Raw genomic sequence first — 461,373 nt, forward strand, 5'->3', positions numbered from 1 at the left:
TGTCTGGAATACCGCAGTGACTGTTTTACGACTGCTGCGCAGCCGGACGCAGGCTTCGCCAGCTGCTACGGTTCGCGCAATGTCTTGACTGACTGGCATCAGCCATATTCGGCCCCTCTTGAATCCGAAACATCTTGTCGCTAACAGTTCCGTTCCGCCACCCTCCGCCCCGGATAAAGTGCGGTGAATTGACCGGGAGCGAACCAAAGGCTTTCCAGGGACGGTGAGAAGGACCTTCCGGTACACGAACCAGCTGATACTCTGTCAACGCCATGGACAACCACACACAGCAGGAAGCTCGCGGTGGTGAGGTTTGTCAGCCTTAATCGAATGCGCTGAAGATCGACTATTCAATGAACAATCCTCTGAATTTAGTTAAACGTTTGAAACATCGCCCCTATGTTTTGGGAACTGCGCTGCTGGTAGCCGGTGGAGTGTTCCTGGCGCTGCAAGCCCGTGAACGCCTTGCGCCGCCGGCTGACGGAACCCAGACCCTGGTGTTCCTGCGCCACGCGGAAAAACCCGCCGGTGGCCTCGGGCAGTTGAATTGCCAGGGCCTGAACCGCGCCATCAATCTGGCGACGCTGCTGCCGGAAAAGTTCGGCAAGGCCAATTACGTATTTGCCGCCAACCCGACACGTAATGTCCAGGAAGGCGAAGATGACAACTCTTACAGTTATATCCGGCCGTTGATGACCATCAGTCCCAGCGCGATAAAACTCGGATTGCCGGTGAACATCAACTACTCGGTCAATGACATCGGCGACCTGGCTGACGAGCTGCTGCAAGACAAGTACCACAACTCGACTATCTACACCGCCTGGTCCCACGGCTACCTGCCCGAACTGATGAACAAAGTGGCTGAAGAAGCCATCGGCGAAAAACGCACTATCACTGAAGACTGGCCGTCCAACGACTTCGATTCGCTCTATGTGCTGACGCTGACCTGGCATAACGGCAAGGCAACCTTGCTCAGCAACAGCTATAAGCAAGGGCTGGACAACGGGCCGCAGGACTGTCCGATATAACCGATTGGCTGCAGCCCACACGCAGTGGGCTGAACAACGTTAACGACGGTGAGCTATCATGCACCGTAATCCCCTACTGCCCGGACCCCTGCCATGCCCATCTCCTCCGCAATCCCCGCCCGGGGCTTGTCGCTCTGGTGGAAACCCGCCCTGTTCTTGCTGGTGGCCTTCATTGGCCTCTATTACGTCAAATGGTCTCCCTACTACCTCAAAGCCTTCGTAGCCGCCGACAATCACAGCATTGGCGCCTCGATCCTCAACGATGAACAGACGGCACCACTGGCCGCTGCGTTGACCTACGCCAAGGTGTATTTCCTGGCGATCTGGAAAGCCGCCGTACTGGCGGTGATCCTCGGCTCGCTATTGCAAGTGCTGGTCCCGCGAGACTGGCTGCTGCGGTTGTTCGGCCGCGCCGGTTTTGCTTCGACCCTGCGCGGTGGGTTGTTCGCGCTGCCGGGGATGATGTGCACCTGCTGCGCCGCACCCGTGGCGGCGGGCATGCGTCGCCAGCAAGTGTCAGTGGGCGCGGCGCTGGCGTTCTGGATCGCCAACCCGGTGCTGAACCCGGCGACGCTGGTGTTCATGGGCTTCGTGCTGGGCTGGGGCTTTACCGCACTGCGATTGGTGGCTGGCATCGTGTTGGTGCTGGGCGTGTCGTTGGTGGCCCAGCGCATCTCTCGCCCCGAAAGCGTGCCTGAAGCGGCGCTGGAAGCCGTGGCTCAAGCCAGCACAACGGACTCGCAATCATTCCTGGTGCGCTGGGCGCGAACCTTGTGGCAACTGTTCTGGAGCACCATTCCGGTCTATATCGTGGCCGTTCTGGTGCTGGGCGCCGCCCGGGTCTGGATGTTCCCCCACATCGATGGCGCGATGGCCAACAGTCTGCTCTGGCTGGTGCCGCTGGCCATCGCCGGCACGCTGTTCATGATCCCCACCGCCGCAGAAATCCCGATCGTGCAAACCATGATGGCCCTGGGCATGGGCACCGCCCCGGCAGTCGCGCTGCTGATGACCTTGCCGAGTGTCAGCCTGCCGTCGCTGCTGATGCTGCGCAAAGACTTCGACACCCGGGTGCTGGTGACCGTGGCGGTGCTGACCATGTTGATCGGTGTGATCTGCGGCCTGGCAGGCGCAACGCTGCTTTAACCCTCAGCCACGCTGGCTGCCGCGCTCACGCAGATACTCGAGCACGGCAGCCTGCTCGCCGGCGAATTCGATGCGCTCGCCTTTGTGCTCCCGCTGGAAGGCGTACATCGGATCGTAGTATTCGCTCAGCAATCCTTCGATCCAATCGCGGTGCAGATCCACTGCCCCGCTACGCGCCTGCTCTGCCAGCGCCGTTTCCATGAGTGCCAGCATCCGTTGGTGGCGCTCGCCACCCAAGCGCTTGTGAATATTATTCAAACTCGCCAGCATTCGCTCGCAGAAGAGTGCGAAGCCCTGCTCGCCATGCACCGCAGTGAACTCCGCGCACAGATTGACCACGTAATCACGCAGGATGCGCTCGACCCGCCCTTGCAGGCTGTCTTCGAGCCAGACGATAGGGAACTGCTGCATGCCCTGATAAAGCGGGAGCGGCAAGGCGCAGCCGCCGACCATGCGACTCTCATCCTCCAGGACGAATCGCTCGATGCCCCTGGCGCGCTTCTTCAGCACATCCACGGCCAGACTGTTTTCAAAATCGATGTTGGAGGGTTGGCCGGTCGCGCGCTTGCCGAAACTGGAGCCGCGGTGATTGGCGTGGCCTTCCAGATCCAGCGCGTTGCTCAACTGAGCGAGCACATCGGTTTTGCCCGTACCGGTCATGCCGCCGAGCACAATGAAATCGCACTGCGCGACCGCCTGATCGACCGTTTCCAGCAGGAAGGTACGCATCGCCTTGTAACCGCCAGCGACGCGCGGGTAATCGATGCCAGCCTCGTCCTTGAGCCATTGCTGGACGATCTGCGAGCGCAAGCCACCGCGAAAACAATACAAACAACCATCGGGATTGGCCCGGGCAAAATCAGCCCAGGCCTGGACACGTTTGGCTTTGATTTCGCCGGACACCAACTGATGGCCCAGGACGATGGCCTCCTGCTGACCTTGCTGCTTGTAGCAGGTGCCGACCTGTTGCCGCTCGCTGTCGGTCATCAGCGGCAGGTTGATCACCCCGGGAAAGGAGCCCTTGGCGAACTCGACCGGCGCACGGGTATCCATCATCGGCCGGTCGTTGAGGAAAATATCGCGGTAGTCGGTGATGTCGATGGGCATCAAAACACCTCTACCGCGTTGGTCTGTCGTTCAACCAGTTCACCGATCGGCTCGAGCGCCAGGCCCAGTTCGGCGGCAACCGCCAGGAACTGCTGTTGGCCCTCAGGCGTCACGGCGACCAGCAAGCCGCCGCTGGTCTGCGGATCGCAGAGAACCCGCTTGTGCAGCTCTTGAACGCGACCAACCTTGCCGGCATAGCTGTCGAAGTTACGCAGGGTTCCGCCCGGCACGCAGCCTAGATCGAGGTAGTACTCGACGCCGGGCAGGCGCGGCACGCGCTCATATTCGATGCGCGCGGTCACACCACTGCCATCAGCCATTTCCACCAGATGCCCGAGCAAACCAAAACCGGTGACATCGGTCATTGCCGTCACGCCGGCCAGCTTGCCGAAGCGGCTGCCAGGTTTGTTCAGGGTGCACATCCAGTCGCGCGCCAGGCCGACATCGGCGGCGCGCAGTTTGCCCTTCTTCTCCGCCGTGGTAAGGATGCCAATGCCCAAGGGTTTGGTCAGGTAAAGCAGGCAACCGGCGGTGGCCGTGTCGTTGCGCTTCATATGGCGCTTTTCCACCAGCCCGGTCACGGCCAGACCGAAGATCGGCTCTGGAGCGTCGATCGAATGACCGCCGGCCAGCGGAATTCCCGCCTCATCGCATATCGAACGTCCGCCGCGAATCACTTCCCGGGCGATCTCAGGCGCCAGGACATTGACCGGCCAGCCAAGGATCGCAATCGCCATCAAGGGATCGCCGCCCATGGCATAGATATCGCTGATGGCGTTGGTGGCGGCAATACGCCCGAAATCGAAGGGGTCGTCGACAATCGGCATGAAAAAGTCGGTGGTCGACACCACACCGCGTTCTTCGTCGATGGCATACACCGCCGCATCATCGCGGGAGGCATTGCCCACCCAGAGTTTGGGGTCGAGGTTCTGCGCACCACTACCGGCCAGAATCACCTCCAGCACCTGGGGCGATATCTTGCAGCCACAACCCGCACCGTGGCTGTACTGGGTCAGGCGAATCGGCTCGCTCATAAGAATACCTCTTGATTTCAATGTGAAGGATTCTAACAGAGCGGTTGCGGCGAATGGCGTGCCAGAGGCCTGAATGAAGTCTCCTGTAGCAGCTGGCGAAGCCTGCTGCTACAAAAACCGGACCGATCACGGCAATAAGATCACCTTCTCACCGCTGCCCTGATTCACCTCGGCATACCGCTCCAGCCCTTCGGCCAGCGGCGATTCAAATAACCCTTCAGGCAATGGCAGCAGCCCTTCATCGAAGAACCGACCGAACTGCTCAAGCATCGCCGCACAGGCCTCAACGCCGTACAACAAGGAATTGATCCCGACCACCGAACCACCCCGGCGATACAGCGCCAGTGCCGGCAACTGCACATAGCCGTCCACCGGAGCAGCGATAATTGCGATGCGCCCGAAATTGGCCAGTGCCGGTACTGCAGGCGGTAACCAGAAACCTGTGGTGTCGAAAATCACGTCGGCGCCCCCGGCATAGACGGCATTGACCTGGGCCGCCAGATCTTCCGGCTTGTCCAGGTGGATCGCGTTGAAACCCTGGGCCTGCAAGGCCTTGACCTGTTCGGGCCGACGGGCCGCTGCCAATACCTGCGCGCCACGAATCTTCGCCAACGCCAGTGCGGCGCTACCGACCGCGCCGCTGCCAATCACCAGCAAACGCGTCTGGGCAGTGACCAGGCTGCGTTCCAACGCATCCCACGCCGTGGTGTATGGCACACCGAGGCTGGCGGCCTGGGCAAAGCTCAAATGTGCAGGCTTGCGCGCCACGCCCTTGGCCGAAAGGGTCACGAATTGCGCATGGGAGCCGTCGGCGAAAAAGCCCAGCTCTTTACCCGTGCCCCAGACTTCCTGACCCAGCAGCGCCTGCGGGCCTTCCACAACTACGCCTGCAAAGTCACGACCGGGAATCCGTGGCAGGGTGGTGTACGGAAAGCGCCCCAGTACATTCTTTACATCGCTGGGGTTCAGGCCTGCGGCTTTGATCTGCACCAGCACCTCGCCGGCGCCCGGTACCGGCATTGGCACGTCGACGTACTGCAGCGCCGCGAGGTCGCCGGTTTTGGAGAATTGCAATGCGTTCATGGGGATTTTCCACCGAAGTTAAATGAGATCACTCGCCCCCTCAGGAGAGCCAGCCGGCAACCAGTTGCCGACCCATGGGCCACAACTGCTCGCCCGCCAACATGCCCAGTAACCCTACCAGCGCAATGGCCGGTGGCGCGGGCGAACGGAAGTCCAGCGCGCCGTAAAGCAGGCCGACACCCAGCCCGATAGCCAGTGAAATGAGGTAGTTCATGCTCGAGTCCGTGCACAGGGCGTCGCCGCCCATGAGGGGCGTGCGACGATGTTAAGGTAAGCACAGAGTGTAAGAGTCAGCCGCCGAAGGGATCGGCCAAGGACTTCTGGTTTTCGGTCAAAAACCGCTGGCCCGACGGTTTAGAGCGGGCGATTGCCCAGCGGGTAGTGCGAAGGTGGCATGCCCAGTTCGCGACGGAACATGTCGCTGAAACTGCTCGGGGAATAGCCCAGCGAGCGCGCAATCAAGCTTACTGGCACCCCCTGAATCAACTCAGCCACCGCCGTCGCCAGCTGCACCTGCCGCCGCCACTCGGCGAAACCCATCCCCAGCCCGACCTTGAACAGCCGTGCGAGGGTGCGCACGCTGGCGCCGGCATTTTCCGCATGTCGTTCGAACGGAATATCCAGCGAAGGCGCCGACATGACCGCCTGACACAGGCTTGTCAGCCGCCGGTCGGAGTCGTCGGGCATGGGGATCTTCAGCACTGAACGCCTGGCTCGTTTGAGCTCCAGCAATGCCAGGTGGACCAACGCTTCGTAGTAATCCTGTTGCTGATCGTCACCCTGCTCCACCAGCCCGAGGATCAGTTCACGCAACAATCCGCCCACCTCGATCACCTGGACGCTGCTGTCCAGCGTCGCGGCCAATGCCGGTCGCAAATAGATATTGCGCATCTGCAGATCCGAGACCACGCGGATCCCGTGCACCACCCCAGGCGGTAACCAGACCGCTCGTTGCGGCGGCACCACCAACGCTTCGTTTGGTGTTTCGACCCACATCACCCCGCTCATCGCATACAGCAACTGGCCCCAGACATGCTCGTGCGGCTCGATATACAAGCCACGAGGATAGGTGCGCGACAACGGCTGCACGGGCACATCGGTGTCACTGAGATCGGGAGGCGCAGCAAGGGCCATGGCGAAAGATCGGGATCGTTTGAAGGATGCCCTATCGTAACGAGGCCTCAGGATTGTTACCACTTGGCGAAAAAAAACCGGATGCCACTCAAACGGATGTTAAATTCAAAAAAAAACCATTTGCACAATAAAAAGTCATGACACTGGCCAACCAGCCTCTGCCAATGGAAGTGGAGCCGCCCCAGACTCCACTTCAGCCTGCACTGTCAGCCATGGGCGCCCTTGGCACACTGGCAGCCTTCAGAGACACAAGGTTTACCGTCAGCATGATGTTCGGCGCACGCCTGGCAGCAATAGTGCTTGCCGTGGCGGACGATGGAATGCTCGCCGATTTTGCAGGTGCAGCTTTTACAGGCGCAGGTGTCATTTTTCATAGGTTGGACTCCATTGTTGTGGTCGTCGAAGCGTGGCCGCAACGCCACACTTTACGTAGTAACCGCCCACGCCGAAGTTTGCTTGCAGTAGTTTGCGCGAGCGCTTTTCACTCATGGGTAAGGTTAGTCGACTGTGGCACGGTTACTGAGAATGCAAGGCGGGTATCAGGGCTAGCCCCCTCGCCAAAGCAATTGCTTCCACACAAAGCATGGGGAGGATCAAACCTGAAAGTGAAACGCTCAAAAACATCTCACTGGAGTGATTCACTGCGCCCATGGGATGATCGCCTCCACAGCGCGATTACCCTGGAGAGTTGGAATGTCATTGTTTGGTAACAAAGCCATCGTTTTGCTATTGGCCGCCGCAGCCAGTTTCGGCGCCATGAGCGTTTACGCGGCGACCCAGCCAGCGGCAAAAACCTCGACCGCGCAAAAGGTCTCAACCTTGGGTGGCAAATTCACCTTCAACCTGCCCCAGGGCTTTGAGGCCAACTCATTGCCCCCTGGCGACTCAGCCAATGGCACGGCCGGTGCAATGGGCACCATGTATACCAACCAAACCAGCAAAACCGTGGTGATCGTTGCCGAAAACATCCGCACCGACGGCGTGCAGACCAAAGACAACGACAGCGAATTCCTCGACGGTGCAGTCGAAAGTTTCCTGCAGAAACAAAGCACGGCGCTGCCTGACTTCAAAAAACAGGATGAAAAGAAACTGACCATCAAAGGCCTGGGACTGCGTCAGATCGACAGTGCAGCCACCATGGGCGGCGGCAAGACCCTTGGCACGACCTTACTGGCGGGTTCAGGCAGCCGCATCCTGGTGATCCAGATCATCTCGCGCGCCGATGACCAGGTTGGACACACGGCGCTGGTCAAACAGATTACTGGCGAGAAATAAACCGGACGCGAGCGCTAAACACCGCTCCAGGCTCACCTATTGAGTGTCAGCAGCCAGTTGTTCAAGTCTTGCATTTCGGTTGCGCTGATGGTGTGGCCGATACCCGGATAGGCATGGAACCTGGGGTTCAGCGCCAGGTGTTGCAGCAGGCTGTTGGCATCGCTGCCATCGGTATACGGAAGCCGTTGATCGGCAGTGCCATGGCCGATAAAAATCGCCAGCTGCTCAAGGTTTTTGTCGGGTTTAAGCTCAGATTTCAGCACCGGTAAAACCTTGCCGCTCAACGCGGCGATCCCGCGCACGATCTCTGGATGGCGCAGGCCAACCTCGTAGGACATGATCGCCCCCTGGCTAAAGCCCACCAGAAAGACCTTGTCGCTTTGGGTGTGATACTTCGCGGTGGCCTGGGCGATGAAATCGACGATCAGCCTGGCGCTACTGTTCAGGTCATCGGTTTCGCCGTCGTATGCACCCTCGCCTTTTTTGTGAAACCACTGATAACTGTCCGCATCCAGCGCCTGCGGCGCCCGCACCGAGACATAGGTGTACTGCGCGGGGAGTTCATCCTTGATCCCGAACAGATCCTCCTCGTTGCTGCCGTAGCCATGCAGAAAAATCACCAGCGGCTGGTTGCGTGAATCGGGGTCGGCCTGCTCCAGATACTGCAACGGCAGATCGGTTTGTATCTCGGTTTGCGCCTGCACGGCGGTGGATGCCAACAGCAGCGCCATGGCCAAAAACTTGAACATATATCTTCCTGTTACTGAGCAGCGGATTCGCGCAAGAGCCTAGCACTGCGAAGGTGGATCACGAAGGTTGATCGTTCCCACGCGCAGCAAAGGAATGCAACCGTGACGCTCTGCGTCACAGAAGCAGACGCAAAGCGTCCACAGAGGCGATTGATCGTTCCCACGCTTGATCGTTCCCACGCTCTGCGTGGGAATGCAGCCCGTGACGCTCTGCGTCACAGAAGCGGACGCAGAGCGTCCACAGAGGCGTTACCACGCGGAGCGTGGGAATGATCATTCAACGATCAGCATTGCCCTGTGCCCTCAATCACTACTCAGCTTCCCAACCCGCCACTTCCGCCAACCAGATCCCCGCGTGTGCATTGATCGTTCCCACGCTCTGCGTGGGAATGCAGCCCGTGACGCTCTGCGTCACAGAAGCGGACGCAGAGCGTCCACAGAGGCGTTACCACGCGGAGCGTGGGAACGATCATTCAACGATCAGCTTTGCCCTGTGCCCTCAATCACTACTCAGCTTCCCAACCCGAATCGCCTCCCGCCCCGCCACTTTCGCCAACCAGATCCCCGGTTGCGTATAGCGCCCGCGATCAATGGCAAACAACACGCCACTGGTCCCGGCGCAGACGGTGCTGACCCGATCATTCAGTGGGTCGACCACTTCAAACAGTGCATCGCCCTTCTCGACCCATTCACCGGCACTGCGCAGGAAGCTGACCACGCCGTGATGTGGTGGGAACAGGTACTCGGTGCCTGCGAACGGCATGCCTTCGCAGCACTGGCTCGGGGCTACGGGCCATTGACCTGCGATGAAGCCTTGTTCGGCGAGGAAACCGAGGATGGCTTCGCAATTGGCCTGGGCCTGGTCGATGCGCGTGTCGCCTATGCTGCCCAGTTCCAGGGTAGTGGCGAGGTTGGCCGCAGGGATAGCGGCGTGCGGGTATGCCTTCGCCAGTCGCAGCCAGGGCGATGAGCAGGATTCGTCGAAGGAGTTACCGCCGGAGTCTTCGGCCAATAGCGCGACGCCGGCCTGCAAGCGTGCAGCCAGGGATTGCCATTGCGGCCAGTGCTGCGGCAGTGCGTAGAGGTGAATCGCCGCGTCGAAGTCGCAATGCAGGTCGAGGGTGATGTCGGCGTCGCAAGCGTGGCGCAGCAGTAACCGGTGCAGGGCTTCGAGTTGTGAGGCCGGCGTGGGCAAGTCGTCGAGCACCTGGCCCATGGTTTGGCGAATCAGCGCGATGTTGGCCTGGGCATCGTTGCCCAACCGGTCACCGATCAACTCACCGACCGGGCCGCTGAGTTCATAGAAGGCGCGGTTGAAGTTTTTGCCGCTGCCCAGCTCGAAACGCCCCAGGTGGCTGCCTTGCAGGTGCTGGTCAAGACCGATGGGGTTGGCCACCGGCACCAGTTCGACGATGCCCTTGAGCTGGTCTTGGCTCTCGAGTTCGGTGAGGCGTTTTTTCAGCTCCCACGCCGTGCGCATGCCTGGCAGTTCGTCCGCGTGCAGGCTGGCCTGGATGTAGACCTTGCGGGTGCCGACGCCGAAACGGAAGACGCTGAGGCGCCGCTCCGTGCCCAGGTGGCTCCAGGGGAGTGAGTGGTCGATGCGTTGCATACGTAAGACTCCGAATGATGGAGATAGGGATGCCCTAGAAGATCGTAGCCTTTGGCAGCTCCTTCGGGGCGCGACTCACAGCACATGGAAAAGGTGGCAGCCGCGTTAACGATTGCCACCTTTTTTTGATCGGGGAGATTACTCGCCGAATACGTCGAACTTGAAGTACTTGTATCGAGGTTGACCGCGTCGGCCATGGCGGACAGGAACAACACCGACAGTGCCGGAACACCGAGCAGTGCTAGCTTCTTCATCTGTAGCTCCTGGTGCGCAGGTTCTTATCAGGACTTTTCGATTGGCAAACATCGAAGTGACCGGCAGTCTAGAAAAGCGCAATCAGCGCAAATTGTGCCGATACGGCAATTAGATATAAAAAAATAACGTTCGTATCACCGACTGAAACTGAGGAGTTGCCGTGTCGAACAATCCGACTTCATTGAGCCTGATCCAGCACCATCCCGCCGAGGGCCCCGGCGCTATTGCCCAGTGGGCCGAGGCTCGCGGGCTGACGCTGAACATCTATCGCGCCGACCTCGGCGAGCTGCCGCCCATCAGCGCCGCACCGGTGATTATTTTGGGTGGGCCATACGAGTCCAACGCCGGGCCGCAATGGCTGGCCGAGGAACGCAAATGGTTGGCCGCAAGCCTCGCCCAGGACGCGCCAGTGTTCGCGATTTGCCTTGGCGCGCAACTGCTGGCGCGGGGTCTTGGCGCAGATGTGCGGCGGATGGCCGATACCGAGACGGGCTGGACCGAAGTGACCTTTGCCGATGGCAGGGTGTTGAAGGTGCTGGAATGGCATGAGGATGCGATCGATCTGCCTCCAGACGCTCGCTTGCTGGCCAGCAGCGCCCGGTGCGAGCAGCAAATGTACTCGGTCGGCCCGACACGGGTGGGTTTGCAGTTTCATCCAGAGTGGAACAGTGAGTCGGTTGCGGCACTCAACGCCCACTTCGCCGAGGAATCGCCCCTGCCCCGCGATCAGGATGACAGCGACGCCTACGAACAGGTTTTCGACTGGCTGCAGGAGACGCTGGATGGCTGGTGGGCGGCTCAGCAGTTCTGCTGATCGGTGAAAAGCCGTGAGCTTGAGCGGTGGTTGACTGAAAAGCGCCAAAGCCGACCGTCGCTGAAGTTGCCGAATACCTTGCGGGGCGTAAAATTGTTACAAGGTGGCGGCCCTCGCTGAAGCCGCGCCAGGAGGTGTGTTATGCGCGTCACAGGCGCTTGCACCGCGGTCCTGCTGATGCTGATGAGCAGCATGGCGCAATCGCTCGCCGCAGCGACCTCGGTCGAGGTCAGCTTCAAGAATCCCGAGACGTTCCGTGATGCCGGCCTCAACGTTGCAGGCTATGAGCGCGGCGCCGACGATTTCGTCATGAAAGAGTTGCGCAGCTATTTTGAACAGCTCGGCAAACGCTATCTGCAATCGGGACAAGTGCTGCAGATCGAAGTCCGCGACATTGATCTGGCCGGTCGCTATGAACCCTGGAATACCTATTCCAGTAATGTGCGCTTTATGCGCGACATTACCTGGCCATCCATGCAACTGCATTACGTACTCAAGCAAAACGACCAGACGCTTCGCCAGGCCGATGCCCATCTAAGCGACAAGTTCTATCTGCAGCGTCCCGGCCGCGCCACCAGCAGTGACCGGCTCTACACTGAAAAAGCCATGATCGCAGACTGGTTTCGCACTCAGTTCAAGCAGCCAGGGTCTTAGCGGTCTACATTGATAATCCATACCCTGCTCGCCCAAACCTTGATGTGCAAAGGCGTTGGGCGCACCAGGCAAACGTGGGAGCCCGGTCATGTCCAATCTTCTACTCCCGACCTTTTTTGTACTGGCAGCATTGGCGGCTTGCGCCCCCCCGCAAGAGCAGATTTTCCGGGACCAGCCGTTGGTCGCGCGGGTCAAGGAAGGCATGAGCAAACAGCAGGTCCTCGACATCGGGGGGCAGCCTGCATCGGTGAGCAAGCGCACGGTAAACCCCGGGGCCTGCCTCGACTACCTGCTCATTCAGGGCGGACAGCAACAGACCTACCACATCAGCCTCGATGCAACCGGCAAAGTGGACCACAAGGGTTTTATCAGCTGCGCCGGTCGGGAAAGCCTGGAACAGGCTGCCAAAGAACGCTCCGAGCACAGTGGCGGGGGCTATTGACCCGGAAAGGCCGTGGCGCGCGGAGGTTTCAATCAGGCATTCGCTGGTCGATCCCGGAGCTATACGGTCTGGGTGATTAACCGCGCAATGATCTGCTTGAGCTCAGGATGTTGCGGAACACGGATCCCGAACTCGCCTTGTAGCAGCTCGATGATCTCATCGGCGTCAGTGAGCTGCCGTCGTTCACTCTCACACCCCATACGATGGAGGGCATAACTGCCATTGTTCAGCGTACGGCGCAGCCCTTCCCCCGTCCTCGCCACCACCAACTGCCCAAGAAACGGCGAGTCCTTATGAGTCGAGACGTACCAGTTACCCACCTCGTAATCGATCGCTGACTGCGCTTTCAGATCAAATACATAGAGGGCACGCCAGTCGCCGGCGACCTTCGCACGCAGGGTATAACTGCCTTCATGGTGCGTTATGCGGTACGGCTCATGGGGTGTTGCCTGCTCTTGTTCAGTGTCCAGTCGAAGTGGCGTCGTGGGCACCATGCCGCCGAAACCAACGTCCGAGATATAACGGGTTCCGTCCAGCGTCAACAAACTCAAGCGATGAGTGCGGGCAGTCAAAGCGTCTTCAGGACCGCCCATCACCACGCGTCCGGTAATGCCTCTGGCCTGGAATCCAAGCTGTTGAAGCAACGCCAGGAACAGGTTGTTGAGTTCGTAGCAATATCCTCCACGCCCCTCGTGCAGGACTTTGCGTTCCACCGACGCAAGATCGATTGGAACCGGAACCCGCAACATCGTAGAAAGCGTTTCAAAGGGAAAAACGCTGGTGTGGCGCAACTGAAGCTCGCGCAGTGTTTCCAGCGTCGGTGGCGGCGGCGCGTCGTAGCCCAGGCGTTGCAGGTACAAATCAACGTGGGTCAGTTGTGGTTGGCTCATGACTCAGTCCTTATGCATGGGGTCTCATGGACAGCGCTCATCATCCGATCAGGCTCTGATGGATGGAGAGCGACCTGTCGATGCGCGCCAGGTATAAGCCATAAGTGCGCAGGGCCGACAATTGATTTATCCAATCACCTCGAAAACCAGAGCAATCCTTCACCCGCCACTCAACGCCGCCTTCGCGATGCCAAACAGTTCAGTCGTATTCGGCTTCCTGGTGCTCTCCCAGCAGGCGCAGTTGTCGCGGCGTGGCGGCGGCCAGCACGGCAGGATTGAAGCGCCAGTGCAGGTATGGCGCGAACTTCTGCGCCACCATTCGCCTGCCGTAGTGCACCTGTAACAGGTAACGGGTGCGGTCTGGCGTGCGGTTACTGCTGCCGGCGTGCCACAGTTCACTGCGAAACATCAGCACATCGCCAGCCCGGCACAGCACTGGCTGAGCCGGGCGGCCCTGCCACTGGCTCTCGCCGGCGATAGGCGGTCGTCCGGCCCGGTGGCTGCCGGGGATCACCAGGGTGGGACAGAGATCGGCGTCGATATCGTCGAGGTAAAGGTGCGCAGTGCAGATCTGCATCGGCAACTTGAATGCGGGATCGTCCAGCAGACTTTGTGGCAGTTCCATCACCAGATAGTCCAGATGCAGCGCGGCACCAACGAAGCCCGGATGGCAGCGCCAGGCGGTCTGGCCGATCACGTGGCAATCGGCACCAAGGGCCATTTCGGCCAGCTCGATAATTGCCGGCAAGTCGAGAAACGGCAGCCACAGCGGATCACGATTGAACACGCATTTGTAGTGCTCGAGCAGGCCGCTGTAGTCCCAGTGTTGTGGCTTCAGGCGGTCAATGGCATTGCGCAGGGTTTCGATCCGCGCGCTATCGAGCACCCCTGGCAGCAGGACGAAACCTTCTCTATGCAGAGCCCGCAGACGGTTGGCGGTCAGGCGTGGCGAACGTTCGGTGGTGGCCATGGCATGCACCCCGGCAAGCGCGGATGACTCCAGACATACTTGCACGGTGCGTGGTGTTTGGCCACGCAAGGGTATTTGAACCTGACGTCGCGTGAGTATGGATGGCGGCAGGTTACACGGGCGATCCGCCTGAGAATGGCTCTCGTCTGCAAATCAACAGGGGTCGTTCCCTGCGATATACTTAAACAGTCATTACCCTCGATGCGAAGCGCAATCGTGTTCAATGCCCCCGCGTAGCGCCGCAGCCAGGAAATAGATAAACAGCAAGCGAGCTCAGGATGACGACGCCCACGCTTAGATTAACCACCGTCACACTCGTCGGAACCCTGGCCTACCTGGGACTGGCCATTCTCGGCGAAGGAGGATTTGCCGCGTTCTTTGCACACGGGGCCTTGACCGCTCTTACCCTGGTACTTTTCGTCCTCTATGTTACGGGGCTTTTTTCCGAAGGAAATCTCAGTTCCGGAGAGTACGAAGATCGCTCCAACCGCTGGGTCATTGTCGTCATTTCGCTGATCGGATTGCTGAGCGCCTATCTACCGGCCTATACCGATCGCCAGGACCTATGGACGTTGGGTGCAGAGACGATGCGCTGGTTCGGCGTCGTACTCTTCACCGTCGGTGGAGCGCTACGACTCTGGCCGGTATTCATACTGGGTCGACGCTTCAGCGGGCTGGTCGCCATCCAGCCGGGGCATCAGTTGGTCACCGATGGCGTGTACAGCGTCATTCGCCATCCCAGCTACCTCGGTTTTCTCATCAATTCGCTGGGATGGGCGCTGGCATTTCGCTCCGTCATCGGCGTGCTGCTCACCGCGCTGATGCTCCTGCCGCTCATCGCGCGCATACGCGCCGAAGAAGCGATGTTGAGCAGGCACTTCGGCGACGAGTACGCGGCCTATCGTGCCCGCACGTCGCGGCTGATTCCCGGAATCTATTAAGGCAATCCCCCGCCCTCTCCCTGATAACAGCGGCGAATTCCGTGAAGAACCTTTTTTCGTGGCCATCGCTGTATTCACTGACGGCCTTCATCTACTACGCGGTCGGACTCTTCTTCGGTTCTCTGGCCGATCGCATCTCGACCCGGGCCGTCGTCAGCGCCGGCATTATCTTGCTGGCGCCGGGATGCAATTTCGCACCTGAAAGCTATTGGATGCTGATTGACCCCCCAAAGGGAACTGACGAAATGCGGGATTAATGCAACAGCGAGCGGCGTCTCGCATAGGCGAAATAGATCACCAGGCCAATTGCCAGCCACGCTCCAAATGCCAGCCAGGTCGTCTGCTTGAGGAAGGTCATCAAGGTCACGCAGAACCCGATAGCGAGCAACGGGACAATGGGCACGCCAGGGCATCTGAATGCGCGAGGAAGATCGGGGCGGGTCTTGCGCAATACGATCACTGCCACCGAGATCAGACTGAATGCTGCCAACGTACCGATATTGATCAGTTCGGCCAGGACGTTCAGCGGAATCAGTGCCGAGATCAGCCCGAAGATTATTCCCACCATCCAGGTGGCGAAATATGGGGTTCCGAATCGTGGGTGAACCCTGGAAAGGCGCTGGGGAAGCAGTCCGTCCCGCGACATCGCGTAAATGATCCTGGTTTGACCGTAAGCCATCACCAGAATGACGGTCGTCATGCCAACGATCGCGCCTAAATCAACGAACCCGGCAACCCAGCTTTCACCGGCATATTGCAACGCCAATGAGACCGGATGATCAACGCCAAGGAATTGGGCATAGGGCACGATGCCGGTCATGATCATTGAAACGGCAACGTACAGCACCGCGCAAACGGCCAAGGAACCGATAATGCCAATGGGCAGGTCACGCGCCGGCTTTTTCACTTCTTCGGCGGCAGAAGAAACCGCATCGAAACCAATAAAAGCAAAAAACACCAAGGCCGAAGCGCTAAAAATGCCATGGCCGCCAAAGGGTGCGAAGGGTTGCCAGTTGGCCGGCTGAACATGTCGCACACCAACGGCGATAAAGAGCAGGACCACGGCGATTTTGATGATCACCATCACGTTGTTTACACGTGCCGATTCCTTGATGCCTACCGAAAGCATCCAGGTGATTGCCAGCATGATCACCAGCGCTGGCAGGTTGAACCAGGTTTCCACACCGGGCAACGAGCCTGGAGCCGCGGTCAGTACAACCGGAAGACCCAGCCCGAATCCGCTCAACAGGGACTGGAAGTAACCCGACCACCCAACAGACACCGCCGAGCTGGCCAGTCCGTATTCGAGCATCAGATCCCAGCCGATCATCCAGGCCACCAACTCTCCCAGCGTCGCGTAGCTGTAGGTGTAAATCGAGCCTGCTACCGGCACAGATGAGGCGAACTCGGCATAACACAGCGCGGCAAATGCACAGGCCAGCGCCGCTATCAGGAATGAAACCGTGAGGGCCGGTCCCGCAGTCAATGCGCCGGTTCCGGTTAATACAAAGATGCCCGTCCCGACGATTGCACCGATACCAATCAGGACCAGATCCATCGGCCCCAGCACTTTTTTCAACCCGGCAGGAGCTCGGGCAGCAGCAATCATTGCGTCCAGGTCTTTTGTTCTGAATATGCTCAAAATTGCCTCCGTTTTTACTTGTTTTTATTGTCTGAGCCAGTGGCTTGGGTGTCGGAAACGACAAGAAATTGTATTTCAGGGTCTTAAAAATTAGCTTTCGAAACGCCTCTGTAATGAATTATTTTTCAGACGTTAATTATCCAAAATGTGTTCTTCAGGTAATTTTCTTTCTAATATTTTCAATTTGCAGAAATGGATGCTTGATCAAGGGCCCACGAGGTGGGACCAATCGCCCTACCACGTACTCATTGTTAAATGGAGAGAACACATGGCGGAAATGGACAAGGTTGATCGTTCAATTCTTGAAATTCTGCAGATGAATGGCCGCCTGACGAACGCCGAGATAGCGCTTCGTGTTTGCCTGTCGGCGCCAGCCTGCTGGAAGCGCCTAAAGCGCCTGGAGGAGGAGGTGATTATCGGGTATCACGCGCACTTGAACCCAAAGAGCATGGGGCTGGGGCTTTTTGCGTTCATCAGCGTCACCCTCGATAGTCACTCCCAGGAAGCCATGGAGCAATTCGAGGCGGGCGTTCTGGCGCTGCCCAACATTGTTGCCTGTCACAAAGTTTCGGGGAAATACGACTACCTCTTGCAGGTAGTCGTCAAAGACATGGAGGCATTCCATGAACTCGCCATGCATCGCATACGTACGCTCGGCAATATCAAGGAAATGTACACCGGGTTTTCACTCAAGGAGATCAAACACTGTAATACCTTGCCCCTGTAGGTGCCTGGACTTGCCCGTATTTTTCACACCAGCCGAATGAGCAAAAATACCAAAAGCACATTCAACACCGCCAGTGAGCTCAAGCCCGCGAGCACACCACCGGCGCCCAGCGTCTGCAAAAGGTAACCGCCAGCGAGGGGGGTCAGCGCTTGTCCGATGAGTGACGGTCGAGCCATGCGCCCCATCAGCAGAACATACTGTGATGGCGACATAAGGGTCAGTGGCAGCAGACCCCGGACGATCGCACGCAGCCCATTACCAACGCCATAAAGCACAAGGCCAAGGGCGGTCAATGCCGGAGCCAGGGTCACAAGCAACAGACCCATCGCCACAAATACGACACAAATCAATGTCGTCCAGATGGGGTGTCGCTTTCGCGAAAACACCTGGAGAACACGCGAACCCACCTGGCTGGGACCCAGCAAAGCGCTAAGTCCAATGGCGGCTGCGAGGGAATACCCCTGCCCCTGCAATAATGAAACAAGCTGGACGGACAGCGCCGTCATGATCACTGCGCCCAGCGCAAAAATCATCGTGAGGAGCGCATAGATCCGCCGGTCGATCGAGGCGCTCTCATCAGCGAGTCCATTGCTTTTTGCCAGTGGGCCCACGCCTCGGGGCAGCACCCACAGATAAGTCGGTGCAACGGCAATCGCCAGCAGCCCCCCATAGGCCAGACAGGTGTTGCGCCAACCAAAGTGTTCGATAACGAGCGCAACCGCCGGCCAGCAAAGCGTTGTCGCAAATCCTGAAATGAGCGTGATCCCCGTAATCGCACTCCCCGCCCGTTCCCCGTATAGAGCCCCCAAAGAGGCGAATAGCGCTTCATACAGCCCCAGCGCCATCCCCATACCGATCACGGCCCAGGACAAAAGAAACATTGGCAGTGAGGCGCAGTTGGCCATCAAGAACAAGCCGATTGCGACACCCAGGCCGCTGCTGGCCAGTATGGTGCGACCGCCGTAGCGGGCAATAAGCCTGCCGGTCAGCGGTGCCAATACTGCCGAAACGAGAATGCTCAGAGAAAGTGCGCCATAGACCCATTGGCTGGCCCAACCCGTCTCTTTCATGATCGGATCGGCCATGACGGCCATCAGGAAGAAAGAACCTCCCCAAACCAGAATTTGCAGCATCCCTAATAGAAAGATACCCACTACGCCAGGTAATCGAGTTTGATCGTTCAAAACAGTGTCATCAGTGGTGGGGAACATGAAAAGCCGCGAGGCAATGAGCAACTGGATGCTCATCATCAAGCCACCGACTCAGCAGCCGGGTGGTGAGTTCCGGATGTTCCAGAGGCGGCAGGTGCCCACATTGAGCAAGCACAACCAGGCTGGAGTGCGGTATGCCTCGATGAATGATTTCAGACTCTACCGGGGGTGTGATTTGGTCGTCTTCACCCACAACGATCAAGGTCGGTACAGCAATCGTCTCAAGGACCGGCCGGTAGTCAGGACGCTCCAGGATCGCCAGTTGCTGTCGAACGAATCCCTCCTTTCCTACTGCTTCGGCCATCGCCTGGACGGTATCCGCAATCGATGTTCCGATGCAGCGTGGATGCATGAGTCTGGGCAGCAGTTGCGGCGTCACGCCCCTGAACCTGCCCATCTGCGCCAGGTCCAACAGGCCGCGTCGAGCCTTGGCTCTGGCTTCATCGTCGGGTCGCACCATGGTGTCTATCAGGGCCAGCTTCGTTACACGCTCAGGCGCCTGCCGCATGATTTCCATGGCCACATATCCGCCCATGGACAACGCAGCGAGGGCAAAAAACGGTGGAGCTTCGTCCAGTGTTCTTTTGGCCATCTGCGCAATACTGGCGTCAAGCGAGACATCCGCAATGCAGAGGTGCCTTGAGTGTTCCAAGGCAACTTTTTGCTGTGCCCATAGGCGCTCATCGCAGAGCAATCCGGGTATGAGCACGAGCGGGGTGTTTTCGAAAGCCAACGGTGGCCTCCCTCGAAAAATTCGGTCAAGGTTGTGCGGCTGTTGCATGGGGAGGTACCGACGAATCGGTTTCGTCGGTTGCTCAGAGCATGTGTCCCGCCCAGATCTTGCGATTGACCAGATCGGCGGCAATCTCGATGAAGGCATCCCCGACAAATTTGGCTGCCGGACTGACTCGCCTGTCTGCAGGAAACACCTGAACCAGTTTGCGCATGGGGACAGGGTCGACCAACGGGGCGGCACACAGCACGCCGGATTCGACTTGTGTGTAAATCGACGCAAGAGGCAAAGCCGTCAAACCAAAGCCATTGCGGACCAGGTCGATCATTGCGCCGAACGAGTCTGCTTCAACACTGGTCTTGAGCTTGATCCCGACCTCTCGAGCACAGTTATCCATAATCACGCGCAGGCCGTGTCGAGCGCTTGGCAATACCAGTTGCTGCTCGGCCAGAGCCTCAAAGGCTACCGGTGTATCGATGCGCAAGTTTGCGCTGGGGGGACCGACCAGAAGGAGGTTCTCCATCATCACCGGCACGATTCGCAGCGTATGCAGGGGTTGGGGGTCATAGGAAATGGCCAGTTCCAATTCGCCGCGCTGCACCCAGTCCAGCAGATAGCCGCTGAAGGCCGAGGAAAACCTGACGGCCAGATTCGGATGGGCCTCTCTGATCTTGCGCACCAGGGGCACGGTAACGATTTCCGCGACCGTCGGGGTGGTACCGATGACTACCGTTCCCCGAAAAGAAGACCTTCCGCCGACCACCGAACTTCGAATGGACTCCATCTCTTCCATGATTCGGGTGGCATGCGCCAACACTTCTCTACCGACATCGGTAATCACCATCCCTCTTCCGTGTCGCTCGAACAGGTAGGTGCCGAGTTCTTTCTCCAACAATCTGATTTGTCGGCTGAGTGCCGGTTGCGCGATGTGCAGCCGATCCGAAGCTTTGCTGAGACTGCCTAGCTCGGCGACATGAATCAGGGTTTTGAGTTGAACGACATCCATTACCAGGCCAGCCAGGGTCGGGGGGTCGGCGCGTTATGCGTCGAAGGGTAGTGTGAGTGTAAACGCATTTGCGAGCCCTGGAATGCCCTGCAAACCCCGTGGCATGCGGCTCGACGTCTTTTGAGCCGGCTGTATCCCCTAGCCCGCCGGGGCTGCGGGCCAAGCTATAGAATTTAGGTATATCAGTTAGGCCTGGCTGACGGCTTATTACCCTCCTCACTCTGCGGTAGCTTGCAATCAACGTCGGCGCCAGGAGCGCTCGACTCACTACAAAAATAAGATACGAGGACTTGCGCCATGATTTTTCATCTTTCGCCTGACCTGACCTGTTCGATTTACGCCGACAACGAACAGCAGGACTCCCACGTGTATCCCCCTTCGGTTCTCTCTTCAGAAAACCTGACCGTCAGCAGGTTCATCCCCCTGCGCTAAGCACATCAACTCATCGAGCCAACTACAGCGCAGACGCCTCAGTGTGCTCCTCGTATCGTCTCGCCTTGAAGAAAGGGTGAACATCATGTCCGCATCAAGCACAAACCAGACAGACCGCGCTGCCGGGACCGATCCGGTGAAAAGTCCGAATCGCGTCAAAGCCATCATGGGTGCCTGCTCGGGCAATCTGGTGGAGTGGTACGACTTTTTCATTTACGCCTATACCGCCATCTACTTTGCCGCTTCGTTTTTCCCCAAAGGCGACACCACCAGCCAACTGCTCGCAACCGCCGGGGTATTCGCCGTCGGCTTTTTCATGCGCCCTCTCGGCGGCTGGATCTTCGGCTGGATTGCCGACACTCGCGGCCGCAAGGTCTCGATGATTATCTCGGTGTTCATGATGTGCGCAGGATCGCTGCTGATCGCGGTCATGCCGACTTACCAAACCATCGGTGTGGCTGCCCCGGTTCTGCTCGTGGTCGCCAGGCTGATTCAGGGCCTGTCTGTCGGCGCAGAGTACGGCACCGGCGCCACCTACATCAGTGAAATCGCCACACCGGGTCGTCGTTGTTTCTATGGATCCTTTCAGTACTTCACCATCATCGCCGGTCAGCTCCTGGCCTTGATGACCGTCGTCATTCTTCAACAAACCCTCACCGCCGAGCAATTGAGCGCATGGGGCTGGAGGATTCCATTCTTCATCGGCGCCTTGAGCTCGGTCGTCGTGGTTTACCTGCGACGCTCCATGCATGAAACCGCCTCCCGGAAAGATATGAACCACAAAGATGCCGGCTCTCTGCGCGGAATGTTCAAGCACAAACGGGCGGTCGCGCTGGTGGTTGCTTTCACCATCGGAGGTTCGCTGTACTTCTACACCTTCACGACGTACATGCAGAAGTTTCTGGTGATTTCCGCTGGCTTCAGCCCAGAAACGGTCAGCTTTATCATGACCGCGGCCCTGGTCTGCTTCATGTTCTGCCAGCCACTCTTTGGCATGCTGGCCGACCGGATCGGGATCAAGGCACACATGCTGATGTTTTCCGGGTTGGCCATGCTGCTGGTGATCCCCCTGCTCTATTCGCTGCAGTCGGTCAGCAGCCCGTTCACGGCGTTCCTGCTGGTGTTTGGCGGCCTGGCCATTGCGTCGCTCTACACCCCGATTGCCGGGATCGTCAAAGCCGAACTGTTCCCGCCTGCGGTGCGTGCACTGGGCGTGGGCTTTCCTTATGCAGTCGGCAATGCGGCATTCGGCGGTACCGCCGAATACGTCGCCTTGTCGCTGCGCTCACAGGGTATCGAAGAGTATTTTTTCTTCTATGTCGCGGCCGTAGTGACCATCACCTTCATCGCAGCGATGCTGATGCCGAACCTGTCTCGCTATGGGTACATCAGCGGTTGCGGCGAGGTCGAAGAGCGTACCGGTTTGAAGGGCTGTGCAAAGCCGCACGCTGCGAGGGTTTGACAGGCACAGCTGCACTATTGAAGGAAATGAGGCCCCTGTAGGAGCGAGCTTGCTCGCGATGGACGTTAACGATAACGCGTGTCTTCTGAATGAACGCGCTGCCCTTGAGTCCATCGCGAGCAAGCTCGCTCCTACAGGGGCCCAACGGGCCCTTTTGCATCACTGCGCAGTGCTCGCCTGGAACTCGGCGATCTGCTGCCACATGGCGATCGGATTGGAATACATGGGGAAGTGTCCGCAGGCCGGAATTTGCGCCAGCCGGACACCTTCGGCCTCGATATGCGACAGATAGGACAGTGACGCGTTCTGTTCGCCGTACATGAACATACGGGGGCACTTCAACCCGAGGAATTTGCTCATCAGGTCGGCGTTATCGGAAAGCTCGACCATCGACTGGAAAATCCCTCGCACGGCACCGGCGCGAACCTTGTGCCTCAAGCTCGATGAATAGAGCGCACTGGCATAGGCCGGGGCATGCCGGGCACGTTCGATGAAGGCCGCGAAAAACGCCTCGGGATCATTGCTTGGATAGTCGACGATCTGACGGCTGAGGAAGCAGTCTTCCGGGGCGATATTACCCTCGATATCGACGAAGCTGAGCACTCGATCCGGGAACTGGTGAGCCAGCATCAGCGCAGTCAGCCCGCCCATGGAGTGGCCGATCAGATGGAAGCGCTCGATGCCCAAATGCGCCAGCACCTGTAGCGCCGTCTGCATCAGGAATGGAATGGAAATCCGGGAAAGGTCGCTGCACTGGCTTTCGCCGCAACCCGGTGCGTCGTAAGCGACAAAAGGGTGACCGGCGAATGCGGGCTGCTGCACGATGTCGGCATAGTCTTCTTTGGTCGAACCAAAACCATGCAGGAACACAATCGGCGCCAGGACTCCGTCGCGATGGATGGCTGCAACGTTCAGCCGGACACCCTCCACCGTCAAAGGGAGTTGCACGTGAGTGAAGGTTTCTGGTGAGGGCACGTTATTGACTCCTTGAGCGAAAATACTGCCGCTCGGCTGGGGTTGCCGACAGCAAGACAGACAATTTCAAGGGGATCGAGCCTTCTGTAAATTCCTGATTCTGGAATGCTTTCATACGCCAAACCTATCAAGCCATATTCGCTTACAGGCCTTGGTCGACTCACGCCCTGGACTGGAGCCGGGCGACCAGCGCCTCCACCAGCGGGTTGGGCCGTTCCGTATTCCAGGCCACCGCGGTGGTCACGACATTGAGCTTCTGGCTCAGCGCGCGAAACACCACATTGTCGGGCGCCAGCTTTTTCAGTGACGCCGGTACCAGTGCGATGCCCTGGCCACAGCTGACAAAGGCGATTTGCGAGGCGACTGAGCGCACTTCATGCAGCACGCGCGGGGAAAAACCGCTGGCCCGGCAGGTCGCAATCAAATTGTCGAAGTAGACCGGACTGACCTTTCGAGAAAACATTACCAAGGGTTCTGTGGCCAGGCTGGACAGGCTGATTCGCGTGCGCGAAGCCAAGGGGTGATTACTGGGCAGGGCCACCACCAGGCGATCCTCCCTCAGCGGCAGTGATTTGATCGAGGCCCCCAGGTCACCGTCCAGCCGGGCGAATGCCAGGTCTATGTCCCCGGCCTCCAGTGCCGGGACGGCTTCGACGCTGTCGATTTCCCGCACGGACACGGTGAGGTGCGGATAATCGCTCTTCAACTGCTCGATCAAGCCCGGCAAGACATCGAACATGGCCGTGGAAATCGCGCCGATGGTCAACATCCCCGACTGCCCCGCCACCGCTTCTTCCACAGCCAGTTCCAGGCGCTCCAGCTGCTCGGCGAACTTGCGCACGGCCGGCAGGATCGCCGCCCCCACGGGGGTCAGGTTCGCGCCGCGCCGCGAGCGGTCGAACAGCTTGACCTTGAGCGCCTGCTCCAGCACCTGGATCTGCTCGCTCAGCGGCGGCTGGGACATCCCCAGGCGCTTGGCGGCGCGGCCGAAATTCTGTTCCTCGGCAACAGCCAGGAACAACCAGAGGTGACGAATCAGACGAAAATTGATCATGGCTAATCCATAGGTTTAACGTATCTAACGCTTCTGTGATTAGTAATATACCTATCAAATTGTCTCACCGACACTGGGCGCCTCCGTAACCACAGGGGCTCTCCCATGACTAATAAGAGCATGACCAACAAGAGTTTGCTGGATCGCTTGGCGGCGCTGGATACCAACACGGTTTCCGACGCACTCGACTTCCTCGACCTGCCGGGTGCCACCGTGGGACTGCGCCCGCTGTGGAACTGCCCGAAAATCGTCGGCCGCGCCAGCACCGTGCTGCTGGCCGCCAAGTCCGACAACATCCCTACCGTGCACCTGATTACCCCCGTGGTTGAACAGATCGACAGCGACGATCGTGTGCTGGTGATCGCCGGCGGTATCGAGGGCATCTCCTGCTGGGGCGACATCCTCGCCAATGCAGCGGCCGGCAAAAAAGTGCGCGGCACGGTGATCGACGGTTTCAGTCGCGACATCGACGGCAGCGAGTCGATTGGCTACCCGGTTTACGGGCGCGGGGTGACCATGATCAGTGCGCGCAATCGGCTGGTGCAAATTGATGCGGCCGTGACGATCAAGGTGGCCGGTGTCGACGTCAACGAGGATGACTATGTCATCGCCGATAGCTGCGGGACGGTGTTCGTACCCCAAGCTGAAATCCAAAAGGTACTCGACCTTGGCGAGCGCATCGCCCGCCGCCAGGACGGCATGCTGGCGGCTGTTCGCAGCGGCCGCTCGGTGGCCGAGGTGATGCATGACACCCAGTTCGAAGCGATCCACGTGGAGCACGTCTGATGAATCTTGAAGATCAAGCTCTGGTCGCCTTGTTCGAGGGCCTGGACACCCCTGGCGTCTCCGATGCCCTGGACAAACTCGGGCTGCCCGGCCAATGCCTCGGCGTGATGCCGCTGGACAACTACGGCAAGGTTGTCGTCGGACCGGCATTCACCGTGCAGTACGTGTCGGCCGGCGTGCCTCCAGGCACCGTTGGTGATTTCATCGAAGACGTGGCGCCTGGTGACGTGGTGGTGATCGACAACGCTGGTCGCACCGACTGCACCGTCTGGGGCGACATCATGACCCAGTACGCCGGGACTCGACAGATCGCCGCCACCGTCATTGACGGTGTGTGCCGTGACGTGAACAAAGCGCTGGGCGATGGGTACCCGATTTTCAGCAAAGGCCGCTTCATGCGCACCGGCAAAGACCGCGTGCAAGTTCAGTCGGTCAACCAGCCGGTGTCCATCGGCACGGCGCGGGTCTGTGCCCGCGACATCGTAGTGGCCGACGCCAATGGCGTGGTGATCGTTCCTCGCGCTCGTGCTGCTGAAGTGGCGGCGACCGCTCGCCAGATTGAATCCATCGAAGCCGATATTCGCGCCCTGATCAGTCAAGGCAAAACCCTTGAAGAAGCCCGGGCCGCCCTGGGTTACCACAGCCTGCAGAGGAAAGCCTGATGAGCTCGTCCATTCTTCCCTTTCCATCGGATTACCACGAGCGGGCAAAAATGCTCGGCAGCTCGACGCTGTATGAGGCGTCCCACCTGGCCTGCGCCGTGGACAATGCCATCCGGCCGATCTGGGACGGTGCATTCATCGCTGCCCCCGCCTACCCGCTGGAGTGCTCACCGGGTGACAACCTGGCCCTGCACCTGGCCATGGAGCGCGTGCCCCGTGGCAGCGTGCTGGTCGTGGGCACGGGGAGCTTCATCGCCGGCTACTGGGGCGAGGTGCTCACCGTTGCGGCCGAAGCGGCGGGCGTGGTCGGCCTGGTCATAGATGGTGGCGTACGCGATATCGCCGCCCTGAAGAAACGCCAGTTCCCGGTGTTTGCCCGCGGTATCTCGGTAAAAGGCACCGTCAAGGCCAGTGCGCCCTCGGTGGGGCAACCGTTCAATTTCAACGGCGCTTTCGTGGCTCCGGGCGATCTGGTGGTGGCAGACGACGACGGCGTGATCATCATCCCCAAGGCTGATGCGGCACGTACACTGGCCGAAGGCGAGGCGCGGGCGAACAAGGAAGCACAGATGATGCAGGCGCTGACCGAAGGCCGCTCGACCCTGGAACTGATGAACCTGACCGATTGGAGAACCCGGGCATGAGCGCCGATATCCAGCGCCTGAACCAACGCCTGGCCAGCGCGCAGCCATCGGCCACCTACCGCATCATGGACCGCGTGGCGGAACGCCGGGCGCAAGGCGCGCAGATCATCTCGCTGTGCGCTGGCGAGCCGGATTTCGATACCCCCAAACATGTTCGCGAGGCAGCCATAGCCGCGATCGAGCAGGGCCACACCCGCTACACCCAGGTGGCTGGCGTGCGTGCATTACGTGAAGCGGTGGCCGCCAAGTTTCGGCGCGAGAACGGCCTGGACGTCAGCTGGCAGGACACCCTGGTGTGCAACGGTGGCAAGCAGGTGATCTACAACGCCCTGGCCGCGACCCTCAATGAAGGTGACCAGGTCATCGTGCCGGCGCCTTACTGGGTCAGTTACCCGGAGATGGTGCAGTTGTGTGGCGGTGAAGCGCGGATCGTCACTTGTGATGCCGCTGCGGGGTTCAAGCTGACACCCGCGGCGCTGGCCGCCGCGATCACCCCGCAGACCCGCTGGGTGATCCTCAATTCGCCGTCCAATCCCACCGGCGCGGTGTACAGCCTGGACGAGCTCAAAGCCCTGGCCGAGGTATTGTTGGCCCATCCCCAGGTGCTGATCCTGGCCGATGATATCTATGAGCACCTGCTCTTCGACGATCAGCAGTTCCACACCCTGGCCCAGGTGGAACCCCGACTGGCCCCGCGCACCCTGACCATGAACGGTGTTTCCAAGGCCTATGCCATGACCGGCTGGCGCATTGGTTTTGCCACCGGGCCGCGCTGGCTGCTTGAGGCCATGGAAAAACTGCAAGGGCAGCAGACCTCCGGTGCCAGCTCGATCTCGCAGCAGGCCGCACTCGCCGCGCTGGATGGGCCCAAGGACTTTATCCGCGAAAGCCGCGCCGCCTTCCAGGGTCGTCGCGATTTGATGGTGGCGCTGCTGAACGCCACGCCGGGCCTCGAATGCGTCAGTCCAGCGGGAGCGTTCTACGCATTCGCCTCGTGTGCGGGGCTGATCGGCCGCACCTCGCCAGGCGGTCGAGTGTTGCTCACCGATGAGGACGTCGCCCACGCTCTGCTCGACGAAGCGGATGTGGCCGTGGTGCATGGCAGCGCCTTTGGCCTTGGCCCCTACATTCGCATTGCCTATGCCCTGGATGACGCTTCATTGCAGAAGGCCTGCGAGGCAATACGCGCGTTTTGTACTGCCCTGCGTTAATTCGGATGTGAACAAACAAAATCCGGCCATGGCCTAATGCCGGTCAGTTAAGGAATTTCAGGTTCAGCACTGCCCCCCGTAGCAGCTGCCGAAGGCTGCGTCCGGCGGCGAAGCCGTCGCAAATCCTGCTTCCACGATTTGTCTGGAATACCGCAGTGACTGTTTTACGACTGCTGCGCAGCCGGACGCAGGCTTCGCCAGCTGCTACGGTTCGCGGAATGTCTTAACTGACTGGCATTAGGCCATGGCCGGGTTTCGTTTAGAAACCCAAAACCACCCAGCTTTCGTGGACTGGGTGGTCCTGGGGTTGTCTTTCGACAACTCGTTCAGGGCTGTGCCTCCACTTCCCGGGCACACCCCTTGTGCAGTTCGACCGCCAGCCTCTCTGCGTCCAGCGCACCTTCCCACCTGGCAATGAACAGCGTGGCGACACCGTTGCCGATGACGTTGATCAACGCCCCGCCCTCGGAAATGAACCGATAGACCCCAAGCACCAGCACCAGCCCCGCCGCCGGAATCACATCCAGGCTGCCCAGGGTGGCCGCCAGCGTAATGAACGCGCCGCCGGTGACACTGGCCGCGCCCTTGGAGGTCAGCAGCAGAATCAATAACAAGGTGACCTGATGCCAAAGGTCGAGGGGGATATCCAGCGCCTGGGCGATGAAAATCGCCAGCACTGTCATGTTGATGCAGCTGCCATCGAGGTTGAAGCAGTAACCCGAAGGCACCACCAGCCCCACCACCGACTTCTCGCACCCCAGACGCTCAAGCTTGCCCATCAACCGCGGCAATGCCGACTCCGAAGACGAGGTACCCAGCACCAGGAACAGCTCATCGCGGATGTACTTGAGAAACTGCCAGAGGCTGAAACCCGCAAGGCGCGCCACCAGATTGAGAATCACGAACACAAAAAACAGCGCCGTCACGTAGTAGCAGATCAACAAGTTGCCATAGGCCCCCAGGGATCCCACGCCGTACTTGCCGATGGTAAAGGCCATACCACCGAAGGCCCCCAACGGCGAGACATACATCACGATCCTGACCATGCGGAAAAACGCCTGGGCCACCAGGTCGATCAGGTTCAGCAGCGGCTTGCCGGCAGCACCGAGCATCTGCAAGGCGAAGGCAAACAGGATGGAAATGAACAGCACCTGAAGGATATCGCCCTCGGCAAAGGCCCCGAATACGGTACTGGGCACGATATGAGTCAGAAAACCCACCACACTCTGCTCATGGGCCAGCTTGCTGTAGCTCTCGACGGCATGGCCGTCGAGGGTCGCCGGATTGATGTGCATGCCCGTACCAGGCTGCATCAGGTTCACCCCGATCAGCCCGATCACCAGCGCCAGGGTGGTCAGTACTTCGAAGTACAGCAACGACTTGAAGCCGACCCGGCCGATGCGCTTGAGGCTCTGCATGCTGGCAATGCCGCTGACCACGGTGCAAAAGATGATCGGCGCGATCAGCATCTTGATCAGCTTGATGAAGGTGTCGCCCAGGGGCTTCATTTCTTCGCCGAGGCTGGGGTAGAAATGACCGAAGATGATGCCCAGCACAATCGCCAGCAGCACCTGCACATACAGGTGGCGGAACACTCTGCGCAGTCGCGGACGGCTCGGTTTATTTTCGGCAATCGAGGGTGTAATTGTTGTTGTCATGATGGCTTCCTCGCAGGCGTGATGCATTTCCCCAGGCAGCCGGTCGCGATACAGGTGCGCGACCAGTCGCCAGGGAAAGGTTGTTTCGGGGGAATGACTACGGCTGGATGTACTCGGAAATCTCGATCAGGTTGAGATCGGGATCACACAGGTACACCGAGCAAATCGTCGCTTGCGGGTCGGGGCGATTGTTATTGTTTTCATCAGTGGACCTACTTGTGGGGTGGTGAAGCGTTTACGACACCAGGTTGATCGGCTTTTCCGAGTGATAGCCCTGCAGGTTGCCAAGGATGCCGTCGGCCAGCCGCTGCAGGCTGCTCTGGCTGGCCCAGGCCACGTGGGGAGTGACGATCAGGTTGGCGTGGCGGCTGTTGAGCAACGGATGGTCGGCCGGTGGCGGCTCCTGGCACAGCACATCGAGAGCTGCCCCCCCGAGGCGACCGCTGTCCAGCGCATCGAGCACCGCTGCCTCATCCACCAACGGCCCGCGGGCGGTATTGATCAGCAAGGCGCCGGGTTTCATCTGTGCCAGTTCCGGGGCCCCGATCAGGTGACGGGTGCTCTCGGTCAACGGACAGTGCAGCGAGATCACATCGCTTTGCGCCAGCACCGTTTCAAAGGCCTGGTAACCCTTGCGCACCGGGATCGCGCCACGGTGTTCGGCAAAGATCAACTGCATGCCCAGGGCACTCGCCAGACGCGCCGTGGCCAGGCCAATACCGCCCTTGCCGACGATGCCCAGCACGCTGCGCTGCACATCCTGGATCGGCGCGCGGTGCACGCAAAAGTGCCGCGAATCCGGCCAATCCCGCAGTGCTGCCGCCTGGTAGGCGAACAGCTGTCGACGCAGGGCGAAGATCGAGGCGATCACCGACTCGGCGACGCTTTGCGCCGAGTAAGCCGGAACGTTACACACCGTCACGGCAAAATCACGGCAGGCCGCCAGGTCAATGCAGTCATAACCGGTGGCCGCGACGCAGATAAACCGCAGGTTCGGCAGCTGTTCAAGCTCGGCCCGGCCGATGCGCACCTTGTTGGTGATCACAGCATCGGCATCCCGGGCGGCTTCCACCACTTGGTCTGGCATTGTGTCGGGGCGGTCCTGCCAGTCCGTGACCCAGGCCGGCCGGGCAATGCTCACAGGCAGGCTGTCACTGTCGAGAAATACCACTTTCATGCTGCACGCTCCGGCTGCACAGGTTCGGAAATCTCGATCAGGTTCAGGTCCGGATCACGCACATACACCGAACGGATCGGCCCCGTGGCACCGGTGCGCAACACCGGGCCTTCGATGATGGGCCAGTCGACACGGGTCAGGTGCGCAATCACCTGATCCAGGGTGATCGAGGCGATAAAACACAGGTCCAGCGCCCCCGGCACGGGCAAATGCGCCTTGGGCTCGAACTCATGGCCACGCACGTGCAGGTTGATTTTCTGCTGGCCGAAGGCGAACGCCTTGCGCCCGTCACCGAAGGTTTGCAACTGCATGCCCATGACCCGCACGTAGAAATCCTCGGCGGCCACGGGGTCGATGGTGGTCAGCACCAGGTGGTCAAGATGGTCGATCATGGGTGCAGCTCCCGGGTTCTGGCCGACGGCACCTGTTTTTCCAGATTGGCGACGTGGGCAGGTATCGGGTGCAGGTCCAGGCGCTTGCCGGCCTTGAGGATCTGGCTGGGAATATCGTGGCCAATCAGGCCCGGCAGCTGCGCAGCGACCGCCAGCACCCGGTCCAGGTCGATACCGGTTTTGAAACCCATCAACTGCAGCATGTGCAACAGGTCTTCGGTGCACACATTGCCGCTGGCCCCCGGCGCATAAGGGCAACCGCCCAAGCCGCCAAGAGACGAATCGAAACGATCGACCCCGGCCTCGATGGCCGCCAAAGCATTAGCCAGGGCCATGCCCCGGGTGTTGTGAAAATGCAGGGTCAGTTGCAGCGCCGGAAAACGCTCGCGCACCGCCCGGGACAGCGTCTCGACCTGACTTGGATACGCCATGCCAGTTGTGTCGCACAGGGTCACACCGCGGGCGCCCAGCTCGGCGAAGCGCTCGACCCAGTGCAACACCTCCCCCACCGGTACATCGCCCTGCATCGGGCAGCCGAACACCGTCGACAACGACACATTGATCGCCACCGGGCCCTGACCAATCACGCTGACCACTTCGCTGAGCTGGGCGAATGACTGCTCGCGGCTCATGCGCAGGTTGGAACGGTTATGCGGCTCGCTGACCGACATCACCAGGTTGGCTTCATCGATGTTGCACGCCAGGGCCCGCTCGGCACCGCGCACGTTAGGCACCAGCACGGTGTACTCCACCGCCGGGTTGCGGCGGATACCTTGCATTACCGCCTCGGCATCGCGCAGCGCGGTAATGGCCTTGGGCGAAGTGAACGAGGTGACCTCGATCTTGGCGAAACCGCACTGGCTGAGGGCGTCGATCATGGCGATCTTGTCGGCGGTTTCGATAAAACGCGCTTCATTCTGGAAGCCGTCACGGGTGGCGACTTCCTGCAGATAGAGACGTTGCATGTGCATTCCTCAGATTCAAATGATGCCGCGTTGGCGCCAGTCGGCTTGCTGTGCGGCGTCGATGCCGAGCTCGTCGAGGATCTCGGTTGTGTGCTGACCCAGGGTCGGTGCCGGGCGAGTCACGCCGCCAGGAGTGCTGCCCAGCTTGGGGACGATGCCCGGCAAGGTCACTGGAGTGCCATCGTCCAGCTGGCTGGCGAGCAGCATGTCTCGCGCCCGGTAATGCGGGTCCCGGGCAATGTCGGCAGCGTTGTAAATCTTGCCGGCGGGGATGCGTGCCTCGGTCAGAATCGACAAGACTTCGTCGAGGGTGAGCCGTGCGGTCCATTGCGAGATGGCGGCATCGATGCGCTCAACCTGCAACACTCGACCATGGTTCTGCGCAAGCTCAGGGTCAGCCCCCAGATCAGCGCGACCAATCACCTCCATCAGGCGCTGATAGATGCTGTCGCCATTGCCGGCGATCAAGGCAAAACCACCATCGCGGCAACGATAGGCATTAGTCGGAGCGATCCCTGGCAAACTGCTGCCGGCGGGCTCACGAACGGCGTTGAACACCGAGTATTCGGGCAACAGGCTTTCCATCATGTTGAACACCGACTCGTACAGCGCAACATCGATCTGCTGACCATCGCCACCGTTCTGCTCGCGATGACGCAGGGCGAGCAGAATCCCGATCACCCCGTGCAAAGCCGACAACGAGTCGCCAATGGAAACGCCCACCCTGACCGGCGTTCGCCCGGGTTCACCGGAAAGATGACGCAGCCCCCCCATCGCTTCACCAATCACACCAAACCCGGGGCGGTCACGGTAGGGCCCGGTCTGACCGTAACCGGAGACCCGGAGCATGATGAGTTTCGGATTAAGCGCGTGCAGCGTGTCCCAACCCAGCCCCCAGCTTTCCAGGGTTCCCGGACGGAAATTCTCTATCAACACATCCGCATCGGCCACCAACCGGCGCACCACCTGCTGAGCCTCACACTGGTGCAGGTCGAGGGTAAGCGAGCGCTTGTTGCGCGACTGCGCGGCCCACCAGACGGAAGTACCGTCGTGCAGCAAGCGCCATTTGCGCAGCGGATCGCCAGTGACCGGAGGCTCGATCTTGATCACCTCCGCGCCAAACTCACCGAGCATTTTCGCCGCAAATGGTCCGGCAATGAGTTGACCGAGCTCCACGACCTTGACACCTTGAAGAGGTAACCTCATGACGTTTTCCGTTCTTGTTGAGTACTTGTGCGTGGATAATCGACGCAAACATGGCGGATGAAAATTTCATATTTCGCCATTACTCTTTCCAGACTGGAAACCCTCGGACCCCCTTGATGATCAATCCCCTGCATTTCGATCTGTCGTCATTGCGCCTGCTGATCTTCGCCGCCGAATCCGGCAATCTGACTCGCGCAGCTGAAAAGGCCAACATGACGGTTTCGGCCGCCAGCAAACGTCTGGCGGAGCTTGAACGAACGACCCAGTGCCCGCTGTTCGTTCGCTTGCCAAGAGGACTTGAGCTGACGGCAGCCGGCCAAGGGATGGTTGAACACGCGAGGGTGATTCTGGAGGGCGTGCACCGCATGGCGTGCGACGCCAGTGACTACGCCGTCGGTGTGCGCGGGCATGTACGGTTGTGCGCCAACACCTCCGCCGTGGTCCAGTTCCTGCCTGATGATCTGGCGGCGTTCCTGCGAGCAAACCCGAACGTGCGTATCGGGTTGGAAGAAGCGCTCAGCGAGCCCATTATCCAGGCCGTGGAAAGCGGGCGAGCCGATATCGGCATTTTTGCCGATAACGTACCGGCTGAGGGTCTGTACAAACTGCCCTATCGTGACGACCGACTCGTGCTGCTGGTACCTGTAGGACACGAACTGGCCGGTGAAAGCAGCGTGTCCTTCGCGGATACGCTCGGCTTTGATTATGTAGCGCTTAACCAAGGTAGTTCGTTGCTGCGCAGAATCACCGATGCAGCCGTGAGTGCAGGAAAAATTCTCAAAGTGCGCATCCAGGTCAGCAGCTTCGACGGCATCTGTCGCATGATCGAAGCGGGCTTGGGTATCGGGATACTGCCGTTGTCATCAGTACGTGCCGAATTGCTCGGTACCCGCCTGATAGCCATAGCCTTGACCGATGAATGGGCTCACCGCACCTTGTTCGTGGGGGTTACGAGTCAGGCGCAACTGGCGCCGGAAGCGGCCAAGTTGTTTGAGTATCTGAGCAGCGTGCATGGCTGACAGTGGCGCAGGGTGACGTCTGGTCACTCACACTGCCTCAACCCGCTTCAGTCACGATGGGTGAGCAGCCACCTTGGTGAATGCCCACCCTTACCTCTTGAACAGCCGCCGTGAACAGGTCAGACCGTCAGCGGTTTCCCACCCTGAACCTCCTGAGCCGCGGCGTTTCGCTCGGCCTCATCCTCACTCACCAACGCGCCCTCCCATTTGGCCACCACCGCGGTTGCAATGGAGTTGCCCACCGCGTTGGTCGCCGAACGGCCCATGTCGAGGAAGGTGTCGATCCCCAGGATCAGCAGCCAGCCGGCTTCGGGAATATCGAACTGGGTCAGGGTCGCGGCGATCACCACCAGCGAAGCGCGCGGCACGCCGGCCATGCCTTTGGAGGTGAGCATCAGCGTCAACAGCATGGTGATCTGCGTACCGATGGACATCTCGATGCCATACGCCTGAGCGATGAACAGCACGGCAAACGTGCAGTACATCATCGAGCCGTCCAGGTTGAAGGAATACCCCATGGGCATGACGAAACTGGAGATCTTGCGCTTGACCCCGAATCGGTCCAGCGCGTGAAGAATCTTCGGGTAAGCCGACTCGGAACTGGCCGTGGCGAAAGACAGGATGAAGGCCTCCCTGATCAACACCACCAGTTTGAACACACGCCGCCCCAGGAACATCCAGCCGGCAAACACCAGCATCGCCCAGAGCACGATCAGCCCCAGATAGAAGTCGCGCATGAAGACCGCGAACTTGACCAGAATGGACAGCCCGTTGATCGCCACGGTCGCCGCCATGGCGGCCATCACCGCCAGCGGTGCCAGTTTCATGACATAACCGGTGACCTTCAGCATCGCGTGGGACAGATCCTCGATCACCTTCACCAGGCCCTCGGCCTTCCTGCCCAAGGAGGCCAAAGCCACGCCGAAAAACAGCGAGAACACCACGATCTGCAGAATTTCGTTGGTGGCCATGGCCTCCGCAAAGGACTTGGGCACCAGATGCGTCATGAAATCCTTGAGGGTGAACACCGACGTTTGCAGGTTGGTCGGGCTGGTGACGTCCGGCAGCGGCAACCCCAGGTTGTGCCCGGGCTGCAGCATGTTGGCCATGACCAGCCCCACCGACAGTGAAATCAATGAAGCGGTGACCAACCAGCCCAGCGCTTTGCCGAATACCCGGCCGACAGCGCTTGCATCCCCCATGTGAGCGATGCCCACCACCAGGGTCGAGAACACCAGAGGGGCGATAAGCATTTTGATCAGACGTAGAAAAATGTCCGAGATGATCGAGATGTAACCGGCGACCTTGGTCGCCATCGCTTTGTCCGGGAAGTTGAGGAAAATCATGTAGCCGATAAGGATCCCCAGCAGCATGGCGATCAGAATGCCAGCTGCAGCCGGTAGCCTGTTTTTCATAACGCACCTGTTGTCGTGTTTTCTGGAAGGTAGCCTGGGCAAACGTCCGCTTTATCAGCCAATGGCCTTGAAAAGCGGGTGTGCGACCGCAGTGCTACGCAATGAAAATGGCAAGTGCAAAATTCCGGTACCGGCAGGCCGAGGCTGGATGCGACCCAAACAGGTCATGGAGGACAGAGGACAGGACGGGGCGAGCCAACTGCAGGAGGCTGTCATACATAGGTGCAACCCTCGGATCTTATAGTTGTAGTTGCGTCGGTTACGCGCCGTAACGACGTTGCCGGAAAACTACCCTAGTCCTGCTCACTCAATAAGTGCGGATCGCGCTCTAACTGATATGCCAAAATGCTATGGCGACACCCTCAGGCCTGGAACCTGGTGCGCAGACTGATCATGGTTTTTCACTTCCTATAATGCGTGGCTATCGCAGTTCTTCTGCGCTGCACCTATTCGCTGTCGAGCTATAGAAAATCGGCATATCTCAAAGACAAAAACGGTAGTCGTCGTTCCCTTCCATCCCTCCCAGAATGTGTGAAAACACAAAAGCAGCACTGCTTGGGAGACTGGCATGTCTACAGAAGGTGAACAAACCGTGGGGCAGGATTGGCAGGAGGACGTGTTCCGCGTGCTCAAGGCCCACGACGTCAAACACGTGGTCTTCGTACCGGATGCCGGTCATTCGGCGGCCATCCGCATGTCGTATGCAGATCCGGACATCAAAGCTGTGGTCCTCACCACCGAAGAAGAAGGCATCGGTTACCTCGCCGGCGCCTGGCTCGGCGGTGAACGTGGTGCCCTGCTGATGCAATCCAGCGGTGTCGGCAACTGCATCAATACCCTGGCACTGCAGGTCTGTGCAGGCTTCCCGCTGCTGATGGTCGTCACCATGCGCGGCGACTGGGCCGAATTCAACGCCTGGCAGAACCCCATGGGCCAGGCCACCGAAGCCTCCTTGAATCTGATGAAGGTCATGACCTGGCGTGCCGACGTTCCCGAAGACGTCGCGCCGCTGCTGCACGGCGCCGCCACCATGGCCTTCAACGGTGACTCCGCCACTGCCCTGCTGCTCGGTCAGCGCCTGATTGGAGAAAAGAAATGGGTCAAGTAAGCGCCAACCACACCCTGTGCCGCCGCGAGGTGGTCAAGACCCTGCTGGCAGACCGCAAAGACCTGCTGGTCGTGACCGGTCTGGGTTCGGCTTCCTATGACGTCATGGCCGCTGGCGACCATGATTCGAACTACTACCTCTGGGCTGCCATGGGCAGTGCGATCACCGTCGGCCTGGGCCTGGCCAACGCCCAGCCGGACAAGTCGGTAGTGGTGGTCACCGGTGACGGTGAGTTGCTCATGGGCTTCGGCGCCTTGGCCACCGTCGCGCTGCAAAAGCCGGCCAACCTGACCATTGCCGTGCTGGATAACGGTCACTTTGGCGAAACCGGCATGCAAGTCAGCCACGCGGGGTTTGGTATTTCCCTGGACCAGGTGGCGAAAACTTGCGGCTTCAGCTGGACCGATGAAATCCGCGACATGGAAGGCGTACACGACCTGCGCGAGCGCTTCGCGACGCGCGATGGCGTCAAGCTCGCGACGATCAAGATCAAGGCGGAAAACCCGCCACGGGTGCTGCCACCGCGCGATGGTCACTACATCAAGAATCGCTTTCGTGCTGCGTTGGGTTTCGACCCGATCTGATTGCTCTATGCCCGGACCCGGTCACGCAGGGCAGATGCCGTGCGTGACGCGTTGAGGAAAATAATAATGACCGACCGCAACTCTGAAGAACTCAATGCCATCCGCGAGGGCGTGCGTGCTCTATGCGCTGAATTCGATGCGGCTTACTGGCGCAAAGTCGACGAAGAAAAAGGCTTTCCGGAAACCTTCGTCAAGGCCCTGACCGATGCCGGTTGGCTGGCGGCGATGATCCCGACCGAATATGGCGGCTCCGGCCTCGGGCTGGCCGAGGCCTCGGTGATCCTTGAAGAAGTGAACCGCTGCGGCGGCAACTCCGGCACCGTTCACGGGCAGATGTACAACATGTTCACCCTGCTGCGGCACGGTAGCGAGGCGCAGAAAAGCTACTACTTGCCCAAACTGGCCAGCGGCGAATTGCGCCTGCAATCGATGGGTGTGACCGAGCCCACCACCGGCACCGACACCACCAAGATCAAGACCACCGCGATCAAACGCGGCGACAAGTACGTGATCAACGGGCAGAAGGTGTGGATCTCACGGATCCAGCATTCCGACCTGATGATCCTGCTGGCGCGCACCACGCCCTTGGCCGAGGTGAAGAAGAAGTCCGACGGCATGTCGATCTTCCTCGTCGACCTGCGCGAGGCCATCGGCAACGGCATGACCGTGCAGCCGATCGCCAACATGGTCAATCACGAGACCAATGAACTGTTCTTCGACAACCTGGAAATCCCCGCTGACAGCCTGATCGGTGAAGAGGGCAAAGGCTTCAGGTACATCCTCGACGGTTTGAACGCCGAGCGTACGCTGATTGCCGCCGAATGCATCGGTGACGGTCGCTGGTTTATCGAAAAGGCCAGCGCCTATGCCCGCGACCGCGTGGTGTTCGGCCGCCCCATCGGGCAGAACCAGGGCGTGCAATTCCCGATCGCCGAAGCCCATATCGAGATCGAAGCGGCGGACCTGATGCGTTGGCGCGCTTGCGAAGAATATGACAGCGGCCAGAACGCCGGGGCCAGCGCCAACATGGCCAAGTACCTGGCGGCCAAGGCCTCCTGGGAAGCGGCCAACGCCTGCTTGCAGACCCACGGCGGCTTTGGCTTCGCCTGCGAGTACGACGTCGAGCGCAAATTCCGTGAAACCCGTCTGTATCAGGTGGCCCCCATCTCCACCAACCTGATCCTGTCGTACGTGGCGGAACATCTGCTCGAGCTGCCGCGTTCTTTCTAAGCGATCAGCAGCGTAATAGCCCAGTGCGTCGGCCCAGGCAGGCGCAGCTGGGGAGCCATGACAAGAGAGATAAAAAATCATGAGCCAGCCCAACGGTACACGTCCGCTCGATGGCATCACTGTCGTCAGCCTTGAACATGCAATCGCCGCACCCTTCTGCACCCGTCAACTGGCCGACCTCGGCGCCCGCGTGATCAAGGTCGAACGTCCAGGCACAGGCGACTTCGCCAGAGGCTATGACCAACGCGTCAACGGCCTGGCCTCGCACTTCGTCTGGACCAATCGCTCGAAAGAAAGCCTGACCCTCGACCTGAAGCAGGACTCGGCAACCGAGGTGCTGGACGCTTTGCTGGCCACCGCCGATGTGCTCGTGCAGAACCTGGCACCCGGTGCGGCTGCGCGAATGGGGCTGTCATTCGAGACCTTGCATCAACGCTTTGCGCGCCTGATTGTCTGCGACATTTCAGGCTATGGCGTCGGTGGGCCCTATGAAAAGAAAAAAGCTTACGACCTGTTGATCCAGAGCGAAGGTGGATTTCTGTCGGTGACCGGCGGCCCGGGTGAAGAGGAAATGGCCAAGGCCGGTTGCTCGATCGCCGACATCGCGGCGGGCATGTACGCCTACACGGGCGTCCTGTCCGCCCTGTTGCTGCGCGCTCGAACCGGCGAAGGCAGCCACATCGATGTGTCCATGCTGGAAAGCCTGGTCGAGTGGATGAACTACCCGATGTACTACGCCTACAACGGCGCACCACCGCCACCTCGCGCGGGTGCTGCGCATGCCACCATTTACCCCTATGGGCCCTTTCCCATCGGTGACGGCACCACCGTCATGCTGGGTTTGCAGAACGAGCGCGAATGGCAGCTGTTTTGCGACAAGGTTCTGCTCCAGCCCGAACTGGCTGAAGACGAACGCTTCTCTGCCAACTTCAAACGTGTCGAAAACCGTCATGCGCTTCGGGATCTCATCGTTCAATCGTTCTCCACGCTCAACTTCGATGCGGTGATCGATCGGCTGGACCATGCGCAGATTGCCAACGCCCGGGTCAACGACATGCAAGGTGTTTGGGATCATCCACAACTTCAGGCCCGTGATCGCTGGCGGGAAGTTGAAACCTCTGCCGGGCGCGTCCCAAGCCTGATACCTCCTGGCACCAACAGCGCTTTCGAACCACGCATGGACGCCGTGCCGGGCCTTGGCCAACACACCGAACAGGTGCTCGGGGAACTGGGGTTGGGAGCGGACCGCATTGAACAAATGCGCGCAGCCGGGGCGATTTAGCCGCGATCCGATAACAAGCAGCCTGACTGCAACGATCAAAGATTTTCGAGAGAACACTGCCCAATGAAGATCCTGGTAGCTGTGAAACGCGTGGTCGATTACAACGTGAAAGTTCGCGTGAAGGCGGACAACACCGATGTCGACCTGGCTAACGTCAAGATGTCGATGAACCCCTTCTGCGAAATTGCCGTGGAAGAAGCCGTACGCCTGAAAGAGCAAGGTGTTGCGACTGAAATCGTCGTCGTCTCTGTGGGTCCGTCCACTGCTCAAGAGCAGCTGCGTACCGCTCTGGCGCTGGGGGCCGATCGGGCCATCCTCGTCGAATCCGCTGATGAATTGAACTCCCTGGCCGTGACCAAGCTGCTCAAGGCTGTGGTCGACAAGGAACAGCCGCAGCTGGTGATCCTGGGTAAACAGGCCATCGACAGCGACAACAACCAGACCGGCCAGATGCTGGCGGCACTGACTGGTTACGGTCAGGGCACCTTCGCTTCGAAAGTCGAAATCAGCGGCGACAGCGTTACCGTGACTCGCGAAGTCGACGGCGGCGCGCAGACGGTTTCCCTGAAACTGCCGGCCATCGTCACCACCGACCTGCGTTTGAACGAGCCGCGCTACGCGTCCCTGCCCAACATCATGAAAGCCAAGAAGAAGCCTCTCGAAGTGCTGACTGCGGACGCTCTGGGCATTTGCACCGCCTCCACCACCAAGACCCTGAAAGTCGAAGCGCCGGCTGCACGCAGCGCGGGTATCAAGGTCAAGTCGGTGGCTGAGCTGGTCGAGAAACTCAAGAACGAAGCGAAGGTGATCTGAATGACGATCCTGGTGATTGCTGACTTTTCAAACGACAAACAGGACAACAAAGTGCTGGCCCCGGCCACGCTGAACACCGTGGCGGCTGCCGCGAAAATCGGTGGTGACATTCACCTGCTGGTGGCGGGTGCCAATGTGGGCGCGGTAGCTGAAGCGGCGGCGAAAATCGCTGGCGTGGCCAAAGTGCTGGTCGCCGACAACGCTGCCTACGCGCACCAACTGCCAGAAAACGTGGCGCCACTGGTTGCCGGCCTGGGCGCTGGCTACAGCCACATCCTGGCTGCCGCTACTTCCAACGGCAAAAACATCCTGCCGCGCGTTGCCGCGCAGCTGGACGTTGACCAGATCTCCGAGATCATCTCGGTTCAAAGCGCTGACACCTTCAAGCGCCCGATCTACGCCGGTAACGCTATCGCTACCGTGCAGTCGAACGCTGCCGTGAAAGTCATCACCGTTCGCGCCACCGGTTTCGACCCGGTGGCCGCTGTGGGTGGTTCGGCGGCTGTTGAAGCGGTTGCGGCGGCCCACGACGCGGGCACCTCCCGCTTCGTCGGTGAAGAACTGGCCAAGTCCGATCGTCCGGAACTGACCGCTGCCAGGATCGTCGTTTCCGGCGGTCGCGGCATGCAGAACGGCGACAACTTCAAACACCTGTACGCCCTGGCCGACAAGCTGGGCGCGGCGGTCGGTGCTTCCCGCGCCGCGGTCGACGCCGGTTTCGTCCCCAACGACATGCAGGTCGGCCAGACCGGCAAGATCGTCGCGCCACAGCTGTACATCGCCGTCGGCATCTCCGGCGCGATCCAGCACCTGGCCGGCATGAAGGACTCCAAAGTGATCGTGGCGATCAACAAGGACGAAGAAGCGCCGATCTTCCAGGTGGCCGATTACGGTCTGGTAGCCGATCTGTTTGACGCCGTACCCGAACTGGCCGCCCTGGCCTGATCACCGACCGACAGGAGCGATGTCTATGAGTAATGTCGATCTTCAAGCCTGGATTGGACGCCGTCAGGAAAGCCAGGACCGGATCAGTTTCAACCTGGTTAAACGCATTGCCGCGACCTTGGGCGAGGTGGCACCGCTGCCCGGCGAAGCGCTACCGCCCTTGTGGCACTGGGCATTCTTTCAGGAACCGGTTGCAGCAAGCGAACTGGGCCCTGACGGTCATCCGGCGCTCGGTGGTTTCTTGCCGCCCGCGCACAACCGCAATCGCATGTGGGCCGGCAGCCGACTGGAGTTTTACCAACCATTAACGGTGGAGGCCGAGGTGTCCTGCGTCTCGACCATCGTCAACGTCGAGGAAAAGCACGGGCGTACAGGCTCCCTGCTGTTTGTCACGGTACGCCATGAGTATTTCCAGGACGGCCAACGGGCTCTGCAAGATGAGCAGGACATCGTCTACCGAGAACCCACGCCGCCCAAACTCAGCGGCACCGAAGCGCTGCCTGAAGGCCAATGGCGCGAAGCGGTGGAACCCTCCCCGACCTTGCTGTTGCGCTACTCCGCGGTCACCTTCAATGGCCATCGAATTCACTATGACTGGCCTTACGTTACACAGACCGAAGGTTATCCGGGGCTGGTGGTGCATGGTCCATTGATCGCCACCCTGAACTTGCGCGCCTTTACCAAAGCGCACCCCAGCGCTCGCTTGAAGCGCTTCTCTTTCCGGGGCATCAGGCCACTGATTTCACCGCAACCTTTCGAGGTCGGTGGACGTTTGATCGACAACGGCAAGGCCCAGCTATGGGCTGGCAACCAGGACGGCACCGCGCAGATCGGTGAGGTGGAGTTCAACGAGGGAGAAGCACCATGAATACATCGATTGTTCGCTCCGCCCTGTTTGTGCCGGCAACCCGTCCAGAGCGCATCCCCAAAGCCATCGCCACCGGCGCTGACCGGGTCATCGTCGACCTGGAGGATGCGGTGCAGGAAAACCTCAAGGAACAGGCCAGGGATAACCTGGAGCGCTTTTTGAGCGAGAGCCCCGATGTTCAGGTTCTGGTTCGTGTGAATGCCCCTGGTCACTGGGCGCACGCTGCGGATCTGGATCTTTGCCGACGCCATGCCGGCGTGATCGGGATCTTGCTGCCCAAGGCAGAAAGCGCGGCGCACGTGTTCACCGCTGGCAGCACCGGCAAGCCGATCTGGCCCATCATCGAGAGTGCCAAGGGCCTGTCGGCACTCAGCGCGATTGCCGAAGCCCGAGGTGTTGAGCGCTTGTCGTTCGGCAGCCTCGATCTGGGCCTGGACCTGAATCTGACCACCGCCAGCCCTGCCGCCGAAGAGATCCTCAGTCACGCCCGCTACGCCGTGCTGCTCGCCACTCGGGTTGCTGGCCTCGCCCCGGCGCTGGACGGAGTGTTCCCCTCTATTCAGGACACCGCAGGCCTGCACAGTACCGTTCAATTTGCCCGCGACATGGGATTTGGTGGCGCGCTGTGTATCCATCCAAGCCAGGTGCAGATCATCCATCAGGCGTTAAAACCCAGTACTGAGCAATTGCACTGGGCGCAACGCATCATGGACGCCGCGAGCTCGGGTGAAGGCGTGTTCGTGCTGGATGGGCAAATGGTGGATGCGCCGGTCATTGCTCGCGCTCAATCCATTCTCGGGCGCGCGAACTAGCACAACCGTTCTTCGAAGCTGCGCATTTAGCGGGAGTCGCAAGCGACTCCCGTTTTTTTTAGCGTACCTGTCTCCCCAGACTTTTCAGGCCTCTTCCCGCACCACGCCGCGCTCTTCAAGCAAGCGCACAAACATGCTCAAACTTTGTGACACCGTGCCGCGGCGCCACACCAGCCAGGTCCGCAAATAGCGGAATGATTCCGACAGCGGCCAGATGCTCACCGTGGTACACCCTGGCATGCTCTCGAGCATGCTGCGGGGCATCAATGCCAGGCCTGCACCGGCGCTGACGCAGGCCAGCATGCCGTGATAGGACTCCATTTCGAAAATCTTGCCGGGCACCGATGCGTCCTTGGTGAACCAGCTTTCGAAGTGGTGCCGGTACGAACAATTGGCGCGGAAGGCATAAATGTTCTCGCCGTTGACATCCCGCGCACGATGGATCGGGGCATGGTTGAGCGGTGCGATGACCACCATCTCCTCCTCAAACGCCGGCACGCCTTCCAGTGCCGGGTGCAGAACCGGTCCGTCGACGAACGCGGCGGCCAATCGGCCAGAGAGCACGCCCTCGATCATGGTCCCGGAAGGCCCGGTGGACAGGTCCAGCTCGACCTTGGCGTATTGCTGGTTATAGGCGGCCAACAGCTCAGGAATGCGCACCGCCGCCGTGCTCTCCAGCGACCCCAGGGGAAACGATCCTTGCGGCTCTTCACCGGCCACCGTCGCGCGGGCCTCATGGACCAGATCAAGGATGCGCCGGGCGTAGTCGAGAAAACTCCAACCGGCCGGCGACAGGCGCAAGCGGCTCTTCTCGCGGATAAACAGATCCACCCCCAGATCCTGCTCCAGTTGCTTGATCCGTGTCGTCAGGTTCGAAGGCACCCGGTGGATGTGCTGAGCCGCCGCGCTGATGCTGCCCTGCTCGGCAACAGCTTTGAAAATCTCCAGCTGAACCAGATCCAAGTCATTCTCCAATCGTGAACGATATGCTCAGTATTATTCAGTTTCCAGAAAACAAAAGCCACCGTAACCTGAGCCCATCCCCACCTCGCAGGACGGTGCCATGACCAACGTTTCCAGCCTCACCCATGCCATTTCGATCAACCCCGCCAACGGCGAGCAGATCGGCCACTACCCTTTTGAATCCGAATCGGCGCTGCAGGCCGCACTGTCCCGTGCCGCTGCCGGGTTCAAGGCTTGGCGGAGCAAACCCGTAGAGGAACGCTCGCAGTCATTGATCGCCCTGGCTCAGGCATTGCGTGACGACGCAGCAAAGCTGGCGAACATGATTACTCTGGAGATGGGCAAGCCCACCACCCAGGCGCGCGGTGAAATTGAAAAGTGTGCGCAGCTCTGCCAGTGGTACGCCGAACACGGCCCCGCCATGCTGACCGCCGAACCGACGATGGTTGAAGGTGGCAAGGCGCGCATTGAATATCGCCCGCTGGGCCCGATTCTCGCCGTGATGCCGTGGAACTTTCCCATCTGGCAGGTACTTCGTGGCGCCGTTCCAGCGTTGATCGCCGGCAACACCTACGTTCTCAAGCATGCGCCAAACGTGATGGGGTGCGCCTATCTGCTGCTGGATGCCTTCAAGCGCGCCGGCTTTGCCGAAGGTGTCTTCGAAGTCATCAATGTCACGCCAGACGGTGTCTCCAAGGCGATTGCCGATCCACGCATCGCTGCGGTGACCCTCACCGGCAGTGTGCGAGCCGGCACTGCCATCGGCGCGCAAGCCGGTGCGGCCTTGAAGAAGTGTGTTTTGGAGCTGGGCGGTTCCGATCCCTTCATTGTGCTCAACGATGCCGACCTCGACGAAGCGGTCAAAGCCGCCGTTATTGGCCGTTACCAGAATACCGGGCAAGTCTGCGCAGCGGCCAAACGCCTGATTGTCGAGCAAGGTGTTGTCGAGGCGTTCACCCGCAAGTTCGTCGACGCCACCCGCCAGCTGGTCGTTGGCGATCCGCTGGCTGCGGACACCTACATCGGCCCCATGGCTCGCTTTGATCTACGTGATGAACTGGATCAACAGGTGCGAGACACACTGGAAGAAGGCGCGACGTTGTTGATGGGTGGGAAGAAGGCTGATGGCCCCGGCAACTTTTATGAGCCCACTGTCTTCGCTGATGTCACCGACCAGATGACCTCATTCAAACAGGAACTGTTTGGCCCAGTGGCTTCGATCATCACGGCGCGCGATGCCGCACATGCGTTGGCGCTGGCCAATGACAGTGAGTTCGGACTCGCCGCCACCATCTACACCGGCAATGTCGAGCTTGCCCAGCAGATGGCCAGCGAGCTTGAAACCGGTGGAGTATTCATCAACGGCTATTGCGCCACCGACCCACGCGTCACCTTCGGCGGCGTGAAGAAAAGCGGATTTGGCCGGGAGCTGTCGCATTTCGGGGTACGCGAATTTTGTAATGCCCAGACTGTGTGGCTGGATCGGCGCTGACCGCAGCTAAAGAACCTCGAATACGGTTGACTGACTTCCTCAGGGCGTGAAGCTGACGCTCGAAAGCAAAAAAACATCAACCAGCAGAAGATCAAGCAAGGGTTGCAACTACCTGAAAAGTGGCCGGGCTGCCTTCAATTCCGTAACATCCGCAGCCCTCTTTTCCGCCACTCCCTGCGGCCGGTTTCGCCGGCCTGTATTTTAGGTAAACCATGAAAGCAAAACGTCTGCGCGCCGACGCCCTGGCCGGACTCACCACCTCTTTCGCCCTAATGCCCGAGTGCATCGCATTCGCCCTGGTTGCCCACCTCAATCCGCTGATGGGGCTATACGGCGCCTTCATCATCTGCACCCTGACCGCCCTGTTCGGGGGCCGGCCGGGCATGGTGTCCGGCGCCGCCGGGTCGATGGCCGTTGTGATCGTCGCGCTGGTGGTGCAGCACGGCGTGCAGTACTTGCTCACCACCGTGCTGATGGGTGGACTGATCATGACCGCTTTCGGCCTGCTACGGCTGGGCAAGCTGGTGCGCATGGTGCCGTACCCGGTAATGCTCGGCTTCGTCAACGGCCTGGCGATCATCATCGCCCTGGCCCAGCTGGAGCACTTCAAGAGCGGCGAGGCCTGGCTGAGCGGTACACCGCTGTACATGATGATCGGGCTGGTGGCGCTGACAATGGCCATCGTCTACCTGCTGCCGCGCCTGACCCGCGCCGTGCCGCCGGCGTTGGTTGCGATCCTTGGCGTCGGTCTGGCGACATACCTGCTCGGCCTGCCGACCCGCACCCTTGGCGACATGGCGCACATTGCCGGCGGCTTGCCTGAATTAGCCTTTCCAGAGGTGCCCTGGAACCTGGAAACCCTGCGCATCGTGGCCCCCTACGCCGTATTGATGGCCTTGGTCGGCCTTCTGGAAACCCTCCTGACGCTGAACCTTACCGATGAGATCACCGAGAGCCGTGGCTACCCGGATCGCGAGTGCGTGGCACTGGGGGCAGCTAACATTGTCTCCGGTCTCTTCGGCGGCATGGGCGGATGTGCCATGATCGGTCAAACCGTAATCAACCTCAGCTCCAGCGGCCGCGGCCGGCTCTCGGGCGTGGTCGCCGGGGTAATGATCCTGTTGTTCGTGCTGTTCCTTTCGCCGCTGATCGAGCACATCCCGCTTGCCGCACTGGTCGGGGTGATGTTCGTGGTGTCTCAGCAGACCTTCGCCTGGGCCTCGCTGCGGGTGCTCAACAAGGTGCCGCTGAACGACGTGCTGGTGATCTTCGCGGTGACGGCCATCACGGTGTTCACCGACCTGGCCACCGCGGTGCTTTGCGGGATCATCATTGCCGCGCTCAACTTCGCCTGGCAGCAGGCCCGCGAGCTCTACGCCGACAGTCATCTGGAAGCCGACGGCAGCAAGCTCTACCGCCTGCATGGCACGCTGTTCTTCGCCTCGGCCACACCCTTCCTCAACCAGTTCGACCCCGCCAACGACCCGCCCCAGGTGACCCTCGACTGTCGCCACCTGAGCGTTGTCGACTACTCGGCCATCGCCGCGCTGAAGACGCTGCGTGAGCGCTACGTCAAGGCCGGCAAGCACCTGCGTGTGTTTCACTTGTCCGAGCGGTGCAAGCAACTGCTCAAACGCGCCGACGTGCATCACGACTGAGGTCAGCGCATGCCAGGGCCCTCTCAGCCCTGGCACTTGAGGTTCCAATCATGTATCGCTGATAGCAAGGTCAATCGAGCACGGGGCGCATGAAGCTACGCTCATAGCTGACAATGAATTTCTTCTCTAGCGCCAACGTCACCGCCTTGATGCATTCGGCATCGGTTTCGGCTTCTTTGCGATAGCGTTCGTAGTCCGAGAGGCTTTGAAAGCTGAATAGGCAATACGCGATATTGTTTGCACCTTCGGCAGGCAGGAAATAGCCATGGTGCAAGCCTCCCATTCGAGTCACCAGCCGGATCCACAATCGTGAATAGCTTTCAAAAGCAGGGATTTGGTAAGGGTCAATCAGATACTTCACATGGCAGGTAATCACACGAGCTGTCCTTGTTCGATAAAGGACGGAGCTTACCAATTGAGCGTTGATCTGAATATTCCTGCCCGGCGGTTAGCTTCAGCGAGTGCGCCCTCCCGAGTGGCGATGTGCAGTGGTCTAATAAATCGCTCCCCAATTTGGTAAGCCAGGCCTCGCAGCATTGGCAACCCTCAAAAAGCCTGGGCAGCGCCGAACCGGTTTATTTACACAGTCTCGACCGACTCCTGCCATTCGTAACCGGCGTACCGAGGGACAGTCGGGTGCGTCTACGGAACCAGGGGCCATTCGGCCAGCGACCGATAGCGGCCTTTATGCGACTCGAACAGGGTGAAGTGTCTGGCACTCAGGTGAAAGTCTGGTGGGGCATTCGATTCAGGGACAGGTGCTCGATAGTCCCGCATCAAGGTCAAGTGCGGGCGAAATTCCCGGGGGGCGTCCACAAACCCGAGAGGCAGCAGCGCCTGTTGCAAGGCATAGACCAGCTGGCGCAACACCAGTGGTTCCTGCGCTGGAGCGAGTAACAAAATGCCGGCGCGGCGCCATACATCGAGGTGGTCAAGAGGTACCGTCAAATGCTCGCCTGGCATGCGAATACTGGCGGCGGCAGCGCAGATGCCCGGAATCTGCGTCATGGCTACTGATCCCAGAAACATCAGAGTCAAATGAAAGTTTTCCGCTGGAACCGGGCGTCCGCTACTTAGACCAAGAGCACTGCGCCATTGGGCTATGGCCCGGCGTTGTGCATACGCGCAGGGCAGCGCGAAAAACACACGTTTGAACGGTTCGCCGTGCTCACGAGAGTCATTACTCATTCATTGCACCTCCAGGTTGGGCTGAGCGCAGCGATACCCGTCAGGTCATCCCCGAGTGATCGGCTTTGCGCCTGGACGCTGGCGATGCAGAGGCCTCAGGGGGGGTGATTCATCATCTTTGCTGTAATGACAGCGTAGTAGCGCTGAGAAACTCGTCTTGCCCGCCGTCGGTAGGCATGGGCGATATTTGCATACTGCTCGTGGTTCCGATTCACCATCAACCACTTCAGTTGCAAACCGCGATGCCTCCCGCTGCTCGACAGCGTATGCGAGCCCGCGCTGCAAGGCGACATTCGATGCTCTGGTACGGTGCCTGCAGGCTCATACGAGCGGGACAGCGGCCGACGCCTGAAGCGCCTGTTGCAATGTGGCGCTGGCGATGGAAGCGCCCAAGCCGCTGATGTTGCGCAGCAGGCATCGTCCGGACAAACGCCGACAACCCTGGCGGGATATCGTCTTGCGCCGTCGTCAGGTTTGACCGGTAGCGTTTTTTACCGAAGTGCTACCCACTGCGCGTCTCATCAAGCCCCTTTCAACTTCGGATTCAGCGTAGCCAGCTGCCGTATAAAACTTTGTGCACCACCCTCCGTCGATAAATCATTTGTGCCAAGAGAGGTATGTAACGTCGGCTGGGCCGAAAGCTGTTGCCGTGCAAGTTCAACGGCGCAAGCCAAATGGGTGAACCCGGTCTTGAACCCACTGACCGGCAAACTATCCAGATTAATGCTCGCCGCGCCATCCAAAAGAGCGTTCGCGCTGGAAACACTGGCGGGGAGCGTTCGAAGCGATTGGTACACCGATTCGTCATCCGTTCGAGGCTGCACTAACGAGAAAAGGGGCGCCGCGGAGGCTGCTGCACCGTCGCGCCGGGTCAAGGATGTTTTGCCCGCCTGTTGAAGGGCACCTCGCAGAGTGGGGAATAGATCAGTGAGACTTCGAATGACAGAACTGTGATCGAAAGCGGGTTGGCCTTCTTCGGTGGTGACGACTTTACCTTTGGGAACCCAGGGCGAAACAAGCACCGCGGGTACTCGCACGCCTAGTTGATCGAACGCGCTTTTTTGCGGCTGCGCTGCCTTACTCCTATTACGCTGGTCGTCACCAGGCGGCGTACATTTTGGAGGGACGACATGATCATAGAATCCTCCATGTTCGTCATACAGGATCAACAGCGCGCTCGACTCCCAGATACTGGACCCACGGATCTGTTGGTAGACCCAATTAATAAGTGCATCACCAGACGATACAGTGCCTGCTGCATGCTGGGAGTTGCCTTTTTTATACCCATTCACGACATCGTACGACGGCTCAATGAATGTATAGCTAGGGGTGTAACTGCCATTGAGATCCTTTGCCATCTCATGTAGCCAGCGAAAATGCTTGTCACCCGGATCAACGAAGTAATCCGGCATGCCCTTGATAGAAAGTATCTGGGGAAGCAGGTCATCATGGTATACACGCCACTCTAGACCGGCCTTGTCCAGCCAGTCGTAAATCGTACCGTACAAAAAATCGAAGCCGAGACTTTCAAGCGTCACCGCCCCCATCGATTCCAGATTGCCCGGACTGTTGTCCAACCCCCCTGATGTCGCGGCATGCACAAAAAACCGATTGGGCCAGGTCGGCCCGGGGACAGAAGAGAACCAATTATTGAAAACACAGTATTCCTTGGCCAAGTGGCGTAACACCTGAACCTGGGGTGCGCCTGCTGCAAAACAACGTAAAGACTCGGCGCCATTGGCTTGATAGAAGCCATCCATTGTGACGGGGTCTGTGTCGCTTTGCCCCTTCCCATGAAGCTGTACTCGAACTGCCGGGTACTCATGGTCAATATCGCCCATTTGATCCACGGCATCATCTGATACAGCCACTCTCCCACCCATGCTGTCTTTCGCTGCAGTGGCATCCGGCGGCGGTGACGAAATACCGGAAATATCGGAATACCCGAGTAGATGATCAAATGACCGGTTTTCCAGCATCAGTACAAAAACATGGTTTACAGCCATGGCCGTCTCCTTAATGAAACGTTGCGTGCCCTTGGCTCCAGGATGACCGAATATCGGCGTAAGCCATGCGCATGCGTTGAGTAAGCAGGGTATTGGCACCCCTGCATCGAGGTCGGAAATTATTTTCTCGTTAGCAAAGCCGTCTCCAATACAAAGGCAATGGATTAATACGCTAGTGGCCAGTTAATCCGGTGGGTGATAGTCCTGTTTTTGGGTCGCCAACAAGAAAAGGGTGTAGCTCTCTTTCGTGATTTCGAAAAAACTGAACTTCAGCGTTTCTACACTCAGGGCCGGATGGTCCTGGTCGTGCATGCAGGCGGCCGCGTCAGCCAGCACACTATTGGCTGACTCCAGAGACAAGTTCGGGTTTTGCGGGGGGTGAACAAACACTTTCATCAGCGATGCAATGGCGGGCGCATCAGCAAGTCCAAGGGGAACCAGACTGTGTGCATTTTGGCCAAAATGCCTCCAGACGATCGCTTGAGATCCCAATCGCAAGACGTACTTGAAAGAAAAGCCGGTTCGAATGGAAAGAAGAACAGGATCTATCCCGATAAGCTGTTCGATTGAATCGACCCCCTCGGCTGATAACACCGCAGCAATGTTGGCCGTGACCCCCTCAAGCTGAATCAACTGATCACTTTCTTGCCCCTTTTCTGCATTATTCAGACTGCGTGCAGCCAGCCGGCGCAGTGCCTTGAACAACACATCCATAGGAAGGGTACTCACAACAAACGCCGTCGTAGCCTGCAGGCTGGGAGCTGTATCTGTGGTCGCACTGAAAGCCATACCGATAGGGATCGCCAGAACCATCCGCAGCGCATACCAATAGACATCCGCCACGTTCAAAGTGCGCCTACGCACGCTGACCACAAGATCACTGATGACAAACAGATACGCGCCGCCCAGGGAGGCAGCGGCAATTGGGGCATTCACAAACGAGCCAGATTTCAGTCCGCCAAAAGCCCATGCGATATACAGCGTTGCACCTACGAAAACTGAAACAAGCATCAGCGTCATAGGAATCAAGAATGCATTGCGGCCGTAGTTCTCCTCATAGATCGTGGTAAACAAGACATCTGCCGCTTGCTCGGCAGCTTTTTTGGTGTCCGCGTCTTCGGGAATGGGCCACGTCTTCAAAATGCGGTTTTTATCGGTTCGTGGCTGCCAAAACTGCCTCAAATAAAAAACAAGGGCCCCGTTGTTAAGCCGGTTCCTGAACTCCTCATACCGGGCAAACCACCCATGTTCCAGAAAGCGGATAAGCGGCGCTGCAGCCAGGCTTGTTGTGACAAGAATCAGTACGACGTACCCGCCCCAGGCAAGAGAATCTTGTGGCGTATCACTTAGATGGCTCTTATAAACAGCCGTCACCCCCACACCATCGCAAAGAAAAAGAACCAGCCAGATCCAGGAATATTTCCGCGTTTCCATGCTCCCCCCGGCGTTCATCCTTTATGCCTGGAGGAAAGGCTAGCTCATGTCATAAAAAATGCATTTTCCATGGGCAACTTTTATATATGCATTCCACCACTGCAAGTGGCAACAGAATCATTACAGTGGAAAAAAATAGTCATCAACAATTCGTGTTATTACTGCGAACAGCCTACTGATTCGTTATTAAAACTTATTGTCAGGGACCAATGATCGAACCTGATTCGGCTGTCGCCGCCGCTACGACCTCTTCGGGCAGTCAATCCAGCGACTATGATGATGGGTACGACGGACTCGGAACGCCTGCGTGCACAAGCGTTATCGTCGACCAGATGCCATTTCGCCTCGTGCCAGGCCTCCCCCCGAACGACAGCGCAGACTGCACTGGTTTTCCCGTCTTCAAGTAGTGCGTCCCACACGTCCCCCCAGGAGCCGAAAGATGTCGCTGACTCTTTACTATCATCCGCTGGCGTCGTACTGCCACAAAGTACTCATCGCACTCTACGAAAACGCTGTCGAATTCGAAAAGCGGATCATCGATCTCACCGACGATGCAGACAGAGCACAGCTTCAAGCCATATGGCCAATCTGCAAATTCCCGGTCATCCGTGACCACGCTCGCAAGCGCGACCTGCCAGAGTCCACAGTCATCATTGAGTACCTGGATCGCTTCTATGCCGGTGAACACCCTTTGATTCCAGGCAATTGGGACACCGCGCTGGATGTGCGTCTATGGGACCGCTTTTTCGACAACTATGTCCAAGGGCCGATGCAACAGATAGTCGGTGATCGCTTGAGCGGTGCTAACGGTGATTTGACAAAAGCACGATCCACGCTGGAGACCGCATATGGCATGCTCGACCGCCAGATGGCATCCAGGACCTGGGTTGCCAGTCAGGACTTCAGCATGGCCGATTGCGCCGCTGCCCCGGCGCTTTTCTATGCCAGTACCGTCCAGCCGTTCCCGGACGGGTTCAGTCACTTGAGCGCCTATTTCGACAGGTTGACGCACAGACCGTCATTCCAACGGGTGATCGACGAAGCCAGGCCCTACTTTTCGCTCTATCCATATGCGGATGCCATTGCGGAGCGGTTTCGCCAGGAGTCTTAGCGTCACCCTGGGTAGAGGCCAACAGAAACGACCATCCTGGCTGCCCATGTCGCTCGATTGAACACTTCATGGCGTTACGCTCGTGCCTGCTTCGATTTGCCGACTGGAGTAATGACGGTGCCTTCAAGCATGTCCTGTAACCTTTGCACTTCAAGCTCAATCAGGACAGTCCGGGCTGCTTGATCAACGAATTGCTGCAGTCAAGCCAGGTCTACATCAGGTCTATACGCTGATCAGCTTAGAATAGGATGGCCGTCTGCAAGAGGTATGGTTATGCTCCTCTTGCTTTATGTTCGACAAAAATCAACAACGACAGTGACGTTATGAGCCAATCAGAGAAGCGGGCGACTGCCCTATCGCTATATCCAGAGGATACCCGCGAGGCGGCGGCCCTGCTCAAGCAAGCCATACCGCTGATGGTGCGTCACAATATTCCACCCAACCCAGTGCACTACGCCCTCTGGTACACCTACAGCAAAGGCCTGGAGCCTGAACTGAATCGCCACCTGGATAGGGTGGTCGAAGACTTCGACAGTTTCCCCCCGGAATCCGCCGCCAGGCTTTTTCGCGACTACATCATTCGCGATGAGTTGGAGGACGCCCGCGCCGGGCAGCAACAAGCGATCAACCTGGTTGACGACATTGAACGCGACATCTCGAGCAGCGTGATGGGCAATCTCAACTTTCAGGCCAGCCTGGAACACTGCCTGGGTATGCTTGAGGAGCCGGTCATTAACCGGTTGCCCGCCGTACTCAGCGAATTGCAACAGAGCACCCAGCTCATGCAGGACCAGCAGCAGCGTTTCCTTTCCCAACTGCAAACTGCTCAAAATGAGATTAAAAGCCTGCGAGACAAGCTTGAGCGCGTCCAGCTGGCCGCGACGCTGGACAGCCTGACTCAGGTGCTCAATCGAAACACCTTCACTCGCTTGCTGGAGCAAGCGCTGAGCAACGCCCCCCAGGGTGTGGCTCTGGTCATGCTGGATATCGATCACTTCAAGCAATTCAATGACCAGTACGGTCATCCTTTAGGCGACCGCGTACTCCAACATGTCGGTCAGGTGCTGCGAAACTCGCTTCCACCGCATGCCATGGCGGCACGCTATGGCGGCGAAGAGTTCTGCGTGATCCTGCAGGAGTGTACCGATATCGCCAGCGCCCATGCCTTCGCGGAGCAACTGCGTCTGAAAATTCAGTCGTTGCGGATCAAGGCTCGTCGCTCCGAAAAGGTGCTGGACACGGTAACCGCGTCCTTTGGTGTCGCCCTCGCCAGAACCGGTGACAACCTGGAGAGCCTCCTGACTCGCGCCGATGACGCGCTTTACCAGGCCAAGCGTAACGGGCGCAACCAAGTACACCGGTGATCGCCCCCACGGCGAATCACCGCCCGGATCGACTGGCGGTTTATGGATTCCGGAAATCCGGATTGCCCACCCGGAGCGTCCATTCGGGCATTCCATGAAGAGTTGCTCATCAAATCGACCATCGTTCAAGGAAACCTAATGGCCATTGAAACAGAGCAACCAGTCCTGCTGTTCTCCTACGGCACCTTGCAGGATCCAGCAGTCCAACGGTCCAGCTTCGGACGCAAACTGAAGGGTCGTCCTGATGCTCTACCGGGCTACAAGCAAAACCTCGTCGAAATAACTGATCCGCAGGTATTGGCCGCAAGTGGAAAAACCCATCATCCCATCGTGCAAGAGAGCGGCGACATGTCGGGTGAGGTCAGCGGCACTGTTTTCGAGATCACGCCACAGGAGCTGGCAATGGCCGACAAATACGAGGTGGCGGACTACAAACGTGTTGAGGTTGTGCTCAAATCCGGTGCCAATGCCTGGGTGTATGTGCAAGCCTGATGCCTGGACATTTCACGCCGACAGATGACCAGTGGTGCACTGCACTTGCTTTTGCATAGCAATAATCTTGATGATGCCGGTAAATCTTAACCCAGTGGTCAAAAAGGAGTTTTCGCTATGAAAGTCAGTGCGCGCAACGTATTCAAAGGCAAAGTCACTCAGGTACAAGAAGGCGCGGTCAATGCCGAAGTAGGTTTGACACTGCCCGGCGGTGAGCAACTGGTTGCCGTGGTCACGATGGAAAGCATCAAAAATCTGGGGATTGCGGTAGGCAAGGACGCGATCGCTCTGATCAAGGCCCCTTGGGTGATGCTGATGACCGAATCCAGCGACATCCGTCTCTCTGCGCGCAATTGTCTGGAAGGCAAGGTTGTCAGTGTTAATGACGGAGCCGTCAACGCCGAGGTGGTTATCCAGCTTGCCGGCGGTGCCGAGGTGTATTCGATCGTGACTCGACATGCAGTGGCAGATCTGGGGTTGGCACCCGGTGTCAGTGCCACAGCGGTGATCAAGGCCTCCCACATCATCCTGGGTGTTCCGGTCTGATCGGATAAGCCTGCCGGGTGCCAGGTAAGGGACGATCAACCACCGGTCGAACGCTCCTTACTCTCGCAGGCCAAGGCCGACTTCGAGCCTGACAAGAGACTCAATGCATCCTAGAGCAAGCGTGGTCCGCGCCCGGTGTTTTGCAAGGCGGCCTCTCCAAGACGGTCCAGCACAAAGGCCTTCGCGTGGCGTGTCATCTGGTCGAGATGCCGGTCACGCTTCTTCTCGGCGTCCACCATCGCTTTTCTGCCATTTTGCGCAAGCAGATAAGTATGAATCTGCCGTACTTCCACAGAGCTATAGATCGGCGCTACGTCCAACACCGCCAACAGGCCGTCCGTACCGTGGTCGCGGGTATTCATGACGACCTGAGGACCGCGCGCACCCACAACCTGAAAACCCATCGACTCGAAATACGGCACCTTGCCAACAAAGCAGGCCAGCTCGGCATGAGGGTATCGACTGACCATTTCCTGCAGCATCGCGCGCGCAACACCCCGACGTCGGTGGCCTTCCCGCACGGCCATATAGGCCACTGCGCAAGCCTCGGGATCGTCCTTCACCGGCAGATACAGCAAGAAGCCAACGACAGTGGAAGGGTCCTGGGCATCCGAGGCCACGATCAATTCGACGGGAATGCCTCTGGAACCGTCCATAGCGTCCAGATAGAGATGAACCTCGTATCCGATACCGTATTGATAGAGGTTGTAGAGCGGATTGCTTGGCGCGATGGCCACCATGCTGATATCGGTTACGTAGTCGACGACCAACTGCAGGATCTGGCTTTTGATGGCCTCGGGTGGTGGGGTTTCAAAGGGGGTGATGGTGAACATCGAGTTTCTGACTCCGAGGGTTAAGGCTTGCCCGTGACTTCAAGGATCAGCGCTGGGCGGGGTCATCATAACCCGTCTTTGCGCTAACAACGGATGGCGCGGCTTGCCCATCGCCCTGCCCCGGCTGCCAGGCCGTCACTGCGGCGCTAGCGCACAATCCAGAAGTCACGTCCGCCCCCTGTATCGCCCGCCGGGAACGCGGTTACTGTTCGTTGGCCGCAATGCCGGACACGTTGACCATCAACGCAGTACGCAGCAGCGCCAGCCCATCGGAACCGAAAAACAATCCTGTCAGAAAATTTATCCACCGGGGAACAGGCTGAAAGGTTACCCGCTCTAGGATGAGCGCAAGCCTGAAGCTTATGCCAGCCCCCCTTTGAACTGGCATTACCGGAACAGCAGTCAGCCATCGAGGTTGAAGAACTTATGACATACCCACTTGCGACCAAGGCAAACTACAGTGTTGTGCTGGTTAATTACAAATCACTGGGGCTGACCAGGACTTGCCTGGAGCTGCTGCGCGAGGGGTTGCAGGAGACTGGCGTTCCTGTTTTTGTGGTGGATAACCATTCGGACGATGCGAGCAGCGAATACCTGCGCACGCTGAACTGGATCAACCTGATTGAACGTAAAGTAGCCGCCCCTGAAGCCGGAAGCGTTGCTCACGGCCGAGCCCTGGATCTTGCTTTGGATCACGTTGAAACCGAGTATCTGTTTCTGTTGCACACCGATACTTTTATTTACGATCCGACTGTTTTTACCATGATGATCGGCCAGTGCACTGGTCCACGCGAAGTGGCGGCTGTCGGATGCCTGGAACAGTTGAATCGAGGTGTGGGTCGATCAGCCTGGCGCCTGGTTTCACGATTTTTCAAGCACTACGCTCGGCGTGGCATGCGAGCCCTGGGCTTGAAAGCAAAGTCGCCGAAACCGTTCAGAGAAACTCACTTGAAGAGCTTTTGTACCCTGTGGAATGTGCGGCTGATCAAGAAGCACGGGCTACATTTTCAAATGGATGAGCGTAATCCCGGTTATGAACTGCAAGATAGAATGGCAGCGCTGAACTACAAGATCAGCTTTCTTTCGCCACAAAAGATATTCCGTTATCTGGACCATATTCAAAGCGGGACGGTCTCAGCGATGGGTGGTTATGCGGATAATCACCGAAGGGTCAAGGCGTACAATCAACTGACCGGAGAGAGACAATTAAGATCTCATTCACTTGATATGAGAAAGCCATTTGGGATCCTTCCAACAAAAACGGCCGTCTACTGACTCCACGCTGGCGAAATCCTCCCTCTTTAAATCCGGGGGCCTTCCTCACGCTTCGGTGCCCTGCCTGCGTGCTGAACATTTAAGAAGCACAAAAATACCGCCCAAGATGACTTGAGCGGGATTCTTCCAACAGGCAGTGTCATTGAGATAACGCTGCGAGCTCAGTGGCGGTTTCAATCCCGGTGACCTATATATCCGGCTAATTGTGTTTAAAATGCCATCCCTTCAAATTACCAGCCCTGCCCAATGAATCCTGACGCCCTCTCTACCCTGCACCACCATTTGCTGACAGCCCTGGCAGCTGTGCCCGACGAAACCCGCCGCCTGTTCCACGGCCGGGGCCGATGCTGGCCGGGGCTGGAACAACTGACCGTCGACTGGATGCAGGGCGTGGTCCTGGTCTCGCTGTTCAAAGAGCCTGAGCAGACGCAGCTGGAGGCATTGAAGCGGCTGCTGATGGAGATTACTCAGTCACCTGTGTGGGAAAAATCCGGCGCTCATAGGTTATTGCTGCAACACCGCTACCTGCCGCAAAGCACCATCGAATGGCTGCTGGGGGAAACGATCGAGGAATGGACGATCACCGAGGGAGGCCTGCGTTATAAGGTGGACCTGGGCAAGAAACAGAACAACGGTCTGTTTCTCGACATGCGCTACGGCCGCAATTGGGTACGGGCCAACGCCCATGGCAAGCGTGTCTTGAATCTGTTTGCTTATACCTGCGGGTTTTCAGTGGCCGCCATCGAGGGTGGCGCGGATCATGTGGTCAATCTGGACATGTCCCGCGTGGCCCTGAGCCGTGGGCGCGACAATCACCGGCTCAACGGTCACGACCTGGGCAAGGTGAGTTTTCTCGGCCATGACCTGTTCAAGTCCTGGGGCAAGGTAATAAACAGCGGCCCTTACGATCTGGTGATCATCGACCCACCTTCCTTTCAGAAAGGCAGCTTTCTGCTGACCAAGGATTACCAGCGCGTGTTGCGCCGGCTGCCGGAACTGCTCAGCAGCCACGGCACCGTACTGGCCTGCATGAACGACCCGGCCATAGGCCCGGATTTCCTCATCGACGGCGTAACCCGCGAAGCCCCGAGCCTGCGCTTCGACCAACGCCTGGAAAACCCGCCGGAATTTGCCGACGCCGACGCTGAATGCGGCTTGAAGGCGCTGGTGTTCAACCTGGATGAAGCCCAACCTGGAGCCGGGCTTCATCCCCTCTGAAGATAATTTCACACTATGAGTGACCGGTTCACGCCTGGGGGCAAACCGTATCCTGGGTCAGTAATCAATCCACACCCCACCGCTGTCGGCAGAGCTGACACAACGTTCGACCCATCGCACACCCTCGACACCCGCGTGGATATCCGGATAGCGCAGCGTCGCCAGCAGTGCCTGGTCCCCGCGGTCGGCTGCGTCCATGGCCATGGCGAAACGGTAGTAAAGGTTGGACCAGGCCTCGAACAGTCCTTCGGGGTGTCCGGCACCAATGCGGTCATCCAGTAGTGCGTTGTGATGCAAATAGCCCATGCCACGCTCTAACACCTGGGCGGGCTTGCCCTGGACCTCGAAAGACAGCTGGTTCGGGCGCTCGTCCCACCATTCCAGGCTGGCCCTGGAGCCTATTACCCGAATCTTCTGGCCATGCATGGAGCCGGCATTCACCGCGCTGGACCACAATGTCCCCATCGCCCCTCCCTCATATTCCATAAGGGTGTAGGCATTGTCCTCAAGAGGCGCCCGGCTTTTGACGAAGCTTTGACGGACACACAGCAACTTCTTGATTTTTAGCTCGGGCAACATGACTTCCGACAGGTACAACGGGTGGGTACCGACGTCCCCCAGAACATAACTGGGCCCAGCCAGGCGTGGATCGACCCGCCACTTGGTGGCGTCGCTTTGAGCTTCCACGGGCTCGCTGTGAAAACCATGGGCGAACTGCATGTGAACCATGCGGATCTCACCCAGCTCGCCCTGGGCGATCATTTCACGGGCCTGCTCGATAAGCTGGTGTCCGGCATAGCCATAGGTGACCCCCACGATCCTGTTCCTGGCTGAGGCAATTTCCCGCAGGGTTTGCGCCTCCTCCAGGGTAAAACACAAGGGCTTTTCGCAGACCACGTGCAGCCCTGCTTCCAGCGCCGCTTTGGTAATTGCGAAATGGGTGCCGTTGGGCGTCGCTACGGAAATCGCCTGGATGCCATCCGGCCGCCCCGCCTCACCCTCGAACAAGCTACGGTAGTCGGCATAACAGCGTTCAGGGTCGACCCCCAGCTGCACGCCAAAGGCCCGGCCGCGTTCTGGATCAAGATCGAATGCGCCGGCCACCAGCACAAATGCCTGGTCACGTAACGCTGCGCTGCGGTGGATGTAGCCGATCTGACTATCGCGCCCACCGCCTACCATGGCCCAACGAATAGGTTGGGGAATACGCTTGCTGCCATTGATCATCGATAAGTCCTTGGCGTGAGAGAGGGTCAGAAACCCACCTGGGAGAGGTAGGCACGGCTGGCTGTGACGTCCCGCAGGCTGCCATGGGCGTTACGGGGATCGCGTTCTTGCTCGACGGTGATGTAGCCCTGATAACCGAGCTCGGCGATCAGCTCGCGCAAGGCGTGATAGTCGATGACACCCTGACCGATCGGGCACATCACACCCTTGCCGCACGCGGCGAAGAAGCTGATGTGCTCGCCCAGCACCTGATCAAACATCGCCTGATCAATATCTTTGAAATGCAGGTAATCCAGGCGATCCGCGTACTGGCGCAGAGTCTGAACCGGGTCCATGCCGGCGTAGTAGAGGTGGCCGGTGTCCAGGCACAAACCCGCCACTTCATAGGGGATGTCGTCGACCAGCCGAGCCAACTCATCAGCGAACTCAATGTAGCCCCCGGCGTGAGGATGAATGACCGTTCGCACGCCGTATTGCGTCCATGCCAGCTCGGCAATCGCACGGATATGGCTCAGCATGCCCCGCCAGGCATCTGGCGCCAGACGCGGGGCGCGGTCGGAATGACCGGCAGCGTAGTCACGCTCCTCGTGACCCCAATCGATGACCACCAGGCAAGGCATGCCAAAGCGCTGTCCCGGCTCCTGTGGGATCACCGGCAATTGCTTGAGCAAGGCACAGATGTTGCGGGTTTGACTGAGAAGATTCGGCAGATTGGAGGGATCGACCAGATTGTCGAAAATGGTCCCGGCTACGACGTGCAACCCCTGCTCAGCCAGCACCGGGCCCAGCACCCGGGAGTCGAGCGGGAGGTAACCGTAAGGCCCAAGCTCGATGCCGCGATAGCCCGCCTGCGCGGCTTCACTGAGCACCTGCTGCCACGCCGGTAAATGAGGATTCTTGGCATCGTCTACGCCCCAGCAACAGGGGGCGGTCGAGATATGGAGGGTCATGTCAGGCTCCGATGATTATTGTTATGAGTCGTGCTGTTTCGCTCGGAGGAATCCTAAGGCGAGCCCGGCCACTGCTGCTATAGTCGCCAGGCGATAGCTGTCAAAACCCGTCAAAACTTTCAGCAAGGCTTTCATTTCATGTCAGAGCCAAACAACCCGTCGCAGCGCCGTTCAACCATGGAGGATGTGGCGCAGGCTGCAGGAGTCAGCCTGTCCACCGTTGACCGAGTGATGAATCTGCGCGCCAATGTGCGCGCCGATACCGCGCAGCGCATTGCCGAAGCCGCCGCCAGGCTGGGGTTCTACGGGCGCAATGTGATCGAGCAAAGGCTGCTTCAGAAGCGCCCGACCGTGCGCTTGGGGTTCCTGCTTCACAAGCGCGGCGTCGCTTTTTATCAGGGCCTGGCAAAAGCCCTGGCCGAGGCCGCGGCGGCCAGCGTTCGGGCGCAGGTTCGGGTGATGATCAACTACATCGATGACCTGGACCCGACAGCCACGGCGCAGCGCATCCTGCAGCTACAAGGTGAGGTCGATGCGCTGGGTGTCGTTGCGGCTGACCATTCAGTGGTGCGCAAGGCCGTTGCCCACATGCGTGCTGCAGGCGTCCCGGTGGTTGCCCTGGTATCCGAGCTGGAAGTTTCGGCAGCCGCAGGCTATGTCGGTGTAGACAACCGGCGCATGGGCCGCACCGCAGGCTGGTTCATCAAACATCTGGCGCCACAACCCGGCCCGGTGGCAGTGATGCTCGGAACACAGCGCTTTCAATGCCAGGAGCTGTGCGAGATGAGTTTGCGCTCGTTCCTCTCGGAACAATCCCCGGATTGGGAGTTACTGGCTACTCGCCTGACTCTGGAGGATGAGGCGTTCGCCTATGCCAGTACCCTGGACCTCCTGACCAGTGAGCCCGACCTGGTCGGCCTCTATGTGGCCGGGGGAGGAATCGAGGGTGTGGTCAGCGCACTGCGCGTACTGAAAACGCAGAACGTCCCGTTGCCGACGGTGGTGTGTCACGACTTGACCCCGATCACGTCGGCGGCCCTGCGCGATGGCGTGGTTCAGTGTGTTCTTTCTCACCCGGTTGTGGCGCTGGCGCAGACCGCCGTGAAGGCCATGGTGGACGCTACGATAGATCCCTCCTCCGATGCTGGCGCCAGGTTCATGCTTTCACCGCAGATCGACGTCGCCGAAAGCATCTGAGGTTGCCGACGGAGTAGAGGAAAAGCCGCCCCGTGCCCCTCGTGGGGCAAGCATTGCCGACGACGCGGTTCAAGCAACGGACATATTTTCCGTCAGGTTCTGTTGCATATACGCCAGGAACCGGCGCTGAAACAACATTGTATGTTCATGGGCCGCGTGCTCGGCTTCGTCGGGTTTACGCGCGGCTATGGCATCGACAATCTCGTCGTGGTCCCGACCTAATCGGGTTGTGGTGCTCGCCGTGCCGATAATGTAATCGAAGTGCAGATGCGCAAGACGCTGTCCTTCGCCCAACAGTTTTTCGTAGTAGCTGATGAAATATGGATTTTTCCCGGCCTCGGCGATAGCCATGTGAAAGGCCTTGTTCCTTTCGGACATTGACTGGAAATCACCCGTACCCACAGCGTCCAGATAAGCGGCATCGGCCTTGCGTATACGAATCAGGTCCTCCTCGGTGCGGTGCATGGCAGCGAGCCGGGTCACTGCGCGCTGGATCAGATCGAGGGCGGAAATATAGTTGGGAAATTCCTCGATTTCGAAGGGCGTCACCAACGTCGTGCGGTTAGGCAAAATGGTGACAAGCCCCTCGCTGATCAAGCGGGCAAGCGCATCGCGCACAGGTGAACGGGACAGGCCAAACTGGGCTGCTAAAGACACCTCATCCAGGGGCGTACCAGGCTTGAGCTTCAGCGTCAGAATTTGCTTGCGCAATTCCTCGTAGATGTAGCGGCCGCCATGGCGTTTTGCACTTCCGGTCGTTTCAGTGGTGTCTTTACTCATTGGGTCGCTCTCAGCCGTGCTGGCCAGACATCCGGCCAGCCTGCAACTTTAACACCTGCCCCGCCATAGTTAGAATCCTTCGCCCCAGGTATCACTTAGCATGAAACCTTCAGACAATGGGTCATCCGGGTCTACGCCGACCTGGTGCAACCCGTAAATCCAGGCACGACCTGTGATCCTGGGCAGAACTGCTGCCCTGTCCCCCACCGCGGTCAGGCCAAGCAGCTCGACCTGGAACTCGCCACCGATGGTGGAACGGGAAACAAGCGTGTCCCCCACGTCGACCAAACCTCGCGCGCTTAATGTGGCCAGGTTAGCTGAGCTGCCCGTTCCACAAGGCGACCGGTCAATCCGGCCTGGCGGTAACGTCGTACAGGTCTGGTAGGTTTTCCGGTCCACACGGTTGCGAAACATCACATAGGCAACCTCGTTGAGGCCCTTCAACAGCGGATGACTGACGCTGACCTGCTCGTTGATGAGCCCTTTGAGACGCACACCTTGGGTCGCCAGTTCGCGGGCATTTTCGGGAGCGATAGTCAAACCGACCTGATCGACGTCGACCAACGCGTAATACACCCCGCCGAACGCAATGTCGGCCTTGATGGTTCCGAATTCGGCAGTCTGGATGGGGGCATCCAATTGCTCGACAAACGAAGGAACCATATCCAGGGAAACGCTCAAGCAACGCCCCTCCTTACAGTGTGCCCGGGCTGTCACCAAACCTGCCGGAGTATCCAGCACAACAGTCGTCACTGGCTCCTCCATCGTCAGCATGCCCAGCTCCAGCAACGCCGTCACGACGCAGATGCAGTTGCTGCCGGACATGGGGTGAGCCTTGTCCGCCTGCAAGACGATAAAGCCTGCCTGAGCCTCGGGCCGGGTCGGTGGCAGCAGCAGATTCACCGACATTTGAAGACAGCCACGGGGCTCGAGCACCACCAACCGACGCAAACTGTCATCCACCTCGTTGATGTAGTTCATCTTGTCGAGCATGGTCGTGCCGGGAACATCAATGACGCCCCCGGTAATGACCTTGCCGATTTCACCTTCACAATGCACGTCGACCATTTGCAGCGTTTTTTTCCAGCGCATAGCGAGATCCCTTACTTGATGTACCAGCCCCACGGTTGCTCACTGTCGTATCGAGTGATCTGCTTGGTTTCCAGATAATTGTTCAGGCCCCACTCCCCGAGTTCGCGACCGATCCCGCTTTGCTTATAGCCACCCCACGGTGCTTCGGTGAATGTCGGTTGGGAGCAGTTGATCCAGACGATACCTGCGCGCAGACGACGGGCAACTCGCTCGGCGCGCTCCAGATCCCGAGACATCACGGCTGCTGCCAGGCCGAAGCGCGAATCGTTGGCGCTACGCAGTGCTTGAGCTTCATCGTCGAAAGGACGAACGCAAACCACCGGCCCGAAGATTTCCTCTTGCCAGATCCAGCTGTCCTGCGGCACATCGGCAAAAATCGCCGGAGTCATAAAATAGCCCTTATCGCAATGTGCCGGACGAGTGCCGCCTGTCAGAAGCGTTGCGCCCTCTTCTCGACCTCGGGCGATAGCCTCCTGGACCTTGTCATATTGGCCGCGACTGACCAATGGCCCGAGCAGTACACCCTCACTCATGCCGTTACCGATGCTGATACGTTGCGTCTGCTCGATCAGACGCTTGAGCAGAGGCTCATACAGATCACGCTGAACAAGCACTCGGGAAGTGGCCGAACACACCTGGCCCTGGTTCCAGAAAATCCCGAACATGATCCATTCGACAGCGGCTTCGATATCGCTGTCGTTGAAGATGATGAATGGCGATTTACCGCCTAACTCCAGGCTGATGTTTTTGATATCGCGAGCAGCCGCTTGCATGATCCGGGTGCCGGTGGGAACGCTACCGGTGAAGGCCAGTTTATCGATACCGGGATGCTCGCCAAGCGGCGCGCCGGCATCCGGGCCCGAGCCTGTCACGACATTGAGTACCCCGGCGGGCAGACCCGCCTGATGGGCAATATCTGCCAGTTCGAGGGCGGTCAGCGGTGTCAGCTCCGACGGTTTGAGCACCATGCAGCAACCGGCAGCCAAGGCCGGTGCGACCTTCCAGGCGGCCATCAACATCGGGAAGTTCCAGGGAATGATGGCCCCGGCGACCCCCATCGGCTCCTTGCGTGCGATCGAAGTGAAGCGCTCATCCGCGAGTGAAATGCTCTGTTCACGGTGACCGTCCAAGTCGTCCGCCAAATCGGCATAAAAATCGAAACACCCCGCCGTATCACCAATGTCCCAAAGGGCTTCGGGCAATGGTTTGCCGTTGTCACGTACCTCAAGCTCAGCGAGTTTGTCCTGACGTTCGCGAATGCCACTAGCGATTGCCCGCAGAATCGTCGCACGTTCGGCTCCGGTCATTTTCGGCCACGGGCCTTCATCGAAGGCACGGCGCGCGGCCTTTACCGCCAAGTCGACATCTTCTGCCGTTGCCGCAGCGACTTGAGTGATGACCGACTCAGTGCAGGGGTCGACGGTGCCAAATGTGCCCCCTTTCTTCGGGCGAACCCACTGGCCATCGATATAGAGCTGGTCATAGGATTTCATGCGTGGTCTCCAAAAAGGGCAAAGCGCGTGGCGCTAAAAGGGCTCAAGTCCTGGGCAGGTGTACGACCGGCCACCATGTCGGCAATCAGTCGCCCGGTCGTCGCGCCCAAGGTCAGGCCGAGCTGGCCGTGGCCGAATGCCAGGAATACGTTCGATAAACGGCTGCTGCGGTCAATGACGGGTTTGGTGTCGGGAAGGAACGGGCGATAACCGACGCCATACTCGATGTTGTCCAGCTGCAACTGAGGCAGGATCTTTCGGGCTTTCTCAAGAATGATGTCGGCACGTTTGAAGTTCGGCTCGGCATTGGGGCTTGCGAACTCGATGGTTCCGCCGATCTGCAGGCCCCGAGTCATCGGGCTGAAGCAGAACCCGCCATCGGCATAAATCACCGAGTGACGAACCTCCACCCCAGGGTTGGGCAGCAGCACCTGATAACCCGCAATCCCGGCCAGAGGAACCTGCGTGCCGATCTGATCGAAGAACTGCCGTGAACCTGTTCCTGCCGCAATCACCACGTGCTCCGCCCCATAGCGCTCACCCGTCGTGAGGGTAACTCCGCTGGCGCGATCTGCCACTTCATCGATACGTTTGACCTGGCCACGCACACGAACGCCGCTCTGGTCGATAAAGCTTTGCGTCAGCGCTGCGATAAAGCCTTTGGTGTCGCTAACCGCGCGCCATTCCGGAAACAGCAGGCCATGGCTGAATTTACCCGCCAGGGATGGCTCAAGGTCGGAGATTGCGGCGCGGTCGAGCACCTCGGACTTGAAGCCCAGCGCCTTGCGCAACTCCAGATGAGGGCGTTCATGATCCAGCCCCGACGGCGAGTCGAACACCTCGATGATCGGCCTCTCCCCCATCAGGGTCTTGTCCGGGCATGCCGCCAGCAAGGGGGCGTAGTCTTCATAGACATGGTGTGTGAGTGTCGCCATGTCCTCGGAAATCTCGACGATTTTCGAGTGGCGAGCACAGGCCAGAAACCGCAGGAACCACGGCAGGATGCCGGGCAATGCGCCGGGTCTTAATGCCAGGGGGCCTTTCTGATCGAGCAGCCAACCGGGTATTTTCTTCAGGATCCCGGGCTTGGACAGCGGAATGACCTCGCTGACCGCCATCTGCCCGCAACTCCACTTTGCGGTGCTGTCACCCGCTGGTGCCGGGTCGATCAGGGTGACGGCATAACCTTCCCGCTGTAGATAAAGAGCACAGCAGACGCCAACGATTCCCCCGCCGACCACAACGGCCTTTTCACCCAGGGCGGGTGCTTGTGCAGCGGACTGCAGAGGTGTCATAGGGAAGTCTCTTGAGCAGTGGCTGGAGCGGCATAATCTTCCAGGCTGAAGCCATCCCACCAGGGTTGGGTATCGTCGACAATAAACTCGGCGCGCCCGGTGATCCATGCGCGCCCTTCTATGCTGGGGCGAATCGCGGAGCGACCATCTTCCAATTCAAGCTGCTGCGCCACGCGACCGACAAAAAAACTGCCAATCAGGCTTTCGTGGCGATAGGCAGCGTCTTCCGCCAGCCAGCCACGGGCAAAACGCTGAGCGACGCGCGCCGAGCTGCCGGTGCCGCATGGGGAGCGATCGATGAGACTGGCGCCGGCAATCACCACCGCCCGCCCCTGGGACTCCAATGACAGCGGTGCGCCTGTCCACATGCAGTGCTTGAGGCCTTTGATCGCCGGATTTTCCGGATGGACCACGTCCACGGACCGGTTGACCAGATCCTGGATTTGCCGACCCCATTCCAGCAACTGCTGCGGGCTGAAATGTTCACAACCCGGGTAGTTGGGTTGCACGTCGATGATGGGATAAAAATTGCCACCGTAGGCAATGTCGACCTGCAACATCCCCAATGGCGGAAAATCGATGGTCAAGTCACGGTGCAGCAAAAATGACGGAACATTGGTGAAGCGCACTGAGCTGATTTTGTCGCCGCTACGGGTGTAGGTTGCGTGGATCTGGCCTGCCGGAACATCCACCACCACGGTACCTGCAACCTTCGGAACAATCAGACCGGACTCCAGCGCGAAGGTAATGGAGCCCAAGGTGGCATGCCCGCACATCGGCAGGCAGCCGGAGGTCTCGATGAACAGCAGACTGAAGTCACTGTCGGCGCACATCGGCGGATAGAAGATCGTGCCCGACATGTGCGAGTGCCCTCGGGGCTCAAGCATCAAGGCGCGGCGAATCCAGTCGAATTCGGCAATGAAGTGTTCACGTCGCTCGCTCATGGTCGCGCCTGCAAGCGTCGGAGCACCGGCGACTACCATGCGCACGGGCATACCCTCGGTATGGCCTTCGATGCAGTCGAATACGTGTCGGGTCATGTCATATCACTCCGTAGGACCGCACCGGCCGTGCGTGGGCGACCGATGCGGCAAGCACCATTAACCCTGAGCCAGTTCGAAGGCCTTGCGGAAGCTCGCTTTCTCATCGACGGTCAGCGGCTGCAACGGCATCCGTGCATTGCCCGCGTCGAAACCGGCCAGTTCACAACCGTACTTGACCTTCTGAATGAACTTGCCGGACTCCATATCCGCCAATACCGGGAACAGCGAGCGCATGATCGACTGCGCACCTGCCAGGTCACCGCTGCTGTACTTGCTGTAGAAGTCGCACACCTGCCGGGTCAGGCAGTTAGCCGGACCGCAGATCCAGCTGGTCGCTCCCCACAGGAAGAAGTCCAGGGCCTGGTCATCGGAACCACAGGACAACTGGTAGTGATTTTTGTAGGTGCCGCCAATTTCGATGGCACGCAGCAGGTTGCCGCTGCTTTCCTTGATACCGATAACGCGCTCGTTGTCCTTGAACGCCTCCAGCACGCCGAAGCCGACTTCGACGTTGGTTCGAACCGGATAGTTGTACAAAACCACATTGATATCGGGCACTGCATCGAGAATGGCCTGGTAGTGGCCGATCAGCTCTTCCTGGGACGGCAGTGCGTAGTAAGGCGGAGCAATCAGCAGGTTGGTATAGCCCGCATCCCGGGTCTGCTTCACCTGCTCGATGACCTCACGGGTGCAGGACCCGTTGGCGCCGGCAATCAGCACACCACGGTCACCGACCACCTCTCGCACAGTGGCCAATACCTGACGCCGTTCTTCGTTGGTCAGCGCGTAATACTCACCGGTGGAGCCCAGGGGCACGAAGCCTTTGACACCGGCCTTGAGTTGAAACTCGATAATGTTGGAGAGCATGTCGTAATCGACAGTGCCGGACTTGTCAAAAGGCGTGACCAGAGCAGGCAGGATGCCTTTGAGTTGAGTCATTGAAGACACTCCACTTAAGTTGAATAACAGGGTTGGGGTTAGTACGCATAGCGTCGCAGCATCCGCGCCTCGATCACGCCGACCAGACGGGTCAACGGGAACGCCACGAGGAAATAGATGACCGCCACCGCCGAGAGAAACTCGACCGGGCGGGCCGTGCTGTTGGAGATGTTCTGGCCCACGAACATCAGGTCGGCGATCCCCACCGAGGAAATCAGCGCGCTTTCTTTGAATAGAGAAACCACGTTGGACAGCAAGGGTGGAATGCCCCTGAGCAAGGCCTGGGGAAACACCACAAAGATCGTTTTATTCCATGAGGCCAGCCCCAATGCGACGCACGCATCATGCTGTTCGCCAGGAATGGATTTCAGAGCGCCCCGGAAGGTCTCGCTGGTGATGGCTGCCATATACAGAGTGAGTGCCAGCAACACCGAAACGTAGGGAGGTACATCGATGCCGAACACCACCGGGAAGCAGAAAAACACCCAGAACAGCTGGATCAACAGCGGCGTACCGCGAAACAGTTCCACATACAGTCCCGCAGGTACGCTGATCCAGCGTGTGCGGGACGCTCGCAACAGACTCAGAAGAAAACCGCACAAACTGCCCAGAATGGCGCAACCCACGGTGAACGCCAGGGTCAGTGCCAGACCTTGTAGCAAGGATTGCCAGTAGGAGAACACCACAGTGAAATCGATATGCATGACATTCTCCTCAGCGCGCGAGCGCAGCGTCCTGACGACGCTCCAGCCACTGCACCAGCTGAGCGATGGGCAGCGACAGCGCGAAGTAGATGAGCGCAATCAGTGAATAGGTTTCCAGCGGTCGGTAGGCTTGGGTAGCAATGCTTTTGCCGACGTACATCAGGTCTGCCACTGCGACGATCGCCACCAGTGCACTTTGCTGAAGAATCGAGATGCCGTTGGTCATCAATACCGGTATGGCACTGCGCAATGCTTGCGGAAGAATCACGTAGAGCGTGCGCTGCCAAGGTCGTAGACCCAACGCAACGCAGGCATCCAGGTGTTCACGCGGTACTGCCTGAACGCCGGCTCGATAGGCTTCGGCGTTAAACGCCGTCAGATTCAGTCCCAGGGCCAGAACCCCCATGGTGATGGGGTCGATGAACACGTCGAACAGCATCGGCACGCAGTAGAAGAACCAGACGATTTGCAGCAATACCGGCGTGCAACGAAAGAACTCGATAAACAGCTGCGCGGGCCAACGCAGGAAAAACCAGCGACTCAACGTCATCAAACACAGACCGAACCCAAGCACCAGACCGACGACGTTCGATACCAGGGCCAGTTGCAGGGTGACTTTCAAGCCATCCCACAACAAACCGATATTGCCGTTCAGAAAGTTGAAGTCGAATTGATAATTCATGACTGCGCTCCTCAGCTCAGATGCAGCACTTTTTCCAGAAACTCGCGAGTGCGAGGTTCCTTGGGTTGAGTGAACAACTGATCGGGATGGCCTTGCTCGACCACTTTGCCGTTGGCGCAAAACACCACTCGGGTAGCGATATGACGGGCGAAATGCATGTCATGGGTGACGATGATCATCGCCATCTTCTGTTCGGCCAGTTGCAGCATCACGTTCTGCACCTCAATGACCATCTCAGGATCGAGTGCGGAAGTGACCTCATCGAACAGCATCAGCCTGGGCTCGAGCATCAGCGCCCTGGCAATCGCCACACGCTGTTTCTGGCCACCGGATAACTGGCTGGGGTAAACGTTGAGCTTGCTCTCCAGCCCCAGCCGGGCCAGCAACAGTCGAGCCTTCTCGATCGCCTGAGGCCTGGACAGGCCATGGACTTTCATGGGCGCAAGGATCAGATTGCCCAGAACGGACAGGTGTGAAAACAGCGTGTAATGCTGAAACACCATGCCCACCTGGGTTTGCAGTGAGCAGTCCATGGGTTTGCCTTTACCTCTGGCATTGCCATCGATATAGGGCTTGCCCTGAAACCTGATGGTTCCACCCTGGATGCTCTCGAGCCCCATCATGACCCGCAGCAAAGAGCTTTTCCCGCTACCGCTGGGACCAATGATGACCAAGCGGTCATCAGCGCGCATATCCAGATCGAGGTGGTCCATCACCACCAGATTTTCGCCATAGGACTTATAGACATCGCGCAGCTGAATGAACTCACTGCTCTTCGGATTGCAGGCGTGCAGGGGCCGTGGCGGCACCGCCGCTAGACTGGAAGCTTTCATCGAACATTCTCCGGGAGCGCGCAGCCCGCTGCGCGCTCGACATCGGCGGGGGTTACTGAGGGGTTTTGTCGGCGTTGGCGAGTTGCGAAGCCTTGTCGACCAGCGCATCGATTTCACCGGTCTCACGGCGTTGCGTGAGATAGATGTTCAACGTCTGCAGGTCCGCAGCACTGACGTCTCTGCGGATACCGAAGGCGACACCCTGCTTGGCCAAAGCGGGCTTGGGCAGGACTTCCTTCGACCAGTCCGGGTTGGCCACGGCGAACAGGTGGTTGGTGTCGCTGGCATCGACCAATACATCGGCCCGCTTGGACATGACGGCCAGACGCACTTCATCCATGCCCGGCAGGCGCATGATCTTGCCTTTCTTGACGACGGCTGAAATGGCCTTGTCCTGAGCCGTCCCGGACATCACTGCGAAGGTAACTTCTGGCTTGTCATAGTCGGCGACGGAGTTTGCGGCACCGGCAAATTTGGGATTGTCTTTGTTGATCAACAGCGACACTTGATAGTCAGTCGCCGGCACTGAAAAGCTGACAGCCAGAGCACGCTCGGGGGTCTGGTTCAGTGCCATGGCCATGTCCCACTTGCCGCCTTGCAGCCCTGCAACGAGGTTGTCCCAATTGGTATCGACGAACTCGACCTTCACCTTCAGCACTTTCTCGCCGAAGTCGCGGCACAGGTCCACGAAGTAGCCGCTGTATTCACCAGAGCGGGCATCGCGCATGACGTAAGGCGCGGCGACAGCAGCCCCGCACCGCAAGACCCCCGCCTTCTGAATGTCTTTCCAGAGTGATACATCAGCCGCCTGGGCTGGGACCTGGGTGAGCAACGCCCCGATGGCGGATGCGCAAACGAGCATGTTGCGGATGGAGCGAGTGAGGAACCGAGCCATTTTGACCTCTCCGATGATTTCGTTCTTGTAGGCAGGAAGGTACAAACTAACAACGTTGTGCGCCGTCATGTGTGCAGCGCTGTATGCAGATTAGATTTGAACGAATCGAACTGTCAACCGTCGTCGAAAATTTTTTATCGCAGGGTGACCGAGCGGTCGGATGACCGCTCTTGATGACGAGGGGGCTGGATTGTTTGCTCGATAGCGTCGAGGAGGTGATCAGGCTTGGTTACTGACACAGGGTGACGAACTGGCGATCATTCAGTGAGACAGGAGGCTCTCGCTGACTTGATTCAAGCAGCCCTGCAACGCCGTCGCGCGCCAGGCCACTGTGGTGGAGCACCTTGGGAAGGCGCTACAGAAGACAATCAGATGTTTGGTCCCGAACGAAAAGCATCGGCACTGAGTCCGAACCGGTTCATCTTGTTGTACAGCCCACCACGAGAAACATTCAGCTGCTTCGCGGCCAGCCGAATGTTACCGCGAGTGTCCCTGAGGGCCGTGATAATCGCATTCATCTCATGGGTTCCCAAGTCCAGGGCAGCCCTGGGCTCTGGCAAACTTCCCAACGCCGGCCGGCGCAGCCCCTGCATGATTTCGAGAGGAAGATCACTCGGCTGGATCAGCCCGGTAACCGCCAGATTGGTCGCGCGCTCGATCGTGTTTTCCAGCTCGCGAACATTACCCGGCCAAGTGTGGGCTGAAAGAATATCCAATGCCGCCGGCGAGATCCCCTGCACAGGCTTGCGCAGCGACTGGGCACAGCGATTGAGAAAATGCCGCGCCAGCAATGGAATGTCCTCCCGGCGCATCCGCAGCGGCGGAACCGTAAGGTTCAGCACATTGAGCCGGTAATAGAGATCCTCGCGGAAGGCGCCATCGGCAACCGCCTGGCTCAGATTGCGGTGCGTGGCTGCAATGATGCGTACATCCACATGCTGCGACTTTTTCGCGCCAACGCGAGTCACCTCGCCTTCTTGCAAGACTCGCAGCAGGCTGACCTGGGCATCGAAAGACATGTCACCGATCTCGTCCAGGAAGATCGTTCCGCCATCGGCCAATTCGAACTTCCCGGCAGACCCTCCGCGGACCGACCCGGTGAAGGCGCCCTCGACATGACCAAACAGTTCGCTTTGCACCAGATCTCGCGGAATAGCCCCGCAATTGACGGCCACGAAAGGACCGCTGGAACGGTCACTGGCGTTATGGATGGCCTGTGCGAACAACTCCTTGCCGGTCCCGCTTTCCCCCAGGATCAGCGTGGTCGAGTCACTGCGACTGGCAATCCGTCCCAGACGCAGCGCATCCTGTATGACGCGCGAGCTTCCCTGAATGGTCTCGAAGGTATAGCTGGCTTGAGTCCCTATGATCCGCCGGGTGATTTCCCGGATACGCCGGCTCTCCCGCAACGAGACAATGTGCCCGCCCTGCTCCAGGGAACACACGGACACCAGGCATGCCAGGTGACTACCATCGTGCAGCTCAAAGGTGCAATCCAGATCCCGTAGCCCCTCGCCGCTGCGCAGCAGAATTTCGTCAGTCAGCTCGCTCTGCCCCAGACGCTGGAACGGGCACCCCAACAGATCCCGACCCACCCGGAACAATTGACGGGCATAGCGGTTGAGCGCCTTGATGCAGCCCCGCTCATCCAGCACCACAAGCCCCTCGTTCAGCACTTCAAGGACGGTCTGCTGTTCTTCCAGCAGCGTCTGCAGCGCCATCTGTCGCGAGACGGCTTCGGCCGCCGCCTGGACAGTCCCCAGCGTGTGGAAATGGAACCAGCCCGGCTCCGCGGTCAACGTCAGAATGGCCAGGGTCGTGCCCTTGGCATCCCTGATCGGCGCGGCGGCACAATGCATGCGTCGCTGACGCAGGCCAGTCGCGAAATTTTCCTGCGCCAGCACATACACCAATCGGTCTTCGGCAATCGCCAGTCCCGTGCAGTTGGTGCCCTGCACCGACTCCAGCAGCCGGCTGCCCACCGGCGTAAGGTCCAGACCGCAGAAGTAAAGGGTCGTCCCTTCGGCATCGGTGAGGTTGATATGCCCCCTGGGGTTGTAAGCCAGCAGCCCGCTCATGACCTCTGCCGCCACCCCGATCAATACGCGATTGACCGCAAGTGTTGCAGCCAGCACGTCGGGATCAACAAAACGGTATACAAAATCATCAGGGTTGAGGCCGGCCCTGACGCTGCGCAGCCAGGAGTCCCAAATGGCCCGTCTGACCCCGGCAGGTCGATCAGTGCGACCCTTCAGGCAAGCCTGCCAGGCCTGGTCCAGCTCGGCGATGGGTCCTTCATTCAAGGACGCCGGCCCGATGGCCGTAATGTAATCGAGGTCTTCCAGGCTGAAGGCCATGAGCGGTTGGTTAGCCATCATTGAGATCCGCACCAATGTTCATATTTTTGACATGTCATTATAGACATGTCATTCCAATGAACACTCCCTCTCTTTCAATCTGAAATATTTATATAAATATCAAATAGTTACAGATTGGCACAGGCCTTGCTCAGGAGCTTATACCAGCGAGGACAGTTCTTGCTGCACCGCCACCTGAACAACAATAAAAAGGAGTCACTTCATGAATACACCCAAGACCATCCGCCTTGGACTCATCGGCGCCGGCCGCATGGGCAGCTTTCACGCCCAGACCGCTGCTCGACACATTCCCGGTGCTTGCCTGGCCGCCATTGCCGACCCCACACCCGGTCAAGCCGCACGCCTGGCGGCAGAATTGGCTGTGCAACGGGTCTATACCGATCCACAGCAACTGCTCGAAGACCCGGAAATAGACGGTGTATTGATCGCCGCCCCGGCCCGTAGCCATGCCGAATTGGTGATCAGCGCTGCCCGGGCCGGCAAAGGCGTCTTTTGTGAAAAACCCATGGCCATCACCCTTGACGAGGCCGACCGCGCCATCGCCGCGGCCGCCGAGGCACGAGTGCCGCTGCAGGTCGGCTTCAACCGCCGCTTTGCCAGAAGCTTCCGGGCAGCCCATCTGGACGTGGTCGCCGGTCGCATCGGCACGCCTCAGTTACTGCGCTCGCTGACCCGCGATCCAGCGCTGCATAACCCGGCCGCCTCGCCGCAGTGGGTGATTTTCCTGGAAACCCTGATCCATGACTTCGATACCCTGCGCTATCTGAATCCAGGCGCCAAGGCTGTCGAGGTCTATGTCATGGCCGATGCCCTGGTTGCACCGCAATACAAGGACAAGGGCCTGCTGGATACCGCTGTTGTCACGATCCGCTTCGACAACGGCGCCATCGCGACGGCCGAGGCCAATTTCCAGGCGGTCTATGGCTACGATGTTCGTGGGGAAGTATTCGGTAGTGCCGGCATGCTGACCATGGGCAGCATCAATCACTCTGACATGGTTCGCTACCTGGCTGACGGCATCCAGGCCGACACCCAGCGCATGGACACCGACCTGCTGCGCGATGCCTACATTGCCGAGCTCAATCACTTTGTCGATTGCCTGCGCACCGGTGAGAAACCACTCGCCAGCGGCGAAGATGCCCGGGCCGCACTGGCCATTGCCCGCGCCTGCATCGAGTCCGTCCAGCAGGGCAAACCTGTCCGCCTGTAAGGAGCACACGCATGAGCTTTACACCCTTCAAACTGGCGATCAGTGCCGAGATGGTCTTCCTGGATCTCCCGTTCACAGAGCGCGTCAAACGTATTCATGCGCTGGGCTTCAGCGCCGAACTCTGGGACTGGACCACGAAGGACATTGCGGCCCTGGTCGCCACCGGCGCTGACTTCACCTCCATGACCGGCTATATCTCGGGCAACCTGACCGATCCCGAGGACATCAAGCACCTGCTCGACAGTGCACGGGAATCGCTGGCCGTGGCCGCACAGCTGAACTGCCCCAGTCTTAACCTGCATGGCAGCGGCCTGGACGACAAAGGCCTGCCGGTCAAACCTGTGGCCCACACCAACGGACGTATGTGGCTGAGCGCCTGCAAGACCCTGGAAAAAATCGCCAGGCTGGGGGAAGAGGCTGGCAGGGTATTCTTGCTGGAAAACCTCAACACCCAGGTTGACCACCCCGGCACCCCCTTCGCTCGCGCCGAAGAAACCCTGGCCCTGATCGAAGCCGTGGGCAGCCCGCACCTGAAGATGAACCTGGACCTTTACCATGCCCAGATCGGCGAAGGAAACCTGATTGAACTGATCCAGCGCGCCGGCCCGGCCATTGGAGAAATCCAGGTCGCCGATGTCCCCGGACGCATGGAGCCTGGCACCGGCGAAATCCATTATCCAGCCATTGCCAGAGCTTTGTTGCGCATGGGATACACCGGTGTCGTCGGGCTAGAGGGTTGGGCCTCTGGCGACTCGGAACAGGCACTTGAGCGCTTTCGGCAAGCCTTCACGTTTGATTGACGAGGCCGGCAACGCCTGGGACCTCACTGGCGCTCTCGGCAGGTTTGATGCAGAGAGCGCCAGAAACGCCTCACCTTTGATGAATTTCAACTCATAACAACAAAAGGAAAACCATCATGCGACGTTGCACACTGTTTATTGCCTCGCTGCTGCTCCTCAGCAGCCAATGGGCCCTCGCCGACTATCGCATTGGCGTGAGCATTGCCAGGGTGGACGATAACTTCATGACCTATGTGCGCAGCGGCCTGGAAACGGCCGCCAAACAGGAGAAGGTACAGATCCAGTTCGAGGACGCTCAGGGTGACGTGGTGCGTCAGCTGAATCAGATCGAAGGCTTCCTCAACCAGAAAGTGGATGCGGTCATCGTCCTGCCCGTGGACACTGCCGCCACCGCCAACATGACCCGCGCCGCCGTCGCGGCGAAAACACCACTGGTCTACGTCAACCGCCGCCCGGACGAGCGCGTCTTGCCCAAAGGCGTGGTCACCGTGGCGTCCAACGACATCGAGGCCGGACAACTGCAGATGCGTTACCTGGCCGACAAGATGGGTGGCAAAGGCAACCTGGCGATCATCATGGGCGACCTGGCGCAAAACGCCACCCAAGGCCGAACCGATGGGGTCAAAGATGTGCTCAAGGACTATCCCGGGATCAAGATCGTCGAGCAGCAAAGTGCCGAGTGGCAGCGCAACAAAGGGATGGACCTGACCAGCAACTGGGTGCTCGCTGGCTCAAACTTCGATGCCATCGTCGCTAACAACGACGAGATGGCCATCGGCGCGGCCATGGCCCTGCAACAGGCCGGCAAGGCCAAAGGCTCGGTTCCGGTGGTCGGCATAGACGGCTTGCCTGACGGACTGGCGGCCATCAGACGCGGCCAGTTGGCGGCCTCGGTGTTTCAAGACCCCAAAGCCCAGGCGACCAGCGCCCTGCAAGCCGCCATCAAAATGATCAAAGGCGAACCGGTCGAAGCGAATGTCTGGGTGCCCTTCAAGCTGATCACGCCGGACCTGGTGGCGACTTACGAGCAGCACTTTAAATAGTGCCAAGCGGGGGGACGTGGTTCAGCCACTTCCCCCAGGCTGACATGACCCATCACAATACCAACACACGGTGTCATACAGGCCTTGTCATGCCCTGGTTAAAATTTTGCAGACATATACTCATCCATATGAGTTACGGTGTATGCATTGCCATTAACATTGATGGTAAAAATCCGCTGATCATAACCTGACGAACTATTGTTTCCAGGTATGGGGAATATATGTACTTCACGTGCGCCTTGATCGTTGACCCAGCCCCATCCACTCTGATCTTTTCAATGCTCATGCGGAACTTTCCAGCCCACTCACCATTATTATCGATAGTAATCGACAACCGCATTACGAATAGCGGTCAAGTCGGCGGGTGCACTTTTTGAATCAGCACCTTTTACATTTGTATTGCACGCCCATACGTGATTATTGCAACTATTTCCATTTGAGCGCCCCAGACACTTTTCATTGGCCATACGATCTGCCACTGATTGATCCGAACCTTTTCCCCAGCCATAAGCTGTTCCTACCGCGCCGTCTATCGTGCGGTATGCTCCACACCTGTCAGCGCCAAATAATTCCAATACAACACTGCAGTTTCCGCCTCGCTGCGCGCACTCATTGAGTGCCCTCGTATTGGCCTGCTCCATGGTTCAGTGATCGTACGACCAGCCGTAATAGAAACCATTATTTTTGTCTACAGCCAACGCCCCAAATTTATCGCCTGCCCATGAGCAGGGAGATAGAGCGAGAAGGATAATTATCGCCATGACCTGTTTTTTCATGTGCTTCATCCCGATGAAATAAGCTGACAGCCTCATTGCTCATGCCTGCACAGGGGTACAGTGTTAGTGGTCTAGCGGTGATCCCCCCGCTCCCGGAGCAGCCGAATTCTTTCGGCCTGAGGGATTTATGGCCGAATCGGTTCAGCGGGCTTTTTCTTGCCCAGTACATAACAGGTGGTAATACAGTTGGGGTTGTGAGGACTGCTTACCGGCGTCACGGCCAGCAGTTTCCAACCCTCCCGCAAGGCCTTGTTCACCTCTTGTGAGGTGTATACCTCGGTGATCGTTTGCGCTTCGTGCAACTGCATGGCCCGGCTCCCTCTGATTGAGCTTGAGTGTTCAGCGTAGCCTTTTATAAAACTCACGGGGGATCCTTTCGGTGCGTTACACGTAACCCGCCATTAAATATAGACTCAATTCGGCGGCGCTCCATCCAGCTCGGTCCCATTGGAAAATGGGACAGATATATTTTTATGTTTCTCATAATCAATTTCTGCATGGCGAGCCTCACAGTAGCCTCGGCCTGCCAAGCTAAAGACGATAAAGACCCTGAGAACCCAGCATTGCAACATAAACCAACCGTCATTATTCATAGACTGACTGGTTATATTTAAATATCCAGCTCAACATCTCAATCCTCTTCAAAAAATCAGGAGAATGTGATGAATACTGTTGAGTATGATTACTCTTGTTGGCGCTACTGATAATAATATTTTTTATTACAGCCGCAGCACTATTAAAAAAAGCTCAAGTAAACGTCGCTTCCAGTGTACCTGTTCAAGGGCAAATCTTTTCTTGAACTATCGTCAGCCCCCCCTTGGCCGAGAGTGCTGACGGCTCCAACCGGCTCGCTCATCGAATAGGCGGCACGCGAATCTCTCCGGACCGACATTGAGTTTTGACGCCCTTGCCGCAGGCCCCGAATGCCAAGTCCTTGCCCATGCAGACACGAACCTCGGAGAGCTCGGGCCCGCTACACAGAATAGCGATGCCATCAGCAGGGATACCGGGATTACTCTGCCGGAACATTTGTGCAATCTCTTGTGCTTCAAAGTAATGGGCAGTGCTGAAGGGTTGCAGTTGCTCAGGGATCCGGACAGCGCCCACGGCCTTGTCCGCTGTGTCCAGATAACCCGAGGCGCCCAGGCCACTGCAGGTGCCGTGCTTTGTCCATTCATGCTCCAGCAACTTGCGCGTCGCAAACAACGTCAGCCCCCTCGCCTGCTCCGCTTGCGTTAAAGGAACCATCGGCGGGCACGACTGCGGCCAGCCGCCCTTGGCGTATTGAGGCCAGAGACCGTGGAGCACAAAGCCATAGCCTTTCCCCGAGCATTGCTCATTGTCGCGATGGGTCAGGCAAAACGTGGGCGACCAGGACAACGTCAACAGATAGTAGTCAAACACCCCCGCAACCGAATCAGACTGATGCTTGCCGTTTCGCCCCTCGCGAGCATCGCTCATACCAATACTGCAAATCGTCAGCGCAATAAGCGCGCCCAGTACATAAAGTTTTCTCATTTTCCCTCTCTTTGAATACCGGTTCGTCTGGCTATTTCATATAGTTGATGAGTCAGTCTAGACCAGGAAACATTCTTGTCACCTTGACGTTTCAACAACATGACTTGAACTGCACGCTTTAAAGACAATAACCAGTAAAGCGTGATACCGGCCGAAGAAGTGGCGAATATAAACCTGTCACACGTCCCGTCAAGGGTTATGAAAAGAGTTTTATTATTTGTTTTGCCTCTTCGCCACAGCGGAAAGTCCTGCTCGCGGCAAATATGAAATGGACAGTTCTGTAGCTGGATTCAGTGCTCGCAGCACTGCACAATCATCCCCCTGCACCTCGGGTTTAAAAGTCAATCGAGCATCGTCACTCAGACCCACTGACACTGCTAGACTCGTATAAATAGTGATGGGATACGCACATGACGCTAGACCGCTCGGGCTTTTTAATGGCAGCCATGCTTGTGATGTCCATGTCTGCAGAGGCCGCCTACGCCGATTCGCTTGAGGCTGCGCTGGTCAAAGCGGCACCAGACGCTAACGCCAAGGTTATCGCGCTGGCCGTACGTGCGTCTCAGTGCCGAATGGCGCAAGGCGCGGCACCTGTCCAAAGACTTGCAGTGATTGATTACTCTCTCCCCTCAACCGAGCAACGACTGTGGGTGTTTGACCTGCGACACCGCACATTGCTTTTTCACGAACTGGTCGCGCACGGCCGTAACAGCGGCGAAAACATGGCCAGTCAATTTTCCAACCAGAATGAAAGCATGGCCACCAGCCTTGGGTTGTATCGGACGAGTTCGACCTATGTCGGTCATAACGGCTATTCCTTGCGCATGGAGGGATTGGAGCCTGGCTTCAACGATCATGCACTCGACCGGGCTATCGTCATCCACGGGGCAGCCTATGTCAGTCGCGACCTGGCCCAGTTGAACGGCCGTATTGGCAGAAGTTTAGGTTGCCCGGCCGTGCGCCCCGCCATTGCTCATCAACTCATCGACTCAATGAAAGACGGCCAGTTACTGTTTTCTTATTATCCTGATCAACGCTGGCTGAATTCGTCTTCATTTATAAATTGCGACCGCTCCACCGTGGCTGACGCGTCCAAACCGAGTACAAGCTTTTAAGTAGTCTGGTTCGGGAGAGTCGTGCAATTCATCTCCCTTCACCTCATCGCCTTTTCCCGCATCCATTACACCCTCCTGAAAATAGATCAGAGGGTGTAAACCTTATTCAGGACGGGGCAATAACTGTCTGGTCCGGGTCTGCTGGAGCCAGGCTTACCTGATTTTGAAATCAATGGGCACGCGGGTGTCACCGGCTTGGGCGCAGGCGGTGCCGGTGGTGCCGGCGCGGCGACCGGTTGTGCTGGCGCAGTTGGCGCCGGAGCCTGCGCCACGGGTTTGCGGACCGGTTTAGCCACAGGCTTTGGCTTGGGGACTCGTCGCCCCAACTGCGCAGGCGTTGCGAGACATCAAGCGGTATATCGTTGCCCCTGGCGAAGACCCGAGCGTACTCGTCGGGATTTTGCCGGCCCCACTCGAACGCCTTGGCGAAACGCTGCAACACATCATTGACCGCCTTTCGTTTGAGCGGATTGATGCGGATGTCCGTGCGCTTTGGGGCGAGCCTGCGGGTGCGTCCCCTTATAAACCAGTCCTGGTATGTTTCGGCCTTATTCAAATATATGAACATATGGATCCTTATATTTTTTTTGCCTTATATCCTCCCCGCTTTCGTGCTGAATACTTCTTTAAACAGGACAAGAAACAGCACCCAGAAGAACACCCTCAGTTTGTCGGCAATCTAAAACCTTAGAACATCAGATGTTGACAGTCGCCGAGAGCACATTTACCGTCGCAAGCTCGAGACGTAGACAAACACTGGCTTTGAATGAGCCGTACATCTGAACGCAGAAGCCCGGCACCTCATTCATGGCAGACTTCGACCAGCTTTACCGCAGCCGCTTCGATATGTAAATAAGTAATAAATTACGCGTAGTTTATTATCTAATTACACCAACAAGACAGGGCAAAATTCCTGCGCACCAGAAAACAACTTTCAAACCATCGCTGGGTCAGAGACATATCGCCCGGCAAATGAACGGCGATTCAACTTGAGTTCCACCTGACTTCTGCCCTGTGCAGTCATGGGTTCTATTACCTGACTGTCGGGTCGGACCGGCCACGTGCCGAACTAATTCATTGCTCTTTCAAGGAGTGCTGGAGAATGGCTGATACTCGCTCAAAACGCTTTTCATTTTCCTTCCTGCCGCGACTGGTCGGATTCGGCGTCCTGGCATTCATTATCTGGCTGCTGTTTTCGACACTGTTCATGCCCTTGATGTCTTCCTCCGCGACGCGGGCGGTGTTGAACGCACCTGTGATTTTGCTGACGACGCCTATCGATGGAGTGGTCAGTTCGCTCACGATCGAACCGGGAGCGAGCTTTGCCACAGGGCAAAAAATCGCCACCATCGATAATCCGCGGGCCAATCAAGAGGCGTTGCTGACCTTGCAAACGCGCCGTTTGTCCCTGGAACAGCAACTGTCTTCATTGACCAGCCAGGCAGAGCACGATCAGCAGTTTCTCAACGCGCTGGAGAAAACCAGTCAGCAATATCAATCGGCATTCCATACCCGACAGCTCTATGCCCAGAAAGCCCTGAAAGCCGAGAGCAGTGCTGCCAGTGTGCGCCTGGAGGACGCCCAGGAGACGGTCGATCGTAACCTGGAGCTGTTTCGCCAAGGCGCCATCAGCCAGGCCGCGGTGGCCTCCTCCAAGGCGCAACTGGCATCACTGCAAGGCGCCGCCGAGTCCGTCAAGTCGCAACTGCGGATCAACGATGGTGACCTCAGCGCTGCCAGCAAAGAGGTGTATCTGGACCCTGAGCAGCTGCGCCTGTTCGAACTCAAGGCGAAAATAACCACTCTGCAGTTGAGCCTGGCCAATCAGGCCAAGAATCAGGCGACGCAACAACAGGAACTGGACAACCTCAATAACCTGATTGCCACCGAGCAAGACAGAATCAAGCTGATGAGCGGGTACGACGTGATCGCCTATTCACCCGGCACCGTCCAGGAATTGGTGGCACCGCAAGGGACACAGGTGCGCGCGGGTGCGACATTGCTGCGCGCCACCAACTGCAATGAGAGTTACGTGATTGCAGTGTTCCCGGAGCGAATGGCGAGCAAGATCGAACGCGACAGTGTTCTGCGGGTGAGTATCCGCGGTTTGAGCCATACCCTGACAGCCAAGGTCGTGCAACTGCTGTCCAGCCCCTCGGATATTCAGGCCAGTAGCTATAGCGTTCCATTTCCCTATGCCGAACAGAATTCGGTCTATGTGGTCGGCGCCTTCGGCAGCAATCTCACAAAAAGTCAGCGAGCCGCGGTCTGCAACCCTGGGCATTGGGTCACTGCCGAGGTGTCACGCTGATGATTACTTCCAGCTATGCCCGCAGGCGCTGGGTGCTGACACTCGGTCTCCTGGCAGCCAGCCATGGCGCGAGCCCGGCACTGGCTGCGGACCCGATGCCACGCCTGGCCGAGATGACCTGCACAGCGCTCGACCAGGCGGTACAAGCGCAAGCGGCGGGCCCTTTGTTATTGGCCAGCTATCCACCCGTGGCCGGTCAGCAGCCTGAGATCCAGGCCTTGCGCGGGGTCGCGTTCACTTACGATAACGCCTTGGCCAGCATCGCTCTGTTCGCCTGCGGCAAAGCGCAATCGGCACGCCGGATCGCGGATGCGCTGGCATACGCGACCTTGCACGACCCTGACTATCAGGACGGCCGATTGCGCAACGCCTACGCTGCCGGACCACTCAAAAGCGGACCGATGACGCTACCTGGCTACTGGAGCACGCAACGCAACGCCTGGAATCAGGATGCGTACCAGATCAGTAGCGCTACTGGCAATCAAGCCTGGGGGGCACTGGCGCTATTGGAGGCATTTCGCCAAACCGGCGAGGAGCCTTATCTGAAGGCGGCCCAAAGGGTTCTGCGCTGGACCGAACAGAAAACCTACGACAGTCGGCCTCCCGAAGGATTCATCGGCGGCTACTACGGCTATCCCCCGGAGCAAGCCAGGCAGGAATGGAAGTCCACCGAACACAATGCCGATCTGGCTGCCGCCTGGACCGCGCTTGACCAGTTGCATGCGGATGAACATGCGGTGCGCCAGGCGAAGATTGCGCGCCAGTTCGTCTTCAGTCAGTGGGACGCCCGTGAAGGCCGCTTTCTGATCGGCACACTGGGCGACGGGCGAACATCCGATCGCTCGCGCTCAGGGCTGGACGCGCAGATCTGGCCGTTGATTGCCTTGCACCATCCCCCTGCCGATTGGCAGCGGGTCTTCAGTTTCATCGATCAGGCGCATCGTTCCGGGGCCGGTTACGGCTTCAAGCGCAATCCGGATGGTCTGTGGACCGAAGGAACTGCGCAGACTGCTGCGGTTGCTCGGCTGAGCGGAGCACCGGAAAAAGCACAGCCGCTATGGGCGGTTCTGGCCGCGCAGCAAACCGGCGACGGCTGGCTGTTTGCAACACCCCAGGCGCGCATCAGTACCGGACTGGCCATAGGTCCGGACTCGGTCATCGATGATTTTTACTATTACCACCTACCTCATTTGGGAGCCACCGCATGGGCGGCGATCGCCGCAACCGGCATCAACCCCTTCACAGGTTCTCGCGAGGCGAACTGACATGCATACATTGGACACGCTACAACTGCTGCAAATCAATTTCTGGACGCTGGCCATGGTCATCCTGTTCGGATGCCTGACGCACCGCGACCAATGGGCGGCGCGAAGCGCTTTCGGCGCAATGACCGCGCTGCTGCTGATCAACTATGCCGTCTGGCGGATCCGCGACACCCTGCCTGACGCCCATGCCGGTGCTGCCACGGTCTGGTCATACAGCTTTCTGTTCTTTGAGCTGCTGGCGATCGTTTACACGCTGTTTTCAATCATTGTGATGCTGTGTCGCTCGGATCACCACGCCAGCGCCGATGCCGGGGAGCGTCGCCTGCGAGCTGCGGGCCAGGATGTGCCCGCAGTAGATGTGTTCATCGTGACCTATAACGAGGGGCTCAATATCCTGGAGAAAACCATCGCCGCCGCTCAAGCCATCGACTACCCCAACTTCGCTGTCTGGGTGCTGGACGATACCCGGCGTGACTGGTTGCGCGACTATTGCTGCGAGGTCGGCGTGAATTACGCACGTCGTGGGGACAATTCGCACGCCAAGGCGGGTAATCTCAACAATGGTTTACAGCAATCGGCTGCCAGCACCAATGCGCCCTACATTCTGGTGCTGGACGCGGACTTCGCACCGCAGCGACCCATTCTGTTGCGCACCCTGGGGCTGTTTGAAGACCCTCGAGTCGGGTTGGTGCAGACACCGCAGTTTTACTACAACCCCGATCCAATCCAGCACAACCTCGGTTCCTCGACCTGCTGGGTAGACGAACAGCGGGTATTCTTCGACGTCTACCAACCGGCGAAGGACAGCTGGGATTCTGCGTTCTGCGTCGGTACGTCGTTCGTCATCCGCCGCGACCTCATCACCGAGTTCGGCGGGTTTCCCACCGAGTCGATTTGCGAAGACATCAACACCACTTACCGGTTACTGCAACAAGGTTATGTCACTCGCTGGCTGAACGAACGCTTGTCCATCGGCCTGTCGGCCGAGGGCTTGACCGAGTACATCAATCAGCGTGGGCGATGGTGCCTGGGTACGATTCAGGTCGCACTGCTCAAGGACGGTCCTTTACGTGGCAAGGGCTACACGCTCAATGATCGTCTGCACTTCCTGCACGGCCTGACGCATTGGGCCTCCAAGCCATTCATCTTGATGCTGTTGATCTCACCGGTGCTGTACTGGTACTTCGGTATCGCCGGATTTTATGCCAACCCTGTTGATTTTCTCGCCCACGGGATGCCCGCGCTGATTGCCTTCTGGGGTTACGGCACCTGGGTCACCGACCGGCGAACGCTACCGATTTTTACCGAAGTCACCCAAATCGTGGCTTCGCTGGCGGTGACTGCCACCCTCATCAGCGCCATGATCCGCCCCTTCGGCCGGCCGTTCAAAGTGACGGCAAAAGGACTCGATCGCTCCAGAACGGTGATTCACTGGAAGTTGTTCGGGTTCTTCTGTGCGCTGACCTTGCTCTCACAGATCGGCGCTTATGCCGCCATTTCGACTGCTGCCGCATTCGACGGCAACATGCTGTTCAATCTTTGCTGGACCGTGGTCGCATTGGTCTACAACCTCGCGACCCTGGTGGCCTGCGTCGACAGGCCCCGGCTGCACGGTGAAGAGCGATTCCCTTTCGACAAACCCGCCGGCTTGCGTATCGCCGGGGTGACCTTGCAGGGCCGAATGGTCGACATTTCCATTAGCGGGGCCGCTTTCTCCTGCACGTTAGCGAAATTGATAAAGCAGGGAATGCGCGGTGAAATATGGGTCGACAAGGTTGGCTGGATCGGCGTGGAAGTCATGCGCCACCCCCGAATTGATCAGTTGGGACTGCAATTCATCGACCTGTCCGATGCACTTCGCCATCGGCTCATCGCGCGGCTGTTCAGCGACGCGACGGCCAATGTTGCCGGCAAGGCCAGGCCATTGATGGCTTTCAATAGCCTGTTGCGCCGCTCGTTACTGGGTGAAAAGACAGCCAGATCGGTACTGCCACGACGCACCAGCCAACCGTCCAGGCCTTCTATGGTTCGCTTCAAGTCCTTTAAGGGCAGTTTGATAAAAAAGCCTGTGCCGCAGGTGTCCGGCCCTGAAGGATCCGGCAGCAGAGGCAGCTTGTTATCCCTTCTTATTTCCCAGCTGCGAGCATTGCTCGGTCAACGCCTTTAGGAGAGCCATCATGAATAACTCCTTATCCACGACCTGTCTGGCATCCCTGCTCATGCTGAGTGGCTGCTCGATGGAACCCACTTATGAGCGGCCGGACGCACCGATCGATCAACAGTGGCCGCAATCCGCGTCAGCCGATTGTTGCAGCGCCAAAAAGGCATTCGAACAGGACTGGCGCGGCTTCATTCTTGACGACCGGCTCCGGCAATTGATCGAACTGGCCCTGAATAACAACCGTGGCTTGCGTCAGTTCGCCGCCGGCATGGAGGAAGCCAGAGCGGGTTATGCTGGAGCCCGGGCCAAGCTGTTTCCCGCCATTGGCATCGACACCTATGCCGGGCGCAGCAAGATGCCATCGATCGTCAGGACGCCCACCGGAGGCGACAGCACAGGCAGCGTGGCCAACACCTTTCAGGCCACGGCCGGTTTCACTTCATACGAGTTGGACCTGTTCGGCCGTATCCGCAGCCAGAGAAATTCGGCGCAGGCCCGTTTCGAAGCCTCCGAAGCAGACTACCAGACGGCCCGACTGGCATTGATCGGTGAAGTCGCCAGCACCTGGCTGAGCCTGAAAGCCAACCAGAATCTGTTGGCGTTGGCACAAAACACCTACGACTCGCAAAATCACTACGGACAGCTGTTGCGCACCAGTTACAACTATGGCTCTACCGCACGGATCGATGTCCACCAGGCCGATGCCCAAACCAACACCGCGGCAGTACAGATCAACACCTATCGCATGCAAGTGGCGCAGGATATGAATGCGTTACGCGTGTTGGTGGGTCAATCCGTGCCCACCCAACTGTTACCGGAAGGCGAACTGGGCAAAACCCTTGCGACCGCCGATGTACCTGCCGGGCTGCCGTCATCGCTGATCGAGCGCAGGCCGGACATCATGGCAGCCGAAGCGCTTTTGCGGGCCGCCAACGCCGATATAGGCGCTGCGCGCAGCGCCTACTTCCCCAGACTTTCACTCACCTCTGCGTTGGGGAGTCTGTCTGGAGAGTTTGCCAATCTGATGAGCGGCCCGGCCGAGCTATGGTCAGTCGCGGTAGCCGGGTCTTTGACGCTGTTCGATGGCGGGGCTCGACGCGCTCAGGTGGATGCCAGCCATGCCCGCTACGATGGACAAACCGCCGCTTACGAAGGAACCGTGCAGAATGCCTTTCGCGAAGCGGCCAACGCGCTCAATGCGCGTCAGGAGATGCTGACCCAGGTCGACAATCAGAAACACCTGGTCGCTGACTATCAAGAAGCCTATCGCCAGTCTCGCCTTCGCTTCGAAGCGGGTCTGGACAGCTATTTCTCCACCATGGACGCCCAGCGTTCGTTATTCTCTGCGCAACAGCAGTGGTTCGCACTGGAACTGGCGCGGGAAATCAATCAGGTGAACCTGTACAAGGCCTTGGGCGGCGGCTGGAAGCCACCGATGAAAGTCGCCATGTGAGAAACCCTCCAACTCACTCTTTATAGGCCGTATCGGTGCGTTCCAGCTGCCGGATCAGCGCGTCCCGATGCCGTGCAACGCCCGGACCGTCGCCACTTTTGAAGACTTCGGCCTGTTTCTCGACCTTGGCCATGACTTCTGCCGGCGGGAAGATCAATTCAGCGTTCCTCGCCCAGGCCTGATCACATAAACCTGTGTGCCTTCGGCAGCGCCGGGGGCATGGATGTCTGATAGTGCCGACAGTCATGCTGTCGGCATTTTTATTTCTCGAAAATTACGCCGGCGGTGGCAGCCAGACCCGGCCGGGCCCAAGGCAAACTCCGGATCGGGACCGGCTCGAAGCCAAACTGCCGAGCTGCTATATTCCTGCACCTTAATGGACTCTCTGCGACCCGCCACAGCATGGTCAGATCCTCGGAATCGACCAGTGCCAGTTAAAAACTGTTACCTATGTGCTTGAACTGTTTTGTTAGCTATGAGGGTGAGTCATACCGGCCTTACCTTGTCGCCAGTTTTTTTACATTCCTATTGAACACCACTGAAGGAGACCGCTTGTGAATCTCGGCATCGAGGGGCGTTGGGCACTGGTTTGTGCCGCCAGCAAAGGGCTTGGCAAAGCCTGCGCGCAAGCGCTGGTCAGCGAAGGCGTGAACGTTGTGATCACCGCTCGCGGCGAAGACACGCTCAAGGCTACGGCCTCTGAGCTACGCGCGTTGAACCCCGCTGTAACCGTGATAGCGGTCGTGGGCGACATCTCGACGCCAGCGGGTCGAACCGCTGCGCTGGCGGCTCACTCGCATTTCGACATCCTGATCAACAACGCCGGCGGGCCGCCTCCGGGGGATTTCCACGACTGGGACCGGGAGGCCTGGATCAAGGCCCTGGACGCCAACATGCTCACCCCCATCGAGCTGATCAAGGCAACGGTGGACGGCATGGCCGAACGTGGGTTTGGCCGTATCGTCAACATCACCTCGAGCGCGGTCAAATCCCCCATCGAGAGCCTGGGCCTGTCCAACGGTGCGCGCAGCGGGCTGACCGGATTCATCGCAGGGCTGGCCCGACAAGACAACATCGCCAGCCGCAACGTGACCATCAACAACCTGCAACCGGGCTCCTTCGACACCGATCGGCTGCGCAACAACCTGGTCGCCGCCGCGCAGGATCTGGGGCAGGACAGCGAAGCCTTCCTCGCCGAATGCCGCCGAGAGATTCCGGCCAAACGCTTCGGCACGCCTGAAGAGTTCGGTGCATTGTGCGCCTTTGTCTGCAGCGCTCACGCTAGCTACCTGACGGGGCAGAATCTATTGATTGACGGCGGGGCGATTCGCTCCACTCAGTAAAAGCAAAAGCCTCAAAATTTCTTTGTACCATTTTCGTACCAGAGGCCATTCACGTGCGGCCCTCAAAAAAGAACACATCCCCTCAAGAGGCAAGCTCTTTCGCGGAAGTGTTCTTTGGCAGAAAAGCCAGAGTCAGCAGGGTTACAACACTTCAATTTGGCCCTTTCCAGCGCCAGATCCGACGGACTCAACGGCACATAACCCTCGGCCGTAGCCTTCTGCGCCTTGATGATCGTCTGTCCCTCGCGGGAGAGGACGCTTGATCTGCTCGTTGCACAGGCCGATGGCAGCGACCGCGACCCCGGCCGGGTCATCGGCCAATCGAGCGAGAATCGCCTCAGTGTTGTCATAGCTCTCGTCGGCTGGCGGGCTGGCCATCAAACCTGAATGACCGCCGTGGTGCCTGGATCCATTACAGCGTTGCGCTACTGATCCAGTCACAGATTCGCTACTATGTTTGACCGCACCTTTACCCTCAGCTTTCCTCACTTTGGAGCCTGAATGCCTAGTCAAAAGGACATCGCCGCGCAAAGCGGCGCACCGATGATTCCTGAGCAGCGCCGTGAATTGATGCTGCGACAGTTGCGCAAGCATCAGGTGCTGAGCGTTCATCAGTTAATGGAAATGTTCGACTGTTCGCACATGACCATACGCCGCGATATCGCTCTGCTTGAACAGGAAGGACGTGCTTACTCGGTAACCGGTGGGGTGCGAATCGCCAGCCAGCTCCACAGTGAGCCCAGCCATCAGTTCAAGGCGGTGGTCGAGTTGCCGCAGAAGCAGGCGATGGCGAAACTCGCCGCGCGCTTACTGCACCCCGACATGACGATTTATCTGGATGCGGGAACCAGCACGCTGGAGATCGTCCCCTACATCAAGGCGCTGTCGGGCATGACGGTGGTGACCAACGACTTCGGCATTGTCCAGGCGTTGATCGAGGCGCCCCATGTCACGGTGATTCATACCGGCGGGCAGCTGGATCACTCCAATCAATCGTGCGTGGGCGGTTTGGCGGTTGCCACCTTGCGCCAGGTCGTCACCGATATCGCCTTCATATCGACCAGTTCCTGGGATTTGCGTCGCGGCCTTACCACGCCTTCGGCGCTGAAGGTGGAGGTCAAGCAAGTCGCGATGCAATCGGCCTCGCAAGTGGTGCTGGTGGCCAGCAGTTCGAAGTACGGCACGTTCAGCATGTACAAGATCGCCGGGCTCGAGCAGTTCGATATCATCCTCAGCGACGATGCGCTGACCCCTGCCGCGGTCGATAGCATCCGCAAGCAGGGTGTGGAACTGCTGTTGCCTTCCGATAGTGGCGCGCAGGGTTTTGAGCGCTAGCGGCTCTTCCAGTCCCGCAACCACTGCAAGCCTGCCGAGGTATTGCCACGCGGCCGGTATTCACACCCTACCCAGCCGTCATACCCCAACTGGTCGATCAGCTCGAACAGATAGGGATAGTTAACTTCTCCCAGGTCCGGTTCGTGGCGATCCGGTACGCCAGCGATCTGGATATGGCCGATACCGTCGAAGTCCCGACGCAGTTTGCTGGCCAGGTCACCCTCGACGATCTGACAGTGGTAGCAGTCGAACTGAACCTTCAGGTTACTGGCGCCCACCTCCTTGCAAATGGCCTGGGCCTGATCCTGCCGGTTGAGGAAAAAGCCCGGCATGTCCCGCGTGTTGATCGGTTCGAGCAATACCGTGACCCCGACCTTGGCCGCCTGAGCGGTGGCGTAAGCGAGGTTTTCCAGGTAAATGCCGTGATGCCGTGCCCGATCGCTCTCGCGGGGCAACAGGCCTGCCATGACATGGATTCGTGAGTTCCCCAGCACGGCGGCGTATTCCAGGGCGCGATCAAAACCGCTGCGAAATTCACTCTCACGGCCCGGCAACGACACCGTGCCCCGCTCGCCAGCCGCCCAATCGCCGGGCGGTGCGTTGAACAGCGCCTGTACCAGGCCGTTGTCGCTCAAGCGCTGCTTGAGTTCCTGAGCGCTGTAGTCGTAGGGAAACAGATACTCCACCGCTTCGAAACCATCGGCGGCAGCGGCGGCGAAGCGATCCAGAAACTCATGTTCGGGATAGAGCATGCTGAGGTTGGCAGCAAAACGAGGCATGTTAGCTCCTATAAGAACTAAAAATAGTTCATTGAAACAGATGGCTTTTTGTAAGAGCCGAGCTTGCTCCGGGCGGCGTTCCGACGATGGCGTCCTTGAGATCGCCATCGCCGGCAAGCCGTGCTCCTACAGGTCGACAGTTCGTTAGACAAACGGCCAGATCAGCAACGTAATACCGAAACCCAATGTACCGAGCAAGGTGGTCAGTACCGTCCAGGTGCGCAAGCCGTCGGCCACATTCAGCCCGGCCAGCTTGGTGAAGATCCAGTAACCGGCATCATTGATATGGGACATGGCCAGCCCGCCACCGCCCATGGCCAGGCACAGCAGGGCCATGTGGTTCGGGGTCAGATTGAGGGTAGCAATCAGCGGACTGATGATGCCGGCGGTGGTCACCAGCGCCACAGTGGTCGAGCCCTGGACCGCGCGCAACAGCATAGTCAGCAGAAAGCCCAGCGCGAGCACCGGCAGACCGGTGGTGCGCAGCATGTCGGAGACCACGGCGCCGATACCGGTATCCACCAGCACCTTGCCAAATACACCGCCAGCGCCGGCAATCAGGATCACCATGGCCACGCCGGGCAACGCCGAGCCGATCACGTCGGACACCTGAGAACGGCTCCAGCCCCGACGCGAACCCAGCAACCAGGCACACAGCAAGGTGTCGATCAGCAGCGCCACCAATGGCGCGCCGAGCACGGTCATGATGCTGCGCAGGGTCGATTCAGCCGGCAGCAACGAGGTGGCCAGAGTCCCCAGCAAAATCAGAATGATCGGCAGCAGGATCATGCTGACGATCAGACCGAAACCCGGTGGGGGTGCCGGCGGCAACTTCGCGACAATGCTGCTGGTGGCCTCTTCCAGGCCCATGTGTGACACCGCCACAGCGGCTTGTTCAGTGCTCTTGCCGTTGCCATTGGCCCAGGCGGCCAGATCTTCGTTGGTGACATGCGGGCCGTAGACCTCGGCACGAATATCGTCGGTCATCGGGTACACCCGGCGGGTCATGCGCCCGGCCACGCGATAACCGACATAGCAGAGCAGCGCGGTGATCGGCAGACCGAACATCAGCACGCGACCGAGGTCGGCGCCCAACTGGCTGGCAGCAGCCACTGCGCCCGGGTGTGGCGGCAGGAAGGCGTGTACGGTCAACAAGGCAGCGCACATCGGCAGTGCGAACACCAGCAACGGCTTACGCGCACTGCGGGCGACGCCATAGGCCAGCGGCATGAGGATGATCACACCGACCTCGAAGAACACAGGTACCCCGACCATGAAGCCGGCAATCGTCAGCGCCAGCGGCGTGCGTCGGTTGCCGAAACGGGTGATCAACGTCTTGGCCAGAGCCTCGGCACCGCCGGAGAGCTCGATAATCCGCCCGATCATCGCGCCCAGGGCAATGATGATCGCGATATGGCCCAGGGTCTTGCCCATGCCGCCTTCGATGGTGGCAACCAGATCGGCCGGTTTCACCCCGGCCACCAGTGCCACCAGAATGCTCACCAGCATCAAGGCCACGAAGGGCTGGAACTTGTACTTGAGCACCAGGAACAACAACAGCGCGATGCCCACCCCTGCGGTAACCATCAGGATTAACGGGCTCATTTCAGAAACCCTCCACGCCGGGTGAACGAAACGGTTCTTCTGAAAATACCGCAGTGAACGTGAGTCATGCCTGGATTTCCTCTTGTTATTGTATTTTTAGGCAAGCCGCGGCTATCGAGAGTCGCTGCGCGTCTCCCGGACCGGGCCTGCGTAATCGATCTGTTGTGTTCTATCGTGCTCGAAAATGCGTTCTACCAGTGCGCGCCGAAGGTCTCTCGCAGCTCGTCCAGCGCTGCTTGATCGAGCGGTTCGGGCTTGGGATTGCTCATCAGCCAGAGCCGTGCGGTTTCCTCGAGCTCCTCCAGGGCGTAGCTGGCCCTGGACACCGAACTCTCCCAGACTACCGGGCCAAGCCGTTCGAGCATCACGCCGCGAACGCTGTTGGCCAGTTGCGCGACCTGCTCGGCGACCTTTGGCGAGCCGGGTCGCTGGTAGCCAATCAACGGGATGTGCCCGACTTTCATGACCTGATACGGCGTCAGCGGCGGAAGAATGTCGTCTGGCTGCCAGACACCCGCCAGCGTCAACGCCACCAGATGGGTGGAATGGGTATGCACCACACCACCGACACTCGGGTTGCGGTCGTAGACCTGGCGATGCAGCGCCAGGGTCTTTGAAGGCTTGTCACCGGACACCCATTCGCCGGCCAGATTGACCTTGGCAATCGTCGCCGGGTCGAGGCGACCGAGGCAGACATCAGTCGGCGTGATCAACCAGCCGTCGTCCAGGCGGGCGCTGATATTGCCGGCGCTGCCGACGGTGTAACCGCGCTGGTAGAGGCTGCGACCAACCTCACAGATTTCTTCGCGCAAGGCGTTTTCGCGACTCATTGCGCAGCTCATTGTGCACCTCCGGCCTGGGCCAGTTGCTTCAAGGCTTTGCTGAAAAAGTCCCGGCCACCGAAGTTGCCCGATTTGAGTGCCAGCGCCAAAGGCTCATCAGTACTGCTGACCGTCGCCGGCACACCAGGATCGATCTGCGCACCGATCTGTAACAACTGCACGCCCAGTGCCTGAACCACGGCGCCCGAGGTTTCACCACCGGCGATCACGAAGCGACGCACGCCGCTCTGGCGCAGACCCTGGGCGATTTCGCCAAAGGCGTTTTCCACCAGACTGCCAGCCTGTTCGACGCCCAGCTTTTGTTGCACGGCCTTGACCTCCTCCGGCGAGCTGGTGGCGTAGATCAATACGGTTTGTTCATTTTCACGGGCGAAGGTCATGGCTTGCGCAACGACCGGCTCGCCAGCAGCCAGGGCCAACGGATCAATCCGCAGCGCGGGCCGACCGGCTTCAAGCCAGGCCGCCACTTGGCCATTGGTGGCCACAGAGGCGCTACCGGCCAACACCACTTCGCCGCCAGACACCGCTGGGAGCCTGGAGGCATCGAAATCACGCAGCTTGCCAGCGCGCCGGAAATTATCCGGCAAGCCCAAGGCCAGCCCCGAGCCACCGGTCAACAACGGCAGATCGGCGCAGGCGGTACCCAGTGTGTAAAGATCACTGTCGGACAAGGCATCGGCGATCGCCATGCCAACGCCTTGAGCCCGCAACTCGGCGATTCGCGCACGAACCTGCCCGGCCCCTTGGGCAATGCTGTCGTAGCGCAACAGGCCGACATTCAGGCGGGTCTGCGATTGCAGAACCCGAACCAGATTGGCATCGGTCATCGGCGTCAGCGGGTGATGCTGCATGCCCGACTCGCTCAGCAACTGATCCTGAACAAACAAGTGGCCGCGAAAGATCGTCCGGCCATTTTCCGGGAACGCCGGGCACGCGAGGGTGAAGTCGCTGCCCAGTGCGCTCAGCAGCGCTTCGCTGACCTGGCCAATATTCCCGGCCGCGGTGGAATCGAACGTCGAACAGTACTTGAAAAAGATCTGCTCACAGCCTTGCTCACGCAGCCAGGCGAGTGCCGCGAGGGATTGTTCGACTGCGTCGGCGACCGCAATGGTGCGCGACTTCAGGGCAATGACGATCGCATCGGCGTCGAGCCCTGCGGCCACTTCACTGCTCGGGATGCCGATGCTTTGTACGGTGCGCATTCCGCCGCGTACCAGCATGTTGGCCAGGTCCGTGGCACCGGTGAAATCGTCGGCGATGCAGCCCAGCAGCGGGCGTGCGATGGATGTAGTCATGGAGCGATCCTCAAACAGGCTCAGGCTTGGCAGTTGGCAATTCGATGCCCGGGAAAATCTTGATCACCGCCGAGTCGTCCTCGCGGCCGAAGCCGGCGCTGGAAGCCTGCATGAACATCTGGTGGGCGGTGGCCGACAGTGGCAGCGGGAATTTGCTGGCTCGTGCGGTATCCAGCACCAGGCCCAGGTCCTTGACGAAAATATCCACCGCGGACAACGGCGTGTAGTCGGCCTTGAGAATGTGCGGCACGCGGTTTTCAAACATCCAGGAATTACCGGCGCTATGGGTGATAACCTCATACAGCGCATCGGCATCGACCCCTTCGCGCAGGCCCAGCGCCATGGCTTCGGCGGATGCAGCGATGTGCACCCCGGCAAGCAGCTGGTTGATGATCTTGACCTTCGAACCCAGGCCATGGACGTCACCCAGGCGATAGACCTTGCCGGCCATGCCCGCAAGGATCGCTTCGGCTTTGGCGTAGGCATCGGCCGGGCCCGAAGTCATCATGGTCATCTCGCCAGCGGCAGCCTTGGCCGCGCCACCGGAGATCGGCGCATCCAGATACAGCAGGCCTTGTTCGGCCAGACGCTGCCCCAGGTCTACGGCGTAGGTCGGGGCCACGGTGGCGCAGCCGATCACCAGGCTGCCCGGACGCAAAGCCGCCACGGCACCACCCTCGCCAAACAATACGGTTTCAGTCTGCTCGGCATTCACCACAACAGTAATGATCACGTCACACTCGCCAGCCATCTGCGCGGGCGAAGAGCAAGCCACGCCGCCCTCGCTGGCAAACTGCTCCGTCACCGCCGCGCGCACATCACAGGCATGCACATTGAAACCGCTGCGCAACAGTGAACGGGCAATGCCCAGGCCCATCGCGCCCAGACCGACAACACCGACATTCTTGTTATTCATGGGGTACTCCAGAGGAAAGCAGCGGCCGATTCCATGCGAGCAAGGTGCAGAAGGCGGACCGCGTTGTAGAAATGAGCGCGGGCATGACAAACGGATCACCCGGTTGAGCGGCGCTATCGCTCGGCACCTGAGTCGGGATCTTGTCGAACATCGAGGCAATCCTGCTTTTGTCTTGTTATCAGGCGGTCATACCGGCTGGAGAGATAATCCACCAATGATCACATTATGTGAAGTATTTTTTTAGAATAACATTTTTTAACATCCAACTCCCAGGCCCGCCTCCGCGCCTGACAAGACCGCACAAAAAGGACGCATAATTGAGGTTATCCAGTGCAGGGGCGCGGTAGCGGTCATCCCCTCGAAAAGAAATCGCCTGAAACCTTGCCGGCTGGATCGGCATCTCTACAAGGCGCGCAACCTGGTGGAGCGCTTTTTCCAGAAGCTGAAGCAATTTCGCCGGATCGCAACAAGGTATGAACGACTGGCAAGAAACTATCAGTCGATGCCGAGCCTGGTGTCAGCCGTCATCTGGCTGGCCTGATTGAGAACACCACCTGGCTATTGTCGAGGCGTGATGATCGTTGTGATGGAGCCGCAGGTGAGCTGATCGGGGCCTGTCCCCGGTTTACGTTATTCGGGATATCCGGGAGGGTGCCATGGCAGCTGTTACCGATACGCTGAAGCTGTTTCTCGCCGGCGACGTCATGACCGCCCGCGGCATCGACTCGGTACTGCCGCATCCTGGCGATCCGCGGCTTTACGAAGCTTACGTCAAGAATGCCGGCGATTACGTCCGGCTGGCAGAAAGACTCAATGGCTCGATTCCCCGCCCAGTCGATTTCACCTATGTCTGGGGCGCTGCGCTGGATGAGTTCGAACTTCGCCAGCCAGACGCACGCATCATCAATCTGGAAACTGCGGTGTCCCGCCGCGGACGACCGGAACCAAAGGGCATCAATTACCGCATGAGCCCGGAGAACTTCCCGGTCATCAGCGCAGCCGGCATCGACTGCTGCGTGCTGGCCAACAACCATGTGCTGGATTGGGGGGCAGCCGGCCTGGCCGATACGCTGGATACCCTATCGAGCAACGGTATGTGCAGCGCCGGCGCCGGGCACAACCGGCAATCTGCCGAAGCGCCCGCCGTGCTGCCGCAGCCAGGTGGGCGGCGCTTGCTGGTGTTTGGCCTCGGCGCACCCGACAGCGGCATTGCGCCGGACTGGGCCGCCACGGATAGGCGCGCGGGCGTCGCGCGGCTGGAGGATCTGTCGATGCAAAGCCTGCGCCCTGTCGCCAAACGGATTCTCGAGGGCAAAAATCCGCGGGATCTGGTGGTCGCCTCCATTCACTGGGGCGGCAACTGGGGGTTCGAGATCCCGCGCGAGCAGGTCCGGTTCGCCCATGCCTTGATCGACGAGGCCGGAGTTGACCTGGTGCACGGGCATTCCTCGCACCACATCAAGGGCATTGAGGTGTACCGCGAACGCCTGATTCTCTATGGCTGCGGTGATCTCCTGAACGATTACGAAGGCATCGAGGACCACGCAGCCTTTCGCGGTGACCTGGGGCTTCTATACTTTGCCTCGCTGGACCCGGGCGGGCACCTGCAGTCGCTGGACCTGATACCCATGCGCCTGCGTCGCTTTCGCCTCTGTCGCGCCGAAGGGGATGACCGTCAATGGCTGCACGACACCCTTTCTCGCGAGTGCGCACGCTTGGGCAGCAGCATCCAGCCGGGCGCGAAAAATGCCTTCGAGTTGCGTTGGTAGGAGCGTCTGGACACGACTAAAGGTCGCGGCAGGAATGGCAGTCACCTGCCACCCGCCGCAGTGCGGAAGTCTTTTTTGTTACCCTTAACAAACGACCCACTAGACTGGGCAGCCGGTCAGAGTGAACGCTATTTTTTTCTTGGATCGTCTGCAGGGTTGACGTAGTCAATCCCGATTGGGCCGGGGCCCTGCACCTGAAGGATTACCTCTGTGCCTTTGCTTGCCCCAAAGTGCCTCACGTGACCCTCGCCAAAAATGCTTCCGGCCGGAAATTCATGCAATTTTGTCGCATCGAACTTATCCCCATCGCCGTGATACCACGTACCCGAGATCACCGTGACTGTGCGCTCGTCGGGATGAGTATGGGCGGGAATAATATAGTTCGGCGGGAGTTTTACTCGCACGATATAGGGGCCAACGTTGGGGTTGCCCTGGAGGACGGCGGTTTGTGCCCCCTTTGGTAAAGCAGGGTTATCGGCCCATTTGATGTCATTTGGGGTAACCATGATGTAATCGCCAGGCTCAGCCCAACCCATTGAAGACCCGAGGCACCCCATCGCAAGGACAACAGATAACGCCGCGAGCTTGTTGTTCATCGTATTCTCCTCAGAGCGGTTTGAACGAGGTCGGGGATATTGAGCACGCAGGCATTGGCCAACCAAGACTGCCTTTCTGACAGTTCATAATAGTCTAGAGCTGAAGACTCACCGAGACACCTGACTCAGCTCACCCCTTTCAGCCATCCCACTCCATTCCTGATAAACTGCTGCCTCGCCCCACCCATCCAGATACCCATGCCCTTACACACCACGCCAGCCACACCCCAGTCCCTCTCCCGCCGCTTCAGCGTTGCGCCGATGATGGATTGGAACTACTCAATCTGAAACATATGCGAATCAAGAGCTGTAGCGACCTTTAACTGTCTGCGTACCATTTTTGTACCACTGGGACACTGCCATTGAGCAGGCTTGCTTGATAAAAGGCTTGAATTCAGATGATGCCATCAGGCTTCACTACCCAGCAGGCAACGGTTTTTCAACTGTGATTGGCGGCTATCGAGCTGTAGCACTTATTGAATAATAATGACGCCGAATCAGTGGCATTGCATGGTCCAGCATCTACACTCACTCAACAGCCTTGGCTCACCATCATCTGTATCATTTTTTTTGGTTAATGTAGGACTTGCTATGATGCCATTATGTAAAACATAGAGCTATAGGATGAAAAGGTACTCTGCCAAGTATTACCGACGTAAAATACGTAAATTGCCTTAATTCAACAAGCCCATGTTCAGCTTTTACTGATACGGGTACGGGTACGGGTACGGGTACGGGTAAAACATGCATCACTCTGAGAGGCGACCATGAAAAACATGCTCTTACTTCCGCTTTTACTAACCCACTGCATTTTGTGCCATGCCGCCTTGACTGAAAAAGAAAAAAGCGAATGCAATGAAGCAAGAGATGCAGCTTTTAGGGTTGCAAAATTAAGAGACTCAGGAATGTCTCAAGATCAGTTTATTGAGTGGGCTTCAAAGTACAAAAAAAATCTTAGCGAGGGCGAGTTGGCTGATCTGCATAACTTAGCTACTGAAGTTTATCAGAACCCCGGCATGACCCCAGAAGATTACGGCTTTGTAAATTACTCAATCTGCGCCGAACCCTATAATAATAAAAAAAGAAAAGCCCCTAACAGATGCAACGAAATAGCAACTCTCACAAAAAATATAGCTAGAGGGCGCGATGCGAACATGAGCTTAGAGGAAGTTCGCAAAATGATAAGCAGAGACAACTCAAATATAGACATGACGATAGTCAAAGCAGATATTTCCAATTCTATATTTGAATGGAAAGGAGTAACACCCGATATGGTCTCGAAATTCTGGTATGCGGTGTGTTTGAAAGCATAGAAAAATCAAGTCACCAAAATCACGGAAGCGAATGCCATCAGCAATCCAGACAGCCGGCGTTTGTTCAATAGAGCGAGGCGCTATCACCCAGGACTCGGCCAAAACTACCAAGCCAGGAGCGATCGAAGCTGGACGAATAACGGCTCCTTCTAACCTCACAACCCCGTTGAACGAAGGCGCTAACAGGTCAAAAAGCAAACAGTGATCCAACGCCTTTTTTTCGCAACCAGCGCTCTTACGCCATGATGGTTTGGACCCACTAATCGCCCTCCTCCTTTAAACAAAGGCTTTCAAGGCCGCCCAAAACTCCCTGTACCGTACCTATGCCTTCCCCCTTCCGCATCCTCCCCTGGCTTTAGCAATTTTAAGCAACCTCATCGAGCTCCAATTAAGAGCACTGTCGCTGCTATGCTTGGGCTTTCTCGAACGGAGTCGACGTCATGTCAGATGTATATTCGCTGCCAGATCTATTGGGAAGGATGTACCACAACCAACTAGCTCTGGAGGCAGCCCTAATGGAGTTAACACTGCTGGTGGAGCAAGAAGGTTCGGCTGAAGTGGGGAAAAATGTCCGAGGTGCCCTGCACATAATTGGCGAAAACACTGGCCATATCAAACAGGGCCTGGCCCGACTCAGGGGCTCGGGGGCTCGGGGGAACTCTCCGAGTGAGTAGGTCAAATCGCGATATCGGCTGCCTTGGGGGCCTTATGACCATCGGGTAGGTGCTAGAGAGCACTCCAGTAGCCTGCGATCAGTACAGAATTAGCTACCAGATGCCCTTTGGCGTAGACTGAAAGGTAGACCGTATGCATGACGGGGCCATTTAGGCACTTGGATAGGGACTTTAAATGATTTCCGATTTTCAAATCACAAAGTTTAGACACTTCGAATACATCGAACTAAACCAACTAAAACGTGTAAATTTATTTGTAGGCAAAAATAGTGCTGGCAAAAGCGCACTACTTGAGGCTCTTCTACTTTTTTTTACACAGATGTCTCAACAGTCATTACCTTCCATTATTGACTCTCGGCAAGAAAACTGGGAAGTTCGAACACGACCCGCACTAAGACATTTATTCTTCAATCACACCTTTCCTGAATATTGGGCGGAAGGTTTTAAGCTCAGTTCAAAAAATGATAGCCGCTCTTTCGAAGTAAGAGTAGTCCCCTACTCCACGGAGGCGGAAGAAAACCTCCCATCAACACTTAAACCAATTACAGACTCCAGACATCTATTCGAGGTAGACACAGATACAATCGAACCTTTTTTGGCTGTAATAAAAGGGTCGAATATTGCTCGACAGATTCGAATCAATGGATATGGCGATTCACGCAGACGGTATGCAGTCCGCAATGATGGTCGTAAGCAGGCGTTTTTTGTGCCAACCAGGGGTGTTAATGATGAAGATGTTGCTGCTCTCTGGGACTCAATTAGTCTAACCGATGACGAGATCGAAGTCATTAGAGGTTTAAAGCTTATCGAACCCAACGTCGAAGGCGTAGCTTTTGTTGGTTCAGATAATCGCGATAGAGTTCCGCTAGTAAAAATCGCCGGCAATAGTGAACCAGTTTCTCTAAAAAGCCTTGGTGACGGTATGAGTCGGGTGCTACAAATCATTCTTTCTTTGGTCAATGCGAAAGATAGTGTACTTATTATCGACGAATTTGAAAACGGCCTTCACTGGGGAATACAAGGCGAAGTTTGGTCACTCGTTTTCAGACTAGCTGCAAGATTGAACGTACAAGTTTTCGCAAGCACACATAGCAGAGACTGCATACAAGGCTTCATGGAAGCATGGGCAGCAGCACCTGACGAAGGATCATTTACAAGGGTGGAGAGAAAGGGACAAAGCGTTGCGGTCAGAGAATATAACTTTGACTTGCTAAGTGACTCACTAGAAACGGATGTCGAGGTAAGGTAAATATGGATGATAAAATCTACACACCTACGGCATCCAAACTACTTCTTGTAGAAGGTAAAAACGACTGCCACGTCATCTGGTCGTTGTGCAACTATTATAATACCCCTGACACCTTCAAAGTATATGTTTGCGGATCCGATGGAAAAGTAATAAAAAGAATTAATGCTCTTATCGCGGCCCCCACGCCGATGGAGACCATCGGTATTTGCATTGACGCAGACAACCCAAACCTCCAAGGAAAATGGGACTCTATCTCATCAAAACTTCTGGACCATGGATATGAGCTACCAAACAAGCCGCATCCAGAAGGGACCATACTTACTCAGAAAGGTATGCCAACGATTGGTATATGGCTCATGCCCGACAACAATATCGATGGAATGCTTGAAGATTTCTGTTTGAAACTAGCCCCAGAGAATGCCGTTCAGTATGCACAAAGCTGCGTTAGCACGGCGAAAAATGGTGGTTTTTCAACTTTTGGAGACACTCATAATTCTAAAGCCACCGTACATACCTACCTTGCTTGGCAAGATGAGCCAGGAATGCCTTTGGGGCTCGCAATCACAGCGAAAGCTTTGAATCCGGGGCATGAGCTTGCAAACAAATTCAATATATTTTTAAATCGGCTTTTTGCTCCACCCTTAATTGCTATACAACCAAAGTTGGTGCTAGACGCCCAAAACACCGGCAGCGAAACTCCAGCGCCTTCTGCTTAGTTAGCAAATACAGAATAGACGCCACAGAAGCATCAGAGCTTGTACTTGGTAGCGATGTCTAATCTACCAAGTATTTCGCTTAACGCCCTATTGGCAGGCTTCAACCACTCTTGAACGTCCTATAGAACCAAACTTCGACTGTCTTGCGCATAGAATCATTGGCTTTGGTGAAAACGTTTGAATTGCTCTTGAAACAGTCGATGAAAATTCAGGCCTCCCAAGAAAGCCTACCACGCCCCAAGATCGCAGCTCAGCCTCATAACAACCCATAAAACCATACAAGCGCTGACGTTCACGCCCATCTGGTTCTTATCAGCTTCCCAAGCTGACCACGCGGGTTCGATTCCCGCCACCCGCTCCACTATTTTCAAGGCCTCCAGCGGTGCGTGAACATGACCGCAATCAGTTGGGGGCCATTTGTGTGTTGGTGCGTAAGCGTTGCATATCACGCGCATCACGCTCGCAGGCAGCAAGCCCCCCAATTTTCGGGAAAGCACTCGGAAACGAGTAAGATTAGTAAGCTGCCCCGAACTAACGCCTTAAACCCTTGATTTCATTGAATCTTTCAGGCCATGAACAAGGTAATATTCAAGTAATGTAGAGGTAAGATAATTACTCTTTAGTAAGGTAATATTTACTTTCACTACACCCCTTATAAATCAATAACTTACAAAAACATTACCTTTTTTATTACTCGAAATTACTCTCCGAAGTAATCCAGCAAAGCCAGAAAATACGGGGCTTTCAGAGAAACCCTCACCCGCGAATTACTCCATTACCTTTTTCCGACGGCCTTCCCGAAAACCCCACCCATTTGATCAATCTGCATAGCCAGCCAAAGACCCCGCGGCAACCGCTTCGTTTTCGACCCTACCTTTGCAGGGATTCGCAGGCTTTTCTCATCCCACAACACCCTTTCCAGCGCCCAGTCTTGGCCGTCTTCAGCCAGGTGCAGAAGTGCAGAAAAAAAGCCCCATTTAGCGCGCAGGCGAGGTGGGGGGACGACGGCGCGCGCCGGTTCTGAACCTGTTCTCATGGACCTGATGGACCTGATGGACCACCAAGGCGTGCCCTATGACAGCGTGCGCCAAGTACTTCCTCGATCGCCAACACTTCATGTGCCGAGCCTCAACCGGAAAAAAGCCACACGGGTGGTGGCTGTATTGGGGGCAACTGGAAATTGAAAGCCTCTTGCGTTGACCGCACGGCCTGATCGCAACGATTTGGGTTATTTGTGGACTCGGCTTTAGCCGCGGGGTGTGATGTAATGAGGAAAAATCGATCTACCAAGGAATGGAAATGGCTGCTGCAGTTATCTCGTGTATCAATTTGAAAGGTGGTGTTGGCAAGACAGCATTGGCAGTGAATTTAGCTGCCTACTGCGGATTACTTGGCAAAAAAACGCTGCTTGTCGATCTCGACCCCCAAACAAACGCTAGTTTTTCTTCTGTAGGCGTAGCAGCGTGGCAAAAGCATGTCCGTGACAACGGGTCAGTAGCCGACCTCTTGGGGGCGAGGAAGCATACAACCGCAGATGGAGCGGTTAAGGAGGCGCATGAAACAATTTTTCATGACGTATTCGAAAACGTTGATCTCATTCCATCCCACATCGATCTTTTCACTGTTGATCTCGATCTCGCAGGCGCTACATCGAGAGAAACCAGGCTACGAAGAGCTCTGAAGGATGTTATCAATGAATATGAGGTTGTAATCTGCGATTGCCCTCCTAACCTCACTATCCCGACGCAGAACGCTCTTGCGATCAGCACTCACTACGTAGTACCCGTATCGCTAGACTTTCTTTCAGCTATCGGTGTGGGTCTGCTGCTAAAGCGAGTACAAGAGTTTTGCACCGACCTTGAACACACATTAGAAAACATTGGCATTGTTATTTCCAGAGTTGGCCGCCCTGCTCTCCATCGCGCTGAAACCGAGGCGACGTTACGAGCGCAATTCGGAAAATCAGTACTTAAAACTAAAATCTCAGAACGTGTAGCCGTAAGTGTGTGCGCACAGGGGCAAATGTCAGTTTTTGATTCGAAAGACGACACTTCGATTCAGGAATTCACCAAAGTTTGCCATACACTACTAAAAACCTCGGGAGTTATTTAATGAAAGCTCACGAACTTTCCAAGGCGCTGTTAGCCCTTTCAAAAATACTCAAAGCAGGTCCTGATATTGATGTAGAGGATTGGTCCCTTCTCAGCAAGAGCACAGCGCCGACTACAAAAGCTATGCCTTTAAAAGAAAGCGACATACCTACTGCATTGTATACCCTAGTTAAACTTAACGATGTAAGTAAGTCACAATGGCTTTCTTTGATCCAGGATTTCGATATCGATGTCGAAATACGCCCAAGAGATGCAAACAGAGATATCGTAGGAAAAATCCTTAACTATCTGGCGAGCAACCCAATAGCGCGCGACAATTTACTCAGAACAGGATCAAGAAAAAACGTATCGGAATCAACCGAACTGGCAAACGCATTAAACTTGCTGCTTAAATAATGGAACAGTTCAAACTAGAAGTACAAGCCAACTTTGAACGAAGTTTTGTCGCAACAAAAACAAGCGTTGAGGATGCACTACAAAAACTTGAAGCCCACAAGGAAATATACGCAGACAGCTATTCAAGACTGGTATCTCTCCATGCGTGGCGATCTGAGCTTTTCTGCAATATCTTTGATTCAGATACAGAAGAGTTTTTTCAAGAAGCGCACAACGATGCGTTGATGTCGCATACGCTAGCGCGCCAGGGGGCGTGGCGCGTGGCCCTAATGTCCCTGCGCAGCTTAATAGAAAACACGGTGTTTGGCCTATATTACTGCGAACACCCAGTCGAGTTGCAACAATGGTTAATCGGCGAGCACAAATTAGGCTTCAGCGAAACAACAGCCTATCTATTACGCCATCCAAAACTAAAAGATCTGGATGGATCAATAACGGGCATTGAGACTCTAAAAAAAGAATACGCAACTCTATCCAAAGCAGTTCACGGCTCTGCAAAATCATTCCGGATGTCTCGTGATGGCATTGTAACTGGATTAAACCTGAACTCGCCTGCGGATCTCGGCGCATGGAGCACACGGGAAAACTCTACTATTGCCGCCATAAATCTCTTGCTTATCTGTTTTTTTGCGGATCACGTAAGTGGCGCGGCGTTACCCAACCTTAGAAAATCAATAAGCTTAGCAATTCCATTGAAGAAACATGCAGCCGTTAAAGCGGCTCTAAAGGTAACGCTTAGACATTGACAACGCAATTCGAATTACCCCCCCTTATAACCATAGATTACTGGAGCCAATACCGCTTTAAAGCGACCAAGGCTCCAGAAAATCCATTCAGTATAATAACCAGTTAACACTTTAGCCTCTGTACTTATTCGCCATCCACCATACTGTGAATGAGCTTTATGCCTCCTCGCCGAGGTCGTAGGGTTTAAACCGGATAACCTCCTCCCCTACCCAGTCATTCAGCTGCAACATCCGCGCCTGAATGGGCTCCAGCTCGTTCGCCGCGTAGATCTGCGCCGCTTCCCTGATCGATCCAAAGCCACCCGCGTTTTGCGGCACAATTCCCATCAACTGCGGCGGAATCCGCAGGCTGGCCAGCACATCATCACGGGTCTGATTCTTGATCGAGTTGAATTCATCCTTCGCGGCCACCTCGCTGACCGGGATCAGCTGAATACCGTCCTTCTTGCCCGTCGGCGAGTAAACAAACAGATTCCGAAAATTCCCCGGCCCTTTCGAATCCTTGAGCGCCTTGCGCAGCGCGTCGATATCGGTTTCGGTTTGCGCGGCGTCAGTCATATATAGGATGAACCCTGCATGACTGCCGTTCTCGTAGTACTTGCGGCGGAACAAGGTGGCCGACTCATTGAGCAGAGCCGACTGCAACGCGCTGATCCACTCAGGCAGCCCATAAATCTCCTGGTGCAAATCTGCTTCACGCAAGTGAAAGATGCTGCCTAGTTCGAAGGCATGCTCATTTTTCCAGCCCTGCACCTGGTAATAGCGACTGTCCGGTCCAGCGCGCATGTACTTCGCCAGTGGCGGTACCAGTTGCCAGGTAGCCCCCAGCATCGAACGCCTGCTTTCCAGATAGCCATTGCCCAGGCAAAGGAAGTCCAGGGCGAACTGTTCGAACGCCGACCGGGACAGCAGCGGGTGCGGGATGAAGGTCTTGCTCAGTAAGTTGCGCTTGAACATCAGTCCTGAATGCAGATGCACGCTCGACCCGACCGAGCGGGCCAAGCCGTCGAGCGACAGCGGTGGCTCGTACCAGCGACCGTTGAACCAGCATTCCAGATAGTCGAAGACCTCACGGCCGCCCAACACCGGCGTTGGCTCGCCGAAGCTGAAAACCTGCGTACCCGCCTGAGAAACAACTGCCGGTGCGGTAATGGACAAAGGACCAGAATTGGCGCGTTGTTCAATCATGTGAAAATCTCCATCCGCCCGGTATTGGCAGCGGTCTGCCCCTCAAGCGGTTCGTTGTGCAATGCGTGAAAAAGCGCCCATGCCAGGTCGGCATGGCCGGTGTTGTCGTTGCGGCCGGCGGTGTAGGTGAACTGGCGGCCGCCCGCAGTGATGGTTTTGCGGATGGCCATCAGCGACTGGGCCATGTCTGTCCAACCGGCGTCGAACTCCAGCCGGCCTTTGTGAATGACGTCGTAGGCCTTTAGCACCAGGCGGGTTTTGACCTCAGGGGAGTAGCTGAAGGTGGTCACGGCCGGGAAGAACTGGCGCACCAGCTGGGCCACGCCACTACCCAGACCAGTGACGTCGATGCCGATATACGTCACCCAGTAGCGATCGCAGACGCCTTTGATTGCGGCGGCCTGCGCGGCGAAGTCCATGCCCCGAAACTGATGGCGCTCGAGCACGCGGAACTTGCCACCCGATACCAGCGGCGGCGCGCACACCACTAAACCTGAACAGTCGCCGGTCTCGGCCGGGTCATAGCCAACCCAGACCTGACGGTCTCCGAACGGCCGCATGGCAAACGGCTTGTAGTCCTCGGCCCACTCGACCCAGCTGTCCACCATGCAAGGTTGCAATACGGCCAGCGGGAAGATGCTCGCCCCGTCGTCGATGAACTCGCACATCAGCAAGTTGGCGAATGCCTCGGGGCTGTATTCGCGACGCAGCTCTTCGATATCGAATAGGTCACAACCGCCCTGCTCCGCCTCGAGGATCGTGACGATCTGCCGCCACAATCGGTCCTCGCAGAACCGACCTTGCTGCAGCGATCCGTGAGAGACATCGACCTTCGTGTGCTGCGCCGCCGGCTTACCCTTGTTGAATCGCTCCCCTGTCCAAAAGGTGTACGCCTCATGGGCCATGCTGGACGGCGTCGAGAAGTAGGTTTTGCGCCACTTCTTATGCATCGCCATACCTGAGGCGACCTTGTTCAGCTCTTCAAACTTGAACGTCCAGAAGAATTCGTCGAAGTAGAAATTACCGTGGTAGCCCTGGGCAGTACGGGCGTTGGTACCGAGAAAAAACAGCTCGGCGCCGTTGGGCAAAACAATCGGGTCGCCAGTCAGTTCGACGCCGATCACCTCGCGGGCAAAAGCCTGGATGTATCCGCGAAACAGGTAGGCCTGGTTCTTCGACGCCGACAGAAAAATCTGGTTGCGCCCGGTGTCCAGGGCATCGATAAACGCCTCACGGGCGAAGTAGTAGGTCGCCCCGACCTGCCGGCTTTTGAGGATGACGCGAGTGCGCTGATTGCCGGCTCGGTACCAGTCTTTCTGGTAGTCGAAACAACCATCGATGAACGCCTCGCGCAGCAGCTCGATCTGCTCTTCGCTGATGTCGTTTTTCGGGGTCTTTTTCTTCGGTCCTTCGTTGCGTTTAGCCAGGTTCGGGTTGAGGTCGGTTTCGGTACCGCCACCCTGGAAGCGCTGTATGCGCGCCTGCCGTTCAAGCTGGCGGTGCAGCAGGTCGATTTCCTTGAAGTCACCGCCGGTCTTGCCGTCCTTGAGGATCAGTTGCACCAGCCGCGCCTCCAGCGCCCCGCCGATGCGCTCGACGTTGTCGGCCCGATCCCACTCGTCGCGGGCCTTCCAGCTGTGTAGCGTTTTTTCCTTTTCGCCCGTAGCCTCGGCAATCTCGCAAATGCGCCAACCCATCCAGTACAGAAACTTGGATTGGCGTCGGGGATCCATGGGCAGCAGTTCGCTCGTAGTCATGGCCGCGATGCTGCCGTCCGCGCCAGCGACTCAATAGCGCCGCCCCTTGTACCCCCTTCTGCTACAGACCCGCCTCATTGCCGCAACTCGCGCGCGTCACGACCATGCCCCTCATTGCACCGCACCCCTCACATCAAGGCGTGCGCCCCAACGCATTGAGGATTCCCGGCATGAAGAAATTTCGCAGCAACTGGTTCCGTGTCGCCGTCGAGGGCGCTACCTCAGATAAGCGCACCATCAAACGCGCCTGGCTGGAACAGGCCGCCAAAAACTTCAACCCGACCACCTACGGCGCCCGCATCTGGCTGGAGCACATCCGAAGCCTGCTGCCGGAAAGTCCGTTCAAGGCCTACGGCGACGTACTCGCGGTCAAGACCGAAGAAGTCGACATCAACGGCCAGAAGAAGCTCGCACTGTTCGCCCAGGTCGAGCCCACCCCAGAGCTCATTGCCCTCAACAAGTCCAAGCAAAAGATCTACACCTCCATCGAGATCGACGACAGCTTTGCCGACACCGGTGAAGCCTACATCGTCGGCCTGGCAGTGACGGATTCACCGGCCAGCCTAGGCACCGATGTTCTGGCGTTCTCGGCGCAAAGGCCCGAAGCCAGCCCGTTCAAGGACCGTCACTACTCCGAGACATCGATGTTCACCGAGGCCGTCGAAACCGAACTGAAGTTCGAAGAGTTTGAAGAAAAACCCGGCATCGGCGCCCAGCTGCTCAACACCGTGAAAGGCCTGCTCACGGGCAAACAGGCCAAGGACGACAACGAGTTCAACCAGATCGGCGAAGCCGTTGAAACCCTCGCCGAGCACGTTAAAGACCTGCCCGAGCAACTGACCGCCGAGAAAAAGTTTTCCGCTGGCCTGAAAACCCAACTCGACCAGGTCAGCAACGACCTGAAAGAGCTGAAAACCCTGCTTTCCACCACTCAGGACCACAACCAAAAGCCACGCCCCCCGGTATCCGGCGGCGACAACCAGGTCGTGACCGACTGCTGACAGTCAGCCCCCCCTAGCCCCCGAATAACGAAGGACGATCACCATGCGCAACGACACTCGCAACCTTTTCAACGCCTACCTTGGCCAACTGGCCAAGCTGCACGGCGTGCCCGACGTCACCACCAAATTTGCCACCGCGCCCAGCGTCACCCAAACACTGGAAACCCGGATGCAGGAGTCCAGCCAGTTCCTGACTTCCATCAACATCTACGGCGTCACTGAACAGATGGGCGAAAAAATCGGCATGGGTATCGGCGGGCCGAATGCCGGGACCACCGACACCAACGTGAAAGATCGCGAAACCAGTGACATCACCACGCTCGATGATCGCGGTTACTTCTGCTCACAGACCAACTTCGACACCCATCTGCGCTACAGCAAGCTGGATGCCTGGGCGAAGTTCCCGGACTTCCAGGCGCGCATTCGCGACGCCATCCTGAAGCGCCAAGCGTTGGACCGGATCTTGATCGGCTGGAACGGCACCAGCCGCGCCGCGACGTCCAACCCGGCCACCAACCCACTGCGCCAGGACGTGAACATCGGCTGGCTGCAAAAAATGCGTGTCGAAAACGCCGCCCGCGTGATGGATGAAGTGGTAGAGGGTTCTGGCCAGATCACCATCGGCGCCGGCGAAGACTTCGCCAACATCGACGCCCTGGTCTTCAGCATGGTCGAGGAGTTCATCGCTCCTTGGTATCAGGAGGATCCTGACCTAGTGGTGATTTGCGGCCGGCAGCTGTTGGCTGACAAGTACTTTCCGATCATCAACAAAGAACATGCACCGAGCGAAATGCTGGCGGCTGACATCGTCACCAGTCAGAAGCGCCTGGGCAACCTGCCGGCAGTCCGTGTGCCGTACTTCCCACCTCGCGGCCTGCTGGTCACCAAGCTGGAAAACCTGTCGATCTACTGGCAGGAAGGCAGCCGTCGCCGGACCGTCCTGGACAACGCCAAGCGCGACCGCATCGAAAACTACGAGTCGGTCAACGATGCCTACGTCATCGAAGACCTTGAATGCGCGTCGCTCGCTGAAAACATCGTCATCAGCTGAGGCGCCCGACCATGACCAATCCTTGCCGTCATCACTTTCAACGTGTCACTGCCGCCCTGGAAGCGGCAGCCACCGAGCCCACCCAGACCATGGCCGGTGCGACCGCCTACGAGCACCAGTTGAACCAGCTGCTGCAAGACCGCCTGCGGCTGAAACAGGTGCAGTCCAACCAGGGCAAAGCCGAACTCAAGCGCCAGTTGCTGCCTGAGTACATTCCCTATGTTCAGGGTGTGCTGGAGGCGGGCCAAGGCGCACAGGATGAAGTGCTGACCACCGTCATGGTGTGGCGTATCGACGCCGGTGAGTACATGGCCGCGTTGGACATCGCCACCTATGTGCTCAAGCACAACATGATCATGCCCGACCGGTTCGCCCGCACCCTGGGCTGCCTGGTCGCCGAAGAAGTCGCCACGGCCGCGAACCAGGCTCAGAAAATCAATAAGCCCTTCAACCTGGACATCCTGCATCGCACCCTCGAGCTGACCGACGACCAAGACATGCCGGACCAGGCCCGCGCCAAGCTGTTTCTTGCCACCGGGCGCGCAACCATCGTCGGCCTGACTGAAGAAAGCCCTGGCCAACCCGGGCAACTGCAAGCCGGCATCGACCTGCTGAAAAAAGCCATCGCCATGCATGACGCGTGTGGCGGCAAAAAGGATCTGGAGCGCGCTGAGCGACTTCTCAACAAATTCACTGCCACGGGCAGCTAACCGAGCGTCCCCACGCACCCCGCCGGCTCGGGGCGGATCGGCCAGACCGCTCCTCCTGAATGTGAAGCCCCGACCACCGGCGATCTATGACAGAGCACAGTCCCATGAGCGGATTCGTAGCCAGCGGCACTGCTGCCAGTGGCCATATCAACACCCACCCCTTCTGGCCCTCGATCGACCTCGATGCGCTGCGGGCGACCTTACGCATCGACGCCAGCGTTACCGCGCCCAGGCTGGAGACCGCTGCAATCGCCGCCGCCATCAGCGTCAACCGCGAGCTGGCTGAGTGGAGGGCCATCCAACAGGCCGACGGCCATTGCGAGTTGTCAGCGATTCCCGGCGACAAGGTCAACGATGCACCCGTCCTGGTACACCTCTATCGGCGTGCCATTGAAGCAGCCACCGGTGCCGAAGTTTGCGAGCGCTACCGCTCCTACGACAGCACCAACGCCGGAAACCAGAACGCCGACGAACTCACCCCCACCATCGATGAATACCGGCGCGATCTGCGCTGGGCCATCCGCGATCTTCTCGGCCGCAACCGCACCACCGTGGAGTTGATCTGATGGCCGTTACCGTCCGCGCCCAGCAAAACGACACGGTCGACGCCCTCTGCTGGCGTCACTACGGCCGCACGGCGGGCGTGACCGAAGCGGTACTTGAAGCCAACCCCGGTCTGGCCGATTTCGGCCCGCTCCTGCCGCAAGGCCTCTCCGTCCAAATGCCCGAAGCCCACGCCGCCGCCCCGCAGCGGCAGAGGGTGAACCTATGGGACTGATCCTCTTCAACCAAGGAAACCCGCACCATGGCTGATCCGACTTCCAGCGCCGTCACTGGCCTGCTCATGGGCCTTGGCCTGGCCACCGCGATGCCGATCATCGACGGCGAAGCCTTGTTCGGCGCCATCCTCGGCGCCTGGCTGGTGACCAGCACCAAACACAACCTCAAGGTCTGGCAACGCCTCGGCTCGTTGTTCTTGTCGGCCGGCGTCGGCTACCTGTTCGCGCCCATGGCCTTGCAACTGGTGCCCTTCGTTACCCATGGGGGCGCCGCCTTCGGCTGTGCCCTGATCATCATTCCGCTGAGCATCAAGGTCATGGTCTGGATCGAGAAAACCGACTTCTGGGAAATCGTAAGACGCATCAGAGGGGGCAACTGACATGCCCACCTTCGAGCTTATCGTCCCGCTGGCCGCCGCCTTTGCCTACCTGCTCAGCGCCCTGCGCCTGGTTTGCTACAGCCGGGGCGCGTCGCGCTTTCGCCGGGGCATCTCGCTGCTAGCCAGCCTGTTTGGCGCGGCGCTGTGCCTGTGCGGGCTGGAGATCCTGCTTTACCGCCCGCCAGTCAGTCTCTGGCACGCCATCGCCACGGTGCTGCTCTGCACCCTGATCTTCCGTTCTCGCGGCAACGTCGCCGCCCTGCTGAGGCCCAGCGCATGACCACCACCCTCCGTCACGGCGACCGCTCGCAAGCGGTGCGCCTCTTGCAAAAAAACCTCAACAGCCACGGCGCAAGGCTAATGCTCGACGGCCACTTCGGTGACGCCACCGAGGCGGCCGTACGCACCTATCAGCTGAAAGTCGGCCTGGTCGCCGATGGCATCGCCGGTGCAAAAACCCAGGCCGCACTGGCCGGTAGTGACTGCCGGCAACTGTTGAAAAACGCCGACCTGGTCAACGCCGCCGAACGTCTCGGCCTGCCGCTGGCCAGCGTCTACGCAATCAATGAAGTCGAATCCAGGGGCAAAGGCTTTTTCGACAACGGCAAGCCGGTAATCCTATTTGAACGGCACATCATGTATCGCCAGTTGGCAACGCCACGGCACGAAAGCGATGACCCTGCCGAACTCAAGCGCCAGGCTGATCAGCTCGTCATGACCAACCCGGCCATCGTCAACCCAAAAGCCGGCGGTTATACCGGCGGTACCGCCGAACACCAACGTCTGAGCACCGCCCGACTGATCGATGACACCGCCGCGCTGGAGTCCGCGTCCTGGGGTTCGCTCCAGATCATGGGCTTTCACTGGAAACGTCTGGGCTATACCAGCGTGCAAGCTTTTGTCGCGGCCATGAGCGCCGACGAATCGCAGCAATTCGACGCCTTTGTGCGCTTTATCGAAACCGACCCGGCCTTGCACAAAGCATTGAAAGCCCGCAAATGGGCCGAGTTCGCCAAGCTCTACAACGGCCCCGACTACAAGCGAAACCTCTACGACGTCAAATTGCAGCGCGCCTATGAACGGCACGCCGACTGCGGCTGTGGCCAGGCGGTGGCGGCATGATCGACCTCGACGCCGTGCGCAGGTTGAAGGTGCAAGACGGTGACCTGCTGATAGTGCCAACGGATACGGAAGACGATGGCATGCGCCAACTGATCGAGGCGCTGCGCTACCTGATGCCCGAGAGCAAAGTCATCATCGTGCGCGGCCCCGTTGACCAACTCGACGTCGGCGCCATGAACACACTCGGTTGGTACCGCGCATGAGTACCATGCGCCAGGCCCTGTATGGCATTGCCCTGCTCGGTGCTCTGGCGCTGCTGATCTGGGGCCAGGAACAGCGCATCACCGTCGCCGACAAGAACACAGAGCTGGCAATGAAGGACGTGGATGCCGCCCGTGAAGAATCCGGCCGCAACCTATCCACCGCCATCACCCTCCGCACCACCCTGCAACAAGAACGCGATGCACAGGCCCGTCTGCGCACGCAGCAGGATCAACTTCGCCAGGGCCTGGCCAAACGTGAACTAACGATCGAGGCATTGAAACGTGAAAACGCCGAACTACGCGACTGGGCTGCCCAGCCTCTGCCTGATGCTGCTCGCCGGCTGCGCGAGCGCCCCGCCCTCACCGGTGCCGACGCTTATCGTCAATGGCTGTCCGGCCGTAGTGCCATGCCGCCTTCCGGCGACCAGCCCCAAGAATAACGGCGACCAGCTCACCGATCAGGACCGTGTCGAAGCCGCCTGGGCGGAATGCGCGGGCCAGGTCGACATGGTTTATCAGCATCAGCAGGCCGCACCATGAACAAGCCCGAAAGCCTACGCACTCACTTGCTCACCACCGTGGCAGAACTCAAGCACAACCCCGACCGGCTGCTGATCTTCATCGACAATGGCAAGGTCCGTTGCACCGCTGCAGCCAGCCTGTCGTTCGAATACAGCTTCGACCTACAGGTCATCCTCACCGACTTCGCCGGCCACCCCGACAGTGTCATGCTGCCGCTGCTCGGCTGGCTGAGCGTGAACCAGTCCGAGCTGCTGGAGAACCTCTACAAGTCAGCCGAAGGCATCCAGTTCGAAGCCGATATTCTCGACAACAGCAAAGTCGACCTCAGCCTGACTTTGCCGCTGACAGAGCGCGTGGTGGTGGGCAAGGACGATGCAGGCAATACCACCATCCGACATCCCGGCGAGCCGCAGCGTGTTGCTGACTTTCTTGACCCGGCATGGACTCCCGGCGCCCAGGGCACCGGCAGTGAATGGGTCGTCCCTCAATGACCAATCGACTGGAAGCGCTGGAAGACTGGGCCGCCGGCCTGCTCCGACAGCTGGAACCCGCATCGCGCAATCAGCTTGCCCGTAGCCTTGGTCAGGCCCTGCGCCGTAGCCAGCAGGAACGGGTGATCGCTCAGCAGAACCCGGACGGGAGCAAGTACGCTCCCCGTAAAAAGCGCAACCTGCGGGGCAAACAGGGTCGGGTCAAACGCAAGGTGCAGATGTTCCAGAAAATGCGTACCGCACGCTTTCTGAAGGTCAAAGCCGACGGCAATGCGATCAGCGTTGGATTCACGGGACGCATTGCGCGGATTGCAAGGGTGCACCAATACGGTTTGAAGGATCGCGCCGAACCGAGTGCACCGGATGTGGATTACGAAAAACGCGAAGCTCTGGGCTTTACTGAAGGTGATATAAATCTGATCAGGGATAGTTTGCTTAACCACCTAACCCTAAGTTCATGAAGTCACCATCCCCTCAACGCGTACAAAAGGGAAATTACTAATAATATCGTGAGCTAATCGATAGATATCGGTATATCCGTGAGTCCGTGCAAGTTTTGGTTGCCAATAGCGACCATGAGCTAACCAATGCCGAAAGGCTAGAGCACCTTTCAACTCTCGAACGTAAACAACAGACGTTGGGGCATAGCGCTTCCATGCATCCAAGAGATCTTCAAAACCAATCTTATTTTTGTGACGACCATACAATTTCATATACGCCCGACTAAGCTGATCTTTTAACTTTAAATCTACGCGCCGCAAATAATCCAAGCGAAACTTAGCTTCCAACGAGGCCAATATCGTAAGACATATCGACACCTCTAATTCACGCTGAGCGCTCTGATACTCACTTAATATTTGAGCAGGCATTGAAAAAGCATGTCGACTTAAAAACAACGGACTATCTTCTGCATAGAACGCCGCCATAGAAGAACTCACCAAATCAAAATGATCGGCAATTTCGACGAGTTCCAGATTCAGTCCAGAGGGATTGAATCCAATTCGCTTCATGCAGCCAGACCCATAAGAAAATCCAAGAAATTATCAACCGTCATCTCTGTATATTTATACGGTGGCTTGTTTGAAACAATCTTCCACTTCCATTCATCTGCTCCTACTTCTTTCTCTACTTCTGGTTTTAGTGGCGACTCTGACACAGCCGGTTTAGAACCATCATTAATAGTGACTCGTACGTTAATTCTCGGGCCATCACCGCGAACCAAAGCGAGCATACCTCTTCCATTTGGGCCAAGCACATCAACTCTCCCCTTAGAACCAATCAACATAGTCCCTATTGGAGTGAAAATAAATTTTACATTGCCCACCCGAAGTACACAGCTATTAACGACATAGGGACCCAGAGCCTCCTCAGTAATAGATACAGGAGAAAAAGCCAACTGAATTGCATCTCCATCCTTATAAGGAGATACATACTGCTCTATCATTTTATATAGCTGCTCCAAATATTCCCTCCATTCTGCGACCTCCTTCTCCGGATCGAATTTTACGGCTTCACTACCATCAGACTGCTTCGTCACAAACTCAGCAAACGATTTGTTTTTTTCCATAAGAACCACCTTTCACCTTAAACACATCATCAAAAATACCAGTCACTCCAAGAGCAACTGCTCACAATCCAACTGCACCTTCAAAATAGGGATAGCAGAAGCATTATGTCATAGTGAAGAAAAGCTACCTTTCCGCATTTTTCCACCTGCGTCCAATTGGCAAAACCCGTTGATTGCTGGTAACTGTGGAGCTCATAGGGCGTTCTTGCAGCGTAGCCTGAAGCCTTGTTGCTCGCCCTTTTACAGGATCTCAAGGCTGCATTGATATAGTTACGGCGCCACCATCGACGCCATGAACGATCTAGCCACCCTCGCCCGCCTGCTCGAAAACCTCATCCGCTTCGGCACCATCGCGAAAGTCCAGATGAACCCACCGCGTGTGCGTGTGAATACCGGCACGCTGACCACCGCCTGGCTGCCGTGGATCACCTTGCGTGCAGGTGCCGACAAGGAATGGGACCCGCCCACCAAAGGTGAGCAAGTCATTCTGTTCAGCCCATCGGGACAACTGGGTAATGGCATCGCCCTGACCGGCATTTTCAGCGACCTCAATCCGGCCAACGGCGATCGCCCTGGTCTGCACCGCCGCACCTATCACGACGGCACTGTCATCGAGTACGACAGCGTGGCTCACCACCTGAACGCCGTGCTGGTGGACGGCGGGACCACGGACTTGATCAGCACGGGTGGCATTCACATCGTCGGGCCGATCACCCATGAAGGTGACTACACCCAGACCGGCAACCAGAACGTCACCGGCAAAGTCACCGTTTCGATTGACGTCGTGGCGGCCGACATCAGTCTGGTCAAACACCAGCACGGCGGCGTGCTAACTGGCGACGACAAAACGAGTGCACCGCTATGAACCGACAAAACGGCGGTGCCATCAGCACTGTGGAGCATATCGCGCAGTCCATCCCCGACATTCTGACCACCCGCATCGGTACCCGCGTCATGCGCCGCGAGTACGGCAGCCTGCTGCCTGAGCTGGTGGACCATCCGTTCAATGACGTCACCCGTCTGCGCGTCTACGCGGCCACCGTCATGGCGCTGATGCGCTGGGAGCCTCGGGTCAGTCTCAGCCGCGTGCAGTTCCTCGGCGCCACACTGCAAGGGCAGTCGACGCTGGACCTGGAAGGCAGCATCGTCGACACCAACGAACCGCTGAGCCTGAGTATTCCCCTGCATCTGGGGGGCAGCGTATGAACAGCTTCGCCGCCATCGACCTCAGCCAACTGCCTGCGCCGCAAGTGGTCGAGCAGATCGATTACGAACAGATCCTTGCCGAACGTAAGGCGTACGCCATCAGCCTCTGGCCAGCCGAGGAACAAGCCGAAATTGCGGCACGCCTCGACATGGAATCAGAGCCGCTGACCAAGCTGCTGGAAGAGAACGCCTACCGCGAAATGATCTGGCGCCAGCGAGTCAATGAGGCCTCGGTCGCCAACATGCTGGCCCTGGCCAAAGGCACCGACCTGGAAAACCTGGCCGCCAACTACAACGTTAAGCGCCTGACCATCCAGAAAGCCAACCCGTCCGCGGTGCCGCCCATTCCGAAGCTGATGGAAAGCGACGACAGCCTGCGCGAACGGGCGCAGATGGCGTGGGAAGGCCTGAGCACAGCAGGACCGCGCAACAGCTATATCTTTCACGCCCGATCCGCTGACGGTCAGGTGGCCGACGCCACGGCCGAAAGCCCCTTCCCCGCCGAAGCGGTGGTGACGGTGCAATCCGCCCTAGGTGACGGCTACGCCCCACCCGCCCTGCTGGCCATCGTCAAAGCCTACCTCAGCGACGACGACCGCCGCCCCGTCACCGACCGCCTGACCGTTCAAAGCGCCGAAATCATCAACTACCAGGTCAAAGGCAAGATTTTCCTGCTGACAGCTGGCCCCGAGTCCGAATTGATCCTCAAAGCCGCCGAAGCCAGCCTGCTGAAATTTGCCCATCAGCGCCGACGCTTGGGGCTGGAAGTGTCCGAATCCGTCGTGCACGCATACCTTCACGTCGAGGGTGTGCGCAAGGTGATGCTGGAAGGCTGGGACGATATCGTCGCCACCAAGTACCAGGCCCCCTACTGCGCGCACATTGATCTGGCATTGGGGGTCGAGTGATGGCCGACCTGCCGCTTCTCCCGAGCAACTCGACGCCGTTGGAACGCCAGGCCGCGCATGCCCTGGCACAGATCCAGCGCGTGCCCATTCCGTTGCGCACGCTGTACAACCCGAACCTTTGCCCCCTCCCCCTGTTGCCCTACCTGGCCTGGGCCTTCTCGGTGGATCGCTGGGACAGCAAATGGCCCGAAGCCGCCAAGCGTGCGGCCATTCGTTCCGCGTATTACATCCACTCGCGCAAGGGCACCATCGGCGCGCTGCGCCGTGTCGTTGAGCCGCTGGGGTATCTGATCGAGGTCGTTGAATGGTGGCAAACCGTTCCACCCGGCCCCCGCGCCACCTTTGTCCTCAAGGTCGGCGTACTGGACACCGGTATCACCGAAGAGATGTACCAGGAACTGACCTGGCTCATCGACGACGCCAAGCCCCTCACCCGCCACCTCACAGGTCTTGCAATCAGCCTGGAAACCACCGGCCTGGTTCACGTTGGCGCCTGTGTTTACGAAGGCGACGAACTCAGCGTTTACCCACCAACGCAGCGTGACATTGAGGTCAGCGGCTTCCTTCGCCTCGGTGGGCGCGAACACCATATCGATACGATGGACATCTACCCATGACCGACCAAAACAGCCAGTTCTTCGCCATCCTTACCGCTATCGGCAAGGCCAAGCAGGCCAACGCAGACGCCTTGGGTGTGCCCTGGACCTTTGCACAGATGGGCGTGGGGGATGCCAACAACACCGAGCCAGTCCCCAGCGAACAGCAAACCAAGCTGATCAATGAGCGCCGCAGAGCCCCGCTGAATCACGTGAAGGTTGACCCAAACAACCCCAACATCATCATTGCCGAGCAAGTCATTCCAGAAAACATTGGTGGCTGGTGGATTCACGAGATCGGTCTGTATGACGCCGACGGTGACCTGGTCGCCGTCGCCAACTGCGCGCCGACGTTCAAGCCGTTGCTCACACAGGGATCAGGTCGGACTCAGATCATTCGGATGAACCTGATCGTCAGCAACACGGCGAACGTTGAACTAAAAATTGACCCCAGCGTAGTGCTTGCGACACGGGCGTATGTGGATGAGTCCATTTTGTGGGTACTGCCGCCCAACAAACCGGCAGGCTCTTACCGTCAGGTCAATATCAACGCCCGTGGCATTGTTGTTGGTGGTTCCAACCCAACCACGCTGGAGGGCTATGGCATCACGGATGCGTTTAGTAGCTCTGGCGGTGACGTGTCGGGACCTGTCAATTTGCTCGATGCGTGTAGCGTCAATGTCGTAGCCGCCACCTCGGCGAGCTGGGCGGGGGGCTTGCATGCCGTGACCAAGGCTGCGCCTAGAACCATTTTGGGCGGTGCTGGGGCCTGGGGGGCTAACGACACGCTCAACAATGTCTATCTGGCCGTGGGTAGCAAGCCATGGCACTTGGGCAACGGGGTGCGGGTGAATTCTGTCGGAACTACGGTCACCGGTCCGTTTTATGCCTCTGGCGCTGGGCTGACTGGTCTTCGTTGGAGTGCCATGGCCGATGCACCTACCACAATCAATGGCTATGGAATTACTTTCGCGAGCCAGGTAGAGGCAGAGACGGGGGCGGATACAAACAAGCCGATGAACGCCCTCAGGGTGTTTCAGGCCATTGTAGCGAAGGTTGCGCAGGCCACCGAAAGCGCTCTTGGTATTGCCAGAATCGCTACCCAAACCCTGGTCAATGCCGGTGCCGATGACGCCACCATGGTCACGCCAAAGAAAATGCGCTTGGGCTTTGCGATCATAAAAGGGAGCCCTGGCGGTATCGTGTTCCCGACCTGGCTTGGCAGTCTGATTATTCAATGGGGGACGGCGGGTGCAGTTACTGCTGGCTCGGGAGTAACAGTGACTTACCCGATTGCCTTCCCGACTGCCATGGCTATGACGCTGGTAGGGAATAGCTTTACCGGAGGAATAACCACAGCGAGTTCAAGCCTCGGGGTGATGTACGCAAGCTTGGCTAATTTTAACGTCTACGCGGTTGGTTCTATCGGCCAGCCAAATGCCCCATGGATTGCAGTGGGCTGGTAATTAGGAGAGCACGACATGTCACTGCACTATTCAGAAACCACGGGCGGCTTTTACGACAGCGTCATCCATAAGGTCATGCCGGCAGACGTGGTTGAAATCACCTCAAAAGAGCGAGCGGATCTGTTAGCAGGCGAGCGGCAAGGCAAGGTGATTGTCGGCGACGAAAACGGGCGACCGGTGCTGATCGACCCGGTCGAAGACCCGAACACCCGGGTCACTCAGGAGCGTATTTGGCGCGACGCCGAGCTTGAAGGCGTCAAGTGGTTGCGAGAGCGGCATCGAGACGAGCTGGAGCTTTCCATGACGACAAATTTGAATGCCGATCAGTACGGCGAACTGCTGATCTACCTACAATTGCTGCGCGACTGGCCTCAGTCGTCTGACTTTCCCGCACAAGCGTATCGCCCTATAGCCCCCGCCTGGATCATCGACCAGGCACAGTAAACTCAGATACGGGGCATACCGTTGTTGTGCCCTGTAGCCACTTCCCCTACAAATCCCCTCGCTCGCCCATCCGGCGCGCGCGCGGCAGCCTGTGCACTGTCATCCCATTCACTGCGCAGGCAAACCCATGGCCGATTATCTTCACGGCGTGCGGGTCATCGAACTCAACGACGGCACCCGCCCCATTCGCACGATCCCCACTGCTGTCATCGGCCTGGTTTGCACTGCCGACGACGCTGACGCCACCGTATTCCCACTGGATACACCCGTTCTGGTTGCCAGTGTTCAGACTGCTGTCGGCAAAGCCGGCGTTAAAGGCACCCTGGCCGTCAGCCTGCAAGCCATCGCCGACCAGACCAAGCCCTACGTCATCGTTGTGCGCGTCAAGGAAGGAGAAAACGAAGCCGCGACCACCAGTGCCCTGATCGGCACTACCACAGCAGACGGCAAATACACCGGCATGAAAGCCCTGCTCGCCGCCAAGGCCAAGGTCGGTCTGGTACCGCGCATTCTCGGTGTGCCAGGTCTTGACAGCCAACCGGTGGCCACCGCCCTGGTCGCTATCGGCCAGCAATTGCGCGCCTTCAATTACGTCAGCGCCTGGGACTGTAAAACCAAAGAAGAAGCGGTCGCCTACCGTGAGAATTTCGGCGCTCGTGAAGTGATGGTCATCTGGCCGGACTTCCTGAACTGGGATACCGCCACCAGCAAGACCGTGAATGCTGCCGCAGTGGCTCGTGCCCTCGGCCTGCGTGCCAAGATTGACCAGGAGACGGGCTGGCACAAAACCCTGTCCAACGTTGCGGTCAACGGCGTGACCGGCATCAGCGCCGACGTGTTCTGGGATCTGCAAAACCCGGCCACCGATGCCAATTACCTCAACGCCAACGAGGTCACCACCCTCATCAACGAAGGCGGCTTCCGCTTCTGGGGCAGCCGCACCTGCAGCGACGATCCGCTGTTTGCATTCGAGAACTACACCCGCACCGCGCAGATTCTCGCCGACACCATGGCCGAGGCGCACATGTGGGCCATGGACAAGCCGATGCATGCCTCCCTGGTGCGCGACATCATCGAAGGCATCAACGCCAAGTTCCGTGAGCTGATCGCCTCGGGTTACCTGATCGGCGGCAGCTGCTGGTACCCCGAAGACATCAACGACAAAGACACCCTCAAGGCCGGCAAGCTCTATGTCGACTATGACTACACGCCAGTGCCACCGCTGGAAGACCTCACGTTGCGGCAGCGCATCACCGACCGCTACCTGATGCAGTTCGCCAGCAAGATCAACAGCTAACCCGGGGCTCCCCGCAAGGGGAGTTAACCCCGTGCCAGCGCACCGGAGAACACCGCCATGGCAATGCCTCGCAAACTCAAAAACCTCAACCTCTTCAACGACGCCAACAGCTATGTGGGTGTGGTGAAGTCGGTCACCCTCCCGCCCCTTGGCCGCAAGATGGAAGCGTATCGCGGCGGCGGTATGAACGGCCCGGTCAAAGCTGACCTGGGCTTCTCCGACGACGGTATCCAGTTTGAATGGAAGACCGGGGGACTGGATCTGATTTCCCTGCGCCAGTTCGGCGCCGTCAACGCCTCGGGCATCGCGCTACGTTTTGCCGGTTCGTTCCAGCAAGACGACACCGGCGATATCAGCGCGGTGGAAGTCGTCCTGCGCGGTCGTCACGAGACCATCGAAATGGGCGACGCCCAGCCCGGTGAAGACACCGAACACAGCATCAGCACCACCTGCACCTACTACAAGCTGATCGTCGACAACGAAGAAATCATCGAAATCGACCTGCTCAACTTCATCGAAAAGGTCAACGGCGTCGACATGCTGGAAAAGCAGCGCAGCGCCTTGGGCATCTAACACCCACCACCCTCAATCGAGGGCGGCTAACCCCACAACCTGGAGCAGCACATGAAAACCGACGACACCACCGATGCATTGCCGGCAGTCGAAGACAACACCGTCACGCTCGACACCCCGATCACTCGCGGCAAGACCATCATCGACAGCATTACCCTGCGCAAACCCGCGTCCGGCGAGTTGCGCGGCGTCCAGCTAGTCGAGCTGCTGAACATGGACGTCGCCACCCTGATCAAGATCCTGCCACGCATCAGCAGCCCCGGCATCACCGCGCCGGAAGCGGCGGGCATGGACCCGGCCGACCTGCTCGCCTGCGGCAGCAAGATATCCGGTTTTTTGTTGCAGAAGTCGGTGAAGACGGACGCATCCCTCATTGCGTAGAGGACGCCATGGCCGACCTGGCCGTGGTCTTTCACTGGGCACCGGCTGACATGGATCAGCTGGGCCTGCAAGAACTGATGGACTGGCGTGAACGCGCCAGGGTGCGGAGTTCCACCGATGGCGAATGATCTAAAACTTCAGGTGTTGCTCAACGCCATCGACAAGGCCAGCGGGCCACTGAAGTCGATCAACAAAGGCAGCATCGGCGCCGCCCGCGCCCTGAAGGAAGCCCGCGACCGCCTGAAGGAACTCAACGCCCAGCAAAAGGACGTCAGCGCCTGGCGTACCCAACGCGCGGCGGCCGAACAGACCGAGCAAGCCCTCGGCGCCGCCCGCGACAAGGTCAGCGCGCTCAGCCAACAGTTCGCCGCCATCGGCGTGCCGACCAAGGCCATGGCCAAGGACTTCCGCACCGCCGTGCGCGAAGCGCAGAAGCTCAAGCAGCAACACCAGCAGCAGAGCGAACAACTCCAGCGCTTGCGCACCAGGCTGTACGACGCGGGGATCAGCACCAGGAATCTCGGCAGCCATGAGCGCCAATTGCGCGAGCAGATCAACGCCACCAACGCCAGCATCAGCGACCAGAGTAAACGCCTTGCCGCCCTGAACACACAACAGAAACGCCTCACGGCGGCTCGCGGTCAAATGGAAAAAACCCAGAGCCTCGCCGGCAACATGGCCGTGACCGGGGCCGCTGGCTTGGTCACCGGGTATGCCACAAGTCGTCCCGTTGCAGCCGCTATCAAGGCCTTTGCTCCGAACGAAGACTCTGCCACACAGCTCAAAGTGTCGATGATGGACGACGCCGGGAAGGTGTCCGAAGACTTCCAGAAAATCAGTGATCTGGCGACCAAGCTGGGAGATCGATTGCCCGGCACCACGGCTGATTTCCAGGAAATGATGACCATGCTGCGGCGTCAGGGTCTCAGCGCACAAAGCATCTACGACGGTACCGGCGAAGCAGCCGCTTATCTGGGTGTTCAGCTGAAAATGCCAGTGATAGCCGCGGCTGAGTTCGCGGCGAAAATGCAGGACGCCACCCGCACCTCAGAGAAGGACATGATGGCGCTGATGGACACCATCCAGCGTGGTTTTTACTCGGGTGTTGACCCCACGAACATGCTTCAGGGCTTCAGCAAGATCGCGCCGGTCATGGACACGATTAAGAAGTCGGGACTTGACGCAGCAAATGAACTGGCACCACTGCTGGTCATGATGGACCAGGCCGGTATGGAAGGTGGTGCGGCCGGTAACGCCTATCGGAAGATCTTTCAGGCGGGTCTGGACAAGAACAAAGTCGGCAACGTCAATAAAATCCACCAGCTAAAAGGTCAGAAGGTTCAATTCAGCTTCACCGATAAAAAGGGCAATTTCGCGGGTCTGGAGAACCTTTTCGCTCAGGTCGAAAAGCTTAAGGCGCTCAATGACGAAGACCGAACGGAGACCATCAAGAATCTGTTCGGTGACGACTCCGAAACTATGACCACCCTGAACACCATGATGAACAAGGGGCTGGCAGGCTATAAAGAAGTTCAGCAAAAGCTCCAGAATCAGGCGGATCTGCGCACACGCGTCAACGAACAGTTGAGCACCCTTACCAACGTCATGGAAGCCGCTGAAGGCAGCTTCACCAATGCCATGGCCGAGTTCGCGGCCGCCGTCGCACCCGAGCTGAAAGAGCTGATCAACACCTTGGGCGAGATTGCCAACAAGGTAGGGGCATGGGCCAGGGAAAACCCAAAACTGGCAGGTGGTTTGGTCAAGGTTATTGCGTTAGTGGCCGGCCTGTCCCTCGTCTTCGGCGGCCTGGCGCTAACCCTGGCCAGCTTGCTTGGTCCCTTCGCCGTGGTCCGCTACGGCATGGCGATGTTTGGGATGCAAGGCGGTGGCACTCACAAGGTCATGCAGAAGCTGCTACCAACGCTTACCGGTCTTGCACGCAACGCCTTTCCCATGCTCGTTCAAGCCGTTCAGATGCTGGCCAGCACCCTGAGCGGTGCACTGCTCACCGCACTACGCACCGTCAGCATTGCCCTTTGGGGCCTGGCTACAAACCCGGTTGCTCTCGCCATTGGAGCGGTGGTGGCTGTACTGGCCGGTGCCGCTTACCTGATCTACCAAAACTGGGACGCGGTGAAACTCTACTTCGCCAATACCTGGACGGAAATGAAAGCCGGTTTCAGCGCCGGGATCGGCGGCATCCTCACCACCCTCGCCAACTTCAGCCCTATCGGTTTGATCTACCAGGCCTTCGCCGGCGTGCTGAGCTATCTGGGCGTAGATCTGCCGAGCCGCTTTACTGAGTTCGGCAACATGATCATCAACGGTTTGGTCAATGGCCTGTTCGCGGGCATGGGACAGATCAAGGGCGCGATCACCTCGATCGGTGATTCAACCATTGGCTGGTTCAAGGAAAAGCTCGGCATCCATAGCCCGTCGCGAGTGTTCGCCGAGCTGGGCGGTTTCACCATGGCCGGCCTCACGCAAGGGTTGGAAGGCGGCCAGAAAGGTCCACTCAGTGCGATGGCCCGCATGAGCCAGCAACTCACGGCAGCCGGCACGACAGGGCTCGGTACCGCCTCAATGCCCGGGTTAACGGTCGATAGCCGCCCGCCGATCAGCAGCGCCGGCACAACCGTCTACGACAGCCACGACACCTACGAAATCAACTTCCCTGCGGCACCAGGCATGGACATGCAAAACATGGAGAAAACCCTGCGCGCCATGCTGGCCCGGATTGAACACGAAAAATCGGCCCGCCGTCGCAGCAAACTGTCTGACTTGGATTAATCATCATGATGCTCGCCCTAGGGATGTTCGTTTTCAGCCTCTCCACCGCTGCTTATCAGGAGCTGCAACGCCAGACCGAATGGCGCCACGCCAGCAGCAACCGGATCGGCGCAGCGCCCGCGCGGCAGTTTGTCGGGCGCGGGGATGATTCCATTACGTTACCCGGTGTCATCCTCCCGGAACTTGCCGGCAGCGCCCTGAGCCTCGACGCCTTGCGCCTGATGGCCAACACCGGCAAGGCCTGGCCCATGGTCGAAGGCAGCGGCCGGATCTACGGGCTGTGGGTGATCGAGAGCCTGAGCGAGACCAAGACCCTGTTCTTTCGCGATGGCACGCCACGGCGTATTGAGTTCACCCTCAGCCTCAAGCGCATTGACGATGACCGCATAGACCTGATCGGTGCCGGTACTGCCGCCGGTGTCAGCATCATGAGAGCGTTGCTGTGATCGATGCCGCCCTGTCCCGCGTCACCGGTTTCCTAAATGACACCGCCGAGCGCTATCGGCGCGATGCCGCCTACCCGGTGCCGGCGTTCCGCATCACGGTAGACGGTAACGACATTGCCAAGCTGATCAGTCCGCGGCTGATGAGCCTGGAGCTGACCGACAACCGAGGCATTGAGGCCGACCAACTCAGCCTCACCCTCAGCGACCACGACGGCCTGCTCGCGATACCGCCCAAGGGTGCCGTGGTGCGCTTGTGGCTGGGTTGGAGCGATACCGGTCTGGTCGATAAAGGCACCTACACCGTCGACGAAACCGAACACAGTGGCGCACCGGACGTGCTGAGCATCCGCGCTCGATCGGCGGATCTGCGCAAAGGCCTGAAGACCAAACGCGAACGCAGCTGGAGCAACACCACACTGGGCGACGTCCTGGGCGATATCGCCATCGGTAATGGCCTCACCGCGACCATCGCCGGTGCCCTGGACGGATTGCCCATCCTGCAGCTCGACCAGGCCAACGAGTCCGACGCTAACTTGATCAGTCGCCTTGGCGAAGAGTTCGACGCAATGGTTACGGTCAAGGCCGGCTGCCTGTTGTGCATTCCGGCCGGCGGCGGCAAAACTGCCAGCGGTATGGACCTGCCTCACATCACCCTCACTCGTGCCGATGGTGACCAGCACCGCTACCTGCAAGCCGACCGCGACAGCTACGACGGTGTACGCGCCTACTTCTACGACGTGAACAGCGCGAAGAAACAGGAAGCCATCGCCGGTGGCGGCGAAAACCTCAAAGACTTGCGCCACACCTACAGCGATCGACAATCAGCACTGCGCGCCGCCCGGGCCGAATTCAACCGCCTGCAGCGCAGCAGCGCGACACTCAGTTACACCCTCGCCATGGGGCGGCCGGATCTGATCCCCGAACTGACCTACACGCTCCAGGGCGTGAAGGACGAAATCGACGAAATCATCTGGTACGGCGGCAACGTGCAACACAGCTTCAGTGCAGACAATGGTTACACCATGAGTCTGGATCTGGAAAGCAAACTGCCAGAGGACACTGTCGAGGACCTGACCGAAGAGAACAAAGGCGACTACACCGGCATCATTGCCTACTACCGCGACAAGAAAAACGGGAAGGAAAAGACCGCAACTGCGGGGGATCAGAGCAAACCGAGGCGGTTGCGGTGGTTGTATGCGAGTGAGAAAACGGCGAAACGGGCGGTGGATCGCGAGTGGCTGCGGATGCAAGCGACCAACAGCTGACCGGTTTGCTCGAAAATGATTAATCGCATAAGCTTTCAAGCATGAATACACACCCTCTGGAGGCTTCCATGGCCACCACCCAAAAAATCGACAAGCCGCGCAAAAAGGTCGTCAGCCATGAGCTGACATTCCTTGACGTTCGGCAAGCCGCGCGTGACGGGCAAAAAGCTTTCGACGCGTTCGTGGTCACTGGCAAGCTGCCAGCCTCTAAGTAGGCTTGGATGCCCGCAGTCAAAATATCTGATCTGTTTCAAGAAATCGCCAATTGGCAAAATTTCTCCGCACACTTCTACAACTACAAAGTGTGCGGAGATCTGCCCGACATTTTTGGTAGAGACGAAAAACTCGACCTCACCGACATGCATCACATCCATCTGGCCAGCACCCAGGAAACGCAAGTACGCTGGGCCAAAACCAGTCGCCAGTATTACCGCACCGCCCTCCTGAATGACCCCGATAACGACTTCTGGCTGATCTATGCCTACGATGATTTTCGCGACGAATATCTGCTCCTGACCATCACCGGCCCGAATGCTCACAGCCGCGAGGAATGGGGCTCATACTTGCGCAACATTCACAGCCAGGTCGTGGAGCCGTGGATACTGGGCAAGGTTTTGTATCCTGATATCGACGATTGAGGATGGCTGATTTGGCCCGAACTGGGGTCTTGCTGTGAAAGCAAACAGCCAGAAGACACCAGCTAGAAAAGACTGTTGCCGCTGGAGATCAAAGTAAGCCAAAGCGGCTGCGGTGGATCGAGAGTGGCAGAGGATAGGAGTAGCCAAAACAGAAACAACAAACCCGTGCTAGACGGAGCTAAGTCGCAGGCACTCTACTCAGAGAAAACGGAGATGGTCGTACCCCCGCCATCTCTGGTGAACGCTTGGCATTCAATGGCCAGCCCTTTTTGCTCGACCGTTGCGATCTCACCACTGTCCTTGATCGCCTCTCGGCGACATTGCTTCGTAAACTTGACGACATCGGCAGCTGGCCACGCGGAAACCAGACTGCCGGCACGTCCCACCAGATCATAAAACTGTTCATCCGGCTTTGGGCCATCCCAAGAGACTGCAATATTGGGATTGCCGAGTGCGCAGCTGACCGACAGGGTGATACTTGGCCCGTCACGGTATTCTGTCATTTGATTGCTTGGTGACTGCTTGACTTGGGTTAGATGCCTTTCTTGCTGTAGCCCGGCAAGAATCGTTTCGCAGGACTCTGCATGAGCGGCTGTAGATAGAGTCAGCAGGACTAGGCTAGCGCCAATTCCCACCCAAAAATCAGTTTCCATAACGACCTTCTCTAAATCGTTCGTTGATGCGTCAAGTTCAACCTATGCAATCATCAACTGGGGCTAGATATTAGTTTATAGACTCTTTTAACTATCATAAGTACCGTCAAAAGCAGATTTAGGGAAAAGAAAATAGATACCGAAATAAGGGCCGCCTTGTAATCAATATCAATTTGCATTCCCGCCATGCTCACCGCAGCGTATGCATCTTTGAGCAAATAAGAAACAATCCCCGTCGCAATCGAAAACAGAGAGATCAGAATCGCATAGGAGATATTCGACAACAACTCACTTAGAAGTTGTGCATGTCGAGAATAGTGCTCATACAAAGCACTGCCCCGAATTGAACTCGTTGGCTCGACCATCAACTCTGCAAGCGAAGTTGCTTCTAGATTTGGCGACTTCGTATATTTAACATCGAACACAGTTAGCTTCTCTTGAACTCGTTTATTTTGGTCGTAAACCAAAACCAATAAATTTAGAAGCAAACCTGCAAAAATAGACGAAACCGACATCAATAAATTTATGAGGCCGGACTTATCTGAGATTCCAAGCCAATAAAACAACCCAGACAACACGAAAGGAGCAACAATAAAAACAAAAAAATCAGACCAATCTATCTTCTTCTTTTCAGCATCATAGATAGCAGCTATTAAATGCTTTCGAACAATAAAACCGATCTTGATTTTCTTACTCATCTTGAGACCTTATCTATGAATTCCTTCATTAAGATATTAGCATAATTATGCAGCCCCTTTCGATCTGGCGCCCCATCTATTATATCAACATTGTCTTCGGTGATTTCGATCGCCGCAATTGGGTCGCTCATTTTTAACGAAACTATTTTCTTACGGCCGTTTGATTCAATAACTGCACGAACGTCAGTAGAGATCTTACTCAATATTTCAACCGGACTATCTCCGCCGTTTGCAGCTTTCGACTGGAGAAATGAAAAAGATCCAAATCCACCACCTCTCTTCGGCTTAATAACAAACTCAGTACGATCAACATCAAGCTGATCAGCAAGATCACCAGCTAGATCTACATTGTAATTTGATAAACGTAGCTCTTTCACACTTGAGTTATCAAGCCACTCCTTTATTGTTTTCTCATGAGAAAGAGGAGACATCCTAACATTAAGATCTATTTGCAGTTTAAAATAAGCATTAAATTTCTCGATGAAAAATGATTTAATACCTCGATTCCCGGCACTATGCAACAATGCAACAGCTGTTTTACCGTTGCTAGGCACACAGAAATTGAAGTAGAAAAATCGCACATCCGAATCATCATGCTTTTTATCGTAGGTCTTCGCTTTGTTTGCCAGGCTGTATATGGCACCAGGAATACCGTACTCACCATACTCAACCCAACCATAAACACTGCGATCTTTACGATGCAACTCTGTAACCCGTATGGTTTTTTTAGTTTCCACATCATCATGTACGTTATGAGTTAACGACTTGAGAAAGGCCTCAATAAAATCCAAGAGATCTTTTGAGCGGACACTATCTAAAACGTGGTACTTATCAGGAATATCTCCCGGCAAATATTTGTCAAATATCTTAAGCGAATACGGACGAAAAGAATGCATACTTCCCCTACAAATAAAATATTATCAGCCAAACTAAGCGTGCAACCACCAAAGTACATGCGCGCGCCCCGAAACGTTCTCTTTCTTTATTGCATTGATGCACAGAAATTCAATTGCATTGAGAGTACCAACTTCCAAACCCCTGCTGGCTTCAGCCAACGCATCAGGAAAAGAAATTGGAAGCGGTACGAGAGAGAGGTCTACATTCAGCATAAATCACGTCCATATGTTGGCTTGAGGCCACGTAACTCGGCACCTCGCCAGCGCTATAACCTAGCTGTAGCGGCTGGATCTCCGGCGTCCCTGTCTGACTGATCCGTTCTTAATGGGTACAGATTATGCTGGCCGTTTGGTATCGGCAAGGGCTTGAGTCAAATCCTTTAGGCGCTGCTCGACATCCATTAGGCGTTTCTTTTCCTCAGCAGCGCTTTGTATCTCCCGCTTACCTGCCTCACCCAACGAGCGAAACAATGCCAGGATCATTTCTTCTTGGGCGTTAGCTGCCGGATTTTCGAAAGCCGCGCCTGAAGCACCGCGAAGCATTGCCCCTTCTCCGGTGAGCAACCAATCTGAAGAAACACCCAATCGGGAACTTATCCTACGAAGAGCTTCCGCATTGGGTTCACGTAACCCAAGCGTGTAGTTCTGCAACGAACGGTAAGGGATACCGCATATCTCTGCAGAGTCTTTGATCTTTAGACCTTTCGCCTGGATTGCTTCTCGCAAGCGCTGAGAAGTTTCCATTTGAACATCTTTATTCGTTGACATTTCCAATTGGGTGCCTATCATTACGTCATATGAGTACATCTTAACCAAGTAGGAACACATCAACCATGAGCCAAGCCATGGAAAAGCGCCAGATTCAAGCCCGATTGATCGAACACGGCAGCAACTTCCGCCAATTCGCCATCAGTCACGGCTATGAGCCGCGCACGGTGACCCAGGTTGTGCAGCGCTGGGCTGGTCACGACACGCTGCCTCGCGGTCGATTGTCGTTCCGCATCCTGCGAGACCTCTCCAGGATGATTGGCAAGGAAGTGCTCCCCGGCATCCTCGTGGATTCTGCTGAGCTGAGTTCTGAACCCGAGGCTGTATGAATCAACTGTAGGGGCGATGACTCCAGGGAGAAACCAGAAGATGAAACGCCCAATTCTAACGACCAAGCGGCAAGTGATGAGCGCAGTAATCTGCGACTACCCCGGCGGACGCGAATGCGCTGCCGCCCGGCTCGGGTATGAACTCAAGAAGTTCGATAACCATGTCTATGAAAACGCCGGTAGCCGGCCTTTAAGCGACGAGCAGATTCATCTACTCGAGCAAGACGCTGGCACCACCCACCTCCCCGAGTACATCGCTGCCCTGTACGGCGGCATGTTCGTGCCGCTGGCCAAGCCCGAAACGCTGGATAACGTCGATCTCTACAGCCGATCAGTGAATGCGGCGGCTAAGCGCGGTTACGTTGATCAGATCATTGCCAAAGCTCTGGAAGACGGAGTGGTTGAGCCGGGTGAAGCCGAGGCAATCCTTGGCTCTCACCACCGCTACATGTCTGCGCGCCATTCTGAAGTGCTGGCCACCATCCAGCTGCACAGCAAGGAGCGCAAACATTGAGCACTTACAAGCTGGTTTGCCCCCACTGCCACGGCCGCATGCGTATCCGCACCAGCGAAGGCACGCACATTTTTCTGCGGGTGGCTTACCTGCAATGCACTAACGAGGCCTGTGGCTGGTCAGTGCGGGCCGAGTTCGAAATGACTCACGAGATGAGCCCCAGCGGCATGGCCAATCCCAGCGTAAAGCTGCCCATTGCTGACATCGCTTTGCGCCGCGCCGCAATGAAGACCGCCGACGATCACCCCGACCTGCTAGACCAAATGGAACTGGAGCGTGCGCTATGAACCATGAGCAACTGACCCACGACTATCGCAGCAGCATGCAGCGAGCGGCGTTCGCCTATCTGCGACGCCACGAAGCGCAATACCTGATCGATTCGGATCTGCTGTACGACAACTGCGTCAGACATATGACCACGGCTCTTGAAGTGCCGGTGTTCATCGCTCAGCAGCTGGTGCATAACGCCTGGACTGAATTACAAGTGATCAACCGGCGCAAATGGATCGGCGTCGATTGGGGCAGTGGCCCCTGTTGCACGGTGGTGCACCTGATCGACACCCGCGCCGATCTGCGTTATCCGGTCCCGGCACGCCTTCTCCCCCGCAGGCTGCTCGCCCAGCGCGATTCCGCGCACAAGCAATCCCCTCAGTAAGCCCCTTTTAAACGTTCTGCCCTACCCCGACTCCGTGGGTTTGGGTGAGCTTTGCCCGAAATCCGAGGTGGACCATGGAAATCGATGTCGCCATCACCGCAAAACTGACCCGAGAGCAGGCCGAAATCCTGCTCCAGACACTGCGCATGCAGTACTCGGTGCAGTTCAACCAGTACTGGTATGACGATCGTTTCCGCTTGGTCCCCGAGGGTATACGGCATGGCTCGTTGCTCGCGGCCTTCCCGGTGATGGCTGCGCAAAAACGCCTGATGGGCGCCCTTAAATACAGCCTCGGCGATGTGAAGTAAGCCCCGATGAAAATGGAACACGCGTTACGCGCCGATGTCTTGCAACGCCTGGAGTCCGACTACGGTCTGAAACACCGTGCGAGCACCGACTACATGCGCGGCGGTAAATGCCCCGCCTGTGGCAAAAAAGAGCTGTACACCCACTATTCCAACCCATGGCTGATCATTTGCGGTCGCGAGAGCAAGTGCGGCCAGAGCTGGCATGTCAAAGAGATTTACGAAGACCTGTTCGGCGACTGGAGCAAACGCGCACCAGCAACCGACCAGCACCCAACCGCAACCGCACGCGCCTACCTGGAGTTTGCCCGGGGTTTTCGCCTTGATCTGATTCAGGGGTGGTTTACTCAGGAAACCTTCTTTTCCCGCGAACTGAATATCGGCAGTGCAACAGTGCGTTTCGCCCTGGACAAAGGCGGCTACTGGGAACGGCTGATTGACCGACCGCACCGCTTCGGCAAAATGAAAGCTCGCTTCAAGCCAGGTGAAACTTATCGTGGTGTGTGGTGGTGCCCACCGTGCATCGATCTTCTGAACGTCAAAGAGCTGTGGATCGTCGAGGGCATTTTCGACGCCATTGCACTGGCACATCACGGCATCGCCGCTGCGTCGGCCATGTCGTCCAACGCCTTCCCCGAAGACTCCTTGAAAGAGCTGGCACGCCTGCGAGGTGGCAAGCTGCCCAAGCTGATTTGGGCGCTGGATAACGAGCCTGGCGCCCATCGCTACACCAAGCGCTGGGTGCGTATGGCCCGCGCCCTCGGCTATGAATGCGAAGCGGCACAGATCCACCAGCCAGACAGCCGCAAGGTTGACTGGAATGACCTGCACCAGCGTTGGCAGTTTATCGACGACAGCGAGCAGCGTGCCGAGCAGATCTATAACGACCTGAAAGCCGCCCGCCACTATGGCGCCCTGCTGATTGCTGAAAGCGCCGCCGAGAAAGGCGTGCTGATGTACGAATGGCGTGAACGCCATGAGTTTCACTTCGGGTTCGAAAGCCGGCTGTACTGGTTCAAGATGGATTTGGAGAAATTCAACAAGGCCATGCAGGCGCTGGAGTCTTCCGAGCGTCACGAAGATCAGTTGCTCAATGACAAGCAGCGTCGGGATAAGGCCTTGCGTCAGTGCGGCGGCGTCGTGGAAATCGCCAACTGCTACCCGCAGGCGCTGTACTTCCAGCGCAACGAAGTCACCGACGAGTCCTGGTACTACTTCCGCGTCGATTTCCCCCACGACGGCGGCAGTGTCAAAAACACCTTCACCGGCGGCCAGGTCGCAGCAGCCAGCGAGTTCAAGAAACGCCTACTGAGCATGGCCGCCGGCGCGGTGTTCACCGGCAGCGGGCAGCAGCTCGACAAGATCATGAAAGACCAGCTCTACAGCCTGAAAACCGTGGAGACGATCGACTACGTGGGCTTCAGCAAGCAGCACGGCGCCTATGTGTTCGGCGACCTGGCGGTGCGCAACGGCATCGTCAGTGAGGTGAACAAAGAGGACTTTTTCGAGTTCGGCAAGCTGCGGCTGAAAACGCTGCAGAAGTCGATTGCGATGCATATCCAGCGTGACAGCAAGGAGTACCGCTCAGACTGGTTGCCAATGCTCTGGACCTGTTTTGGTGCCAAGGGTGTGGTGGCGTTGGCCTTCTGGTTTGGCTCACTATTCGCGGAGCAGATTCGGGCCAAATACAAGTCCTTCCCCTTCCTCGAGGCCACGGGCGAAGCCGGTGCCGGCAAGACCACCCTGCTCACTTTCCTCTGGAAACTGCTGGGCCAGGAGAAAGAGGGTTTTGACCCCTCCAAATCGACCCGCGCTGGCCGCCAGCGTGCCATGGGCCAGGTGTCGAACATGCCAGTGGTACTGATCGAGGGCGACCGCAATGAGCCTGATAAAGCTCATGCCAAAGGCTTCGACTGGGATGAACTGAAGGATTTCTTCGGCGGCGGCACGCTCGGTACTAAGGGGATGAAAACCAGCGGTAACGAGACCTATGAACCGCCGTTTCGCGGGACGATCGCAATCAGCCAGAACGCCGATGTCAGCGCGTCCGAGGCCATCCTGACCCGTATCGTCAAATTGCACTTTGCCCGCCCTGAAGTCACCACAGAGAGCCGCACAGCCGCCGACAATCTGAACCTGATCCCGGTCGAGCAGTTGAGTCACTTTCTATTGCAGGCTGTCCGCGCGGAACCGCAGGTGATGACGAAGTTCGCTGAACGGGTGCTGATCCACGAACAACGCCTGCGCCAGCTCAAAGACATTCGCGTCGAACGGATTATCAAGAACCACAGCCAGATGATGGCCTTGGTCGATTGCCTGTGCCTGATCTGCCCACTGGATGAAAACCAGTTGGTCAGCACTCAGCAGCAACTGACCGCAATGGCTCTGGAACGCCAGGCCGCAATCAGCGCTGATCACCCACTGGTGGCCGAATTCTGGGAGGTCTTTGAATACCTTGAAAGCCTGGGCGAAGGTCCGCAGGTGAACCACAGCACTGACCCGAAACTCATCGCCATCAACCTCAACGAGTTCGCCGAAAAGGCCAGTGAGCATCGGCAAAACCTCGCCGACCTCAAGACGTTGCGCGCCTTGTTGGTCGAAAGCCGCAGTCACAAGTTACTGGAGGTCAACAAACCCACATACAGCGCGGTTCGGGCTTCGCAAGCGGCTGGCAACGCGATGTTCAACAAACCTACAACTGTGCGCTGCTGGGTGTTCCAGAGCGCTTAAGCAGATCACCCCCTGTTAAAGGAAAAGCACAATGAAAACGCTGTTCGTCCTCATGGCCCAATACAATGGTCAGGTGGTCATTCCCCTGGACCGAGTCTGTAAGGACTATTTCACTCACCTCACCACTGACATGTTCCAGCGCAAGGTGATGGCAGGACAGATAAAAATCCCCATTACGCGCATGGAAGCGAGCCAAAAGAGCGCCAAAGGAGTTCACATCACCGACCTTTCCGAATACCTGGATGCTCAGCGCGCTGCTGCCGTTAAAGAAAACAATCAGTTGAACAGCGCGCCACACAGCAGCTGAGCTACTTCAACGTCCTGGCGCCCAATTTCACGGGCGCCTGGATGATCTTCTCCAGCCACGACCAGTCTGCATAATGGTCACCTCTCCCACGCAAATGGGTGTAACGCCGCAACGAGTTCCAGTCCCGGTGCCCTGACACACTCGATACCCGCGGGATATCCCAATCCATTTCAAACAGCCGGCTCACTCCGTCGTGGCGCAGATCGTGGAAGTGCAAATCCTCAATCTCCAGGAGTTTGCAAGCCTTCGCCCACGAAGTCGAGATAGACGCGGAGTTGTAGGGAAAGACTTCAGCGCACTTCTTCGGCATGCTCTGCAGAATGCGCCAAGCCTCATCCGGTAAATGACACCAAACATCATTGCCGATCTTCTGGCCCGGGTTCTTCATGTCGCGCACCATCACTCGTTTACCTGCTTCGTCGACGTCCGCCCAAAGAATGCGGGAGATCTCGTCTTGTCGGCGGGTTGAGAACAGCGCGAAGCCGGTAACCTTGAGCATGTTGATCGAGCTCGGGCGCCGCTGCAGGATGCCAACAAAATGCTCCAGCAACTTATCAAGCTCATCCTTTGTCGGCCGCCTATCCCTTTCGCGGCTTTTCATGTTGTAGCCGAGCTTCTTCAGGACTTTTCTCGCATCTCCCATGGCATGGATATCGACTTCATAGCCCCAGGCCGGCCGCGCAATCGATAGAACAGCACCAAGATGCGCCAGATCATTGCCGGCAGTCTGAGGCTGGACACCGCCACCCTCCTTACTCATGCGCCAAAGCGCATAGTCCACCAGCCGCTGACTATTGATGTCAGAGTCAACCATCTGGCCGAACTCGGTTTCAGCAATGGCGTTGAGCGTGGCTCGCTTGGTTTTACCCAGCGGTCGGACCTTCTCCATTTCCACCAGGTACTGCTCGATCATCTCCTTGACGGTGACACCCTTTCGGTTAGCTCGCTCGATCGCACCCGGCTGATCAAGCTCTGCCTCACGTCGCCGCACCCAGGCTTGAGCAGCCTGTTTTCGGGCGAAGGTCTGACTCTCTTGGTAGACTTGCGCTCCGTCGCGAAACAGGCGTATTTGTGCTGTGTAACTGACTGAGCCATCGGTGCGTTTTCGTGCTCTGATCGTTGCCATAGTCGACTGGTACAATTCCGAAAGTGATTGGTACATTGTACCAGTGCTCCTCAAAAAACGCCTTTTTACCCCCTAAAATCGGCCTAGAACACGTAGAGCGAAATGGTACAGAAATCAGCCGCATCCCCAGTATACTCAAGCTCTACAGTGTCTAGACGCTTCAGCGTGGCCCCGATGATGGATTGGACCGATCGCCATTGCAGATTTTTCCTACGCCTGCTCTCCAGGCATGCCCTGCTCTACACCGAGATGGTCACCACCGGCGCGCTCCTCAATGGCGACCATGACCGTTTTCTGCGTCACAACGAAGCCGAACATCCACTCGCCCTGCAACTGGGCGGCAGCGTCCCGGCGGATTTGGCGGCGTGCGCTCGCATGGCTCAGGAGCACGGTTACGACGAGGTCAATCTCAACGTGGGCTGCCCAAGCGACCGGGTGCAGAACAATATGATCGGCGCGTGTTTGATGGCCCATCCTGCTTTGGTGGCGGATTGTGTGAAGGCGATGCGCGATGCGGTGTCGATTCCGGTGACGGTGAAGCATCGGATCGGGATTAATGGTCGCGACAGTTATGCCCAGTTGTGTGATTTCGTCGGTCAGGTGCGGGATGCCGGTTGTACGAGTTTTACCGTGCATGCGCGGATTGCGATTCTGGAGGGGTTGTCGCCGAAGGAGAACCGCGATATTCCGCCTTTGCGGTATGACGTGGCGGCACAGTTGAAAGCGGATTTCCCGGAGCTGGAGATTATTCTCAACGGCGGGATCAAGACCCTTGCGCAGTGTCACGAGCATTTGCAGCGGTTCGACGGGGTGATGCTGGGGCGCGAGGCGTATCACAACCCCTATGTGATGGCTGAGGTGGATCAGCAGTTGTTCGGCAGTACGGCACCAGTGATTTCCAGGGCTGAGGCTTTGGCGCGTTTGCGTCCTTATATTGCTGAGCATCTGGCGGCTGGCGGGGCGATGCACCATATCACTCGGCACGTACTGGGGCTGGGCACGGGCTTTCCGGGAGCCCGGCGTTTTCGGCAGTTGCTGTCGGTGGATATCCATAAGGCCAAGGAGCCTTTGGCCTTGCTGGATCAGGCTGCGCAGCTGCTCGAAGGTCGGTAGATCTCAGGCATGTTGAACCTGCCGGCTGATTTGGCATCGAAATTATCTGAATGACGCCCCGCTATTCAAACATCTGTTTTCAGGTTGTTGCGGTCGGGGCCGTCGTTAAGCATAACTGCCCTTGAGTGGCTGTCAGCGCTCGGGTAATGTCAACAGACTCACAGGACAGAGCACGCCAATGACTTCCAAGCTGGATCAACTCAAGCAGTTCACCACCGTTGTTGCCGATACTGGCGATTTTGAAGCTATCGCTCGCGTCAAACCGGTGGACGCTACCACCAACCCTTCGCTGCTGCTCAAAGCCGCGGCCATTCCAGGTTATGCCCAGTTGCTGAACGACTGCGTCAGCGACTGCAAGGGCGATGTCGGTCTGGCCAGTGATCGCTTTGGCGTGGCGGTTGGGCAAGAGATTCTGAAAGTGATTCCAGGGCGTATTTCCACTGAAGTGGATGCGCGCCTGTCGTTCGATACCGACGCTGTGTTGAAACGCGCGCACCGTCTGATCGAATTGTATGAAAAGGCTGGCATTGGCCGCGATCGCGTACTGATCAAGATCGCTTCTACCTGGGAAGGCATCCGCGCCGCCGAAAAGCTGGAACGCGAAGGCATTCAGTGCAACCTGACCCTGCTGTTCTCCTTCGCCCAGGCCGTTGCCTGTGCCGAGGCCGGGGTGTTCCTGATTTCGCCGTTCGTAGGCCGCATCTACGACTGGTACAAGAAGGCCAACGGCAACGACTACACCGGCGCCGATGATCCGGGCGTGCAGTCGGTCACCCGCATCTACAACTACTACAAAGCCAATGACTACAAGACGGTGGTCATGGGTGCCAGCTTCCGTAACCTGAACCAGATCGAGCAATTGGCCGGCTGTGATCGCCTGACCATCAGTCCTGAACTGATCGAGAAACTGGCCGCCGATAACGGCAAGCTGGAACGCAAACTGGCGCCGAGCCATGCTGGCGAAGCGCGTCAGAGCCTGACCGAAGCGCAGTTCCGCTGGGCTTCCAACGAAGACGCCATGGCCACCGAAAAACTGGCTGAAGGCATTCGTCAGTTCGCTCGCGACCAGGAAAAGCTCGAAGCGCTGCTGCAAGCCAAGCTTTGATCTGATTCAGCGTGATGCAAAAAGGGCGAACCCTGGTGGGTTCGCCCTTTTTTATGCGGTTTGGCGGCGAAGACTGCTGGCTTCGCGCTGAGGGATTTGTCGAGTGTTATGCCGCTATCGCGGGCACGCCCGCTCCCACAGGGGATCGGTGTCGGATCGCGCTGGTGTGATCGACGCAGGACTCGTGTGGGAGCGGGCTTGCTTGCGACGGGGCCGGACCAGCGCTCACCGCTTCAGGGGATCAGTGACGCTCCAGGGCGTTCACCAAGTCGTGGAAAGCTTCGCGATTGGAGTCGTTCAGCCCCATGAGGATCTTGTGCGCTTCGAGCACTTTGATCCGCACCACTTCTTCCGACTGATCCTGGGATGGCAGGTCGGTCAGGCATTCCGGGCACGGAATCGGGCGATCTACGATGTTGAACACCTGATCGAAGCCCATCGACTGCAAGAGCCGGGTGATGTCTTCGTGGGTGGTAACGACAGTCGGCAAAAGGCCGACCTTTTGCCGCGAAAGGATCGACAGTTTGGCCAGCAGGCCAAGTGTCGTGCTGTCGATGCTGCGGGTTTCGGTCAGATCGATCACGATCGCTGAAAAATTCAGCGCGGTGAAGATCCTCTCAATAGTCGCATCCAACGCCGAACAAAGGGTCAGGCGAACTTCACCGATGAACTTCAGGACGAAGGTGCCGTCCTGCTCGGCGAACTGGATTCTACCGGTACTCATTAAAGATTCCTGCTCAACACCAACAGGGCGATATCATCCGGCATCTCCCCTAGCGTGGCCAATCCAAAAACCTGCCGCAGACCATCCAGGCTGCCGCCCGCCGTTCTCACCCTTTCAGGTAAGGCGGCCTCTTTCTCTTTGAGTGTCTGCTCGGGCAAAAGGTCCAAAATACCATCGGACATCAGCGTCAGGCTGAATGTCGGCGGCAATTCCAGTACGCGATCTTCGTAGGTGGCTTCATTGAACAAGCCCACCGGCAGACCACGCCCTTCCAGATAGCAAACACTGTTTGGGGTGTACAACACAGGCAATGGCAGGTGACCGCCAATGCTATAGGTCAACAAACCCGTCTCCTCGTCGATGACGCCACCGACCATCGTGACATGTTTGCCCAGCTTACAGCTGATCAGGCCTCGATTGATATGACCAAGGACTTCCGAAGGCTTGAACTCCGGCAGGGTGCCGTTGCGCTTGGACTCGAACAACAACCGCGTGGTCATGAATTTCAACAGCACCGTCACGAATGCTGAAGACGCGCCATGACCGGAAACGTCTGCCAGATAAAACGCTACCCGACGCTCGTCGACCCGAAAGTAGTCGACGAAATCACCGGATAGGTACAAGGACGGAATGATCTGGTGCGCAAACTGAAACTCGTCGATCGACCAAGGGCTGACCGGCAGCATGTTCATCTGCACCTGGCGCCCGGCGTTCTGGTCTTCCTGCAGCAGATTCAGGCTGGCTTCGAGCTCGCGATTGGCGGCTTCCAGCTTTTCGCGGTAGCGCTGGTTTTCCAGCAACAGGCGCGCGCGATCCAGTGCCCGGCGCACTGAGTGCTCGAGCACTGCCAGATCTTCCAGGGGCTTGATCAGGTAATCCGCCGCCCCGAGACGCAAGGCCTCGACAGCATCGTTCATGACGCCGGCGCCCGAGACAACGATCACCGGTGTTTGGGGAGCACGGTCAGTCACCTGACGAATCAACTCGAGTCCGCCCATCTGCGGCATACGCAGATCGCAGATCACCAAGTCGGGCTTTGCTTGCTCGAATACCTTAAGACCCTGCATGCCATTACTGGCTTGAAGGACGCTGAATCCACTGTCTTCCAAATAGGCCGCGAGGCTCGCGCGTACTACTTCGTCGTCATCGATTATCAGCAGCGTGGCACTGGTTTTTTGCATGTGGGCAAACGGCGCCAGAATTAGGTTGGCGTAGGTGGCGAGGCATTGGCCGGGCTCACACTACTGGATTCGCTTTCTAGCCTCTCCGGGTCGCAGACTTTTGAGCTGTTGCCCTACTCGCGCGTTAATCAGAGGTGCCCTTCTAAGGCGCAGACGGTACTCCCATCCGCGGGGCGTTTCAAGCTCATGCGGATGGTCGCTTGACGTCTTTACACCGCAAATCACCGGGAGTTATAAGAACAAGCAAATCCGTAACAGAATCGAAGGACAGAGCCCATGAGTCAAAATGACCGTGACTACAGCGAAAAACGTGACTACATCCGCATGCGGGTGGATGCCGAGGTCACCCTGATCCACGCTGGCCAGGTGATTCCAGCGGTCTGCGTGGACCTTTCCAGCAGCGGTATGCAAGTCCAGGCTCCACGCTCATTCAAGGTGGGCGACAGGCTGAAGGTACGGATTGACTCTGAACATGCCGCCCTCAAAGGTCTGGAAGCCGACACAGAGGTCGTCTGGATTAAAGAACAGGACGGCGGCAGTCAGAAACTTGGTTTTACGATCCTGGAGATGAGTTAATCCGGGACACAAACACAGAAGGCGGCCACGTGGCCGCCTTCTGTGTTTGCAGAGTCAGGCTTAAAAATCGTCTTCGACCTTGCCATCCTTGACTTTGAACTCGCGGTTCTGCAGGAAGGCATTGCGGATAAACACGTATTTGTCGCCACTGATCAGCTTCTCGGCCGACAGCAGGCTGGCGCGGGTATCGATCACATCCAGGCCGTATGCCATATTGCGCGCCGGAATGTCATTCATATAACGGTAGGGTTTGGTGTAGCTGTCCACGTACTTGGAGGGTGCATCACGCAGAGTACTCGGACCAAAGAACGGCAGCATCACGAATGGACCGCTGCCCACGCCCCAGTGGCCGAGGGTCTGACCGAAGTCTTCATCGTTGCGCTGCAGGCCCATTTTGGTGCCCAGATCGAAGAACCCGGCCACGCCAAGCGTGGTGTTCATCAACAAGCGCGCGGTGTCGACGCCAGCAGCGCGAGGCTTGGCCTGCAAGACGTCGTTGGCCAGGTTGCCAACGTCACCGATGTTGCGGAACATGTTGTGGATGCCGTCTTCGAGGAACTGCGGCGTGATTGCCTCATAGCCCTGCGCCAGGGGTTTAAGGGCATAGGTATCAAGAAAATCGTTGAACCGGAAAATCGGCCGGTTGATGCTTTCCCAAGGGTCTTCTTCCGAGGCCTGAGCCACAAATGGAACCAACATGATACTGGTACACACACAAAGCTGAGCTAGACGATTGCTCCAGCGCATAGCAAAAACTCCTTGGATGGTTCTGGCGCGGGCGCTATGCCCTGGCGGTAATCGGGCTAGTATAAGGTGGAACTACCTGATTAGGCAGCATCCCTCCAGAGGAGTCTTGCAACAGGACTCGGTTTTGCCTTTTTCCATTCATACGGATGTCACTCAACTGTCATCGGCAACGGCTAGCCTGCGATGCTATTTCAGGGACGTTGATATGCCGCACGCTGAAGCCTTACCCGTAGCTGCTCCAGCCCTGACTGCCGTACTTTTTGGCCTCAGTGGCTGCCTGGTCGATTTCGGCGCCCGGACGCGCCAACACAGCGCCGACCAGCCGCCCCACGAACCCGCCAATGCCACCCCGGGAGCACTGGATATCCTGCACAGCTTGCAACGCCAGGGCGTCCCCTGCGCCTGGCTGGATGAGCTGCCGCCCGGGGTCAGCCACTCCCTCGCGGCATCGCTGCCGGACTGGATCAAACCCACCCACAACACCGAAGCAGCCCGTCAATGGCCGGCCCCTAACGCTTGCTGGCAGGCGTTGATGACGCTGAATGTCAGTCGCCTGGATGGCTGTGTACTGGTCAGCGGTGAACCACGCTTGCTGCAGTCAGGACTCAACGCCGGGCTTTGGACTATCGGCCTGGCATCATGCGGCTCACTGTGCGGGCTGGCACCCAGCGAATGGCAGGCTTTGAGCCAGCAAGAGCGCGAGCGCAAACGCGGCAAGGCAACGCTGCAACTGTTCAGTCTCGGCGTACATTCGGTGATTGATCACCTGGGCGAACTCACCACCTGCCTGGCGGACATCGGCCTGCGGCGACTCAAGGGTGAAAAACCCTGATCGAGCGATCTTGATCGAGATCATGCACGCGGCGATGGAGTGGATTACTCTAAGGTCAGGGTATGGATCTTTAGGCCTGTGCCGCGATCCATACCTGTGCCTATCAATAAAGGGAGAACGCCATGCCTGCCCGCGAATTGCAAGAACAGCTCAATACCCTGCGCGAGCAATTGGAGCAAAACCCACCGCTTTCGGAAGCAGAACGCGCCGATCTGCAATTGCTGATGCAACAGATCGAGCTTGAGCTCGAACTTGAGAAAAAAACTCAGGGCACCAACCTGGCCGATGGCGTAAACCTCGCCGTAGAACGCTTCGAAGTTGATCATCCCGCGATCGCCGGCACCTTGCGCAATATCGTGCTCGCGCTAGGTAACATGGGAATCTAGACACCCCACATACAAAAGCCCCGCTCTTGAAGCAGGGCTTTTTCATTTTTGCGGAATTGAATGCAACCTGGCGAACACCACCAACCCAATGTGGGAGCGGGCTTGCTCGCGAAAGCGGACTGACATTCAACATCAATGTTGAATGCTATGGCCCCTTCGCGAGCAAGCCCGCTCCCACATTAGATCTTTATTGGCGGACCAATCGGTGGTTGGGCAGTTGTACCGCCTCAGTGCTGCGGTACGGATTGATATCCAGACCGCCACGGCGCACATAACGCGCATAGACCGTGAGTGTCTCCGGTTTCAACAGGCGTTGCAGGTCGAGAAATATCCGCTCCACGCACTGCTCGTGAAAGTCCGCGTGTTGACGGAAACTCACCAGATAAGCCAGCAGGCTCGCGTGATCCAGCGCTGCGCCGCGATAGTGCACGGCAACGCTGCCCCAGTCTGGCTGACCGGTCACCGGGCAATTGGATTTAAGCAGATGGCTGTGCACACTCTCCTCGATCACCTGCGAATCGTCGCAGCGCAGCAGTTCTGGCCGCGGCTGCTCGTAGTCGCGGACGCTGACATCAAGCTCATCGATGCAAACGCCCGGCAACCCGGCCACGCCTTCAGCCTGGACTTCGCTCAGACTGCGAATCCGCACGCCCACCGGCTTGCCGGCCGCAATGGACAAATCTTCCTGCAAGGTTGCTTCAAGGCTTTGGCGATCGGCAAACGGCGTCTGGTTCAGCGAGTTGAGGTACAACTTGAAGGACTTCGACTCGATGATGTTCGGCGAATCTGCCGGAATGCTGAACTCGCCGATCGCCACCACCGGCTTACCGGACGGCAGCAACCAAGACAACTCAAAGCAATTCCAGAAGTCCACGCCCTTATACGGCAGGGTCTCGGCGCTCAAGCCCAGCTCGGCCCATTTCGCCGCGCGCGGGATCGGAAACAGCAAAGACGGGGTGTAGGTAGAAATGTATTCACTGGACTTGCCCAGCGGCGAGTGTTCGGCTGCGGGATGCATGGCGGAAACCTGACTGAATAAACCCGATAAGTCTACCAGCCTTTGCTCCCGCCTTTGAGTGTGAAGCGCTTACTGGGCGACGCTAATCTTGCCGACCATCCCTGCCTGATAGTGACCGGGGATGTTGCAGGCGAACTCCAGATTGCTCGCTTTGCTGAAGGTCCAGGTCAATTCGGCGGTTTTACCCGGCTCTACCAGTACACTGTTCGGGTCGTCGTGCCTCATGCTCGATCCATGATCCATACCAGCCATCGAACCGTGGTCCATCGCTGCGTGATCCATGGAGCCAGACGACACCGGCGCGCTGTTCATTGCGCTCGGAGTCAGCATGCCGCTCTGCTGCATCTGGAGCATTTCCTGCTGGTGCCTGGCATGCATCGCCGCGTCGCCCAGGTTGAACTCGTGCAGCAGCTGCCCCTTGTTGACCAGCACAAAGTGCACTGTCTCACCGGCCTTGATATCCAGTGACTTGGGGCTGAAGGACATATCGTCCATTACCACTTCGACTGTCCGCGTGGCTTTCGCTGCAGGCGCAGGCGCGCCGAAGGCGTAGGTCTGTGCCGGTGGTGAGGCCCAGACGGGGAAGCTCAATACCAGCAGACAACCCGCCAGCACCAGTCGATTTCGTAAAAACCGTTTTCCCAAAAACATAGTCACGCTCCAACAAGATGAGGTTCAGCCTGTGGGAAACTCTAAAGCTGCATCGCTGCCAGCCAGCTGACTGCTAGATTACAACTTTGTCAGGTTACGCCGCGTTGCCACCGCCCACGGTATAAAGCTCCCGTCCGTTTGCCATGAGTCGCCCATGAAACTGCTGATCGTCGAAGACCAACTGAAAACCGGGCAGTATCTGCGCCAAGGGCTGAGTGAAGCCGGCTTTAACGCCGAACTGGTGGCCGATGGCACCACCGGTCAGCACCTTGCGCTGACCGGTGATTACGCGCTGCTGATCCTGGATGTGATGCTGCCCGGTCGTGACGGTTGGCAAATTCTACAAGCCGTGCGCAGCGCGGGCCTGGACATGCCGGTGCTGTTTCTGACCGCCCGCGACGCTGTGGAAGACCGCGTGCATGGCCTCGAACTCGGCGCCGACGACTACCTGGTCAAACCCTTCGCCTTCTCCGAACTCCTCGCCCGTGTACGAAGCCTGTTGCGCCGAGGCAGTGCCACGCCACAAGAAACCAGCCTGCAACTGGCCGACTTGCGCCTGGACTTGATCCGTCGCCGGGTCGAACGCAGTGGCCAGCGCATCGACCTCACCGCCAAGGAGTTCGCCCTGCTGGAGATGCTGTTGCGGCGCCAGGGCGAAGTGCTGCCCAAATCGCTGATCGCCTCGCAAGTGTGGGACATGAATTTCGACAGCGACACCAATGTGATTGAAGTGGCGATTCGCCGCTTGCGCCTGAAGATCGACGATGACTACACGAACAAATTGATTCATACCGTGCGCGGCATGGGCTACGTCCTTGAAGAGCGTCCTGTCTGATGCGCTGTCTTTCCCTGAGCAGCCGCCTGGCCTTGCTGTTTGCCGCCTGCACCGCAGTGGTTTCGTTACTGGCTGGCGTGCTCTTCAGTCGCGCCAGCGAAGGACACTTCATCGAACTCGATCAGCAATTGCTCGATGGCAAATTGATCGCATTGCGCAGTGCTTTGCAAGGTGCCGATGACCCGGCCCGTTTCGCTGATCGCCAAGCCTCGTTGCAGGATGAACTCAATCATCAACCAGACCTGGCGCTGCGCGTCAGTACTGCAAATGGCAGCGTCTGGTTCGACAGCTCAACCACCCTGCCCTCCGGCTTGCCAACCGAGCCCGGTTTGCACAGCCTGCAAAGCGCTGGCACTGCCTACCGGGTCTACAACGCGGCGCTGGAGCCGGGCAAGCCGGGCTCCCCACAGCTGACGCTGATGCTCGACATCACCCACCATCAACACTTCCTGCAACGCATGCAGCATTTGATCTGGTTGACCGTTGGCCTGTCGGCGCTCGCCACGGCGTTATTGGGTGCCTGGGCCGCACGCAGCGGTTTGCGCCCGCTACGACGTATGAGTGAAGTCGCCGCCAGTGTTTCCGCCAGTTCGCTGACCAAGCGCCTGCCCCACGATCAGATGCCAGCCGAACTCGCCGAACTGGCCCACGCGTTTAACGCCATGCTCGGGCGCCTGGACGATTCGTTCCAGCGACTTTCGGCGTTTTCCGCCGACATCGCCCATGAACTGCGCACACCGCTGTCGAATTTGCTCACCCATACTCAGGTCACCCTCACCCGACCACGGCCGCTGGAGGACTATCGCGAGGCGTTGCACAGCAATCTGGAAGAGCTGCAATGGATGGCGCAACTGGTCAACGACATGCTGTATCTGGCCAAAGCCGATCATGGCTTGCTGATCCCGAAACGCGAGCCCCTGGAACTGGGGGATGAGGCGGACCTGTTGCTGGAGTTCTTCGCGCCGCTTGCAGAAGAAACGCAAATCAGTCTGACCCGCGAAGGCAACGCACGCTTTACCGGGGACCGCAGCATGCTGCGCCGCGCCCTCTCCAACCTGCTGGACAATGCGCTGCGTTTTACCCCGGCGAACGGAGAGGTGCGGGTACGAGTTGTTGATCGACCCAAGGGCTTGAGCCTGAGCATCGAGAACAGCGGAAGCGCAATTGACCAGGCATTATTGCCGCGTTTGTTCGATCGCTTTTACCGGGCCGATCCGGCTCGCCGTGAGGGCAGCAGCGAACATGCGGGATTGGGATTGGCGATCACCCAGTCGATCATCCGCGCCCATGGCGGGCAGATTCATTGCGAGTCGGATAAGGGATGGACCCGGTTTGTGATTGAGTTGCCGAGAATCTGATCGTTCCTACGCTCCGCGTCCGCTTGTGACGCAGAGCGTCACGGGCTGCATGCCCACGCAGAGCGTGGGAACGATCAGAGGCCCTTACGAATATCTCAACGCATCCGCCGGCTGGATCTTCGACGCGCGCCAGGCGGGATACACCGTGGCCAGAAAGCTCAGGGCAAAACCGGCTGTGCAGATCAGCGCCACATCCACGCCTTGCAGTTCGGACGGCAGATTGCTGACGAAGTACACATCGGAACTAAAGATATGCTGGCCACTGACCCGCTCCAGCCAACCCACTAGCTCGCTCACATTCAACGCCGCGATCACCCCAAGAACGCCGCCGATCAAGGTGCCGACAATCCCGATCACGGTCCCCTGAACCATGAAGATCGCCATGATCTGCCGTGGCGTAGCGCCGATGGTGCGAAGGATCGCGATGTCCGCGCCCTTGTCGTTCACCACCATGATCAAGGTGGCGATGATGTTGAACGCAGCCACGGCGACGATCATCAGCAACAGCAGGCCGATCATGGTCTTTTCCATCTTCATCGCGCTGAACAGGCTGCCCTGGGTGTGGGTCCAGTCATCGGCCTTGTAGCTATCGCCCAGGCCGGTGGCGATGTCCGTCGACACTTGTGGAGCGGCATACAGATCCTTCACCGCCAGACGAACGCTTTGTACCTGATTGGGCTCCCAGTGCTGCATTTGCGCGGCGTCGGCGACGTGAATCAGCGCCATGGAGCCATCCAGCTCCGCGCCGACCTTGAACACGCCGACCACATTCAGCCGCTGCATGCGCGGTGTGATGCCACCCGGCGCGGTGCTGACTTCCGGCACGATCAGGGTGATCCTGTCGCCGACGTTCAAGCGGAAACGGCGCGCAGTGATTTCACCGACCACCACCCCGAACTCACCGGGCTTCAGGTCGTCCAGACGACCCTGCACGATGTGCTGGGCAACGATGGACACCTTGCCTTCCTGAGCCGGATCGACGCCGCTGATCTGGATCGGTTGCATCGAGCCCTTGTAGGACAGCATGCCTTCCATCTCGGTGAACGGCACCGCAGCCGTCACTTCGGGATTCTTCATGGCGGCAGCCGCCACCGGCTGCCAATCATTGATCGGATTGACGCCGACGATGGTCGCGTGGGGCACCATACCGAGGATGCGCGAGCTCATTTCGCGCTGAAAGCCGTTCATCACCGACAGCACCACGATCATCGCCAACACACCCAGGGCGAGGCCGATCATCGAGGTCATCGAGATGAAGGAAACAAAGCGATTGCGGCGCTTGGCGCGGGTATAGCGCGTGCCGATAAAGATCGATAACGGTCTGAACATTCGCTGGGGCACCGTATAAAAATAAAAGACCCGACGCGCTTTTCAGGCGTGCCGGGTTTCGGCCAATCAGATGGGCGTCAGGCGACCTTCCTGCAGGTGCAGGACGCGATCCATCTGGCGGGCCAGGTTCATGTCGTGGGTCACCACCAGGAACGCGGTGCGCATCGAGGTGCTGAGTTCCAGCATCAAATCCTGAATGCCCTGGGCGGTGTGGGAGTCGAGGTTGCCGGTCGGCTCATCGAGCATCACCAGCCCCGGCTTGTTCACCAGAGCACGGGCGATGGCCACGCGCTGACGTTCGCCACCGGACAATTCGGCCGGTTTGTGCTCCAGGCGATGGCCCAAACCGACGCGATCCAGCAAGGCCTTGGCCCGCTGACGGGCTTCGGGAATCGCCGTGCGACCGATCAACAGCGGCATGCAGACGTTTTCCAGCGCGGTGAACTCGGGCAGCAAGTGGTGGAACTGGTAAACGAAACCCAGCGAACGGTTGCGCAACAGGCCGCGGGACTTTTCGTTGAGTGCCGACAGCTCTTCACCGGCCAGCCAGACGCTGCCTTTGGTGGGTGTATCGAGGCCACCAAGCAGGTTGAGCAAGGTACTCTTGCCGGAACCGGAGGTGCCGACAATTGCCACACGCTCACCCGGGTGCAGCTCCAGCTGCAAACCGGACAGCACCACCACCGATTCCGGGCCTTCCTCGTAGGACTTACCCAGATCGCGGCAACTCAAGACTGCTTTAGTACTCATACCCAAATCACTCATAACGTAGCGCCTCCGCAGGCTGGGTGCGCGCAGCACGCCAGGCTGGATACAGGGTGGCGAGGAAACTCAGGACCAACGCCGCGCCGCAGACCATCAACACGTCTTCGGCCATCAGTTGCGACGGCAGGTAGTCGATGAAGTACACGTCAGCATTAAGGAATTTGTGCCCGATCAGGCCTTCGAGGGCGGAAATCGCGGCACTGACATTCAACGCGGCGAACATGCCGACCACGGCACCGATTGCCGTACCAACGACGCCGATCACCGTGCCCTGGACCATGAAGATCGCCATGATCTGTCCCGGTGTGGAGCCGAGGGTGCGCAGAATCGCAATGTCGCCTTTCTTGTCATTCACCACCATCACCAGCGTGGAAATGATGTTGAACGCAGCAACGGCCACGATCAGCAACAACAGCAGGCCGATCATGGCTTTTTCCATGCGGATGGCCTGATACAGGTTGCCGTGGGTGCGGGTCCAGTCACGAGCGAAGTAATGGTTCTCACCGAGCTTCTGGGCGATGTTCCACGCGGTGCGCGGTGCCTGGAACAGGTCGTCGAACTTCAAGCGCAGACCCTGTACCTGATCCGGCTTCCAGCGATGCAGGCGTGCCAGATCGTCAAGATTGGTCAAACCCAGGTAACCGTCCAGCTCACCGGCGCCGACATGGAAAATGCCGACCACCGTGAAGCGCTTCATCCGCGGGAACATCCCGGCCGGGGTCACGGTGACTTCCGGAGCGACGAAGGTCAGCTTGTCGCCAAGGCCCACGCCGAGTTTGGTCGCGGCCTTGTCGCCGATCACAATGCCGAAGCTGCCCGGCGCCAGGTCGTCGAGCTTGCCCTGCGTCATGAAGTTGTCAATGATCGAGACCTTCCGCTCCTGGGCTGGGTCGACGGCATTGAGCAGGACTTTCTGCACCTGACCGTTGTTGGTCAGCAAACCCTGCATCTGGGTGAACGGCGCAACCGCCTGCACCTGCGGGTTTTGCTTGACCTTGGCGGCCAGGCTTTGCCAGTCGCCGATGGGTTCATCGGATTCGATGGTCGCGTGAGGCACCATGCCCAATACACGGGTGCGCATCTCATGATCGAAGCCATTCATCACCGATAACACGACGATCATCACGACTACGCCGAGGGCGAGTCCGATCATCGATGTCAGGGAAATAAATGACACAAAATGATTGCGGCGTTTTGCACGGGTATAACGCGTGCCGATAAATACGAAGAGAGGTCTGAACATGTCGGGGCTTGTTCGGAGGAAAGAGGAACGTCCTTGTGGCGGGGGTCGGTAACCAGCTTTACACTCAGACCACCGCCGCTACCATGGGTTCGCCATGTCGACATTAGATGAAGAAGATCGCCGCGAATACTACCGTATCAAGGACACGATCGCACTGGAAATTAGGCCCCTGTCTGCCCACGAAGCCGCAGGCCAGGAAGTGTTGCAGGATGAGTCACCGCTGTTCAATCTGCTCAGTGAACTGCATCTGAGCGAATTCGAGTCGCAACACCTGCTCAGACAGATCAGCGAGCGTGATCGAAACACCGCCAGCTACCTGAAAGTCATGAACAAGCGTATCGACCTGCTCGGCCAGGTTGTTGCGCAGACCGTGCTCGGCAAGTTCGAAGAGCCACGGCATGTGGTGCTGTCCGAAGGCGGTATCGAGTTCGAGCATCACCTCGCCTACCCGACCGGCAGCCATCTGGCGATCAAGCTATTGCTGATGCCGCAAGCGCTGGGTCTGCTGTTACGGGCCAAGGTCACTCACTGTGAACCGGAAAGCTTCGGCACTTTCCAGATTGGCACCGAGTTCGAATCCCTCACCGATGCGCAACGCCAATTGCTGGCCCGCTATATCTTGCACAAACAGGCTCAAGAACGACGCCTTGCGCGCGAACAGAACGAACCAGGCAATCATTAAGGAACAACCGTGACCCTTATCTACGGCCACCGCGGCGCCAAAGGCGAAGCACCGGAAAACACCCTGACCAGTTTTCAACAATGCCTCAAGCACGGGGTACGACGCTGCGAGCTGGACCTGCATTTGTCCATGGACGGCGAGTTGATGGTGATTCACGACCCGACGCTCAAGCGCACCACCGACCGGCGCGGCAAGGTGGTCGAACATTCGGCCGCCAACCTGGTGACCTATGACGCACGCAAGGGCGGCCCGGGATGGATCAAACCATGCCCGATTCCGCGTTTGGAAGAGCTGTTCGAAAAATGCGACTTCGAGCATTGGCAACTGGAAGTCAAAAGTGCTTCGCGAACCCGCGCAGCAACCATCGTGCTGGCCATTCGAGAGATGGCTCAGCGCTTCGGGCTGCTGGACAAAGTCACCATCACGTCGAGCTCAAGGGAAGTACTGAAAGCTGCACTGGATCTGACACCGGATGTGTCACGCGGACTGGTAGCCGAATACGCCTGGCTCGACCCACTGAAGGTCGCGCAGAGCTATGGCTGTGAGATTCTGGCGTTGAACTGGACGCTGTGCACGCCCGAGCGCCTGCAGAAAGCCCAGCGCCAGGGTCTGCATGTGTCGGTGTGGACAGTCAACGAACCCGCGCTGATGCGCAGGCTCGCCGACTTCGGCGTAGATAGCCTGATTACAGACTTTCCCGGTTTGGCCAGCGCCACTCTCGAGAATTGCTGAAATCGGTCTCCCCGGCCGGCTCAGGCCACCGGCCGGAGCCGCTTAAAAAAGCCGGTTGAGGCCGTCGTAAGCAGCGACCCGATAGGCTTCGGCCATGGTCGGGTAGTTGAACGTGGTGTTGACGAAGTACTTGAGGCTGTTGGCCTCACCCTTCTGGTTCATGATCGCCTGACCGATGTGGACGATCTCGGAAGCTTGATAGCCGAAGCAGTGCACCCCGAGGATCTCCAGGGTTTCGCGGTGGAAGAGGATCTTGAGCATGCCCTGGGGCTCACCGGCGATCTGCGCGCGCGCCATGCTCTTGAAGAACGCCTTGCCCACTTCGTAAGGCACTTTGGCCTGGGTCAACTCTTGCTCGTTCTTGCCGATCGAGCTGATCTCCGGAATGGTGTAGATACCGGTCGGCACATCGTTGACGAAGCGCCAGCTGCCATTATCGACAATGCTGCCGGCTGCCGAACGCCCCTGGTCATGGGCGGCACTGGCCAGGCTCGGCCAGCCGATCACGTCGCCAGCACCGTAGATGTTCGCCACACAGGTGCGATAGGTCTGGTCCACTTCGATCTGGCCACGGCTGTTGACCTTGATCCCGATATTTTCCAGGCCCAGCTGATCGGTGTTGCCAGTGCGACCGTTGCACCAGAGCAAGGCGTCGGCCTTGATCTTCTTGCCGGATTTGAGGTGCAGGATCACGCCGTTGTCCACGCCTTCGACCCGATCGTAATCTTCGTTGTGGCGCACAGTGATGTTGTTGTTGCTGAAGTGGTAACTCAGCGCCTGGGAAATCTCGGAATCCAGGAAACTGAGCAGCTGCTCGCGGTTATCCACCAGCTCTACCAGCACACCCAGGCCACTGAAGATCGAGGCGTATTCGCAACCAATTACCCCGGCGCCGTAAACGATGAGTTTGCGCGGCGTGTGACCCAGGCTCAGGATGGTGTCGCTATCGTAGATACGCGGGTGGTGGAAATCGATGTCGGCCGGACGATACGGGCGCGAGCCGGTGGCAATGATGATCTGCTTGGCCACCAGTTTTTCGACCACGCCGTTGGCGCACACCACTTCGACCGTCTGCTCGTCGGCGAAGCTGCCTGTGCCGAAGAACAGGTCAACCCGATTGCGCGCGTAATAGCCGGTGCGCGAAGCAACCTGCTTGGAGATGACCTTTTCCGCACTCTTGAGTACGTCAGGGAAAGAGAACCAGCGCGGCTCACCAATGGCCCGGAACATCGGGTTGGTGTTGAACTGCATGATCTGCCGTACCGAGTGACGCAAAGCCTTGGACGGGATGGTCCCCAGGTGGGTGCAGTTGCCGCCGACCTGGCGACGACTATCGACCATCGCCACCTTGCGCCCTGCTTTGGCGGCGTTCATTGCCGCACCTTCTCCAGCAGGGCCGGAACCCAGCACCACCACGTCGTAGTTGTAGACAGCCATGCGTACTCCTCAGAACAGGCCGAGACACCACTCTGGCGTCTCCGGCTAAATCATGCCGCGGCCGGCGGCATGAAGGAACAATTTGGGTCGGTTACGAATCCGGACACAGTCTATAGAAGCGTCAACGCCGCGCACATTAACCCTTGGTCGCGTCGTAGGCTACTTTTGCCTGCACTAAATCGCTATCGCGAATCACGGACACCACCGCCATTACTCGGTTTTACCGGCAACCAGACGATCAAAAGCCTGACTGGTACGCGTGACAAAACCTGTATCGGTACGAATCACAAAAAATGCACCGATATCATTTTTTTCTGCGTATTCCCAACCTCGTTGCGGGCCAAGAATCAGCAGCAGTGTCGATAAGCCATCGGCCATCAACGTCGAAGGATGAATCACCGTCACTGACGCCAGAGCGTGATCGATCGGTGCGCCGGTACGAGCGTCGAAGGTGTGGGAATAACGCCGCCCATCCTGCTCGAAGTAATTACGATAGTCGCCAGAGGTGGAAACACCGTAACCATCCACCGCGATCACTCGCTCAGCCACTTGTTGATCGTCCCGAGGCTCTTCCAGAGCAATCCGCCAGGGCGAGCCGTCGAGCTTTTTACCGACAGCCTTGAGTTCGCCTGTGGCTTCAGCCAGGTAGCTGTCGATGCCCATGGCTGTCAGCTTCGCGGCGATCCGGTCCACGGTATAACCGGCGGCAATGCTGTTGAAGTCGACCTCGACCGGCGCATCCTTGCACAGCTGATCCCCCTCGATTCGCAAATGAGCATGGCCTACCCGCTGCCGGACCAGAGCCAGCGCTTCGGTACTTGGGACTTTCTCCTCGCGGGCTTGCGGACCAAAGCCCCACAGGTTCATCAGCGGCTCCACCGTCAGATCATACGAACCATCGCTTGTAACCGACAGCTGCTCGCCGACACGCACCAATTGCAGGATCGACGCAGGCATTCGCTGACAACTGTTCGCCGGCAAATCGTTGAAGCGCTCGATGTCCGAGTCGCCGCGGTAGGTCGACATCTGCTGATCGACCTCGGCCAGGATCCTCTCGACCTGCGGCTGGACCTCGGCTGGCCCGGGGACGCCCTTGTGGCGCACATATTTGATTGAATAGGTACTGCCCATGGTCGGACCGCCGAAACTTTCCAGCGAGTCGCCATTGCCACAGCCCGACAACGTGCCGAGTACCACAAAAAGACTGACGACCTGCATTCGGCTCTTGCGCAACAAACCTGCACCTCCCGAGAATCGACTCTCCCTGCAAATACACACCTCTCAGGGCTGGGCATTATGCGACAGATACCCACCTGCGCCAGACCATGCTTAGGCTAAACCCGTTTTAATCAACTCATTTAAGTGGCTTTATCGTTTAAGCAGCAAGCTAACTATTTGTTGCCTCCCTCCATGGATACACATATTGTTACAAACTGCTCGATGGGACGGCGAATGCCCGACTTCGGCAAAAGGAAGCGTCAAGACCAGGGATTCCAAATAAGACAGCCAAAAGTGAGCACCTTCAAATGTCCTCGAATACGGGCAAAGGCAAAGCGATTTTTCGCGTTGTCAGCGGCAACTTTCTCGAGATGTTCGACTTCATGGTCTACGGCTTTTACGCCACGGCCATCGCTAAAACCTTCTTCCCTGCCGATAGCGCTTTTGCGTCATTGATGCTGTCGCTGGCCACCTTCGGGGCCGGCTTCCTGATGCGCCCACTGGGTGCAATTTTCCTCGGTGCCTACATCGACCGCCATGGCCGCCGCAAAGGTTTGATCATCACCCTCGCACTGATGGCCGCGGGCACCGTGCTGATTGCCTGTGTGCCGGGTTACGCCACACTGGGCGTCGCCGCGCCACTGATCGTGTTGTTCGGTCGACTGCTGCAAGGCTTCTCGGCCGGCGTGGAACTGGGCGGCGTGTCGGTGTATCTGGCAGAAATCGCCACTGTGGGCCGCAAAGGCTTTTTCGTCAGCTGGCAATCCGCGAGCCAACAAGCCGCGGTGGTCTTCGCCGGTCTGCTCGGCGTGGGCCTGAACCACTGGCTGAGCCCGGATCAAATGGGCGATTGGGGCTGGCGCGTGCCGTTCCTGATCGGCTGCATGATCGTGCCGGTCATCTTCGTGATTCGTCGTTCGCTGGAAGAAACTCCGGAGTTCCAGGCACGCCAACATCGCCCGACCCTAAAGGACATTGTTCGCTCGATCAGCCAGAACTTTGGACTGGTGCTAGGTGGCATGGCGCTGGTAGTGATGACCACTGTGTCGTTCTATCTGATTACCGCCTACACCCCAACCTTCGGCAAAGCCGAGCTGAACCTGTCGGACCTGGACGCGCTGCTGGTCACGGTCTGTATCGGTCTATCGAATTTCTTCTGGCTACCAGTCATGGGAGCGCTTTCCGACAAGATCGGCCGCAAACCGCTACTGTTGGCGGCGACCATCCTGGCTCTGCTGACGGCTTATCCGGCGCTGTCCTGGCTGGTGGCCAACCCGAGCTTCAGCCACTTGCTGATCGTCGAGTTGTGGCTGTCATTCCTTTATGGCTCGTATAACGGCGCCATGGTGGTAGCCCTGACCGAAATCATGCCGGTTGAAGTACGGACGACCGGCTTCTCCCTGGCCTACAGCCTGGCGACTGCGACCTTTGGCGGATTCACGCCAGCGGCGTGCACCTACCTGATCCATGTTCTGGGCAACAAAGCGGCACCGGGAATCTGGCTCAGTGGTGCAGCGGTTCTTGGGTTGGTCGCAACGCTGGTGTTGTTCCGTGGCAACAAGCATGCGCTGCGCACCGCGCAAGCGTCTGTAGTCGGCGGCGCCTGACAGATCGATCGCGGGCAAGCCTCGCTCCTACATGGGTTGCGCAAATCCTGTAGGAGCGAGGCTTGCCCGCGAGACGCCAGATCAGACGATCTCAACCCCAAGCAACCCGCACAAACAAAAACGCCCCGACAAGTCGGGGCGTTTTTGTTTGTGCAATCGCTTAGCGCGGGAACGCTGGCGGGTTTACACCGGCCATGTCTTCCATCACGCGGACTACCTGGCAGCTGTAACCGAATTCGTTGTCGTACCAAACGTACAGAACAACGCGGTTATCGTTGCAGATGGTCGCTTCAGCATCCACCACGCCGGCGTGACGCGAGCCAACGAAGTCGGTGGAAACCACTTCCTGCGAGTTGACGTAGTCGATTTGCTTATGCAGATCGGAGTGCAGCGCCATGTAGCGCAGGTACTCGTTCATCTCTTCGCGGGTGCTGGCTTTCTCAAGGTTGAGGTTGAGAATGGCCATCGACACGTTTGGCGTCGGAACGCGGATCGCGTTACCGGTCAACTTGCCAGCCAGCTCAGGCAGTGCCTTGGCAGCGGCGGTGGCAGCACCGGTCTCGGTGATTACCATGTTCAACGCGGCGCTACGACCACGGCGATCGCCTTTGTGGAAGTTGTCGATCAGGTTCTGGTCGTTGGTGTACGAGTGAACTGTTTCAACGTGACCGTTGACGATGCCGAACTTGTCGTTGACGGCCTTGAGCACCGGCACAATGGCGTTGGTGGTGCAGGAAGCGGCGGAAACGATCTTGTCGTCAGCAGTGATTTCGGCATGGTTGATACCGTGCACGATGTTCTTCAGCTTGCCTTTGCCTGGCGCGGTCAGAACAACGCGGTCGATACCCGGGCAGGACAGGTGCTGACCCAGACCCTCGGCGTCACGCCATACGCCGGTGTTGTCCACCAGCAGTGCGTTGTTGATGCCGTACTGAGTGTAATCCACTTCAGTAGGGTTCTTCGCGTAGATCACCTGGATCAGGTTGCCGTTGGCGGTGATGGTGTTGTTGGCTTCATCAATAGTGATGGTGCCATCGAACGGACCATGAACCGAGTCACGACGCAGCAGGCTGGCACGCTTGACCAGATCGTTCTCGGCGCCCTTGCGGACAACGATGGCGCGCAGACGCAGGCCGTCGCCACCACCGGTTTTTTCGATCAGGATGCGCGCCAGCAGACGGCCGATACGACCGAAGCCGTACAGTACAACGTCAGTGCCTTTACGCCCGGAACCATTTTGCTTGCCAACCACATCGGCCAATTCGTCACGGACGAACTGCTCGGCAGTACGGCCATTGCCTTCGGTCTTGAACTTGACGGCCAGCTTGCCCAGGTCTACCGAAGCGGCGCCGAGCTTGAGCTCGCTCATCGCTTTGAGCAGCGGGAAAGTTTCGTGGACGGACAATTCGCTGTCGTCGGACTGGCGATGGCGAGCAAAGCGGTGAGCTTTGAGAATCGCGATGACTGAACGATTGATCAGGCTGCGGCCATAGATCGAACTCACCACGTTGTTATTGCGGTAAAGCTGACCGATAAGCGGAATCATCGCCTCAGCGAGCGCTTCACGATCGATCCATTCACCAAGACACTGGTCGGGCTTCTGAGTCACGGGAACCTTCCACATGTAGGGGCAGAAAAAAGGGGCTACATTATGCCGCCGACTCACCGCCGGATCAATGCGCGCCTGTCGCGACGTGGTTTTCGCCCTTCGTTTGGCAGTCTGCAACTGACAGCTGGCACCTTCGCCCGCTACAATTGTCGACTTTGTCGCAACGCTTGGAGCTGAACCTTCCGTGCCCGTTCTGCGTCTACCGCTACTCCCTGCCGCCGCAGGTAAACAGCACTGGGGCAACCTGCCCGGTGCCGCCCTGAGCCTGGCTATTGCCGAGGCTGCCAGCGCTGCCAAGCGCTTCACCCTGTTACTGACCGCCGACAGCCAAAGTGCCGAACGGCTGGAACAGGAGCTGAGTTTCTTCGCGCCTGATTTGCCGGTCCTGCATTTCCCGGACTGGGAAACCCTGCCATACGACTTGTTTTCGCCGCATCAGGACATCATTTCCCAGCGCATCGCCAGCCTGTATCGGTTGCCGGAGCTCAGTCATGGCGTTTTGGTAGTGCCGATCACTACGGCCCTACATCGCCTGGCGCCGACCAAATTCCTGCTCGGCAGCAGCCTGGTACTGGATATCGGCCAGAAGCTCGATGTCGAGCAGATGCGTACACGACTGGAAGCCAGTGGCTACCGCTGCGTCGATACCGTGTACGAGCACGGCGAGTTCGCGGTCCGCGGAGCACTGATCGACTTGTTCCCGATGGGCAGCAAACTGCCCTACCGCATCGACTTGTTCGATGACGAAATCGAGACCCTGCGCACCTTTGACCCGGAAAACCAGCGTTCCATCGACAAGGTCGAATCAGTGCGGCTGCTGCCGGCGCGGGAGTTTCCGCTGCAAAAGGATGCGGTCACGCGCTTCAAGGCGCGCTTCCGGGAGCGTTTCGATGTCGACTTCCGTCGCTGCCCGATCTTTCAGGACCTGAGTAGCGGCATTACTCCGGCCGGTATCGAGTACTACCTGCCGCTGTTCTTCGACGAAACCTCGACCCTGTTCGACTATTTGCCCCAGGACACCCAGGTGTTTTCCCTGCCGGGCATCGAACAGGCCGCCGAGAATTTCTGGAACGATGTGCGCAACCGCTACGAAGAGCGTCGCGTCGATCCGTCGCGCCCATTGCTGCCACCGGCCGAGCTGTTCCTGCCGGTGGAAGACTGCTTTGCGCGCCTGAAAAACTGGCCGCGCGTCGTCGCCAGCCAGCAGGACATAGAAACCGGAGTCGGCCGCGAACGCTTCCCGACCCAGCCATTGCCCAATCTTGCTATCGAAGCCAAGGCCAATCAGCCATTGGCAGCGCTGGCCGGCTTCCTTGATGAGTTTCCCGGCCGCGTGCTGTTTACCGCCGAATCCGCCGGTCGCCGCGAAGTGTTGCTGGAGCTGCTTGAACGGCTGAAGCTGCGCCCGAAAACCGTCGACAACTGGCCGGACTTTGTCGCCAGTAAACATCGCTTGGCAATCACTATCGCACCGCTGGACGAAGGCTTGGTGCTGGATGATCCTTCACTGGCTCTGATTGCCGAAAGCCCGCTGTTCGGTCAGCGCGTGATGCAGCGTCGCCGCCGGGAAAAGCGCGCCGACGGCAACAACGACGCGGTCATCAAGAACCTCACCGAATTGCGTGACGGTGCGCCGGTCGTGCATATCGATCACGGCGTCGGCCGCTACCTGGGCCTTGCGACGCTGGAAATCGATAATCAGGTCGCCGAATTCCTGACCCTCGCCTACGCCGAAGGTGCCAAGCTCTACGTGCCGGTAGCCAACCTGCATTTGATCGCCCGCTACACCGGCAGCGACGATGCCTTGGCCCCGTTGCACCGCTTGGGCTCAGAAACCTGGCAGAAAGCCAAACGCAAAGCCGCCGAGCAAGTACGCGACGTGGCTGCCGAACTGCTCGACATCTATGCCCGTCGCGCGGCGCGCGAGGGTTACGCCTTCGCCGACCCGAAAGCCGATTACGTCACCTTCAGTGCCGGTTTCCCGTTCGAAGAAACCCTGGACCAGCAAACCACCATCGACGCGGTGCGCGCCGATATGCTCGCCCCCAAACCCATGGATCGCCTGGTCTGCGGCGACGTGGGCTTCGGCAAGACTGAAGTGGCGATGCGCGCGGCGTTCATCGCCGTGCACGGCGGTCGTCAGGTAGCGATCCTGGTGCCGACCACCCTGCTCGCCCAGCAGCACTACAACAGCTTCCGCGACCGCTTCGCCGACTGGCCGGTGAGCGTGGAAGTGATGAGCCGGTTCAAGTCGACCAAGGAAGTGAACGCCGCGGTCGCCGACCTCGCCGAAGGCAAGATCGACATCGTCATCGGCACGCACAAGCTGCTGCAAGACGACGTGAAGATCAAAAACCTCGGGCTGGTGATCATCGACGAAGAGCACCGTTTTGGTGTCCGTCAGAAGGAACAGCTCAAGGCCCTGCGCAGTGAGGTCGACATCCTGACCCTGACCGCCACGCCGATTCCGCGAACGCTGAACATGGCCGTGTCGGGCATGCGCGATCTGTCGATCATCGCCACCCCGCCGGCCCGTCGCCTGTCGGTACGTACCTTCGTCATGGAGCAGAACAACAGCACAGTCAAGGAAGCCCTGCTCCGCGAGCTGCTGCGTGGCGGCCAGGTCTATTACCTGCACAACGACGTGAAGACTATCGAGAGATGCGCCGCCGACCTCGCCGAGCTGGTGCCGGAGGCACGGATCGGCATCGGCCACGGGCAGATGCGTGAACGCGAACTCGAACAAGTGATGAGCGACTTCTATCACAAGCGCTTCAACGTCCTGATCGCCTCGACCATCATCGAGACCGGTATCGACGTGCCAAGCGCCAACACCATCATCATCGAGCGCGCCGACAAATTCGGTCTGGCTCAATTGCATCAGCTGCGCGGCCGGGTCGGTCGCAGTCACCACCAGGCCTACGCCTACTTGCTGACACCACCACGCCAGCAAATCACTCCGGACGCGGAAAAGCGCCTGGAAGCCATCGCCAACACCCAGGATCTCGGCGCAGGCTTCGTGCTTGCTACCAATGACCTGGAAATTCGCGGTGCCGGCGAATTGCTCGGCGACGGTCAGAGCGGCCAGATTCAAGCGGTCGGCTTTACGCTGTATATGGAAATGCTCGAGCGTGCGGTCAAAGCCATTCGCAAGGGTGAACAGCCAAACCTCGATCAACCGCTAGGCGGCGGCCCGGAAATCAACCTGCGCTTGCCTGCGTTGATTCCCGAAGACTATCTGCCCGACGTCCACGCGCGGCTGATTCTCTACAAGCGCATCGCCTCAGCCACCGACGAAGAAGGCCTGAAAGATCTGCAAGTGGAAATGATCGACCGCTTCGGCCTGCTCCCGGAGCCGACCAAGAATCTGGTGCGCCTGACCCTGCTCAAACTGCAGGCCGAACAGCTCGGCATCAAAAAGGTCGACGGCGGCCCGCAAGGCGGTCGTATCGAGTTCGCGGCGCAAACTCCGGTCGACCCACTGGTGCTGATCAAGCTGATCCAGGGCCAACCCAACCGCTACAAATTCGAAGGCGCCACGCTGTTCAAATTCATGGTGCCGATGGAAACTGCGCAAGAGCGTTTCAATACATTGGAGGCGCTGTTCGAGCGCCTCATTCCGAAAACTGCTTGAAGGACGCCGAATGCGCCTGTTTCGCTCACTGACCTTGCTTCTGGCACTGGTCGCACCCATGGCGTTTGCCGACAACCTGTATCTGGTTGAAATGATCCTGATCCGCCAGAACGCAGTGCCGGCGATCGCCAGCCGAGCCGCACCGGAAGACTGGGCAGCTGGCGCCCAGCACATCGCACCGCAAGACGAACGCTCGCCAAGTCTCAACAGCGAAGCCTCCAAGCTCGCGGCGAACAGCGATTACACGGTGCTGCTGCATAAAACCTGGCAACAAAAACTGGACGATGAGCCAAGCAAAATCGCGGTCAGCGCTGGCAAGGAGCAATACGGCCAATTCCCGATCGAGGGCACGCTTAACCTGAAACTGGGACGTTTCACCGACGTCGACGCGGAGTTCTGGATCAATCAGATCAACAGCAACGGCCTGGTGACCGCCAGCGAACAACTGAAGCAGAACAGCCACACCAAAAATGGCCAACTCAACTTTCTCGACAACGGGCATCTGGGCCTGCTGATCAAGATCACTTCGCTTTCGGCGCCGGCCAAGCCACCAATCCCTCTTGAAATTCCGGACTGACTGAAGTCCCTATGTCCCCGACCCTGACCAAACCTCTGGCACCTTCCTGGGTCAGTCGATTCAAAGAACAAAGCCTGGAGCGTGGACGCCGCTACGCCCTGGAGAAGCGCGCCAGAATCATCCAGGCCGGCGACAGTACGATCACCGCCAGCTGCGAAGGCTCAGGTGGCAACGTTTACCGTCAGACCATTCGCTTGCGCGAGTCAGCCAAAGGCACCTTGCTGATGGTCGATGCCACCTGCACCTGCCCGGTCCGCAGCAACTGCAAGCACTGCGCGGCGGTGTTGCTGCAAGTGCAGGAAACCCTCGCTTACCCGGCCGCCGCACAAGATGCCGAACTGCTGGAAAAGCTTCAGGCCGTTCTGGAAAGCCGTAGCCCGGCCGCCTTGCCACAACTGTTAGTGGATAACGTGCAACCGGTTCCGCGTCTGTGGCTTGCGAGCATTGAGTTCAGCGCCTTCGAGCCGCGCAACGGCAAAATGCAGCGCTACATCCAGCATCGTGCCGCCCTCTCTTTCAGCTATCTGGATGAATACGTCAGTGGCCAGAAGAATACTGACATCCTGATTCGCCAGGAGCAGCAAACACTGCGGATCAAACGCCATCCCGAAGTCGAAAACGCCTATCGCGAACAGCTTCGAATCCTGGGTTTCAAGATCGCTACCCGACAAAGCAAGGCGCTCCCGGAAAGCGCCGGCGAACTGTTTGAGATGGTCAACGACAGCGCCTGGCTGACCTTCACCCTCAATGAGCTGCCAAAGCTGCGCAGCCAAGGCTGGGAGCTGCAGATCGATGAGGACTTCGGCTTTGATCTGACGGCCGTCGATGACTGGTATGCCACAGTTGAAGAAGCACCTGAGCGGGACTGGTTCGACCTTGAGCTGGGAATTATCGTCAATGGCGAGCGGCTGAGCCTGCTGCCAATCCTGCTCAATCTGATGCGCTCGCACACCGAATTGCTCAACCCGGAACGGCTCGCCAAACGTCGCGACGACGAGCTGATTCTGGTGAACATCCCCAATCGCCCCAACTCCGAGCACGGCCCATTACAGGTGGCCCTGCCGTTCGGCCGTTTGAAGCCGGTGCTGGCGACCCTTGGCGAGTTTTATCTGCAAGAGCCCGGCACAACCACCCTGCGCTTGAGCAGCGCCGATGCAACGCGCCTTAACCCACTGGAGGAATTGCCGCTGCTCTGGGAAGGTGGCGACCACATCCGCACCTTCGCCCAGCGTCTGCGGGACATCAAAGACTACACAACGACCGCACCCGACGGACTGAACGCCACACTACGGCATTATCAGCTGGAAGGTTTGAGCTGGATGCAGTCGCTGCGGCAACTGGAAGTCGGCGGGATCCTCGCGGACGACATGGGGCTGGGCAAGACCCTGCAAACCCTGGCCCATGTGCTGAGCGAGAAGAACGCGGGACGCCTGGACCGGCCATGCATGGTGGTGATGCCTACCAGCCTGATCCCCAACTGGCTTGATGAGGCGGCGCACTTCACCCCGCAACTCAAAATTCTGGCGCTGTACGGTGCCGGGCGCAAAAAGCACTTCGACGAGTTGACGGATTACGACCTGATCCTGACCACTTATGCGCTGCTGCCCAAGGATGTCGAGCGTCTCGCCGCCCTGCCGCTGCACGTTCTGATCCTTGATGAAGCACAATACATCAAGAACCCCAACAGCAAGGCTGCCCATGCCGCGCGCGAGCTCAATGCCCGGCAACGCCTGTGCTTGAGCGGTACGCCACTGGAAAATCATTTAGGCGAACTGTGGTCGCTGTTTCACTTCCTGTTGCCCGGTTGGCTCGGTGACGTGAAGACCTTCAATCGCGATTACCGCGTGCCGATCGAAAAGCGCGCCAGTGAAGTACGGCTGCAGCATCTCAATGGCCGGATCAAACCCTTTCTGTTGCGCCGGACCAAAGAACAGGTCGCCACCGAACTGCCGCCGAAAACCGAGATCATCCACTGGGTCGAGCTCAACGAAGCGCAGCGTGACGTCTATGAAACCATGCGCCTGGCCATGGATAAAAAAGTCCGCGACGAGATCACCCGCAAAGGCGTTGCCCGCAGCCAGATCATCATCCTCGAGGCGCTGCTCAAACTGCGTCAGGTCTGCTGTGATTTGCGACTGGTCAATGAGGCGCCACCAGCGCGCGGCAGCTCGTCCGGCAAACTCGACAGCTTGATGGAAATGCTCGAGGAGCTTTTCGAAGAGGGTCGACGCATTCTACTGTTTTCGCAATTCACCTCGATGCTGTCCCTGATCGAAGAGGAACTGAAACGCCGCGGCGTCGCCTATGCACTGTTGACCGGACAAACCCGGGATCGACGCACGCCGGTGAAGGCATTTCAGAGTGGCAAGCTGCAAATCTTCCTGATCAGCCTGAAGGCCGGTGGTGTGGGCTTGAACCTGACCGAGGCCGACACCGTCATCCACTACGATCCGTGGTGGAACCCGGCCACCGAAAACCAGGCCACCGACCGCGCCTATCGCATCGGTCAGGAGAAGCCGGTATTCGTCTACAAGATGATTGCTCGCGGAACCGTCGAAGAGAAGATTCAGCATCTACAAAAGGAAAAATCCGACCTGGCGGCGGGAGTGCTGGATGGACGCAAGACCGGGGACTGGAAATTGCAGAGCGAGGATATTGAAGCGTTGTTTGCGCCGCTGCCGCATAAGTCAAAAGGATAGCGGCGCCGGTTATACCGCCATCCTGTAGGAGCACGGCTTGCCGGCGATGGCGTCCTTGAGATCTCATCGTCGGAACGCGGCCCAGAGCAAGCTCTGCTCCTACAACTCAGCCCGCCAACACCCGCGCCAGGGTCGATTTGACCTTGCCCATACCATCATGCAACGCTTGCTCGATCTCGGCCATGGTGATCACCGCGGTGGACTTGCCCGCCGCCGGGTTCACCACCAATGCCAGGCAGGCATAAGCCAGATCCAGCTCACGAGCCAGTGCAGCTTCCGGCATGCCGGTCATGCCAACGATATCGCAACCATCACGCTCCAGTCGGGCGATCTCGGCTACGGTTTCCAGACGCGGCCCCTGGGTGCAGGCATACACGCCATGACTGCTGTAGGCACAACCCTCAGCCGCCAGCGCGGCGATCAGCTTCTCTCGCAGTGGTTCGCTGTAGGGATAGCTGAAGTCGATGTGAGTAACCTGCTCAAGATCATCGGCAAAGTAGGTGTGTTCACGACCGCTGGTGTAATCAATGAGCTGGTGGGGGACACAAAAATGCCCTGTGCCCATTGCCGCATGAATTCCGCCCACTGCGTTGACCGCCAGAATCGCCTCGGCACCCGCCTGTTTCAAGGCCCAGATATTGGCCCGGTAATTCACCTGATGCGGTGGAAAACGGTGAGGATGGCCGTGACGCGCCAGAAACAGCACTTCACGCCCAGCGTATTCGCCAAACTGGATGTCCGCCGAAGGCGTCCCGTACGGCGTATCCAGCGGCAACGATTGGCGAATGCTCAAGCCTTCGAGCTGAGTGAGACCAGTGCCACCAATAATCGCGTAAACCGTCATTGCAAAAATCCTTAATCAATCAGTTGGGCATCTTTGAGCGCGCCAAGGGCCGCCAGCCAGCGCGGATCCTGGCGGTATTCGCTAGTCGCGAACGCTTTGCCGCGCATTCGCGCGATACGCGCAGACGGCGTGACCTTCAATCGCTGGGCGGCGCTCAAGGCCAGCTCGGCAGCCGCACGATCGTTACACACCAGCCCCATATCGCAACCGGCCGACAGCGCTGCCTCGATTCGACTCGCCGCATCGCCAACTACGTGAGCACCGGCCATGGACAGGTCATCGCTGAAGATGACGCCATCAAATTGCAATTCACCGCGCAGGATGTCCTGCAACCAACGGCGAGAGAAACCAGCAGGTTGAGAATCGACTTGAGGGTAGATAACGTGGGCCGGCATCACCGCCGCCAACTGTTTGCTCAAACGGGCAAACGGCACCAGGTCATTGGCGCGAATGTCTTCCAGGCTGCGCTCGTCGGTCGGTATGGCCACATGGGAGTCAGCCTCCGCCCAGCCGTGACCGGGAAAGTGCTTGCCGGTGGCAGCCATACCGGCGCTGTTCATTCCGCGAATAAAAGCTCCCGCCAGTAAAGCCGCGCGCTCTGGATCCCCTTCAAATGAACGACTGCCCACGACAGCGCTGCGCTGATAGTCCAGGTCCAGTACCGGGGCGAAACTCAAGTCGAGGCCGACCGCCAGCACTTCAGTCGCCATGATCCAGCCACACTGCTCGGCCAGATACTCGGCATTGGGGTTATCGGCAATCGCCCGCATCGCCGGCAAACGCACAAAGCCCTGGCGTAGACGTTGTACCCGACCGCCTTCCTGGTCTACCGCCAACAGCAGGTCCGCACGCACGGCGCGGATCGATGCACTCAGCTCACGCACCTGGCGCGGATGCTCGATATTGCGCGCAAAAATGATCAAGCCACCCACTTCGGGTTGGCGCAACAATTGGCGATCTTCAGCCGTCAGCCAGGTACCGGCGACGTCCACCATCAAGGAGCCTTGCAGGCCAGATGTCATAGAAATTCCTTAATAACGGGATGCGCGCACGGCACATCAACGATGAGCCCGGCCCGATGCAGACGCACGACCGGATCGCCACAGGCAAAGCCCGGCAACAGAGGGCCGGCGCAGAAGATATGGAGCGGATCTAAAACTGGAGTCGGCATGGGCGGCTAGCTTAGCGGATGTAAGCAGTCGCGCCCACCCGTGTGCGGCTAAACCTTGGCGACCGCTGGGGTCGATTTACTGCGCGGTCTTAGCTGTGCGGTGGCCATGCCATCATCGGTGACGCCGGTTTCAGCGCGCATACCGGCCGCCAGAAACGGCACCATCAAACGCATTACCTGCTCAATCGAGGTATTGACCCCAAAATCGGTCTCGGCAATTGCCCGCAGGGCTTTGATACCCGACATGCTGAACGCCGCTGCACCCAGCATGAAATGCACGCGCCAGAACAGTTCGATAGGTGGAATACGCGGCGCGGCCTCGTTGACCAGCATCATGTAGCGGCGGAACACCTTGCCGTACATGTCTTCCAGATAGCGACGCAAGTGCCCCTGGCTCTGACTGAAAGCCAGCCCCAGCAAACGCATGAAAATAGAGAGGTCGTTGCCACTGCGTGGCTGAACCACCAGAGCTTGCTCGACGAGGATTTCCAGCAGTTCTTCCAGGCTCGGCTTGTTGTCCGGCTTGGCCTGACGCCGCTCGAGCTCGCGATCGAGACTGACGCAGAAGGGACCGAGGAAACGCGAAAAAACCGCCTGAATCAGCGCTTTTTTTGAACCGAAATGATAGTTCACCGCCGCCAGGTTAACCCCGGCCTTGCTGGTGATCAGCCGTAATGAGGTTTCGGCAAACCCTTTTTCCGCGAACAACTGCTCGGCAGCATCGAGAATACGTTCAACGGTTTCGGACTGGGCCATGGCTACTCCGCCTGACAAACACTTGTTTGAAACATACGTTTCAGACTTTACCTTGTCAAGCCTGCCTGTCCGTTTTCCGGCCGGTCAGTCACCTATTAAATCACACAAGTCTGACTGTGTAGTCAGTCCTGTAACTCATGGCACGATCAGCTGCAATTCGACCGCCCGGCGGACTGGATAAAAAGGAGGATTGCCAAGAACGATCCACTGTATATAATCCCAGTCACTGTATAAAAAGACAGAGCGATCGAAATGCTAAAACTGACGCCACGCCAAGCTGAGATTCTGGCTTTTATCAAACGCTGCCTCGAAGACAACGGCTACCCGCCGACTCGCGCGGAAATCGCTCAGGAGCTGGGTTTCAAGTCACCCAACGCCGCTGAAGAACACCTCAAGGCACTGGCCCGCAAGGGTGCAATCGAGATGACGCCAGGCGCTTCCCGCGGAATTCGCATCCCAGGCTTCGAAGCCAAGGCAGGCGATGACTCTACCCTGCCGATCATCGGCCGGGTTGCCGCCGGCGCACCGATTCTCGCACAGCAGCACATCGAAGAGTCCTGCAACATCAACCCTGCCTTCTTCCATCCTCGTGCCGACTACCTGCTACGCGTACACGGCATGAGCATGAAAGACGTCGGCATTTTCGACGGTGATCTGCTCGCTGTACATACCACTCGCGAAGCGCGCAATGGCCAGATCGTGGTTGCCCGGATCGGCGATGAAGTCACCGTGAAACGCTTCAAGCGTGAAGGCAGCAAAGTCTGGCTGATTGCCGAAAACCCCGAGTTCGCCCCTATCGAAGTGAACCTGAAAGATCAGGACCTGGTGATCGAAGGCTTGAGTGTCGGCGTCATTCGCCGCTAAAGGAGGCTTTATGCAGTTCCCACACACACCACAGCAAGCACAACTGTCACTGTTCGAGGCGTTTATGGCGCAGCCACTCGCCCCGATCCTCAAAGACGTGGTCGAGTCGCCCTGGAGCGCCGAGCCCGAAGCTTTCAGTGAACTGTCGTTACGCGGTGCAGCCGGGAACTGCCTGAACCTGCTGGCCCCTATTCTCAGAGAGTTGAGCCAGGACCAGGACGCTCGCTGGCTGACACTGATTGCCCCGCCAGCGAGCCTGACCCAGGCCTGGCTACGGGACGCAGGATTGAACCGCGAGAGGATTTTGCTGCTGCAACCACGAGGCACACAAAGCGCTCAGCAACTGACTTGCGAGGCGTTGCGCCTGGGCCGCAGCCACACCGTTGTCAGCTGGCTCAACCCACTGGCGCCCAGCGCACGGCAACAGCTGATCAGCGCTGCCCGCACAGGGGACGCGCAAAGCCTGAATATTCGTCTGGGTTGATCAACAGGACTGTAACGAAACTTGAATACCATAGGGCTTCTCAAGAATAGAGAAGCCGATTTGAAGCAACGAATTGCACCAAAAAAACCGACAAACGGACTCAGTGAAGAATCCGTGGCCCGTCTTCTCTCTCAAATTCGCCTTCAACCAGACGTCCAGCCATCTGCACACCAACGCTCAACATGGCCTTGGCCACTTCAACGTGCTGACCTTGCAGAAACGCTTTGGCATCTTCGGAAAAATTCAAAGTAACCAGAGAACCCTCGTCCTCAGCCCTGCGCAGCTCGATACGGCCGTCAGGCAACTCAACAATTTCTAGAAAGGACGTTGGCATAAAGGTCTGTTCTCCACGAAAGGCCGGCATTGTAGCAGCTGGCGAAGCCTGCGTCCTTGTAGCAGCTGGCGAAGCCTGCGTTCGGCTGCGAAGCAGTCGTAAATCCTGCCTCCACGGTTTGTCTGGAATACCGCAGAGTCTGATTTTACGACTGCTTCGCAGCCGAACGCAGGCTTCGCCAGCTGCTACAGATCACCTCAGCACTCGTTAAGCCCATCCCGAAACCGAATCGCCAACTCTTTCAGGTTCTGACGCCAGCTTTCCAATTCTTCCCGACTCAACTCTGACTCCACCTCCTCATCGAGGTTGACCGCAACGATCAATGGCTGCGTCACATCACCCTTGGGTTTGTGCGGCGCTCGTGGCGGCTGAAACAGCGCAGCATGCGCCGCCAGCAGCTTCGCCAGCCAGGTTTCAGGGTTTTGCGCCAATTCCACCAATTCAGCCAGCTCGGGAATGGCAATGGTTTCGAGTACTTCGCGAGTCAGTAGCATTTCCGCCCGTGGCGCATTGGCCTGAGGCAGGCGGTAAAAGCCCGCAATCTCATGACACAAACCAAGCAACGCACCGTACAGGTGAAACAACACCGACTCGCGCCCCGCCTGAACCAGCGCCTGGGAGTTAATCGCCCGCCCCTCTTCGGCTCTGGCCAGCGCTTCCAATGAAAGACCGGCGAAATAAATTTTCTGATTGGTACGGGTATAGAGTTCGTGGGCCATGACGGCAGCCTCCACAACGAAATAATTGCTTCACGCAGGTCAGACAGTGTCATGGATCACCTCCGCTTCCCGCAAGCACAAAACAAAAGGCCGCATGAAAACCCGAGGGTTGTCATGCGGCCTTTTGTGTACAGCGCCTTTTAAGCCTTGGCTGATGGACGCTTGTCTTCAACCGTCCATTTGCCGCCGTCGTAATATGCCTTCCAGCCAGTCGGTTTACCGTCAACCTCAGTCTGCACGTACTGCTCTTTGGTCTTGCGGCTGTAACGGATCACGGCAGGCAGGCCGTCCGGATCCTTCTTCGGCGCTTCGCAGAGGAAGTGGTACTTCGGATCGATCTCGTCCTTGTGCGGCACAATCTCGATCACCAGCGGAGCACGGGTCTCGCGGTTTTTCGGGAACTGGCTCGCCGCCAGGAACAGACCGGAAGCACCGTCACGCAGAATGTAAGTGTCGTTGACCTTCTCGCACTTGAGTTCCGGCATTTTCACCGGATCCATCTTCGGCGGCGCCGCGTCGCCGCTTTTCAGCAGTTTACGAGTGTTCTTGCAGGTCGCGTTGGTACAACCGAAGAACTTGCCGAAACGGCCAGTCTTGAGCTGCATCTCGCTGCCACACTTGTCGCACTCCAGGCTCGGGCCTTCGTAGCCCTTGATGCGATAATTACCCTCTTCGATCTCGAAACCTACGCAATCCGGATTGTTTCCGCAGATGTGCAGTTTGCGCTTCTCGTCCAGCAGGTAGGCATCCATCGCGGTGCTGCAGATCGGGCAACGGTGCTTGCCGCGCAGTACCAGAGACTCCGACTCGCCCTCGTCATCGGCGGCGATTTCATCGCCCGGAACGAGGTTGACGGTAGCCTTGCAACGCTCCTTCGGCGGCAGACTGTAGCCCGAGCAACCGAGGAAAACGCCAGTCGAGGCGGTGCGGATCTGCATCGCACGACCGCACTGGACGCACGGGATGTCGGTCATGACCGGTTCGTTGGCACGCATGCCGCTTTCCGCGCCTTCAGCCACTTCGAGTTTCTTCTTGAAGTCGCCGTAGAACTCGTCGAGCACGTTTTTCCAGTCGCGCTCGCCTTGGGCGACGTCATCGAGGTTCTCTTCCATACCGGCGGTGAAACCGTAATCCATCAGGTTGGAGAAGCTCTCGGACAGTCGCTCGGTAACGATGTCACCCATCTTTTCGGAGTAGAAACGACGGTTATGCAGTGCAACGTAGCCACGGTCCTGGATCGTCGAAATGATCGCCGCGTAGGTCGAAGGACGACCGATACCGCGCTTTTCCATTTCCTTGACCAGGCTCGCTTCGGAATAACGCGCAGGCGGCTTGGTGAAGTGCTGGCTCGGGTCGAGCTTGATCAGCTTCATGACATCGCCCTGGGCCATGTCTGGCAGCACATCGTCGTCGCCCGGCTTGGTCATTTGCGGCATGACGCGGGTGTAGCCGTCGAATTTGAGGATACGACCCTTGGCCCGCAGCTCGAAGGTGCCGGCAGTGACACTGACGGTGGTCGACAGGTATTGCGCCGGCAGCATCTGGCAAGCGACGAACTGGCGCCAGATCAGCTCGTAGAGGCGCTCAGCGTCACGTTCCATACCCACCAGCTTGCTTGGATGGGTATTCACGTCGGAAGGACGAATTGCTTCGTGGGCCTCTTGCGCGCCTTCCTTGCTGCCGTAGACGTTCGGTGCGGCCGGCAGATACTTGCTGCCGAACTCGCCTTCAATGTAAGTACGCGCCATTTCCACGGCATCGACCGAGAGATTGGTCGAGTCGGTACGCATATAAGTGATGTAACCCGCTTCGTACAGACGCTGAGCCATCATCATGGTTTTCTTCACACCAAAGCCCAAGCGATTGCTACCGGCCTGTTGCAGGGTGGAAGTAATGAACGGTGCCGACGGCTTGCTGCTGGTCGGCTTGTCTTCACGCTTGGCAATGGTGTAACTGGAAGCCTTGAGCTTTTCCAGTGCGGCCATGGCGTGGGTTTCGTTGAGCGGCTTGAAGGCTTCGCCGTTTTCACGGGCCACTTCAAAACGCACGTTGGCGCCCTTGGTGGTACCGAGGTCCGCATGGACTTCCCAATACTCTTCCGGGTTGAACGCACGAATTTCGCGCTCACGCTCAACGACCAGCTTCACCGCAACCGATTGCACACGACCTGCGGACAAACCACGGGCGATCTTCTGCCACAGCAGCGGCGAGACCATGTAGCCCACCACGCGGTCGAGGAAACGACGCGCCTGCTGGGCGTTGACCCGATCGATGTCCAGCTCGCCTGGCTGGGAGAAGGCCTCCTGAATCGCCTTCTTGGTGATTTCGTTGAACACCACGCGCTTATAGCGACTGTCATCACCACCGATGGCTTCGCGCAGGTGCCAGGCAATGGCTTCCCCCTCGCGATCCAAGTCGGTTGCGAGATAGATGGTGTCAGCATCTTTGGCGAGCCGGCGCAGCTCTTCGATGACTTTTTCCTTGCCGGGAAGGATCTCGTACTTGGCTTTCCAGCCATGATCCGGATCGACACCCATGCGCGAGACCAGTTGCTTGCGCGCCTTCTCTTTCGGAGAGAGCGCGGGCGCTTCACCTGCGGCGGCCTTGCCACGCTTGGCAGCAGGCTCTTTGCTGGCGCTAGCCGAACCGCTGGTGGGCAGGTCTCGGATATGGCCGATACTCGACTTCACCACGTATTGGTTGCCCAGATACTTGTTGATGGTCTTGGCCTTAGCCGGGGATTCCACAATGACCAGCGATTTGCCCATGGATCAGAAAATTCCTGAATTCTAGAAGTGAAAGGCGGTTGGCGCCTGACGCGGCACCGCTATATATAGTGGCAACAAGGTGAGGTCAAGCGCAGGGTTCTGCGCGACCTGCGCTTATGGCCTGGAAAAAAGGCTTGGTTCGGCCTGAACCAAAGCAAAGCGTGGCACCTGTTCGCCGTCAACTTCGACCGACTCCAGGAACATGCTCAAGGGACGCACCCAAAAGCCGTAATCGCCATACAGAGCTTGGTAGAACACCACTTCTTCTTCGGTTTCGGAATGCCGCGCGACTGCGAAAACACGGTATTGCGGCCCCTTGTAATGCTCATAGAGCCCGGGTAGTAAATTCATGTTCTGGCCCTCCTGCACATAAAAAATAAATCTTCAGAAAAACAAAAACCGGGGCACAAGGCCCCGGCTTCCATCGACGAAACGCTTAAACGCGTTCGAAGACGGTGGCAATGCCCTGGCCGAGACCAATGCACATGGTGGACACACCGAAGGTGCCGCCATTTTGCTTCATCACATTGAGCAAGGTGCCGGAGATACGCGCACCGGAACAACCGAATGGATGGCCCAAAGCAATCGCGCCGCCGTGCAGGTTAACCTTCTCGTTCATCTTGTCGAGCACTTTCAAATCTTTCAGCACCGGCAGCGCCTGTGCAGCGAACGCTTCGTTGAGTTCGAAGAAGTCGATATCAGCAATACCCAAACCTGCGCGCTTCAGTGCTTTCTGTGTTGCCGGTACTGGACCATAGCCCATGATCGCCGGGTCCACACCTGCCACTGCCATCGAGCGAATGACCGCCATTGGCTGGATACCCAGGTCCTGAGCACGCTGCGCCGACATCACGATCATGCACGAAGCACCATCGGTGATCTGCGAGGAAGTACCCGCCGTCACGGTACCACCCTTGGGGTTGAACGCTGGCTTCAATGCCGCCAGGCTTTCCAGGGTAGTTTCCGGACGGATGGTTTCGTCGTAGTCGAACAGTTTCAGGAAACCGTTCTCGTCGTAACCCTGCATCGGGATGATTTCGTCTTTGAACTTGCCTTCGACGGTCGCTTTATGGGCGAGCTGGTGGGAACGCACGCCAAAGGCATCCTGCTGCTCACGGGTGATGCCGTGCATCTTGCCGAGCATTTCTGCGGTCAGGCCCATCATGCCCGAGGCTTTTGCCGCGTACAGCGACATGTGCGGGTTCGGATCGACACCGTGCATCATGCTCACATGGCCCATATGCTCGACGCCGCCAACGACGAACACGTCACCATTGCCGGTCATGATCGCTTGCGCAGCGGTGTGCAACGCACTCATCGACGAGCCACACAGGCGGCTGACCGTCTGGCCGGCAGCGGTGTGAGGGATCTGAGTCATCAGGGACGCCATACGGGCGATGTTCCAGCCCTGCTCCAGGGTCTGGTTGACGCAGCCCCAGATCACGTCTTCGACTTCAGCCGGATCAACCTTGACGTTACGTTCCAGCAGCTTGCTGATCAGGTGCGCCGACATGTCTTCGGCACGGGTGTTGCGGTGCATGCCGCCCTTGGAGCGGCCCATCGGGGTGCGACCGAAGTCGACAATCACGACGTCTCTAGGATTCAAGCTCATATAGTTCACTCTCGCTCTAGTGTGGGCGCTTAACCGAAGAAGCGCTGGCCGTTTTGGGCCATTTCACGCAGCTTCGCGGTCGGGTGGTACAGGGCGCCCAGATCAGCGTACTGGTCAGCCAGGGCAACGAACTCTGCAACACCGATGGAATCGATGTAACGCAGCGCGCCGCCACGGAATGGAGGGAAACCAATACCGTAGACCAGACCCATGTCGGCTTCGGCAGCGGTTTCAACGATGCCGTCTTCCAGGCAACGCACGGTTTCCAGGCAAAGCGGGATCATCATCCAGTTGATGATGTCTTCGTCGGTCACTTCACGCTGCTCGAAGACGATCGGCTTGAGCACTTCCAGCACCGACGGGTCGGCGACCTTCTTCTGCTTGCCGCTCTTGTCGGCCTCATAGGCGTAGAAGCCCTTGCCGTTCTTCTGGCCCAGGCGCTTGGCTTCGTAGAGCACGTCGACGGCCGAGCGGCGGTCGTCCTTCATGCGGTCCGGGAAGCCTTCAGCCATCACGTCACGACCGTGGTGACCGGTGTCGATACCGACAACGTCCATCAGGTACGCAGGACCCATCGGCCAGCCGAATTTTTCCATGATCTTGTCGATACGGACGAAGTCCACACCGGCGCTGACCAGCTTGGCGAAACCGCCGAAATACGGGAACAGGACACGGTTGACCAGAAAGCCCGGGCAGTCATTGACGACGATCGGGTTCTTGCCCATTTTCTTGGCGTAGGCAACGGTGGTGGCAACCGCCAGTTCGCTGGACTTCTCACCACGGATCACTTCCACCAACGGCATCATGTGCACCGGGTTGAAGAAGTGCATGCCGACGAAGTTTTCCGGACGCTTGAGGGCCTTGGCCAACAGGCTGATGGAAATAGTCGAGGTGTTCGACGCGAGGATGGTGTCCTCTTTGACCTTGTCTTCGACTTCAGCCAGAACAGCTTGCTTGACCTTAGGGTTCTCGACGACCGCTTCGACCACCAGGTCGACGTGACCGAAATCACCGTAAGACAGCGTAGGACGAATGCCGTTGAGCACTTCAGCCATTTTCGCTGCGGTCATGCGACCTTTATCAACGCGGCTCACCAGCAGCTTGGCGGCTTCCGCCAGGCCCTGCTCGATACCGTGCTCGTTGATGTCCTTCATCAGGATCGGCGTGCCTTTGGAAGCCGACTGGTACGCGATACCGCCGCCCATGATGCCGGCGCCGAGTACGGCAGCCTGCTTCACGTCTTTGGCGACTTCGTCGTAGGCCTTGGCCTTTTTCTTCAGCTCCTGATCGTTCAGGAACAGACCGATCAAGCTCTGCGCAGCCGAGGTCTTGGCCAGTTTCACGAAGCCGGCGGCTTCGATTTCCAGTGCCTTGTCGCGACCGAAGTTCGCGGCTTTCTGGATGGTCTTGATCGCTTCGACCGGCGCCGGGTAGTTCGGGCCCGCCTGACCGGCTACGAAACCTTTGGCGGTTTCGAAAGACATCATTTGTTCGATTGCGTTGAGCTTGAGCTTTTCAAGCTTCGGCTGGCGCTTGGCCTTGTGATCGAACTCGCCGGAAATGGCGCGCTTGATCAGTTCCAGTGCGGCTTCCTGCAGCTTCTCTGGAGCAACCACAGCATCGACGGCGCCGACTTTCAGCGCGTCGTCGGCACGATTTTCCTTACCGGCGGCAATCCATTCGATGGCGTTGTCGGCACCGATGATTCGTGGCAGACGTACAGTACCGCCGAAGCCTGGGTAGATGCCCAGCTTGACTTCCGGCAGGCCGATTTTGGCAGTAGTGGCCATGACGCGGTAATCCGCTGCCAGGCACATTTCCAGACCGCCGCCCAAAGCGATGCCGTTGATCGCGGCGATGGTCGGAACATTCAGGTCTTCGAAATCGCTGAAAATCTTATTCGCTTCGAGGTTGCCTGCAACAAGCTCTGCATCAGGCAGCTTGAAGTTGTCGACGAATTCGGTGATGTCGGCACCGACGATGAACACGTCCTTGCCACTGCTGACGATCACACCCTTGATCGAAGCATCTGCCTTGATAGTGTCTACGGCCTGACGCAATTCGTTCAGGGTTAGACGATTGAACTTGTTGACGGACTCACCCTTGAGGTCGAATTTCAATTCGACGATGCCACTTTCAAGAGCCTTAACCGTGATGGCTTTACCTTCGTAAATCATCAACTGATCTCCACGATATGGAAGCTGAACAGTACACGTCGGACGCTAACTTCTGGCTCGGCATTGACGTTACCGTCGATGCTACGCCAATCCGCCAGGCACACCCGCCAACGCGATAGTCGGGATTCTGTAGGAGCCGTCTGTAATACAAACGCTCATTTCATACGCCCGTTTGATTTGGGTACGCCACCTTCACGGAATTTCAGGCAATTGTCAATCGCCCAAAATGCTGGTTGAAACGCGACTTTGCAGTCATGCCAGCGCTGCAGAGATCATCAACATGCCAATCCATGTTTGATCATTCATAGAGTCAATATTTAGAAAAGTCGCCCTAACCCGCATCGCTCTTCGTTTATCGAGCTAAGCTGGCAAGCACCACAAAGAAAAACATGAACGCTTTGAGCGAATGCCAAGCGTAAGATCAGCGCCACGGAACCTGTGCCGTTGCGATTTAGCGAATTACCGGCCTGCCTGGCCAACTCCAGCCCGATGATGATGTCGGGCTTTTTATTGCCTGCCAATCAAGCGAAGCACCTGTAGCAGCTGCCGCCAGGCTGCGTCCGAGCGCGAAGCGGTCGTAGAATGCTTAACCGCGATCCAATAGAAAGATTCGGGATACCGGTTTTACGACCGCTTTGCGGCCGGACGCAGCCTGGCGGCAGCTGCTACAGGGAAATGCTTTCAGGCGAGCGCTTTGAGAACAGCTGCAATATCCTGCAAAACACTAGCCTCGCCCTTCTCCCCCCAATACAACGCAATCATTTGCTTGTCCGCTTCGATCTTGAACACATTGGCCGGCAACGTTTTGAAATGCTCCAGCAACGCATCATCCTGACAAACTTCTCGCCACTGATTGACCCAGACACCTGGCGCTGTCTGCCAATAACTCCAGCACGCCGCTTGAACGCTGCGTCGCGGCCGATGGTATTGGCCGCAAGGGCTCGGCGGCTCCGGCTCCAGCCAGTGCGGCCATTCCTGAGGGGCCAGTTGCATGGCCAGCCCCATGCGTCGCGCCTCCATGCGCAGAGCCATCCGCCCGCTCTGATGGCGCGAAGGTCGCAACCAGGCCAGCGGACTCAGAACCAACGCAAGGATTGACACCACTATCCAGACCGTCATATGTGTACTCCCGATTCTTGAGGAGCGGATTGCGCCACACTGAAACCAATCCGCTTGAAACCAGCCATACTTACCGTCATCGCAATCCTCCGGAGCGCCGTCCATGTCCTATGAACACATCCTGGTCGCTGTTGACCTCACTGAAGAATGCGACCCTGTCATCAAGCGCGCTCGTGAACTGTCAGTCAGCAGCGGCGCCAAACTCTCACTGGTCCATATTGTCGAGCCCATGGCCATGGCTTTTGGCGGCGATGTTCCGATGGACCTTTCGCAATTGCAGCAACAACAGTTCGATCAAGCCAAAGAGCGTCTTGAGCGATTGATCCTGAAATACCCGGAGGCCACCAAGGCCAACAGCCATTTGACCTACGGCCAGCCACGCCAGGAGATCCATCATCTGGCCAAGGAGCAAGGCTGCGACCTGATTGTCGTCGGCAGCCACGGCAGACATGGGCTGGCGCTGCTGCTCGGGTCCACCGCCAATGATGTCCTGCACGGCGCACCCTGCGATGTGCTTGCTGTGCGACTGGTCAAGAGCTGAACCCGAGCCCCTGTAGGAGCGAGCAAGCTCGCTCCTACAGGGGAAACCGTGTTTCATACAAAAAGCCCGGCGCTCACATAGGTAAGGCCGGGCTTTTTTATACAGCTAGCAGATCAATCAGGCATCCAGCTCTGCCCAACGCTCGACCAACACTTCGAGCTCAGCCTGCAATTGCTCAAGCTGAGCGATTACCGCAGCAGTCTGTGCGGCAGGACGCTGATAGAAGCCCGCATCCGCCATTTCAGCCTCGACACCCGCAATTTTCTGCTCTTTGGCTTCAATATCGCCTGGCAAGGCTTCCAGTTCGCGCTGGAGCTTGTAGCTGAGCTTTTTCTTGGCCACTGGTGCTTCTTGAGCAACCACTGGCGCAGGTGCGGCAGTAACGACCGCAGAGTTCAGCTCGGCTTTGCCGGACTTGTTCTCGGTCACGCCCAACAGACGCGGCGAACCGCCCTGACGCAGCCAGTCCTGATAACCACCGACGTATTCACGAACCTTGCCTTCACCTTCGAAGACCAGGGTGCTGGTGACCACGTTATCGAGGAATGCCCGGTCGTGGCTGACCATCAAGACTGTACCCTGGAAGGTCAACAGGACCTCTTCCAGCAGTTCGAGGGTTTCCACATCCAGGTCGTTGGTCGGTTCGTCGAGTACCAGCAAGTTGGCCGGCTTACTGAACAGCTTGGCCAGCAACAAACGGGCACGCTCACCACCGGACAACGCCTTGACCGGCGTGCGGGCACGCTGCGGGCTGAACAGGAAGTCGCCGAGGTAGCTCAGAACGTGGCGGCTTTGGCCGTCAATGTCGATGAAGTCGCGACCTTCGGCGACGTTATCGATCACGGTCTTTTCCAGATCCAGCTGATGGCGCAGTTGGTCGAAATAGGCCACATCGATTCGCGTGCCCTCCTCAACTTTACCGCTGGTAGGCTGCAAACCACTGAGCATCAGCTTCAGCAATGTGGTTTTGCCAGTACCGTTGGCACCCAGCAGACCGATACGGTCGCCGCGCTGCAGGACCATGGAGAAATCCTTGATCAGGAACGGGCCATCCGGGTGAGCGAAGCTGACGTTCTCGAGGACCATCACTTGCTTGCCGGACTTGTCGGCAGTGTCCAGCTGAATGTTGGCCTTGCCAGTACGCTCACGACGCTCGCTACGCTCAACGCGCAGGGCCTTCAGGGCACGAACGCGGCCTTCGTTACGGGTGCGACGGGCTTTGATGCCCTGACGGATCCAGACTTCTTCCTGGGCCAGGCGCTTGTCGAACAAGGCGTTGGCGGTCTCTTCGGCTGCCAGAGTGGCTTCCTTGTGAACCAGGAAGCTGGCGTAGTCGCCGTTCCAGTCGATCAGGCCGCCACGGTCCAGTTCGAGGATCCGGGTCGCCAGGTTTTGCAGGAATGAACGGTCGTGCGTGATGAACAGCACGGCGCCCTGGAAATCCTTCAGCGCCTCTTCGAGCCAGGCAATCGCACCAATGTCCAGGTGGTTGGTCGGTTCGTCGAGCAGCAGCAGATCCGGTTCCGATACCAGCGCCTGAGCCAGCAGGACGCGACGACGCCAGCCGCCGGACAATTCGGCGAGGGTCTTGTCGGCCGGCAGTTGCAGACGGCTCAAGGTGCTGTCTACCAATTGCTGCAAGCGCCAGCCGTCACGGGCTTCGAGGTCGTGCTGGACGTGCATCAGCTTGTCCAGATCAGCGTCAGTGACGATGTTCTGGCTGAGGTGGTGATACTGCGCGAGCAGCTCGCCGACGCCGTCCAGGCCCTCGGCAACCACGTCGAACACAGTCCGCTCGTCGGCCAGTGGCAATTCTTGCGGTAATTCGCCGATTTTGAGCCCCGGCGCACGCCAGACGGAGCCGTCATCGGGCTTCTGGTCACCTTTGACCAGCTTCATCATGCTGGATTTGCCAGTGCCGTTGCGGCCGATGATGCACACCCGCTCACCACGGGCGATCTGCCAGGACACCTTGTCCAACAACGGCATAGCGCCGAAAGCAAGGGACACATCGCTGAATTTGAGCAGGGTCATGAGCTTCTCCAAAAACCGGGCGCGCATTCTACCTGACTTGAGGTTTGATGAGGCCGGCATTTTCATCTTCGCAGCACCCTGAACAACAATTACCCGGAACTTGCACCGGCGGACCGGCAAAGCTTTCGCCGGCTGCTGGCAAAAGGCTAAGCTACAGGCAATCAGTGTTGGCACCGTCGGCACTTGCCACGTTTTCTCTGCCCGGACGTCTCATGCGCAGTCGCCTTTTCAGCTTTTTATCTTGTCTGCTTCTCTCTGCCACTACCGTGCAATCCGCCCAGGCGGTGGACCTGTCGCAACAACGCCAGTATTACGATGAAGCCAAGCGCGCCTTGGCCAAGGGTGATTCGGGCCCGTACTTCCGCTACAGCCAAGCGCTCAGCGATTACCCGCTGGAGCCGTACCTGGCCTACGACGAACTGACCGCCCGACTGAAAACCGCCAGCAACGACGAGATCGAGAGATTCCTCGCCGAACACGGTGACCTGCCGCAAGCCAACTGGATGAAACTGCGCTGGCTACGCTGGCTGGCCGAGCGTGGCGACTGGCAACCTTTCGTCAAATACTACGACCCCAAGCTCAATTTCACCGAGCTGGACTGTCTGAATGCTCAATATCAGCTGGGCCACAACCTCAAGGCCGCAGGCTATGCCAACACTGAAAAGCTCTGGCTGACAGGAAAGTCCCAGCCCGCCGCTTGCGACGCACTGTTCGCTCAGTGGGCCGCAGAAGGTCAGCTGACCGAACAGAAACGCTGGCAGCGCGCCAAGCTGGCCGCCGACGCCCGCAACTACCCGCTGGCCAAGAGCCTGGTCAACAGTATGACCACCCTCGCCCCGCAGGGCAGATTGCTGATCGACGTCGCCCAGCGACCGGAACTGCTCAGCCAGCCATCGCGCTTCACGCCCGTCGATGAAGCCATGTCCGACGTCGTCGGTCTGGGCCTGCGCCGCCTGGCACGCCAGGATCCGGACATCGCCATGAGCCTGCTCGACAGCTATGCCAGCAGTATGCACTTCTCACGTGACGAAAAAGTGGCAATCGCCCGGGAAATCGGCCTGACTCTGGCGCGGCGATTCGACAGCCGTGCCCTCGACGTGATGACCAAGTACGACCCTGAACTGCGTGACAACACCGTCTCCGAATGGCGCCTGCGTTTGCTGTTGCGCCTGGCGCGCTGGGATGACGCCTATCAGTTGACCCGCAGACTGCCGCAGGACCTGGCCACCACCAACCGTTGGCGTTACTGGCAGGCTCGCAGCCTGGAACTGGCTCAGCCGCAGAATCCGGAAGCGCTGGTCCTTTATAAGAACCTCGCTCATGAGCGTGATTTCTACGGTTTCCTCGCCGCCGATCGCGCGCAGTCGCCGTATTCGCTGATCAACAAACCCCTGGTGCTCAGCCAGGCGATCATCAACAAGGTCCGCAACACCCCGGGCGTGCGTCGCGCCCTGGAATTCCATGCCCGTGGCCAGATCGTCGACGGGCGCCGCGAGTGGTACCACGTCAGCCGTCGCTTCAACCGTGACGAAATGGTCGCTCAGGCCAAACTGGCCTACGACCTGAAATGGTACTTCCCGGCGATCCGCACCATCAGCCAGGCGCAATACTGGGATGATCTGGACATTCGCTTCCCGATGGCCCACCGCGAGACCCTGGTGCGAGAAGCCAGGATCCGCGGCCTGCATTCAAGCTGGGTGTTCGCTATCACTCGCCAGGAAAGCGCGTTCATGGACGACGCTCGCTCCGGTGTCGGCGCCAGCGGCTTGATGCAACTGATGCCCGTTACCGCCAGGGAAACCGCGCGAAAATTCAGCATTCCCCTGGCCTCGTCGCAGCAAATACTGGACCCGGACAAGAACATCCAGCTCGGTGCCGCCTACCTGAGCCAGGTCCACAGCCAGTTCAACGGTAACCGGGTACTCGCCTCCGCCGCCTACAACGCAGGCCCCGCCCGCGTTCGGCAATGGCTCAGAGGCGCCGATCACCTGAGCTTCGATGTCTGGGTTGAAAGCATCCCCTTCGACGAAACCCGCCAGTACGTGCAAAACGTGCTGTCCTACTCGGTGATCTACGGCCAGAAACTCAACGCCCCACAACCACTTGTGGACTGGCATGAGCGGTATTTTGATGATCAATGACCCTGTAGATTGATCGTTCCCACGCTCTGCGCGGGAACGATCATTCACGGTCGGACATCGAGTTCAGGCTTGCCATCATTAAACTGCAACGCCGCCAACTGTGCATACAGCGTATTGCTGGCGATCAGCTCCTGATGGGTGCCGATCGCTACCAGTTTTCCTTGATCCATCACCGCAATACGATCAGCGTTTTTGACCGTGGCCAGGCGATGGGCGATGACCAGGGTGGTGCGGTTTTTCATCAGGCTTGGCAGGGCCTGCTGGATCAAGTGTTCGCTTTGGGCGTCGAGGGCACTGGTGGCTTCGTCCAACAACAGGATCGGCGCGTCCACCAGCAGCGCCCGGGCGATTGCCAGGCGCTGGCGCTGTCCGCCGGAGAGACCCAGGCCACTGTCGCCGAGGTGGGTCTGGTAGCCGTGGGGCATTTTCTCGATGAATTCATGAGCGTAGGCAATTTTTGCCGCTTCTTGCACCTGGGCCAGGGTCGCCGATGGATTTCCGTAGCGGATGTTCTCTTCGATGCTGCCAAAAAACAACGCGGGGCTTTGCGAAACCAGCGCAAAACAGCGGCGCAGGTCCATGGGGTCGAGCCGGGTCAGTGGGTGCCCATCAAGCAGGATGCGGCCCTGCGTCGGGTCGTAGAAACGCAGCAGCAGATCGTAAACGGTTGATTTGCCAGCACCCGAAGGCCCGACCAGCGCCAGGGTTTCGCCGGCCTGGATGGTCAGATTGAGTCCGTCGAGGGCATAGCTTTCCGGGCGCGACGGATAGGAGAAACGCAGGTCCTGCAAAACCAGATTACCTTCGACACGCTCCGGCAATTGGACCCGCCCGGTGACCGGCGCCTGGATGATGTTTTCCGAACGCAACAATTCAGCAATCCGCTCGGCCGCACCCGCCGCCCGCTGCAACTCGCCGATCACTTCGCTCAAGGTGCCAAAGGCACCGCCGACGATCAGGCTGTAAAAGACAAAGGCCGCCAGTTCACCACTGGAAATGCGCCCGGCGATCACGTCCATGCCACCGACCCAGAGCATCACCCCAACAGCACCGAGCACCAGCATGATCACCAGGGTGATCAACCAGGCCCGCTGCATGATGCGTTTACGCGCAGTGTCGAACGCCTCTTCAACGGTCACCGCGAAGCGTTGCTCATCCTGCACCTGATGGTTGTAGGCCTGCACGGTTTTGATCTGTCCAAGGGTTTCGGACACGTAACTGCCGACATCGGCGATACGGTCCTGGCTCAAACGCGACAGGCTGCGCACCCGGCGGCCGAAGATCAGGATCGGCGCCAACACCAGCGGCAAGGCAACCACTACGATACTAGTGAGTTTGGGATTGGTGATGAACAGCAGCACGATGCCGCCAATGACCATCAAGGCATTACGCAGGAACAGCGACAGCGACGAGCCGATCACCGATTGCAGCAGCGTGGTGTCGGCGGTCAACCGTGACTGGATTTCCGAGCTGCGGTTGTCTTCATAGAAGCCCGGGTGCAGGTAGATCAAATGGTTGAACACCTGCCGGCGAATATCCGCCACGCAACGCTCGCCAATCCAGGACACCAGATAGAAACGCACGAAGGTGCCCACCGCCAACCCCATCACCAGCATCAGAAACAAACCGATGGACTGGTTGAGCAGGTGCGGCGACCGGGTCATGAAGCCTTGATCCACCAGCAGGCGAATGCCCTGCCCCATGGACAAGGTGATGCCGGCGGTAACGATCAGGGCGAGCAAAGCGCCAAACGCCGGCCAGCGGTACGGCGCAATGAAATGAGTGGCCAGGCGGATCGCGCGGCGGTGACGGGAAGAGAGCATGAAGATCATCCAATAGCACAACCAGAAAGGATAAACGCCACCAAGCCTACACCGACCAATCCGCCGGTTCTCTGTAAATCACAATGAGTCAGGTTAAATATGACCTCTGACAATAGACCCTAGATGTTATTGGTCTAAAGTCTGTCTGGAAGTTCGAGGACATTTCTGATGGACTGAGGGCGCCGCTTGTGAATCCTGTAGGGAGTTGTCACAGCTTGGTCACCTGGCGGTTTTAGAGTAGGCACACAACCTGATGAGGAGACAGGCCATGTCCTTGCAACATAGCAGCGATGACAAAATTCAAGTGATCCGCACCCAGCCAGGTCAATCTCTGGGTTGCTCAATTATCGACGCTAAAGGGCGCGAAGTACCGATCACTGAAGACATGATCCAGAGCGCTTGCCGCGAACTGGAGCAACGATTGGTCAAGCCTGCCAAGCAAGACTGACACATAGCCTCACGTCCTCTTGACCCGGCCTTGATGCCGGGTTTTTTCTGGGCACTTTTTGGGGCCGCTGCGCGACCCATCGCGGGCAAGCCTCGCTCCTACAAAAACACCGAAATCCTGTAGGAGCCGAGCTTGCTCGCGATGGGGTCAATCCGCTTACTAGACTGCCACCGCCCCCAGCGCCAATACGATATTGCGCAGGACATGCGACTCCCCCTTGATCCTTACAGTCAGTCCATCAATCTCCCGCCGCTCTGGATAATGCTTGCGCAAGGCATCAAACGCCGCGCGCTGCTCTTGCACGCTGCCTACCAGACTACGACGAAAATCCGCATCGTCACGGCGCGGGTCGTAAACGCCACGGCACAACATGGCCAAAGCCCAGCCCGGATCGCTGCTGGCATTCAGGCTGACTTCAGCCAACCACGGCGCGGGCAATAATTGATCGAGACGGACCTGAGGCGTCTGCCCCTGGTACTCGCAAAACGCCTGATAGACCTGCGCGGTACCGCGTTGTTTGCCGTCGAGGCTGTAGCCGGCGATATGCGGGGTGGCCAGCACGCAAAGATCAGCCAGCGCCACATCGACCTGCGGCTCGCCCTCCCAGACATCCAGCACCGCTTGCAGGTCTTCACGCTGCAGCAGCACTTCGCGCAGGGCAGCGTTGTCCACTACCGGGCCACGGCTGGCATTGATCAGCCAGGTGCCGGATTTGAGTTGGCTCAACCGTGTTTTATCGAACAAGTGCCAGGTTGGCAGATCGCCGTTTTTGCTGAGCGGGGTGTGCAGACTGATGACATCGCACTGCTCGACAATCTGTTCCAGGCTGACGTAATCACCCCCTTCAGCGGCTTGCCGTGGTGGATCGCAAACCAGCACGTTCCAGCCCAGCCCTCGTAGCACCTTGACCAGCCGACCACCCACTTCACCGGCGCCGACCACACCATAAGTGCGTCGGCTCAGGTCAGTGCCTTCGATTTCCGCCAACGTCAGCAAACTGCCGAGAACGTAGTCAACTACGCCACGGGCATTACAACCCGGAGCGCTGGACCAGGTGATACCAGCCTGCTGAAAGTAATCGAGATCCAGGTGATCGGTACCGATGGTGCAGGTGCCGACAAAGCGTACGTTGCTGCCTTCGAGCAGCGCACGGTCGACGTTGGTCACCGAGCGCACTAACAGAACATCGGCCTGCTCGATGGCGGCGCGGTCGATCGCGCGCCCCGGCAAGCGACGGATTTCGCCGATACCGGCAAAGAAGGCATCGAGCAGCGGGATATTTTCGTCGGCAACAATCAGCATGGCAGGCTCCTTTCGCGGAGCCGCAGTGTAGGCGTAGTTGAGGGTGAGGGGCCAGTGACGCGAAGAACTCAGTTGCATGCCCTCCCGTAGCAGCTGCATTGAAGCTACGTGTTTTTCCGCACTTACAAATCCGCAACACAGGAGTTTTCCTGACCATTGTGTCAAGGCGTAGAATGCGCCGCCTTGCGCATCAAAACCTCTGGACGCTTCGCTTGTGAATTCCGTGACTGACAGCCCCGCTGCTATTTCCCTCAACCGCCCTGCCCGGGTTCGTCTTGAGCTGCGTAATCTGCTCGGCCTGGCCTTGCCGATCATGATCGCGCAGCTGGCCACTACCGCGATGGGCTTCGTCGATGCGGTGATGGCTGGTCGTGTCGGGCCGCGAGATCTGGCCGCGGTGGCGCTGGGCAACTCGATTTGGGTGCCAGTGTTCCTGCTGATGACTGGTACGCTGCTGGCGACGACGCCGAAAGTCGCGCAACGTTTCGGGGCCGGCACTCACGGCGAGATCGGCCCGATTGTGCGTCAGGCGTTATGGCTGGCGTTGGTGGTCGGCTTGATGGCGACACTGATACTGTTCAATGCCGAGCCGGTTTTGCATGTAATGAAGGTCGATCCCGAATTGATCGGCCCTTGCATGGAATACCTGCGCGGCATTGCCACCGGGTTGCCAGCCGTTGCGCTCTACCATGTGCTGCGCTGCTTCAGCGATGGCATGGGCCGCACCCGCCCGAGCATGGTGCTGGGTCTGTGCGGGCTGGCGCTGAATATTCCGCTCAACTATGTGTTCATTTATGGCCACCTCGGCGTGCCGGCCATGGGCGGTGTCGGTTGCGGCTGGGCCACGGCAATCGTGATGTGGGTGATGATGCTCGGCATGGCGGGCTGGACCCGCTGGGCACCGGCGTATCAGTCGAGCCAGTTGTTCAGTCGTTTCGACTGGCCACAATGGGCAGTGATCAAGCGCCTGCTGAGCATCGGTCTGCCAATCGGTATTGCCGTGTTCGCCGAGTCGAGCATTTTCGCGGTGATCGCCCTGTTGATCGGCAGCCTCGGCGCCACGGTAGTGGCAGGACACCAGATCGCCCTGAACTTCAGCTCGCTGGTGTTCATGATCCCCTACTCCCTCGCAATGGCTGTGACCGTGCGTGTCGGCCAGGCACTGGGGCGTGAAGAGCCCCGTGAGGCGCGCTTTGCCGCCGGTGTCGGCATGGGGACGGCGCTGGCCTATGCCTGCATCTCCGCCAGCATGATGTTGCTGCTGCGTGAGCACATCGCGGCGATCTATACCGCCGACCCGATGGTGACTCAGGTCGCGTCGATGCTGATCATCTATTCGGCGTTGTTCCAGTTCTCGGATGCGATTCAGGTGACTGCGGCCGGCGCCTTGCGCGGTTATCAGGACACTCGGGTGACGATGATCCTGACGCTGTTCGCCTACTGGGGGATTGGCTTGCCGGTGGGTTACGCCCTGGGCCTGACCGACTGGCTCGGTACTGCCAGTGGCCCGAGCGGGCTGTGGCAAGGTTTGATCGTCGGTTTGAGTTGCGCGGCAGTGATGCTGTCGATCCGCCTGACACGCAGTGCACGCAAGCGGATCCGGATCAGCCGCTCGAGGGGTTAATCGAGCTTCTTGCGAATCCAGTACAGGTAGGTGCCCGCCTCTTCCCGCTGCTCTACCAGTTCGTGGTCGAGAAACACGCAGAACTTGGGGATGTCGCGACGGGTCGACGGATCGGTGGCGATCACCTTGAGCAGGCCGCCGGGCTGCAGGTCGCGGATGTGCTGATGCAGCATCATCACCGGCTCCGGGCAGTTGAGGCCGGTGGCGTCGAGGATCGCGTCGACGGGCGTATCGATGGTTTGGCTCATACTTCACTCCTGAAACTGGCCGGCATTGTCGCGCAAAGCCGGGTGTAACGTCACTCCCGAAGATCGTTCCCACGCTCTGCGCGGGAATGTAGCCCGTGACGCCGCGCGTCACAGAAGCGGACGCGGAGTGTCCATTGAGGCATTCCCGCGCGGAGCGTGGGAACGATCAAATCGCGAGCAAGCTCGGCGCCTACAAGGGCTCAGCGGGATTTCGGCTTTTTCACATCCAGACGACGCAAATGGCAGGTCACTTCTTCGCGGTCGTGATACAGCTGCTTGCAGCCAATGGCGACGCGGATGCCGCGTTCCTTGAAGCCTTCTTCGATACGTTCGAGCAAGCGCTTTACTTCCGCGTAGCGCTGTTTCATCGGCAGCTTCAGGTTTACCACCGCTTCCCGGCAATGCCCCTCGCCAATCCAGGTTTCCAGGAGCGCCGCGTTGCGCGCAGGCTTCTCGACGATATCGCAGACCATCCAGTCCACTGGTTGCTTGGGTTTGAAGGTGAAACCGTCAGCCATCAAATGTTGAACCAGCCCTGTGTCCATCAAGCTCTCAGCCATCGGACCGTTGTCGATGGCGGTCACCAGCATCCCGCGATTGACCAGTTGCCAGGTCCAGCCGCCAGGTGCGGCACCGAGATCGACACCGGTCATGTCGCTGTGCAAGCGCTCGTCCCACTGATCGCGGGGGATGAAATGGTGCCAGGCCTCTTCCAGCTTCAGCGTCGAACGGCTTGGCGCTTCGCGGGGGAACTTCAGACGTGGGATCCCCATCGGCCACATCGCTGAGTTGTTGCTTTCAGCCAGACCGAGAAACACCTCGCGACCGCTTTTAAAGGTCAGCAATAGTCGAGGTTTGCCAGCGTCTTCCACCAGTTTTCCGGCACTGGTCAGCGCCTTGCGCAACGGGCCTTCGAACTTCTTGCAGAAATTCGACAGTTCTTTACCGTCATTGGTATCGACGACTTCCAGCCATAGGCTGCCGCAGACAGGGAACCTTGCCATATGAGCAAGAATCACGCTGATACGGTCGGTTTCCGGCAAGTCGATAAACATGCCGCGGGCCCATTGCCGCACAAAGATCAGCTCGGCGAAACGCTGACCGCGCATCAGCTGCTCGGTGCCATCGTCTTCGGTGCAGACAAACTCGGCGCAGGCACTGCTGGTCTTGGCCTTGGCATAACCGGCCACATTCAGACGCGCGGCGAGTTCGGATATCTCGGAACAGACTTCGCCTTCGAAGCCGGGCCGGCAATGCATAAAGAGGGTGTTCATTCATACTCCTGGGCAGTTGGCGAACAATTCAGCCACTGCGCGATGTCCAGACCCTAAAGCAAAGCCTGTCACGAAAACCGGCGCATGATAGCCGAGTTCGGAACCCTGGACTTGTCCATAGAGTCCGGTTATTAGCCAGATTCCCCAATCAGAGCTAGGTTAAAGGCTCTGCCCGTCCCGCCAGGTCCGTAGCCGTGCGGACTAAAAGGAGTCATTCAATGCCGTCCCTCGATAGCCTGAAAGCCCTTAAAACATTAAAAGTCGACGACAAGACTTATCACTATTTCAGCCTGCCGGAAGCCGCCAAGTCTCTTGGTGATCTCGACAAACTGCCCATGTCGTTGAAAGTCCTGCTGGAAAACCTGCTGCGCTGGGAAGACGAAAAAACCGTTACCGGCGCCGACCTCAAGGCCCTCGCGGCCTGGCTCAAGGAACGCCGCTCCGACCGGGAAATTCAGTACCGTCCGGCGCGGGTGCTGATGCAAGACTTCACTGGCGTACCCGCGGTGGTCGACCTGGCTGCCATGCGCGCCGCCGTGGCCAAGGCCGGCGGCGATCCGCAACGCATCAACCCGCTGTCGCCGGTGGACCTGGTGATCGATCACTCGGTGATGGTCGACAAATTTGCCAGTGCCAGTGCGTTCAAACAGAACGTCGACATCGAAATGCAGCGCAACGGCGAACGTTATGCCTTCCTGCGTTGGGGCCAAAGCGCCTTTGACAACTTCAGCGTGGTGCCACCGGGCACCGGGATCTGCCACCAGGTCAACCTCGAATACCTCGGCCGCACGGTCTGGACCAAGGATGAAGACAGCCGTACCTATGCCTTCCCGGACACACTGGTCGGTACAGATTCCCACACCACCATGATCAATGGCCTCGGCGTACTCGGCTGGGGTGTCGGCGGTATCGAAGCGGAAGCCGCGATGCTCGGCCAACCGGTGTCGATGCTGATTCCGGAAGTGATCGGCTTCAAGCTGACCGGCAAGCTCAAGGAGGGCATCACCGCCACTGACCTGGTGCTGACCGTCACACAGATGCTGCGCAAGAAAGGCGTGGTCGGCAAATTCGTCGAGTTCTATGGCGACGGCCTCGCCGACTTACCGCTGGCGGACCGCGCAACCATTGCCAATATGGCCCCGGAATACGGCGCTACCTGCGGATTTTTCCCGGTGGATGACGTCACCCTGGACTACCTGCGTTTGTCCGGCCGGTCGACTGAAACCGTAAAACTGGTGGAGGCCTACAGCAAGGTTCAGGGCCTGTGGCGCTTGCCCGGCAAAGAACCGGTATTCACCGATAGCCTGGCGCTGGACATGGGCCGCGTCGAGGCCAGCCTGGCCGGCCCCAAGCGCCCACAGGACCGGGTCTCGCTGCCGAACGTCGGTCAGGCCTTCACCGACTTTCTCGGCCTGCAATACAAACCCACCAGCAAAGAAGAGGGTCGCCTGGAAAGCGAAGGCGGCGGTGGCGTCGCGGTGGGCAGCGCTGAACTTGCAGGCGAAGCGGATTATGACTATGAAGGCCAGACCTATCGCTTGAAAAACGGCGCCGTGGTGATTGCCGCGATCACCTCCTGCACCAACACCTCCAATCCCAGCGTCATGATGGCAGCCGGGTTGGTGGCAAAAAAAGCCGTGGAGAAAGGCCTCAAACGCAAACCCTGGGTCAAGAGTTCCCTGGCACCCGGCTCGAAAGTCGTCACCGACTACTACAACGCCGCGGGCCTGACCCAGTATCTCGATGAACTGGGTTTTTCCTTGGTCGGATACGGCTGCACGACCTGCATCGGTAACTCCGGGCCGTTGGCGGAGCCAATCGAAAAGGCCATTCAAAAGGCAGACCTGACCGTCGCCTCGGTATTGTCCGGCAACCGCAACTTCGAGGGTCGCGTGCATCCCCTGGTGAAAACCAACTGGCTGGCGTCGCCACCGCTGGTGGTGGCCTACGCCCTGGCTGGCAGCGTGCGGATCGATATCAGTAGCGAGCCGCTGGGTATCGGTACCGATGGCCAGCCGGTATACCTGCGCGACATCTGGCCCAGTGCCAAGGAAATCGCCGACGCGGTGGCCCAGGTCAGTACCAAAATGTTCCACAAGGAATACGCCGAAGTGTTTGCCGGTGACGCACAATGGCAAGCCATCGAAGTCCCGCAAGCGGCGACCTATGTCTGGCAGCAGGACTCCACCTACATCCAGCATCCACCGTTCTTCGATGACATCGCAGGCCCGTTGCCGGTAGTCGCAGACGTCAAGGGCGCGAGGGTTCTGGCGCTGCTCGGCGACTCGGTGACCACCGACCACATCTCCCCTGCCGGTAACATCAAGACCGACAGCCCTGCCGGGAGCTACCTGCGCGGATTGGGTGTGGAGCCGCGCGACTTCAACTCCTATGGCTCACGTCGCGGCAACCATGAAGTGATGATGCGCGGCACCTTCGCCAACATCCGTATCCGCAACGAAATGCTCGGGGGCGAAGAAGGCGGCAACACGATCTACATCCCCACCGGCGAAAAACTGCCCATCTACGATGCAGCCATGCGTTATCAGGCAGCCGGCACTCCACTGGTGGTGATCGCAGGTCAGGAATACGGCACCGGCTCAAGCCGCGACTGGGCAGCCAAGGGCACCAACCTGCTGGGAGTCAAGGCGGTGATCGCCGAGAGTTTCGAGCGTATCCACCGCTCCAACCTGGTGGGCATGGGCGTACTGCCGTTGCAGTTCAAACTTGATCAGAACCGCAAGAGCCTGAAACTGACAGGCAAGGAAACCCTGGATATTCAGGGCTTGACCGGCGTCGAACTGCAACCGCGCATGAACCTCACACTGGTGATCACCCGTGAAGACGGCAGCAGCGAGAAGATCGAAGTGCTGTGCCGGATCGACACCTTGAATGAAGTTGAGTACTTCAAGTCGGGGGGGATTCTGCATTACGTGTTGCGGCAGTTGATCGCGTCGTAATTCCACCTCACCTGAAACACCGCCTTCGGGCGGTGTTTTTGTTTGGCTGATGCGAGTGTTCCTCTGTTTATAATTGCGCCCCCGATAGGTTCGGGCGCATTCGGACGATCCGGGCGACTCAGACCGCTCCAGCTTTTTAAGGTAAGACTCCCGCCTGAAAGGACTTCACATGATCGTTTTGCCATGGCTTTATCTGGCACTCCTCTGCATCGGCTACAGCCTGGCAATGTTTGCCGGACAACTGGAGGTGCAAGCACTGATCGCCGTTGCCTTGCTGCTGTTTGCAGGTTTTGCCGTGCGCCAGCAAAAGAGCCGTTATGGCCGTTATCTCGGACACGGCTTGTTCGTGGTACTGGCCCTCGCGCTGGCTCTGCATTGGCTACCGGGCTTCTACAACGGTAGCGTCATTGGCCCCGAAGTCTTTACCGAAGATGCAGTGCCGTTCTCGATGTACCTCAATCTGGACAAACCGCTGATTGGCTTCTGGCTGTTGCTGGTATGCCCATGGATTGTCGGACGGCGCTCCCTGCGTCTTTCGCTGTACGCGACCGCCCTGGCCTTGACCCTGAGTGCACTGGCCGCGCTCGGTGGTGCGGTGTTGCTGGGCGTCACTCATTGGGAACCGAAGTGGCCGGATCAAGGTTGGCTTTGGGTACTGAACAACCTGCTGTTGGTGACTCTGGTCGAGGAAGCCCTGTTTCGTGGCTATATTCAGGGCGGTTTGAGCCAGCGCTTCAAACAGCTGCCTTATGGCGAAACCCTTGCACTGATATTCGCGGCGCTGCTCTTTGGCCTGGTGCATCTGGGCGCCGGCTGGCAATGGGTATTGCTGGCGAGTATTGCCGGAGTCGGCTACGGCCTGGCCTACCGTTTTGGCGGACTGAGCGCGGCAATCGCCACGCACTTTGGTTTGAATCTGTTGCACTTCGGGCTGTTTACTTATCCGATGCTGGCTGGATAAGACATTACCGGACCAAACAGGTACTGAAGTACCAGATAACATGAGCTTCAGTACCATTGTCGGTCAGGAAGAACAACTTGGCCGACTCTGCGCAAAATTCTGCAACAGTCCATTCACTATCCATTTCAAGGCGCAAACCGCTCACCTGAGACGCACCACCGATTTTTGAAAAATATTTTCAATAATCCCCAGGCACTGCCGACAACCTGACAAAGCCTTGCGGATTGAAAAACCATGCGTAACAACCAACCCGTTACACAACGTGAACGTACCTTCCCGGCTCAGCAACGGTTGATTTCCACCACCGATGCCAAAGGCGTGATTACCTACTGCAACGACGCTTTCGTTGAAATAAGTGGTTTTTCTCGTGAGGAACTGATCCGTGCACCGCACAACCTGGTACGTCATCCAGACGTCCCGGCAGCGGTGTTTGCGCACATGTGGGGCACTCTGAAGCAAGGCTTGCCCTGGATGGGTATTGTCAAGAATCGCTGTAAATCCGGTGACCACTACTGGGTCAACGCCTATGTCACACCGGTTTTCGAAGGCAATCAGGTGGTCGGTTACGAGTCGGTACGGGTCAAACCCACCGCCGAACAGATCCACCGCGCCGAAGCGCTCTACCAACGTATCAACCAGGGCAAGTCGGCCATTCCTCAAAGTGATAAATGGTTGCCGGTGCTGCAAGACTGGTTGCCGTTCATTTTGGTCAGCCAGCTCAGCTTTCTGATTGGCATCTGGCTCAACTCCCATTGGGGCTTCGCCCTGGCTGCCGGGCTCTCGGTGCCGCTGGGTCTGCTCGGTTTGAGCTGGCAACAACGTGGCCTCAAGCGCTTGCTGCGCCTGGCTGAACAGACCACCTCGGACCCGCTGATCGCACAGATGTACACCGACAGTCGCGGCGCCCAGGCACGCCTGGAGATGTCCATTCTCAGCCAGGAGGCACGCCTGAAAACCTGTCTGACCCGCCTCCAGGACACCGCCGAGCACCTGAACGAGCAAGCCCGTCAATCCGACGCCCTGGCCCACAAGAGCTCCACCGGGCTGGAGCGCCAGCGGGTTGAGACTGAGCAAGTGGCCACTGCCGTCAACCAGATGGCTGCCACCACTCAGGAAGTCGCCAGCCATGTCCAGCGCACCGCCGACGCCACTCAGCAAGCCAATCGCCTGACCAGTCGCGGCCGCGACGTCGCCGGCGAAACCCGCGAAGCCATCCAGCGTCTGTCCCAGGTGGTCGGTGAAACCGGCGCCACGGTAACCCAACTGGCCAAAGACAGCGACGAAATCGGCGGCGTGGTCGATGTGATCAAAGGCATCGCCGACCAGACCAACCTGCTGGCCTTGAACGCCGCCATCGAAGCGGCCCGCGCCGGGGAAATGGGGCGTGGCTTTGCGGTGGTTGCCGATGAAGTACGGCAACTGGCGCAACGTACCAGTGAGTCCACCGGGCAGATCCACAGCCTGATCGCCAAACTGCAACAGACCGCCAGCACCGCCGTACAAACCATGGACGCCGGCCATCGCCAGGCTGAAGAAGGTGTCGCGCGGGTACTCGAGGCCGACAAGGCGTTGGTGGGCATCAGCGAAGCGGTGGCCAACATCACCGACATGACCGCTCAGATTGCAGCTGCGACCGAAGAACAAAGCGCAGTGGCTGAAGAGATCAGCCGCAATATCAGCACCATCGCGCAGCTGGCTGATCAGACCTCGGAACAAGCGCAAAACTCGGCACTGCTCAGTGAAGAGTTGACCCGTACAGCGAATACCCAGTATTCGTTGGTGGAACGCTTTAACCGCTGACAGATGCACCCCTACCGATCATTCCCACGCTCTGCGTGGGAATGCCTCCCGTGACGCTCTGCGTCACATCCAGAAGCGGAACGCGGAGCGTCCCTGGCGGCATTCCCACGCGGAGGGTGGGAATGATCACTTAACGGAGAAATTCGGCGACCTTTTTGGCAGCAGACTCCAAATGGTGCTCATGGGTAAAGCCCGAGGCCTTCAACGGCTTAAGGTCATGATCCCCCGCCACCAGCCACATCACCTCGATGCTCGGCGACAATACGTAACCCTCCACCGCCTGCCGATTACCCAATGCATCCCGCTCACCCTGAACGATCAAGGTCGGGGTTCTCAATTCGGCCAGATGCTCGACTCGAGGTTTTTCCGGTTTACCCACCGCATAAAACGGATACCCCAGACACACCAGCGCATCCGCCTGCAATTCATCCGCCAGCAAACTGGCCATGCGCCCGCCCATGGACTTGCCGCCGATGACCAAACGCCCAGCGACATGGCGTCGCACTTGGGTATACACCTCGCGCCAGCATTCCAGCAGTTTTGGCGCTGGATTAGGCGGGCGTCTACCGCCGTCCAGGCGTCGTTGGGCCATGTAGGGAAACTCAAAGCGCAGCACGTTGATCCCGCGCCCGGCAAGGCGTGCGGCCATGTCACTCATGAAGCTGCTGTCCATCGGCGCACCGGCACCGTGGGCCAGGATCAGCGTCAGCGGCTCAGCCGTCGCAGCGGATAGTTGCGCGGCATTCCACAGCCAGCCGTGATCCCGCAGGCACTTGCCCCATTGATCCCCGTCAATACTGGCCTTGTGCTCTTTGTCCATGCTTGCCTCGCTTTTAGTCTGCCTATAACTCCAGAAGAAGTGAGCGCGCCGTTGCCGTGCGCAGGCGCTTTCACTTCAGCTGAACCGTGGATGGGGAACCATGAACACTTCTATCAGTACCGCCTATAACTACAAGGTGGTCCGCCAATTCGCCATTATGACGGTGGTGTGGGGCATCGTCGGCATGGGACTCGGGGTTTTTCTCGCTGCCCAATTGGTCTGGCCCGAACTCAACTTCAACCTGCCGTGGACCAGTTTCGGTCGCCTGCGCCCCTTGCACACCAATGCGGTGATTTTCGCCTTCGGTGGCTGCGCGCTGTTTGCCAGCTCCTTCTATTCAGTACAACGCACCTGCCAAACGCAGCTGTTTGCACCGAAAGTCGCCGCATTCACCTTCTGGGGCTGGCAACTGGTGATCCTGCTGGCGGCCATCAGCCTGCCATTGGGTTACACCAGCTCCAAAGAGTACGCCGAGCTGGAATGGCCGATCGACATCCTGATCACCATCGTCTGGGTCGCCTACGCCTATGTGTTCTTCGGCACGCTGATCAAGCGCAAGACCAGGCACATCTATGTCGGGAACTGGTTTTTCGGTGCGTTCATCATCACCGTGGCGATTCTGCATATCGTCAACAATATGGAAATTCCGGTCAGCCTGACCAAGTCCTACTCGCTCTACGGCGGGGCGACCGATGCCATGGTTCAGTGGTGGTACGGCCACAACGCCGTGGGCTTCTTCCTCACCGCGGGCTTTCTCGGGATGATGTATTACTTCGTGCCCAAGCAGGCCGAGCGTCCGGTCTACTCCTATCGTTTGTCGATCGTGCACTTCTGGGCACTGATCACCCTGTACATCTGGGCCGGCCCGCACCACCTGCACTACACCGCACTGCCGGACTGGGCACAGTCACTGGGCATGGTGATGTCGTTGATTCTGCTGGCGCCCAGCTGGGGCGGGATGATCAACGGCATGATGACCCTGTCGGGCGCCTGGCATAAGTTGCGCAGCGACCCGGTCCTGCGCTTCCTGGTGGTCTCCCTGGCGTTCTACGGCATGTCGACTTTCGAAGGGCCGATGATGGCGATCAAGACCGTCAACGCCCTCTCCCACTACACCGACTGGACCATCGGTCACGTTCACGCTGGCGCTCTGGGCTGGGTAGCGATGATCTCGATCGGCGCGCTGTACCACATGATCCCGAAAATCTTCGGCCGCCCGGCCATGCACAGCATCGGCCTGATCAACGCGCACTTCTGGCTCGCAACCATTGGCACCGTGCTCTACATCGCCTCGATGTGGGTCAACGGCATCGCCCAGGGCCTGATGTGGCGCGCAGTCAATGAAGACGGCACGCTGACCTACTCCTTCGTCGAAACCCTGGTAGCCAGCCATCCAGGCTTCGTCGTGCGGTTGGTGGGGGGCGCGATCTTCTTCAGCGGCATGTTGCTGATGGCCTACAACACTTGGCGCACCGTGCGCGCTGCCGAGCCTGCCGAAGTCGCCACCGCGGCGCAGATGGCCTGAGGAGTCCGCCATGAAACACGAAACAATCGAGAAAAACGTCGGCCTGTTGCTGCTGTTGATGGTTCTGGCCGTCAGCATCGGTGGTCTGACCCAGATCGTCCCGCTGTTCTTTCAGGACGTGACCAACAAACCGGTCGAGGGCATGAAGCCCTATACCGCCTTGCAACTGGAAGGTCGCGACATTTATATCCGCGAAGGCTGCGTCGGTTGCCACTCGCAGATGATTCGTCCGTTCCGCGCCGAAACCGAGCGCTACGGCCACTACTCGGTGGCCGGGGAAAGCGTGTGGGATCACCCGTTCCTCTGGGGCTCCAAACGCACGGGGCCAGACCTGGCCCGGGTCGGCGGTCGCTACTCCGAAGACTGGCACCGCGCGCACTTGTACAACCCGCGCAACGTGGTGCCGGAATCGAAGATGCCCGCCTACCCATGGCTGGTGGCCAATCCGCTCGACAGCAGCCACACCGAAACCAAGCTGCGGGTGATGCGCACCCTTGGCGTCCCGTACACCGACGCCGACATTGCCGGCGCCACCGAGACACTCAAGGGCAAGACCGAAATGGACGCACTGGTCGCTTACCTGCAAGTGCTTGGCACTGCGATCAAGAGCAAGAGGTGAGCCATGGGTTTTGAACTCGATAGTGGAATGATCCGCGGCCTCGGCACGCTGGTGGTGATGATCGCCTTCATCGGCCTGTCGCTCTGGGTCTTCAACGCCAGGCGCAATCCTGAGTTCGCTCAGGCGCGCCTGCTGCCGTTTGCCGACGAACCGATGCCCGGTGTGCAAACGCCCGGCCTTCAACCTGATGACGCTCAATTCGAAGAGCACGCGACAAGGAGCATTCGGCCATGACCACCTTCTGGAGTACGTACATCTGCGTACTGACCATTGGCAGCCTGATTGGTCTGACCTGGCTATTGATCGGTACGCGCAAGGGCGAAACCAAAGGCAGTGTCGACCAGACCATGGGCCACAGCTTCGACGGCATCGAGGAGTACGACAACCCGTTACCGCAATGGTGGTTCATGCTCTTCGCCGGCACCCTGGTGTTTGCCGTGGGCTATTTGGTCCTCTACCCCGGCCTGGGCAACTGGAAAGGCGTGCTGCCGGGCTATGAAAACGGCTGGACCGGCGTACACGAATGGGAAAAGGAAATGGACAAGGCCAACGCCAGGTTCGGTCCGATCTTCGCTAAATTCGCCGCTATGCCCCTGGAAGACGTCGCCAAAGATCCGCAAGCATTGAAGATGGGAGGTCGCCTGTTTGCCTCCAACTGCGCGGTTTGCCACGGCTCGGATGCCAAGGGCGCGTTCGGCTTCCCCAACCTCGCCGACAACATCTGGCGCTGGGGCGGCAGCGCCGACACGATCAAAACCACCATCATGGGCGGTCGCATGGCGGCCATGCCGGCCTGGGGTGAAATCCTCGGTGAAACGGGAGTCAAGAACGTGGCGGCCTATGTCCGTCATGAGCTGGCAGGGCTGCCATTGCCTGCCGACAGCGGCGCCGATCTGCAAGCCGGACAGCAAGTATTCAGCACCACCTGTGTAGCCTGTCATGGGGCAAACGGCCAGGGCACTGAAGCCATGGGAGCGCCGAATCTGACGCAACCGGCCGGATTTATCTACGGTACAAGCCTGGCGCAACTGCAACAGACCATTCGTCATGGCCGCCAGGGCCATATGCCGGCGCAGAACGAACTGCTCGGCAACGACAAGGTGCAACTGCTGGCCGCGTATGTTTTCAGCCTGTCGCGCAGTACTGATGAACAGGGGCGTACTGAAAGCAAAAGCGAATAACCGGTGACTGCTTCGCTGCCGCATCCGCTCAGGATGCGGTAGTTCCCTGCCTCTACGCGACCAAGTGTCGCACCCCCCAAATGGTCCGCCTTTCCACTCTCAGGATTCGGGTCTAAGCTTGCCCGTCAGTGGACTGGCACATGTCGGTCACAGGCCAGCTGTAACCGATGGGTTCGACGATTCTGCTCGATGACAGGCCGCAAAGGCTGGTTTATACCGGCTGTCGTGCAAATTACCGCCTGTCACCTGATCTTCTCGTTTCAACACACCTCGTTACAACTAACCTGCACCCCTCGCCTTTTTCATCCACTGCGACATTTTTTCCAAGGGCATTTTTGTCCTTACGCGGCGCATGGAAAGGCCGCAGAATCAGCGTCGGGAAGCATTGACCCAGGTCATGGCGCGTTGCAATGACACCCTGCTTTCTCCATACTTGCGACCGATTTTTACTCCTAATAAAACACCCAAACCGTGGAACCTTAGAATGAGCACAGCAATCAGTCCGACTGCTTATAACTATAAGGTAGTCCGCCAGTTCGCCATCATGACGGTGGTCTGGGGGATCCTTGGCATGGGGCTCGGTGTCTTCATCGCCTCACAGCTCGTATGGCCAGAACTTAACTTTGGCCTGCCGTGGACGACTTTCGGACGCCTACGCCCGTTGCACACCAACCTGGTGATTTTCGCCTTCGGTGGTTGTGCACTGTTTGCCACTTCTTATTACGTCGTGCAGCGAACCTGCCAAACGCGACTGATTTCCGACAGCATGGCCGCCTTCCACTTCTGGGGATGGCAGGCGGTAATCGTCGGCGCGATCGTTACCTTGCCGCTGGGTTACACCACCACCAAGGAATACGCGGAACTGGAATGGCCTCTGGCTATCCTGCTGGCTATCGTCTGGGTCACCTACGCTGTGGTGTTCTTCGGAACCATCGTCAAGCGCAAGACCAAGCACATCTATGTCGGTAACTGGTTCTACGGTGCCTTCATTGTCGTGACGGCCATGCTGCACATCGTCAACCACGCCTCCCTGCCGGTCAGCCTCTTCAAGTCCTACTCGGCCTATGCCGGTGCGACTGACGCGATGATCCAGTGGTGGTACGGCCACAACGCCGTGGGCTTCTTCCTGACCACGGGCTTTCTGGGGATGATGTACTACTTCGTACCCAAGCAGGCCGAGCGTCCGATTTACTCCTATCGCCTGTCGATCGTGCACTTCTGGGCACTGATCACCCTGTACATCTGGGCCGGTCCGCACCACTTGCACTACACCGCTCTGCCGGATTGGGCACAGTCCCTGGGCATGGCGATGTCGATCATCCTGCTGGCGCCAAGCTGGGGCGGCATGATCAACGGCATGATGACCCTGTCGGGCGCCTGGCATAAGCTGCGTACCGACCCGATCCTGCGTTTCCTGGTTGTCTCCCTGGCGTTCTACGGCATGTCGACCTTCGAAGGCCCGATGATGGCCATCAAGACCGTCAACTCGCTGTCCCACTACACTGACTGGACCATCGGCCACGTACACGCCGGTGCTTTGGGCTGGGTTGCGATGATCTCGATCGGCGCCATCTACCACATGATTCCGAAACTGTTCGGTCGTGCACAGATGCACAGCGTCGGCCTGATCAACACCCACTTCTGGCTCGCGACCATCGGTACCGTGCTCTACATCGCTTCGATGTGGGTCAACGGCATCACCCAGGGTCTGATGTGGCGTGCAATCAACGATGACGGCACCCTCACCTACTCCTTCGTCGAAGCGCTACAAGCCAGCCACCCTGGTTACATCGTTCGTGCCCTGGGCGGTGCGTTCTTTGCCAGCGGCATGCTGTTCATGGCGTACAACGTGTTCCGTACCGTACGCGCCTCGAACCCGGCTGAAGCTGAAGCCGCCGCTCAGATCGCTGTAGTTGGAGCTCACTGATGAATCATGATGTAGTCGAGAAGAATATCGGCCTGCTGGCCTTCTTCATGGTCATCGCCGTCAGCATCGGCGGCCTGACCCAAATCGTTCCGTTGTTTTTCCAGGACGTCACCAACAAACCGGTCGAAGGCATGAAGCCGCGTCCGGCGCTGGAACTTGAAGGCCGTGACATTTTCATCGCCAACGGTTGTGTCGGCTGCCACTCGCAGATGATCCGCCCCTTCCGCGCTGAAACCGAACGCTATGGCCACTACTCGGTTGCCGGTGAAAGCGTCTGGGATCACCCGTTCCTGTGGGGTTCCAAGCGTACCGGTCCGGACCTGGCCCGGGTCGGCGGTCGTTACTCCGATGACTGGCAGCGTGCGCACTTGTACAACCCGCGCAACGTAGTGCCTGAGTCGAAAATGCCGGCTTACCCGTTCCTCGTGGAAAACAAGCTCGACGGCAAAGACACCGCGAAAAAAATGGAAGTCTTGCGCACGCTCGGCGTCCCTTACACCGACGAAGACATCGCCGGCGCCAAGGATGCGGTGAAGGGCAAAACCGAAATGGACGCGCTGGTGGCCTATCTGCAAGGCCTGGGCACCATCATCAAAAGCAAACGGTGATTTAGATGGATATCGGGATGATTCGTGGCCTGGGCACCGTTGTCGTGATGGTGGCCTTTATCGGTCTGGCGCTGTGGGTGTTCAGCCCCAAACGCAAGTCGGAGTTTGAAGACGCGACCTTGCTGCCTTTCGCGGATGATCCCGAAGCCATCAAGCACGTCGAGCAAGCTTCTAGGAGTAACAAAGAATGACTACGTTCTGGAGTCTGTACGTCACAGTCCTCAGTCTGGGTACCATCTTCGCCCTGACCTGGCTGCTGCTGTCCACCCGTAAGGGCCAGCGCAGCGAAGCCACCGAAGAGACTGTTGGCCACTCCTTCGACGGGATCGAGGAGTACGACAACCCGCTGCCGAAATGGTGGTTCATGCTGTTCGTCGGTACCATCATTTTCGCCCTGGGCTACCTGGCGCTGTACCCGGGCCTGGGTAACTGGAAAGGCCTGTTGCCAGGCTACAGCTACCTCGACAACGACAAGCAGACCGCATTCGCCAATGGTCAGTCCGGCTGGACTGGCGTGCACGAATGGGAAAAGGAAATGGCCAGATCGGACGCCAGGTTCGGTCCGATCTTCGCCAGGTACGCTGCCATGCCGATCGAAGAAGTCGCTAAAGACCCACAAGCCTTGAAGATGGGTGGCCGCCTGTTCGCCTCCAACTGCTCGGTCTGCCACGGCTCCGACGCCAAGGGTGCTTATGGCTTCCCTAACCTGACCGACGAAGACTGGCGTTGGGGCGGCGAGCCACAAACCATCAAGACCACCATCATGGGTGGCCGCCACGCGATGATGCCAGCATGGGGCGAAGTGATTGGCGAGCAAGGCGTCAGCGACGTTGCTGCTTACGTGCTGACCAACCTCGATGGCCGCAAACTGCCAGAAGGTACCAAGGCTGATCCGGTCGCTGGCCAGAAGCTCTTCGCCACCAACTGCGTGGCTTGCCATGGTCCGGAAGGTAAAGGCACCCCAGCGATGGGCGCACCTAACCTGACTCACCCGGCGGCGTTCATCTACGGCTCGAGCTTCGCTCAACTGCAGCAGACCATCCGCTACGGCCGTCAGGGCCAGATGCCTGCCCAGGAGCAACTGCAAGGTAACGACAAGGTTCACCTGCTGGCCGCTTACGTTTACAGCCTGTCCCACGGTGACAAGGCGGCTGACGCCAAGTAAGTCAAACGCTTGATCGCAACAACAAGCGGCCCCGCCAGTGAAGATTGGCGGGGCCGTTTTGTTTGGGGGCCGATGGTGGCACTCGTTGGCGATCAGAACTTGCAAGGCTGCGTTCAGCCCGTAGCAGCTGCCGAGCCCGCGAGGCTGCGTTCGGCTGCGCAGCAGCCGTAGAGTCCCCCCCTCAATCAACCTGACGCACCGCGGTACCTGGCTTTACGACTGCTGCGCAGTCGAACGTAGCCTCGCACCACTCGTCAACTGCTACGGGCAGAATGCAGCCTCGCGGGCTCGGCAGCTGCTACGAAGGATCGAGGCCTCCAGACAGGCCAAAGCGACGCAACGCGTACGCTAACTTTCGGCCATAATTCATAAGTCAATTGATTCAAGTCACTACACCATCAATTGGTTTTACCCAACGCGACCAAGGGTCGCACCCTTGATCTAGAGCTACAGGCGTATCATTGCGCCACTGCAACACACTTTCTGACCGCGGTCGGCATGTACTGACCGAGGCATTTTTCCACTGCCGTGGGATGCAACGATGAGCAACCAGATTCCGGTACACGACGTTACCCCGCCTGCCAAAAACCCGAATAACAGCGTCGATCTCTATGCCTCTCGGGAAAAAATCTACACGCGCGCCTTCACCGGCTTGTTCCGCAATCTGCGGATGGCGGGCGGTGCCGCACTGTTTGTGCTGTATTTCGGTACGGTCTGGCTGAACTGGGGCGCTCATCAGGCCGTCTGGTGGAACCTGCCGGAGCGCAAATTCTTCATCTTCGGCGCGACCTTCTGGCCTCAGGATTTCATTCTGCTCTCTGGCCTGCTGATTATCAGCGCCTTTGGCCTGTTCTTCATCACGGTATATGCCGGGCGCGTCTGGTGCGGTTATACCTGCCCGCAAAGCGTCTGGACCTGGATCTTCATGTGGTGCGAAAAGGTCACCGAAGGCGACCGCAACCAGCGCATCAAGCTCGACAAGGCGCCGATGAGCGCCAACAAGTTCCTGCGCAAGTTCAGCAAACACAGCCTCTGGCTACTGATCGGCTTTGTCACCGGCATGACCTTTGTCGGTTACTTCTCGCCGATTCGTGAATTGACCATCGACTTCTTCACCGGCCAGGCCGATGGCTGGTCGTATTTCTGGGTCGGTTTCTTTACCCTCGCCACTTACGGCAACGCCGGCTGGCTGCGCGAGCAGGTGTGCATCTACATGTGCCCGTATGCGCGCTTCCAGAGCGTGATGTTCGACAAGGACACGCTGATCGTTTCCTACGATCCGCGTCTCGGTGAAGGTCGCGGCCCGCGCAAGAAAGACGCCGACTACAAGGCAATGGGGCTGGGCACCTGCATCGACTGCACCATGTGCGTTCAGGTCTGCCCGACCGGCATCGATATTCGCGACGGCCTGCAGATCGAATGCATTGGCTGCGCCGCGTGTATCGACGCCTGCGACACCATCATGGACAAGATGAACTACCCTCGCGGGCTGATCAGCTACACCACCGAACACAACCTTTCCGGGCAAAAAACCCATAAACTGCGCCCGCGCCTGATCGGCTATGCACTGGTATTGCTGACGATGATCGGCCTGCTGGTGACGGCGTTCTTCATGCGTTCGCTGGTCGGTTTCGACGTCAGCAAGGACCGCGTGCTCTATCGCGAGAACGCCGAGGGGCGGATCGAAAACGTCTACAGCCTGAAAATCATGAACAAGGACCAGCGCGACCACACTTACCTGCTTGAAGCCTCTGGCCTGCCGGATCTCAAGCTGCAAGGCAAGCGTGAGATCAAGGTCAGCGCCGGCGAGATTTTCAGCATGCCGGTCGAGTTATCGAGCGCGCCGGAACAACTGCCGTCGAGTACCAACGAGGTGAAATTCACTCTCAAGGATGCCGATGACGCGGATGTCCATGTTGAAGCCAAGAGCCGATTCATCGGCCCACAAATTCGTTGAGAGAAGTCACCATGCCCGCAGCAACTGCCACAAGCCCTTGGTACAAGCACCTTTGGCCGTGGATCATCATCGGTATTCTGGCCTGTTCGGTCACCCTGACCCTGTCCATGGTGACCATCGCGGTGAACAACCCGGACAACCTGGTCAACGACAACTATTACGAGGCCGGTAAAGGCATCAACCGCTCGCTGGACCGTGAGCTGCTGGCTCAGGCCCTGCTGCTGCGCGCCAGTGTGCATCTGGATGAGGTGACCGGCGAAGTCGACCTGCGCCTGAGCGGCAACAGCCAGCCAAAAAACCTGGAGCTGAACCTGATCTCGCCAACCCAGCCAGAGAAGGATCGCAGGATCACCCTGACTCGCAGCGAAACCGAACAGGGCCGCTATATCGGCCAGTTGAGCGACAAGGTCGAAGGCCGGCGCTTCGTCGAACTGCTCGGTGTGCAGGACGACAAGACCTGGCGCATGTTCGAGGAAGAACAAGTCAACCACGACAAAGACCTGCTGCTCGGTGATGAACCGCTGCAGGGTGCCGAAGACCTGAAGAAGTAAGCCTTACCCTGATCGTTCCCATGCTCTGCGTGGGAACGCAGCCAGGGACGCTCCGCGTCCCAGCCGAAGCGGACGCGGAGCGTCCGGGGAGGCATTCCCACGCAGAGCGTGGGAACGATCATCGGACAACGCCCCATGACCACGCCAACCCCCTGCTATCACTGCGCCCTGCCGGTTCCTGCCGGCAGCCGGTTTACCGCAGTCGTTCTCGGCGAAACCCGCGAGCTTTGCTGTCCTGGCTGTCAGGCTGTGGCCGAGGCGATTGTCGCCGGTGGTCTGGAAGGCTATTACAGCCACCGCAGTGAGGCCTCAGCCAACCCCGAAGCCTTGCCGGTGCAATTGGTGGACGAGCTGGCGCTGTACGATCGCGCCGATGTGCAGGAACCTTTTGTCCGCCACGAAGGTGACCTCGCCGAAACCACCCTGTTGATGGAAGGCATCAGTTGCGCCGCTTGCGGCTGGCTGATCGAGAAACACTTGCGCAGCCTGCCGGCGGTGGCCGAAGCGCGGCTGAACCTGTCCAACCATCGGCTGCACGTGCGCTGGGCCGATAGCCAGTTGCCGCTGAGCAAGGTGCTCGGAGAACTGCGGCACATCGGTTATGCCGCGCATCCGTATCAGGCCGACCGTGCTGCCGAACAACTGGCCAGTGAAAACCGCCTGGCCTTGCGACAGTTGGGCGTCGCCGGCCTGCTGTGGTTTCAGGCAATGATGGCGACCATGGCCACCTGGCCGGAATTCAATATCGACCTGAGCCCCGAGCTGCACACCATCTTGCGTTGGGTCGCGCTGTTCCTCACCACCCCGATCGTTTTCTACAGCTGCGTGCCCTTCTTCAAAGGCGCCATACGCGACTTGCGTACCCGTCACCTGACAATGGACGTCTCGGTATCGCTGGCGATTGGCAGCGCGTACATCGCCGGTATCTGGACCTCGATCAGCGGAGCGGGCGAGTTGTATTTCGATGCGGTCGGGATGTTTGCACTGTTCCTGCTGGCCGGTCGTTATCTGGAGCGCCGCGCCCGAGAGCGCACGGCCGCCGCCACCGCGCAGCTGGTCAATTTACTCCCCGCCTCTTGCCTGCGCATGAGCGATGACGGTCAGAGCGAGCGCATCCTGCTCAGCGAATTGCGCCTGGGTGACCGGGTGCTGGTGCATCCCGGGGCCATTCTGCCGGCCGACGGCAGGATCCTCGACGGCCAGTCGAGCATCGATGAGTCGCTGCTGACCGGCGAGTACTTGCCACAGCCGCGCACCGTGAGCGACGCGGTTACTGCCGGCACCCTGAACGTCGAAGGCGCGTTGACCGTCGAAGTGCTGGCCTTGGGTCAAGACACACGCTTGTCAGCCATTGTCCGCCTGCTGGAGCGTGCCCAGGCCGAAAAACCCCGACTGGCGGAAATCGCCGACCGCGCCGCGCAATGGTTCCTGCTGCTTTCACTGATGGCAGCCGCCGCCATTGGCCTGCTGTGGTGGGAGCTGGATTCATCCCGGGCATTCTGGATCGTCCTGGCGATGCTGGTCGCCACTTGCCCTTGCGCCTTGTCCCTGGCCACGCCGACCGCCCTGACCGCCGCCACTGGCACGTTGCACAAACTCGGCCTGCTGCTGACTCGCGGTCATGTGCTGGAAGGCCTGAACCAGATCGACACGGTCATTTTCGACAAGACCGGCACCCTCACCGAAGGTCGTCTGGCGCTGCGTTCGATCCGAACACTGGGCGCATTGAACAGTGACCAGTGCCTGGGCCTTGCCGCTGCTCTGGAAAACCGCTCAGAACATCCGATCGCCCGCGCCTTTGGCCGCGCGCCCCTGGCCGCCGAAGAAGTCCTCAGCACGCCGGGGCTGGGCCTTGAAGGCCTGGTAGGTGAGCAGCGACTGCGGATCGGCCAACCGGTGTTTGTTTGTGAGCTCAGCGGCTGCTCGATACCGGCGATGCCCGATGAGCCAGGCCAATGGCTGCTGCTCGGCGATAGCCAGGGCGCATTGGCCTGGTTCGTCCTTGACGACCGCTTGCGGGCCGACGCTCCCACCCTGCTCGCCGCCTGCAAGGCCCGTGGCTGGCGCACGTTGCTGCTGTCCGGCGACAGCTCACCGATGGTCGCCAGCGTCGCCTTTGAGCTGGGCATCGACGAGGCCCGTGGCGGTCTGCGTCCCGATGACAAGCTGCAAGTGCTGCAACAGCTGCATAAAGAAGGTCGCAAGGTGTTGATGCTTGGCGACGGGGTGAACGACGTACCGGTGCTGGCCGCCGCGAATATCAGCGTGGCCATGGGTTCGGCCACCGATCTGGCGAAAACCAGCGCCGATGCGGTGCTGCTCTCCAATCGCCTAGACGCGCTGGTGCAAGCGTTCAGCCTGGCTCGACGCACGCGCCGGGTAATCATCGAGAACCTGCTGTGGGCCGGGCTGTACAATGGCCTCATGTTGCCGTTCGCCGCCCTCGGCTGGATCACGCCGGTCTGGGCGGCGATCGGCATGTCGCTCAGTTCGTTGACCGTGGTGTTGAATGCGCTGCGTCTGACTCGCATGCCGAGAACGCCAGCCGCCAACACCACCCCAGCAACCCGCCCGCTGCCGGCCTGAGCCGCGCGGGCATGGAGTTCACATGCCAGCTCTCTACGTGATGATCCCGGCCGCGCTGCTGATCGTGGCCATCGCTATCTACATCTTCTTCTGGGCGGTCGACAGCGGTCAGTACGACGACCTCGACGGCCCGGCCCACAGCATTCTGTTCGACGACCAGGACCCGAACCATCAGGCCGCCGTCGACGAAGCCAGTGGCCACCCGCCTGCCGCCACTGCGTCCCAATCAAAAGACAAGGCCCCACCCCATGCTTGAGCTGGCTCCGCTTCTGATTTCCGCAGTGATCCTCGGCTTGCTGGGTGGCGGTCATTGTCTGGGGATGTGTGGCGGCCTGATGGGCGCGCTGACCCTGGCAATTCCCAAGGAGCAACGCAGCCGACGCTTTCGCCTGCTGCTGGCGTACAACCTGGGACGAATTCTCAGCTATGCAACGGCCGGCCTGCTGATCGGACTTGCGGGTTGGGCAGTCGCCAGCAGCCCGGCGGCGATGCTCATGCGAGTTCTTGCCGGACTGCTGCTGATCGCCATGGGCCTGTACCTGGCTGGCTGGTGGAGCGGCCTGACCCGTATCGAAAGCCTCGGACGCGGCCTCTGGAAGCATATCCAGCCGATTGCCAACCGCTTGCTGCCGGTGTCGAGCCTGCCCCGTGCCTTGTTGCTGGGCGCGCTTTGGGGCTGGCTGCCATGCGGTTTGGTCTACAGCACGCTGCTCTGGTCCGCCAGCCAGGGCAATGCCCTGGACAGCGCGCTGCTGATGCTCGCCTTCGGACTCGGTACCTGGCCGGTGCTGCTTGCCACTGGCCTGGCCGCCGAGCGGGTTACGGCACTCTTGCGCAAAAAAAGTGTGCGCATGAGCGGCGGATTGTTGGTGATGCTGTTTGGCATCTGGACGCTGCCGGGGCCGCATCAGCATTGGCTCATGGGGCATTAAATCGGCGGCGCGCCCATCGCGAGCAAGCTCGCTCCTACAGTTGATCTCCGGTGTACACAAATTTTGTGCACGACATCGAGCAAATGTAGGAGCGAGCTTGCTCGCGATGGCGTCATCCCTGGCGAACACAATCTCAGCGCAGAGGCCCAACCACCGTTGATGCAAATCAACATGCCGCTCCTGTGAACCCCCTAGACTCGCGAACACTGCCAGCCTATCCGGGGGAATGCCCGCATGCTCGACGCCATTCGTTGGGACACAGATCTGATCCGCCGCTATGACCTGGCGGGACCGCGCTACACCTCGTACCCGACTGCGGTGCAATTCAACAGTCAGGTCGGCACCTTCGACCTGCTCCACGCCCTGCGCGAAAGCCGCAAGGCACTGCGACCGTTGTCGCTGTATGTGCATGTGCCGTTCTGCGCGAACATTTGCTACTACTGCGCCTGTAACAAGGTCATCACCAAGGACCGTGGTCGTGCCTTGCCCTATTTGCAGCGCCTGGAGCAAGAGATCCAGCTGATTGCCTGCCACCTCGACCCGAACCAGAAGGTCGAGCAACTGCACTTTGGCGGCGGCACTCCGACCTTTCTCAGCCATGACGAGCTGCGCCAACTGATGGCCCGGTTACGCAAGCACTTCAATCTGCTGGACGATGACTCCGGCGACTACGGCATCGAAATCGATCCTCGGGAAGCCGACTGGTCGACCATGGGCCTGCTCCGCGAACTGGGTTTGAACCGCGTCAGCATCGGCGTGCAGGACCTCGACCCGGCGGTCCAGCGGGCAGTCAATCGCCTGCAAAGCCTGGAAGAAACCCGTGCGGTGATCGACGCCGCCCGTACCTTGCAGTTTCGTTCGATCAACATCGACCTGATCTACGGCCTGCCCAAGCAAACACCGGACAACTTCGCCCGCACCGTGGACGAAGTCATCAACCTGCAACCGGACCGGCTCTCAGTGTTCAACTACGCGCATTTGCCTGAGCGCTTCATGCCGCAACGGCGGATCAACGGCAACGACCTTCCGGCCCCCGCCGAAAAGCTGGAAATGCTACAACGCACGATCGAGCAGCTGACCGCGGCGGGTTACCGATACATCGGCATGGATCACTTCGCCCTGCCTGACGACGAGCTGGCCATTGCTCAGGAAGAGTCGACCTTGCAACGCAACTTCCAGGGCTATACCACCCATGGTCATTGCGATTTGATCGGCCTCGGCGTATCGGCCATCAGCCAGATCGGTGACCTGTACTGCCAGAACAGCAGCGATCTGAACCACTACCAGAACGCCTTGGGCGGCACGCAACTGGCCACCAGCCGCGGTCTGATATGCAATCGGGACGATCGCCTGCGTCGGGAAGTGATTCAGCAATTGATTTGTCATTTCAGCCTGGAATTCGCGGTGATCGAACAGGCCTTCAATATCGATTTTCGCGGTTACTTCGCCGATCTCTGGCCGCAGTTACAAGCCATGGCCGGGGATGGCCTGGTCGAACTCGACAATGAGCGGATCAGCGTGTTGCCAGCCGGGCGGCTGCTGGTACGTTCGGTGTGCATGGTCTTTGATGCGTACCTGGAACAGCAGAATCGCCAACGCTTCTCACGAGTGATTTAGGACTTCATCTCCCAGGTGGCCATCAACCGATCACCCGATGCCCTATGACAATATGCCATCATGGCGCAGGCTGGCCTCAACGTCCCCCCGTGGGTTACCCTTACGTCTTATGTGTGCTTTCTCACAAGGATTTAAGAAATGTCCGAGCCAGTTAAGCTGCGCGCTCACAACCAGGCCCATTGCAAGGATTGCAGCCTGGCCCCCCTCTGCCTGCCACTTTCTCTGAATCTGGAAGACATGGATGCGCTGGACGAAATCGTCAAACGTGGTCGCCCGCTGAAAAAAGGCGAATTCCTTTTTCGCCAGGGCGATGAGTTCGATTCCGTCTATGCAGTACGCTCCGGGGCCTTGAAAACCTTCAGCCTGAGCGACAGCGGCGAGGAGCAGATTACCGGCTTCCACCTGCCCAGCGAACTGGTCGGCCTGTCGGGCATGGACACCGAAAAACACCCGGTGTCGGCACAAGTGCTGGAAACCACTTCGGTCTGTGAAATCCCCTTCGAACGCCTCGACGAACTGGCACTGCTACTGCCGCAACTGCGCCGCCAGTTGATGCGCGTGATGAGCCGCGAGATTCGTGACGACCAGCAAATGATGCTGCTGCTCTCGAAAAAAACCGCCGACGAGCGCATCGCCACTTTCCTGGTCAACCTGTCGGCGCGTTTCCGCGCTCGCGGGTTCTCGGCCAATCAGTTCCGTCTGAGCATGTCGCGCAACGAAATCGGTAACTACCTGGGTCTGGCGGTGGAAACCGTGTCCCGGGTGTTCACCCGTTTCCAGCAGAACGAGCTGATCGCTGCCGAAGGCAAGGAAGTGCACATTCTCGATCCGATCCAGCTCTGCGCCCTGGCCGGTGGCTCGCTGGAAGGCTGATCCAGCCACCTTGCGGCCGAGCGAACAGGCTCGGCCGGGTTTATACTGTCGAGCTGCCCTTCTCCAGCCCGCCAGGACACTTCGACGATGGTCTTCGACTCCTTCGACATCAAATCCCTGATCCGCCCGGTGATCGACTTCCCCAAGCCTGGGGTGATCTTTCGCGACATCACGCCACTGTTCCAGTCGCCAAAAGCCTTGCGTCTGGTGGCGGACAGCTTTGCCCATCGTTATGTCGAAGCCGACTTCACGCACATCGGCGCGATGGATGCCCGTGGTTTCCTGATCGGCTCGATCCTCGCTTATCAGTTGAACAAACCGCTGATTCTGTTCCGTAAGCAAGGCAAATTGCCCGCCGAAGTACTTAGCGAGGGCTATCAGACTGAATACGGCGAAGCCTTCCTTGAAGTCCACGCCGACAGCCTGTGTGAAGGCGACTCGGTGCTGATGTGCGATGATTTGATCGCCACCGGCGGCACCCTGATTGCCGCAGCCAACCTGGTTCGCCGCATGGGCGCACGGATCTTCGAAGCCGCAGCGATTATCGATCTGCCTGAACTGGGCGGCTCTCAGCGCCTGGAAGACATGGGCATACCGACCTTCTGCCTGACGCAGTTTGCGTTGGCCGATAAGTAAGGCGTCGTCTGTACTGACGCCATCGCGAGCAAGCTCGCTCCTACTGGATCACCTGCGGACACATATTTTGTGTACACCAGTGATTGAATGTAGGAGCGAGAGGGCGGCGATCCGACTTGCCCGCGATGGCGATGGGTCTGACACCATCACCTTGACCAATGACTACAATGCGATCGGCTTACGCCCGGCAAACGAATGCGCCAGAGTGCCGCCATCCACCAGCTCCAGTTCGCCACCCAACGGCACGCCATGGGCGATGCGCGAGGTGATCAGGCCTTTGTTGGTCAGCAACTGCGCGATGTAATGGGCCGTGGCTTCGCCTTCAACCGTCGGGTTGGTGGCGAGAATGATTTCGGTGAAGCTGCCCTGCTCTTCGATCCGCGCCATCAATTGCGGAATGCCGATGGCCTCTGGGCCGAGCCCGTCAAGCGGCGACAAATGGCCCTTGAGCACAAAGTAGCGTCCGCGAAAACCGGTCTGCTCTACCGCATACACGTCCATCGGCCCTTCGACCACACACAATATCGTGTCATCGCGGCGCGGATCGGCGCATTGCGGGCAAAGATCATCTTCAGTGAGCGTGCGGCACAAACGACAATGCCCGACTCCTTCCATGGCCTGGCTCAAGGCCTGAGCCAGCCGCGAACCACCGCTGCGATCACGCTCAAGCAGTTGCAGCGCCATACGCTGGGCAGTTTTCTGACCCACTCCCGGCAAAATGCGCAGAGCATCGATCAGTTGGCGAATCAGGGGGCTGAAGCTCATGGGCAAAGGTCCGACAAAACAACGAGACGCGGTTTATACTCGCGCCTCAGTTCACCGTCAAATACACACGGCGTCCGTTCGCCCGAAGGCGTCACCATTGCCGCTTGTCCGGCCGGGCGAGACCCAGTTTTTCAATCCGGTAGCGTAGCATGTCACGGCTCAAGCCCAGCAAGCGTGCCGACTTGGTGACATTCCAGTCGGTCCTGTCGAGCACTTTCCTGACCATGTCCCGCTCGACTTCCGGCAGGTTCATGGACGTCATGTCTTCACCGTGGTTGTACGCCTCAGATTGAGGTTGAGGCTGTACCGACAGGCTCAGTGGCTCGTCGACCAGGCTCAGGCAGACGTTCAACTGGCTCGGCCCGACCATCTCATGGACAGCCAACAGTACCGTCTGCTCAAGCATGTTGCGCAGTTCACGTACATTGCCGGGCCAGCTGTAACCGCGCAACAGAGCCTCCGCCTGCGGGCTGAAATACAGGTTGGGTTTGCCATAGCGCTTGCCATGATGAGCGAGAAAATGCGTGGCCAGTTTCAACACGTCTTCGCCGCGAGCACTCAGGCGCGGAACCTTGATGGAAATGATGCGTAAACGGAAAAACAAATCCCGGCGAAACTTGCCCTGCTGCACCATCTGTTCGAGGTTGCAGTTGGTCGCGCTGATGATCCGCAAGTCGACCTTGCGCTCCTTGACCGCGCCGATCCGGCGAATGGTGCGGTCTTCCAGCAACTTGAGCAGCTTGGCCTGCAGCAGCAGATCCATTTCACCGATTTCATCGAGAAACAACGTACCGCCATCGGCGGCTTCGACGAGGCCGATCCGACGATCCCTGGCGTCGGTGAATGCACCTTTTTCGTGGCCGAACAATTCGGCTTCCAGAAGGTTGGAGGGAATAGAGGCACAGTTGAACTCGATGAACGGGCCCTTGCTGCGTGGTCCGTCAAAATGCAGCGCGCGGGCCACCAGCTCTTTGCCCGTGCCGGTGTCACCTTCTACCAGCACCGGCGGCAAGTCGCCGCTGGCCATGCGCCGTTCGGCATCGAGCAACTGGCCGATGGTGTTTTTCATCGCCAGCATCACCGGGGAATCGCCGATCAGCGCCTGCACCCCCGACTTCTGCGCCTCGCGTTCCTGATAGAACGTCAGCGTGCGCTCCAGACGGTCAGCGGCCAGCGCCTTGTCCAGCAACAGCTTGAGTTCCGCCAGCGCCACCGGCTTGGTCAGGTAGTGAAAGGCGCCTTCTTTCATCGCCGTCACGGCATCTTCGACATTGCCATAGCCGGTCATCATGATCACTTTCAGGTCCGGCGCGCTGACCCGCAGACGCTGAATCAATTCGTGCCCACTCATGCCGGGCAGCGAGTTATCGGTCAGCACCGCATCCGGCTGACAGGTCTGCAGGCATTCAAGCGCCTCTTCAGCCGAATGGCAGATAGTGACCTCGAAGTCCTTGCGTTCCAGAAACGTCTGAATATTTTCGGCGAGGAGCTGATCATCCTCAACCAACAGAATACTGTGTTCCACGGTCTCCTCCCGTCACCTTGAAAATCAGGCTTATTCGGGTTCCTTCCTGTTCCCGGCTGGTCAGGCTGACCGAGCCATTGAATCGCTCCATGACACGTTTGACCAGCATCAGGCCAACGCCGAGGCCCCCCTGCTTGGTGGTGAAAAACGGTTTGAACGCCATGCGTACTTGCTGCCGGGTCATGCCTTTGCCGGTATCGGTCAAGGTCATTCGCACGTGCCCATCCGCCGCCGGCTCGACCTCGATCATCAGTAATCCCCCGTCCGCCATGGCTTCCAGGGCATTGGCGAACAGACTATTGAGTATCTGGACCAGGTGCATGTGCTGACTGACGACCGAGGGCAGCGGCGGTATCGACAGATGGACCCGGACATTGGCGCTCTTGATTTGCTGGTCGAAGGCCTGCACGACTTCCTCGATGGCCAGTCCCAGGTCGACTGCCTCGCTATCGGAGTTCAACGGTTGCAGCGAGACCAACAACTCGCGTACCCAGCGAGACATGCGATCGACCTGGTTGATGATGTCGGAAATGTTCTTTTGCGCAGGCTGGCTGGAGATTTCCTGGGCCAGTTCGGCACTGGATCGAATGGTCGCCAGCGGATTACGCAGGCTATGGGCGACGGCCGAGGACATTTCACCCAGCGCGACAAAGGTTTCGCTGGTGATCAGTTGTTTCTGTTGCGACTGCAGCATCCGCGCGGCCCGCCGCACGATCCAGAACAGCCCGAAATAGATCAGGCAGCCTCCGAGGATCGTCGCCACCCAGATCAGCTTGAAACCGCGCTGGATACGCAAAACCAGATCCTGAGGTTCCTTGTAGATCTCGACCGTGGCCAGGACCTTGTCACCGGCGGCGTCGAACATTGGAATATAGTGTTCGATAAACAGGTACCTGGGGTGGCGAAGGAACTTCTGCTCCTGACGACTCTCATCGGTCTTATGGTATTCGGATGAAACCTGCACTTTCGATCCGAACGACTCGTCCAGATCCTTGTCGCCCTCGATCCGTACGCCGATCAACGCCGGGTTGGTCGACCAGATGATCGTTCGATCCCGGGCATAGACAGTGGCCATCAGAATGTCCGGCAAGTGTTGGATATGGTCGAGGAACTCCCCCCGAGCCGCGATAATGCGATCGCGATCAAGTTCGGTCCGGGCGCTCAAATCGCGGATATCGAGTAGATTGCCGATGGTCTGGCTTGGCGGAATACCGACGTGTCGGACTTCCGCTGCGCCTATGGTATGGATGAACTGTGCCGTCAGCAGTCCGTCGCGTTGGACACTCTCACTGACCACCAGACGTGTGGAGGTATATCCGAGCCCCACGGCGACGGCGGCGATGATGAACAGGCTGGCCAGGGAGAACCAATACAGAAGGTTGAACGGTCCCTGGGCGAATATTTTATTGTGCTTGAGCACCTGCATAAGGTACGTCCTGGATGCTTGCCTGGAACCTTATCGTCGACACCCCGTCAGCAGTCGAAAATCATTACCTATAACAGGGCTCGCCTTAATAGTAGTCAGCCGCTACTGGATCATAGGCTGGATTCTCGGCTCGTGGCCGGAATGATCCATGTGATCCATGTGATCCATGTGATCCATGTGATCCATGTGATCCATGTGATCCATTTGGTGCACATGCGCCTCGACTGCCTGAACCGTTGGCGGGTGCTGGCGGTCGGTCTCTTCCTGCAAGTACGTCAGCACCGCTGCGGCGGCGGTCTCGTCAAGGCGCAGATTGGGCATGGCCACCCGGCTGTAACGCTCGAACAACTCCAGCGCCAGCGGATCCTTCTCGGCCAGCAGCCGGTCGGGTTCCCTGATCCAGCGACTGAGCCAAAGCGGGTCGCGTTGACGGGTCACGTCCAACAGATCGGGACCTATCGAACGCAGACCAACGCCCTGCCCGTCCAGCACTCCCAGCGTATGGCAGGAAGCGCAGCGGGTGCGAAATAGCTCCTCACCCATGCTCGGCGGGCGAATTTGCGGCGCATCGGCATAGCTGCCCTCTTGGCTTGCGACCTTCCAGTTCTGCAGGCTGTTGCCGAGCTGGTCAGCCAGGATCCACGGATTTTCAAACGGTGAGGCTTTCATCCAGCGGCCGGTGGCCTGGTTGCCGACGATCAGGCTGAGGTTGTGATCCTTGCTGCGGCCGTTGTCGACGCCATCGATAAACAGGCCGAGTTTTTTCCGTAGCTGAGTAATCTCTTCATTGTCGCCGGTCAGGAACAACCAGCCCGGCGCAACCTTGAACTTCTGCGCATAGTTTTTGAGGACTGGCGGTGTATCGGTCTGCGGGTCGATGCTGATGGAGTAGAAAAACACATCGCGCCCTACCCGCTCGCCCAACAACTGTTGAACCTGGCGCAAGCGGGCGGTCTCCAGCGGACACGAGTCGGTGCACGAGGTGAAGATGAAGTTGATCACCACCACCTTGTCCTTGATCAGATCGTCGAAAAAGCGCAGCTGTCGGCCATCCTGATCAGTCAGCAACGTATTGGGGAAATAGTCCGCCCCCCAGGGCGTGGCCGATGGCACGTTATCGGCCAGCGCCAGGCTGCTCAGGGTACAGGTCAGGAGCATCAGGGCTCGCTGCGTCCAGACTGTCCAGCCATGCTGACGATTGAGTTGCATGAAATCGCCTCCTCGGTGGCTAGTTGCTGACCTTGACTTGCGGGCCCCAGCCATCACCGTTGCGGCAGGTCGGCAGCGCAGCGGAATTCACGTACCTGACGCCATCCCGGGACGGCAACGGCGTGGGCATCAACTGGAACTGTCCAGGGTGTTCGATATTCCGGCGCAGTAGCATCGAGTTGTCCTCATGCCGGGTGTTATGACAGTGCTCCATGTAGGTGGCGGCAAACTCGCGGAAGTTGATCACGAACTCGACGTTATCCTTGCCATCGTCTTTGCTGCCGATGCGATAGACGTCCTTGCGCGCCCACTTTTCCCACTCCGACGGGGCCTTGCCACCGCGGCTGAGAATGATCCCTTCCTCGAAGTCCACGTGCACCGGGTGCCTCCATCAATGGGACTGGCATAGAGATCCAGGCACCCCATCAGCATCAACATCACACCCGAAAGGCGCGATTCAGTGGCTCGAAAAAAGCTCGAACACGGTTGCCTGTCCATCCTCGTCACCCTGAAATCGTGCAGGGGATAAATGCAACTGAGCAAATACCTCGCCAGAGTCGTGACAAAATATGCACAGATAAAAAAATCAATACAAAACAAATGATTAGAAATAATCCAGACTAAACAACAGGGGAAAAAACTGGGGAATGGGCCCCATAGGCGGGGAAACACTTACACCTAAGTTGAGCAACCGGTTTCTGCTGCCACCTTGAATCGCAGGCTCACGCAAGTGCCCTGCTGTTCACGACTGTTCAAGGTGACCGAACCGCCGAAGCGCTCCATGATGCGTTTGACCAGCATCAAACCGACCCCCAATCCGCCCTGCTTGGTGGTATAGAACGGCTTGAACACCATGCGTTTCTGTTGCGCACTCATGCCATTGCCCGTATCGGCGAGGGTCAGCAACAGACCCCCGGCGTTTTGCTGGATCCCGATGCTCAGCACCCCGCCCGCGCTCATGGCCTCCAGCGCGTTGGCGATGACGCTGTTGAGTATCTGACTGAGCAATACCTCCTGGCTGAGCACCAAAGGCACCTGCGCGGGTTCGAAGTTCACCTGAACCCCGGCTCGGGCGATCTGTTGTTCGAATGCCTGAAGGCTGTCACGCACGGTGGCCACCAGATCCACCGCGTCGGCCTCTTCATTGAGCGGGCGTAGCGACTGTAGGAGCTCGCGAACCCATTTCGACATGCGGTCTACCTGGTTGACGATGTCGGTGATGTTCTTGTGCGCCGGACCGGTTTCAATGCCTTGTACCAACTCGGCACTCGAGCGAATGGACGCCAATGGATTGCGCAGGCTATGGGCGACCGCCGAGGACATCTCGCCGAGGGCGACGAAGGTTTCATTGGTGATCAGTTGCTTCTGCTGTGCGGCCAGCAAATCCGCGGCGCGGCGCATGAGCCAATGCAGACCGAAATAGATCAGTGCGCCACTCAGCAGCGTCGCCAGCCAGACCAGGATCAGCCCGCGCATCATTTGGATAATCAGATCCTTGGGCTCCTTGTAGACCTCGACCATGACCATGACCTTGTTCTCGTCGACATCGAAGAGCGGAACGTAGTTCTCGATGAAAAACGAATCCGGGACAACCGGAAATTTCCGCTGCGCCCGAGCGTTGTTGCCGTCATGGTAGCTGATGAAAACATTGGCCTTGAGACGAAAGGCCTCCTCGAGATCATCGTCATCGATGATCCGCTGGCCAATCAACTGCGCATTGGTCGACCAGATGATCGTCCGGTCGGGCGCGTAAACGTTGGCCAGCAACACGTCCGGCAAATGCTCGACATGGTCGAAAAACTGCCAACGCGAGTTCATCCGCTTTTGCACGACGATGTCGGGGTAGTCCTTGTCCTGACGCGGATCGAGCAACTCCCCCATGGTCCGCACGTCCGGTATCGAGGTGTACCGCACCTCCGTCGAAGCGATGGCCTGGATGAACTGGGCGGTCAGCAACGCATCACGCTGGACACATTCAACCACCACAAAGCGGGTGGAGAGCCCCCCCAGCACCACTACCACCGAGCCAACGACGACCAGGCTTACCCAGGAAAACCAGCGCAGCAGGATGAAGCGCTGTTGCGCTTCAGCGGGTTGCTCTTTGGTCGCTTCCGGATCGAGCGAGGCAGCGTGCTCGTGTGTCTGCATGATGGATGTCCGGGGGCATTTGCATTGGTTATAGCTCAATGCGCAGCGCTGCGTCGGCTTGGTCCGCCCCCGCTTGTCCCCCAACCCGAGGGGGCAGCCACCCAGTCCCGGCGAGACTGCGCCGCGCTCCTACAGTGCCGCGAAGGCTTGAGTACAAGGGTTTGCGGTTAAACCCGCGCATTTGTATGAAGCTGCCGACTCCCCTTGTCAGGACTCAGGGGCTCTGCGGACTCAATGGACTGGACGGACTCAATGGACTCAATGGACTGGACGGACTTAACGGACTCAGCGGACTCAGCGGACTGGACGAGCCTGTCGCCGCGCCACCCGCGTTGTCGAGGAAGTCTTTTTGCGCGATGAACTGCCAGTCTGAGTAATGGTTCATGCCGTTGAAATCGACCCATTCGGCGGGAAAGCCTGCCTGCTTCAGCGGCTGCTCCTGGGACTGGCTGTAGACACCGGTGATGCGGTTGTCGAAACCACGCAACAAACCCCATTCACCGGTGCTGCCGATCGGGTCCGGATAGAGCCGGCGCAAGTGCCGTTTGGGGGACGGAAAGCGGTGATCTTCGAGCAGTTCTTCCAGTTTTTCAGGGTACTGCGCCAGGCCCGGCGAACTGCGGTAATAACTGAGCAGCGCCTGGGCGTACTGAGTGCCGACCCAGAGCAGTTCACGCTCGTGGTCGCGGCGGGCGACGTTCGACCAGACCTGGCCGGTGCTGGCCAATGCCGCGCCCATCAAGACGATCAAAAACAGCATGCCCAGGTAAGTGAACCCCTGTTGACGTTGCCCACTACCACTGCGAATAGAGGCTGCCATCACGCGCCCTCCCGGTGGCTCCGCTCTTGACGTCGGCGACCCCGCCGGCAACACCGGCCGGTGGTGACACCAGTACCCAGAGATCCTTGCGTTGAGTGATCGGGTCCAGCGGCTGGCTGCGCAAGTAGCGCTGCTCCACCAACTGGTCGATGGAATCGGGATAACGCCCGGTGTCGCCGTAGTAGTGATCCAGCGCCTCGCGCATCACCGCCAGGCTCTGGCGCAACGTGGTTTCCCGGGAGTTTTCCAGGCTGGTGAAGTAGCGCGGCACGGCAATCGTCATCAGCGTGGCGATGATGGCCATGACCACCATCAACTCGATCAGGGTAAAACCTTTGCTCTGGCGCATACGTTCACCACTCTTTGTAGGCGATGTCGTTGAGGCCCTTGCCATGGGCCAGCGAATACACGTCGAATACGTCTTCGCCTTCGTGCGGGCTCTGGGCGGAACTGCCATAGGAGCGCAGTCCCCAGCCGTCCTTGTCGTTGTGCTTCGCCGTGACGAAGGGATCGCGCGGCAGACGTCGCAGGAAATAGAACTTGGCGCCCTTGGCGCTGCGCACGTCACGCACGCCCTCCACCAGCACCTGCAGGCTGGGCGGATAGCCGTTGCTGCTGACGGACTTTTCGATGTACCCGGCATCGGACGCACGCTTGTAGGCATCGATGGCATCGCGAATCTGATACAGCGCGGTCTTCAGTTCCTGCTCCTTGCCCCGCCGCACCACGGTTTCGGTCAGGGGCGCAGCGATACCCGCGAGTAGCCCGATCAGCGCCAGCGTGACCACCACTTCGATCAGCGTGAACCCTTGGCTGCGTTTCATGATTCAAGGTCTCGCAGTAGTACGCATTGCTGCCAGCGGTGCGGCGTCAGTGGCCGGCCCATTCGACTCGGACGGTTCCTTCGAACGGTCCAGGTTCTGGGTATGCATGCTGGTCTCGGTGCCGGTCGGGAACTCCATGTCCGAAGGGCTTTGGTAAGGCAGGTTGCGCACAATCCGTGGAGTGATGGACAGCACCAGTTCGGATTTGCCCACCGAATCCTTGTTGCTGCCGAACAGCCGGCCTAGTCCAGGAATGTCACCTAGCCCTGGAATCTTGTTGCCGGTGGCGCCATGATCATTGCGCACCAGGCCGGCCAGCACCTGGGTTTCGCCATCATGCAGACGCAGGGTGGTCTGGGCGTTGCGGGTATCGATCTGGACCGGGATCGTGCCCTGACGGGTCGGTTCCAGCGGCGTGGCGTTGCTGACCTCGAGGGCGATCTTGATCGCCACTTCGTTGTTCAGGTGGACGATGGGGGTTACTTCCAGCTTGAGACCGACATCCAGGTAGGTGACGCTCTCGGTGATCACCGGCCCTTGGGTCGACGGCATCGACGTGGCGCTGATGACCGGCACCCGCTGACCAATGTGGATACGGGCCTGCTCGCGATTGCTGACGCGAATCACGGGACTTGCCAGGGTATTGATGTCGTTGTCCTGGGCATTGATCTTCAATTGCGGTGACGGCGACATTGAGATCCGGCCGGAATTTATGCCATGCAGCTGGTTGAGAATGCTCACCCCGGTGCCGTCGCCGTTGACCACGCCGAAGGTGTTGGGCCATTGCATGCCAAGGTCGAGAATGCGTTGCCGGGACACTTCCAGGACCTCGACTTCCAGCACCACTTCGGGGTTGGACTGATCCTGGGACTGGAGGAGTTTTTCGGCCATGCGCACCGCATCGGGGGTGTCGCGCATGCTCAGGGTATTGAGGCGCTCATCGACGAATACATCGCGAGTCTTGAGCATGGTCTTGACCATGTTCAGCGCCGTGTTGGCGTCGATGCTGGTCAGGTAAAAGGTGCGCATGACCAGCTCTTGATAGTCTTTGATCTTCTGCGGTGAGTCGGGGTAGATCAGCAGCGTGTTCTCGTTGACCACCTTTTGATGCAGTTGATTCTGTTGCAGCAGCAGCGCCACTGCGTCTTCGATGCGCACATCGCGCACGAAAATGGTGGCTTTCATGTCCGGGCGCATGTCCTTGTCGAAGATAAAGTTCAGGCCTGCGACCTGGGACAGCACCTCGAAAATGGTCTTCAGGTTGGCGTCACGAAACTCCAGAGTGACCGGGCGATCCATGCGCATGCGCAGTTGCGGATAAGAGACAACGTTGCGGCTTTGTATCTGTTCGATGCTGCGGCGCAGTTCCAGCGCGCTTTCGTTTTTCGGATCGAGGGCAAGAATGTCGTGAGCCTGACGCTGGGCACCGATCACGTCGCCACGGCGCAAGTCGGCTTGCCCCTGACGCAGATAGTCATCCACATTGCGCAACTGATCGAGCTGATGCAGTGCATCGAGGGCACGAACATTATTGGGTTCGATGGTCAGCACTCGCCCGTAGCTCTGTCGTGCAGAAGCGAAGTCACGCTTGGCACGATCCTGATCGGCCTCGGCAAGCAGCGCCTTGACCGAACGGGCATGGCCCGCGCTCAACGCAATGTTCAGTTCGGTATCGCGGGGGTACTTTTTCAACCCTTCCTCAAAACGGGCCAGTCCAGCCTCGTACTGACCATCTTCAATCAGGGCCATGCCCTGTTTTCTGGCGGAGGTGGCACCGCATCCGGCCAGGCTCACGCAAACCGCGAGAACCAGGCAAGGCATGGGCGAGACCCAACGGAGAGACTTCATTGTGCACTCCCTACAGACAGAGTCTGGGACAGATGCAAGGGCAGGTAGACCAGGCTCAGCTCCGTGGCGGAGATGTGCTCGATCCGATAGGTATCGTCGATAACGTCGCCTAGCCGCACGACGTAGAGTTTTTCGCCGCTCTGCAGGAACACCTGCAGGTCGCTGCGATCGTCCATCCGACCGATGAATTGAAAAGGCAGTGGCGGTGCGCTCGGTTTGACTGTCGCTTGCAGTGCTGCAGCCGCTTGTTCATCGGTCAGCGTTGCCAGGGTTGGCGCTGGCTTCCAGCTCTTGGCTGCAAACAGGTCGCGGGTCATGTTCAGGGGTTTTGCCGAAACGGCTGCTGCCTTGTCCGCCGCTGCGCCGGAGTAAACCTTGCCGGCGCTGGCCGGTGCTGCTGCGATTTTTGTCGCCTCGGGCGGATTTTCCCCGTCGTTGAAAAACATCTCCGGCCCCCAGGCGAGCGCACCGGTGATCGCCAGGAAAGCTGCCCAGCCAAAGGCGCGTTTTCTGTTCATTTGGACCTCGACAGATACAGAGTCATGCGGATACGCCCGGTCAGTTCACTGTCGTCGATCCGCTTACGTTGAAAGTCGACATCCTCGAGCACCATCGCCGGCAACTGACCCAACAATTCGTGAAGGAAGCGACGCAGTTGCGGGTAGCTGCCGCGTACCGGCAGGAGAACCTGATAACGCGCCAGATGCGTCTTCGGATCGATCCCCAGGGCGTACTCGCCGCGAGACAGGGTGATGTTCTGTTCGGCTGCCAGCGCATAGATCCGGTCGATGGCCACCGTGGCTTCGGGCTGCGCCGGCAACTGCCGGTGAAACTCGTCCAGTTGACGCTGGGGCACCACGGGCGCGCTGGCGCTGCCCTGTTCGATACGCACCAGATAGTCACCGGCTTCAAGACTGCGTTGACGAACGTTTTCCAGGGCCTGCCAGCCAGGCAACAAGCCCAGCACCCCGAAGGCCATGGCAAACACCATCAGCGACGCTCCCGCAAGCCCGGGCCAGCCGAGGCTCTGCACATACTCGTGGACGATCAATCTAGGGATTGCCATCGCTGATCTCCCAAGTGGCCGACAGGTTGAACTGCACTGCGTGATCGGGCGATTGCGCGAGGATTTCGTGATTGAGCAACGACACGTCGCTCAGTTGCGCGCTGCTCTCCAGACGCCGGTGAAAATCCAGCATGGCCTCCAGATTGCGCGCCTCGGCACTGATACTGATCTGGCCCTTGTGCGCATCGGGAGTCAGCGAGAGCAACGCGACATCCTCCTGCGGCAGCGACTCGAGCATGGTGAATAACCGCTCCCAAGGCCTGCGCATTTGCTGTGAGACCTGGCGCATCTGCGCCAGATTCTGTTCCTGTTCACGGCTTTCGGCAGGCGTCAGGCCGGCCTTGCCGGGAACATCTCCGCCCAATTGGTGCTGGGCCTGCTGCAGCTGTTGCTGCTGGAGTTGTTCCTGTTCGCTGAGGTACCGATACAGTGCGGCGCAAGCCAGCACCAGCAAGACAGCGGCGAGCAGCAGGCTGAAGCCGAGAACCGGAGTGTGCCGACGAGGCTGGAAGTCGAGCAGTAAGGGGCGCATGTCAAGCCACCGCCCGGGACATAGTGAACAACACATCACGCATCAGCACCGGACTCTGGGGCTCGACACACAGTTGCACGACGGCCAGAGCCGGCAAATCGTTCAGACGTCCCGGTGCGTGCAGGTAAACACTCAAGGTCGGTGCGTCAGGGTTGTCTTGCAGTTCGCACTGACGAGCGATAAGCGCCGTCAGGGCCTCGTCGCTGTCGGCGCACCCCATCGAATGCACTGCGTGCCACTGACCGGCACGCTTGAGCAGCAACACACTGCGCAGCGGTTCAGCGACCACAAAAAGCAAGTCGCCCCGCCCCAATTGGCGGTGGAACCGGTTGAAGGCTGTCATCAGATAAGGCTGGACTGAACACAGACGAAGACCGCGTTGAGTGGCCAGCTCCCGCAACCTCAGCAGAAGCTCCTGCGGCAGCGCCGCGGCGACCCGGCTTGAGCCCGCAGCTTCGGGAGATAGCGTAACGCTCCAGCGCTGCGCCGACACACCGTAGATGTCGTCGAAGCAGGCCTGGGCATAAACGAGTAATTCCTTTGGACTACTGATCTGTGCGCTCCAGGGGATCAGGCAGTAGCGTTGGTAATGCGCCGACAGCACCACACACAGTTCAGCGCCCTGAGTGGCTTGTTCGCCGAGCAGGCGCTCCAGAGTATCCACGGCCAGTGACCAGTCTACGTAGCGCTCGCCGATCAGGCCAACGCTGCCCAGCCAATGGTTTTCATGGCCATGCCGGTGGCACAGACCAATACCGTTGGCACCCAGCACGGCGATATAAAGATCACGCGATAAAAGTGACACGATTGATCTCCTCCAGTGTCGTGCGCCCTTCGCGCACCAGTTCCAGCGCCGAGCTGCGCAGTAGACGCAAGCCTCGGCTGCAGGCCACAGCCTTGATTTTCGACAGGGGTTGGCGCTCGACAATGAGCTGACGGATTTCGTCGTCCAGGAGCAGCAGTTCTGCGATGGCGGTGCGCCCGCGATAGCCGGTGCCCCGGCAATGACTGCAGCCGACGCCGTGGACAAAGCGGTAATCGGCCACGGCCTGCGGGTCGAGCCCGCAGGCCAGCAGCTCCTCGTTGCCCGGCTTACGCGGGACCGCACACGCCGGGCACACCAGACGAATCAAACGCTGGGCCAGCACGGCATTGAGCGCGGAAACGAAGCTGTAGGGGTCGACCTGCATCTGACTGAAGCGGCCGATGACGTCGAACACGTTGTTGGCGTGAATCGTGGTGAACACCAGGTGCCCGGTGAGAGCCGACTGCACGGCAATCTGCGCGGTATCGGGGTCGCGGATTTCGCCCACCATGATCTTGTCCGGGTCATGACGCAGGATCGAGCGCAGGCCGCGAGCAAACGTCAGGCCTTTCTTTTCGTTGACCGGGATCTGCAAGACACCCGGCAGCTGGTATTCCACCGGATCTTCGATGGTGATGATCTTGTCTACGCCGTGGTTGATCTCGGTGATCATCGCGTAGAGCGTGGTGGTCTTGCCGCTACCGGTGGGCCCGGTGACGAGGATCATTCCATAGGGTTCGGCGGCCAGTCGGCGCAGGCTGCGCAGAGTCTCATCGGCGAAACCCAGGGCCTGCAGCTGTACACCGCTGACCCGGTCGGCCAGGTCCTGTTTATCGAGGACCCGCAGCACCGCATCCTCACCGAAGATGCTCGGCATGATAGACACCCGAAAGTCGATCTGCCGGCCGCTGATGCCGATCTTGAAGCGCCCGTCCTGAGGCACGCGCTTCTCGCCGATGTCCAGTTCGGCCATGACCTTGATCCGCGAGATGACCTGGTCAGCGAACTCGCTGCCTTGAACCTTGCTGATGTTGTTGAGAACGCCGTCGACCCGGTATTTGATCACCAGCCCGTTACCGGTCATGCCCAAATGGATGTCGCTGGCATGTATTTTCAGCGCATCGTAGAGCGTGGAGTTGACCAGTTTGACGACGGCGCTGGCGTCTTCGCTGATGCTGGTCAGCGACAGGCTGTGCAGGTTGTCTTTGTTGTGATCGTTGCTGCCGTCAGCCTGGGCATCCAGCGCATCAACGGCGTGAAAGCTTTCTTCATGCCGGGCCAGGCAAGTCTTGAGGTCAGCAGCATGGACCAGAAAGAGGGGCGCACCTTGCAGGTAATCATCGATCCTGGCAAGGCGCGCCGGGTCGAACGGGTCGGCAAACACGCCAAGCAATTGATCGCCATGCTGCAACAGAATGAACTCGTGCTTGAGCGCCTGGGCCAGGCTGACCCGATCGAACAGTGGCGTGGCCTTGAACAGGCTTGCGCTGTCGAGTATCGGGTAATGCAGGGTTGTGCCCAAACACCGGACAAAGGCTGCCGGGTCCAGTTCGCTAAGGGATTCCAGCGTGTGAAGGGCTCGCTCGCCAGAGCTGGCGGCAAGGGTTCTGGCCTGAGCCAGTTGCTCACTGGTGAAACGCGACGGCGCACGAACGGCCGATGCCGGCTCGGCAGCCAAAGACAGAAACTCCATGACCTGCACTCCAACGTCCCGGGGGCTATTGCCCATTCGGCGCGGCAGGTCATCGGCGGGGGCCTTGAACGCTTATCGCGCCACTATTCCCCGGTAAGCAGTGGCTCGTCGTTGACTGGTGGCGAGGGCGACGACATTCGTCTGCGATCCGCCAGTAACCAGCTACCGTCGTACAACTGCAGGGGGAAATTCTCATTCCTGCTCTGACGTCGTTCGACAAACCCTTCCGACATGTTTGCCCCTGCTCGAGGCTCGCGGCGTATACCCACCAGGTCACAGACTGCACGGGCCAGTTCCGCCAACGGGAACGGTTTGAACAGGATATGGCTGACACCCAGCTGCACGGCGCGCTCACAGACCTCATTGGTCGGATGCGCAGTAATCAGCACGAAGTGGCAGTCCCTGTGTTGGCGGACAGCGTCGAGCACCTGAAAACCGTCCATATCGGGCAAACGGAAATCGAGCACTACAACATCGGGTGAAAAACCCTGAACCATTGCTACGGCCTTTCCACCGTCATAGGCGACTCGGACTTCCAGGCCTTGAGCCTCGAGATACGCTCCAAGGTTCTGCGCCAGGATCTGTTCGTCTTCGACTACCAGTACTTTGTTTAACAAGGCAGACTCCTTGAAACTGTTCAGGTCCGATGTCGAACCTGGGAGTGCGTGCCTTACTTAGGCTTACGCACGCTTCATGCCAGGCTTGACGCTGGATTTATGCTCTTGATTTCATAAGAAATTTTTTTCCGCTGTAGCCTGCTTCCCCCAGAGCTGGGGAAGCATGCGGGCCTGTCCAGAACCTTTCCCCAATGTTGGGGGAAGCCTGAGTGATCGTCCATCCGTTTGAGAGCAGGCCTCAGCGATCGTCAATCTGTTCAACATGACTCACCTATCGCAAACGCGCCAGAGCATTCTTTTGCGCCTGGGTCAGGGCCTGCCCGGCCAGCCAGATAGATCCTGGCCATGGCAAGCCTCTGCTGCCGTTCGACATCCTGTCGGGGTTGATTGTTCTCCATGATAATCAACTGCCAGCCAAACATTGTTTGCGCCGGATCACTAATCTCTCCCGCTGACAGGGAAAAGACCATGGCCTCGAACTCGGGCCCCCTCGTTGAGCGCGAAAAATAGCCAAAATCCCCACCTTTATCATGATCCGGCCTTGCCCCAGGGGCGTCGTGTCGAGCGGGACATGGGGCCACCAAATAGAACTGCAGTAGCTCCAGATCGACGGTGACAATACGCGCTCACCTGCATCACCGCATGGTGCTCGGCAGCAAAGTACCGAGCCGAGGCGTCAGTTCGCCCCCCGCGGCCGACATGCTCAGGCAAATCAGCAGAATCATGCACCGGCGGGCCGTGAGCCACATGGCGTTCACCTGTTCTCAGCGCCCGGCTACAGGCCGGGTGAGCAATTGCTCGAAGCAAACCACCAGGCTGATCCAGTCAAAAAGTCTCATGGCTGGACTCCTGGGCGATGGCGGTTGGCCTGGCATGCAAGCGTTTCTGGCTGAGCTGGTCGATCTCTTTGAGCAGCACTGCCGGATCCGTGAAACCGTAAAAACGAGTCCAGTGGGTGCTCGTACCGTCCCCCACGAGAATCAGCGGTGCATGATTTTCGAAGTTCCCATCGCCACTGCCCAGCCCCTCGAGGGTCGCAGCGATGGCCCCAGGCGCACCCGTCAGCCAGCTCCAGCCCGGCCCGTCCTGAAACTTGCGGGAATAGTCGAGCAACCGCTGCGGACTATCGTGCTGCGGATCGATGCTGATAGACACCAGTTGCACCTCACCTCCGGCCCGCCTGCCCAGTTGTTTTTGCACCTTGCCCATGATTGAGGACACCAGCGGGCAGACCGTGGTGCAGCGGGTGTAGATGAATCCCATGATCACGATGCGGTCGCCCACCAGGTCTCGTTGCAGGCTCACCGACCGACCGTGTTGATCGATCAGCGGCACGTCGACGATTTTCACCACCGCCCCCTGGGGTGAGACCACCGGTGTACCGTGGCTGGCGTACTCGCTATGGTCCTCGGCTGAATGGGCCTGGGCCAGGCTGGTCGAGAGAGCCAGTGTCAGCGTGCAGAAGGTGAGCAAGAGCCGTGAGGTCACTCGTTTCATGATGACGCTCCTTAATAGGTAAACCGGCAGGTTGTCGCGGGTAACACCCGCAGGCTGGTGTAAGTGTTGGTGCCAAAGTCCACCCCCAACGAAGCCGCGCGCTCATGCAGGTACCACGCACCGGCCTTGTCCAGCCCCTCGCGGGACTGGAACCGATTACCCAGCGACACGGTGAAAGGCCCAACCTTTGGCATAGCCAGGCACTGCTGTTGCGCTGGGTTGGGCTCGACCTGTGCCGTGAAGCAGTGAATGATCTGCGGCTGGTTGATCAGAAAAGCCACGTCGAAGCGCCCTGCTGCCGGCAAGCGCACCCGCGTGCTGTAAACCCCGGGTTCGACTTCGTGCAGACTGCGATCGATCACCATCGCCGCCCGGGCGGTATGACCGCGGTTGGGGTAACCGGACGTCGGCGCGTTCATACCTTCGGCGTAGAAATAGGTGGTGTTATCCACCGGGTTGACGACGAAGACCGAGTTGTCATCGCGACCCGGCGCCAGGCTCTGGGCCAGCGGCAGGTCACCCGCCTGATGCGGTGCCGCCGGCCCCGCCTCGAAATCTTGGCTGATGGGCTCGCGGTCCTGCCCCAACGAGCCCAGATTGACCATCGTGACCTTGGGTGAAGACAGCCCGCGGATATAGGCGTATGCGGCGGTGAACGTCACTTGATAGGGTTCGGCGCCCACCTCCAGGCGATGGATCAATGTGTCGCTGGCCGCGTCGATGACCAATGCGCGGTCTTCCAGGCTATTGAGCACAAAAGCAAAGCGCCCGTCGCGGGTGAAACGCATCGGGCCTAGCCCCTGGCTGTCCTGAATGACGTTGCGCAGCGCCAGACTGTGGGCATCGATCACGCTAATGCTGCCATCCTTGCCGTCGGCCACGTAGACCGCTTCGGACGACGCTGAATAGGCCACGGACAACGGATGCGGTCCGGTGTTGATCTGCCGAAGCAGCTTCAGCGTCGCAATATCGATAACGCTCAGAGTGCCGCTGTCGCCGTTGCTGACGAAGGCGTAGTGCGAATCCTTGCTGAAGGCGATCTCATGGTGACCCACACCGGTTGCCAGTTGCGCGAGGGGCTTGAGTGAATAACTGTCGATCACCGTCACGCCGCTACTGCCGGCATCGTGCGTGTCATTGCCAACCCAGAGCAGGCGTTCGTCCGGTTGCAAGGCGACCCGCAGCGGCTCGACCCCGGCAGCCACGTTGCCGGTCACCTGGAATTGCTCTGCATCGATCACGGCGATCTGGCCCGCCGCTGGCATGGAAACGAACACACGCTTGTTGTCGCCGCTGCTGATCCAGTCCATCGGTGGCTGCTTGAGCTCGATTTGCATCGGGGTGCTGGTGGTGTCCACCGAATCCGACGGATCGATCACCGTCAGGCTCGCGTCTTTGTTCAGCACCAACAGGAAGTAACGGGTGAGGTCAAGCAACGGTCGCGCACCGACGCTGCCTTTGAGAAACTTCTCGACCCGTGATTTGCAGCTGTTTTTTGGTTCGGTGTGGCTCAGTCCCAGCAGACCCGGATCGAGCCAGGCGCCGGGCGCAACGCCCGACAGCGGCTGACCCGAGTTACTGTCGGTAACTCTGAAGCGCACGTCGGCGAAGTCACCTTCGATCAGCGTGTCGTCGCCATCAATCGGGCGTATCTGGAACTCGATGGCCACGCCATCGCGAACCAGACGCTGCCCCTCAGGGCCGGCATGCGCCGACGCTGCGTCGTGCCGAATCAATAGCCATCCACCCAGACCAACCACTAACAACGCACTGCACGCTGCGATACATAGTGGGGTTGTTTTATTCACGTCCTGCTCCTTGAAACGCTGGGTCCGAGTGGCTGTATTCGCCTCGGGAAACAGCGGCATTGGTACCGGCCCGGCAGGGAGCCGCTCAGCAGGATGAGCAGATTGAGCCGTTCGGTTGGGTGGGTCCCTTTCATGGTGGAGGGCCTCGCGTCGCGTTCATCGGTGAAATGGACGCAGCAATCACCATGCCAATTAATTTTTTATTTATATTCAATAACTTAAGTAAAAAAACTAACGTTGACTGGGTGAACCTGCCCCCCAAAAAAATGGTTCTCCACGGATTACCGGGAAAGACGCTCTTGATCTTCATGAAAAAGAACCCGCTATCCCGGTAACCGTACGCCATCCGCTTGATGACCTTTATTCGATTGTTTATTCCTTCCAACTGCCCCGTGTGCATCGGCCAGCGAACCCGACTTACGATGCCCCGCCAGTAATTCTTTAGCCGTTTGGCGAACTGGACCAGCGCAGGTATCGCGCTTTCATGGGCGTGGCGCAGCCATTGCTTCCAGGCCGATCTCCAGCCCCAGGCAGTACTCGGCGTCCACAGCGTTTTAAGTTCGGCTTTCATCAGACAGCTCGTCATCAACGCCTGATTAGCCGCCAACAAATCCTGCAAGCGGACCTGCTGTTCCGGCTTTTTCAGGTTCTCCGGGTTGCGCAGCAGCAGCCATCGCGCTTGCTTGATGACCTTACGAGCAGGCTTGTCATGACGCAGCTGATTAGCTTCGTCGACGCGGACCCGATCAATCACCTCTCGGCCATATTTGGCCACCACATGGAAGAGGTCGTAGACCACTCGTGCTTTGGGGCAGTGCTGGCGAACCTCCAGGTCAAAAGCGGTGTTCATGTCCATCGCCACTGCTTCGATTCGAGCGCACCCCTCGGGTCCCAGTTCTTCGAAAAATGGCCTGACCGCCGCCCGGCTGCGGCCTTAGCCAATCCACAGCACGCGTCGTGTATCTGCATCCAGGACAACGCTGGCGTAGCGATCCAGCCAACTGACGGCCTCCATGCGTTTGCCACAGTCACGACAGCCAATACGCCTGAGCAAAACGCTGAGGCGCACGGCACGACCGAGAATGGGCAAATCACGAACGATTCGTTCGCAATACTCATGATTAGTTGAACAAGGTTTTTGGCACCCGCCACAGGAAGGGAATCGGGTGGCGTGGGGAATCAGATCGATCTGTAGCGCGTCGCCATCAGGCTTGATCGTGACGACAGAAAAGCCCTCCCAAAACGGAAGGAAAGTATTAATATCGCGCATAACAACGCCGATTTGTTAGATGTGTTTGCTCGCACGAACATCATCAATCAAATCGGCGTTCTTGTTTCTGTGTTTCCCGGGATTCCGTGAAGAACCAAGAAAAACCGGTTTTCAGGAGTCCCCACATGTGGGGAATGCTACAGCGGCGAGTCGACCGCCAACCCCTGCAAGCGCCGGTACTGACGAAGCACGCTGGGCACGTAACGCTGGGTTTCGGCGAACGGTGGAATAATCCGACCGCGGCTGAGCACAGCATCGGGGCCAGCGTTGTAGGCGGCCACGGCGAGTGAAATATTGTTGTCGAACATCACCATCAGACGCTTGAGGTAGCGCGCCCCGCCCTGGATATTGGCAGCGGGATCGAGCGCATCGGTTACCCCCATTTCCCTGGCAGTCCGGGGCATCAATTGCATGAGCCCCACTGCACCTTTGACCGAGCGCGCATCCGCGTTGTAGTGCGACTCGGTCTGAATGACCGCATGTAACAGGGCCGGCGGTAAATCGTTGGCTGTAGCGGCAGCGGCGACCATCTCGGCATAGGGCATCTGCGCGATCATTTGCGGCTTCGAAGAAGGCGCTACAGCCGCCACCTTCGGCTCGCTGATGACCTTTTCATAGTGGTGTCCCGGTCGATAGACATTCGACAGCTTATAAGCACCGTCGGCTGAACGTGAGACATAAATGTCCGCCTGGGCAGCGCAGGTCGTGGCTAGCCAGACCAGTAAACCCGTTGTCAGTACTCGCATGCTCGATTCTCCCTCGATAATCCCCGCTTTTTGGGGCTGTTGCCCCACTCACCAGGATTCTCAAGGGGTCACGCAAGCTCTGTGCCGCACTGGCGAGCCCAGCAATTACGTGGCCTGCAGAGCAACACAGGACCGCGAGCACAGCAATTGCATAAGCAGACCTACCCACTCAAGGAGGTCAACATGTCCGGTCATCTTCGAAATACCCGACGGCAGCAAAGCGGCTTCACCTTGCTTGAATTGCTGGTGGTACTGGTGGTCCTCGGCCTGCTGGCCGGGATCGTTGCGCCTAAATATTTCAGTCAGCTGGGCCGCTCCGAAGCCAAGGTGGCCAAGGCGCAGATCGAAGGCCTGGGAAAAGCGCTGGATCTGTACCGGCTCGAACTGGGGCACTACCCCAGTAGCGAACAAGGGTTGGCTGCCCTGAATACCGCACCTAGTGACGAACCGCGCTGGGCCGGGCCTTACTTGCAGAAAAAAATCCCGCAGGACCCGTGGGGGCGCAATTACATCTATCGCTGCCCCGGCGAGAACGGCGAATACGATCTGCTGTCGTTGGGCAAGGATGGCCAGCCCGGTGGCGAAGGCGAAAACGCCGAAATCACCAGTTGGCAATGAGTGAGGGCACCGTCATGCGTTTTCATCTGAAGGTCATGGGCAAAGGTGGCATCAGCGCGCTGGTGGTCGATGCGCAAGGCCCCGTCGAAGCCCGACACATGGCCGAGGAACAGGGGCTGCGTTTGATCAGCCTGCGTGCCGAACAGCGTTGGAGGTTTAGCGCCTGGCGGCGTCATGAGGCATTTCCCCTGCTGCTGTTCAGTCAGGAATTGACCACTCTGCTCAACGCGGGCCTGGCGCTGATCGACGCCCTGGAAAGCCTGGCGGAAAAAGAAACCGCACCCCAGGCACGCAAGACCCTCAGCGAACTGGTACGACTGTTATACGAAGGCAAATCCTTTTCCCAGGCCCTGAGCCAGTTGTCGGAAGTGTTCCCTCCGCTGTACATCGCGCTGGTGCAGTCCAGCGAGAAAACCGGCAACGTCAGCGAAGCCCTTGGCCGCTATGTGGTCTACCAACAGCGTATGAATGAGGTTCGGCAAAAGATCGTCAGCGCGTCTATCTATCCGGTGTTGCTGCTGATTGTCGGCGGCGGTGTGGTGCTGTTTCTGATGGGTTACGTCGTGCCGCGCTTCAGTCTGGTCTTTGAAGGACTGGGCTCCAACCTTCCCTGGATGTCGCAGGTGCTGATGTCCAGCGGCATGTTCCTGCACAACCATCAGACCGAGTTCTTCGCCAGCCTGTTCGCAACTATCGTGGCGTTGGGGCTGCTGATGCGTCAGCCGCGCTTTCGCCGCGGCGTCGACCGCGTACTGGAACGTGTACCGGCGATCCATCGGCGGATCGTCATGTACGAATTGGCACGTTTCTACCGCTCACTTGGGATATTGCTGCAAGGCGGTATCCCCATTCTCACCGCCATGGGCATGGTGCGCGGGCTGCTCAATGTCGGCTCCAGAACCCGGCTGGATTCGGCCAGCGAGCGTATCCGGGAGGGGCACGCGCTGTCCGCCGCGCTGGAGCACAACGCGCTGACCACACCGGTTTCGCTGCGTCTGCTGCGGGCCGGTGAGCAATCAGGCAATCTGGGCTACATGATGGAGCGCAGCGCCGACTTCTATGACGAGGAAATCAGCCGCTGGCTCGAATGGTTCGTGCGTCTGTTCGAGCCGCTGCTGATGGCCTTTATCGGCCTGCTGATCGGTGTGATCGTGATTCTCATGTACATGCCGATCTTCGAGTTGGCGTCGAGCATTCACTGAGCCCACCTGCCTCTCTCGAGGCAACCGCCATAAACAAGAATGCCAGGCTCATGGCCTGGCATTCTTGTTGTGCATCCAACTCGCCAAGGCGACTTAGAACGGCAGCTTCATGCCTGGTGGCAATTGCATGCCAGCGGTCATGCCGGACATTTTGTCCTGGCTGTTGGCTTCGATCTTGCGCACAGCGTCGTTGACGGCGGCAGCGAACAAGGCCTCCAGCATTTCCTTGTCATCTTCGCTCAGGCCTTCAACCAGGCTCGGATCCACAGTGACGCGCTTGACGTCATGACGACCGGTCATCACCACCGTCACCATATCGCCACCAGCTTTGCCGGTCACTTCGGCGTTGGCCAGTTCTTCCTGCATCTTGGCCATTTTTTCCTGCATCTGCTGCGCCTGCTTCATCAGGCCGGCCATGCCACCTTTCATCATGGGAATCACCTCAAAGTACTTGGATAAAAACTGCGCCCGGCCGATCAGGCCGGACGCCATTGAGTTATTAGCCCTGACTGACCAGAGCCTCGACAGGTTCAATAGTATCGTTACGGATCACCGCACCGAACTGTTCCATCATTTGCTGGATGAACGGATCACCGTGGATCGACTCTTCGGCCTCGCGCTGACGCTCGCCACGGCGCCGGGACGCTGCCTGGGCCGGGGTTTCCTGCTCGGGCTTGATCAGCTCGATGCTCACGGTCAGCGTGCGCTGGTGATACTGATTCAGCGCATCGTTAAGGCGGCGCTGCTGGGTCGCGTTGAATAGCGCGCTATGCGCCGGGTCCAGGTGCAGCAACCAGTGATCGCCATCGACTGCAATCAAGGTGCAGTTGGCGGCAATACTGCCAGTCATGCCGGAAATCGGCAGTTTCGGGAACAATTCCAGCCACTCCAGAGCCAGACCGGTCGCCGGTAGCAACGCTGGTGCTGGCTCGGGTTCCGGGGTCGGCTCGGCAGCGTGTTCGCTGGCCAGGTCATCGAGATAGCTGTATGCCGAATCCATGTCCGGCTCGATGTAGTCCTCATCCAGCGGCGGTTCGTCATCCAGATCCATTCCTGGCGTGGCCGCATCGACCTGGGCAACGGAAGGCTCAGGGACAGGTGCTGCCACCCATTCGGGTACATCCGGCACCGCGCTGTCAGGCGTCGGCACAGGCATCGGGGTCAAATCAGGCTGCTCGGCGACGGTCTCAAGCATCGGCTCTACCGCCGGCTGTTGCTCGATCACCGGCTCTACCGGGTCGTTCCAGGGCAGATCCACCACTTCAGCGGCGACAACCGCAGGTTCCACAACCGGCGGCATAAACACCGGTGCAGGCTCCGGCGCCACGACAGGGGCAACCGGCTCTGGAGCTGGCGCCGCAACCGCAGCGACTGGCTCGACCGGTGCAGCGATAACAGGCGCAGCAGGGGCAACAACCACCGGCGTAACGACAGGCGCGGCAGCCACGGAGTTTGCGGAATCAACTGTGGCCTGGCTGATCCCCACTGGCTTTAGCGGCTGCTTCGGCGCGTCCAGTGTGTCTGCCGGGCGGAAGGCCAGCATGCGCAGCAGGACCATTTCAAAACCACCGCGCGGGTCCGGCGCCAGCGGCAAATCGCGGCGGCCGATCAGCCCCATCTGGTAATAGAACTGCACATCTTCGGCCGGCAAGGCCTGGGCCAGCGCCAGTACCCGATCGCGGTCGCCATAGCCGTTGTCGACGCCTTCAGGCAATGCCTGGGCGATAGCGACGCGGTGCAGCACGTTGAGGATTTCCGAAAGCACGCCATTCCAGTCCGGACCGTGCTCGGCCAGACGGCGAACGGCTTCAAGCAGCGCCTTGGCGTCGCCGTCGAGCAACGAGTGCAGTACGTCATAAACCTGGCCGTGATCAAGCGTACCGAGCATCGCCCGCACATCGGCGGCCATGACCTTGCCTTCACCGAAAGCGATCGCCTGGTCGGTCAGACTCATGGCGTCGCGCATCGAACCATCGGCAGCGCGGCCCAGCAGCCACAGCGCATCCTCTTCGAACGGTACGTTCTCGACGCCCAGTACATGGGTCAAATGCTCGACCACACGCTCCGGTGTCATGTTTTTCAGGGAGAACTGCAGGCAACGCGACAGTATTGTCGCAGGAAGTTTCTGCGGATCAGTGGTCGCCAGGATGAATTTGACGTACGGCGGCGGCTCTTCGAGGGTTTTCAACAGCGCATTGAACGAATGGCTGGACAGCATGTGCACTTCGTCGATCAGGTAGACCTTGAAGCGCCCGCGGCTTGGCGCGTACTGCACATTGTCCAGCAGCTCACGGGTGTCCTCGACCTTGGTCCGGCTCGCGGCGTCGATCTCGATCAGGTCGACAAAACGCCCTTCATCAATTTCCCGGCATACCGAGCAGGTGCCGCACGGCGTCGACGTGATACCTGTTTCACAGTTCAGGCATTTGGCAATGATCCGCGCAATGGTGGTCTTGCCCACCCCGCGCGTGCCGGTAAAAAGATAGGCGTGGTGCAGCCGCTGGCTGTCCAAGGCATTGATCAGAGCCTTGAGCACATGGGTCTGGCCGACCATTTCGCGGAACGAGCGCGGACGCCATTTACGTGCAAGAACCTGATAACTCATCGAAAACCGTCGCAACTGGGAAGCGGAAGCCGGTAATGCTAGCGGAGCAAGGGCGAAATTGCATCCGGTGCGCTCGTCTAATCTGGCTAAGCTGCTCTAGAGTAGGCTTTTTTCGACCCTTGCCGGGGTCTTGCCGGAGAGTTTATGCATTTAGCCTGGGGAGCTTTGCTGCTGACTACCGCAAGCGGCTTTGCCGCAGAAGCGCCATTGCGTTTCGCGGTTACCGACAGCTGGGCCATGCCCATGGTGCAAATCGAAGACGGCCAGCCGACCCAGGGTATTTTGCATGACATGATGCTGAGCCTGGCGACCCAGGTCGGCCGCCCTGCCGAGTTTCACGTGCTGGCCCGTGCCCGGGTGCAAAGCGCCATGGAGCATGGCGACATCGATGTTCGTTGCTATGCCGCGCAATCCTGGCTGCCCAACCCCTCAGGCGACTATCTGTGGAGCATTCCACTGTTGTTTCAACGCGATCTGCTGGTCAGTACGCAAAACCTGCCAGCGCTCGTGTTACCTGCGAACCTGCCCTTGCAGAATATCGGCACGGTGCTCGGCTACAGCTACCCAAGCCTGCAGCCGCTGTTCGACAACGGCCAACTGCAGCGCGACGATGCACGCAATCAAGAACAGGTATTGGAAAAACTCCTGGCCGGTCGCTATCAGTATGCGGTGAGCAACCAATGGACGCTGGACTGGTTCAATCACAAGCTTATGCCTGACAAACAACTGCATGGCGTCGCGGTGTTACAGGAGCAAAATGTCGGCTGTTATGTACGCAACGACCCGAAATTGCCGGTACAACGCATTCTGCGCACACTGGTGAAGATGAAGATGTCCGGGGAAATCGATGGCATCATCAAACTCTACACCGGCATTAACGAACCACCGGACGCTGCGCAAAACCGCTCGCAGGCAGTGACGGTCAGACCGCTCGCTCCAGCGCCTGCCATTGCACCGGCGCCTTGAAGGTCGCCACCCAGCCTGGCACTTCGCTGGCGGGCATAGGCCGGGCTATGAAATAGCCTTGAGCCACTTCGCAGCCCAGGCGCAGCAATAACTCACCGTGCTCCAGGGTTTCCAGTCCCTCGGCGATCACCTCCCGACCAAAAGCCCGGGCCAGACCAATGACGGCCGTGGTCAGGGCCAGATCATCCTTGTCGCTGAGGATGTCGCGGACAAATGATTTGTCGATCTTGATGGTTTGCGTGCGCAGACGCTTGAGGTAACTCAGCGAAAAGTGACCGGTGCCAAAATCGCCAAGAGAGAACTGCACTCCCAACGCCTGGCACGCCTCAAGACACGTACTGACATGCTGGATGTTCTCGATGGCTACCGACTCGACTATTTCCAGGTCGAGCAGCTGTGGTGCCACCCGGGCATGACGCTCGAGCACGCCCTTGAGCCGCTCGACAAAGTCCGCCCGCTGAAAATGCCGGGCAGCGATGTTGATGCTGACTGGCCAGCTCTGTCCCACCAATTGCCATTGATACAATTGCGTCATGACTTGATCCATCACCCATTCGCCGATGTCGATGATCAGATCCGTTTCCATCACCAGCGGCAAAAACTCCTTGGGCGGCACCATCCCGCTTTGTGGATGTTCCCAGCGCAACAACGCCTCGAAACCGACGACGGAACCGCGGCGCATATTGACCTTGGGTTGAAAGTGCAAACACAGCTCCCCCCTGGCCAGTGCCTGACGCACCCGCTCGACGGTCTGATGGGTCACCTTGACCTCCCTGTCGCGGGACACGTCGAACAAGTGGAACTGATTTCGCCCCCCCTGCTTGGCCACGTACATGGCCTGATCGGCATGACGCAAGAGGGTTTCTGCATCTTCGTTGTCGGCGGGGAATAGCGTGACGCCGATGCTGGCGAACACCTTGATCTCTTTGTCGAGTATCGAATAAGGCGTGGATATCGCTCCCAGCACTCGATTCAATGCAGCGCGTAATTCAGGGATATCGCGCACGTAGCGCAAAATCAGCACGAACTCGTCACCCGCCAACCGCGCCACCACATCCTCACCGCGAATGATCGTGCGCAATCGCTTCGCCACCTCCACCAACAACAAATCACCGCTGGCGTGGCCGTAACCATCGTTGACGGCCTTGAAGCCGTCGAGGTCGAGCATGCATACCGCCAGCGGAATATTCTCCAGCCGGGAATAAGCCAGCGCCTGATCGAGCAGGTCGGACAGGAAGGCACGATTGGGCAGACCGGTCAGCACATCATGGCCAACCCGCCATTGCAGAGAATGCAGGAGCTGACGTTTCTCGCTGATGTCGAAACGAATCGACACATACCTTTGCACCCGCCCGGTCTCATCGTCGAGTAACGGCACCACGGTGCTGTCGACCCAATACAGCGTACCGTCCTTGGCGCGGTTACAAATCTCGCCTTTCCAGACCTTGCCCAGGGCAATGGTGCGCCACATCGAGGTAAAAAAATCGGCAGGATGCAGTCCCGAACTGAGCATCCGGTGGTTTTCGCCCAGCAACTCCTCTCGGCTGTACCCGGAGATCAGACAAAACTGGTCATTGACATGGGTGATCCGCCCCGCAAGGTCAGTTTCGGAGAAAATGGCGGCTGCATCCACAGCCCTACGGTATCGCTCATCCATGAGTCAGGCTCGCTGTCGCTAGCGGTTGAACCGCTCGACCAGGGCGAACCCGGAGGAGATGCTTTCAGGCTCAGTGCCAAGGCCATTGCAATCGGTGGCGAAAAAAAGCCGCAGCGGATCCGCAAGAGCCTGTTTAACAGAAGGGAATGGCCAATTCAGACGCACGTTAAAACTCCATAGACAACATTCGATATGCCCTGCCCCAGACTTGACTGGCGACCGGATGATTCGCGTCTTTCCCTGACGGCGCAGTACAACCGGGTTGATCGCCCGGTTACCTGCAACACAGCGTTTTATACGGCGTTTCCACTTTGGATCGGTGAAGATCAACCAGGATTAAATCAGGCAAGGCTGGAGCGCGCAGTGTCGGCAACGATTGACGAAGCCCTTTCGCCTCTGCCGGGTCCCTGGTTTAAAGGCACAACGCAAATGCAACGAGTTCCTGTTCCATAAACCCGCCTTCTGGAACCAGATCACCAAACACCCGTCTTAAGTGTCAATTCTACGAAATACATCACATTTTGCAAAGCAAGGTGATGAATCATGGCGTTGTACAATGCAAGGATTTATCGTTAAGTTCTTGATTCTAAATGGGAATTGAGCAATGCACATTTCAAGTTTGGGTCCAGCCATCAGGCGCTACCGCAAGGTAGCAGGGCTTACTCAGGCTGAACTAGGCGAGAAAACCGGTTTTGATCCTAAAACCATCAGCCGCTTCGAAACCGGCACCTATACCCCCAGCGTGGAAGCCCTGTTCCTGCTCGCCGATGTGCTGGGGGTAAAGCTGAAAGCCTTTTTCGCGGATTTAGGCGACGAAGACGAACAGCGAGCTTATTTGTTCGGTGTCATTCACAAAGCCACCCCGAAGGATCTGGGAAAGCTGATAGCAGCGGTAGACCTAGCCTTGTCCAAGCCTTGAGAGCCGAGCAACAAAAAAGAGGAGGCAGACTTATCGATCCCGATAAATCCGCCTCCTCTTTTGCTAATGACTCCTGACAGGAACTGACAGCGCGCAGCACTAAACTTGAGCGCACTGCATAACCCCAATCAGGACAAGGGAGTCACCATGAACGCCAGTCACTATCTTCTGCTTTACGTCGACAGCCCCGCGACCAGCGCCAACCTCTACAGTCGCCTGCTGGACAAGCCACCCATCGAACTGTCACCGACCTTCGCGCTCTTTGCTCTGGATTCAGGCCTGAAGCTCGGACTTTGGTCCCGGCATACGGTGGAGCCGGCAACCCAGGCTGCGGGCGGTGGTGGTGAACTGGCGTTTTCGGTTGCCGACAACCAGAGCGTCGACACCTTGTATACAGAGTGGACCATGCAGGGATTGCCCATAATCCAGGCACCGATTGCGCTGGATTTCGGTTACACCTTCGTTGCGCTGGATCCGGACGGACATCGCTTGCGGGTATTTGCGCTTGCGCCCGAGTGACGCGTCACTGATCACGAAAAAGGACAAATCAGACAGCGTCAAACACTGATCCAGAAGGATCGATGAGCGTACAGAGAGGAGAAAATCGGGGGGCTGCGCAAAGAAGCCTTGCTGAACGAAGGCTTGACGTCAAGGTGGTAACCCCATCAGCCCCCCCCGACACACAATCTCATCGTTGCGGCTACTCCTGACCAGGCGGTCTTGTAAGCGTGTTAGCCAACTCTCGGAGACTAAAATACGAATGGAACAAGCCGATAACGAACACCCTGCATATACTCTCGATATAAGGGATCGAGAGAAAGATGCGCTTCCTCTCGAAATATTCGCGCGATCAGAAAACAGATAGTTACTGCATAGATAGTGACATTCGCCGGCGATGTATTGGCCAATATATAGCCCGTGTACATCAGACAGTAACTGGCATAGATTGGATGACGCACCACGCGATACATCCACGCAGTCTTGATAACCCGTTTTGCTGCAACGAGTGCAAAGCTGCGATTTAGAGAAATCAAACCCAGCACCTGAATTGTCATGCCCACAACTATCAGAGCACTTGCCGAAGGGAACACACCCCAAGCCTCCGGGCGGAAAAATAACGGGGCAGAAGTCCCAACCACCGCCATCAACCAGTCGACAGGAATGACCGAAACCGTCTTTGGCTCGCTTCGAAAAACGTACAAAACCGCTGTCAGCGTTTCGGAGATACAGAACAAAAGCAGAGTCCACTTATGCGTTTCTTGAAATTGAGTCAAATGAATATAAGCAAAAACACCCCACACCCCCGCGAGGACAACTCCGCTATAAAATCCGACCCGCCTCGACTGCAGTACTGCAGACAATGAACTCATGCCACACACTCCTGCCTGGAAAGCAACCCAAATCCATGTCGAGGCGCCCTGACTTACACGCCCCTGACCCACTGGCATTCTCGATGCTGTGATTGCGTCATCACTGATCATCATAGCCGGGACTGGCGATTAAGCTTCAAGCGCCATCCCGCAAACACTCTAAAAGCAAGATCGAAGGCCGTCCCTGCCTGACTTTCCGGCAAGACAAAATGCTGACACTCTCACGATTTTTCGCTAAATACACACCTATCTTTGTGCTCTGGCGTTTTTATGCTTTACAACTTGATCGAATCAAACATTTGTCGCTAATAACAAATAGGACCAAATAGCAAAGCGCGCAAATATCGAATCTTCATAACAACATGACCAGATATTCGATTTGCCTAAAGTGATTACTCCGGCAAACACAAGAGCAGCAGCAGGAAATTATTCCTGATCGGGCCACCAAGACTCTTGGTCGTGATAAATGGCTACGGTGAATTTACTATCCCCCTCCACTGACTCACGACGCACTCAACGCAAGGCAGTTTGCCAACCCAGGCCAGCAGCGAGAAAGCGTGCAGACATGCCACAGCAAGGAAACTGGAGCGTGCAGAAAATGAGGAGATGCAGTGAGGCTTTGAAGAGTGCGAACGTGAAGCTGACCCGCCTCATATGGTGCACCACTTCGGTGTACCTGAACGTTGTCACACTTTAAGATTTTTTGCTGACAAATCCTTGTAGAATCAAGGATTTAGAGATAGGTGGCGACCCCACCAGCCACACCCCGGCACACAATGTCACCGCTGCGGCTGCTCCCTTCCAGGCCTGACCGGGTTCACGGCTGATCGTTGCGGGGGGACCGATGGGGTCACCATAACGACGCTCGCCAGTGGCGAGCCGCGCCATTGTACCGATCTGACAAGAACTTACAACCGTCGGTTTCAGATAAAAAATATGAGCAAGGTCAAGGACCTGCGTTGCTCTGGAAAAGATCGTCCGAACGCGGCCCGAACCTGCGGCAGCGCCTACACCTGCAACACATCATTCGCCCGGCCACCCTCTTGCTGGATGACCAGATGGATAAAGTGCAATTTGGCTATGACCGGCGGTGGCAGGACAAACGGATAGAAATCCGGCTGCCCCATGCTGCGTGACAGCTCATTGAGCATGCCGGCCAATTCGATCCAGGCGTTGATGAAGGACAGGAATGCCGCGCCACCGGGATGCTGCGGGTCGTAGAGTGTCTCAAGCGCGAATGGCTGGTAGTCGAAATCCATCTCCCGGGCGCTCATGCCGAAGCCCAGAGCGGTGTCGACCGCGTCCATCATGTGCAGGTAGTGAGCCCAGGTTTCCGCCCAGTCTTCCCATGGGTGCATGGTGGCGTAGGCGCTGACATAGCCCTGCTGCCAATCGCCCGGCGCGCCCTGCTGGTAATGCCGCTCCAGCGCCTGGACATAGCTGGCGCGCTCGTCGCCGAACAGGTTGCGGAATGGTTCGAGCCAGTGACGGCTGGCGATCAGCCGGTCCCAGTAGTAATGCCCCGTTTCATGACGAAAATGCCCGAGCAAGGTGCGATACGGTTCGTGCATTTGCACACGGACCTGTTCCCGATAGACGTCATCCGCCTCTTTGACATCGAGGGTGATCAGGCCGTTGGCGTGGCCGGTGGTCGGCGGTTTTCCTTCAAGATCCATACCGACGAAATCAAAGGAAATACCTATATCTTCATCCTGGGTTTTCGGGATGACCTGCAAACCCAGGCCGAGTAACTGCGCGACGAGGCGACGCTTGGCAGTTTCCACCTTGCGCCAGCGCTCATGATTCTCGGGGATCGACAGGTCGGGAATGGTGCGATTCAGACTACAGGCAACACAGTGAACGCCTGCGCTGTGAGCTGGCAGCAGCCAGTTACAGGCTGCCGGCGTATCGAGATTGGCGCAGCGGCGCAACAGCCCTGCTTGCGGTTGCGCATCGAGTTGCCAGGTATCCACTTGCGGCCCGGGTTGCAGCGATGACAAGCGCCCCAGTTCCGGCTGATACCCCAGCGCTGCCAGGCAGGCCAGGCATTGACTGTTGCGAAAGAACAGCGACTGTCCGCAGCGACAATGCCAGACCTTACTGTTGCGGCTGCTCTCCCCCATGAAGGGGGCGGTGATGCGTGAGCTCAGCTGTTCGAAGAAGCGGTACATGGCGATCTCTCCCTGGGGCCTGCCAAGACTGGATCATGTTTAGAACCCGATCATTCCCACGCTCTGCGTGGGAATGCCGCCATGGATGCGCAGCAATCGCCTTCGGCTGTGACGCAGAGCGTCACGGGATGCGTTACCACGCGGAGCGTGGGAACGATCAAAAATCACACGGTGATGTTGTGCTTGCCCAGAAACGCGACAAATGCCTCTTCATCCAGCACCTTCAATCCCAGCTCATTGGCCTTGGCCAGTTTGGAGCCGGCACCCGGCCCGGCCACCACGCAATGGGTTTTCGCCGACACCGAGCCTGCCACCTTGGCGCCCAGGCTTTCGAGCTTGTCCTTGGCGATGTCGCGACTCATCAGCTCCAGGGAGCCGGTCAGCACCCAGGTCTGGCCGGCCAGCGGCAGGCCTTCGACGACCTTCTTTTCGCTCTGCCAATGCATGCCAAAGGCTCTGAGCTGCGTCTCGATCTGCAGCGCACGCTCAGCGTGCCCAGGATGATCGAAGAATTCACGCACCGCTTTCGCCTGCTTCTCGGCAAGCGCCTGACGCATGTCCAGCCAGTCGGCCTTGATGACACCTTCGAGCGAACCGAACTTGTCGGCCAGTTTCTGCGCTCCGCCCGGGCCGACCGAAGGAATATGCAACTTGTCGATCAAGCCTCCCAGGGTCGTGCTGGCAGCGAACTCTGCACCCAGCTCACCCTGGTCCTGAATATCCAGGCCACGCGCCAGCAACTGCTCGATCACCGTGGTGTTGTGCTTGTCCTCGAAGAAGCTGTGAATCTCGTAGGCCACTTCCAGCCCGACATCCGGCAAGTACGTCAGCACTTCCGGCAATGCTTGCTGAACGCGCTCCAGGGACGCCAGCGAGCGAGCGAGCACCTTGGCGGTCTCTTCGCCGACATCGGGAATACCCAGTGCGTAGATGAAGCGAGCGAGGCCCGGTTTTTTACTGTCGGCGATGGCGCCGAGCAGGTTTTTACTGGACAGCTCGGCGAAGCCTTCAAGGTCGACAATCTGTTCGAAGCTCAAGGTGTAGAGATCCGCCGGCGACGTCACCAGCCCCTCATCCACCAGTTGCTCGACACTCTTTTCGCCCAGACCTTCGATGTCCATGGCACGCCGCGAGACGAAATGGATAATTGCCTGCTTGAGCTGTGCTCCACAGGCCAGTCGGCCGACGCAGCGATAGACTGCGCCTTCGCTGACGGTTTCGCGCCCTTTGCTGCGCTTCACAAGCTGCGTGCGCTCGACATGAGAGCCACACACCGGGCAGTGTTCGGGAATCTGCACCGGCCGGGCGTTTTCCGGGCGACGTTCGGTCACCACTTGCACCACTTGCGGGATCACGTCACCTGCGCGACGAATGATCACTGTGTCACCGATCATCAGGCCGAGCCGGGCCACTTCATCCATGTTGTGCAACGTGGCATTGGAGACAGTGACGCCTGCGACCTTGACCGGCTTCAAGCGCGCTACGGGAGTCACGGCACCGGTGCGGCCCACCTGGAATTCCACGTCAAGCAGCTCGGTGAGCTCTTCCATCGCCGGAAATTTATGGGCAATAGCCCACCGTGGTTCGCGAGCCCGAAAACCGAGTTCGCGCTGCGACGCCAAGCTGTTGACCTTGAACACCACCCCGTCGATTTCATAGGGCAGCGCATTACGGCGCTCACCGATATCGCGGTAGTAGTCCAGGCATTCGTCGATACCCGTGGCCAGTTTCAGTTCGCGACTGACCGGCATGCCCCAGGCTTTCAATTGCAGCAGATTGCCAATATGGGTATCGGCAAACTCGACCGACACCTGTCCGAGGCCGTAGCAACAAAACTCCAATGGACGGCTAGCCGTGATCTTCGAGTCCAGCTGCCGCAGACTGCCGGCAGCGGCGTTGCGTGGATTGGCAAAGGTCTTGCCGCCGACTTCCAGTTGCGTGGCGTTGAGCCGCTCGAAACCGGCCTTTGACATATAGACTTCGCCGCGCACTTCCAGAGTCGCCGGCCAGCCACTGCCTTGCAGCTTCAGCGGGATGTTGCGCACGGTTCGCACATTGACACTAATGTCTTCGCCAGTGGTGCCATCGCCACGGGTCGCGCCGCGCACCAGCACGCCATCCTGATACAGCAGGCTGACCGCCAGGCCATCGAGCTTCGGCTCGCAGCTATATTCCACCGCCGCGCCACCACCAAACAAATCGCCGGCTGGCAGGTCGAGGCCTTCGTTCACCCGGCGATCGAACTCGCGCATGTCGGTTTCTTCGAAGGCATTGCCGAGACTGAGCATCGGCACTTCGTGGCGCACCTGAGTGAATGCCAAAAGCGCCGCACTGCCGACTCGCTGGGTCGGCGAGTCACTGGTAACCAGCTCGGGATTCGCCGCTTCCAGCGCCTTGAGTTCATGGAACAGCCGATCGTACTCGGCGTCCGGAATACTCGGCTCGTCGAGGACGTGGTATCGGTAGTTGTGCTGATCCAGCTCAGCGCGCAGTTCCAGGATGCGGTTTTCGACGGCGGTCATGGGTGTTCTCTCATAAAGCAAAAGAGCAGCCGAGGCTGCTCAATCTTCAAAATACGATAGCGTAAGAAGCAAACCCCGTGGCGAGGGGCCTGCTTGGGCCTTAGCGCTTCTGGGTCAGGGCGCGGCGTTCGAATTCGACGATGCGTTGACGGTAGTGCTCGATGGTCTGGGCGGTCAGTACGCTGCGCTGATCGTCCTTGAGTTCGCCATTGAGTTCCTGGGACAGCTTGCGGGCTGCGGCAACCATCACATCGAAAGCCTGCTTTGGATGACGCGGACCTGGCAAACCGAGGAAAAAGCTCACGGCTGGCGTGCTGAAGTGATCGATATCGTCCAGATCGAACACGCCCGGCTTGACCGCGTTCGCCATGGAGAACAGGACTTCGCCATTGCCGGCCATGCTTTCGTGACGGTGGAAGATGTCCATCTCACCAAAACGCAGTCCGCTTTCCAAAATGTTCTGCAACAGCGCCGGACCTTTGAAGCCGCCAGCATCACGGCAGATCACGCTGATCACCAGGACTTCTTCCGCTTGTGGCTGATCTTTTTCTTGAGCCGCACTGGAAGAGCGGGTTTCATTCGGGAAGTCATCGTCACGACTGCTGAAGCTCGGGCCGCCATCCAGGTCGAGGTTGAGATTCAAGTCACCCTGATGCGGTTCACCGCCACGCTTGCCACGCTTGGAACCCGATTCACGGGGTTCACGGGCAGGCATGCTCACCGACGGCAAATCGTGCTCGTCGAGCTGCGGTTCCTTATGGTTATCCAGCACACGCGGCGGGCCCAGCAATTCGGCAGCAGTGTCTTCGTCGGGCAAACTGGACAGGCTCCGGTCCAGACGAAATTTCAGCTTGCCCTTGCCACCGCGCATGCGGCGCCAGCCATCAAAAAGAATACCGGCAATGACCACAATGCCGATGACTATCAGCCACTCGCGCAGACCGATTTCCATGTAATCCCGTGCCTCTATAAAAAATGCTGATGAATAAAGGGCTTAGCAAGCTGCAAACCCCTTTAAAACGTGGCGCCAACTCTATGTTCTGACAGGCGTTTTACCCACGCATACGAAAAATTGACATTAAACTAGCACGACCAAAGATAACTTTACACCGTCTGTCGCAATGGCTTGAGCCAATATGTCGATTGGCCAGCAAGTCGCGGAAAATAAAACCTCCTACAGCCCGTAGAAAATCATATTCCGCACAACGACTTATGCCTCCACCATTGCCATCGCCTCCTCAACATCAACTGCCACAAGGCGTGAACAACCGGGCTCATGCATCGTCACCCCCATCAACTGATCGGCCATTTCCATGGCGATCTTGTTGTGGGTGATATAGATGAATTGCACCGTCTGCGACATCTCTTTCACCAATCGGGCGTAGCGTCCAACGTTAGCGTCATCCAGCGGGGCGTCAACTTCGTCGAGCATGCAGAATGGTGCCGGATTCAATTTGAAGATCGCAAAAACCAGTGCCAGCGCAGTCAGCGCCTTCTCACCACCGGAGAGCAGATGAATGGTGCTGTTCTTCTTTCCGGGTGGACGCGCCATGATCGTTACCCCTGTATCGAGTAGATCTTCGCCCGTCAGTTCCAAATAAGCGCTGCCGCCACCGAAAACTTTTGGAAATAGTGCCTGTAAACCACCATTGATCTGATCAAAGGTATCTTTAAAGCGATTGCGGGTTTCCTTGTCGATCTTGCGAATCACGTTTTCCAGCGTATCGAGGGCTTCGACCAGATCGGCATCCTGAGCATCCAGATAACGCTTGCGCTCGGACTGCTGCTGGTACTCGTCGATGGCCGCGAGGTTGATCGCGCCCAGTCGCTGAATTCGCGCAGCAATACGTTCAAGTTCTTCTTCGGCTTCTTTTTCGTTGGCTTCTGCCACCAGTGTGGCGAGCACTCCGTGCAAGTCGTAGCCATCTTCGAGCAATTGATCCTGCAAGGTCTTGCGGCGCACGGTCAGAGCCTGCCATTCCATGCGCTGCTGCTCGAGCTGACCGCGGATCAACTGCGATTGCTGCTCGGCCTGGCTGCGGCGCTTCTCGGCGTCACGCAATTCGCGGTCGGCATCTTCCAGGGCGATCTGCGCGGTCCTCAGCTCTTCGTCGACGCTCAGGCGCTTGTCGAGCAACTCTTCAAGCTTGAGCCGCAACTCTTCCAGCGGCGCTTCGCCCTCCTCCAGATTAAGGCTGAGCTGTTCGCGCTTTTCCGTCAGGCGCTCGGATTGCAATTCCAGCCGTTCCAGCGCCTGACGGGTTGAATCGTGCTGCGCCTTGAGCGAGCCCAGACGCACCGCCAATTGGTGCGCGTGGTCTTTATGCTGGCGGGCTTCCTGGCGCACTCGGTCGAGACGCTCACGCAAGCTGTCGCGTTGAGCCAGCAGCAACTCGCGCTGCTCGGTGTCGACCGCCATGCTGTCCAGAGCGTCCTGCAATTGCAGACGCGCCTCGCCAACCTGTTCATGCTCCAGAGCGCGCTGTTCGCCCAGCTCACCGAGTTCTTCATCAAGTCGAGTGCGGCGTAACGTCAACTGTTCGGCCTTGGCTTTACCGGCGGACAGCTGAGCTTTCAATTCGCCCTGCTGGCGCGCTTCGTCCTGCAGCAAACGGCGCAGGTGTTCGCGACCGCCCTCTTGCTGACGTTGCTGGGCGCGCAGGTTTTGCAATGTGGTTTCCAGGGTTTGCACTGTGGCTTCGCGCTCTTCGCGTTCAAGCCCCAGACGCTGGATTTCCTGTCCGCGCGCCAACATGCCGCTCTCGGCTTCACTGGCGCGGCGTACCCGCAAAAAGTGCCGCCCAACCCAGTAGCCGTCACGGCTGATCAGGCTTTCGCCGCTCGACAACTGGCCGCGCAGCGTCAACGCCTGTTCGAGGCTGTCCACCGGTTTGACCTGCCCCAGCCACGGCGACAGATCGATCAGCGCCTCAACCTTGTCGAGCAGACTGCCGGGGATCCGCACACTGTCGCTGGCCGGGCTGAGCAAGCGCAGATCGCCCTGGACAAACCCGGACAGATCGAAACCGGCAAAATCGTCGACCAGCACCGCTTGCAGATCGGCACCGAGCACGGTTTCCACCGCCAGCTCCCAACCCGCCTCTACTTTCAAGCCTTCGGCCAGGCGCGGACGCTCGGCCAGATGTTGTTCGCGCAACCACTCGGCGGCGCCGGTGCCCGGATCAAGCGCTGCTTGCTGCAACGCCTCCAGCGAAGCCAGACGGCCGTTAAGTCGTTGCAAGTCGCCCTGCGCCTGCTGCTGGTTTTGCAGAGCCAGTTGCAGCGCTTGACGCAATTGCTCAAGCCGCTCGACCTGCGCTTCTTCGCTGGCCTGCAAATCTTCGAGTGTTGCCTGGCTGGCGGCGAGCTGTTCGCTGAGGTCGAGTATCGCCGCATCTTCCGGGTCCGCCGACAGCAAGTCACGCTCCTCGGCCAAGCGACGTTGACGATCGGCCAGGCGCTCCATGCTGGTTTCCAGCTGCTGGATCCGCGACTGCTGCACTTCGGCCTGGCGACGCGGCTCGGCGGAGCGCAGGTTGAAACTGTCCCACTGCTCCTGCCAGCCATGCATGGTGGTTTCCGACTCTTCCAACGTAGCGGCGGCTTCTTCAGCGGCGGCACTGGTCACTTCCTGCTCGGGCTCGAGCATCTGCAGCTCTTCGCCCAGGGTCGCCAGCAAGGTGCGGTCATGGCCCAGATGGGACTCGGTTTCCAGCCGCGAACGCTCGGCTTCGCGCAAGTCGTCCTGCAACTGACGCAAACGTTGTTGGCCATGCTGAATGCTTTGCTCGACCCGTGCGATATCGCCGCCGACCGAATAGAAACGCCCTTGCACCAGATTGAAGCGCTCGGAGAGGTCGTGATGGCCATCGCGCAACCGCTCGATGCTGGCATCGGCGTTGCGCTGTTCGGCAACCAGGGCTTCGAAACTGATTTCCTGGGTGCCGATAATCGATTCGCGCTGCCCCACCTGCTCGTTCAACGCCTGCCAGCGCAACGCTGACAGTTGAGCCTTGAGCTGACGCTCTTCGCCTTTATATTCCTGATACTTCTCGGCGGCCTGAGCCTGACGGTGCAAACGCTCGAGCTGACGTTCCAGCTCGTCACGCAGGTCGGTCAGGCGGGCGAGGTTTTCGTGAGTGCGGCGGATGCGGTTTTCGGTTTCGCGCCGGCGCTCCTTGTATTTGGAGATCCCCGCCGCTTCTTCGATGAAATTGCGCAGATCCTCGGGCTTGGCCTCGATCAGCTTGGAGATCATCCCCTGCTCGATGATCGAGTAGCTGCGCGGACCCAGGCCGGTGCCAAGGAAGATATCGGTGATGTCTCGACGGCGGCATTTGGCGCCATTGAGGAAGTAGCTGTTCTGGCTGTCGCGGGTGACTTTGCGGCGGATGGAAATCTCCGCATACGCCGCGTATTCCCCGACCAGCGTGCTGTCGGAGTTATCGAAGACCAGTTCGATGCTGGCCTGGCTGACGGGCTTACGACTGGTGGAGCCGTTGAAAATGACGTCGGTCATCGACTCGCCACGCAGGTTTTTTGCCGAGCTCTCGCCCATCACCCAGCGCACGGCGTCGATGATGTTCGACTTGCCGCAACCGTTGGGCCCGACCACCGCCGCCATGTTACTGGGGAAGTTCACCGTGGTCGGGTCGACGAATGATTTGAACCCCGCCAGTTTGATGCACTTGAGCCGCACGTTCAGGCAACCGTCAACGCTGACAGCACCAGATCGCAACTACGCTGGGCATAAGCCGAGAGCACTACGCGAATCTGCGGCAAGTCACGGGCCAGCACGGCAGCCAGCAGTTGCTCGAACAGGTCCAGGAACCCGCTCATCTCAGCCTTGCGTTGTTCCAGCGCGAGGAAATACGCGCGGCTCATGGCCGGCTGCAGATTTTCGACAGTTTCCTGCAAATACGGGTTATTGGCGAAGGGGTACGCAGCACGCATCACATTGAAGCTGTCTTCGACAAACGTGCGGATGTCCTGACGTTCGTAACTGTCGACCAGCCGCTGCTGGATTTGCAGGAACGGCGCCATATCAGCCTGAACCGCCCAACCGTTGGCAACCGAATTGCCAAGCAGGATGTACAGCTCGCTCATTAGCGTGCACAGGCTCTGCACCTTGTGTCCGGTGAGTTCGGTCACGTGGGCGCCGCGACGCGGCAGGATCGCAACCAGGTGGCGGCGCTCGAGGATCAGCAACGCTTCGCGCACCGATCCGCGGCTGACATTGAGGGCCTGCGTAACCTTCTGTTCCTGGATGCGCTCCCCGGGCTTGAGATCCCCGCGAATGATACGTTCGGCGAGGTAGTGGGCGATTTGCTCGGCGAGGCTGTCCGGCGCCTTGAACGTCATGGTTTTCCTTCAAAATCTTCGATCGGTACAAGCGGCGCAGTGTAGCGCAATTGCCAGGTCATGGCGCAGGGCGCTGAATGGTAATGACCAGGGCGCTGAATCTGGCACGAAATAAGCTAAAAGCACCGTACCCCGGGAGGGTCAATAATGATTGGAGGGGTCGTTAATCGGTAAAACAGTATTTCCTGACCTTTAAGTCAGAAAATCATTGACCGAAAAGTCAGACATGACTAAATTCGGTACAAATCGGTTAACAACAATAATGAGTCTGCGAGGCCTTCCGTGATCCAGTTTTTACTAAACCAGGAACTCCGTAGCGAGCACTCCCTGGACCCGAACCTGACCGTGCTCAATTATCTGCGCGAGCACGTGGGCAAACCCGGCACAAAAGAAGGTTGCGCCAGCGGTGATTGTGGCGCCTGCACCGTGGTCGTCGGCGAGTTGCAGACGCAAGACGACGGCCGCGAGCACATTCGCTATCGCAGCCTCAACTCGTGCCTGACCTTCGTATCGTCGCTGCATGGCAAACAGCTGATCAGCGTTGAAGACCTCAAACACCAGGGTCAGCTTCACAGCGTGCAAAAAGCCATGGTCGAGTGCCACGGTTCGCAATGCGGTTTCTGCACGCCCGGCTTTGTCATGTCATTGTTCGCGCTGCAAAAGAACAGTGATCAGCCGGACTCCCATAAAGCCCACGAAGCGTTGGCCGGCAACCTCTGTCGTTGCACCGGCTATCGACCGATTCTCGCCGCTGCCGAACAGGCTTGCTGCGGCAAGCCGAGCGACCAATTCGATGCCCGCGAAGCCGAAACCATTGCACGCCTGAAAGCCATCGCGCCGACCGAAACCGGCGAACTCAACAGCGGCGATAAACGTTGCCTGGTGCCCTTGACCGTCGCTGATCTGGCCGACCTTTACGATGCCTACCCGCAAGCACGCTTGCTGGCCGGTGGTACCGACCTGGCGCTGGAAGTGACACAGTTCCACCGTGCCTTGCCAGTAATGATCTATGTCGGCAACGTCGCCGAAATGAAGCGCGTCGAACGCTTTGACGATCGCCTGGAAATCGGCGCCGCCACCTCGCTGTCCGATTGCTATGAAGCACTCAAGGCCGAGTACCCGGACTTCGGCGAACTGCTGCAACGCTTCGCCTCGCTGCAAATCCGCAACCAGGGCACGCTGGGCGGCAACATCGGCAACGCCTCACCGATCGGTGACTCGCCACCGCTGCTGATCGCCCTCGGCGCGCAAATTGTTTTGTGCAAAGGCCAAACCCGCCGCACGCTGATGCTGGAAGACTATTTCATCGATTACCGGGTGACCGCGCGCCAGGAAAGCGAGTTCATCGAAAAGATCATCGTGCCCCGCGCCACAACCCAACAGATGTTCCGCGCCTACAAGGTTTCCAAGCGCCTGGACGACGATATCTCTGCGGTCTGCGCGGCATTCAATCTGCGCATTGAAAATGGCGTGGTCGCTGACGCCCGCGTCGCTTTCGGCGGCATGGCCGCAACGCCAAAACGCGCCAAAAGCTGTGAAGCCGCCCTGCTCGGCTCGCCGTGGAACTCAACTACCGTCGAACGCGCCTGCGTCGCTTTGGGCGAGGACTTCACGCCGCTTTCGGACTTCCGCGCGAGCAAGGAATACCGCCTGCTCAGCGCGCAAAACCTGCTGCGCAAATACTTCATCGAACTGCAAACACCGCACATCGAGACTCGGGTGACCGCTTATGTCTAATCATCACGCCGTAGAAAAGACTCAGGCTGAACTCGCCGAACTGTTTTCCCAGGACCTGACCACCGGCGTCGGCCGCAGCGTCAAGCACGATAGCGCGGACAAACATGTGTCCGGTGAGGCGGTGTACATCGACGACCGCCTGGAGTTCCCGAATCAGCTGCACCTGTACGCGCGGCTGTCCGACCGTGCCCACGCGAAAATCATCAGCATCGACACCGCGCCGTGCTACGCCTTTGAAGGCGTGCGCATCGTCATCACCCATGAAGATGTGCCAGGCCTTAAAGACATCGGGCCGCTGCTGCCCGGCGACCCGTTGCTGGCCATCGATGATGTGCAGTTCGTCGGCCAGGTGGTACTGGCTGTAGCGGCCAGAGATCTGGAAACCGCGCGCAAAGCGGCCATGGCCGCGATCATCGAATATGAAGATCTGGAGCCCGTGCTTGACGTGGTCGAAGCGCTGCGCAAACGCCATTTTGTGCTCGATAGCCATACCCATCAGCGGGGCGATTCGGCAACCGCACTCTCTACCGCAGAGCATCGCATCCAGGGCACGCTGCACATCGGCGGCCAGGAACACTTCTATCTGGAAACCCAGGTCTCTTCGGTAATGCCCACCGAAGACGGCGGCATGATTGTTTACTGCTCGACCCAGAACCCCACCGAAGTGCAGAAACTGGTGGCGGAAGTGCTGGACGTATCGATGAACAAAATCGTCGTCGACATGCGCCGCATGGGCGGTGGTTTCGGCGGCAAGGAAACCCAGGCGGCGAGCCCGGCATGCCTCTGCGCCGTGGTTGCGCACCTGACCGGCCAGCCGACCAAAATGCGTCTGCCGCGGGTCGAAGACATGCTGATGACCGGCAAGCGTCATCCGTTCTACATCGAGTACGACGTCGGCTTCGACAGCACTGGCCGCTTACATGGCATTCAACTGGAACTGGCGGGTAACTGCGGCTGCTCGCCGGACCTTTCGGCCTCGATTGTCGACCGCGCAATGTTCCACGCCGACAACTCCTACTACCTGGGTGACGCGACCATCAACGGTCACCGCTGCAAGACCAATATCGCGTCGAACACCGCCTATCGGGGCTTTGGCGGCCCACAAGGCATGGTCGCCATCGAAGAAGTGATGGACGCCATTGCCCGCCATCTGGCCCTCGATCCTCTGGCGGTGCGCAAGGCCAACTACTATGGCAAGACCGAGCGCAACGTCACCCATTACTACCAGACCGTCGAGCACAACATGCTCGAGGAAATGACCGCTGAACTTGAACAAAGCAGTCAGTACGCCGAGCGGCGTGAAGCGATCCGTCGCTACAACGCCAACAGCCCGATTTTGAAAAAAGGTCTGGCGCTGACACCGGTGAAATTCGGTATTTCCTTCACCGCCAGCTTCCTCAACCAGGCAGGCGCGCTGATCCATATCTACACCGACGGCAGCATCCATCTGAACCACGGCGGCACGGAGATGGGCCAGGGTTTGAACGTCAAAGTCGCGCAGGTTGTGGCCCAGGTGTTCCAGGTCGAGATTGATCGGGTGCAGATCACCGCAACCAATACCGACAAGGTTCCGAACACCTCGCCGACTGCCGCCTCCAGTGGCGCCGACCTGAACGGCAAGGCCGCACAGAACGCCGCTGAAATCATCAAGCAGCGCTTGGTGGAGTTTGCCGCACGGCAATACAAAGTCAGCGAAGAAGACGTTGAATTCCACAACGGCCATGTACGGGTGCGCGATCACATCCTGACCTTCGAAGCGCTGGTCCAGCAGGCGTATTTCGCTCAAGTGTCGTTGTCCAGCACCGGCTTCTACAAGACCCCGAAAATCTATTACGACCGCAGTCAGGCCCGTGGTCGGCCGTTCTACTATTTCGCCTACGGTGCGGCCTGTACCGAAGTGATCGTCGACACCCTGACCGGCGAATACAAGATGCTGCGTACTGACATCCTCCACGACGTCGGCGCCTCGCTGAACCCGGCCATCGATATCGGTCAGGTCGAGGGTGGCTTCATTCAGGGCATGGGCTGGCTGACCATGGAAGAGCTGGTGTGGAATGCCAAGGGCAAACTGATGACCAACGGCCCGGCCAGCTACAAGATCCCGGCGGTCGCGGACATGCCGTTGGACCTGCGAGTGAAACTGGTGGAAAACCGCAAGAATCCGGAAGACACCGTGTTCCATTCCAAGGCCGTCGGCGAACCGCCGTTCATGCTCGGCATCTCCGTCTGGTGCGCGATCAAGGATGCGGTGGCAAGCCTGGGCGATTACCGTCACCAGCCAAAAATCGACGCACCGGCGACCCCGGAGCGGGTGTTATGGGGCTGTGAGCAGATGCGCCAGTTGAAGGCGGCGAAAGCCGTGGAAGCCGAGGCTGAACTGGCTTCTTCGTGATGATCGTTGATCGTTCCCACGCTCTGCGTGGGAATGCAGCCCGTGACGCTCTGCGTCACATTTCAAGAGCGGACGCGGAGCGTCCAGAGATGCATTCCCACGCAGAGCGTGGGAACGATCTGTGAGGTGTGTATGTACAACTGGATCAGCGCACTCGCCGACCTGCAGAACCAGGGCGAACCCTGCGTGTTGGTGACCATCATCGAAGAGCTCGGCTCGACACCGCGTAATGCCGGTTCGAAGATGGTCGTCAGTGCTACGCAGGCTTTCGATACCATCGGCGGCGGGCACCTGGAATACAAGGCAATGCAGGTCGCCCGGGAAATGCTTGCCAGCGGCAAACAGGACACCCACCTGGAGCGCTTCACCCTGGGCGCAAGCCTTGGCCAGTGCTGCGGCGGCGTGACCGTGTTGCTGTTCGAACCGATGGGCCAGGTCCAGGCGCAGATCGCGGTCTTCGGCGCCGGCCATGTTGGTCGGGCGCTGGTACCGCTACTGGCCAGCCTGCCCTGCCGGGTGCGCTGGATCGACTCACGGGAGCAGGAGTTCCCCGAACAGATCCCTCATGGCGTGCTCAAGATCGTCAGCGAAGAGCCGGTGGATGAAATCGACAATCTGCCCGCCGGCAGCTACTGCATCGTCATGACCCATAACCATCAGCTCGATCTGGAATTGACCGCCGCGATCCTCAAGCGCAACGACTTCGCCTACTTCGGCCTGATCGGCTCGAAAACCAAACGGGTCAAGTTCGAACATCGCCTGCGTGACCGCGGTTTCGACAACGCGCTGCTGCAACGCATGCGCTGCCCGATGGGTATCGGCGAAGTCAAAGGCAAGCTGCCTGTGGAAATCGCCATCTCCATCGCCGGCGAAATCATCGCCACCTATAACGCAAATTTCGGCCAGCACACCGCGAAAGCCGAACCCATTGCAAAACTGCTGCCTGCCTCACGCCGCAGCCAAGCCACGAACTGAGAAATCCCATGCCTTTGACTCGCAAAGCCTACCGCGCGGCCATCCTGCACAGTATCGCCGACCCTGCCGTGGTTGGTATCGAAGCCTCTTACGAGTATTTCGAGGACGGCTTGTTGGTGACTGAAAACGGCCAGATCAGCGCCATCGGCCATGCCAGCGAACTACTCGCCAGGCTGCCAGCCGATATCGATGTCACCCATTATCAGGATGCGCTGATCACTCCCGGTTTCATCGATACCCACATCCATTTGCCGCAGACCGGCATGGTCGGTGCCTACGGTGAGCAACTGCTGGACTGGCTCAACACCTACACCTTCCCGTGCGAAAGCCAGTTCGCCGATAAAGCCCACGCCGAAGAAGTCGCGGACATATTCATCAAGGAACTGCTGCGCAACGGCACCACCACCGCGCTGGTATTCGGCAGTGTGCACCCGCAATCGGTGACTTCGTTCTTCCAGGCTGCCGAGCAGCTGAACCTGCGGATGATCGCCGGCAAGGTGATGATGGACCGCAACGCGCCGGACTACCTGACCGACACCGCCGAATCCGGCTACCTCGAAAGCAAAGCGCTGATCGAACGCTGGCACGGCAAGGGCCGCCTGCACTACGCGGTGACCCCGCGCTTCGCGCCAACCAGCACCCCGGAGCAACTGACGCTGGCCGGGCAATTGCTCAGCGAATACCCCGACCTGTACATGCAGACGCACATCAGCGAAAACCTGCAGGAAGTGCAATGGGTCAAGGAATTGTTCCCGCAGCGCAGCGGCTACCTGGACGTGTACGACCACTACAAGCTGCTGGGCGAACGCTCGGTGTTCGCCCACGGCGTGCATCTGTGCGACGACGAATGCGCGCGTCTGGCCGAAACCGGTTCGGCAATCGCCTTCTGCCCGACTTCGAACTTCTTCCTCGGCAGCGGCCTGTTCAACCTGCCGATGGCCGAGAAGCACAAGTTGAATGTCGGACTGGGGACGGATGTCGGCGGCGGCACCAGTTTCTCGTTGCTGCAAACCCTGAACGAAGCGTACAAGGTCATGCAATTGCAGGGTGCACGTCTGAGCCCGTTCAAATCGTTGTACCTGGCCACCCTCGGCGGTGCTCGGGCACTGCGTCTGGAAGACAAAATCGGCACGCTGCAACCGGGTACCGACGCCGACTTCCTGGTACTCGACTACAACGCCACGCCGTTGCTCAGCTATCGCCTGAAACAGGCCAGTAACATCGCCGAGACGTTGTTTGTATTGATGACGCTAGGGGATGACCGGACGGTATTGCAGACCTATGCGGCAGGGAATCTGGTGCATCAGCGCTAGATTTTCCGGACATTGATCGTTCCCATACTCTGCGTGGGAATGCAGCCCGTGACGCTCTGCGTCGCTGGACGCGGAGCGTCCCTAGAGGCGTTCCCACGCGGAGCGTGGGAACGATCAAAGATTCAAATCTTCGCCGCGGAACGCCCTGGTTTCTTGATCTGCAACAGATGCGAGAACACTGCGTGCAAGTCGTCCGAGGCGCCTTCTTCGTCGAGGTTGAGCTTGCTGTCGATGTGATCCATGTGATGCATCATCAGGTCCACCGCAAGCGTCGCGTCGCGAGCCTCGATGGCATCGATCAATTGAGTGTGCTCATCGTAGGAGCAGTGCGAGCGGTTGCCGCTTTCGTACTGGGCGATGATCAATGAAGTCTGGGACACCAGGCTGCGCTGGAAGCTGATCAGCGGTGCATTCTTCGCCGCTTCAGCCAGTTTCAAGTGGAACTCGCCGGAAAGCCGGATACCCGCCCCGCGATCGCCACGCGAGAAGCTGTCGCGCTCCTCGTTGACCATCTGCCGCAGCTCGGTCAATTGCTCGGCCGTCGCATGCTGCACCGCCAGCTCGGTAATCGCCCGCTCGACCAAACGTCGTGCAAGGAATACCTGACGGGCTTCCTCGACGCTCGGGCTGGCGACCACCGCACCGCGATTGGGCCGCAACAACACCACGCCTTCATGGGCCAGACGCGACAAGGCGCGGCGGATGATGGTGCGACTGACCCCGAAAATTTCCCCCAGCGCTTCTTCGCTCAACTTGGTGCCGGGCGCCAGACGCTGTTCGAGGATAGCCTCGAAGATATGTGCGTAGACAATATCGTCCTGGGTTCCGCTGCGGCCGGCCTTGCCTGCGCGCGGTTGTTTCTTGAGGGGTTGCAACTGTTCGTTCATGGGCGCTCGAGTGAGGAAAACTGCGGCGAATTAACCGTGACTGTAATACGACACGGCGGGTCGCGGGCAAGTATCGCGTAAAAAACATGGCACATTGTACACAACCGGCTGTGCTAACACGACTGTACGGCAGTTTACGCCCGCGGCTGTATTGCAATGATCAGATACGTTTGAGTTTAGGCTTGAACATAGAATCTGCGGCAGCTCCTGCGCTCTGGCCACGGATCATCTTGACCAAAACAAGGAACACCGCTCCATGAACGACGCCACTCAAGTGCAGTTACGCCCGTTGGCCGACACTTCGCCGTCAGCCATCGTCGCTGGCTTCATCGCGATGATGACCGGCTACACCAGCTCGCTGGTGCTGATGTTTCAGGCTGGCCAGGCGGCCGGACTGACCAGCGGACAGATCTCGTCCTGGATCTGGGCGATCTCGATCGGCATGGCGGTGTGCAGCATCGGTCTGTCCCTGCGCTATCGCACCCCCATCACCATCGCCTGGTCGACCCCGGGCGCGGCGCTGTTGATCACCAGCCTGGGCGGCGTGACCTACGGCGAAGCCATTGGCGCCTATATAACCTGTGCGGTGCTGGTGACCATCTGCGGGCTGACCGGGAGTTTCGAACGCTTGGTCAAGCGTATTCCCGCCTCGCTGGCCGCGGCGTTGCTGGCCGGGATTCTGTTCAAGATCGGCAGCGAAATTTTCGTCGCCGCGCAACACCGCACGGCACTGGTGCTGGGCATGTTTTTCACCTATCTGGTCATCAAGCGCCTGTCGCCCCGCTATGCGGTGCTTGCCGCGTTACTGATCGGCACTGCGCTCTCCAGCCTGATGGGGCTGCTGGACTTCAGCGGCTTCAGCCTTGAGGCCGCCACGCCGATCTGGACCACGCCGCACTTTTCCCTGGCTGCGACCATCAGCATTGGCATTCCACTCTTCGTAGTGGCGATGACCTCGCAGAACATGCCGGGCATCGCCGTGCTGCGCGCCGACGGTTACAACGTGCCAGCGTCGCCACTGATCACCACCACCGGCATTGCTTCACTGCTGCTGGCCCCGTTCGGCTCCCACGGCATCAACCTCGCGGCGATCAGCGCCGCCATTTGCACCGGGCCGCATGCCCATGAAGACCGCAACAAGCGCTACACCGCTGCGGTCTGGTGCGGAATTTTCTACGGGATTGCCGGGGTATTCGGCGCCACACTGGCGGCGCTGTTCGCTGCGTTGCCGAAAGAACTGGTGCTGTCGATTGCCGCCCTGGCCTTGTTCGGCTCGATCATCAACGGCCTGAGCATCGCCATGTACGAAGTGAAAGAACGCGAAGCAGCGCTGATAACCTTCATGGTCACCGCATCGGGACTGACGCTGTTTTCGATTGGTTCGGCGTTCTGGGGGATTGTGGCGGGGGTGTTGACGCTGGTGATTCTGAACTGGCGTAGGGCGTAGCAGCTGGCGAAGCCTGCGTTCGGCCGCGCAGCGGTCGCAATATGGATATCGCGGTCATTCTGAATAAATGCGCAAACTGATTTTACGACCGCTTCGCGGCCGAACGCAGCCTGGCGGCAGCTGCTACAGAGCAGTATCGAATCAGCGGCCCGGGCGGGCCGCTGATTCATGACATCAGGCTACCGGATTGATTGGTTTTTCCGGGTACCAGACGTCCAGCAGCGGGCTGACTTCAACGCTGGTCAGCTCGGTGCGGGCTTTGAGCCAGGATTCAACCGTGGCGCGTTGCTCTTCGCTGACCGAACCGCGCTTGATCAGGCAAACCAGACCGTAGTCATCGCCGCCAACATAGCCGAGGCCGTTGGCTTCCATCGCTTGATTCAGGAACGCGTCGAGGAAAGCGTCAATAGCTTCATCAGCCAAATCTTCTTTGAAATCCAGGTTCAGCTCGAAACCCAGCTCTTGAAATTCATCGACGCACAGTTTTTTGCGCAGACGCTGGGAACGGTTAGTCGCCATGGAACAATCCTCATAAGTAATAACGGGCGGCACTTTAGCAGTTTAAGCCGCCGATTGCCTGACTCTCTGGGGGCTTGGGCCTACCGCTGGTAAAAAAATAGCGAATTAGGGGGGCAGCCTAAGGCACAAGCCACTCCACCTTGGGGCATAATGCCGACACTTTCATGACCACTGAGGGAATTTATCAACATGCCCTCATCTTTTTCCCCTCGGCTGTAGGGTTTTACTTCACATGATCAAATCTTTGCGTCCATTGCTGCTTGCCAGTCTTCTTTTGCCCCTGGCGCTCCCTGTTTCTGCTGCCCCGATCAATACCGCCCTGTCACCCAACGTTGAAAAGGCCCTCAAGGCCAGCAAGTTGCAGGACAGCGCCTTGTCCCTGGTGATGATCCCGCTCAACGGCCCCGGCACCCCGACCATCTTCAATGCCGACGTCTCGGTCAACCCGGCATCGACCATGAAGCTGGTCACCACCTATGCCGCCCTGGAAATGCTCGGTCCGAACCACCAGTGGAAGACCGAGTTCTACACCGACGGCACCCTCAGTGGCGGCATCCTCAACGGTAACCTGTACCTCAAGGGTGGCGGCGATCCGAAGCTGAACATGGAAAAACTCTGGCTGCTGATGCGTGACCTGCGGGCCAATGGCGTGCAGCAAGTCACCGGCGATCTGGTGCTGGACCGCAATTTCTTCGTGCAACCGCAATTGCCGGAGTTCAATGACGACGGCAATGACGAGAACAAACCGTTTCTGGTCAAACCCGATTCATTGATGGTCAACCTCAAGGCGTTGCGCTTTGTCGCTCGCAATGACTCGGGCAAGGTACTGATTTCCGTCGAACCGCCAATCGCCAGCATTCAAATCGACAATCAGGTCAAAGCCATCAACTCCAAGCAGTGCACCGGTAACGTGCGCTACAACCCGGTAACCCGGGCCGACGGCGGCGTGAACGTGACAGTCAACGGCCAGCTGGGCGACGGCTGCAGTTCGCAGACCTACCTGTCTCTGCTCGACCACGCGACCTACACCGCCGGTGCCGTGCGGGCGATTTGGCAGGAATTGGGCGGCAGCATTCAGGGCAAGGATCGTCTGGCCGCCGTGCCTAAAGATGCCAAGGTTCTGGCCCGGGCGTTCTCGCCGGATCTGGCAGAGATCATCCGCGACATCAACAAATACAGTAACAACACCATGGCCCAGCAACTGTTCCTCAGCCTCGGCGCTCAATACCGCAACGATGCCGACGCAGATGACGCCAAAGCCGCCCAACGCGTAGTTCGCCAGTGGCTGGTGAAGAAAGGCATCACTGCGCCGCATCTGGTCATGGAAAACGGTTCCGGCCTGTCTCGCGCCGAACGGGTCAGCGCCCGGGAAATGGGCGCGCTGCTGCAGGCGGCCTGGAGAAGCCCGTACTCAGCCGAGTTCATCAGTTCGATGCCGATTGCCGGCACGGACGGCACCATGCGCAAACGCCTGAAACGCACAGCCATGGCCGGTGAAGCGCATATAAAGACCGGCACCCTGAATACCGTACGCGCCATCGCCGGCTTCAGCCGTGACAGCAACGGTAACACCTGGGCAGTGGTGGCGATCCTCAATGATCCGAAACCATTTGGCGCGTCCTCGGTGCTCGATCAGGTACTGCTGGATCTTTACCGTCAGCCGAAATCGGCGGCGACGGCTTCGGCGCTTTAACCCTCAAAACCATTGCTGATCGTTCCCACGCTCCCGCGTGGGAACGATCAGCGCATCAGACCTTAAACCAACTCCGTCTCAACCCGATCCCGCCCCGCCTGCTTGGCCGCATACACACCCGAGTCGGCCCGCAGCAGCAACGCATCAGCTCCCTCACCTGACCGCCAACTGGCAATCCCGAAGCTCGCTGTCACTGAACCTACCCCATCGATCGGTAAACTGCGCAGCCCCTGCCAAAGCTCTACCGCAAGGGTATAAGCCTGCCGCGCATCAGTGTCCGGACACAGCACCATGAACTCCTCGCCGCCTAAACGACAGAACACATCGGTACGCCGCAGCCGCTGGCCGATGCGCTGACAGACGCCTTGCAGCACCCGATCACCCACCGCATGACCGTGCTGATCATTGATACGCTTGAAATGGTCGATATCAAGCATGATGACCGCCAGTTCTCCGACACCGCGCGCAACCCGGGCCATTTCGGTTTTAAGGCGCTCCTGGAAATAACGCCGATTGTGAATCCCGGTCAGGGAGTCGGTAACCGAAAGCGCGCGCAGTTCCTCCTCAACCCGCTTCATATCAGAGATATCCGAGACATAGCCGTGCCAAAGCACCCCGCCACCGGGTAACTCTTCCGGCGTCGCCTCACCACGCACCCAGCGCAGCCCACGCTGGGGCAGCTGCACACGGTACTCCTCACGCCACGGGCTAAGCTTCTGGGCAGAGGAGCGAATCGAGGCGCGGACTCTGGTCGAGTCTTGCGGATAGATTCGCTCGAAGATTGCCTCCGCGTTTGTTTGCAGCACATCCGGCTCAATCTCGTAAATGTCACGAATGCCGTCACTGACATAGATGACGCTGAACTTGCCGTCAGCCGCCATCTTGAATTGGTAAATCCCGCCCGGCACATGTGCGCTGAGCTTCTTCAGCAGGCTATCGCGCGCCGCCAGTGCTTCGTGCACCCGCTTACGCTCAGTAATATCGATGCAAATCGCCAGATGCCCGATCCAGAGGCCCAACTCATCGAACACCGGCGCCACCAGCATATTGACCGTCAGACGGGTGCCATCCTCACGCACCAGCGTCCACTCGCGAGCCTCATGCCCACCCTCTTCGCCACCCTCGACGAGCATCGCCTGGCATATCGGGATCGGTTTGCCATAACTCCGACTCAGTTGCTCCGCTCGCGCCTGCAACTCAGTGGCCAGGTGCAGGCTTTCCAGTGTCATGCGTTCCAGCACATCGACACTTCGATAACCGAGCATTTGCTCGGCGCCGGCATTGAAGGTGCTGATCACGCCGCGCAAGTCCGTCGCGATAATCGCCACCTGCGTCGCCGCATTCAACACACTGCGCAGCTGCCCATGGGCACCGCGCAGTTCCTGCTCGCGCAGGCGCAATTCACGGGTGCGTTGTTCGACCAGCGCCAAGGCCCGTTGTCGCTGGCTGACCAGGACATAAAGCAAGGCGCTGAGCAGGACGCTGAGCAAACCGCCGGGCACCGCCAGGCTGATGACCGAAAAATGATTGGCCCGCATAAATGCCGCGCTGGGCCGGATATCCACCTGATAATCGTGATCCGCAAAGCGCAGCGTACGAGACGCCAATAACTCACTTTGCACTGGCCGATTATCCGATTCATAGAGCGTTTCGTGCTTATTCCCGGTGGACAGGTCGAGAATGTGTATCGCCAGGTTGTCATGACTCGCCTCAGGCAAACCGTCAGCCACCAACTGACGGATGCTGATCACTGCCATGACGTAGCCATAGGGTTCAGGCGTCGGGCTTGCGCTGGATGAGTGCATGCTGACCGGTGCGACTAACAAGACGCCGCGAGCATAGGCCGGCTCGATCCCGACCAGGTCCATCGGTTGCGAAACCGCCAGAGATCCGTGGTTGCGTGCGCGCTCCAGGGTCGAGCGACGCAAAGGCTGGGCCAGCAAGTCATAGCCCAACGGTACACCGAGAACACTTTGCGTCTGGCTGAACAACACCGGCACGTACTCATCGCGCTCGGCAGCCAGTTGCAATTGACCCGCAGCATTCAATTCACGAATGGAAAAGCCTGCCAGCCCCTGCGCTCGCACGTTGCGCTCGAACAACGAGCGTTCGACGCCAGTGACTCGCGGCGCCCAAGAGTAGGCTTGAGTTCGAAGTAACAATGGCTTGGCGTAGCCATCAAATTCCTGGCGGGTTACCGAATCGGAGTAGGTAAAAAATCGCCGCAGACTGTCGAGGCGCTGCTCCTGGTCTTCGAAACGCTCCTCAATTCGGCTGTAACGCTCGCTGACCAGCAACTGAAAGCGCTGACGCAATTGTTGCTGATACAGATTGAGCGTCGCCCAGGCCAGCAATCCCGTCAGAATGCCTCCGGCGAGCAATACCAGTATCGCGACCAGCCAGGCCGAAACATCTTCGCTGATGAATCCGAGAATTTTCGGGCGTACGGCATGCAACGACATAAGCAGAACTCAAAACGCCAGCGAGCTTGGGCGTCACATGGGCTTTGACTGAGTTATAGCTATTTGCCACTAATTTGACCAGCGTAAAAAGAGCCAAGAGCCTTTAAAAATCAAGGCTCTATGGATCCAATCACTATTTAGCGGGCGGTAATTTTCCAGGCACGGTGGATTTTTCCGTTACGCGCAAAATCCGGGTCGATAGTTTGTGCGGTGATTTCCTCAACGGCGTAACGCGTTGTGAGGTTTTCCTCAAGCTGGAACTTGCGGAAGTTGTTGGAGAAATACAACACACCGCCTGGGGCAAGACGCGCCATTGCCAGATCGATCAATTGCACCTGATCGCGCTGCACGTCGAAGATCCCTTCCATGCGCTTGGAGTTGGAGAAAGTCGGCGGGTCGATGAAGATCAGATCGAACTCATCGCGGCAGGTATCCAGCCAGGCCATTACGTCGCCCTGCTCCAGACGGTTCTTGTCGGAGAAGCCGTTGAGCGACAGGTTGCGTCGCGCCCAGTCCAGATAGGTTTTCGACAAGTCGACGCTGGTCGTGCTGCGCGCGCCGCCCTTGGCTGCGTGCACGCTGGCCGTCGCGGTGTAGCAATACAGGTTGAGGAAGCGCTTGCCGGCGGCCTCTTTCTGAATCCGCAGGCGCATCGGCCGGTGATCCAGGAACAGCCCGGTGTCGAGGTAGTCGGTCAGGTTGACCAGCAACTTCACGCCGCCTTCGCTGACCTCGGTGAACTTGCCCTGGGCGCTTTGGCGCTCGTACTGCTTGGTGCCGCTCTGGCGCTCGCGACGCTTGACGATCACGCGGCTCTTGTCGATGTTCAGCGCCTGCGGAATGGCCGCCAGGGCATCGAACATACGCGCCGAGGCTTTTTCCGGATCGATCGACTTCGGTGCCGCGTATTCCTGAACATGGACCCAGTCGTGATACAGGTCGATGGCCATCGAGTACTCCGGCATATCGGCATCGTAGACGCGGTAGCAGTCGATACCTTCGCGCTTGACCCACTTGCCCATGGCCTTGAGATTCTTTTGCAGGCGGTTGGCAAACATCTGCCCGCCTTCGCTCAGACGTGCCTGTTCAACTACTGGAGCCGGTGCAGGCGTCGGCTTGATCGGATTGCCGTTCTTATTGTACTGACGCTCTTGCGGCTCGGTCGGCGACTGATCGTAGGCCGCCTGTTCACGTTCGGCCTGACGCTGTTCCGGGGTACGACGCTCACCGGTGACGAACTGATCCGGCAGTACCTTGATCAGCAGCAATTTGCACGGCAAGGCGCCGTTCCAGAACGAATACTGTTTGTGGCTGCGGATGCCCATGCGTTTGCCCAGATCCGGCGCGCCGGTAAACACCGCGGCTTCCCAGTTCAGGCAGGCCTGACGCAGACGTTCGCCGAGATTCTGGTAGAGATAGAGCAGGCTCGCCTCATCACCCAGACGCTCGCCATACGGAGGGTTGCAGATCACCAGGCCTTTCTGGTTCTGGTCCGGACGCGGCTCGAAGGTCGCGACTTCACCCTGGTACACCTTGATCCAGTCGCTCAGGCCAGCACGTTCGATGTTGTTGCGGCCCGGCTGAATCAGTCGTGGGTCGGCTTCGTAACCGCGAATCCACAGCGGTGGCTTGGCCAGACCGGCAGCGGCACGTGCCTTGGCTTCTTCATGGAGCTTTTTCCACAGCGCCGGCACATGGCCGAGCCAGGCGGTGAAGCCCCACTGCTCGCGTCGCAGGTTCGGTGCCATGTCCGCGGCGATCATTGCAGCTTCCACCAGGAAGGTGCCCACACCGCACATCGGGTCAGCCAGCGCGCCGCCGTCGGCAGCAATGCGCGGCCAACCGGCACGAATCAGAATCGCTGCCGCGAGGTTTTCCTTCAGCGGTGCCGCACCTTGCTGCAGACGGTAACCGCGCTGGTGGAGGCTGTGGCCAGACAGATCGAGAGACAGAATCGCTTCGCCACGGTCCAGACGCAGGTGAATGCGCAGGTCCGGGTTGATCTTGTCGATGGATGGACGCTCGCCCGACGCAGTGCGCAGCTTGTCGACAATCGCATCCTTGACCTTCAAGGCGCCGAAGTGAGTGTTGTCGATGCCCGAACCGTGACCGCTGAACTCCACGGCCAGGGTGCCATCGTTGAGCATATGGTCCTGCCACTCGACATCCAGCACACCGTGGTAGAGGTCTTCAGCGTCCTTCATCGGGAAGCGCTTGAGGACCAGCAACACCCGGTTGGCCAGACGCGACCACAGACACAGGCGATAAGCCGTCTCCATGCTGGCCATGCCGCGCACGGCGGAGGTGTGCTCGCGCGCTTCCTCAAGGCCAAGCCCGACGGCTTCCTCGATAAGCAGGCCTTCGAGACCTTTAGGGCACGTGAGGAAGAGTTCGTAACGATCCGACATGGGGAGTTCCAGGGCCTTTAAGCAATGAGTGAACGGGCAACGCATTGCCCGCCCGGTTTTCAATCAAGCGCTTTTCTCGAAGAGCGCTCGCGTGGCACGAAGGTGTGCCGTCCCACCCCGGCTGCTCAGCCAACCAAGAGGTTAAATGAGCTTAGATGCAAGGGCAGATAAAAAATTCGTTGCAACAAAATGTCATTTCTCGACCCTTCGTCGAAAAATACCCGACTGCAACAGGCCGACATTTTCGCGAGTGAATTAACCTCCGAATCTGGCAGGAGGCTGATCATAGCGGGCTTTGCTCAAAAAACAGGTCGCGAAACCCGTCCAGCTTATCGCCTTAACATCATTATCGTTACGTCCTTATGACAAAACGATCATTCCCTCGATGTGACGCATTGGTTAGAACTCAATACAGGTTGACGCCGCAATGACGTCAACACCTTGGCTCGCGACGCCGGCAGCGAGCCACCAACGGCAGAGACTTTCTGCCCGGCCTCGATTGAGGCCGACAGGACATTACACAGTCAACATTGAGGGAAACACCCTATGAGAAGACTTAAGCGTGATCCGTTGGAAAGAGCATTTTTACGCGGATATCAATATGGCGTTGGTGGCAAATCCCGTGAGCTTTGCCCATTTACTCTACCGTCAGTACGCCAAGCGTGGATCAATGGCTGGCGAGAAGGACGCGGCGACAACTGGGACGGTATGACTGGCACTGCGGGGATCCACAGACTCAACGAACTTCACGCCGTCGGCTGAACAGGGCACACATTCCGACACCAACACCTGATTACGCAACGACTTAACCACGCACGTCCCATCCGGACGGCGGGCTTCGGCCCAGGGGCTCCTTCACGGAGCCCTTTTTTATGCCTGAAAAAATCACCTTTGTGGCCGGGGGACTTGCCCCTCGCCACAATGGACCGCCCTTACCGCAATGCCGCGATCGCATCCACCGACTGGCGAATCAACGCCGGGCCCTTGTAGATAAAGCCCGAATACAACTGCACCAGGCTCGCGCCAGCGGCGATTTTCTCAGCCGCGTGCTGGCCTTCGGTGATACCGCCCACAGCGATGATCGGCAAGCGACCGGCCAATTCGCCGGCCAGCACCTTGACGGTGTGGGTGCTCTTGTCGCGAACCGGCGCGCCCGACAGACCGCCTGCCTCGTTGCCATGCTCCATGCCTTCGACGCCGACGCGGCTGAGGGTGGTGTTGGTAGCGATCACCGCATCCATCCCCGTCTCGATCAATGCTTGCGCGACCTGTACGGTTTCTTCATCGGTCATGTCCGGGGCTATCTTGATCGCCAGTGGTACACGCTTGCCGTGACGCTGCGTCAGGTCTTCCTGGCGTTGACGCAGCGCTTCGAGCAACTGCTTGAGCGAATCGCCGAATTGCAGGCTGCGCAGGCCTGGAGTGTTCGGTGAGCTGACGTTGACCGTTACATAGCTGGCATGGGCGTACACCTTGTCCAGACAGATCAGGTAATCATCGACCGCACGCTCGACCGGCGTGTCGAAATTCTTGCCGATATTGATACCCAGAATGCCTTTGTACCTGGCCGCTGCCACCCGTGCCAGCAAGTAATCGACGCCGAGGTTGTTGAACCCCATACGGTTGATGATCGCCTCAGCTTGCGGCAAACGGAAAATCCGTGGTTTCGGATTACCCGGTTGTGGACGTGGGGTGATGGTGCCGATCTCGACAAAGCCGAAGCCCAGCTGGGCAAAACCATCAATGGCCGCGCCATTCTTGTCCAGGCCCGCTGCCAGACCGACCGGATTGGGGAAATCCAGCCCCATGACATTCACCGGCAGTTGCAAAGGCGCCTTGCACAGCAAGCCATTGAGACCCAAACGCCCGCCCGCACCGATCAGGTCCAGGGACAGATCGTGGGAGGTTTCCGGGGAGAGTTTGAACAATAGCTGGCGGGCCAGGGTATACATGGGCGGGCTTGACTCGGTTGGCGGCGAAATGAGGCGGCGATTATAGCCGGGCAACGGTGCCGCAAGCGAGGCACGCGATGAAATCAATGGAGAGTGGCATATGCCTTGCACCATCGATTGCATCAGCTCTCATGCCAACAGCGGGATGAGTCGAAGGACAACGGCGTCGTCACCCGGCTTTGCTTTGGCAAGGGACCTGGGTACGACGCTTTTTTATGGAAGGTGCACACCTGATGAATGAGTTTCCAGCCAATCCACTGGCCTGGGTCAATGGCAGCGATGCCCCGGAAAAGAGTGCGATCAATCTGGGCTTCATGGCCCTGAGCGATTGCGCCTCGGTGGTGGTCGCCGCCACCCAGGGCTTCGCCCAGCCCTATGGGCTGACCTTGAACCTCAAGCGCCAGTCATCCTGGGCCAACCTGCGGGACAAACTGGTCAGCGGCGAGCTGGATGCCGCTCACAGCCTGTATGGCTTGATCTACGCCGTGCACCTGGGCATCGGCGGCATCGCGGCCAGCGACATGGCGGTGCTCATGGGTCTGAACCAGAACGGTCAAAGCATCAATCTGTCCCACGGCCTGCAAGCCCTTGGCGTGACCAGTCCTGAAGCGCTTCATCTGCACGTGCACCAAAGTCGCGCAAAGCTGACCTTCGCCCAGACGTTCCCCACCGGCACCCACGCCATGTGGCTCTATTACTGGCTCGCCAGCCAAGGCATCCATCCGCTGCAGGATGTCGACAGCGTGGTGGTGCCGCCGCCGCAAATGGTCGCGCATTTGCAGGCCGGGCGCATCGACGGCTTTTGTGTCGGCGAGCCGTGGAGCGCCAGTGCAGTGAAGCAGGATCTGGGGTTCACCATGGCCACCAGCCAAACCATCTGGCCCGATCACCCGGAGAAAGTGCTGGGCTGCACCCGCGCATTTGTCGAACAGTACCCCAACACCGCCCGCGCACTGGTCATGGCGATCCTCGAAGCCAGTCGCTTTATCGAACAGAGCACCGAGAACCGTCAAAGCACCGCGCAACTGTTGAGCGGTCGAGAATATCTGGACACGCCCGTAGACTGCATCCAGCCACGCTTGCTCGGCGACTATGCCGATGGCCTCGGCAATCGCTGGCAAGACCCCCATGCACTGCGCTTCCACGGCGCGGGCGAGGTCAACCTGCCATACTTTACAGATGGCATGTGGTTCATGACCCAATTCCGCCGCTGGGGCTTGTTGCGGGACGACCCGGATTACCTCGGCGTCGCTCGCCAGGTTCAGCAACTGGACCTGTACCGCGAGGCGGCCACCGCAGTAGGCGTGAGCCACTCTGGCGAGGCAATGCGCAGCAGCCAATTGATCGACGGCAAGATCTGGGACGGTTCGGACCCGGCCGGTTATGCCCGCAGCTTCACCCTGCACGCCATGAACGCCCCCTCCGCCCTTCTTGCCAGCCGCTGACAGGAGCCTGCGAACATGTTGCGTATCCTGCTGATCAACGACACTGCAAAAAAAGTCGGACGGCTCAAAGCCGCCCTGACCGAGGCCGGGTTTGAAGTTATCGATGAATCCGGCCTGACCATCGACCTGCCGGCGCGCGTCGAAACGGTGCGCCCGGATGTGATTTTGATCGATACCGAGTCACCGAGCCGCGATGTGATGGAACAAGTGGTACTGGTCAGCCGCGACCAGCCACGGCCAATCGTGATGTTTACCGATGAACATGACCCGGACGTGATGCGTCAGGCCATCAAGTCCGGGGTCAGTGCCTACATCGTCGAAGGTATCCTCGCCTCGCGCCTGCAACCGATCCTCGACGTGGCCATGGCCCGCTTTGAAAGCGACCAGGCCTTGCGCGCGCAGCTACTGGCCCGCGACCAGCAACTGGCCGAGCGCAAGCGCATCGAACTGGCCAAGGGCTTACTGATGAAGATGAAGGACTGCAAGGAAGAAGAGGCCTACACCCTGATGCGCCGCCAGGCCATGAGCCGCCAACAGAAGCTGATTCAGGTGGCTGAGCAGATCATCGCCATGAGCGAGTTGCTGGGCTAACAGGATCGCCCCCACGCAGAGCGTGGGAACGATCATCTTGATCCTGGCGCGGCTCTTGCTAGGTAATCCATACAGGTAACCAACGGCGGTTGCCCCACCTACGACAAAGACGTCGCACACCCTACTCGCCCACGCAGCGAATCGGGTTGCGGCGTTTTTTCGTTTTTGGCCCCACAGCCCGGGGCCGGTGGTGCGGCCGTTATGGGCCCCCACCTGAAAGCTCATGACTCCTTTCGAGACTCTTCACAGCTGAGGTGCGCGATGAATTCAAGCTTCTGGAAATCCGGCCATACCCCGACATTGTTCTCGGCCTTCCTCTATTTTGACCTGAGCTTCATGGTCTGGTACCTGCTCGGCCCTTTGGCGGTGCAAATCGCTGCCGACCTGCAACTGACTACCCAGCAACGCGGGCTGGTGGTCGCCACGCCGATTCTGGCCGGTGCGTTTCTGCGCTTTGTGATGGGCTTGCTGGCGGATCGCCTGTCACCGAAAACCGCCGGGCTGATCGGCCAGGTCATCGTGATCTGCGCGCTGTTCGGCGCCTGGAAGCTGGGCATTCACAGCTACGAACAGGCACTGGTGCTTGGCCTGTTTCTCGGTATGGCCGGCGCCTCGTTCGCCGTCGCTCTGCCTCTGGCCTCCCAGTGGTATCCACCGCAGCATCAAGGCAAGGCCATGGGCATTGCCGGTGCGGGCAACTCCGGTACGGTGTTCGCGGCGTTGATCGCCCCGATGCTGGCGGCGGCGTTTGGCTGGAGCAATGTGTTCGGTTTTGCGCTGATTCCCCTGGCCCTGACCCTGATCGTCTTTGCCTGGCTGGCGAAAAATGCCCCGGAGCGGCCAAAAACAAAATCCATGGCTGACTACTTCAAGGCTCTGGGCGACCGCGATAGCTGGTGGTTCATGTTTTTCTACTGCGTGACCTTCGGTGGCTTTATCGGTCTGGCCAGCGCGCTGCCCGGCTACTTCAACGACCAGTACGGCCTGAGTCCGGTCACCGCTGGCTACTACACCGCCGCCTGCGTATTCGGTGGCAGCCTGATGCGCCCGTTGGGTGGCGCCCTGGCGGATCGCTTCGGTGGCATTCGCACCTTGCTCGGCATGTACACCGTGGCGGCAATCTGCATGACTGTGGTGGGTTTCAATCTGCCGAGCTCCTACGCCGCCCTCGCCCTGTTCGTCTGCACCATGCTTGGTCTTGGTGCCGGTAATGGCGCGGTCTTCCAATTGGTACCGCAGCGTTTTCGCCGGGAGATCGGCGTGATGACCGGCCTGATCGGCATGGCTGGCGGCATTGGCGGCTTTGCCCTCGCCGCAGGCATGGGGGCGATCAAGCAGAGCACCGGCAGCTATCAGCTTGCGCTATGGTTATTCGCCAGCCTCGGTGTGTTGGCCTGGTTCGGTCTGCACGGGGTCAAACGCCGTTGGAGAACCACTTGGGGTTCGGCAGCCGTGACCGCGGCAAGGGTCTGACACATCAATGAGCCTGCAACTGAGCTTCGCCCAAGCCAGCGCCATCGGCCCACGCGATGAAAATCAGGACGCCTTGCGTCTGGTCACACCGACCCCGGCGCTGGCGGCCAGCAAGGGCAATCTGTTCGCCATCGCAGACGGCGTCAGCCAGTGCGCCGACGGTGGCCTCGCCGCTCGTTCGACCTTGCAGGCATTGGCGCTGGACTACTACGCCACACCGGAAACCTGGGGCGTGGCGCAAGCCCTCGATCGGTTGCTGCTGGCGCAGAATCGCTGGCTGCAAGCCAACGGTGGCGGGCAGCCATTGCTCACCACCGTCAGCGCACTGGTGCTGCGTGGCCGGCGCTTTACCCTGGCCCATGTCGGCGATTGCCGGGTCTATCGCTGGTACGCCGAGGGGTTGCAGCGCATCACGGATGATCATGTCTGGGAACAACCGGGCATGCAGCATGTACTCAAGCGTGCATTGGGTCTGGATCAACATCTGGTGCTGGACTTTCTCGACGGTGAACTGCGTCAGGGCGAGAGCTTCGTGCTGCTCAGCGACGGCATCTGGGCGGTTCTTGGTGACACGGCGATCACCTCGATCCTGCGTGACCAGCCCGACCTCGACAGCGCCGCGCAGACGCTGGTCAACGCCGCGCATCTGGCAGGCAGTCAGGATAATGCCAGCGCGTTACTGGTGCGGGTCGACGCCCTTGGTGAGGCGACCATCGGTGATGCGCTGATCCATTTACAGCAATGGCCGTTACCGCCCCCCTTGAAACCAGGTCAGTCGTTCGAAGGCTGGCAAGTCGAGACACTGCTCGGGCAGAGCCAGCAGTCCCTGCTCTATCGCGTTCGCGACGCCCAGCAGCAACCCTGGCTGCTGAAAACCTTGCCAGCCCACTTGCATGACGATAACCAGGCCGGGCAAGGCCTGCTGTCTGAAGAGTGGTTTCTGCGGCGGGTCGCCGGTCGACACTTCCCCGAAGTGCATGCCGCCAGTCAGCGTCAGCATTTGTATTACGTGATGCGCGAGTACCCAGGCGCGACCCTGGCCGAACTGTTCGCACAAAACGGCCCGCTGCCATTGGCTCAATGGCAGGAACTGGCCGAGCGCCTGCTGCGGGCGGTGGGCATGCTGCATCGGCGGCAGATCCTGCACCGGGATATCAAACCGGAAAACCTGCTGCTGGGTGAAGACGGCGAATTGCGCCTGCTGGATTTTGGTTTGGCCTATTGCCCTGGCCTCTCGGAGGACCTGGCACACCTGCTTCCGGGAACGCCAAGTTACATCGCCCCGGAAGCCTTCAATGGCGACGCACCCACGGCGCAACAGGATCTGTATGCGGTGGGCGTGACTCTGTATTTCCTGCTGACGGGCCAATATCCCTATGGGGAAATAGAAGCCTTTCAACGACCGCGCTTCGGGATGCCAGTCAGCGCCAACCGCTATCGGCCGGACCTGCCGGACTGGCTGGAGCAAAGCCTGGAGCGCTCGGTTTCAGTCAATCCTGCTCAACGCTTTGAAACAGCGGAGGAATGGTTGCTGCTATTGGAACAGGGCGAACGCCGCAGCTTGAACGTTCGACCCAGGCCGCTGCTGGAGCGAGAGCCGCTGAAGGTTTGGCGGACCTTGGCGCTGGTGTCGTTGCTGATCAATCTGGTGCTGCTGTATTGGGTGTTTCATGGCTGACGATCTGTTTGCGTAGCAGCTGGCGAAGCCTGCGTTCGACTCGGTCCGTGCTCGGGCGCAGCAGTCGCAATTCATACAACCAACCCATGGCCAAAAATGCGGTACGCCCATTTACGACTGCTTCGCAGCCGAACGCAGCCTTCGGCAGCTGCTACAGGGATTTGCGCTCCACTAGTGTGCGCAGCGCCTTGAATCGGTGCATAAAACTCAAGCCAAACGCCAAATCATGGCTCAAAGCTCAATAAAACCACGCTCCGTACAACTTGGCACAACCGCTGCATTAGCTCCTGCAACAGACATAAAGCCCAGCCTTCAACGATGAAGGTTGCGCTTCCCGAGAGAACGGGATCAGGACAAAGGCGTCCTCGCTAGGTAACTAGCGGGACGCCTTTTTTTGTTTGCGCAAAATTTGTCGAGCCAGCCCGACCGCCCTGATGAGGCAGGCCTGAGCTCCCAGGAGATTTTTATGAAAAAACTCAAACTGGTGATGATCGGCAACGGCATGGCCGGGGTTCGCACCCTGGAAGAGCTGCTCAAGCTGAGTAACGAGCTGTACGACATCACGGTCTTCGGCGCCGAACCCCATACCAACTACAACCGCATTCTGCTGTCGCCAGTGCTCGCCGGTGAGCAGACGTTCGAAGAGATCGTGCTCAACGATTTGAGTTGGTACCTGGAAAACAACATCAAGTTGCTGCTCAACCGCAAAGTGGTGCAGATCGACCGGGTCAAACGCCGGGTGATCGCCGAGGACGGCACCGAAGCCGAATACGACCGCCTGCTGATCGCCACTGGCTCGACGCCGTTCATTCTGCCGATTCCTGGCAATACCTTGCAGGGCGTGATCGGCTACCGCGACATCGCCGACACCCAGGCCATGATCGACACCGCCAAGACCCACAAACACGCGGTGGTCATCGGCGGCGGCCTGCTGGGCCTTGAAGCCGCCAACGGCCTGATGCTGCGCGGCATGCACGTGACCGTGGTGCACATCGGCGAATGGCTGCTGGAGCGGCAATTGGACAAAACCAGTGGCGAGCTGCTGCAAAGCGCCCTGGAAAGCCGTGGTCTGAACTTTCGTCTGTGCGAACAGACCCAGGCCTTGCACGACGCCGGCAACGGTCGGGTCGGCTCGGTGCAGTTCAAGAACGGTGACGTGATTCCTGCCGACCTGGTGGTAATGGCCGCCGGTATTCGGCCGAACACCGAACTCGCGGAAAAATCCGGCATTCCCTGCAATCGCGGGATCCTGGTCAACGACACGCTACAAACCTACGACCCGCGTATCTATGCCATCGGCGAATGCGCCAGCCACCGGGGCATTGCCTACGGCCTGGTCGCGCCGTTGTTCGAGCAGGCGAAAGTCTGCGCCAACCACCTCGCGCAACTGGGTTTCGCCCGCTATCAAGGTTCGGTCACCTCGACCAAGTTGAAAGTCACCGGCATCGACCTGTTCTCCGCCGGTGATTTCATGGGCGGCGAAGGCACCGAAACCATCACCCTTTCCGACCCCATCGGCGGTGTCTACAAGAAACTGGTGATCAAGGATGACGTGCTGGTCGGTGCCTGCCTGTATGGCGACACTGCCGACGGCGGCTGGTATTTCCGGCAGATCCGCGAGAACCATGGCATCAGCGAAATCCGCGACCACCTGATGTTCGGCGAAAACGCACTCGGCGACGTCGGCCACCAGGGTCAGGACAAAGCCATGAGCATGGCTGACACCGCGGAAGTCTGCGGTTGCAACGGCGTGTGCAAAGGCACCATCGTCAAAGCGATTCAGGAACACGGTCTGTTCAGCGTCGATGAGGTCAAGAAGCACACCAAGGCTGCCAGCTCCTGCGGTTCCTGCGCCGGGTTGGTAGAGCAGATCCTGATCAATACCGTCGGTGGCGCGGCCGACGTCAAACCGAAAAGCGAAAAAGCCATCTGCGGCTGTAGCGATCTCAACCACGGGCAGATCCGTCAGGCCATCCGCGAACAGCACTTGCTGACTATCGCTGGCACCATGAGCTACCTGAACTGGCGCACCCCGAACGGCTGCGCCACCTGCCGTCCGGCGCTGAACTACTACCTGATTTCCACCTGGCCAGGGGAAGCCACGGACGATCCGCAGTCGCGCCTGATCAACGAGCGGGCCCACGCCAACATCCAGAAAGACGGCACCTATTCAGTGGTGCCACGGATGTGGGGCGGCGTGACCAACCCTGCCGAGTTACGGCGCATCGCGGATGTGGCGGACAAGTACAACGTACCAATGGTCAAGGTCACTGGCGGACAGCGCATCGACTTGCTGGGGATCAAGAAGCAAGACTTGCCGGGCGTCTGGAAAGACCTCGATATGCCATCCGGCCACGCCTACGGCAAATCCATCCGCACCGTGAAGACCTGTGTCGGCAGCGAGTTCTGCCGCTTCGGCACGCAAAACTCCACCCAACTGGGCATCGAGCTGGAGCATGACCTGTTCAACATGTGGTCACCGCACAAGGTCAAACTGGCGGTCTCCGGTTGCCCGCGCAATTGCTCGGAAGCCGGGATCAAAGACGTCGGCATCATCGGCGTGGATTCGGGCTGGGAGATGTACATCGGCGGTAACGGCGGGATTAAAACCGAGGTCGCGGAGTTCTTCGTCAAACTGAAAACCGCCGAAGAAGTGCGCGAGTACAACGGCGCTTTCCTGCAGCTTTACCGCGAAGAAGCCTTCTACCTGGAGCGCACCGTGCACTACCTGCAACGGGTCGGCATGGAGCACATCAAGAAGGCAGTGCTGGAAGACCCGCAACGGCGCAAGGCACTCAATGATCGCCTGCAATTCTCCCTGTCGTTCGAGCAGGACCCCTGGAAGGAGCGTCTGGAGCAACCGCTGCTGAAGAAGGAGTTCGACACCATCGCCGTGAAACAACTGGAGGTGCCGGCATGAACTGGCTGGATATCTGCGCACTGGAAGAAATCAACGCCCTGGGTTCACGCATCATCAACGGCCCAAAAGGCGATATCGCGATCTTTCGTACCAGTGACGATGAAGTCTTCGCCCTCGACGACCGCTGTCCGCACAAGGGTGGTCCTCTCTCTCAAGGGTTGATCTATGGCAAACGGGTCGCCTGCCCGCTGCACAACTGGCAGATCGACCTCGAAACCGGCGAAGCCCAGGCCCCGGACATTGGCTGCGTGCACCACCATCTGGCGCGCGTGGAGAATGGCCGGGTCATGCTGGCACTACGGGATGCGAGCTGATGAACCGCCAGACGACCGCCTCGACCTGCTGTTATTGCGGGGTCGGTTGCGGTGTGCTGATCGAGCATGACGGCGAGCACATTCTCGGCGTCAGCGGCGACCCGACACACCCGGCCAACTTCGGCAAACTGTGCAGCAAAGGAGCCAGTCTGCACCTGACTGGCGACCTCGCGGCACGGGCGCTGTACCCGGAACTGCGGCTGGGCAAAAGCCTGGCCCGCAGCCGCACCGATTGGGATACCGCACTGGATCACGCGGCCAATGTGTTTGCCGACACCATCACCGAACACGGCCCGGACAGCGTTGCGTTTTACATCTCCGGGCAACTGCTGACCGAGGACTACTACGCCTTCAACAAGCTGGCACGAGCACTGGTCGGCACCAACAATATCGACAGCAATTCACGGCTGTGCATGTCCTCGGCGGTGGTCGGCTACAAACGCAGCCTCGGTGCCGACGCCCCACCGTGCAGCTATGAAGACCTTGAGCTGAGCGACTGCGTGATGATCGTCGGCAGTAACATGGCCTACGCCCACCCGGTACTGTTTCGTCGACTGGAAGAAGCCAAAAGCCGCCGACCTCAGATGAAAGTCATCGTCATCGACCCTCGGCGCACCGATACCTGCGATCTCGCGGATATGCATATGGCGATTCTGCCAGGCACTGATGTCGCGCTGTTTCATGGGATTCTGCATCTGCTGCTGTGGGAAGACTGGGTCGACCGTGACTTCATCAAAGCCCACACAGAAGGCCTGGCTGAACTGAAAAACCTGGTGCGCGATTACACCCCGCAAATGGTTGCCCAACTGTGCGGGATCAGTGTCGAGCAACTGCAGCAATGCGCGGAGTGGATCGGCACCTCACCGAGCTTCCTGTCACTGTGGTGCATGGGGCTCAACCAGTCCACGGCCGGCAGCGCAAAAAACAGCGCGCTGATCAACCTGCACCTGGCCACCGGGCAAATCGGTCGGCCGGGTGCCGGACCGTTCTCCCTGACGGGTCAGCCCAACGCCATGGGCGGTCGCGAGACCGGCAGCCTGTCGAACCTGTTGCCGGGCCACCGCGAGGCCATCAACCCGGAACACCGAGCAGAAGTCGCCGCCTATTGGGGTGTCGAACGCTTGCCCGAAAGTGCCGGGCTGACAGCCATCGAGCTGTTCGAGCACCTCCAGAGCGGCAAGATCAAAGCCCTGTGGATCGCTTGCACCAACCCGGCGCAATCGCTTCCGGATCAGAATGCGGTGCGCGAAGCCTTGAACGCGTGTCCGTTCGTGGTACTGCAGGAAGCCTTTCGCACCACCGAAACCGCGCCGTTTGCCGACCTGTTGTTGCCCGCCGCCAGTTGGGGAGAGAAGGAAGGCACGGTGACCAATTCGGAGCGGCGTATTTCCCACGTTCGCCGCGCCATTGCCGCCCCGGGAGAAGCACGGGCTGACTGGGCGATCACAGTAGACTTCGCTCAGCGCCTGGAGCAGCGCCTGCGCCCGGCACAGCCAAGCCTGTTCGCCTTCAACAATCCGGCGCAGGTATTCGATGAATACAAAGAGCTGACCCGCGACCGCGACCTCGACCTGTCCGGCATCAGCCATGCCCTGCTCGACGAAATCGGTCCACAACAGTGGCCCTTCCCCCATGGGGCACAAATCGGCACGGCGCGCTTGTACGGCGACGGCATATTCCCGACACCCAGCGGCCGGGCGAACTTCGTTGCTGATCCCTACCGCGCCGCCAAAGAGCAACGTGACGCTCGCTTCCCGTTGACCCTGATCACCGGGCGTCTGCGCGATCAATGGCACGGTATGAGCCGCACCGGCACTGCCGCACAACTGTTCGGGCATGTCAGCGAAGCCGTTTTGAGCCTGCACCCCGATGAACTGCATCGGCATCGGCTGCAATCCGGTGATCTGGTCAGCCTCAAAAGCCGTCGCGGTCACGTGATCGTTGCAGTGGGTAGCGATGACAGCGTGCGCCCGGGCCAGGCCTTCTTGCCGATGCACTGGGGCGATCGTTTCCTCAAGGGTGGCATCAATGCCGTCACGCAACCGGCGTTCGACCCCTTGTCCAAACAACCGGAGCTCAAACACAGCGGCGTACGCATCGAGCCGGTGCAGTTGCCCTGGCAGTTGTTTGCCTTGATCGAAGGCGATGTGCAGCAGCATTTCGAGGCCCTGAGACCGCTCTGCGAGGGCTTTGCCTACGTCAGCCTCAGTCTGGCCGGCCGCGAGCGTCCGGCGCTGTTGATTCGCGCCGCCAGCGCTCAGGCGCCGGATCCGCAGTTGCTCAGGGACATTGATCAACTGTTGAGGCTCAACGATGGGCCGGTATTGGCCTATGACGACCCTCGGCGCTCCATCGGTAAACGGGTCCGGATCGAGAACGGGCGAATCACGGCCATACGCCTGGCCGGTGAAACCCTGGCCCGGCATTGGTTACAAAACCTGTGGCTCGAAGGTCGCGCCGACGAGCAATTGCGTCGCTGGCTGCTGGCGCCATTGAGCGCCCCACCAGGCAACGCCGCAAGCCATACCTCCAGTAGCAAAACCTTATGCAACTGCAAAAACGTCAGCGAAAGCGCGGTCTGCGCCGGCATCAGTCGCGGTCTGGATTTGAAGGGGTTGAAACAAGAACTGGGCTGCGGCACTCAATGCGGCTCCTGCGTACCGGAAATCAAGCGTCTGTTGGCTGTCACTGCCCAACCGATAGCAATCACTTCGTGAGGAATTGAACATGAGCGCAAAAGTCTGGCTGGTAGGCGCAGGTCCTGGCGATCCTGAATTGCTGACCCTCAAAGCGGTACGGGCACTGGGCGAAGCCGATGTGGTGCTGATCGATGATCTGGTGAACGAGGCCGTTCTGGTTCACTGCCCGACAGCTCGCATCATCCCGGTGGGCAAACGCGGGGGTTGTCGCTCCACGCCGCAAGAGTTCATTCATCGCTTGATGCTGCGCTATGCCCGCCAGGGCAAATGCGTGGTGCGGCTCAAGGGCGGCGATCCGTGCATTTTCGGGCGTGGCGGTGAAGAGGCACAGTGGCTCAGAGTCCATGGGATTGAAGTCGAAATGGTCAATGGCATCACAGCAGGTCTTGCCGGTGCGACGCAATGCGATATCCCGTTGACACTGCGTGGCATCAGTCGTGGCGTGACCCTGGTGACCGCCCACACTCAGGACGATAGCAGCCTGAACTGGCAGGCCCTGGCCCAAAGCGGCACGACGCTGGTGATTTACATGGGCGTCGCCAAGCTGAGCGAAATTCGCGATCAATTGCTGGCCGGCGGCCTTGCCGCTGACACACCAGTGGCGATGATCGAAAACGCTTCGCTACCCCAGCAAAGGGAATGCCGGAGCGATCTGACAGCCATGCAGGAAGATGCCCTCGTCTTCCAGCTGAAAAGCCCGGCCATTCTGGTGATTGGCGCGGTCGCAGCACGTGAACAAACGTCAAAAGATTGCAGCCTGCGGCAGCGCCTACAGGAACGCGCTTGAGCGCATTCTCGCGCAGGAGTTGCTGAAGCCGCCGATATCTTCAATGCCATTGCAAATCTTCGCTCGACACCAAATCCAGGACAAAGAAAAGCCCGGCCTAAGCCGGGCTTTTCCGAACTACAAAGCTAATTACTTAGCGGTAGCTTCAACCTGCGCTTCTACGCGACGGTTCATAGCACGACCAGCTTCAGTTGCGTTGTCAGCAATTGGGCGGGACTTGCCATAACCAACCGAGTGAACGCGGTTAGTGTCAACACCATCCTTGACCAGGACTTGTTTAACAGCGTCGGCACGACGCTGGGACAGTTTCTGGTTGTAAGCGTCAGGACCGACGTTGTCAGTGTGACCTTCAACAACGGTGGTGGTGTTCGGGTACTGCTTCATGAAGTCAGCCAGGTTCTTCACGTCGCCGTAGCTGTTTGGCTTGACAACAGCCTTGTTGAAGTCGAACTTCACGTCCAGCTGAACACGAACTACTTCAGCAACCGGAGTTTCTGGAGCTGGCTCAGCTACTGGAGCTGCAACTGGAACTGGTGCCGGGGCAGGCTTGGAGCCGCCACCGAAGTTAACACCCAGACCGATCACAGGAGCGTAGTCCCAACGACCGTTGTCCAGCTTGTAGTCGGCTTCAACGCCGGCACGAGCGTACAGGTTGTCGGTGATGTACCACTTGGCGCCAGCGCCAGTGGTCAGGAAGGTGGACTTGTCACGACCAGTGTGGCCATCAGCAGCGACGTTGGTCATGCTGCCGTGGGAAACACCGCCTTCAACGTAAGGGCGCACTGGGCTGCCAACTGGCAGGAAGTGGTACTGGGCCTTCAGACCGAAGTGATCGCCTTTGATCTTCTGGCCGCCAGTGTTGTTGTTCGAACGAGTGTAATCGTCTTTCTCGTAAGTAGCGTTGACCGAAACGTCGTCGGTCAGGAAGTAACCGATCGAAACGCCTGGACGGCGACCGTCTTCAACGTCGTTGATGCTGTCGTTGTACTGCTTCTTGTAGAAAGCCTCACCCTCGACCGCGCCTTGGCCTTGTGCCAGAGCGCCGAACGAAGTAGCGGCAATAAGAGAACCAATGGCCAAGCCCAAGGTGTTTTTCAGTTTCATCCGTTAAATCCCCATCTGGTGATTGTAAAGCAGTCCCGCAAACCGGGGGACAACTCGGCGGCAAGTCTAACAGAACTTGCCTGCACGTAAGAGATATTTGCGCCGAACTAAGTTTCAGCAATGCCTGCAAATTTCTCACGCAATTTATCAAGAGCACGCTTGTACCGCATTTTTGTTGCGCTCAAACCCATGTGCATTATGTCTGCGATCTCCTGAAACTCCAGCTCTGCGACAAATCGTAGCACCAGAATTTCCCGATCGATCGGGTTCACGTACACCAACCAGCGATCAAGTCCACCTTTATCCTCAGGTTTCGGCATCTTCTCTTCAGATGCTTCCTCAAGGGGGTCGAGACTCAAGGCATCCATCAAGCGACGCTTTCGCCGCTCCTTGCGATACTGCGTGATGCACTCGTTGTATGTGATGCTGTACAACCATGTCTTGAACTTCGATTTGCCCTCGAAGTTCTTCAAACCGTACAACACCTTCAACATCACTTCCTGACAGACATCATCTGCATCACGATCGTTCCCTAAATAACGTGCACAAACGTTAAATAGGGTTCTCTGATAGCGCCGCATCAATTCTTCATAGGCGCGCGTTACGTGAAACAGCTCCCCGTGCGAACGCTCAACCAACTCCTCATCGGAGAGCTCTCGGGGGTCGTAGCGCATGGTTAGCGATTGGGTTTTATTCAAAACGAGTCGTGCCGACAGTCAGGTCAATGTCCGCCGCAACCCGTGTGAGCGGGCATTTTGCGGCGGCATACATTAGCAGGGTTTGCCGGGTTAGCGGCTACTAACATGCTGTTCCAGCAGTATCCGATTGGAGAGAGAGACTAGCTCACCCTCATCGGTCAGCAATGTAGTTTTAACCGTGCCGATCTCTTCGATCTGGCCTTCGACCTCACCAACACGTACTTGTTGCCCAACCTCATACAACTCACGCACATAAATTCCCGCAAGAATTTGCCCGGCAATTTCCCGGCTTCCCAACCCCATGGCCAAGGCAACCGCCAGACCAACGGTTATCAGTACAATCACGATCACATGGTTGAGCAGGTCTGTTTTGACCTCCAACTGGCTGATCGCGACCGAAATACTGATGATGATCACCAGGCCCTGAGCAATACGCCCAAGACCGGCGGCGTAATCCAGGCCTACGCCTTCTGCCGCGCCACGTACCAGCCCATTGGCCAGCTGCGCCAGCAACACCCCTACCAGCAACACCAGCGCCGCACCGAATACTTTCGGCACATACAGCGCCAGCATGTCGAGCGTAGCCGAAACCCGCTCAAGGCCGAGTGATTCTGCAGCAGAAACCAGAAAAATCAGCAAAATGAACCAATAAACGATCTTGCCGATCAAGGTCGAGATCGGAACCTGCAGGCCCGCGCGAGACAGCAACTTGGTCAAACCGGTACCGCCCATCAGGCGATCCAGGCCCAGTTTGGCCAGCAATTTGGAGAGCAAGGTGTCGAGCAGCTTGGCCACGACAAAACCCAACAGCAACACAACCAGTGCGCCGAACAGGTTCGGAATGAAGTTCGCTACCTTGGTCCACAACGCAGTCATCGCAGTGACGAGGCTCTGAGTCCAGAGATCAAGTTCCATATTCAATCAGCCTTATCAGCAGTGCGAGCAATAGGTTTACGACGGGAAACCGGCGAGACGTGGGCCGAGCCGTTATTGAGGGCAATCATCAGCGCCGGCAACCAACGCCCCAGCAAACTGAACAGATCACCCGCCCCCACCTGACGGTTGGCGGTTTTCAGTACACGGCCCAGGCAAGCAGCGTCGTCACGGGTGGACGGCGTCGCTTTAAGCATGTCACGCAGAGACTGTTCGAACGGATCGTGCATACGCACCTCTCGAGATGTCTGTGAAAGACGCGATCAAAATTCCTCGGGTCACATGCCCAAACATCAGACCCAACGTAAACGCCGGAACAACCACCATTGACCCAGAGCCACGGAAACCATCATCAGGCAGGCAATGAGGAAGCCATATGGGTTCCCCGAGAAGGGCAATCCACCGACATTTATCCCCAGCAAACCGGTCAGAAAACTCATCGGCAGAAAGATCCAGGTGATAAATCCGAAGCGGTACATCGTGCGATTCATCCGCACGTTCAAACGTCGCTCATCGGTATCCAGCACAAGCCCCACGCGCTCCCGGGTCAATTCCAGCTCTTCCAGATAGCGCGTCAGGCTGTTGTTCAATTCGTTCCAGTAGTCGCCATCGTCATTGACGAACCACGGCAATTTGATCCGGGTAAGCTGACCGAAAATATCCCGCTGCGGAGCGAGGAAACGTTTCAGCCCGGCAGCCCGCCGACGGATCTGCAAAACGGATCCATGCTCCGGCGAATACCGTTCGTCGGAATCCAGCTTTTCTTCTTCATTGTCGACAATTTCCGAGAGATCGCTGACCAGATCCTGGACCTTGTTCGTCAGATACTGAGCCAGATAAAGGATCAGTTCCGAGGCGCTTTTCGGCCCCTTGCCTTCGGTGAGCTGCACCAATAACTCATCGGTGGCTCGCAATGGCCGCAAGCGCAATGAAATGACGCGCTGGGCGGAAGCGAAGATCCGCACTGAAACCATGTCTTCCGGCTCAGCGCCAGGATTGAGGTTAATCCCGCGCAAAAACAGCAGCAGTTCGCTGTCCGGCAGCGCCAGCAGGCGTGGTCGGGTATTTTCTTCAAGCAACAGATCGCAGCTGAACTCACTCAGACCACTGGATTTACGCAGCCAGGTCTGGGTTTGCGGGTGACTGCGATCCCAGTGCAGCCAGAGGCTTTCGTGAGATTGCAGTTGCAGGTCATCCAGTTCAGTCCGGGCTATCGAACGCGCACCGCCTTTACCATCCAGCACCAGGGCATGAACCAGCCCCCACTGCGCGTTTTCTTCCTCGAACATCCTCACCCCTTCTGTAACTCGATATTTTATTCAGGCATCTTCAGCGGACTTGGCGAGATGATCACGCCGTTGTTATCCGCATAGATGTATTCGCCCGGACGGAACGTCACGCCGGCAAAGGTCACAGCAACGTTGAGATCGCCAATGCCACGCTTGTCGGTCTTCATCGGGTGACTGGCGAGCGCCTGTACGCCCAGATCGGTTTGCGCGATGACGTCGACATCACGGATACAGCCATAGATGACCAGCCCTTCCCAACCGTTTTTCGCGGCTTTCTCGGCCAGCACGTCGCCCAACAACGCACGGCGCAGTGAACCACCGCCATCGACCACCAGTACCTTGCCATTCCCTTTGAGCTCGACCTGCTCCTTGACCAGCGAGTTGTCTTCGAAGCACTTGATGGTAACGATTTCGCCGCCGAAGGAATCACGACCGCCAAAATTGCTGAACATCGGTTCGAGCACCTGCACCAGTTCCGGGTAGGCGTCGCACAGATCGGGAGTAAGGTAATGGTTCATCGAGAAACTCCTGTAAGAGAAAAAACACGAACGGGTGTCAAAAACTACAGAGATACGCTGTTAAAGCGAGCATCGGCGCTGGATCTTCAAAACATCACCTTATACGTCGATACCGATACGGTCACCTTCATACGCCAGTTTCAACATGTTCAGGCCAGGGCAGGACGGCTGCAAGGCAAGCCCGCCGGGCAACTGGAACTCCATGCCATGCCGCGCGCAACGCAACACATTGCCCACCACCGTGCCGGCAGACAACGGCGCGCCTCGATGCGGACAGCTGTCCTCAATCAGCAACGGCTGATTGTCCAGCACCAAGAGCAACAGGCTACGCCCGCCGACCTGAAAAGTTCGTCGGTAACCTTCATCCAGATTGATCAGACGCTCAAGCGGCACGAACATAAATGCTGACTCAGTAACTGAATGTGACCAAAACAGCCCAACGCGTCATATCTTAGCCGTAAGCCGACCAGAGCGAAATGCCCTTGTCAGAGCGCACCGCTCAGACCGCAGCGGCGAGATTCGACTCCTGGGTCAGCAACGGAGTTTCCTGATCTTTCAACCAGCGCTCCACCAATGGCCAGACCTCAGTCTGGGCATTTTTACTGACCAGCATCTCCACATGGCCAAAATTGTCGCTAAAGCCCTGCTCCCGTCCCAGGCAAACGAACTGCCGCAAATCGGAGCCAAACTGATCGAAAAGTTTACGGCAGGCCCACGTTGGGTCTTGATGATCACCCGCTGCGCTCACGCCCAACACCGGCACCTGACTCTCAGCCAGCCCCGCCCACCAGTCCTTCTCCGAGTCACCAAAACGACCGAACAGCCCGTACCAGCGCATGCCTTCCAGGGCCAGCCCAATCGGCTCATCCTCGGGTCCGCGCTTGAGCCGGGAACCCGATATCCGGGCAAATCGCTTCAAAATGAATCGCCCGCTCCACTCCACCGGCGGGATTTTCAATGGCCAGTAAGTACGACTGACCTGGGTGCCGAAAAACGCTGCAGACGCAACGGCAGGCGCGCCCAGATACTGGCCGCCCAACGCCGCCGCCAGCGTGATGCCGCCCAGCGAATGTCCCAACCAATGGGGAATCTGGCCACTTTGCTCACGCACGAACGCGGCAATCGCTGGCAGATCGTAGCGGGCATAGTCGGCGACGCGGTTCTTGCTGTAGTCCTGATTGCGCCGGGACAAGCCGTGACCGCGCATCTCCGGAATCCACACATCAAAACCGGCCCGCGCCAGATAAGCGCCCAGCCCCAGACCTTTGGGCGAGTACCAGAATCGCCGGTTGGAAAAACTGCCATGAAGCAGCACCACCGGGACGCCGCGAACCTCAGGCGCATCCGCCATGCCCAAGCGGGTGACCGCCAGCTCAACGGTGCCATCAGGACTATTGCCAGGCTTCAAACGGTAGACGTCTTCGCTCAGATCACCGCGCCGCTCGGCGCTGATCAAGGCGACAGGAAATAGATTGCTGCTGCTTTGCATAATGCCTTGCACAAAAAAGGGCGGCATTCAGATGGATGCCCGCCCTACTTGAATATCTAAAAAGGCCAATCAATGACCGCAATGTCGATCTGTGTAGGAGCGAGCAAGCTCGCTCCTACAACAACACCATCAGGCCGAGGCCTGACCTTCAGCCAGGAAGAACCAGGTTTCCAGTACGGAATCGGGGTTCAACGAGACGCTTTCGATGCCCTGCTCCATCAGCCATTTGGCCAGATCAGGGTGGTCGGAAGGGCCCTGACCGCAAATACCAATGTATTTGCCAGCCTTGTTGCACGCCTGGATGGCATTGGCCAACAGTTTCTTGACCGCTGGATTTCGCTCGTCGAACAGGTGCGCGATGATCCCGGAGTCACGGTCCAGGCCCAGGGTCAGCTGGGTCAGGTCGTTGGAACCGATGGAGAAGCCGTCGAAGTACTCGAGGAACTCTTCGGCCAGGATGGCGTTGGATGGCAGTTCGCACATCATGATGATGCGCAGACCGTTTTCACCCCGTGCCAGACCGTTTTCCGCCAGTAGATCGACAACCTGGCTGGCTTCGCCCAGGGTACGGACGAACGGCACCATGATTTCGACGTTAGTCAGGCCCATCTCGTTGCGAACACGCTTGAGAGCGCGGCATTCGAGCTCGAAGCAGTCACGGAACGATTCGCTGATGTAACGCGATGCGCCACGGAAACCCAGCATCGGGTTCTCTTCTTCCGGTTCGTAGAGCTTGCCGCCGATCAGGTTCGCGTATTCATTGGACTTGAAGTCCGACAGACGCACGATGACCTTTTTCGGCCAGAACGCAGCCGCCAGGGTACTGATGCCTTCGACCAGTTTCTCGACGTAGAAGCCGACCGGGTCGTCGTAGCCGGCGATGCGCTTGTCGACGCTTTCCTTGATCTCCTGCGGCAACCCGGCGTAGTTCAGCAGTGCCTTGGGGTGCACACCGATCATGCGGTTGATGATGAATTCCAGACGGGCCAGACCCACACCGGCGTTCGGCAACTGGGAGAAATCGAAGGCACGATCCGGGTTACCGACGTTCATCATGATCTTGAACGGCAGATCAGGCATGGCGTCGACGGAGTTCTTCTTGATATCGAAGCCCAGCTGGCCTTCGAAGATGAAACCAGTGTCGCCTTCAGCGCAGGACACGGTAACGCCCTGGCCGTCTTTCAACAGTTGGGTGGCATTGCCGCAACCCACCACGGCCGGGATGCCCAGCTCGCGAGCGATGATCGCCGCGTGGCACGTACGCCCGCCACGGTTGGTGACGATGGCGCTGGCGCGCTTCATGACCGGTTCCCAGTCCGGATCGGTCATGTCGGACACCAGAACGTCGCCCGGCTGAACCTTGTCCATCTCGGAAACGTCTCTGATGATCCGCACCTTGCCGGCGCCGATGCGCTGACCGATGGCGCGACCTTCTACCAGCACGGTGCCGGTTTCTTTCAACAGGTAACGTTCCATGACGTTCGCCTGGGTGCGGCTCTTCACGGTTTCAGGGCGGGCCTGAACGATGTACAGCTTGCCGTCGTCACCGTCTTTGGCCCATTCGATGTCCATCGGGCACTTGTAGTGCTTCTCGATGATCATCGCCTGCTTGGCCAGTTCGCTGACTTCGGCGTCGGTCAGGCAGAAGCGCGCGCGTTCGGCCTTGTCGACATCGACAGTCTTGACCGAACGACCGGCCTTGGCTTCGTCGCCGTAGATCATCTTGATGGCTTTACTGCCCAGGTTGCGGCGCAGGATTGCCGGGCGACCGGCTGCCAGCGTGCCTTTGTGGACGTAGAACTCATCCGGGTTCACCGCGCCTTGTACGACGGTTTCGCCCAGGCCGTAGGCGCCGGTGATGAACACCACGTCACGGAAGCCCGACTCGGTATCCAGGGTGAACATCACGCCGGCGGTGCCGGTTTCCGAGCGCACCATGCGCTGCACGCCAGCGGACAGGGCGACCAGCTTGTGGTCGAAACCCTGGTGTACACGGTAGGAAATGGCGCGATCGTTGAACAGGGAAGCAAACACTTCCTTGGCAGCGCGAATGACGTTCTCGACGCCACGGATGTTCAGGAAGGTTTCCTGCTGACCGGCGAAAGAGGCGTCCGGCAAGTCTTCGGCGGTCGCCGAGGAGCGCACGGCCACCGCCATGTCGGGGTTGCCGGCCGACAGCGTGGCGAACGCGGTGCGGATTTCGGCGTTGAGCTTCTCCGGAAACTCGGCCTCCATGATCCATTGACGGATTTGCGCGCCGGTTTTGGCCAGGGCATTCACGTCATCGACGTCCAGCGCATCAAGGGCGGCGTGGATCTGGTTGTTCAGACCACTTAACTCAAGGAAGTCACGGTAAGCCTGAGCCGTTGTAGCAAAGCCACCGGGAACCGATACACCGGCACCCGCAAGGTTACTGATCATCTCGCCCAGGGATGCGTTCTTGCCCCCCACATGCTCTACATCATGGACGCCGAGCTTATCGAGGGAAACTACGTACTCTACCAAGGTGATCTCTCCACTAGCTGTGTTGGAAAAGCTCAGAACACCGGTTGCTCAATGGGAGCGTTTGCCGGCGATATGGCCTGGACCTGGAAAATAAGTGAGAATGCGGGCCATCCGAGGCCGACAAACCGCGCCTATCATATCCAAGAATCGTCACCAGCTTAAGGCCCAAGGCGCAAATGAAACGATCTGCTTTCTTTATCTCCGATGGCACGGGCATTACAGCCGAAACCCTGGGTCAAAGCCTGTTGGCGCAGTTCGAAAACATTACCTTCAGCAAAGCCATACGGCCGTACATCGACAGCGTGGATAAAGCGCGGGCCATGGTGCAACAAATCAACAATGCCGCCGAAAAGGACGGATTTCGCCCGATCATCTTCGATACCATCGTCAATCAGGATATTCGTGAGATCCTCGCGACCTCCAATGGTTTCATGATTGACATTTTCTCGACCTTCCTCGCGCCACTGGAGCAGGAGTTGAGCGAGCATTCGTCGTATTCGGTCGGCAAGTCTCATTCCATTGGCCACAACTCCAACTATATGGAACGCATCGAGGCGGTGAACTTCGCCCTCGACAACGACGACGGCGCCCGAACCCACTATTACGACAAGGCCGATCTGATCCTGGTGGGTGTCTCGCGCTGCGGCAAAACCCCGACCTGCCTGTACATGGCCATGCAATTCGGCATCCGCGCGGCCAACTACCCGCTGACCGAAGACGACATGGAGCGTCTGCAACTGCCCGCCGCCCTACGCGCCCATCAGCACAAACTGTTCGGCCTGACCATCGACCCGGACCGCCTCACTGCGATCCGCAACGAGCGCAAGCCTAACAGCCGCTATTCGAGTTATGCCCAGTGCGAATTCGAAGTACGGGAAGTGGAGAATCTGTTCCGCCGCGAGAACATCGCGCATATCAACTCCACACATTTTTCGGTGGAAGAGATTTCGGCGAAGATTCTGGTGGAGAAAGGCGTGGAGCGGCGGTTCAAGTAATTGTTGTATCGCCTGTCAGACCGCTATCGCGAGCAAGCCCGCTCCCACACTAGATCGTGTACTTCCTGTAGGAGCGAGCTTGCTCGCGATGAACGATAACGCGGTGTTATTTCAAGCGCTTAGCCCACTCATTCCCCAGCCCTGAAGCCGTCGCCAGTGCCTTGCTCAAACTGCTGATCAAGATCGTGCGTTCCGGGGCGTGCAGGCGTCAGACCACGAACATATCAACAAAGCGGTTGACCGGGGTCGCTTCAAGTGCAGCCTGGTCCTTGCACAGGGCAAAGATTTCAGCGGTGCGTTGCGCGGTGAACCGGGTTGCCAGGTTGGTCTTGAACTTGTCCTCCAGCAATGGAATGCCGTCGGCGCGGCGACGGCGGTGGCCAATCGGGTACTCAACCACGACCTGTTCGGTTTTCGAGCCGTCCTTGAAGAACACTTGCAGGGCGTTGGCGATGGAACGCTTGTCGGCTTCCAGGTATTCGCGGGTGTAACGCGGGTCTTCGACGACGACCATCTTCTCGCGCAGTTCATCGATAATCGGATGGCCGGCGTGAAAATCGTCTTCGTATTGCTCGGCCACCAGGTTACCAAAGGCCAACGGTACGGCAGTCATGTACTGAATGCAGTGGTCGCGGTCAGCGGCGTTGGCCAGCTTGCCGACCTTGGAAATGATGCGGATCGCCGACTCGTGAGTGGTGATGACGATCTTGTCGATGTCGTGCAGGCGATCCTTGACCTGAGCGTGCAGGGTCACGGCAGCTTCACAGGCAGTTTGCGCGTGAAACTCGGCCGGGAAGCTGATTTTGAACAGCACGTTCTCCATCACGTAGGTGCCGAATTTCTGCGAGAAGCAGAAGGAACGCTTGTCTTCAGGTTTGAGCGCCAGATCCTTGTTGGTATGGCTGAACAGCACGTCGTAGAACCCCCACTGTTTTGCTGTCAGCACACCCGGAATGCCCATTTCGCCGCGCATGGCAATGTCCGCCAGACGCACGCCACGGCTGGACGCATCGCCCGCCGCCCAGGATTTACGCGAACCGGCGTTCGGCGCGTGACGGTAGGTGCGCAGCGCCTGACCATCGGCGAACGCGTGGGACAACGCGGACAACAGTTGCTCGCGGTTGGCACCCATCAGTTTCGCGGTGACAGCGGTCGAGGCCACTTTTACCAGGATTACGTGGTCCAGACCTACGCGATTGAAGGAGTTTTCCAGTGCGATCACGCCCTGTATCTCGTGGGCCATGATCATCGCTTCCAGCACGGCGCGAATGGTCAGGGGCGCGTCGCCATTGGCCACACGCTTCTGCGACAGGTAGTCAGCCACGGCCAGGATGCCGCCGAGGTTGTCGGATGGATGACCCCACTCGGCGGCCAGCCAGGTGTCGTTGTAGTCGAGCCAACGAACGATGCAGCCAATGTCCCAGGCAGCCTTGACCGGATCAAGGCGAAAACTGGTGCCTGGTACCCGAGCGCCAAACGGTACGACAGTGCCCTCCACGATCGGCCCCAGGTGCTTGGTGCACTCCGGAAAACGCAGGGCCAGCAGGCCGCAGCCGAGGGTGTCCATCAGGCAGTTGCGGGCAGTGTCCAGCGCTTCTTTGGACTTGATCTTGAAGTTCAGGACGTAGTCGGCAATGTCCTGCAGGACGGTGTCGTAGTCGGGGCGATAGTTCAGGTCGACATTGGCGCTCATGTTTGATTCCCTCTGTTAAGTGTGGGAACACCTGTCTTGGTCCACCTGAAAGAACGGGTCGCCGCCATCGCGAGCAAGCCTGCTCCCACAGGTTTCACCTATATCAGAAAGCATCACCCGGTACGCGCACCCAGCCTTCCATCAGCACACGGGCGCTGCGGCTCATGATGGCCTTGTTCACAGTCCACTCGCCGTTGACCTGGCTGGCCTCCGCGCCTACGCGCAGGGTGCCCGAGGGATGACCGAAGCGCACCGCGCTGTGCGCACTGCCGCCGGCAGCGAGGCTCACCAGCGTGCCCGGAATTGCCGCGGCGGTGCCGATGGCCACAGCGGCTGTGCCCATCATGGCGTGGTGCAGCTTGCCCATGGACAGCGCGCGTACGAGCAGGTCCACGTCACCCGCGCAAACCAACTTGCCGCTGGAGGCAAGGTAATCGGCCGGCCTGGCGACGAAGGCGACCTTGGGCGTGTGCTGACGCTTGGCGGCTTCATCAATGTGCTGGATGAGGCCCATGCGCAGTGCGCCGTGTGCACGAATCGTCTCGAACATCGCCAGCGCCTTCGCGTCACCGTTGATGTCGCCCTGCAACTCGGTGCCAGTGTAGCCGATGGCATCCGCGTTGACGAAGATGGTCGGGATCCCGGCATTGATCATCGTCACCTTGAGCGTGCCAAGGCCTGGCACCTGCAGGTCATCGACCAGATTGCCGGTGGGGAACATCGAGCCGCCCGCACCCTCCTCCTCGGCGGCCGGGTCCATGAACTCGAGCTGGACTTCGGCGGCAGGAAAGGTCACGCCGTCGAGCTCGAAATCACCGGTTTCCTGCACCGCGCCGTCAGTGATGGGCACATGGGCGATGATGGTCTTGCCGATATTGGCCTGCCAGATGCGCACCGTGGCCACACCGTTTTGGGGGATGCGGCTGGCGTCCACCAGGCCGCTGCTGATGGCAAATGCGCCGACCGCCGCAGAGAGGTTGCCGCAGTTGCCGCTCCAGTCGACGAAGGGCTTGTCGATGGAGACCTGACCGAACAGGTAATCGACGTCGTGGTCGGGCCTTGTGCTCCTGGACAGGATGACCGTCTTGCTGGTGCTCGAGGTCGCAGCCCCCATGCCATCGATCTGCTTGTCATACGGATCCGGGCTACCAATCACCCGTAGCAACAGTGCATCGCGTGCAGCGCCCGGGACCTGGGCAGATTCGGGAAGGTCTTGCAGGCTGAAGAACACGCCTTTGCTGGTGCCGCCTCGCATGTAGGTGGCGGGAATCTTGATTTGCGGTACGTGAGCCATGTTTTTCCTTATAGGCCGGGGCGGGACTTCGACGTCCCGCTCCAGCTCGTCGTATTAGACGGCAACCGCCGACTCGAGGAAGTCCTGGGCGAAACGTTGCAGCACACCACCGGCCTCGTAGATCGAGACTTCTTCGGCGGTATCGAGGCGGCAAGTGACCGGCACCTCGAGGCACTCACCGTTCTTGCGGTTAATCAGCAGGGTTAGCGTGGCACGCGGGGTACGCTCGCCGATCACGTCGAAGGTTTCGCTGCCGTCGATACCCAGCGTCTTGCGATCTACGCCCGGTTTGAATTCCAGCGGCAGCACACCCATGCCGACCAGGTTGGTACGGTGGATGCGCTCGAAACCTTCGGCGGCGATGGCTTCCACGCCGGCCAGACGCACGCCCTTGGCCGCCCAGTCACGGGAAGAACCCTGACCGTAATCGGCGCCGGCGATGATGATCAGCGGCTGCTTGCGCTCCATGTAGGTCTCGATGGCTTCCCACATGCGCATGACCTTGCCTTCCGGTTCGACGCGAGCCAGGGAACCCTGTTTGACCGCTCCGTTTTCCTTGACCATTTCGTTGAACAGTTTCGGATTGGCGAAGGTTGCGCGCTGCGCGGTCAAGTGATCGCCACGGTGGGTGGCGTAGGAGTTGAAGTCCTCCTCCGGCAGGCCCATTTTCGCCAGGTACTCACCGGCGGCGCTGTCGAGCATGATCGCGTTGGACGGCGACAGGTGATCGGTAGTGATGTTATCCGGCAGCACGGCCAATGGACGCATGCCCTTGAGCGGACGCTCACCGGCCAGCGCACCTTCCCAGTACGGCGGACGGCGGATGTAGGTGCTCATCTCGCGCCAGTCGTACAGCGGCTCGACCTTGGGACCTGTGTCTTCGTGAATCGCGAACATCGGGATATACACCTTGCGGAACTGCTCCGGCTTGACCGACGCCTTGACCACTGCATCGATCTCTTCGTCGCTGGGCCAGATGTCTTTGAGGCGGATTTCCTTGCCATCGGCGGTCAGGCCCAGCACGTCTTTTTCGATGTCGAAACGGATGGTCCCGGCAATGGCGTAAGCCACCACCAGCGGCGGCGAAGCGAGGAACGCCTGCTTGGCGTAGGGGTGAATACGCCCGTCGAAGTTGCGGTTACCCGACAACACGGCGGTGGCGTACAGATCGCGGTCGATGATCTCTTGCTGGATCACCGGGTCCAGCGCGCCAGACATGCCATTGCAGGTAGTGCAGGCGAACGCCACCACGCCGAATCCCAGTTGCTCCAGCTCTTGAGTCAGGCCAGCTTCGTCCAGGTACAGCGCAACGGTCTTGGAACCCGGGGCCAGAGACGACTTGACCCACGGCTTGCGGGTCAGCCCCAGCTTGTTGGCGTTACGCGCCATCAGGCCGGCGGCGATGACGTTGCGCGGGTTGCTGGTGTTGGTGCAGCTGGTGATGGCGGCAATGATCACCGCGCCATCGGGCATCTGCCCCGGCACATTGTCCCACTGACCGGCAATGCCCTTGGCCGCGAGGTCCGTGGTGGCCACCCGCGCATGGGGATTGCTCGGACCGGCCATATTGCGCACCACCGAAGACAGATCGAAGCGCAGCCCACGCTCATATTGCGCCTGCTTCAGGCTGTCGGCCCAAAGACCGGTCTGTTTGGCGTAGAGCTCTACCAGTTGCACCTGCTGGTCTTCACGGCCGGTGAGTTTCAGGTAGTCGATGGTTTGCTGGTCGATGTAGAACATCGCCGCGGTGGCACCGTATTCCGGGGCCATGTTGGAAATGGTCGCGCGGTCGCCCAAGGTCAGCGCCGAAGCGCCTTCGCCGAAGAATTCCAGCCATGCACCGACGACTTTTTGTTTACGCAAGAACTCGGTCAGCGCCAGCACCATGTCGGTGGCGGTGATGCCCGGTTGCAGCTTGCCCGTCAGCTCGACGCCGACACTTTCCGGCAGGCGCATCCACGAGGCGCGGCCGAGCATCACGCTCTCGGCTTCCAGGCCACCGACGCCGATGGCGATCACGCCAAGGGCATCCACGTGCGGGGTGTGGCTGTCGGTGCCGACGCAGGTATCCGGGAACGCCACGCCGTCGCGCACCTGAATCACCGGAGACATTTTCTCCAGATTGATCTGGTGCATGATCCCGTTACCCGGCGGAATCACGTCGACGTTCTTGAACGCCTTCTTGGTCCAGTTGATGAAGTGGAAACGGTCTTCGTTGCGTCGATCTTCGATCGCACGGTTCTTGGTGAACGCGTCCGGGTCGAAGCCACCGCACTCCACAGCCAGCGAGTGATCGACGATCAGTTGGGTCGGCACCACCGGGTTGACCAAGGCCGGGTCGCCACCTTGCAGGGCGATGGCATCACGCAAGCCGGCGAGGTCGACCAGCGCGGTCTGGCCGAGAATGTCATGACACACCACACGGGCCGGGAACCACGGGAAGTCCAGATCGCGCTTGCGTTCGATGAGCTGCTTCAGGGAGTCGGTGAGGGTCGCAGGATCGCAGCGACGTACCAGGTTCTCGGCCAGCACACGGGAGGTGTAAGGCAGTGTGTCGTAGGCACCGGGCTGGATGCCGTCGACAGCCGCGTGGACGTCGAAGTAATCCAGATGGCTGCCGGGCAGCGGTTTGCGAAATTCAGTGTTCATGGGCGTCAGGACTCGATCACGGTAGTTTCAGAGGGAGGCGCCTGGCACCGGGCTTGAAATGAACGCGATCCACTTTAGGAGCGAGCTTGCTCGCGATGACGGACTGACATTCAACATTGATGTCGACAGTTACACCGCTATCGCGAGCAAGCTCGGCTCCTACACAGGGTTCTTCGTTTCATTCAGCAACCGACGCCGATGCCCACCGGTCAGCGTTGCTCGATTGGCACGAACTTGCGCTGTTCGACGCCGACGTACTCGGCACTCGGGCGGATGATGCGGTTGTGGGCGCGCTGCTCGAACACGTGAGCGGCCCAGCCGGTCAGGCGTGAGCAGACAAAAATCGGCGTGAACAGCTTGGTCGGGATGCCCATGAAGTGGTACGTCGAGGCATGGTAGAAGTCGGCGTTGGGGAACAGTTTCTTTTGCTCCCACATGGTCTTGTCGATGGCTTCAGAGACCGGGAACAACACCTTGTCTCCCACTTCGTCGGCGAGCTTTTTCGACCAGCCCTTGATCACTTCATTACGCGGGTCGTTGTCTTTATAGATCGCGTGACCAAAACCCATGATCTTTTCTTTGCGCTCGAGCATGCCGAGGGTCCCCTTGATCGCCTCTTCGGGGGACTTGAAGCGCTCGATCATTTCCATTGCCGCTTCGTTGGCGCCGCCGTGCAGCGGGCCGCGCAAGGAGCCGATGGCCGCGGTGATGCAGGAATACAGGTCGGACAAGGTCGACGCGCAGACTCGAGCGGTAAAGGTCGATGCGTTGAACTCGTGTTCCGCGTAAAGGATCAGCGAAACGTTCATGACCTTGACGTGCAACTCGCTCGGCTTCTTATCGTGCAGCAAGTGCAGGAAATGCCCGCCGATGGATTCTTCATCGGTCACGCAGTTAATGCGTTTGCCGTCGTGGCTGAAGCGATACCAGTAGCACATGATCGCCGGGAACGCGGCCAGCAGCCGGTCGGTGGCATCATGTTGTTCAGAGAAGTCTTTCTCCGGTTCGATGTTGCCCAGGAACGAGCATCCGGTGCGCATCACGTCCATCGGGTGAACGTCCGCCGGAATGCGCTCGAGCACCTCCTTCAGCGCTTGCGGCAGGTCACGCAGCTTGCTCAGTTTGCTGATGTAGGCCGCCAGCTGCGCCTTGGTCGGCAGCTCGCCGTACAGCAGCAGGTAGGCCACTTCTTCGAACTGTGCGTCGGCGGCCAGTTCGCGAACGTCATAGCCGCGATAGGTCAGGCCCGCGCCCTCCAGTCCCACGGTGGACAATGCGGTTTGCCCGGCCACCTGGCCCCGTAGCCCGGCGCCACTCAATACTTTTGCTTCGGCCATTGCTTTCTCCAATCTTGAATTTGTTAGGGAATCGGCACGTTTCTAAACGGCTATCTCACTTTCGTAGCAGCTGTCGAGCCTGCGAGGCTGCGTCCGGCTGCGCAGCAGTCGTAAACCCCGACGACGCGGTTCATCTGGAAAACTGCGTCGTCTGACTGGCGAGTCCTTCGGCCTCGAACGCAGCCTCGCAGGCTCGGCAGCTGCTACGGGTCCTACTATTTCTTCGACGCAAACAACGCATCAAGCTTCTGCTCGAAAACGTGGTAATCGATGGCGTCGTACAGCTCCATACGGGTTTGCATGGTGTCGATGACGTTCTGCTGCGTGCCGTCGCGGCGAATGGCGGTGTAGACGTTTTCTGCCGCCTTGTTCATGGCACGGAATGCCGACAGCGGGTACAGCACCAGCGAAACATCGGCGGCTTTCAATTGCTCGACGGTGTACAGCGGCGTCGCGCCGAATTCCGTGATATTGGCCAGAATCGGCGCTTTCACGCGGCTGGCAAACAATTTGTACATTTCAAGTTCGGTAATGGCTTCCGGGAAAACCATATCGGCGCCGGCCTCGATGCAGGCTGCGGCGCGATCGAGCGCCGACTCCAGGCCTTCCACCGCCAGTGCATCGGTACGCGCCATGATGACGAAGCTGTCATCGGTGCGCGCATCGACGGCGGCCTTGATGCGGTCGACCATTTCCTGTTGAGAAACGATTTCCTTGTTCGGACGGTGGCCGCAGCGCTTGGCGCCGACCTGGTCTTCGATGTGAATCGCCGCGGCGCCGAACTTGATCATCGACTTGACGGTACGCGCCACGTTGAACGCCGAGGAGCCGAAACCGGTGTCCACGTCCACCAGCAGCGGCAGGTCGCAGACGTCAGTGATCCGGCGTACGTCGGTCAACACGTCATCCAGACCGGTAATGCCCAGGTCCGGCACACCGAGGGAGCCGGCAGCCACCCCGCCACCGGACAGGTAGATCGCCTTGAAACCGGCGCGTTTGGCCAGCAAGGCGTGGTTGGCGTTGATCGCGCCGACCACTTGCAGCGGCTGTTCACTGGCGACCGCATCGCGGAAACGCTGGCCTGGAGTGCTCTTGTTGGAACTCATGACTCACCTCGTGGAGTGGCTGTCTGGTTGGCGCTGTCCTGGTAATGACGCGCGATATTGCGTTTGGAAGCGCCGATGTGGCGGCGCATCAACAACTCGGCCAGTTCACCGTCGCGATCAGCAATCGCGTCGAGAATCCGGTGATGTTCGGCGAACGCCTGGCGCGGGCGGTTAGGCGTAGCGGAAAACTGTATGCGGTACATGCGAACCAACTGGTACAGCTCACCGCAGAGCATCTGGGTCAGGGTGCGGTTGCCCGCGCCCTGAATGATCCGGTAGTGAAAGTCGAAATCGCCTTCCTGCTGGTAATAACCGACACCGGCCTGGAACGCCGCATCGCGCTCATGGGTCTCGAGAACCCGGCGCAGCTCGTCGATTTCTTCGACGCTCATGCGCTCGGCGGCCAGACGACAAGCCATGCCTTCCAGGGATTCGCGGATTTCATAGAGTTCGATCAGCTCGGCATGGCTGAGGGAAACCACCCGTGCGCCGACATGGGGAATGCGCACCAGCAGCCGCTGCCCTTCCAGACGGTGGATCGCCTCACGCAATGGCCCGCGGCTGATGCCATAGGTGCGCGCCAGCTCCGGCTCGGAAATCTTGCTGCCCGGGGCGATATCGCCTTTGACAATGGCCGCCTGGATATGCCGGAAGACATTCTCGGAGAGGGTCTCCGAATCATCCTGCATCAGAACTGGGGGATCGAGTTGATCCAGCATATTGTCGACACCTTTAAATCCAATGCGACAAAAACTAGCTAATTACCTACAAACAGTCAAAGGAAAAATAGGTATTGTCGACAATCGTCTAATAACCATCTGCACCATAACGATGCAGAACCCCTGCCTATAGCCAACCTGGAGCGCTGGCGCCATAAAACCAGCATGCTAGAATGCCGCCTGCATTTGCCTGTCATCTTTTTATGCCAGGCACACGAGGTTGCGCAGCAATGCCAGTCGCCTTGAACCGAAGATCGCATTGCGACGCTCCAGGATTTATGAGACTCAAGCCCTTCCCTACATTGCTTTGCCTACTCTGCCTGCCCGGTGTGAGCGCTGCCGCCGAGAAAACCGTTTATGGCCTGAATGAATACGCAAAGCTTGCCGGGATCGATCTGGAAGTCGCGGCCAAACTCGACACAGGCGCCAAAACCGCCTCCCTCAGTGCTCGCGATATCAAACGTTTCAAACGTAACGGCGAGTCCTGGGTACGCTTCTACCTGGCCATTGACACCGCCCACTCACACCCGATTGAACGTCCACTGGCGCGGGTCAGCAAGATCAAGCGCCGCGCGGGCGACTACGATCCCTATGAAGACAAGACCTACACCGCCCGCCCGGTGATTGCCCTGGATATCTGCATGGGCAGCGCTTTGCGCAGTATTGAAGTTAACCTGACCGACCGAAGTGCATTCCAATACCCGCTTTTGATCGGATCCGAAGCGCTCAAGCGCTTTGATGCGCTGGTCGACCCCAGTCTCAAATACGCTGCTGGCAAACCCGCCTGCGCCGCCGACGCTCATACCGCAGAGTAATTTCAATGCGCGCTCTTACCCTCCATCTGAAAATCCTGATCGCCATCCTGGTGGTGCTGGGTATTTCAGTCACGGCCTACCAGATTTTCGTGCTCGGCATTCCCGTGACCGAAGACGCCACCGACGACTTGTGGAACATCGACGCCAAGGTTCAGTTCGTCGCCAGTGCCAAGGACCCGATCAAGATTCAGATGTTCGTGCCACCACTGAGCCGCGACTATGTCAGCCTCAACGAGAGCTTTATCTCCAATAACTACGGTGTGGCCGTCAACCGCGTCGACGGCAACCGCAAGGTCACCTGGTCCGCCCGTCGCGCCAAGGGCAATCAGACCCTCTACTACCGTCTGGTGCTGACCAAGCGCTACAGCGGTGAAAAATCCAAGATCAAAGGCCCGACTTTCCGCGACAGTATCCCGGTCGAAGGCCCGGAAAAAATCGCTGCTGAAGCCCTGCTCGCCCCGATTCGCCAGCACTCGGCGGACGTCGAAACCTTCATCGGCGAAGCCATCAAACGTGTCAACAACCTCAATGACGACAACGTCAAACTGCTGCTGGGTGGCGATCCGTCGACGCCGCACAAGGCAAAGATCGTCGAGCTGTTGCTGTCTATCGCCCATGTACCGATGGAAAAAGTCCACACCATTCGCCTGGTGGCGGACCAGCCGCAAACTCCGGAACTGTGGCTGCGCAGCTTCAACGGCACCGACTGGCTGTACTTCAACCCGGATACCGGCGAGCAAGGCCTGCCCACCGACCGCCTGCTGTGGTGGACCGGTGATGACAACCTGATTACCGTCGATGGCGGCAAGAAAGCCACCGTCACCTTCAGCATGAACAACAGCGAAATGAACGCCATACGCCTGGCCAAGCTGACCGACGAAAACTCCGACGCCAACTTCCTCGGATATTCGCTCTACGGTCTGCCGCTGCAAACCCAGCAGACGTTCATGGTCATGGTGATGATCCCGATCGGCGTGCTGGTAATTCTGATCCTGCGCAACCTGATCGGCCTGCAGACCCTGGGCACATTCACCCCGGTACTGATTGCCCTGGCCTTTCGCGAGACGCAGCTGGGCTTCGGTATCGTGCTGTTCACCATCATCACCGCGCTGGGCTTGTCGCTACGCTCGTACCTTGAACACTTGAAACTGCAAATGCTGCCCAGGCTGTCGGTGGTACTGACCTTTGTCGTGGTGCTGATCGCTGCGATCAGCCTCTTCAGCCACAAACTGGGTCTGGAACGCGGCCTGTCGGTAGCGTTGTTCCCGATGGTGATTCTGACCATGACCATCGAACGCCTGTCGATCACCTGGGAAGAGCGTGGTGCCGGCCATGCGATGAAAGTCGCCATTGGTACGCTGTTCGCCGCCTCCCTGGCACACCTGATCATGAGCGTGCCGGAGCTGATCTACTTCGTGTTCACCTTCCCGGCGATTCTGTTCATTATGGTGGGCTTCATGCTGGCCATGGGGCGCTATCGTGGCTACCGCCTCACCGAGCTGGTGCGGTTCAAAGCCTTCCTCAAGGCTGATTCGTAATGTTTGGCCTCTGGAAGACCTGGAAGGCCCTGCAAGCCCGGGGTGTCATGGGGATCAATCGGCGTAACGCAGACTACGTGCTCAAGTACAACAAGCGCAGCCTGTACCCGATTGTCGATGACAAAATCATCACCAAGGAACGTGCGATCAAGGCCGGCATTCAGGTGCCGGAAATGTACGGAGTGATCTCCACCGAAAAGGAAATCGACAAGCTCGACGAGATCATCGGCGGGCGCAGCGACTTCGTCATCAAGCCGGCCCAGGGGGCTGGCGGTGACGGCATCCTGGTGATCGCCGACCGCTTCGAGGGCCGCTATCGCACGGTGTCCGGGAAAATCATCACCCATGAGGAAATCGAACATCAGATTTCCAGCATTCTGACTGGCCTGTATTCCCTGGGCGGTCATCGTGATCGGGCATTGATCGAATACCGCGTAACCCCGGACCAGATCTTCAAAAGTATCAGCTACGAAGGCGTGCCCGATATCCGCGTCATCGTACTGATGGGCTATCCGGTGATGGCCATGTTGCGCTTGCCAACCCGTCAGTCGAATGGCAAGGCCAACCTGCACCAGGGCGCCATCGGCGTCGGTGTCGACATGGCCACCGGCCTGACCCTGCGCGGTACCTGGCTGAACAGCATCATCGCCAAACACCCGGACACCAACAATGCGGTGGACGGCGTGCAGCTGCCTTATTGGGACGGCTTCATGAAGCTGGCGGCCGGTTGCCATGAACTCTGCGGACTGGGCTATATCGGCGTCGATATGGTGCTGGACCAGGAAAAAGGCCCGTTGATTCTCGAACTCAACGCCCGCCCCGGCCTGAACATCCAGATTGCCAACGATTGCGGCCTGACCCTGCGCACCCATGCCGTGGAAGCGCGCCTGGAAGAACTCAAGGCCAGAGGCATCAAGGAAACGCCGGAGGAACGTGTGCGCTTTGCTCAACAACTGTTCGGACATGTACCAGCGGTTGAAGCGCACAACGAGCACTCCTCACACAAGGTCAGGGAATACACCCCGTGACCGCAACCCTGTAGGCGCTGCCGAAGGACGCGGCTACAGCGTTCTTGCGGCGTAAAAAGTGCCATCCCCGACATCCCCTCTAGGAGCAAATCCTGCAGGGGACTACAATCGCCAGCCGCGCACCGATGACTGATCTGCCCCGCATGTTGACCTGCTCCGTACACCCGCTCCCTTATCGCGCCAACCCCGCCGAGTATTTCGCGGCGATTCGGCATGCCCCCGGCGCCGTGCTGCTCGACAGCGGTCGCCCGAGCGCCGAACGCGGACGCTATGACCTGCTCAGTGCCTGGCCGCTGGAGCAGCTAACAGTATTACCGGACGAAAGCGGTGCCCATTTCCTGCAACGGCTACGAAACAACCTGACCCGCCTTGGCAACGCTGCGCTGCCGCAACCGTATCAACTGCCCTTCGTCGGCGGCCTGATCGGCTACCTCAGCTACGACTTTGGCCGCCATCTGGAAACCCTGCCGAACCAGGCCCGCGATGACTTGCGGTTACCCGATGCGCACCTGGGTCTGTACAACTGGGCGCTGATCAGCGATCACTTGTCGGGCACCAGTCAACTGGTGTTTCACCCAAGCCTGGCCGATACCGAACGTCAGCGCCTGATCGAGCTGTTCAGCCAGCCAGCGCACTCGACACCCGAAGCCTTCACGCTAAACGGTCCGATGAGCCCTGACCTCAGTCCCGGCGACTATCAGCAAGCTTTCCTGCGCATCCAGCATTACATTCAGGCCGGCGACTGTTATCAGGTCAACTTTGCCCAACGCTTCCGCGCGCGATGCCAGGGCGACCCGTGGACGGCGTACTGCGCGCTGCGGGCAGCGTGCCCGACGCCCTTCTCCGGTTTCCAGAGCCTGCCCGACGGCGGCGCGGTGCTGAGCCTGTCTCCAGAACGCTTCGTGAAAGTCAGTGACGGCCACGTGGAAACCCGTCCGATCAAAGGCACCCGGCCGCGCGGCAAGGACGCTTTTGAAGACGCGGCCAATGCCACCGAGCTGCTGGCCAGCGCCAAGGATCGTGCGGAAAACCTGATGATCGTCGACCTGCTGCGCAACGATCTGGGCCGCACCTGCCGTATCGGCTCGGTGCGGGTGCCAGAGTTGTTCAGCCTGGAAAGCTACCCGAACGTACATCACCTGGTCAGCAGCGTCACCGGCGAGTTGGCGGATGATAAAGATGCCCTGGACCTGATCGCCGGCAGTTTCCCCGGCGGCTCGATCACCGGCGCACCGAAAATCCGGGCGATGCAAATCATCGACGAGCTGGAACCGACCCGGCGCGGGTTATATTGCGGCTCGTTGCTGTATCTGGATGTACGCGGGGAAATGGACAGTTCTATCGCCATCCGCAGCTTGCTGGTCAAGGATGAGCAAGTCTGCTGCTGGGGCGGTGGCGGAATCGTCGCGGACTCGGACTGGCAGGCCGAATATCAGGAGTCCATCACCAAGGTGAAGGTGCTGCTGGAAACCTTGCAGGGATTGTGACAGTCGATCGTTCCCATGCTCTGCGTGGGAATGCAGTTCGTGACGCTCTGCGTCACTGTCGAAGCGGATGCAGAGCGTCCAGTGAGGCATTCCCACGCGGAGCGTGGGAACGATCAACACTCAACACCTGCCATCCGATTACAGGCTCAACTCCCGACTCGAAGCTTTCAAGAACTCCTGCTTGAGCTCGGCAAAGGTGTGCACTGCCGGAAACTGCGGGAACTCGCGAATCACGTTTTCCGGCGCATGAAACAGAATCCCCGCGTCGGCCTCGCCCAGCATCGTGGTGTCGTTGTATGAATCACCGGCCGCGATCACTCGGTAGTACAGGCTCTTGAACGCCAGCACCGACTGGCGCTTGGGGTCTTTCTGGCGCAGTTGATAGCCGATTACCCGATCCGTTTCGTCAGTGATCAACCGATGGCAAAGCAGCGTCGGGAAACCCAGTTGACGCATCAGCGGCTGGGAGAACTCATAGAAAGTGTCCGAAAGAATCACCACCTGAAACCGCTCGCGCAGCCAGTTGACGAACTCAATGGCACCGTCCAGCGGCTTGAGGGTCGCGATCACTTCCTGGATATCGGACAGCTTCAAGCCGTGCTCATCAAGAATCCGCAGGCGCTGCTTCATCAGCACGTCGTAATCGGGAATATCCCGAGTGGTTGCCTTGAGGGATTCAATACCGGTTTTTTCGGCAAAGGCGATCCAGATTTCCGGGACCAGCACACCTTCCAGGTCGAGACAGGCAATTTCCACAAGACACTCCCATTTGTATTGATTATTGAGTCGAGGCGAGTAAAAGGACAGCCGAACTCTAGCGACTCGCACTGACCGACGCAACGCAGAGGAGCGAGCCAGCCACCACAGGTTTTTGTTACCATCGCCAGTATATAGAGCGCTTAGCGCCACCGACCTGTAGGAAACCACCCTGATGAGCCAATCATTCGACGTCGCTGAACTCGCTGCAACCTATGCCAACAAGTCCGCCCAGGACATTCTTAAACTGGCCTTCGCCCAGTTCGGCGACGACTTGTGGATTTCCTTCAGCGGCGCGGAAGACGTGGTGCTGGTGGACATGGCCTGGAAGCTGAACAAAAACGTCAAGGTCTTCAGCCTGGACACCGGCCGTCTGCATCCGGAAACCTACCGGTTCATCGAGCAGGTTCGCGAGCACTACAAGATCCAGATCGAGCTGGTATCGCCGGATCAAAGCAAGCTTGAACCCTTCGTGAAGGAAAAAGGCCTGTTCAGCTTCTACAAGGATGGTCATGGCGAATGCTGCGGCATCCGCAAGATCGAACCACTGCGCCGCAAACTCTCCACCGTCAGCGCCTGGGCTACCGGCCAACGCCGCGACCAGAGCCCCGGCACCCGCAGCCAGGTTGCCGTGCTGGAAATCGACAGTGCCTTCTCCACTCCTGAACGTACCCTCTACAAATTCAACCCGCTGGCACAAATGACCAGCGAAGAGATCTGGGGTTACATCCGCATGCTTGAGCTGCCTTACAACAGCCTGCACGAACGCGGTTTTATCAGCATCGGCTGCGAGCCGTGCACCCGCCCTGTCCTGCCGAACCAACACGAGCGCGAAGGCCGCTGGTGGTGGGAAGAAGCCACGCAGAAAGAATGCGGGCTGCACGCCGGGAATATCATCAGCAAAGCGTAAAGATCGCAACCTGCGGCAGCTCCTGGTTGATGTACACACATCCAATGCAGGAGCTGGCGAAATCTCGGGCCGCGTTCATCGATCTTTTGATGTCCAGCCAGTCAAGACCTGTCCCGCGAAGAACATGTGTACAAGAATGTCACCATAGGTGCCATTTCCGTGTGCACTTTACCTGTCAGCGCCCCAAAAAGTTACATCCTCCCTTCTGAGCTACTGCTCGCCTGTGCAAGCCTGGACACCCTCAAGAAATAAATACCTGTTCAATCGGTCAATTAATATTGATTTTATTTCAGTAACTTACCTTCAAAATATATAAAAACGAAATTAAACACAGAATTCATAGACAGAAATCTGGCATAGAAGTGGCTTAAGAAGACTTGTGTTTTGTATACAATAACTTCAAAACATACACACACTTTATATCCGCACACCTGCCACGGTTAATTCTCCGTCAGGCTGCAGATGCCCAGAACCCAGTGATTCCCGGAACCGTCGGCGAAGATTGCCGAGCCTTGCGCTCATGCACAGTCACCGTCAACCCGGGATCAGGAGCCTGCCGGAATGCGTACAAGTCTCTCTAATAACATCGCACTGGATTTGCCCTCCTCCACCCACAACCACTCTCAATCCAACACCAGTCAAACACTTGGAGCGACGCCACCGCTGAGCCTAAGCCCACGACTGCACAACAAGGACCTGGCACCCACCAAAATCGAAGGCCGACGCTGGGGTCGTTACAGCATCTTTGCGTTGTGGACCAATGACGTGCACAACATCGCCAACTACTCCTTCGCCATCGGCCTGTACGCCCTGGGCCTGGGCGGTTGGCAAATTCTGCTGTCGCTGGGGATTGGCGCGGCGCTGGTGTACTTCTTCATGAACCTGTCCGGCTACATGGGCCAGAAGACCGGCGTGCCATTCCCGGTCATCAGCCGGATCAGTTTCGGTATCCATGGCGCACAAATTCCGGCGCTGATCCGCGCCGTCATCGCCATTGCCTGGTTCGGTATCCAGACGTACCTTGCCTCCGTGGTGTTTCGCGTGCTGCTGACCGCAGTCCACCCAGGCTTTGCCGAGTACGATCACAACTCGATCCTCGGGTTGTCGAGCCTGGGCTGGGTATGTTTCGTGGCGATCTGGTTCGTGCAACTGGCGATTCTCGCCTACGGCATGGAGATGGTTCGGCGCTATGAAGCGTTTGCCGGGCCGGTGATTCTGCTGACCGTCGCCGCCCTGGCGGCGTGGATGTACACCCAGGCCAATGCGACCATCGCCTGGTCGATCCGCGAACCACTGACCGGGGCCCAGATGTGGCGCAACATTTTCGCCGGCGGCGCCTTGTGGCTGTCGATCTACGGCACGCTGATCCTCAACTTCTGCGATTTCGCCCGATCTTCACCGTGCCGCAAGACCATCAAGGTCGGCAACTTCTGGGGCCTTCCGGTGAATATTCTGGTGTTCGCCAGCATCACCGTGCTGCTTTGCGGTGCGCAGTTCCAGATCAACGGACGGATCATCGAAAGCCCGACCGAAATCATCGCCTCGATTCCCAATACGTTTTTTCTGGTACTCGGCTGCCTGGCATTCCTGATCGTCACCGTGGCAGTGAACATCATGGCCAACTTCGTCGCCCCCGCCTTCGTCCTCAGCAACCTGGCGCCCAAGTACCTGAACTTTCGCCGCGCCGGGTTGATCAGCGCGACCATTGCGGTGCTGATCCTGCCGTGGAATCTCTATAACAGCCCGCTGGTGATCGTGTACTTCCTGTCCGGGCTCGGCGCGCTATTGGGACCGCTGTACGGGGTGATCATGGTCGACTACTGGCTGGTGCGCAAAGGCCAGGTCAATGTGCCCGAGCTCTACAGCGAAGATCCAAAGGGCGCTTATTACTACAGCGCCGGTGTGAATTTGCGGGCCGTTGCAGCCTTTGTTCCTGCGGCGCTGATTGCCATCACCCTGGCACTGGTTCCGGGCTTTGCCAGCGTATCGCCGTTCTCCTGGCTGTTTGGAGCCGGTATCGCAGGTCTTCTTTATCTGATCATCGCCAAGCGGCAACCGCACTACGCGGATGTCAGCGGTGAAGCCATTGCGGTTGATAACGTCAGCCACTAACTCCAGTGCGGCCCGTTCAACCCGGGCCGTCAAATGACTCTGCTATAAGGACAACCCATGCGAATTCTTGTGGTCAACGTCAACACCACCGAGTCCATCACCCAGGCCATCGCCAGACAGGCGCAAGCTGTGGCCTCGCCCGGCACTGAAATCATCGGTCTGACGCCCTTTTTCGGCGCAGAGTCCATCGAAGGCAATTTCGAAAGCTATCTGGCCGCGATCGCCGTCATGGACCGCGTGCTGTCATACGACCAACCCTATGACGCGGTGATCCAGGCCGGCTACGGGGAGCATGGCCGTGAAGGTCTGCAGGAGTTGCTCAACGTGCCAGTGGTGGACATCACCGATGCAGGCGCGAGCACCGCAATGTTTCTTGGCCACGCCTATTCGGTGGTCACCACACTGGACCGCACCGTGCCGCTGATCGAGGACCGCCTCAAGCTTTCCGGCCTTTATGAACGCTGCGCGTCGGTTCGAGCCAGTGGCCTGGCGGTGCTGGAACTGGAAGAAGACCCAGAGCGCGCTATGGAGGCCATCGTCCGCCAGGCGGAGTTGGCGGTGAGTGAGGACAAGGCTGAAGTGATCTGTCTGGGTTGTGGCGGTATGGCCGGGCTGGATGAACACATTCGTCGGCGTACCGGCGTGCCAGTGGTGGATGGGGTGAGCGCGGCGGTGACCATTGCTGAATCGCTGGTGCGATTGGGGCTTTCCACGTCCAAGGTGCGGACCTATGCCACGCCTCGGCCGAAGACCATTATTGGTTGGCCAGGGCGGTTTGGGCGCTGAGCCATGCTCTGAGACCGAGTCGCAGCCATCGCGAGCAAGCCCGCTCCCACATTGGATTTTCTGTTTGCACAAAATTTGTGCCCGACGCTGATCTAGTGTGGGAGCGGGCTTGCTCGCGATGAACGATGACTCGGTCCATAGTCGAACCTAGATGGCACTAAACCGCTGCCCCAATTGCTGCTCGGCAAACTGCTCGATGATGAAGTCGACAAACGCCCGGGTCTTGCCCGGCAACAACTTATGCTCGGCGTAATAGATCGAAATATTGCCGTCGTCGACATACCAATCTGGCAACACCCGCTGCAAGATACCCGCGCTCAAGTAGTTCACGGCGAATGGCAGGCTGACCAAGGCGATACCCAAACCCTGCGTGGCACTGACGCAGGCGGCTTCTGAATCGCTCATGGTCATCCGCGCCGCAAGCGCCAATGGGCTGTGTTGCCGGGTGCGACTGGTCAGTTGCCAAGAGCGCACGCGCCCGGTTTGCGGTGAGCGAATCAGAATTCCGTCGCAATGGCGCAAGTCATCTGGTTCGACAATCGCCTCGCGCCGCTTCAGATAATCCTCGGAGGCCACCAGCACCCTATGGGCCGGCGTCAGTTTGCGCGCTACCACCCCTTGCGGCAGTTCAAAGCCACCGCCAATCGCAGCATCGAAACCTTGGCCGATCAGGTCGACCTGGCGGTTATCAAAATGCCAGTCCGGGTTGATCGCCGGAAAGCGCCGTAGAAACTCCCCCAGCAACGGCACGATGTACAACCGCCCGAACGCCGTGCCCATGCTGACTTTCAGTGTCCCCGCCGGGCGTCCTTGCGCGCTGGCCAGATTAGCCACGGCGTTTTGAATGGTCTGAAGACTGGTACTGACCTCACCGAGAAACAGCTGGCCGGCCTCGGTCAAAGTCAGGTTGCGGGTACTGCGCTGAAACAATCGCACACCGAGCCGGGCCTCGAGCTTGGCGACACTTTTACCCACCGCAGCCGGGGTCAGACTCAAGCGCCGCGCAGCCTCGGCAAAGCTGCCGACCTCTGCGCTACGGACGAAGCATTCGATACTGCTGAAGGTTTCCATGGTCGCCACTATAAACTTTTGGTTTACACAGACTATAGCAATCACCCTCTACTCAGCCGGTAATCCGAGGTCGATACTCGACTCCAACAACAAGGCAGCCCGCCTTGAACTTTTGGAGAACGACATGACCACTCAAAACCTCAGCGGTAAAGTAGCCCTGATCCAGGGCGGCTCTCGCGGCATCGGTGCCGCCATCGTCAAACGCCTGGCGGCTCAAGGCGCAGCCGTTGCCTTCACCTATGTCAGCTCGGCTGCCAAGGCTGAAGAATTACAGAACAGCATCACCTCCACCGGTGGCAAAGCCCTGGCCATCAAGGCTGACAGCGCCGACGCCGTCGCCATCCGCAACGCCGTCAACAGTACCGTCGAAACCTTCGGCAGGCTGGACATCCTGGTCAACAATGCCGGCGTGCTGGCTATCGCGCCGCTGGAAGACTTCAAACTGGAAGACTTCGATCAAACCCTGGCCATCAACGTGCGCAGCGTGTTCATCGCCACTCAGGAAGCCGCCAGACACATGACCGAAGGCGGTCGCATCATCAACATTGGCAGCACCAACGCTGATCGCATGCCCTTCGCCGGTGGTGGCCCGTATGCGATGAGCAAAGCCGCGCTGGTCGGACTGACCAAAGGCCTGGCCCGCGACCTTGGCCCACGGGGTATCACCATCAACAACGTGCAGCCCGGCCCGGTCGACACCGACATGAACCCGGCTCACGGTGATTTCGCCGATAGCCTGATCCCGCTGATGGCGGTAGGTCGTTACGGCAAGGTCGAGGAAATCGCCAGCTTCGTTGCCTACCTGGCAAGTCCGGAAGCCGGCTACATCACCGGTGCCAGCCTGACCATCGACGGCGGCTTCGGCGCCTGATTCGCGGCCATAAAAAACGCCGGGCAACGGTAGTAACGTTGCCCGGCGTTTTGCCATGTAGATGTTACCGGCTCTTCGGTAGCCGCTGTCGCAGGCTGCGGCTACCGAGAACTCATGCCCATTCGAGCACCGGCAACCCACACGCCCCCGGCTGAAACGCCTTCAAGGTTCGAATAATCCCATCTGCATGGGCAAACTTTGCGTCCGCCATCGCCGCATCAGGTACTGCAATCGCCGTCATGCCAGCAGCTTTTGCTGCCGTGACACCAAATGGCGAATCTTCGAACACCAGGCAATCCTTCGGTGCAACCCCCAACCGTTGCGCAGCCGTCAGGAAGATGTCCGGTGCCGGCTTGGCGGCGCCCACTTGCGGATCGTCCGCCGTGACGATGGTGTCGAACAGCGCGAACCAGTCGCCGTGCAACGTGGTTTTCTGTCCAAAAGATTGCCGCGAAGAGCTGGTCCCCACCGCAATCGGGACGTTATTGGCTTTCAAATGTCGGACCAGCTCCTGCGCGCCCGGCATCGCCAATGCACGCGGAAAACGCTCACGCATCAACGGCTCGCGCACCCGCAGAAACTCCTCGGCGGTGATCGGCAAGTCCAGCGCCTCGACAACATACCGCGCCAGATCACCTGCCCCACGGCCGATGATGTTCTGCTTGATGCTCCAGTCGAAGGTCCGGCCATAACGGTCGGCAATGATCTGCGTGACCTCGGTGTAGATCCCCTCGGTGTCCAGCAACAAACCGTCCATATCGAAAATCACGGCCTTGATCGGGCCGAACTCATCCAACTGTGCATTCATCGCATCTGATCCGTTAGCAAAATACATCCCAGGGGCGGCTCAGGTACGGCCGGTGTGTTGATCGATTAACGGGCTCAGCAGGATAGCGAGCCCGGTCCACATGCAGCAACAGTTTGAGACGGCCGAGTTTCGGGAGTCGCCTAGGGTTTGTCATGAGTGCAGCGAAAGCCAAGCGTTTTCGTCCCGATCACTTATAGAAAAATAAAAACCCATTGCAAACCTTATAAAAGACTTATTACCATCCCATGAATCAAATCAACTGGACCAGAAAAGCCGTGAAGCAGTTGCTGAGGTTGCATACCCAGCACCAGGTTCACATCCGCGATGCTGTCACCGAGCTAAAACGCATGCCCGACGTGACCAACGTCAAGGCGCTAGCGAATCACGCTCGTGGATACCGTCAGCGAGTGGGCAATTACAGAGTCCTTTTCGACTGGGACGGCATGATCCAGGTCGTCAGCATTCAAGAGGTAAAAAAACGTGACGAACGCACCTACTGACGTACAAATCATCAACGGCCCGGACGGTAAACCGGCCTTTGTCGTCATTCCCTATGAGCAATACAAGGCTCAACAAGTCGAAGCCGACCTGATCCCGCACGAAGTGGTCAGCCGCATTGTCGATGGCGCCACCCCGATCCGCGCCTGGCGTGAACACTTGAACCTCACCCAGGAAGAAGTGGCAAAACGCATGGGGATTTCACAGCCGGCGTTTGCGCAACAGGAAGCAGTGAACAAACCGCGCCGGGCCACACGGGAGAAAATTGCCCAGGCATTCGGGATCAAGGCAGATCAGCTGGAGCTGTAATCCGGGTAGGCGATCCCTGTACTGCACAGATCAATGACTAACAGAATCAGCCACACAGGCCAGTGTCGCTTAAACAGGCTGCAATGGCATGGTCAGTTCGACCCGCAGGCCGTCGGGTCGGCTGTCGAAATGCAGGACGCAGCCGCAGCGCTGAACAATCGCCTGAACAATCGCAAGGCCAAGACCGCAACCGGTGCTCTTGCTATTGCGCCAGAACCTTTGGGTCAGGTGTTGCAGGTCTTCTTGCGCAATACCCGGGCCATGGTCGCGCACCTGGAAACGCACGCGATTGCCGATGGTTTCCAGCGTCAGCTCGACCGAAGTATCGCCCGGGGTGTGCCGCAGAGCGTTGTCCAACAGGTTGCGCAAAGCGGCAATCGACAGCACGGACGGCATTTGGACCGGTGCCGAAGAAAAATCATCCGGCAAACGCAACTGGATGCGCTGGCGATCGCCACTGGCCGCATCCTGAATGGCCAGACGCGCCACCTGCTCGGCGTTGCACTGCACCCCGTCATCGAACGACAGGCGGCCTTCGACCCGAGCCAGCAGCAACAGTTGCTCCAGGGTTCGATGCAAACGGTCAGCACCTTCTTCGGCCCGCACCAAAGACTGCTCCCGTGCTGCGCCTTCGGTCATTCTTGCCACTTGCAGGTGGGTCTTGATCGCCGTCAGCGGGCTGCGCAGTTCGTGGGCAGCATCGCCGGTCAGGCGACGCTCGCGTTCGATGGTTTTGCCGATCCGCTTCAACAGCTGATTCTGGGTATCGAGCAAGGGTTGCAGCTCGCTGGGCAACGGCTGGATCTGCAAGGGTTCGAGGGAGTCGGCACTGCGCCGCATCAAGGCATCGCGCATGCGGTTCAGCGGCGCCAGGCCCTGACCGATGCCCAGCCAGAGCAGGCACAGGCAGCCCATCAACGCCACGCCCACTGGTACCGACGCCGCCAGCAGCACCGAGAGGTTCAGTGCCTCTCGCTCGACCTGGCGGTCCGCGGTGGTGATACGCAAGTCGCCTCTGGCCAGGGTGAAACTGCGCCAGCGTGCGCCGTCGATCATCTGGTCATGGAAACCCATCTTCTCGGCTTCCAGCTTTTGGTCCGGGGTACTGTGGCTACGGGCGAGAATTTCGCCGCGCAAAGAGCTGACCTGGCAGGCCATGCCCCCAGGGATATTAAGTTGTTCAGCACTGAAATGTGTGCCCTCGCCTTTGCTCGGCAACGCCGGCAGTTGTTCCAGCAGCCCGGCGACCATACGTGCCGAGGCCACCAGACGCTGATCGAGGGAAAACATCATCTGATTGCGCAGGTCACTGAGCATCCAGGCGGCAGCCAGGGCCCAGATCAGGGCGAAGGCTACCCCGAGGGTCAGGCTCAAGCGCAAACGCAAACTCATCACGGCTATTGCTCCTCGCCGTCCGCCGGCCCAAGGCGATAGCCCAGACCGCGTACGGTTTCGACGATACCATTGCCGAGTTTGCGCCGCAGGTGGTGGATATGCACGTTAAGGGCGTTGCTTTCCAATTCATCGTTGAAGCCGTAGACGCTGTCTTTCAACTGCTCGCTGGACAGTACCCGACCACGATTGTGCAATAACGCCTGCAACAGCGATTGTTCACGCCGCGACAGGTCCACCGGCTGGCCGGCCAGAAAGGTCTCCCGGCTGCTGGGATTGTAAGTCAGGCGCCCATGTTCGATCAGATTGACGCTGCGCCCGGCCACCCGACGCAGCAGAGTATGCAGGCGAGCGGCCAGCTCACGCAGATCGAACGGTTTGAGCAGGTAGTCATCGGCGCCAGCCTGTAAACCGTCGACGCGGTCAGTCACCGAGTCGCGTGCGGTCAGGATCAGCACCGGCAGCTCCAGCCCTTGATGGCGCAACTGCTGCAACAGCCTCAGGCCGTCCTCGTCCGGCAAGCCGAGGTCAAGCACCATGACGTCGAACTCGGCTACCTTCAGCATTGCCCGGGCAGCTGACGCCGTGGCGACGTGTTCTACCGTCAGGCCCTGGGCCGTGAGACCGGCGACAATACCGCTGGCGATCAGTTCATCATCTTCACAGACAAGTACGTGCATGGTGAGACCTGTAGAAAAGCGCTGATTAAGACGGTACCGGATTAAGCGGACATTATGCCCTGAGCCCGGCAAGCATCAGGAACAGTCCTACAGCCCGACGATAGACGGGTTAATCACCGGTTAATCGCCAACACCCATTGTGCTCATCAACTGCACCGATCCAAGGCTTTATTTCATGCGTCGATTGTTTGTTTTCTTTTTTATGCTTATCTCGGGCCTGGCTCAAGCGGGACCGAATCCGTTCGAGACCAAACCCGATTTTCTGCCAGTTGGAAAAGCCTTCGTATTCACCTCTGAAAAACTTGCTTCGGGTGAAACCCAACTCTTTTGGCAAATTGCCGACGGCTATTACCTGTACCGGCAACGCATGAAGTTCGATGGTCTACCCGACGCGCAAAAGCCGCCGATGCCTGAGGGCGAAGCCCACAGCGATGAGTTCTTCGGCGAACAACAGGTCTATCGCCAGGGCCTGGAACTGCGGATCCCGGCCGGAGCCAGTGGCCAGATCAAGGTCGGTTTTCAGGGCTGCGCCGATGCCGGCTTGTGTTATCCGCCGCAAACCGGGATCGTCGATCTGGGTAACAGCACGACGCTGGCAAACACTACGCAAGCAGCGGATCAAGCGCTTGCCAGCGGCCTGCAACAACGGGCGCTGGGCTGGAGTTTGCTGGTGTTCTTCGGCCTGGGCCTGCTGCTGGCGTTCACCCCGTGTTCTCTGCCAATGTTGCCGATTCTCGCCGGTTTGATTGTCGGCAGTGGCGCCAGTCCCAAACGCGGTTTTGCCCTTGCCGGCAGTTACGTGGTCAGCATGGCGCTGGTGTACGCCGCGATGGGTGTTCTCGCAGCGATGCTTGGCGCAAACCTGCCGGCGCTGTTGCAGCAACCGTGGTTGCTGGGCGGTTTCGCCGCGGTGTTCGTGCTGCTGTCCTTGCCGATGTTCGGTTTCTTTGAACTGCAATTGCCTGTTGCGGTGCGTGATCGTCTGGAGAACGTCGGGCGCACGCGCCGCGGTGGCAGCCTGGTCGGTGCCGGGGTGCTGGGTGCCTTGTCCGGGCTGCTGGTGGGGCCGTGCATGACCGCGCCACTGGCCGGTGCCTTGCTGTACATCGCCCAGAGCGGCAATGCGCTGCATGGCGGGTTGATCCTGTTCGCCATGGGCATGGGCATCGGTGTGCCGCTGTTGCTGCTGGTCACCGTCGGCAATCGCTTCCTGCCCAAGCCCGGAACCTGGATGAACCTGCTCAAGGGCATCTTCGGCTTCCTGTTTCTTGGCACCGCCATCCTGATGATTCGCCCGGTGCTCGATGAGTCGCTGTGGATCGGTTTGTGGGGCGCGTTGTTGCTGGTCATGGCCTATGCCGGCTGGCGGCAAACCGGCGGCTACGGCCGCGCAGCCCATGTGTTTGGCGCAAGTTCGGTGCTGTTTGGGCTGTGGGGCAGCGTATTGTTGATCGGTGCCGCTGGCGGCAGCGAAGACCTGTGGAAACCGTTGCAGGTCTATAGCCCTTCGCGTTCTGTCAGTGTCGCCGGTCTGACGCCACATGAGGCCTTTATCACCGTCAAAAATCCCGCAGCCCTGCAAGACGAACTGAACACCGCCAAGGCGCAAGGCCAATGGGTGTTGCTCGATTACTACGCGGACTGGTGTGTGTCGTGCAAAATCATGGAAAAACAGGTATTTGCCAAGACTCATGTGTTGCAAGCGCTGAAAGATGTCCGTCTACTGCGCCTGGACGTCACCGCCGACAACGCCGCCAGCCGCGAACTGCTCAGCCGTTATAAAGTGCCGGGGCCACCGAGCCTGTTATGGATCGGCCCGGATGGCGAAGAACGCCGCAGCCAGCGCATTACTGGCGAAGTCGATGCCGCTGGCTTTGTGCAACGCTGGAATATCACCCGGGATACCCGTTGATGCTGACTTTTACTATCGGCACTTTTGCTATCGCGCTCAATCACCTGCTGCTGATCAGTGCCCTGGCACTGGCCATGCTGGTCGGTTGGCGAGTCGCCAGGCGTGGTGGTGAAAATCCCGAGTCAGTGCTGTTCAGCCTGTTTCTGTTGGGGATGTTGGCGGCCCGGGTGGGGTTCGTTCTCGTCTACTGGACCCACTACCGCGATGACCCGTGGCAGATCATCGATCTTCGCGACGGTGGTTTCCTGGCCTGGCCTGGCGTTATCGTCCTGCTGCTCAGCGCAGTGGCTTGGTGCTGGCGACGGCCAGCACTTCGGCGTCCACTGGGCGCAAGTGTCGGCACCGGCCTGCTGTTCTGGCTGCTGGCAAGCCTGTCCCTGAGCCTCTACGAGCAAGGCACCCGGTTGCCCGACGTCGCCCTGCGCAATGCCGCTGGGGCAACCGTGCAACTCACCGACTATCACGGTGGGCCATTGGTGATCAACCTTTGGGCCACCTGGTGCCCGCCCTGCCGGCGGGAAATGCCGGTGCTGGAGCGCGCACAGCAGCAACGCCCGGACCTGACCTTTCTGTTCGTCAACCAGTCGGAAAGCATACAAAGCGTCAGCACCTTCCTGGCGACCCAAGGCCTGAGCCTGACTAACGTACTGTTCGATGGCGGCGGCCGACTAGGCCAGGCCGTTGGCTCCATGGCGTTGCCGACGACGCTGTTCTACAGCGCCGACGGTCGCCTGCTCGCCAGCCATTTGGGCGAGTTGTCGGAAGCCAGCCTGGCTCGTGCGCTGGAAAGTTTTGATACCCCGAATTTGACCTCGGCCACGCAGGCCACCCCCTCAAGGAAACTGCCATGCCCCGCATCCGCAACCTGCTGACCCTGACGCTGGGCGCAGCCCTGCTGCAAATCCCGCTGCTTCAGGCCGAGGAGCTGCCGGCAGCAATCCGCAAGATCGAAGAAAAAGGCGCAAAGATCATCGGCAGCTTCGACGCCCCCGATGGCTTGCGTGGCTATGCCGCGCAATACCAGAACCGTGGCATGGCGTTGTACCTGACCCCGGATGGCAAGCATGTGGTGGTCGGCAATCTGTACGACGCCGACGGCAAAGACTTGAGCCAGGCGCCGCTGCAAAAGCTGGTCTACGCGCCGATGGCCAAAGAAGTCTGGACCAGGATGGAAGCCAGCAACTGGATCGCCGACGGCAGCAAGGATGCACCGCGCATCGTCTACCTGTTCAGCGACCCGAACTGCCCTTACTGCAACATGTTCTGGGAACAGGCCAGGCCTTGGGTGAAAGCCGGCAAGGTCCAGCTGCGACACATCATGGTTGGCATCATCCGCGAAGACAGCCCGGGAAAATCCGCCGCCCTGTTGGCCAGTAAAGACCCGCGCAAAGCCCTGGAAGACCACGAGAAAGCCGGCAAAGAGAGTGCGCTGAAACCTCTGACCACCGTCCCTGCTGCAATCCAGGCCAAGCTCGCCGCCAACATGCAATTGATGGAAGATCTTGAGCTGTCTGCAACGCCGGCGATTTTTTACATGGACGACAAGGGCGAATTGCAACAGCAACAAGGAGCGCCGTCGCCGGACAAACTGCTGAAGATTCTTGGGCCTAAATGAAATACAGATCAAAATAGTCATCGCCTGAGCGGGCGCTATCGTGAGCAAGCGAACGTCGCCCCGCCCCTCCCACACACCTGATCAGCAGTACCCGCATACAGGTGATGAGCGCGACTTCCGCGCTCTTGCCTCGTTCACGAAGCGCGTCATAGCGTGCCTTGAAGTCAGCCTGAATCCAGCTGGCAATAATTAGTCCTCATCCCCCGACAAAAGCCTCGGGCCAATGCCCGTCAGCAAGCCCCACCCCACGCTGCATAGACGGTTAATAATTCTACCTATCATTTGACAATCATTATCATTAAGCTTGGTTTGTCACTCGATGTGTAGGGCAGCTCTGACCCCTGGCCGCCCATTAACTTCTTTGCAGCAAGGTGATTTCCATGACGGAAAAAGTATCCACAGGCAAGTGCGATTCACCGTTACTTCAGGCATTCGTCGATAACCGCCTGATCCTGGTCAAGATCGCGGCCCGTATAACCGGCTGCCGATCGCGCGCTGAAGACGTAGTGCAGGACGCGTTTTTCCGACTGCAGTCGGCACCGCAGATCACATCGTCATTCAAGGCCCGGCTCAGCTATCTGTTCCAGATCGTGCGCAACCTGGCGATTGATCACTACCGCAAGCAGGCTCTGGAGCAGAGGTACTCGGGTACAGAAGAGGAAGGCTTGAATGTGGTCATTCACGGCGCTTCACCAGAAACATCGCACATCAATTTTTCAACGCTGGAAAACATCGCGGTCGCGCTGACCGAACTCCCTGACCGCACCCGCTATGCCTTTGAAATGTATCGCCTGCACGGCGTGCCGCAAAAGGACATCGCCAAGGATCTTGGCGTCTCGCCAACCCTGGTGAACTTCATGATTCGCGATGCCCTGGTGCATTGCCGCAAGGTTTCGGGCAGCCGTAGCGATACGTTTGCCCGACATTGATTGCCGAGAGGTTAGCTGTGGCGAAGCGGCTTGCCCTCGCCACAGAACGCCTTCACTTCAACATTTCTCGCCCCCCTGATCCTTATTCGGGACGGGACAGATGCAAGCCAAAAAGCCGGTTTGAGACTCTATTTCAGGTTTTCGGCACTGGCAGGACGGCGATCTTGTACGGATCGAAAATCTTCAGCATCTCGCCGTTTTCCCGCAGACGCTGAAGCAGCTTGCCGAACGCCTCACCGGAAATCGGCGCCGTCGGACGAATCAGCGCGTAGTGGTGATAAACCTGATCAATACGCTCGGAGACCAGCAACTGATCCGCCACCTTTTTATTGCGCAGCAGGTAGTCGCTCAAATATGAACGAGTCACCAGCGCAATATCCGCCCTGCCGCGAAGCACCATCAGAAGATTGCTGTCATGGGAATAGGTCAGTGTGGCGTTGTAGTTGTCGGCGAGGAACTTGGGATCGGCATTGAAGTTGGCAAAGGCGTAGTGATAAGCGCTGAACAGTGCCAGGCGCTTGCCCTTCAAATCGGTGAAATAGTTCTGCTGACGATCGGGTTCGCGTTGTGCGACAAAAACCTCGGCGTCTTCCAGGCCCATGTCGACGCTGGTATGAGCGATATCCTTCCAGCCCCAGTCCGGGTTCTCGAAAATCGCCATATCGGTCCGGCCTTCTTTGAAGTCAGCGAAACGTCGAGGAACCGAAGTGGGCACCAGAGAGAATCGATAGTCACTTTGCAGTTTGTTCAGGGCCTCCACCAATTGCGGCAGCAAGCCTGTATCGTCGCCCTTCTCCGGGCGGACGGTGTACGGTGGAAAATGCGCGGCACCCACCTTGACCTCGAGCGGGTCCGCAGCCCAGGTCGGCAGAACGAAAAGCGCACCGAGCGCCACCAGTAACATCCGCGAAGCCTTCCGCATTGGCGAGGACATCAAGGCAACACACCTCTGCAAATACAATTAATACAACCAAGCTAGGCGGTTTCGCCCACTTAGACAATGTTGTGCAGCGTAATTAAATTAGTTGCGTTAAAGCCGCTGATGGTCTTCAAGCACCAGAATCAACGCCTCATCCGCCAATTGATCGAGGCTCATGGTGCCCTCGGCGCGAAACCAGGTGGTGGTCCAGGACAAAGCTCCGGTCAAGAAGCGCCGGGTGATAAAGACATCGCCCCTGATATAGCCGGCATCCTTGGCCTCACCCAACACTTGCAGCCAGATCTGCTCATAGATATCGCGCAGCGCCAGCACCTGAGCCTGGCCTTCTTCGGACAACGAGCGCCACTCATACACCAGCACCGCCATGGCCTCGCCGCTGCCGCCCATGATCGATTGCAGTTCACAACGGATCAGCGCCAGCACCCGCTCGCGCACGCCGGCCGCCTCAGCCAGCGCCGCGCTCATCAATGCGGTGTTGTAGCGGATGGTTTCCTCCATGACCGCGCGCAGAATCTCATCCTTGCTCTTGAAGTGATGAAAAATACTTCCGGACTGAATGCCCACGGCACTGGCCAGATCACGCACGGTGGTGCGCTCATAGCCCTTGTTGCGAAACAGGTGAGCGGCCATTTGCAGCAGTTTGCCGCGGGCACTGTCCGGGTCGGTCAGTTGACCGCTGTCGACCAGCTCGCGCATTACCAGCAGGGCTTTTTGCTCGTCCACGCGTTCTCTCCTGAATTCGCTTTAATCAAGTGTGCTGCCAAACCGGTAAATCGGAGGTTGCGCGGGCAATTTAAGCTGGCGAGGAACACCAAGCAAGCGCTTGGGGAGAAGATAGTCTCGGCATTTACAAACCAAGCGCTTGCTTGGTAGTCTCGATTCACTTCTGTCGGAGGCTGCCATGAGTAAAACGGTTCGCATCGGTTGCGCCAGCGCGTTCTGGGGCGACACTTCTAGCGCCGCCGGGCAGTTGGTGGAAGGTGGCCGTCTGGACTATCTGGTGTTCGACTATTTGGCTGAAATCACCATGTCGCTATTGGCCGCAGCGCGAATGAAAGATCCCCAGGCCGGTTACGCTACCGATTTCGTCGAAGTCCTCAGCCCGTTACTGGCAGACATTTCCCGGCAAAATATCCGCGTCATCAGTAATGCCGGCGGGATCAATCCGTGCGCCTGCGCCGCAGCCTTGCAAACGGCCTGCGATAAAGCCGGAGTCCAACTGAAGATTGCCGTACTGCTCGGTGACGACCTGCAACCGCAGTTCAAACAGCTGAGCAGTCGCGGTATTCATGAAATGTTCAACGGTGCACCATTGCCTTCGATGTGCGTCTCGACCAATGCCTATCTCGGCGCTCCGGGTATTGTCGAAGCGTTACGTCTGGGGGCGGATATCGTCATCACCGGGCGGGTGGTCGACAGCGCCGTGGTCAGCGCTGCGCTGGTGCATGAGTTCGGCTGGTCCTGGCTGGACTACGACAAGTTGGCCCAAGCCGCACTGGCCGGGCATATCATCGAATGCGGCGCCCACTGCACCGGCGGCAACTTCACCGACTGGCGCGATGTACCGGACTACGAGCACATCGGCTTCCCTATCGTCGAAGTCAGCGCCAACAGCCAGTTCATCGTCAGCAAACCCGAAGGCTCCGGCGGGCTGGTCACGCCGCTGACTGTAGGCGAACAATTGCTCTACGAAATCGGTGACCCACGAGCCTATCTGTTGCCCGATGTGGTCTGCGATTTCACCCAGGTCAAACTCCAGCAACAAGGCAAAAACGTCGTGCAGGTTCACGGCGCAAAAGGCTTGCCGCCCACCGACCAGTACAAAGTCAGCGCCACGTATCCGGATGGCTTTCGCTGTACCGCCAGTTGCCTGATTGCCGGGATCGATGCGGTCGCCAAGGCGCGGCGGGTCAGCCAGGCGATCATCGACAAAACCTCGGAAATGTTCAGCCAGCGCGGGTGGGCACCTTACAGTGAAGTAAATATCGAACTGCTAGGCAGCGAGGCAACCTACGGTCCTCATGGCCAACGCCAGGACAGTCGCGAAGTGGTGATCAAACTGGCGGTGCGTCATCCGAGTAAACAGGCACTGATCCTGTTCTCGCGAGAGATCGCCCAGGCCGCCACCGGCATGGCGCCGGGGTTGACCGGGATAGTCGGCGGGCGGCCAACGGTGTATCCGCTGATCCGGCTGTTCTCGTTCCTGATCGACAAATCCGCCTGCGAGCTCAAAATCAAGGTATCCGGGCAACATCATGTCGGCGCCCTGCCTGAGCTCGCCCACCTCGACTTTGCCGACCTCCCCGTCCCCTTCGAGCCCCCCAAGGCCGAGGGTCGCGCCGACGCCAGCGTGGCGTTGGTCAAGCTGGCGGTCGCACGCTCCGGCGACAAGGGCAATCACAGCAATATCGGGGTTATGGCGCGCAAGCAGGAATACCTGCCCTGGATCGCCGAAGCGCTGACCCCGGAAGTGATCGTCGACTGGATGAGTCACGTCCTCGACCCGGTACACGGACGTGTCGAGCGCTGGTATTTACCAGGGACTCACAGCCTGAATTTTTTACTGGAAAACGCCCTCGGCGGCGGCGGTGTCGCCAGCTTGCGGATCGATCCGCAAGGCAAGGCCTTCGCCCAGCAACTGCTGGAAATCCAGATTCCGGTGCCGCAGAACATCGCGGACCTTGTCAACTAGAGGACTGTCGCCATGGCCTATAACTCCATTTTCAAAGCCGATTTGTTCGCCGGACAAACCATCATTGTCACCGGCGGCGGCAGCGGTATCGGCCGTTGCACCGCCCACGAACTGGCAGCCCTTGGCGCTCTTGTACTGTTGGTCGGACGCAAGGCAGACAAGCTGAAAACCGTCGCGGCGGAAATTCTCGAAGACGGCGGTAAAGCCAGTTACCAGACCTGCGATATCCGTGACGAAGACGCGGTCACCATTCTGATCAGGCAACTTATCAGCAAGCACGGACCGATTCACGGGCTGGTCAACAATGCCGGCGGCCAGTACCCGTCACCGCTGGCATCGATCAATCAGAAGGGCTTCGAAACCATACTGCGGACCAATCTGGTGGGCGGTTTTCTGATGGCCCGGGAAGTGTTCAATCAGTCCATGAGCCAACACGGAGGCGCCATCGTCAATATGATCGCCGACATGTGGGGCGGCATGCCCGGCATGGGCCACTCCGGGGCCGCGCGTTCAGGCATGGACAACCTGACCAAGACCGCCGCCTTCGAGTGGGGTTATGCCGGGGTACGGGTCAATGCCGTGGCACCGGGCTGGGTCGCCTCAAGCAGTATGGACACCTATGAAGGCGCATACAGAGCAGTGATTCCGACCTTGCGCGAACATGTGCCGCTCAAGCGCATCGGCACAGAGTCGGAGGTCAGCGCGGCGATTGTCTTCCTGCTCAGTCCGGCGGCGGCCTTCATCAGCGGCAGCACATTACGCATCGACGGTGCAGCCAGCCTCGGCGGACGTGCATGGCCAATACACAAGGCGAAAAACAGTGAATCCTTCAATGGATTTCACCGTTCTCATTTGCCGGAAGTGCTCAAGGATAAGGAATAACCCATGCCGGTGATTCAATCTCGGCTCGACCCGCACAGCGCGCAGTTCGCGCAGAACCGCGAGGCGATGCTGGTCAGTGTCGCCCAGGTTCGCCAGCTGGAGCAAAACCTGTTGGCCAAGGCAGCCGAGGCCAAACCGAAGTTCGACAAACGCGGGCAGCTGTTACCCCGCGAACGTCTGAACCTGCTGCTTGACCCCGGCGCGCCGTTTCTCGAACTGGCAAGCCTGGCCGGTTACAAGTTGCACGACGACAAGGACGGCAGCCAGGCCGGTGGCGGATTGATCGCCGGGATTGGTTATGTAGCCGGGGTGCGGGTGTTGGTGGTCGCCAACAACAGCGCGATCAAGGGCGGGACCATCTCCCCCAGCGGTCTGAAAAAGTCCCTGCGTCTGCAGCAGGTTGCGATGGAAAACAAACTGCCGATCGTGACGCTGGCGGAAAGCGGCGGTGCCAACCTTAATTACGCAGCGGAGATTTTCGTCGAGGGCGCCCGCAGCTTTGCCAACCAGGCGCGGATGTCGGCCATGGGCCTGCCACAGATCACGGTGGTGCACGGCTCGGCGACAGCTGGCGGCGCATATCAACCAGGGCTGTCGGACTACGTGGTGGTGGTGCGCGGCAAGGCCAAGCTGTTTCTCGCAGGCCCCCCGCTGCTCAAGGCGGCCACCGGCGAAGTGGCCACCGACGAAGAACTGGGTGGCGCCCAGATGCACGCGCAAATCGCCGGCACCGCCGAGTACCTGGCCGAGAGCGATGCCGACGGTCTGCGCATCGCCCGTGAGATTGTCAGCCTGCTGGCGTGGAATGCGCAGTTGCCTGGGCAGTCGGCCAGGACCTGGGCCGAGCCGCTGTACCCGATCGATGAGTTACTCGGCTTGATCCCCGACGATACGAAAAAAACCTACGACGTTCGGGAGATCATCGCCCGGGTGGCGGACGGTTCGAGCTTTCTGGAGTTCAAGGGTGAATTCGATCACCAAACCATTTGCGGACACGTGCAGATCCAGGGCCGACCCTGCGGTTTTATCGGCAACAACGGCCCAATCACGCCTAAAGGTGCGAGCAAGGCCGCGCAGTTTATTCAACTCTGCGATCAGAGCCAGACGCCGCTGCTGTTCTTCCACAACACCACAGGATTCATGGTCGGCACCGAGTCAGAACAACACGGCGTGATCAAACACGGCGCGAAGATGATCCAGGCAGTGGCCAATGCCCGCGTAGCTAAACTGACCATCGTCGTCGGCGGCTCCTACGGCGCCGGCAATTACGCGATGTGTGGCCGCGGCCTGGACCCGCGCTTCATCTTTGCCTGGCCTAACAGCCGTACCGCAGTGATGGGCGGCACCCAGGCCGGCAAGGTGCTGCGCATCGTCACCGAAGCCAGGCAGGTCAAGGATGGCTCGATCACCGACCCGAAGATGCTCGACATGCTCGAACAGGCCGCCGCGCAGAAACTCGACAGCCAGTCCACCGCGCTGTACGGCAGCGCCAACTTGTGGGACGACGGCCTTATCGATCCACGGGATACACGAATTTTGTTGGGTTACTTGTTGGATATTTGCCACGAGGCGCAAGTGCGTCATCTACAACCCAATAGTTTTGGGATCGCGCGCTTTTGATGATCGTTCCCACGCTCCGCGTGGGAATGCAGCCCGTGACGCTCTGCGTCACAAAAGCGGACGCAGAGCGTCCAGAGAGGCGTTACCACGCAGACGGTTCGACGCCTCGACGTGGGAACGATCGGAGCTTGAGGAGAACAATAAAAATGATCTTCACCCGGGAACACGAAGAACTGCGTCGCACGATACGTAATTTTGTCGATCGCCAGATCAATCCTCACGTCGAAGAATGGGAAAAGGCCGGGCGCTTTCCCATTCATGAGATTTTCCGCAAGGCCGGCGAGTTGGGGCTGTTAGGTATTTCCAAGCCGGAAAAATTTGGCGGCATGGGGCTGGACTACGGCTACTCGATCGTCGCCGCCGAAGAGTTCGGCACCATTCATTGCGGCGGTATACCGATGTCCATCGGTGTGCAGACCGACATGTGCACGCCCGCGCTGGCGCGCTTCGGCTCTGATGAACTGCGCGAAGAATTTCTGCGTCCTGCCATCAGCGGCGAATACGTCGGCTGCATCGGAGTCTCCGAAGTCGGCGCCGGCTCCGACGTCGCCGGGCTGAAAACCACCGCCCGCAAAGACGGCGACGACTATGTGATCAACGGCAGCAAGATGTGGATCACCAACTCGCCAAGCGCCGATTTCATCTGCCTGCTGGCCAACACCTCGGACGACAAACCCCACGTCAACAAATCGCTGATCATCGTGCCGATGAACAGCCCCGGCGTCAGCCTCGGCCCGCATCTGGACAAGCTCGGCATGCGCAGTTCGGAAACCGCCCAGGTGTTTTTCGACAATGTGCGCGTGCCGAAGCGTTACCGTATCGGCCATGAAGGCGCAGGGTTCATGATGCAGATGCTGCAGTTTCAGGAAGAACGCCTGTTCGGTGCTGCGAACATGCTCAAGGGCCTGGAATACTGCGTCGACAGCACCATCGAGTACTGCAAGGAGCGCAAGACGTTCGGCAACGCACTGATCGACAACCAGGTGATTCATTTCCGTCTGGCCGAGTTGCAAACCGAAATCGAATGCCTGCGCGCGCTGGTCTATCAGGCCACCGAGCAATACATCAAAGGTCAGGACGTCACGCGCCTCGCCTCCATGGCCAAGCTCAAGGCCGGGCGTCTGGGCCGGGAAGTCAGCGACAGCTGCCTGCAATATTGGGGCGGCATGGGCTTCATGTGGGACAACCCGGTAGCCCGTGCCTATCGCGATGTGCGGCTGGTCTCGATTGGCGGAGGCGCCGACGAAATCATGCTGGGCATCATCTGCAAACTGATGGGCATCCTGCCCGGGAAAAAACCATGAGCCCGCTACCCGCCTGCGAAACGCTGCTGCTGGAGCCCCACAGCGGCGTGTTGCATATCACCTTGAACCGACCTGAAAGCCGCAACGCCATGAGTTTACAAATGGTCGCGGAGCTGCGCGCAGTGCTGGCGGCGGTGCATGATGACCGGCAGATCCGTGCGCTGGTCATTGGCGGCGCCGACGGCCACTTCTCGGCCGGTGGTGATTTGAAAGACATGGCCAACGCCCGCGCCCAAGGGCCGACGGCTTATCGTGAGCTGAACCGCGCCTTCGGCGCCCTGCTGGAAGAGACTGAACAAGCGCCGCAAGTGGTGATCGCCCTGTTACAAGGCGCGGTTCTGGGCGGTGGTTTCGGTCTGGCCTGTGTCAGCGATATCGCGATAGCCGATCATCAAGCGCAATTCGGCATGCCGGAAACCAGCCTTGGTTTGCTGCCGGCGCAAATCGCGCCGTTCGTGGTCAAGCGCATCGGTTTGACCCAGGCTCGCCGGCTGGCCCTGACCGCGGCACGCTTTGACGGCAACGAAGCTGAGCGTCTGGGTCTGGTGCATTTTGTCGAAAACGATCCGCAAGCCCTGGCCGAACGTCTCGACGAGGTGCTTGCGCATGTCTTGTGTTGCGCACCGGGTGCCAATGCCGCAACCAAAGCCCTGCTGCTGGCCAGTGCCGAACAACCTCAGGGGGCATTGCTGGATCAGGCTGCCGATTGGTTCAGCGCTGCCGTGACCGGGCCGGAAGGTATCGAGGGGACCACCGCTTTCCTACAGAAACGCCCACCGGTTTGGGCGCCCTGAAACGGCCTTGTAGGAGCGTCGACCGGCTGCTCCTACAGCGATGACGGCAGCACAAACAACACAGATCCCAAGGAACCGCCCCATGCCCGCCTTGCGCAAAATCCTGATCGCCAATCGCGGTGAAATCGCCTGTCGCATCCAGAGCACGGCCCAGGCGCTGGGTTACCGTACAGTCGCGGTATTCAGTGACGCCGATGCCGACGCACGCCATGTTCGCCTGGCCGACGAAGCGGTGAACATTGGCCCGCCACCCGTGCAGCAGTCCTACCTGAACATCGCCGCCATCATCGACGCGGCACAGCGCAGCGGCGCCGATGCGATCCATCCCGGTTACGGTTTTTTATCGGAAAACGCCGCATTCGCCACGGCCTGCAAACGTGCCGGGATCACCTTTATCGGTCCCGGCCCCGAAGCCATTGATCTGATGGGCAGCAAACGGCTGTCCAAAGTCGCCATGCTCGCCGCGGGCGTGCCGTGCATCGGCGGTTATCAAGGCAAGGAACAGGACGATGCCACCCTGAGTCGCGAAGCCGAACGCATCGGTTATCCATTGATGATCAAGGCCAGTGCCGGTGGTGGCGGGCGCGGCATGCGCCTGGTGCATGAGGCCCGCGAATTGCTGGAGCAAATCCGCACCGCGCGCTCCGAAGCCCTGCACGCATTTGGCAGCGACGAGCTGATTCTGGAACACGCACTGATCGAACCGCGACACGTGGAAATCCAACTGTTCGGCGACCAGCACGGCAACCTGATCTACCTTGGCGAGCGCGATTGCTCGATCCAGCGCCGTCATCAGAAAATCATCGAAGAAGCGCCCTGCCCGGTGATGACCGCCGAGTTGCGCCAGGCCATGGGCGAAGCAGCACTCAAGGCCGGTCGCGCGGTGAACTACGTCGGTGCCGGTACGGTGGAGTTTCTGCTGGATCAGCGCGGGCAGTTTTACTTTCTGGAGATGAACACCCGCTTGCAGGTCGAGCATCCGGTGACTGAACTGATTACCGGCCTGGACCTGGTGGCCTGGCAACTGAACGTCGCCGCCGGACTGCCGCTGCCATTGCGTCAGGAGCAGGTCGAACTCAAGGGCCATGCCATTGAAGTGCGGCTGTACGCCGAAGACCCGGCAGAGGATTTTCTGCCACAGGCAGGTCAGGTCGCGCGCTGGGAACCGGCACTGCAGGACCGCGTGCGCTTCGACCATGGCCTACTCGAGGGCCAGACTATCAGCCCGTTCTATGACCCGCTGCTGGGCAAGATCATCGCCCATGGCGCCACTCGGGAAGAGGCGCGACGCAAGTTACTGCGAGCGGTCGAGGACTGCGTGTTACTGGGCCTGCAGAGCAATCAACGCTTGCTGGCCAATCTGCTTGAACACCCGCAGTTCATTGCCGGTGAGTTCAGTACGGCATTCATTGCCCAGCACTTCGCCGACGACCCCAGCTTGCGCCCGCACACACCAACCTTTGAGGAACTGGCCATCGCCGCCGCGTTGTTCTATCAGCATTCGGCCAGTCTCCATTCAACCGAGCTGGCGGGTTGGCGCAACAGCGCCAGTGTTGCGCAGCATTACCGGATCGGCCTGGATGATGTGCAGTGGCCGCTGGAACTGACCGCTTTGGCTTCCAGACAGTTTCAGGTTCAGCAAGCAGGGAAAACACTCGAACTGAAGTTGCTCGATGGCGACGACCGCTGGGTCAATCTTGAAATCAATGGCATCCGCCGCCGTTACGCCTATCGGCTCGACGCCGGGCACTTGTGGTTGTTCACCCGTCCCGGCAGCCTGCACTTGCGCGATCAAACCCGGGTGCTGGTCGGCAGTCAGGCCTGCGTCAGCTCCGGCACCCTGAAAGCACCAATGGATGGCGCCATCATCGACGTCCTGGTCAGAGAAGGCAGCCAGGTCACTAAAGGCCAGCTACTGCTGGTGCTCGAAGCGATGAAGATGGAGCATCCGCTCAAAGCAGGGATCGACGGGGTGATCAAACGAATACAAGTCAGCCTGGGCGATCAAGTAAAAAACCGACAAATACTACTCGAGGTCATCTAGTGGCCTGTACGGTTGGTTCGTTAGTTCAAATTCGGATGCCAGAAGTCCCTGGCCAAGGCGCTGTGACGAGTCATAGCCCGCTATGGCGAGGAACAGCAACGCAGGATAGGGGCTTGTGGCGCCGAAGTTGACTAACAGAACCAACCACACAGGCCACTAGGCGGATCCGTCGGGTTTGGCTACGCTCAAGCCTCATAAGGACGCGGATATCAGGAAGCCTGCGATGCCTCACTGGCTGGTAATAGACCTTGAAGCGACAACAGATGAAGGAGGCTGGCCTGTGGCCGAGATGGAAATCATCGAAATCGGCGCCACACTGGTGAACCGCGAAGGCCGGGAGCTGGATAGCTTTCAGCGATTCGTGCGCCCGTTGCGTCGGCCACTGCTGACGCCCTTCTGTCGCGAGTTGACGCATATCACCCAGGCCAATATCGACGCCGCCCAGCCCTTGACCGAGGTCTGGCCGCTGTTTGAGCGCTGGCTCGGCCAGCATCAATCGCGTCTCGACGGCTGGGCCAGTTGGGGGGATTACGATCGCAAGCAACTGGAACAGGAATGGCAGCGACTGCAGTTGCACAGTGCGCTGAGCCAGGTGCCCCACATTAACCTCAAGCAGCGCTTTGCCAAGGCCCGTCGACTGGAGCGCCCGCTGGGGCTTAATGGTGCGCTGCAATTGGCCGGGATGCAGTTCAATGGTCAACAGCATCGGGCACTGGAGGATGCACGCAATACCGCACGCCTGTTACCGCTGAGTCTTCCGATCTAAAGCTGAAATACCGCGTCGTAGCAGCTGCCGAGCCTGCGAGGCTGCGTTCGACTGCGAAGCGGTCGTTAAATCAGGCAATGGGTTCCTTCAAGCAAACCGCATACACCGGATTGGCGAGGACTTCGGTCGAGCGCGACCCCGGCTCGAACGCAGCCTCGCAGGCTCGGCAGCTGCTACGATGCGCGTAACACAGCACGCTTATTACCGCTGATTCTTCCGGTCTAGAGGGGTGACGAGCTATTTAGGCTTGTGCATACTGGCCAGCCTTTTTAGCCCATTTCGAGGAATCTCCCATGTTTAAAGTCAACGAGTACTTCGACGGCACCGTCAAGTCGATTGCCTTCGGAACCGCCGAAGGTCCGGCAACTATCGGCGTCATGGCACCGGGCGAATACGAATTCGGCACCAGCCAGCGGGAAATCATGCACGTGGTCTCCGGCGCACTGACCGTCAAACTGCCTGAGAGCAGTGACTGGGAAACTTTCGCCGCTGGCAGCCAGTTCAATGTCCCGGCCAACAGCAAGTTCCAACTGAAAGTCGCAGTCGACACTGCTTACCTGTGCGAATACCGCGGCTAAAACCGATCTGAAACCCGGTTTTTTTTGCGGCGAATACAAAAATGCCCGTATCAAGCGATACGGGCATTTTTCATTCAGGACCGTTCATTATTCGACAATCGTCACCGGCATACCGACTTCAAGCCGGCCATTGCCGTCGTTGACCAGGTTCTGGCCGAACATTGCGCCACCTTCTTGCGCCCGGTATTTTTGAAGCGTGGCCAAGGGCTCACGATCCTCACTGCGCGCACCCGTCTGCGGGTCGATGGTGGTCAGGATGCAGCGCGAGCAAGGCTTGACCACCCGGAACTCGACGTCGCCGATGCGAATCCGCTTCCAGCCATCCTCGGCAAAGGCTTCACTGCCTTCGATCACCAGGTTGGGGCGAAAACGCAGCATTTCCAGCGGGCGGCCGACGCGGCTCGACAAGTCGTCAAGCGAAGCCTGACCGATCAGCAACAGCGGAAAGCCATCGGCAAACGCGACTTGATCGTCGTCTCTACCATAGCCAGCCTGAGTGGTGCGCGCACGCTCGAGCGGCACCTGCACCAGCCGTGTAGGTTTGCCAATGAACTCACTCAGCCAGGCACCCGCCTGATCGCCCGCATCCGGAACCCGCAAGGTGTCGCGCCAGATGGTCACACCGCGCAGTTCAGCGTGGTCGTCGGGTAAAGAGACGTCGATGGGGGAACGGCCTGGAGCACTGAGGGTCAGGCCGCCAGCCGCATTCCACAAGGCCGAGAGCTGGCTCATTTGCGGTACCGCACGCTGGGTCAGGAAATGTCCGCTGGCCTCATCCACCAACATCCAGCGTCGATCCCCGTCCAGCCCCAGTTTATCCAGGGTGATCTGTTGCAACGGTTCGCCCTTGCCGGACTTGAGTGGGTAACGATAAAGCGCGCTGAGACGCAGCATGAGCCAGCTCCCTGTTGGGCCAAAACGCCACCCTATACGAGCTCGATCGCTGAATCAAAGGCAGACTGCGCTGTGCCCCTGTAGGAGCAGCCGATCGACGCTCGATTGGTCCGGGCGGCGTTCCGACGATGGACTCAAGGGCGGCGCGTTTATTCAGCAAGCGCGCGTTATCGTTAACGTCCATCGCGAGCAAGCTCGGCTCCTACAGGTCTGTTTTAGAGGTTCTCAGGCGGGGACTTCGTCCAGCATCAAACGCTGACGGACCACGTCGACCAGTTTGTCCGGCTGGAATTTGGACAAGAAGTTGTCGCAACCAACCTTTTTCACCATCGAATCGTTGAAGCTGCCGGATAACGAGGTGTGAAGTACCACATACAAACCGCGCAGGCGCGGGTCGTTACGGATTTCAGTGGTCAGACGGTAGCCATCCATCTCTGGCATTTCCGCATCGGTGAAGATCATCAGCAGCTTGTCAGTCATGACCACACCGGTGTCGGCCCAGGCCTTGAGCATGTTCAGCGCCTTGAGACCGTCGCTGGCGATGTGCATCTTCACCCCAAGCTGGCCCAGGGTATCGCGCAATTGCGACAAGGCCACCTTGGAATCATCGACCAACAACATTTCGCGACCGCGGGCACGCGCCAGCACTGGGTGATCGAGCTTGTCGCGAGACACCTTGGCGTTGTACGGCACGATTTCGGCCAGTACTTTTTCCACGTCAATGATCTCGACCAGTTGATCGTCGACCTTGCTGATGGCGGTCAGGTAATGCTGGCGACCGGCGCTGGTCGGCGGTGGCAGAATCGCTTCCCAGTTCATGTTGACGATGCGATCGACCCCACCCACCAGGAACGCCTGCACAGAACGGTTGTACTCGGTCACGATGATCGTGCTATCAGGTCCTGGCACCAGAGGTCGCATGCCGATCGCCTGGGACAGATCAATTACCGGCAGTGTCTGGCCGCGCAGATTGACCACGCCGCAAACAAACGGATGGCGCTGAGGCATCAGCGTCAACTTGGGCAACTGCAACACTTCCTGCACCTTGAAGACGTTGATCGCAAAAAGCTGCCGACCGGCCAGACGGAACATGAGAATTTCCAGGCGATTCTCACCCACCAGCTGCGTGCGTTGATCTACCGTGTCGAGAATGCCAGCCATTAATGACTCCTGGGCGTGTTCTGATGAATTCACTAAAGAGAGTTATCGGCGGATTGCGCCGGACCTTGACCCTCAAACAAAATGACATGCAACAACACCGATATCATACTGACATCATGCTCTACTGGCTTCGTCATTCAATCAGCTGCATTTCCCATCACGTGACCTCGGTGTCTACACAAGGTCCCCTTATCTAAGGGAATCCCCTACTGACAATCAGGTCCGACCTGATACTCGCAGTATCAAATAGCCATTAATGTGATGTCATTCTCATAGCATGAATGGAGTCAGGCTTTTGTCAGTGATTACAGGACCGCGGCCAGGCGCCATTTCCCGTTTACTTGCCTGTGCCATTCGGCCCCTACGGCTGGCTATCTCCAGCCAGTTAAAGATTGCCTCTTCAGGCTTGTTGAATGATTCGCCGAGAACAAACACACTGCTTATCTCAGACCAGCAACAATCAGAAATAGACTACAGACACCGCTCAAAAGTCTGCATTAGATTATGGTCATTCGCCCCACCTGACATGATGTTGTGGAGAAAAGCATGCTGAACGGCGGAAAAGAGTGGCCTCAAAGACTTCCCGAGTTTCTCCTCGAAGCTGAATCGCTACTGGCCAAGTCAGAGGAATGCCTGAGTCATCTGCAACTGATCAGCAATGACAAGGACGCCATCGACTGCATGCTGAGTACTCTGCTCAGGCTTGCCAACAAGGCTGATGCACTGGCAATCCAGGCAGTTTCCGAATTCTCGCGGCATATTCATGGTTTGCTAACCCACGCGCGAAACCATATGGACCTGCACGATCAGGCTCTGGATGCCTTGAAAGACTGCTTTACCTTGATGGCCTGGCAACTCGAACTCATCGATCTTAATACCGGCAAGCTCGGTCTGGATGACAGTGAACAAGTCTCTCTGATCAATGCATTTGCCTTCCAGGTGGGGCAGAGTCAGTCTGGCCCGTCATATCATCCCAAGCCGTTTACGCTGGTTTCTCTCGCAGAGCGCCAAGTGTGAGTGCGTAAAAGATCCGGATATTCAGTGTCAAGGGATCGCCCTGCAACTTGAGCATTACCCGGCAATATCGCCATTGAAGACTTCATATCCATGACCGACAAACACAACTGACTGGCTACTCACTTTCTCAGCCGAGTCTTTGGTGAATGCCCGACAAGAACGGCTACCAACGTCCAAAGAATCTTGAAATCCTGACGCTTTGGACCTGTATCCAGAACGCGGCCAACGGTATCTCAGGTGGTATTATGCCGCCCCTTGGATGACTCACGTCCTTAGTTGACTCACTTAATGGCCAAACCCGCTCAAGGTCCACTTGGCGGGTTTTTTTGTTGGCTGACATAACTAGCTTTCGGAGTTGCAGTCGTTCGGACCCTGCATCCAAATCAAGGAAGGTCGTTGTTGAACGGTTGCAAAGGTCCCTGACTGAGTGTGCGACCTTCTGCGCCGACGGGTTTAATCACCACTAGCGCATCTGCCGCCCGCTGGGTCGTTGCCGTGAGATCAGCCGCCTGTGCGGTCACGCTGTTTTCGTCACCCACTGCGCCTTGCGGAATGAACAGCTCCGGATGATCGAATGGAGCTCGTTCCCATGCGACCCGCGGGTCGGTCAACCCGACCTCCATGAATTTGACCAGTGCGTCAATGTCAGTGGAGGACAGGCTCAGGGGTTTTATATCCGGACTGAGGTTCGAGGCGTTGTGCTGATTTACGCTGGGATGGTCGAATCCGCTGGTGTTGTTCGCATCCTGGCCGCGCTGGTCGCCGCCTCGGTTGTAGAACTCCACGACCTGTTGCAGGGTCGCCCGGCTGCCATTGTGGAAATACGGCCCGGTCAAAGCGATGTTGCGCAGCGTCGGTGTCTTGAAGGTCCCATCGACAGAATCGCGGAAGCCGACTTTGGGCGTGAGCGTCGGGTCACAGGGTATCGCCGAGCTCAATGGCACGTCGAATGTGCAAACGTTGACAGTAAAAGGGTCAGGCACTTTTCCGCCTTGCAGCATGGTGTTGTATTCGCGGGTGAAAGACAGCGGGTTACCAAATGGGTCCGTACCGCCAGCCCCCAAGTCCTCCGAAGTCGGGCGCACACCTGTGTTGAAGAAGCCTCTGTCAAGGAGCGTCGTCAGGTTGTCAGCCATCGTAATACGGTTGACGCGCCCACCGGCCAGGAGCCGCAAACTGCTGGCTGCGTTCGTCAATTCCGGTCCAGCATGGCATTTAACGCACTTGCCCTTGCCAGTGAAAATACCCATGCCAGTGACTTGCTGGGCATTCAATGCCTGACGATTACCGTTCAAGTAGTCATCCAGCGGCGCCTGATCAGAGACCAGGGTGGATTCGTACATCTGGATCGCGAGCCCGAAGAAGAGTGGGAAATTGGCCTCTATCTGGCTATACGGCGTGCTGCCTAGCGAAACCTGCTGAGTCGCGTTCCACAGCCGTGGCTGGAAGACCTTCTGGACCATGTCACGGTAGGTGGGTCGATTTGCGCCGGAAAAAGCGCCCAGTACCGAATCGGTTGGTGCGATCTTCTGTTGGGTGAGCAACTGCCTGTCGAGCATGCGTCGGCCGATGTCCGCGAAGGTGCGCCCGCCGCAGGACATTTCGACTGCGCTGCCGGGAGGTCCTACGGCCTGCGAGGCGGCAGAGGCATCGTTGAGTGCTAGCCGCACCTTGGCCGCAATCCCGCTGGCATCGTTGGTGACGAAGATGCCAGCATCAGGATCGCGATTGCCGAACGGCGAGAAGCCATTGAAGACGTTGTTGGCCCGACCATCCCAGAAATTGCGCACGTTGAAGGCGGCGTTGATCACTGTAGGTGCGTTGCGCCCGGTAGTACGACGGACATTGATGGCACCCACATGGAAAATGCCGTCCGGCAGCTGCGTGCAATTGTCGAAACGCGATTGAGACGCCATGATGAACTTGGCGTCGAACACACCTTGTGAGCCGGTCACATCGTCGGTCGAGTAGAGGATCGTCGAATTGTGATCGAGCGGATTAGCCAGCACATGGGTCGGGAAGTCGGCTTTCTTGAGCGTGTAGTTCGGGCCGCCCTTGCCACCGGATTTGGTTGTGAATGAGGCCACGTCGCCAGGAATGCTGGACGCTGCGAACGGCTTGTTGAAGAGCGACGCGACGTTCGCATCGGTGTTACTCAGGCCGGGATTGAGCTGGTTGGTGATCCGGTGATCGACCCCGGCGTGAAAGTGGCAAGTCGCGCAAGCGGTGGAGCCATCGCTGCCGATGTTCATGTCCCAGAAAAGGGCCTTGCCCAATTGGATCGCCGCTGCGCGATTTTGCACGTAGTCAGTCATCAGATCGACCTTGCGTCCGCCCTCGGTTCCCGACGGGTCGGGCGGCGTCATGCCGCGTAGCGACTGCAGTTTGTTTAATGGCAGCTCGGTTGCTGGCTGTGGCGCTGTTACTGGCGCTGGCGCTTTAGCGGCGAGGGCAATCTTGTAGGGCGGACTGACTGCAACCAGTCCGCCTGCGACCGCGCAGGTCAAGCTGATAGTTCGAAGGATGCTCAAGTGTTTCTTCATGATGACATTACTCGATTCAGTTTGGGGTTGCCGAGTTCGGGGACTTTCCTTTTGCGAGATGAATTCCTGGCCAGAAATATTTCTGTTCGCGCGAGTTATCACGTCGACTCGAAGTTGGCTGGCGTGAAGCGTAGTCAAATTAGGCGAAGCGCTATTTTGTATGCTGAATTGAAATGCCCTCCTGTCACAGTGTGGCGGCTACCTAGATTCACTCTAGCTGCAATGGAAAATTTTAGTAGTCAATTTTTTTAAAATCTTGTGTGTCGAGCGAGTCATTCGTTAGTTTAAAATCCTGCCGGGCGGAGATGAGCAGCGACGGGCAGAAAGAGCGGTCACACACTCCCCCAACTTCGGTATACCCCCCCCACTAATGGGTGCCATTACCCAGCAGTATTCGCGTTTTGATGAACCCATCACTTCAGGCTCAAGCCAGTGTTTACGGGGCTTTCAGGCTGTCACGCATATTTCGTCAGAATGCTGGCAGAGTAATTGCTGAGTGAGTTTGTCCCGTTCATGAAAGGTGGAGAGTCGGGGAGTTGTAAGTGCCCCATTGAGTGATTACATATAACCATCGGCATGAATCATGAAGTACCTCTGTCAACTCAATAGACGTGTTGCGGTCACCCTCTGCAATCGTCTTGGGGAAACTTTCATGAACCACCATAAACACACGTTATTGCAGGTAGCGCTGCACTTGTTATTGGCTTTTATTATTCTATGGATGATGTGCGCCGGCTCTTTCGCGGCCTTATTCAAGGTACCGGAGAATGTCAGGCTAAGCATTATCGACTTGAATATTTCGCTGACGGTATTGTTCATGCCGCTTTTCGTGGTGCGTGCAGGTTTGCGCTTTAACCCTATACGCAAACACTCGCCCAGGCACAGACCTTTAGTTCGCCGTTTTTTGTGCTTTCTAGCCGGCCTGCTGACGGTAACGCTGGTTGCGGCCGACGAACCTCAGGGCAATGACAATCAAGGTAATGAAAAGTGGCTGGAGCCGGCACGCTCCAAGCTCATGCATGTGAATGGCGGTATGCCGTTCTTTCCGCATCGGGCCAATACCACTGGCAACCTGGTTTTGAATGTGAAGGACTTCGACAATGCCCAGATATGTGGCGCTTGCCATACGGAGATCTACAAGCAGTGGCGCTCGTCGATGATGTCCCAAGCCTGGGATGAACCCATCTATCGGGCCTTGCTCAAGCGTGCGAGCTCGGCCACCGAGGGCAAGGTCGATAACTTCTGCACCGGCTGCCATACCCCGATCGGTCTCACGACCGGGCAGATCAATTCGGAACTCAACCGCTCCTCGATTGAAGACAGCGCGAAGAATCATCCGATGCCTGGGGTCGATTGCGAGACCTGCCACAACATCAGTGCCCGCACGGGCCTCGATAACGGCGCCTATGTCTTGAGCCCTCGAGCGCACGGTAAACCGACTAAGTTCGGCCCGCGTAAAGACGCCGTTTCGCCCTATCACGACACCGTGTATTCCCCTCTGCACACGCGCTCGGACTTTTGCGCCACCTGCCACAACGTCACGCACCCGTTCAGCAGTGTGGCGGTCGAGCGCACCTATGACGAATGGCAGGAGAGCTCTTACAGCCTTGACGATAAAACCTGCCAGAGCTGCCATATGTCGAGTTTTGCGGGTAAGGCCGCGATCATGGGGCCAGACCGCGAACAGGTCGCCTCACATTGGTTCAGCGGAGCCAACTCTATGGTGCTCAAGCATCTCGGTCAGGAAGAGGGCGCGCAACACTCGCGCGACATGCTCGCGCGCGCAGGGGAAATAAAGTTCCAGCAACTGCCGGCAGCCATCATTCCCGGGCAATACACCTCGGTAGCTGTCAAAGTTGCCAATGTCGGCGCCGGGCACAAGCTGCCGACCGGCTTTCCGGAGGGACGGGAGATGTGGATCGATTTCCGGGTGCTCGATGCCAGTGGTCGCGAGCTCTATCGGCTGGGCTCGATCAAGGACGGTAAGACCGAGGACGACACGCGAAACTTCAAAGTGCACCTGGGCGACAAGGACGGCAAAGAGTTGGACGTCGATGTCTGGAGTGCCACGCAAATTCTCTCGGATAACCGCATTCTGCCCAAGGGCTACGATATTCGGGCGTTCTCCTTCATGGTGCCGACCGACGCCGTCGGGCCGCTCACCTTGACTGCCGAACTGAACTACTGGCCGTTTTCGCAGAAGCTGGCCGACGACCTGCTCGGCAAGGATAAGTTGCAGGTGGAAATCACCCAGATGGCCAAAGTCACGCAGAGCGTCCCCCTGTCGACAAGCCTGCCAGCCGTCGGGCCAGAAACTGCGCACTTTTAGCTGTGCAGTGTCGACCGGGCCCCGATCACCGCGCGTGCTTCGTCTATTTATGCCTTACCGGGGCGCGCGCGGGGCGTTCGACGAAGGTTTGCTGCGCAGCCAGCACCCTTCGCCTGGTGGCACTGAATCTGGCCGCATTGACCAGCGTCTGGGTCCAGCATCGTCACTCGCTGAAATCGATCAAGTTTCAGCCCCAGGAACTGGTCGAGCGTCTGTTGGAAGTTAAGGAAAACTCAGGGCCTGGCACTGTTCATCAGCGACGACGGACGGGGCTTTTCTCCGGCACTGAATCCAGGCCAGGAAGGGCAGCGCGCAATGGCTGGCAGGTCGGAGCGGATCGATCATCAGCCTCGATGACTAACCGATTATTGATCATCCCGACAGCTATCGAATCAAGCCGCCCATCCTCCGGTAAATTTTCTGACAGCACACTGCGAATCGGCTTAATTGACCTGAATGAGGTAATCGAAGAACGTTCGTGAGCCATTGTTTTTCGCGCGAACGACGCCTCACACAAGGAAGTGCATGGACATGAACAATGAGAAGCTCTCAAGGGGCTCAAACCCGAGTATCGATCAGCTGCAGAGGAGCGCGTTACCCAGCGATGTAAACGCCCGCCGCATGGTTGCTCGCCCGGAATATATGCACGACGGTCTCGATAAATCGCCTGGCAACGCTAAATCCATCAAGGGCATGCTCGCCTGCTCGGCTGTAGCAGCAGCGCTGCTGATGCTGATTACTCTTCTGGCCTGGATTTCCAACAGCCGTTTCGGTCAACTTCTGCAAGCGCTGATCCGCTAGCCCGCTCCAGACTATTACTGCGCCCGGCCCTGTTCAGGCCGGGCCCGGTTGAGCCGCCAAGGCTCACCCCAGCACTTCACTCAACGGAATGAAGTTCACCCAGTCGCCCTCAGCCAGCGTGCGCCCCTCCAGCACTTCAACCAATCCCTCGGCCCAGGCCGCACTGCGTAATACCCCGGAGCTCTGATTTTTATAGATGATTGCTCGCCCATGTTCCAGGCGCCCTCGCAGGTACTCTCGACGGTTGCCCGGCTTGGGCCAGACAAACCCTGCTGGCACCTGGAACTGCAACGGCTGCACCTCCACCACCCCCTGTCGGCGCAACAGATAAGGCCGGGCCAACAACGCAAACGTCACCAGGGTCGACGCAGGATTGCCCGGCAAACCGATCACCGGCACGCCTCTAAAGTGTCCAAAAGTCAGCGGTTTTCCGGGTTTGATAGCCAGTTTCCAAAGCGCCAGCTCACCTTCTTCACGCAGGGCGACACCGAGGAAATCCGCTTCTCCCACCGATACACCACCCGTGGAAAGGATCAGGTCAACATCTGCCAACTCAGCGAGTCGATTACGGGTGGTCGGTAGATCATCAGGCAAGATTCCGGCATCAACCACTTCGCAACCCAGGCGCTGCAACCAGCTGCACAGCAGCACGCGATTACTGTTGTAGATCTGCCCTGGCCCAAGCGGTTGTCCTGGTTCGATCAGCTCGTCACCAGTAGACAGCACGGCCACCCGCACCCGGCGAATCACATTCAGCTGCGCGCAGCCCAGGGAAGCAGCCAAACCTTGCTCGATCGGTCCCAGGCGAGTGCCCGCCGACAACACCTGTTCACCGACAGTAGTTTCCTGGCCTTGTGGACGAATATTCTGTCCCGCGCGCAGTGTTTCAGTGAAGCGCACGCATCCATCGGCCAGCACTTCAGCATTTTCCTGCATCTCGACGCAGTCGGCCCCTGCGGGCACGGGAGCGCCCGTGAAGATCCTCGCACAGGTGCCCGGTGCCAACGGCTCTGGTGCCTGACCTGCGAATATCCGCTGGCTGACCGCCAGCGCGTCTCCGTTCCAGTCGGCAAGGCGCAACGCATAGCCATCCATCGCGCTGTTAGGCCAGGGCGGGAGATCCAGGGTCGAATTCAAATCGTCAGCCAAAACCCGGCCTTGAACCTGTGCCAATGGCAGCTGCTCGCACTCGCGAATCGGCGAGGCTTGAGCCATGGCCAGCAAGCGCGCCAACGCGTCTTCGACCGGCATCAAGGCTCCGGTCTTGCCCGGCTTACCCACGGGATTCACAGGGTGCGGCCTGCTTCAGATGCGGGACGAAGTTGCACGGCCGATGCCGCGAGTCCAGTTGCTCTGCGAGGATCCCGTCCCATCCGGTGCGAACTGCATTGGTCGAACCTGGCAGGCAACACACCAGCGTGCCATTGGCCAATCCGGCCAAGGCCCGCGATTGCACGGTTGAAGTGCCAATGTCCGCGACCGAAATCTGCCGGAACAACTCGCCGAAACCATCAACCTGTTTATCGAGCAGGCAACTGACCGCTTCCGGCGTGCTATCGCGGCCAGTAAACCCGGTACCGCCGGTAATCAACACCACCTGCACGACGTCTTCGGCTATCCAGGTCGCGACTTGCGCGCGGATTTTGTAGAGATCATCTTTAAGCAGAACCCGCGCGGCCAGGTTATGGCCAGCGGCGCTCAGACGGTCGACGAAGACCTGTCCGGAAGTATCGGTTTCCAGGGTGCGGGTGTCGCTGACAGTCAACACCGCGATGTTCAACGGTGCAAAAGGTACATCAGCCTTGGCTTTCATAGGCTCGATCCAGTTGTAGGAGAAACAGCCCGGTGTTATATCACAGCGTCCTGTTTCGCTGCCCCTGCGGAGACGCTTCATGAATTCGAATACTCAACTGCCGCCCTGCTCCATTCTCCTCCTGGCGGGCGGGCGCGGGCAACGCATGGGCGGTCAGGACAAGGGTTTGCTGGAGTGGCAGGGCCAGCCATTGATTGCTCATCTGCACCGCAAGACGCGCGGGTTGAGTGATGATCTGATCATCTCCTGCAACCGCAACCAGGATAAATACGCGCCCTTTGCCGACCAATTGGTCCAGGACGACAGCGACGAGTTCCCTGGCCCACTGGCCGGTATTCGCGCAGGGCTGGCGGTTGCTCGACATACTCATCTGCTGGTATTGCCCTGCGACGTACCGCAAATTGATGCCAGTCTGCTGAACGCAATGCGCGAAACCGCCAGTCAGCATCCGGACAAACCGCTGATGCTGCGCCATGGGGAGCACTGGGAACCACTGCTGTGCATTATCCCGACGGCGCTTGCGGCTGCTTTCCAAAGCGCTTGGGATGACGGTGAACGCAGCCCGGGCAGACTCATGCGCAGGCTGGGTGCCAACGCCTTGCAGTGCCCCGAAAACGATCACCGCCTGGCCAATTTGAATACCCCTGAGCTGTTACGCCAGCACAACAGCGTGTCGGATTGACGCTAGCCAAGGAGCTTGCGCGCGTTGTATACGTCTCAAATCAGTAATCAAAAATATTCAATTCGGAGACACCAAATGATTCAACGGACACTCGCCACCCTGATGCTTGCACTGGGTCTCGCCACGCTCGCCGGTTGCGCATCGCCCGCTGTGATCACTCTGAATGACGGCCGTGAAATCCAGTCTGTCGACACACCCAGATTCGATAAGGATTCGGGTTTCTACGAGTTCGAACAGCTTGACGGCAAACACACCCGCATCAACAAAAATCAGGTTCGTACCGTTAAAGACCTGTAAGCCCAACGGCGACTGTCAGATATAGATAAAACCCGCCTTGTGCGGGTTTTATCGTTTTTACGGGGAGAAGTCCCGATTAGCGCCTCAATAACCTGACGCAACCGTTACCGGGAATCACCACTGCAAGGTGATTTCGCTTTCAAAATGACGCCCCTGCCCCGTCAGCGGGTCGATAAAGCGCAAACCTTGAGCCAGCAGCTTCAGCGGGTTCGCATAGTCATCTTCGGCATCCTTGAGAACATCGGGATAGAACGGGTCATTACAAATACCCGCCCCCAACGCACTCATGTGCACCCGCAACTGGTGTTTTTTACCTGTGACGGGAGACAACGCGTAACGCCAAAGCTCACCATTTTTCTCGCTGACCGCGACAGCCGTTTCGGTGTTGCTGACCCCAGGGCCTTCCTGCATGCGGAAGAAGGGTTCGCCATCGACCAATCGGCTTTTGTGAACCAATGGGAATGACAACTCCGGCAAAGCTCGGGCAATAGCCTCGTAGCGTTTCTCGATTTTGCGGGTAGGAAACAACGACTGATAAGCCGAACGGCTCTCGGGATTGGCCGAAAACAACACAAGCCCCGCCGTATGCCGGTCGATTCGATGCAACGGCACCAAATGCGGGTTATCCAGACGACGGATCAGACGTCGCAGCAAGGTCTGTTCAACATACTCACCCGCCGGGGTGACCGGTAGAAAGTGCGGTTTATCCGCTACGACCAGATGCTCATCGGCATAGAGAATCGACTCCAGCACCGGGATCGGTTTTTCGTCAGGCACCTCACGAAAATAATGTATCCGCAGACCTTCCCTGTATGGCAAGCCAACGGTAATCGCTACACCATTGCCGTCCAGAACGCGCCCACGAGCGATCCGGTCCAGCCATTGCTCGCGGCTGATAGCACTAAAGTGTTCACACAGGCACTCGAGCACGGTCGGCCATGAGCCCGGAGGCAGATACAACGTACTCGCTTGATTCTGTGCAGCGTTAAAAGATGGCGTAGACATACAAGGGCTCTGAGCATTAGTGCAGGCAGGCATTATCCAGCAAGGGCGCAAGTGAACCTAGGAGAGTTTCGGGCACAGGCAACTCACGGCCCTCAGGCATGAGTCATCCCGGGTTGCGCCGCGGCTTCGGTAAACTCTTTGAGCCAGCGCAGTACATCAACAGCCTCCCAGCGTCCTGGATCATAAAGCGCATACAACACCCCCTGATAACCCACCACATCCAGCTGCCGGTGGTAACCCGCGCGCTGAAACAAGGCTTCGATTTCAGCGAAGCAGGTATTGAAGTGCAGCTTGTTGAAGGGAGTTTTCCCTTCCGTGACCAGACCATCCAGACGCAATTCGAGCACGGCCTCGCGGACGACGTCAGCGGACATCCGGTTCACGCTGCTCTTCAATTGTTCGACATTGACCATGGGATTTCCCTCTGTTTTCTTGATTCGCCAGCTGAGAGACATGGCAGAACACTCGATAGCTGTATAGACATACAGTAACCGAATATTACGTCTCTCGCCAACGGATTACAGAAGGATCGACAAGCGCAGAGCCAGTATTGATCAACGCAAAAAAGCTACGACCTGCTCGGCATCGAAGGGCCAATCCAGTTCGGCACCGGTATCGATACGTCGCAGGACCGGGATACGCAAGCCGTAGTCTTCGACCCATGCTTCGTTTTCGGCAATGTCGACCAGTTCCACCAACAAACCGCGCTCGACCAAGGGCATCACTTCGGCTTCGGCAAGTTCACAGAGATGGCAACCAAGGGTGCCGAATAGCTGGCATTCAGAAGGCATGACAAACAGACCACCAAGGAATAGGCATTCATTCTAGGCCCGACGGGAAAACACGTCGAGCCAAGGGATTTACCTGACCGGACATAACCATCAGCCGCCGACATCAGGTAGCTCCACACAAGAATGACGCAGATCATTCTCCCTCAGAGCCGATTGCGCGATGCTCGCGGCTTCTTTGCCTCTACGCTCTGCTAGTCAACGCCCCTGACCGGAGACTTCTGTGTTCGCAAACCTGTTGATCATCCTCGCCTCGTCACTGGTGGTGATTGCACTGTTCCGGCGCCTGCAACTGCCACCGGTGTTGGGCTATCTGTGCGTCGGCCTGCTGGTGGGGCCAACTGCATTCGGCTGGGTGAATGACAGCGAAGAGTTACCGGACCTGGCCGAGCTGGGCGTGGTCTTCCTGCTTTTTTCACTGGGGCTTGAATTCTCCCTGTCTAAAATGCTCGCGTTACGTCACGTGGTCTTCGGTCTGGGCAGCCTGCAGGTGCTGGTTACAGGTGTACTGCTGGGCGGCGTGTTGTTGCTGTCCGGAGTGCCGACTACCTCAGCCTTGTTACTCGGGGCCGGCCTGGCACTGTCTTCGACCGCCATCGTCAGCAAAGAATTGACCGGTCTGGGCGAGATCTTCAGCAGCCACGGCCAGAATGCAATCGGCGTGCTGTTGTTCCAGGATGTGGTCGCGGTGCTCTTGCTGACACTGGTTCCAGTGTTTGCCGGCAGCAGTGATCAGGCCTGGTATTGGGCGCTGCCGACCACCCTGGGGAAAACTGTCGTGCTGTTTGTCGGCCTGCTTTTGGCCAGTCGCTGGTTGCTGCCACGACTGTTCCATGAAGTCGCCGCGTCCCATTCCGCCGAGTTGTTCGTGCTGCTGGCATTGGTCATCGTGCTACTGACCGCCTGGTTGACTCATCTGCTGGGGCTCTCTCCTGCCCTGGGTGCCTTTCTAGCCGGCATGCTGCTGGGGGAAAGCCATTACCGGCATCAGATCGAAGCCGATATCCGGCCGTTCCGCGATATTTTGCTGGGGTTGTTCTTCGTCAGTATCGGCATGTTGATCGACCTGCAGTTATTCGCCAGCCACGGTGTATATATCCTGGGTCTGACGCTGGCGCTGTTGCTGATCAAGGGCGCCGTGGTGACGGCTCTGGTCAAATGGCGCGGTAGCGACGGCGAAACAGCCTGGCGTAGCGGACTGGCACTGGCTCAAGGAGGCGAATTCTGTTTTGCGCTAATGGCGCAGATGCAACAGAGCAATTTGATGCCCACCGACATGAGCGGTCCTCTGCTGGCGGCAACCTTCTGTTCGATGCTGTTGACGCCGCTGCTATTGCGCGCAGCCCCAGGCATCGCCGCCCGCTTGCATCGCAAACCCAATGAGGAGGCGAAACTGGAAGAAATCACCGAGCTGAATGCCGAATTGCACGGGCATGTGGTGATCTGCGGTTATGGTCGTGTGGGCCAGTCCATCGGCCGTTTTCTGCGGCGCGAACAACAGCGATTCATCGCGCTCGATGACGACCCGGTGCGAGTCCAGGAAGCCGCGGCCGGTGAAAGTTGCGTGCACTATGGCGACTCACGTCGCGGCGAGTTGCTCGCGGCCGTCGGACTCGAGCGGGCACGGTTGCTGGTGATTGCCGTGGACAAGACTGACATCGCCTTGATCGTGCTCAAGGAAGCCCGCCGAATCAACGCTGACGTCCCGATTCTGGTTCGAACCCGGGATGACAGCCAATTGGCTGAGTTGAAAGCCGCAGGCGCCAACGAGGTTGTCCCGGAGTTGCTCGAGTCAAGCCTGATGCTGGCCTCTCATGCGCTGATCATGCTCGGATTACCCGAACAACAGGTCCAGGCCAACGTCGACGAAGTCCGGCACAACCGCTATCGCCTTCTGCATGGTTTTTATCACGGCGCGCAGAGCAACCTGCTGGACAACCGGGGGCAGCCCAAGGTGTTGATGCATGCAGTCAATCTCGGTACCGGCGCCCATGCCTGCGGCTTGCCGCTGAACGATCTGGCGCTGGAGCAGCTGGGCGTGGACGTGCAGGCCGTGCAGCGCGGTGGCAACGAACTGGCAACTGACGCTGTCACCCACCTGCAGGCAGGTGACACAGTACTGATGTCCGGCACCTTGTCAGCCCTCGAGGCCTGTGAAGCACGATTGCTGGGCGGGTAATAAAGCGGATGGAAGGGAAGCACAAGGCCTGTAGGAGCCGAGCTTGCTCGCGATGCAGGCGGCGCGGTGCATCAGGCAAGCCTCGCCATCGTTCATCGCGAGCAAGCTCGGCTCCTGCAGGTAAAGCAATTTCAGATTCGCACAATCAATCCAGGCTCACTGCGCCGATCTTGTGCACGGACAAATCAGCCCCGTAATACTCCTCTTCCTGGCTCAACCGCAGACCATGGAAATACTTGATCGCGCCATACACCGCAAAGCCCCCGGCAAAGGCTATGACGATACCCACAGAGGTTCCAATCAACTGGCTGATCAAACTGACTCCGCCCAGACCTCCCAAAGCGCTCTGACCGAAAATTCCGCAAGCAATCCCGCCCCAGACGCCGCAAAGCCCATGCAACGGCCAGACACCCAACACATCATCAATCTTCCATTTCCCTTGCGCGGCGGTGAAGCACCACACGAACAAAGCCCCGGCAATGGCGCCGGTTACCAGTGCGCCGACCGGGTGCATCAAGTCGGAACCTGCGCAAATCGCCACCAGCCCGGCCAATGGGCCGTTATGCAGGAAGCCCGGGTCATTGCGACCGACGATCAGAGCCGCCACGGTGCCGCCGACCATCGCCATCAACGAGTTGACCGCGACCAGGCCACTGAGCCCTTGCAGCGTTTGCGCACTCATCACGTTGAAGCCGAACCAGCCGACAATCAGGATCCACGACCCCAACGCCAGAAACGGAATGCTCGACGGTGCGAAGGCCACCAATCGTCCATCGCGGTAACGGCCCTGCCGCGGCCCCAACAACAGTACCGCCGCAAGCGCCAGCCAACCGCCCATGGCGTGCACCACCACCGATCCTGCGAAGTCATGGAAACTCGCGCCAAAGCGCGCCAGCAACCAGGCTTGCAGACCAAAATTGCCGTTCCACACCAAGCCTTCAAAGAAAGGATAAATGAACGCCACGATCAGCGCCGTCGCACAGAGCTGCGGGGCAAATCTGGCTCGCTCGGCAATCCCCCCGGAGATGATCGCCGGAATCGCCGCAGCAAAGGTCAGCAGGAAGAAAAACTTCACCAGCCCATAACCATGATCGGCACTGATCACCGCCGCTGGCTGCATGAAACTGACGCCATAGGAAATCCAATAGCCTATAAAGAAGTAGGCCAAGGTCGAAATGGCGAAATCGCTGAGGATCTTCGATAACGCGTTGACCTGGTTTTTTTGCCTGACCGTACCCACTTCAAGGAAGGCGAAACCGGCATGCATGGCCAGGACCATGACCGCGCCCATCAGAATGAACAGCGTGTTGGAGCTATGGACCAGACTGTCCACAGCACTTTGCAAATTTTCCATGGAGATGGCAGACCTGAATGCAGGAAAAAGCACCAAAGCAGTTCAAGAACTCCTTTTGCGCACCAAATTGGCACCCGCCTTGGCAACGGCTTTTGTATGGGTGAACCGCTTTGGCGCAGGAATTGCGAACAGGCAATCGCCGCTAGGGGTTTTTCGCGGGTTTTAATTATTTAGGTTAAGGTTTTCATGGCTCGCGCCACATTTACGCCCAGCTTCAGCGCAACATCGCTCGCCTGCGCACCATGACAAAGCAAAAGCTGTACCAGGCAATTGCGCTGAACCTTCCGGCAAGCCTCATACTCGAAACATTCAGAAGCCACCTACGGAGATAACCATGGCCAGCAAAACAGCAAAGACTGCTCAAGAAATACTGATGGCGGATTTTCAAACGCTGGTCAATGACACCGAGAGGTTGCTGGAGCACACCGCGACACTGGCCGGTGATCAAGCTGATGAACTGCGCAGCCAGATCCACGACAGTCTGTTGCGCGCCCGCGAAACCCTGCAACTGACCGAAGACTCCCTGCGCGAACGCAGCAAAGCTGCGGTCACCGCCACCGAAGACTACGTACAGGCCAACCCATGGCAGTCGGTGGGAATTGCCGCCGGGGTAGGCTTTCTGATCGGCCTGCTGGCGACGCGGCGCTAATATGCCTATTGACGAATCCGGCTCGTCCGCAACGGGCCCAAGCACCTCATCCCGGCGCTTGGGTGCCGCTTTCCTGGGTTTGTTGCACAGCCATGTCGAGTTGTTCGGTATCGAGTTGCAAGAGCAAAAATCACGGACCGTAAGCCTGTTGTTGTTCGCAGGTCTGGCACTGGTTTTTGCCTTGCTGTTATTGGTTGGGCTCTCGGTATTGGTATTGATCCTGCTCTGGGACACTTATCGCCTGGCCGCAATTATCGGCCTGTGTGTCTTCTATACGCTCGCCGCACTCTTTTGCGCGCTGCGTATGAAAGCGGCAATCTTCGACGAGTCATCACCCTTCAGTGCCACGCTTGAAGAGTTGGCCAACGACAGGGAGCGCCTGCTGCCATGAGCCCGCCTGAGATACCCCAACTCCATACCCGGCACGAGATGCGCAAGGCCTTGATCCGGTTGCGCATGGAAATGCATCGCCAGGAAATCCGCCATGAATCCCAGAACCTGCTGCGACCCTTACAGCGTGTGCGAGGGATGACACAAAACATGAAGGACGGCTTCGGCATCAAGCACGCGCCACTCTGGGGCGTTGCCGCAGTGACCTTGCTGGGGTTTCTGACCGGCAAAGGCGCCAAGGGCGGTGGCATCAGCAGTCTCACCCGGCTGGTCAGTCTCGGCACCAGCCTGTTGCCGCTGATCAAGCTGGCGATGCAAGGCTCCTCTGGCAAAAGCTAGTCTGGCTGCATTCTTGCAAAGCTCATGGATCAGACCTCTTTATCGCGGGGTCTGGTCCTGCCTGTCTACCCGATAGCCGAGGCACATCCCCAACAAGACCTTACTAAGGAGGCTCTGTGATCGACGGGCAACCGCTTGCCTGCTTTCAGCCATTCATCGACACCGCAACCGGTCGCATTGCCGGAGTCGAAGCCCTGGGCCGCCTGCGTCAGGCCGATGGTCAATTGACCTCGGTCGGGCCGTTGTTTGCAGATCCGCGAACACCTTCTGCCTCGTTACGACGCCTTGATCGCCTGGTCCGCGACAACGCTTTGAGTCGCCTGCATGAGGCCCCTCAAGACTGGTTCCTGAGCCTGAATATGTCACCTCGCTGGATCAGCCGCTTACGCTCTGGCCAGGCGCTGCCGAGCCTCAAACAATTGCAGCGGCATGGCGTTGATCCTCGACGCATCGTATTCGAGATCACTGAACTGGGCGGAAACGTCCAGCGTTTGTCTGAGGTTGTGGAGCGTTATCGACAGGCAGGTGCGCGCATCGCGATCGATGATTTCGGTGCCGGCTATTCTCAGCTGGATCGTGTACTGGCGTTACAACCAGACATTCTCAAACTGGATATGCGCTTGTTCCAGGCTGCGGCTCGCGGCGGGCCCAGCAGTGATGTAGTCAAAGCGCTGGCGCAGATGGCAGAAAAAACCGGGTGCTGGATCATCGCTGAAGGTGTGGAAACCGAGGCCGAACTGAATTTCGCCCTGGAATGCGGATCACGCTATGTCCAGGGCTATCTGTTCGCCAAAGCCGAGGTCGGGCTCTTCCCCACCGATGCGTTCGTCGAACGCTTTGCCCGACTGCGCGAACGTTATGTTCAACAAAAACTGACCGAGCGGGCCCGCTTGATGGTGATGCGCCAACAGCTCGGCGAACTGATGGGCATTCTGCAAGCATGGGCACAGGCTCAAGCGCCACTCAGCCAACTACCCCAACTGCACGCCTTCCCATGGTTGCTGCGCTTTTATCAATGTGACCGCCATGGCACGCAACTCACCCCCAATCTTGAATGGCGCAACAATGCCTGGCAGGCAGACAGCAGTTACCTGGGCCACAACTGGTCCTGGCGGCCGTACTTCTATCACTTGCTGGCAGAGGGCTGGGATGAACGCAGACTGACGCTGTCCAACACCTACCGCGACGCCACCAGCAACCAGTATTGCCTCACCGCTGGCCAATTCTTCGACAACGGTCAGCGCTTACTGCTGATCGATATTGACGCGCTGGGGCTCTAGTTCCACTTGCAGCGAGGTGCGCGAACCGGGAAGCTAGGGTCTGTTGACACTCGCCGGAGAGAACCAGCCTTGGATTGGCAAACCCTGCTTACCCGCGAACGACTCGGAAAGCCGTTGCACAGCCCGGAAGAACTCGGCCGCAGTCCGTTCCATAAAGACCACGACCGCATCATCTTCTCTGGCGCCTTCCGCCGCCTGGGCCGCAAGACTCAGGTGCATCCGGTTTCCAGTAACGATCATATCCATACGCGTCTGACCCACTCCCTGGAAGTAAGCTGTGTGGGTCGCTCACTGGGCATGCGCGTGGGAGAAACGATCCGCAGCGCCCTGCCTGACTGGTGCGAACCCAGCGACTTGGGCATGGTGGTGCAATCGGCCTGCCTGGCTCACGACATCGGCAACCCACCGTTCGGTCACTCGGGCGAAGATGCGATCCGCCATTGGTTCCAGCAGGCCGCAGGCCGCGGCTGGCTTGACGACATGACCGAAGTCGAGCGCAATGACTTCCTCAATTTCGAAGGTAATGCTCAAGGTTTTCGAGTGCTCACCCAACTGGAATACCACCAGTTCGACGGCGGTACGCGGCTGACCTACGCGACACTCGGCACCTACCTGAAATACCCGTGGACCGCCCGTCACGCGGACTCATTGGGCTACAAGAAGCACAAGTTCGGTTGCTATCAGAGCGAGCTGGCGCTGCTGGAGCAGATTGCTCATAAACTCGGCCTGCCTCAGCTTGAGGAACAACGCTGGGCTCGTCATCCTCTGGTCTACCTGATGGAGGCCGCCGACGACATCTGCTACGCCTTGATCGACCTTGAGGACGGCCTGGAGATGGAGCTTCTGGAATATGCCGAAGTCGAGTCTTTGCTGCTGGGGCTGGTCGGTGATGATCTACCGGAAACCTATCGCCTGCTCGGGCCGCAGGATTCGCGTCGGCGCAAGCTCGCGATCCTGCGCGGCAAAGCTATTGAGCACCTGACCAATGCCGCCGCACGAGCGTTTGTTGAACAACAGGATGCGCTATTGGCCGGCACACTCCATGGCGACCTGGTCGAACATATGCACGGTCCAGCCAAGCGTTGCGTTTTGAATGCCAAAGACATGGCACGCAAGAAAATTTTCCAGGACAAGCGCAAGACCTTGCATGAAATCGGGGCTTACACCACGCTGGAAATTCTGCTGAATGCCTTTTGCGGTGCCGCCCTGGAACAGCATGGAGGTCGTACGCCATCCTTCAAAAACCGTCGCATCCTCGACCTGCTGGGTAACAATGCCCCCGACCCGAGCCGGCCTTTGCACGCATCCTTCCTGCGCATGATCGATTTCATTGCTGGCATGACAGACAGTTACGCCAGCGAGATGGCGCGAGAGATGACCGGACGCTCCAGTCCGCAGTAAAAACTATCGGTCAGCCGTGTCAGAAATTCCCTCTGCGGCTGACCGAATTTTCTCAAACTTCGGGTACATCCCAGCACCCAGAGAATCCCCCTACAGTACGTGCTGAGCAAACTGATCGAATTTATCTGCATATTCGCGAAATAATCGCCCTCCATCCTGTACGACATAATGAACCGACCCCATCGTCCACGGACCGTCAATAAAGCAATCCCGAGGCTGGCGAACCATTGCCCGGTCGTTGAACTCGACCAGGATGGGCTCTTGCGCATGGAAAACGATATGCTCAAACACGACGTGCGCATCCTGCTGGTGGAGGACCATCCTTTTCAGCTGACAGCAACCCAATGTCTACTTAACAGTTATGGCTTCCACCAGTTGACCCCGGCCCACAATGCCGAAAGCGCATTAAGGCTAATGCAACAGGCACAAATGCCATTCGAAATTCTCCTGTGTGATCAGTGCTTGCCAGACCTTCTGGGTCTTGAACTGATTGACCTGGCAAGCCGTCAAGGTTTTATACACAGAGCCATCATTTTAAGCAGCCTCACTCTGAATGAACTGAACGAGCTGAAAAACCAGGCGAGTGAGCGCGGCCTGCCACTACTCGGTTACTTGACCAAACCGCTGAACCACCGGGAACTGAAAACGCTACTGGTCTGCGCAGCAATAAATAGCGAACCCACAACAAGCGGCGGCTCACGTGTTTAAGAAACTAGCCACACTTCGAGTAGGAATATTTACGAGCCCCCAGTGAAAAACACCATATTTTAAATCACTTCCACTTACATATCGGTTAAAAATTGAGTCACCATTCCACCAAACCTTGCCCAAGGGTAATCCATCGCCTTTTCTCATGTAGGACTCATCCTATATTGCACCAGCAGACCAGTCAGTTCATGCCTGTGCGCCCCCATCTGAGCTAAGGTGCGCGCTTTATTTGCGCTCGCATGGGATTTGATTATGAACTCGGTTTTTATTGTCGACGACCACCCCGTTATCCGCCTTGCAGTCCGTATATTGTTAGAGCATGAAGGCTATAGAGTAGTCGGTGAGACGGATAATGGAGTTGATGCCATGCAAATGGTCCGGGAATGTATGCCGGACCTGATCATCCTCGACATCAGCATTCCTAAACTCGACGGACTGGAAGTTCTCTCGCGTTTTAATGCAATGAGTACGCCCCTGAAAACGTTGGTTCTGACGGCACAATCACCCTCCCTTTTTGCCATCCGCTGCATGCAATCCGGAGCCTCCGGTTATGTCTGCAAGCAGGAGGACTTGAGCGAATTGATAAGTGCCATCAAAGCGGTCCTCTCCGGTTACAACTACTTTCCGAGTCAGGCCTTGAACCCTGCTCGACTGGATGACAAATCATCTATCGAGCTGGACTTATTTAAATCGGTCAATGACCGAGAGCTCATGGTACTGCAACTATTTGCTCAAGGCCGTACAAACAAGGAAATTGCCAATGGAATGTTTCTTAGCAACAAGACCGTCAGCACCTATAAAAAAAGACTCATGCAAAAGCTCAAAGCCAAGTCCATGGTAGAACTTATCGAGATGGCAAAACGTAATGCGCTAGTGTGAGAAACAGGATGCCCTGGCGTTTAAAGGACTATTTAATATTATTGAGCGCAGGTTTTTGCCTGAGCACCTCTGTGTCCGCTACACAAAACGGCATCGAGCACTACACGCTGCTCAGTCGCTCAGGCGGCGGTCACATGGAAGTCCAACTGGACAGAACACAACTGCTGCCGGTCCAAAACAAGCGCGAACTGGTCCTGGGCACTTCCGCTGCGGATTACCCTCCCTTTGACTTGACCACCAGCGGTCATGACTACGAAGGGCTCACGGCAGATTACGCAGGTATCCTCGCAAAAACGCTGGCCCTGCCCATGAGGGTGCAACGTTTTGCCTCAAGGGAGGCAGCCATAGAGGCACTTGAGAAGGGATACATCGACCTGCTCGGTACCGCTAACGGCTTTGAGGCCAATAACCCGAACCTATTGCTTTCAACGCCCTACGCCGTGGACCAGCCGGTCCTGGTGACTCGAAAAAGAGAAAACCGCTCGCTGACCGATGGCCTCGCGAACATGCGCCTGAGTATGGTCTATCACTACCTGCCGCTGGATGAAATAAAGGCGCTATACCCCAAGGCCATCATCACCACCTTCCCCTCGTATCAGAATGCGATCAACGCCGTTGCCTTTGATCAGGCGGATGTCTTCCTCGGCGACACCATTTCGACTCATTACATGATCAACAAGGGTTATCTGAAAAACATCCAGATGGCCAACTTCGGCAAACACGAGGCCAATGGCTTCGGCTTTGCGGTGCGCAAAGATGACCAGAACCTGCTCACTGTTATCAATGCGATCCTCAAGGCCGTACCACCCGGTGAGCGAGAAAATATCGCTAAACGCTGGAGCGCCGGAAGCGACATTCTTCTCACTGACCACAAACTGCAACTGACCTCTGCAGAAGAGCGCTGGCTGACACAGCATCCGATTGTTCGCGTCGTAGTGAACGAGGCCTTCGCCCCACTCACCTTCTTCGACGCCGATAACAACTTGCGCGGCATCACCGCGGACCTGCTGGAACTGATCAGGCTGCGCACCGGCTTGCGTTTCGAGATTCAGCGTAGCCGCGGTGTCAGCGAAATGATCAAGCAGATTGAAGAGAACAAAGCTGACATCATAGCTGCCATCCCGCCCGGCAATGAACGGGAGAGCAAACTCAGCTTCAGCCGCCCTTATCTGGAAACCTCATATGTACTGCTGACTCAAAAAGGCTCCGCAAGCTTCGCCAACCTTGAGCAACTTCAAGGCAAACGTCTGGCAATCACCCGAGGCGATCCTTTGGTGAGTTTTCTGCGCAGTGAGTTTCCACTCATCCGCCTGGTTGAGACCCGTGACACCTTCAGAGCGACCGAGCTGCTAGCCCAAGGCCAGGTCGAAGGTGCCGTGAATTCACTGGTGATAGCCAACTACTTCGTCTCATCGCAGGCGTTCCAGGACAAGCTCCAGATCAGTGCCACTATCGGGACCCGGCAAGCAGCCTTCTCACTGGCTACGGCACGAAGTGCGACGGAACTGAACTCCATCATCGACAAGGCACTTTTGAGCATTGCGCCGGACGAACTCGGAATCATCAACAGTCGCTGGCGTGGCCATACGACGCCTGCCGACAGTTACTGGCGCAGCTATCACCGCCTGTTTTACCAGATTGTTTTGGGTATCGGTCTGCTGTTGCTGATTTCCCTGGCCTGGAATGCCTATATGCGCAGGCAAATCAAACAGCGGCAAATGGCCGAACGGGCACTCAATGATCAGTTTGAATTCATGCGAGCCCTGGTTAACGGAACGCCGCATCCTATTTACGTGCGTGATCGGGAAGGACGTCTACAAAGCTGCAACGACAGCTATCTGGAGGCCTTTTGCACCACGCGAGAAGAGGTCATTGGCAAAAACGTCATGCAAGGGGGGTTGAGCAACGAATTTGAAGCACGCGAATACCAGGCCGATTATCAACGGGTGGTGGCCGAAGGCATTCCTTTGATCCTCGATCGCACGCTGCATATCGGCAAACGAGAACTGACAATCTACCACTGGATTCTCCCCTACCGTGACTCGACAGGAGAGGTCCGGGGCATCATTGGAGGCTGGATCGACATCAGCGAACGCCGCCAACTGTTCGATGAACTGAGGATGGCTAAAGAACAGGCCGATGACGCAAATCGAGCTAAAAGTACATTCCTGGCAACCATGAGTCATGAAATTCGCACACCAATGAATGCAGTGATAGGCATGCTCGAATTAACCTTGAAACGTGCTGACCAGGGTCACCTTGATCGCCCGGCCATTGAAGTAGCGTACAACTCGGCAAAGGATCTGCTGGATCTGATCGGCGATATTCTCGATATCGCCCGCATCGAGTCAGGCCGTTTAAGCCTTGCCCCTGAGCAAGTCAACTTGCGCGCGATCATCGAGTCGGTGATTCGGGTTTTTGACGGACTGGCCAGGCAAAAAAACCTCAACCTGTTACTGGAATTCAATTCGAATGTGCAGGAGACCGATGCACTGATTGATCCTCTGCGTTTCAAACAGATACTGAGCAATCTGGTCAGCAACGCGATCAAGTTTACCGTACACGGTCAAGTCAAGATCCGGGTCGATATACAACCCACCGAAGAACCACAACAGATTCAAATGCAGTTGCAGGTTCAGGACTCGGGAATTGGTATTAGCGAAGATGACCAACAACGCCTGTTCGAACCCTTTGCTCAGGCTGAAAGCCCCAACCATCTGGCCAGGAGTGGTACTGGTCTGGGCCTGGTCATCAGCCGCAGTTTGTGTGAAATGATGGGAGGGCTTTTGACTTTAACCAGCCAGGCCGGGGTAGGTACTCAAGTTCATGTGTCGTTGAAAATGACCAACCTGCCGCCCAAATTGATGATCTACGAGGTCGTTCCTGCTCCTCCTGCCGCGTGTGCCGTATTAAACGTCCTGGTGGTCGACGATCACCCGGCAAACCGTTTGCTCATGTGCCAGCAACTTGGGTTCCTTGGTCATCACTATACGGTCGCTCACCAAGGCGCTGCGGGTTTGCGGGCCTGGGCAGACGGGCACTTCGATCTGGTGATCGCGGACTGCAACATGCCCGTCATGAATGGCTATGAACTCACCCGGGCCATCCGTGAGAACGAACAACAGGGGCAGTTGCCCCCGTGCACAATTCTGGGGTTCACCGCCAACGCCCAGCAGGAGGAAAAGCACCGCTGCAAACAGGCCGGGATGAACGATTGCCTGTTCAAACCCATCAGCCTTACCGCGTTGAATCAACGGCTGGCCGAACTCAAGCCATTACCCTTCAACAACGCCTTCAATCCCGATAGCCTGCACTTGATGACCGGAGGGAATCCACAACTCGTTCTACGCTTGCTCACTGAACTTCTAAGCAGCACCCGTCAGGACCGAAAGACACTGCACGCACTCCAGCATGAGGGTGAGAGGCAATCGCTGATCGATATCGCGCACAAGATCAAGGGCGCAGCTCGAATGGTGCAAGCCTTTTCGCTGACTGATCATTGCGAAGCACTTGAGCAATCCTGTATCGAAAATGCCAGCACGGAGAAGGTCGATGCCTGCGCAAAAGCCATTGAGCACTCCATGCTTGAATTGGAGCGAGCGCTACACAGACAAATCCAGCGGCACACTCAGCCCCCCGGGCCCGAATCTTGAGAATGAAGCAAACGCCTGTCCGAGACAGACATCCTCAGTAAGCTGCTTAAGGACACTCGACAGAACTCTATTGCCGGTGGCCATCACGAAAAAATGGACGGCACCGGTTATCCCGAACAGTTGAAACGCGAGGAGATGAGTCTGCCGGCGCGAATGATGACAATCGCCGATATTTTCGAGGCGCTGACTGCGGCAGACCGCCCCTGCAAGAAGGCCAGGCGCCTGATCAGCAGTCGCTCAAACGCAGGAAAATAGCCGCCAACTGTTCGATGCCCGCCTGGTCCTGCTCGGTAAAACGCGCCAGTTTCGGGCTGTCCAGATCCAGCACACCAATCAACCGACCCTCTTTGACCAGCGGTACCACCAGTTCACTGTTCGACGCACTGTCGCAGGCTATATGCCCGGCAAACGCATGCACATCCTCGACCCGCTGGGTTTGCAGGGTCGCAGCGGCAGCCCCGCAGACACCGCGCCCGAACGGGATTCGCACACAGGCGATCTGGCCCTGAAACGGTCCGAGTACCAGTTCCTCATTGCGATTGAGGTAGAACCCGGCCCAGTTCAGGTCATCCAGCTGGTTGAACAAAAAGGCCGAAAACTGCGCAGCGTTAGCAATGAAGTCACGCTCATCGGCCAGCAACGATTCCAACTGCGCACACAGGAGCGCATAGCCATCGAGTCCTGCGCCACTTTTCTGCAAATCGATCATGCTTTTTGCTCCAACAACTGTAGCCCTACCCAATACCGCGCAAATTGATATGCGCAACGTCCATTGCGATTGCCCCTTCCGGTCGCCCAGCGGACCGCCAGAATATCAAGCTCGTCGGTACGCTGCCACGCAAGACCGGCTTTACGCGCCAGCTCACCGATCCAGTGTTCGACCACATTGAGAAAGTGTTCCTGGGTGAAAGGATAAAAAGACAACCACAGACCAAAACGGTCCGACAAGGCAATCTTGTCTTCCACCGCCTCATTGGGATGGAGTTCACCATCGACCATCTTCCAGTTCTCGTTGTCGCTCTGTTTCTCCGGGACCAGATGTCGGCGGTTAGAAGTCGCGTACAACAGGACGTTGTCCGGAGCCTGTTCCAGCGAGCCGTCGAGTACACTCTTTAGAATGCGATAATCACCCTCGCCCGCCTCGAACGACAAATCATCACAAAACAAAACGAACCGCTGTGGCAGCTTTTGTAATTGCTCGACCACCCGCGGCAAATCCGCCAGGTGATCGCGCTCAATCTCAATCAGACGTAAACCGGCCTTGGCGTGCTCCGCGAGCAAGGCCCGAACAAGCGAAGACTTACCCGTCCCGCGTGAGCCCCAGAGCAATGCGTGGTTGGCCGGCATGCCATCCAGGAACTGTCGGGTATTGCGACCTAACTGCTCACGTTGTTTATCCACCCCGATCAGATCGGACAAACGCATGTCCAGACTGACCTCCAGCGGCAACAGAAAACCACTGCGCCCTTCGCGCTGCCAGCGGGCGGCCAGACACTGAGTCCAGTCGATGGTTTGTCGCGGCGCGGGCAACAAAGGCTCCAAACGAGCCAGAACCGCATCGGCGCGTTCAAGAAAAGCATTCAATCGGGAATCCACGACTTCTCCTCAGGCACGTTCACAGTAATGATGTTATCCAGACAAACGCAGCATCAAGCACCGGTTCGTAGCTGAATGAAAGACTGACGTCAGGTTCTGCCGATAATCACCACTGTTCAGCTATGATTGATCGGCGAAGGGAAACGGAAAAAATTGGCTCAGCACTCCATGGATATCAAGTTCACCAACCGCCTGTCTTACAAACAAGCCAGGCTCACTGTGCTGGTCGGTTTCATTCTGGGAGCCCTGCTCAGTCTGCTGCAAATAGGCATCGATTATGCCAGCGAAGACGCCTCCATCAACCGGGAAATACGCTCTCTTCTGGAAATCAGCCATAACCCGGCCTCGCGGATCGCCTACAACATCGACGCCGAGCTCGCGCAAGAGTTGACCCTTGGCCTGCTCCGCTCTCCGGCGATCATCAGTGCGCAATTGATCGATAACAACAACACGATCCTTGCCAGTGTAAATCGCCCCGGGATGCAAAGCAGATACCGGCTGATCAGCGACTTTCTCTTTGGTGCCAATCGCCAATTTGAAGACCGGCTCTATCTCGATTACCTGCCCGGCGAATCCCTCGGCACCTTGCATTTGGAGGTTGATACCTACTCTTTCGGCAGCCGCTTCCTGCGCAGAGCCGAGGTGACCCTGCTCAACGGCTTCTTCCGCAGTCTGATCCTGACCGCAATTCTACTGGCGCTCTTCTACGTCATGCTGACCAAACCCCTGGTTCGGGTTATCCGCGCACTCAGCGGCAGTGACCCTCGAAGCACCGACCAGACGCGACTGGATTTCCCACTGGGCCACGAAAACGATGAAATCGGCGTATTGGTCAAAGTCGCCAACCAGCAGTTCGAAAACATGGCCACCGAGATTCAGCAGCGACGCAATGCCGAGAACCGCTTGACCGATTATCTCGGGCAACTGGAGAGCATCGTCTCCGCGCGTACCAGCGAACTGAAAGCGATCAACACTCGCTTGAGCCAATCCAACGAAGAACTCGAAATTGCCCGCAGCACGGCACTCGACATGGCGGAGGCGCGCTCGGTGTTCCTGGCCAATATGAGTCATGAAATTCGCACTCCGCTTAACGGCTTGCTGGGAATGATCGCCCTTTCTCTGGACAGCCCCCTGACTGCCGAGCAACTGCAGCAACTGTCGATTGCCCACGACTCTGGCAAGGTATTGGTGGAGTTACTCAACGATATTCTCGACCTGTCGAAGTTCGACGCCGGTCAACTGGAGCTTGAACGCATCCCCTTCGACCTCGGCGTACTGGTCGAAGACACGGCCAACCTGCTATCGCAGAATGCCGCACCGAGCGTTGAACTGGCCTGCCTGATCGACCCGCAGTTTCCGGCATTGGTGCTGGGTGACCCGACACGTGTACGGCAAATCGTCAGCAACCTCTTGTCCAACGCTCTGAAGTTCACCCGCTTCGGCCGCGTCGATGTACGCCTGAGCACACATGAAGACGGCGTCAGAATCGAAGTCTGCGATACAGGTATCGGCATTGCGCAGGACGCGCAGGTCAAAATATTCCAACCCTTCACCCAGGCAGGAGCCGGCATTACCCGGCAGTTCGGCGGTACCGGCCTGGGTCTCGCCCTGACCTACAACCTCTGCGAAGCCATGCAGGGCCGTCTGAGCATCTGTTCGGAAGCGGGTTTCGGCAGCCAGTTCTGCGCCGACCTGCCGTTACCTTGCCATACCCCCGCACCCACTCCGGCGCCACTGCAAGGAAACGTCATGGCGATCACCGCAGCTGGTAGCGGTCTGGCCGAACTGTTGAACAGTTTGCTGCCCGGATGGGGACTGGACTATCAACGACGCAACATCGATGACTCGCTGATCGGGCTCACACCTGATCTGCTGATCACCGACTGCCCTGAATGCCTGTTAGGGATACGTCCCGCCATCCAGACGCCGATTCTGCTGGTGACCGCCTACGGCAGTTTTATGCCAACCGAAGAAGCCAGCGCTCTGGCACCCTTACAGCAGCAGGCTCGACCGCTGGCACGCAACGCGCTTTATCAAACCCTGCGGCGGACCCTGCAAGCACAGACCACCACCATCAACGAAGCACAGCTTGAAACCCTGTCTCCCCAGCGGCGGGCATGCATCCTGTTGGTGGAAGACAACCCGGTCAACCAGCTCGTGGCCAAAGGAATGCTCGGCAAGCTTGGCTGCGAAGTGACCGTTGCAGCACATGGCGCCGAGGCCCTGGACCAGCTTGAGCACAGTAGTTTCGACCTGGTGTTAATGGACTGCAATATGCCGGTCATGGACGGTTATGAAGCCAGCCGGCAGATCCGCCGCAGTGGTCGCTGGCCTGATCTGCCTATCGTCGCACTGACTGCCAATGCCATGCCCGAGGAGCGAGAACGCTGCCGCGCGGCCGGGATGAGCGACTATCTGGCTAAACCGTTTCGGCGCGAAGAGTTGGCTGCCCTGCTCGAACTATGGGTGCCCGTTACGACAGCGCTTTGATCTGCCCCAATAACTGGTCCAGACCGCTGCGCAGCTCACTCAAGCGATCCAGATCCACACCGCTGTCGCACAACAGACGCGCCTTGAGCGGCGCGACCCGCTCGCGCAGGGCCAACCCGGCACCGGACAGACTCAAGTGAACTTCACGCTCATCGCGCGCCGAACGCTGACGCTGCACTAACGTCATCTGCTCAATGCGTTTGAGCAACGGTGTGAGCGTCCCGGAGTCCAGGGCCAACCGCTCGCCAAGGGCTTTCACCGTCGGTTGCTCAGGCGGCGAATCCTGCCATTCCCACAACACCAGCATGACCAGGTATTGCGGGTAGGTCAGCCCCAACTGGTCGAGCATCGGCTTGTAGGCACGAATGACTGCCCGGGAAGCGGCGTACAGCTTGAAGCACAGCTGGCTGTCGAGTTTGAGCGAATCAGCTGACAGACCATTCATTTGAGCAACGCTTCAATCTCGCTCGTCAGATCCTGCGGCTTGGTCGCCGGAGCAAAACGTTTGACGACCTGACCGTCCTTGCCGATGAGGAACTTGGTGAAGTTCCACTTGATGCCTTGAGAGCCGAGCAGGCCCGGAGCGCGTTTTTTCAACTGCACGAACAATGGATGAGCGTCGCTGCCATTGACCTCGATCTTCTTGAACAGCGGGAAGCTGACACCAAAGTTCAGCTCGCAAAACTCGGAAATGGCCCCCTCATTCCCCGGCTCCTGTTTGCCGAACTGGTTACACGGGAAGCCGAGCACCACCAGACCCTCGTCCTTGTAATTCTGCCAAAGCTCCTCCAGACCTTTATATTGCGGCGTGAAACCGCACTTGCTCGCAGTGTTGACCACCAGCACGGCTTTGCCGGCAAAGTCGGCCAGGGTCTTTTGCTCGCCTTTGATGGTGGTGCAGGGGATGTTCAGCAAATTGTCAGTCATGGCGCAGGCTCCTGAAACGGAAATGTGAGACAACCATAGTGAGCAATTGAATTGCGTGCAATTTAATTATCGGCAACGTCACCCGGGATATCACGGCTGGCGCTAACTATATGTAGGAGCCGAGCTTGCTCGCGATGGATTTGAAGCTGACGCGTTTCGTCAGGAAGTACACGTCATCGTTTACGACCATCGCGAGCAAGCTCGGCTCCTACAGGGGGGCGTACAGCCGATCAGCCCCGAGGCACCAGATCCAGGCACACCGAATTGATGCAGTAGCGCAAGCCCGTCGGTGGCGGACCATCAGGGAACACATGCCCCAAATGTGCATCGCATTTGGCGCAGACCACTTCGGTACGAACCATGCCGTGGCTCACATCACGAATCTCGACCATGGCGCTCTCGCCTATCGGCTGATAGAAACTCGGCCAGCCGCAGCCAGAATCAAATTTTGCACTGGAGTCAAACAACGGCTCATTGCAGCAAATGCAGTGATAAACACCATCGGTCCTGGTGCCGTTGTACTTGCCCGAGAACGGTCGTTCGGTGCCTTTGAGGCGACAAACGTTGTACTGCTCCGGATCGAGCATGGCGCGCCATTCTTCAAGGGTTTTTTCCAACTTTTCCATCGTCTTACCTCTGCAACTGAAAAAGCCTGATCTGTATCTTTTCCACGGATCAGGCGGCACGTATGATTGCGCCTCGTCAAACGCCAGTCTGGCAGCCGTGTAACGCGCATTCAAACGGATTTTCACGCTGCGATACCGGTTACAGGCCTGTGTGAGAACGCAGGATTCCCAGTACGGTAGTTCAATGCCGCCTGGATCGTTCATTTTCAGGAACACATCGCCATGCAGGTCAGCAAATCGAACAAGCTCGCCAACGTCTGTTATGACATTCGCGGCCCAGTGCTCAAGCACGCCAAACGTCTGGAAGAGGAAGGCCATCGCATCCTCAAGCTGAATATCGGCAACCCGGCGCCTTTTGGTTTCGAGGCACCGGACGAAATCCTCCAGGACGTCATCCGCAACCTGCCGACCGCGCAAGGCTACAGCGACTCCAAGGGCCTTTTCAGCGCCCGCAAGGCCGTTATGCAGTACTACCAGCAAAAGCAGGTAGAAGGCGTCGGTATTGAAGACATTTACCTGGGCAACGGCGTTTCCGAGCTGATCGTGATGTCGATGCAGGCCCTGCTCAACAACGGTGACGAAGTACTGATCCCGGCACCCGACTATCCGCTGTGGACCGCAGCCGTGACCCTGGCCGGCGGCAATCCGGTGCATTACCTGTGCGACGAGCAAGCCAACTGGTGGCCGGACCTGGCCGACATCAAGGCCAAGATCACCCCGAACACCAAGGCTATGGTGATCATCAACCCGAACAACCCGACCGGCGCGGTGTACTCCAAGGAAGTTCTGTCGGGCATGCTTGAACTTGCCCGCCAGCACAAGCTGGTGGTGTTCTCCGACGAAATCTACGACAAGATTCTCTACGACGATGCCGTGCATGTTTGTACTGCTTCGCTGGCTCCGGATCTGCTCTGCCTGACCTTCAACGGCCTGTCCAAGTCCTACCGTGTAGCGGGTTTCCGTTCCGGCTGGGTCGCCATTTCCGGCCCGAAACACAATGCCCAGAGCTACATCGAAGGCATCGACATGCTGGCCAACATGCGCCTGTGCGCCAACGTGCCTAGCCAGCATGCGATCCAGACCGCCCTCGGTGGCTATCAGAGCATCAATGACCTGGTCTTGCCGGCGGGCCGTCTGCTGGAACAGCGCAACCGTACCTGGGAACTGCTCAACGACATTCCCGGCGTCAGCTGCGTCAAACCGATGGGTGCGCTGTACGCCTTCCCTCGGATCGACCCGAAAATCTGCCCGATCCACAACGATGAAAAATTCGTTCTCGATCTGTTGCTCTCGGAAAAGCTGTTGGTGGTCCAGGGTACCGCCTTCAACTGGCCATGGCCGGACCACTTCCGCGTCGTGACCCTGCCGCGAGTGGATGATCTGGACCAGGCTATTGGCCGGATCGGTAATTTCCTGAAATCTTACCGCCAATAAGCACTGTTACGCTGTGCGACTGTTGCAAAGTCGCACAGCGATTAATTCAGCAACATATCTCCTTTTTCCCTAAACACATGCCCTCCTGTGCCTGTGCTGTTCCCATGGTCTGCCATCGCACCCAACTGCGACGGGACCCTCAGCGCTAAAAGCGCGTGCCTGATCAATGTCGGAAAAACCCTGCAAGGGTCTAAAATCCGACTGTAAGACACAGTTTGAAATAGTCACCTGGTTGAATAGCCCGGTGCCGCACCTTATATACCCCGCAGTACGCTACATATTTAGCATGAGGAGATTTCTACAACCATGATGCGCATATTGCTGTTTTTGGCCACTAACCTGGCGGTCGTGCTGATTGCCAGCATCACCCTGAGCCTTTTCGGCTTCAACGGGTTCATGGCGGCCAACGGGGTTGACCTCAACCTCAATCAGCTGCTGGTTTTCTGTGCGGTCTTTGGTTTCGCGGGTTCCTTGTTCTCGCTGTTCATCTCCAAGTGGATGGCGAAGATGGGCACCAGCACCCAGATCATCAGCCAGCCGCGCACTCGCCATGAACAATGGTTGCTGCAAACCGTCGAGCAGCTGTCCCGCGAAGCCGGGATCAAGATGCCCGAAGTCGGGATTTTTCCGGCTTACGAGGCTAACGCCTTTGCCACTGGCTGGAACAAGAACGACGCACTGGTCGCCGTCAGCCAGGGTCTGCTGGAGCGCTTTTCACCGGATGAAGTGAAAGCGGTGCTGGCCCACGAAATCGGCCATGTAGCCAACGGCGACATGGTGACACTGGCGCTGGTACAAGGCGTGGTGAACACCTTCGTGATGTTTTTCGCGCGAATCATCGGCAACTTCGTCGACAAGGTTATTTTCAAGAACGAAGAAGGCCAGGGCATCGCCTACTACGTGGCGACGATCTTCGCCGAACTGGTACTGGGCTTCCTGGCCAGCGCAATCGTCATGTGGTTCTCGCGCAAACGCGAATTCCGCGCAGACGAAGCCGGCGCCAGCCTGGCCGGCACCAGCGCAATGATCGGCGCCCTGCAGCGCCTGCGTTCGGAGCAAGGCCTGCCGGTACACATGCCGGACACCTTGACTGCCTTCGGTATCAACGGCGGCATCAAGCAGGGCCTGGCTCGCATGTTCATGAGCCACCCACCGCTGGAAGAGCGTATCGACGCACTGCGCCGTCGTGGCTGATAGCCTTCATTGAAGCACCCAAAGGGGCGACGCAAGTCGCCCCTTTTTCGCTTCCAAAGAATTCGACCACTCCAGCGTTTACGACCCGGGTCAGTTCTTCAACAGACGATAAACCCGCTCATCCAGGCGCGTGACACCGCTCTGGAGGAACTTCCAGCTCTCTGCGAGGACGTCTCGTTCTTCTACGACTCGAAGCTGCCAGTAATCGCCAAGCAGGCTTCTTGTTTCAGCATCGACCACCGCAAACGGTGGCCCGGCCATCTGTATCTGGTCGTAGTCCAGAGTAATCAGCAACCCCTTACAACCCGACGGCAGGATCCGGTTCAGATGTGCCGCGTACTGCTCGCGCATTTCCGGTGGCAGGGCAATCAGCGCCGCCCGGTCATACAACGCTGCACAATCAGCCACATGCTCAACTCTCAAGGCAAAGAAGTCCCCGCACCACAACTCTATCGAGCCCACCTGATAGACCGTGAAAGCACCCTGCTGACTGATCTGTGGCTCAAGTTGCTGATCACTGAAGAAATCCGTCACGGCCTTTTCTGACAACTCGACGCCCAGCACCTGATGACCACAACTGGCGAGCCACACAAGGTCCAGACTTTTCCCACACAATGGCACCAGCACCCGCGAGCCTGCCGCCAACCCCAACTTAGGCCACAACCGCGGCAGGTAGGGGTTTACCTCGGACAGATGAAAGCCGATCTGATTGAGCTCCCAACGCTTGTGCCAAAATTCCGGTTGCATAAATCACCCTGAAAATTCGATCAAAAGGCACTAAAACTTATATTAGATTTAGATCAATGATCTGACTGAAGATGATGTCATCTTAACGCTCAGGAACCTCTTATGCTCCCTAGCCTGTTTATCTCCCATGGCTCGCCAATGCTAGCACTGGAACCCGGTGCCAGCGGCCCGGCTCTGGCACGTCTGGCCGCCGAATTACCCAGACCCAAAGCCATCGTGCTGGTTTCAGCCCACTGGGAAAGCCAGGAGCTGCTGGTCAGTGGCAACCCTCAGCCGGAAACCTGGCATGATTTTGGTGGCTTCCCACCCGAGTTGTTTGCCGTACAGTATCCAGCTCCCGGTGAGCCAGAGCTCGCAGCGCAGGTAGTCGACTTACTCAAAGCCGACGGGCTGCATGCCCGGATTGACGCCAAGCGCCCGTTCGACCATGGCGCCTGGGTTCCACTGTCTCTGATGTATCCGCAAGCCGATATTCCGGTGGTACAAGTTTCGCTTCCAAGTCGTCTTGGGCCAGCCCTGCAAACCCGCGTCGGCCATGCGTTGGCCAGCCTGCGCGAACATGGCGTACTGCTGATCGGCTCCGGCAGCATCACCCACAACCTGCGCGAGCTGGACTGGCACGCCGGCCCGGAAAGCGTAGAGCCTTGGGCCAAAGCCTTTCGCGACTGGGTGATCGACAAACTCGCCGCTGACGACGAAGCAGCCCTGCATGACTATCGCCAGCAAGCGCCCTATGCCGTGCGCAGCCATCCCAGCGACGAGCATTTGCTTCCGCTGTATTTCGCCCGTGGTGCCGGCGGCGACTTCAGTATTGCCCATCAAGGCTTCACCATGGGTGCGCTGGGGATGGACATCTATCGGTTTGGCTAAATGATCGTTCCCACGCTCTGCGTGGAAACGATCAGGCATAAAAAATCCCCGAACCAGTCGGGGATTTTTTATGCTCGATTGATCAGCTCAGCGCGGATCAGTCTTCGCGATAACGACGCAGTTTCAACTGCTTGCCGGCAACGCGAGTGTCCTTCAGTTTGGTCAGCAGACGCTCCAGACCATCTTCCGGCAACTCTACCAGGCTGAAGCTGTCACGCACCTGAATGCGACCGATAGCTTCACGCGCCAGACCACCTTCGTTAAGGATGGCGCCCAGCAGGTTCTTGGCAGCGATACCATCACGCGCGCCCAGCGCGGTACGGCAACGAGCACGGCCTTCAGCCAGCGGAACCGGAGCGCGACGCTCACGATCACCACGGTCCGGACGATCACCGGAACGCTCTGGACGATCGCCACGCGGTGCATTGTTCGGCACCAGTGGACGCTCTTTCTCGATGGCAGCCAGGGTCAGTGCTTGAGCGTTGGTAGCCTTGCGCAGCAGAGCAGCGGCCAGTGCACGCGGGGTGCAACCGATGTCGGCAGTCAGACGATCCAGCAGATCACCGTGAGTCGACTCGGCATCAGCAACCAGCGGCGACAGGCTGTTGGTCAGTTTCTTGATGCGTGCATCGAGAACGGCCTGAGCATCCGGCAGGCGGACTTCAGCAACCTTTTGACCGGTTACACGCTCGATCACTTGCAGCATGCGGCGCTCACGCGGAGTCACCAACAGCAGTGCACGACCTTCGCGACCGGCACGGCCAGTACGGCCGATACGGTGAACGTAGGACTCTGGATCGTACGGCATGTCTACGTTGAATACGTGGGTGATACGCGGAACGTCCAGACCACGGGCAGCAACGTCGGTCGCCACAACGATGTCCAGACGGCCATCCTTGAGGGACTCGATCACGCGCTCACGCTGGTTCTGGGCAATGTCACCGTTCAGCGCAGCGGCTTTGTAGCCTTTGGCTTCCAGGGCACTGGCCAGGTCCAGGGTCGCTTGCTTGGTACGCACGAACATGATCAGCGCGTCGAAATCTTCCACTTCCAGCAGGCTCAATACAGCCGAGGTCTTCTGGTCAGCGTGAACCAACAGGTGAGCCTGTTCGATCGCGGTAACGGTCTGAGTCTTGGTCTGGATCTTGATGTGCTTCGGATCGCGCAGATGGCGCTCAGCGATGGCACGGATCGACTGCGGCAAGGTGGCCGAGAACAATACGGTCTGACGGGTTTCCGGCATGGCCTTGAAGATAACTTCCAGGTCGTCCATGAAGCCCAGCTTGAGCATTTCGTCGGCTTCGTCGAGAACCAGGTGGTTCACGGTCGCCAATACTTTTTCGTCGCGACGCAGGTGGTCGCACAGACGACCCGGAGTGGCGACAACGATCTGTGCGCCATTACGGATGGCTTTCAATTGCGGGCCCATCGGCGCACCGCCGTAGACAGCCACAACAGTTACGCCCGGCATTTGCTTGGCGTAGGTTTCGAAAGCGGTTGCAACTTGTAGCGCCAACTCACGAGTTGGGGCCAGGATCAGAGCTTGCGGCTCGCGCTTGGACGGATCAATGCGGTGCAGAATCGGCAGGGCGAACGCAGCGGTTTTACCCGTACCGGTTTGCGCCTGGCCAATCATATCGTGACCGGCGAGAATGATCGGGATCGACTGCTGCTGAATGGCCGAAGGCTCTTCATAGCCGGTAGCGACTACTGCAGCGACAATATTGGGATGAAGTTCAAGAGCGGCGAAGCCGCCGATTTCCTGGGTCATGGGTCTGCCTCTAAGTGCATCCGCAAAGACCCATGCTCCAAAGCTGCGCGTGCCGTGTTGAGACTCAAGAGTCGCCCTGGCAGCTTTGTCGGCGGGGATTTGCGAAAACGTTTGAATGAATGGATCGTCAAGGATAGTCCGCAGAGCGAACAAGCAACCGAAGCTGGCTTCGGGGGAATTGCTATACCTAAACGTGGCCCGGTTAAAGGCCGGCGCGCACTATACCGGAATTACTGAAAAAAGGGAGAAGTTTTTATAAGAAAAAGCAGCTGTACGCCTCTCTGTCACGGGCTTTGCGGATAATCCTCCAAGCGTCTACTTTTCAGAGGCCCGGCCCTATTGGTCATGACGCTTAAACGGTTCATCTTTCAGGCTGAGACCTTCGGTCTGAAACACCCTTTTCCGCCCAAGGATATGTCCCATGAATCAGCTCAATCCAAGTCGCATCAGCCGTGAACAGCGCGGTCATATCCTGTTGATCGGCCTGGACCGCGTTGCCAAACGTAACGCCTTCGACCTCGATCTGCTTAACGAACTCAGCCTGGCCTATGGCGAGTTCGAACGTAATGCCCAGGCTCGGGTAGCCGTGGTGTTCGGTCACGGTGAACACTTTACCGCCGGGCTGGATCTGGCGAATGTCGGTGCCGCTCTGGCCAACGGCTGGCAGGCGCCGACCGGCGGCTGCGATCCATGGGGAGTGTTCGCAGGCCCCAGGGTCAGTAAGCCGGTGATCGTCGCCGTACAAGGCTACTGCCTGACCATCGGCATCGAATTGATGCTGGCTGCCGATATCAACCTGTGCGCCAGCAATACGCGTTTCGCCCAGATGGAAGTCCAGCGCGGGATCTTCCCTTTCGGTGGCGCCACCTTGCGCCTGCATCAAATCGCCGGCTGGGGCAACGCCATGCGCTGGCTGTTGACCGGCGATGAGTTCGACGCTCATGACGCCTTGCGGCTAGGTCTGGTCCAGGAAGTGATGGCCAGCGAAGACCTGTTACCCCGCGCACTGGAGTTGGCCCAACGTATCGCCAGGCAAGCACCCTTGGGCGTTCAGGCGACCTTGATGTCCGCCCGTCAGGCACGCCTTGAAGGCGAAACCGCCGCCGCTCAAGGTTTGCCGCCACTGGTCAAAAAATTGCTGAACAGTGAAGACGCCAAGGAAGGTCTGCGTGCGATGATCGAGAAACGACCCGGTGACTTCAAAGGCTGTTGAGGCTGTGCCTTATGTCGCCGGGCGAATATCCTTGATCAGCGACTGCAGCGAGTACCCCAGACGCGGCGCCAGCGTTTCGGCTCGCGCGATCAGGCCTTCCATATCCAGTTGCTGATCCAGGTCGGATGGAACCATAAGGATCACATTGCCCTCCTTCACCGGCAGCTCCCAATAATGCCGGTGATAAAGACCACGCAGCAAAGCCGCGCCCAATGGCTTGCCGTCATCGGTGGCCCATTGATTGATCACCAACCAGCCACCCGGATTCAGACGTTTCTGACAGTTTGCCAGAAAGCCCCAGGCCAGATGCCCGACGCCCGGACCGACATCAGTGTAGAGGTCGACGAAGATCAGATCCGCGGGCTCGGCAGTGTCGAGCAGCTCCAGGGCATCGCCGACACGGATATAAAGTCGCGGGTCGTCATCCAGACCCAGGTATTCGATGGCCAGGCGCGGAACGTCCGGGCGCAGCTCGATGGCTTCGACATCTTCCAGCGGCAGGAACTTGAGGCAGGCCTGGGTCAGCGTGCCCGCGCCAAGCCCCAGAAACAGTGCACTTTCCGGGGTTTCGTGGCACAGCGCACCGATCAGCATGGCCCGGGTATAGTCGTACTCCAGCCAGCTTGGGTCGGCGGTGAACACGCAACTCTGTTCGATGGCATCGCCAAATTCGAGAAAGCGGTAATCCGCCACTTCCAGCACCCGAATCATGCCAAAGTCATCGTGCACCTCAGCGAGCAGGCGCTCGACGCGCTCCTCAGTCATCTCATCTCCTAACCGCCACCGGGCTCAACCTCGGCAACGCGATAAATCCAGTCGCTCGGCACCGAGCGGGAAAGGCGCGATTGTCCGCGAACCAACGGGAACAGGTCACGCACTAATTACTGATAACATGGATGTCCGACCGTAAAACACTAGAGTCCATGATGAGCCAACCCTGGAGCCCTGACAGCTGGCGCGCCCTGCCGATCCAGCAACAACCCCATTACCCTGACGCTGCGCACTTGTTGCAGGTCGAGCAAAGCCTGGCCAGTTATCCGCCGCTGGTGTTTGCCGGTGAAGCCCGGGAGTTGCGCCGTCAGTTTGCCGAGGTGACTCAGGGTCGGGCATTTCTGCTGCAAGGCGGTGATTGCGCAGAAAGCTTTGCCGAATTCTCTGCAGCAAAAATCCGTGACACCTTTAAAGTATTGCTGCAGATGGCGATTGTCATGACCTTTGCGGCGGGCTGCCCGGTGGTCAAGGTCGGCCGCATGGCCGGGCAATTTGCCAAACCGCGGTCCTCCAACGATGAAACCATCAACGGCGTGACCCTGCCGGCTTACCGTGGCGACATCGTCAACGGCATCGGTTTCGATGAAAAGAGCCGCGTGCCGGATCCGGATCGTTTGCTGCAGGCCTACCATCAGTCCACTGCAACGCTGAACCTGCTGCGCGCCTTTGCTCAGGGCGGTTTTGCCGACCTGCATCAAGTTCATAAATGGAACCTGGATTTTATCGCCAATTCGGCCCTGGCCGAGAAGTACAGCCACCTGGCTGATCGCATTGATGAAACCCTGGCCTTCATGCGCGCCTGTGGCATGGATAGCTCACCACAACTGCGCGAAACCAGCTTTTTCACCGCCCACGAAGCGCTGCTGCTGAACTACGAAGAAGCCTTCGTGCGACGCGACAGCCTGACCAACGATTACTACGACTGCTCGGCGCACATGCTCTGGATCGGCGACCGCACGCGCCAGCTCGACGGCGCCCACGTCGAGTTCCTGCGCGGGGTGAACAACCCGATCGGGGTCAAGGTCGGTCCGAGCATGAACACCGAGGAGTTGATTCGTCTGATCGACATCCTTAACCCGGACAACGATCCCGGCCGCCTCAACCTGATCGTGCGCATGGGCGCGAACAAGGTTGGCGACCATCTGCCGCAGCTGATCCGTTCAGTGGAAAGCGAAGGCAAGAAAGTGCTGTGGAGTTCCGACCCGATGCACGGCAACACGATCAAAGCCAGCAGCGGCTACAAGACCCGCGACTTCGCGCAGATCCTCAATGAAGTGAAACAGTTCTTCCAGGTGCACGAAGCGGAAGGTAGTTATGCCGGCGGTATCCATATCGAAATGACCGGACAGAACGTCACCGAATGTATCGGCGGCGCACGGCCGATTACCGAGGATGGCTTATCGGACCGTTATCACACCCATTGCGACCCACGAATGAATGCCGATCAGTCGCTGGAACTGGCGTTTTTGATTGCCGAGACACTCAAACAGGTTCGCCGTTGAGTCAGTAAGAGCTGATCGTTCCCACGCTCCGCGTGGGAATGCCGCCCTGGACGCTCTGCGTCTGTTCCAAAACGTGATGCGGAGCGTGGGAACGATCATTCCTCCTGCATCAACGCCACCCGCAACCGCGCCGCACTGGCACGCGGGCAGTTCAACTGAATTTCCGGCAAGCCCAGCCAGTCGGCCATCTGTCGCAGATTCTTGGCCAACGCCCGCATCCCCTGCTCATCCAGCCCTGGCTCTTCCTCATGCACAGCATGCACCGCCAGCCTTCCCTGAGCCCGTTCAGCCCGTAAATCGACCCGAGCGGCAATTCGTTCGTTGTAAAGAAACGGCAGCACGTAATAGCCATACACCCGTTTGGACTGAGGCGTGTAGATCTCCAGCCGATAGCGAAAATCGAACAAACGTTCAGTGCGGCTACGCTCCCAGATTAGTGAATCAAACGGCGAGAGCAAGGCGCTGACCTCGACTGCGCGCGGGACTTTCGGCACGGGCAGGCAATAGGCGGGTTGCCGCCAACCCTGAACATCGCAAACCACCAACTCACCCGCCTCGACCAACTCAGCCAGACGCGCGCGGCTGTCGACAGGTGAAAGCCGAAAATAATCGCGCAAGTCCTTGTCAGTACCGACCCCCAGCGCACTCGCGGCATGCACAAGCAGCCCGCGCTGGGCCTCGGCTTCACTGAGTAGCGGTTGCTGAAGAGTCGCTGCTGGAATGACCCGCTCGGGTAAATCATAAAGACGCTCGAAACCACGACGCCCTGAAACAGTCACTTCACCGGCGGCAAACAACCACTCCAGCGCATGCTTCTCGGCACTCCAGTCCCACCAGGGGCCCGCCCGCTCCTGACGCGTCGACAAACTGCCGGCGCCGAGAGCCCCTCGCTCCTCAACCAGGGTCAATACTCGACGAATCGTCTCCTGCTGCTCCCGCCCGAATCGGGCCATTTGTTGATAAATGCCCTCCCCTTGCCTCGCCCGCTGCATGCGCCAGCGCATCAAGGGATACATTGATAGCGGCAGCAAAGACGCCTCATGCCCCCAATACTCGAACAATGTGCGCCGTCGGCCCTGACCCCAGGCAGCCTGATCAAGCAAATCGGATGAATACTGACCGAGGCGCGAGTACAGAGGAAGGTAGTGCGAGCGCACCAGAGCGTTGACCGAATCGATCTGCAGGATGCCCAGACGTTCGATCAACCGGTTGAGTTGAGGCGATTTGACCGTCGCTGGCGGCTGGCGCCCGGAGAAACCTTGGGCGGCCAGCGCCAGACGCCGAGCCTGTTTGAGAGAAAAGGACAGTTCTGCGGGCATGTGTATCTCCATGTCTGCTCGCAAACTACCCCACCACGAAGCCGCTTGTGTAGTTGTCCGATAATCATTTGCGCATCGGGTCGTCCCAGAATGGGCGTACGGCTTCCTGCTCGACATCGGCCCGACTGATCCCGATATCCTTCAACGCCTCGTCGCTCATCCTCGCCAGCAGCGCACGCTCACGATTGAGCTGATGCCAGCGGGCGATTTTCTCCATCAAAGGACGCAGGGAGAAACCATGGAATGAAAATTTTTCGACCAGTAGATAACCTTTTTGACCTTTCATCATGTTGCCCTCCAGTGGGGATGACTAAAGTCTCGTCCTGGAGCTAAGATCAATCCAACGAATGTTTCTTATGCAATACATCTCAGAGATTGATCAATTGGCCAACTACCCAAGCATCGACACCGAAGTCCTGCGCACCTTCGTCGCGATCGCCGACCAAGGTGGCTTTACCCGCGCCGGTGAATTGGTCAATCGCACCCAATCGGCGGTGAGCATGCAGATGAAGCGTCTTGAAGAAGACGTCCTGCAACGCCAGCTGTTTCAGCGTGATGGGCGCCAGGTACGGCTGACCGCCGAGGGTCAGGTGTTGCTCGGTTACGCCCGGCGCATCCTGAAACTGCACAGTGAAGTGTTCAATACGCTGCGCGAACCGCACATGGTCGGCACCGTGCGCATCGGTACGCCCGATGACTATGTGATGCGCTTTTTGCCGGGGATTTTGTCGCGCTTCGCGCAAGCCTATCCCTTGATCCAGATCGAAGTGCATTGCGAGTCATCAAAACAACTTCTGCAACGCCAGGACCTGGACCTGTCCATCGTCACCCGCGAACCGGGCAGCGAGATTGGCCAGTTGCTGCGCAAGGAGCGTTTTGTCTGGGCAGAGGCACAATGCTTCAGCCCCCACGAACAAACGCCGCTGCCGCTGGCGATGTTCAACAGCGATTGTTTCTGCCGGATTTGGGCCTGCAACGCCCTGGATGCTGCCGGGCGCGACTATCGCATCGCCTATAACAGTTCCAGCCTCTCGGCGCTCATGGCGGTGGTCAGCGCCGGCCTGGCGGTCACCGCGCAACTGGAGAGCCTGATCACCTCGGATATGCGCATCCTCGGTGATGCCGAAGAACTGCCGCTCTTGCCTGAAGCCAGCATCATGCTGGTGCGCAACCTGAACGCACCATCGCCCATTACCGAGTGCCTGGCCGAGCACATCGTCGAAGGCTTCAAACTTTAAACGTGAGCATCACCGCACAGAACACCAGGAAGCCGCAAAACAGCCCGCGCAAGAGTCGCTCCGGCATGGCGTGGGCAATTTTCACCCCCCAACTGATGCTCAATAAACCGCCGGCCGCCAAGGGCAAACCAATCATCCAGCTCACCTGGTGATGGAGCGCGTAGGTCACCAACGTGACGCCGGTACTCGGCAAGGCCAAGGCCAGGGACAAGCCTTGGGCAATGACCTGGCTGGTGCCGAACAGGCTGGTCAGCACCGGTGTGGCGACCACTGCCCCGCCGACACCAAACAATCCACCCATGGTCCCGGATGCTGCGCCCAACACGCCCAGCCAGGGCCACGAGTAACGCATCTGCGCCGAGACCGGGGCGCTGGCCATGAACATTCGCGCAAGGTTGTAGACTGACAAGGCGATCAGAAACGCGACGAAGCCAATACGCATCACTCGCGCATCGATGCCCACTGCCCAGATTGAACCCAGCCAGGCGAAGCAAAATCCCATCAAGGCCAGGGGCAACGCGTGGCGCAGCTCAATGCGATTGCGCTGGTGATAGCGCCACAAAGCCAACATCACGTTCGGAACCACCATGACCAACGCCGTGCCTTGAGCAATTTGCTGATCCAGACCAAACAAAACACCGAGCACCGGAATCGCGATCAAGCCGCCGCCGATACCGAACAAACCGCCCACGGTACCCAAGGCTGCGCCAAATGCCAGATACATCACTAACTCAATCACAGGCGATCCCCTCACGTCTGGCTTTGCATGCTACGCAGTCTGTACTGGCGTGGAAACGCACAGAAACGCACAATGGCTATGCCCAATTCGCACAAGCAAACCCCAGGCATGAACCCCAATATCCTCACCGATCAGCTCGGCCTGTTTCTCGATGTACTGGAAACCGGCAGCTTCTCTGCCGCCTCGCGTCGCCATCCGTTGACGCCATCGGCGGTAGCCCGGCGCATCGACAGCCTTGAGAGTGCAGTCGGCAGCCAACTGTTCACCCGTAGCACCCATGCCGTGCGCGCGACACCGGCTGGCCTGGCATTTGCCGAGCGAGCACGACGTATAGTCGCCGAACTACGTCTGGCCCGGGCCGAAGCCGTCTCCCTGAGCAATGCCCCGGAAGGACTGATTCGCGTGGACGCCCCGGCCGCTTTTGGCCGACGCCACCTGGCGCCGGTGATTGCCGACTTCCTGGTGGTCTATCCGGGGCTGGATGTTCAGCTGCACCTGATCGACAGCTTTGTCGATATGCAGGGTTCGAACCTGGGCAAAGTCGATCTGGTGCTGCGGGCCGGGCAAATGGCCGATACCCGATTGGTCGCCACGCCCTTGGCCAGCATGGTGCGGATTGCCTGCGCCAGCCCTGCCTACCTGAAACGCCGCGGCGCGCCGATTCATCCCAAGGAACTGAGCGAGCACGATGGCCTCGACTGGGATGGTCTGGCGCCCCCTTTCGCCTGGCGTTTCGAGCTGGACGGGCAACTGCAACAGCACCGCCCGCAGCGCATGCGCATGAGTGCCAATAATGCCGAAGCGCTGCTCTTCGGCGCGCTTGCAGGGCTGGGCATCGCCCACCTGCCGACCTGGCTGATCAGTGAGCACCTGCTGCGCGGTGAGTTACTACCACTGTTTTGCGAAAGTGGGCTGCCCAAACCGGAAACCACCGGTATTTATGCCTTGCGTCTGGAACAGCAAGCCAACTCCCGCAGTCGGTTGTTGCTGGAGTACCTCAAGGGCCGATTCAGCCCGATCCCGCCTTGGGATCTGGCACTGCAAAGCGATCTCGGTTGGCGCTGACCCAAAAATTATCTAGCGCATTAAAGATTCGCCCGCTAGATTCAGGGCAAGTAATGATCAAGGCCTCAAAATGACTAGCGTTAGCTCCACCCCCGATAACTGCGACCAACTGCTGCTCGACAACCAGCTATGTTTCGCCCTGCATTCCACATCACTGTTGATGACCAAGGTCTACAAGCCGCTATTGCAAGCTTTAGGTCTGACCTATCCGCAATACCTGGCGATGATGGTGCTATGGGAACGCGACGGATTGACCGTAGGCGAGATCAGCACCCGCCTGCTGACGGACCCGGGGTCACTGACACCTCTGCTCAAACGCCTCGAAGCCGAAGGTTTGTTAAGCCGCACCCGCAGCCGTGAAGACGAGCGCGTGGTGATCGTTGAATTGACTGCGCAAGGCCACGCCCTGCGGGACAAGGCGCGGGATATTCCACAATGCATCCTTGGCGCGAGCGGCCAGACCCTGGACCAGATACGCAAGTTGCAGGCCGATTTGCTGGCTTTGCGCAGTCATTTGCAAGACAGCCTGTAAGCGCTCACCCGCGCTTTTGTCACTCCCCCCGCGACTAACGCGAACCTGCGGTGGAATGCGTTGAGCCTGAAATTCCTTAAGCTTACTGGCATCAGGAGCTGGCCGCGAAGGCGCCCTCCCAGCCAAACAAAATTCATCACGACGAAAATTTTCTGAGCGCTACTCAAGCGCTCTAAACCAAGCCTCACGCCGACAGTCATCCTTCAGCTTCTGCGCGCTGAACGTTGCTTGCATAAAAATTATATTGCGCGCTAACTATTTGCGAGCTACATTTATCTCGCACTTACTTAGCGCGCAAACATTTAGCGCATACAGCCATCAAAAAAGAGGCTTACACCATGCAAACTCTCTACACCGCTGTTGCAACTGCTACCGGTGGCCGTGATGGCCGTGCTGTTTCCAGCGACAACATCCTCGACGTCAAGCTCTCCACCCCGAAAGAACTTGGGGGAGCCGGCGGCGAGGCAACCAACCCTGAGCAGCTGTTCGCTGCCGGTTACTCCGCCTGCTTCATCGGCGCACTGAAATTCGTTGCCAGCCAGAGCAAACGCAAAATCCCCGACGACGCCTCGATCACCGCCCATGTCGGCATTGGCCAGATTCCGGGTGGCTTCGGACTGGACATAGACCTGCACATCAACCTGCCCGGCCTGGAGCAAGCTGACGCACAAACCCTGGTCGACGCCGCACACCAGGTCTGCCCTTACTCCAACGCCACTCGCGGTAACGTAGACGTTCGCCTGCACGTCACTGTCTGAGTGCTCGCACCCAACAGACGTGTCTAGTCCTGAAATAGGTTTACACCTGTTTCACCCTAACGCTCGATGACGCTGAACTCGCCTTACGCGACGTTCATGGTCTTGATCGTTCCCACGCTCTGCGTGGGAATGCCGCCCCGGACGCTCTGCGTCCGCTGTAGAGGTGACGCAGAGCGTCACCGGATGCATTCCCACGCGGGAGCGTGGGAGTGCTCGCACCCAACAGACGCGCACAAAAAAGCCCGACTCAATGGTCGGGCTTTTTCTTTCCTGCAAAAACTGCGCTTATTTAGCGCGGCCTTTGTAAGAACCGCCTTCGCGGGTATCGATCTCGATTCTGTCACCGATTTCGATGAAGTCAGCAACTTGCAGCTCAGTACCGTTGCTCAGCTTGGCAGGCTTCATGACCTTGCCGGAAGTGTCGCCACGAGCGGAACCTTCGGTGTAGTCGACTACACGCACGATAGTGGTCGGCAGCTCTACGGAAACCAGACGCTCTTCGAAGAAGATCGCTTCACAAACATCGGTCATGCCTTCTTCGACGAATGGCAGAACAGCTTCGATGTCTTCGGCGTTCAGCTCGTACATGGTGTAGTCAGTGGTGTCCATGAACGTGTAGGTGTCGCCGCTGATGAACGACAGAGTCGCTTCTTTGCGGTCGAGGATTACGTCGTCCAGTTTGTCATCGGCGCTGTAAACGATCTCGGTCTTGTAACCGGTCAGCAGGTTTTTCAGCTTGGTCTTCATGATCGCGCTGTTACGACCGGACTTGGTGAATTCAGCTTTCTGAACCAGCCAAGGGTCGTTTTCGAGACGGATCACCGTACCGGGTTTCAGTTCTTTACCAGTTTTCATTACGAATATCCGAATTTGGATGGGATTTACAAAAATCTAGGCCGCGTATCATATCCAATTTAGGTAAAACTGCACCAGCGCCGCAGCAAGATCCGCTTGCAAGGCCTGTTCCAGACACCATTTTTCGGAATGACTGGCCACTTCCGGCCAGTGCTCAAGCAGGTTTTTCCAGCTTTCGGCCATTTCCGCTCCTGCGTTCCAGGCCTGCCACAGATCATTCACGGCGGCCTTGGCGGCCGGCGACAGGCCTAGTGTATACAGCTCGAGGAAGGCGTCGAGCTTGTCCAGATGAATGTCTTCTTCCTGCCGATAAATGTGCCAGAGCATTGGCCGCCCAGCCCACTGGGCGCGCACGAAAGAGTCCTCGCCGCGTACGGCATTGAAATCACAGCACCACAACAGGCGGTCGTATTCTTCCTGCCGGACGAACGGCAGCACCTGCACCGTCAAGCAATCGCGTACATGTACCGCGCCAGCCGACAACCCCTCGACACCCAGCCACCGCTCAACGTCACCGAGAATCCGCCCCTCGGGCACCAGCAGATGAGTCGGTTGTGAGTCAGCAGCCATGACGTCGAGCCAACTGGCCAGTCCCGCATTTTCATAGGCGAACAACGAGATCAGCCGCGCGCCCGCTACCGGAGCAACGCCGAGCGCCTGCAAGAAATCTCGCTGGGCCTGAGCATTTTTCTGAAACTGGCGACGCTGCTCGAGCAACCCGGCCTCACGCAGCAAGCCGCCCGTACCGGTCTGAAACCCCGGAAAGAAGAAATACTTCTGCACATGCTTGTACTTCACCGATGGCAAGCCATGACAACCGACAATCCAGTCCTCGGCACTCAAGTAGTCAAGGTTGATCCACAGCGGGGTTTTCTCCCGCGCAGTCATTGCGTCCATGTACGCAGTCGGCAATTGACAGGCAAATGCGGCGATCACCACATCGGCGGCGGCCGTCGATTGCCATACGGCGGACCACTGGCACACCTGGACACCCTGCTGCCACTGCTGAGGGGCATTGATGTCGAGTTGCGGACAAATGCGCTCGAAAGCCCGCAGATCATCGACCCACAGCCGCACCGAGCATTGATGCTCAGCCACTAATTGCCGGGCCAGGCGCCACGTCACGCCGATGTCGCCGTAGTTATCGACGACACTGCAGAAAATATCCCAGGTGACTTTCATTCCGGGCTCCGTTTGGCAAAAGCGCCGATTGTCCGCATAAATCGTTCCGCGCAGAAGGGGTGCAGCCGATTAATCTTCCAGGGCCTGTTGACGCTTGATGGCGGCTCGCCACCAACCGTCAACAGGCTCTGGGGGTGTGCGACAATCATCCCCCCTGCCCGATCAACAGCGCCTGCCAGGAAGCCGCCATGCCCTATCGTCCACGTCCGCATCGTCCAATGCACGTCAGCATTAATCCACTGCAGCTGACCGGCAGCATTGCCTTGGGTCTGTGGCTGGGTTTCATGGCTATCGCATTGACCTGCTGGCTGGCTTCACGCTTTGTGTTCAGTCAGCAACTTGCGCCTGTAGCCGAGGCCGTTCAGCACCTCGCCAAACCACCCGTTACCGAACCGGCGGAGCCGAATCGAATGTTCGAGCAATACCAGGACAACCTGAGCAAGAACGAACAACAACAAGGCCTGGACAATGCCCGCAGCAACCTGCGCATTCAGTCCAACCCTAAATGCCAGTTCTGGTTGCAACAAGACCAGACGGCCCCCAGCGACAAGAGCCGGGCGAACGTCCTGCAATTCTGTGATTGACCATGAATAAACACGCCGTCCACAGCCTGATCCTCGAAAAGCTCAAGGTCGATCTCGATATCGCCCAACGCGCCGCGCAAACTGCCTATGAAACCGCGACCCACGAAGAAAACATCGCCGAAAACAAATACGACACGCTAGGCCTGGAAGCCTCCTATCTGGCTGCCGGTCAGGCCAGGCGTGTGGAAGAAATCAGGCAGGCACTGGTGCTTTGCCAAAACCTGATCCTGCGTCCCTATGACGAGCAACACGGCATCCAGATTGGCACGCTGCTGGGTCTTGAAGACGACAACGGTAATCAGCAATGGCTGTTTTTGGGACCAGATGCGGCCGGATTGAAGGTTTATCTGGTGGGGCAACTGATTACCGTCATCACCCCGCGCTCGCCACTGGGCAAAAGCCTGCTGGGAAAATTCGAGGGTGATGAGGTCGAAATCAACGTGGCGGGAACCCGGCAACAGTTTGCTGTTACCGAGGTGAAATGAGTCGCCTTAGTGAACCGGTAGCTCGACGCCGTCGAACAGTTCTTCCAGTTCCTGCTTGTTGTGGCACTGGATGGCCTTGGCCATGACTTCGCGCGTCAGGTGCGGGGCGAACTTCTCGATGAAGTCGCACATGAAACCACGCAGGAACGTGCCACGGCGGAAACCGATCTTGGTCACGCTGGACTCGAACAGTTCGCTGGCATCGAGCACGACCAGGTCGTTGTCGAGCTTGGTGTCGACCGCCATTTTGGCGACGATACCCACGCCCAGACCGAGGCGCACATAAGTCTTGATCACGTCGGCATCGGCTGCGGTGAATACCACTTTCGGGGTCAGGCCGCGATGGCTGAAGGCTTCGTCGAGTTTGGAACGACCGGTGAAACCGAACACGTAGGTCACGATCGGGTATTCAGCCAGGGTTTCCAGGGTCAGCTTCGGCAGCTTGGTCAGCGGGTGCCCCTGGGGAACAACCACGCAACGGTTCCAGCGATAGCACGGCATCATCACCAGATCACCGAACAGCTCCAGTGCTTCGGTGGCGATGGCGAAATCCACAGTGCCGTCGGCAGCCATTTCGGCGATCTGCATCGGCGAGCCCTGATGCATGTGCAAGGCGACATCCGGGTATTGCTTGATGAAGCCGCTGATGACCGGCGGCAACGCATAACGTGCCTGGGTGTGAGTGGTAGCAATCGACAGGGTGCCTTTCTTCTCATTGGAGAACTCCTGAGCGATTTGCTTGATGCTCTCGACCTTGCGCAGGATCTCGCCAGCCGTGGTGATGATTCGCTCACCGGCCGGGGTGACTCGCGTCAAGTGCTTGCCACTGCGTGCGAAAACCTCGACGCCCAACTCGTCCTCGAGCAGACGGATCTGCTTGCTGATACCCGGTTGTGAGGTGTAGAGACTTTGGGCTGTAGCGGAAACGTTGAGGTCGTGGTGCGCCACTTCCCAGATGTAGCGCAATTGTTGAAGCTTCATATGTATCCCTCAAAGCAGTTAGACGCCACGGGCATCAGCGACGGTATATAACTATATTAATGGTTTGAAGAATAAATCTAGAACTTTTTATCAAAACTGCTAATCCGGCCTCAGACGTCCCCATGCCGCCGACGCTGTAACAGCGGCACCAGATACACCGGTACCTGAGCCAATTGCAGAACCCGCGCGGCGGTCCTCCCCAAAGACGCTTCCCCTCCGGCGCCATGGCTGTGACTACCTACGATCAGCAAATCCACCGAGAGTTTCGAAGCCTGATCGAGAATGACCTGTGACGGGTCACCCTGAAACACTCTGACCGATTGAATCAGCGCCAGGTCCTGCTGCCCCTCCCCTAACTCTTCGCGAAAGCTGTCGAGCACCCGTCGTTCGATGTTGGCCATTACGGTAGTCAAACCCTGACTGTGCAGCTCGTTCAAAGCCTGCTCATCGAGATAACTCTGCAGTACCGATTCGGCGAATAATCCCATGGGTTCAACCGCGTGAACGACATACAAGTCAGCATTGAATGTTCGAGCCAGCTCCAGGGCATGCTGCATCACATAAGGTGCGTACAGACCGAGGTCAGTGGCATACAGCATCGAACGAATCATATGACCTCCTCGATTGCCAACATGGCGGAGATTGATTCAGCTTAGCAGTGCCTTGGCGAGTACGACATCCGGCGCAAAACCCTGAACATTTGGCTTAAACCTTTTGCTCATTGCTGATGCCGTGGGGGACGTGACCGGTGGCGACAACCTCACGGGCCAACTCGCAATGACCGGCCTGATCGTCGAAAAATACGTCAGCGGCGAAAGCTTCAAGAAACGCGGATTTCGCCAGACCGCCAAGGAACAAGGACTCATCCAGACGAATGTCCCACTCGCGCAATGTGCGGATCACCCGCTCATGAGCCGGTGCCGAGCGCGCGGTCACCAATGCCGTGCGAATCGGGCAGGCATCGTCGGGAAACTCTCGCTGCAACAGATTGAGTGCCGCCAGGAAGCCTTTGAACGGCCCCCCGCGCAATGGCTCACGAGCCGACTCACGCTCGCTGGCCTGAAACGCTTCCAGGCCACCCGATTGATATACGCGCTCGGACTCATCGGAAAACAGCACCGCGTCGCCGTCGAAGGCGATACGCAGCTCAGCACTGGCCGCTCGACGAGCGCCGCCGGAGAGAATCGTCGCGGCGGCGAAGCCCGCATCCAGCGCACTGCGAACATCCTCGGCGTGGGTCGACAGAAACAGATCGCAGCCGAACGCCGCCAGATAGGGATACGGACTACGCCCGCCGACGAAAGCCGCACGGGAAATATCCAGACCGTAATGCTGGATCGAGTTGAACACCCGCAAACCGGTGTCGGCACTGTTGCGTGAAACCAGTACCACTTCGACCCGGGCCCGGCCGAGACTGACATTGAGACTCAGGAGTTTTTTCACCAGTGGAAACGCATCCCCCGGCTCGAGGAACTCTTCCTCATGCTCGATCTGATACTGGCGATAAGCTTCGACGCCGTGCGCCAGGTAGACCTTATGACTCTCACTTAAATCGAACAGCGCCCGCGAGGAAATTGCCACCACCAGCTTGTCGCCCATTCCCTTCACCATATTGCGTCTCCTGACTGACAGACTCAGCTGTTACGCCGATCGACAAAACTCAATGCCTGGTACAAGGCTTCGATTTTCGGCAGCTCGCAACCTGCGGCCTTGGCGGCAGCCAGAGGTCTGGCATAGATCGCCGACAATTCCAGCGCACGTTTATAAAGATAATCGTGGTACATGCTCGGCCAGTAATCCGGCATTTTTTCCGTCACTTTGAACAGTTGCTCGGCATAACCGGGCGGCATCGTATGACCGCAGGCCAGAGCGCCCTGCACCACCTCGGCCATCAACGCCTGAATCAGCTCGCGACTGCTGACATCGGCCATCAGCGGCGTTGTGCTCGCGCCCAGAAGCACTGACAGACCGTTATACGGTACATTCCAGACCAGTTTTTGCCAGCGTGCCTGCTGCAGATTGGCCATGGCCTGAGAGTCCAGACCGGCCTTGCGAAACAACCCGGCGCCCTCTTCGACGATCGCCTGGCGCGCCTGTTCGTCAACCAGTGCCGGCCCGCTGTGATAACCGATGTTCACCCCACCCAGAGCCTGATGCTCAATTACCCCAGGCGCTGCGCGGTGGACGCAGATAAAGCACAAGCCGCCCAGCAAGTGCAGCGAATCAGGCAACAGTTCGCGCAGGCTGTCTTCGACGTCCAGACCATTCTGCAACAGCAGGACTTTGGCACCAGAAGCCGCAGCCTTGATGATCGCTGGCGCGAGCTCGGCGTTGCTGGTGGTCTTCGTGCCCACCAGCAACCAGTCACAGGGCGGCATGTCTGCTGCCGAGGAATAAGCCTGGGCCGGATTCAGCGTCATCGCGCCATGCACAGCGCTGTTGAGTTTCAGACCATGCCCGGCGACCGCGCAAAATTCGCTGCGCAACAGAAAGTGCACATCAAACCCGGCACGCGCCAGCATCACCCCGTAAAAACCGCCAATCGCCCCGGTCCCGATAATGCCGATACGCGGCGTCTGGACAACTGCCCCCATCATGGCAACTCCTCTGGAATTCGACTCAGCGCCTGACGCAGGCCCTCATTGAGTTCATTACACGTCAACCGCGACTGTAAGGTGCCGTAGAACTCGCCGTCACGCACCACAAACAGCGCCGGCAAATGAAATACCTGATAACGCTCGACTACTCCGCCATTGTTTCCGGCATCGATCCAGCACAGGCGATCGACCGCCAGATCCAACCCGGGCAGTTGCTGTCGGGCCCAACGGCAACTGGCGCAACCGACACTGGTGAATATCACCAACGACACACCGTTCATCGCCAATAAGCGTTGATCGGCATCGAAATCGGTCAGGTCCAATTCGACCACTATACTGGGTGAAACAATGTCAAATAACCGAGACTTGGAGTCCGCGTTCATGAGACGTTTTCTACCTCATCCTGATGATGTTCCCGTCGAGTTAACCTTGCGTAAACACGAATGTATTTCTCGCCAAACGCTGCACACTATCAGCCTCGGCGGCGTAGCTTGCAATTACCACCGCGCCTGGCGACACGGGACGGCGCTGGAAGTGCGCATGCCAACCCTCGGCGAAAGTGCCTGCTACCTGGGCTATGTGGCCTGGTGCCTGAGACGCAAGCGAGGATTCCTGGTCGGGATCGCTTTTATCGACGAACAGACGCTGTTCTGCGCACGCATGGGCGAACAGGTATGCCAAATGGAGCGTTACTGCCGCTTGCACGAACCCCAGACCGAGCAGCAGAGCATCGACGCACTGGCCCTTGAATGGGTCCAGCAACATGCCGACGAATTCTCCCATGACACCGTCCGCCAGGCATTTATGCAGCCGACACAGGATTAAACCCGCGCCTGCCCATTGTCGAGCAACCGCGTAACGCGCTAAGGTTCGGCTCCCCGACGCGCTTAAATCTGCTGTGCTCCGCCGCGCGGGGATCGCTGGCGGCCGGCACCCGTGACCTGACGAGTAACACGATGGCTGATTTACCGATCAATGACCTTAACGTCGCCTCCAACGAGACCCTGATCACTCCCGATCAGCTCAAGCGTGATATTCCTTTGAGCGACGTTGCCCTGCGCACCGTGACCAAAGGCCGCGAGGTGATTCGCAATATTCTCGATGGGACAGACCACCGCCTGTTCGTTGTCATCGGGCCTTGCTCGATCCACGACATCAAGGCTGCGCACGAATATGCCGAGCGCCTCAAGGTGCTCGCCGCCGAAGTGTCCGACACCCTTTATCTGGTGATGCGGGTCTATTTCGAGAAGCCGCGTACCACTGTTGGCTGGAAAGGCTTGATCAACGATCCGTACCTGGATGACTCGTTCAAGATTCAGGACGGACTGCACATCGGTCGTCAGTTGTTGCTGGATCTGGCTGAAATGGGCCTGCCTACCGCAACCGAAGCCCTTGACCCGATCTCGCCGCAGTACTTGCAGGATCTGATCAGCTGGTCGGCAATCGGCGCACGGACCACCGAATCCCAGACTCACCGTGAAATGGCCTCTGGCCTGTCCTCGGCTGTCGGCTTCAAGAACGGCACCGACGGTGGCCTGACCGTCGCGATCAACGCGCTGCAGTCGGTTTCCAGCCCTCACCGCTTCCTGGGTATCAACCAGGAAGGCGGCGTGTCGATCGTCACCACCAAGGGCAACGCCTACGGGCACGTGGTGCTACGCGGTGGCAATGGCAAGCCGAACTATGATTCGGTCAGCGTAGCGCTATGCGAGCAAGCGCTGAACAAGGCGAAAATCAAACCGAACATCATGGTCGATTGCAGCCACGCCAACTCCAACAAGGATCCGGCGCTGCAACCGCTGGTGATGGAGAACGTCGCCAATCAGATCCTCGAAGGCAACCAGTCGATCATCGGTCTGATGGTCGAAAGCCACCTGAACTGGGGCTGCCAGGCGATTCCGAAAGACCTGGCCGAACTGCAATACGGTGTCTCCATTACCGACGCGTGCATCGACTGGGCCAGTACCGAAAAAACCTTGCGCAGCATGCATGCCAAGCTCAAGGACGTACTGCCCAAACGTGATCGCAGCTGATTACCTGGCGGGCAATTGTGGTGTGATACTCGCCGCACAATTCCCTAATCATAAAATCCGGAATCTGTTAAAGATTCCGGATTTTTTTATGCCTGGTGAACCAAATCATCAGATAGCCGTTGCCCCGCCATCCACCGCCAAGGCGTGACCGGTGGTGAAGGCCGCGCCGTCGCTGCACAGATAGAGCACGGCACTGGCGATCTCTTCGACGGTGCCGATGCGACCGACCGGGTGCATGGCGGCGGCGAATTCGGCTTTCTTTGGATCAGCCTCATAGGCACGACGGAACATGTCGGTGTCGATCACTGCCGGGCAAACGGCATTCACGCGGATTTTCTTCTTCGCATATTCGATGGCCGCCGACTTGGTCAGGCCAATCACCGCGTGTTTCGACGCAGCATAGATGCTCATTTTCGGCGCAGCACCGAGGCCCGCCACCGAAGCGGTATTGACGATGGCGCCGCCGCCCTGGGCAAGCATCAACGGCAATTGGTATTTCATGCACAGCCAGACACCCTTGACGTTGACTCCCATGATGGCATCGAACTCATCAAGGGTGCCGTCGGCAAGCTTGCCCTTTTCGATCTCGATCCCGGCATTGTTGAAGGCGTAGTCGACACGACCATAGGCACTCACCGCTTGCTCCATCAGCTCCTTCACATCGGCTTCCAGCGTGACATTGCAGCGAACGAAAACCGCGTTGCCACCCGCCGCGCGAATGAGTTCCACCGTACCCTCGCCTCCCGCTACATCCAGGTCGGCGACCACCACCTTCAAGCCTTCAGCGGCGAACGCCCGGGCCGTTGCGCGACCAATACCGGCCGCTGCGCCAGTGACCAAAGCTACCTGGCCGGAAAACGTCATGCTCATTGTTATGTCCTCGATGGAATGCGGGTGATCGCGTTCTCGCAATCTAGCCACAGCCCCATTGGACGCGGCAGCACTATCAGAAGGCCGGTTAAGCCCTTATGAGTTGCAGTGATGTCCATGCCCTATCAACTATCACCCGATTGGATTGACGCGTATTCGCTGCATCAGCAAACCTTGCGACATCAGCCGCGAGGGTCTATCAATCATGCTCCATTGATCATTGAGTGCCTGCCATGACTGCCCAGACCAATCGCCAATTCCTGCTCGCCAAACGCCCGGTGGGCGCGGCGACTCGTGAAACCTTCAGCTATCAGCAAGTTTCGGTCGGCGAACCGGCGGCAGGTCAGATCCTGGTCAAAAACGAGTATCTGTCACTGGACCCGGCCATGCGTGGCTGGATGAACGAAGGCAAATCCTATATTGCGCCGGTGGGCATTGGCGAAGTGATGCGTGCGCTGGGTGTTGGCAAGGTCGTGGCCTCGAACAACCCGGGCTTTGCCGTCGGCGACTACGTCAACGGTGCCTTGGGTGTGCAGGATTATTTCCTTGGCGAGCCTCGCGGCTTCTACAAAGTCGATCCGAAACTGGCACCGCTGCCACGCTATTTGTCAGCTTTAGGCATGACCGGGATGACCGCGTACTTCGCCCTCCTGGACGTCGGCGCACCCAAGGCCGGCGACACCGTGGTGCTTTCGGGCGCGGCAGGTGCGGTGGGCAGCATTGCCGGGCAAATTGCCAAAATCAAAGGTTGCCGCGTCATCGGCATCGCCGGTGGTCAGGACAAGTGCAAATTCCTTATCGACGAGCTGGGCTTCGATGGCGCCATCGATTACAAAAACGAAGACGTCATCGCCGGCCTAAAGCGCGAATGTCCAAAAGGTGTCGATGTGTATTTCGATAACGTGGGTGGCGATATTCTCGATGCGGTGCTCAGTTGCCTGAACATGAAGGCCCGCGTGGTGATCTGCGGCGCCATCAGCCAGTACAACAACAAAGAAGCGGTGAAGGGCCCGGCCAACTACCTGTCATTACTGGTCAACCGCGCGCGGATGGAAGGCTTTGTGGTGATGGACTATGCCACTCGGTTCGCCGCCGCAGGACAAGAAATGGCCGGCTGGATGGCCAAGGGGCAACTCAAGAGCAAGGAAGATATCGTCGAAGGACTTGAGACGTTCCCGGAAACGCTGATGAAACTGTTCAGCGGCGAGAATTTTGGCAAGTTGGTGTTGAAGGTGTCTTGAGCCTGATGTGATCGTTCCCACGCTCCAGCGTGGGAATGCAGCCCGTGACGCTCCGCGTCACATCAAGAGCGGACGCAGAGCGTCCAGTGAGGTATTCCCACGCAGAGCGTGGGAACGATCACATCAGGCCAGCTCGGCGACTACCGCCGCCAGCGCCTTGGCCGGATCGGCCGCCTGGCTGATCGGACGACCGATCACCAGGTAGTCGGAACCGGCATCCAGCGCCTGACGCGGCGTGAGGATACGACGCTGATCGTCCAGAGCACTGCCCGCCGGGCGAATCCCCGGGGTCACCAATTGCAGGGACGGATGCGCGGTTTTCAAGGCCCGGGCTTCCAGCGCCGAACAGACCAGACCGTCCATCCCGGCTTTTTCCGCCAATGCCGCCAGACGCAGCACTTGCTCCTGAGGCTCGATATCCAGACCGATTCCCGCCAGGTCCTCGCGTTCCATGCTGGTCAGAACGGTCACACCGATCAACAGCGGCTTGGGCCCGCTGCGCTGGTCGAGCACCTCGCGGCAGGCGGCCATCATGCGCAAACCGCCGGAGCAATGGACGTTGACCATCCACACGCCCATTTCTGCGGCAGCCTTGACCGCCATGGCGGTGGTGTTCGGGATGTCGTGGAACTTCAAATCCAGGAACACTTCGAAGCCCTTGTCACGCAAGGTCCCGACAATCTCCGAGGCACAGCTGGTGAACAGTTCCTTGCCAACTTTGACCCGGCACAGTTTCGGGTCCAACTGATCGGCCAGCTTCAGTGCGGCGTCACGGGTGGGGAAATCCAGGGCGACGATGATAGGAGTCTGGCAGGCGGACATGAGTGTGCTCTCAGGCAAGTCGAAATCGGCGCGCATTGTAGCGGAACCAGCGCCACAGCGGGACCCGATGATCGCTAAATCATCCTCAGCGGTGATGCTTGCCTCAGGATAAACTCCATACAATCCGGCGTAAGCGGCAATTATGTCTAAACAGATACATTCCCGACATCCCTGCAACAATCGCCGAGGCTACCCTCCCCAGCCGCAACATCCCCTTACAGCACTTCCAGCCTCACAGCCGGACGCCTATGCTGAAGCCACAACCTCGCGGCCCATCTTTGTGGTTGGCAGCCTACCTGGCAGACGAACGTACGCATGAATAACCCTGCTCCTTTCAACGACGATCAAAAAGCCGCAACGCCTGGCGACGACAAACGCTGGAACATTCGCGCGCTGATCGTCGACGATGATGTACCGATCCGGGAATTGATGATCGACTATCTGGCACGTTTCAATATTCACGCCAGCGGTGTCACCGATGGCGCCGCGATGCGTCTGGCACTCCAGGCAGAGCATTTCGACCTAGTGGTGCTCGATCTGATGTTGCCGGGTGAGGATGGCCTGTCGCTATGCCGCTGGCTACGTGCCGAGTCAGACATTCCGATTCTGATGCTGACCGCCCGCTGCGAACCTACCGACCGCATTATCGGCCTGGAGCTGGGCGCCGATGACTACATGGCCAAACCCTTCGAACCGCGGGAACTGGTGGCGCGGATCCAGACCATCCTGCGCCGGGTGCGCGATGATCGCAGCGAACAACGGGCCAATATCCGTTTTGACAACTGGCGTCTGAACAGCGTGCTGCGCCAGTTGATTGCCGCCGATGGTCTGGTAGTGCCACTGTCCAACGCCGAGTTCCGTTTGCTCTGGGTGTTCATCGAACGTCCTCGGCGCGTGCTCAGCCGCGAGCAGCTTCTGGATGCGGCCCGTGGTCGCTCCATCGAGGCGTTTGATCGCAGCATCGATTTGCTGGTCTCGCGTCTGCGGCAAAAACTCGGCGATGACCCGAAAGCCCCGCAGCTGATCAAGACCGTTCGCGGTGAAGGTTATCTGTTCGACGCGAGAGACATCGGCTGATGCGTTTGCGCGTCGATACGCTATTCGGCCGTCTGTTTGGCGTACTGCTGATCGCGATCGTGCTCGCTCACCTTTTGGCGTTCTTCTGGTTTCACCATTACGGCCCTCCTCCGCCACCACGACCATCAGCGCCAGGTTCCACTTTCGGCGAGCAGCGCCCGCCCATGCCCGAGCGCTTCGAGCCAAGGCCGCCACGGCCCTGGTTCGGTGGCCCTATCGTGCCGCTGACGTTCCAGTTCATCTCCTTGATCATCGCCGCCTGGTACGGCGCCAAGTTGCTGACCCGACCGATCCAGCGACTGAGCGCCGCTGCGGAACAACTGAGCGAAGACCTCAACAGTCCCCCGCTGGATGAGTCCGGACCGAAGGAAGCTCGTCAGGCGGCCTATACCTTCAACCTGATGCAAAAGCGCATTCGTGAACAGGTGCAGCAGCGGGCACGCATGCTCGGCGCGGTATCCCACGACCTGCGCACGCCTCTATCGCGACTCAAGCTGCGTCTGGAACAGATCGACGACAGCAAGTTGCAAGGACAGATGCGCCAGGATCTCGATGACATGATCAGCATGCTCGACGCCACCCTCAGTTACCTGCACGAGCAGCGCACCAGCGAAGCCCCGCAATGGATGGATGTGCAAGCGCTGGTCGAATCCCTCAGCGAAAACGCTCAGGACCAGGGTGCTGACGTCCAGGCCAGCGGCCATTGCGCACCGCTGCAAGTGCAACCCATGGCCCTGCGCTCATGCCTGAACAACCTGCTGGATAACGCCCTGCGCTACGCCGGGCACGCAGCAATCACGTTGCAGGACAGCCGCGAAGAAGTGCTCATCAAGGTCATCGACCATGGGCCGGGCATTGCTGCGGACAAACGGGAAGCGGTGTTCGAGCCGTTCTATCGCCTGGAAGGTTCTCGCAACCGCAACTCCGGCGGCGTCGGCCTGGGCATGACTATCGCTCGGGAGGCGGCGCAGCGACTGGGTGGTCACCTGGGTCTGGAGGAAACCCCGGGCGGCGGTCTGACCGCCGTGGTGCGCTTGCCTCGGGTCTAGTGGCCTGTGTGGCTAGTTCGTTAGCTCAAATTCGGATGCCGGCGGCCCAGAGCCAAGGCGCTGTGACGAGTCATAGCCCGCTATGGCGAGGAACAGCAACGCAGGATATGGGCTGCTGGCGCCGAAGTTGACTAACAGAACTAGCCACACAGGCCACTAGGTACTGCCTTGTGTACCTGTCGGTACAAAACTCACATACCCACGACAACTTCCCCCTTGAGGCTGCATAAGCCGGTGCACCCACCGGTTTTATCCATACGCAAGGAGTGAGCCCATGATTGGTAGCGTCAGCAACTATTCGAGCTATACCAGCACCAGCAGCACCACTGCGACGAACAGCGCCCGCAGTCAGCAATTCCAGAAAGAGCTGTTCGCCAAACTCGACAGCAACGGTGACGGCTCGGTCGATAAGGACGAACTGAAAAGTGCCCTCTCGCAGAAAAGCGATAACGGCGTTCTGGTCAGCCTGACCAAAAACTTCAGCAATCTGGACAGTGACAGCAGCTCCAGCACCTCTAGCGCCTCCAGCAGCACCGACAGCAGCGCGGCGCTGCTCAAAGCACTAGACACTGACAACAGCGGCGGTATCAGCAGCGATGAGCTCAAGACAGCGCTGCAAGCAGGTCGCAGCCAGGACAACAGATCTCAGAGTAACAAGGCCAATATCGCTGAAGCCTTGAGCAAGATGATCGCCAACCTGAGCAAACAATATCAGCTGAACAACGTGGCGACCGTCGGTACAAACCTGAACGTCGCGACGTGAGTCAAAAGCCAGGTAGCGTCGAGCGTCGACCGGCTGCTCCTACATCAGCATCAGCGCTTGTCGTCCACTCGCGCCTGACTGACACTCCAATCCGTCAACAGGCTATAGGCCACAGCCAGCAAGGTCGGGCCGATGAACAGGCCGATAAAACCAAACGCAATCAATCCGCCAAACACCCCGAGCAGCACGATCACCAGCGGCAGCGTGCCGCCGCGGCTGATCAGGTACGGCTTGAGCACGTTGTCCACGCCACTGATGATCAGCGTCCCCCAGATCCCGAGGAACACCGCCATGCCGTACTCGCCTTTCCAGGCCAGCCACGCGGTAGCGGGAATCCACACCAGCGGCGGCCCCATGGGTATCAGGCTGAGCAGGAAGGTGGCAATGCCGAGCACCAATGCACCGGGCACACCGGCAATCAGGAAACCGATCAACGCCAGGATCGCCTGTGCAGCGGCAGTGCCGATAACGCCGTTGACCACCCGCTGCACCGTGCCAGCCACCAGTTCGATGTAGTAACCGGCACGATCACCAATCAGCCGTTCCAGCAAGCGATGGACAAACATCGCCAGTCGCGGCCCGTCTCGATAGAAGAAAAACACGAAGACGATGCTCAAGGTCAGCTCAAGAATCCCGCCCCCGATCTGCGCGCTGCGTGCCAGCAACCAGTTGCCGACCTGCCCCAGATATGGTTTGACCGCGACTATCATGGCCGCGCCCTGTTGGTCGATACTGTTCCAGATTCCTACCAGCCGCCCGCCGACAAGGGGGACAGCCGCCAGCCAGGTGGGCGCCTGAGGAAGACCATCGACCTGCACATCTTTGATAAACGCCACGACGTCGCGCACATGATCCGCCAGATTGAAGCCGAGCCAGACCAGCGGAACCGCCACCAGCAACATCCAGCCCAAGGTCAAAAGAGCAGCGGCCAGGGATTCGCGGCCATTCAACCAACGGGTTAGCAAGCGCATCAGTGGCCAACTGGCAAACGCCAGTACCGCGCCCCAGAACATTGCCGACCAGAACGGCGCCATCACCCAGAAACTGGCACCGAACAGCACCAGGAGCAGGATCTGCACCAGCAGGCGATCGTTATTGACCATGAAATATCTCGTGAAAGATGAACGAATAAGAGAGTAGGCGAACAGCCTGGGGCCGTCCGCCTTGCGGGAGCTTAACGCAGTAATTCGACGTGCAGACCTGCCGCTCGCGCGCTGCCGGTCTCCATCCGCGCCGCTCGCACGCCCTGCCCGATCAGCGCCTGCCGCCAGGCCTCGGCGTTAGGGCCGGAAACACTGACCCGCATCGTCGTATCGAGGTTCAGCCCGCGCGACAGCAAGGTCAACCAGACAGGTAACGGCTCACCGTTCAGCTTCGGAAAATCGAGCTCGCCGGTATCTTTGAGCTGACGCAACAAAGTTGCTGAAGTCGGCATCAACTCGCCAAGCGGTGCACTGGCGTCAAACTGCTCGACATGCAGGTAAGCCCGGCGATTGCCGCGGGTGATGCTGTACAACGCCACCAGCGAGTTGTCCTGAGGCGCCGCCAGACGCAACAGCAGATACGCCTGCTGATCGTCGGTGCCATACAACTTGGCGTTGCGGAAGACTTCGTTGGCCCACAGGTTGCTTTCCCCGCAATCACGGGCCTGGCACCAGAACAACAACTCGGCGCCCTGCTTCTGCAAGGCCTCACGGGCTACGGTGAAGGCTTCGGTTGAAGAATGCTCGGGCGGCAATTCGTAGGTCACCGAGGTGGCTTGCCCGCGAACGCTGACCTGGCCGTCGTAGCGCAGCTGACCACTGATTTTACGGATCGCTCCCAATGGGTAGATCCGCTCCACGTCTGCCGCTGGCCGGTAGTCGACGATCTGCGCATCGGCCAAACGCGGCACCAACGGCAAATCGTGACTCCCGGGCACATCGGCGGCGAACAACAAAGGACTGAAACAGCACAGACCGAAAATACGGATTAAACGCATGGGTACTTTCATCGAATCAACATGGCCTGGGCGCCCTTGACGACACTGGCGTCGTCGATGCGTGGTGGCACCTGCAAGCCGCGCTGCACCGCAGGACGGGCCTCCATGGTTGCCATCCAGCGCTGCAAGGCCGGCAAGCCGTCTACCGAGACACCGGACCACTCATACCCTCGGACCCACGGATACGTCGCGATATCGGCAATGCTGTAATCACCGGCCAGAAATTCGACGGCGTTCAGGCGGGTGTTGAGCACTTCATACAAACGGCGGGTTTCATGTTGATAACGGTCGATGGCGCCTTGAAGTTTTTCCGGGAAATAGCGGAAAAACACATTGGCCTGACCTTGCATCGGGCCGATGCCCCCCATCTGGAACATCAGCCACTGCATGACCACCGAACGCCCCTTGGGGTCTTTGGGCATGAGTTGCCCGCTCAGTTCGGCCAGATAGACAAGAATCGCACCGGATTCAAACACGACGAAATCGCCATTGGCACGGTCGACAATCGCCGGAATCCGGCCATTGGGATTGATCTTGAGAAAGTCTGGAGCCTTTTGCTCCTTTTTGTCGAAACTCAAGGCATGCACCGTGTAGGGCATGCCGAGTTCCTCGAGCACGATAGAGACCTTGTGGCCATTCGGGGTCGCAGCGGTGTAGAGATCTATCATGGTTGTCTCCCATTTCAACCCGCCCAGCCTCGACAGTTGCCCGCTGCAAGTCAAGGAACGGCGAAGAACCGATTGAAACAGTCTGCAACAAGGGCGGCGCCGGGCTCATCATTCAGGTGCAAATGATGGCCGCCGGGCAGCTGTTCACGGCTAAAGGGTAGACGCTCCAGCAATTCTGGATGTTGGGCCAGCATGCCATCCTCGGCGATCACCAGTTGGGTCGGGCAACTGATGCGCTGTACGAAGGCCATTGCCTGTTCTTCTGTCAGACGTAGCGGCGAAGCCAGGGTCAAACGGCTGTCGCTGCGCCAGGTATAGCCCCCAGGCACGGGCATGAGTCCGCGCTGGGCCAGCAACTCCGCAGCTTCGCGGCTGACGGCGACCAGGCCTTTCATTCGCGCTTCGATGGCGCGATCCAGCGTGCTGTAGACCGGTTTGCGTTTGTCTTGCAGATTCAGTTGAGCCTGTAGGGCCATACCCAGGCGTTCGGCGGCGTTTTCGCCTTTGGCGGTCGGAGGAATGACTCCGTCGATCAGCGCCAACTGCGTCACACGCTCAGGTAAAGCGCCAGCCAGCACCAGCGAAACAATCGCCCCCAGTGAGTGCCCGAGCAGGGCAAAGCGTTTCCAGCCAAGTTGCTCGGCGACTTGCAGCACGTCGTAAACGTAGTCCCACAGCGCGTAACCGGCACCCGGCGGTCGATGTCCGGAATGACCGTGCCCGGCCATGTCCAGAGCAACGATGCGCAACCCCTTTAGCTTCGGCGCCAGGCGCGCGAAGCTGTTGGCGTTGTCCAGCCAGCCATGCAAGGCGATCACTGGCACACCGTCCTCGGGGCCAAACAGATGCGCTGCCAGCTCGATATGCGGCAGGCTCAGACGAACTTCTTCAACAGGAGTTTTCATGCGCAACTCCGCTCACTGCGGCCTTCCCAGCGACTGAACAGACTCTTGAGCAGCGTGGCGGTGTCCTGTGGGCGTTCAAGGGGGAACATATGCCCACCGGGCATGGTCAGCGACTCGCCGTGAGGCAACCGCCCCACCGAGCTTGCGTGATGGCGCATCACCACACGGCTCTGGCTTCCGCGAACCACCGCCAGCGGCACTTTCAACTGCCGTGCGCGGCCGGGACTGGTATGCGGGACGCCACGGTAGATGCTGATTTCCGTCGCCGGATCGAAACTCAAGCGCAGACGATCACCGACCTTGTGCAGACCATGTTGCAGGTAAGCGTCGAAACATTCCGGATCAAAGCCGCGAAACAGGGTTTTACCGGCGAAGTAGTGCCGCGCGGACTCCATATCAGCGAATTCTTCCCGCCGTCCCAGGGTTCTCCCGGCCGGGGTCAGCCGGTCGATAAAACCGAAGCGCTTGGCTGCGCGTATCACCCACTGATCAGCGCGGGTCAGCACTGGAGAATCAAGCATCACTACGCCGCGATAGAGCTGCGGGCAACGCAAAGCCGCATGCAGATGCAGGACGCCACCGAAGGAATGTCCGACACCCCACACAGGCGCAGGCTGCTGCTCAAGGTGATGAATCAGCTCATCCACCAGATTCTGCCAGTTATCGTCCACCGGGAACCGTGGGTCATGGGCATGCTGCGGCAAATGCGCGACGTCATATTCCGGCGCCAGCGCAGCGAACAACTTGCCGTACGTGGCCGAAGGGAAACCATTGGCGTGAGCAAAAAACACCTGCTGCGACATACCCGCGCATCCATAAACGAAAACAGGTATTGATTGTCCGCAAGACACTGCTCAACAGCAATGACCGTAACTGCCAGGAATGGTGACACTCAGGCCAACGCTATGGGCTTTTCAGCGGGCTGGAGGTGTTTCACCCAGCGGCACCACGGCCATGGTCAGCCGGGAGACGCAGCTCGCCTTGCCTTCATCGCTGCTCAGGCGGATGTCCCAGACATGAGTGGTGCGGCCGATATGAATCGCTCGCGCTACCGCTGTCACCCGTCCGCTGCGCAACCCGCGCAAGTGGTTGGCGTTGATTTCAAGACCCACGCAATAGAACTTGCTGGCATCGATACACAGGAAACTGGCCATGGAGCCGACCGTTTCGGCCAGCACCACCGAGGCGCCGCCATGCAGCAAGCCATAGGGCTGATGGGTGCGATGGTCGATGACCATGCTTGCAGTCAGGGACTCTTCATCAAAGGATTCGAAACGGATATCCAGTACTTCGCCAATGGTGTTTTTCTGGATCGCGTTCAGTTGTTCAATGTTGGGAGTGGTACGCCATAGACTCATTGCTACATCCTTTATGGGTTTTATATCGTGTCAATCCTGCCACAGCACCGCTTCGCAACGCTCGCTCCACTCCTGGAAGCGCGCGCCATAGGCAGTCTCGATCACGTTGCGTTTGATTTTCAAGGTTGGAGTCAGGAAACCGTTTTCCACCGCCCAACTGTCTTTTACCACCACCAACCGACGCAAGCGTTCGTGTTGATCGAGCACGCCATTGACCTCTTCAAGCAAGGCTTCCAGGCTGGAATGCAAACCACTGCGAGCCGCACTGGCAGCATCTTGAAGGCCGACCGCCGACAGCACACACAGCCCCAGCGGCGCGCTCAAACCGTCACCAACCACACACACCTGCTCGATTCGTGAATGCACCGCCAGACGGTTTTCGATCGGTGCCGGCGCAACATATTTGCCTTTGCTGGTCTTGAAGATTTCCTTGATCCGTCCGGTCAGCCGAAGATTGCCTTCGGCGTCCTCCTCGCCTTTGTCGCCGGTGCGCAGGAAACCATCTTCGGTGATGGTTTCAGCGGTTTTCTGCGGATCCTTGAAGTAACCGAGCATGGTCGCCCCGCTACGCACCAGCACTTCGCCCGACGGATCGATACGCACCTCGACTTCCGGACAAGGTCCACCGATCCAGCCTGGTTTGTGCGAGCCTCCACGACCGACGTGGGAATAGCCGCAATTCTCGGTCATGCCATAGACCTCCAGCACATCCAGACCGAGCCATTGGTACCACTCAAGCAAGGTCTGTGGCACCGGCGCGGCACCGGACAAGGCAATGCGCAAGGCATCGAGCCCCAACCCGACAAGCACTTTGTGTCCTACCCACCGGCCAATGACCGGCAAGCCCAGCAGGAAATCCAGGCGTTTGGCGGGCATTTTGCTGTACACGCCCATCTGGAACCTGGTCCAGATCCGCGGCACACCGAACAGCGCGGTAGGCCGGGCGCGCTTCAGGTCAGTGAGGAAAGTGTCCAGGCTCTCGGCAAAAAATACCGTTTGCCCTGTGTAGATCGACGCCAGTTCGACAAACATTCGTTCGGCCACATGGCACAGCGGCAAGTACGACAGCAGTCGATCCGACGCCCCCAGACCAAACAGTTGCGTGCCGTGGGTGGTGGCGAAACCGAGATTACCGAAGCTATGCATCACACCCTTGGGCAGGCCGGTGGTACCAGAGGTGTAAATGATCGTCGCCAATTGCGAGGCCGTGGGCAGCGGGTCGTCCTGAATGGGTGAACTGCGTTGCAAGTCGGCCCAGCTGAAATCAAACGCCCCTGGCGGACATAGCGGCAGACTGACGGTCGGCAATCCGGGCTTGACCCCGGACGCCATGCCCGGCCAGTCATCCAGCTTGCCGATAAACACCAGCGCCGACTCTGAATGTTCGAGCACCTGGGACACCGAGTCGGCTGTCAGGTTGGGATACAGCGGGACGGACACATGTCCGGCCATCCAGATCGCCAGGTCGGCGACGATCCAGTGCGCGCAGTTTTTTGAAATGATTGCGACGTGACTGGCGGGCGGCAGCTCCCGTGCACGGAGCCAGTGAGCTGCACAGCGGGCCTGATGGCCGACGTCGGACCAGCTCAGGGTTTCGACCTGCCCGCCACCCAGTGGCTGAACCAGAAAACGCTGGCGGGGATGACGAGCTTCACGCTCGTAGAACACTTCCAGCGGCAAACGAAAAGTGCGAGACATACGCCCCCTCCCTTTTGTTTTATGTGGAGGCAAGCGTAGTCAACCAAGCAGTTGCTTGGTTGACTATTTCACAGAGAAGTCAGGGAGCAGAAGTCATGAACCTGTGGCGAGCGGGTTCGACTTTATGCTTACGGATGTTTGACACTCTTGAGAGTCATCAAACCCGCCAGCGGCCAGTCACCTTCGAGTTCGGCGAGGCCAGCGGTGCCCACCCGCTGCAGTTCGCGCCAGTGACCGTGTTGCAGATAGGCAATCAGGTTGCTGACCAGCGGGTTATGGCTGACCAGCAGCACGTTGTCCAACGAGTCGAGCTCATCCACCACCGCCGGCGGATCGTTGTCGGGAGTCAGCCACTTCACGGTGTGGACCTCAGGCTCGAAGCCCAAGGCTTCGCGCACCAATTGCGCGGTCTGCTGCGCCCGAGTGTAAGGGCTGGCGTAGATGGCGCTGATCGGTTGGCCGATCAGCTGCGCAGCGCTGCTCAGCACTTCCTTGCGGCCATTCTCGGTCAGGTTGCGCTCGGCATCGCTGCCGGCGTTGGGCTCGGCTTCACCGTGACGCAGCACCCAGAGTTTCATAGCTTCGGCTCCTCATCCCGTGCCGGATGCGGTGCAGGCGGTACGGCATGCGGCGCTTCGCCTTCGGGTGCGCGGGGGGTCGGCCAATCGGCGAACGGCCAGGGTTTCTGGTCACTGTGGAAACTGCCGAAGCGACCGATCTGCGCCAGGAACTGGCTCAGGCTGTCGCCGAAATTCATCAGGCTGGCACTCGGCGCACCGTAGATCAGCCGGTAAATGAGTTGCACCAGCACCACAGCGCCGAGGATGAATTGTGCCACTTGCCAGACCAGCACATACACCAGCATCCACATCACACGCAGCAAAATGGACTCGTATTTGGCTTCGTTCTTTGGATCGTTCATGTCTCGCTCCTTGTCGTGCTCAATTGAAACCACTGGTGGAGATAAAGTCGACATCGGTTTTCGGCTCGCCGCGCATCAACAACTCGATAATCTGGTTGAGCGTGCGCCCTTCGAACAAAATCGCATGCAACCCGGCGACCAACGGCATGTAGACCCCCAACTCCTGAGCCTTGACCTTGAGCACCTTGAGGGTGTTGACGCCCTCGGCGACTTCGCCCAAACGGGTCACGGCGTCCTCCAGGCTCAAGCCCTGGCCAAGGGCAAAGCCCACTTGATAATTGCGGCTCTTGGGTGACGAGCACGTGACAATCAAGTCGCCAACCCCGGCCAGACCAAGAAAGGTCATGGGGTTTGCGCCCTGACTGACCGCGAAACGGGTCATCTCCGCCAATGCCCGAGTGATCAGCATACTCTTGGTGTTTTCACCCATGCCCAATGCTACGGCCATGCCGGCAATGATCGCGTAGACGTTTTTCAGTGCCCCGCCCAACTCCACACCAAATCGGTCGGCGCTGGCGTAAACGCGGAAAGTACGGCCATGCAGCGCCGCCTGGACGCGCTGGCAGAGTTCTTCGTCTTCACTGGCGACCACCGTAGCGGTCAATGCGTGCTCGGCCACTTCCCGGGCCAGGTTCGGCCCGGACAACACGCCGATTCGTGCTTGCGGAGCGATTTCTTCAAGAATCTCGCTCATCAACTTGAAGGTCTGTGCCTCAATGCCTTTGGTCAGGCTGACCAGCAGTTTGCCGCTCAGGCGCTCGGCATGGGGAGCCAACACCGAGCGCAACGCGCTGGATGGTAACGCCACGAAACACAAATCGCAGTCGGTCAGCGTCGCCAGCAGGTCAGTGACCGGCTCCACCGCAGGGTGAACCTTGATGCCCTTGAGGTAGCGCGGATTCTCGCGGTGCACCCGAATGGCCTCGGCCTGTTCAGGGTCACGCATCCATTGGCGCACCTGGTGACCGTTCTCGGCCAGCAAATTGGCCACGGCGGTACCAAAACTTCCGCCTCCCAGGACCGCAATAGGGCGCTGTTCAGTCATATGCAATCCGTTAATCCATACCAGTGGCGATGCCCGCATTATACGGGGCAGCCTTCAGGCGGCCAGCCCCACAATCAATTACCGCTAGATGCCGGGATCTGACTGTCTCGACCTATGAATGGCGGGGGTTATCGACTGGAAAACCCGCCCAGCTCGGTTAACATGCCCGCCTATTACCTGCTATCAAGGCTGTGCCGTGTACCTTGGCCCTTCCAATCCACCCTCATCACTGGTCCTGGCGCTGATGTTCAGCAACCCGCTGTTGGCCGACGATCCGCTTCTTGACAACCGGCCACTGCCGCAAGTGTTGACCGCTACACGCCTGAAACAGTCGCCAGCGGCAGTTCCCGGCAGTATGACGATAATCGACAGTGAGCTGATCAAGACCAGCGGCGCCCGGGATATCAGCGAACTGTTGCGCCTGGTGCCCGGGATGATGGTCGGCAGTATCAGCGGCAATCAGGCCACGGTGAACTATCACGGTACCAACGCCAGCGAAGCGCGGCGCATGGAGAATTACACCGCTACACAAGCTCCACGCGGGATGCCGACGGAACGGGCTCTGGCCAATCAGGTCCTGGAGCAATGGAAAGGTGGCGCCAGGCAAACCCTGTGCGGCGATATCGACCAAAGCACCCGTGCATCACGCTACGATCTCGAACTGCAGGACACCCTGAGCCTGTCCGATAGCCTGCGGCTGGTCAGCGGGATGAACTATCGTTATGACAAGGCAGACTCCGAGACCTATTTCAATGGCCCCCTCGACGACACCATCTGGCGCTTATTCGATCAGCTTGAGTGGAGAGCAAGCGAGCACTGGCTGCTCCAGGGCGGTGCCATGTTCGAAGACACCCGGTTGACTGGCAGTTCGCTGACTCCGCGGGTGGCGGTCAATTATCTGATCAACCCGCGCCACGGCCTGCGCGCCGTGTATTCAGAAGCCATCCGTTCGCCTGACATGTTCGAGAACAACGTCAACTGGAGTTATCAGGTCACCAACCTGAACCCAAAGCCTACGGACAATCCAGCGCCCAATACTTTGTCAAGACTCGCGGCCCGGGCGATCCCGAAAAAGAACGCATGCGTTCGCGAGAATTGGGTTACAACGGCTTTTTTGCCGATATCGGGCTGACCGTCGACATGAAGCTGTTCTACCACGAAATAACCGGAATGATCAGCGAACCGCTGCGTAACAACCAATACATCGCCAGCAACTCGAACGCCTCACGTTTCTCAGGCACCGAAACCCAGCTCGACTGGCGGATGAGCGCCACGTTCTCTACTTCAGCGCGGAGTTAGAGTTCTAGCATGGATGAACGTCCGTCACAGGAGACACCAGCCCCTGGCCATCTGCTCAGATCAGTGTGCCTGGCCTTTGTCTGCCTGTTCGCAAGCGTTACGGTCCGGGCCGCCGACATTTTGCTGACCGGTGCCGAAGATAGCCCCGGCGTGCAGTCCTTCACCCAAGCCTTGAGCCAACTGCGTCCCAAAGACACAGTGCACTTCAGTTCGCTGACTGAACTGCCTGCGCCGAGCAAACTGCCATCAGGCACACGACTGATCCTGCTCGACCTGCCGAGCCTGGACTGGCGCCTGCAAGACGCCCAGGGACCGGCCACATTGGTACTGCGCATCAGTCGGCTGCAAGCACGGCAACGTCTTGGCAACAGCTTGCCTGCCCGACTCAGTCTGCTGTGGAGCGACCCTCCACTGGACCGGCAACTGCGCCTGGCCCAGAGCATCCTGCCGCAAGCCCGGCGAGTTGGCGTGCTCTATCACAGCCACAGCGAATTTCTCTTGAAAGAACTGCGTCAGGCCGCACAACCGCTGGGGCTGGAAATCGTCGCCGAGCGATGGGACAACACCAGTGACAGCCGCCCGCTTCAGGCATTGCTGAAAGACAGCGACGTGCTACTGGGCCTCGACGATTACGACCTGTACAGCCCGAAAACCGCGAAAAATCTGCTACTCAGCAGTTATACCCGGCAACGGGCGCTGATCGGCCCCAATGCCGGCTTCGTCAAGGCCGGTAGCCTGGCCAGCACCTACAGCGATCAAAACGACTGGCTGGCCACTCTCGACACCCTGCTCGACCGCCCGACCGCCAGCTGGCCGCGCGCACTGTATCCGCAACGATTCAAAGTATTGAGCAACCCGCAAGTGGCACGCTCACTGGGCATCGAACCGATTGACGAACAGTCTGTCACGACCCGGTTGGCCGAAGGAGAAAACCGCCCATGACCTTCCGTCGTCGTTGGGACATCAATACCCGCACCCAGATCATCAGCCTTGGCCCGGCCTTGCTGCTGACATTGCTGCTGATCAGCTTCTTTACCTTCGTGCGGATTCAGGATTTGCGCCAGGAGCTGAACCACACCGGACAACTGATCGCCAACCAACTGGCGCCGGCCACCGAATACGGGGTGATTTCCGGCAACAATGAGGTGCTCGAGAGCTTGTTGAAAGCCACCCTGACGATCTCACATGTGCGTTTTCTGGAAGTACAGGACAGCACCAACAACATACTGGTGTACGTCGAACAGCCCTCGGAAACTGTCAATCGATCGCAACAGGTCGAAGTATTCCAGGCGCCAGTACGCTTGCAACGGATCAAGCTCAACAATGATTTCTTTCAGGACGGCAGTTCACCGGCCATAGCACCTGCCGAGGACTATCTGGGTCGGGTGATCGTCGGTATGTCTAACGATGCCTTCAGTCAGCGCCAGCAGGGAATCCTGCTCAAGGCCGCAATCCTCGCGTTGTTTGCCTTGTTGTTCACCTTCCTGCTCGCCCGCCGCCTGGCCGCACGCCTGTCGCAGCCAATCAGCGCCATGGGTAACGCGGTCAAGGCCATTCAACAGGGCGACTACAGCACCCCGCTGCCGATCGTCGACGATGCCGAACTTGGCAGCCTGTCACGGCATATCAACAACCTCGCCGCCGGTCTCGAGCAAGCCAGCCGCGAACAGCATCAGGCGATGGCCCAACTGATCCAGACCCGCGAAGAAGCGGAAAAGGCCAACAACGCCAAATCCGACTTCCTGGCCATGATGAGCCACGAACTGCGCACGCCAATGAATGGCGTGCTGGGCATGCTGCAATTGCTCGAAACCACCGAGATGACAGAGGAACAGGTCGAATACGCGGCACTTGCCTCAGAGTCCACCGAACACCTGCTCAAGGTGATCAACGACATACTCGACTTCTCGCGCATCGAGCGTGCCGCGCTGGAACTGGAACATATCCCGTTCAACCTTGCCGATCTGATCACCAGTTCCGCCCAGGCATTCCAGCACAGTGCGGTGCAGCGCGGCCTGAGCCTTGAGCTGAGGATCCCGGCCGGCATGGAGTCGCTGCAGGTTCAGGGCGATCCGACGCGAATCCGGCAGATCCTGGTCAACCTGATCGGCAATGCGCTGAAATTCACCGAACAAGGCAGCGTGACAATTGAACCGCAATGGCAATCTCTGGACCATCAGGTGCTGTGGTTTACCTGCAGCGTGCGTGACAGCGGCATCGGTATCCCGGAGCAAAGCCTGGAGCTGATGTTCAATGCGTTTCAACAGGCCGACAGCACGATTTCCCGACGCTATGGCGGCACCGGGCTTGGTCTGCCGATCGCCCGTACACTCGCCGAGCGGATGGGCGGCACTCTGCGCGCCCGGAGCGAGGAGGGACGCGGCTCGGTCTTTACTCTGGAGATACCGTTGGCGCTGTATCAACAAAGCTTGCCGGCACTGACAACGCGGGTACCGTCAGGACATACCCATGGCGAGGGTCGCAATGTGTTGCTGGTCGAGGATAATCCGGTCAACCGGACGGTGATCGAGGCAATGCTGCGCAGTCTGGGCTTTACCGTCAGCGTCGCCACCGACGGCGCACAAGCCATTCGCAGCGCTGAGAGCCTGATATTCGAAGCCATTCTGATGGACTGCCGGCTCCCGCTTATCGACGGCTATGAAGCCACCCGCCAGATCCGCCAACTGCCGGGTTGCGCCGAGCTGCCGATCATCGCCCTGACAGCCAATGCCTTGCAGGGAGACCGTGAAGCCTGTCTTGACGCCGGAATGAATGATTATCTGGCCAAGCCGTTCAAACGTGCTGATTTGCAGCAAATTCTGCAACGCTGGGTGCACTAGGGTCTGTTGACGTTTGGTGACAACCGCGACGGCACCAAACGTCAACAGACCCTGGCACAGAGGTTTCGACGATCTGCGACTGGCGTGAAATGCGAAAGTGCGGCAGTCTTAGGCACCCAAACAGGCCCTGAAACGCGCCTGAATAAAATTTTCAGTGCACAAGTGTACATTCATACCCTTTGTGCTGTGACTTTCACTACAACGCAATAGTCTATGAGTAGGCTGTCGATTCGAGGCATGAACGCTTCGATCGGTCGGGAAGATTTGCCCCACCCTGCCGCATGGGACTATTGAGGAGCTCGCATGACCAAACAAAACGCCTTTACCCGGGAAGATCTGCTGCGCTGCAGTCGCGGTGAGCTATTCGGCCCAGGTAACGCGCAACTGCCCGCCCCGAACATGCTGATGGTGGATCGCATCACCCATATCAGCGCAGAGGGTGGCAAGTACGGCAAAGGTGAATTGGTCGCCGAGCTGGATATCAATCCGGACCTGTGGTTCTTCGCCTGCCACTTCGAAGGTGACCCGGTAATGCCTGGCTGCCTGGGCCTGGATGCCATGTGGCAACTGGTCGGTTTCTTCCTGGGCTGGCAGGACCTGCCAGGCCGTGGTCGCGCATTGGGTTCAGGAGAGGTAAAATTCTTTGGCCAGGTCTTGCCGACTGCCAAGAAAGTTACTTACAACATTCAGATCAAACGCGTCATGCGCGGCAAGCTGAACATGGCCATCGCCGATGGTTCTGTCACCGTCGACGGTCGCGAGATCTACACCGCCGAAGGCCTTCGGGTCGGCGTATTTACTTCCACTGACAACTTCTAAGGGTTATCCGCATGCGCCGCGTCGTTATCACTGGTCTGGGCATCGTTTCGTGCCTGGGCAATGACAAAGAGACCGTCTCCGCTAACCTGCGTGCAAGTCGCCCTGGCATCCGTTTCAATCCGGAATATGCCGAAATGGGTCTGCGTAGCCAGGTTTCCGGCTCCATTGACCTTAACCTCGAAGAGCTGATCGATCGCAAGATCTATCGCTTCGTCGGCCACGCAGCGGCTTACGCTTACCTGGCCATGAAAGATGCCATCGTCGACTCCGGCCTGACCGAGGAGCAAGTCTCCAACCCGCGTACCGGCCTGATCGCCGGTTCCGGCGGCGCGTCGACCCTCAACCAGATGGAAGCGCTGGACATCCTGCGCGAGAAAGGCGTCAAGCGTGTCGGCCCATACCGCGTTACGCGGACCATGAGCAGCACGGTTTCCGCTTGCCTGGCCACACCCTTCAAGATCAAGGGCCTGAACTACTCCATCGCTTCTGCCTGTGCCACCAGTGCTCACTGCATCGGTACTGCCATGGAACAGATCCAGATGGGCAAGCAGGACATCGTTTTTGCCGGCGGCGGTGAAGAAGAACATTGGAGCCAATCGTTCCTGTTCGACGCCATGGGCGCACTGTCCAGCCAGTACAACGACACCCCGGAAAAAGCTTCCCGTGCTTACGATGCCAAGCGTGACGGTTTCGTCATCGCTGGCGGTGGCGGCATGGTCGTGGTTGAAGAGCTGGAACATGCTCTGGCTCGCGGCGCGAAGATCTACGCGGAAATCGTCGGCTACGGCGCGACCTCCGACGGCTACGACATGGTCGCTCCAAGCGGCGAAGGCGCCATCCGCTGCATGCAGATGGCCATGTCCACCGTCGACGCACCGATCGACTACCTGAATACCCACGGCACTTCGACTCCGGTCGGCGACGTCGCGGAAATGAAAGGCGTACGTGAAGTCTTCGGCGACAAGGCTCCAGCCATCAGCTCCACCAAGAGCCTGTCCGGTCACTCCCTGGGCGCCGCTGGCGTTCACGAAGCGATCTACTGCATGCTGATGATGGAAGGCAACTTCATGGCGGGCTCCGCCAACATCGACGAACTGGATCCGGAAGTGGCTGACATGCCAATCCTGACCAAGACTCGCGAAGACGCCACCATCAATACCGTGATGAGCAACAGCTTCGGTTTCGGTGGCACCAACGCCACCTTGGTACTGAAGCGCTGGCAGGGTAAGTAAGCCCTCGCCGTCTCGCCACATAAAAACGCCCCGACTGGTTCGGGGCGTTTTTTATTGGGCGGGTTTTAGCTGTTACTTCAGACTTGACTTATTCCGGCTGCGACGGTCAGGTGCTTGCCAAGGTTTGGTGCACAACCTGGTGCGCTGAACGGAGAATGTGGCGGACGAATCTGTGGACAGAGCGAAAAAAGCTGTTGAGTACAGGAAAAATACGTCTGTGATGCGCAAAAGCGCTTTGAAAAAGTGCAATTCAAAGGGCTGCGTGATTTAAGCGAAGCCAAGATTTTATTTACACTCGGACCGCCGAATGTTGCACCCAAAACGGGGAAGGCATTAACTTTCGCCGGCTAATTCAGACCTTAAAGAATTGTCTCATCCTCCAATGCTATCGAAACGATTAAAAAAACCATAAACAACTCTGACGACAAAAAAGAACGTGACCGTCACTACAGCAAAAAACACCGAAACGAATAAGGTTATTCCATTGTAAAGCGCGTCTAATGCGACAGAAGCGAATACAATCATTGGCAAGGTTGCCACAAAAAAATATAACAACGTTTTTGAGTAAAAAGTCGCAGGAAGTAACGCAAACGTAAAAAGGGATGAGTGAATATAGTCCACCGGCAAATCACGCTGGGTAATGAAAGAGAAGGAGTTGAGTGCCAAAAGAAAAGTAACACTGGCAACCACCCCAATCACCAGCGCAAATAAATAAAGCCCAGTGTTAAACACGTTAACAAAAAATGGATGAAAATCAATCCTGTTTGAAATGAGACAGATGACAAACAATAAAAGCATGACCAAAAGGTAATAGACTTGACACCACCTTAACAGTATTAATACAAGCAAATTGATAGGCCGCACCAGCAAAGTATCAATTCTTCCTCGAGTTAGTTGCCGAAAGAAGCCTGTAATTGCCGAGCTAAAAAAATTTACAAGTAAGCTCCCCAACGCATATGACATGAAAAAAATCAGCAGCCAATTGGCATTTTTTTCTTCAGTGACAACAAATGAGCTTATGACCTCGAAAAAGACGAACTGCAGGCTGTAAAGCGTGAGGAGCGCCAAAACTCCGCCGAACAAGTTAGTCTTGTATCTCAGTTCTTCTTTTGCCGAGTTTTTAATCAGGTTGAATATGTGCATTTAACCTCCCGCTCCCGAATACTTGTTGCTGGCAAACTTAAACGTCACCTTACAGACCACTAGCATGATTGAAAACCAAACAATATAAAGGCATAAAAGCTCCAAACCCAACTCACTACTTGGACGCAATAAAAACTCTGCCGGCCCACTGATTATCAGGCGAAAGGGATTATATTGCATTAAAGGCTGGAGGTAGGCAGGCCAATATGCGATGGGTAAAAGGGTTCCACCAATTACGCTCGCCAGAACAACTTGAAAGCTGAGAGTCATATCAGGTCGAGTCAACCAAAATGTAGACAGCGACATCAAAAAGCCCAGCAAAAAACAAAAGAACAAATTTACCAAGCTCAATACAATGAACCCCAAGGGACCAGACCATCCCGAGCCCGAAAATATAACAAATATAGCGATAATCACTATGGGAATATAATAGAGAATACTTTCACCGAGAAAAAGAAAGAGATTGTATTTAAAATAGCTGATAGGCTTTATAAAAATACCTTCTAATTGTCCTTCATGCACATGGCCGGACACTCGAAGAATAAGATCGTAGGAGTTATTTAAGCGATTGAGCGCTAACACAGCAACATAATAGAGGTATGTTTCTTCCAGGCTGTATTGCGGCAGCGAATCAGTGTTCGCTCCCTCATAGACAAAACTCCAAATTGCAAATTGTATGAAAAAAGGTACACCTGTGGCGATTACAAGATCCGTAATCAACATTGACCTATCTCTATACACCGAGAGCAGACCCGTTTGCACAAGTTTAAAATAAGCTGCACTATTCACGAGTCACTCACCAGACCATGTTTTGAAAAGATTCACGACATTGCTCTCAAAGTCCAGAGGTGAGACCTCTAGATCATAAACACCGCCCTGAAACATATCGAAAACTGAACCTAAATACACCTTGGGGATAAGGTAGGTAGTTTGATTTGACCCATCGTTGAGGATACTTATGTTTTGAAATTCTCTGACGGCCTTTTTGAACACTAGAAGGCCGGCCTCGCTCTGGGTTGCATCCTGAGTACTGACAGTTAACTTTACGTTGGCTTTAAAATTTGCGCTTAATTCACTCATCGAACCATCAAAACGTATTTTGCCTTTATCGATGATAATGGCATCATCACAGCAGGACTCAATATCTCCCAAATCATGACTTGTAAGAAATACGGAAAGGTTGTCTATCTTTCTTTTATAATTTAGGTACTTCCGTATCTCGTATTTGGATGTAACATCAAGCCCGACTGTGGGCTCATCCAAAAAAATTAGTTTTGGGGAATGTAAAAGATTCAATGTAAGCTCGCACTTCACGCGCTCACCTAAACTAAGATTACGTACCGGTTTATGAAGGACTTTGCTGAGATTCAACGCCTCAGTGAGTTCCGCGAGACGCTCACGGTAATCGCTATCTTTAACATTGTAAATTTTACTATACGTGTCGAAGCTTTTTATGACTGGCAGATCCCACCACAGCGATGTTTTATGACCAAACACAACACCTATTTTATTGAGAAAGCCTTTCTCACGAAGGCTTGGATCGTAGCCAAGAACCCTCACGGAGCCTGAGGAAGGCTTTTGTATTCCACACAAGATCTTAATTAAACTAGACTTACCTGCCCCATTAGGTCCAATAAACCCGACAGCGGCGCCTTTTTGAACAGCAAAATCTATCGAGTTAAGTGCCTGGAAAGTCTCATATTCTGGCTTTATTAATTGCTTGCACCACCCCCCAATACCTACTGTCTCCCTGGCCAAAAAATAATTTTTGTTGACTGACGTTACGCTAATCAAACTGTCCATAAGGGGCCTATAGTTTCTTAGTCAAGTATGGTGGCATACACTGCAGATACCATTGCGCATCAAGAAGTGGTTGTGGATATATTGTTACTCTGAGGGGTGACATCTTTAAACATTCCGTTTGCAATCTCATAAAAACGAGTTCCAATATTTTCAATAAATCTAATATCATGAGAAACAACTATCGCTGCTGGATTAAGACGCTGTATTTCGCTTTCCAGCATTTCTTGAGAGCTTATATCCAAATGATTGGTCGGCTCATCTAAAATCAAAAAGTTCGGATTACTTAAGCGCAGTGTCAACATGGCAAGGCGTGCGCGCTCACCGTAGCTAAGCTGCCCAATTTTCTTTTGAGACTCCTGGTAAGAAAAGCCTGAAGAGGCGAGCCTATTAATAGCTTTCTGTTGGTCGAGCTCAAAATTCTCAGTAACAAACTCTAAAATTTTAGCCTCCAGCGGTAATGAAGAAAATTCTTGATCAAGAACACCTATTTTTACAGAAGGGCCAAGTTTGATACTGAGGTTTGTGTTGGAAAAAATTGTTTTGAGCAAAGTACTTTTACCACAACCATTCGCTCCAGAAATAACCAATCGATCACCTCTGTTTACTATCAATGAATTGATAGTAAACAATAAGGCACCCTCAGCTGAATGCAACTTCAACCCGTCGATGTGTATAAGTTTTTTAGCGTTGAATTCTTCAATTTCCAAGGTGATTTCTTTTTTAAGTGACATGTGCTTCTCTGGCACCGCAGCCTCAAGACTTTTAATTCGCCTCTCCATTTGCTTAGCCTTTTGCAACGCCCTATCACTATAGTTATTCACCCCTAACTGACGTTGGAACTGCGCGCTTTTTTTCAATCTGTGAATTTCATTTATGGCTTCAATTCGGGAGTTTGAAGCGGCCTGTTTTTGTTCTAGAAGTAACTTTCTAGCCTGTGTAAATGAGACACTAAAATGAGAAAAGCATCTATCATGGAGAAACAACGTACTTTGGGTTACCGAGTCTAAAAAATCCCGATTGTGACTGATCACCGCAAATGCAGGTATGACATGACTGTCTCTAAGTAGACGAATGATGTTTGCGATATGAGTCTGGTCCAAATGATTTGTGGGTTCGTCTAGTAACAGTAAATCAGGCTCTAGAAGAACCGCCCTGGCAATCATCAGCACTTTTTTCCAGCCACCGCTCAGCTGACTGACAAGCAGAGGCCGAAAGGGCATTGGAAAGTTGAACAACTCAAAGATATATTCCGCTTTCCATTTATCAGTAACAGGGTCAGATAAGCAGTTCTCCAAAATTTCAAAGGCCGTTGATTCATTCCATTGATCGGGAAAGCCCTGCTCTACATACTGACAACGTAGACCTCTTGAGTGGGTAATATTGCCTTCATGATCATCCAACTGCTTTGCAATACAGCGAAGCAATGAGCTTTTTCCTGATCCGTTATCGCCAACAATACCTAAGCTATCGCCACTATTGATGGACAAATTAAGATTCGAAAAAAGCGATTTTCCATTAAAGGACAACGATAGGTTTTCTAGCTTAACCAGTGACATAACTAATTTACTTCCCACTCTCGCACGAGGCTTTTACGTTTATACGATTTTTGCTCGGGCATTGTTTCAAGCTCCTGATGCAACAGTGTAATAGAGTAACCAAACAAGTGAGATAACCGATCTCTTAAATGTTGCAATATTTCCGCCATACTTTTATAGGGCATACCAACATAGTACGTGATCAACTCAATTGTTTCCGCGTCTTTTTGTATTAAACGGAACTTTTCTAATGTCTTGTCTGGTGTAATTAAGATATCGTCGACAGCAGCAAGAATAGACGCACTTGGGACAAGTTTATGTTCGCGAGTACGGAAAGCATCATCTCGTCTACCGTTAATCTCATCGAGTGATGTACAGGCGCTGCCACATTCGCAACTTCCTTGAAGCACGGTTTTTCTGGCGATATCACCATGATCAAATCTTATCAACGGCATGAACTCATTATTGAGATCCGTACAAATGACAGTACCAAAATCTTGCTCATCGGCATTTACAATCTCGAGGTACACACCATCTTCAATGACATGGTAATGACCATGGGCGCATTGTATTGCAATGAGCCCTATTTCTTCAGAGCTGTATTCGTCGAATATAGGAATGCCTAAAGCCTTCGAATAATACGACCGTTCAAGCTGCGTGCTGGATTCAGAGTTGGTTAAAATCGCCTCAACGCCACTCAGTTTTAATTCTGTCTTATGCTGAAGTATTAGTGGGAGATAACTGGGTAATATTATGAGCAGTCTGGGGCGCAGAAAAAGCAGATGTTCGCCCAGCGGTGTGTCCGGGAGTAAATCGGGTAATTGAAAGGTTCTATAATCTCCATGAAGTGACGAAAACGCCAACCCTGAGTGATGAAGTACATAAATCCAGTCGTTTTTTTGCAAGGGGGTTTTCAAGCATGAATTATAAAAACGCATCACCTGAACATGGTCCAGAATTATATCGTCGTCATCGCTGTAAACTGTAAATGGCTTTCCGCTTGAACCGGATGTACGTGATGTATGAGCTTGCTCAAGACGCTCCGGAGCGTTCACTCTGTGGTTTGCGTCAAAACTGTTGAGAAGGGTTTTGTTTATTATGGGGAGTTGCTCAAAGTCCGAGAAGCTTGAGATACCTCCAACTTCGTAACCTGCAGCCCCATAAAGCTCACGGTAAAAAGGAACGTTTCTGTACGCATTATCGACTAGTTTTTTTATTTTCAACAACTGGAATTTTTTTATTTCCATTTCTGACTTGCATAAAAACCCGCTCATCAACTCCGATTTTTTTGACCAAAACTCCAAGGCTTTGCCTTGCAATTTATAACTATCTGTTCGAGGCCTTAACGCTTGTGCTGCCAGTTGCTTTATCAGTGCTATGTTGCCGTCTTCTAGTTGTGAACTATAGATTTTTCCCAAGATTTCAAAATTACTCATTGAAAAGCCTATCTGTATTTAGATTGCGATGATCTATTGCTTGCGACAGTTGACCATATTGAACCAATCGACTGTCGAAACACTTAAAAAGCTCTCGCTTCTGTTTTTAGATGTATCGGAGGATCAGCGCCATCATTGGAGTTAACGTATTTTTTTTAGCTAGCGCGATGTTTCTGGCATGGTATTTTTTCTCAACTTTCCATACGAAAAATTCGAGGAGACATAACTGATCGCTGTAAGGACTCAGAGTCAATAAAGACCGGCCGGTAGCGACTGCTCTCCAGATTTTCTTTCATTTCACTTACTGACAATTTATGAGTGTTAGCGTGCCCGACCAACCACACCCAATCTTGTTCATCGACCTCAAAATAGGTAACATGCTCAAAAACCTCGTTCATTCGCTTCCAGGATTTTTTAAGCGTTTCACATCGCCATAAACATGAGTTTCCTGCTTGCGTAATAAAAGCCCCGGTTGGCGTTAACAAATGTCTTATTTGTGTCCAAAATTCAACTTCATATAGCGCTTGTGTATTAATACCTTCATCGGGTATATCCATTACCACCAGATCGTAGGTGTTGCCTGCATTGATTTCTGACTGAATAAAGCGGTATCCGTCATCAATGATGATCCGGATCGATTCCGTACCCGCGAGATAAAGCTCGACATCTTCCGGCGTATACCCGTAAGGAAGATACTTACTGCAGGCTTTCAGGCAGTCCTCATCGATATCAACATGGATGATCTGTTCGACGCCGGCTTGTTGCAGAATATCAATAGCAACCCCTTCAGAGGAACCTATGACCAGCGCTTTTTTCGGCAATGTCGCCATGCTGAGTAATGCGGGCATTACTTGCCCTTCGTGGTAAGCCAGTTGGCTCAACTCCGAGCTTTGTCTCTCGTTATCACAGAACAGAGTAGCGCCATGGGCAGTATTAACAATTTTCAATGTTTGGTATGCTGTTTTCTGTTCGAAAATGGTTTCATAAATTTCCCATACACGAGATACTCCCTTTGAAATCGGCTCGATATGTAACATAGGTTCGATATTGCTATTCATGTTATATACTCTCCTCATCTGGCGATGACTCCATAGTGTTTGATAATTTATTTCAACCACGAAACTTATTTAGGACGACTGCGCATTCAGGTGTCTTGGAATAACTCTTATATTGAATTCTTTCGCATTCAGGAATTCACAAATGTATCGAAACGCGCGATCAGGATCACATTGCTCACCGCAGGTGAAGATGTCGAGAAATAGAGACCCGCGCTCAGGATAGGAGTGAAATGAGGCGTGGGACTCTTCAAGGAGCAATAGAACGGTTACGCCTTGAGGAATAAACTTCTTTCTGATTTGCCCACAAACGGTTGCTCCCGATTTTTTCACAGCGGTATTGAGTATTTCGGTTAGACGTTCTATATCATCCAGTTGGGAGGGTTCTAGGTTGTGTAACTCACCGAGTAAATGTTTTCCAATGATAGTGTCAGCTTTTTTCATCTATAACCTCTAGAAAGATTGATGGCGAAAGCAAATTTACGGACAGCAGGTATATAAATAAAGTCAAAAAAAGATAAAAAATATTTCAGCCATATTTTGATACTAAGAATTCCTGCTCTCTGATTAAACTCGGGGGTGAATGTACTCAGTGCAGCGACGATAGCGTGCTAGTTATAATGCTGATTAATTGTAGACTCTCAAGTGCCCGCAAAAAAACGAGATGCGTTGTTACCGTAAGTGAACGTTATGATAAGCAGCCCAGATATCACTAATAATCGGGAGCAGGTGCACGCACCTTGTCTTTTAGAAATGAGCGCACCTATGTACACGACTCATGGCTTTATCTCCTCAAGCGCAAACTCACGGACCAACGCCGCTGCCCGAGCAAATATTTTATTGACGGCGTTCTGTTCTTGGGCCGCCAAGTGCGAGGTGACAATCAAACTCTGGGGGGGTAGAGAAAGTAGGCCATGTGGATCATCATGTTGCCCTTTATTATCTACCCATTCATTGTAATAGCCATCAATAAAACAGAACGCCGCTTTGTTTCTCTGGAGATAGTCTTTAAGTGCCGCCGGACAAATTATTTTCGAACTGGACATATTGAAAATCGATAGCGTTGGCGACGCGTTCTTTAGCACAGCCCCGTTAATAAGGTGCCTGGTTTCAGGGCATCCAGTCACATGAATGCATAGCACATCAGCCGTTTTAACAATATCCTTCAGAGAACTGTATCGTAAACCCAGTGACGCCTCCAGATCGACTTTCCGGCTTCTAGACCAGTAATGCATGCTTCTACACCCTCGCATGTGAAGATTGCGAGCCATTTCACTACCAATGGCGCCCATTCCAACAAAACCTATATTCAGGTTCGACAATGAAGGCCTAGGTGTTTGAATCCAGCGGGTACCCTCTTTGACACACTCGACACTTTCAAATACTTTTGCTAAACAGCCAGTGATCATGGCCAGCGTAAACTCTGTCACTGCCTGACAATTCATGTTTGGCGTATTGGCTAATCGAATGCCTTTTTTTGTCGCATGCTCTATGTCCACGAAGCTGGCGATACCGGTTCCCATCACTATTAAGTTCTCTAGCCGAGCGGCGGCGTCAATCAGGCCAGCAGATAAAAACTCCGGCCCACCCAGAATATAGTCTTGCACGCCAGGTAAGATGTCTAGAATTTGCTGCTCATCAACTGGACATCGAATATGAACGAGTTCGAAGCCGCTTGGAAATTCGTTTTCCCCAATATCAAAATCCCCTGTAACCAGAACCTTTCTCATTCTAGAATCTCCGCTAAACACTCTTTTTTTGAAGCCTTGAACGCCTCAAGATCTGTTAACGCTTGTTTTAAACGCGAAATCGAAAAACCGAATTGCGCATCCGGTTTCATGAGAGCAATCCTGATACGGTTATGCCCAGAGACATGATGGCTGTTCCAGTAAAAGTATCTACCTGGCAAGACAGCGACATCATACTTGGCAAGATAATCAGTCAGTTCGAGATCAGAAAGACCCGTTCTCTCGATGTTGAGCCACATGACCGTCATTGTGGAGTCTGGCGCCACCGTCTCAATTGTGACCAAGGAGTTTGCGAGCTCTGACTGTGCGATCTCAATATTTTTAATGACGATTGAATGCATGTAAGAAAGCCCACCATTTTTCAGGGTCGCATCAATAAATGCGATGATCACTCTCAATGAAAAATTTGAGCAACACAGGTACACTTCCTCATAAATATTCCGGATATCACGAGCCAAATCTGCACTATATGAAAGTAGGCTGGCCTTGGTATCCAACGTCGGCCATTGCTTGCCCGTATCTTCCAGAATGACAAATGACAAGCCTTTATCATTAAGAATTGCGTACTCGTCTATGCTAGTCTGGTGGCAGAACCGGAAAGAGGTGTCGAGTATCAAGACCACATCGCGCCGATAGCACATATCAATAATATTCGACATCACGACAGCATCAATAACAAACCCCGTTGGATTATTGGGATTAACCATGAACAAGGCGTCGAGCTGCTTATCCTGGACAAACTCTTCCAGTAAAACCAGATCGGTAAATACAACTTCAGGAATGGCCTCGAGCGCTACTTCCCTACGCCGCAACAACTGAGCAAGGTTATCAAATGTCGGTTCAACGAGCCCGACCTTGTAGTTCATTGACCGCGCCCACGCACCGACGATATCTATGCTATTGGACGCGGTGGGACAAACCGAAAAATACTCGTGTCTCCTCAAACCGTCCAGGGCAAAGTATTCTGCAAATTTATTTTTGAAAAGCTTCTCCATTTCCGGGATGGGAATTTTGACTGCGGAATCCCACAATTCAGGTAACTCCAACAATACAGAATTAAAATGCGTCTTCGCCGAAATATAACTATGGCCATCCGCAAGATTGTATTGGGCAGACAAGCCAAAGACTTCAAGCTCGGTCAAATTATTATTCTTGTGATCAGGTAGAGTTTTCATTTAAGATTATAGCTCCGCTCGGCGGCTTATATCTGGGCTATGCAACGCTCTTCTTATCAAATCATTATTCGACGGATTGAACACAAACATATAAGGATTAGAAATACATAAAAAGAGATTACTGAAAAAAATATTTTCAATTGCTGAACGAATTGTTGAACGCATTCACTCCAAACATTACCCATGGGTTTTTTCCATGCCGTTTGAATTGCTCGAAATCATCGAGGGAAAAAATGCCGTTAAAACAGTCGGTGTGACTCAGGGACGTTAAGATTTCATTATAGTTTTTCGTAGGAGCGTCAGGAAACGCCAGTTTACGGCGCTGCGCTATTTCAGGAGGTAGCACGCTGGTAAAGGCTTGTCTCAAAGGCGCTTTTTCAACCCCGTCAATTATTTTTTCTTTTGCCGATAAACTTATGGCAAGACTTGTGACGCTTCTGTCCAAGAAGGGAAGGCGTACTTCGACGGATGAAGCCATGGACAGTCGATCTTCATGGCAGAGCATAGCTCGGAGGTGATTTTTTATTGAAAATTGTGTAAGTACTTCTAATGGATCTTCATCCGTCGTGTCAGGTAGGTGCTCCTCAATGAGCGTTTTTATTTCTGAATGGGTAAGGATCAGACCCAGTCCCGACTTAATGGCTTTCTCGAAATAATATTCCTGCCATTGATGATTAAGTATCGCGTCGCATTGAGTAGGAAAATCGTAGTGCTGGTTGTAGCCACACCAAAACTCATCTGCCGCCTGACCGTTTAGTGCAACACGCAGCCCCTTTTCTGACACCGTTTTGTAGAGTAAATACTGAGAGATATAAACCTGATCTAAAAGGGGCTCTTCCAAAGAGTAGGTAACTTTAGACAGCAGATTTTTCCCATCATCTTGAGAGACGCAAACTGGCTGTAATGTTGTATTTTTTAGGGTGCTTACCAGTTTTTTTGCACTGGAAAAATCCTCGCTCTCAGTTCCTTGATAATAGGCTGTGAACGCTTTGATGTTGACAGTCTGTTTATCAAGCAGGGTTGTGATTATACTGCTGTCCAATCCACCCGATAAAATCACAGCAGACGGAAATCTAACAGGGATCTGGCTTTTAACCGCGCAAGACAATGCGTTTACAAGGCCCTCGTTGGTATAACAGACCTGAGCAGTGGAATTTATTTTTAAATATTCGACTACTTTCCCGTTCGAATCTACGGCATAAATCATACCGGGCTCAGAATGATGGACATTTTCAAAGTAAGTTTCATCGCGAGGAGCATAAAAACCGAAGATAAAATCTTGCCACACGCGTTTGATATTCGTGTTCAAACAGACACCGGGGATGTGCGAGAGTGCTTTGGACTCCGAACTGATGGCGACCATTCCGCTACTCGTCTGCGTCCAGACCAGTTGCTTTTCTCCATACGGGTCGCGCCCAAATAACAGAACATTCTGTTTGCTGTCGAAAATTACGAATGCATAGCAACCTGTTATTTTACTCAGATAGCTCAGACCAAAATGATATATCGCCTTGATCAGCACCTCACTATCAGAAGTGGTCGCCAGGGTCGCACCCCTTAAAATTAAATCCCGCTTTATCTCTGCTATATTATATACTTCCCCATTATAGGTCATCCTCAAATGCTCAAACTTAATAGGTTGTTGGCTTTTTTGAGGCGTATCAGCAATCGCTAACAGTGTGTGCCCAAGGGCGATTTTTTTATCGTCCGAAATGTAGCTACTATTAAAGTCCGGTCCTCGATGATTTAGCTCTGCAATTGCTTTTTCGATGTAATCGAGTTGTATGTCGGCAGCTGGAGAGTACACAGCGAATATTCCACACATTAGTGTTTTCTCTTTTTAGGGTTTCTCTAGGAGTTGTGCGTATGTAGAATCGTGTTGTGCTCGTCTAGAGACAAGAGTGAAACGAAGCGTCGTTACTCTTCGAATAAAATCAAGATCTCACGACATATCCTGCTGCCTTGCAACATTGTGATTACGTCTAAATATATTAACCGGGTCATATTTCTTCTTTGTCGTGAATAACTTACCTTCATCACTTACAAAAACCAACTTACTATTTTTTTCTTCGCCAGATGTATAGTTCGAATATGAAGAATATCCCCTCCCATATATTATGGAGTCTGCTGCTTCTTTAACCCACCCTATGTACATAGAGTCGTCACTTAAAGACGTCCATCGGGCAGAAAATAGAATGCCATACTCTTTATCCACCAGCGGAATAGAGGTCATGCATTCGATTATAGACCTGCCTCGCCTCTTCATAGGCACAGTCGCCAGGAAATAGAATACTGACATCCTTGTACTTTCTCAAAAGAGATTTTCCAAAGTCACAGTTATTCATCGATACGAGGCCACGCACTAAACTTCCAAAACCCGCATGAACTACTCATCATGTAACTCCTATGCAACCAAATTATGCCTACCCCTTGAATCCTAGTAATCCGATACATCGATGTAAAGCTCATCGAGCCCTGTACTGTCCATCTAAATATTTCCAGCCATACTGCCACCATCCAATAGTGACGTCATTAGTTCCTTGTAGCTGTAGGATTTCCGCCCTAGGCCAATCATCCATACCCCGCATCTAGCTATTTATTATTTCATCACTTTTCGCGCACAACCAATTTTGCCTTTTATGCATAACATAGAGCGTTAGATTACTTTCAAACTATTTCTCCACACCCCCACCCCATCAGCATTTTCAAAATCGTCATATTGAAACAACTTGAACACAGTTATGTAGCCGAGCACGATACCAATGGCACTTTTTGACAGAGCATCTTTAGCGCAAGATAACTACTTTGTTTCAAAAGAGTTTCGTATAGAACATGGCGGGCGCTCCATAGGAACGGACGGGGTCAACGCGAAAAAGTGGAGCGCCTCAAGGAGCAGATGCTCTATAACTGAATACAGCTTCCTGTCGTGCGATCCGCTCTTGGTGCGCGACCTTTCTCACTGCCTATGAGGTTTCCCATGACCGTTACCGTCAATACCGAATCCAGCGAAGGCTTTCGTCACAGCATCCAGATCGACGACCATCAACTTTTCACCGACCTGCCCAAGGCCCAGGGCGGCGAGAGTTCCGCGCCAGAGCCCCACGATTACTTCGACGCCGCGCTGGGTGCCTGTAAAGCCCTGACCCTCAAGTTCTACGCGCAAAAGAAAGGCATCCCGCTGACCGGGGTCACCGTCGAAGTCAAACATGACAACAGCCAGGAACAGAAAGGCAAATACGCCCTGCAGGTCAAACTTACCCTCAAGGGTGTGCTCACCGACGCTCAGCGCGAAGAACTGCATCGTGTGGCTGATCGCTGCCCGGTGCACAAGCTGATGACTACCAGCGAAGTCACCATCGAGACCCTGTTATCGGAAGGCGCTTTCAGCCAGTAGCGGCAGGTGCCGTCGCAGCGGGTTATGCTCTGTCGTATAACCCGCTGAGCCTGGAACGCACCATGAACACACTGATCGTGATCCGCCCGCGTACCGAGGATGTCGAAGGACAACCGATCCTGCGCCCGCTGCCTTCGGCCAAGTGCCGCAGCGTCGGCCCTTTCGTGTTTTTCGACCACATGCTCAAAACCCGCTATCCGGCAGGCAAAGGCATGAACATCCGTCAGCATCCGCATATCGGCCTGTCCACGCTGACCTACCTGTTCGAAGGGGAAATCCAGCACAAGGACAGCCTCGGCTCGGATCAGCGGGTGAAACAGGGTGACGTCAGCTGGATGACTGCCGGCAGCGCCATCGCCCATGTCGAACGCACCCCCGAATCACTCAAGGCCAGCGGCTTCAGCATGCACGGCTTGCAAATCTGGCTGGCCTCCCCGAAAGAACACGAACAAGGTCCGGGCCATTATAGCCATTACCCGGCCGACAGCCTGCCGACCAGCGACAACCTCGGAGTGAAGATCCGGATGATTGCCGGTACAGGCTTTTGCCTGGAATCACCGGTACCGGTGCTCTCCCCTACGCTGTACGCCGAACTGCGCCTGCAAACGGCGACAACCTTGTTGATCCCCAACGAACATGAAGAGCGCGCGCTGTATGTGCTCGACGGTGACGCACAATTGAACGGCGAGCCTGTTGAAAAACACTCACTGGTGGTTTTACCGGTCGGAGAAGTCATGACCCTGTTCGCGGAGAGCGATTGTCATGCGGTGCTGTTTGGCGGCGCCCCAATGGACGGGCCCCGCCGGATCAACTGGAACTTCGTTGCCAGTGACCCGGCCCTGATCGACCAGGCCCGCGCACGCTGGGCGGCCGGGGATTGGCCGACGGTGCCGGGTGAGAGTGAGCGGATTGAGCTGCCCGTGGGGCGGAGCAAACCGACTCCGCTCTGACGATGATGATGAAGATGAAGATCGTTCCCACGCTCTGCGTGGGAATGCCGCCATGGACGCTCCGCGTCCGCTTCTGAAGCTGTGACGCAGAGCGTCACGGGATGCATTCCCACGCGGAGCGTGGGAACGATCAGCGGTTGCCAGGTCAGCCCTTGAACACTTCATCCAGCAAATTGTGCATCGATACAAATGCCCGCCTCGCGGTCTTGGCGTCGTACATCATCTTGCCCGGCACATTGGCATGAGGATCAGTGAAGGAATGCACTGCGCCACCGTAGCTGAGCAGTTGCCAGTCGACGCCGGCTGCATTCATCTCATCTTCGAAAGCTGGCAGTTGCTCTTTGGCCACCAATGGATCGCAGGCGCCGTGAAGCACCAGCACCGAACCTTTGATGTTCTTGGCATCCGCCGGATTCGGCGTATCCAGCGTGCCGTGGAACGACACCGCCGCTTTCAACGGCGCGCCTGTGCGGGCCAGTTCCAGCGAGCAGCAACCACCGAAACAGAAACCGAACGCCGCCAATTTCGAGGCATCAACTGCTGCTTCGCCCTGATATTGCAGAGCCTCGAACGCCGCCTGCATACGCTTGCGCAGCAAGGCCCGGTCATTCTTCAACGGCATCATCGCCGCGCCCGCCTCGTCTGCATTTTTTGGACGAACTGACTGACCATAAAGGTCAGCAATCAACACCACATAACCTTTGGCGGCCACAGACTCGGCAATCTTTTCGGCCCCCGTGCTGACGCCCATCCAGTTCGGCGCCATCAACAGGCCCGGGCGTACGCCGTCATGGCTGGTATCGAACACCAGACGGCTTTCATAGGTTTGGCCATCGACCTGATAGACCACGGAACGAATAGTGACTTGGCTCATTTCAGACTCCCGACAGGAACACCCCCAGAATAAAAAAACCCGCTGCGAAGCGGGTTTTTTTTACAACTTTGTTAAACCGACAGCTCAACCAGCAGCTTGTTTAACCGGCGCACATAGGCGGCCGGGTCTTTCAAGCTGTCACCGGCTGCCAGGGCGGCCTGATCGAAGAGGATGTGCGACAGATCGCCGAAACGCTCTTCGCTCTGCTCGTTGTCGAGCTTGCCGATCAACGGGTGAGTCGGGTTGAATTCGAAGATTGGCTTGGAGTCCGGGACTTTCTGGCCGCTGGCTTCGAGAATCTGACGCATCTGCATGCCCAGGTCCTGCTCACCAATGGCCAGGATCGCCGGGGAATCGGTCAGACGATGGGAAACCCGTACTTCGCTGACAGCTTCGCCCAAAGCGGTTTTGATGCGATCGACCAGACCTTCTTTGGTCTTGGCGACTTCTTCGGCAGCCTTCTTGTCCTCTTCCGAGTCCAGGTTGCCCAGGTCCAGATCACCGCGCGCCACGTCGACAAAGCTCTTGCCGTCGAAATCGCTGAGGTAGCTCATCAGCCACTCATCGATACGGTCGGTGAGCAGCAACACTTCGATGCCTTTCTTGCGGAAGACCTCCAGGTGCGGGCTGTTCTTGACGGCTTCGTACTTCTCACCCGTCAGGTAGTAAATCTTGTCCTGACCTTCCTTGGCGCGAGCCAGGTATTCGGTCAGGGCAACCACTTGCTCGCCGCCTTCTTCTTGAGTCGACGCGAAACGCAACAGACCGGCGATTTTCTCTTTGTTGGCGAAGTCTTCAGCCGGGCCTTCTTTCATGACCTGACCGAAGTTCTTCCAGAAGCCTTTGTATTGCTCGGGCTCGTTCTTCGCCAGTTTGTCCAGCATGTCGAGAACGCGCTTGGTCAGCGCCGACTTCATGGAGTCGATGATCGGGTCTTTCTGCAGGATTTCCCGCGACACGTTCAGCGACAGATCGTTGGAGTCGACCACGCCTTTGATGAAGCGCAGGTACAGCGGCAGGAACGACTCAGCCTGATCCATGACGAATACGCGCTGCACATACAGCTTCAGGCCACGTGGCGCCTCACGCTGATATAGGTCGAACGGAGCACGGCCCGGCACATAAAGCAGTGAGCTGTATTCCAGCTTGCCTTCAACCTTGTTGTGGCTCCAGCTCAGCGGGTTCTCGAAATCGTGGGCAACGTGCTTGTAAAACTCCTGGTATTCCGCCTCCGTAACTTCAGTGCGAGGGCGAGTCCACAGAGCACTGGCGCGGTTGACGGTTTCCCATTCAAGCGCTGGCCGCTCTGCACCATCTAGAGTTTCGCCTTCAGCAGCAGCCTGCTCTTTAGGCAGCTCGATCGGCAAGGCAATGTGGTCGGAGTACTTCTTGACGATGTTGCGCAGACGCCAGCCATCAGCGAATTCGTTTTCACCGGACTTCAGGTGCAACACGATGCGGGTACCGCGGTCGGCTTTCTCGAGGGTAGCGACTTCGAATTCGCCTTCGCCCCTGGACGACCAATGCACGCCTTCGCTGGCAGCGAGGCCGGCACGACGGCTGAACACATCGACTTTATCGGCAACGATGAAGGCGGAGTAGAAACCGACGCCGAACTGACCGATCAGGTGCGAGTCTTTCTTCTGATCGCCCGAGAGGTGTTTCATGAAATCGGCAGTGCCCGACTTGGCGATGGTCCCCAGGTGGGTGATCACATCTTCGCGGCTCATACCGATACCGTTGTCTTCGAGGGTGACGGTTTTCGCGTCCTTGTCGAAGCTCACACGGATTTTCAGTTCGGCGCCGCCTTCCAGCAAGTCAGGCCTGGACAGCGCTTCGAAACGTAATTTGTCGACCGCGTCAGAGGCGTTCGAGATCAATTCGCGAAGGAAAATTTCCTTGTTGGAATACAACGAATGGATCATGAGGTGCAGCAGTTGCTTCACCTCGGTCTGGAAGCCCAGGGTTTCCTTTTGAGTTTCCACGCTCATGGTCATCAAACTCCAATTGGATGGCATTGGCCGCGCCCCGGAGGGTTGGCGGCGGGATGTCATCAAAGTTGGGGGCTAAGACGGAGATTTCAAGGGCGCGGGCGCGACAGAGGAAACAACCAACGTCGCGCCCTGACTTTCTTCAATCTTGAAATGCGCCCGCGCCGTAGCGATAGGCTCTGCCTCAGCGCTTTGCCACGCGGTGATCGCCACGTTGGCCACCCGTCGCCCCTGACGGCAGACCTGGCATTTGGCATAGGTATCGCGAAACTGCCCGGCGCGCAGATAGTCGAGGGAGAAGTCGATAATCTTCGGTACTCCGGGAGACCCGGTGAAGACCAGTAAATGCAACGTCGCGGCCAACTCCATGAAACCGGCAATCACCCCTCCATGAATGGCTGGCAATAATGGGTTACCAATATTGTCTTTGTTGGCCGGCAGGCAAAACAGCAACTCACCGCCCAGGCGCGAGCACTCGACACCGATCAACCTGGCGTAGGGGATCAGCTCCAGCAGCGCGGCGTAATCACCTTGCGCATGAGCCTGCTGCAATTGTGCCTTGAAGTTGTCCGTCATACCGCACCGCCACTGATTGCACCACCAAAGCCTTTTGTTCCTTTGATGCCCTTGCCCATGCGCATAAAGGTCCCCACCACATGGGCAATTGGATGTTCAGGGTCATGCTGATAGGCAAAACCTCGAGCGAATATCACGTCGGTCGTCACTCGATAGCACTGGGCAAAACCATAGACATCCTTATGCGGTTCGGCCGGATGCATATAGTCGATGCGCAGGTCCAGGGTCGGACAGACCTCGAACTCCTGTAACACGCATAAGGTAGCCATGCCACAGGCTGTATCCATCAACGACGTCAATGCCCCGCCGTGAATCACGCCGGTTTGCGGGTTTCCGACAATTTGCGGACTGTAGGGCAATATCAACGTAATGCCGTCCGTCGAGGCGCTGTGAACGCTAAGCCCCAGCACCTGGCAATGACGCAGCGCCGACAGAAAACGCGTCGCGCGCTCAAAAATGGGGTTTTGCGCCATTCGAATAACTCTCTTGTTAGTGTCGAAACGTTGCAATTAATGAACCACGTAAAAGTTCCATAACAAGGGCGCTTAATATATCTGTGTATTTCAAGGAACTTAATCCGTGGAGCGGTGCTCGAAAGGCCAGAAGATATCTTCACTAAGGAGAAACACCCCATGCGTAAGACTTTAGCTATTGCCTTGATGTTGACCGCGACCCTCGGTCTCGCTGCCTGCGGTAAAAAAACCGAGGACAAAGCTCAAGCAACCATCCAACCTGCTGAACAAGCCCAGCAGAAAATGAGCGAAGCTCAGGATAAAGTGAACGAGGCGGCGAAAGAAAACGCCGATGCTGCCAAAAATCAGGCTGATTCCAACAAACCAGCTACCGAAGCGGCCGCTCCGGCAGCGACGCCTAAGACCTACTAATCCGGTTTTAGCGCTTCAAACGTAAAGCCCGCCTGGTGCGGGCTTTACTTTGTCCAAAAAAATTCAAACCAATACAGTGCGAAAGGTCGGACTCAGCATCAATAACAACGAACACACTATCCCGACAAACCAGACCAGACTGCGCTGCCAGGCCTGATCCGCCCAATAGCACAATAAGTAAATGACTCGCGCGATCACAAAGATGATTGCCAACCAGTCGATCAGCCATCCCGCCATCTGCGTGACATGCGCCATCAACACCCCCACCGAAAACAATATGAAGGCTTCAAAACTGTTCTGATGTGCCGCCACTGCGCGTGCACCAAAGCCCGTGAGCTGTGCCTGTTGAGTGCGAGGCAAATGGTTGTTGTAACCGCCCTGCTCTTTCATTGCCCTGGCTACTGGCATACGCGCCACGAAAATCAGCAGCGCACTGATAAACACACACCAGAACGGGATACTCATCAGCTCATCTCCTTGCTCACCTCAGGCAATGGCACCTCTGTAGGGGTATAGACCATGACGTCCAATACGTCGGAATGAAATTCCCGGCGATACAACACCAGCACCACACCGGCACTCATCAACATGAACAGCCAGGGACTGACGAACCAGGCCAGCATGGTCATCCCGAAATAATAAGAACGCAGCCCGAAGTTGAACTGGTTGGCCGCCATGGAAATCACCCGCGCCGCACGCATGGCAAAGGCTTTGCGCTCCAGTTCGGACACATGTCGCTCGCCAATCATCGGCGCCGAGCCGATCAGGATCGCCGCGAAGTTGTACTGACGCATGCACCAGCTGAACGTAAAGAAGGCATAGACAAATACCATCGCCAGGCACAGCAGCTTGATCTCCGACATCCCCTGAGAAGCCTGCTGCACCATCGGAATATCCGCCAGCAGCGACAGCGCTCGCTCGGAAGCGCCGAGCACGGTGAGAATGCCGGCCAGGATGATCAATGTGCTGGAGGCAAAGAACGAGGCGTTGCGCTCCAGATTGCCGATCACACTGGCGTCGGCGATGCGGTTGTCGCGCAATAGCATGCGGCGCATCCAGTCTTCCCGGTACAGGTGCAGCACGCTGGCCAGACACGCTGTATCACGGCCCTTCCAGGTCGCGTAACGGGTGTAGCCGCCCCAGCAGATGACGAACCAGAGCGCGGCGAGGATGTGAATCAAATTGGCTTGAACGAACGACATGCAGGTCCTTGTGAGGTATCGGTAGAAACGAAAACGGCAGGAGCGAGCTTGCTCCGGGCGGCGATCCGACGATAGCGGACTTGTCATCAATATCACTATTGAGTGTTATGCCCTCATCGCGAGCAAGCCCGCTTGCACACTGCTTCGACGTTAGCTCAAGGAAAAAGACACCGCCCCTCGCCCATAAAAAAATGCCCCGTATCGATTGATACAGGGCATTTCCATTTTTTTCAGCGCGCTGCTCAAAGCCCGCTTGTGGCGGGCGCTGGAAACTTAAGCCAAGGCTTCGCTGCGTTTACCCAACAGACGGTCGCAGACCACTGCGGCCACCAGGGTGATCACCGAAGGCACCAGCCACGCCAGACCTTGCTCGCTCAGTGGCAGGTGCGACAGCTGGGTTGGCATCCAGTCAGCCAGGCCTGCGCCTTTCAAGGCGTCGATCATGCCGAACAGGAACGACACCAGCATCACCGGGCCAACGATGCGCCCCTGCTCTTGCCAGAAGTCCTTGCAGAAGCTCAGAGCGACCAAGGCAATGCACGGCGGGTAGATCGCCGTCAGCACCGGGATGGAGAACTGGATCAGCTTGGTCAGGCCCAGGTTAGACACCAGCAACGAGAACGCCGCCAGGATAATCACCAGGGTCTTGTAGGACAGTGGCAGCACCCGGCTGAAGTATTCGGCGCAGGCGCAGGTCAGACCAACCGCCGTTACCAGGCACGCCAGGGAGATCAGCACCGCGAGGAAGCCGCTGCCCAGGGAGCCGAAGGTGTGCTGCACATAAGCATGCAATACCGCCGCGCCATTGGTTGCGCCAGCGGCGACTTCGTGGCTGCCAGAGCCCAGACGGAACAGGCTGATATACACCAGCGCCAGACCCACACCGGCAATCAGGCCGGCAATGATCGCGTAACGGGTGATCAAGCGTGGCGACTCCACGCCACGGGAGCGAATGGCGTTCACGATGACGATACCGAACACCAGAGCGCCCAAGGTGTCCATGGTCAGGTAACCATTGATGAAGCCTTGAGAGAACGGTGCGGCAACATACTCAGGGGTTGCAGTACCGATGTCACCGGCCGGCAAGGCAAAAGCAGCTATGCCCAGCACGGCCAATGCGATGATCTTCAACGGTGCCAGGAAACGCCCCACGGTATCCAGCAGACGGCCTGGATACAGCGAAATGAAGAACACCAACAGGAAATACACCGAGCTGTAGAGGAACAACCCCAGCGGGCTCTCACCAGTCAGCGGCGCCAGACCCACTTCGAAGGACACGGTTGCGGTGCGCGGCGTGGCGAACAATGGACCGACTGCCAGGTAGCACGCGGCGGCCAACAGACCACCGGCGACTTTACCAATCGGGCTGCTCAAAGCATCCATCGCACCACCGACCTTGGCCAGTGCGACGACGGTGATCACCGGCAAACCGACTGCGGTGATCAGAAAACCCAGCGCTGCCATCCAGACATGAGGCCCGGACTGCAAACCGACGATAGGTGGGAAGATGATATTGCCAGCCCCTACGAACAGGGCAAACGTCATAAAACCAAGTGCCAGGATGTCCTGGCCTTTCAACACTTTCATTAAGGAAATACCACACTACTGAATCGGAATTTAGAGAGGGATTTCCCTATGGATGAGGGAAATGCTGTCGGTCCGTATGAGACTGACCCGTTTGGCGTGCAGCTTCCTTGTGGGACGCAGACGCAAAAATGGCTGCTAGCCTAACGAATTTGCACGACAAACGCACTGTTAGGGGGCGAACTATCCGATCTGCGACATTTTCATGTCGCGTTTTTGCATGTAACTGGTTTGTGCCTGCAAGTAGATCGTTCCCACGCTCTGCGTGGGAATGCATCCCGTGACGCTCTGCGTCACATTCAAAGGCGGAAGGAGCGTCCCCGGCGTTCCCACGCGGGAGCGTGGGAACGATCAGACATGCCTGGCGCACAACGACAAAGGCCACCCGAAGGTGGCCTTTGTCTGGTGGAGCGTCAGCTAAGCGCGAGGCTTACTTGACAGCCCAGCCAGTCAGCTCGGCCAAGGCCTTGCCGATGTCTGCCAGCGAACGCACGGTTTTAACGCCAGCGTCTTGCAGAGCAGCGAATTTCTCGTCTGCAGTGCCTTTGCCGCCAGAGATGATTGCGCCAGCATGGCCCATGCGCTTGCCCGCAGGAGCAGTCACACCAGCGATGTAGGAAACAACCGGTTTGGTCACGTGTGCCTTGATGTAGGCAGCCGCTTCTTCTTCAGCCGAACCGCCGATCTCACCGATCATGACGATCGCTTCGGTCTTCGGGTCTTCCTGGAACAGCTTCAGGATGTCGATGAAGTTGGAGCCCGGGATCGGGTCACCACCGATGCCGACGCAAGTCGACTGACCGAAACCGGCGTCAGTAGTCTGCTTCACAGCTTCGTAAGTCAGGGTGCCGGAACGCGAAACGATACCGACCTTGCCTGGCAAGTGAATGTGACCAGGCATGATGCCGATCTTGCATTCGCCTGGAGTGATCACGCCTGGGCAGTTAGGACCGATCAGGATCACACCCAGTTCGTCGCACTTGACCTTGGCATCAAGCATGTCGAGGGTCGGGATGCCTTCGGTGATGCAAACGATCAGCTTGATGCCGCCGAACGCTGCTTCAAGGATGGAATCCTTGCAGAAAGGAGCTGGAACGTAGATCACGCTGGCGGTGGCGCCAGTGGCTGCTACAGCGTCTTTCACAGTGTTGAAGACAGGCAGGTCCAGGTGAGTGGTGCCGCCTTTGCCTGGAGTTACGCCGCCAACCATCTTGGTGCCGTACTCGATGGCTTGCTGGGTGTGGAAACTACCTTGCGAACCGGTAATACCCTGGCAGATAACTTTGGTGTCTTTATTGATCAGGACGCTCATTACTTGCCCTCCGCAGCTTTAACAACTTGTTGAGCAGCGTCGGTCAGGCTGGTAGCAGCGATGATGTTCAAACCGCTTTCTGCCAATACTTTAGCGCCCAGCTCAGCGTTGTTGCCTTCAAGGCGAACAACAACCGGGATTTTCACGCCGACTTCTTTCACTGCGCCGATGATGCCTTCGGCAATCATGTCGCAACGAACGATGCCGCCGAAGATGTTGACCAATACTGCAGCGACGTTAGTGTCGGACAGGATGATCTTGAACGCTTCGGTAACGCGTTCTTTGGTAGCACCGCCGCCCACGTCGAGGAAGTTGGCTGGTTTGCCGCCATGCAGGTTGACGATGTCCATGGTGCCCATGGCCAGGCCAGCACCGTTGACCATGCAACCGATGTTGCCTTCCAGTGCTACGTAGTTCAGTTCGAACTTGGCAGCGTGCGCTTCGCGCGGATCGTCTTGCGACGGATCGTGGAAAGTCTTCAGCTTAGGCTGACGGTACATTGCGTTGGCGTCGATGTTGATCTTGGCATCGAGGCAGTGCAGGTCGCCGTCAGCCTTGATTACCAGCGGGTTCACTTCCAGCAGAGCCAGGTCGTGATCCTTGAACAGCTTGGCCAGACCAACGAAGATCTTGGCGAACTGAGCAACTTGCTTACCTTCCAGACCCAGCTGGAATGCCAGCTCGCGACCCTGGAATGGCTGAGCGCCAACCAGTGGATCGATAGTGGCCTTGAGAATTTTCTCAGGGGTGTCGTGAGCGATTTTCTCGATGTCCACGCCACCTTCGGTGGAAGCCATGAACACGATGCGACGGCTCGAACGGTCAACGACAGCGCCCAGGTACAGCTCTTTAGCGATATCAGTGCACGATTCAACCAGGATCTTGGTGACTGGCTGACCGTTGGCATCAGTCTGGTAAGTCACCAGACGCTTGCCCAACCACTGTTGAGCGAATGCTTTGGCGTCTTCTTTGCTGCGAACCAGCTTGACGCCGCCCGCTTTACCGCGACCACCAGCGTGAACCTGGGCTTTGACAACCCACTCGGTGCCGCCGATTTTGTCGCAAGCTTCTGCTGCCGCTTCCGGAGTGTCTACTGCGAAACCCTGGGATACTGGCAGGCCGTATTCAGCGAACAGCTGCTTACCCTGATACTCATGAAGATTCATGCTTATTACCGTCTTCGTTAGGTACTGCGCATTCGGTGCTGCACTCGTTCAAGTGCCGCACCACCTGTGACTGCTGCTTGCACAGTCTCGACAAACCCCAACCCCGAACGACACTAATGCCGTGCAGGGCCGGTATTGCTGAAACTACGCAAGACTGCGTCCGGCCCAAATTCCGCGGTGAGTCTTGCGCACAAGGCTCACGACGGGCATTGCGCCGTGGTTTCTTATTGTCTTAACGCTTTTTGCGGTTGGCGATGTGAATGGCGCCGCCATTCACTGCCAGCGCTGCTTCGTGCAACGCTTCGGACAGGGTCGGATGGGAGAAAACCATCATGCCCAGGTCCTCGGCACTGGTGCCGAATTCCATGCCGATTGCGCCTTGCTGAACCAGTTCTGCAGCGCTTGGGCCAATCACGTGGACGCCCAATACGCGGTCAGTCTTGGCATCAGCGATGACTTTTACAAAACCGCCGGTATCGTTGGCTGCCATGGCACGACCACTGGCGGCGAACGGGAAGGTGCCGACGTTAACTTCAACGCCTTCAGCTTTCAAGGCCTGCTCGGTTTTACCGACCCACGCGATTTCCGGGTGAGTATAGATAACCGAAGGGATCAGGTCATAGTTCATCTGGGCTTTGTGGCCCTTGATGCGCTCGACAACCATGATGCCTTCTTCCGAAGCCTTGTGCGCCAACATCATGCCGCGAACCACGTCGCCGATCGCGTAAACGCCCGGAACGCTGGTAGCGCACTGGTCGTCAACGAAGATGAAGCCACGTTCGTCGATGGTCACGCCGCAATCGGCAGCCAGCAGATCGGTGGTCACTGGACGGCGACCAACGGCTACGATCAGCTTGTCGAAAGTGATGGTCTGTTCGCCGTTGGCGTCGGTGTAAGTCACCACGACTTCTTCGCCGTTGACTTTGGAACCGGTGACGCGAGCGCCCAGCTTGATATCCAGACCTTGTTTGGTCAGGGTTTTCAGAGCTTCTTTGGCAACGGCGGTGTCAGCAGCCATCAGGAACGTGTCCAGGGCTTCCAGGACAGTCACTTGAGCGCCCAGACGGGACCATACCGAACCCAGCTCCAGACCGATCACGCCAGCGCCGATCACGCCCAGACGCTTTGGAACCGATTGGAATTCCAAAGCACCAGTCGAATCGACGATGACTTTCTGGTCAACCGGAGCCGGTGGAATGTCGATCGGACGCGAGCCCGACGCGAGGATCACGTTTTCGGCTTCGATGATTTCGACAGTGCCGTCAGGCTTGGTCAGTTCGACTTTCTTGCCGGCCAGCAGTTTGCCGTGGCCTTGCAGGGAAGTCACACCGTTAGCCTTGAACAGGGTGGCAACACCGGAGGTCAGGCCTTTGACGATGTTGGCCTTGCGGCCGACCATTGCTGGCACGTCCATGGTCACGCCAGCGTGATTGATGCCGTGGATAGCAAAACCATCCTGGGCTTCGTGGAATTTCCAGGAGCTGTCGAGCAGCGCCTTGGAAGGGATGCAGCCGACGTTCAGGCAAGTACCGCCAAGGGCCAGTTTGCCCTCCTGGTCGGTATATTTCTCGATGCAGGCAGTCTTGAGGCCAAGTTGCGCAGCTTTAATGGCTGCTACATAGCCGCCAGGGCCTGCGCCAATCACTACCACGTCGAATTTCTGAGTCATGTGTCATTCCTTCTCGAATCAAACCGGACGGCCCCTTGCAGGAACCGTCGTGGGACGAAGCTAGGCATTTCAGATGGACCCGCCATCACTGGTGGGCCCAAGCAACGAAATCAGATATCCAGCAGCAGACGAGCCGGATCTTCCAGCAGGTTTTTGATGGTAACCAGGAAAGTCACAGCTTCTTTACCATCGATCAAACGGTGATCGTAGGACAGAGCCAGATACATCATAGGACGGATGACGACCTGACCGTTGATTGCCATCGGGCGCTGCAGGATGTTGTGCATGCCCAGGATAGCCGCTTGCGGCGGGTTGACGATCGGAGTCGACATCATGGAGCCGAAAGTACCACCGTTGGTGATCGTGAACGTACCACCGGTCATCTCGTCCATGGACAGCTTGCCGTCGCGGGCTTTCTTGCCGAAGGTGGCGATGCCGCCTTCGATTTCAGCCAGGCTCATCAGTTCGGCGTTACGCAGAACCGGTACCACCAGACCACGGTCGCTGGATACGGCAACACCGACGTCGGCATAGCCGTGGTAAACGATGTCTGCACCGTCGATCGAGGCGTTGACAGCCGGGAAGCGTTTCAGCGCTTCGGTGGCCGCTTTCACGAAGAACGACATGAAGCCCAGGCGTACGCCGTTGTGGGACTTCTCAAACAGGTCCTTGTACTTCGAACGCAGCGCCATGACTTCGGTCATGTCGACTTCGTTGAACGTAGTCAGCATCGCCATGTTCGACTGGGCTTCTACCAGACGCTTGGCCACGGTGGCCCGCACGCGGGTCATCGGTACGCGCTTCTCGATGCGGTCGCCAGCAGCGAACACAGGAGCAGCGGCAGCCGGAGCAGCGGCCTTGGCAGGTGCGACAGCAGGAGCAGCTTTCTTCGCAGCTACAGCAGCGACCACGTCTTCCTTGGTCACGCGACCGCCTTTACCGGTACCGGCAACACTGGCGATGTTGATGGCGTTTTCTTCTGCCAGCTTGCGGGCAGCTGGAGCTGCGACAGGATCATCTTCGCCAAATGCAGCCGGAGCAGCAGCTTGAGCGGCGGCAGGTGCAGCAGCGGCAGCCGGAGCTGCAGCAGCGCCACCTTCACCGATGGAGCCCAGAACTTCGTCGGACAGAACGGTGTCGCCTTCGTTCTTGACGATAGCGCCCAGCACGCCGTCAGCAGTGGCCAGTACTTCCAGTACGACTTTGTCGGTTTCAATGTCGACGATCAGTTCGTCACGCTTGACGGCGTCGCCCGGTTTTTTGTGCCAGGTGGCAACGGTGCCATCGGCAACCGATTCCGGGAAAGTGGGGGCTTTGATCTCGATAGCCATTATCTGTGGTTCCTTAAATTCGGTTTCAGGTGCGCGAAGGCGTTAAACAGTAAAGGCGTCTTGCAGCAGTTTTTCCTGCTGCTCAGCGTGCATCGATGCGTAACCACAAGCAGGTGCAGCAGAAGCATCACGGCCCGCGTACTCAAGTACGAGAGACTTGTTGTGATTGCCAACGATGCGACGCATGTGGTGTTGACTGCAGTACCAGGCACCCTGGTTCATCGGCTCTTCCTGACACCAAACGATGTGTTTGAGGTTGGTGTAAGGAGCCAGGACTTCGTTCAAGTCGTCCTCAGGGAATGGGTACAGCTGCTCGATACGCACGACGGCGATGTCGTCACGACCTTCGGCACGGCGTTTTTCCAGCAGGTCGTAGTAGACCTTGCCGCTACACAGAACAATGCGCTCGACCTTTTTCGGGTCTTGAACATCGATTTCCGGGATAACGGTCTGGAACGAACCTTCGGCCAGATCCTCCAGAGTCGAGATGGCCAGCTTGTGACGCAGCAGCGACTTCGGAGTCAGGACTACCAGTGGTTTACGCAGCGGGCGAATCACCTGACGGCGCAGCAAGTGGTAGATCTGAGCTGGCGTCGTCGGCAAGCACACCTGAATGTTGTGCTCGGCGCACAGCTGCAGGTAACGCTCCAGACGAGCCGAGGAGTGCTCCGGCCCCTGACCTTCATAACCGTGCGGCAGCAGCATGGTCAGACCGCATAGACGGCCCCACTTGTGCTCGCCACTGGTGATGAACTGGTCGATAACCACTTGGGCACCGTTGGCGAAGTCGCCGAACTGGGCTTCCCAGATAACCAGGGCATTTGGAGTGGTGGTCGAGTAACCGTACTCGAACGCCAGCACCGCTTCTTCGGACAGGAACGAGTCGTACAGGTCAAAACGTGGCTGACCTTCGTACAGGTTCTGCAGTGGAATGTAGCTGCCAGCGTCTTTCTGGTTGTGCAAGACAGCGTGACGGTGCGAGAACGTACCGCGCCCGATGTCCTGACCCGTCATGCGAATCGGGTGACCTTCGAACGCCAGGGTCGCGTACGCCATGGTTTCGGCGTAACCCCAGTTGATCGGCAGGCCGCCGGCTTGCATCTTCTGACGGTCTTCGTAGATCTTGGCAACCTGGCGCTGCACCACAAAGCCTTCCGGAATTTCCAGCAGCTTGGCGGACAGTTCCTGCAAGGTTTTCAGGTCGAAGCGAGTGTCGTGACGCGCGGTCCAGGCGTGGCCCAGGTACGGACGCCAGTCCACGAACAGCTCTTTGTTCGGCTCTTTGACCAGGCTTTTCACTACGTGCAGACCGTTGTCCAGCGCGTTGCGGTATTCGTCGATTTTCGCCTGAACACGCTCTGCGTCCAGCACACCGCTCTGGGTCAGACGATCGGCATACAGCTCACGGGTAGTGCGCTGCTTGGCGATCTGCTGATACATCAGAGGCTGGGTGCCGCTTGGCTCGTCGGCCTCGTTGTGGCCGCGACGACGGTAGCAGAACATGTCGATCACCACGTCGCGCTTGAACTGCATGCGGTAGTCGATGGCCAGCTGGGTCACGAACAATACGGCTTCCGGATCATCACCATTCACATGGAGGATCGGTGCCTGGATCATTTTCGCAACGTCGGTAGCGTACTCGGTGGAGCGGGCATCCAGCGGATTGCTGATGGTGAAACCGACCTGGTTGTTGATCACCAGATGGACCGTGCCGCCAGTCTTGAAGCCGCGGGTCTGCGACATCTGGAAGGTTTCCATGACCACGCCCTGACCTGCGATTGCAGCGTCACCGTGGATGGAAATCGGCAGAACCTTTTCACCGGTAGGGTCGTTACGACGATCCTGACGGGCACGAACCGAACCCTCGACCACCGGAGACACGATTTCCAGGTGGGACGGGTTGAACGCCATCGCCAGGTGAACTTCACCGCCGGTGGTCATGACGTTGGACGAGAAGCCCTGGTGATACTTAACGTCACCGGAACCCAGCTCGACCTTCTTCTTGCCTTCGAACTCGTCGAACAGCTCGCGCGGGTTCTTGCCGAAGGTGTTGACCAGCACGTTCAGACGACCACGGTGGGCCATGCCGATAACGATTTCCTTGGTGCCGTAGGAACCGGAACGCTGGATCAGCTCGTCGAGCAGAGGAATCAGGCTCTCGCCACCTTCCAGACCGAAACGCTTGGTGCCCGGGTATTTGGTGCCCAGGTATTTTTCCAGACCTTCGGCTGCAGTGACACGCTCAAGCAAGTGGCTCTTGATGTCGGCGGAATACGTTGGACGGCCACGCACGCTTTCCAGACGCTGCTGGAACCAGTGACGCTGCTCGGTATCGACGATGTGCGTAAACTCGGCGCCAATGGTGCGGCAATATGTCTGCTGCAACGCTTCGTGAATTTCGCGTAGGCTCGCTTCCTCTTTGCCGATGAACAGGTCGCCGGCACGGAAGGTCGTATCAAGATCGGCATTGGTCAAGCCGTAATGATTGATCGACAGGTCTGCAGGTGCAGGACGCTGCCACAGCCCCAGCGGGTCAAGCTGGGCTGCCTGGTGGCCACGCATACGGTAGGCCTGGATCAATCGCAGCACTTCAACTTGCTTCTTCTCGTGCTCACTGCTCACGCTTCCGGCGGAAACCGGTTGAGCGCGGCGCTGGTTCTTTGCCAGCAAGACGAAATGATCGCGGATTGTCGAGTGCGAAACATCGATGGCAGTGCTGCCGTCGGTAGGCAACTTCTGAAAGTAGGTGCGCCACTCTTCTGGCACAGCGTTAGGGTCGTGCAGGTAGAGCTCGTAGAGCTCTTCCACATAGGCAGCGTTACTACCGGATAGGTAGGCGCTGTTCCACATGCGCTGCATCACGCTTTCTTGCATGCTTGGTCACCCTCGGTTAGGGGAACACCACCGGCGAAGACACCGAGCAAACTTGAAAAAGTCCGAGTGCAGCGACCAAAACAAGCCACTTAGGATCACGCTGATAGTCCGGGTACCAGCCCGGATGCCCCTGCTTGTCTCATTTCTTCAAAATAAGAGCCACAGCTTTTTGAGCTGCCGCTCAGGTTAAAACTACGGCGCCGGTTGAAGCCTGCGCCGCAGCATTTACGGGTACAGCGGTCCTACGGTTACAACAACTGAATCAAATGCCGCTTTGCAGCAGCATGTTACGCACGTGTCCGATGGCCTTAGTCGGGTTCAGGCCTTTCGGACAAACGCTGACGCAGTTCATGATCCCGCGGCAGCGGAATACGCTGAACGGGTCATCCAGCGAAGCCAGACGCTCGGAAGTCCGGGTGTCACGGCTGTCTGCCAGGAAGCGATAAGCTTGCAGCAGCGCAGCTGGACCCAGGAACTTGTCCGGGTTCCACCAGAAGGACGGGCAAGAGGTCGAGCAGCAAGCGCACAGAATGCACTCGTACAGACCATCGAGCTTTTCACGCTCTTCTGGAGACTGCAGACGCTCGATGGCCGGAGCCGGCGTGTCGTTCTGCAGGAATGGCTTAACTTTTTCGTACTGCTTGTAGAAGATGCTCATATCGACGACCAGGTCACGGATAACCGGCAAACCTGGCAGCGGACGAACGATCAACTTGTTGCCTTTTACAACAGCAGACAGCGGCGTGACGCAGGCCAGACCGTTTTTGCCGTTGATGTTCATGCCGTCGGAGCCGCAGACACCTTCACGGCAAGAGCGACGATAGGAGAAACCTTCGTCCTGCTCTTTGATCAGGGCCAGCACGTCCAGCACCATCAGGTCTTTACCGTTGGTATTGACCTGGAATTCCTGCATGAACGGCGCGGCGTCCTGATCAGGGTTGTAACGATAAACACTGACATTCAACATATCGGCCACCCTTAATAAGTCCGAATCATTGGTTCAAAGGTCGGGACTGTTTTTGGCGAGAAGTTCACGGCACGCTTGGCAACGCGCTTCTCACCAGGGAAGTACAGGGTGTGGCACAGCCAGTTGACGTCGTCGCGATCTTCGAAGTCTTCACGGGCGTGAGCACCGCGGGACTCCTTACGGGTTTCTGCTGCAATCGCCGTAGCTTCGGCCACTTCAAGCAGGTTTTGCAGCTCGAGCGCTTCGATACGCGCAGTGTTGAACGCCTGGCTCTTGTCGTTGATCTTGACGTTGGCGATACGGCCACGCAGATCAGCCAGCTGAGCAATACCCTTCTGCATGTATTCACCGGTACGGAATACACCGAAGTAGTTCTGCATGCAGCTTTGCAGCTCTTTACGCAGGGTCGCGACATCTTCGCCTTCGGTACGCGAGTTCAGGCCATCGAGACGCGCCAGAGCAGCGTCGATGTCAGACTGGCGGGCGCGAGTGTAGTCAACGCCTTCTTTCAGGGTTTGTTCCAGGAAGAGACCGGCCGCACGACCGAACACCACCAGATCGAGTAGCGAGTTACCGCCCAGACGGTTCGCACCATGAACCGAAACGCACGCCACTTCACCGACCGCGAACAGGCCAGGGATGATGGTATCGACGCCGCTGGCGTCCTGAGTGATCGCCTGGCCATGAATGTTGGTGGCAACGCCGCCCATCATGTAGTGGCAGGTTGGAACCACTGGAACCGGAGCAACAACCGGATCAACGTGGGCGAACGTCTTGGACAGTTCGCAGATGCCTGGCAGACGGCTGTGCAGTACTTCTTCACCAAGGTGATCGAGTTTCAGCAGTACGTGGTCGCCGTCCGGACCACAACCGTTGCCGGCGATGATCTCTTTAACCATGGAGCGGGCTACAACGTCACGACCAGCAAGGTCTTTGGCGTTCGGAGCATAACGCTCCATGAAACGCTCACCGTGCTTGTTGATCAGGTAACCGCCTTCACCGCGGCAGCCTTCAGTAACCAGTACACCGGCGCCGGCGATGCCGGTTGGGTGGAACTGCCACATTTCGATGTCTTGTACCGGCACGCCAGCACGCAGAGCCATGCCGACGCCGTCACCGGTGTTGATCAGGGCGTTGGTGGTGGACGAATAGATACGACCGGCACCGCCAGTCGCCAATACGGTGGCGTTAGCGCGAATGTAGGAGGTTTCACCGGTTTCGATGCAGATCGCGATGATGCCGACGAAGGCGCCATCCTGGTTTTTCACCAGATCCACTGCATAGTATTCGTTGAGGAATACGGTACCCGCTTTCAGGTTTGCCTGATAAAGAGTGTGCAGCAGTGCGTGACCGGTACGGTCGGCAGCAGCACAGGTACGGGCAGCCTGACCGCCCTTGCCGAAGTCTTTCGACTGACCGCCGAACGGACGCTGATAGATGCGGCCCTGCTCGGTACGGGAGAACGGCAAGCCCATGTGCTCGAGCTCGAAGACCGCTTCCGGACCTACGGAACACATGTATTCGATAGCGTCCTGGTCACCGATGTAGTCGGAACCCTTGACGGTATCGTACATGTGCCAGCGCCAGTCATCGTTCGGATCGGCCGAAGCGATGGCGCAGGTAATGCCACCCTGAGCGGATACGGTGTGCGAACGAGTCGGGAAAACCTTGGTGATAACGGCAGTCTTGTGACCACCTTGTGCCAGCTGCAGCGCAGCGCGCATGCCAGCACCGCCGCCGCCAATGATAATGGCGTCGAACGAAAGCGTATTAACTGTGTTAGCCATGAATCAGATACCCCAAAGAATCTGCACGCCCCAGACGAAGTAAGCGAACATCGCAACGCCGCATACTGCCTGGAAGAGGAAACGTATTGCAGTCGCCGACTTGCCGAACGCCATTGGCGTCAGGTAATCGGTAGCGATGGTCCACATGCCAACCCAGGCATGAGCGCCCAGAGCGACCAGAGCCAGCAGACTGAAGATACGCATCCAGTTGTTTGCGAACAGTTCATGCCATTGGGCGTAGCCAAGGCCTGGGTGCGCAATGATGTATCCGATCAGGAAAATGAAGTAAGCCGCGAGAACGACCGCAGACACACGTTGTGCCATCCAGTCATAGAGGCCCGAACGCGAAAGGTTCGTGACATTAGTTACCATATCCAAACTCCTGCCAGAACGATTACCACCACGGAAACGGCGATAACGATTTTCGAGCCTCGTTGGCCGCCTTCCAGCGTCTCACCGATGCCCATATCCATGATCAAGTGGCGCACACCGGCTACCAGGTGATACAGCAAGGCGGACAGGATGCCCCAAATCACTAGCTTGGCTAGCGGACTGGTCAGACACGCTTTCACCTGACCGAAGCCTTCTTCTGAACTCAGCGACTTGTCCAATGCATAAAGCATGATGGCAAGGCTGACAAAGAGGATGACACCGGATATACGGTGAAGAATGGACGTGTAAGCAGTGACTGGGAGTTTGATGGTCCTTAGGTCTAGGTTTACAGGTCGTTGGCTATTCACGGCTTTTTTTCACACTGAAGAGCCCCTAACAATCAGGGCAAAGTTGTTGGGGAGTGCACTGGTCAGGTACCCACCACCCAGGGAGTGCGACCCCCATTAAAGCAGGCCCAAAAGCCCCTGGAGGTCGGAGGCCGAGTATAGACAGTTAGGTCACTAATGACAACGCAATCACCTTCCCCTAATAGCTCATTGCACAAGTGGAATAAAAGGCGTAAATGGCGGGGAATTTCGAGGAAAAAGTCCGGTTAAAGCCTTCTGGGGCAAGACTTTAGGCAAATTGACATTCAAATTTATCTCACTATAGTGGTGCGGGCCCTGCGTGGGGGGTCTGTCTGATGATTTCAAGCATAAATAGGAGGCCACATGGCTGACAAAAAAGCGCAGTTGATCATCGAGGGCGCAGCCCCCGTCGAGCTGCCCATTTTAACCGGCACCGTTGGTCCCGATGTTATCGATGTTCGGGGCCTGACGGCCACGGGCCGTTTCACCTTTGACCCAGGCTTCATGTCGACTGCCTCTTGCGAGTCGAAGATCACCTATATCGACGGCGACAACGGCATCCTGCTACACCGCGGCTACCCGATCGAACAGCTGGCCGAGAAGTCGGACTACCTGGAGACCTGCTATCTGCTGCTCAACGGCGAACTGCCGACCGCAGAGCAGAAGGCCCAGTTCGTCAGCACCGTGAAAAACCACACCATGGTCCACGAGCAGCTGAAGAGCTTCTTCAACGGCTTCCGTCGTGACGCCCACCCGATGGCCGTCATGTGCGGCGTAGTCGGCGCCCTCTCGGCCTTCTACCACGACTCCCTGGACATCAATAACCCGCAGCATCGCGAAATCTCCGCGATCCGCCTGGTTGCCAAGATGCCAACCATGGCAGCGATGGTTTACAAGTACTCCATGGGCCAGCCCATGATGTACCCGCGCAACGACCTGACGTACGCGGAAAACTTCCTGCACATGATGTTCAACACCCCGTGCGAGATCAAACCGATCAGCCCGGTACTCGCCAAGGCCATGGACCGGATCTTCATCCTCCATGCCGACCACGAGCAGAACGCATCGACTTCTACCGTACGCCTGGCGGGCTCTTCGGGTGCCAACCCGTTTGCCTGTATCGCCGCCGGTATCGCTGCACTCTGGGGCCCGGCTCACGGCGGCGCCAACGAAGCAGTGTTGAGCATGCTCGACGAAATTGGCGATGTATCGAACATCGACAAGTACATCGCCAAGGCCAAAGACAAGAACGATCCGTTCAAGTTGATGGGCTTCGGTCACCGGGTTTACAAAAACCGCGACCCACGCGCAACCGTGATGAAGCAGACCTGCGACGAAGTACTGAAAGAGCTGGGCATCACCAACGATCCACAACTCGAACTGGCCATGCGCCTGGAAGAGATCGCCCTGACCGATCCGTACTTCATCGAGCGCTCGCTGTACCCGAACGTCGACTTCTACTCGGGGATCATCCTCAAGGCGATCGGCATTCCAACCAGCATGTTCACCGTGATCTTCGCCCTGGCGCGGACCGTTGGCTGGATCTCCCACTGGAAAGAAATGCTCTCCAGCCCGTACAAGATCGGTCGCCCGCGCCAGCTGTACACCGGCTACGAGTCGCGTGACATCCCCAATCTGGAAGACCGCAAATAAGACCTGTCTTGCGATAACGTCCTGGATTCAGCGAGTACGGCCTCTTTAATAGAGGCCGTATTTGTTTGTGTGATGCCCTGCCCCGCCCTCCTGGCATTGCCGCGACCGCCCTACCGCTATCGCGAGCAACCCCACAGTAAATCGATATCCCCCCAACCAAACCACAGGCCGGCTGTCAGGTCGCCATCGCGAGCAAGCTCGGCTCCTACAGAAGTCTTATGCACAACCAACAAAAAATGCCCCGATCTCTCGACCGGGGCATTTCTATTTAACGCAGCTTATATATAGAAGCTCATACATGTCTGTACGTTAGTGCGACACCGCCCCACTCGCGCCCAAACCGGTCTGCGAGCGTACGAATTGCGGGAAGAACAGCGCCCGCTCATTGTCAGCCGCAGCGGACTTGTCAGTGATGGAGAAGAACCAGATCCCGACAAAGGCAATGGCCATCGAGAACAGCGCCGGGTACTCATACGGGAAGATCGCCTTCTCGTGCCCCATGATCTGCACCCAAATGGTTGGACCAAGGACCATCAGACCAACGGCACTGATCAGCCCCATCCAGCCACCGACCATCGCACCGCGAGTGGTCAGCTTCTTCCAGTACATGGAAAGCAGCAGCACCGGGAAGTTGCAGCTGGCAGCGATCGAGAACGCCAGACCCACCATGAACGCGATGTTCTGGCTTTCGAACAGAATACCCAGAACGATCGCCAACACGCCCAAGGCGATGGTGGTGATCTTCGAAACACGGATCTCATCCTTCTCGTTAGCCTTGCCCTTCTTGATCACACTGGCGTACAGGTCGTGAGACACCGCCGTGGCCCCGGCCAGGGTCAGACCGGCAACCACCGCCAGAATGGTGGCGAATGCCACCGCTGAAATGAAGCCGAGGAAGATACTGCCGCCCACCGCATTGGCCAGGTGCACCGCCGCCATGTTGTTGCCGCCCAACAGCGCCCCCGCAGCGTCCTTGAAGGCCGGGTTAGTGCTGACCAGCAGGATAGCGCCAAAGCCGATAATGAACGTCAGAATGTAGAAATAGCCGATGAAGCCTGTGGCGTACAACACACTTTTACGGGCTTCTTTAGCGTCACTCACGGTGAAGAAGCGCATCAGAATATGCGGCAGACCTGCAGTACCGAACATCAGCGCCAGACCGAGGGAGAATGCCGAAACCGGATCCTTCACCAGCCCGCCGGGACTCATGATCGCCTCACCTTTAGGGTGAACCTTGACCGCTTCGGAGAACAGCGTGTTGAAATCGAAGTTGACGTGCTTCATCACCATCAGTGCCATGAACGACGCACCGGACAACAACAGCACGGCCTTGATGATCTGCACCCAGGTGGTCGCCAGCATGCCGCCGAACAACACATAGAGGCACATCAGGATCCCCACCATAATCACTGCGACATGGTAATCGAGCCCGAACAGCAGCTGAATCAGCTTGCCGGCGCCGACCATTTGCGCAATCAGGTAGAACGCCACCACCACCAGCGAACCGCAGGCTGACAGGGTGCGAATCTGGGTTTGCCCAAGGCGGTAGGACGCCACGTCGGCAAAGGTGTATTTACCCAGGTTACGCAGACGCTCGGCGATCAGAAACAAAATGATCGGCCAGCCCACCAGGAAGCCGATCGAATAAATCAGACCATCGTAGCCAGAGGCGAACACCAGCGCGGAAATCCCCAGGAAGGACGCCGCCGACATGTAGTCACCGGCAATCGCCAGACCGTTCTGCAAACCGGTGATCTTGCCACCCGCCGCGTAGTAGTCGGCTGCCGACTTGCTGCGCTTGGATGCCCAATAAGTGATGCACAGCGTCGCACCGACGAAGACCACGAACATCAGGATCGCCGAAACGTTGAGCGGTTGTTTGTGTACTTCGCCGGTGAGCGCCTCGGCAGCCCAAACTGCCGGTGCGAAGGCTGCAATGCCTAAAGCTGCCAATAGACGCCGGATCATTGCTGAGCCTCCTTGAGAATCGCATTGTTCAGGTCGTCGAATTCGCCGTTGGCGCGTCGAACGTAGATTGCAGTGAGGACAAAGGCCGAAACAATCAGCCCGACACCAATCGGTATCCCCCAGGTAATCGATGACCCAGGGCTGATTTTCGCCCCCAGTAAATGCGGCCCGTAGGCAATCAAAAGGATGAAGCCCGAGTAAAGCCCAAGCATGATCGCCGAGAGAATCCAGGCGAACCGCTCTCTTTTGCTGACCAGCTCCTTGAAACGCGGGCTGTTTTGAATCGAGAGGTAAATGCTGTCGTTCATTGTTTTTATCCTCGCAGCACAGATTTAGTTAGAACGTATTCCACTCTATGCCGCTGCGGAACGGGTTCCAGACGACCTTAGTATTAGAACGATATTAGCGCTGCCGCCAATGACTCCCCCCCAAAACAAAAACAGGGGCCTCTTGCGAGCCCCTGTTTGAGCTGTATCCGTAGCAGTTGCCGAAGGCTACGTTCGGCTCGCTCCGCGCTCGGACGCAGGCTATGCCAGCTGCTACGGAGCCCGTCCTTATTTGCCGTTGGTCAAGGTGTTGTAGCTGGTCATCAGGTTGCGGTAGTCAGGGATGTGGTTGGAGAACAAGGTGGCCAGCCCTTCCACATCGTTGCGCCAGTCGCGGTGCAGCTCGCAGGCCAGGCCGAACCAGGTCATCAACTGTGCACCGGATGCCGACATGCGATCCCAGGCCGACTGCCGGGTGAGTTCATTGAAGGTGCCGGAAGCATCGGTAACCACAAACACCTCGAAGCCTTCAGCCAGTGCCGAAAGCGCCGGGAATGCCACGCAGACTTCGGTGACTACGCCGGCGATGATCAGTTGTTTTTTGCCGGTGGCCTTGATCGCCTTGACGAAGTCTTCATTGTCCCAGGCGTTGATTTGCCCTGGGCGGGCAATGTATGGCGCCTCCGGGAACAGCGCTTTCAATTCCGGCACCAGCGGACCGTTGGGGCCGGTCTCGAAACTGGTGGTGAGGATCGTCGGCAGCTTGAAGTACTTGGCCAGATCGGCCAGGGCCAGCACGTTGTTCTTGAACCGGTCCGGTTCGATATCGCGAACCAGCGACAGCAGGCCAGCCTGATGATCGACCAACAGAACGGCGGCGTTGTTTTTATCCAGACGTTTGTAAGAGGTAGTCATTGCAGTAGTCCTCGCTTCTTATCGATGCCGAATAGAAGTCGGCGTCGGGTACTCGGTTAGCGCTGGGAATCCAGCACTTCGTGTTCGTTTGCCACTTGCTGAGCCTTGAGGTAGCTTTCGATCAGCAATTGATAATGCGGCATGGCCTGGGCGTAGACGGCAGCCCACTGCTCGGCGTCGGGGCGGTTCCACGAACCTTGCAGCTCAGAAAGCGTTGCCATGATGTCGATCGGCACCACTCCAGCCTGAGACAAACGAGCAATTGTCAGATCAGTGGCAAGTTTGGAGTGGTTGCCCGAGGCATCAACCACTGCGAATACCTTGTAGCCTTCATGCACCGCGGCGATTGATGGAAAGGCCAGGCAGACGCTGGTCAGCGTGCCTGCGATCACCAGGGTTTTCTTGCCGGTGGCTTTCACTGCCGCGTGAAATTCCGGGTTGTCCCAGGCGTTGATTTCGCCTTTGCGGGCGACGTATTGAGCGTGCGGTGCCTCTTGGTGAATCTCCGGGATCAACGGCCCGTTCGGCCCTTGGGGCACCGAAGCTGTGGTGATCACCGGCATTTTCAACAAGGTCGCGGCTTTGGCCAGGGCGATGGCGTTGGCGCGCAGTTGCGGGACGTCTATATCCTTGACGATCTGGAACAGCCCGCTCTGGTGGTCGATCAACAGCAGCGCACTGTCGTTGGGGTCGATGGTCGGTTTCAGGCCATTGAAGTTGGCCGCATTGGTCATGTTCATGAGTGTTTCCTCTTTATTTTTGGCGACAGCCATCCCTGGCCAGTGAACCGACCTACGTGTCCTGTGTAGAGCGGAGTTGTGTATCAGCCGTGCATCTGGCCGAATTGGCCGGACTGGAAGTCGGCAAAGGCCTGATGGATTTGCGCCTCGGTGTTCATCACGAACGGTCCGTGGCCGACGATGGGTTCATCGATCGGCTCGCCACTGAGCAGCAGCACCACGGCATCGTGATTAGCCTCCAGGCTGATCTGATTACCGTTGCGTTCGAACAAGACCAACTGCCCTTCCCGAACCCGCTCCTGACCGTTGACCTGAACCGTGCCGCGCAGCACCACCAACGCCGTATTGCGACCTTCGTGCAGGTCCAGCGTCAGCGCTTTACCGGCATTCAAGCGAATGTCCCAGACATCGATCGGGGTGAAGGTCCGTGCCGGCCCTTTGTGACCGTCGAATTCACCGGCGATCAGCCTCAGGCTGCCGGCCTGGTCCTTGAGCGCCAGGTTCGGAATATCGCCATCGAGAATGGTCTGGTAGCCGGCGTCAGCCATCTTGTCCCGGGCAGGCAGGTTGACCCACAACTGGACCATTTCCAGAGTGCCGCCACTGCGGGCGAAATCTTCAGAATGGAATTCTTCATGCAGGATCCCCGAAGCTGCGGTCATCCACTGCACGTCGCCAGGACCGATCTTGCCGCCGCTGCCGGTGGAGTCACGGTGTTCCAGCTCGCCCTTGTAGACGATGGTCACGGTTTCGAAACCGCGATGCGGGTGTTGACCCACGCCCCGGCGCTGTGTGGTCGGCGCGAATTCAGCAGGGCCGGCGTGATCGAGCAGCAAGAACGGGCTGACGTGTTTGCCCAGGCTGTCATAGGAAAACAATGTGCGAACCGGGAAACCGTCGCCCACCCAATGCGCTCTTGGGCTGGTGTAGATACCGATGATTTTTTTCATGGTGTGCCTCCGAAAGTGGGTGAGTGAAACCATGGACACACCTTAAATCCGACACCTTTGCTACGCTAGACTGCAAAAATCACCCATAGCGTTCTATTTGGAGAACGATAGTGGAAGACCTGAACACCCTTTACTACTTCACTCAAGTCGTGGAACACGGTGGTTTCGCCGCTGCCGGGCGAGCCTTGTACATGCCCAAGTCAAAACTCAGCCGACGTATTTCGCAGCTGGAAGAACGCCTCGGCGTGCGGCTGATTCACCGCACCAGCCGGCACTGTTCGTTGACCGAGATCGGCCAGGAGTACTACCAGCGTTGCCTGGCCATGCGAGTGGAAGCTGAAAGTGCGGCGGAGGTCATCGAGCGCAACCGCTCCGAACCTCAAGGACTGGTGCGTATCAGTTGTCCGACGGCGCTGCTCAATTCATGGGTGGGGCCGATGCTGACCCGTTACATGCTCAAGTACCCGCGGGTGGAACTGTTTATCGAAAGCACCAACCGTCGAGTCGACTTGATCCACGAAGGGTTCGATATCGCCCTGCGGGTGCGATTTCCGCCACTGGAAAGCAGCGATCTGGTGATGAAAGTGTTGGGCAACAGCACTCAATGCCTGGTGGGTAGCCCGAGCTTTCTGACGCACCTGTCGTCCCCCTCCTCCCCCGCCGACCTCAGCGGCCTGCCGAGCCTGCATTGGGGGACGGCGCAGCGCGAATATCACTGGGAACTGTTCGGCCCGAATGCCGCCAGCGCCGTGATCGGCCATCATCCGCGGATGGTCACTGACGACCTCATTGCCCTGCGCCACGCGGTGCTGGCCGGCATCGGCATTGCCCACCTACCCAGCGTGGTGGTGCGCGAAGATCTCGCCGCTGGCAGGCTTATCCAGCTGGTGCCGGGCTGGACGCCAAAATCCGGCATCGTCCACGTCATATTCCCCTCGCGCCGTGGATTGCTGCCATCGGTGCGGACCTTGATCGATTTCCTCGGTGAAGAGTTCAGTCAGAGCGACATTGCCTGATTCCAAAGGCTCGGGGGTAAGGATCGGCTACCCGAACTCATTCGTGACTTGCGGTAAACATTGCTTTGCCATTTCGGCGGTTTTTCCATGCGATGCAGACCGGGATACTCGTGGCCATTCCCACTGCAACCATTGGAGTCATGCATGTCTATTCCCGCGTTCGGTCTCGGTACTTTTCGTCTACAGGGCCAGGTGGTCATCGATTCGGTGAGCAGCGCTCTTGAGTTGGGCTACCGGGTAATCGACACCGCGCAGATCTACGAGAACGAAGCTGAAGTCGGCCAGGCCATCGCTGCCAGCGGTATCCCTCGCGAAGAGCTGTTCATTACCAGCAAGATCTGGGTTGCCAACTTCGCCAAAGACACGCTGATCGAGAGTCTCAAGGAAAGCCTGCGCAAACTGCAGACCGACTACCTGGACCTGACCCTGATTCATTGGCCATCCCCTGAAGACCAGGTGCCGGTCGCCGAATTCATGGGTGCGCTACTGGAGGCCAGACAGCAAGGCCTGACCCGGCAGATCGGCATTTCCAACTTTACCGTCGACCTGATGAAACAAGCCATCGCCGCCGTCGGTGCGGAGAATATAGCCACCAACCAGATCGAACTTCATCCCTACCTGCAAAACCGCACAGTCGTCGGTTTTGCTCAAAGCCAGGGCATCCAGATCACGTCATACATGACCCTGGCCTACGGTGAAGTCCTGAAAGATCCATTGATTCAGCACATTGCCGATCGGCATCAGGCCACCCCAGCGCAAGTCACGCTCGCATGGGCCATGCAGTCCGGATACGCCGTGATTCCGTCCTCCACCAAGCGCGCCAATCTGCAAAGCAACCTGAAGGCCCGTACCTTGACCTTGAGTGCTGCCGACATGGAGCTGATCAGCACCCTTGAACGAGATTACCGCCTGACCAGCCCCAAAGGCATCGCGCCAATTTGGGATTGAGCCACTGACGCGCGTGCTGTGGTCAGTGCTGCGCCAGGAAGTGAGCCAGGCGCTCCATGGCGTGTTGCAAAGCCGCGACCGCGTGCGTCAGTGACGCGGCGTCGCGTTCGCCTATGGCCCTTTCCAGATGTTCGCAACACAGGATCAAGCGGTGCGCATTGACGACCCGAGCGCCGCCCTTGATCCGGTGTGCCAGATCCCTGAGGCCATCACGGTCGCGGTTGGCGTAAAAATCCCGCAGCCGGGCCAGGTCCTTTTCATTGCTGGAGGCCAGTTCACTCAGCAAATCGTTGATCAACATCCGGTCTGCACCGACCCATTGCTCCAGACTGCTCAGGTCAATTTCAGCAGATGTTTGCCCCGTGGCCTGTTCAAGCGGTATCGACGTCGCGCCTGAAGTCCTGGATGCCAGTCGAGCACTCAGGTCTTGCAGGCTGATGGGTTTGAACAGGCAGTCATCCATCCCCGCCTCCATACAACGAACCTTTTCCTCGCGCTGGGCATTAGCGGTAAAACCAAGGATCAAACAGGCTTCAAGACCGTTGGCCTTCTCTTCATCGCGAATGGCGCCGGTCAGTTCGTAGCCGTTCATGGCCGGCATATTGCAATCGGTGATGACCACATCGAATGGATGATTTCGCCACAGTTCAAGGCCCTGCTCACCGTCCTCGGCCTCCTGCGTACAATGACCCAGATAGCTCAACTGCCGGGCCAGCAACAGACGATTGGCCGGATAGTCGTCGACCACCAGAATATTCAGCGGCTCAGTGGGCAACTGCTCGACCGTGGCGGCTGGTGTCGGTTGAGCCAGCGCCTGCAAAGCCAGCACCTCCAGCGTGACCTCAATCTGCGTCCCTTCGCCCAGAACACTGCTCAGCTGCAATTGGCCACCCATCATTTCACATAGCGAACGGCTGATGACCAACCCCAGGCCCGATCCGCTACGCGCTGATTGGGCGGGGTTGTCAGCCTGAGTGAACGGGCTGAACAAGCGTTGCTGATCATGAAGGCTGATACCGATGCCGGTATCCTCGACCCGTATTCGAATGGCCAAATGCTCTTGGTGAGTTCCAGGTTCGACCTGCACGTTCAAGCGCACTTCACCCCGGTGGGTGAACTTGATGGCGTTGCTCAGTACATTGGAAATAATCTGTTTGAAGCGCAACGGGTCGATCAGCACTTCACGGTCACTCTTGAGGTCCAGATCCAGGACCAATCGCAGGTGCTTGTCCCGTGCCAGCCCTTCGAAGACTCTTGCTACAGACACAACCAGTGTGCGCAGATTGACCCGTTCCCGGGTCAACGAAAGATGCCCTGACTCAATCCGCGCGATGTCTAGAATGTCGCCGATCAAGTCCAGCAAATCACGCGCCGCGGCGGAAGCCACCTCAATCGAAGAACGGTCAGTGACGCCCTTCTCGGCACTTTTCATCGCCAGTTCGAGCATGCCGATCAGCGCGTTCATCGGCGTACGGATTTCATGACTCATGGTCGCCAGAAACGTGGTCTTGGCCCGATTGGCATCGTCCGCGACGTCCTTGGCTTCCTGCAGCTGAAGCAGCAGTTGCTGACGCTTGCGGATCAGGCTGCGCTGATAGGCAATCCAGCCCAACGCAAGCAACAGCAAGCCTGCAGCGAACGCAAACCCCTGAATGATCGCCGCACGATTGCGCAACCAGTAACTGTCTTGCACTGTTGCCTCATTGCGCCAACGATTGGTCAGCTCATCCATTTCTACCGGCGGGATGCTCAACAAGGCTTTATTCAGAATCGAATACAACTCGAGGGCGTCGTGGCTGGTGGCAAAGGTAACGCGCGCCGGTTCCGTGCCCACACTACTGGTGATATGCAAACGATCGCGGTATCGCCGGGAAATCATGTAACGCGCACTGATCAGTGAGCTCAGCGCGGCATCGGCCTGTCCATTGGCTACCATTTCCATTGCCTGAGCCTGGTTTTCCACATCAATGAAACGGATGCCGGGAGCCGCCGCACGCACAAATTCTCGCAGCCCGTTGCCTTGAACCAGCGCCAGGCTCTTGTCGACCATGTCGTCCAGCGTGCCGGGACTTGTGGGGTCCGTACTTGTGACTAACACAAACGGGTTGACCAGATACGGTCGTGTGAATAGCAAATCGGCCTCGCGCTCTGTGCTGGGCGTAATAACCGCCAGAAGATCGGCCGTGCCATCTTTGACTTTCTCGATTTGCTTGTTCAACGAGCTGCCTCGCAGCACGTCGAATTTCAGCCCGGTGCGCAGGCTGATCCTGGCCAGAACCTGAGCACTGAGCCCACGGAATTCACCTTTTTCATCAAAAAATGAAAGAGGTACGAAGTCATCGATGATCGCTACTTTCAGCCGCGGATTTTTTTCCAGCCAGCGTTGTTCGCTGGCGCTGAAGTGCAATCCTTGCTGGCCGGTCAGGCTCGTGCTGTCGGCGCTCCAGCGACGCAGGATGGCCATGCGCTCGTCGGTCGGAATCGCCGCCAGGGCCGCGTCGATAATACGCCGCAAGCGCTGGTTGTCGCGGCCCATGGCGAAGGCAAAAGGACTCATCTCCAGTTGGGAGAAGTCCGCCAGCTGGACATTGTTCAGGTAATTATTGTTGATCAGGTAATTGGCGCTGATGGAGTCACCGAGGTACACATCGGCCTGACCAAACGCCACGGCACCAATGGCACTCAGGGTCGAGGGGTAAAGTTGCAGGCTGGCATCAGGGTAGTAGGTGCGAACCACCCAGGGCGGCAGGTAGTGATTGAGCATGGCCAGGCGCTTGCCTGCCAGGTCGGCGGGCAAGTCACTGCTGTCGCCAGTGCGGGTGACCAGGGTCGGCAAGTCGTCGGCGTAAGCTCGGGACATGCTCAACTGCGGGTCGACTGCTTCAAAGCCGTTGGCCGTACCTAACAAGTCCAGCTCCCCGCGTTTCAGCGCGGCAATGACGGCCTCACGAGATTCATAGCGCTGCACTTCGATCTTGATGTGCAGCAACTGGGCGAGCAGATCCGCGTAGTCCGCGGTAATTCCTTCAAAGTCGTGGTTATTGAGGGTCAGGTCGAATGGCGCATAGTCCGGCGACGAGGCGCCGAGCTGCAATACGCCCTTCTCCTTTAGCCAGCGCCAGTCCGCCTCATCCAGCTCGACGCGGTAATCCTGAACCGTCGAGCGCCCCAGCAGATGCAAGGCTTGCATCTGGGCACTGGCGCCCGACGAAAGAAACAGCACCTCGAAATACACCAAGGCTACCAGCCCTTTGCGCAGGAGCGTCTTCATTCAGATCACATGATTACGCCTGGCCAAATCCCTCAAATGAACTGCCGACGTCACATTGAGTTTTTCGATCAAGCGGGTTTTGTACGTGCTGACGGTTTTGTGGCTCAAGAGCATCGACACGGCGATTTCCTTGTTACTTAAACCACGGGCGAGTGCTTGAAAAATCGTCAACTCACGGTCCGACAATTTTTCGATCAATTGCATTTCCGTGCACTGGAGATGGTCCGGGTTCACCGAGCTGGAAGGTAAACGAGGGAAGTAGGTATAACCGGACATCACTGCACCGATCGCTTTGCTCAACTCCTCCAGATCATTGGTTTTTGATATGTAGCCCAACGCGCCGCTTCTCATACAGCGGGCGGAATAGAAAACCGGCTCATGGGAGGTGTACACCAACATCCGGCATGGCGACTCCAGGTCCTTGAGCCGGTTCAAGACTTCCAGACCATCGAGTCCGGGCATGGCGATATCCAGCACGACGAGGTCCGGTTTATGTTCGCGGGCCATTTGCACGGCCTCAACGCCATTGCGGGCCTCCAGAATCGCCTGGAACTTTTCCTTCTGAAGCACCATCTTGACCGCGGCTCGAATGACCGGATGATCATCCACAACCAGTGCTTTACTCATGAAAACTCCTATAAAGCATCCCACCGTCAGGCATCTGCGGTTCAACCGCGAGGGACTGACAGGCTGCGCAGCGCCGCTGCGCCTGCGCTAATACTCTTGCACGCCGGGGTGAGCTCAACTACCTGTAAGAAATGACAGTTCAGACGAACGGTAACGTTCAAACCTGCACGTTCAGGTGCGAAATGACGGACGCCAGGTGGCTTGTTGCTAAAGATTGTAGGCGTCAACCTTGCCATTCGCCGATTCAAAACGAGCGATAACAAATCAGGGACTGACGTCCAAAACCATCGGGGAGCAACGTGAGAAGTGAAGGCTTGAACAGGCTCGCGCCCCTGAGCCTTTAACCCGCTTTGTTCTGATAAACATCGTGCAGCCATGGCAGCACAGGTACCTTGGCTTCATGGGGGTGGAGATCGACTATTTCCATCAATTGCCTGACCCACTCAAAGTCCGGCATTCGCGCCTGGATTACCTGCACCCTCCGAGGTTGGCCAACCTTGCTCGCAGTGATGTGTAGCTGCTGGCCATCGTAGACAATCCCACGATGTATCTGCTGATTGTCCCCACAGAACGTCAGCAAATCGAGGTCGACTCCGGCCGTCAATGATGCGCTGATCATCACCAGATCGAACGGCTCGCCAGCGTACTCCACCAGGGTTAACAGCTCTTCTACGCAATGCACCGGAGCGATGCGGAAATACCCCAGCTGATTCAAAATCCGCTCGATTTTCATTCGATGGAAATGCTGCTCATCGGCGATCAGGATTCGTAACGTTTTATTCAACATTTTGGCAACCATGACAAATGCGTTCCAGCCGACTTGCGTCAGCCAACTTCCGTGAGGGCAGCAGGCTATGCGAGACACGGCCAGTTTTATGTAGGACTTATCTCAAAGAAACCTGCCATTTCCCTACGGATACGCCTTTGTCCCAAGGTGTTGCTGCGAGGCGGATGAAACTGAATGATGGCAGACGTAACTACTCCGTCGTACTCGGACTCCAGAACGCTTGCACCACCAATGTCGAAGTGGAAATACGCGCCACCAATTCATCCAGCTCATCACCATCGACCGAGGTGGTGGCCAGCGTGGCCTCGATCTCCACCTCGTGGGCGCCGAACGCGTGCACATCGACATCGCTCGCCGGGTAATTGCAGCGTTCCAGCTCGGTTTCGAGCAACGACAGCACGGCCTTTTGCTGCGATCGGCGAGCGATAACGTAGACGATATTGGTGACCTCGGCCGAGACCACGTCCAGTGGCTGGCGGTTGATGTTGTTGACTATCGGCCGCAGCAAGGTGTTCGCCGCGAGGACGAACAGCGTGCCGAGCAGCGCTTCAAGGAGCAGATCGGCACCGGCGCAAGCACCGACTGCGGCCGAGGCCCAGAGGGTCGCTGCGGTGTTCAGGCCACGGACGTTGCCCTCCTCTCGCATGATCACCCCGGCACCGAGAAAGCCGATGCCGGAAACCACATACGCGACCACCCGCACGGCCCCTTCGGCGCCACCGAGACGGTTGGCCATGTCGACGAAAATCGCCGCACCCACCGCCACCAGTACGTTGGTCCGCAGCCCTGCTGTGCGCTGGCGGTACTGGCGTTCAAAACCTATCAGTCCACCGAGGATGAACGCCGCACTGAGGCTGACCAGGGTGTCGACCAGAGAGTCCAGGTTGATATTGTTGATCGCTTGCATGAATGCCTTCCTTGATTCTCGTGGCGAGAGGCTTTCGATCGTTCCCACGCGCAGCAAAGGAATGCAGCCCGTGACGCTGCGCGTCACAATTCAGAGCAGACGCAGAGCGTCCAGTGAGGCATTCCCACGCGGGAGCGTGGGAACGATCATCGGTTTATTGCCAGCCGAACCGGCGGATGTAGAAGCCTTTCACCGCCTGGGTCAGTGCCATGTACGCCAGCAGAATCACCGGCAGGAACACGAAGTACAGCGACGGCAACGCCTGCAGTTTGAAGTAGTGCGCCAACGGCCCCATCGGCAGGAAGATCCCAACCGTCATGATGATCCCGGTCATCACCAGCAACGGCGTGGCTGCGCGGCTTTGCAGGAATGGAATCTTCGGTGTACGGATCATGTGCACGATCAGTGTCTGGGTCAACAATCCGACCACGAACCAGCCCGACTGGAACAAGGTTTGGTGATCCGGCGTATTGGCATCAAAGACATACCACATCAAGGCGAAGGTCAGCAGATCAAAGATCGAACTGATGGGCCCGAAGAACAGCATGAAACGCCCGACATCGCCCGGCTGCCAGCGTTGTGGATTTTTCAGCATTTGCTCATCGACGTTATCGAACGGGATGGCGATCTGCGAGATGTCATACAGCAGGTTCTGCACCAGCAGGTGCATCGGCAACATCGGCAGGAACGGAATGAACGCGCTGGCCACCAGCACCGAGAACACGTTGCCGAAATTCGAGCTGGCAGTCATTTTGATGTACTTGAGCATATTGGCGAAGGTCCGACGGCCTTCCAGCACGCCCTCCTCCAGCACCATCAGGCTCTTTTCCAGAAGGATGATGTCGGCCGCTTCCTTGGCGATGTCCACCGCGCTGTCCACCGAAATACCAATGTCGGCGGTGCGTAGCGCCGGCGCATCGTTGATCCCGTCGCCCATGAAACCGACCACATGCCCGTTACCTTTGAGCAGTCGAACGATGCGCTCCTTGTGGGAAGGTGTCAGCTTGGCGAAGACGTTGGTGGTCTCCACCGCGACGGCCAATTGGGCATCGCTCATGCGTTCGATGTCATTGCCCATCAACAGGCCTTGTTGCTCCAGCCCGACTTCACGGCAGATCTTCGCGGTCACCCGTTCGTTGTCGCCGGTCAGCACTTTCACTGCCACGCCGTGGGCTGCCAACGCTTTGAGCGCGGGCGCGGTGCTTTCCTTCGGTGGATCGAGAAACGCTACGTAGCCGATCAGCGTCAGTTCCTGCTCATCCGCCAGGCTATAGATATCGCGCCCGGTTTGCATGGCTCGCGCGGCAACTGCCACCACCCGCAGGCCTTCTTCATTGAGCTCGGCGGTGACCTGACGAATCCGCGCCAGCAACTCATCGGTCAAGGCTTCCTCGGCCTCGCCATGGCGCACACGTTTGCACACCGCCAGCACCTCCTCCACCGCGCCTTTGCAGATCAGCAAATGCGCTTGATCCTGCTCCGCCACCACCACCGACATGCGCCGCCGGGTGAAGTCGAAAGGAATCTCGTCGACCTTCCGGAACGCGGTGCCGACTTTCAGCTCACGGTAGACTTCAACGTGCTCAAGCACCGCCACATCCAGCAGGTTTTTCAGGCCGGTCTGGTAGTAGCTGTTGAGGTAAGCCATTTCCAGCACGTCCTCGGACTCTTTGCCCCAGACGTCGACATGTCGCGCCAAAAAGATCTTGTCCTGGGTCAGGGTGCCGGTCTTGTCGGTGCACAGCACGTCCATGGCGCCGAAGTTCTGGATCGCATCAAGGTGTTTGACGATGACTTTTTTGCGCGACAGAAACACCGCCCCTTTGGCCAGGGTTGAGGTGACGATCATCGGCAGCATTTCCGGGGTCAGGCCCACGGCGATAGACAGCGCGAACAGCAGCGCTTCCATCCAGTCACCTTTAGTGAAACCGTTGATGAACAGCACCAGCGGCGCCATCACGAACATGAAGCGAATCAGCAGCCAGCTGACCTTGTTGACCCCCGTCTGAAACGACGTCGGCGCACGATCAGTGGCACCGACCCGCTGGGCCAGGGCTCCGAAATAAGTGCTGTTGCCGGTGGTCAAAATCACCGCCGTTGCCGCGCCGGAGACCACGTTGGTGCCCATGAACAGGATGTTCGTAAGTTCCAGCGGGTTGCGGGTCTCGCCGTCTTGCTGACGGGGGAACTTCTCTACCGGCATCGATTCGCCGGTCATCGCTGCCTGGCTGACGAACAGGTCCTTGGCGCCGAGCACACGGCAATCAGCGGGGATCATGTCGCCGGCCGAGAGCACGATCAGATCGCCAGGCACCAGTTGTTTGATCGGCAACTCGATGCGCTGCGCGCCTTTGACCGCCACCGAAGCGCCATGGAACCTGCCGAACAACGGCGCAGCTTCAGCGCTGAAATCGCGACGCATCACCGTCGCGGTGTTGCTCACCATCGCCTTGAGGGCATCGGCGGCCTTGTTGGACTTGGCTTCCTGCCAGAAGCGCAGCAGTGTGGAGAGCACGACCATAGAGAAAATGACCGTGGCGGCTTTCATGTCATCGGTCAGCCAGGAGATGACCGCAAGCAACGTCAGCAGCAGGTTGAAGGGGTTTTTGTAGCAGTGCCACAGGTGGGTCCACCATGGCAGGGGTTGCTCGTGCTCGACCTCGTTGAGGCCATATTGCTCACGCAGCGCATTGGCCTCGATATCGCTCAAGCCATCGCTGTGGCTGCCAAGTTTTTCCAGCAATACAGGCGCTTCACTGTTGGCCGCAGCGACCAGGGTTTGCGCCAGAGTCGGCGGTACCTCACGGTTGACGGTGACGTCAGTGAAACTTTCCAACAGCGCCAGTCGGCGGAAGTGCCGGGCAAAGTGCCGGGTCCGCAGGAAGCCGGCAAAGATTTCTTTCAACAGGGTGAGCTTCATGGTGTTACTCCCGCACCGCCTGCGCCTCACCCTCTTTCAGGTGACTACGCAGGCAGCCTTAAATCGGAACAATCAGTCATAATTTTTGTGGTCTCGAGGAAGGGCTTTACGCCCGCAATAATCGCAGTCGTACCGGCAGCGCAGGTCGATGTTGCCGGCGATGAGTCAGAATATTGATGATGCCCATGGCTGTTCCCCCCTAACGGTCAGAGCCAGGAAACCTTCGAGCAGGTATGGCCGACCCGAGGCCTTGCCCGAGTAACAGGCAAAGCGGGTTTGGCCCGCCGGTCAAAAATGACAGGCGCGTCCGTAGCACAGCGATGCGGCTCAAGGCCGGGCATCACGCACTGTTCAGTGTCGATGAGAGAGACGTCGGGATGCAGGCCAGGACTGGCCGCGATCGGAATGCCGCTTCTCGCTTTTCGGCGAGACAACGGCACAGGAGACTGCGCGTTATCTTGCCGAGAATATGCCGGTTACCGAAACCGGCCGACTACTGTCACTCGAACAAGTACCCACTGTGGGTCTCCGCTATTGATGAAAACGCGCGAAGCTTACGCGCCGTTTTCCGGTGAGTAAACCTTCTATACATTTGCGCCTGGTGAATCAGAAAATTCTTCAGGAAGGGTTCAGGTTGGGGGCGAATACGGGTAACCGACTGGCATCAAGGCATGCCGCCGGTGATGATCCTGCAGGTGACTCTTGATCACCCGCAGCACTTTGGCCTCATGCTCATGGATGAAGAAGTGCCCACCCGCCAGCATGTCTATCGAAAAGCTGCCGTGGGTCTCCTTGCTCCAGCCAATCAACTGCTCGGTGCTGGCCCTGTCGGAGGTGCCGCCGAGGACATGCACCGGGCATTTGAGCAGAGGCCGGGCCAGCGGATGGAAACTGCCGCATAACAGAAAGTCCGCGCGCAGGACCGGTAACGCCAGGCTCATCAGTTCTTCATTGGCCAGCACTTCTTCACGGGTCCCTTCAAGGGTGCGCAACTGGTCGATCAGCTGCGCGTCCGTTCTGGGCACGGCCAGTTCCCGATCGTACTCCGCGCGCAGGGTCGGCGCCGCGGTGCCAGAGGCAAACAACGCCACCGGTTCCGAACACCCCAGCGAGCGAAACGCATGGGCCATCTCGTACGCCAGCAAGGCGCCCAGGCTATGGCCGAACAACGCATAGGGCGCCGTCAGGGACGGCTTGCACTCGCTGGCCAGTTGCAGCACCAGCGCGCGCATATCGGTCTGTAATGCTTCGTCAAAACGTGCGCCACGGCCCGGCAATTCCACCGGTTGCAAATGCAGCCACTCAGGCAGTTTGCGCCGCCAGCGGCTGTAGACCATGGCACTGGCCCCGGAATACGGCAGGCACAACAGTGTCAGTTTGGTCACCGCGCTTACCTCAATGGGTTGTCTGTAAAGAGAACGGACGAAGGCACGCGTAAATTAGCGATCCTGAATGACTCAACTGCTCAAACATCGGTAACTCTCTACCGCCACACCCAATACCACCACACCCGCTACCTGCGACTCACCGGAAGTCGATACCTGAAAATCGAAAAAACCCGGCACTGGGCCGGGCTTGAACACGCCAACCAATCAAAACTCAGTCGTGTTTGAAGTTGTGCTTGTGTTTGTGCCTCTTGCCACCGGAATGACTCTTGCCACCGTCGTTGGACAAGTTGCTACCCACTGCGCCACCCGCTGCGCCACCGAGGCCGGCACCGATGGTGGATCCGGTCGACCCGCCCACCTTGTTACCTATGATCGAACCACCCGCCGAGCCGAGACCGCCACCAATGGCGGCGTTAGTCTTGCTGCCCTTGCGAGCGCCTACCGCACTCCCCGCTGCGCCGCCAACACCCGCGCCAATCGCCGCACCGGTGCTGCCCCCCATTTGCCGGCCAACCATATTCCCTAACGCGCCACCAAGACCACCACCAACGGCGGCCGTACCATCGCCCGCCGCCATCGCACCTTGGGCGAGCAAAAGCCCAATAACCAGAGTAGGCAGTGTTAAACGCATGATGTGAACCTCAAGAATGCTGACTATTGGGAAAATGAATATTTTGGATAATGACATGTCCAGCCTCTGGGTCTACCAGACCTGACTAGTTGTGAAGGTTGGACATTTCGTTTAAGGAAAGAGTTTTCACACAGGCAAAAAAAACCTGTTCGCACCCCGCTTGATCACTCGCTCGCAGGTCCCGCTGACGGGTACCAAACGTTGACCACTACTGAGGTTTTTCGCCATTGCCAATGCGCTTGGCAACATCTATCGCCAGGTCCATCGCGCCCTCCATGTCCAGATTATGGATCTCAGGCCTGTAGCCCTCCACGATTGGTTTCCCGTCCGGCGTGTAAGCGGCAACGAGCAACTGCAGGGAGCCGTCCTTCAGGATCTGCGCCTTCACCTCAATCTTGCATCCATTCGAAAGCGTTTCCACGTAATCCACATGGCGCTCAGTCATAACCGCATCCTTCTGAAGTTTAAATCTCAGTAAGGCATACGCCATCCAGTCACGCCACTCCTGACGACGTATCCCCATGCTTACCGGAACAAAGGGGTAGATCTACTTAATCTACCTCCTTTTCCCAGTCCTGAATCACAGACACACCCCCACTACCTCAGACCTTCTTGGCATAGTTACTTGCACCAAACCAATCCACCACCACCACAGTCTCGTCCCCGACCACCCAAGCGTCGTGACCTCTAGGCAGTGACGTGATGTCTCCCGGCCCTGCAATGATCTCAGTACCGTCATCCATGCGAATGGCAAGCTTACCGGCGACGTGATACTGGAAGTGCGGGGCCTGGCAACTAGGTGTCTGTGCCAAAGGTTGAATGTCATTCGACCAGCGCCACCCAGGTTTGAATGTGAAGCGTCCAACCTCTGAATTGCCAATCTTGAGGATTTCCGCTTTTCCGTGTGGAAACTCGCGGGTTTCATCGGGTTCCGAGAAGGATTTATGCTCGGTTATTTGCTCATGAGCGAACATGATATGGGCCCTCAATTGAGTGGCTGGAAAGCCTGCAGGCAGCGCAAAAGCGTCTAACCGCCAACAAGCCATCGGCATCGCCCCCCATTGATGCGCCTGATAATTCTAGTCCTTAAATCGTGGGAAGCTGACGATCGAAATCATTGAAATCCCGTTGATCGGGCCCTCGATACTTTTCCAGACATGCCGGGAAAAATGGCGTTGCATTTCATCGCCACAATATTGACGTCGGCACGCGATAAGCGCGCAATACTTCTTCACCGATTGCCGCCAGGGAAAATCAAAATGGCAAACATCACAGTGTTAGCGGGGGATTTCCTGCAGGGTGATGGAGAATATCGAAATGGCACTTTCACCCTCAGAACCCCCCTCAATCGATGGCCTGGAATCACCCTCCCCCTTTCGGCGC

Annotated in this window: 431 protein-coding genes, 1 other RNA gene and 8 pseudogenes (1 of these 440 only partly in view); 213 read left to right on the forward strand and 227 right to left on the reverse strand. The window is 58.0% G+C overall.

Translation table 11 applies throughout. The features are described 5' to 3' along the window. The first annotated feature begins 353 nt into the window (after positions 1–353). Both AC07W5_RS06485 and AC07W5_RS06490 read left to right on the forward strand, forming a co-directional pair. Entirely contained in the window at positions 354–1,028 is a 675-nt protein-coding gene (locus AC07W5_RS06485) for a histidine phosphatase family protein (protein WP_495023007.1), read from the forward strand. A gap of 93 nt (positions 1,029–1,121) precedes the next feature. Continuing rightward, positions 1,122–2,174: a permease gene (locus AC07W5_RS06490; protein WP_494992189.1), complete on the forward strand. Its 1,053-nt coding sequence runs from the start codon at positions 1,122–1,124 to the stop codon at positions 2,172–2,174. Between the two features lie 3 nt (positions 2,175–2,177). On the opposite strand, the gene mnmH is transcribed toward AC07W5_RS06490, so the two are convergent. The 6 genes from mnmH to AC07W5_RS06520 form a co-directional block, all read right to left on the reverse strand. After that, positions 2,178–3,281, reverse strand: coding sequence for a tRNA 2-selenouridine(34) synthase MnmH (gene mnmH, locus AC07W5_RS06495; protein WP_495023008.1), 1,104 nt, complete (start codon positions 3,279–3,281; stop codon positions 2,178–2,180). Next, positions 3,281–4,315: a selenide, water dikinase SelD gene (gene selD / locus AC07W5_RS06500; protein WP_494992191.1), complete on the reverse strand. Its 1,035-nt coding sequence runs from the start codon at positions 4,313–4,315 to the stop codon at positions 3,281–3,283. The genes mnmH and selD overlap by 1 nt, the downstream gene beginning before the upstream one ends. Positions 4,316–4,441: 126 nt before the next feature. After that, entirely contained in the window at positions 4,442–5,398 is a 957-nt protein-coding gene (locus AC07W5_RS06505) for a quinone oxidoreductase family protein (RefSeq protein ID WP_495012546.1), read from the reverse strand. Between the two features lie 40 nt (positions 5,399–5,438). After that, the gene (locus AC07W5_RS06510) at positions 5,439–5,612 is read right to left on the reverse strand and encodes a DUF1427 family protein (RefSeq protein ID WP_007969534.1); all 174 of its coding nucleotides are present in this window, start codon (positions 5,610–5,612) and stop codon (positions 5,439–5,441) included. Between the two features lie 140 nt (positions 5,613–5,752). Beyond that, entirely contained in the window at positions 5,753–6,532 is a 780-nt protein-coding gene (locus tag AC07W5_RS06515; RefSeq protein WP_494992193.1) for an AraC family transcriptional regulator, read from the reverse strand. A 206-nt stretch (positions 6,533–6,738) separates the two neighbouring features. After that, the gene (locus tag AC07W5_RS06520; protein ID WP_494992194.1) at positions 6,739–6,906 is read right to left on the reverse strand and encodes a metallothionein; all 168 of its coding nucleotides are present in this window, start codon (positions 6,904–6,906) and stop codon (positions 6,739–6,741) included. 319 nt (positions 6,907–7,225) lie between these two features. Here AC07W5_RS06520 and AC07W5_RS06525 point away from each other — a divergent pair, with 319 nt between their 5' ends. After that, complete coding sequence (locus AC07W5_RS06525; RefSeq protein ID WP_494992195.1) at positions 7,226–7,807, forward strand: DcrB/PsbP domain-containing protein; 582 nt, start codon at positions 7,226–7,228, stop codon at positions 7,805–7,807. Positions 7,808–7,839: 32 nt separating this feature from the next. On the opposite strand, the gene AC07W5_RS06530 is transcribed toward AC07W5_RS06525, so the two are convergent. Further along, positions 7,840–8,556, reverse strand: a complete 717-nt coding sequence (locus AC07W5_RS06530) for an alpha/beta hydrolase (RefSeq protein WP_495012547.1) — start codon at positions 8,554–8,556, stop codon at positions 7,840–7,842. Positions 8,557–9,055: 499 nt separating this feature from the next. After that, positions 9,056–10,168 carry a succinylglutamate desuccinylase/aspartoacylase family protein gene (locus tag AC07W5_RS06535; RefSeq protein ID WP_494992197.1) on the reverse strand — a complete coding sequence of 371 codons (1,113 nt, stop codon included), beginning with the start codon at positions 10,166–10,168 and terminating at the stop codon, positions 9,056–9,058. A 415-nt stretch (positions 10,169–10,583) separates the two neighbouring features. Between AC07W5_RS06535 and AC07W5_RS06540 the strand changes: the two genes are divergently transcribed. The 3 genes from AC07W5_RS06540 (at position 10,584) to osmE (ending at position 12,333) form a co-directional block, all read left to right on the forward strand. Beyond that, a complete protein-coding gene (locus AC07W5_RS06540; RefSeq protein ID WP_495012549.1) occupies positions 10,584–11,237 on the forward strand; it encodes a type 1 glutamine amidotransferase in 654 nt (217 codons plus the stop codon). A gap of 141 nt (positions 11,238–11,378) precedes the next feature. Then, on the forward strand, positions 11,379–11,891 hold the full coding sequence (locus AC07W5_RS06545) for a DUF3016 domain-containing protein (protein WP_495023009.1): 513 nt from the start codon (positions 11,379–11,381) through the stop codon (positions 11,889–11,891). An 88-nt stretch (positions 11,892–11,979) separates the two neighbouring features. Beyond that, positions 11,980–12,333, forward strand: coding sequence for an osmotically-inducible lipoprotein OsmE (osmE, locus tag AC07W5_RS06550; protein WP_495023010.1), 354 nt, complete (start codon positions 11,980–11,982; stop codon positions 12,331–12,333). Between the two features lie 59 nt (positions 12,334–12,392). Here osmE and AC07W5_RS06555 read toward each other — a convergent pair whose 3' ends face one another. Next, the gene (locus AC07W5_RS06555; protein ID WP_495023011.1) at positions 12,393–13,223 is read right to left on the reverse strand and encodes an arylamine N-acetyltransferase family protein; all 831 of its coding nucleotides are present in this window, start codon (positions 13,221–13,223) and stop codon (positions 12,393–12,395) included. A 199-nt stretch (positions 13,224–13,422) separates the two neighbouring features. After that, positions 13,423–14,193, reverse strand: coding sequence for a phytanoyl-CoA dioxygenase family protein (locus AC07W5_RS06560; RefSeq protein WP_494992202.1), 771 nt, complete (start codon positions 14,191–14,193; stop codon positions 13,423–13,425). 278 nt (positions 14,194–14,471) lie between these two features. Between AC07W5_RS06560 and AC07W5_RS06565 the strand changes: the two genes are divergently transcribed. Beyond that, positions 14,472–15,134 carry a methyltransferase family protein gene (locus AC07W5_RS06565; protein WP_495012552.1) on the forward strand — a complete coding sequence of 221 codons (663 nt, stop codon included), beginning with the start codon at positions 14,472–14,474 and terminating at the stop codon, positions 15,132–15,134. A 41-nt stretch (positions 15,135–15,175) separates the two neighbouring features. Continuing rightward, positions 15,176–15,391, forward strand: a complete 216-nt coding sequence (locus AC07W5_RS06570; RefSeq protein ID WP_495023012.1) for a hypothetical protein — start codon at positions 15,176–15,178, stop codon at positions 15,389–15,391. On the opposite strand, the gene bcaP is transcribed toward AC07W5_RS06570, so the two are convergent. After that, a complete protein-coding gene (gene bcaP / locus AC07W5_RS06575) occupies positions 15,388–16,776 on the reverse strand; it encodes a branched-chain amino acid transporter BcaP (protein WP_494992205.1) in 1,389 nt (462 codons plus the stop codon). The genes AC07W5_RS06570 and bcaP overlap by 4 nt on opposite strands. Before the next feature lie 268 nt (positions 16,777–17,044). Here bcaP and AC07W5_RS06580 point away from each other — a divergent pair, with 268 nt between their 5' ends. Beyond that, positions 17,045–17,503, forward strand: a complete 459-nt coding sequence (locus AC07W5_RS06580) for an Lrp/AsnC family transcriptional regulator (RefSeq protein ID WP_494992206.1) — start codon at positions 17,045–17,047, stop codon at positions 17,501–17,503. 23 nt (positions 17,504–17,526) lie between these two features. Here the strand turns inward: AC07W5_RS06580 and AC07W5_RS06585 are convergent, their stop codons facing one another. The 3 genes from AC07W5_RS06585 to AC07W5_RS06595 all read right to left on the reverse strand — a co-directional run bounded on the left by AC07W5_RS06585 (position 17,527) and on the right by AC07W5_RS06595 (position 20,453). Continuing rightward, complete coding sequence (locus AC07W5_RS06585) at positions 17,527–18,636, reverse strand: MFS transporter (protein ID WP_495012616.1); 1,110 nt, start codon at positions 18,634–18,636, stop codon at positions 17,527–17,529. Positions 18,637–18,697: 61 nt separating this feature from the next. Then, a complete protein-coding gene (locus AC07W5_RS06590; RefSeq protein WP_495023013.1) occupies positions 18,698–19,447 on the reverse strand; it encodes an alpha/beta fold hydrolase in 750 nt (249 codons plus the stop codon). 82 nt (positions 19,448–19,529) lie between these two features. Then, positions 19,530–20,453 carry a LysR family transcriptional regulator gene (locus AC07W5_RS06595; protein ID WP_495012556.1) on the reverse strand — a complete coding sequence of 308 codons (924 nt, stop codon included), beginning with the start codon at positions 20,451–20,453 and terminating at the stop codon, positions 19,530–19,532. A 517-nt stretch (positions 20,454–20,970) separates the two neighbouring features. Between AC07W5_RS06595 and AC07W5_RS06600 the strand changes: the two genes are divergently transcribed. Further along, a complete protein-coding gene (locus AC07W5_RS06600; RefSeq protein WP_495012558.1) occupies positions 20,971–22,347 on the forward strand; it encodes an MFS family transporter in 1,377 nt (458 codons plus the stop codon). 159 nt (positions 22,348–22,506) lie between these two features. On the opposite strand, the gene AC07W5_RS06605 is transcribed toward AC07W5_RS06600, so the two are convergent. Both AC07W5_RS06605 and AC07W5_RS06610 read right to left on the reverse strand, forming a co-directional pair. Further along, complete coding sequence (locus AC07W5_RS06605; protein WP_495023014.1) at positions 22,507–23,322, reverse strand: alpha/beta fold hydrolase; 816 nt, start codon at positions 23,320–23,322, stop codon at positions 22,507–22,509. Positions 23,323–23,482: 160 nt separating this feature from the next. Beyond that, the gene (locus AC07W5_RS06610) at positions 23,483–24,376 is read right to left on the reverse strand and encodes a LysR family transcriptional regulator (RefSeq protein WP_494992212.1); all 894 of its coding nucleotides are present in this window, start codon (positions 24,374–24,376) and stop codon (positions 23,483–23,485) included. Positions 24,377–24,496: 120 nt separating this feature from the next. Here AC07W5_RS06610 and AC07W5_RS06615 point away from each other — a divergent pair, with 120 nt between their 5' ends. The 4 genes from AC07W5_RS06615 to AC07W5_RS06630 are packed head-to-tail and all read left to right on the forward strand — an operon-like array spanning position 24,497 to position 27,679. Next, on the forward strand, positions 24,497–25,162 hold the full coding sequence (locus AC07W5_RS06615) for an RraA family protein (RefSeq protein ID WP_495023223.1): 666 nt from the start codon (positions 24,497–24,499) through the stop codon (positions 25,160–25,162). After that, the gene (locus AC07W5_RS06620; RefSeq protein ID WP_494992213.1) at positions 25,162–25,824 is read left to right on the forward strand and encodes an RraA family protein; all 663 of its coding nucleotides are present in this window, start codon (positions 25,162–25,164) and stop codon (positions 25,822–25,824) included. Before AC07W5_RS06615 ends, AC07W5_RS06620 begins: the two co-directional genes overlap by 1 nt. Then, positions 25,824–26,468 carry an RraA family protein gene (locus AC07W5_RS06625; RefSeq protein ID WP_495023015.1) on the forward strand — a complete coding sequence of 215 codons (645 nt, stop codon included), beginning with the start codon at positions 25,824–25,826 and terminating at the stop codon, positions 26,466–26,468. Before AC07W5_RS06620 ends, AC07W5_RS06625 begins: the two co-directional genes overlap by 1 nt. Next, a complete protein-coding gene (locus tag AC07W5_RS06630) occupies positions 26,465–27,679 on the forward strand; it encodes a pyridoxal phosphate-dependent aminotransferase (protein WP_495023016.1) in 1,215 nt (404 codons plus the stop codon). Before AC07W5_RS06625 ends, AC07W5_RS06630 begins: the two co-directional genes overlap by 4 nt. A 326-nt stretch (positions 27,680–28,005) precedes the next feature. Here AC07W5_RS06630 and AC07W5_RS06635 read toward each other — a convergent pair whose 3' ends face one another. From AC07W5_RS06635 to AC07W5_RS06655, 5 genes are all read right to left on the reverse strand, one after another. After that, on the reverse strand, positions 28,006–29,337 hold the full coding sequence (locus tag AC07W5_RS06635) for a dicarboxylate/amino acid:cation symporter (protein WP_494992216.1): 1,332 nt from the start codon (positions 29,335–29,337) through the stop codon (positions 28,006–28,008). A 235-nt stretch (positions 29,338–29,572) separates the two neighbouring features. After that, a complete protein-coding gene (locus AC07W5_RS06640) occupies positions 29,573–30,514 on the reverse strand; it encodes a D-2-hydroxyacid dehydrogenase (protein ID WP_495023017.1) in 942 nt (313 codons plus the stop codon). Further along, entirely contained in the window at positions 30,511–30,906 is a 396-nt protein-coding gene (locus AC07W5_RS06645; protein WP_494992218.1) for a VOC family protein, read from the reverse strand. The genes AC07W5_RS06640 and AC07W5_RS06645 overlap by 4 nt, the downstream gene beginning before the upstream one ends. Further along, positions 30,903–31,871: a hydroxymethylglutaryl-CoA lyase gene (locus AC07W5_RS06650; RefSeq protein ID WP_495023018.1), complete on the reverse strand. Its 969-nt coding sequence runs from the start codon at positions 31,869–31,871 to the stop codon at positions 30,903–30,905. The genes AC07W5_RS06645 and AC07W5_RS06650 overlap by 4 nt, the downstream gene beginning before the upstream one ends. 15 nt (positions 31,872–31,886) lie before the next feature. Then, entirely contained in the window at positions 31,887–33,077 is a 1,191-nt protein-coding gene (locus AC07W5_RS06655; protein WP_495023019.1) for a CaiB/BaiF CoA transferase family protein, read from the reverse strand. Between the two features lie 116 nt (positions 33,078–33,193). Here AC07W5_RS06655 and AC07W5_RS06660 point away from each other — a divergent pair, with 116 nt between their 5' ends. Then, a complete protein-coding gene (locus AC07W5_RS06660; protein ID WP_495012567.1) occupies positions 33,194–34,096 on the forward strand; it encodes a LysR family transcriptional regulator in 903 nt (300 codons plus the stop codon). Positions 34,097–34,215: 119 nt separating this feature from the next. Here the strand turns inward: AC07W5_RS06660 and AC07W5_RS06665 are convergent, their stop codons facing one another. Next, positions 34,216–35,511: a dicarboxylate/amino acid:cation symporter gene (locus AC07W5_RS06665; RefSeq protein ID WP_495023020.1), complete on the reverse strand. Its 1,296-nt coding sequence runs from the start codon at positions 35,509–35,511 to the stop codon at positions 34,216–34,218. Positions 35,512–36,079: 568 nt separating this feature from the next. On the opposite strand from AC07W5_RS06665, the gene AC07W5_RS06670 reads away from it, so the two are divergent. The 8 genes from AC07W5_RS06670 to AC07W5_RS06705 all read left to right on the forward strand — a co-directional run bounded on the left by AC07W5_RS06670 (position 36,080) and on the right by AC07W5_RS06705 (position 43,153). After that, a complete protein-coding gene (locus AC07W5_RS06670) occupies positions 36,080–36,619 on the forward strand; it encodes a thiamine pyrophosphate-binding protein (RefSeq protein WP_494992223.1) in 540 nt (179 codons plus the stop codon). After that, positions 36,607–37,203 carry a thiamine pyrophosphate-dependent enzyme gene (locus tag AC07W5_RS06675; RefSeq protein WP_494992224.1) on the forward strand — a complete coding sequence of 199 codons (597 nt, stop codon included), beginning with the start codon at positions 36,607–36,609 and terminating at the stop codon, positions 37,201–37,203. The genes AC07W5_RS06670 and AC07W5_RS06675 overlap by 13 nt, the downstream gene beginning before the upstream one ends. Positions 37,204–37,269: 66 nt before the next feature. Continuing rightward, complete coding sequence (locus tag AC07W5_RS06680; protein ID WP_495012570.1) at positions 37,270–38,433, forward strand: acyl-CoA dehydrogenase family protein; 1,164 nt, start codon at positions 37,270–37,272, stop codon at positions 38,431–38,433. A 79-nt stretch (positions 38,434–38,512) separates the two neighbouring features. Then, positions 38,513–39,715: a CaiB/BaiF CoA transferase family protein gene (locus tag AC07W5_RS06685; RefSeq protein ID WP_495012571.1), complete on the forward strand. Its 1,203-nt coding sequence runs from the start codon at positions 38,513–38,515 to the stop codon at positions 39,713–39,715. 63 nt (positions 39,716–39,778) lie between these two features. Then, a complete protein-coding gene (locus tag AC07W5_RS06690) occupies positions 39,779–40,528 on the forward strand; it encodes an electron transfer flavoprotein subunit beta/FixA family protein (RefSeq protein WP_495023021.1) in 750 nt (249 codons plus the stop codon). Continuing rightward, positions 40,529–41,473, forward strand: a complete 945-nt coding sequence (locus AC07W5_RS06695) for an electron transfer flavoprotein subunit alpha/FixB family protein (protein WP_495023022.1) — start codon at positions 40,529–40,531, stop codon at positions 41,471–41,473. It begins immediately after the preceding gene. Positions 41,474–41,498: 25 nt separating this feature from the next. Beyond that, positions 41,499–42,341 (forward strand): HTD2 family dehydratase, encoded by an 843-nt coding sequence (locus AC07W5_RS06700; RefSeq protein ID WP_494992229.1) that lies wholly within the window; start codon positions 41,499–41,501, stop codon positions 42,339–42,341. After that, positions 42,338–43,153, forward strand: a complete 816-nt coding sequence (locus tag AC07W5_RS06705; protein ID WP_495012575.1) for an HpcH/HpaI aldolase/citrate lyase family protein — start codon at positions 42,338–42,340, stop codon at positions 43,151–43,153. Before AC07W5_RS06700 ends, AC07W5_RS06705 begins: the two co-directional genes overlap by 4 nt. An 84-nt stretch (positions 43,154–43,237) precedes the next feature. Here the strand turns inward: AC07W5_RS06705 and ptrR are convergent, their stop codons facing one another. Continuing rightward, complete coding sequence (gene ptrR / locus AC07W5_RS06710; protein WP_495023023.1) at positions 43,238–44,116, reverse strand: putrescine utilization regulator PtrR; 879 nt, start codon at positions 44,114–44,116, stop codon at positions 43,238–43,240. Positions 44,117–44,216: 100 nt separating this feature from the next. Between ptrR and AC07W5_RS06715 the strand changes: the two genes are divergently transcribed. Next, entirely contained in the window at positions 44,217–45,608 is a 1,392-nt protein-coding gene (locus AC07W5_RS06715) for an aldehyde dehydrogenase family protein (RefSeq protein ID WP_495023024.1), read from the forward strand. Positions 45,609–45,820: 212 nt separating this feature from the next. Then, the gene (locus AC07W5_RS06720; RefSeq protein WP_495023025.1) at positions 45,821–47,266 is read left to right on the forward strand and encodes a SulP family inorganic anion transporter; all 1,446 of its coding nucleotides are present in this window, start codon (positions 45,821–45,823) and stop codon (positions 47,264–47,266) included. A gap of 70 nt (positions 47,267–47,336) precedes the next feature. On the opposite strand, the gene AC07W5_RS06725 is transcribed toward AC07W5_RS06720, so the two are convergent. The 4 genes from AC07W5_RS06725 to AC07W5_RS06740 form a co-directional block, all read right to left on the reverse strand. Then, positions 47,337–47,642 (reverse strand): NIPSNAP family protein, encoded by a 306-nt coding sequence (locus AC07W5_RS06725; protein ID WP_494992234.1) that lies wholly within the window; start codon positions 47,640–47,642, stop codon positions 47,337–47,339. Positions 47,643–47,908: 266 nt separating this feature from the next. After that, a complete protein-coding gene (gene thpR, locus AC07W5_RS06730) occupies positions 47,909–48,454 on the reverse strand; it encodes an RNA 2',3'-cyclic phosphodiesterase (RefSeq protein WP_494992235.1) in 546 nt (181 codons plus the stop codon). 521 nt (positions 48,455–48,975) lie between these two features. Beyond that, the gene (locus AC07W5_RS06735) at positions 48,976–50,460 is read right to left on the reverse strand and encodes an alkaline phosphatase family protein (protein ID WP_495023026.1); all 1,485 of its coding nucleotides are present in this window, start codon (positions 50,458–50,460) and stop codon (positions 48,976–48,978) included. A gap of 183 nt (positions 50,461–50,643) precedes the next feature. Further along, positions 50,644–51,894 carry a hypothetical protein gene (locus tag AC07W5_RS06740; RefSeq protein WP_495023027.1) on the reverse strand — a complete coding sequence of 417 codons (1,251 nt, stop codon included), beginning with the start codon at positions 51,892–51,894 and terminating at the stop codon, positions 50,644–50,646. Between the two features lie 439 nt (positions 51,895–52,333). Between AC07W5_RS06740 and AC07W5_RS06745 the strand changes: the two genes are divergently transcribed. The 4 genes from AC07W5_RS06745 to AC07W5_RS06760 all read left to right on the forward strand — a co-directional run bounded on the left by AC07W5_RS06745 (position 52,334) and on the right by AC07W5_RS06760 (position 55,407). After that, complete coding sequence (locus AC07W5_RS06745) at positions 52,334–53,005, forward strand: glutathione S-transferase family protein (RefSeq protein ID WP_495023028.1); 672 nt, start codon at positions 52,334–52,336, stop codon at positions 53,003–53,005. A 323-nt stretch (positions 53,006–53,328) separates the two neighbouring features. Further along, positions 53,329–54,369: a GGDEF domain-containing protein gene (locus tag AC07W5_RS06750; RefSeq protein WP_495023029.1), complete on the forward strand. Its 1,041-nt coding sequence runs from the start codon at positions 53,329–53,331 to the stop codon at positions 54,367–54,369. 138 nt (positions 54,370–54,507) lie between these two features. After that, entirely contained in the window at positions 54,508–54,861 is a 354-nt protein-coding gene (locus AC07W5_RS06755) for a gamma-glutamylcyclotransferase family protein (RefSeq protein WP_495023224.1), read from the forward strand. Positions 54,862–54,978: 117 nt separating this feature from the next. Continuing rightward, the gene (locus AC07W5_RS06760; protein WP_495012583.1) at positions 54,979–55,407 is read left to right on the forward strand and encodes a TOBE domain-containing protein; all 429 of its coding nucleotides are present in this window, start codon (positions 54,979–54,981) and stop codon (positions 55,405–55,407) included. 110 nt (positions 55,408–55,517) lie between these two features. Here AC07W5_RS06760 and AC07W5_RS06765 read toward each other — a convergent pair whose 3' ends face one another. Continuing rightward, complete coding sequence (locus AC07W5_RS06765; protein ID WP_495023030.1) at positions 55,518–56,240, reverse strand: GNAT family N-acetyltransferase; 723 nt, start codon at positions 56,238–56,240, stop codon at positions 55,518–55,520. A 426-nt stretch (positions 56,241–56,666) separates the two neighbouring features. Here AC07W5_RS06765 and AC07W5_RS06770 point away from each other — a divergent pair, with 426 nt between their 5' ends. Together AC07W5_RS06770 and AC07W5_RS06775 are read left to right on the forward strand one after the other, a co-directional pair. Beyond that, a complete protein-coding gene (locus tag AC07W5_RS06770) occupies positions 56,667–57,515 on the forward strand; it encodes a glycosyltransferase family 2 protein (RefSeq protein WP_495012585.1) in 849 nt (282 codons plus the stop codon). Between the two features lie 246 nt (positions 57,516–57,761). Continuing rightward, positions 57,762–58,733, forward strand: a complete 972-nt coding sequence (locus tag AC07W5_RS06775) for a class I SAM-dependent methyltransferase (RefSeq protein ID WP_495012586.1) — start codon at positions 57,762–57,764, stop codon at positions 58,731–58,733. A gap of 57 nt (positions 58,734–58,790) precedes the next feature. Here the strand turns inward: AC07W5_RS06775 and AC07W5_RS06780 are convergent, their stop codons facing one another. Continuing rightward, a complete protein-coding gene (locus tag AC07W5_RS06780) occupies positions 58,791–59,960 on the reverse strand; it encodes a Gfo/Idh/MocA family protein (RefSeq protein WP_495012587.1) in 1,170 nt (389 codons plus the stop codon). A 26-nt stretch (positions 59,961–59,986) separates the two neighbouring features. Further along, a complete protein-coding gene (locus AC07W5_RS06785; RefSeq protein ID WP_495023031.1) occupies positions 59,987–60,910 on the reverse strand; it encodes a TIM barrel protein in 924 nt (307 codons plus the stop codon). Positions 60,911–61,048: 138 nt separating this feature from the next. On the opposite strand from AC07W5_RS06785, the gene AC07W5_RS06790 reads away from it, so the two are divergent. Next, positions 61,049–62,107 (forward strand): LacI family DNA-binding transcriptional regulator, encoded by a 1,059-nt coding sequence (locus tag AC07W5_RS06790; RefSeq protein ID WP_495023032.1) that lies wholly within the window; start codon positions 61,049–61,051, stop codon positions 62,105–62,107. A gap of 69 nt (positions 62,108–62,176) precedes the next feature. On the opposite strand, the gene AC07W5_RS06795 is transcribed toward AC07W5_RS06790, so the two are convergent. The 11 genes from AC07W5_RS06795 to AC07W5_RS06845 form a co-directional block, all read right to left on the reverse strand. Next, positions 62,177–62,887: a GntR family transcriptional regulator gene (locus tag AC07W5_RS06795; RefSeq protein WP_495023033.1), complete on the reverse strand. Its 711-nt coding sequence runs from the start codon at positions 62,885–62,887 to the stop codon at positions 62,177–62,179. 69 nt (positions 62,888–62,956) lie between these two features. Next, positions 62,957–63,979 (reverse strand): proline racemase family protein, encoded by a 1,023-nt coding sequence (locus AC07W5_RS06800; RefSeq protein ID WP_495023034.1) that lies wholly within the window; start codon positions 63,977–63,979, stop codon positions 62,957–62,959. An 11-nt stretch (positions 63,980–63,990) separates the two neighbouring features. After that, entirely contained in the window at positions 63,991–65,472 is a 1,482-nt protein-coding gene (locus AC07W5_RS06805; protein ID WP_495023035.1) for an aldehyde dehydrogenase family protein, read from the reverse strand. Continuing rightward, entirely contained in the window at positions 65,469–66,767 is a 1,299-nt protein-coding gene (locus AC07W5_RS06810) for an NAD(P)/FAD-dependent oxidoreductase (protein WP_495023036.1), read from the reverse strand. Before AC07W5_RS06810 ends, AC07W5_RS06805 begins: the two co-directional genes overlap by 4 nt. Continuing rightward, entirely contained in the window at positions 66,764–67,807 is a 1,044-nt protein-coding gene (locus AC07W5_RS06815; RefSeq protein ID WP_495023037.1) for a 4-hydroxyproline epimerase, read from the reverse strand. The genes AC07W5_RS06810 and AC07W5_RS06815 overlap by 4 nt, the downstream gene beginning before the upstream one ends. 60 nt (positions 67,808–67,867) lie before the next feature. Next, entirely contained in the window at positions 67,868–68,749 is an 882-nt protein-coding gene (locus AC07W5_RS06820; RefSeq protein WP_495023038.1) for a dihydrodipicolinate synthase family protein, read from the reverse strand. Positions 68,750–68,787: 38 nt separating this feature from the next. Beyond that, entirely contained in the window at positions 68,788–69,453 is a 666-nt protein-coding gene (locus AC07W5_RS06825) for an amino acid ABC transporter permease (protein ID WP_494992251.1), read from the reverse strand. Between the two features lie 10 nt (positions 69,454–69,463). Then, positions 69,464–70,135: an amino acid ABC transporter permease gene (locus AC07W5_RS06830; RefSeq protein WP_494992252.1), complete on the reverse strand. Its 672-nt coding sequence runs from the start codon at positions 70,133–70,135 to the stop codon at positions 69,464–69,466. Between the two features lie 11 nt (positions 70,136–70,146). After that, positions 70,147–70,968: an amino acid ABC transporter ATP-binding protein gene (locus AC07W5_RS06835; protein WP_495023039.1), complete on the reverse strand. Its 822-nt coding sequence runs from the start codon at positions 70,966–70,968 to the stop codon at positions 70,147–70,149. Positions 70,969–71,020: 52 nt separating this feature from the next. Further along, a complete protein-coding gene (locus tag AC07W5_RS06840; protein WP_494992254.1) occupies positions 71,021–71,863 on the reverse strand; it encodes a transporter substrate-binding domain-containing protein in 843 nt (280 codons plus the stop codon). A gap of 368 nt (positions 71,864–72,231) precedes the next feature. Beyond that, on the reverse strand, positions 72,232–74,238 hold the full coding sequence (locus tag AC07W5_RS06845; protein ID WP_495023040.1) for a sigma-54 interaction domain-containing protein: 2,007 nt from the start codon (positions 74,236–74,238) through the stop codon (positions 72,232–72,234). Positions 74,239–74,443: 205 nt separating this feature from the next. Here AC07W5_RS06845 and AC07W5_RS06850 point away from each other — a divergent pair, with 205 nt between their 5' ends. The 3 genes from AC07W5_RS06850 (at position 74,444) to AC07W5_RS06860 (ending at position 77,294) form a co-directional block, all read left to right on the forward strand. Next, positions 74,444–75,451 (forward strand): Gfo/Idh/MocA family oxidoreductase, encoded by a 1,008-nt coding sequence (locus tag AC07W5_RS06850; protein ID WP_495023041.1) that lies wholly within the window; start codon positions 74,444–74,446, stop codon positions 75,449–75,451. A gap of 11 nt (positions 75,452–75,462) precedes the next feature. Continuing rightward, on the forward strand, positions 75,463–76,251 hold the full coding sequence (locus AC07W5_RS06855; protein ID WP_494992257.1) for a TIM barrel protein: 789 nt from the start codon (positions 75,463–75,465) through the stop codon (positions 76,249–76,251). Positions 76,252–76,367: 116 nt separating this feature from the next. Then, a complete protein-coding gene (locus AC07W5_RS06860; protein WP_495023042.1) occupies positions 76,368–77,294 on the forward strand; it encodes a sugar ABC transporter substrate-binding protein in 927 nt (308 codons plus the stop codon). Between the two features lie 314 nt (positions 77,295–77,608). Here the strand turns inward: AC07W5_RS06860 and AC07W5_RS06865 are convergent, their stop codons facing one another. The 3 genes from AC07W5_RS06865 to AC07W5_RS06875 form a co-directional block, all read right to left on the reverse strand. Further along, positions 77,609–77,935, reverse strand: coding sequence for a DUF4189 domain-containing protein (locus tag AC07W5_RS06865; protein WP_495023043.1), 327 nt, complete (start codon positions 77,933–77,935; stop codon positions 77,609–77,611). A 260-nt stretch (positions 77,936–78,195) separates the two neighbouring features. After that, positions 78,196–78,378 carry a hypothetical protein gene (locus tag AC07W5_RS06870; RefSeq protein WP_494992261.1) on the reverse strand — a complete coding sequence of 61 codons (183 nt, stop codon included), beginning with the start codon at positions 78,376–78,378 and terminating at the stop codon, positions 78,196–78,198. A gap of 544 nt (positions 78,379–78,922) precedes the next feature. Continuing rightward, a complete protein-coding gene (locus AC07W5_RS06875; RefSeq protein WP_494992262.1) occupies positions 78,923–79,588 on the reverse strand; it encodes a ribonuclease T2 in 666 nt (221 codons plus the stop codon). Between the two features lie 410 nt (positions 79,589–79,998). On the opposite strand from AC07W5_RS06875, the gene AC07W5_RS06880 reads away from it, so the two are divergent. Next, positions 79,999–80,703, forward strand: coding sequence for a murein L,D-transpeptidase catalytic domain family protein (locus AC07W5_RS06880; RefSeq protein WP_495023044.1), 705 nt, complete (start codon positions 79,999–80,001; stop codon positions 80,701–80,703). A gap of 310 nt (positions 80,704–81,013) precedes the next feature. On the opposite strand, the pseudogene AC07W5_RS06885 reads toward AC07W5_RS06880, so the two are convergent. Further along, positions 81,014–81,175 (reverse strand): annotated as a pseudogene (locus AC07W5_RS06885) (ABC transporter substrate-binding protein); the annotation flags it as partial. Positions 81,176–81,805: 630 nt separating this feature from the next. On the opposite strand from AC07W5_RS06885, the gene AC07W5_RS06890 reads away from it, so the two are divergent. The 4 genes from AC07W5_RS06890 to AC07W5_RS06905 are packed head-to-tail and all read left to right on the forward strand — an operon-like array spanning position 81,806 to position 87,893. After that, entirely contained in the window at positions 81,806–83,014 is a 1,209-nt protein-coding gene (locus AC07W5_RS06890) for an HlyD family secretion protein (RefSeq protein ID WP_495012599.1), read from the forward strand. Next, positions 83,014–84,279: a hypothetical protein gene (locus AC07W5_RS06895; RefSeq protein WP_495023045.1), complete on the forward strand. Its 1,266-nt coding sequence runs from the start codon at positions 83,014–83,016 to the stop codon at positions 84,277–84,279. Before AC07W5_RS06890 ends, AC07W5_RS06895 begins: the two co-directional genes overlap by 1 nt. A gap of 1 nt (position 84,280) precedes the next feature. Continuing rightward, complete coding sequence (locus tag AC07W5_RS06900) at positions 84,281–86,446, forward strand: glycosyltransferase family 2 protein (RefSeq protein WP_495023046.1); 2,166 nt, start codon at positions 84,281–84,283, stop codon at positions 86,444–86,446. 10 nt (positions 86,447–86,456) lie between these two features. Beyond that, the gene (locus AC07W5_RS06905; protein ID WP_495023047.1) at positions 86,457–87,893 is read left to right on the forward strand and encodes an efflux transporter outer membrane subunit; all 1,437 of its coding nucleotides are present in this window, start codon (positions 86,457–86,459) and stop codon (positions 87,891–87,893) included. Positions 87,894–87,906: 13 nt separating this feature from the next. On the opposite strand, the pseudogene AC07W5_RS06910 reads toward AC07W5_RS06905, so the two are convergent. Continuing rightward, positions 87,907–88,065: pseudogene (locus tag AC07W5_RS06910) on the reverse strand (class II aldolase/adducin family protein); the annotation flags it as partial. Positions 88,066–88,447: 382 nt separating this feature from the next. Here AC07W5_RS06910 and AC07W5_RS06915 point away from each other — a divergent pair. After that, the gene (locus tag AC07W5_RS06915) at positions 88,448–89,236 is read left to right on the forward strand and encodes an SDR family oxidoreductase (protein ID WP_495012602.1); all 789 of its coding nucleotides are present in this window, start codon (positions 88,448–88,450) and stop codon (positions 89,234–89,236) included. Between the two features lie 501 nt (positions 89,237–89,737). Then, on the forward strand, positions 89,738–90,571 hold the full coding sequence (locus AC07W5_RS06920; RefSeq protein ID WP_494992269.1) for a DeoR/GlpR family DNA-binding transcription regulator: 834 nt from the start codon (positions 89,738–89,740) through the stop codon (positions 90,569–90,571). Here AC07W5_RS06920 and otnI read toward each other — a convergent pair. The 6 genes from otnI to AC07W5_RS06950 form a co-directional block, all read right to left on the reverse strand. Next, complete coding sequence (otnI, locus tag AC07W5_RS06925; protein ID WP_495023048.1) at positions 90,568–91,350, reverse strand: 2-oxo-tetronate isomerase; 783 nt, start codon at positions 91,348–91,350, stop codon at positions 90,568–90,570. The genes AC07W5_RS06920 and otnI overlap by 4 nt on opposite strands. 144 nt (positions 91,351–91,494) lie before the next feature. Beyond that, positions 91,495–92,955 carry a GntT/GntP/DsdX family permease gene (locus AC07W5_RS06930; RefSeq protein WP_494992271.1) on the reverse strand — a complete coding sequence of 487 codons (1,461 nt, stop codon included), beginning with the start codon at positions 92,953–92,955 and terminating at the stop codon, positions 91,495–91,497. Between the two features lie 191 nt (positions 92,956–93,146). After that, positions 93,147–93,785 (reverse strand): 3-oxo-tetronate 4-phosphate decarboxylase, encoded by a 639-nt coding sequence (gene otnC / locus AC07W5_RS06935; RefSeq protein ID WP_494992272.1) that lies wholly within the window; start codon positions 93,783–93,785, stop codon positions 93,147–93,149. An 8-nt stretch (positions 93,786–93,793) separates the two neighbouring features. Beyond that, positions 93,794–95,092, reverse strand: a complete 1,299-nt coding sequence (otnK, locus tag AC07W5_RS06940; RefSeq protein ID WP_495023049.1) for a 3-oxo-tetronate kinase — start codon at positions 95,090–95,092, stop codon at positions 93,794–93,796. Positions 95,093–95,102: 10 nt separating this feature from the next. After that, complete coding sequence (gene ltnD / locus AC07W5_RS06945; protein ID WP_494992274.1) at positions 95,103–96,008, reverse strand: L-threonate dehydrogenase; 906 nt, start codon at positions 96,006–96,008, stop codon at positions 95,103–95,105. Further along, on the reverse strand, positions 96,001–96,159 hold the full coding sequence (locus tag AC07W5_RS06950) for a hypothetical protein (protein WP_494992275.1): 159 nt from the start codon (positions 96,157–96,159) through the stop codon (positions 96,001–96,003). Before AC07W5_RS06950 ends, ltnD begins: the two co-directional genes overlap by 8 nt. Before the next feature lie 174 nt (positions 96,160–96,333). Between AC07W5_RS06950 and AC07W5_RS06955 the strand changes: the two genes are divergently transcribed. Beyond that, positions 96,334–96,549, forward strand: a complete 216-nt coding sequence (locus AC07W5_RS06955; protein ID WP_495023225.1) for a transposase — start codon at positions 96,334–96,336, stop codon at positions 96,547–96,549. A 115-nt stretch (positions 96,550–96,664) separates the two neighbouring features. Further along, complete coding sequence (locus AC07W5_RS06960) at positions 96,665–97,777, forward strand: CapA family protein (protein WP_495023050.1); 1,113 nt, start codon at positions 96,665–96,667, stop codon at positions 97,775–97,777. A 128-nt stretch (positions 97,778–97,905) separates the two neighbouring features. Here the strand turns inward: AC07W5_RS06960 and AC07W5_RS06965 are convergent, their stop codons facing one another. Further along, positions 97,906–98,373 carry a cupin domain-containing protein gene (locus tag AC07W5_RS06965; protein WP_494992277.1) on the reverse strand — a complete coding sequence of 156 codons (468 nt, stop codon included), beginning with the start codon at positions 98,371–98,373 and terminating at the stop codon, positions 97,906–97,908. Positions 98,374–99,140: 767 nt separating this feature from the next. Here AC07W5_RS06965 and AC07W5_RS06970 point away from each other — a divergent pair. The 7 genes from AC07W5_RS06970 to AC07W5_RS07000 all read left to right on the forward strand — a co-directional run bounded on the left by AC07W5_RS06970 (position 99,141) and on the right by AC07W5_RS07000 (position 105,578). Then, a complete protein-coding gene (locus AC07W5_RS06970; protein WP_495023051.1) occupies positions 99,141–99,686 on the forward strand; it encodes a hypothetical protein in 546 nt (181 codons plus the stop codon). 440 nt (positions 99,687–100,126) lie between these two features. Then, positions 100,127–100,360 carry a hypothetical protein gene (locus AC07W5_RS06975; protein ID WP_495023052.1) on the forward strand — a complete coding sequence of 78 codons (234 nt, stop codon included), beginning with the start codon at positions 100,127–100,129 and terminating at the stop codon, positions 100,358–100,360. A 175-nt stretch (positions 100,361–100,535) separates the two neighbouring features. Next, positions 100,536–101,609, forward strand: coding sequence for an AAA family ATPase (locus AC07W5_RS06980; RefSeq protein WP_495023053.1), 1,074 nt, complete (start codon positions 100,536–100,538; stop codon positions 101,607–101,609). A 2-nt stretch (positions 101,610–101,611) separates the two neighbouring features. Continuing rightward, on the forward strand, positions 101,612–102,325 hold the full coding sequence (locus AC07W5_RS06985; protein WP_495023054.1) for a DUF3226 domain-containing protein: 714 nt from the start codon (positions 101,612–101,614) through the stop codon (positions 102,323–102,325). Positions 102,326–103,624: 1,299 nt separating this feature from the next. Beyond that, positions 103,625–104,437: a ParA family protein gene (locus AC07W5_RS06990; protein WP_495023055.1), complete on the forward strand. Its 813-nt coding sequence runs from the start codon at positions 103,625–103,627 to the stop codon at positions 104,435–104,437. Then, entirely contained in the window at positions 104,437–104,832 is a 396-nt protein-coding gene (locus AC07W5_RS06995) for a hypothetical protein (RefSeq protein WP_495023056.1), read from the forward strand. Before AC07W5_RS06990 ends, AC07W5_RS06995 begins: the two co-directional genes overlap by 1 nt. Further along, positions 104,832–105,578 carry a hypothetical protein gene (locus AC07W5_RS07000; protein ID WP_495023057.1) on the forward strand — a complete coding sequence of 249 codons (747 nt, stop codon included), beginning with the start codon at positions 104,832–104,834 and terminating at the stop codon, positions 105,576–105,578. Before AC07W5_RS06995 ends, AC07W5_RS07000 begins: the two co-directional genes overlap by 1 nt. A 156-nt stretch (positions 105,579–105,734) precedes the next feature. Here the strand turns inward: AC07W5_RS07000 and AC07W5_RS07005 are convergent, their stop codons facing one another. Continuing rightward, a complete protein-coding gene (locus tag AC07W5_RS07005; RefSeq protein WP_495023058.1) occupies positions 105,735–106,766 on the reverse strand; it encodes a phage portal protein in 1,032 nt (343 codons plus the stop codon). After that, positions 106,763–108,523 (reverse strand): terminase ATPase subunit family protein, encoded by a 1,761-nt coding sequence (locus AC07W5_RS07010; protein ID WP_495023059.1) that lies wholly within the window; start codon positions 108,521–108,523, stop codon positions 106,763–106,765. Before AC07W5_RS07010 ends, AC07W5_RS07005 begins: the two co-directional genes overlap by 4 nt. Before the next feature lie 170 nt (positions 108,524–108,693). On the opposite strand from AC07W5_RS07010, the gene AC07W5_RS07015 reads away from it, so the two are divergent. The 13 genes and pseudogenes from AC07W5_RS07015 (at position 108,694) to AC07W5_RS07075 (ending at position 115,243) form a co-directional block, all read left to right on the forward strand. Then, a complete protein-coding gene (locus tag AC07W5_RS07015) occupies positions 108,694–109,524 on the forward strand; it encodes a GPO family capsid scaffolding protein (protein WP_495023060.1) in 831 nt (276 codons plus the stop codon). 43 nt (positions 109,525–109,567) lie between these two features. Next, positions 109,568–110,575, forward strand: coding sequence for a phage major capsid protein, P2 family (locus AC07W5_RS07020; RefSeq protein ID WP_495023061.1), 1,008 nt, complete (start codon positions 109,568–109,570; stop codon positions 110,573–110,575). Positions 110,576–110,586: 11 nt separating this feature from the next. Beyond that, positions 110,587–111,285, forward strand: coding sequence for a phage terminase small subunit (locus AC07W5_RS07025; RefSeq protein ID WP_495023062.1), 699 nt, complete (start codon positions 110,587–110,589; stop codon positions 111,283–111,285). A gap of 104 nt (positions 111,286–111,389) precedes the next feature. After that, positions 111,390–111,851 (forward strand): head completion/stabilization protein, encoded by a 462-nt coding sequence (locus tag AC07W5_RS07030; RefSeq protein ID WP_495023063.1) that lies wholly within the window; start codon positions 111,390–111,392, stop codon positions 111,849–111,851. Then, complete coding sequence (locus AC07W5_RS07035; protein ID WP_495023064.1) at positions 111,851–112,063, forward strand: tail protein X; 213 nt, start codon at positions 111,851–111,853, stop codon at positions 112,061–112,063. Before AC07W5_RS07030 ends, AC07W5_RS07035 begins: the two co-directional genes overlap by 1 nt. A 27-nt stretch (positions 112,064–112,090) precedes the next feature. Then, positions 112,091–112,444 (forward strand): putative holin, encoded by a 354-nt coding sequence (locus AC07W5_RS07040; protein WP_495023065.1) that lies wholly within the window; start codon positions 112,091–112,093, stop codon positions 112,442–112,444. Position 112,445: 1 nt separating this feature from the next. Further along, positions 112,446–112,724, forward strand: coding sequence for a phage holin family protein (locus AC07W5_RS07045; RefSeq protein ID WP_495023066.1), 279 nt, complete (start codon positions 112,446–112,448; stop codon positions 112,722–112,724). Next, complete coding sequence (locus AC07W5_RS07050) at positions 112,721–113,566, forward strand: N-acetylmuramidase domain-containing protein (RefSeq protein ID WP_495023067.1); 846 nt, start codon at positions 112,721–112,723, stop codon at positions 113,564–113,566. Before AC07W5_RS07045 ends, AC07W5_RS07050 begins: the two co-directional genes overlap by 4 nt. Continuing rightward, entirely contained in the window at positions 113,563–113,769 is a 207-nt protein-coding gene (locus AC07W5_RS07055; RefSeq protein ID WP_495023068.1) for a hypothetical protein, read from the forward strand. The genes AC07W5_RS07050 and AC07W5_RS07055 overlap by 4 nt, the downstream gene beginning before the upstream one ends. Further along, positions 113,766–114,209: an Rz-like lysis system protein LysB gene (gene lysB / locus AC07W5_RS07060; protein ID WP_495023069.1), complete on the forward strand. Its 444-nt coding sequence runs from the start codon at positions 113,766–113,768 to the stop codon at positions 114,207–114,209. Before AC07W5_RS07055 ends, lysB begins: the two co-directional genes overlap by 4 nt. Continuing rightward, positions 114,124–114,309: pseudogene (gene lysC, locus AC07W5_RS07065) on the forward strand (Rz1-like lysis system protein LysC); the annotation flags it as partial. The gene lysB and the pseudogene lysC, both read left to right, overlap by 86 nt. Then, positions 114,306–114,782: a phage tail protein gene (locus AC07W5_RS07070; protein ID WP_495023070.1), complete on the forward strand. Its 477-nt coding sequence runs from the start codon at positions 114,306–114,308 to the stop codon at positions 114,780–114,782. The pseudogene lysC and the gene AC07W5_RS07070, both read left to right, overlap by 4 nt. After that, entirely contained in the window at positions 114,779–115,243 is a 465-nt protein-coding gene (locus tag AC07W5_RS07075; RefSeq protein ID WP_495023071.1) for a phage virion morphogenesis protein, read from the forward strand. Before AC07W5_RS07070 ends, AC07W5_RS07075 begins: the two co-directional genes overlap by 4 nt. On the opposite strand, the gene AC07W5_RS07080 is transcribed toward AC07W5_RS07075, so the two are convergent. Then, positions 115,238–115,792 carry a hypothetical protein gene (locus AC07W5_RS07080; protein WP_495023072.1) on the reverse strand — a complete coding sequence of 185 codons (555 nt, stop codon included), beginning with the start codon at positions 115,790–115,792 and terminating at the stop codon, positions 115,238–115,240. The genes AC07W5_RS07075 and AC07W5_RS07080 overlap by 6 nt on opposite strands. Continuing rightward, entirely contained in the window at positions 115,789–116,349 is a 561-nt protein-coding gene (locus AC07W5_RS07085; RefSeq protein ID WP_495023073.1) for a hypothetical protein, read from the reverse strand. The genes AC07W5_RS07080 and AC07W5_RS07085 overlap by 4 nt, the downstream gene beginning before the upstream one ends. Before the next feature lie 292 nt (positions 116,350–116,641). Between AC07W5_RS07085 and AC07W5_RS07090 the strand changes: the two genes are divergently transcribed. From AC07W5_RS07090 to AC07W5_RS07160, 15 genes are all read left to right on the forward strand, one after another. After that, positions 116,642–117,214 carry a phage baseplate assembly protein V gene (locus AC07W5_RS07090; RefSeq protein ID WP_495023074.1) on the forward strand — a complete coding sequence of 191 codons (573 nt, stop codon included), beginning with the start codon at positions 116,642–116,644 and terminating at the stop codon, positions 117,212–117,214. After that, entirely contained in the window at positions 117,211–117,555 is a 345-nt protein-coding gene (locus AC07W5_RS07095) for a GPW/gp25 family protein (RefSeq protein WP_495023075.1), read from the forward strand. Before AC07W5_RS07090 ends, AC07W5_RS07095 begins: the two co-directional genes overlap by 4 nt. Further along, positions 117,552–118,463 carry a baseplate J/gp47 family protein gene (locus AC07W5_RS07100; protein WP_495023076.1) on the forward strand — a complete coding sequence of 304 codons (912 nt, stop codon included), beginning with the start codon at positions 117,552–117,554 and terminating at the stop codon, positions 118,461–118,463. Before AC07W5_RS07095 ends, AC07W5_RS07100 begins: the two co-directional genes overlap by 4 nt. Then, complete coding sequence (locus AC07W5_RS07105; protein ID WP_495023077.1) at positions 118,463–119,080, forward strand: phage tail protein I; 618 nt, start codon at positions 118,463–118,465, stop codon at positions 119,078–119,080. Before AC07W5_RS07100 ends, AC07W5_RS07105 begins: the two co-directional genes overlap by 1 nt. Continuing rightward, entirely contained in the window at positions 119,077–120,525 is a 1,449-nt protein-coding gene (locus AC07W5_RS07110; protein ID WP_495023078.1) for a phage tail protein, read from the forward strand. Before AC07W5_RS07105 ends, AC07W5_RS07110 begins: the two co-directional genes overlap by 4 nt. A 15-nt stretch (positions 120,526–120,540) precedes the next feature. Then, positions 120,541–120,969: a phage tail assembly chaperone gene (locus AC07W5_RS07115; protein WP_495023079.1), complete on the forward strand. Its 429-nt coding sequence runs from the start codon at positions 120,541–120,543 to the stop codon at positions 120,967–120,969. 127 nt (positions 120,970–121,096) lie between these two features. Next, on the forward strand, positions 121,097–122,266 hold the full coding sequence (locus AC07W5_RS07120; protein WP_495023080.1) for a phage tail sheath protein: 1,170 nt from the start codon (positions 121,097–121,099) through the stop codon (positions 122,264–122,266). A 57-nt stretch (positions 122,267–122,323) separates the two neighbouring features. Then, positions 122,324–122,839, forward strand: coding sequence for a phage major tail tube protein (locus tag AC07W5_RS07125; RefSeq protein WP_495023081.1), 516 nt, complete (start codon positions 122,324–122,326; stop codon positions 122,837–122,839). Positions 122,840–122,890: 51 nt separating this feature from the next. After that, complete coding sequence (locus tag AC07W5_RS07130) at positions 122,891–123,220, forward strand: phage tail assembly protein (protein WP_495023082.1); 330 nt, start codon at positions 122,891–122,893, stop codon at positions 123,218–123,220. 8 nt (positions 123,221–123,228) lie between these two features. Beyond that, a complete protein-coding gene (locus AC07W5_RS07135; RefSeq protein ID WP_041752072.1) occupies positions 123,229–123,348 on the forward strand; it encodes a GpE family phage tail protein in 120 nt (39 codons plus the stop codon). Further along, positions 123,338–126,010 carry a phage tail tape measure protein gene (locus AC07W5_RS07140; RefSeq protein ID WP_495023083.1) on the forward strand — a complete coding sequence of 891 codons (2,673 nt, stop codon included), beginning with the start codon at positions 123,338–123,340 and terminating at the stop codon, positions 126,008–126,010. Before AC07W5_RS07135 ends, AC07W5_RS07140 begins: the two co-directional genes overlap by 11 nt. 5 nt (positions 126,011–126,015) lie before the next feature. Beyond that, positions 126,016–126,456 carry a phage tail protein gene (locus tag AC07W5_RS07145; protein ID WP_495023084.1) on the forward strand — a complete coding sequence of 147 codons (441 nt, stop codon included), beginning with the start codon at positions 126,016–126,018 and terminating at the stop codon, positions 126,454–126,456. After that, positions 126,453–127,721: a phage late control D family protein gene (locus AC07W5_RS07150; RefSeq protein WP_495023085.1), complete on the forward strand. Its 1,269-nt coding sequence runs from the start codon at positions 126,453–126,455 to the stop codon at positions 127,719–127,721. The genes AC07W5_RS07145 and AC07W5_RS07150 overlap by 4 nt, the downstream gene beginning before the upstream one ends. A gap of 68 nt (positions 127,722–127,789) precedes the next feature. Further along, the gene (locus AC07W5_RS07155; RefSeq protein WP_495023086.1) at positions 127,790–127,936 is read left to right on the forward strand and encodes a hypothetical protein; all 147 of its coding nucleotides are present in this window, start codon (positions 127,790–127,792) and stop codon (positions 127,934–127,936) included. Between the two features lie 6 nt (positions 127,937–127,942). Beyond that, positions 127,943–128,359: a type II toxin-antitoxin system YafO family toxin gene (locus tag AC07W5_RS07160; RefSeq protein ID WP_495023087.1), complete on the forward strand. Its 417-nt coding sequence runs from the start codon at positions 127,943–127,945 to the stop codon at positions 128,357–128,359. Positions 128,360–128,553: 194 nt separating this feature from the next. Here the strand turns inward: AC07W5_RS07160 and AC07W5_RS07165 are convergent, their stop codons facing one another. From AC07W5_RS07165 to AC07W5_RS07180, 4 genes are all read right to left on the reverse strand, one after another. Next, a complete protein-coding gene (locus AC07W5_RS07165; RefSeq protein ID WP_495023088.1) occupies positions 128,554–129,012 on the reverse strand; it encodes a hypothetical protein in 459 nt (152 codons plus the stop codon). A 53-nt stretch (positions 129,013–129,065) separates the two neighbouring features. Further along, positions 129,066–129,710 (reverse strand): hypothetical protein, encoded by a 645-nt coding sequence (locus tag AC07W5_RS07170; RefSeq protein ID WP_495023089.1) that lies wholly within the window; start codon positions 129,708–129,710, stop codon positions 129,066–129,068. Then, positions 129,707–130,606 carry a hypothetical protein gene (locus AC07W5_RS07175; protein ID WP_495023090.1) on the reverse strand — a complete coding sequence of 300 codons (900 nt, stop codon included), beginning with the start codon at positions 130,604–130,606 and terminating at the stop codon, positions 129,707–129,709. Before AC07W5_RS07175 ends, AC07W5_RS07170 begins: the two co-directional genes overlap by 4 nt. Positions 130,607–130,942: 336 nt before the next feature. Then, on the reverse strand, positions 130,943–131,350 hold the full coding sequence (locus AC07W5_RS07180; protein WP_495023091.1) for a helix-turn-helix domain-containing protein: 408 nt from the start codon (positions 131,348–131,350) through the stop codon (positions 130,943–130,945). Positions 131,351–131,451: 101 nt separating this feature from the next. On the opposite strand from AC07W5_RS07180, the gene AC07W5_RS07185 reads away from it, so the two are divergent. The 7 genes from AC07W5_RS07185 to AC07W5_RS07215 all read left to right on the forward strand — a co-directional run bounded on the left by AC07W5_RS07185 (position 131,452) and on the right by AC07W5_RS07215 (position 136,214). Then, the gene (locus tag AC07W5_RS07185; RefSeq protein ID WP_495023226.1) at positions 131,452–131,703 is read left to right on the forward strand and encodes a helix-turn-helix domain-containing protein; all 252 of its coding nucleotides are present in this window, start codon (positions 131,452–131,454) and stop codon (positions 131,701–131,703) included. 40 nt (positions 131,704–131,743) lie between these two features. Further along, entirely contained in the window at positions 131,744–132,217 is a 474-nt protein-coding gene (locus tag AC07W5_RS07190; protein ID WP_495023092.1) for a YmfL family putative regulatory protein, read from the forward strand. Next, complete coding sequence (locus tag AC07W5_RS07195; RefSeq protein ID WP_495023093.1) at positions 132,214–132,504, forward strand: Ogr/Delta-like zinc finger protein; 291 nt, start codon at positions 132,214–132,216, stop codon at positions 132,502–132,504. The genes AC07W5_RS07190 and AC07W5_RS07195 overlap by 4 nt, the downstream gene beginning before the upstream one ends. Beyond that, positions 132,501–132,872, forward strand: a complete 372-nt coding sequence (locus AC07W5_RS07200; RefSeq protein ID WP_495023094.1) for a hypothetical protein — start codon at positions 132,501–132,503, stop codon at positions 132,870–132,872. The genes AC07W5_RS07195 and AC07W5_RS07200 overlap by 4 nt, the downstream gene beginning before the upstream one ends. A 74-nt stretch (positions 132,873–132,946) precedes the next feature. Continuing rightward, on the forward strand, positions 132,947–133,180 hold the full coding sequence (locus AC07W5_RS07205) for a hypothetical protein (protein ID WP_495023095.1): 234 nt from the start codon (positions 132,947–132,949) through the stop codon (positions 133,178–133,180). Between the two features lie 6 nt (positions 133,181–133,186). Then, positions 133,187–135,907 carry a toprim domain-containing protein gene (locus AC07W5_RS07210; RefSeq protein WP_495023096.1) on the forward strand — a complete coding sequence of 907 codons (2,721 nt, stop codon included), beginning with the start codon at positions 133,187–133,189 and terminating at the stop codon, positions 135,905–135,907. A gap of 31 nt (positions 135,908–135,938) precedes the next feature. Then, positions 135,939–136,214: a pyocin activator PrtN family protein gene (locus AC07W5_RS07215; protein WP_495023097.1), complete on the forward strand. Its 276-nt coding sequence runs from the start codon at positions 135,939–135,941 to the stop codon at positions 136,212–136,214. A 1-nt stretch (position 136,215) separates the two neighbouring features. On the opposite strand, the gene AC07W5_RS07220 is transcribed toward AC07W5_RS07215, so the two are convergent. After that, on the reverse strand, positions 136,216–137,340 hold the full coding sequence (locus tag AC07W5_RS07220) for a tyrosine-type recombinase/integrase (RefSeq protein ID WP_495023227.1): 1,125 nt from the start codon (positions 137,338–137,340) through the stop codon (positions 136,216–136,218). Between the two features lie 102 nt (positions 137,341–137,442). On the opposite strand from AC07W5_RS07220, the gene dusA reads away from it, so the two are divergent. Beyond that, on the forward strand, positions 137,443–138,453 hold the full coding sequence (gene dusA, locus AC07W5_RS07225; protein ID WP_495023098.1) for a tRNA dihydrouridine(20/20a) synthase DusA: 1,011 nt from the start codon (positions 137,443–137,445) through the stop codon (positions 138,451–138,453). Positions 138,454–138,631: 178 nt separating this feature from the next. Beyond that, a complete protein-coding gene (gene tal, locus AC07W5_RS07230; protein WP_494992279.1) occupies positions 138,632–139,558 on the forward strand; it encodes a transaldolase in 927 nt (308 codons plus the stop codon). A 241-nt stretch (positions 139,559–139,799) separates the two neighbouring features. On the opposite strand, the gene rssC is transcribed toward tal, so the two are convergent. Both rssC and rssB read right to left on the reverse strand, forming a co-directional pair. Beyond that, positions 139,800–140,282, reverse strand: a complete 483-nt coding sequence (gene rssC, locus AC07W5_RS07235) for an anti-sigma factor antagonist RssC (RefSeq protein ID WP_016968051.1) — start codon at positions 140,280–140,282, stop codon at positions 139,800–139,802. Further along, entirely contained in the window at positions 140,282–141,463 is a 1,182-nt protein-coding gene (gene rssB / locus AC07W5_RS07240) for a two-component system response regulator RssB (RefSeq protein WP_495012606.1), read from the reverse strand. The genes rssC and rssB overlap by 1 nt, the downstream gene beginning before the upstream one ends. A gap of 276 nt (positions 141,464–141,739) precedes the next feature. Between rssB and AC07W5_RS07245 the strand changes: the two genes are divergently transcribed. Continuing rightward, complete coding sequence (locus AC07W5_RS07245) at positions 141,740–142,039, forward strand: PilZ domain-containing protein (protein WP_494992281.1); 300 nt, start codon at positions 141,740–141,742, stop codon at positions 142,037–142,039. A 60-nt stretch (positions 142,040–142,099) separates the two neighbouring features. Here AC07W5_RS07245 and AC07W5_RS07250 read toward each other — a convergent pair whose 3' ends face one another. Next, positions 142,100–142,786 carry an MlaA family lipoprotein gene (locus tag AC07W5_RS07250; protein ID WP_494992282.1) on the reverse strand — a complete coding sequence of 229 codons (687 nt, stop codon included), beginning with the start codon at positions 142,784–142,786 and terminating at the stop codon, positions 142,100–142,102. A gap of 205 nt (positions 142,787–142,991) precedes the next feature. On the opposite strand from AC07W5_RS07250, the gene pcrP reads away from it, so the two are divergent. Both pcrP and AC07W5_RS07260 read left to right on the forward strand, forming a co-directional pair. Next, complete coding sequence (gene pcrP / locus AC07W5_RS07255; RefSeq protein ID WP_494992283.1) at positions 142,992–143,618, forward strand: HAD superfamily inactivated hydrolase PcrP; 627 nt, start codon at positions 142,992–142,994, stop codon at positions 143,616–143,618. 122 nt (positions 143,619–143,740) lie between these two features. Next, positions 143,741–144,004 carry a DUF4404 family protein gene (locus AC07W5_RS07260; RefSeq protein WP_489075281.1) on the forward strand — a complete coding sequence of 88 codons (264 nt, stop codon included), beginning with the start codon at positions 143,741–143,743 and terminating at the stop codon, positions 144,002–144,004. Positions 144,005–144,191: 187 nt separating this feature from the next. On the opposite strand, the gene queF is transcribed toward AC07W5_RS07260, so the two are convergent. Further along, positions 144,192–145,022 (reverse strand): NADPH-dependent 7-cyano-7-deazaguanine reductase QueF, encoded by an 831-nt coding sequence (gene queF, locus AC07W5_RS07265; RefSeq protein WP_495023099.1) that lies wholly within the window; start codon positions 145,020–145,022, stop codon positions 144,192–144,194. 69 nt (positions 145,023–145,091) lie between these two features. Next, positions 145,092–145,673, reverse strand: a complete 582-nt coding sequence (copI, locus tag AC07W5_RS07270) for a copper-resistant cuproprotein CopI (RefSeq protein ID WP_495023100.1) — start codon at positions 145,671–145,673, stop codon at positions 145,092–145,094. Between the two features lie 154 nt (positions 145,674–145,827). Here copI and AC07W5_RS07275 point away from each other — a divergent pair, with 154 nt between their 5' ends. Further along, positions 145,828–146,508, forward strand: a complete 681-nt coding sequence (locus AC07W5_RS07275) for a heavy metal response regulator transcription factor (protein WP_494992286.1) — start codon at positions 145,828–145,830, stop codon at positions 146,506–146,508. Beyond that, on the forward strand, positions 146,508–147,866 hold the full coding sequence (locus tag AC07W5_RS07280) for a heavy metal sensor histidine kinase (protein ID WP_495023101.1): 1,359 nt from the start codon (positions 146,508–146,510) through the stop codon (positions 147,864–147,866). The genes AC07W5_RS07275 and AC07W5_RS07280 overlap by 1 nt, the downstream gene beginning before the upstream one ends. Positions 147,867–147,950: 84 nt before the next feature. Here AC07W5_RS07280 and AC07W5_RS07285 read toward each other — a convergent pair whose 3' ends face one another. The 3 genes from AC07W5_RS07285 to AC07W5_RS07295 all read right to left on the reverse strand — a co-directional run bounded on the left by AC07W5_RS07285 (position 147,951) and on the right by AC07W5_RS07295 (position 151,203). Then, the gene (locus tag AC07W5_RS07285) at positions 147,951–149,195 is read right to left on the reverse strand and encodes a lipoprotein-releasing ABC transporter permease subunit (RefSeq protein ID WP_495023102.1); all 1,245 of its coding nucleotides are present in this window, start codon (positions 149,193–149,195) and stop codon (positions 147,951–147,953) included. Positions 149,196–149,261: 66 nt separating this feature from the next. Then, positions 149,262–149,945, reverse strand: a complete 684-nt coding sequence (gene lolD / locus AC07W5_RS07290) for a lipoprotein-releasing ABC transporter ATP-binding protein LolD (RefSeq protein WP_494992289.1) — start codon at positions 149,943–149,945, stop codon at positions 149,262–149,264. Positions 149,946–149,952: 7 nt separating this feature from the next. Beyond that, the gene (locus tag AC07W5_RS07295) at positions 149,953–151,203 is read right to left on the reverse strand and encodes a lipoprotein-releasing ABC transporter permease subunit (RefSeq protein ID WP_495012609.1); all 1,251 of its coding nucleotides are present in this window, start codon (positions 151,201–151,203) and stop codon (positions 149,953–149,955) included. Positions 151,204–151,297: 94 nt separating this feature from the next. Between AC07W5_RS07295 and AC07W5_RS07300 the strand changes: the two genes are divergently transcribed. Together AC07W5_RS07300 and AC07W5_RS07305 are read left to right on the forward strand one after the other, a co-directional pair. Then, entirely contained in the window at positions 151,298–151,885 is a 588-nt protein-coding gene (locus AC07W5_RS07300; protein WP_494992291.1) for a PilZ domain-containing protein, read from the forward strand. A gap of 9 nt (positions 151,886–151,894) precedes the next feature. Next, a complete protein-coding gene (locus tag AC07W5_RS07305; RefSeq protein WP_495023103.1) occupies positions 151,895–152,617 on the forward strand; it encodes a glycerophosphodiester phosphodiesterase in 723 nt (240 codons plus the stop codon). Positions 152,618–152,659: 42 nt separating this feature from the next. Here AC07W5_RS07305 and sthA read toward each other — a convergent pair whose 3' ends face one another. Continuing rightward, positions 152,660–154,054 (reverse strand): Si-specific NAD(P)(+) transhydrogenase, encoded by a 1,395-nt coding sequence (gene sthA, locus AC07W5_RS07310; RefSeq protein WP_494992293.1) that lies wholly within the window; start codon positions 154,052–154,054, stop codon positions 152,660–152,662. Positions 154,055–154,264: 210 nt separating this feature from the next. Next, entirely contained in the window at positions 154,265–155,272 is a 1,008-nt protein-coding gene (locus AC07W5_RS07315) for an FAD:protein FMN transferase (RefSeq protein ID WP_495023228.1), read from the reverse strand. Positions 155,273–155,580: 308 nt separating this feature from the next. Here AC07W5_RS07315 and AC07W5_RS07320 point away from each other — a divergent pair, with 308 nt between their 5' ends. Beyond that, a complete protein-coding gene (locus AC07W5_RS07320) occupies positions 155,581–156,879 on the forward strand; it encodes an MFS transporter (protein ID WP_495012610.1) in 1,299 nt (432 codons plus the stop codon). A 160-nt stretch (positions 156,880–157,039) separates the two neighbouring features. Here the strand turns inward: AC07W5_RS07320 and AC07W5_RS07325 are convergent, their stop codons facing one another. Then, entirely contained in the window at positions 157,040–158,503 is a 1,464-nt protein-coding gene (locus AC07W5_RS07325; protein ID WP_494992296.1) for a glyceraldehyde-3-phosphate dehydrogenase, read from the reverse strand. 169 nt (positions 158,504–158,672) lie between these two features. Here AC07W5_RS07325 and mfd point away from each other — a divergent pair, with 169 nt between their 5' ends. The 3 genes from mfd to AC07W5_RS07340 are packed head-to-tail and all read left to right on the forward strand — an operon-like array spanning position 158,673 to position 165,398. After that, the gene (gene mfd / locus AC07W5_RS07330; protein ID WP_495023104.1) at positions 158,673–162,122 is read left to right on the forward strand and encodes a transcription-repair coupling factor; all 3,450 of its coding nucleotides are present in this window, start codon (positions 158,673–158,675) and stop codon (positions 162,120–162,122) included. Positions 162,123–162,132: 10 nt separating this feature from the next. Next, complete coding sequence (locus tag AC07W5_RS07335; RefSeq protein ID WP_495023105.1) at positions 162,133–162,699, forward strand: CsiV family protein; 567 nt, start codon at positions 162,133–162,135, stop codon at positions 162,697–162,699. Between the two features lie 11 nt (positions 162,700–162,710). After that, complete coding sequence (locus tag AC07W5_RS07340; RefSeq protein ID WP_495023106.1) at positions 162,711–165,398, forward strand: DEAD/DEAH box helicase; 2,688 nt, start codon at positions 162,711–162,713, stop codon at positions 165,396–165,398. 106 nt (positions 165,399–165,504) lie between these two features. Here the strand turns inward: AC07W5_RS07340 and AC07W5_RS07345 are convergent, their stop codons facing one another. The 3 genes from AC07W5_RS07345 to AC07W5_RS07355 all read right to left on the reverse strand — a co-directional run bounded on the left by AC07W5_RS07345 (position 165,505) and on the right by AC07W5_RS07355 (position 168,169). Continuing rightward, complete coding sequence (locus tag AC07W5_RS07345; RefSeq protein ID WP_494992300.1) at positions 165,505–166,242, reverse strand: S-methyl-5'-thioinosine phosphorylase; 738 nt, start codon at positions 166,240–166,242, stop codon at positions 165,505–165,507. 11 nt (positions 166,243–166,253) lie between these two features. Then, a complete protein-coding gene (gene nagZ, locus AC07W5_RS07350; protein WP_494992475.1) occupies positions 166,254–167,252 on the reverse strand; it encodes a beta-N-acetylhexosaminidase in 999 nt (332 codons plus the stop codon). 209 nt (positions 167,253–167,461) lie between these two features. Continuing rightward, positions 167,462–168,169, reverse strand: a complete 708-nt coding sequence (locus tag AC07W5_RS07355) for a TetR/AcrR family transcriptional regulator (protein WP_494992301.1) — start codon at positions 168,167–168,169, stop codon at positions 167,462–167,464. A gap of 252 nt (positions 168,170–168,421) precedes the next feature. On the opposite strand from AC07W5_RS07355, the gene lexA reads away from it, so the two are divergent. Further along, a complete protein-coding gene (lexA, locus tag AC07W5_RS07360) occupies positions 168,422–169,033 on the forward strand; it encodes a transcriptional repressor LexA (RefSeq protein ID WP_494992302.1) in 612 nt (203 codons plus the stop codon). Positions 169,034–169,043: 10 nt separating this feature from the next. Then, entirely contained in the window at positions 169,044–169,517 is a 474-nt protein-coding gene (sulA, locus tag AC07W5_RS07365) for an SOS-induced cell division inhibitor SulA (protein WP_494992303.1), read from the forward strand. 100 nt (positions 169,518–169,617) lie between these two features. On the opposite strand, the gene AC07W5_RS07370 is transcribed toward sulA, so the two are convergent. The 7 genes from AC07W5_RS07370 to AC07W5_RS07400 form a co-directional block, all read right to left on the reverse strand. Further along, entirely contained in the window at positions 169,618–169,851 is a 234-nt protein-coding gene (locus tag AC07W5_RS07370; RefSeq protein WP_495012621.1) for a hypothetical protein, read from the reverse strand. Positions 169,852–170,048: 197 nt separating this feature from the next. Next, positions 170,049–170,570, reverse strand: a complete 522-nt coding sequence (locus tag AC07W5_RS07375; protein ID WP_494992305.1) for a DUF6586 family protein — start codon at positions 170,568–170,570, stop codon at positions 170,049–170,051. A 140-nt stretch (positions 170,571–170,710) separates the two neighbouring features. Further along, on the reverse strand, positions 170,711–173,338 hold the full coding sequence (gene topA / locus AC07W5_RS07380) for a type I DNA topoisomerase (RefSeq protein ID WP_495010573.1): 2,628 nt from the start codon (positions 173,336–173,338) through the stop codon (positions 170,711–170,713). 114 nt (positions 173,339–173,452) lie between these two features. Then, complete coding sequence (locus AC07W5_RS07385; protein WP_494992307.1) at positions 173,453–173,689, reverse strand: DUF1653 domain-containing protein; 237 nt, start codon at positions 173,687–173,689, stop codon at positions 173,453–173,455. A gap of 85 nt (positions 173,690–173,774) precedes the next feature. Continuing rightward, the gene (gene fadA / locus AC07W5_RS07390) at positions 173,775–174,950 is read right to left on the reverse strand and encodes an acetyl-CoA C-acyltransferase FadA (RefSeq protein ID WP_494992308.1); all 1,176 of its coding nucleotides are present in this window, start codon (positions 174,948–174,950) and stop codon (positions 173,775–173,777) included. 29 nt (positions 174,951–174,979) lie between these two features. Then, positions 174,980–177,127, reverse strand: a complete 2,148-nt coding sequence (gene fadB, locus AC07W5_RS07395) for a fatty acid oxidation complex subunit alpha FadB (protein WP_494992309.1) — start codon at positions 177,125–177,127, stop codon at positions 174,980–174,982. Positions 177,128–177,808: 681 nt separating this feature from the next. Beyond that, complete coding sequence (locus AC07W5_RS07400; RefSeq protein WP_494992310.1) at positions 177,809–178,246, reverse strand: hypothetical protein; 438 nt, start codon at positions 178,244–178,246, stop codon at positions 177,809–177,811. Positions 178,247–178,349: 103 nt separating this feature from the next. Here AC07W5_RS07400 and AC07W5_RS07405 point away from each other — a divergent pair, with 103 nt between their 5' ends. Continuing rightward, the gene (locus AC07W5_RS07405) at positions 178,350–178,787 is read left to right on the forward strand and encodes a universal stress protein (protein WP_494992311.1); all 438 of its coding nucleotides are present in this window, start codon (positions 178,350–178,352) and stop codon (positions 178,785–178,787) included. Positions 178,788–178,904: 117 nt separating this feature from the next. Here the strand turns inward: AC07W5_RS07405 and AC07W5_RS07410 are convergent, their stop codons facing one another. Further along, a complete protein-coding gene (locus AC07W5_RS07410) occupies positions 178,905–180,821 on the reverse strand; it encodes an ATP-binding cassette domain-containing protein (protein WP_494992312.1) in 1,917 nt (638 codons plus the stop codon). A gap of 212 nt (positions 180,822–181,033) precedes the next feature. Here AC07W5_RS07410 and AC07W5_RS07415 point away from each other — a divergent pair, with 212 nt between their 5' ends. Beyond that, entirely contained in the window at positions 181,034–182,962 is a 1,929-nt protein-coding gene (locus AC07W5_RS07415; protein ID WP_494992313.1) for a transglycosylase SLT domain-containing protein, read from the forward strand. A 44-nt stretch (positions 182,963–183,006) separates the two neighbouring features. Here AC07W5_RS07415 and AC07W5_RS07420 read toward each other — a convergent pair whose 3' ends face one another. Then, positions 183,007–184,785, reverse strand: a complete 1,779-nt coding sequence (locus AC07W5_RS07420) for an ABC transporter transmembrane domain-containing protein (protein WP_495023107.1) — start codon at positions 184,783–184,785, stop codon at positions 183,007–183,009. A 268-nt stretch (positions 184,786–185,053) separates the two neighbouring features. Between AC07W5_RS07420 and AC07W5_RS07425 the strand changes: the two genes are divergently transcribed. Then, positions 185,054–185,233 (forward strand): PA1571 family protein, encoded by a 180-nt coding sequence (locus tag AC07W5_RS07425; RefSeq protein WP_494992315.1) that lies wholly within the window; start codon positions 185,054–185,056, stop codon positions 185,231–185,233. A gap of 159 nt (positions 185,234–185,392) precedes the next feature. Here AC07W5_RS07425 and pdxB read toward each other — a convergent pair whose 3' ends face one another. After that, positions 185,393–186,535: a 4-phosphoerythronate dehydrogenase PdxB gene (pdxB, locus tag AC07W5_RS07430; RefSeq protein WP_494992316.1), complete on the reverse strand. Its 1,143-nt coding sequence runs from the start codon at positions 186,533–186,535 to the stop codon at positions 185,393–185,395. A gap of 214 nt (positions 186,536–186,749) precedes the next feature. Here pdxB and AC07W5_RS07435 point away from each other — a divergent pair, with 214 nt between their 5' ends. Continuing rightward, entirely contained in the window at positions 186,750–188,159 is a 1,410-nt protein-coding gene (locus tag AC07W5_RS07435) for an MATE family efflux transporter (RefSeq protein ID WP_495023108.1), read from the forward strand. Here the strand turns inward: AC07W5_RS07435 and tusA are convergent. Together tusA and rlmM are read right to left on the reverse strand one after the other, a co-directional pair. Next, entirely contained in the window at positions 188,156–188,395 is a 240-nt protein-coding gene (tusA, locus tag AC07W5_RS07440) for a sulfurtransferase TusA (RefSeq protein WP_419118550.1), read from the reverse strand. The two genes, AC07W5_RS07435 and tusA, sit on opposite strands and share 4 nt — an antisense overlap. Positions 188,396–188,607: 212 nt before the next feature. After that, on the reverse strand, positions 188,608–189,681 hold the full coding sequence (gene rlmM / locus AC07W5_RS07445) for a 23S rRNA (cytidine(2498)-2'-O)-methyltransferase RlmM (protein ID WP_495023109.1): 1,074 nt from the start codon (positions 189,679–189,681) through the stop codon (positions 188,608–188,610). A 218-nt stretch (positions 189,682–189,899) separates the two neighbouring features. Between rlmM and acnA the strand changes: the two genes are divergently transcribed. The 3 genes from acnA to AC07W5_RS07460 all read left to right on the forward strand — a co-directional run bounded on the left by acnA (position 189,900) and on the right by AC07W5_RS07460 (position 195,402). After that, positions 189,900–192,641 (forward strand): aconitate hydratase AcnA, encoded by a 2,742-nt coding sequence (acnA, locus tag AC07W5_RS07450; protein ID WP_495023110.1) that lies wholly within the window; start codon positions 189,900–189,902, stop codon positions 192,639–192,641. A gap of 169 nt (positions 192,642–192,810) precedes the next feature. Continuing rightward, entirely contained in the window at positions 192,811–193,602 is a 792-nt protein-coding gene (locus tag AC07W5_RS07455) for a CPBP family intramembrane glutamic endopeptidase (protein WP_495023111.1), read from the forward strand. 234 nt (positions 193,603–193,836) lie between these two features. Then, positions 193,837–195,402: a methyl-accepting chemotaxis protein gene (locus tag AC07W5_RS07460; RefSeq protein ID WP_494992321.1), complete on the forward strand. Its 1,566-nt coding sequence runs from the start codon at positions 193,837–193,839 to the stop codon at positions 195,400–195,402. A 130-nt stretch (positions 195,403–195,532) separates the two neighbouring features. Here AC07W5_RS07460 and AC07W5_RS07465 read toward each other — a convergent pair whose 3' ends face one another. Beyond that, a complete protein-coding gene (locus AC07W5_RS07465; RefSeq protein ID WP_495023112.1) occupies positions 195,533–196,222 on the reverse strand; it encodes an alpha/beta family hydrolase in 690 nt (229 codons plus the stop codon). 100 nt (positions 196,223–196,322) lie between these two features. Here AC07W5_RS07465 and ccoN (AC07W5_RS07470) point away from each other — a divergent pair, with 100 nt between their 5' ends. The 16 genes from ccoN (AC07W5_RS07470) to AC07W5_RS07545 all read left to right on the forward strand — a co-directional run bounded on the left by ccoN (AC07W5_RS07470) (position 196,323) and on the right by AC07W5_RS07545 (position 212,399). After that, positions 196,323–197,747 (forward strand): cytochrome-c oxidase, cbb3-type subunit I, encoded by a 1,425-nt coding sequence (gene ccoN / locus AC07W5_RS07470; RefSeq protein WP_495023113.1) that lies wholly within the window; start codon positions 196,323–196,325, stop codon positions 197,745–197,747. A gap of 10 nt (positions 197,748–197,757) precedes the next feature. Further along, a complete protein-coding gene (gene ccoO, locus AC07W5_RS07475) occupies positions 197,758–198,366 on the forward strand; it encodes a cytochrome-c oxidase, cbb3-type subunit II (protein ID WP_494992324.1) in 609 nt (202 codons plus the stop codon). A gap of 3 nt (positions 198,367–198,369) precedes the next feature. Beyond that, the gene (locus AC07W5_RS07480; RefSeq protein WP_494992325.1) at positions 198,370–198,600 is read left to right on the forward strand and encodes a cbb3-type cytochrome oxidase subunit 3; all 231 of its coding nucleotides are present in this window, start codon (positions 198,370–198,372) and stop codon (positions 198,598–198,600) included. Beyond that, positions 198,597–199,547: a cytochrome-c oxidase, cbb3-type subunit III gene (gene ccoP / locus AC07W5_RS07485; RefSeq protein WP_495010579.1), complete on the forward strand. Its 951-nt coding sequence runs from the start codon at positions 198,597–198,599 to the stop codon at positions 199,545–199,547. The genes AC07W5_RS07480 and ccoP (AC07W5_RS07485) overlap by 4 nt, the downstream gene beginning before the upstream one ends. Positions 199,548–200,031: 484 nt before the next feature. Further along, positions 200,032–201,474 (forward strand): cytochrome-c oxidase, cbb3-type subunit I, encoded by a 1,443-nt coding sequence (gene ccoN / locus AC07W5_RS07490; RefSeq protein ID WP_494992327.1) that lies wholly within the window; start codon positions 200,032–200,034, stop codon positions 201,472–201,474. Continuing rightward, on the forward strand, positions 201,474–202,082 hold the full coding sequence (ccoO, locus tag AC07W5_RS07495) for a cytochrome-c oxidase, cbb3-type subunit II (protein ID WP_494992328.1): 609 nt from the start codon (positions 201,474–201,476) through the stop codon (positions 202,080–202,082). Before ccoN (AC07W5_RS07490) ends, ccoO (AC07W5_RS07495) begins: the two co-directional genes overlap by 1 nt. A gap of 5 nt (positions 202,083–202,087) precedes the next feature. Beyond that, the gene (locus AC07W5_RS07500; RefSeq protein WP_003175465.1) at positions 202,088–202,273 is read left to right on the forward strand and encodes a CcoQ/FixQ family Cbb3-type cytochrome c oxidase assembly chaperone; all 186 of its coding nucleotides are present in this window, start codon (positions 202,088–202,090) and stop codon (positions 202,271–202,273) included. After that, positions 202,270–203,247, forward strand: coding sequence for a cytochrome-c oxidase, cbb3-type subunit III (ccoP, locus tag AC07W5_RS07505; protein WP_495010580.1), 978 nt, complete (start codon positions 202,270–202,272; stop codon positions 203,245–203,247). Before AC07W5_RS07500 ends, ccoP (AC07W5_RS07505) begins: the two co-directional genes overlap by 4 nt. A 541-nt stretch (positions 203,248–203,788) precedes the next feature. Then, positions 203,789–205,204 carry a cytochrome c oxidase accessory protein CcoG gene (gene ccoG, locus AC07W5_RS07510; protein WP_495010581.1) on the forward strand — a complete coding sequence of 472 codons (1,416 nt, stop codon included), beginning with the start codon at positions 203,789–203,791 and terminating at the stop codon, positions 205,202–205,204. 11 nt (positions 205,205–205,215) lie between these two features. Then, complete coding sequence (locus tag AC07W5_RS07515) at positions 205,216–205,755, forward strand: FixH family protein (RefSeq protein ID WP_495023114.1); 540 nt, start codon at positions 205,216–205,218, stop codon at positions 205,753–205,755. Positions 205,756–205,890: 135 nt separating this feature from the next. Further along, complete coding sequence (locus AC07W5_RS07520) at positions 205,891–208,341, forward strand: heavy metal translocating P-type ATPase (RefSeq protein WP_495023115.1); 2,451 nt, start codon at positions 205,891–205,893, stop codon at positions 208,339–208,341. Positions 208,342–208,363: 22 nt separating this feature from the next. Next, positions 208,364–208,597, forward strand: coding sequence for a cbb3-type cytochrome oxidase assembly protein CcoS (gene ccoS, locus AC07W5_RS07525; protein ID WP_494992333.1), 234 nt, complete (start codon positions 208,364–208,366; stop codon positions 208,595–208,597). Further along, on the forward strand, positions 208,590–209,273 hold the full coding sequence (locus AC07W5_RS07530) for a sulfite exporter TauE/SafE family protein (RefSeq protein WP_494992334.1): 684 nt from the start codon (positions 208,590–208,592) through the stop codon (positions 209,271–209,273). The genes ccoS and AC07W5_RS07530 overlap by 8 nt, the downstream gene beginning before the upstream one ends. A gap of 234 nt (positions 209,274–209,507) precedes the next feature. After that, complete coding sequence (hemN, locus tag AC07W5_RS07535) at positions 209,508–210,890, forward strand: oxygen-independent coproporphyrinogen III oxidase (protein ID WP_495023116.1); 1,383 nt, start codon at positions 209,508–209,510, stop codon at positions 210,888–210,890. A gap of 138 nt (positions 210,891–211,028) precedes the next feature. Next, the gene (fnr, locus tag AC07W5_RS07540) at positions 211,029–211,763 is read left to right on the forward strand and encodes a fumarate/nitrate reduction transcriptional regulator Fnr (RefSeq protein WP_494992336.1); all 735 of its coding nucleotides are present in this window, start codon (positions 211,029–211,031) and stop codon (positions 211,761–211,763) included. 87 nt (positions 211,764–211,850) lie between these two features. After that, positions 211,851–212,399, forward strand: a complete 549-nt coding sequence (locus tag AC07W5_RS07545) for an adenine phosphoribosyltransferase (RefSeq protein WP_494992337.1) — start codon at positions 211,851–211,853, stop codon at positions 212,397–212,399. A gap of 162 nt (positions 212,400–212,561) precedes the next feature. Here the strand turns inward: AC07W5_RS07545 and recR are convergent, their stop codons facing one another. From recR to AC07W5_RS07650, 21 genes and pseudogenes are all read right to left on the reverse strand, one after another. Then, on the reverse strand, positions 212,562–213,164 hold the full coding sequence (recR, locus tag AC07W5_RS07550) for a recombination mediator RecR (RefSeq protein ID WP_494992338.1): 603 nt from the start codon (positions 213,162–213,164) through the stop codon (positions 212,562–212,564). A 91-nt stretch (positions 213,165–213,255) separates the two neighbouring features. Further along, a complete protein-coding gene (locus tag AC07W5_RS07555; RefSeq protein WP_494992339.1) occupies positions 213,256–214,689 on the reverse strand; it encodes a sigma-54-dependent transcriptional regulator in 1,434 nt (477 codons plus the stop codon). Beyond that, positions 214,664–216,115 carry an ATP-binding protein gene (locus tag AC07W5_RS07560; protein WP_494992340.1) on the reverse strand — a complete coding sequence of 484 codons (1,452 nt, stop codon included), beginning with the start codon at positions 216,113–216,115 and terminating at the stop codon, positions 214,664–214,666. The genes AC07W5_RS07555 and AC07W5_RS07560 overlap by 26 nt, the downstream gene beginning before the upstream one ends. Before the next feature lie 102 nt (positions 216,116–216,217). Next, entirely contained in the window at positions 216,218–217,273 is a 1,056-nt protein-coding gene (locus tag AC07W5_RS07565) for an SCO family protein (RefSeq protein WP_495023229.1), read from the reverse strand. A gap of 70 nt (positions 217,274–217,343) precedes the next feature. After that, positions 217,344–217,715, reverse strand: a pseudogene (locus AC07W5_RS07570) (multicopper oxidase domain-containing protein); the annotation flags it as partial. Positions 217,716–218,002: 287 nt separating this feature from the next. Then, positions 218,003–219,472, reverse strand: coding sequence for a sensor histidine kinase (locus AC07W5_RS07575; RefSeq protein ID WP_495023117.1), 1,470 nt, complete (start codon positions 219,470–219,472; stop codon positions 218,003–218,005). Positions 219,473–219,686: 214 nt separating this feature from the next. Continuing rightward, entirely contained in the window at positions 219,687–220,292 is a 606-nt protein-coding gene (locus tag AC07W5_RS07580; RefSeq protein WP_495010587.1) for a type II secretion system protein, read from the reverse strand. Next, complete coding sequence (locus AC07W5_RS07585) at positions 220,267–220,641, reverse strand: type II secretion system protein (RefSeq protein ID WP_494992343.1); 375 nt, start codon at positions 220,639–220,641, stop codon at positions 220,267–220,269. Before AC07W5_RS07585 ends, AC07W5_RS07580 begins: the two co-directional genes overlap by 26 nt. Before the next feature lie 4 nt (positions 220,642–220,645). Then, positions 220,646–221,116 (reverse strand): type II secretion system protein, encoded by a 471-nt coding sequence (locus AC07W5_RS07590; RefSeq protein WP_494992344.1) that lies wholly within the window; start codon positions 221,114–221,116, stop codon positions 220,646–220,648. Between the two features lie 3 nt (positions 221,117–221,119). Next, entirely contained in the window at positions 221,120–222,964 is a 1,845-nt protein-coding gene (locus tag AC07W5_RS07595; protein WP_495023118.1) for a secretin GspD/PilQ domain-containing protein, read from the reverse strand. Beyond that, complete coding sequence (locus tag AC07W5_RS07600; protein WP_495010588.1) at positions 222,961–223,482, reverse strand: hypothetical protein; 522 nt, start codon at positions 223,480–223,482, stop codon at positions 222,961–222,963. Before AC07W5_RS07600 ends, AC07W5_RS07595 begins: the two co-directional genes overlap by 4 nt. Further along, entirely contained in the window at positions 223,479–224,030 is a 552-nt protein-coding gene (locus AC07W5_RS07605) for a GspMb/PilO family protein (protein WP_494992347.1), read from the reverse strand. Before AC07W5_RS07605 ends, AC07W5_RS07600 begins: the two co-directional genes overlap by 4 nt. Continuing rightward, on the reverse strand, positions 224,017–224,562 hold the full coding sequence (locus AC07W5_RS07610) for a PilN domain-containing protein (protein ID WP_494992348.1): 546 nt from the start codon (positions 224,560–224,562) through the stop codon (positions 224,017–224,019). The genes AC07W5_RS07605 and AC07W5_RS07610 overlap by 14 nt, the downstream gene beginning before the upstream one ends. A gap of 1 nt (position 224,563) precedes the next feature. Continuing rightward, positions 224,564–225,367 (reverse strand): hypothetical protein, encoded by an 804-nt coding sequence (locus tag AC07W5_RS07615; RefSeq protein ID WP_495023119.1) that lies wholly within the window; start codon positions 225,365–225,367, stop codon positions 224,564–224,566. Continuing rightward, positions 225,348–227,060 (reverse strand): GspE/PulE family protein, encoded by a 1,713-nt coding sequence (locus AC07W5_RS07620; RefSeq protein ID WP_495023120.1) that lies wholly within the window; start codon positions 227,058–227,060, stop codon positions 225,348–225,350. Before AC07W5_RS07620 ends, AC07W5_RS07615 begins: the two co-directional genes overlap by 20 nt. 83 nt (positions 227,061–227,143) lie before the next feature. Continuing rightward, complete coding sequence (locus AC07W5_RS07625) at positions 227,144–227,677, reverse strand: response regulator (protein ID WP_494992351.1); 534 nt, start codon at positions 227,675–227,677, stop codon at positions 227,144–227,146. 257 nt (positions 227,678–227,934) lie between these two features. Next, positions 227,935–228,258: a peptidylprolyl isomerase gene (locus AC07W5_RS07630; protein ID WP_495023230.1), complete on the reverse strand. Its 324-nt coding sequence runs from the start codon at positions 228,256–228,258 to the stop codon at positions 227,935–227,937. A 244-nt stretch (positions 228,259–228,502) separates the two neighbouring features. Then, on the reverse strand, positions 228,503–229,174 hold the full coding sequence (locus AC07W5_RS07635; protein WP_495010592.1) for an SCO family protein: 672 nt from the start codon (positions 229,172–229,174) through the stop codon (positions 228,503–228,505). 11 nt (positions 229,175–229,185) lie between these two features. Further along, a complete protein-coding gene (locus AC07W5_RS07640; protein WP_495023121.1) occupies positions 229,186–230,982 on the reverse strand; it encodes a YncE family protein in 1,797 nt (598 codons plus the stop codon). Between the two features lie 277 nt (positions 230,983–231,259). Then, positions 231,260–232,252: pseudogene (locus AC07W5_RS07645) on the reverse strand (ISL3 family transposase); the annotation flags it as partial. Between the two features lie 137 nt (positions 232,253–232,389). Beyond that, positions 232,390–232,998, reverse strand: coding sequence for a lytic transglycosylase domain-containing protein (locus tag AC07W5_RS07650; protein ID WP_494992354.1), 609 nt, complete (start codon positions 232,996–232,998; stop codon positions 232,390–232,392). A gap of 183 nt (positions 232,999–233,181) precedes the next feature. Between AC07W5_RS07650 and gspG the strand changes: the two genes are divergently transcribed. Further along, positions 233,182–233,616, forward strand: a complete 435-nt coding sequence (gene gspG, locus AC07W5_RS07655; protein WP_494992355.1) for a type II secretion system major pseudopilin GspG — start codon at positions 233,182–233,184, stop codon at positions 233,614–233,616. A 14-nt stretch (positions 233,617–233,630) separates the two neighbouring features. Next, positions 233,631–234,818: a type II secretion system F family protein gene (locus AC07W5_RS07660; protein WP_494992356.1), complete on the forward strand. Its 1,188-nt coding sequence runs from the start codon at positions 233,631–233,633 to the stop codon at positions 234,816–234,818. 93 nt (positions 234,819–234,911) lie between these two features. On the opposite strand, the gene AC07W5_RS07665 is transcribed toward AC07W5_RS07660, so the two are convergent. Next, the gene (locus tag AC07W5_RS07665) at positions 234,912–235,250 is read right to left on the reverse strand and encodes a YbaB/EbfC family nucleoid-associated protein (RefSeq protein WP_347905073.1); all 339 of its coding nucleotides are present in this window, start codon (positions 235,248–235,250) and stop codon (positions 234,912–234,914) included. A 67-nt stretch (positions 235,251–235,317) separates the two neighbouring features. Beyond that, entirely contained in the window at positions 235,318–237,423 is a 2,106-nt protein-coding gene (gene dnaX, locus AC07W5_RS07670) for a DNA polymerase III subunit gamma/tau (protein WP_495023122.1), read from the reverse strand. Between the two features lie 144 nt (positions 237,424–237,567). Here dnaX and AC07W5_RS07675 point away from each other — a divergent pair, with 144 nt between their 5' ends. Further along, positions 237,568–238,389, forward strand: a complete 822-nt coding sequence (locus AC07W5_RS07675; RefSeq protein ID WP_495023123.1) for a substrate-binding periplasmic protein — start codon at positions 237,568–237,570, stop codon at positions 238,387–238,389. On the opposite strand, the gene AC07W5_RS07680 is transcribed toward AC07W5_RS07675, so the two are convergent. Further along, positions 238,346–240,046: a putative bifunctional diguanylate cyclase/phosphodiesterase gene (locus AC07W5_RS07680; RefSeq protein WP_495023124.1), complete on the reverse strand. Its 1,701-nt coding sequence runs from the start codon at positions 240,044–240,046 to the stop codon at positions 238,346–238,348. The genes AC07W5_RS07675 and AC07W5_RS07680 overlap by 44 nt on opposite strands. A gap of 604 nt (positions 240,047–240,650) precedes the next feature. Between AC07W5_RS07680 and AC07W5_RS07685 the strand changes: the two genes are divergently transcribed. After that, positions 240,651–240,965: a helix-turn-helix domain-containing protein gene (locus AC07W5_RS07685; RefSeq protein WP_494992360.1), complete on the forward strand. Its 315-nt coding sequence runs from the start codon at positions 240,651–240,653 to the stop codon at positions 240,963–240,965. A 147-nt stretch (positions 240,966–241,112) separates the two neighbouring features. Continuing rightward, a complete protein-coding gene (locus tag AC07W5_RS07690) occupies positions 241,113–241,484 on the forward strand; it encodes a VOC family protein (protein ID WP_495023125.1) in 372 nt (123 codons plus the stop codon). 230 nt (positions 241,485–241,714) lie between these two features. Here AC07W5_RS07690 and AC07W5_RS07695 read toward each other — a convergent pair whose 3' ends face one another. From AC07W5_RS07695 to AC07W5_RS07725, 7 genes are all read right to left on the reverse strand, one after another. Next, positions 241,715–242,335, reverse strand: coding sequence for a methyltransferase family protein (locus tag AC07W5_RS07695; protein ID WP_495023126.1), 621 nt, complete (start codon positions 242,333–242,335; stop codon positions 241,715–241,717). A 750-nt stretch (positions 242,336–243,085) separates the two neighbouring features. Beyond that, positions 243,086–243,182, reverse strand: an RNA gene (gene ffs, locus AC07W5_RS07700) — signal recognition particle sRNA small type. 160 nt (positions 243,183–243,342) lie between these two features. Next, positions 243,343–244,506 carry a zinc-binding metallopeptidase family protein gene (locus tag AC07W5_RS07705; protein WP_495023127.1) on the reverse strand — a complete coding sequence of 388 codons (1,164 nt, stop codon included), beginning with the start codon at positions 244,504–244,506 and terminating at the stop codon, positions 243,343–243,345. A 164-nt stretch (positions 244,507–244,670) separates the two neighbouring features. After that, positions 244,671–247,028, reverse strand: coding sequence for an NAD-dependent DNA ligase LigA (ligA, locus tag AC07W5_RS07710; protein WP_495023128.1), 2,358 nt, complete (start codon positions 247,026–247,028; stop codon positions 244,671–244,673). A gap of 100 nt (positions 247,029–247,128) precedes the next feature. Beyond that, a complete protein-coding gene (gene zipA, locus AC07W5_RS07715) occupies positions 247,129–247,980 on the reverse strand; it encodes a cell division protein ZipA (protein WP_495023129.1) in 852 nt (283 codons plus the stop codon). Positions 247,981–248,238: 258 nt separating this feature from the next. Next, positions 248,239–251,727 carry a chromosome segregation protein SMC gene (gene smc / locus AC07W5_RS07720; protein WP_495023130.1) on the reverse strand — a complete coding sequence of 1,163 codons (3,489 nt, stop codon included), beginning with the start codon at positions 251,725–251,727 and terminating at the stop codon, positions 248,239–248,241. A 2-nt stretch (positions 251,728–251,729) separates the two neighbouring features. Next, a complete protein-coding gene (locus tag AC07W5_RS07725) occupies positions 251,730–252,389 on the reverse strand; it encodes a GntR family transcriptional regulator (RefSeq protein WP_495010608.1) in 660 nt (219 codons plus the stop codon). A 282-nt stretch (positions 252,390–252,671) separates the two neighbouring features. Between AC07W5_RS07725 and xdhA the strand changes: the two genes are divergently transcribed. The 4 genes from xdhA (at position 252,672) to guaD (ending at position 258,806) form a co-directional block, all read left to right on the forward strand. Beyond that, positions 252,672–254,126 (forward strand): xanthine dehydrogenase small subunit, encoded by a 1,455-nt coding sequence (gene xdhA / locus AC07W5_RS07730; RefSeq protein ID WP_494992368.1) that lies wholly within the window; start codon positions 252,672–252,674, stop codon positions 254,124–254,126. Further along, positions 254,119–256,518 carry a xanthine dehydrogenase molybdopterin binding subunit gene (gene xdhB / locus AC07W5_RS07735; RefSeq protein WP_495023131.1) on the forward strand — a complete coding sequence of 800 codons (2,400 nt, stop codon included), beginning with the start codon at positions 254,119–254,121 and terminating at the stop codon, positions 256,516–256,518. Before xdhA ends, xdhB begins: the two co-directional genes overlap by 8 nt. 132 nt (positions 256,519–256,650) lie before the next feature. Continuing rightward, entirely contained in the window at positions 256,651–257,493 is an 843-nt protein-coding gene (gene xdhC, locus AC07W5_RS07740; RefSeq protein WP_494992370.1) for a xanthine dehydrogenase accessory protein XdhC, read from the forward strand. Positions 257,494–257,501: 8 nt separating this feature from the next. Further along, complete coding sequence (gene guaD / locus AC07W5_RS07745; protein ID WP_494992371.1) at positions 257,502–258,806, forward strand: guanine deaminase; 1,305 nt, start codon at positions 257,502–257,504, stop codon at positions 258,804–258,806. Positions 258,807–258,928: 122 nt separating this feature from the next. Here the strand turns inward: guaD and AC07W5_RS07750 are convergent, their stop codons facing one another. After that, positions 258,929–259,693 carry a GntR family transcriptional regulator gene (locus tag AC07W5_RS07750; RefSeq protein ID WP_494992372.1) on the reverse strand — a complete coding sequence of 255 codons (765 nt, stop codon included), beginning with the start codon at positions 259,691–259,693 and terminating at the stop codon, positions 258,929–258,931. 256 nt (positions 259,694–259,949) lie between these two features. Between AC07W5_RS07750 and AC07W5_RS07755 the strand changes: the two genes are divergently transcribed. Then, positions 259,950–261,140, forward strand: a complete 1,191-nt coding sequence (locus AC07W5_RS07755; RefSeq protein WP_494992373.1) for a benzoate/H(+) symporter BenE family transporter — start codon at positions 259,950–259,952, stop codon at positions 261,138–261,140. Positions 261,141–261,314: 174 nt separating this feature from the next. Here AC07W5_RS07755 and AC07W5_RS07760 read toward each other — a convergent pair whose 3' ends face one another. Next, entirely contained in the window at positions 261,315–261,659 is a 345-nt protein-coding gene (locus AC07W5_RS07760; RefSeq protein ID WP_494992374.1) for a YggL family protein, read from the reverse strand. A gap of 232 nt (positions 261,660–261,891) precedes the next feature. On the opposite strand from AC07W5_RS07760, the gene dacB reads away from it, so the two are divergent. Continuing rightward, positions 261,892–263,352 (forward strand): D-alanyl-D-alanine carboxypeptidase/D-alanyl-D-alanine endopeptidase, encoded by a 1,461-nt coding sequence (gene dacB / locus AC07W5_RS07765; RefSeq protein ID WP_494992375.1) that lies wholly within the window; start codon positions 261,892–261,894, stop codon positions 263,350–263,352. Between the two features lie 62 nt (positions 263,353–263,414). Here the strand turns inward: dacB and AC07W5_RS07770 are convergent, their stop codons facing one another. Both AC07W5_RS07770 and rlmKL read right to left on the reverse strand, forming a co-directional pair. Further along, positions 263,415–265,814 (reverse strand): sensor domain-containing diguanylate cyclase, encoded by a 2,400-nt coding sequence (locus AC07W5_RS07770; protein ID WP_495023132.1) that lies wholly within the window; start codon positions 265,812–265,814, stop codon positions 263,415–263,417. 137 nt (positions 265,815–265,951) lie between these two features. After that, positions 265,952–268,222, reverse strand: a complete 2,271-nt coding sequence (rlmKL, locus tag AC07W5_RS07775; RefSeq protein WP_495010612.1) for a bifunctional 23S rRNA (guanine(2069)-N(7))-methyltransferase RlmK/23S rRNA (guanine(2445)-N(2))-methyltransferase RlmL — start codon at positions 268,220–268,222, stop codon at positions 265,952–265,954. 546 nt (positions 268,223–268,768) lie between these two features. On the opposite strand from rlmKL, the gene rmf reads away from it, so the two are divergent. Continuing rightward, positions 268,769–268,984 carry a ribosome modulation factor gene (gene rmf / locus AC07W5_RS07780; protein WP_003223300.1) on the forward strand — a complete coding sequence of 72 codons (216 nt, stop codon included), beginning with the start codon at positions 268,769–268,771 and terminating at the stop codon, positions 268,982–268,984. Positions 268,985–269,154: 170 nt separating this feature from the next. Here the strand turns inward: rmf and AC07W5_RS07785 are convergent, their stop codons facing one another. Continuing rightward, positions 269,155–270,174: a quinone-dependent dihydroorotate dehydrogenase gene (locus tag AC07W5_RS07785; protein ID WP_494992378.1), complete on the reverse strand. Its 1,020-nt coding sequence runs from the start codon at positions 270,172–270,174 to the stop codon at positions 269,155–269,157. A 233-nt stretch (positions 270,175–270,407) separates the two neighbouring features. Between AC07W5_RS07785 and AC07W5_RS07790 the strand changes: the two genes are divergently transcribed. The 8 genes from AC07W5_RS07790 (at position 270,408) to cobA (ending at position 282,081) form a co-directional block, all read left to right on the forward strand. Continuing rightward, a complete protein-coding gene (locus tag AC07W5_RS07790; RefSeq protein ID WP_494992379.1) occupies positions 270,408–271,619 on the forward strand; it encodes a CmpA/NrtA family ABC transporter substrate-binding protein in 1,212 nt (403 codons plus the stop codon). A 15-nt stretch (positions 271,620–271,634) separates the two neighbouring features. Further along, a complete protein-coding gene (locus AC07W5_RS07795) occupies positions 271,635–272,210 on the forward strand; it encodes an ANTAR domain-containing response regulator (RefSeq protein WP_494992380.1) in 576 nt (191 codons plus the stop codon). Between the two features lie 261 nt (positions 272,211–272,471). Beyond that, positions 272,472–273,683 carry a nitrate/nitrite transporter gene (locus AC07W5_RS07800; RefSeq protein ID WP_494992381.1) on the forward strand — a complete coding sequence of 404 codons (1,212 nt, stop codon included), beginning with the start codon at positions 272,472–272,474 and terminating at the stop codon, positions 273,681–273,683. Positions 273,684–273,690: 7 nt separating this feature from the next. Continuing rightward, positions 273,691–275,361 carry a bifunctional protein-serine/threonine kinase/phosphatase gene (locus AC07W5_RS07805; RefSeq protein WP_495023133.1) on the forward strand — a complete coding sequence of 557 codons (1,671 nt, stop codon included), beginning with the start codon at positions 273,691–273,693 and terminating at the stop codon, positions 275,359–275,361. A 466-nt stretch (positions 275,362–275,827) separates the two neighbouring features. Further along, positions 275,828–278,281, forward strand: a complete 2,454-nt coding sequence (gene nirB / locus AC07W5_RS07810) for a nitrite reductase large subunit NirB (RefSeq protein WP_495023134.1) — start codon at positions 275,828–275,830, stop codon at positions 278,279–278,281. Continuing rightward, positions 278,278–278,595: a nitrite reductase small subunit NirD gene (gene nirD, locus AC07W5_RS07815; protein WP_495023135.1), complete on the forward strand. Its 318-nt coding sequence runs from the start codon at positions 278,278–278,280 to the stop codon at positions 278,593–278,595. Before nirB ends, nirD begins: the two co-directional genes overlap by 4 nt. Next, positions 278,595–281,312 carry a nitrate reductase gene (locus AC07W5_RS07820; RefSeq protein WP_495023136.1) on the forward strand — a complete coding sequence of 906 codons (2,718 nt, stop codon included), beginning with the start codon at positions 278,595–278,597 and terminating at the stop codon, positions 281,310–281,312. Before nirD ends, AC07W5_RS07820 begins: the two co-directional genes overlap by 1 nt. Positions 281,313–281,322: 10 nt before the next feature. After that, positions 281,323–282,081 carry a uroporphyrinogen-III C-methyltransferase gene (gene cobA, locus AC07W5_RS07825; protein WP_495023137.1) on the forward strand — a complete coding sequence of 253 codons (759 nt, stop codon included), beginning with the start codon at positions 281,323–281,325 and terminating at the stop codon, positions 282,079–282,081. Positions 282,082–282,210: 129 nt separating this feature from the next. On the opposite strand, the gene AC07W5_RS07830 is transcribed toward cobA, so the two are convergent. The 9 genes from AC07W5_RS07830 to ppsA form a co-directional block, all read right to left on the reverse strand. Beyond that, the gene (locus AC07W5_RS07830; RefSeq protein ID WP_494992387.1) at positions 282,211–283,185 is read right to left on the reverse strand and encodes an OmpA family protein; all 975 of its coding nucleotides are present in this window, start codon (positions 283,183–283,185) and stop codon (positions 282,211–282,213) included. A 107-nt stretch (positions 283,186–283,292) separates the two neighbouring features. Further along, the gene (gene sigX / locus AC07W5_RS07835; protein ID WP_494992388.1) at positions 283,293–283,883 is read right to left on the reverse strand and encodes an RNA polymerase sigma factor SigX; all 591 of its coding nucleotides are present in this window, start codon (positions 283,881–283,883) and stop codon (positions 283,293–283,295) included. A gap of 90 nt (positions 283,884–283,973) precedes the next feature. After that, positions 283,974–284,798, reverse strand: coding sequence for a mechanosensitive ion channel family protein (locus AC07W5_RS07840; protein WP_494992389.1), 825 nt, complete (start codon positions 284,796–284,798; stop codon positions 283,974–283,976). A gap of 2 nt (positions 284,799–284,800) precedes the next feature. After that, positions 284,801–285,046, reverse strand: coding sequence for a CrfX protein (locus AC07W5_RS07845; RefSeq protein ID WP_494992390.1), 246 nt, complete (start codon positions 285,044–285,046; stop codon positions 284,801–284,803). A gap of 63 nt (positions 285,047–285,109) precedes the next feature. After that, positions 285,110–286,105, reverse strand: a complete 996-nt coding sequence (locus tag AC07W5_RS07850) for a zinc transporter ZntB (RefSeq protein WP_495010615.1) — start codon at positions 286,103–286,105, stop codon at positions 285,110–285,112. A gap of 26 nt (positions 286,106–286,131) precedes the next feature. Then, positions 286,132–286,623 carry a ribonuclease E activity regulator RraA gene (gene rraA / locus AC07W5_RS07855; RefSeq protein WP_495023138.1) on the reverse strand — a complete coding sequence of 164 codons (492 nt, stop codon included), beginning with the start codon at positions 286,621–286,623 and terminating at the stop codon, positions 286,132–286,134. Positions 286,624–286,722: 99 nt separating this feature from the next. Continuing rightward, positions 286,723–287,022 (reverse strand): Rieske (2Fe-2S) protein, encoded by a 300-nt coding sequence (locus tag AC07W5_RS07860; RefSeq protein ID WP_494992392.1) that lies wholly within the window; start codon positions 287,020–287,022, stop codon positions 286,723–286,725. A 100-nt stretch (positions 287,023–287,122) separates the two neighbouring features. Beyond that, on the reverse strand, positions 287,123–288,112 hold the full coding sequence (locus AC07W5_RS07865; protein WP_495023139.1) for an alpha/beta fold hydrolase: 990 nt from the start codon (positions 288,110–288,112) through the stop codon (positions 287,123–287,125). A gap of 129 nt (positions 288,113–288,241) precedes the next feature. Continuing rightward, complete coding sequence (gene ppsA, locus AC07W5_RS07870) at positions 288,242–290,617, reverse strand: phosphoenolpyruvate synthase (protein WP_495023140.1); 2,376 nt, start codon at positions 290,615–290,617, stop codon at positions 288,242–288,244. Between the two features lie 176 nt (positions 290,618–290,793). On the opposite strand from ppsA, the gene ppsR reads away from it, so the two are divergent. Continuing rightward, entirely contained in the window at positions 290,794–291,612 is an 819-nt protein-coding gene (ppsR, locus tag AC07W5_RS07875) for a posphoenolpyruvate synthetase regulatory kinase/phosphorylase PpsR (protein WP_494992395.1), read from the forward strand. A 208-nt stretch (positions 291,613–291,820) separates the two neighbouring features. On the opposite strand, the gene prpD is transcribed toward ppsR, so the two are convergent. The 6 genes from prpD to AC07W5_RS07905 form a co-directional block, all read right to left on the reverse strand. After that, positions 291,821–293,305 carry a 2-methylcitrate dehydratase gene (gene prpD, locus AC07W5_RS07880; RefSeq protein ID WP_495023141.1) on the reverse strand — a complete coding sequence of 495 codons (1,485 nt, stop codon included), beginning with the start codon at positions 293,303–293,305 and terminating at the stop codon, positions 291,821–291,823. 103 nt (positions 293,306–293,408) lie between these two features. Beyond that, positions 293,409–294,599 (reverse strand): 2-methylaconitate cis-trans isomerase PrpF, encoded by a 1,191-nt coding sequence (gene prpF / locus AC07W5_RS07885; protein WP_494992397.1) that lies wholly within the window; start codon positions 294,597–294,599, stop codon positions 293,409–293,411. A gap of 54 nt (positions 294,600–294,653) precedes the next feature. Continuing rightward, positions 294,654–297,248 (reverse strand): Fe/S-dependent 2-methylisocitrate dehydratase AcnD, encoded by a 2,595-nt coding sequence (acnD, locus tag AC07W5_RS07890; protein ID WP_495023142.1) that lies wholly within the window; start codon positions 297,246–297,248, stop codon positions 294,654–294,656. A gap of 209 nt (positions 297,249–297,457) precedes the next feature. After that, positions 297,458–298,585, reverse strand: a complete 1,128-nt coding sequence (prpC, locus tag AC07W5_RS07895) for a bifunctional 2-methylcitrate synthase/citrate synthase (RefSeq protein ID WP_495023143.1) — start codon at positions 298,583–298,585, stop codon at positions 297,458–297,460. Positions 298,586–298,800: 215 nt separating this feature from the next. Continuing rightward, positions 298,801–299,691 carry a methylisocitrate lyase gene (prpB, locus tag AC07W5_RS07900; protein WP_494992400.1) on the reverse strand — a complete coding sequence of 297 codons (891 nt, stop codon included), beginning with the start codon at positions 299,689–299,691 and terminating at the stop codon, positions 298,801–298,803. Beyond that, entirely contained in the window at positions 299,688–300,410 is a 723-nt protein-coding gene (locus AC07W5_RS07905; protein WP_495023144.1) for a GntR family transcriptional regulator, read from the reverse strand. Before AC07W5_RS07905 ends, prpB begins: the two co-directional genes overlap by 4 nt. Before the next feature lie 278 nt (positions 300,411–300,688). Between AC07W5_RS07905 and rloA the strand changes: the two genes are divergently transcribed. The 4 genes from rloA to pabB all read left to right on the forward strand — a co-directional run bounded on the left by rloA (position 300,689) and on the right by pabB (position 305,278). Next, positions 300,689–301,225, forward strand: a complete 537-nt coding sequence (rloA, locus tag AC07W5_RS07910) for a retropepsin-like aspartic peptidase RloA (protein WP_494992402.1) — start codon at positions 300,689–300,691, stop codon at positions 301,223–301,225. Between the two features lie 5 nt (positions 301,226–301,230). Further along, positions 301,231–302,763 carry an osmotic stress tolerance membrane protein RloB gene (rloB, locus tag AC07W5_RS07915; RefSeq protein WP_494992403.1) on the forward strand — a complete coding sequence of 511 codons (1,533 nt, stop codon included), beginning with the start codon at positions 301,231–301,233 and terminating at the stop codon, positions 302,761–302,763. Continuing rightward, complete coding sequence (locus AC07W5_RS07920; protein WP_494992404.1) at positions 302,763–303,791, forward strand: alpha-L-glutamate ligase-like protein; 1,029 nt, start codon at positions 302,763–302,765, stop codon at positions 303,789–303,791. The genes rloB and AC07W5_RS07920 overlap by 1 nt, the downstream gene beginning before the upstream one ends. 143 nt (positions 303,792–303,934) lie before the next feature. Then, the gene (gene pabB / locus AC07W5_RS07925) at positions 303,935–305,278 is read left to right on the forward strand and encodes an aminodeoxychorismate synthase component I (RefSeq protein WP_494992478.1); all 1,344 of its coding nucleotides are present in this window, start codon (positions 303,935–303,937) and stop codon (positions 305,276–305,278) included. A gap of 138 nt (positions 305,279–305,416) precedes the next feature. Here the strand turns inward: pabB and thrH are convergent, their stop codons facing one another. Further along, positions 305,417–306,034, reverse strand: a complete 618-nt coding sequence (gene thrH, locus AC07W5_RS07930) for a bifunctional phosphoserine phosphatase/homoserine phosphotransferase ThrH (protein WP_495010620.1) — start codon at positions 306,032–306,034, stop codon at positions 305,417–305,419. A 175-nt stretch (positions 306,035–306,209) separates the two neighbouring features. On the opposite strand from thrH, the gene AC07W5_RS07935 reads away from it, so the two are divergent. The 3 genes from AC07W5_RS07935 (at position 306,210) to AC07W5_RS07945 (ending at position 309,842) form a co-directional block, all read left to right on the forward strand. Then, complete coding sequence (locus tag AC07W5_RS07935; protein ID WP_494992406.1) at positions 306,210–306,944, forward strand: phosphoadenylyl-sulfate reductase; 735 nt, start codon at positions 306,210–306,212, stop codon at positions 306,942–306,944. Between the two features lie 561 nt (positions 306,945–307,505). Further along, positions 307,506–309,056 carry an NCS1 family nucleobase:cation symporter-1 gene (locus tag AC07W5_RS07940; protein WP_495023145.1) on the forward strand — a complete coding sequence of 517 codons (1,551 nt, stop codon included), beginning with the start codon at positions 307,506–307,508 and terminating at the stop codon, positions 309,054–309,056. A gap of 57 nt (positions 309,057–309,113) precedes the next feature. After that, the gene (locus AC07W5_RS07945; RefSeq protein WP_494992408.1) at positions 309,114–309,842 is read left to right on the forward strand and encodes an aspartate/glutamate racemase family protein; all 729 of its coding nucleotides are present in this window, start codon (positions 309,114–309,116) and stop codon (positions 309,840–309,842) included. A gap of 147 nt (positions 309,843–309,989) precedes the next feature. Here AC07W5_RS07945 and AC07W5_RS07950 read toward each other — a convergent pair whose 3' ends face one another. Continuing rightward, positions 309,990–310,913, reverse strand: coding sequence for a LysR family transcriptional regulator (locus AC07W5_RS07950; protein ID WP_495023146.1), 924 nt, complete (start codon positions 310,911–310,913; stop codon positions 309,990–309,992). Between the two features lie 124 nt (positions 310,914–311,037). Between AC07W5_RS07950 and AC07W5_RS07955 the strand changes: the two genes are divergently transcribed. After that, a complete protein-coding gene (locus AC07W5_RS07955) occupies positions 311,038–311,784 on the forward strand; it encodes a 3-oxoacyl-ACP reductase family protein (RefSeq protein WP_495010622.1) in 747 nt (248 codons plus the stop codon). A gap of 112 nt (positions 311,785–311,896) precedes the next feature. On the opposite strand, the gene AC07W5_RS07960 is transcribed toward AC07W5_RS07955, so the two are convergent. Beyond that, the gene (locus AC07W5_RS07960; protein ID WP_494992411.1) at positions 311,897–312,592 is read right to left on the reverse strand and encodes an HAD-IA family hydrolase; all 696 of its coding nucleotides are present in this window, start codon (positions 312,590–312,592) and stop codon (positions 311,897–311,899) included. Positions 312,593–312,837: 245 nt separating this feature from the next. On the opposite strand from AC07W5_RS07960, the gene AC07W5_RS07965 reads away from it, so the two are divergent. Together AC07W5_RS07965 and AC07W5_RS07970 are read left to right on the forward strand one after the other, a co-directional pair. Beyond that, complete coding sequence (locus AC07W5_RS07965; protein ID WP_494992412.1) at positions 312,838–313,092, forward strand: type II toxin-antitoxin system RelE family toxin; 255 nt, start codon at positions 312,838–312,840, stop codon at positions 313,090–313,092. Further along, positions 313,073–313,399: a helix-turn-helix domain-containing protein gene (locus AC07W5_RS07970; RefSeq protein ID WP_494992413.1), complete on the forward strand. Its 327-nt coding sequence runs from the start codon at positions 313,073–313,075 to the stop codon at positions 313,397–313,399. The genes AC07W5_RS07965 and AC07W5_RS07970 overlap by 20 nt, the downstream gene beginning before the upstream one ends. Positions 313,400–313,468: 69 nt before the next feature. Here the strand turns inward: AC07W5_RS07970 and AC07W5_RS07975 are convergent, their stop codons facing one another. Both AC07W5_RS07975 and AC07W5_RS07980 read right to left on the reverse strand, forming a co-directional pair. Continuing rightward, positions 313,469–314,794, reverse strand: a complete 1,326-nt coding sequence (locus tag AC07W5_RS07975) for an ATP-binding protein (RefSeq protein ID WP_495010623.1) — start codon at positions 314,792–314,794, stop codon at positions 313,469–313,471. 2 nt (positions 314,795–314,796) lie between these two features. Beyond that, complete coding sequence (locus AC07W5_RS07980; RefSeq protein WP_494992415.1) at positions 314,797–315,471, reverse strand: response regulator; 675 nt, start codon at positions 315,469–315,471, stop codon at positions 314,797–314,799. Positions 315,472–315,646: 175 nt separating this feature from the next. On the opposite strand from AC07W5_RS07980, the gene dsbD reads away from it, so the two are divergent. The 4 genes from dsbD (at position 315,647) to AC07W5_RS08000 (ending at position 319,927) form a co-directional block, all read left to right on the forward strand. Then, the gene (dsbD, locus tag AC07W5_RS07985; protein ID WP_495023147.1) at positions 315,647–317,383 is read left to right on the forward strand and encodes a protein-disulfide reductase DsbD; all 1,737 of its coding nucleotides are present in this window, start codon (positions 315,647–315,649) and stop codon (positions 317,381–317,383) included. Beyond that, positions 317,383–318,255: a TlpA family protein disulfide reductase gene (locus AC07W5_RS07990; RefSeq protein ID WP_495023148.1), complete on the forward strand. Its 873-nt coding sequence runs from the start codon at positions 317,383–317,385 to the stop codon at positions 318,253–318,255. Before dsbD ends, AC07W5_RS07990 begins: the two co-directional genes overlap by 1 nt. Continuing rightward, entirely contained in the window at positions 318,231–318,998 is a 768-nt protein-coding gene (dsbG, locus tag AC07W5_RS07995; protein ID WP_495023149.1) for a thiol:disulfide interchange protein DsbG, read from the forward strand. Before AC07W5_RS07990 ends, dsbG begins: the two co-directional genes overlap by 25 nt. A gap of 380 nt (positions 318,999–319,378) precedes the next feature. Next, entirely contained in the window at positions 319,379–319,927 is a 549-nt protein-coding gene (locus AC07W5_RS08000; protein WP_495010626.1) for an RNA polymerase factor sigma-70, read from the forward strand. Between the two features lie 133 nt (positions 319,928–320,060). Here AC07W5_RS08000 and AC07W5_RS08005 read toward each other — a convergent pair whose 3' ends face one another. Together AC07W5_RS08005 and AC07W5_RS08010 are read right to left on the reverse strand one after the other, a co-directional pair. Then, on the reverse strand, positions 320,061–320,861 hold the full coding sequence (locus tag AC07W5_RS08005) for a substrate-binding periplasmic protein (RefSeq protein ID WP_494992420.1): 801 nt from the start codon (positions 320,859–320,861) through the stop codon (positions 320,061–320,063). A gap of 96 nt (positions 320,862–320,957) precedes the next feature. Next, positions 320,958–321,590 carry a TetR/AcrR family transcriptional regulator gene (locus tag AC07W5_RS08010; protein WP_495023150.1) on the reverse strand — a complete coding sequence of 211 codons (633 nt, stop codon included), beginning with the start codon at positions 321,588–321,590 and terminating at the stop codon, positions 320,958–320,960. 178 nt (positions 321,591–321,768) lie between these two features. On the opposite strand from AC07W5_RS08010, the gene AC07W5_RS08015 reads away from it, so the two are divergent. The 8 genes from AC07W5_RS08015 to ppnP all read left to right on the forward strand — a co-directional run bounded on the left by AC07W5_RS08015 (position 321,769) and on the right by ppnP (position 331,547). Further along, the gene (locus AC07W5_RS08015; protein WP_494992422.1) at positions 321,769–323,559 is read left to right on the forward strand and encodes an acyclic terpene utilization AtuA family protein; all 1,791 of its coding nucleotides are present in this window, start codon (positions 321,769–321,771) and stop codon (positions 323,557–323,559) included. A gap of 12 nt (positions 323,560–323,571) precedes the next feature. Then, positions 323,572–324,441, forward strand: a complete 870-nt coding sequence (locus AC07W5_RS08020) for an SDR family oxidoreductase (protein WP_495023151.1) — start codon at positions 323,572–323,574, stop codon at positions 324,439–324,441. Between the two features lie 3 nt (positions 324,442–324,444). Next, positions 324,445–326,061, forward strand: coding sequence for an acyl-CoA carboxylase subunit beta (locus tag AC07W5_RS08025; protein ID WP_495023152.1), 1,617 nt, complete (start codon positions 324,445–324,447; stop codon positions 326,059–326,061). A 146-nt stretch (positions 326,062–326,207) separates the two neighbouring features. Then, complete coding sequence (gene atuD / locus AC07W5_RS08030) at positions 326,208–327,365, forward strand: citronellyl-CoA dehydrogenase (protein ID WP_494992425.1); 1,158 nt, start codon at positions 326,208–326,210, stop codon at positions 327,363–327,365. Then, positions 327,362–328,159 (forward strand): enoyl-CoA hydratase/isomerase family protein, encoded by a 798-nt coding sequence (locus AC07W5_RS08035; RefSeq protein WP_495023153.1) that lies wholly within the window; start codon positions 327,362–327,364, stop codon positions 328,157–328,159. Before atuD ends, AC07W5_RS08035 begins: the two co-directional genes overlap by 4 nt. 82 nt (positions 328,160–328,241) lie before the next feature. Continuing rightward, positions 328,242–330,203 carry an acetyl/propionyl/methylcrotonyl-CoA carboxylase subunit alpha gene (locus tag AC07W5_RS08040; protein WP_495023154.1) on the forward strand — a complete coding sequence of 654 codons (1,962 nt, stop codon included), beginning with the start codon at positions 328,242–328,244 and terminating at the stop codon, positions 330,201–330,203. A gap of 223 nt (positions 330,204–330,426) precedes the next feature. Further along, positions 330,427–330,969 (forward strand): 3'-5' exonuclease, encoded by a 543-nt coding sequence (locus AC07W5_RS08045; RefSeq protein WP_495010631.1) that lies wholly within the window; start codon positions 330,427–330,429, stop codon positions 330,967–330,969. 293 nt (positions 330,970–331,262) lie between these two features. Further along, the gene (gene ppnP, locus AC07W5_RS08050) at positions 331,263–331,547 is read left to right on the forward strand and encodes a pyrimidine/purine nucleoside phosphorylase (protein ID WP_258699842.1); all 285 of its coding nucleotides are present in this window, start codon (positions 331,263–331,265) and stop codon (positions 331,545–331,547) included. 87 nt (positions 331,548–331,634) lie between these two features. Here the strand turns inward: ppnP and AC07W5_RS08055 are convergent, their stop codons facing one another. Together AC07W5_RS08055 and AC07W5_RS08060 are read right to left on the reverse strand one after the other, a co-directional pair. After that, a complete protein-coding gene (locus tag AC07W5_RS08055) occupies positions 331,635–332,441 on the reverse strand; it encodes an MOSC domain-containing protein (protein WP_494992429.1) in 807 nt (268 codons plus the stop codon). 225 nt (positions 332,442–332,666) lie between these two features. After that, a complete protein-coding gene (locus AC07W5_RS08060) occupies positions 332,667–333,602 on the reverse strand; it encodes a chemotaxis protein CheV (RefSeq protein WP_494992430.1) in 936 nt (311 codons plus the stop codon). A 546-nt stretch (positions 333,603–334,148) separates the two neighbouring features. On the opposite strand from AC07W5_RS08060, the gene AC07W5_RS08065 reads away from it, so the two are divergent. After that, positions 334,149–334,619, forward strand: coding sequence for a hypothetical protein (locus AC07W5_RS08065; RefSeq protein WP_494992431.1), 471 nt, complete (start codon positions 334,149–334,151; stop codon positions 334,617–334,619). 383 nt (positions 334,620–335,002) lie between these two features. On the opposite strand, the gene AC07W5_RS08070 is transcribed toward AC07W5_RS08065, so the two are convergent. Continuing rightward, positions 335,003–337,162 carry a cytochrome-c peroxidase gene (locus AC07W5_RS08070; RefSeq protein WP_495010633.1) on the reverse strand — a complete coding sequence of 720 codons (2,160 nt, stop codon included), beginning with the start codon at positions 337,160–337,162 and terminating at the stop codon, positions 335,003–335,005. Positions 337,163–337,814: 652 nt separating this feature from the next. Between AC07W5_RS08070 and AC07W5_RS08075 the strand changes: the two genes are divergently transcribed. From AC07W5_RS08075 to AC07W5_RS08085, 3 genes and pseudogenes are all read left to right on the forward strand, one after another. After that, complete coding sequence (locus AC07W5_RS08075) at positions 337,815–339,491, forward strand: multiheme c-type cytochrome (protein WP_495023155.1); 1,677 nt, start codon at positions 337,815–337,817, stop codon at positions 339,489–339,491. 2 nt (positions 339,492–339,493) lie between these two features. Then, positions 339,494–339,724: pseudogene (locus tag AC07W5_RS08080) on the forward strand (sensor histidine kinase); the annotation flags it as partial. A 298-nt stretch (positions 339,725–340,022) separates the two neighbouring features. After that, positions 340,023–340,292 (forward strand): hypothetical protein, encoded by a 270-nt coding sequence (locus AC07W5_RS08085; RefSeq protein WP_495023156.1) that lies wholly within the window; start codon positions 340,023–340,025, stop codon positions 340,290–340,292. 63 nt (positions 340,293–340,355) lie between these two features. Here AC07W5_RS08085 and AC07W5_RS08090 read toward each other — a convergent pair whose 3' ends face one another. Both AC07W5_RS08090 and moaB read right to left on the reverse strand, forming a co-directional pair. Next, entirely contained in the window at positions 340,356–341,543 is a 1,188-nt protein-coding gene (locus AC07W5_RS08090; RefSeq protein WP_495023157.1) for a molybdopterin molybdotransferase MoeA, read from the reverse strand. Between the two features lie 22 nt (positions 341,544–341,565). Further along, positions 341,566–342,105 (reverse strand): molybdenum cofactor biosynthesis protein B, encoded by a 540-nt coding sequence (gene moaB / locus AC07W5_RS08095; RefSeq protein ID WP_489071459.1) that lies wholly within the window; start codon positions 342,103–342,105, stop codon positions 341,566–341,568. Positions 342,106–342,184: 79 nt separating this feature from the next. Here moaB and mobA point away from each other — a divergent pair, with 79 nt between their 5' ends. Together mobA and AC07W5_RS08105 are read left to right on the forward strand one after the other, a co-directional pair. After that, positions 342,185–342,787 (forward strand): molybdenum cofactor guanylyltransferase MobA, encoded by a 603-nt coding sequence (gene mobA, locus AC07W5_RS08100; RefSeq protein ID WP_494992437.1) that lies wholly within the window; start codon positions 342,185–342,187, stop codon positions 342,785–342,787. Between the two features lie 75 nt (positions 342,788–342,862). Beyond that, positions 342,863–343,084, forward strand: coding sequence for a YgdI/YgdR family lipoprotein (locus tag AC07W5_RS08105; protein ID WP_495010637.1), 222 nt, complete (start codon positions 342,863–342,865; stop codon positions 343,082–343,084). A 114-nt stretch (positions 343,085–343,198) separates the two neighbouring features. Here the strand turns inward: AC07W5_RS08105 and AC07W5_RS08110 are convergent, their stop codons facing one another. The 3 genes from AC07W5_RS08110 to AC07W5_RS08120 all read right to left on the reverse strand — a co-directional run bounded on the left by AC07W5_RS08110 (position 343,199) and on the right by AC07W5_RS08120 (position 344,880). Beyond that, positions 343,199–344,089: a pseudouridine synthase gene (locus AC07W5_RS08110; protein WP_495023158.1), complete on the reverse strand. Its 891-nt coding sequence runs from the start codon at positions 344,087–344,089 to the stop codon at positions 343,199–343,201. Positions 344,090–344,181: 92 nt separating this feature from the next. Further along, the gene (locus AC07W5_RS08115; protein WP_494992440.1) at positions 344,182–344,502 is read right to left on the reverse strand and encodes a transcriptional regulator; all 321 of its coding nucleotides are present in this window, start codon (positions 344,500–344,502) and stop codon (positions 344,182–344,184) included. A gap of 141 nt (positions 344,503–344,643) precedes the next feature. After that, positions 344,644–344,880 carry a glutaredoxin family protein gene (locus tag AC07W5_RS08120; RefSeq protein WP_494992441.1) on the reverse strand — a complete coding sequence of 79 codons (237 nt, stop codon included), beginning with the start codon at positions 344,878–344,880 and terminating at the stop codon, positions 344,644–344,646. Positions 344,881–345,100: 220 nt separating this feature from the next. Here AC07W5_RS08120 and AC07W5_RS08125 point away from each other — a divergent pair, with 220 nt between their 5' ends. Then, entirely contained in the window at positions 345,101–347,056 is a 1,956-nt protein-coding gene (locus tag AC07W5_RS08125; protein WP_495010640.1) for a monovalent cation:proton antiporter family protein, read from the forward strand. Between the two features lie 145 nt (positions 347,057–347,201). Here AC07W5_RS08125 and AC07W5_RS08130 read toward each other — a convergent pair whose 3' ends face one another. Next, positions 347,202–348,410: an ammonium transporter gene (locus AC07W5_RS08130; protein WP_494992443.1), complete on the reverse strand. Its 1,209-nt coding sequence runs from the start codon at positions 348,408–348,410 to the stop codon at positions 347,202–347,204. A 334-nt stretch (positions 348,411–348,744) separates the two neighbouring features. On the opposite strand from AC07W5_RS08130, the gene AC07W5_RS08135 reads away from it, so the two are divergent. From AC07W5_RS08135 to AC07W5_RS08175, 9 genes and pseudogenes are all read left to right on the forward strand, one after another. Then, positions 348,745–349,059 (forward strand): ElaB/YgaM/YqjD family protein, encoded by a 315-nt coding sequence (locus AC07W5_RS08135; protein WP_419116508.1) that lies wholly within the window; start codon positions 348,745–348,747, stop codon positions 349,057–349,059. Between the two features lies 1 nt (position 349,060). After that, entirely contained in the window at positions 349,061–349,450 is a 390-nt protein-coding gene (locus AC07W5_RS08140; RefSeq protein ID WP_494992444.1) for a phage holin family protein, read from the forward strand. Continuing rightward, positions 349,447–349,788: a hypothetical protein gene (locus AC07W5_RS08145; protein WP_495023159.1), complete on the forward strand. Its 342-nt coding sequence runs from the start codon at positions 349,447–349,449 to the stop codon at positions 349,786–349,788. Before AC07W5_RS08140 ends, AC07W5_RS08145 begins: the two co-directional genes overlap by 4 nt. 116 nt (positions 349,789–349,904) lie before the next feature. Next, positions 349,905–351,068 (forward strand): EAL domain-containing protein, encoded by a 1,164-nt coding sequence (locus AC07W5_RS08150; RefSeq protein WP_494992446.1) that lies wholly within the window; start codon positions 349,905–349,907, stop codon positions 351,066–351,068. A gap of 69 nt (positions 351,069–351,137) precedes the next feature. After that, positions 351,138–352,469, forward strand: a complete 1,332-nt coding sequence (locus AC07W5_RS08155) for a deoxyguanosinetriphosphate triphosphohydrolase (RefSeq protein ID WP_494992447.1) — start codon at positions 351,138–351,140, stop codon at positions 352,467–352,469. Positions 352,470–352,748: 279 nt separating this feature from the next. After that, on the forward strand, positions 352,749–353,177 hold the full coding sequence (locus tag AC07W5_RS08160; RefSeq protein ID WP_495010735.1) for a response regulator: 429 nt from the start codon (positions 352,749–352,751) through the stop codon (positions 353,175–353,177). Positions 353,178–353,429: 252 nt separating this feature from the next. After that, a complete protein-coding gene (locus AC07W5_RS08165) occupies positions 353,430–354,056 on the forward strand; it encodes a response regulator (RefSeq protein WP_494992449.1) in 627 nt (208 codons plus the stop codon). An 8-nt stretch (positions 354,057–354,064) separates the two neighbouring features. After that, positions 354,065–357,709, forward strand: coding sequence for a transporter substrate-binding domain-containing protein (locus tag AC07W5_RS08170; protein ID WP_495023160.1), 3,645 nt, complete (start codon positions 354,065–354,067; stop codon positions 357,707–357,709). A gap of 69 nt (positions 357,710–357,778) precedes the next feature. Next, positions 357,779–357,934 (forward strand): annotated as a pseudogene (locus tag AC07W5_RS08175) (HD-GYP domain-containing protein); the annotation flags it as partial. 1 nt (position 357,935) lies between these two features. On the opposite strand, the gene AC07W5_RS08180 reads toward AC07W5_RS08175, so the two are convergent. Together AC07W5_RS08180 and AC07W5_RS08185 are read right to left on the reverse strand one after the other, a co-directional pair. Next, the gene (locus AC07W5_RS08180) at positions 357,936–358,418 is read right to left on the reverse strand and encodes a GAF domain-containing protein (protein WP_494992451.1); all 483 of its coding nucleotides are present in this window, start codon (positions 358,416–358,418) and stop codon (positions 357,936–357,938) included. After that, a complete protein-coding gene (locus tag AC07W5_RS08185) occupies positions 358,415–359,305 on the reverse strand; it encodes an ATP-binding protein (RefSeq protein ID WP_494992452.1) in 891 nt (296 codons plus the stop codon). The genes AC07W5_RS08180 and AC07W5_RS08185 overlap by 4 nt, the downstream gene beginning before the upstream one ends. A gap of 168 nt (positions 359,306–359,473) precedes the next feature. Here AC07W5_RS08185 and AC07W5_RS08190 point away from each other — a divergent pair, with 168 nt between their 5' ends. Next, the gene (locus tag AC07W5_RS08190; protein WP_495010645.1) at positions 359,474–361,795 is read left to right on the forward strand and encodes a hybrid sensor histidine kinase/response regulator; all 2,322 of its coding nucleotides are present in this window, start codon (positions 359,474–359,476) and stop codon (positions 361,793–361,795) included. On the opposite strand, the gene AC07W5_RS08195 is transcribed toward AC07W5_RS08190, so the two are convergent. From AC07W5_RS08195 to msrB, 3 genes are all read right to left on the reverse strand, one after another. Beyond that, positions 361,779–362,240, reverse strand: coding sequence for a MarR family winged helix-turn-helix transcriptional regulator (locus tag AC07W5_RS08195; RefSeq protein ID WP_494992454.1), 462 nt, complete (start codon positions 362,238–362,240; stop codon positions 361,779–361,781). The genes AC07W5_RS08190 and AC07W5_RS08195 overlap by 17 nt on opposite strands. Beyond that, positions 362,237–362,722 carry a glutathione peroxidase gene (locus AC07W5_RS08200; RefSeq protein WP_494992455.1) on the reverse strand — a complete coding sequence of 162 codons (486 nt, stop codon included), beginning with the start codon at positions 362,720–362,722 and terminating at the stop codon, positions 362,237–362,239. Before AC07W5_RS08200 ends, AC07W5_RS08195 begins: the two co-directional genes overlap by 4 nt. 230 nt (positions 362,723–362,952) lie before the next feature. Further along, positions 362,953–363,348, reverse strand: a complete 396-nt coding sequence (gene msrB, locus AC07W5_RS08205; protein ID WP_495023161.1) for a peptide-methionine (R)-S-oxide reductase MsrB — start codon at positions 363,346–363,348, stop codon at positions 362,953–362,955. A 222-nt stretch (positions 363,349–363,570) separates the two neighbouring features. Here msrB and AC07W5_RS08210 point away from each other — a divergent pair, with 222 nt between their 5' ends. Continuing rightward, positions 363,571–364,782: a pyridoxal phosphate-dependent aminotransferase gene (locus AC07W5_RS08210; protein ID WP_494992457.1), complete on the forward strand. Its 1,212-nt coding sequence runs from the start codon at positions 363,571–363,573 to the stop codon at positions 364,780–364,782. A 306-nt stretch (positions 364,783–365,088) separates the two neighbouring features. After that, the gene (gene htpX, locus AC07W5_RS08215; RefSeq protein ID WP_494992458.1) at positions 365,089–365,976 is read left to right on the forward strand and encodes a protease HtpX; all 888 of its coding nucleotides are present in this window, start codon (positions 365,089–365,091) and stop codon (positions 365,974–365,976) included. Between the two features lie 90 nt (positions 365,977–366,066). Here the strand turns inward: htpX and AC07W5_RS08220 are convergent, their stop codons facing one another. Next, entirely contained in the window at positions 366,067–366,723 is a 657-nt protein-coding gene (locus tag AC07W5_RS08220) for a thiopurine S-methyltransferase (RefSeq protein WP_494992459.1), read from the reverse strand. 102 nt (positions 366,724–366,825) lie between these two features. On the opposite strand from AC07W5_RS08220, the gene AC07W5_RS08225 reads away from it, so the two are divergent. Continuing rightward, positions 366,826–367,593 carry a DODA-type extradiol aromatic ring-opening family dioxygenase gene (locus tag AC07W5_RS08225; RefSeq protein ID WP_495010647.1) on the forward strand — a complete coding sequence of 256 codons (768 nt, stop codon included), beginning with the start codon at positions 366,826–366,828 and terminating at the stop codon, positions 367,591–367,593. 97 nt (positions 367,594–367,690) lie between these two features. Here the strand turns inward: AC07W5_RS08225 and AC07W5_RS08230 are convergent, their stop codons facing one another. Then, positions 367,691–369,364, reverse strand: coding sequence for a DEAD/DEAH box helicase (locus AC07W5_RS08230; RefSeq protein WP_495010648.1), 1,674 nt, complete (start codon positions 369,362–369,364; stop codon positions 367,691–367,693). Positions 369,365–369,785: 421 nt separating this feature from the next. Here AC07W5_RS08230 and AC07W5_RS08235 point away from each other — a divergent pair, with 421 nt between their 5' ends. Then, positions 369,786–370,577, forward strand: coding sequence for a crotonase/enoyl-CoA hydratase family protein (locus AC07W5_RS08235; RefSeq protein WP_495023162.1), 792 nt, complete (start codon positions 369,786–369,788; stop codon positions 370,575–370,577). Between the two features lie 9 nt (positions 370,578–370,586). Here the strand turns inward: AC07W5_RS08235 and AC07W5_RS08240 are convergent, their stop codons facing one another. Continuing rightward, positions 370,587–371,342, reverse strand: coding sequence for a spermidine synthase (locus AC07W5_RS08240; protein WP_494992463.1), 756 nt, complete (start codon positions 371,340–371,342; stop codon positions 370,587–370,589). Between the two features lie 161 nt (positions 371,343–371,503). On the opposite strand from AC07W5_RS08240, the gene AC07W5_RS08245 reads away from it, so the two are divergent. Continuing rightward, positions 371,504–372,850: a class II 3-deoxy-7-phosphoheptulonate synthase gene (locus AC07W5_RS08245; RefSeq protein WP_494992464.1), complete on the forward strand. Its 1,347-nt coding sequence runs from the start codon at positions 371,504–371,506 to the stop codon at positions 372,848–372,850. Positions 372,851–372,945: 95 nt separating this feature from the next. Here AC07W5_RS08245 and AC07W5_RS08250 read toward each other — a convergent pair whose 3' ends face one another. Together AC07W5_RS08250 and AC07W5_RS08255 are read right to left on the reverse strand one after the other, a co-directional pair. Then, positions 372,946–374,169, reverse strand: coding sequence for a winged helix-turn-helix domain-containing protein (locus tag AC07W5_RS08250; protein ID WP_495023163.1), 1,224 nt, complete (start codon positions 374,167–374,169; stop codon positions 372,946–372,948). A 64-nt stretch (positions 374,170–374,233) separates the two neighbouring features. Continuing rightward, entirely contained in the window at positions 374,234–374,455 is a 222-nt protein-coding gene (locus AC07W5_RS08255) for a DUF1127 domain-containing protein (protein ID WP_494992479.1), read from the reverse strand. A gap of 70 nt (positions 374,456–374,525) precedes the next feature. On the opposite strand from AC07W5_RS08255, the gene AC07W5_RS08260 reads away from it, so the two are divergent. Next, complete coding sequence (locus tag AC07W5_RS08260) at positions 374,526–375,407, forward strand: LysR substrate-binding domain-containing protein (RefSeq protein ID WP_494992466.1); 882 nt, start codon at positions 374,526–374,528, stop codon at positions 375,405–375,407. Here the strand turns inward: AC07W5_RS08260 and AC07W5_RS08265 are convergent. Further along, positions 375,397–376,146 carry a sulfite exporter TauE/SafE family protein gene (locus AC07W5_RS08265; RefSeq protein WP_494992467.1) on the reverse strand — a complete coding sequence of 250 codons (750 nt, stop codon included), beginning with the start codon at positions 376,144–376,146 and terminating at the stop codon, positions 375,397–375,399. The genes AC07W5_RS08260 and AC07W5_RS08265 overlap by 11 nt on opposite strands. Before the next feature lie 108 nt (positions 376,147–376,254). On the opposite strand from AC07W5_RS08265, the gene AC07W5_RS08270 reads away from it, so the two are divergent. The 3 genes from AC07W5_RS08270 (at position 376,255) to AC07W5_RS08280 (ending at position 378,501) form a co-directional block, all read left to right on the forward strand. Further along, positions 376,255–377,211 carry a LysR family transcriptional regulator gene (locus AC07W5_RS08270; RefSeq protein WP_494992480.1) on the forward strand — a complete coding sequence of 319 codons (957 nt, stop codon included), beginning with the start codon at positions 376,255–376,257 and terminating at the stop codon, positions 377,209–377,211. 70 nt (positions 377,212–377,281) lie between these two features. After that, a complete protein-coding gene (locus AC07W5_RS08275) occupies positions 377,282–377,743 on the forward strand; it encodes a MarR family winged helix-turn-helix transcriptional regulator (protein ID WP_494992468.1) in 462 nt (153 codons plus the stop codon). A 338-nt stretch (positions 377,744–378,081) separates the two neighbouring features. After that, positions 378,082–378,501 (forward strand): organic hydroperoxide resistance protein, encoded by a 420-nt coding sequence (locus tag AC07W5_RS08280; protein WP_495010653.1) that lies wholly within the window; start codon positions 378,082–378,084, stop codon positions 378,499–378,501. A 285-nt stretch (positions 378,502–378,786) separates the two neighbouring features. On the opposite strand, the gene AC07W5_RS08285 is transcribed toward AC07W5_RS08280, so the two are convergent. Then, the gene (locus AC07W5_RS08285) at positions 378,787–379,356 is read right to left on the reverse strand and encodes an elongation factor P (RefSeq protein ID WP_032626910.1); all 570 of its coding nucleotides are present in this window, start codon (positions 379,354–379,356) and stop codon (positions 378,787–378,789) included. Between the two features lie 48 nt (positions 379,357–379,404). Then, a complete protein-coding gene (earP, locus tag AC07W5_RS08290; RefSeq protein WP_495023164.1) occupies positions 379,405–380,538 on the reverse strand; it encodes an elongation factor P maturation arginine rhamnosyltransferase EarP in 1,134 nt (377 codons plus the stop codon). A gap of 188 nt (positions 380,539–380,726) precedes the next feature. Between earP and AC07W5_RS08295 the strand changes: the two genes are divergently transcribed. Both AC07W5_RS08295 and AC07W5_RS08300 read left to right on the forward strand, forming a co-directional pair. Continuing rightward, on the forward strand, positions 380,727–381,122 hold the full coding sequence (locus tag AC07W5_RS08295; protein ID WP_494993867.1) for a hypothetical protein: 396 nt from the start codon (positions 380,727–380,729) through the stop codon (positions 381,120–381,122). A gap of 2 nt (positions 381,123–381,124) precedes the next feature. Further along, positions 381,125–381,607 (forward strand): GreA/GreB family elongation factor, encoded by a 483-nt coding sequence (locus AC07W5_RS08300; RefSeq protein WP_494993868.1) that lies wholly within the window; start codon positions 381,125–381,127, stop codon positions 381,605–381,607. Positions 381,608–381,613: 6 nt separating this feature from the next. Here AC07W5_RS08300 and cysB read toward each other — a convergent pair whose 3' ends face one another. The 5 genes from cysB to AC07W5_RS08325 form a co-directional block, all read right to left on the reverse strand. Beyond that, the gene (gene cysB, locus AC07W5_RS08305) at positions 381,614–382,588 is read right to left on the reverse strand and encodes an HTH-type transcriptional regulator CysB (protein ID WP_494993869.1); all 975 of its coding nucleotides are present in this window, start codon (positions 382,586–382,588) and stop codon (positions 381,614–381,616) included. Positions 382,589–382,698: 110 nt separating this feature from the next. After that, complete coding sequence (locus AC07W5_RS08310; RefSeq protein WP_494993870.1) at positions 382,699–383,199, reverse strand: universal stress protein; 501 nt, start codon at positions 383,197–383,199, stop codon at positions 382,699–382,701. Positions 383,200–383,293: 94 nt separating this feature from the next. Then, positions 383,294–384,199, reverse strand: a complete 906-nt coding sequence (locus AC07W5_RS08315) for a 5'-nucleotidase (protein ID WP_494993871.1) — start codon at positions 384,197–384,199, stop codon at positions 383,294–383,296. Between the two features lie 23 nt (positions 384,200–384,222). Next, positions 384,223–385,185, reverse strand: coding sequence for a putative 2-dehydropantoate 2-reductase (locus AC07W5_RS08320; protein ID WP_495010655.1), 963 nt, complete (start codon positions 385,183–385,185; stop codon positions 384,223–384,225). Continuing rightward, complete coding sequence (locus AC07W5_RS08325) at positions 385,182–385,568, reverse strand: thioredoxin family protein (RefSeq protein ID WP_495023165.1); 387 nt, start codon at positions 385,566–385,568, stop codon at positions 385,182–385,184. The genes AC07W5_RS08320 and AC07W5_RS08325 overlap by 4 nt, the downstream gene beginning before the upstream one ends. Between AC07W5_RS08325 and AC07W5_RS08330 the strand changes: the two genes are divergently transcribed. Beyond that, entirely contained in the window at positions 385,567–386,010 is a 444-nt protein-coding gene (locus AC07W5_RS08330) for a PilZ domain-containing protein (protein WP_494993874.1), read from the forward strand. The two genes, AC07W5_RS08325 and AC07W5_RS08330, sit on opposite strands and share 2 nt — an antisense overlap. Positions 386,011–386,141: 131 nt before the next feature. After that, positions 386,142–387,218, forward strand: coding sequence for a 3-deoxy-7-phosphoheptulonate synthase (locus AC07W5_RS08335; RefSeq protein ID WP_494993875.1), 1,077 nt, complete (start codon positions 386,142–386,144; stop codon positions 387,216–387,218). 108 nt (positions 387,219–387,326) lie between these two features. Here the strand turns inward: AC07W5_RS08335 and AC07W5_RS08340 are convergent, their stop codons facing one another. Next, positions 387,327–388,088 carry an SDR family oxidoreductase gene (locus AC07W5_RS08340; RefSeq protein WP_495010657.1) on the reverse strand — a complete coding sequence of 254 codons (762 nt, stop codon included), beginning with the start codon at positions 388,086–388,088 and terminating at the stop codon, positions 387,327–387,329. Positions 388,089–388,321: 233 nt separating this feature from the next. Here AC07W5_RS08340 and AC07W5_RS08345 point away from each other — a divergent pair, with 233 nt between their 5' ends. Continuing rightward, positions 388,322–389,329: an NADP-dependent oxidoreductase gene (locus AC07W5_RS08345; protein ID WP_494993877.1), complete on the forward strand. Its 1,008-nt coding sequence runs from the start codon at positions 388,322–388,324 to the stop codon at positions 389,327–389,329. A 123-nt stretch (positions 389,330–389,452) separates the two neighbouring features. On the opposite strand, the gene pyrF is transcribed toward AC07W5_RS08345, so the two are convergent. Continuing rightward, entirely contained in the window at positions 389,453–390,151 is a 699-nt protein-coding gene (gene pyrF, locus AC07W5_RS08350; RefSeq protein WP_494993878.1) for an orotidine-5'-phosphate decarboxylase, read from the reverse strand. A gap of 315 nt (positions 390,152–390,466) precedes the next feature. Here pyrF and AC07W5_RS08355 point away from each other — a divergent pair, with 315 nt between their 5' ends. From AC07W5_RS08355 to AC07W5_RS08365, 3 genes are all read left to right on the forward strand, one after another. Next, complete coding sequence (locus AC07W5_RS08355; RefSeq protein WP_494993879.1) at positions 390,467–391,228, forward strand: response regulator; 762 nt, start codon at positions 390,467–390,469, stop codon at positions 391,226–391,228. Beyond that, a complete protein-coding gene (locus AC07W5_RS08360) occupies positions 391,228–392,277 on the forward strand; it encodes a sensor histidine kinase (RefSeq protein WP_494993880.1) in 1,050 nt (349 codons plus the stop codon). The genes AC07W5_RS08355 and AC07W5_RS08360 overlap by 1 nt, the downstream gene beginning before the upstream one ends. 274 nt (positions 392,278–392,551) lie before the next feature. Then, positions 392,552–393,040: a calcium-binding protein gene (locus tag AC07W5_RS08365; RefSeq protein ID WP_495023166.1), complete on the forward strand. Its 489-nt coding sequence runs from the start codon at positions 392,552–392,554 to the stop codon at positions 393,038–393,040. A gap of 50 nt (positions 393,041–393,090) precedes the next feature. On the opposite strand, the gene AC07W5_RS08370 is transcribed toward AC07W5_RS08365, so the two are convergent. The 10 genes from AC07W5_RS08370 to AC07W5_RS08415 all read right to left on the reverse strand — a co-directional run bounded on the left by AC07W5_RS08370 (position 393,091) and on the right by AC07W5_RS08415 (position 401,617). After that, positions 393,091–394,143: an AI-2E family transporter gene (locus AC07W5_RS08370; protein ID WP_495023167.1), complete on the reverse strand. Its 1,053-nt coding sequence runs from the start codon at positions 394,141–394,143 to the stop codon at positions 393,091–393,093. A 71-nt stretch (positions 394,144–394,214) separates the two neighbouring features. Next, entirely contained in the window at positions 394,215–395,033 is an 819-nt protein-coding gene (locus AC07W5_RS08375; protein WP_494993883.1) for a DUF4892 domain-containing protein, read from the reverse strand. After that, positions 395,030–395,689 carry a glutathione S-transferase family protein gene (locus AC07W5_RS08380; RefSeq protein WP_494993884.1) on the reverse strand — a complete coding sequence of 220 codons (660 nt, stop codon included), beginning with the start codon at positions 395,687–395,689 and terminating at the stop codon, positions 395,030–395,032. The genes AC07W5_RS08375 and AC07W5_RS08380 overlap by 4 nt, the downstream gene beginning before the upstream one ends. Before the next feature lie 50 nt (positions 395,690–395,739). Continuing rightward, positions 395,740–396,594 (reverse strand): alpha/beta hydrolase, encoded by an 855-nt coding sequence (locus tag AC07W5_RS08385; protein WP_495010661.1) that lies wholly within the window; start codon positions 396,592–396,594, stop codon positions 395,740–395,742. Next, complete coding sequence (locus tag AC07W5_RS08390) at positions 396,591–397,397, reverse strand: alpha/beta fold hydrolase (RefSeq protein WP_495010662.1); 807 nt, start codon at positions 397,395–397,397, stop codon at positions 396,591–396,593. The genes AC07W5_RS08385 and AC07W5_RS08390 overlap by 4 nt, the downstream gene beginning before the upstream one ends. Before the next feature lie 111 nt (positions 397,398–397,508). After that, positions 397,509–397,952 carry a hotdog fold thioesterase gene (locus AC07W5_RS08395; RefSeq protein WP_494993887.1) on the reverse strand — a complete coding sequence of 148 codons (444 nt, stop codon included), beginning with the start codon at positions 397,950–397,952 and terminating at the stop codon, positions 397,509–397,511. Between the two features lie 30 nt (positions 397,953–397,982). Beyond that, positions 397,983–399,650 carry an AMP-binding protein gene (locus AC07W5_RS08400; protein WP_495023168.1) on the reverse strand — a complete coding sequence of 556 codons (1,668 nt, stop codon included), beginning with the start codon at positions 399,648–399,650 and terminating at the stop codon, positions 397,983–397,985. Between the two features lie 128 nt (positions 399,651–399,778). Further along, positions 399,779–400,228, reverse strand: coding sequence for a phosphohistidine phosphatase SixA (sixA, locus tag AC07W5_RS08405; protein WP_494993889.1), 450 nt, complete (start codon positions 400,226–400,228; stop codon positions 399,779–399,781). Continuing rightward, on the reverse strand, positions 400,225–400,572 hold the full coding sequence (locus AC07W5_RS08410; RefSeq protein WP_494993890.1) for a DUF4389 domain-containing protein: 348 nt from the start codon (positions 400,570–400,572) through the stop codon (positions 400,225–400,227). The genes sixA and AC07W5_RS08410 overlap by 4 nt, the downstream gene beginning before the upstream one ends. Before the next feature lie 19 nt (positions 400,573–400,591). Then, positions 400,592–401,617: an NAD(P)H-dependent glycerol-3-phosphate dehydrogenase gene (locus tag AC07W5_RS08415; RefSeq protein WP_494993891.1), complete on the reverse strand. Its 1,026-nt coding sequence runs from the start codon at positions 401,615–401,617 to the stop codon at positions 400,592–400,594. A gap of 196 nt (positions 401,618–401,813) precedes the next feature. Between AC07W5_RS08415 and AC07W5_RS08420 the strand changes: the two are divergent. From AC07W5_RS08420 to fabB, 5 genes and pseudogenes are all read left to right on the forward strand, one after another. After that, positions 401,814–402,889: pseudogene (locus AC07W5_RS08420) on the forward strand (TonB-dependent receptor domain-containing protein); the annotation flags it as partial. Positions 402,890–402,925: 36 nt separating this feature from the next. After that, complete coding sequence (locus tag AC07W5_RS08425) at positions 402,926–403,858, forward strand: ABC transporter substrate-binding protein (RefSeq protein ID WP_495023169.1); 933 nt, start codon at positions 402,926–402,928, stop codon at positions 403,856–403,858. Beyond that, a complete protein-coding gene (locus AC07W5_RS08430; protein WP_494993893.1) occupies positions 403,855–405,756 on the forward strand; it encodes an ATP-binding protein in 1,902 nt (633 codons plus the stop codon). Before AC07W5_RS08425 ends, AC07W5_RS08430 begins: the two co-directional genes overlap by 4 nt. 303 nt (positions 405,757–406,059) lie before the next feature. Then, complete coding sequence (gene fabA, locus AC07W5_RS08435; RefSeq protein ID WP_494993894.1) at positions 406,060–406,575, forward strand: 3-hydroxyacyl-[acyl-carrier-protein] dehydratase FabA; 516 nt, start codon at positions 406,060–406,062, stop codon at positions 406,573–406,575. 11 nt (positions 406,576–406,586) lie between these two features. Further along, positions 406,587–407,807 carry a beta-ketoacyl-ACP synthase I gene (gene fabB, locus AC07W5_RS08440; RefSeq protein WP_494993895.1) on the forward strand — a complete coding sequence of 407 codons (1,221 nt, stop codon included), beginning with the start codon at positions 406,587–406,589 and terminating at the stop codon, positions 407,805–407,807. A 372-nt stretch (positions 407,808–408,179) separates the two neighbouring features. Here fabB and AC07W5_RS08445 read toward each other — a convergent pair whose 3' ends face one another. From AC07W5_RS08445 to AC07W5_RS08495, 11 genes are all read right to left on the reverse strand, one after another. Further along, positions 408,180–408,950 carry an ABC-2 family transporter protein gene (locus AC07W5_RS08445; RefSeq protein ID WP_495010668.1) on the reverse strand — a complete coding sequence of 257 codons (771 nt, stop codon included), beginning with the start codon at positions 408,948–408,950 and terminating at the stop codon, positions 408,180–408,182. Continuing rightward, complete coding sequence (locus AC07W5_RS08450; RefSeq protein WP_495010669.1) at positions 408,951–409,673, reverse strand: ABC-2 family transporter protein; 723 nt, start codon at positions 409,671–409,673, stop codon at positions 408,951–408,953. It abuts the gene before it with no gap. A 69-nt stretch (positions 409,674–409,742) separates the two neighbouring features. Beyond that, positions 409,743–410,753: an ABC transporter ATP-binding protein gene (locus tag AC07W5_RS08455; protein ID WP_495023170.1), complete on the reverse strand. Its 1,011-nt coding sequence runs from the start codon at positions 410,751–410,753 to the stop codon at positions 409,743–409,745. A 59-nt stretch (positions 410,754–410,812) separates the two neighbouring features. After that, a complete protein-coding gene (locus tag AC07W5_RS08460) occupies positions 410,813–412,309 on the reverse strand; it encodes an ATP-binding cassette domain-containing protein (RefSeq protein WP_495023171.1) in 1,497 nt (498 codons plus the stop codon). Between the two features lie 2 nt (positions 412,310–412,311). After that, positions 412,312–413,724: a phenylacetate--CoA ligase family protein gene (locus AC07W5_RS08465; RefSeq protein WP_495010672.1), complete on the reverse strand. Its 1,413-nt coding sequence runs from the start codon at positions 413,722–413,724 to the stop codon at positions 412,312–412,314. Positions 413,725–413,915: 191 nt separating this feature from the next. Continuing rightward, complete coding sequence (locus AC07W5_RS08470) at positions 413,916–414,782, reverse strand: spermidine synthase (protein ID WP_495010673.1); 867 nt, start codon at positions 414,780–414,782, stop codon at positions 413,916–413,918. 69 nt (positions 414,783–414,851) lie between these two features. Next, complete coding sequence (gene speD, locus AC07W5_RS08475) at positions 414,852–415,223, reverse strand: adenosylmethionine decarboxylase (RefSeq protein ID WP_495010674.1); 372 nt, start codon at positions 415,221–415,223, stop codon at positions 414,852–414,854. 332 nt (positions 415,224–415,555) lie between these two features. Continuing rightward, entirely contained in the window at positions 415,556–416,509 is a 954-nt protein-coding gene (locus AC07W5_RS08480) for a 2-hydroxyacid dehydrogenase (RefSeq protein ID WP_495023172.1), read from the reverse strand. Then, positions 416,506–417,702: an aminotransferase class I/II-fold pyridoxal phosphate-dependent enzyme gene (locus AC07W5_RS08485; RefSeq protein WP_495023173.1), complete on the reverse strand. Its 1,197-nt coding sequence runs from the start codon at positions 417,700–417,702 to the stop codon at positions 416,506–416,508. Before AC07W5_RS08485 ends, AC07W5_RS08480 begins: the two co-directional genes overlap by 4 nt. Positions 417,703–417,838: 136 nt before the next feature. Beyond that, on the reverse strand, positions 417,839–419,527 hold the full coding sequence (gene asnB, locus AC07W5_RS08490; RefSeq protein WP_495023174.1) for an asparagine synthase (glutamine-hydrolyzing): 1,689 nt from the start codon (positions 419,525–419,527) through the stop codon (positions 417,839–417,841). Positions 419,528–419,644: 117 nt separating this feature from the next. Beyond that, the gene (locus tag AC07W5_RS08495; RefSeq protein WP_495023175.1) at positions 419,645–420,001 is read right to left on the reverse strand and encodes a BBE domain-containing protein; all 357 of its coding nucleotides are present in this window, start codon (positions 419,999–420,001) and stop codon (positions 419,645–419,647) included. 678 nt (positions 420,002–420,679) lie between these two features. Here AC07W5_RS08495 and AC07W5_RS08500 point away from each other — a divergent pair. Together AC07W5_RS08500 and AC07W5_RS08505 are read left to right on the forward strand one after the other, a co-directional pair. Beyond that, positions 420,680–421,096 carry an OsmC family protein gene (locus AC07W5_RS08500; RefSeq protein WP_494993907.1) on the forward strand — a complete coding sequence of 139 codons (417 nt, stop codon included), beginning with the start codon at positions 420,680–420,682 and terminating at the stop codon, positions 421,094–421,096. A gap of 62 nt (positions 421,097–421,158) precedes the next feature. Next, positions 421,159–422,046: a pirin family protein gene (locus tag AC07W5_RS08505; protein ID WP_495010679.1), complete on the forward strand. Its 888-nt coding sequence runs from the start codon at positions 421,159–421,161 to the stop codon at positions 422,044–422,046. A 145-nt stretch (positions 422,047–422,191) separates the two neighbouring features. On the opposite strand, the gene AC07W5_RS08510 is transcribed toward AC07W5_RS08505, so the two are convergent. The 4 genes from AC07W5_RS08510 to AC07W5_RS08525 form a co-directional block, all read right to left on the reverse strand. Then, complete coding sequence (locus AC07W5_RS08510; protein ID WP_495010680.1) at positions 422,192–422,920, reverse strand: dienelactone hydrolase family protein; 729 nt, start codon at positions 422,918–422,920, stop codon at positions 422,192–422,194. A 71-nt stretch (positions 422,921–422,991) separates the two neighbouring features. Further along, the gene (gene htpG, locus AC07W5_RS08515; RefSeq protein WP_494993910.1) at positions 422,992–424,911 is read right to left on the reverse strand and encodes a molecular chaperone HtpG; all 1,920 of its coding nucleotides are present in this window, start codon (positions 424,909–424,911) and stop codon (positions 422,992–422,994) included. Between the two features lie 75 nt (positions 424,912–424,986). Continuing rightward, positions 424,987–425,487 (reverse strand): PaaI family thioesterase, encoded by a 501-nt coding sequence (locus AC07W5_RS08520; RefSeq protein ID WP_495023176.1) that lies wholly within the window; start codon positions 425,485–425,487, stop codon positions 424,987–424,989. Continuing rightward, entirely contained in the window at positions 425,484–425,960 is a 477-nt protein-coding gene (locus tag AC07W5_RS08525; RefSeq protein WP_495010737.1) for a PaaI family thioesterase, read from the reverse strand. The genes AC07W5_RS08520 and AC07W5_RS08525 overlap by 4 nt, the downstream gene beginning before the upstream one ends. Positions 425,961–426,119: 159 nt before the next feature. On the opposite strand from AC07W5_RS08525, the gene AC07W5_RS08530 reads away from it, so the two are divergent. Next, positions 426,120–426,371, forward strand: a complete 252-nt coding sequence (locus tag AC07W5_RS08530; RefSeq protein WP_495010683.1) for a hypothetical protein — start codon at positions 426,120–426,122, stop codon at positions 426,369–426,371. A 63-nt stretch (positions 426,372–426,434) separates the two neighbouring features. On the opposite strand, the gene AC07W5_RS08535 is transcribed toward AC07W5_RS08530, so the two are convergent. From AC07W5_RS08535 to sdhC, 12 genes are all read right to left on the reverse strand, one after another. Continuing rightward, positions 426,435–426,836 carry an MAPEG family protein gene (locus AC07W5_RS08535; protein WP_495010684.1) on the reverse strand — a complete coding sequence of 134 codons (402 nt, stop codon included), beginning with the start codon at positions 426,834–426,836 and terminating at the stop codon, positions 426,435–426,437. Beyond that, entirely contained in the window at positions 426,836–427,573 is a 738-nt protein-coding gene (locus AC07W5_RS08540; RefSeq protein WP_494993914.1) for a DUF599 domain-containing protein, read from the reverse strand. Before AC07W5_RS08540 ends, AC07W5_RS08535 begins: the two co-directional genes overlap by 1 nt. 273 nt (positions 427,574–427,846) lie before the next feature. Beyond that, entirely contained in the window at positions 427,847–429,160 is a 1,314-nt protein-coding gene (gene brnQ / locus AC07W5_RS08545) for a branched-chain amino acid transport system II carrier protein (RefSeq protein ID WP_495010685.1), read from the reverse strand. 427 nt (positions 429,161–429,587) lie between these two features. Further along, on the reverse strand, positions 429,588–430,469 hold the full coding sequence (gene sucD, locus AC07W5_RS08550) for a succinate--CoA ligase subunit alpha (RefSeq protein ID WP_494993916.1): 882 nt from the start codon (positions 430,467–430,469) through the stop codon (positions 429,588–429,590). After that, positions 430,469–431,635 (reverse strand): ADP-forming succinate--CoA ligase subunit beta, encoded by a 1,167-nt coding sequence (sucC, locus tag AC07W5_RS08555; RefSeq protein WP_008148602.1) that lies wholly within the window; start codon positions 431,633–431,635, stop codon positions 430,469–430,471. The genes sucD and sucC overlap by 1 nt, the downstream gene beginning before the upstream one ends. Positions 431,636–431,867: 232 nt before the next feature. Then, positions 431,868–433,304 carry a dihydrolipoyl dehydrogenase gene (gene lpdA / locus AC07W5_RS08560; protein ID WP_494993917.1) on the reverse strand — a complete coding sequence of 479 codons (1,437 nt, stop codon included), beginning with the start codon at positions 433,302–433,304 and terminating at the stop codon, positions 431,868–431,870. 110 nt (positions 433,305–433,414) lie between these two features. Next, a complete protein-coding gene (gene odhB, locus AC07W5_RS08565; protein WP_494993918.1) occupies positions 433,415–434,635 on the reverse strand; it encodes a 2-oxoglutarate dehydrogenase complex dihydrolipoyllysine-residue succinyltransferase in 1,221 nt (406 codons plus the stop codon). Positions 434,636–434,677: 42 nt separating this feature from the next. After that, positions 434,678–437,509: a 2-oxoglutarate dehydrogenase E1 component gene (locus AC07W5_RS08570; protein ID WP_494993919.1), complete on the reverse strand. Its 2,832-nt coding sequence runs from the start codon at positions 437,507–437,509 to the stop codon at positions 434,678–434,680. Between the two features lie 262 nt (positions 437,510–437,771). Beyond that, positions 437,772–438,476, reverse strand: a complete 705-nt coding sequence (locus AC07W5_RS08575; protein WP_494993920.1) for a succinate dehydrogenase iron-sulfur subunit — start codon at positions 438,474–438,476, stop codon at positions 437,772–437,774. A gap of 11 nt (positions 438,477–438,487) precedes the next feature. After that, positions 438,488–440,263 (reverse strand): succinate dehydrogenase flavoprotein subunit, encoded by a 1,776-nt coding sequence (gene sdhA / locus AC07W5_RS08580; RefSeq protein ID WP_494993921.1) that lies wholly within the window; start codon positions 440,261–440,263, stop codon positions 438,488–438,490. 3 nt (positions 440,264–440,266) lie between these two features. After that, the gene (sdhD, locus tag AC07W5_RS08585; RefSeq protein ID WP_494993922.1) at positions 440,267–440,635 is read right to left on the reverse strand and encodes a succinate dehydrogenase, hydrophobic membrane anchor protein; all 369 of its coding nucleotides are present in this window, start codon (positions 440,633–440,635) and stop codon (positions 440,267–440,269) included. Continuing rightward, positions 440,629–441,003 (reverse strand): succinate dehydrogenase, cytochrome b556 subunit, encoded by a 375-nt coding sequence (gene sdhC, locus AC07W5_RS08590; protein ID WP_494993923.1) that lies wholly within the window; start codon positions 441,001–441,003, stop codon positions 440,629–440,631. Before sdhC ends, sdhD begins: the two co-directional genes overlap by 7 nt. A gap of 363 nt (positions 441,004–441,366) precedes the next feature. Between sdhC and gltA the strand changes: the two genes are divergently transcribed. Next, positions 441,367–442,656 (forward strand): citrate synthase, encoded by a 1,290-nt coding sequence (gltA, locus tag AC07W5_RS08595; protein WP_494993924.1) that lies wholly within the window; start codon positions 441,367–441,369, stop codon positions 442,654–442,656. Between the two features lie 309 nt (positions 442,657–442,965). Here gltA and AC07W5_RS08600 read toward each other — a convergent pair whose 3' ends face one another. The 5 genes from AC07W5_RS08600 to AC07W5_RS08620 all read right to left on the reverse strand — a co-directional run bounded on the left by AC07W5_RS08600 (position 442,966) and on the right by AC07W5_RS08620 (position 447,495). Further along, on the reverse strand, positions 442,966–444,624 hold the full coding sequence (locus AC07W5_RS08600) for a cation acetate symporter (protein ID WP_494993925.1): 1,659 nt from the start codon (positions 444,622–444,624) through the stop codon (positions 442,966–442,968). After that, on the reverse strand, positions 444,621–444,932 hold the full coding sequence (locus AC07W5_RS08605; RefSeq protein ID WP_494993926.1) for a DUF485 domain-containing protein: 312 nt from the start codon (positions 444,930–444,932) through the stop codon (positions 444,621–444,623). Before AC07W5_RS08605 ends, AC07W5_RS08600 begins: the two co-directional genes overlap by 4 nt. Positions 444,933–445,178: 246 nt before the next feature. Further along, complete coding sequence (gene ycaC, locus AC07W5_RS08610) at positions 445,179–445,805, reverse strand: isochorismate family cysteine hydrolase YcaC (protein ID WP_494993927.1); 627 nt, start codon at positions 445,803–445,805, stop codon at positions 445,179–445,181. A gap of 56 nt (positions 445,806–445,861) precedes the next feature. Further along, the gene (locus tag AC07W5_RS08615; protein WP_495010686.1) at positions 445,862–446,545 is read right to left on the reverse strand and encodes an isochorismatase family protein; all 684 of its coding nucleotides are present in this window, start codon (positions 446,543–446,545) and stop codon (positions 445,862–445,864) included. Between the two features lie 83 nt (positions 446,546–446,628). Further along, positions 446,629–447,495: a pirin family protein gene (locus AC07W5_RS08620; protein ID WP_495010687.1), complete on the reverse strand. Its 867-nt coding sequence runs from the start codon at positions 447,493–447,495 to the stop codon at positions 446,629–446,631. 107 nt (positions 447,496–447,602) lie between these two features. Between AC07W5_RS08620 and AC07W5_RS08625 the strand changes: the two genes are divergently transcribed. Both AC07W5_RS08625 and dkgB read left to right on the forward strand, forming a co-directional pair. Further along, positions 447,603–448,511: a LysR substrate-binding domain-containing protein gene (locus AC07W5_RS08625; RefSeq protein ID WP_494994079.1), complete on the forward strand. Its 909-nt coding sequence runs from the start codon at positions 447,603–447,605 to the stop codon at positions 448,509–448,511. 144 nt (positions 448,512–448,655) lie between these two features. Continuing rightward, a complete protein-coding gene (gene dkgB / locus AC07W5_RS08630; protein WP_494993930.1) occupies positions 448,656–449,459 on the forward strand; it encodes a 2,5-didehydrogluconate reductase DkgB in 804 nt (267 codons plus the stop codon). A gap of 22 nt (positions 449,460–449,481) precedes the next feature. Here dkgB and AC07W5_RS08635 read toward each other — a convergent pair whose 3' ends face one another. The 9 genes from AC07W5_RS08635 to AC07W5_RS08675 all read right to left on the reverse strand — a co-directional run bounded on the left by AC07W5_RS08635 (position 449,482) and on the right by AC07W5_RS08675 (position 460,964). Continuing rightward, the gene (locus AC07W5_RS08635) at positions 449,482–452,730 is read right to left on the reverse strand and encodes a transporter substrate-binding domain-containing protein (protein WP_495023177.1); all 3,249 of its coding nucleotides are present in this window, start codon (positions 452,728–452,730) and stop codon (positions 449,482–449,484) included. Next, the gene (locus tag AC07W5_RS08640; RefSeq protein ID WP_495010688.1) at positions 452,731–453,357 is read right to left on the reverse strand and encodes a response regulator; all 627 of its coding nucleotides are present in this window, start codon (positions 453,355–453,357) and stop codon (positions 452,731–452,733) included. It abuts the gene before it with no gap. A 340-nt stretch (positions 453,358–453,697) separates the two neighbouring features. Further along, positions 453,698–454,144 (reverse strand): response regulator, encoded by a 447-nt coding sequence (locus tag AC07W5_RS08645; RefSeq protein ID WP_494993933.1) that lies wholly within the window; start codon positions 454,142–454,144, stop codon positions 453,698–453,700. A gap of 190 nt (positions 454,145–454,334) precedes the next feature. Next, positions 454,335–455,051 (reverse strand): MgtC/SapB family protein, encoded by a 717-nt coding sequence (locus AC07W5_RS08650; protein ID WP_494993934.1) that lies wholly within the window; start codon positions 455,049–455,051, stop codon positions 454,335–454,337. Between the two features lie 154 nt (positions 455,052–455,205). Continuing rightward, entirely contained in the window at positions 455,206–457,971 is a 2,766-nt protein-coding gene (mgtA, locus tag AC07W5_RS08655) for a magnesium-translocating P-type ATPase (protein WP_495023178.1), read from the reverse strand. Positions 457,972–458,600: 629 nt separating this feature from the next. After that, positions 458,601–459,356: a thioesterase II family protein gene (locus AC07W5_RS08660; RefSeq protein ID WP_495010689.1), complete on the reverse strand. Its 756-nt coding sequence runs from the start codon at positions 459,354–459,356 to the stop codon at positions 458,601–458,603. Positions 459,357–459,570: 214 nt separating this feature from the next. Further along, a complete protein-coding gene (locus AC07W5_RS08665) occupies positions 459,571–459,990 on the reverse strand; it encodes a glycine zipper domain-containing protein (RefSeq protein WP_494993937.1) in 420 nt (139 codons plus the stop codon). 208 nt (positions 459,991–460,198) lie between these two features. Beyond that, positions 460,199–460,435, reverse strand: coding sequence for a hypothetical protein (locus AC07W5_RS08670; RefSeq protein ID WP_494993938.1), 237 nt, complete (start codon positions 460,433–460,435; stop codon positions 460,199–460,201). A 157-nt stretch (positions 460,436–460,592) separates the two neighbouring features. Next, entirely contained in the window at positions 460,593–460,964 is a 372-nt protein-coding gene (locus tag AC07W5_RS08675) for a cupin domain-containing protein (RefSeq protein WP_494993939.1), read from the reverse strand. Positions 460,965–461,249: 285 nt separating this feature from the next. Here AC07W5_RS08675 and AC07W5_RS08680 point away from each other — a divergent pair, with 285 nt between their 5' ends. Beyond that, positions 461,250–461,373, forward strand: partial view of a hypothetical protein gene (locus AC07W5_RS08680; protein ID WP_494993940.1) — the beginning only. 233 nt of this gene lie beyond the right edge of the window; the window shows 124 of its 357 coding nt (coding positions 1–124); it begins with the start codon at positions 461,250–461,252; the stop codon falls past the right edge of the window.

This window comes from Pseudomonas sp. GW821-FHT01E05 (assembly GCF_059422425.1).

Coding starts and splice junctions, on each gene's coding strand:
- AC07W5_RS06485 (WP_495023007.1), top strand. CDS start 354: ATGAACAATCCTCTGAATTTAGTTAAACGTTTGAAACATCGCCCCTAT.
- AC07W5_RS06490 (WP_494992189.1), top strand. CDS start 1,122: ATGCCCATCTCCTCCGCAATCCCCGCCCGGGGCTTGTCGCTCTGGTGG.
- mnmH (WP_495023008.1), bottom strand. CDS start 3,281: ATGCCCATCGACATCACCGACTACCGCGATATTTTCCTCAACGACCGG.
- selD (WP_494992191.1), bottom strand. CDS start 4,315: ATGAGCGAGCCGATTCGCCTGACCCAGTACAGCCACGGTGCGGGTTGT.
- AC07W5_RS06505 (WP_495012546.1), bottom strand. CDS start 5,398: ATGAACGCATTGCAATTCTCCAAAACCGGCGACCTCGCGGCGCTGCAG.
- AC07W5_RS06510 (WP_007969534.1), bottom strand. CDS start 5,612: ATGAACTACCTCATTTCACTGGCTATCGGGCTGGGTGTCGGCCTGCTT.
- AC07W5_RS06515 (WP_494992193.1), bottom strand. CDS start 6,532: ATGGCCCTTGCTGCGCCTCCCGATCTCAGTGACACCGATGTGCCCGTG.
- AC07W5_RS06520 (WP_494992194.1), bottom strand. CDS start 6,906: ATGAAAAATGACACCTGCGCCTGTAAAAGCTGCACCTGCAAAATCGGC.
- AC07W5_RS06525 (WP_494992195.1), top strand. CDS start 7,226: ATGTCATTGTTTGGTAACAAAGCCATCGTTTTGCTATTGGCCGCCGCA.
- AC07W5_RS06530 (WP_495012547.1), bottom strand. CDS start 8,556: ATGTTCAAGTTTTTGGCCATGGCGCTGCTGTTGGCATCCACCGCCGTG.
- AC07W5_RS06535 (WP_494992197.1), bottom strand. CDS start 10,168: ATGCAACGCATCGACCACTCACTCCCCTGGAGCCACCTGGGCACGGAG.
- AC07W5_RS06545 (WP_495023009.1), top strand. CDS start 11,379: ATGCGCGTCACAGGCGCTTGCACCGCGGTCCTGCTGATGCTGATGAGC.
- osmE (WP_495023010.1), top strand. CDS start 11,980: ATGTCCAATCTTCTACTCCCGACCTTTTTTGTACTGGCAGCATTGGCG.
- AC07W5_RS06555 (WP_495023011.1), bottom strand. CDS start 13,223: ATGAGCCAACCACAACTGACCCACGTTGATTTGTACCTGCAACGCCTG.
- AC07W5_RS06560 (WP_494992202.1), bottom strand. CDS start 14,193: ATGGCCACCACCGAACGTTCGCCACGCCTGACCGCCAACCGTCTGCGG.
- AC07W5_RS06565 (WP_495012552.1), top strand. CDS start 14,472: ATGACGACGCCCACGCTTAGATTAACCACCGTCACACTCGTCGGAACC.
- AC07W5_RS06580 (WP_494992206.1), top strand. CDS start 17,045: ATGGCGGAAATGGACAAGGTTGATCGTTCAATTCTTGAAATTCTGCAG.
- AC07W5_RS06585 (WP_495012616.1), bottom strand. CDS start 18,636: ATGCTGCAAATTCTGGTTTGGGGAGGTTCTTTCTTCCTGATGGCCGTC.
- AC07W5_RS06595 (WP_495012556.1), bottom strand. CDS start 20,453: ATGGATGTCGTTCAACTCAAAACCCTGATTCATGTCGCCGAGCTAGGC.
- AC07W5_RS06600 (WP_495012558.1), top strand. CDS start 20,971: ATGTCCGCATCAAGCACAAACCAGACAGACCGCGCTGCCGGGACCGAT.
- AC07W5_RS06610 (WP_494992212.1), bottom strand. CDS start 24,376: ATGATCAATTTTCGTCTGATTCGTCACCTCTGGTTGTTCCTGGCTGTT.
- AC07W5_RS06615 (WP_495023223.1), top strand. CDS start 24,497: ATGACCAACAAGAGTTTGCTGGATCGCTTGGCGGCGCTGGATACCAAC.
- AC07W5_RS06620 (WP_494992213.1), top strand. CDS start 25,162: ATGAATCTTGAAGATCAAGCTCTGGTCGCCTTGTTCGAGGGCCTGGAC.
- AC07W5_RS06625 (WP_495023015.1), top strand. CDS start 25,824: ATGAGCTCGTCCATTCTTCCCTTTCCATCGGATTACCACGAGCGGGCA.
- AC07W5_RS06630 (WP_495023016.1), top strand. CDS start 26,465: ATGAGCGCCGATATCCAGCGCCTGAACCAACGCCTGGCCAGCGCGCAG.
- AC07W5_RS06635 (WP_494992216.1), bottom strand. CDS start 29,337: ATGACAACAACAATTACACCCTCGATTGCCGAAAATAAACCGAGCCGT.
- AC07W5_RS06640 (WP_495023017.1), bottom strand. CDS start 30,514: ATGAAAGTGGTATTTCTCGACAGTGACAGCCTGCCTGTGAGCATTGCC.
- AC07W5_RS06645 (WP_494992218.1), bottom strand. CDS start 30,906: ATGATCGACCATCTTGACCACCTGGTGCTGACCACCATCGACCCCGTG.
- AC07W5_RS06650 (WP_495023018.1), bottom strand. CDS start 31,871: ATGCAACGTCTCTATCTGCAGGAAGTCGCCACCCGTGACGGCTTCCAG.
- AC07W5_RS06655 (WP_495023019.1), bottom strand. CDS start 33,077: ATGAGGTTACCTCTTCAAGGTGTCAAGGTCGTGGAGCTCGGTCAACTC.
- AC07W5_RS06660 (WP_495012567.1), top strand. CDS start 33,194: ATGATCAATCCCCTGCATTTCGATCTGTCGTCATTGCGCCTGCTGATC.
- AC07W5_RS06665 (WP_495023020.1), bottom strand. CDS start 35,511: ATGAAAAACAGGCTACCGGCTGCAGCTGGCATTCTGATCGCCATGCTG.
- AC07W5_RS06670 (WP_494992223.1), top strand. CDS start 36,080: ATGTCTACAGAAGGTGAACAAACCGTGGGGCAGGATTGGCAGGAGGAC.
- AC07W5_RS06675 (WP_494992224.1), top strand. CDS start 36,607: ATGGGTCAAGTAAGCGCCAACCACACCCTGTGCCGCCGCGAGGTGGTC.
- AC07W5_RS06680 (WP_495012570.1), top strand. CDS start 37,270: ATGACCGACCGCAACTCTGAAGAACTCAATGCCATCCGCGAGGGCGTG.
- AC07W5_RS06685 (WP_495012571.1), top strand. CDS start 38,513: ATGAGCCAGCCCAACGGTACACGTCCGCTCGATGGCATCACTGTCGTC.
- AC07W5_RS06690 (WP_495023021.1), top strand. CDS start 39,779: ATGAAGATCCTGGTAGCTGTGAAACGCGTGGTCGATTACAACGTGAAA.
- AC07W5_RS06695 (WP_495023022.1), top strand. CDS start 40,529: ATGACGATCCTGGTGATTGCTGACTTTTCAAACGACAAACAGGACAAC.
- AC07W5_RS06700 (WP_494992229.1), top strand. CDS start 41,499: ATGAGTAATGTCGATCTTCAAGCCTGGATTGGACGCCGTCAGGAAAGC.
- AC07W5_RS06705 (WP_495012575.1), top strand. CDS start 42,338: ATGAATACATCGATTGTTCGCTCCGCCCTGTTTGTGCCGGCAACCCGT.
- AC07W5_RS06715 (WP_495023024.1), top strand. CDS start 44,217: ATGACCAACGTTTCCAGCCTCACCCATGCCATTTCGATCAACCCCGCC.
- AC07W5_RS06720 (WP_495023025.1), top strand. CDS start 45,821: ATGAAAGCAAAACGTCTGCGCGCCGACGCCCTGGCCGGACTCACCACC.
- thpR (WP_494992235.1), bottom strand. CDS start 48,454: ATGAGTAATGACTCTCGTGAGCACGGCGAACCGTTCAAACGTGTGTTT.
- AC07W5_RS06735 (WP_495023026.1), bottom strand. CDS start 50,460: ATGGCTGTAAACCATGTTTTTGTACTGATGCTGGAAAACCGGTCATTT.
- AC07W5_RS06740 (WP_495023027.1), bottom strand. CDS start 51,894: ATGGAAACGCGGAAATATTCCTGGATCTGGCTGGTTCTTTTTCTTTGC.
- AC07W5_RS06745 (WP_495023028.1), top strand. CDS start 52,334: ATGTCGCTGACTCTTTACTATCATCCGCTGGCGTCGTACTGCCACAAA.
- AC07W5_RS06750 (WP_495023029.1), top strand. CDS start 53,329: ATGAGCCAATCAGAGAAGCGGGCGACTGCCCTATCGCTATATCCAGAG.
- AC07W5_RS06755 (WP_495023224.1), top strand. CDS start 54,508: ATGGCCATTGAAACAGAGCAACCAGTCCTGCTGTTCTCCTACGGCACC.
- AC07W5_RS06760 (WP_495012583.1), top strand. CDS start 54,979: ATGAAAGTCAGTGCGCGCAACGTATTCAAAGGCAAAGTCACTCAGGTA.
- AC07W5_RS06765 (WP_495023030.1), bottom strand. CDS start 56,240: ATGTTCACCATCACCCCCTTTGAAACCCCACCACCCGAGGCCATCAAA.
- AC07W5_RS06770 (WP_495012585.1), top strand. CDS start 56,667: ATGACATACCCACTTGCGACCAAGGCAAACTACAGTGTTGTGCTGGTT.
- AC07W5_RS06775 (WP_495012586.1), top strand. CDS start 57,762: ATGAATCCTGACGCCCTCTCTACCCTGCACCACCATTTGCTGACAGCC.
- AC07W5_RS06780 (WP_495012587.1), bottom strand. CDS start 59,960: ATGATCAATGGCAGCAAGCGTATTCCCCAACCTATTCGTTGGGCCATG.
- AC07W5_RS06785 (WP_495023031.1), bottom strand. CDS start 60,910: ATGACCCTCCATATCTCGACCGCCCCCTGTTGCTGGGGCGTAGACGAT.
- AC07W5_RS06790 (WP_495023032.1), top strand. CDS start 61,049: ATGTCAGAGCCAAACAACCCGTCGCAGCGCCGTTCAACCATGGAGGAT.
- AC07W5_RS06795 (WP_495023033.1), bottom strand. CDS start 62,887: ATGAGTAAAGACACCACTGAAACGACCGGAAGTGCAAAACGCCATGGC.
- AC07W5_RS06800 (WP_495023034.1), bottom strand. CDS start 63,979: ATGCGCTGGAAAAAAACGCTGCAAATGGTCGACGTGCATTGTGAAGGT.
- AC07W5_RS06805 (WP_495023035.1), bottom strand. CDS start 65,472: ATGAAATCCTATGACCAGCTCTATATCGATGGCCAGTGGGTTCGCCCG.
- AC07W5_RS06810 (WP_495023036.1), bottom strand. CDS start 66,767: ATGACACCTCTGCAGTCCGCTGCACAAGCACCCGCCCTGGGTGAAAAG.
- AC07W5_RS06815 (WP_495023037.1), bottom strand. CDS start 67,807: ATGACCCGACACGTATTCGACTGCATCGAAGGCCATACCGAGGGTATG.
- AC07W5_RS06820 (WP_495023038.1), bottom strand. CDS start 68,749: ATGACTCAACTCAAAGGCATCCTGCCTGCTCTGGTCACGCCTTTTGAC.
- AC07W5_RS06825 (WP_494992251.1), bottom strand. CDS start 69,453: ATGCATATCGATTTCACTGTGGTGTTCTCCTACTGGCAATCCTTGCTA.
- AC07W5_RS06830 (WP_494992252.1), bottom strand. CDS start 70,135: ATGAATTATCAATTCGACTTCAACTTTCTGAACGGCAATATCGGTTTG.
- AC07W5_RS06835 (WP_495023039.1), bottom strand. CDS start 70,968: ATGAAAGCTTCCAGTCTAGCGGCGGTGCCGCCACGGCCCCTGCACGCC.
- AC07W5_RS06840 (WP_494992254.1), bottom strand. CDS start 71,863: ATGGCTCGGTTCCTCACTCGCTCCATCCGCAACATGCTCGTTTGCGCA.
- AC07W5_RS06845 (WP_495023040.1), bottom strand. CDS start 74,238: ATGGCTAACCAACCGCTCATGGCCTTCAGCCTGGAAGACCTCGATTAC.
- AC07W5_RS06850 (WP_495023041.1), top strand. CDS start 74,444: ATGAATACACCCAAGACCATCCGCCTTGGACTCATCGGCGCCGGCCGC.
- AC07W5_RS06855 (WP_494992257.1), top strand. CDS start 75,463: ATGAGCTTTACACCCTTCAAACTGGCGATCAGTGCCGAGATGGTCTTC.
- AC07W5_RS06860 (WP_495023042.1), top strand. CDS start 76,368: ATGCGACGTTGCACACTGTTTATTGCCTCGCTGCTGCTCCTCAGCAGC.
- AC07W5_RS06865 (WP_495023043.1), bottom strand. CDS start 77,935: ATGGAGCAGGCCAATACGAGGGCACTCAATGAGTGCGCGCAGCGAGGC.
- AC07W5_RS06870 (WP_494992261.1), bottom strand. CDS start 78,378: ATGCAGTTGCACGAAGCGCAAACGATCACCGAGGTATACACCTCACAA.
- AC07W5_RS06875 (WP_494992262.1), bottom strand. CDS start 79,588: ATGAGAAAACTTTATGTACTGGGCGCGCTTATTGCGCTGACGATTTGC.
- AC07W5_RS06880 (WP_495023044.1), top strand. CDS start 79,999: ATGACGCTAGACCGCTCGGGCTTTTTAATGGCAGCCATGCTTGTGATG.
- AC07W5_RS06890 (WP_495012599.1), top strand. CDS start 81,806: ATGGCTGATACTCGCTCAAAACGCTTTTCATTTTCCTTCCTGCCGCGA.
- AC07W5_RS06895 (WP_495023045.1), top strand. CDS start 83,014: ATGATTACTTCCAGCTATGCCCGCAGGCGCTGGGTGCTGACACTCGGT.
- AC07W5_RS06900 (WP_495023046.1), top strand. CDS start 84,281: ATGCATACATTGGACACGCTACAACTGCTGCAAATCAATTTCTGGACG.
- AC07W5_RS06905 (WP_495023047.1), top strand. CDS start 86,457: ATGAATAACTCCTTATCCACGACCTGTCTGGCATCCCTGCTCATGCTG.
- AC07W5_RS06920 (WP_494992269.1), top strand. CDS start 89,738: ATGCCTAGTCAAAAGGACATCGCCGCGCAAAGCGGCGCACCGATGATT.
- otnI (WP_495023048.1), bottom strand. CDS start 91,350: ATGCCTCGTTTTGCTGCCAACCTCAGCATGCTCTATCCCGAACATGAG.
- AC07W5_RS06930 (WP_494992271.1), bottom strand. CDS start 92,955: ATGAGCCCGTTAATCCTGATGGTTACCGCAGGGGTGGGCATCGCGCTG.
- otnC (WP_494992272.1), bottom strand. CDS start 93,785: ATGAGTCGCGAAAACGCCTTGCGCGAAGAAATCTGTGAGGTTGGTCGC.
- otnK (WP_495023049.1), bottom strand. CDS start 95,092: ATGACTACATCCATCGCACGCCCGCTGCTGGGCTGCATCGCCGACGAT.
- ltnD (WP_494992274.1), bottom strand. CDS start 96,008: ATGAATAACAAGAATGTCGGTGTTGTCGGTCTGGGCGCGATGGGCCTG.
- AC07W5_RS06950 (WP_494992275.1), bottom strand. CDS start 96,159: ATGTTCGACAAGATCCCGACTCAGGTGCCGAGCGATAGCGCCGCTCAA.
- AC07W5_RS06960 (WP_495023050.1), top strand. CDS start 96,665: ATGGCAGCTGTTACCGATACGCTGAAGCTGTTTCTCGCCGGCGACGTC.
- AC07W5_RS06965 (WP_494992277.1), bottom strand. CDS start 98,373: ATGAACAACAAGCTCGCGGCGTTATCTGTTGTCCTTGCGATGGGGTGC.
- AC07W5_RS06970 (WP_495023051.1), top strand. CDS start 99,141: ATGAAAAACATGCTCTTACTTCCGCTTTTACTAACCCACTGCATTTTG.
- AC07W5_RS06975 (WP_495023052.1), top strand. CDS start 100,127: ATGTCAGATGTATATTCGCTGCCAGATCTATTGGGAAGGATGTACCAC.
- AC07W5_RS06980 (WP_495023053.1), top strand. CDS start 100,536: ATGATTTCCGATTTTCAAATCACAAAGTTTAGACACTTCGAATACATC.
- AC07W5_RS06985 (WP_495023054.1), top strand. CDS start 101,612: ATGGATGATAAAATCTACACACCTACGGCATCCAAACTACTTCTTGTA.
- AC07W5_RS06990 (WP_495023055.1), top strand. CDS start 103,625: ATGGCTGCTGCAGTTATCTCGTGTATCAATTTGAAAGGTGGTGTTGGC.
- AC07W5_RS06995 (WP_495023056.1), top strand. CDS start 104,437: ATGAAAGCTCACGAACTTTCCAAGGCGCTGTTAGCCCTTTCAAAAATA.
- AC07W5_RS07000 (WP_495023057.1), top strand. CDS start 104,832: ATGGAACAGTTCAAACTAGAAGTACAAGCCAACTTTGAACGAAGTTTT.
- AC07W5_RS07005 (WP_495023058.1), bottom strand. CDS start 106,766: ATGATTGAACAACGCGCCAATTCTGGTCCTTTGTCCATTACCGCACCG.
- AC07W5_RS07010 (WP_495023059.1), bottom strand. CDS start 108,523: ATGACTACGAGCGAACTGCTGCCCATGGATCCCCGACGCCAATCCAAG.
- AC07W5_RS07015 (WP_495023060.1), top strand. CDS start 108,694: ATGAAGAAATTTCGCAGCAACTGGTTCCGTGTCGCCGTCGAGGGCGCT.
- AC07W5_RS07020 (WP_495023061.1), top strand. CDS start 109,568: ATGCGCAACGACACTCGCAACCTTTTCAACGCCTACCTTGGCCAACTG.
- AC07W5_RS07025 (WP_495023062.1), top strand. CDS start 110,587: ATGACCAATCCTTGCCGTCATCACTTTCAACGTGTCACTGCCGCCCTG.
- AC07W5_RS07030 (WP_495023063.1), top strand. CDS start 111,390: ATGAGCGGATTCGTAGCCAGCGGCACTGCTGCCAGTGGCCATATCAAC.
- AC07W5_RS07035 (WP_495023064.1), top strand. CDS start 111,851: ATGGCCGTTACCGTCCGCGCCCAGCAAAACGACACGGTCGACGCCCTC.
- AC07W5_RS07040 (WP_495023065.1), top strand. CDS start 112,091: ATGGCTGATCCGACTTCCAGCGCCGTCACTGGCCTGCTCATGGGCCTT.
- AC07W5_RS07045 (WP_495023066.1), top strand. CDS start 112,446: ATGCCCACCTTCGAGCTTATCGTCCCGCTGGCCGCCGCCTTTGCCTAC.
- AC07W5_RS07050 (WP_495023067.1), top strand. CDS start 112,721: ATGACCACCACCCTCCGTCACGGCGACCGCTCGCAAGCGGTGCGCCTC.
- AC07W5_RS07055 (WP_495023068.1), top strand. CDS start 113,563: ATGATCGACCTCGACGCCGTGCGCAGGTTGAAGGTGCAAGACGGTGAC.
- lysB (WP_495023069.1), top strand. CDS start 113,766: ATGAGTACCATGCGCCAGGCCCTGTATGGCATTGCCCTGCTCGGTGCT.
- AC07W5_RS07070 (WP_495023070.1), top strand. CDS start 114,306: ATGAACAAGCCCGAAAGCCTACGCACTCACTTGCTCACCACCGTGGCA.
- AC07W5_RS07075 (WP_495023071.1), top strand. CDS start 114,779: ATGACCAATCGACTGGAAGCGCTGGAAGACTGGGCCGCCGGCCTGCTC.
- AC07W5_RS07080 (WP_495023072.1), bottom strand. CDS start 115,792: ATGAAGCGAATTGGATTCAATCCCTCTGGACTGAATCTGGAACTCGTC.
- AC07W5_RS07085 (WP_495023073.1), bottom strand. CDS start 116,349: ATGGAAAAAAACAAATCGTTTGCTGAGTTTGTGACGAAGCAGTCTGAT.
- AC07W5_RS07090 (WP_495023074.1), top strand. CDS start 116,642: ATGAACGATCTAGCCACCCTCGCCCGCCTGCTCGAAAACCTCATCCGC.
- AC07W5_RS07095 (WP_495023075.1), top strand. CDS start 117,211: ATGAACCGACAAAACGGCGGTGCCATCAGCACTGTGGAGCATATCGCG.
- AC07W5_RS07100 (WP_495023076.1), top strand. CDS start 117,552: ATGAACAGCTTCGCCGCCATCGACCTCAGCCAACTGCCTGCGCCGCAA.
- AC07W5_RS07105 (WP_495023077.1), top strand. CDS start 118,463: ATGGCCGACCTGCCGCTTCTCCCGAGCAACTCGACGCCGTTGGAACGC.
- AC07W5_RS07110 (WP_495023078.1), top strand. CDS start 119,077: ATGACCGACCAAAACAGCCAGTTCTTCGCCATCCTTACCGCTATCGGC.
- AC07W5_RS07115 (WP_495023079.1), top strand. CDS start 120,541: ATGTCACTGCACTATTCAGAAACCACGGGCGGCTTTTACGACAGCGTC.
- AC07W5_RS07120 (WP_495023080.1), top strand. CDS start 121,097: ATGGCCGATTATCTTCACGGCGTGCGGGTCATCGAACTCAACGACGGC.
- AC07W5_RS07125 (WP_495023081.1), top strand. CDS start 122,324: ATGGCAATGCCTCGCAAACTCAAAAACCTCAACCTCTTCAACGACGCC.
- AC07W5_RS07130 (WP_495023082.1), top strand. CDS start 122,891: ATGAAAACCGACGACACCACCGATGCATTGCCGGCAGTCGAAGACAAC.
- AC07W5_RS07135 (WP_041752072.1), top strand. CDS start 123,229: ATGGCCGACCTGGCCGTGGTCTTTCACTGGGCACCGGCTGACATGGAT.
- AC07W5_RS07140 (WP_495023083.1), top strand. CDS start 123,338: ATGGCGAATGATCTAAAACTTCAGGTGTTGCTCAACGCCATCGACAAG.
- AC07W5_RS07145 (WP_495023084.1), top strand. CDS start 126,016: ATGATGCTCGCCCTAGGGATGTTCGTTTTCAGCCTCTCCACCGCTGCT.
- AC07W5_RS07155 (WP_495023086.1), top strand. CDS start 127,790: ATGGCCACCACCCAAAAAATCGACAAGCCGCGCAAAAAGGTCGTCAGC.
- AC07W5_RS07160 (WP_495023087.1), top strand. CDS start 127,943: ATGCCCGCAGTCAAAATATCTGATCTGTTTCAAGAAATCGCCAATTGG.
- AC07W5_RS07165 (WP_495023088.1), bottom strand. CDS start 129,012: ATGGAAACTGATTTTTGGGTGGGAATTGGCGCTAGCCTAGTCCTGCTG.
- AC07W5_RS07170 (WP_495023089.1), bottom strand. CDS start 129,710: ATGAGTAAGAAAATCAAGATCGGTTTTATTGTTCGAAAGCATTTAATA.
- AC07W5_RS07175 (WP_495023090.1), bottom strand. CDS start 130,606: ATGCATTCTTTTCGTCCGTATTCGCTTAAGATATTTGACAAATATTTG.
- AC07W5_RS07180 (WP_495023091.1), bottom strand. CDS start 131,350: ATGGAAACTTCTCAGCGCTTGCGAGAAGCAATCCAGGCGAAAGGTCTA.
- AC07W5_RS07185 (WP_495023226.1), top strand. CDS start 131,452: ATGGAAAAGCGCCAGATTCAAGCCCGATTGATCGAACACGGCAGCAAC.
- AC07W5_RS07190 (WP_495023092.1), top strand. CDS start 131,744: ATGAAACGCCCAATTCTAACGACCAAGCGGCAAGTGATGAGCGCAGTA.
- AC07W5_RS07200 (WP_495023094.1), top strand. CDS start 132,501: ATGAACCATGAGCAACTGACCCACGACTATCGCAGCAGCATGCAGCGA.
- AC07W5_RS07205 (WP_495023095.1), top strand. CDS start 132,947: ATGGAAATCGATGTCGCCATCACCGCAAAACTGACCCGAGAGCAGGCC.
- AC07W5_RS07210 (WP_495023096.1), top strand. CDS start 133,187: ATGAAAATGGAACACGCGTTACGCGCCGATGTCTTGCAACGCCTGGAG.
- AC07W5_RS07215 (WP_495023097.1), top strand. CDS start 135,939: ATGAAAACGCTGTTCGTCCTCATGGCCCAATACAATGGTCAGGTGGTC.
- AC07W5_RS07220 (WP_495023227.1), bottom strand. CDS start 137,340: ATGGCAACGATCAGAGCACGAAAACGCACCGATGGCTCAGTCAGTTAC.
- dusA (WP_495023098.1), top strand. CDS start 137,443: ATGGTACAGAAATCAGCCGCATCCCCAGTATACTCAAGCTCTACAGTG.
- tal (WP_494992279.1), top strand. CDS start 138,632: ATGACTTCCAAGCTGGATCAACTCAAGCAGTTCACCACCGTTGTTGCC.
- rssC (WP_016968051.1), bottom strand. CDS start 140,282: ATGAGTACCGGTAGAATCCAGTTCGCCGAGCAGGACGGCACCTTCGTC.
- rssB (WP_495012606.1), bottom strand. CDS start 141,463: ATGCAAAAAACCAGTGCCACGCTGCTGATAATCGATGACGACGAAGTA.
- AC07W5_RS07245 (WP_494992281.1), top strand. CDS start 141,740: ATGAGTCAAAATGACCGTGACTACAGCGAAAAACGTGACTACATCCGC.
- AC07W5_RS07250 (WP_494992282.1), bottom strand. CDS start 142,786: ATGCGCTGGAGCAATCGTCTAGCTCAGCTTTGTGTGTGTACCAGTATC.
- pcrP (WP_494992283.1), top strand. CDS start 142,992: ATGCCGCACGCTGAAGCCTTACCCGTAGCTGCTCCAGCCCTGACTGCC.
- AC07W5_RS07260 (WP_489075281.1), top strand. CDS start 143,741: ATGCCTGCCCGCGAATTGCAAGAACAGCTCAATACCCTGCGCGAGCAA.
- queF (WP_495023099.1), bottom strand. CDS start 145,022: ATGCATCCCGCAGCCGAACACTCGCCGCTGGGCAAGTCCAGTGAATAC.
- copI (WP_495023100.1), bottom strand. CDS start 145,673: ATGTTTTTGGGAAAACGGTTTTTACGAAATCGACTGGTGCTGGCGGGT.
- AC07W5_RS07275 (WP_494992286.1), top strand. CDS start 145,828: ATGAAACTGCTGATCGTCGAAGACCAACTGAAAACCGGGCAGTATCTG.
- AC07W5_RS07280 (WP_495023101.1), top strand. CDS start 146,508: ATGCGCTGTCTTTCCCTGAGCAGCCGCCTGGCCTTGCTGTTTGCCGCC.
- AC07W5_RS07285 (WP_495023102.1), bottom strand. CDS start 149,195: ATGTTCAGACCGTTATCGATCTTTATCGGCACGCGCTATACCCGCGCC.
- lolD (WP_494992289.1), bottom strand. CDS start 149,945: ATGAGTACTAAAGCAGTCTTGAGTTGCCGCGATCTGGGTAAGTCCTAC.
- AC07W5_RS07295 (WP_495012609.1), bottom strand. CDS start 151,203: ATGTTCAGACCTCTCTTCGTATTTATCGGCACGCGTTATACCCGTGCA.
- AC07W5_RS07300 (WP_494992291.1), top strand. CDS start 151,298: ATGTCGACATTAGATGAAGAAGATCGCCGCGAATACTACCGTATCAAG.
- sthA (WP_494992293.1), bottom strand. CDS start 154,054: ATGGCTGTCTACAACTACGACGTGGTGGTGCTGGGTTCCGGCCCTGCT.
- AC07W5_RS07315 (WP_495023228.1), bottom strand. CDS start 155,272: ATGCAGGTCGTCAGTCTTTTTGTGGTACTCGGCACGTTGTCGGGCTGT.
- AC07W5_RS07320 (WP_495012610.1), top strand. CDS start 155,581: ATGTCCTCGAATACGGGCAAAGGCAAAGCGATTTTTCGCGTTGTCAGC.
- AC07W5_RS07325 (WP_494992296.1), bottom strand. CDS start 158,503: ATGTGGAAGGTTCCCGTGACTCAGAAGCCCGACCAGTGTCTTGGTGAA.
- AC07W5_RS07335 (WP_495023105.1), top strand. CDS start 162,133: ATGCGCCTGTTTCGCTCACTGACCTTGCTTCTGGCACTGGTCGCACCC.
- AC07W5_RS07340 (WP_495023106.1), top strand. CDS start 162,711: ATGTCCCCGACCCTGACCAAACCTCTGGCACCTTCCTGGGTCAGTCGA.
- AC07W5_RS07345 (WP_494992300.1), bottom strand. CDS start 166,242: ATGACGGTTTACGCGATTATTGGTGGCACTGGTCTCACTCAGCTCGAA.
- AC07W5_RS07355 (WP_494992301.1), bottom strand. CDS start 168,169: ATGGCCCAGTCCGAAACCGTTGAACGTATTCTCGATGCTGCCGAGCAG.
- lexA (WP_494992302.1), top strand. CDS start 168,422: ATGCTAAAACTGACGCCACGCCAAGCTGAGATTCTGGCTTTTATCAAA.
- sulA (WP_494992303.1), top strand. CDS start 169,044: ATGCAGTTCCCACACACACCACAGCAAGCACAACTGTCACTGTTCGAG.
- AC07W5_RS07370 (WP_495012621.1), bottom strand. CDS start 169,851: ATGCCAACGTCCTTTCTAGAAATTGTTGAGTTGCCTGACGGCCGTATC.
- AC07W5_RS07375 (WP_494992305.1), bottom strand. CDS start 170,570: ATGGCCCACGAACTCTATACCCGTACCAATCAGAAAATTTATTTCGCC.
- topA (WP_495010573.1), bottom strand. CDS start 173,338: ATGGGCAAATCGCTGGTCATTGTGGAATCCCCGGCTAAGGCCAAGACC.
- AC07W5_RS07385 (WP_494992307.1), bottom strand. CDS start 173,689: ATGAATTTACTACCCGGGCTCTATGAGCATTACAAGGGGCCGCAATAC.
- fadA (WP_494992308.1), bottom strand. CDS start 174,950: ATGAGCTTGAATCCTAGAGACGTCGTGATTGTCGACTTCGGTCGCACC.
- fadB (WP_494992309.1), bottom strand. CDS start 177,127: ATGATTTACGAAGGTAAAGCCATCACGGTTAAGGCTCTTGAAAGTGGC.
- AC07W5_RS07400 (WP_494992310.1), bottom strand. CDS start 178,246: ATGACGGTCTGGATAGTGGTGTCAATCCTTGCGTTGGTTCTGAGTCCG.
- AC07W5_RS07405 (WP_494992311.1), top strand. CDS start 178,350: ATGTCCTATGAACACATCCTGGTCGCTGTTGACCTCACTGAAGAATGC.
- AC07W5_RS07410 (WP_494992312.1), bottom strand. CDS start 180,821: ATGACCCTGCTCAAATTCAGCGATGTGTCCCTTGCTTTCGGCGCTATG.
- AC07W5_RS07415 (WP_494992313.1), top strand. CDS start 181,034: ATGCGCAGTCGCCTTTTCAGCTTTTTATCTTGTCTGCTTCTCTCTGCC.
- AC07W5_RS07420 (WP_495023107.1), bottom strand. CDS start 184,785: ATGCTCTCTTCCCGTCACCGCCGCGCGATCCGCCTGGCCACTCATTTC.
- AC07W5_RS07425 (WP_494992315.1), top strand. CDS start 185,054: ATGTCCTTGCAACATAGCAGCGATGACAAAATTCAAGTGATCCGCACC.
- pdxB (WP_494992316.1), bottom strand. CDS start 186,535: ATGCTGATTGTTGCCGACGAAAATATCCCGCTGCTCGATGCCTTCTTT.
- rlmM (WP_495023109.1), bottom strand. CDS start 189,681: ATGAACACCCTCTTTATGCATTGCCGGCCCGGCTTCGAAGGCGAAGTC.
- acnA (WP_495023110.1), top strand. CDS start 189,900: ATGCCGTCCCTCGATAGCCTGAAAGCCCTTAAAACATTAAAAGTCGAC.
- AC07W5_RS07455 (WP_495023111.1), top strand. CDS start 192,811: ATGATCGTTTTGCCATGGCTTTATCTGGCACTCCTCTGCATCGGCTAC.
- AC07W5_RS07460 (WP_494992321.1), top strand. CDS start 193,837: ATGCGTAACAACCAACCCGTTACACAACGTGAACGTACCTTCCCGGCT.
- AC07W5_RS07465 (WP_495023112.1), bottom strand. CDS start 196,222: ATGGACAAAGAGCACAAGGCCAGTATTGACGGGGATCAATGGGGCAAG.
- ccoN (WP_495023113.1), top strand. CDS start 196,323: ATGAACACTTCTATCAGTACCGCCTATAACTACAAGGTGGTCCGCCAA.
- ccoO (WP_494992324.1), top strand. CDS start 197,758: ATGAAACACGAAACAATCGAGAAAAACGTCGGCCTGTTGCTGCTGTTG.
- AC07W5_RS07480 (WP_494992325.1), top strand. CDS start 198,370: ATGGGTTTTGAACTCGATAGTGGAATGATCCGCGGCCTCGGCACGCTG.
- ccoP (WP_495010579.1), top strand. CDS start 198,597: ATGACCACCTTCTGGAGTACGTACATCTGCGTACTGACCATTGGCAGC.
- ccoN (WP_494992327.1), top strand. CDS start 200,032: ATGAGCACAGCAATCAGTCCGACTGCTTATAACTATAAGGTAGTCCGC.
- ccoO (WP_494992328.1), top strand. CDS start 201,474: ATGAATCATGATGTAGTCGAGAAGAATATCGGCCTGCTGGCCTTCTTC.
- AC07W5_RS07500 (WP_003175465.1), top strand. CDS start 202,088: ATGGATATCGGGATGATTCGTGGCCTGGGCACCGTTGTCGTGATGGTG.
- ccoP (WP_495010580.1), top strand. CDS start 202,270: ATGACTACGTTCTGGAGTCTGTACGTCACAGTCCTCAGTCTGGGTACC.
- ccoG (WP_495010581.1), top strand. CDS start 203,789: ATGAGCAACCAGATTCCGGTACACGACGTTACCCCGCCTGCCAAAAAC.
- AC07W5_RS07515 (WP_495023114.1), top strand. CDS start 205,216: ATGCCCGCAGCAACTGCCACAAGCCCTTGGTACAAGCACCTTTGGCCG.
- AC07W5_RS07520 (WP_495023115.1), top strand. CDS start 205,891: ATGACCACGCCAACCCCCTGCTATCACTGCGCCCTGCCGGTTCCTGCC.
- ccoS (WP_494992333.1), top strand. CDS start 208,364: ATGCCAGCTCTCTACGTGATGATCCCGGCCGCGCTGCTGATCGTGGCC.
- AC07W5_RS07530 (WP_494992334.1), top strand. CDS start 208,590: ATGCTTGAGCTGGCTCCGCTTCTGATTTCCGCAGTGATCCTCGGCTTG.
- hemN (WP_495023116.1), top strand. CDS start 209,508: ATGCTCGACGCCATTCGTTGGGACACAGATCTGATCCGCCGCTATGAC.
- fnr (WP_494992336.1), top strand. CDS start 211,029: ATGTCCGAGCCAGTTAAGCTGCGCGCTCACAACCAGGCCCATTGCAAG.
- AC07W5_RS07545 (WP_494992337.1), top strand. CDS start 211,851: ATGGTCTTCGACTCCTTCGACATCAAATCCCTGATCCGCCCGGTGATC.
- recR (WP_494992338.1), bottom strand. CDS start 213,164: ATGAGCTTCAGCCCCCTGATTCGCCAACTGATCGATGCTCTGCGCATT.
- AC07W5_RS07560 (WP_494992340.1), bottom strand. CDS start 216,115: ATGCAGGTGCTCAAGCACAATAAAATATTCGCCCAGGGACCGTTCAAC.
- AC07W5_RS07565 (WP_495023229.1), bottom strand. CDS start 217,273: ATGCTCCTGACCTGTACCCTGAGCAGCCTGGCGCTGGCCGATAACGTG.
- AC07W5_RS07575 (WP_495023117.1), bottom strand. CDS start 219,472: ATGCAGACACACGAGCACGCTGCCTCGCTCGATCCGGAAGCGACCAAA.
- AC07W5_RS07580 (WP_495010587.1), bottom strand. CDS start 220,292: ATGGCAGCCTCTATTCGCAGTGGTAGTGGGCAACGTCAACAGGGGTTC.
- AC07W5_RS07585 (WP_494992343.1), bottom strand. CDS start 220,641: ATGCGCCAGAGCAAAGGTTTTACCCTGATCGAGTTGATGGTGGTCATG.
- AC07W5_RS07590 (WP_494992344.1), bottom strand. CDS start 221,116: ATGAAACGCAGCCAAGGGTTCACGCTGATCGAAGTGGTGGTCACGCTG.
- AC07W5_RS07595 (WP_495023118.1), bottom strand. CDS start 222,964: ATGAAGTCTCTCCGTTGGGTCTCGCCCATGCCTTGCCTGGTTCTCGCG.
- AC07W5_RS07600 (WP_495010588.1), bottom strand. CDS start 223,482: ATGAACAGAAAACGCGCCTTTGGCTGGGCAGCTTTCCTGGCGATCACC.
- AC07W5_RS07605 (WP_494992347.1), bottom strand. CDS start 224,030: ATGGCAATCCCTAGATTGATCGTCCACGAGTATGTGCAGAGCCTCGGC.
- AC07W5_RS07610 (WP_494992348.1), bottom strand. CDS start 224,562: ATGCGCCCCTTACTGCTCGACTTCCAGCCTCGTCGGCACACTCCGGTT.
- AC07W5_RS07620 (WP_495023120.1), bottom strand. CDS start 227,060: ATGGAGTTTCTGTCTTTGGCTGCCGAGCCGGCATCGGCCGTTCGTGCG.
- AC07W5_RS07635 (WP_495010592.1), bottom strand. CDS start 229,174: ATGAAACGAGTGACCTCACGGCTCTTGCTCACCTTCTGCACGCTGACA.
- AC07W5_RS07650 (WP_494992354.1), bottom strand. CDS start 232,998: ATGCGAGTACTGACAACGGGTTTACTGGTCTGGCTAGCCACGACCTGC.
- gspG (WP_494992355.1), top strand. CDS start 233,182: ATGTCCGGTCATCTTCGAAATACCCGACGGCAGCAAAGCGGCTTCACC.
- AC07W5_RS07660 (WP_494992356.1), top strand. CDS start 233,631: ATGCGTTTTCATCTGAAGGTCATGGGCAAAGGTGGCATCAGCGCGCTG.
- AC07W5_RS07665 (WP_347905073.1), bottom strand. CDS start 235,250: ATGATGAAAGGTGGCATGGCCGGCCTGATGAAGCAGGCGCAGCAGATG.
- dnaX (WP_495023122.1), bottom strand. CDS start 237,423: ATGAGTTATCAGGTTCTTGCACGTAAATGGCGTCCGCGCTCGTTCCGC.
- AC07W5_RS07675 (WP_495023123.1), top strand. CDS start 237,568: ATGCATTTAGCCTGGGGAGCTTTGCTGCTGACTACCGCAAGCGGCTTT.
- AC07W5_RS07680 (WP_495023124.1), bottom strand. CDS start 240,046: ATGGATGAGCGATACCGTAGGGCTGTGGATGCAGCCGCCATTTTCTCC.
- AC07W5_RS07685 (WP_494992360.1), top strand. CDS start 240,651: ATGCACATTTCAAGTTTGGGTCCAGCCATCAGGCGCTACCGCAAGGTA.
- AC07W5_RS07690 (WP_495023125.1), top strand. CDS start 241,113: ATGAACGCCAGTCACTATCTTCTGCTTTACGTCGACAGCCCCGCGACC.
- AC07W5_RS07695 (WP_495023126.1), bottom strand. CDS start 242,335: ATGAGTTCATTGTCTGCAGTACTGCAGTCGAGGCGGGTCGGATTTTAT.
- AC07W5_RS07705 (WP_495023127.1), bottom strand. CDS start 244,506: ATGTACCGCTTCTTCGAACAGCTGAGCTCACGCATCACCGCCCCCTTC.
- ligA (WP_495023128.1), bottom strand. CDS start 247,028: ATGACCGCCGTCGAAAACCGCATCCTGGAACTGCGCGCTGAGCTGGAT.
- zipA (WP_495023129.1), bottom strand. CDS start 247,980: ATGGAAATCGGTCTGCGCGAGTGGCTGATAGTCATCGGCATTGTGGTC.
- AC07W5_RS07725 (WP_495010608.1), bottom strand. CDS start 252,389: ATGACGTTCAAGGCGCCGGACAGCCTCGCCGAGCAAATCGCCCACTAC.
- xdhB (WP_495023131.1), top strand. CDS start 254,119: ATGTCTAATCATCACGCCGTAGAAAAGACTCAGGCTGAACTCGCCGAA.
- xdhC (WP_494992370.1), top strand. CDS start 256,651: ATGTACAACTGGATCAGCGCACTCGCCGACCTGCAGAACCAGGGCGAA.
- guaD (WP_494992371.1), top strand. CDS start 257,502: ATGCCTTTGACTCGCAAAGCCTACCGCGCGGCCATCCTGCACAGTATC.
- AC07W5_RS07750 (WP_494992372.1), bottom strand. CDS start 259,693: ATGAACGAACAGTTGCAACCCCTCAAGAAACAACCGCGCGCAGGCAAG.
- AC07W5_RS07755 (WP_494992373.1), top strand. CDS start 259,950: ATGAACGACGCCACTCAAGTGCAGTTACGCCCGTTGGCCGACACTTCG.
- AC07W5_RS07760 (WP_494992374.1), bottom strand. CDS start 261,659: ATGGCGACTAACCGTTCCCAGCGTCTGCGCAAAAAACTGTGCGTCGAT.
- dacB (WP_494992375.1), top strand. CDS start 261,892: ATGATCAAATCTTTGCGTCCATTGCTGCTTGCCAGTCTTCTTTTGCCC.
- AC07W5_RS07770 (WP_495023132.1), bottom strand. CDS start 265,814: ATGTCGTTGCATGCCGTACGCCCGAAAATTCTCGGATTCATCAGCGAA.
- rlmKL (WP_495010612.1), bottom strand. CDS start 268,222: ATGTCGGATCGTTACGAACTCTTCCTCACGTGCCCTAAAGGTCTCGAA.
- rmf (WP_003223300.1), top strand. CDS start 268,769: ATGAGAAGACTTAAGCGTGATCCGTTGGAAAGAGCATTTTTACGCGGA.
- AC07W5_RS07785 (WP_494992378.1), bottom strand. CDS start 270,174: ATGTATACCCTGGCCCGCCAGCTATTGTTCAAACTCTCCCCGGAAACC.
- AC07W5_RS07790 (WP_494992379.1), top strand. CDS start 270,408: ATGAATGAGTTTCCAGCCAATCCACTGGCCTGGGTCAATGGCAGCGAT.
- AC07W5_RS07795 (WP_494992380.1), top strand. CDS start 271,635: ATGTTGCGTATCCTGCTGATCAACGACACTGCAAAAAAAGTCGGACGG.
- AC07W5_RS07800 (WP_494992381.1), top strand. CDS start 272,472: ATGAATTCAAGCTTCTGGAAATCCGGCCATACCCCGACATTGTTCTCG.
- AC07W5_RS07805 (WP_495023133.1), top strand. CDS start 273,691: ATGAGCCTGCAACTGAGCTTCGCCCAAGCCAGCGCCATCGGCCCACGC.
- nirB (WP_495023134.1), top strand. CDS start 275,828: ATGAAAAAACTCAAACTGGTGATGATCGGCAACGGCATGGCCGGGGTT.
- nirD (WP_495023135.1), top strand. CDS start 278,278: ATGAACTGGCTGGATATCTGCGCACTGGAAGAAATCAACGCCCTGGGT.
- AC07W5_RS07820 (WP_495023136.1), top strand. CDS start 278,595: ATGAACCGCCAGACGACCGCCTCGACCTGCTGTTATTGCGGGGTCGGT.
- cobA (WP_495023137.1), top strand. CDS start 281,323: ATGAGCGCAAAAGTCTGGCTGGTAGGCGCAGGTCCTGGCGATCCTGAA.
- AC07W5_RS07830 (WP_494992387.1), bottom strand. CDS start 283,185: ATGAAACTGAAAAACACCTTGGGCTTGGCCATTGGTTCTCTTATTGCC.
- AC07W5_RS07840 (WP_494992389.1), bottom strand. CDS start 284,798: ATGGAACTTGATCTCTGGACTCAGAGCCTCGTCACTGCGATGACTGCG.
- AC07W5_RS07845 (WP_494992390.1), bottom strand. CDS start 285,046: ATGCACGATCCGTTCGAACAGTCTCTGCGTGACATGCTTAAAGCGACG.
- AC07W5_RS07850 (WP_495010615.1), bottom strand. CDS start 286,105: ATGTTCGAGGAAGAAAACGCGCAGTGGGGGCTGGTTCATGCCCTGGTG.
- rraA (WP_495023138.1), bottom strand. CDS start 286,623: ATGAACCATTACCTTACTCCCGATCTGTGCGACGCCTACCCGGAACTG.
- AC07W5_RS07860 (WP_494992392.1), bottom strand. CDS start 287,022: ATGTTCGTGCCGCTTGAGCGTCTGATCAATCTGGATGAAGGTTACCGA.
- AC07W5_RS07865 (WP_495023139.1), bottom strand. CDS start 288,112: ATGCAAAGCAGCAGCAATCTATTTCCTGTCGCCTTGATCAGCGCCGAG.
- ppsR (WP_494992395.1), top strand. CDS start 290,794: ATGAAACGATCTGCTTTCTTTATCTCCGATGGCACGGGCATTACAGCC.
- prpD (WP_495023141.1), bottom strand. CDS start 293,305: ATGAGCGCCAATGTCGACCTGAACTATCGCCCCGACTACGACACCGTC.
- prpF (WP_494992397.1), bottom strand. CDS start 294,599: ATGGCTCACGTACCGCAAATCAAGATTCCCGCCACCTACATGCGAGGC.
- acnD (WP_495023142.1), bottom strand. CDS start 297,248: ATGAACACTGAATTTCGCAAACCGCTGCCCGGCAGCCATCTGGATTAC.
- prpC (WP_495023143.1), bottom strand. CDS start 298,585: ATGGCCGAAGCAAAAGTATTGAGTGGCGCCGGGCTACGGGGCCAGGTG.
- prpB (WP_494992400.1), bottom strand. CDS start 299,691: ATGAGTTCCAACAAGAGCACTCCAGGCCAGCGTTTCCGCGATGCGGTC.
- AC07W5_RS07905 (WP_495023144.1), bottom strand. CDS start 300,410: ATGCTGGATCAACTCGATCCCCCAGTTCTGATGCAGGATGATTCGGAG.
- rloA (WP_494992402.1), top strand. CDS start 300,689: ATGAGACTCAAGCCCTTCCCTACATTGCTTTGCCTACTCTGCCTGCCC.
- rloB (WP_494992403.1), top strand. CDS start 301,231: ATGCGCGCTCTTACCCTCCATCTGAAAATCCTGATCGCCATCCTGGTG.
- AC07W5_RS07920 (WP_494992404.1), top strand. CDS start 302,763: ATGTTTGGCCTCTGGAAGACCTGGAAGGCCCTGCAAGCCCGGGGTGTC.
- pabB (WP_494992478.1), top strand. CDS start 303,935: ATGTTGACCTGCTCCGTACACCCGCTCCCTTATCGCGCCAACCCCGCC.
- AC07W5_RS07935 (WP_494992406.1), top strand. CDS start 306,210: ATGAGCCAATCATTCGACGTCGCTGAACTCGCTGCAACCTATGCCAAC.
- AC07W5_RS07940 (WP_495023145.1), top strand. CDS start 307,506: ATGCGTACAAGTCTCTCTAATAACATCGCACTGGATTTGCCCTCCTCC.
- AC07W5_RS07945 (WP_494992408.1), top strand. CDS start 309,114: ATGCGAATTCTTGTGGTCAACGTCAACACCACCGAGTCCATCACCCAG.
- AC07W5_RS07950 (WP_495023146.1), bottom strand. CDS start 310,913: ATGGAAACCTTCAGCAGTATCGAATGCTTCGTCCGTAGCGCAGAGGTC.
- AC07W5_RS07955 (WP_495010622.1), top strand. CDS start 311,038: ATGACCACTCAAAACCTCAGCGGTAAAGTAGCCCTGATCCAGGGCGGC.
- AC07W5_RS07960 (WP_494992411.1), bottom strand. CDS start 312,592: ATGAATGCACAGTTGGATGAGTTCGGCCCGATCAAGGCCGTGATTTTC.
- AC07W5_RS07965 (WP_494992412.1), top strand. CDS start 312,838: ATGAATCAAATCAACTGGACCAGAAAAGCCGTGAAGCAGTTGCTGAGG.
- AC07W5_RS07980 (WP_494992415.1), bottom strand. CDS start 315,471: ATGCACGTACTTGTCTGTGAAGATGATGAACTGATCGCCAGCGGTATT.
- dsbD (WP_495023147.1), top strand. CDS start 315,647: ATGCGTCGATTGTTTGTTTTCTTTTTTATGCTTATCTCGGGCCTGGCT.
- AC07W5_RS07990 (WP_495023148.1), top strand. CDS start 317,383: ATGCTGACTTTTACTATCGGCACTTTTGCTATCGCGCTCAATCACCTG.
- dsbG (WP_495023149.1), top strand. CDS start 318,231: ATGCCCCGCATCCGCAACCTGCTGACCCTGACGCTGGGCGCAGCCCTG.
- AC07W5_RS08000 (WP_495010626.1), top strand. CDS start 319,379: ATGACGGAAAAAGTATCCACAGGCAAGTGCGATTCACCGTTACTTCAG.
- AC07W5_RS08005 (WP_494992420.1), bottom strand. CDS start 320,861: ATGTCCTCGCCAATGCGGAAGGCTTCGCGGATGTTACTGGTGGCGCTC.
- AC07W5_RS08015 (WP_494992422.1), top strand. CDS start 321,769: ATGAGTAAAACGGTTCGCATCGGTTGCGCCAGCGCGTTCTGGGGCGAC.
- AC07W5_RS08020 (WP_495023151.1), top strand. CDS start 323,572: ATGGCCTATAACTCCATTTTCAAAGCCGATTTGTTCGCCGGACAAACC.
- AC07W5_RS08025 (WP_495023152.1), top strand. CDS start 324,445: ATGCCGGTGATTCAATCTCGGCTCGACCCGCACAGCGCGCAGTTCGCG.
- atuD (WP_494992425.1), top strand. CDS start 326,208: ATGATCTTCACCCGGGAACACGAAGAACTGCGTCGCACGATACGTAAT.
- AC07W5_RS08035 (WP_495023153.1), top strand. CDS start 327,362: ATGAGCCCGCTACCCGCCTGCGAAACGCTGCTGCTGGAGCCCCACAGC.
- AC07W5_RS08040 (WP_495023154.1), top strand. CDS start 328,242: ATGCCCGCCTTGCGCAAAATCCTGATCGCCAATCGCGGTGAAATCGCC.
- AC07W5_RS08045 (WP_495010631.1), top strand. CDS start 330,427: ATGCCTCACTGGCTGGTAATAGACCTTGAAGCGACAACAGATGAAGGA.
- ppnP (WP_258699842.1), top strand. CDS start 331,263: ATGTTTAAAGTCAACGAGTACTTCGACGGCACCGTCAAGTCGATTGCC.
- AC07W5_RS08055 (WP_494992429.1), bottom strand. CDS start 332,441: ATGCTGCGTCTCAGCGCGCTTTATCGTTACCCACTCAAGTCCGGCAAG.
- AC07W5_RS08060 (WP_494992430.1), bottom strand. CDS start 333,602: ATGGCTGGCATTCTCGACACGGTAGATCAACGCACGCAGCTGGTGGGT.
- AC07W5_RS08065 (WP_494992431.1), top strand. CDS start 334,149: ATGCTGAACGGCGGAAAAGAGTGGCCTCAAAGACTTCCCGAGTTTCTC.
- AC07W5_RS08070 (WP_495010633.1), bottom strand. CDS start 337,162: ATGAAGAAACACTTGAGCATCCTTCGAACTATCAGCTTGACCTGCGCG.
- AC07W5_RS08075 (WP_495023155.1), top strand. CDS start 337,815: ATGAACCACCATAAACACACGTTATTGCAGGTAGCGCTGCACTTGTTA.
- AC07W5_RS08085 (WP_495023156.1), top strand. CDS start 340,023: ATGAACAATGAGAAGCTCTCAAGGGGCTCAAACCCGAGTATCGATCAG.
- AC07W5_RS08090 (WP_495023157.1), bottom strand. CDS start 341,543: ATGCCGGTCGAAGACGCGTTGGCGCGCTTGCTGGCCATGGCTCAAGCC.
- moaB (WP_489071459.1), bottom strand. CDS start 342,105: ATGAAAGCCAAGGCTGATGTACCTTTTGCACCGTTGAACATCGCGGTG.
- mobA (WP_494992437.1), top strand. CDS start 342,185: ATGAATTCGAATACTCAACTGCCGCCCTGCTCCATTCTCCTCCTGGCG.
- AC07W5_RS08105 (WP_495010637.1), top strand. CDS start 342,863: ATGATTCAACGGACACTCGCCACCCTGATGCTTGCACTGGGTCTCGCC.
- AC07W5_RS08110 (WP_495023158.1), bottom strand. CDS start 344,089: ATGTCTACGCCATCTTTTAACGCTGCACAGAATCAAGCGAGTACGTTG.
- AC07W5_RS08115 (WP_494992440.1), bottom strand. CDS start 344,502: ATGGTCAATGTCGAACAATTGAAGAGCAGCGTGAACCGGATGTCCGCT.
- AC07W5_RS08120 (WP_494992441.1), bottom strand. CDS start 344,880: ATGCCTTCTGAATGCCAGCTATTCGGCACCCTTGGTTGCCATCTCTGT.
- AC07W5_RS08130 (WP_494992443.1), bottom strand. CDS start 348,410: ATGGAAAATTTGCAAAGTGCTGTGGACAGTCTGGTCCATAGCTCCAAC.
- AC07W5_RS08135 (WP_419116508.1), top strand. CDS start 348,745: ATGGCCAGCAAAACAGCAAAGACTGCTCAAGAAATACTGATGGCGGAT.
- AC07W5_RS08140 (WP_494992444.1), top strand. CDS start 349,061: ATGCCTATTGACGAATCCGGCTCGTCCGCAACGGGCCCAAGCACCTCA.
- AC07W5_RS08145 (WP_495023159.1), top strand. CDS start 349,447: ATGAGCCCGCCTGAGATACCCCAACTCCATACCCGGCACGAGATGCGC.
- AC07W5_RS08160 (WP_495010735.1), top strand. CDS start 352,749: ATGCTCAAACACGACGTGCGCATCCTGCTGGTGGAGGACCATCCTTTT.
- AC07W5_RS08165 (WP_494992449.1), top strand. CDS start 353,430: ATGAACTCGGTTTTTATTGTCGACGACCACCCCGTTATCCGCCTTGCA.
- AC07W5_RS08170 (WP_495023160.1), top strand. CDS start 354,065: ATGCCCTGGCGTTTAAAGGACTATTTAATATTATTGAGCGCAGGTTTT.
- AC07W5_RS08180 (WP_494992451.1), bottom strand. CDS start 358,418: ATGATCGATTTGCAGAAAAGTGGCGCAGGACTCGATGGCTATGCGCTC.
- AC07W5_RS08190 (WP_495010645.1), top strand. CDS start 359,474: ATGGATATCAAGTTCACCAACCGCCTGTCTTACAAACAAGCCAGGCTC.
- AC07W5_RS08195 (WP_494992454.1), bottom strand. CDS start 362,240: ATGAATGGTCTGTCAGCTGATTCGCTCAAACTCGACAGCCAGCTGTGC.
- AC07W5_RS08200 (WP_494992455.1), bottom strand. CDS start 362,722: ATGACTGACAATTTGCTGAACATCCCCTGCACCACCATCAAAGGCGAG.
- msrB (WP_495023161.1), bottom strand. CDS start 363,348: ATGGAAAAGTTGGAAAAAACCCTTGAAGAATGGCGCGCCATGCTCGAT.
- AC07W5_RS08210 (WP_494992457.1), top strand. CDS start 363,571: ATGCAGGTCAGCAAATCGAACAAGCTCGCCAACGTCTGTTATGACATT.
- htpX (WP_494992458.1), top strand. CDS start 365,089: ATGATGCGCATATTGCTGTTTTTGGCCACTAACCTGGCGGTCGTGCTG.
- AC07W5_RS08220 (WP_494992459.1), bottom strand. CDS start 366,723: ATGCAACCGGAATTTTGGCACAAGCGTTGGGAGCTCAATCAGATCGGC.
- AC07W5_RS08225 (WP_495010647.1), top strand. CDS start 366,826: ATGCTCCCTAGCCTGTTTATCTCCCATGGCTCGCCAATGCTAGCACTG.
- AC07W5_RS08230 (WP_495010648.1), bottom strand. CDS start 369,364: ATGACCCAGGAAATCGGCGGCTTCGCCGCTCTTGAACTTCATCCCAAT.
- AC07W5_RS08235 (WP_495023162.1), top strand. CDS start 369,786: ATGAATCAGCTCAATCCAAGTCGCATCAGCCGTGAACAGCGCGGTCAT.
- AC07W5_RS08240 (WP_494992463.1), bottom strand. CDS start 371,342: ATGACTGAGGAGCGCGTCGAGCGCCTGCTCGCTGAGGTGCACGATGAC.
- AC07W5_RS08245 (WP_494992464.1), top strand. CDS start 371,504: ATGAGCCAACCCTGGAGCCCTGACAGCTGGCGCGCCCTGCCGATCCAG.
- AC07W5_RS08250 (WP_495023163.1), bottom strand. CDS start 374,169: ATGCCCGCAGAACTGTCCTTTTCTCTCAAACAGGCTCGGCGTCTGGCG.
- AC07W5_RS08255 (WP_494992479.1), bottom strand. CDS start 374,455: ATGAAAGGTCAAAAAGGTTATCTACTGGTCGAAAAATTTTCATTCCAT.
- AC07W5_RS08260 (WP_494992466.1), top strand. CDS start 374,526: ATGCAATACATCTCAGAGATTGATCAATTGGCCAACTACCCAAGCATC.
- AC07W5_RS08270 (WP_494992480.1), top strand. CDS start 376,255: ATGAACCCCAATATCCTCACCGATCAGCTCGGCCTGTTTCTCGATGTA.
- AC07W5_RS08275 (WP_494992468.1), top strand. CDS start 377,282: ATGACTAGCGTTAGCTCCACCCCCGATAACTGCGACCAACTGCTGCTC.
- AC07W5_RS08280 (WP_495010653.1), top strand. CDS start 378,082: ATGCAAACTCTCTACACCGCTGTTGCAACTGCTACCGGTGGCCGTGAT.
- AC07W5_RS08285 (WP_032626910.1), bottom strand. CDS start 379,356: ATGAAAACTGGTAAAGAACTGAAACCCGGTACGGTGATCCGTCTCGAA.
- earP (WP_495023164.1), bottom strand. CDS start 380,538: ATGAAAGTCACCTGGGATATTTTCTGCAGTGTCGTCGATAACTACGGC.
- AC07W5_RS08295 (WP_494993867.1), top strand. CDS start 380,727: ATGCCCTATCGTCCACGTCCGCATCGTCCAATGCACGTCAGCATTAAT.
- AC07W5_RS08300 (WP_494993868.1), top strand. CDS start 381,125: ATGAATAAACACGCCGTCCACAGCCTGATCCTCGAAAAGCTCAAGGTC.
- cysB (WP_494993869.1), bottom strand. CDS start 382,588: ATGAAGCTTCAACAATTGCGCTACATCTGGGAAGTGGCGCACCACGAC.
- AC07W5_RS08310 (WP_494993870.1), bottom strand. CDS start 383,199: ATGATTCGTTCGATGCTGTATGCCACTGACCTCGGTCTGTACGCACCT.
- AC07W5_RS08315 (WP_494993871.1), bottom strand. CDS start 384,199: ATGGTGAAGGGAATGGGCGACAAGCTGGTGGTGGCAATTTCCTCGCGG.
- AC07W5_RS08320 (WP_495010655.1), bottom strand. CDS start 385,185: ATGATGGGGGCAGTTGTCCAGACGCCGCGTATCGGCATTATCGGGACC.
- AC07W5_RS08330 (WP_494993874.1), top strand. CDS start 385,567: ATGAGACGTTTTCTACCTCATCCTGATGATGTTCCCGTCGAGTTAACC.
- AC07W5_RS08325 (WP_495023165.1), bottom strand. CDS start 385,568: ATGAACGCGGACTCCAAGTCTCGGTTATTTGACATTGTTTCACCCAGT.
- AC07W5_RS08335 (WP_494993875.1), top strand. CDS start 386,142: ATGGCTGATTTACCGATCAATGACCTTAACGTCGCCTCCAACGAGACC.
- AC07W5_RS08340 (WP_495010657.1), bottom strand. CDS start 388,088: ATGAGCATGACGTTTTCCGGCCAGGTAGCTTTGGTCACTGGCGCAGCG.
- AC07W5_RS08345 (WP_494993877.1), top strand. CDS start 388,322: ATGACTGCCCAGACCAATCGCCAATTCCTGCTCGCCAAACGCCCGGTG.
- pyrF (WP_494993878.1), bottom strand. CDS start 390,151: ATGTCCGCCTGCCAGACTCCTATCATCGTCGCCCTGGATTTCCCCACC.
- AC07W5_RS08355 (WP_494993879.1), top strand. CDS start 390,467: ATGAATAACCCTGCTCCTTTCAACGACGATCAAAAAGCCGCAACGCCT.
- AC07W5_RS08360 (WP_494993880.1), top strand. CDS start 391,228: ATGCGTTTGCGCGTCGATACGCTATTCGGCCGTCTGTTTGGCGTACTG.
- AC07W5_RS08365 (WP_495023166.1), top strand. CDS start 392,552: ATGATTGGTAGCGTCAGCAACTATTCGAGCTATACCAGCACCAGCAGC.
- AC07W5_RS08370 (WP_495023167.1), bottom strand. CDS start 394,143: ATGGTCAATAACGATCGCCTGCTGGTGCAGATCCTGCTCCTGGTGCTG.
- AC07W5_RS08375 (WP_494993883.1), bottom strand. CDS start 395,033: ATGAAAGTACCCATGCGTTTAATCCGTATTTTCGGTCTGTGCTGTTTC.
- AC07W5_RS08380 (WP_494993884.1), bottom strand. CDS start 395,689: ATGATAGATCTCTACACCGCTGCGACCCCGAATGGCCACAAGGTCTCT.
- AC07W5_RS08385 (WP_495010661.1), bottom strand. CDS start 396,594: ATGAAAACTCCTGTTGAAGAAGTTCGTCTGAGCCTGCCGCATATCGAG.
- AC07W5_RS08390 (WP_495010662.1), bottom strand. CDS start 397,397: ATGTCGCAGCAGGTGTTTTTTGCTCACGCCAATGGTTTCCCTTCGGCC.
- AC07W5_RS08395 (WP_494993887.1), bottom strand. CDS start 397,952: ATGAGTCTATGGCGTACCACTCCCAACATTGAACAACTGAACGCGATC.
- AC07W5_RS08400 (WP_495023168.1), bottom strand. CDS start 399,650: ATGTCTCGCACTTTTCGTTTGCCGCTGGAAGTGTTCTACGAGCGTGAA.
- sixA (WP_494993889.1), bottom strand. CDS start 400,228: ATGAAACTCTGGGTGCTGCGTCACGGTGAAGCCGAGCCCAACGCCGGC.
- AC07W5_RS08410 (WP_494993890.1), bottom strand. CDS start 400,572: ATGAACGATCCAAAGAACGAAGCCAAATACGAGTCCATTTTGCTGCGT.
- AC07W5_RS08415 (WP_494993891.1), bottom strand. CDS start 401,617: ATGACTGAACAGCGCCCTATTGCGGTCCTGGGAGGCGGAAGTTTTGGT.
- AC07W5_RS08425 (WP_495023169.1), top strand. CDS start 402,926: ATGGATGAACGTCCGTCACAGGAGACACCAGCCCCTGGCCATCTGCTC.
- AC07W5_RS08430 (WP_494993893.1), top strand. CDS start 403,855: ATGACCTTCCGTCGTCGTTGGGACATCAATACCCGCACCCAGATCATC.
- fabA (WP_494993894.1), top strand. CDS start 406,060: ATGACCAAACAAAACGCCTTTACCCGGGAAGATCTGCTGCGCTGCAGT.
- fabB (WP_494993895.1), top strand. CDS start 406,587: ATGCGCCGCGTCGTTATCACTGGTCTGGGCATCGTTTCGTGCCTGGGC.
- AC07W5_RS08445 (WP_495010668.1), bottom strand. CDS start 408,950: ATGCACATATTCAACCTGATTAAAAACTCGGCAAAAGAAGAACTGAGA.
- AC07W5_RS08450 (WP_495010669.1), bottom strand. CDS start 409,673: ATGTTGATTACGGATCTTGTAATCGCCACAGGTGTACCTTTTTTCATA.
- AC07W5_RS08455 (WP_495023170.1), bottom strand. CDS start 410,753: ATGGACAGTTTGATTAGCGTAACGTCAGTCAACAAAAATTATTTTTTG.
- AC07W5_RS08460 (WP_495023171.1), bottom strand. CDS start 412,309: ATGTCACTGGTTAAGCTAGAAAACCTATCGTTGTCCTTTAATGGAAAA.
- AC07W5_RS08465 (WP_495010672.1), bottom strand. CDS start 413,724: ATGAGTAATTTTGAAATCTTGGGAAAAATCTATAGTTCACAACTAGAA.
- AC07W5_RS08470 (WP_495010673.1), bottom strand. CDS start 414,782: ATGAATAGCAATATCGAACCTATGTTACATATCGAGCCGATTTCAAAG.
- speD (WP_495010674.1), bottom strand. CDS start 415,223: ATGAAAAAAGCTGACACTATCATTGGAAAACATTTACTCGGTGAGTTA.
- AC07W5_RS08480 (WP_495023172.1), bottom strand. CDS start 416,509: ATGAGAAAGGTTCTGGTTACAGGGGATTTTGATATTGGGGAAAACGAA.
- AC07W5_RS08485 (WP_495023173.1), bottom strand. CDS start 417,702: ATGAAAACTCTACCTGATCACAAGAATAATAATTTGACCGAGCTTGAA.
- asnB (WP_495023174.1), bottom strand. CDS start 419,527: ATGTGTGGAATATTCGCTGTGTACTCTCCAGCTGCCGACATACAACTC.
- AC07W5_RS08495 (WP_495023175.1), bottom strand. CDS start 420,001: ATGTCAGTATTCTATTTCCTGGCGACTGTGCCTATGAAGAGGCGAGGC.
- AC07W5_RS08500 (WP_494993907.1), top strand. CDS start 420,680: ATGACCGTTACCGTCAATACCGAATCCAGCGAAGGCTTTCGTCACAGC.
- AC07W5_RS08505 (WP_495010679.1), top strand. CDS start 421,159: ATGAACACACTGATCGTGATCCGCCCGCGTACCGAGGATGTCGAAGGA.
- AC07W5_RS08510 (WP_495010680.1), bottom strand. CDS start 422,920: ATGAGCCAAGTCACTATTCGTTCCGTGGTCTATCAGGTCGATGGCCAA.
- htpG (WP_494993910.1), bottom strand. CDS start 424,911: ATGAGCGTGGAAACTCAAAAGGAAACCCTGGGCTTCCAGACCGAGGTG.
- AC07W5_RS08520 (WP_495023176.1), bottom strand. CDS start 425,487: ATGACGGACAACTTCAAGGCACAATTGCAGCAGGCTCATGCGCAAGGT.
- AC07W5_RS08525 (WP_495010737.1), bottom strand. CDS start 425,960: ATGGCGCAAAACCCCATTTTTGAGCGCGCGACGCGTTTTCTGTCGGCG.
- AC07W5_RS08530 (WP_495010683.1), top strand. CDS start 426,120: ATGCGTAAGACTTTAGCTATTGCCTTGATGTTGACCGCGACCCTCGGT.
- AC07W5_RS08535 (WP_495010684.1), bottom strand. CDS start 426,836: ATGAGTATCCCGTTCTGGTGTGTGTTTATCAGTGCGCTGCTGATTTTC.
- AC07W5_RS08540 (WP_494993914.1), bottom strand. CDS start 427,573: ATGTCGTTCGTTCAAGCCAATTTGATTCACATCCTCGCCGCGCTCTGG.
- brnQ (WP_495010685.1), bottom strand. CDS start 429,160: ATGAAAGTGTTGAAAGGCCAGGACATCCTGGCACTTGGTTTTATGACG.
- sucD (WP_494993916.1), bottom strand. CDS start 430,469: ATGAGCGTCCTGATCAATAAAGACACCAAAGTTATCTGCCAGGGTATT.
- sucC (WP_008148602.1), bottom strand. CDS start 431,635: ATGAATCTTCATGAGTATCAGGGTAAGCAGCTGTTCGCTGAATACGGC.
- lpdA (WP_494993917.1), bottom strand. CDS start 433,304: ATGACTCAGAAATTCGACGTGGTAGTGATTGGCGCAGGCCCTGGCGGC.
- odhB (WP_494993918.1), bottom strand. CDS start 434,635: ATGGCTATCGAGATCAAAGCCCCCACTTTCCCGGAATCGGTTGCCGAT.
- AC07W5_RS08570 (WP_494993919.1), bottom strand. CDS start 437,509: ATGCAAGAAAGCGTGATGCAGCGCATGTGGAACAGCGCCTACCTATCC.
- AC07W5_RS08575 (WP_494993920.1), bottom strand. CDS start 438,476: ATGTTGAATGTCAGTGTTTATCGTTACAACCCTGATCAGGACGCCGCG.
- sdhA (WP_494993921.1), bottom strand. CDS start 440,263: ATGGCTAACACAGTTAATACGCTTTCGTTCGACGCCATTATCATTGGC.
- sdhD (WP_494993922.1), bottom strand. CDS start 440,635: ATGGTAACTAATGTCACGAACCTTTCGCGTTCGGGCCTCTATGACTGG.
- gltA (WP_494993924.1), top strand. CDS start 441,367: ATGGCTGACAAAAAAGCGCAGTTGATCATCGAGGGCGCAGCCCCCGTC.
- AC07W5_RS08600 (WP_494993925.1), bottom strand. CDS start 444,624: ATGATCCGGCGTCTATTGGCAGCTTTAGGCATTGCAGCCTTCGCACCG.
- AC07W5_RS08605 (WP_494993926.1), bottom strand. CDS start 444,932: ATGAACGACAGCATTTACCTCTCGATTCAAAACAGCCCGCGTTTCAAG.
- ycaC (WP_494993927.1), bottom strand. CDS start 445,805: ATGACTACCTCTTACAAACGTCTGGATAAAAACAACGCCGCCGTTCTG.
- AC07W5_RS08615 (WP_495010686.1), bottom strand. CDS start 446,545: ATGAACATGACCAATGCGGCCAACTTCAATGGCCTGAAACCGACCATC.
- AC07W5_RS08620 (WP_495010687.1), bottom strand. CDS start 447,495: ATGAAAAAAATCATCGGTATCTACACCAGCCCAAGAGCGCATTGGGTG.
- dkgB (WP_494993930.1), top strand. CDS start 448,656: ATGTCTATTCCCGCGTTCGGTCTCGGTACTTTTCGTCTACAGGGCCAG.
- AC07W5_RS08635 (WP_495023177.1), bottom strand. CDS start 452,730: ATGAAGACGCTCCTGCGCAAAGGGCTGGTAGCCTTGGTGTATTTCGAG.
- AC07W5_RS08640 (WP_495010688.1), bottom strand. CDS start 453,357: ATGAGTAAAGCACTGGTTGTGGATGATCATCCGGTCATTCGAGCCGCG.
- AC07W5_RS08645 (WP_494993933.1), bottom strand. CDS start 454,144: ATGTTGAATAAAACGTTACGAATCCTGATCGCCGATGAGCAGCATTTC.
- AC07W5_RS08650 (WP_494993934.1), bottom strand. CDS start 455,051: ATGCAAGCGATCAACAATATCAACCTGGACTCTCTGGTCGACACCCTG.
- mgtA (WP_495023178.1), bottom strand. CDS start 457,971: ATGAAGCTCACCCTGTTGAAAGAAATCTTTGCCGGCTTCCTGCGGACC.
- AC07W5_RS08665 (WP_494993937.1), bottom strand. CDS start 459,990: ATGCGTTTAACACTGCCTACTCTGGTTATTGGGCTTTTGCTCGCCCAA.
- AC07W5_RS08670 (WP_494993938.1), bottom strand. CDS start 460,435: ATGACTGAGCGCCATGTGGATTACGTGGAAACGCTTTCGAATGGATGC.
- AC07W5_RS08675 (WP_494993939.1), bottom strand. CDS start 460,964: ATGTTCGCTCATGAGCAAATAACCGAGCATAAATCCTTCTCGGAACCC.